The organism is Saccharibacillus sp. JS10 (assembly GCF_024436065.1).
Lineage (GTDB): Bacteria > Bacillota > Bacilli > Paenibacillales > Paenibacillaceae > Saccharibacillus.
Map to the genome: position 1 here is coordinate 1 of NZ_JANFNS010000004.1, position 461,373 is coordinate 461,373.

At 47.6% G+C, this 461,373-nt stretch carries 393 protein-coding genes, 1 tRNA gene and 2 riboswitches (1 of these 396 only partly in view); of the genes, 272 read left to right on the forward strand and 122 right to left on the reverse strand.

Annotated features, from left to right (window positions below; all coding sequences use genetic code 11):
• Positions 1-372 precede the first annotated feature (372 nt).
• From NOM90_RS12875 to dnaA, 8 genes are all read right to left on the reverse strand, one after another.
• Positions 373-1,461 carry an HD-GYP domain-containing protein gene (locus NOM90_RS12875; RefSeq protein ID WP_255942455.1) on the reverse strand — a complete coding sequence of 363 codons (1,089 nt, stop codon included), beginning with the start codon at positions 1,459-1,461 and terminating at the stop codon, positions 373-375.
• 256 nt (positions 1,462-1,717) lie between these two features.
• The gene (gyrA, locus tag NOM90_RS12880; RefSeq protein WP_255942456.1) at positions 1,718-4,264 is read right to left on the reverse strand and encodes a DNA gyrase subunit A; all 2,547 of its coding nucleotides are present in this window, start codon (positions 4,262-4,264) and stop codon (positions 1,718-1,720) included.
• A 225-nt stretch (positions 4,265-4,489) separates the two neighbouring features.
• The gene (gene gyrB, locus NOM90_RS12885; protein ID WP_255942458.1) at positions 4,490-6,406 is read right to left on the reverse strand and encodes a DNA topoisomerase (ATP-hydrolyzing) subunit B; all 1,917 of its coding nucleotides are present in this window, start codon (positions 6,404-6,406) and stop codon (positions 4,490-4,492) included.
• 115 nt (positions 6,407-6,521) lie between these two features.
• Positions 6,522-6,773 (reverse strand): extracellular matrix regulator RemB, encoded by a 252-nt coding sequence (gene remB / locus NOM90_RS12890; RefSeq protein ID WP_255942460.1) that lies wholly within the window; start codon positions 6,771-6,773, stop codon positions 6,522-6,524.
• Positions 6,774-6,802: 29 nt separating this feature from the next.
• Entirely contained in the window at positions 6,803-7,912 is a 1,110-nt protein-coding gene (gene recF / locus NOM90_RS12895; protein ID WP_255942462.1) for a DNA replication/repair protein RecF, read from the reverse strand.
• A gap of 157 nt (positions 7,913-8,069) precedes the next feature.
• A complete protein-coding gene (gene yaaA, locus NOM90_RS12900; RefSeq protein WP_255942464.1) occupies positions 8,070-8,288 on the reverse strand; it encodes a S4 domain-containing protein YaaA in 219 nt (72 codons plus the stop codon).
• Positions 8,289-8,311: 23 nt separating this feature from the next.
• Positions 8,312-9,454, reverse strand: coding sequence for a DNA polymerase III subunit beta (gene dnaN / locus NOM90_RS12905; protein WP_255942466.1), 1,143 nt, complete (start codon positions 9,452-9,454; stop codon positions 8,312-8,314).
• 157 nt (positions 9,455-9,611) lie between these two features.
• Positions 9,612-10,967: a chromosomal replication initiator protein DnaA gene (dnaA, locus tag NOM90_RS12910; RefSeq protein ID WP_255942468.1), complete on the reverse strand. Its 1,356-nt coding sequence runs from the start codon at positions 10,965-10,967 to the stop codon at positions 9,612-9,614.
• 995 nt (positions 10,968-11,962) lie between these two features.
• Between dnaA and rpmH the strand changes: the two genes are divergently transcribed.
• From rpmH to dnaB, 30 genes are all read left to right on the forward strand, one after another.
• Complete coding sequence (rpmH, locus tag NOM90_RS12915) at positions 11,963-12,097, forward strand: 50S ribosomal protein L34 (protein WP_018976936.1); 135 nt, start codon at positions 11,963-11,965, stop codon at positions 12,095-12,097.
• Positions 12,098-12,166: 69 nt separating this feature from the next.
• Positions 12,167-12,517, forward strand: coding sequence for a ribonuclease P protein component (gene rnpA, locus NOM90_RS12920; RefSeq protein WP_255942474.1), 351 nt, complete (start codon positions 12,167-12,169; stop codon positions 12,515-12,517).
• A gap of 154 nt (positions 12,518-12,671) precedes the next feature.
• The gene (locus NOM90_RS12925; protein WP_255942475.1) at positions 12,672-13,547 is read left to right on the forward strand and encodes a YidC/Oxa1 family membrane protein insertase; all 876 of its coding nucleotides are present in this window, start codon (positions 12,672-12,674) and stop codon (positions 13,545-13,547) included.
• Between the two features lie 83 nt (positions 13,548-13,630).
• Complete coding sequence (gene jag / locus NOM90_RS12930) at positions 13,631-14,470, forward strand: RNA-binding cell elongation regulator Jag/EloR (RefSeq protein ID WP_255942476.1); 840 nt, start codon at positions 13,631-13,633, stop codon at positions 14,468-14,470.
• A 214-nt stretch (positions 14,471-14,684) separates the two neighbouring features.
• Positions 14,685-16,061: a tRNA uridine-5-carboxymethylaminomethyl(34) synthesis GTPase MnmE gene (mnmE, locus tag NOM90_RS12935; protein WP_255942477.1), complete on the forward strand. Its 1,377-nt coding sequence runs from the start codon at positions 14,685-14,687 to the stop codon at positions 16,059-16,061.
• Between the two features lie 44 nt (positions 16,062-16,105).
• A complete protein-coding gene (gene mnmG, locus NOM90_RS12940) occupies positions 16,106-17,992 on the forward strand; it encodes a tRNA uridine-5-carboxymethylaminomethyl(34) synthesis enzyme MnmG (RefSeq protein ID WP_255942478.1) in 1,887 nt (628 codons plus the stop codon).
• 2 nt (positions 17,993-17,994) lie between these two features.
• Positions 17,995-18,717: a 16S rRNA (guanine(527)-N(7))-methyltransferase RsmG gene (rsmG, locus tag NOM90_RS12945; protein WP_255942479.1), complete on the forward strand. Its 723-nt coding sequence runs from the start codon at positions 17,995-17,997 to the stop codon at positions 18,715-18,717.
• Between the two features lie 354 nt (positions 18,718-19,071).
• The gene (noc, locus tag NOM90_RS12950) at positions 19,072-19,890 is read left to right on the forward strand and encodes a nucleoid occlusion protein (RefSeq protein WP_255942480.1); all 819 of its coding nucleotides are present in this window, start codon (positions 19,072-19,074) and stop codon (positions 19,888-19,890) included.
• 34 nt (positions 19,891-19,924) lie between these two features.
• Positions 19,925-20,686: a ParA family protein gene (locus tag NOM90_RS12955; RefSeq protein WP_255942482.1), complete on the forward strand. Its 762-nt coding sequence runs from the start codon at positions 19,925-19,927 to the stop codon at positions 20,684-20,686.
• Entirely contained in the window at positions 20,679-21,533 is an 855-nt protein-coding gene (locus NOM90_RS12960) for a ParB/RepB/Spo0J family partition protein (RefSeq protein ID WP_255942483.1), read from the forward strand. The genes NOM90_RS12955 and NOM90_RS12960 overlap by 8 nt, the downstream gene beginning before the upstream one ends.
• Before the next feature lie 23 nt (positions 21,534-21,556).
• Positions 21,557-22,726: an aminotransferase class V-fold PLP-dependent enzyme gene (locus tag NOM90_RS12965; protein ID WP_255942484.1), complete on the forward strand. Its 1,170-nt coding sequence runs from the start codon at positions 21,557-21,559 to the stop codon at positions 22,724-22,726.
• 74 nt (positions 22,727-22,800) lie between these two features.
• Entirely contained in the window at positions 22,801-23,307 is a 507-nt protein-coding gene (locus NOM90_RS12970; RefSeq protein WP_255942485.1) for a DUF4446 family protein, read from the forward strand.
• Positions 23,304-23,567 (forward strand): putative Se/S carrier protein, encoded by a 264-nt coding sequence (locus NOM90_RS12975; RefSeq protein WP_255942486.1) that lies wholly within the window; start codon positions 23,304-23,306, stop codon positions 23,565-23,567. The genes NOM90_RS12970 and NOM90_RS12975 overlap by 4 nt, the downstream gene beginning before the upstream one ends.
• 104 nt (positions 23,568-23,671) lie before the next feature.
• On the forward strand, positions 23,672-24,757 hold the full coding sequence (locus NOM90_RS12980; RefSeq protein ID WP_370866608.1) for a mechanosensitive ion channel family protein: 1,086 nt from the start codon (positions 23,672-23,674) through the stop codon (positions 24,755-24,757).
• An 18-nt stretch (positions 24,758-24,775) separates the two neighbouring features.
• Positions 24,776-24,982, forward strand: a complete 207-nt coding sequence (locus NOM90_RS12985; protein ID WP_255942488.1) for a DUF951 domain-containing protein — start codon at positions 24,776-24,778, stop codon at positions 24,980-24,982.
• 175 nt (positions 24,983-25,157) lie between these two features.
• A tRNA-Ser gene (locus NOM90_RS12990) sits at positions 25,158-25,248 on the forward strand.
• A 167-nt stretch (positions 25,249-25,415) separates the two neighbouring features.
• Positions 25,416-25,706 (forward strand): 30S ribosomal protein S6, encoded by a 291-nt coding sequence (rpsF, locus tag NOM90_RS12995; protein WP_255942489.1) that lies wholly within the window; start codon positions 25,416-25,418, stop codon positions 25,704-25,706.
• 33 nt (positions 25,707-25,739) lie between these two features.
• Positions 25,740-26,288, forward strand: coding sequence for a single-stranded DNA-binding protein (gene ssb / locus NOM90_RS13000; protein ID WP_255942490.1), 549 nt, complete (start codon positions 25,740-25,742; stop codon positions 26,286-26,288).
• A 21-nt stretch (positions 26,289-26,309) separates the two neighbouring features.
• On the forward strand, positions 26,310-26,585 hold the full coding sequence (gene rpsR, locus NOM90_RS13005; protein ID WP_255942491.1) for a 30S ribosomal protein S18: 276 nt from the start codon (positions 26,310-26,312) through the stop codon (positions 26,583-26,585).
• Between the two features lie 725 nt (positions 26,586-27,310).
• On the forward strand, positions 27,311-29,077 hold the full coding sequence (locus NOM90_RS13010; protein WP_255942493.1) for an ABC transporter substrate-binding protein: 1,767 nt from the start codon (positions 27,311-27,313) through the stop codon (positions 29,075-29,077).
• Between the two features lie 91 nt (positions 29,078-29,168).
• Complete coding sequence (locus NOM90_RS13015; RefSeq protein ID WP_255942495.1) at positions 29,169-30,131, forward strand: ABC transporter permease; 963 nt, start codon at positions 29,169-29,171, stop codon at positions 30,129-30,131.
• A 47-nt stretch (positions 30,132-30,178) separates the two neighbouring features.
• On the forward strand, positions 30,179-31,078 hold the full coding sequence (gene opp4C / locus NOM90_RS13020) for an oligopeptide ABC transporter permease (RefSeq protein WP_255943019.1): 900 nt from the start codon (positions 30,179-30,181) through the stop codon (positions 31,076-31,078).
• Positions 31,079-31,106: 28 nt separating this feature from the next.
• On the forward strand, positions 31,107-32,093 hold the full coding sequence (locus NOM90_RS13025; protein WP_255942497.1) for an ABC transporter ATP-binding protein: 987 nt from the start codon (positions 31,107-31,109) through the stop codon (positions 32,091-32,093).
• The gene (locus tag NOM90_RS13030; protein ID WP_255942498.1) at positions 32,090-33,100 is read left to right on the forward strand and encodes an ABC transporter ATP-binding protein; all 1,011 of its coding nucleotides are present in this window, start codon (positions 32,090-32,092) and stop codon (positions 33,098-33,100) included. Before NOM90_RS13025 ends, NOM90_RS13030 begins: the two co-directional genes overlap by 4 nt.
• A gap of 194 nt (positions 33,101-33,294) precedes the next feature.
• On the forward strand, positions 33,295-34,254 hold the full coding sequence (locus NOM90_RS13035) for a D-alanyl-D-alanine carboxypeptidase family protein (protein ID WP_255942499.1): 960 nt from the start codon (positions 33,295-33,297) through the stop codon (positions 34,252-34,254).
• A gap of 175 nt (positions 34,255-34,429) precedes the next feature.
• Positions 34,430-34,861, forward strand: a complete 432-nt coding sequence (locus NOM90_RS13040; protein ID WP_255942500.1) for a CBS domain-containing protein — start codon at positions 34,430-34,432, stop codon at positions 34,859-34,861.
• Positions 34,862-34,947: 86 nt separating this feature from the next.
• The gene (locus tag NOM90_RS13045; RefSeq protein ID WP_255942501.1) at positions 34,948-35,874 is read left to right on the forward strand and encodes a DUF2232 domain-containing protein; all 927 of its coding nucleotides are present in this window, start codon (positions 34,948-34,950) and stop codon (positions 35,872-35,874) included.
• A 12-nt stretch (positions 35,875-35,886) separates the two neighbouring features.
• A complete protein-coding gene (locus NOM90_RS13050; protein ID WP_255942503.1) occupies positions 35,887-37,878 on the forward strand; it encodes a DHH family phosphoesterase in 1,992 nt (663 codons plus the stop codon).
• Positions 37,875-38,318 (forward strand): 50S ribosomal protein L9, encoded by a 444-nt coding sequence (gene rplI, locus NOM90_RS13055; RefSeq protein ID WP_255942504.1) that lies wholly within the window; start codon positions 37,875-37,877, stop codon positions 38,316-38,318. The genes NOM90_RS13050 and rplI overlap by 4 nt, the downstream gene beginning before the upstream one ends.
• A gap of 1 nt (position 38,319) precedes the next feature.
• Positions 38,320-39,684 (forward strand): replicative DNA helicase, encoded by a 1,365-nt coding sequence (gene dnaB, locus NOM90_RS13060; RefSeq protein ID WP_255942505.1) that lies wholly within the window; start codon positions 38,320-38,322, stop codon positions 39,682-39,684.
• A 72-nt stretch (positions 39,685-39,756) separates the two neighbouring features.
• On the opposite strand, the gene NOM90_RS13065 is transcribed toward dnaB, so the two are convergent.
• On the reverse strand, positions 39,757-40,134 hold the full coding sequence (locus NOM90_RS13065) for a DUF2512 family protein (protein WP_255942506.1): 378 nt from the start codon (positions 40,132-40,134) through the stop codon (positions 39,757-39,759).
• 238 nt (positions 40,135-40,372) lie between these two features.
• Here NOM90_RS13065 and NOM90_RS13070 point away from each other — a divergent pair, with 238 nt between their 5' ends.
• From NOM90_RS13070 to NOM90_RS13150, 17 genes are all read left to right on the forward strand, one after another.
• Positions 40,373-41,155 (forward strand): SDR family oxidoreductase, encoded by a 783-nt coding sequence (locus NOM90_RS13070; RefSeq protein WP_255942508.1) that lies wholly within the window; start codon positions 40,373-40,375, stop codon positions 41,153-41,155.
• Positions 41,156-41,947: 792 nt separating this feature from the next.
• Positions 41,948-43,234 (forward strand): adenylosuccinate synthase, encoded by a 1,287-nt coding sequence (locus NOM90_RS13075; RefSeq protein WP_255942510.1) that lies wholly within the window; start codon positions 41,948-41,950, stop codon positions 43,232-43,234.
• Between the two features lie 206 nt (positions 43,235-43,440).
• Complete coding sequence (locus NOM90_RS13080) at positions 43,441-45,111, forward strand: M23 family metallopeptidase (RefSeq protein ID WP_255942512.1); 1,671 nt, start codon at positions 43,441-43,443, stop codon at positions 45,109-45,111.
• A gap of 106 nt (positions 45,112-45,217) precedes the next feature.
• Positions 45,218-45,958: a response regulator YycF gene (yycF, locus tag NOM90_RS13085; protein ID WP_255942513.1), complete on the forward strand. Its 741-nt coding sequence runs from the start codon at positions 45,218-45,220 to the stop codon at positions 45,956-45,958.
• A gap of 3 nt (positions 45,959-45,961) precedes the next feature.
• Entirely contained in the window at positions 45,962-47,821 is a 1,860-nt protein-coding gene (gene walK, locus NOM90_RS13090) for a cell wall metabolism sensor histidine kinase WalK (RefSeq protein WP_370866609.1), read from the forward strand.
• Positions 47,822-47,824: 3 nt separating this feature from the next.
• Positions 47,825-49,123 carry a YycH family regulatory protein gene (locus tag NOM90_RS13095; RefSeq protein WP_255942514.1) on the forward strand — a complete coding sequence of 433 codons (1,299 nt, stop codon included), beginning with the start codon at positions 47,825-47,827 and terminating at the stop codon, positions 49,121-49,123.
• A 36-nt stretch (positions 49,124-49,159) separates the two neighbouring features.
• Positions 49,160-49,924: a two-component system regulatory protein YycI gene (gene yycI / locus NOM90_RS13100; protein WP_255942515.1), complete on the forward strand. Its 765-nt coding sequence runs from the start codon at positions 49,160-49,162 to the stop codon at positions 49,922-49,924.
• A gap of 5 nt (positions 49,925-49,929) precedes the next feature.
• A complete protein-coding gene (locus NOM90_RS13105; RefSeq protein ID WP_255943023.1) occupies positions 49,930-50,745 on the forward strand; it encodes an MBL fold metallo-hydrolase in 816 nt (271 codons plus the stop codon).
• Between the two features lie 184 nt (positions 50,746-50,929).
• Positions 50,930-52,129: a S1C family serine protease gene (locus NOM90_RS13110; protein WP_255942516.1), complete on the forward strand. Its 1,200-nt coding sequence runs from the start codon at positions 50,930-50,932 to the stop codon at positions 52,127-52,129.
• A 44-nt stretch (positions 52,130-52,173) separates the two neighbouring features.
• Positions 52,174-52,341: a CxxH/CxxC protein gene (locus NOM90_RS13115; protein ID WP_255942517.1), complete on the forward strand. Its 168-nt coding sequence runs from the start codon at positions 52,174-52,176 to the stop codon at positions 52,339-52,341.
• A 141-nt stretch (positions 52,342-52,482) separates the two neighbouring features.
• A complete protein-coding gene (locus NOM90_RS13120) occupies positions 52,483-53,550 on the forward strand; it encodes a YdcF family protein (RefSeq protein ID WP_255942518.1) in 1,068 nt (355 codons plus the stop codon).
• Positions 53,551-53,630: 80 nt separating this feature from the next.
• On the forward strand, positions 53,631-54,110 hold the full coding sequence (gene greA / locus NOM90_RS13125; protein WP_255942519.1) for a transcription elongation factor GreA: 480 nt from the start codon (positions 53,631-53,633) through the stop codon (positions 54,108-54,110).
• Between the two features lie 152 nt (positions 54,111-54,262).
• A complete protein-coding gene (gene rlmH, locus NOM90_RS13130; RefSeq protein ID WP_255942520.1) occupies positions 54,263-54,742 on the forward strand; it encodes a 23S rRNA (pseudouridine(1915)-N(3))-methyltransferase RlmH in 480 nt (159 codons plus the stop codon).
• A 122-nt stretch (positions 54,743-54,864) separates the two neighbouring features.
• Positions 54,865-59,217, forward strand: a complete 4,353-nt coding sequence (locus tag NOM90_RS13135; RefSeq protein ID WP_255942521.1) for a BREX system ATP-binding domain-containing protein — start codon at positions 54,865-54,867, stop codon at positions 59,215-59,217.
• A gap of 109 nt (positions 59,218-59,326) precedes the next feature.
• Positions 59,327-63,802 carry an S-layer homology domain-containing protein gene (locus NOM90_RS13140; protein WP_255942522.1) on the forward strand — a complete coding sequence of 1,492 codons (4,476 nt, stop codon included), beginning with the start codon at positions 59,327-59,329 and terminating at the stop codon, positions 63,800-63,802.
• Positions 63,803-64,016: 214 nt separating this feature from the next.
• Positions 64,017-64,370: a DUF3291 domain-containing protein gene (locus NOM90_RS13145; RefSeq protein WP_255942523.1), complete on the forward strand. Its 354-nt coding sequence runs from the start codon at positions 64,017-64,019 to the stop codon at positions 64,368-64,370.
• Positions 64,371-64,406: 36 nt separating this feature from the next.
• Positions 64,407-65,033, forward strand: a complete 627-nt coding sequence (locus NOM90_RS13150) for a DUF2306 domain-containing protein (RefSeq protein ID WP_255942524.1) — start codon at positions 64,407-64,409, stop codon at positions 65,031-65,033.
• Between the two features lie 81 nt (positions 65,034-65,114).
• Here the strand turns inward: NOM90_RS13150 and NOM90_RS13155 are convergent, their stop codons facing one another.
• Positions 65,115-65,483: a VOC family protein gene (locus tag NOM90_RS13155; protein WP_255942525.1), complete on the reverse strand. Its 369-nt coding sequence runs from the start codon at positions 65,481-65,483 to the stop codon at positions 65,115-65,117.
• A gap of 131 nt (positions 65,484-65,614) precedes the next feature.
• Here NOM90_RS13155 and NOM90_RS13160 point away from each other — a divergent pair, with 131 nt between their 5' ends.
• The 8 genes from NOM90_RS13160 (at position 65,615) to NOM90_RS13195 (ending at position 73,193) form a co-directional block, all read left to right on the forward strand.
• Positions 65,615-66,550, forward strand: coding sequence for a helix-turn-helix transcriptional regulator (locus NOM90_RS13160; RefSeq protein ID WP_255942526.1), 936 nt, complete (start codon positions 65,615-65,617; stop codon positions 66,548-66,550).
• Between the two features lie 66 nt (positions 66,551-66,616).
• On the forward strand, positions 66,617-67,057 hold the full coding sequence (locus NOM90_RS13165) for an EVE domain-containing protein (protein ID WP_255942527.1): 441 nt from the start codon (positions 66,617-66,619) through the stop codon (positions 67,055-67,057).
• A 162-nt stretch (positions 67,058-67,219) separates the two neighbouring features.
• Positions 67,220-68,620, forward strand: coding sequence for a deoxyguanosinetriphosphate triphosphohydrolase (locus tag NOM90_RS13170; RefSeq protein ID WP_255942529.1), 1,401 nt, complete (start codon positions 67,220-67,222; stop codon positions 68,618-68,620).
• A gap of 24 nt (positions 68,621-68,644) precedes the next feature.
• Positions 68,645-69,334: a hypothetical protein gene (locus NOM90_RS13175; RefSeq protein WP_255942530.1), complete on the forward strand. Its 690-nt coding sequence runs from the start codon at positions 68,645-68,647 to the stop codon at positions 69,332-69,334.
• A 188-nt stretch (positions 69,335-69,522) separates the two neighbouring features.
• Complete coding sequence (locus tag NOM90_RS13180) at positions 69,523-69,999, forward strand: GNAT family N-acetyltransferase (RefSeq protein ID WP_255942531.1); 477 nt, start codon at positions 69,523-69,525, stop codon at positions 69,997-69,999.
• Positions 69,968-70,432: a hypothetical protein gene (locus tag NOM90_RS13185; RefSeq protein WP_255942532.1), complete on the forward strand. Its 465-nt coding sequence runs from the start codon at positions 69,968-69,970 to the stop codon at positions 70,430-70,432. The genes NOM90_RS13180 and NOM90_RS13185 overlap by 32 nt, the downstream gene beginning before the upstream one ends.
• A 136-nt stretch (positions 70,433-70,568) precedes the next feature.
• The gene (locus NOM90_RS13190; RefSeq protein WP_255942533.1) at positions 70,569-71,654 is read left to right on the forward strand and encodes a 5-methyltetrahydropteroyltriglutamate--homocysteine S-methyltransferase; all 1,086 of its coding nucleotides are present in this window, start codon (positions 70,569-70,571) and stop codon (positions 71,652-71,654) included.
• Positions 71,655-71,696: 42 nt separating this feature from the next.
• On the forward strand, positions 71,697-73,193 hold the full coding sequence (locus NOM90_RS13195; RefSeq protein ID WP_255942534.1) for an aldehyde dehydrogenase family protein: 1,497 nt from the start codon (positions 71,697-71,699) through the stop codon (positions 73,191-73,193).
• 92 nt (positions 73,194-73,285) lie between these two features.
• Here NOM90_RS13195 and NOM90_RS13200 read toward each other — a convergent pair whose 3' ends face one another.
• Positions 73,286-73,591, reverse strand: coding sequence for a Dabb family protein (locus NOM90_RS13200; RefSeq protein WP_255942535.1), 306 nt, complete (start codon positions 73,589-73,591; stop codon positions 73,286-73,288).
• Positions 73,592-73,735: 144 nt separating this feature from the next.
• Between NOM90_RS13200 and NOM90_RS13205 the strand changes: the two genes are divergently transcribed.
• The 4 genes from NOM90_RS13205 (at position 73,736) to NOM90_RS13220 (ending at position 78,761) form a co-directional block, all read left to right on the forward strand.
• Positions 73,736-74,605, forward strand: a complete 870-nt coding sequence (locus NOM90_RS13205; RefSeq protein WP_255942536.1) for a helix-turn-helix transcriptional regulator — start codon at positions 73,736-73,738, stop codon at positions 74,603-74,605.
• Between the two features lie 150 nt (positions 74,606-74,755).
• On the forward strand, positions 74,756-75,724 hold the full coding sequence (locus NOM90_RS13210) for a VanZ family protein (protein WP_255942537.1): 969 nt from the start codon (positions 74,756-74,758) through the stop codon (positions 75,722-75,724).
• Between the two features lie 159 nt (positions 75,725-75,883).
• Positions 75,884-77,623, forward strand: coding sequence for an ABC-F family ATP-binding cassette domain-containing protein (locus NOM90_RS13215; RefSeq protein WP_255942538.1), 1,740 nt, complete (start codon positions 75,884-75,886; stop codon positions 77,621-77,623).
• 235 nt (positions 77,624-77,858) lie between these two features.
• Complete coding sequence (locus NOM90_RS13220) at positions 77,859-78,761, forward strand: NAD-dependent epimerase/dehydratase family protein (protein WP_255942540.1); 903 nt, start codon at positions 77,859-77,861, stop codon at positions 78,759-78,761.
• Positions 78,762-78,863: 102 nt separating this feature from the next.
• On the opposite strand, the gene NOM90_RS13225 is transcribed toward NOM90_RS13220, so the two are convergent.
• Positions 78,864-79,412, reverse strand: a complete 549-nt coding sequence (locus tag NOM90_RS13225; protein ID WP_255942542.1) for a GNAT family N-acetyltransferase — start codon at positions 79,410-79,412, stop codon at positions 78,864-78,866.
• A gap of 26 nt (positions 79,413-79,438) precedes the next feature.
• Complete coding sequence (locus tag NOM90_RS13230) at positions 79,439-80,656, reverse strand: DUF418 domain-containing protein (protein WP_255942543.1); 1,218 nt, start codon at positions 80,654-80,656, stop codon at positions 79,439-79,441.
• A 236-nt stretch (positions 80,657-80,892) separates the two neighbouring features.
• Here NOM90_RS13230 and NOM90_RS13235 point away from each other — a divergent pair, with 236 nt between their 5' ends.
• The gene (locus NOM90_RS13235; protein ID WP_255942544.1) at positions 80,893-82,209 is read left to right on the forward strand and encodes a sensor histidine kinase; all 1,317 of its coding nucleotides are present in this window, start codon (positions 80,893-80,895) and stop codon (positions 82,207-82,209) included.
• A gap of 39 nt (positions 82,210-82,248) precedes the next feature.
• Positions 82,249-82,941, forward strand: a complete 693-nt coding sequence (locus NOM90_RS13240; RefSeq protein ID WP_255942545.1) for a response regulator transcription factor — start codon at positions 82,249-82,251, stop codon at positions 82,939-82,941.
• An 85-nt stretch (positions 82,942-83,026) separates the two neighbouring features.
• Here the strand turns inward: NOM90_RS13240 and NOM90_RS13245 are convergent, their stop codons facing one another.
• From NOM90_RS13245 to NOM90_RS13255, 3 genes are all read right to left on the reverse strand, one after another.
• On the reverse strand, positions 83,027-83,356 hold the full coding sequence (locus NOM90_RS13245) for a putative quinol monooxygenase (RefSeq protein ID WP_255942546.1): 330 nt from the start codon (positions 83,354-83,356) through the stop codon (positions 83,027-83,029).
• 88 nt (positions 83,357-83,444) lie between these two features.
• A complete protein-coding gene (locus NOM90_RS13250; protein WP_255942548.1) occupies positions 83,445-84,152 on the reverse strand; it encodes a Crp/Fnr family transcriptional regulator in 708 nt (235 codons plus the stop codon).
• Positions 84,153-84,170: 18 nt separating this feature from the next.
• Positions 84,171-85,256, reverse strand: a complete 1,086-nt coding sequence (locus NOM90_RS13255; protein ID WP_255942549.1) for a GntR family transcriptional regulator — start codon at positions 85,254-85,256, stop codon at positions 84,171-84,173.
• A 553-nt stretch (positions 85,257-85,809) separates the two neighbouring features.
• On the opposite strand from NOM90_RS13255, the gene NOM90_RS13260 reads away from it, so the two are divergent.
• The 5 genes from NOM90_RS13260 (at position 85,810) to NOM90_RS13280 (ending at position 91,895) form a co-directional block, all read left to right on the forward strand.
• On the forward strand, positions 85,810-87,420 hold the full coding sequence (locus NOM90_RS13260; RefSeq protein WP_255942550.1) for a xylulokinase: 1,611 nt from the start codon (positions 85,810-85,812) through the stop codon (positions 87,418-87,420).
• A 6-nt stretch (positions 87,421-87,426) separates the two neighbouring features.
• The gene (locus NOM90_RS13265; protein ID WP_255943025.1) at positions 87,427-88,137 is read left to right on the forward strand and encodes an L-ribulose-5-phosphate 4-epimerase; all 711 of its coding nucleotides are present in this window, start codon (positions 87,427-87,429) and stop codon (positions 88,135-88,137) included.
• Between the two features lie 5 nt (positions 88,138-88,142).
• Positions 88,143-89,567 (forward strand): L-arabinose isomerase, encoded by a 1,425-nt coding sequence (araA, locus tag NOM90_RS13270; RefSeq protein WP_255942551.1) that lies wholly within the window; start codon positions 88,143-88,145, stop codon positions 89,565-89,567.
• A 198-nt stretch (positions 89,568-89,765) separates the two neighbouring features.
• On the forward strand, positions 89,766-90,362 hold the full coding sequence (locus NOM90_RS13275; RefSeq protein WP_255942552.1) for a TetR/AcrR family transcriptional regulator: 597 nt from the start codon (positions 89,766-89,768) through the stop codon (positions 90,360-90,362).
• 51 nt (positions 90,363-90,413) lie between these two features.
• Entirely contained in the window at positions 90,414-91,895 is a 1,482-nt protein-coding gene (locus NOM90_RS13280; RefSeq protein WP_255943027.1) for a DHA2 family efflux MFS transporter permease subunit, read from the forward strand.
• Positions 91,896-91,920: 25 nt separating this feature from the next.
• Here NOM90_RS13280 and NOM90_RS13285 read toward each other — a convergent pair whose 3' ends face one another.
• Positions 91,921-92,853, reverse strand: coding sequence for a helix-turn-helix transcriptional regulator (locus NOM90_RS13285; protein ID WP_255942553.1), 933 nt, complete (start codon positions 92,851-92,853; stop codon positions 91,921-91,923).
• Positions 92,854-92,957: 104 nt separating this feature from the next.
• Here NOM90_RS13285 and NOM90_RS13290 point away from each other — a divergent pair, with 104 nt between their 5' ends.
• The 3 genes from NOM90_RS13290 to NOM90_RS13300 all read left to right on the forward strand — a co-directional run bounded on the left by NOM90_RS13290 (position 92,958) and on the right by NOM90_RS13300 (position 94,825).
• Entirely contained in the window at positions 92,958-93,425 is a 468-nt protein-coding gene (locus NOM90_RS13290; protein WP_255942554.1) for a VOC family protein, read from the forward strand.
• Positions 93,426-93,556: 131 nt separating this feature from the next.
• On the forward strand, positions 93,557-93,922 hold the full coding sequence (locus NOM90_RS13295) for a VOC family protein (RefSeq protein ID WP_255942556.1): 366 nt from the start codon (positions 93,557-93,559) through the stop codon (positions 93,920-93,922).
• 66 nt (positions 93,923-93,988) lie between these two features.
• Positions 93,989-94,825, forward strand: coding sequence for a nitroreductase family protein (locus NOM90_RS13300; protein WP_255942557.1), 837 nt, complete (start codon positions 93,989-93,991; stop codon positions 94,823-94,825).
• A gap of 476 nt (positions 94,826-95,301) precedes the next feature.
• Here NOM90_RS13300 and NOM90_RS13305 read toward each other — a convergent pair whose 3' ends face one another.
• The 6 genes from NOM90_RS13305 to NOM90_RS13330 all read right to left on the reverse strand — a co-directional run bounded on the left by NOM90_RS13305 (position 95,302) and on the right by NOM90_RS13330 (position 104,233).
• On the reverse strand, positions 95,302-98,121 hold the full coding sequence (locus tag NOM90_RS13305) for an alpha-mannosidase (protein WP_255942558.1): 2,820 nt from the start codon (positions 98,119-98,121) through the stop codon (positions 95,302-95,304).
• Between the two features lie 41 nt (positions 98,122-98,162).
• Entirely contained in the window at positions 98,163-98,987 is an 825-nt protein-coding gene (locus tag NOM90_RS13310) for a carbohydrate ABC transporter permease (RefSeq protein ID WP_255942559.1), read from the reverse strand.
• Between the two features lie 21 nt (positions 98,988-99,008).
• Positions 99,009-99,875, reverse strand: coding sequence for a carbohydrate ABC transporter permease (locus NOM90_RS13315; RefSeq protein ID WP_255942560.1), 867 nt, complete (start codon positions 99,873-99,875; stop codon positions 99,009-99,011).
• 83 nt (positions 99,876-99,958) lie between these two features.
• On the reverse strand, positions 99,959-101,329 hold the full coding sequence (locus NOM90_RS13320; RefSeq protein WP_255942561.1) for an extracellular solute-binding protein: 1,371 nt from the start codon (positions 101,327-101,329) through the stop codon (positions 99,959-99,961).
• Positions 101,330-101,363: 34 nt separating this feature from the next.
• Positions 101,364-102,617 carry a glycoside hydrolase family 125 protein gene (locus NOM90_RS13325; RefSeq protein ID WP_255943028.1) on the reverse strand — a complete coding sequence of 418 codons (1,254 nt, stop codon included), beginning with the start codon at positions 102,615-102,617 and terminating at the stop codon, positions 101,364-101,366.
• A gap of 401 nt (positions 102,618-103,018) precedes the next feature.
• On the reverse strand, positions 103,019-104,233 hold the full coding sequence (locus NOM90_RS13330) for a GntR family transcriptional regulator (RefSeq protein ID WP_255942562.1): 1,215 nt from the start codon (positions 104,231-104,233) through the stop codon (positions 103,019-103,021).
• Positions 104,234-104,501: 268 nt separating this feature from the next.
• Between NOM90_RS13330 and NOM90_RS13335 the strand changes: the two genes are divergently transcribed.
• From NOM90_RS13335 to NOM90_RS13355, 5 genes are all read left to right on the forward strand, one after another.
• On the forward strand, positions 104,502-105,443 hold the full coding sequence (locus NOM90_RS13335) for a DNA-3-methyladenine glycosylase family protein (RefSeq protein WP_255942563.1): 942 nt from the start codon (positions 104,502-104,504) through the stop codon (positions 105,441-105,443).
• Between the two features lie 46 nt (positions 105,444-105,489).
• The gene (locus NOM90_RS13340) at positions 105,490-106,422 is read left to right on the forward strand and encodes an alpha/beta hydrolase (protein WP_255942565.1); all 933 of its coding nucleotides are present in this window, start codon (positions 105,490-105,492) and stop codon (positions 106,420-106,422) included.
• A gap of 3 nt (positions 106,423-106,425) precedes the next feature.
• On the forward strand, positions 106,426-106,854 hold the full coding sequence (locus NOM90_RS13345) for a DUF3237 family protein (protein ID WP_255942567.1): 429 nt from the start codon (positions 106,426-106,428) through the stop codon (positions 106,852-106,854).
• A 186-nt stretch (positions 106,855-107,040) separates the two neighbouring features.
• On the forward strand, positions 107,041-107,664 hold the full coding sequence (locus NOM90_RS13350) for a TetR/AcrR family transcriptional regulator (protein ID WP_255942569.1): 624 nt from the start codon (positions 107,041-107,043) through the stop codon (positions 107,662-107,664).
• A 2-nt stretch (positions 107,665-107,666) separates the two neighbouring features.
• Entirely contained in the window at positions 107,667-108,014 is a 348-nt protein-coding gene (locus NOM90_RS13355) for a DUF4260 domain-containing protein (RefSeq protein WP_255942571.1), read from the forward strand.
• On the opposite strand, the gene NOM90_RS13360 is transcribed toward NOM90_RS13355, so the two are convergent.
• Positions 108,002-109,609, reverse strand: coding sequence for an extracellular solute-binding protein (locus tag NOM90_RS13360; RefSeq protein ID WP_255942573.1), 1,608 nt, complete (start codon positions 109,607-109,609; stop codon positions 108,002-108,004). The genes NOM90_RS13355 and NOM90_RS13360 overlap by 13 nt on opposite strands.
• Positions 109,606-111,966 carry a helix-turn-helix transcriptional regulator gene (locus NOM90_RS13365; protein WP_255942574.1) on the reverse strand — a complete coding sequence of 787 codons (2,361 nt, stop codon included), beginning with the start codon at positions 111,964-111,966 and terminating at the stop codon, positions 109,606-109,608. Before NOM90_RS13365 ends, NOM90_RS13360 begins: the two co-directional genes overlap by 4 nt.
• Positions 111,967-112,195: 229 nt before the next feature.
• Here NOM90_RS13365 and NOM90_RS13370 point away from each other — a divergent pair, with 229 nt between their 5' ends.
• From NOM90_RS13370 to NOM90_RS13390, 5 genes are all read left to right on the forward strand, one after another.
• Entirely contained in the window at positions 112,196-114,859 is a 2,664-nt protein-coding gene (locus tag NOM90_RS13370) for an S-layer homology domain-containing protein (protein WP_370866611.1), read from the forward strand.
• 161 nt (positions 114,860-115,020) lie between these two features.
• Entirely contained in the window at positions 115,021-115,698 is a 678-nt protein-coding gene (locus tag NOM90_RS13375) for a response regulator transcription factor (protein ID WP_255942576.1), read from the forward strand.
• Positions 115,695-117,074, forward strand: coding sequence for a sensor histidine kinase (locus NOM90_RS13380; RefSeq protein ID WP_255942577.1), 1,380 nt, complete (start codon positions 115,695-115,697; stop codon positions 117,072-117,074). The genes NOM90_RS13375 and NOM90_RS13380 overlap by 4 nt, the downstream gene beginning before the upstream one ends.
• A gap of 127 nt (positions 117,075-117,201) precedes the next feature.
• Positions 117,202-118,197, forward strand: a complete 996-nt coding sequence (locus NOM90_RS13385; protein ID WP_255942578.1) for an alpha/beta fold hydrolase — start codon at positions 117,202-117,204, stop codon at positions 118,195-118,197.
• 184 nt (positions 118,198-118,381) lie between these two features.
• Positions 118,382-118,858 carry an SRPBCC family protein gene (locus tag NOM90_RS13390; protein ID WP_255942580.1) on the forward strand — a complete coding sequence of 159 codons (477 nt, stop codon included), beginning with the start codon at positions 118,382-118,384 and terminating at the stop codon, positions 118,856-118,858.
• Between the two features lie 225 nt (positions 118,859-119,083).
• Here the strand turns inward: NOM90_RS13390 and NOM90_RS13395 are convergent, their stop codons facing one another.
• The 6 genes from NOM90_RS13395 to NOM90_RS13420 form a co-directional block, all read right to left on the reverse strand.
• Entirely contained in the window at positions 119,084-119,935 is an 852-nt protein-coding gene (locus NOM90_RS13395) for an ABC transporter ATP-binding protein (RefSeq protein ID WP_255942581.1), read from the reverse strand.
• Positions 119,935-120,990, reverse strand: a complete 1,056-nt coding sequence (locus NOM90_RS13400; RefSeq protein WP_255942582.1) for a FecCD family ABC transporter permease — start codon at positions 120,988-120,990, stop codon at positions 119,935-119,937. The genes NOM90_RS13395 and NOM90_RS13400 overlap by 1 nt, the downstream gene beginning before the upstream one ends.
• Positions 120,987-122,027: a FecCD family ABC transporter permease gene (locus NOM90_RS13405; protein ID WP_255942583.1), complete on the reverse strand. Its 1,041-nt coding sequence runs from the start codon at positions 122,025-122,027 to the stop codon at positions 120,987-120,989. The genes NOM90_RS13400 and NOM90_RS13405 overlap by 4 nt, the downstream gene beginning before the upstream one ends.
• 5 nt (positions 122,028-122,032) lie before the next feature.
• Positions 122,033-123,148, reverse strand: coding sequence for an iron-siderophore ABC transporter substrate-binding protein (locus tag NOM90_RS13410; protein ID WP_255942584.1), 1,116 nt, complete (start codon positions 123,146-123,148; stop codon positions 122,033-122,035).
• Positions 123,149-123,351: 203 nt separating this feature from the next.
• Entirely contained in the window at positions 123,352-125,055 is a 1,704-nt protein-coding gene (locus NOM90_RS13415) for a methyl-accepting chemotaxis protein (protein ID WP_255942585.1), read from the reverse strand.
• A 154-nt stretch (positions 125,056-125,209) separates the two neighbouring features.
• On the reverse strand, positions 125,210-126,484 hold the full coding sequence (locus NOM90_RS13420; RefSeq protein WP_255942586.1) for an ATP-binding protein: 1,275 nt from the start codon (positions 126,482-126,484) through the stop codon (positions 125,210-125,212).
• A gap of 260 nt (positions 126,485-126,744) precedes the next feature.
• A riboswitch (TPP riboswitch) is annotated at positions 126,745-126,855 on the forward strand.
• A gap of 78 nt (positions 126,856-126,933) precedes the next feature.
• Between NOM90_RS13420 and NOM90_RS13425 the strand changes: the two genes are divergently transcribed.
• The 10 genes from NOM90_RS13425 to NOM90_RS13470 all read left to right on the forward strand — a co-directional run bounded on the left by NOM90_RS13425 (position 126,934) and on the right by NOM90_RS13470 (position 135,915).
• The gene (locus NOM90_RS13425) at positions 126,934-127,971 is read left to right on the forward strand and encodes a ThiF family adenylyltransferase (RefSeq protein WP_255942587.1); all 1,038 of its coding nucleotides are present in this window, start codon (positions 126,934-126,936) and stop codon (positions 127,969-127,971) included.
• Between the two features lie 38 nt (positions 127,972-128,009).
• A complete protein-coding gene (gene thiE, locus NOM90_RS13430; RefSeq protein WP_255942588.1) occupies positions 128,010-128,642 on the forward strand; it encodes a thiamine phosphate synthase in 633 nt (210 codons plus the stop codon).
• Complete coding sequence (gene thiS, locus NOM90_RS13435) at positions 128,643-128,843, forward strand: sulfur carrier protein ThiS (RefSeq protein ID WP_255942589.1); 201 nt, start codon at positions 128,643-128,645, stop codon at positions 128,841-128,843.
• Positions 128,844-128,848: 5 nt separating this feature from the next.
• Positions 128,849-129,631 (forward strand): thiazole synthase, encoded by a 783-nt coding sequence (locus NOM90_RS13440; protein ID WP_255942590.1) that lies wholly within the window; start codon positions 128,849-128,851, stop codon positions 129,629-129,631.
• 19 nt (positions 129,632-129,650) lie between these two features.
• Positions 129,651-130,805 carry a glycine oxidase ThiO gene (gene thiO, locus NOM90_RS13445; RefSeq protein WP_255942591.1) on the forward strand — a complete coding sequence of 385 codons (1,155 nt, stop codon included), beginning with the start codon at positions 129,651-129,653 and terminating at the stop codon, positions 130,803-130,805.
• 210 nt (positions 130,806-131,015) lie between these two features.
• On the forward strand, positions 131,016-131,708 hold the full coding sequence (locus NOM90_RS13450) for a response regulator transcription factor (RefSeq protein WP_255942592.1): 693 nt from the start codon (positions 131,016-131,018) through the stop codon (positions 131,706-131,708).
• Positions 131,701-132,807 (forward strand): HAMP domain-containing sensor histidine kinase, encoded by a 1,107-nt coding sequence (locus NOM90_RS13455; RefSeq protein ID WP_255943031.1) that lies wholly within the window; start codon positions 131,701-131,703, stop codon positions 132,805-132,807. The genes NOM90_RS13450 and NOM90_RS13455 overlap by 8 nt, the downstream gene beginning before the upstream one ends.
• Positions 132,808-132,891: 84 nt before the next feature.
• Complete coding sequence (locus tag NOM90_RS13460; protein ID WP_255942593.1) at positions 132,892-133,770, forward strand: M15 family metallopeptidase; 879 nt, start codon at positions 132,892-132,894, stop codon at positions 133,768-133,770.
• 34 nt (positions 133,771-133,804) lie between these two features.
• A complete protein-coding gene (locus NOM90_RS13465) occupies positions 133,805-134,824 on the forward strand; it encodes a Gfo/Idh/MocA family protein (protein ID WP_255942594.1) in 1,020 nt (339 codons plus the stop codon).
• Between the two features lie 128 nt (positions 134,825-134,952).
• Entirely contained in the window at positions 134,953-135,915 is a 963-nt protein-coding gene (locus NOM90_RS13470; RefSeq protein ID WP_255942595.1) for a glycoside hydrolase family 43 protein, read from the forward strand.
• A gap of 69 nt (positions 135,916-135,984) precedes the next feature.
• Here the strand turns inward: NOM90_RS13470 and NOM90_RS13475 are convergent, their stop codons facing one another.
• Complete coding sequence (locus NOM90_RS13475) at positions 135,985-136,185, reverse strand: hypothetical protein (RefSeq protein WP_255942596.1); 201 nt, start codon at positions 136,183-136,185, stop codon at positions 135,985-135,987.
• A gap of 240 nt (positions 136,186-136,425) precedes the next feature.
• On the opposite strand from NOM90_RS13475, the gene NOM90_RS13480 reads away from it, so the two are divergent.
• Positions 136,426-137,925, forward strand: a complete 1,500-nt coding sequence (locus tag NOM90_RS13480; RefSeq protein ID WP_255942597.1) for a malate:quinone oxidoreductase — start codon at positions 136,426-136,428, stop codon at positions 137,923-137,925.
• Positions 137,926-138,035: 110 nt separating this feature from the next.
• Here the strand turns inward: NOM90_RS13480 and NOM90_RS13485 are convergent, their stop codons facing one another.
• From NOM90_RS13485 to NOM90_RS13495, 3 genes are all read right to left on the reverse strand, one after another.
• Entirely contained in the window at positions 138,036-138,752 is a 717-nt protein-coding gene (locus NOM90_RS13485) for an S-layer homology domain-containing protein (protein WP_255942598.1), read from the reverse strand.
• Positions 138,753-138,934: 182 nt separating this feature from the next.
• On the reverse strand, positions 138,935-140,128 hold the full coding sequence (locus NOM90_RS13490; RefSeq protein WP_255942599.1) for a spr1629 family repressor/antitoxin: 1,194 nt from the start codon (positions 140,126-140,128) through the stop codon (positions 138,935-138,937).
• Positions 140,129-140,168: 40 nt separating this feature from the next.
• Complete coding sequence (locus NOM90_RS13495) at positions 140,169-140,915, reverse strand: spr1630 family ClpXP-sensitive toxin (protein WP_255942600.1); 747 nt, start codon at positions 140,913-140,915, stop codon at positions 140,169-140,171.
• A 204-nt stretch (positions 140,916-141,119) separates the two neighbouring features.
• Here NOM90_RS13495 and NOM90_RS13500 point away from each other — a divergent pair, with 204 nt between their 5' ends.
• Positions 141,120-142,205, forward strand: coding sequence for a hypothetical protein (locus tag NOM90_RS13500; RefSeq protein WP_255942601.1), 1,086 nt, complete (start codon positions 141,120-141,122; stop codon positions 142,203-142,205).
• 91 nt (positions 142,206-142,296) lie between these two features.
• Complete coding sequence (locus NOM90_RS13505) at positions 142,297-143,367, forward strand: threonine aldolase family protein (RefSeq protein WP_255942602.1); 1,071 nt, start codon at positions 142,297-142,299, stop codon at positions 143,365-143,367.
• Between the two features lie 105 nt (positions 143,368-143,472).
• Here NOM90_RS13505 and bglA read toward each other — a convergent pair whose 3' ends face one another.
• Together bglA and NOM90_RS13515 are read right to left on the reverse strand one after the other, a co-directional pair.
• Positions 143,473-144,903 carry a 6-phospho-beta-glucosidase BglA gene (gene bglA / locus NOM90_RS13510; RefSeq protein ID WP_255943032.1) on the reverse strand — a complete coding sequence of 477 codons (1,431 nt, stop codon included), beginning with the start codon at positions 144,901-144,903 and terminating at the stop codon, positions 143,473-143,475.
• Positions 144,904-144,988: 85 nt separating this feature from the next.
• Complete coding sequence (locus tag NOM90_RS13515) at positions 144,989-146,974, reverse strand: beta-glucoside-specific PTS transporter subunit IIABC (RefSeq protein WP_255942603.1); 1,986 nt, start codon at positions 146,972-146,974, stop codon at positions 144,989-144,991.
• 204 nt (positions 146,975-147,178) lie between these two features.
• Here NOM90_RS13515 and NOM90_RS13520 point away from each other — a divergent pair, with 204 nt between their 5' ends.
• The 4 genes from NOM90_RS13520 (at position 147,179) to NOM90_RS13535 (ending at position 153,963) form a co-directional block, all read left to right on the forward strand.
• Entirely contained in the window at positions 147,179-147,880 is a 702-nt protein-coding gene (locus tag NOM90_RS13520) for a GntR family transcriptional regulator (RefSeq protein ID WP_255942604.1), read from the forward strand.
• Positions 147,881-148,026: 146 nt separating this feature from the next.
• A complete protein-coding gene (locus NOM90_RS13525) occupies positions 148,027-150,420 on the forward strand; it encodes a phosphoketolase family protein (protein ID WP_255942605.1) in 2,394 nt (797 codons plus the stop codon).
• Positions 150,421-150,551: 131 nt separating this feature from the next.
• The gene (locus NOM90_RS13530; protein ID WP_255942606.1) at positions 150,552-150,842 is read left to right on the forward strand and encodes a hypothetical protein; all 291 of its coding nucleotides are present in this window, start codon (positions 150,552-150,554) and stop codon (positions 150,840-150,842) included.
• Between the two features lie 199 nt (positions 150,843-151,041).
• Positions 151,042-153,963, forward strand: a complete 2,922-nt coding sequence (locus NOM90_RS13535; RefSeq protein WP_255942607.1) for a glycoside hydrolase family 3 C-terminal domain-containing protein — start codon at positions 151,042-151,044, stop codon at positions 153,961-153,963.
• Between the two features lie 104 nt (positions 153,964-154,067).
• Here NOM90_RS13535 and NOM90_RS13540 read toward each other — a convergent pair whose 3' ends face one another.
• On the reverse strand, positions 154,068-154,502 hold the full coding sequence (locus tag NOM90_RS13540) for a hypothetical protein (protein WP_255942608.1): 435 nt from the start codon (positions 154,500-154,502) through the stop codon (positions 154,068-154,070).
• Between the two features lie 209 nt (positions 154,503-154,711).
• Here NOM90_RS13540 and NOM90_RS13545 point away from each other — a divergent pair, with 209 nt between their 5' ends.
• The 3 genes from NOM90_RS13545 (at position 154,712) to NOM90_RS13555 (ending at position 157,627) form a co-directional block, all read left to right on the forward strand.
• Positions 154,712-155,266 (forward strand): GNAT family N-acetyltransferase, encoded by a 555-nt coding sequence (locus NOM90_RS13545; protein WP_255942609.1) that lies wholly within the window; start codon positions 154,712-154,714, stop codon positions 155,264-155,266.
• Between the two features lie 15 nt (positions 155,267-155,281).
• The gene (locus tag NOM90_RS13550; RefSeq protein WP_255942610.1) at positions 155,282-156,697 is read left to right on the forward strand and encodes a M24 family metallopeptidase; all 1,416 of its coding nucleotides are present in this window, start codon (positions 155,282-155,284) and stop codon (positions 156,695-156,697) included.
• 111 nt (positions 156,698-156,808) lie between these two features.
• Positions 156,809-157,627: an alpha/beta hydrolase gene (locus tag NOM90_RS13555; protein WP_370866612.1), complete on the forward strand. Its 819-nt coding sequence runs from the start codon at positions 156,809-156,811 to the stop codon at positions 157,625-157,627.
• 516 nt (positions 157,628-158,143) lie between these two features.
• On the opposite strand, the gene NOM90_RS13560 is transcribed toward NOM90_RS13555, so the two are convergent.
• Entirely contained in the window at positions 158,144-159,550 is a 1,407-nt protein-coding gene (locus tag NOM90_RS13560) for a prolyl oligopeptidase family serine peptidase (RefSeq protein WP_255942612.1), read from the reverse strand.
• 153 nt (positions 159,551-159,703) lie between these two features.
• Between NOM90_RS13560 and NOM90_RS13565 the strand changes: the two genes are divergently transcribed.
• The 4 genes from NOM90_RS13565 to NOM90_RS13580 all read left to right on the forward strand — a co-directional run bounded on the left by NOM90_RS13565 (position 159,704) and on the right by NOM90_RS13580 (position 165,391).
• Entirely contained in the window at positions 159,704-161,266 is a 1,563-nt protein-coding gene (locus NOM90_RS13565; protein WP_255942613.1) for a protein adenylyltransferase SelO, read from the forward strand.
• A 275-nt stretch (positions 161,267-161,541) separates the two neighbouring features.
• Positions 161,542-163,890 carry a GH36-type glycosyl hydrolase domain-containing protein gene (locus NOM90_RS13570; protein WP_255942614.1) on the forward strand — a complete coding sequence of 783 codons (2,349 nt, stop codon included), beginning with the start codon at positions 161,542-161,544 and terminating at the stop codon, positions 163,888-163,890.
• A gap of 185 nt (positions 163,891-164,075) precedes the next feature.
• Positions 164,076-164,840 (forward strand): class I SAM-dependent methyltransferase, encoded by a 765-nt coding sequence (locus NOM90_RS13575; protein WP_255942615.1) that lies wholly within the window; start codon positions 164,076-164,078, stop codon positions 164,838-164,840.
• Positions 164,841-165,166: 326 nt separating this feature from the next.
• Complete coding sequence (locus NOM90_RS13580; protein ID WP_255942616.1) at positions 165,167-165,391, forward strand: hypothetical protein; 225 nt, start codon at positions 165,167-165,169, stop codon at positions 165,389-165,391.
• A 74-nt stretch (positions 165,392-165,465) separates the two neighbouring features.
• Here the strand turns inward: NOM90_RS13580 and NOM90_RS13585 are convergent, their stop codons facing one another.
• Positions 165,466-166,263, reverse strand: a complete 798-nt coding sequence (locus tag NOM90_RS13585) for a phosphatidate cytidylyltransferase (protein WP_370866620.1) — start codon at positions 166,261-166,263, stop codon at positions 165,466-165,468.
• 275 nt (positions 166,264-166,538) lie between these two features.
• On the opposite strand from NOM90_RS13585, the gene NOM90_RS13590 reads away from it, so the two are divergent.
• Together NOM90_RS13590 and NOM90_RS13595 are read left to right on the forward strand one after the other, a co-directional pair.
• Entirely contained in the window at positions 166,539-167,105 is a 567-nt protein-coding gene (locus NOM90_RS13590) for a hypothetical protein (protein WP_255942618.1), read from the forward strand.
• Position 167,106: 1 nt separating this feature from the next.
• Positions 167,107-167,310, forward strand: a complete 204-nt coding sequence (locus tag NOM90_RS13595) for a hypothetical protein (protein ID WP_255942620.1) — start codon at positions 167,107-167,109, stop codon at positions 167,308-167,310.
• 52 nt (positions 167,311-167,362) lie between these two features.
• Here the strand turns inward: NOM90_RS13595 and NOM90_RS13600 are convergent, their stop codons facing one another.
• The 3 genes from NOM90_RS13600 to NOM90_RS13610 form a co-directional block, all read right to left on the reverse strand.
• Positions 167,363-168,655 (reverse strand): sensor histidine kinase, encoded by a 1,293-nt coding sequence (locus NOM90_RS13600; RefSeq protein WP_255942622.1) that lies wholly within the window; start codon positions 168,653-168,655, stop codon positions 167,363-167,365.
• Positions 168,652-169,335 carry a response regulator transcription factor gene (locus NOM90_RS13605; RefSeq protein ID WP_255942624.1) on the reverse strand — a complete coding sequence of 228 codons (684 nt, stop codon included), beginning with the start codon at positions 169,333-169,335 and terminating at the stop codon, positions 168,652-168,654. The genes NOM90_RS13600 and NOM90_RS13605 overlap by 4 nt, the downstream gene beginning before the upstream one ends.
• 208 nt (positions 169,336-169,543) lie before the next feature.
• Positions 169,544-169,933: a toxin-antitoxin system HicB family antitoxin gene (locus NOM90_RS13610; RefSeq protein ID WP_255942626.1), complete on the reverse strand. Its 390-nt coding sequence runs from the start codon at positions 169,931-169,933 to the stop codon at positions 169,544-169,546.
• A 564-nt stretch (positions 169,934-170,497) separates the two neighbouring features.
• Between NOM90_RS13610 and NOM90_RS13615 the strand changes: the two genes are divergently transcribed.
• The 5 genes from NOM90_RS13615 (at position 170,498) to NOM90_RS13635 (ending at position 174,712) form a co-directional block, all read left to right on the forward strand.
• Positions 170,498-171,265 (forward strand): polyphosphate polymerase domain-containing protein, encoded by a 768-nt coding sequence (locus NOM90_RS13615; protein ID WP_255942628.1) that lies wholly within the window; start codon positions 170,498-170,500, stop codon positions 171,263-171,265.
• Complete coding sequence (locus NOM90_RS13620) at positions 171,258-171,947, forward strand: DUF4956 domain-containing protein (RefSeq protein WP_255942629.1); 690 nt, start codon at positions 171,258-171,260, stop codon at positions 171,945-171,947. The genes NOM90_RS13615 and NOM90_RS13620 overlap by 8 nt, the downstream gene beginning before the upstream one ends.
• Before the next feature lie 56 nt (positions 171,948-172,003).
• The gene (locus NOM90_RS13625; protein WP_255942631.1) at positions 172,004-173,251 is read left to right on the forward strand and encodes a sensor histidine kinase; all 1,248 of its coding nucleotides are present in this window, start codon (positions 172,004-172,006) and stop codon (positions 173,249-173,251) included.
• A complete protein-coding gene (locus tag NOM90_RS13630) occupies positions 173,229-173,972 on the forward strand; it encodes a response regulator (protein ID WP_255942633.1) in 744 nt (247 codons plus the stop codon). The genes NOM90_RS13625 and NOM90_RS13630 overlap by 23 nt, the downstream gene beginning before the upstream one ends.
• Positions 173,973-174,196: 224 nt before the next feature.
• The gene (locus NOM90_RS13635) at positions 174,197-174,712 is read left to right on the forward strand and encodes a hypothetical protein (protein ID WP_255942635.1); all 516 of its coding nucleotides are present in this window, start codon (positions 174,197-174,199) and stop codon (positions 174,710-174,712) included.
• Here NOM90_RS13635 and NOM90_RS13640 read toward each other — a convergent pair.
• A complete protein-coding gene (locus NOM90_RS13640; RefSeq protein ID WP_255942637.1) occupies positions 174,660-174,986 on the reverse strand; it encodes an ArsR/SmtB family transcription factor in 327 nt (108 codons plus the stop codon). The genes NOM90_RS13635 and NOM90_RS13640 overlap by 53 nt on opposite strands.
• A 116-nt stretch (positions 174,987-175,102) precedes the next feature.
• Between NOM90_RS13640 and NOM90_RS13645 the strand changes: the two genes are divergently transcribed.
• Positions 175,103-175,483, forward strand: coding sequence for a nuclear transport factor 2 family protein (locus NOM90_RS13645; RefSeq protein WP_255942638.1), 381 nt, complete (start codon positions 175,103-175,105; stop codon positions 175,481-175,483).
• A 130-nt stretch (positions 175,484-175,613) separates the two neighbouring features.
• The gene (locus NOM90_RS13650; protein WP_255942639.1) at positions 175,614-177,641 is read left to right on the forward strand and encodes a carbohydrate-binding domain-containing protein; all 2,028 of its coding nucleotides are present in this window, start codon (positions 175,614-175,616) and stop codon (positions 177,639-177,641) included.
• A 106-nt stretch (positions 177,642-177,747) separates the two neighbouring features.
• Here NOM90_RS13650 and NOM90_RS13655 read toward each other — a convergent pair whose 3' ends face one another.
• The 4 genes from NOM90_RS13655 to NOM90_RS13670 form a co-directional block, all read right to left on the reverse strand.
• A complete protein-coding gene (locus NOM90_RS13655; RefSeq protein ID WP_255942640.1) occupies positions 177,748-178,413 on the reverse strand; it encodes an ABC transporter ATP-binding protein in 666 nt (221 codons plus the stop codon).
• A 12-nt stretch (positions 178,414-178,425) separates the two neighbouring features.
• The gene (locus tag NOM90_RS13660; protein ID WP_255942642.1) at positions 178,426-179,934 is read right to left on the reverse strand and encodes a hypothetical protein; all 1,509 of its coding nucleotides are present in this window, start codon (positions 179,932-179,934) and stop codon (positions 178,426-178,428) included.
• On the reverse strand, positions 179,931-180,743 hold the full coding sequence (locus NOM90_RS13665; protein ID WP_255942644.1) for a hypothetical protein: 813 nt from the start codon (positions 180,741-180,743) through the stop codon (positions 179,931-179,933). Before NOM90_RS13665 ends, NOM90_RS13660 begins: the two co-directional genes overlap by 4 nt.
• 98 nt (positions 180,744-180,841) lie before the next feature.
• A complete protein-coding gene (locus NOM90_RS13670; protein ID WP_255942646.1) occupies positions 180,842-181,225 on the reverse strand; it encodes a hypothetical protein in 384 nt (127 codons plus the stop codon).
• Positions 181,226-181,400: 175 nt separating this feature from the next.
• On the opposite strand from NOM90_RS13670, the gene NOM90_RS13675 reads away from it, so the two are divergent.
• Genes NOM90_RS13675 through NOM90_RS13695 form a run of 5 tightly spaced genes read left to right on the forward strand, consistent with a single transcriptional unit; the run spans position 181,401 to position 189,431 of the window.
• Positions 181,401-182,840 (forward strand): SWIM zinc finger family protein, encoded by a 1,440-nt coding sequence (locus NOM90_RS13675; RefSeq protein WP_255942647.1) that lies wholly within the window; start codon positions 181,401-181,403, stop codon positions 182,838-182,840.
• A 36-nt stretch (positions 182,841-182,876) separates the two neighbouring features.
• Positions 182,877-184,739, forward strand: a complete 1,863-nt coding sequence (locus NOM90_RS13680) for a HEAT repeat domain-containing protein (RefSeq protein ID WP_255942648.1) — start codon at positions 182,877-182,879, stop codon at positions 184,737-184,739.
• A 3-nt stretch (positions 184,740-184,742) separates the two neighbouring features.
• Positions 184,743-185,852: an AAA family ATPase gene (locus tag NOM90_RS13685; protein ID WP_255942650.1), complete on the forward strand. Its 1,110-nt coding sequence runs from the start codon at positions 184,743-184,745 to the stop codon at positions 185,850-185,852.
• On the forward strand, positions 185,849-188,167 hold the full coding sequence (locus tag NOM90_RS13690) for a DUF5682 family protein (RefSeq protein ID WP_255942652.1): 2,319 nt from the start codon (positions 185,849-185,851) through the stop codon (positions 188,165-188,167). The genes NOM90_RS13685 and NOM90_RS13690 overlap by 4 nt, the downstream gene beginning before the upstream one ends.
• A 1-nt stretch (position 188,168) precedes the next feature.
• Positions 188,169-189,431, forward strand: a complete 1,263-nt coding sequence (locus tag NOM90_RS13695; protein WP_255942654.1) for a VWA domain-containing protein — start codon at positions 188,169-188,171, stop codon at positions 189,429-189,431.
• Between the two features lie 639 nt (positions 189,432-190,070).
• Here NOM90_RS13695 and NOM90_RS13700 read toward each other — a convergent pair.
• Positions 190,071-190,964 (reverse strand): diacylglycerol/lipid kinase family protein, encoded by an 894-nt coding sequence (locus NOM90_RS13700; protein WP_255942656.1) that lies wholly within the window; start codon positions 190,962-190,964, stop codon positions 190,071-190,073.
• A 169-nt stretch (positions 190,965-191,133) separates the two neighbouring features.
• Here NOM90_RS13700 and NOM90_RS13705 point away from each other — a divergent pair, with 169 nt between their 5' ends.
• The 7 genes from NOM90_RS13705 to NOM90_RS13735 all read left to right on the forward strand — a co-directional run bounded on the left by NOM90_RS13705 (position 191,134) and on the right by NOM90_RS13735 (position 197,419).
• Entirely contained in the window at positions 191,134-192,384 is a 1,251-nt protein-coding gene (locus NOM90_RS13705; RefSeq protein WP_255942658.1) for a Zn-dependent hydrolase, read from the forward strand.
• 34 nt (positions 192,385-192,418) lie between these two features.
• On the forward strand, positions 192,419-192,763 hold the full coding sequence (locus tag NOM90_RS13710) for a zinc ribbon domain-containing protein YjdM (RefSeq protein WP_255942659.1): 345 nt from the start codon (positions 192,419-192,421) through the stop codon (positions 192,761-192,763).
• A 65-nt stretch (positions 192,764-192,828) separates the two neighbouring features.
• On the forward strand, positions 192,829-193,761 hold the full coding sequence (locus NOM90_RS13715) for a pentapeptide repeat-containing protein (RefSeq protein ID WP_255942660.1): 933 nt from the start codon (positions 192,829-192,831) through the stop codon (positions 193,759-193,761).
• A 24-nt stretch (positions 193,762-193,785) separates the two neighbouring features.
• Entirely contained in the window at positions 193,786-194,244 is a 459-nt protein-coding gene (locus tag NOM90_RS13720) for a GNAT family N-acetyltransferase (RefSeq protein WP_255942662.1), read from the forward strand.
• Between the two features lie 273 nt (positions 194,245-194,517).
• Positions 194,518-195,717: a glycosyltransferase family 4 protein gene (locus NOM90_RS13725; RefSeq protein WP_255942663.1), complete on the forward strand. Its 1,200-nt coding sequence runs from the start codon at positions 194,518-194,520 to the stop codon at positions 195,715-195,717.
• A gap of 25 nt (positions 195,718-195,742) precedes the next feature.
• Entirely contained in the window at positions 195,743-196,345 is a 603-nt protein-coding gene (locus NOM90_RS13730) for a TVP38/TMEM64 family protein (RefSeq protein ID WP_255942664.1), read from the forward strand.
• Positions 196,346-196,375: 30 nt separating this feature from the next.
• Positions 196,376-197,419, forward strand: a complete 1,044-nt coding sequence (locus NOM90_RS13735) for an LTA glycolipid anchor biosynthesis glycosyltransferase, IagA/BgsA family (RefSeq protein WP_255942666.1) — start codon at positions 196,376-196,378, stop codon at positions 197,417-197,419.
• 82 nt (positions 197,420-197,501) lie between these two features.
• On the opposite strand, the gene NOM90_RS13740 is transcribed toward NOM90_RS13735, so the two are convergent.
• From NOM90_RS13740 to NOM90_RS13755, 4 genes are all read right to left on the reverse strand, one after another.
• A complete protein-coding gene (locus tag NOM90_RS13740) occupies positions 197,502-198,419 on the reverse strand; it encodes an aldo/keto reductase (protein WP_255942667.1) in 918 nt (305 codons plus the stop codon).
• A 107-nt stretch (positions 198,420-198,526) separates the two neighbouring features.
• Positions 198,527-199,456: a prenyltransferase gene (locus tag NOM90_RS13745; RefSeq protein ID WP_255942668.1), complete on the reverse strand. Its 930-nt coding sequence runs from the start codon at positions 199,454-199,456 to the stop codon at positions 198,527-198,529.
• Between the two features lie 143 nt (positions 199,457-199,599).
• A complete protein-coding gene (locus NOM90_RS13750; RefSeq protein WP_255942670.1) occupies positions 199,600-199,944 on the reverse strand; it encodes a type II toxin-antitoxin system PemK/MazF family toxin in 345 nt (114 codons plus the stop codon).
• Complete coding sequence (locus NOM90_RS13755; RefSeq protein WP_255942671.1) at positions 199,941-200,207, reverse strand: AbrB/MazE/SpoVT family DNA-binding domain-containing protein; 267 nt, start codon at positions 200,205-200,207, stop codon at positions 199,941-199,943. Before NOM90_RS13755 ends, NOM90_RS13750 begins: the two co-directional genes overlap by 4 nt.
• Positions 200,208-200,445: 238 nt before the next feature.
• Between NOM90_RS13755 and NOM90_RS13760 the strand changes: the two genes are divergently transcribed.
• The gene (locus NOM90_RS13760) at positions 200,446-201,510 is read left to right on the forward strand and encodes an LLM class flavin-dependent oxidoreductase (RefSeq protein ID WP_255942674.1); all 1,065 of its coding nucleotides are present in this window, start codon (positions 200,446-200,448) and stop codon (positions 201,508-201,510) included.
• Positions 201,511-202,386: 876 nt separating this feature from the next.
• A complete protein-coding gene (locus NOM90_RS13765; RefSeq protein ID WP_255942675.1) occupies positions 202,387-202,887 on the forward strand; it encodes an SRPBCC domain-containing protein in 501 nt (166 codons plus the stop codon).
• Positions 202,888-202,944: 57 nt separating this feature from the next.
• On the opposite strand, the gene NOM90_RS13770 is transcribed toward NOM90_RS13765, so the two are convergent.
• Complete coding sequence (locus NOM90_RS13770; protein ID WP_255942677.1) at positions 202,945-203,382, reverse strand: MarR family winged helix-turn-helix transcriptional regulator; 438 nt, start codon at positions 203,380-203,382, stop codon at positions 202,945-202,947.
• Positions 203,383-203,503: 121 nt separating this feature from the next.
• Between NOM90_RS13770 and NOM90_RS13775 the strand changes: the two genes are divergently transcribed.
• From NOM90_RS13775 to NOM90_RS13790, 4 genes are all read left to right on the forward strand, one after another.
• A complete protein-coding gene (locus NOM90_RS13775) occupies positions 203,504-204,091 on the forward strand; it encodes an NAD(P)H-dependent oxidoreductase (RefSeq protein WP_255942678.1) in 588 nt (195 codons plus the stop codon).
• 110 nt (positions 204,092-204,201) lie between these two features.
• A complete protein-coding gene (locus tag NOM90_RS13780) occupies positions 204,202-205,221 on the forward strand; it encodes an SDR family oxidoreductase (protein ID WP_255942679.1) in 1,020 nt (339 codons plus the stop codon).
• A gap of 162 nt (positions 205,222-205,383) precedes the next feature.
• Positions 205,384-206,967 (forward strand): histidine kinase N-terminal 7TM domain-containing diguanylate cyclase, encoded by a 1,584-nt coding sequence (locus tag NOM90_RS13785; RefSeq protein ID WP_255942680.1) that lies wholly within the window; start codon positions 205,384-205,386, stop codon positions 206,965-206,967.
• A gap of 139 nt (positions 206,968-207,106) precedes the next feature.
• Complete coding sequence (locus tag NOM90_RS13790) at positions 207,107-207,274, forward strand: DUF3934 family protein (RefSeq protein ID WP_255942682.1); 168 nt, start codon at positions 207,107-207,109, stop codon at positions 207,272-207,274.
• Positions 207,275-207,373: 99 nt separating this feature from the next.
• Here the strand turns inward: NOM90_RS13790 and NOM90_RS13795 are convergent, their stop codons facing one another.
• On the reverse strand, positions 207,374-208,210 hold the full coding sequence (locus NOM90_RS13795) for a YkgJ family cysteine cluster protein (protein WP_255942683.1): 837 nt from the start codon (positions 208,208-208,210) through the stop codon (positions 207,374-207,376).
• 160 nt (positions 208,211-208,370) lie between these two features.
• On the opposite strand from NOM90_RS13795, the gene NOM90_RS13800 reads away from it, so the two are divergent.
• A complete protein-coding gene (locus NOM90_RS13800) occupies positions 208,371-209,321 on the forward strand; it encodes an NUDIX hydrolase (protein ID WP_255942684.1) in 951 nt (316 codons plus the stop codon).
• Positions 209,318-209,740 carry a macro domain-containing protein gene (locus tag NOM90_RS13805; protein ID WP_255942686.1) on the forward strand — a complete coding sequence of 141 codons (423 nt, stop codon included), beginning with the start codon at positions 209,318-209,320 and terminating at the stop codon, positions 209,738-209,740. Before NOM90_RS13800 ends, NOM90_RS13805 begins: the two co-directional genes overlap by 4 nt.
• Positions 209,741-209,810: 70 nt before the next feature.
• On the opposite strand, the gene NOM90_RS13810 is transcribed toward NOM90_RS13805, so the two are convergent.
• From NOM90_RS13810 to NOM90_RS13820, 3 genes are all read right to left on the reverse strand, one after another.
• The gene (locus NOM90_RS13810; RefSeq protein WP_255942688.1) at positions 209,811-210,794 is read right to left on the reverse strand and encodes a catalase; all 984 of its coding nucleotides are present in this window, start codon (positions 210,792-210,794) and stop codon (positions 209,811-209,813) included.
• A gap of 42 nt (positions 210,795-210,836) precedes the next feature.
• Complete coding sequence (locus tag NOM90_RS13815; protein WP_255942689.1) at positions 210,837-211,130, reverse strand: putative quinol monooxygenase; 294 nt, start codon at positions 211,128-211,130, stop codon at positions 210,837-210,839.
• 77 nt (positions 211,131-211,207) lie between these two features.
• On the reverse strand, positions 211,208-211,831 hold the full coding sequence (locus tag NOM90_RS13820; protein ID WP_255942690.1) for a DedA family protein: 624 nt from the start codon (positions 211,829-211,831) through the stop codon (positions 211,208-211,210).
• A 389-nt stretch (positions 211,832-212,220) separates the two neighbouring features.
• Between NOM90_RS13820 and NOM90_RS13825 the strand changes: the two genes are divergently transcribed.
• A complete protein-coding gene (locus tag NOM90_RS13825; protein WP_255942691.1) occupies positions 212,221-213,183 on the forward strand; it encodes a helix-turn-helix transcriptional regulator in 963 nt (320 codons plus the stop codon).
• 42 nt (positions 213,184-213,225) lie between these two features.
• Entirely contained in the window at positions 213,226-213,762 is a 537-nt protein-coding gene (locus NOM90_RS13830) for a GyrI-like domain-containing protein (RefSeq protein WP_255942692.1), read from the forward strand.
• Between the two features lie 15 nt (positions 213,763-213,777).
• Here NOM90_RS13830 and NOM90_RS13835 read toward each other — a convergent pair whose 3' ends face one another.
• Positions 213,778-216,099, reverse strand: a complete 2,322-nt coding sequence (locus tag NOM90_RS13835; RefSeq protein WP_255942693.1) for a putative bifunctional diguanylate cyclase/phosphodiesterase — start codon at positions 216,097-216,099, stop codon at positions 213,778-213,780.
• A 167-nt stretch (positions 216,100-216,266) separates the two neighbouring features.
• Between NOM90_RS13835 and NOM90_RS13840 the strand changes: the two genes are divergently transcribed.
• The 4 genes from NOM90_RS13840 (at position 216,267) to NOM90_RS13855 (ending at position 220,235) form a co-directional block, all read left to right on the forward strand.
• Positions 216,267-217,781 carry a sigma-70 family RNA polymerase sigma factor gene (locus NOM90_RS13840; protein ID WP_255942694.1) on the forward strand — a complete coding sequence of 505 codons (1,515 nt, stop codon included), beginning with the start codon at positions 216,267-216,269 and terminating at the stop codon, positions 217,779-217,781.
• A 174-nt stretch (positions 217,782-217,955) separates the two neighbouring features.
• Complete coding sequence (locus NOM90_RS13845) at positions 217,956-218,768, forward strand: EcsC family protein (protein ID WP_255943034.1); 813 nt, start codon at positions 217,956-217,958, stop codon at positions 218,766-218,768.
• A gap of 106 nt (positions 218,769-218,874) precedes the next feature.
• Positions 218,875-219,735, forward strand: coding sequence for a KPN_02809 family neutral zinc metallopeptidase (gene ypfJ / locus NOM90_RS13850; protein WP_255942695.1), 861 nt, complete (start codon positions 218,875-218,877; stop codon positions 219,733-219,735).
• Positions 219,736-219,878: 143 nt separating this feature from the next.
• Positions 219,879-220,235, forward strand: a complete 357-nt coding sequence (locus NOM90_RS13855; RefSeq protein WP_255942697.1) for a nucleotide excision repair endonuclease — start codon at positions 219,879-219,881, stop codon at positions 220,233-220,235.
• A gap of 117 nt (positions 220,236-220,352) precedes the next feature.
• Here the strand turns inward: NOM90_RS13855 and udk are convergent, their stop codons facing one another.
• Positions 220,353-220,991, reverse strand: a complete 639-nt coding sequence (gene udk / locus NOM90_RS13860; protein ID WP_255942698.1) for a uridine kinase — start codon at positions 220,989-220,991, stop codon at positions 220,353-220,355.
• A gap of 306 nt (positions 220,992-221,297) precedes the next feature.
• On the opposite strand from udk, the gene NOM90_RS13865 reads away from it, so the two are divergent.
• The 4 genes from NOM90_RS13865 (at position 221,298) to NOM90_RS13890 (ending at position 226,086) form a co-directional block, all read left to right on the forward strand.
• Positions 221,298-222,704 carry a GGDEF domain-containing protein gene (locus NOM90_RS13865; RefSeq protein WP_255942699.1) on the forward strand — a complete coding sequence of 469 codons (1,407 nt, stop codon included), beginning with the start codon at positions 221,298-221,300 and terminating at the stop codon, positions 222,702-222,704.
• A gap of 123 nt (positions 222,705-222,827) precedes the next feature.
• On the forward strand, positions 222,828-223,742 hold the full coding sequence (locus NOM90_RS19255) for a methyl-accepting chemotaxis protein (protein ID WP_370866613.1): 915 nt from the start codon (positions 222,828-222,830) through the stop codon (positions 223,740-223,742).
• A gap of 319 nt (positions 223,743-224,061) precedes the next feature.
• The gene (locus NOM90_RS19260; RefSeq protein WP_305121028.1) at positions 224,062-224,973 is read left to right on the forward strand and encodes a methyl-accepting chemotaxis protein; all 912 of its coding nucleotides are present in this window, start codon (positions 224,062-224,064) and stop codon (positions 224,971-224,973) included.
• Positions 224,974-225,099: 126 nt separating this feature from the next.
• Positions 225,100-226,086: an LLM class flavin-dependent oxidoreductase gene (locus NOM90_RS13890; protein ID WP_255942701.1), complete on the forward strand. Its 987-nt coding sequence runs from the start codon at positions 225,100-225,102 to the stop codon at positions 226,084-226,086.
• 58 nt (positions 226,087-226,144) lie between these two features.
• Here the strand turns inward: NOM90_RS13890 and NOM90_RS13895 are convergent, their stop codons facing one another.
• On the reverse strand, positions 226,145-227,494 hold the full coding sequence (locus tag NOM90_RS13895; protein WP_255942702.1) for a hydroxysqualene dehydroxylase: 1,350 nt from the start codon (positions 227,492-227,494) through the stop codon (positions 226,145-226,147).
• Between the two features lie 254 nt (positions 227,495-227,748).
• Here NOM90_RS13895 and NOM90_RS13900 point away from each other — a divergent pair, with 254 nt between their 5' ends.
• The gene (locus NOM90_RS13900; RefSeq protein WP_255942703.1) at positions 227,749-229,257 is read left to right on the forward strand and encodes an HD domain-containing phosphohydrolase; all 1,509 of its coding nucleotides are present in this window, start codon (positions 227,749-227,751) and stop codon (positions 229,255-229,257) included.
• 112 nt (positions 229,258-229,369) lie between these two features.
• A complete protein-coding gene (rlmN, locus tag NOM90_RS13905) occupies positions 229,370-230,443 on the forward strand; it encodes a dual-specificity RNA methyltransferase RlmN (protein ID WP_255942704.1) in 1,074 nt (357 codons plus the stop codon).
• A gap of 95 nt (positions 230,444-230,538) precedes the next feature.
• Here rlmN and NOM90_RS13910 read toward each other — a convergent pair whose 3' ends face one another.
• The gene (locus tag NOM90_RS13910) at positions 230,539-232,050 is read right to left on the reverse strand and encodes a peptide MFS transporter (RefSeq protein ID WP_255942705.1); all 1,512 of its coding nucleotides are present in this window, start codon (positions 232,048-232,050) and stop codon (positions 230,539-230,541) included.
• Between the two features lie 274 nt (positions 232,051-232,324).
• Here NOM90_RS13910 and NOM90_RS13915 point away from each other — a divergent pair, with 274 nt between their 5' ends.
• Genes NOM90_RS13915 through NOM90_RS13935 form a run of 5 tightly spaced genes read left to right on the forward strand, consistent with a single transcriptional unit; the run spans position 232,325 to position 235,576 of the window.
• A complete protein-coding gene (locus NOM90_RS13915) occupies positions 232,325-232,537 on the forward strand; it encodes a hypothetical protein (protein ID WP_037286645.1) in 213 nt (70 codons plus the stop codon).
• A gap of 35 nt (positions 232,538-232,572) precedes the next feature.
• The gene (locus NOM90_RS13920) at positions 232,573-233,307 is read left to right on the forward strand and encodes a hypothetical protein (RefSeq protein WP_370866614.1); all 735 of its coding nucleotides are present in this window, start codon (positions 232,573-232,575) and stop codon (positions 233,305-233,307) included.
• Positions 233,304-234,515, forward strand: a complete 1,212-nt coding sequence (locus tag NOM90_RS13925; protein WP_255942706.1) for a glutathionylspermidine synthase family protein — start codon at positions 233,304-233,306, stop codon at positions 234,513-234,515. Before NOM90_RS13920 ends, NOM90_RS13925 begins: the two co-directional genes overlap by 4 nt.
• A gap of 3 nt (positions 234,516-234,518) precedes the next feature.
• Positions 234,519-235,163: a hypothetical protein gene (locus NOM90_RS13930; RefSeq protein ID WP_255942707.1), complete on the forward strand. Its 645-nt coding sequence runs from the start codon at positions 234,519-234,521 to the stop codon at positions 235,161-235,163.
• Positions 235,163-235,576: a DUF350 domain-containing protein gene (locus NOM90_RS13935; protein WP_255942708.1), complete on the forward strand. Its 414-nt coding sequence runs from the start codon at positions 235,163-235,165 to the stop codon at positions 235,574-235,576. Before NOM90_RS13930 ends, NOM90_RS13935 begins: the two co-directional genes overlap by 1 nt.
• 263 nt (positions 235,577-235,839) lie before the next feature.
• Here the strand turns inward: NOM90_RS13935 and NOM90_RS13940 are convergent, their stop codons facing one another.
• Positions 235,840-236,352 (reverse strand): DUF4178 domain-containing protein, encoded by a 513-nt coding sequence (locus NOM90_RS13940; RefSeq protein WP_255942709.1) that lies wholly within the window; start codon positions 236,350-236,352, stop codon positions 235,840-235,842.
• A gap of 155 nt (positions 236,353-236,507) precedes the next feature.
• Here NOM90_RS13940 and NOM90_RS13945 point away from each other — a divergent pair, with 155 nt between their 5' ends.
• On the forward strand, positions 236,508-237,527 hold the full coding sequence (locus NOM90_RS13945) for a potassium channel family protein (protein ID WP_255942710.1): 1,020 nt from the start codon (positions 236,508-236,510) through the stop codon (positions 237,525-237,527).
• A 100-nt stretch (positions 237,528-237,627) separates the two neighbouring features.
• Here the strand turns inward: NOM90_RS13945 and NOM90_RS13950 are convergent, their stop codons facing one another.
• Complete coding sequence (locus NOM90_RS13950) at positions 237,628-239,493, reverse strand: ABC transporter substrate-binding protein (protein ID WP_255942711.1); 1,866 nt, start codon at positions 239,491-239,493, stop codon at positions 237,628-237,630.
• Between the two features lie 113 nt (positions 239,494-239,606).
• On the opposite strand from NOM90_RS13950, the gene NOM90_RS13955 reads away from it, so the two are divergent.
• Entirely contained in the window at positions 239,607-241,115 is a 1,509-nt protein-coding gene (locus NOM90_RS13955; RefSeq protein ID WP_255942712.1) for a DUF4153 domain-containing protein, read from the forward strand.
• Positions 241,116-241,148: 33 nt separating this feature from the next.
• Here NOM90_RS13955 and NOM90_RS13960 read toward each other — a convergent pair whose 3' ends face one another.
• Positions 241,149-241,574: an RrF2 family transcriptional regulator gene (locus tag NOM90_RS13960; protein WP_255942713.1), complete on the reverse strand. Its 426-nt coding sequence runs from the start codon at positions 241,572-241,574 to the stop codon at positions 241,149-241,151.
• Positions 241,575-241,760: 186 nt separating this feature from the next.
• On the opposite strand from NOM90_RS13960, the gene NOM90_RS13965 reads away from it, so the two are divergent.
• The 3 genes from NOM90_RS13965 to NOM90_RS13975 all read left to right on the forward strand — a co-directional run bounded on the left by NOM90_RS13965 (position 241,761) and on the right by NOM90_RS13975 (position 243,913).
• A complete protein-coding gene (locus NOM90_RS13965; RefSeq protein WP_255942714.1) occupies positions 241,761-242,132 on the forward strand; it encodes an IDEAL domain-containing protein in 372 nt (123 codons plus the stop codon).
• Positions 242,133-242,265: 133 nt separating this feature from the next.
• The gene (locus NOM90_RS13970) at positions 242,266-243,312 is read left to right on the forward strand and encodes a glycosyl hydrolase family 18 protein (protein WP_255942715.1); all 1,047 of its coding nucleotides are present in this window, start codon (positions 242,266-242,268) and stop codon (positions 243,310-243,312) included.
• A 103-nt stretch (positions 243,313-243,415) separates the two neighbouring features.
• Complete coding sequence (locus NOM90_RS13975) at positions 243,416-243,913, forward strand: hypothetical protein (RefSeq protein WP_255942716.1); 498 nt, start codon at positions 243,416-243,418, stop codon at positions 243,911-243,913.
• 64 nt (positions 243,914-243,977) lie between these two features.
• On the opposite strand, the gene NOM90_RS13980 is transcribed toward NOM90_RS13975, so the two are convergent.
• The 3 genes from NOM90_RS13980 to NOM90_RS13990 all read right to left on the reverse strand — a co-directional run bounded on the left by NOM90_RS13980 (position 243,978) and on the right by NOM90_RS13990 (position 246,770).
• Positions 243,978-244,517 (reverse strand): DoxX family protein, encoded by a 540-nt coding sequence (locus tag NOM90_RS13980; protein ID WP_255942717.1) that lies wholly within the window; start codon positions 244,515-244,517, stop codon positions 243,978-243,980.
• A 413-nt stretch (positions 244,518-244,930) separates the two neighbouring features.
• Positions 244,931-245,557 carry a TetR/AcrR family transcriptional regulator gene (locus NOM90_RS13985; RefSeq protein WP_255942718.1) on the reverse strand — a complete coding sequence of 209 codons (627 nt, stop codon included), beginning with the start codon at positions 245,555-245,557 and terminating at the stop codon, positions 244,931-244,933.
• Entirely contained in the window at positions 245,550-246,770 is a 1,221-nt protein-coding gene (locus NOM90_RS13990; protein ID WP_255942719.1) for an MFS transporter, read from the reverse strand. Before NOM90_RS13990 ends, NOM90_RS13985 begins: the two co-directional genes overlap by 8 nt.
• A 218-nt stretch (positions 246,771-246,988) precedes the next feature.
• On the opposite strand from NOM90_RS13990, the gene NOM90_RS13995 reads away from it, so the two are divergent.
• The 3 genes from NOM90_RS13995 to NOM90_RS14005 are packed head-to-tail and all read left to right on the forward strand — an operon-like array spanning position 246,989 to position 251,744.
• Positions 246,989-249,604: a DUF2339 domain-containing protein gene (locus NOM90_RS13995; RefSeq protein WP_255942720.1), complete on the forward strand. Its 2,616-nt coding sequence runs from the start codon at positions 246,989-246,991 to the stop codon at positions 249,602-249,604.
• Entirely contained in the window at positions 249,585-251,015 is a 1,431-nt protein-coding gene (locus NOM90_RS14000) for a DUF3999 family protein (protein ID WP_255942721.1), read from the forward strand. The genes NOM90_RS13995 and NOM90_RS14000 overlap by 20 nt, the downstream gene beginning before the upstream one ends.
• A 24-nt stretch (positions 251,016-251,039) precedes the next feature.
• Positions 251,040-251,744 carry an NAD(P)H-dependent oxidoreductase gene (locus NOM90_RS14005; protein ID WP_255942722.1) on the forward strand — a complete coding sequence of 235 codons (705 nt, stop codon included), beginning with the start codon at positions 251,040-251,042 and terminating at the stop codon, positions 251,742-251,744.
• Between the two features lie 124 nt (positions 251,745-251,868).
• Here the strand turns inward: NOM90_RS14005 and NOM90_RS14010 are convergent, their stop codons facing one another.
• Positions 251,869-253,281 carry a family 43 glycosylhydrolase gene (locus NOM90_RS14010; protein ID WP_255942723.1) on the reverse strand — a complete coding sequence of 471 codons (1,413 nt, stop codon included), beginning with the start codon at positions 253,279-253,281 and terminating at the stop codon, positions 251,869-251,871.
• A 122-nt stretch (positions 253,282-253,403) separates the two neighbouring features.
• Between NOM90_RS14010 and NOM90_RS14015 the strand changes: the two genes are divergently transcribed.
• The 8 genes from NOM90_RS14015 (at position 253,404) to NOM90_RS14050 (ending at position 263,559) form a co-directional block, all read left to right on the forward strand.
• Positions 253,404-253,622, forward strand: a complete 219-nt coding sequence (locus NOM90_RS14015) for a hypothetical protein (RefSeq protein ID WP_255942724.1) — start codon at positions 253,404-253,406, stop codon at positions 253,620-253,622.
• On the forward strand, positions 253,574-254,896 hold the full coding sequence (locus NOM90_RS14020; protein ID WP_255942726.1) for an extracellular solute-binding protein: 1,323 nt from the start codon (positions 253,574-253,576) through the stop codon (positions 254,894-254,896). The genes NOM90_RS14015 and NOM90_RS14020 overlap by 49 nt, the downstream gene beginning before the upstream one ends.
• 3 nt (positions 254,897-254,899) lie before the next feature.
• Positions 254,900-256,714 carry a cache domain-containing sensor histidine kinase gene (locus tag NOM90_RS14025; RefSeq protein ID WP_255942727.1) on the forward strand — a complete coding sequence of 605 codons (1,815 nt, stop codon included), beginning with the start codon at positions 254,900-254,902 and terminating at the stop codon, positions 256,712-256,714.
• Positions 256,707-258,317, forward strand: a complete 1,611-nt coding sequence (locus NOM90_RS14030; RefSeq protein WP_255942728.1) for a response regulator transcription factor — start codon at positions 256,707-256,709, stop codon at positions 258,315-258,317. The genes NOM90_RS14025 and NOM90_RS14030 overlap by 8 nt, the downstream gene beginning before the upstream one ends.
• A 161-nt stretch (positions 258,318-258,478) precedes the next feature.
• Positions 258,479-259,804 carry an ABC transporter substrate-binding protein gene (locus NOM90_RS14035; RefSeq protein ID WP_255942729.1) on the forward strand — a complete coding sequence of 442 codons (1,326 nt, stop codon included), beginning with the start codon at positions 258,479-258,481 and terminating at the stop codon, positions 259,802-259,804.
• A gap of 119 nt (positions 259,805-259,923) precedes the next feature.
• Entirely contained in the window at positions 259,924-260,859 is a 936-nt protein-coding gene (locus NOM90_RS14040) for a carbohydrate ABC transporter permease (RefSeq protein WP_255942730.1), read from the forward strand.
• Between the two features lie 43 nt (positions 260,860-260,902).
• On the forward strand, positions 260,903-261,715 hold the full coding sequence (locus NOM90_RS14045) for a carbohydrate ABC transporter permease (RefSeq protein ID WP_255942731.1): 813 nt from the start codon (positions 260,903-260,905) through the stop codon (positions 261,713-261,715).
• Positions 261,716-261,762: 47 nt separating this feature from the next.
• Complete coding sequence (locus NOM90_RS14050) at positions 261,763-263,559, forward strand: glycoside hydrolase family 2 protein (RefSeq protein ID WP_255942732.1); 1,797 nt, start codon at positions 261,763-261,765, stop codon at positions 263,557-263,559.
• 91 nt (positions 263,560-263,650) lie between these two features.
• On the opposite strand, the gene NOM90_RS14055 is transcribed toward NOM90_RS14050, so the two are convergent.
• On the reverse strand, positions 263,651-264,556 hold the full coding sequence (locus NOM90_RS14055; RefSeq protein ID WP_255942733.1) for an Abi family protein: 906 nt from the start codon (positions 264,554-264,556) through the stop codon (positions 263,651-263,653).
• A gap of 206 nt (positions 264,557-264,762) precedes the next feature.
• Between NOM90_RS14055 and NOM90_RS14060 the strand changes: the two genes are divergently transcribed.
• The 3 genes from NOM90_RS14060 to NOM90_RS14070 all read left to right on the forward strand — a co-directional run bounded on the left by NOM90_RS14060 (position 264,763) and on the right by NOM90_RS14070 (position 267,282).
• Positions 264,763-265,044, forward strand: coding sequence for a hypothetical protein (locus tag NOM90_RS14060; RefSeq protein WP_255942734.1), 282 nt, complete (start codon positions 264,763-264,765; stop codon positions 265,042-265,044).
• A gap of 122 nt (positions 265,045-265,166) precedes the next feature.
• Positions 265,167-266,312, forward strand: coding sequence for an alpha/beta hydrolase (locus tag NOM90_RS14065; protein ID WP_255942735.1), 1,146 nt, complete (start codon positions 265,167-265,169; stop codon positions 266,310-266,312).
• A 94-nt stretch (positions 266,313-266,406) separates the two neighbouring features.
• Positions 266,407-267,282: an SDR family oxidoreductase gene (locus NOM90_RS14070; RefSeq protein ID WP_255942736.1), complete on the forward strand. Its 876-nt coding sequence runs from the start codon at positions 266,407-266,409 to the stop codon at positions 267,280-267,282.
• Positions 267,283-267,395: 113 nt separating this feature from the next.
• On the opposite strand, the gene NOM90_RS14075 is transcribed toward NOM90_RS14070, so the two are convergent.
• The 12 genes from NOM90_RS14075 to NOM90_RS14130 all read right to left on the reverse strand — a co-directional run bounded on the left by NOM90_RS14075 (position 267,396) and on the right by NOM90_RS14130 (position 281,047).
• Positions 267,396-268,214 carry an ABC transporter ATP-binding protein gene (locus tag NOM90_RS14075; RefSeq protein WP_255942738.1) on the reverse strand — a complete coding sequence of 273 codons (819 nt, stop codon included), beginning with the start codon at positions 268,212-268,214 and terminating at the stop codon, positions 267,396-267,398.
• Positions 268,214-269,008 carry an ABC transporter ATP-binding protein gene (locus tag NOM90_RS14080; protein ID WP_255942740.1) on the reverse strand — a complete coding sequence of 265 codons (795 nt, stop codon included), beginning with the start codon at positions 269,006-269,008 and terminating at the stop codon, positions 268,214-268,216. Before NOM90_RS14080 ends, NOM90_RS14075 begins: the two co-directional genes overlap by 1 nt.
• Positions 269,005-269,871, reverse strand: a complete 867-nt coding sequence (gene nikC / locus NOM90_RS14085; protein ID WP_255942742.1) for a nickel transporter permease — start codon at positions 269,869-269,871, stop codon at positions 269,005-269,007. The genes NOM90_RS14080 and nikC overlap by 4 nt, the downstream gene beginning before the upstream one ends.
• Positions 269,868-270,815 (reverse strand): nickel ABC transporter permease, encoded by a 948-nt coding sequence (gene nikB, locus NOM90_RS14090; protein ID WP_255942744.1) that lies wholly within the window; start codon positions 270,813-270,815, stop codon positions 269,868-269,870. Before nikB ends, nikC begins: the two co-directional genes overlap by 4 nt.
• Positions 270,815-272,377 carry a nickel ABC transporter substrate-binding protein gene (gene nikA, locus NOM90_RS14095; RefSeq protein WP_255942746.1) on the reverse strand — a complete coding sequence of 521 codons (1,563 nt, stop codon included), beginning with the start codon at positions 272,375-272,377 and terminating at the stop codon, positions 270,815-270,817. The genes nikB and nikA overlap by 1 nt, the downstream gene beginning before the upstream one ends.
• Positions 272,378-272,604: 227 nt before the next feature.
• On the reverse strand, positions 272,605-273,318 hold the full coding sequence (rluF, locus tag NOM90_RS14100) for a 23S rRNA pseudouridine(2604) synthase RluF (protein WP_255942748.1): 714 nt from the start codon (positions 273,316-273,318) through the stop codon (positions 272,605-272,607).
• 96 nt (positions 273,319-273,414) lie between these two features.
• The gene (locus NOM90_RS14105; RefSeq protein WP_255942751.1) at positions 273,415-274,017 is read right to left on the reverse strand and encodes a response regulator transcription factor; all 603 of its coding nucleotides are present in this window, start codon (positions 274,015-274,017) and stop codon (positions 273,415-273,417) included.
• 3 nt (positions 274,018-274,020) lie between these two features.
• Positions 274,021-275,202: a sensor histidine kinase gene (locus tag NOM90_RS14110; RefSeq protein WP_255943042.1), complete on the reverse strand. Its 1,182-nt coding sequence runs from the start codon at positions 275,200-275,202 to the stop codon at positions 274,021-274,023.
• Positions 275,203-275,414: 212 nt separating this feature from the next.
• The gene (gene desA, locus NOM90_RS14115; RefSeq protein ID WP_255942753.1) at positions 275,415-276,506 is read right to left on the reverse strand and encodes a Delta(5) desaturase DesA; all 1,092 of its coding nucleotides are present in this window, start codon (positions 276,504-276,506) and stop codon (positions 275,415-275,417) included.
• Between the two features lie 214 nt (positions 276,507-276,720).
• On the reverse strand, positions 276,721-278,271 hold the full coding sequence (locus NOM90_RS14120) for an S-layer homology domain-containing protein (protein WP_255942755.1): 1,551 nt from the start codon (positions 278,269-278,271) through the stop codon (positions 276,721-276,723).
• Entirely contained in the window at positions 278,268-280,349 is a 2,082-nt protein-coding gene (locus tag NOM90_RS14125) for a YheC/YheD family protein (RefSeq protein WP_255942757.1), read from the reverse strand. The genes NOM90_RS14120 and NOM90_RS14125 overlap by 4 nt, the downstream gene beginning before the upstream one ends.
• Positions 280,350-280,471: 122 nt before the next feature.
• Positions 280,472-281,047 (reverse strand): TetR/AcrR family transcriptional regulator, encoded by a 576-nt coding sequence (locus NOM90_RS14130; protein WP_255942759.1) that lies wholly within the window; start codon positions 281,045-281,047, stop codon positions 280,472-280,474.
• A gap of 177 nt (positions 281,048-281,224) precedes the next feature.
• Between NOM90_RS14130 and NOM90_RS14135 the strand changes: the two genes are divergently transcribed.
• The 3 genes from NOM90_RS14135 (at position 281,225) to NOM90_RS14145 (ending at position 285,925) form a co-directional block, all read left to right on the forward strand.
• Positions 281,225-284,269, forward strand: a complete 3,045-nt coding sequence (locus NOM90_RS14135; protein WP_255942761.1) for an ATP-binding protein — start codon at positions 281,225-281,227, stop codon at positions 284,267-284,269.
• A 102-nt stretch (positions 284,270-284,371) separates the two neighbouring features.
• On the forward strand, positions 284,372-284,773 hold the full coding sequence (locus NOM90_RS14140) for a LytR/AlgR family response regulator transcription factor (protein WP_255942763.1): 402 nt from the start codon (positions 284,372-284,374) through the stop codon (positions 284,771-284,773).
• Positions 284,774-284,779: 6 nt separating this feature from the next.
• The gene (locus NOM90_RS14145; RefSeq protein WP_255942764.1) at positions 284,780-285,925 is read left to right on the forward strand and encodes a response regulator; all 1,146 of its coding nucleotides are present in this window, start codon (positions 284,780-284,782) and stop codon (positions 285,923-285,925) included.
• Positions 285,926-286,030: 105 nt separating this feature from the next.
• On the opposite strand, the gene NOM90_RS14150 is transcribed toward NOM90_RS14145, so the two are convergent.
• The 5 genes from NOM90_RS14150 to pepT all read right to left on the reverse strand — a co-directional run bounded on the left by NOM90_RS14150 (position 286,031) and on the right by pepT (position 290,921).
• Entirely contained in the window at positions 286,031-286,753 is a 723-nt protein-coding gene (locus NOM90_RS14150) for a DsbA family oxidoreductase (protein WP_255942766.1), read from the reverse strand.
• Positions 286,754-286,962: 209 nt separating this feature from the next.
• Complete coding sequence (locus tag NOM90_RS14155) at positions 286,963-287,583, reverse strand: acetate uptake transporter (RefSeq protein WP_255942768.1); 621 nt, start codon at positions 287,581-287,583, stop codon at positions 286,963-286,965.
• 379 nt (positions 287,584-287,962) lie between these two features.
• Positions 287,963-288,898: an aldo/keto reductase gene (locus NOM90_RS14160; protein WP_255943044.1), complete on the reverse strand. Its 936-nt coding sequence runs from the start codon at positions 288,896-288,898 to the stop codon at positions 287,963-287,965.
• Between the two features lie 134 nt (positions 288,899-289,032).
• Positions 289,033-289,638: a pentapeptide repeat-containing protein gene (locus tag NOM90_RS14165; protein WP_255942770.1), complete on the reverse strand. Its 606-nt coding sequence runs from the start codon at positions 289,636-289,638 to the stop codon at positions 289,033-289,035.
• 47 nt (positions 289,639-289,685) lie between these two features.
• The gene (gene pepT / locus NOM90_RS14170; protein WP_255942772.1) at positions 289,686-290,921 is read right to left on the reverse strand and encodes a peptidase T; all 1,236 of its coding nucleotides are present in this window, start codon (positions 290,919-290,921) and stop codon (positions 289,686-289,688) included.
• Between the two features lie 202 nt (positions 290,922-291,123).
• Between pepT and NOM90_RS14175 the strand changes: the two genes are divergently transcribed.
• The 8 genes from NOM90_RS14175 to NOM90_RS14210 all read left to right on the forward strand — a co-directional run bounded on the left by NOM90_RS14175 (position 291,124) and on the right by NOM90_RS14210 (position 298,944).
• Positions 291,124-291,663 carry a guanylate kinase gene (locus tag NOM90_RS14175; protein WP_255942774.1) on the forward strand — a complete coding sequence of 180 codons (540 nt, stop codon included), beginning with the start codon at positions 291,124-291,126 and terminating at the stop codon, positions 291,661-291,663.
• A gap of 339 nt (positions 291,664-292,002) precedes the next feature.
• Positions 292,003-292,203: a cold-shock protein gene (locus NOM90_RS14180; protein ID WP_018976919.1), complete on the forward strand. Its 201-nt coding sequence runs from the start codon at positions 292,003-292,005 to the stop codon at positions 292,201-292,203.
• Between the two features lie 122 nt (positions 292,204-292,325).
• Entirely contained in the window at positions 292,326-292,541 is a 216-nt protein-coding gene (locus NOM90_RS14185; protein ID WP_255942780.1) for a cold-shock protein, read from the forward strand.
• 474 nt (positions 292,542-293,015) lie between these two features.
• Complete coding sequence (locus NOM90_RS14190; protein ID WP_255943046.1) at positions 293,016-294,140, forward strand: ABC transporter ATP-binding protein; 1,125 nt, start codon at positions 293,016-293,018, stop codon at positions 294,138-294,140.
• Positions 294,130-294,948 (forward strand): ABC transporter permease, encoded by an 819-nt coding sequence (locus NOM90_RS14195; RefSeq protein ID WP_255942781.1) that lies wholly within the window; start codon positions 294,130-294,132, stop codon positions 294,946-294,948. The genes NOM90_RS14190 and NOM90_RS14195 overlap by 11 nt, the downstream gene beginning before the upstream one ends.
• On the forward strand, positions 294,945-295,766 hold the full coding sequence (locus NOM90_RS14200) for an ABC transporter permease (protein ID WP_255942783.1): 822 nt from the start codon (positions 294,945-294,947) through the stop codon (positions 295,764-295,766). The genes NOM90_RS14195 and NOM90_RS14200 overlap by 4 nt, the downstream gene beginning before the upstream one ends.
• The gene (locus NOM90_RS14205) at positions 295,763-296,833 is read left to right on the forward strand and encodes an ABC transporter substrate-binding protein (protein WP_255942785.1); all 1,071 of its coding nucleotides are present in this window, start codon (positions 295,763-295,765) and stop codon (positions 296,831-296,833) included. Before NOM90_RS14200 ends, NOM90_RS14205 begins: the two co-directional genes overlap by 4 nt.
• 206 nt (positions 296,834-297,039) lie before the next feature.
• Complete coding sequence (locus tag NOM90_RS14210; protein WP_255942787.1) at positions 297,040-298,944, forward strand: acyltransferase family protein; 1,905 nt, start codon at positions 297,040-297,042, stop codon at positions 298,942-298,944.
• Positions 298,945-299,075: 131 nt separating this feature from the next.
• On the opposite strand, the gene NOM90_RS14215 is transcribed toward NOM90_RS14210, so the two are convergent.
• The gene (locus NOM90_RS14215; protein ID WP_255942789.1) at positions 299,076-299,591 is read right to left on the reverse strand and encodes a hypothetical protein; all 516 of its coding nucleotides are present in this window, start codon (positions 299,589-299,591) and stop codon (positions 299,076-299,078) included.
• Positions 299,592-299,778: 187 nt separating this feature from the next.
• Between NOM90_RS14215 and NOM90_RS14220 the strand changes: the two genes are divergently transcribed.
• From NOM90_RS14220 to NOM90_RS14230, 3 genes are all read left to right on the forward strand, one after another.
• Entirely contained in the window at positions 299,779-300,396 is a 618-nt protein-coding gene (locus NOM90_RS14220; RefSeq protein ID WP_370866621.1) for a pyroglutamyl-peptidase I, read from the forward strand.
• A 338-nt stretch (positions 300,397-300,734) separates the two neighbouring features.
• The gene (locus tag NOM90_RS14225) at positions 300,735-301,292 is read left to right on the forward strand and encodes a hypothetical protein (RefSeq protein WP_255942791.1); all 558 of its coding nucleotides are present in this window, start codon (positions 300,735-300,737) and stop codon (positions 301,290-301,292) included.
• A 210-nt stretch (positions 301,293-301,502) separates the two neighbouring features.
• Positions 301,503-302,168, forward strand: a complete 666-nt coding sequence (locus tag NOM90_RS14230; RefSeq protein WP_255942793.1) for an NAD(P)H-dependent oxidoreductase — start codon at positions 301,503-301,505, stop codon at positions 302,166-302,168.
• 265 nt (positions 302,169-302,433) lie between these two features.
• Here NOM90_RS14230 and NOM90_RS14235 read toward each other — a convergent pair whose 3' ends face one another.
• Positions 302,434-303,879 (reverse strand): aminotransferase-like domain-containing protein, encoded by a 1,446-nt coding sequence (locus NOM90_RS14235; RefSeq protein ID WP_255942795.1) that lies wholly within the window; start codon positions 303,877-303,879, stop codon positions 302,434-302,436.
• A 110-nt stretch (positions 303,880-303,989) separates the two neighbouring features.
• Here NOM90_RS14235 and NOM90_RS14240 point away from each other — a divergent pair, with 110 nt between their 5' ends.
• On the forward strand, positions 303,990-304,622 hold the full coding sequence (locus NOM90_RS14240) for a LysE/ArgO family amino acid transporter (protein ID WP_255942796.1): 633 nt from the start codon (positions 303,990-303,992) through the stop codon (positions 304,620-304,622).
• A 15-nt stretch (positions 304,623-304,637) separates the two neighbouring features.
• Here NOM90_RS14240 and NOM90_RS14245 read toward each other — a convergent pair whose 3' ends face one another.
• Positions 304,638-306,137 (reverse strand): alpha-amylase, encoded by a 1,500-nt coding sequence (locus NOM90_RS14245; RefSeq protein WP_255942797.1) that lies wholly within the window; start codon positions 306,135-306,137, stop codon positions 304,638-304,640.
• Between the two features lie 336 nt (positions 306,138-306,473).
• On the opposite strand from NOM90_RS14245, the gene NOM90_RS14250 reads away from it, so the two are divergent.
• The gene (locus NOM90_RS14250) at positions 306,474-307,061 is read left to right on the forward strand and encodes a nitroreductase family protein (protein ID WP_255943049.1); all 588 of its coding nucleotides are present in this window, start codon (positions 306,474-306,476) and stop codon (positions 307,059-307,061) included.
• A 56-nt stretch (positions 307,062-307,117) separates the two neighbouring features.
• Here NOM90_RS14250 and NOM90_RS14255 read toward each other — a convergent pair whose 3' ends face one another.
• The 4 genes from NOM90_RS14255 to NOM90_RS14270 all read right to left on the reverse strand — a co-directional run bounded on the left by NOM90_RS14255 (position 307,118) and on the right by NOM90_RS14270 (position 312,501).
• A complete protein-coding gene (locus tag NOM90_RS14255; RefSeq protein ID WP_255943050.1) occupies positions 307,118-308,020 on the reverse strand; it encodes a DUF72 domain-containing protein in 903 nt (300 codons plus the stop codon).
• Between the two features lie 700 nt (positions 308,021-308,720).
• Positions 308,721-310,220, reverse strand: coding sequence for an amidase (locus tag NOM90_RS14260; protein WP_255942798.1), 1,500 nt, complete (start codon positions 310,218-310,220; stop codon positions 308,721-308,723).
• Positions 310,221-310,259: 39 nt separating this feature from the next.
• Positions 310,260-311,840: a histidine kinase N-terminal 7TM domain-containing diguanylate cyclase gene (locus NOM90_RS14265; protein WP_255942799.1), complete on the reverse strand. Its 1,581-nt coding sequence runs from the start codon at positions 311,838-311,840 to the stop codon at positions 310,260-310,262.
• Between the two features lie 151 nt (positions 311,841-311,991).
• The gene (locus NOM90_RS14270; RefSeq protein WP_255942800.1) at positions 311,992-312,501 is read right to left on the reverse strand and encodes a cupin domain-containing protein; all 510 of its coding nucleotides are present in this window, start codon (positions 312,499-312,501) and stop codon (positions 311,992-311,994) included.
• Positions 312,502-312,678: 177 nt separating this feature from the next.
• On the opposite strand from NOM90_RS14270, the gene NOM90_RS14275 reads away from it, so the two are divergent.
• On the forward strand, positions 312,679-313,254 hold the full coding sequence (locus NOM90_RS14275; protein WP_370866622.1) for a TVP38/TMEM64 family protein: 576 nt from the start codon (positions 312,679-312,681) through the stop codon (positions 313,252-313,254).
• A 121-nt stretch (positions 313,255-313,375) separates the two neighbouring features.
• Here the strand turns inward: NOM90_RS14275 and NOM90_RS14280 are convergent, their stop codons facing one another.
• From NOM90_RS14280 to NOM90_RS14295, 4 genes are all read right to left on the reverse strand, one after another.
• Positions 313,376-313,552 carry a CsbD family protein gene (locus NOM90_RS14280; RefSeq protein WP_255942801.1) on the reverse strand — a complete coding sequence of 59 codons (177 nt, stop codon included), beginning with the start codon at positions 313,550-313,552 and terminating at the stop codon, positions 313,376-313,378.
• A 55-nt stretch (positions 313,553-313,607) separates the two neighbouring features.
• The gene (locus NOM90_RS14285) at positions 313,608-314,414 is read right to left on the reverse strand and encodes an HNH endonuclease (RefSeq protein ID WP_255942803.1); all 807 of its coding nucleotides are present in this window, start codon (positions 314,412-314,414) and stop codon (positions 313,608-313,610) included.
• Positions 314,415-314,450: 36 nt separating this feature from the next.
• Positions 314,451-315,815: a TrkH family potassium uptake protein gene (locus tag NOM90_RS14290; protein WP_255942805.1), complete on the reverse strand. Its 1,365-nt coding sequence runs from the start codon at positions 315,813-315,815 to the stop codon at positions 314,451-314,453.
• Positions 315,816-316,247: 432 nt separating this feature from the next.
• The gene (locus NOM90_RS14295) at positions 316,248-317,054 is read right to left on the reverse strand and encodes an alpha/beta fold hydrolase (RefSeq protein WP_255942807.1); all 807 of its coding nucleotides are present in this window, start codon (positions 317,052-317,054) and stop codon (positions 316,248-316,250) included.
• A gap of 215 nt (positions 317,055-317,269) precedes the next feature.
• Here NOM90_RS14295 and NOM90_RS14300 point away from each other — a divergent pair, with 215 nt between their 5' ends.
• The 10 genes from NOM90_RS14300 to NOM90_RS14345 all read left to right on the forward strand — a co-directional run bounded on the left by NOM90_RS14300 (position 317,270) and on the right by NOM90_RS14345 (position 339,885).
• A complete protein-coding gene (locus tag NOM90_RS14300) occupies positions 317,270-318,508 on the forward strand; it encodes an ABC transporter substrate-binding protein (RefSeq protein WP_255942809.1) in 1,239 nt (412 codons plus the stop codon).
• Between the two features lie 230 nt (positions 318,509-318,738).
• Complete coding sequence (locus tag NOM90_RS14305) at positions 318,739-319,605, forward strand: carbohydrate ABC transporter permease (RefSeq protein WP_255942810.1); 867 nt, start codon at positions 318,739-318,741, stop codon at positions 319,603-319,605.
• On the forward strand, positions 319,605-320,432 hold the full coding sequence (locus NOM90_RS14310) for a carbohydrate ABC transporter permease (protein WP_255942811.1): 828 nt from the start codon (positions 319,605-319,607) through the stop codon (positions 320,430-320,432). Before NOM90_RS14305 ends, NOM90_RS14310 begins: the two co-directional genes overlap by 1 nt.
• Before the next feature lie 143 nt (positions 320,433-320,575).
• A complete protein-coding gene (locus NOM90_RS14315) occupies positions 320,576-321,730 on the forward strand; it encodes a winged helix-turn-helix domain-containing protein (RefSeq protein WP_255942813.1) in 1,155 nt (384 codons plus the stop codon).
• A gap of 120 nt (positions 321,731-321,850) precedes the next feature.
• Positions 321,851-323,137 carry an MFS transporter gene (locus NOM90_RS14320; RefSeq protein WP_255942814.1) on the forward strand — a complete coding sequence of 429 codons (1,287 nt, stop codon included), beginning with the start codon at positions 321,851-321,853 and terminating at the stop codon, positions 323,135-323,137.
• A 245-nt stretch (positions 323,138-323,382) separates the two neighbouring features.
• Positions 323,383-324,225, forward strand: coding sequence for a hypothetical protein (locus NOM90_RS14325; RefSeq protein WP_255942816.1), 843 nt, complete (start codon positions 323,383-323,385; stop codon positions 324,223-324,225).
• 332 nt (positions 324,226-324,557) lie between these two features.
• Positions 324,558-326,003, forward strand: a complete 1,446-nt coding sequence (locus NOM90_RS14330; RefSeq protein ID WP_255942817.1) for an ATPase domain-containing protein — start codon at positions 324,558-324,560, stop codon at positions 326,001-326,003.
• A gap of 16 nt (positions 326,004-326,019) precedes the next feature.
• A complete protein-coding gene (locus NOM90_RS14335; RefSeq protein ID WP_255942818.1) occupies positions 326,020-326,265 on the forward strand; it encodes a hypothetical protein in 246 nt (81 codons plus the stop codon).
• A 1-nt stretch (position 326,266) separates the two neighbouring features.
• Positions 326,267-328,456 carry a LuxR C-terminal-related transcriptional regulator gene (locus NOM90_RS19265; RefSeq protein WP_305121031.1) on the forward strand — a complete coding sequence of 730 codons (2,190 nt, stop codon included), beginning with the start codon at positions 326,267-326,269 and terminating at the stop codon, positions 328,454-328,456.
• A 266-nt stretch (positions 328,457-328,722) separates the two neighbouring features.
• Positions 328,723-339,885 (forward strand): S-layer homology domain-containing protein, encoded by an 11,163-nt coding sequence (locus NOM90_RS14345; RefSeq protein WP_255942819.1) that lies wholly within the window; start codon positions 328,723-328,725, stop codon positions 339,883-339,885.
• Positions 339,886-339,946: 61 nt separating this feature from the next.
• Here NOM90_RS14345 and NOM90_RS14350 read toward each other — a convergent pair whose 3' ends face one another.
• Positions 339,947-340,630 (reverse strand): CidB/LrgB family autolysis modulator, encoded by a 684-nt coding sequence (locus tag NOM90_RS14350; protein ID WP_255942820.1) that lies wholly within the window; start codon positions 340,628-340,630, stop codon positions 339,947-339,949.
• Positions 340,627-340,998, reverse strand: a complete 372-nt coding sequence (locus NOM90_RS14355; protein ID WP_255942822.1) for a CidA/LrgA family holin-like protein — start codon at positions 340,996-340,998, stop codon at positions 340,627-340,629. The genes NOM90_RS14350 and NOM90_RS14355 overlap by 4 nt, the downstream gene beginning before the upstream one ends.
• A gap of 149 nt (positions 340,999-341,147) precedes the next feature.
• Between NOM90_RS14355 and cidR the strand changes: the two genes are divergently transcribed.
• The 6 genes from cidR (at position 341,148) to NOM90_RS19340 (ending at position 346,850) form a co-directional block, all read left to right on the forward strand.
• Positions 341,148-342,062, forward strand: coding sequence for a cidABC operon transcriptional activator CidR (gene cidR, locus NOM90_RS14360; protein WP_255942824.1), 915 nt, complete (start codon positions 341,148-341,150; stop codon positions 342,060-342,062).
• Between the two features lie 130 nt (positions 342,063-342,192).
• Positions 342,193-342,966: an ABC transporter ATP-binding protein gene (locus NOM90_RS14365; protein WP_255942825.1), complete on the forward strand. Its 774-nt coding sequence runs from the start codon at positions 342,193-342,195 to the stop codon at positions 342,964-342,966.
• Positions 342,963-343,829, forward strand: a complete 867-nt coding sequence (locus tag NOM90_RS14370; RefSeq protein ID WP_255942827.1) for a hypothetical protein — start codon at positions 342,963-342,965, stop codon at positions 343,827-343,829. The genes NOM90_RS14365 and NOM90_RS14370 overlap by 4 nt, the downstream gene beginning before the upstream one ends.
• A complete protein-coding gene (locus tag NOM90_RS14375) occupies positions 343,822-344,619 on the forward strand; it encodes an ABC transporter permease (protein WP_255942829.1) in 798 nt (265 codons plus the stop codon). The genes NOM90_RS14370 and NOM90_RS14375 overlap by 8 nt, the downstream gene beginning before the upstream one ends.
• Positions 344,620-344,646: 27 nt before the next feature.
• Positions 344,647-345,327 (forward strand): response regulator transcription factor, encoded by a 681-nt coding sequence (locus tag NOM90_RS14380; protein WP_255942831.1) that lies wholly within the window; start codon positions 344,647-344,649, stop codon positions 345,325-345,327.
• Complete coding sequence (locus tag NOM90_RS19340) at positions 345,315-346,850, forward strand: sensor histidine kinase (protein ID WP_255942834.1); 1,536 nt, start codon at positions 345,315-345,317, stop codon at positions 346,848-346,850. Before NOM90_RS14380 ends, NOM90_RS19340 begins: the two co-directional genes overlap by 13 nt.
• Before the next feature lie 109 nt (positions 346,851-346,959).
• On the opposite strand, the gene NOM90_RS14390 is transcribed toward NOM90_RS19340, so the two are convergent.
• Positions 346,960-348,837, reverse strand: a complete 1,878-nt coding sequence (locus NOM90_RS14390) for an LTA synthase family protein (protein ID WP_255942836.1) — start codon at positions 348,835-348,837, stop codon at positions 346,960-346,962.
• Positions 348,838-349,131: 294 nt separating this feature from the next.
• On the opposite strand from NOM90_RS14390, the gene NOM90_RS14395 reads away from it, so the two are divergent.
• The 11 genes from NOM90_RS14395 to NOM90_RS14445 all read left to right on the forward strand — a co-directional run bounded on the left by NOM90_RS14395 (position 349,132) and on the right by NOM90_RS14445 (position 366,090).
• On the forward strand, positions 349,132-350,244 hold the full coding sequence (locus NOM90_RS14395) for a C40 family peptidase (RefSeq protein ID WP_255942839.1): 1,113 nt from the start codon (positions 349,132-349,134) through the stop codon (positions 350,242-350,244).
• Positions 350,245-350,406: 162 nt separating this feature from the next.
• A complete protein-coding gene (locus NOM90_RS14400; protein WP_255942841.1) occupies positions 350,407-352,698 on the forward strand; it encodes an ATP-dependent DNA helicase in 2,292 nt (763 codons plus the stop codon).
• Positions 352,699-353,081: 383 nt separating this feature from the next.
• Positions 353,082-353,627, forward strand: a complete 546-nt coding sequence (locus NOM90_RS14405; RefSeq protein ID WP_255942844.1) for a MarR family winged helix-turn-helix transcriptional regulator — start codon at positions 353,082-353,084, stop codon at positions 353,625-353,627.
• Positions 353,624-355,375: an ABC transporter ATP-binding protein gene (locus NOM90_RS14410; protein ID WP_255942845.1), complete on the forward strand. Its 1,752-nt coding sequence runs from the start codon at positions 353,624-353,626 to the stop codon at positions 355,373-355,375. Before NOM90_RS14405 ends, NOM90_RS14410 begins: the two co-directional genes overlap by 4 nt.
• Complete coding sequence (locus NOM90_RS14415) at positions 355,368-357,239, forward strand: ABC transporter ATP-binding protein (RefSeq protein ID WP_255942846.1); 1,872 nt, start codon at positions 355,368-355,370, stop codon at positions 357,237-357,239. The genes NOM90_RS14410 and NOM90_RS14415 overlap by 8 nt, the downstream gene beginning before the upstream one ends.
• A gap of 176 nt (positions 357,240-357,415) precedes the next feature.
• Positions 357,416-359,470 (forward strand): putative bifunctional diguanylate cyclase/phosphodiesterase, encoded by a 2,055-nt coding sequence (locus NOM90_RS14420; protein ID WP_255942847.1) that lies wholly within the window; start codon positions 357,416-357,418, stop codon positions 359,468-359,470.
• A 108-nt stretch (positions 359,471-359,578) separates the two neighbouring features.
• The gene (locus tag NOM90_RS14425) at positions 359,579-360,490 is read left to right on the forward strand and encodes a diacylglycerol/lipid kinase family protein (protein ID WP_255942849.1); all 912 of its coding nucleotides are present in this window, start codon (positions 359,579-359,581) and stop codon (positions 360,488-360,490) included.
• Between the two features lie 199 nt (positions 360,491-360,689).
• On the forward strand, positions 360,690-362,933 hold the full coding sequence (locus NOM90_RS14430; RefSeq protein ID WP_255942850.1) for an MMPL family transporter: 2,244 nt from the start codon (positions 360,690-360,692) through the stop codon (positions 362,931-362,933).
• A 114-nt stretch (positions 362,934-363,047) separates the two neighbouring features.
• On the forward strand, positions 363,048-363,998 hold the full coding sequence (locus NOM90_RS14435; RefSeq protein WP_255942853.1) for a nucleoside hydrolase: 951 nt from the start codon (positions 363,048-363,050) through the stop codon (positions 363,996-363,998).
• 212 nt (positions 363,999-364,210) lie between these two features.
• The gene (locus tag NOM90_RS14440; RefSeq protein ID WP_255942855.1) at positions 364,211-364,696 is read left to right on the forward strand and encodes a Dps family protein; all 486 of its coding nucleotides are present in this window, start codon (positions 364,211-364,213) and stop codon (positions 364,694-364,696) included.
• Between the two features lie 191 nt (positions 364,697-364,887).
• Complete coding sequence (locus tag NOM90_RS14445; RefSeq protein WP_255942856.1) at positions 364,888-366,090, forward strand: nitric oxide synthase oxygenase; 1,203 nt, start codon at positions 364,888-364,890, stop codon at positions 366,088-366,090.
• Between the two features lie 80 nt (positions 366,091-366,170).
• Here NOM90_RS14445 and NOM90_RS14450 read toward each other — a convergent pair whose 3' ends face one another.
• Positions 366,171-366,893 (reverse strand): 3-ketoacyl-ACP reductase, encoded by a 723-nt coding sequence (locus NOM90_RS14450; RefSeq protein WP_255943053.1) that lies wholly within the window; start codon positions 366,891-366,893, stop codon positions 366,171-366,173.
• 272 nt (positions 366,894-367,165) lie between these two features.
• Here NOM90_RS14450 and NOM90_RS14455 point away from each other — a divergent pair, with 272 nt between their 5' ends.
• Positions 367,166-367,651, forward strand: coding sequence for a hypothetical protein (locus NOM90_RS14455; RefSeq protein WP_255942858.1), 486 nt, complete (start codon positions 367,166-367,168; stop codon positions 367,649-367,651).
• 82 nt (positions 367,652-367,733) lie between these two features.
• Here NOM90_RS14455 and NOM90_RS14460 read toward each other — a convergent pair whose 3' ends face one another.
• The 4 genes from NOM90_RS14460 to uxuA are packed head-to-tail and all read right to left on the reverse strand — an operon-like array spanning position 367,734 to position 373,312.
• Complete coding sequence (locus tag NOM90_RS14460; RefSeq protein WP_255942859.1) at positions 367,734-368,543, reverse strand: Nif3-like dinuclear metal center hexameric protein; 810 nt, start codon at positions 368,541-368,543, stop codon at positions 367,734-367,736.
• Positions 368,536-370,605: an alpha-glucuronidase gene (locus tag NOM90_RS14465; protein ID WP_255942861.1), complete on the reverse strand. Its 2,070-nt coding sequence runs from the start codon at positions 370,603-370,605 to the stop codon at positions 368,536-368,538. The genes NOM90_RS14460 and NOM90_RS14465 overlap by 8 nt, the downstream gene beginning before the upstream one ends.
• A 2-nt stretch (positions 370,606-370,607) precedes the next feature.
• Positions 370,608-372,212: a mannitol dehydrogenase family protein gene (locus tag NOM90_RS14470; RefSeq protein ID WP_255942863.1), complete on the reverse strand. Its 1,605-nt coding sequence runs from the start codon at positions 372,210-372,212 to the stop codon at positions 370,608-370,610.
• A 14-nt stretch (positions 372,213-372,226) separates the two neighbouring features.
• The gene (uxuA, locus tag NOM90_RS14475) at positions 372,227-373,312 is read right to left on the reverse strand and encodes a mannonate dehydratase (protein ID WP_255942865.1); all 1,086 of its coding nucleotides are present in this window, start codon (positions 373,310-373,312) and stop codon (positions 372,227-372,229) included.
• A 169-nt stretch (positions 373,313-373,481) separates the two neighbouring features.
• On the opposite strand from uxuA, the gene NOM90_RS14480 reads away from it, so the two are divergent.
• The gene (locus NOM90_RS14480; protein ID WP_255942866.1) at positions 373,482-374,144 is read left to right on the forward strand and encodes a GntR family transcriptional regulator; all 663 of its coding nucleotides are present in this window, start codon (positions 373,482-373,484) and stop codon (positions 374,142-374,144) included.
• A 60-nt stretch (positions 374,145-374,204) separates the two neighbouring features.
• Here the strand turns inward: NOM90_RS14480 and NOM90_RS14485 are convergent, their stop codons facing one another.
• Together NOM90_RS14485 and NOM90_RS14490 are read right to left on the reverse strand one after the other, a co-directional pair.
• Positions 374,205-376,505, reverse strand: coding sequence for a hypothetical protein (locus NOM90_RS14485; protein WP_255942867.1), 2,301 nt, complete (start codon positions 376,503-376,505; stop codon positions 374,205-374,207).
• A gap of 154 nt (positions 376,506-376,659) precedes the next feature.
• Positions 376,660-378,198, reverse strand: coding sequence for an FAD-dependent oxidoreductase (locus tag NOM90_RS14490; protein ID WP_255942869.1), 1,539 nt, complete (start codon positions 378,196-378,198; stop codon positions 376,660-376,662).
• A gap of 215 nt (positions 378,199-378,413) precedes the next feature.
• Between NOM90_RS14490 and NOM90_RS14495 the strand changes: the two genes are divergently transcribed.
• Positions 378,414-378,668, forward strand: a complete 255-nt coding sequence (locus NOM90_RS14495) for a hypothetical protein (RefSeq protein ID WP_255942871.1) — start codon at positions 378,414-378,416, stop codon at positions 378,666-378,668.
• Between the two features lie 217 nt (positions 378,669-378,885).
• On the forward strand, positions 378,886-380,787 hold the full coding sequence (abc-f, locus tag NOM90_RS14500) for a ribosomal protection-like ABC-F family protein (RefSeq protein ID WP_255942873.1): 1,902 nt from the start codon (positions 378,886-378,888) through the stop codon (positions 380,785-380,787).
• Positions 380,788-381,372: 585 nt separating this feature from the next.
• On the opposite strand, the gene NOM90_RS14505 is transcribed toward abc-f, so the two are convergent.
• Complete coding sequence (locus tag NOM90_RS14505) at positions 381,373-382,239, reverse strand: manganese catalase (protein WP_255942874.1); 867 nt, start codon at positions 382,237-382,239, stop codon at positions 381,373-381,375.
• 318 nt (positions 382,240-382,557) lie between these two features.
• Here NOM90_RS14505 and NOM90_RS14510 point away from each other — a divergent pair, with 318 nt between their 5' ends.
• The 4 genes from NOM90_RS14510 to NOM90_RS14525 all read left to right on the forward strand — a co-directional run bounded on the left by NOM90_RS14510 (position 382,558) and on the right by NOM90_RS14525 (position 387,481).
• Positions 382,558-383,622 (forward strand): phosphotransferase family protein, encoded by a 1,065-nt coding sequence (locus NOM90_RS14510; protein WP_255942875.1) that lies wholly within the window; start codon positions 382,558-382,560, stop codon positions 383,620-383,622.
• Between the two features lie 122 nt (positions 383,623-383,744).
• The gene (locus NOM90_RS14515; RefSeq protein ID WP_255942876.1) at positions 383,745-384,407 is read left to right on the forward strand and encodes a hypothetical protein; all 663 of its coding nucleotides are present in this window, start codon (positions 383,745-383,747) and stop codon (positions 384,405-384,407) included.
• A 195-nt stretch (positions 384,408-384,602) separates the two neighbouring features.
• Positions 384,603-385,997: an MBOAT family O-acyltransferase gene (locus NOM90_RS14520; RefSeq protein ID WP_255942877.1), complete on the forward strand. Its 1,395-nt coding sequence runs from the start codon at positions 384,603-384,605 to the stop codon at positions 385,995-385,997.
• Positions 385,998-386,029: 32 nt separating this feature from the next.
• Complete coding sequence (locus tag NOM90_RS14525) at positions 386,030-387,481, forward strand: stalk domain-containing protein (RefSeq protein WP_255942880.1); 1,452 nt, start codon at positions 386,030-386,032, stop codon at positions 387,479-387,481.
• Between the two features lie 61 nt (positions 387,482-387,542).
• Here NOM90_RS14525 and NOM90_RS14530 read toward each other — a convergent pair whose 3' ends face one another.
• The 3 genes from NOM90_RS14530 to NOM90_RS14540 form a co-directional block, all read right to left on the reverse strand.
• A complete protein-coding gene (locus NOM90_RS14530; RefSeq protein ID WP_255942882.1) occupies positions 387,543-388,895 on the reverse strand; it encodes a helix-turn-helix domain-containing protein in 1,353 nt (450 codons plus the stop codon).
• Positions 388,896-388,905: 10 nt separating this feature from the next.
• Positions 388,906-390,240: a helix-turn-helix domain-containing protein gene (locus tag NOM90_RS14535; protein WP_255942884.1), complete on the reverse strand. Its 1,335-nt coding sequence runs from the start codon at positions 390,238-390,240 to the stop codon at positions 388,906-388,908.
• Positions 390,241-390,788: 548 nt separating this feature from the next.
• Positions 390,789-392,153: a DNA-binding protein gene (locus NOM90_RS14540; RefSeq protein WP_255942886.1), complete on the reverse strand. Its 1,365-nt coding sequence runs from the start codon at positions 392,151-392,153 to the stop codon at positions 390,789-390,791.
• Positions 392,154-392,549: 396 nt separating this feature from the next.
• On the opposite strand from NOM90_RS14540, the gene NOM90_RS14545 reads away from it, so the two are divergent.
• The 10 genes from NOM90_RS14545 (at position 392,550) to NOM90_RS14590 (ending at position 404,441) form a co-directional block, all read left to right on the forward strand.
• Positions 392,550-393,365, forward strand: coding sequence for a uroporphyrinogen-III synthase (locus NOM90_RS14545; protein ID WP_255942889.1), 816 nt, complete (start codon positions 392,550-392,552; stop codon positions 393,363-393,365).
• Between the two features lie 33 nt (positions 393,366-393,398).
• Entirely contained in the window at positions 393,399-393,785 is a 387-nt protein-coding gene (locus tag NOM90_RS14550) for a phasin family protein (protein ID WP_255942891.1), read from the forward strand.
• 1 nt (position 393,786) lies between these two features.
• Positions 393,787-395,460, forward strand: a complete 1,674-nt coding sequence (locus NOM90_RS14555) for an ABC1 kinase family protein (RefSeq protein WP_255942892.1) — start codon at positions 393,787-393,789, stop codon at positions 395,458-395,460.
• A 289-nt stretch (positions 395,461-395,749) separates the two neighbouring features.
• On the forward strand, positions 395,750-397,192 hold the full coding sequence (locus NOM90_RS14560; protein ID WP_255942895.1) for a SulP family inorganic anion transporter: 1,443 nt from the start codon (positions 395,750-395,752) through the stop codon (positions 397,190-397,192).
• 113 nt (positions 397,193-397,305) lie between these two features.
• Positions 397,306-398,964, forward strand: a complete 1,659-nt coding sequence (locus NOM90_RS14565; protein ID WP_255942896.1) for a DEAD/DEAH box helicase — start codon at positions 397,306-397,308, stop codon at positions 398,962-398,964.
• Positions 398,965-399,267: 303 nt separating this feature from the next.
• The gene (locus tag NOM90_RS14570; RefSeq protein WP_255942899.1) at positions 399,268-399,462 is read left to right on the forward strand and encodes an aspartyl-phosphate phosphatase Spo0E family protein; all 195 of its coding nucleotides are present in this window, start codon (positions 399,268-399,270) and stop codon (positions 399,460-399,462) included.
• Positions 399,463-399,857: 395 nt separating this feature from the next.
• Complete coding sequence (locus NOM90_RS14575; RefSeq protein WP_255942901.1) at positions 399,858-400,304, forward strand: AbrB/MazE/SpoVT family DNA-binding domain-containing protein; 447 nt, start codon at positions 399,858-399,860, stop codon at positions 400,302-400,304.
• A 231-nt stretch (positions 400,305-400,535) separates the two neighbouring features.
• Positions 400,536-401,399: an ABC transporter ATP-binding protein gene (locus tag NOM90_RS14580; RefSeq protein ID WP_255942903.1), complete on the forward strand. Its 864-nt coding sequence runs from the start codon at positions 400,536-400,538 to the stop codon at positions 401,397-401,399.
• Positions 401,400-401,749: 350 nt separating this feature from the next.
• A complete protein-coding gene (locus NOM90_RS14585; RefSeq protein ID WP_255942905.1) occupies positions 401,750-403,144 on the forward strand; it encodes an FAD-dependent oxidoreductase in 1,395 nt (464 codons plus the stop codon).
• A 469-nt stretch (positions 403,145-403,613) separates the two neighbouring features.
• Positions 403,614-404,441 carry a formate/nitrite transporter family protein gene (locus tag NOM90_RS14590; protein WP_255942907.1) on the forward strand — a complete coding sequence of 276 codons (828 nt, stop codon included), beginning with the start codon at positions 403,614-403,616 and terminating at the stop codon, positions 404,439-404,441.
• Between the two features lie 86 nt (positions 404,442-404,527).
• On the opposite strand, the gene NOM90_RS14595 is transcribed toward NOM90_RS14590, so the two are convergent.
• Entirely contained in the window at positions 404,528-405,115 is a 588-nt protein-coding gene (locus NOM90_RS14595; protein ID WP_255942908.1) for an LOG family protein, read from the reverse strand.
• A gap of 404 nt (positions 405,116-405,519) precedes the next feature.
• On the opposite strand from NOM90_RS14595, the gene NOM90_RS14600 reads away from it, so the two are divergent.
• Genes NOM90_RS14600 through NOM90_RS14610 form a run of 3 tightly spaced genes read left to right on the forward strand, consistent with a single transcriptional unit; the run spans position 405,520 to position 409,418 of the window.
• Positions 405,520-407,613, forward strand: a complete 2,094-nt coding sequence (locus NOM90_RS14600) for a molybdopterin-containing oxidoreductase family protein (protein WP_370866615.1) — start codon at positions 405,520-405,522, stop codon at positions 407,611-407,613.
• A 43-nt stretch (positions 407,614-407,656) separates the two neighbouring features.
• Positions 407,657-408,889: an MFS transporter gene (locus NOM90_RS14605; protein ID WP_255942909.1), complete on the forward strand. Its 1,233-nt coding sequence runs from the start codon at positions 407,657-407,659 to the stop codon at positions 408,887-408,889.
• 28 nt (positions 408,890-408,917) lie between these two features.
• Entirely contained in the window at positions 408,918-409,418 is a 501-nt protein-coding gene (locus tag NOM90_RS14610) for a GNAT family N-acetyltransferase (RefSeq protein WP_370866616.1), read from the forward strand.
• Between the two features lies 1 nt (position 409,419).
• On the opposite strand, the gene NOM90_RS14615 is transcribed toward NOM90_RS14610, so the two are convergent.
• A complete protein-coding gene (locus NOM90_RS14615) occupies positions 409,420-409,971 on the reverse strand; it encodes a GNAT family N-acetyltransferase (protein WP_255942910.1) in 552 nt (183 codons plus the stop codon).
• Between the two features lie 177 nt (positions 409,972-410,148).
• Between NOM90_RS14615 and NOM90_RS14620 the strand changes: the two genes are divergently transcribed.
• On the forward strand, positions 410,149-411,867 hold the full coding sequence (locus NOM90_RS14620) for a glutamine--tRNA ligase/YqeY domain fusion protein (protein ID WP_255942911.1): 1,719 nt from the start codon (positions 410,149-410,151) through the stop codon (positions 411,865-411,867).
• A 53-nt stretch (positions 411,868-411,920) separates the two neighbouring features.
• Here NOM90_RS14620 and NOM90_RS14625 read toward each other — a convergent pair whose 3' ends face one another.
• Positions 411,921-413,156 (reverse strand): MFS transporter, encoded by a 1,236-nt coding sequence (locus tag NOM90_RS14625; RefSeq protein WP_255942912.1) that lies wholly within the window; start codon positions 413,154-413,156, stop codon positions 411,921-411,923.
• A 225-nt stretch (positions 413,157-413,381) separates the two neighbouring features.
• On the opposite strand from NOM90_RS14625, the gene NOM90_RS14630 reads away from it, so the two are divergent.
• Together NOM90_RS14630 and NOM90_RS14635 are read left to right on the forward strand one after the other, a co-directional pair.
• Positions 413,382-414,038, forward strand: a complete 657-nt coding sequence (locus NOM90_RS14630; RefSeq protein WP_255942914.1) for a TorD/DmsD family molecular chaperone — start codon at positions 413,382-413,384, stop codon at positions 414,036-414,038.
• Positions 414,039-414,234: 196 nt separating this feature from the next.
• Positions 414,235-415,836, forward strand: coding sequence for a gluconokinase (locus tag NOM90_RS14635; RefSeq protein ID WP_255942916.1), 1,602 nt, complete (start codon positions 414,235-414,237; stop codon positions 415,834-415,836).
• Positions 415,837-416,411: 575 nt separating this feature from the next.
• On the opposite strand, the gene NOM90_RS14640 is transcribed toward NOM90_RS14635, so the two are convergent.
• From NOM90_RS14640 to NOM90_RS14660, 5 genes are all read right to left on the reverse strand, one after another.
• Positions 416,412-419,768, reverse strand: coding sequence for an efflux RND transporter permease subunit (locus tag NOM90_RS14640; protein ID WP_255942917.1), 3,357 nt, complete (start codon positions 419,766-419,768; stop codon positions 416,412-416,414).
• Between the two features lie 76 nt (positions 419,769-419,844).
• Entirely contained in the window at positions 419,845-420,786 is a 942-nt protein-coding gene (locus tag NOM90_RS14645; RefSeq protein WP_255942920.1) for a TetR/AcrR family transcriptional regulator, read from the reverse strand.
• Positions 420,787-420,925: 139 nt separating this feature from the next.
• On the reverse strand, positions 420,926-421,240 hold the full coding sequence (locus NOM90_RS14650; RefSeq protein WP_255942922.1) for a DMT family transporter: 315 nt from the start codon (positions 421,238-421,240) through the stop codon (positions 420,926-420,928).
• Positions 421,241-421,615, reverse strand: coding sequence for a DMT family transporter (locus tag NOM90_RS14655; protein WP_255942924.1), 375 nt, complete (start codon positions 421,613-421,615; stop codon positions 421,241-421,243).
• 27 nt (positions 421,616-421,642) lie between these two features.
• Positions 421,643-422,227: a TetR/AcrR family transcriptional regulator gene (locus tag NOM90_RS14660; RefSeq protein WP_255942927.1), complete on the reverse strand. Its 585-nt coding sequence runs from the start codon at positions 422,225-422,227 to the stop codon at positions 421,643-421,645.
• A 230-nt stretch (positions 422,228-422,457) separates the two neighbouring features.
• On the opposite strand from NOM90_RS14660, the gene cls reads away from it, so the two are divergent.
• The 7 genes from cls to ychF all read left to right on the forward strand — a co-directional run bounded on the left by cls (position 422,458) and on the right by ychF (position 431,936).
• Positions 422,458-423,969: a cardiolipin synthase gene (gene cls, locus NOM90_RS14665; protein WP_255942928.1), complete on the forward strand. Its 1,512-nt coding sequence runs from the start codon at positions 422,458-422,460 to the stop codon at positions 423,967-423,969.
• Positions 423,970-424,413: 444 nt separating this feature from the next.
• Positions 424,414-425,967: a phytoene desaturase family protein gene (locus tag NOM90_RS14670; RefSeq protein ID WP_255942929.1), complete on the forward strand. Its 1,554-nt coding sequence runs from the start codon at positions 424,414-424,416 to the stop codon at positions 425,965-425,967.
• The gene (locus NOM90_RS14675; protein WP_255942931.1) at positions 425,964-427,439 is read left to right on the forward strand and encodes a phytoene desaturase family protein; all 1,476 of its coding nucleotides are present in this window, start codon (positions 425,964-425,966) and stop codon (positions 427,437-427,439) included. Before NOM90_RS14670 ends, NOM90_RS14675 begins: the two co-directional genes overlap by 4 nt.
• The gene (locus NOM90_RS14680; RefSeq protein ID WP_255942933.1) at positions 427,436-428,308 is read left to right on the forward strand and encodes a phytoene/squalene synthase family protein; all 873 of its coding nucleotides are present in this window, start codon (positions 427,436-427,438) and stop codon (positions 428,306-428,308) included. Before NOM90_RS14675 ends, NOM90_RS14680 begins: the two co-directional genes overlap by 4 nt.
• Positions 428,309-428,439: 131 nt before the next feature.
• A complete protein-coding gene (locus NOM90_RS14685) occupies positions 428,440-429,579 on the forward strand; it encodes a glycosyltransferase family 2 protein (RefSeq protein WP_255942935.1) in 1,140 nt (379 codons plus the stop codon).
• A complete protein-coding gene (gene fni, locus NOM90_RS14690) occupies positions 429,576-430,625 on the forward strand; it encodes a type 2 isopentenyl-diphosphate Delta-isomerase (protein ID WP_255942937.1) in 1,050 nt (349 codons plus the stop codon). The genes NOM90_RS14685 and fni overlap by 4 nt, the downstream gene beginning before the upstream one ends.
• A 210-nt stretch (positions 430,626-430,835) precedes the next feature.
• Positions 430,836-431,936, forward strand: coding sequence for a redox-regulated ATPase YchF (gene ychF, locus NOM90_RS14695; protein ID WP_255942938.1), 1,101 nt, complete (start codon positions 430,836-430,838; stop codon positions 431,934-431,936).
• Between the two features lie 84 nt (positions 431,937-432,020).
• On the opposite strand, the gene NOM90_RS14700 is transcribed toward ychF, so the two are convergent.
• Complete coding sequence (locus NOM90_RS14700) at positions 432,021-432,482, reverse strand: chemotaxis protein CheX (protein WP_255942939.1); 462 nt, start codon at positions 432,480-432,482, stop codon at positions 432,021-432,023.
• Complete coding sequence (locus NOM90_RS14705) at positions 432,473-433,336, reverse strand: response regulator (protein ID WP_255942940.1); 864 nt, start codon at positions 433,334-433,336, stop codon at positions 432,473-432,475. The genes NOM90_RS14700 and NOM90_RS14705 overlap by 10 nt, the downstream gene beginning before the upstream one ends.
• A 389-nt stretch (positions 433,337-433,725) precedes the next feature.
• Between NOM90_RS14705 and prfA the strand changes: the two genes are divergently transcribed.
• The 29 genes from prfA to csaB form a co-directional block, all read left to right on the forward strand.
• On the forward strand, positions 433,726-434,796 hold the full coding sequence (prfA, locus tag NOM90_RS14710) for a peptide chain release factor 1 (RefSeq protein WP_255942941.1): 1,071 nt from the start codon (positions 433,726-433,728) through the stop codon (positions 434,794-434,796).
• Positions 434,797-434,814: 18 nt separating this feature from the next.
• Positions 434,815-435,720, forward strand: a complete 906-nt coding sequence (gene prmC, locus NOM90_RS14715) for a peptide chain release factor N(5)-glutamine methyltransferase (RefSeq protein ID WP_370866623.1) — start codon at positions 434,815-434,817, stop codon at positions 435,718-435,720.
• Between the two features lie 195 nt (positions 435,721-435,915).
• Positions 435,916-437,139 (forward strand): FtsW/RodA/SpoVE family cell cycle protein, encoded by a 1,224-nt coding sequence (locus tag NOM90_RS14720; RefSeq protein WP_255942942.1) that lies wholly within the window; start codon positions 435,916-435,918, stop codon positions 437,137-437,139.
• Between the two features lie 47 nt (positions 437,140-437,186).
• Positions 437,187-438,413: an L-threonylcarbamoyladenylate synthase gene (locus NOM90_RS14725; RefSeq protein ID WP_255942944.1), complete on the forward strand. Its 1,227-nt coding sequence runs from the start codon at positions 437,187-437,189 to the stop codon at positions 438,411-438,413.
• Between the two features lie 34 nt (positions 438,414-438,447).
• Entirely contained in the window at positions 438,448-439,029 is a 582-nt protein-coding gene (locus tag NOM90_RS14730; RefSeq protein WP_255942946.1) for a low molecular weight protein arginine phosphatase, read from the forward strand.
• Positions 439,030-439,077: 48 nt separating this feature from the next.
• Positions 439,078-439,159, forward strand: a riboswitch (ZMP/ZTP riboswitch).
• Positions 439,160-439,310: 151 nt separating this feature from the next.
• The gene (locus NOM90_RS14735) at positions 439,311-439,895 is read left to right on the forward strand and encodes a TIGR01440 family protein (protein WP_255942947.1); all 585 of its coding nucleotides are present in this window, start codon (positions 439,311-439,313) and stop codon (positions 439,893-439,895) included.
• Between the two features lie 42 nt (positions 439,896-439,937).
• A complete protein-coding gene (locus NOM90_RS14740) occupies positions 439,938-441,185 on the forward strand; it encodes a serine hydroxymethyltransferase (RefSeq protein WP_255942949.1) in 1,248 nt (415 codons plus the stop codon).
• Between the two features lie 293 nt (positions 441,186-441,478).
• Positions 441,479-442,108, forward strand: a complete 630-nt coding sequence (upp, locus tag NOM90_RS14745) for a uracil phosphoribosyltransferase (RefSeq protein WP_255942951.1) — start codon at positions 441,479-441,481, stop codon at positions 442,106-442,108.
• A 97-nt stretch (positions 442,109-442,205) separates the two neighbouring features.
• Complete coding sequence (gene wecB, locus NOM90_RS14750) at positions 442,206-443,360, forward strand: non-hydrolyzing UDP-N-acetylglucosamine 2-epimerase (protein WP_255942953.1); 1,155 nt, start codon at positions 442,206-442,208, stop codon at positions 443,358-443,360.
• Positions 443,361-443,633: 273 nt separating this feature from the next.
• Positions 443,634-443,876, forward strand: coding sequence for an AtpZ/AtpI family protein (locus NOM90_RS14755; protein ID WP_255942955.1), 243 nt, complete (start codon positions 443,634-443,636; stop codon positions 443,874-443,876).
• Positions 443,869-444,324 carry an ATP synthase subunit I gene (locus tag NOM90_RS14760; RefSeq protein ID WP_255942957.1) on the forward strand — a complete coding sequence of 152 codons (456 nt, stop codon included), beginning with the start codon at positions 443,869-443,871 and terminating at the stop codon, positions 444,322-444,324. Before NOM90_RS14755 ends, NOM90_RS14760 begins: the two co-directional genes overlap by 8 nt.
• Complete coding sequence (gene atpB, locus NOM90_RS14765; RefSeq protein WP_255942959.1) at positions 444,317-445,132, forward strand: F0F1 ATP synthase subunit A; 816 nt, start codon at positions 444,317-444,319, stop codon at positions 445,130-445,132. The genes NOM90_RS14760 and atpB overlap by 8 nt, the downstream gene beginning before the upstream one ends.
• A 111-nt stretch (positions 445,133-445,243) precedes the next feature.
• The gene (atpE, locus tag NOM90_RS14770; RefSeq protein ID WP_088491116.1) at positions 445,244-445,468 is read left to right on the forward strand and encodes a F0F1 ATP synthase subunit C; all 225 of its coding nucleotides are present in this window, start codon (positions 445,244-445,246) and stop codon (positions 445,466-445,468) included.
• Between the two features lie 158 nt (positions 445,469-445,626).
• Entirely contained in the window at positions 445,627-446,112 is a 486-nt protein-coding gene (atpF, locus tag NOM90_RS14775; RefSeq protein WP_255942965.1) for a F0F1 ATP synthase subunit B, read from the forward strand.
• Complete coding sequence (locus tag NOM90_RS14780) at positions 446,109-446,654, forward strand: F0F1 ATP synthase subunit delta (RefSeq protein WP_255942967.1); 546 nt, start codon at positions 446,109-446,111, stop codon at positions 446,652-446,654. Before atpF ends, NOM90_RS14780 begins: the two co-directional genes overlap by 4 nt.
• Positions 446,655-446,673: 19 nt before the next feature.
• On the forward strand, positions 446,674-448,188 hold the full coding sequence (atpA, locus tag NOM90_RS14785; RefSeq protein ID WP_255942969.1) for a F0F1 ATP synthase subunit alpha: 1,515 nt from the start codon (positions 446,674-446,676) through the stop codon (positions 448,186-448,188).
• Between the two features lie 171 nt (positions 448,189-448,359).
• On the forward strand, positions 448,360-449,223 hold the full coding sequence (gene atpG, locus NOM90_RS14790; protein WP_255942970.1) for an ATP synthase F1 subunit gamma: 864 nt from the start codon (positions 448,360-448,362) through the stop codon (positions 449,221-449,223).
• 24 nt (positions 449,224-449,247) lie between these two features.
• Positions 449,248-450,648: a F0F1 ATP synthase subunit beta gene (atpD, locus tag NOM90_RS14795; RefSeq protein ID WP_255942971.1), complete on the forward strand. Its 1,401-nt coding sequence runs from the start codon at positions 449,248-449,250 to the stop codon at positions 450,646-450,648.
• A gap of 25 nt (positions 450,649-450,673) precedes the next feature.
• Positions 450,674-451,096 (forward strand): F0F1 ATP synthase subunit epsilon, encoded by a 423-nt coding sequence (locus tag NOM90_RS14800; RefSeq protein ID WP_255942972.1) that lies wholly within the window; start codon positions 450,674-450,676, stop codon positions 451,094-451,096.
• Positions 451,097-451,430: 334 nt separating this feature from the next.
• Positions 451,431-451,685, forward strand: coding sequence for a DUF1146 family protein (locus NOM90_RS14805; protein WP_255942973.1), 255 nt, complete (start codon positions 451,431-451,433; stop codon positions 451,683-451,685).
• A 173-nt stretch (positions 451,686-451,858) separates the two neighbouring features.
• The gene (murA, locus tag NOM90_RS14810) at positions 451,859-453,205 is read left to right on the forward strand and encodes a UDP-N-acetylglucosamine 1-carboxyvinyltransferase (RefSeq protein ID WP_255942974.1); all 1,347 of its coding nucleotides are present in this window, start codon (positions 451,859-451,861) and stop codon (positions 453,203-453,205) included.
• 195 nt (positions 453,206-453,400) lie between these two features.
• Positions 453,401-454,399, forward strand: a complete 999-nt coding sequence (mreB, locus tag NOM90_RS14815; RefSeq protein WP_255942976.1) for a rod shape-determining protein — start codon at positions 453,401-453,403, stop codon at positions 454,397-454,399.
• A 161-nt stretch (positions 454,400-454,560) separates the two neighbouring features.
• Complete coding sequence (locus NOM90_RS14820) at positions 454,561-455,439, forward strand: flagellar hook-basal body protein (protein WP_255942978.1); 879 nt, start codon at positions 454,561-454,563, stop codon at positions 455,437-455,439.
• Positions 455,440-455,455: 16 nt separating this feature from the next.
• Positions 455,456-456,262, forward strand: coding sequence for a flagellar hook-basal body protein (locus NOM90_RS14825; protein ID WP_255942980.1), 807 nt, complete (start codon positions 455,456-455,458; stop codon positions 456,260-456,262).
• A gap of 93 nt (positions 456,263-456,355) precedes the next feature.
• The gene (locus NOM90_RS14830) at positions 456,356-456,574 is read left to right on the forward strand and encodes a DNA-directed RNA polymerase subunit beta (RefSeq protein WP_255942982.1); all 219 of its coding nucleotides are present in this window, start codon (positions 456,356-456,358) and stop codon (positions 456,572-456,574) included.
• Positions 456,575-456,726: 152 nt separating this feature from the next.
• On the forward strand, positions 456,727-457,158 hold the full coding sequence (gene fabZ, locus NOM90_RS14835) for a 3-hydroxyacyl-ACP dehydratase FabZ (RefSeq protein WP_255942984.1): 432 nt from the start codon (positions 456,727-456,729) through the stop codon (positions 457,156-457,158).
• A 57-nt stretch (positions 457,159-457,215) separates the two neighbouring features.
• Positions 457,216-458,928 (forward strand): phospho-sugar mutase, encoded by a 1,713-nt coding sequence (locus NOM90_RS14840; protein WP_255942986.1) that lies wholly within the window; start codon positions 457,216-457,218, stop codon positions 458,926-458,928.
• A gap of 173 nt (positions 458,929-459,101) precedes the next feature.
• Positions 459,102-461,159 carry a DUF5693 family protein gene (locus NOM90_RS14845; protein ID WP_483314047.1) on the forward strand — a complete coding sequence of 686 codons (2,058 nt, stop codon included), beginning with the start codon at positions 459,102-459,104 and terminating at the stop codon, positions 461,157-461,159.
• On the forward strand, positions 461,132-461,373 hold the beginning of the coding sequence (gene csaB / locus NOM90_RS14850; RefSeq protein WP_255942988.1) for a polysaccharide pyruvyl transferase CsaB. 886 nt of this gene lie beyond the right edge of the window; 242 of the gene's 1,128 nt are visible here — the first part of the coding sequence; its start codon is at positions 461,132-461,134; the stop codon falls past the right edge of the window. Before NOM90_RS14845 ends, csaB begins: the two co-directional genes overlap by 28 nt.

Genomic DNA, 461,373 nt, shown 5'->3' on the forward strand with positions numbered 1-461,373 from the left:
CTCACGATCATCTGCATGATCGCGACTCACTTACTGTTCAGTTTTCAAGGAACAAACACTTGATTTTCGTTTCTGCCGCTCAGTGTTTCGCTCGCAGCAGCAACTCTTATATATTAGCACGTTCGTTTTCGTTTTGCAAGTCTTTTTTTTAAAATCTTTTATTTCGCTTTTTCAAAGCGTAATATCGATCTCAATTGGACTGGCTCGAAAGTTCGAACGCCACGGTTGCTCTCGCAAAGCCGTTCTTAGAATATATCACGCTGATATCAAGAAAGCAAGCATTTTTTTCAAAGAAACGATATATTCGTATAAAAAAGGCTTCTGATTGCTCAGAAGCCTTTTCCACACACGCTTTAGATACCACTTATCTTTTTATAACACTTCTAAAATATATAACTGACGATCTTGAATTAAGTTGATAATCTCGCCATTACTCGAAACGATAGGTCTGGTCGGTTGATGGGCATCGGCATAAACGATCTCCCCCATCTTACGATTGCTAAGTTTAACCCGCGTGCCTAACGATAACTGAGTCGTATGCTTAATGAGTGTACGTACAATAGTAGGATCAAGTTTGCCGAACGAATCTTTCTCCAGTTGTTCTAGCACGAGATAAGGCGAAGTCGAACCTTGGTAACGTCGATCAAGCGTCATTGCATGGAAGATATCGGCTACAGCGACGATCTTCGAATAGATATGCAGCTTTTCTCCGGTAGATCCGAACGGATAGCCACTGCCGTCTACACGCTCATGATGTTGAAGAGTTGCTAAAAGTACGCCTTCTTGCAAAGCTGTCGCGTTTTTAAGGATGTGATAGCCGTAAGTCGTATGATTTTTCATCTCTAATTTTTCTTCGGCAGCTAGCTGATCCGGCTTGTGCAAAATATTCGGTTCAATCTTCACTTTACCGATGTCGTGCAGCAGTCCGGCTAAAGCGACTTGAATCCAGTTTTTTTGCGGAACATTCATCCAGCGCGCTAGCATATATGAAGTTAAAGCGCATAATACGGCGTGATGATACATATAATCGTGCTTATCCGGCATCCGCGGCGTAAATCCTAAAATACGATACCCTTGAATTTGGTCGATCAGTTTTTCGAGCTGCGCGCGCCACTGGAAAATCGGCATCTCCATCGCTAACACGGACGGAAATCCGTTTTTGATCAGCGTAACCATTTGTTCGTATTCTTCGATAAAACGTCGTTCTCTACGATCTGGCGTATTGTGCAGCGTTTCAGCATTTTGCGAAGACGAATCTCCGGATTGCTCTGAAGCTGTTTTGTCGTTAGTGGTTGCTGCTTCTTGAAGTTCAACATAATCAATCATAAAAGCATGTAGGATTTCTAAATCTTTAGGAAGAATGACTCTACCTTTTTGAAAAAGTAAATTGCCTTTTTCCGTATAGACATCCGCTACGATCTTTTTGCCTGCTTTGAGTTCTTTTACAGCGATACTTACCACGGTCGTCCACCTCCTTTATTGCGGTCTTTCGTTTTAATCGTCAATCTACCTGTTATCTATGAAAGAGCGATCATTTGATTGAGTATAAAAGGTTCAGCTTGCTTACTCTTTCGATTATATGCCGTGATACCAAGCTCAACAATACCAAAAATATCCGAAAACGTTCTAAATTTATTCTTTTATATAAAAAGCATAACCTATAGCAAAAAGGAGGTTCCGAAGAACCTCCTTTTCATTCTTTATATAGATGTTGAAGTTATTCTGCCGACTCTTCTTCAGTGTTTGGCGCTTCTTCAACAGCAGTTTCCGCGCTCGCTATCTCTGATTGACCTTCGCCTTCTGCCAAATCGCCTTCAAGCAATTCGTCTTCGTCGACTTCTTCGCTTTTATCGATCCGACAAACGGTAGCAACTGCTTCATCTTCACGCATATTGATCAGCTTCACACCTTGCGCATAACGTCCCATCGAAGAGATGCCGTCCATACTGGTGCGAATCAATGTTCCGTTATTCGTGATAATCATCAAGTCTTCTTCGGATTTTACGACTTTCAGACTTGCGACTTCGCCATTTTTGTCCGTAACATTGATGGTCTTGATCCCTTTACCGCCACGGGTCTGAACACGGTACTCGCCAATTGGTGTCCGCTTGCCGTAACCTTTGCTGGTTACGATCAATACTTCGCGATCCAATTTCACAACATCCATGCCAATTACGGTATCTTCGCCTTCAAGCGAAATCCCTTTGACGCCTGTAGCGCTACGTCCCATGGAACGGACATTGCTTTCTTTGAAACGAATCGAAAGACCCGACGCTGTACCCATGATGATTTCTTGCTCTCCGTCAGTCAGTCTAGCTCCGATCAATTCATCGTCTTCGCGAAGATTGATTGCAATAAGTCCACCTTTACGGATATTTCCGTAATCGGTCAGCGGCGTCTTTTTCACAATGCCTCGGCGCGTCGAGAAGAATAAGAACCGATCTTCTTTGAACTCATGCACCGGGATTACCGCATTGATCGATTCGCCTTGCTCGATCTGGATCAAGTTAATTACCGGTGTTCCCCGAGCCGTGCGGCTAAGTTCCGGAATCTCATAAGCTTTGATCCGGTAGACTTTGCCTCGATCCGTGAAGAACAGCAGATGGTTATGCGAGTTGGTCGCAAACAGATGCTCGACAAAGTCTTCATCTTTCGTTCCCATCCCCATAACGCCGCGACCGCCGCGCTTTTGGCTCCGGTACGTACTTGCAGGAAGACGCTTGATATACCCGGTATGCGAAATCGTAATGACGACTTCTTCTTGCGGGATCAAGTCTTCATCCAAGATGCTGTCTTCTCCGATTGTGATTTCCGAACGACGCTCATCAGCGAAACGTTCTTTGATCTCAGTCAGCTCACTGCTAATGATTTCAAGCAGAAGCGTCTCGTCAGCAAGAATCGCTTTGTATTCGTTGATTCTGCTCAGCAGCTCATTGTATTCGCCTTCGATCTTTTCACGTTCCAGACCTGTCAGACGTTGCAAACGCATATCGAGAATCGCTTGCGTCTGTTCTTGGCTCAGCGAGAATCGCTCGGTCAATTGTTCGCGAGCGGCATCCGCCGTTTGTGAACCGCGAATAATCGAAATGACTTCGTCCAGGTGATCCAGCGCAATACGCAAACCATCCAAAATATGTGCGCGAGCTTCGGCTTTTTTCAGATCGAATTCGGTGCGGCGACGTACCACTTCTTTTTGGTGCTCCAGATAGTGATACAACACGTCGCGCAGATTCAAAATTTTAGGCTGACCGTTAACGATCGCAAGCATGTTCACGCCAAAAGTCGATTGCATTGCCGTATGGCGATACAAATTGTTCAACACGACACTTGGGTTCACGTCGCGGCGAAGTTCGATCACGATCCGCATACCGGTACGGTCAGATTCATCGCGCAAGTCGGTAATCCCGTCCAGACGCTTTTCGCGTACCAGTTCAGCAATTTTTTCGACCAAACGCGCTTTATTGACTTGGTATGGAATCTCGGTCACGACAATACGTGCTTTGTTGCTGAATTCTTCAATCTCAGCTTTGGCACGCATCGTAATCGAACCTCGACCGGTCTGATACGCTTGGCGAATGCCTGAACGTCCCAAAATATAACCAGCGGTCGGGAAGTCAGGGCCTTGAATATATTCCATCAGATCGAGCGGTTCCAGATCCGGATTTTCGATTAAAGCAAGTACACCGTCGATAACTTCACCCAAATTGTGCGGCGGAATATTGGTCGCCATACCTACTGCGATCCCGGATACGCCGTTTACGAGCAAGTTCGGATAACGTGCAGGCAGAACAACCGGCTCGTGTTCTTCACCGTCGTAGTTATCTTGAAAATCAATTGTTTCTTTGTTAATATCGCGCAGCATTTCCATCGCGAGCTTCGACAAACGAGCTTCGGTATACCGCATCGCTGCCGCTCCGTCACCGTCGATCGAACCAAAGTTACCGTGTCCATTGACGAGCATATAACGCATCGAGAAGTCTTGCGCCATACGTACCATCGTTTCATAAACGGCAGAGTCACCGTGTGGGTGATATTTACCGATAACTTCACCGACGATTCTCGCTGATTTTTTGTGCGGCTTGTCCGGGGACATGCCGAGTTCCGACATCGCGTATAATACGCGGCGGTGAACGGGTTTCAACCCGTCTCTTACATCGGGCAGCGCGCGGCTGACGATAATACTCATTGCATAGTCCATAAAGGATTCTTGCATTTCCGTACTAATATCCCGGTCTACGACTTGTGATCTTTGTTCTTCCGCCATGACGGCCTCCTTCTATCTTGGATACATTACGTTATAGGTATCTGTATAAGCATAAGGTTTAGTTTTAAAATTCGAGCTTTCTACATCCTTATTATTATACCATCAATCCAAACAAATGTCCGTATTTTGTACTAGAAAGACGCTTGAAACGAAAAAGAAAAGGCGAACCCGAAACGGGTCGCCTCTTCTGAAAAACGCAGCTGCTTCAGCCGAAACGTACTTTCGTTAAATATCCAAATTTTTCACGTACTGTGCGTGCTCATTAATAAAGTCGCGACGAGGTTCGACGTTGTCACCCATAAGGGTATCGAACATCGTATCTGCGATCATCGCATCGCCGATGCTCACTTGCATCATCGTACGAGCGTCCGGATCCATCGTCGTTTCCCACAATTGCGTAGGATTCATCTCTCCCAGACCTTTGTAACGTTGCACATTGACTTTCACGCCTTCACCGAAACCGGCAATGATTTCATCGCGCTCTTTTTCCGAACCCGCATACAACACCGTTTTGTTACGCTCGATTTTGAATAAAGGCGGCTGTGCGATATAGACATAACCGGCTTCGATAATCTGACGCATGTAGCGGTAGAAGAACGTAAGCAGCAGTGTACGAATATGCGCACCGTCCACGTCCGCATCTGTCATGATGACGACTTTATGATAACGGGCTTTGGCAATATCGAAGTCTTCTCCGATACCTGTACCGATCGCTGTAATAATCGCGCGAATTTCCGTGCTCGATAAAATACGATCCAAACGTGCTTTTTCGACGTTTAAGATTTTACCGCGAATCGGAAGAATCGCTTGGAAATGACGGTCGCGACCTTGTTTTGCCGAACCGCCGGCGGAGTCACCTTCAACGATATACACTTCGGAGATCGAAGCGTCTTTCGACGAACAATCGGCAAGTTTACCTGGCAAGGCGCTAACTTCAAGCACATTTTTGCGGCGCGTCAATTCGCGTGCGCGTTTTGCCGCTTCGCGTGCTCTCGCCGCTTGCAGGCCTTTATCGAGAATTCGCTTCGCTGCCGAAGGATTTTCGTTTAAGAAATCGGTCAACTTTTCAGAGAACAAGGATTCTACGATCCCGCGTACTTCGCTGTTGCCGAGTTTTGTTTTCGTTTGACCTTCGAATTGCGGCTCAGGAATTTTAACCGAGATAATCGCGGTCAGACCTTCGCGAACGTCGTCACCGGTCAAGTTATTACCTGCGTCTTTCACAACGCCAGCGCGGCGCGCATAATCGTTGATAATCCGCGTCAAGGCACTTTTGAAGCCGGATTCGTGCGTGCCGCCTTCATGCGTGTGGATATTGTTCGCAAACGAATAAATATTTTCGGTATAGCTATCGTTGTATTGAATCGCGATCTCGACGGCGATCATATCGCGTTGTCCTTCAACGTAGATCGGTTGCTCTTGAATCACTTCTTTGTTTTGGTTCAAGAACGCTACATACTCGCTGATCCCGCCTTCGTAGTGGAACGAAGCATTTTCGCCGGTACGCTCGTCAAGAAGCGAGATTTTGATGCCTTTATTTAAAAATGCCAATTCGCGAATCCGCGTTAGCAGCGTCGTGTAATTAAAAACAGTCGTTTCCGTGAAAATCTGTGGATCCGGGTGGAACGTTGTTGTGGTTCCTGTATCTTCTTCGCTGGTTTCTCCGATTACACGCAAATCGTATTGCGGAGCGCCGTAACGATATTCTTGTTCGTGAATTTTGCCATCGCGTCTTACTTTTACAATGACTTTCTCGGACAATGCGTTCACAACGGATACGCCAACGCCGTGCAGACCGCCAGATACTTTGTATCCGCCGCCGCCGAATTTACCACCTGCGTGCAAGACCGTCATAACGACTTCAAGTGCAGGACGTTTCAGCTTCGGATGTTCGCCGACTGGAATGCCGCGTCCATTGTCGATTACGGTTACGCTGTTGTCTTCATGTACGATGACTTCGATATGATCGCAGTACCCGGCGAGTGCTTCGTCGATACTGTTGTCCACGACTTCCCATACTAGATGGTGAAGACCTCTTTCACTCGTGGAACCGATATACATCCCCGGTCGTTTACGTACGGCTTCAAGCCCTTCAAGAACCTGTATCTGACTGGCATCATACGATTGTTGATCCATTGACATGCTTCGTTCACCTACTCCTGTATGTTGTGAAATTGTGAGAAAAGAATACGAAACGCCCGCTCTCGAAGCTCAGGTAGCGGCAACGAGAAGGGCGGCGTATATAAAAAAGGAATCGCTATAGACCCGATACGAATGACTTCGAACGCTTTTTGAGCGTTGCCGAAGAGATCGGTGAATAATAGACGACGGACTTGGTAACTACGATCGATTTGGCTTCTTCTTCGCCAATCGTTTCGACCACTTTGTTTTCTTTAGCGGCGTTCACGAACTGCTTGGAAATGCGTGAAGACTTTTCAATCGACACGTCGAAAATCGCAATCAGTTCCGAAGAACGGATAATTTTTTCGCCGCCGAGATGAATATACATAAGAACTCGAAGCCTCCCTCAAACAAGCTTTAGGATTCGACCTGCCCTTCGCTGACCTGATAAATATGGGCGCCTTGCAACTTATCCGCATGAATCGTTTCGATTCCGGTCGCGGTAATAAAAGTCTGCACCCGACTTTGAAACGTCTCGATCAGTTGGGTCTGACGGTACGGATCGAGTTCGGACAAGACATCGTCCAACAGAAGAATCGGATATTCGCCGATCTCTTCATGGATCAATTCGATCTCCGCTAATTTAAGCGAAAGTGCGGTTGTCCGCTGCTGACCTTGAGAACCGAAATTATGCACTTCTTTTTCGTTGATGAAAAAGCTAAGGTCGTCTCGATGAGGACCTGCAAGCGTCGTTCCTCGACGAATTTCTTGTTCGCGCACTTGTGATAATTTTATCATAAATTGCTCCAATAAGACAGCTTCATCTTCCTCTTCGGCTTCGCCAAAGGAAGGGACGTATCGAAGAAGCAATTGTTCGCTGCCACCAGTTATCCCCTTGTGGATAGTTTCTGCCCAGACCTGTAGCTTGCGGATAAATCGCTTGCGGCGACGAACAATACTGATTCCGTGCTCGGCAAGCTGTTCGTTCCAAATCTCCATCATGACCGGATCTGGGGTTTTGCCGTAAGACTGCTTGAGCATATTGTTTCGCTGCATCAAAACTTTTTGATACTGCTGCAAATGAAATAGATAGCTCGGTTGTACTTGCCCAATTTCCATATCAAGAAAGCGGCGGCGTATACCGGGTGTACCTTTGACAATCTCCAAATCTTCAGGCGCAAACATCACCACATTCAACGTTCCGATAAAATCACTGAGCTTCCGCTGCTCCAGCCCGTTGATTTTCGCTTTTTTTCCTTTGGGCGATAACGATAATTCTAAATGCACATTCCCGTACTTTTTTTCGACATGACAGCTTGCATATGCCGAGTCTTCTCCGAACGAAATTAACTCTCGATCTTTAGAAGTACGATGCGATTTGGTCAAAGCCAAAACGAACAAAGACTCTAACATATTTGTTTTGCCTTGCGCGTTTCTGCCGATCATCAAGTTCACGCTGCCGAAGTTTTCCAGTTTCAATTCGTCATAGTTGCGGTAATTTCTGAGTGCGATGTCTCTAACTTGCACGTGATTTCGATGCCTCCTGTACGTCTGCCGCAAAATGAAGACGGAGCCGCTTTTGCATCTTGCAAAGCCGCCCCGTCCGCTAAGGATTGTAGCTCGTTCGCGATAAGCGAATCGGTTACCACGCTATATTTTGCCGCCGATTGAAGATCGGAACAATTTATTTTTCTTGAATGACTTGATACGTACCTTCTCCGTCGACTTCAACCGTGTCTCCCGGATATAACTTACGTCCTCGGCGTTCTTCGCTTTCTCCGTTTACTTTGATCAGCCCTTCAGCGATCAACATTTTGGCGCTTCCGCCTGTCGAAATGCAGTCGGCGAGTTTCAAAAAGGTGTCTAGCTTGATGTATTCCGTGCGAATCGAAACTTCATTCATGATTAGGTCTTCCTTTCCAAAAATCAATTCGTTGTGCGGTACGGCAAGATGATGTACAAGCTGTTGCTGTCATCGGTCGGTTCGATAATGATCGGGCTCATTACGCCAGTGAAACGGATCGTCAGCTGCTCGCTTTCGATTACTTTCAGTACGTCGAGCATATATTTAGAGTTAAACGACAAACGAAGTTGTTCGCCTTCGAACTCAGCAAGTTCAATTTCTTCTTTCACTCGACCGAGTTCCGTAGAGCTGGACGATATTTCGACTCCGCCTTCTTCGAGCGTCTGCATCCGGACAATATTTGTTTTTTCTTCGCGCGACAGCAAATAAGCACGGTCGATCGAGTCGCTCAAGTTTTTCGTATCGAGCAGAAGTCTTGTTTTGTGACTGGACGGAATAATTTTCGAAGTGTCTGGGTACAAACCGTCCAAAATTCGCGAATAGAACAGAACACGATCGACTTTGAACAACACTTGGTTGTCCGCAACGACAATTTCGACCAGTGTATTTTGATCCGGAATGATTTTGCTTAATTCGTTTAACGTTTTGCCGGAAATGACGATGTTATTAAACTCCAAATCTTCTGATCCTTCAAGTCTAACCGTACGCGTCGCAAGGCGATGGCGGTCGGTTGCCACGAATTTGAGTTGCCCTTCTTTCAAACTCCACATTACGCCGGTCAAGATCGGTGTTGTTTCTTGCGTCGAAATGGAGAAGACCGTCTGACGAATCATATGGCGGAGCAAATCTCCAGGTACGGATAGTATGCGGTTTTCTTCGATGCTCGGCAATACCGGAAATTCTTCGGGATCTAATCCGACTAACTGAATATCGGTTGCGCCGGCACGGATAAAGGTTTGGAAACCACTACCGACTTCCATTTCGATTTCTTGAGTCGGCAATTTTTTGATAATCTCAACGAAAAATTTAGCAGGAAGCACAACGCTGCCCACTTTTTCGACGGTTACAACGGTTTTGTTGCCTTCTTCGGCTGGAATAAACGATTGGATCGAAATATCGGTATCGCTTGCGGTCAAAGTCACACCGTGATAAGCCACATCGAATTTGATACCGCCAAGAATCGGAATTGTGGTTCGGCTGGAAATGGCTTTGGATACATGTTGAATCGCTTCGCTGAGGTGGGTTTTGGAAATGCTGATTTTCATCTCGTCACTCCTGTAATAGAGAATATATTATTTAAGATCTTTATAGTAAAAGTAGTAGGGGCACTGGATATGTGGATAAAGGTTCAAAATGCCCGACAAACATAACAAACTAAGCCTATCCACATGTGTATAAGTTGTGCATAGGCTTTTCGTTTATTCAGGAAGGGTTTTTGATTTTTTCTGTCAGACTGTGGACAACTTTTGAAAGTTCTTGATCCACTTTCAACGAATGAGTGATCTTTTCATGCGCATGGATGACTGTCGTATGGTCACGCCCGCCAAACGCTTCGCCGATCTTCGGCAGCGAGTAGTCGGTCAATTCCCGAGACAAATACATCGCAACTTGACGCGGAAAAGCAATCGCTTTGGTCCGTTTTCTCGCTTTGAAGTCTTCCATTTTTAAATTATAGTATTCGCCGACTCGCTGCTGGATATCTTGAATCGTAATGATCCGCGGACGGCTGGACGGGATAATATCTTTTAACGCTTCGGCGGCCAAATGCGCGGTTACATCTTGATTCGTCAGCGACGAATACGCTACAACACGAATCAACGCCCCTTCAAGCTCACGAATATTCGTATCGATCTGATTCGCAATATACATCATCGCTTCGTTCGGAACATCGAGCTTCTCCGCACGTGCTTTTTTCCGCAAAATCGCAATTCGCGTCTCTAAATCCGGTGGCTGAATATCGGTAATCAATCCCCATTCAAACCGTGAACGCAAACGTTCTTCCAATGTCGGGATCTCTTTGGGAGGTCGGTCACTGGAAATAATGATTTGTTTACTTTCTTCATGCAGAGCATTAAACGTATGGAAAAATTCTTCTTGCGTCGATTCTTTTCCGGCGATGAACTGAATATCATCAATCAGCAGAATATCGATATTGCGATACTTATTCCGGAAACTTTCACCGCGGTTGTCACGGATCGAGTTAATAAACTCATTCGTAAATTTCTCGGAAGAGATATAAACGACGCGGCTGCTCGGATTATGTTGCAAAATATAATGCCCGATCGCGTGCATCAAATGGGTTTTGCCAAGCCCTACTCCTCCGTACAAAAACAAAGGGTTGTAAGCTTTTGCCGGCGCTTCAGCGACGGCGAGCGATGCCGCATGGGCAAAACGATTGCCTGAACCGATAACGAAGGTATCGAATGTGTATTTGGGATTCAACATATTCGTATTCGCTTCAACATTGACCTGCACCGGAGCCGGTGGCGGGGTCATTTGCTTTTGCAATGATTCTTCTTCGTGCCCAGGTTCTTCGATCACGAATTTAACGGTCACGCTGCGACCCAGAACATCAAAAGCAACTTGCGCAACAAGCTTGGTGTATCGGCTTTCGAGCCATTCGACTGCAAAAGTCGTAGGTGCCGATACCGTTAATGCGCCTTGCGTGAGTTGAGTGACTTGAGTGGCTTTGAACCAGGTATCGAAGCTGGGTTTGCTTAACTTCGTTTGGATAATCGATAAAATTTGTTGCCACAATTGAGCGGTATGGCTGTCCACAAACTGTCACTCCTTTACAATCATACGATGTGGCTTGAGCCTTCGCTTCCGCCAATAGTTTTCGGAATTACAGGTTATCTTCGGACTACTTCTTCGATGGCACTTCTCGCTTCCGCCGCCGCGCCCACTCAGGCCGGAAGCCGATGAAGAAGCGGAATATGCGAAAAAGGAGCAAGAAAGAAGATAAACCGAGAAAAGTCGGGAGGGTTTATCCCCACCGTCCATAGAGATGGGAACAAAAAAAGATGGATAAATTGTACTTGTTCACAACGTTATCCACAGACTGTTGATAATATAGAAGCTAAAACCGAATATTCACATCGAAAAGTAATCTAATCATAGCAAAAGAAGCCGTTCATTTCAACGGTTGTCGCTATTTTATCCACAAAACCAAGACCTTGTGTATAAAAACTATCCACACCACTAGATATTGTTCATAACGTGTTTAAAATCGACCTGTGAATAAAAGTGACTTTTAAAATTATGCACAGTCCAAAAGGCAATACGGTGGAAAAGTAGGTTACGTAAAAACGTGCTTTCCAAGTGGGTTGTAAAAAGAGGTTTGTGGATAACTTTTTCATAATGAAAGCGAACCTCTTTTTGAAAAAGGAAAAGAAGATGAAATTTGATGGTCGTAAATAGGGTGGGGGAGCGAACTTGAAAAATCCAAAAAGTTGAATCCAAAATAAAGAGGAACAAGATACAAGGAAGATCGAGGAGCCGCAGCAATATAAGGTTTCCAGCATGCAAAAAGAGGGAGAAGAAGAAGTGAAGAGCGTTCGTGAAATTTCCCTTTCCTTATATATAGGCATTTATCGCCCCTTTTTTTCTTGAAAAAAGAGGAAGGATGACGAAGAAGTTTGCTTGACTTTGCTGGAAACGCGTGATTAAATGATAAAAGGCATGTTCTGCGAGAAGAAGAACGAATGTGTGTAATTATATTGGTTTCGCATTTTGCAAAACCTGTACTACCCGTATAAGGAGGTGCTATAGTAATGGGTCCTACTTTCAAACCAAACACCAGAAAGCGTAAAAAGGTGCACGGATTCCGTAAAAGAATGAGCACGAAAAACGGCCGCAAGGTGCTGGCTGCTCGTCGTCTCAAAGGCAGAAAAGTGCTGAGCGCGTAAGCTTGAGCACATGAGCGAAGACCACCTACAGGTGGTCTTTTTTTCTTAATAAAGGGGACGCGAGCAAAGGTGCAAAAAAAGTTACGATTACGGAACCGTGCCGAGTTTACTCGCGTATATCGTCACGGCAAATCGTTCGCCAATCGGCAGCTGGTCTTGTATTGGTTTCACAAACGAGACGTTGAACAGTTTCGAATGGGCGTATCGGTCAGCAAAAAGGTAGGCAATGCCGTCGTTCGGAACCGGATTCGCCGTTTAATGAAAGAAATCGTTCGGCATCATGCCGGCGAGATTGTCGATCATATCGATCTGGTCTTCATTATTCGAAAAGGCGCGGTCGATATGGATTATAAGGAATTGGAGAAGAGCGTGCTGCACGTCCTTCGAAAGTCTTCGTTACTCAAAAAGAAAGGGCGTTGAGCAAGATCGACGCCGTTTTGTAAGTAAGCGTTCTTTTACGTTTCAAAAGAAAGGCTAATTATGGTATGATTTTCACAACTGCAAGCGGTTTGCCGATGCGGGAGAAGATCCTGCGGGAGTGCAGGAACATGAAGGTTAAGAGAGGGGTTATCTAGTGTCTCATTTGTTCAAACGCAGAGGCAAGTGGGTGATGGTTATCGCCGCTGTTCTGCTGATTGCCGTCCTTGCAGGTTGCGCGCCAGCTACGACACTGCATACAACGGAAGACTTGAAAAACAGCGGCAGCTTCTGGCAAAGCAATGTCGTGTACTGGTTCGCACTAGCACTTGATAGCTTTGCAGAATGGTTCGGGGGAGAATATGGTCTTGCCGTTCTATTGCTGGTATTGATCGTACGTACGCTGATCTTGCCACTGACAATCAAATCGGTGAAAAGTTCCAAAGCGATGCAAGCGATCCAACCGGAAATGCAAAAGCTGAGAGAACAATTCAAAGACGATCCACAACGCATGCAGCAAGAACAAATGCGTTTGTTCCAAGAAAACAAAGTCAATCCTGCCGCAGGCTGTTTGCCTTTGATTATCCAAATGCCGATTTTTATCGCGCTGTATAACGCGATTATTTATAACAGCGATTTGGCTCAGCACTCTTTCTTATGGATGGAACTGGGTAAACCGGATATTCCATTGACGTTGTTCGCAGCGGCAACGACGTTCTTACAAACGTGGTTGATGATGCGTCAAAACCCAATGCAACAACAAGGACCGATGAAGTTCATGTTGTTCGTATACCCGATTTTGATCTTCTTCATGGGTTATCAATTCCCGTCTGCTCTGCCGCTGTACTGGGCAATGAGTAACGTGTACACCATCGTGCAAAACTTCTTCTTGTATCGCAACAACACACCGAAAGCTGCAGCAGCGGCGATCGCTCAACAAGGCGGAGCACCTACAGGTAAAAATGGCGGTGTAAGTCTTTCTAAAGGCGCAGGTCCGGTCTCGGGTCGCAAAAAGAAAAAGAAAAAACGTTAAGTATTAATGAAACAAAAGAAATGTATTGCTGAAAAACGAGCAGGTGCAAAAGACGAAGCGTAACATGAGGGGGCGCGGATTCGATGACGAGCAAAGTGACGGCTGTAGGCAAAACGGTAGATGAAGCGGTCTCGTTAGGGCTTAATGAGCTTGGCGTAAGCAGAGATCAGGTTGAAGTGAATGTACTGGAGCATCCGTCCAAAAAGTTCCTCGGTCTATTCGGCGGTCGTAAAGCGAAAGTCGAATTGACGCTTATTCGTTCTCATCACGAAGCGTCGCCGAAACTTTTGGCGGAAGAAGTCGCAAGCGATCAATCCACGCGGCTTCAAAGCCCCAATCTTGCTACGCCGAAACCGATGAATGTTTCTTCTTCGGTCGATCCCAAGTCGGCTCCGCGTAGAGAACAAGAAAATTCGGCGATCCGTTCTTTGCAAGAGCATTCGGCGCAGTCTGAAGAGTCGCTGGGCACAAGCCCAATGGAACGTTATCACGAAGCGGCTGACTTTATTCGCGATGTTGCCGAAACGATGGGGCTTCATGTTGAAGTTGATGTTCGTAAAACTCGTGAAGGCGGTCTGCTCGATATCTCCGGGCCTGAACTTGGGATGTTGATCGGACGTCGGGGTCAGACTTTAGACGCTCTTCAATTATTGGCGAGTGTGGTTGCCAATAAAGATTCGGATAAATTTGTCCGTCTGACATTGGATGCCGAGAACTTCCGTCGTCGCCGTGCGAAAACGTTAGAAGATCTCGCAGATCGATTAGCGGAGCGAGTTGTTCGTAGTCGCAAAGAAGTCGTGCTGGAGCCGATGCCGCCGCAAGAACGCAAAGTCATCCATGCTCGATTGCAAAATCATCCCGGGGTAAATACGGGAAGTCGCGGCGAAGAACCGAACCGCCGCGTGGTGATTACGCTCAAATAAGCGCCTACTCCAAAGTAAGCATTCAGGCGAGCGCCCTCTTTGCCCTCAGGCGAAGAGGGCGTCTGCTGTTTGATGAAGAATGAGATCTTCTGTATTTATGACTTTGAAATCGAAAGAAACGGGGAACCGAAGCTTGCGCAGCGAGTGGTGTAGCCTCCCGTTTTTTCTTGCATATAAGACCGAACCATTGTTAACAAGAAAGAGAGGGATACCGATGATTAGCGATACGATTGCAGCCATTTCGACAGCGGTCGGCGAAGGCGGTATAGCAGTGATCCGAGTGAGCGGCCCTGAAGCCGTGAGCGAAGTCAGTTCATTGTTTCGCAGCGCCCAACCGCTAACAGAAGCTGCAACGCATACGGTTCATTATGGGTTTATTATCGATCCAGAAACCAAAGAAAAGATGGAAGAAGTATTGGTGACGCTGATGCGGGCGCCCAAGTCATTTACGACCGAAGACGTGGTTGAGATCAGCGCACACGGCGGCGTGGTATCGGTACGTCGCATTATGGAGCTGCTGCTCAAACAACGTATCCGCTTAGCCGAACCCGGTGAATTCACGAAACGAGCTTTTTTGAACGGACGTATCGATTTGTCGCAAGCCGAAGGCGTTATCGATCTGATTCGTTCGAAGTCGGACAAAGCTTTTTCGGTCGCGTTCAAGCAAGTCGAAGGGGATCTATCGCGCCGTATTCAAGAATTGCGGCAGACTTTGATCGAAACTTTAGCCCATATCGAAGTCAATATCGATTATCCTGAGCATGACGTGGAATCGATGACTTCCCTTTTTATTCAAGAAAAATGCGGCTCTGTGCTAACCGAAATTGACCGACTGCTCAAAACAGCGAGCCAAGGCAAAATTTTGCGTGAAGGTATTACGACCGCGATCGTCGGTCGCCCTAATGTCGGGAAGTCTTCGCTCCTCAATGCATTGTCCAGACAAAACCGGGCGATCGTCACCGATATTCCGGGTACAACGCGCGACGTCATCGAAGAGTTTATTACGATTAATAATATTCCGTTGAAATTACTCGATACCGCAGGGATTCGTGAAACGCTGGACGTCGTTGAAAAAATCGGCGTTGAACGTTCCCGCACTGCTTTGAACGAAGCCGACCTGATCTTGCTTGTGCTCAATAATGGCGACGAGTTAAATGAAGAAGAACAACAATTGATGGAACAAATCAGCGGTCGTCAATCGATCGTCATTTTAAATAAAATGGATCTGCCGCAAAAAGTCGAAACCGAAAAAGTAAAACAGTTCTACAAAGAAGAGCTGATTGTGCCGATGACGGTAAAAGAAGGCGAAGGCGTAGATCGACTGGAAGAAGCGATTTCTTCTTTGTTCTTCGAAGGTAAGCTTGAAAGCGCGGATTTGACTTATGTCTCGAATGTACGTCATATCGCGCTGTTACATCAGACGAAACGTTCGTTGATCGATGCGATCGAAGCTGCCGAAATCTTCGTTCCGATCGATATGATTCAGATTGATGTGCGGATGGCTTGGGAGCAACTGGGCGAAATCATCGGCGATACGGCTCAAGATTCATTGATCGATCAGATCTTTTCTCAATTTTGTCTCGGCAAATAAGCAAATCTATTGGATCTTACGTTATCTAATTAGGAGGATCACTCATGACATATACAGGCGGAGAATTCGACGTTATCGTCGTAGGCGCCGGGCATGCCGGTGTAGAGTCGGCGTTGGCGTCGGCTCGTATGGGCTGCAAAACTTTAATGGTCACTATCAATCTCGATATGGTCGCGTTCATGCCTTGTAATCCGTCGATCGGCGGACCTGCAAAAGGGCATGTGGTACGTGAAATCGATGCGCTCGGCGGCGAAATGGGACGCAATATCGACAGAACTTTTATCCAAATGCGTATGCTGAATACGGGTAAAGGCCCAGCTGTCCATGCACTGCGCGCACAAGCCGATAAATTCTCGTATCAACAAACGATGAAAGAAACGATGGAAAAAGAACCGAATCTTACGATGCGTCAAGGCATGGTCGAAGAACTGATCGTCGAAGACGGTAAATGTGTAGGCGTCTTGACGAAGACCGGTACGCGTTACTTGGCAAAATCGGTTGTCATCACGACCGGTACGTATCTGCGCGGCAAAATCATCATGGGCGAATTGATGTACGAAAGCGGCCCGAACAATCAGCAGCCTTCGGTTCGTTTGTCCGAACATTTGCGCGAACTTGGCTTTAATCTGGTTCGATTCAAAACAGGAACGCCTCCACGCGTACACAAAGATACGATCGACTTTTCCAAAACCGAAATTCAACCGGGCGACGATAAGCCGAAGTTCTTTTCGTACGAAACGAAAGGTTCGACGAATGAGCAGCTTCCTTGCTGGTTGACGTATACGTCGCCAGAAACGCATCAAATCATTAATGATAATCTACACCGTGCGCCGATGTTCTCCGGATTGATCGAAGGAACGGGCCCGCGTTACTGTCCGTCTATCGAGGACAAAGTGGTACGCTTCAGCGACAAATCGAAGCACCAAATCTTTTTGGAGCCGGAAGGTAAAAATACGTCGGAGTATTATGTACAAGGATTATCCACGAGTTTGCCGGAAGACGTGCAATTAAGCATGCTTCGCACGATCGCGGGTATGGAAAAAGTAGAAATCATGCGTAACGGTTATGCGATTGAATACGATGCGATGGTTCCAACGCAACTTTGGCCGACGCTTGAAACGAAGCTGCTTCCAGGCCTATTCACGGCTGGGCAAATCAACGGTACATCGGGCTACGAAGAAGCCGCAGGTCAAGGCATTATGGCAGGCATCAACGCTGCTCGCAAAGCCCAAGGTAAAGAAGGCGTTGTACTGGATCGCTCGCAAGGTTACATCGGCGTGCTGATTGACGATCTCGTAACCAAAGGAACGAACGAACCTTACCGCCTGCTAACTTCGCGCGCCGAGTATCGTCTGCTTCTTCGTCATGATAACGCGGATCTGCGCCTTACGCCGATCGGTCATGAAATCGGCTTGATTCCGGACGAGCGCTATGCCGCTTTTGAAAGTAAAAAAGCGAAAGTCGAAGCCGAAGTAAAACGTCTGGGCAAAGCGAAAGTACACCCGGATCAAGTGAACCCAACATTGGAACGTCTGGATTCAGCTAAGATTCATAACGGTTCCGATCTGCTTACTTTATTGCGTCGCCCAGAAGTATCGTATACCGATATTCAAGATATTATCCCGACCGATATTGAGCTGGATGAAGAAATGAAAGAACAAGTCGAAATCCAAGTGAAATATGCCGGATATATCGAGAAGCAATTGGCGCATGTCGAAAAGTTGAAAAAGATGGAACAGAAAAAAATTCCTGAAGGCCTGATCTATGACGAAGTACGCGGTCTTGCGATGGAAGCCAAACAAAAGCTAGCGGCGATTCGACCGTTGTCGATCGGACAAGCTTCACGTATCTCGGGGGTAACACCTGCCGATATTTCGATTCTGCTCGTTTACCTGGAACAGTACCACCGGGTAGCGGCTGCGCGGGGGTAAGTATGGATTCTATTCAGCAACGATTTGTTCAGCGATTGAAAGAAAAAGGCATCGAAATTAATGACACTCAACTCCAGCAGTTCGAGACGTATTACGAACTGTTGGTTGAGTGGAATGAAAAAATGAATTTGACCGGGATCACAGAGCGCGAGCAAGTGTATGAAAAGCATTTTTACGATTCCGTCACATTGGCTTTTTTCGTCGATATGAAACGGGTCGAAAATCTCGCAGATATCGGTTCGGGCGCTGGGTTCCCCGGTGTTCCGCTCAAAATCGTATTCCCGCATTTGAAGCTTTGCATTATCGATTCCCTGAATAAACGGATCACGTTCCTTAAAGCTGTTTCTGAAGGTCTTGGTTTGAAAAACGCAGAGTTTTTGCATGGTAGAGCCGAAGAATGGGGACATAAGCGCGGATACCGCGATTCTTTCGATCTGGTAACCGCGCGCGCTGTTGCTCGCCTTGCCGTATTGAACGAGTTTTGTCTGCCTTTCGTAAAGCCTGGTGGTGTTTTCGCCGCTATGAAAGGTACCGATCCTACAGAAGAAATCACGGATTCAGCGAAAAGCTTGCGTGAACTTCGCGGAGAGATTACCGATGTAGATGCGTTCCGCTTGCCTTTCGACGATTCGGAGCGCCATATTATTCGTATTCTCAAAACCGCGTTCACGCCTTTCAAGTATCCGCGTACACCGGGATTGCCTTTGAAAAAACCGTTGGTTTAATCATTCTGTTTCACGTGAAACAGCTACAGGTATAACTGAATCTCGAAAAATAAGGTCATCTGAAGCTTCGCTTAACCGCGATTTTTTAGATGATCTTTTTTTCGTTTATCGAATATGTTCGAAGCGATTTCAGGATAGGATTCAGCTACAAAAAGTGATAAACTGAAAGTGTCTGTTCGTAGGTTTTTTTGAATGAAATGGATATCGAAAAGAAGTATTGCCGCATCATGCGGGGGGAACGCAGCGGCTTCGGGATGGTCGTGAACCGATCAATGATGCAAAATCGGGAGTTGAAATTTCTTGAGAAGGACGATGCAAAAGGTCGCCTTCCCGGAATAGGTGGTCATGTTCGGAATGAAAGAACAATTTTCCAAGTTATTCGGGTTGACAGAACGTTCGATCGGAGACGAAATCAAGCAAGTTCCAATCGACGATATTGTGAGTAGCCCTTATCAGCCGCGCACGATCTTTGATGAAGAAAAGATCGAAGAGTTGTGTCAAACGATACGCACGCATGGCATTATTCAACCGATCGTGGTTCGGATGCGAGACGGTAAGCATGAGATTATTGCAGGCGAACGCCGCTGGCGCGCGGTGCGAAAATTAGGGCTGCCTACGATTCCCGCAATTGTGCGTGAATTTAACGATTCGCAGACCGCTTCGATTGCGCTGATCGAAAATTTACAGCGCGAAGGGCTGACGGCGATCGAAGAAGCGGTTGCTTACGAGAAGTTGCTGGAGCTGCATCAGTTGACGCAAGAAAGTCTGGCGCAGCGTTTGGGCAAAAGCCAATCGACGATTGCGAATAAGCTTCGGCTTCTGCAATTGCCGGAAGGCGTCAAAGAAGCGTTGATCCAACGGAAAATCACAGAGCGTCATGCTCGCGCTTTGCTGTCTTTGAGTAATGAAGAGCGACAACTGAAAGTGCTGCAAGAAATCATCGACAAAGAATTGAATGTGAAGCAGACGGAAGCCAGAGTTGCTTTTTACAAACAAGTGAAGTCTACCCCTAAGTCCAAAAAAGTCTCGTATACCAAAGATGTTCGTCTCGCACTCAACACGATTCGTCAGTCGATCGATATGGTATCCGGATCAGGTATGGATATTCAGACGACGGAAGCGGATCAAGGAGACCATTACGAGATCGTGATTCGAATTCCGAAGAAGTCATAGCGGAATCATCAAAAGCCAACCGAGGTGAATCCGATTGTCTAAAATTATAGCGATTGCCAATCAAAAAGGCGGCGTCGGCAAAACCACGACTTCTGTAAATTTAAGCGCCGGTCTAGCCAAGCTAGGCAAGCGTGTGCTCCTGATCGATATTGATCCGCAAGGCAACACGACAAGCGGCGTCGGGATCAACAAAGCGGACGTCGAACATTGTATCTACGATATTTTGATCAATGAAGTTCATCCGAACGAAGTGATTGTCTCAACGCATATTGAAGGGCTAGATGTCATTCCAGCTACGATTCAACTAGCAGGTGCCGAGATCGAACTTGTCCCGGTCGTGACCCGTGAACTTCGATTAAAGAAAAATATTCATTTAGTCAAAAAAGACTACGATTATATTTTGATCGATTGCCCACCTTCTCTCGGCATTCTCACTATCAATTCGTTGACGGCTGCCGATTCGGTGATCATTCCGATCCAGTGCGAATATTACGCGTTAGAAGGTCTGAGCCAATTGCTCAATACCGTGCGTCTTGTGCAAAAGCACCTCAATACCGAACTTCAGATCGAAGGTGTATTGCTGACAATGCTTGATGCACGAACGAACCTCGGGATTCAAGTCATCGAGGAAGTGAAAAAATATTTCCAAGATAAAGTATACGGAACAATCATTCCGCGTAATGTGCGTTTAAGCGAAGCGCCATCACACGGTCAGACGATTATGACCTACGATCCGCGTTCTAAAGGAGCCGAAGTCTATATGGAGCTGGCAAAGGAAGTGGTTATCGGTGAATAAGAAGTTAGGTAAAGGCTTGGGAAAAGGGCTAGATGCTTTGATTCCTTCTTTGTCGGTCAGTGAGAGCGACCAGATCGTCGAGGTTCCGCTGAACCGGCTTCGCGCCAATCCGTATCAACCCAGACATACTTTTGATGAAGAAGCATTGCGAGAACTTGCAGAATCGATTCGGCAGCATGGCGTGATTCAGCCGATCATCGTGCGTAGTGTATTAAAAGGTTATGAAATTATTGCCGGTGAACGGCGGACTAGAGCTTCGGCTTTGGCAGGGCGCACAGAGATTCCCGCTGTTGTCCGTGAATTTACCGATCAGCAAGTGATGGAGATTGCGTTGATCGAAAATGTGCAGCGTGAAAACTTGAATGCGATGGAGATCGCAGTCGCTTATCAATCGCTGATGGACGAGTTCAAAATGACGCAGGAAGACCTTTCGGTCAAAGTCGGAAAATCGCGTTCGCATATCGCTAACTTTTTACGTTTACTTACGCTTCCGGAAGAAGTGAAAGACTGTGTTTCACGTGGAACGCTGTCGATGGGTCATGCCAAAGCTATCGTAGGGCTTAAGCAGCCGGCGCTCCAAATCCAATTAGCCGAACAAGCGATTGCGCAAAAATGGAGTGTTCGCGAGTTGGAAGAAGCGGTGCAAGAAGCCGGAAGCAAGTCGAAAAGCAAAACGAAAAATAAGCTTAAAAGACGTGATCCTTATATCGCAAACGTCGAAGATTCACTTCGTGAACATTTTAAAACGACGGTCAAGATCAAACCCGGCAGTCAAGAAAAAGGCAAAATCGAGCTTAGTTATTACAATCAGCAAGACTTGCAGCGGTTATTGGACTTGCTTCAATAATCGGATCGGAAGGAGCCAAGAAAATGAACGACACTATTCATCAACCGGTCATTTATCTGGATCATGCCGCAACGTCTTTTCCAAAGCCTGAATCGGTTCTTCAAGCGATGCAACATTCAATGCGAGAAGAAGCTGCAAACCCGGGTCGGGGTGGTCACAAAATGGCGATTGCTGCGGGTCGCGTACTGATGCGTACCCGGCTTGAATTGTCTTCGTTATTCGGCGTATCCAACCCAAGCGATATTGCATTCATGCCCAATACGACAGCTGCTTTAAATCAAGGCATACAAGGTTGTCTGCAACCGGGCGACCATGTGGTCACCACGATGATGGAACACAATTCGGTGCGCCGACCGCTGGAATATATGCGTAAAAAGTATCAGGTAGATGTGGATTACGTGACTGTTGATGAAGCTGGGCAGATCGATCTGAGCGAGCTTCGTAAGCTATGCAGCAGAAAGACTCGTTTAATCGTCTGCAATCATAGTTCGAATCTGCTCGGCAGTATTCTTCCGATTCAGGAGATTGCTGAAATTGCTCAAAGCGTCGGAGCTTGGCTACTGGTTGACGCGGCGCAAAGTGCTGGCAGTATTCCGGTAGATGTAAAAGCGCTTGGGATCGATATGCTGGCTTTTCCCGGTCATAAAGGATTGCTGGGTCCGCAAGGAACCGGAGGTCTTTATATCTCGCCGTCGTTGGATTTAGAACCGCTTATCTATGGCGGAACAGGGAGTCAATCCGAAGAAGTGGATCAACCTTCTGTTCGTCCAGATCGTTATGAAGCAGGCACACCGAATACCGTCGGAATTGCGGGACTCGGTGCTGGCGTTCGGTATATAAAAGATATCGGAGTGTCCGTGATTGGACATCATGAATGGCTGCTCACTCAATATGCGATAGAGCAATTGTCCGCTGTACGAGGACTACGTCTGCTTGGACCCCAATTGGGAGAACCGCGCACGGGTATCGTTTCTTTTATCTTGGAAAGTATTGATCCGTCGGCACTCGCTTTTCGTTTGGATCGAGAATATGGGATTGCGGTGCGCGCGGGTTATCATTGTACGCCGCTTGCCCATCAATCCGCGAATACGACTTTAAGCGGAGCCGTGCGTAGCAGCTTCGGTTATGACACAACAAAAAAAGATGTAGAAGCGTTGGTTGACGCAGTACGACATATTGCCAGTTCGGTGTAACTCCGTAACGAATCGGGTAAATATCGAAAATGTACCTGCCGCAGACAAGCGTATAGAAGGGGAAGAGTCAAAGCATGACAGAATTAAATCAATTAGTCTCTGAACAATTATTCGTGATCTTGTCCGTCGTGACCGTACTGGTTCTTTTTCTACTCCTGATCGTATTGATTCAGTCGGTGAAGATCAGCCGAATGCGCAAACGGTATGAGCGGATGATGGCGGGGGCAGGCGTGGAAGATCTGGAATCGTTATTGCTGAATTTGAAAACGCAGACCGACTCTGTAGAAGACGAGCAAGAAAAGCAGCGCCGTTCTTTAATGATGATCGAACAACGTCAGCGGATGTCGAAATCCAAACTTGGGATGAAGCGTTATAATGCGTTTTCCGATCAAGGCAGCGATCTTAGTTTCTCGGTAGCCCTTCTAGACGAATTAGACAACGGAATCGTGATCAGCGGTCTGCATAATCGCGATAGCTCGTATGTCTATGCCAAACCGCTTGAACAAGGCAGCTCCAAATATGCGTTATCTCCGGAAGAAAAAGAAGCGATTGAATTAGCACGACTCGAAGGTCGAACATGAATACTTTTGTGATGGCGTTCGATTCTTCGCAGCAAGCGCTTCGCGCAGAAATGCTGCTGGAACAAAAAGCGATTGTATTCGAAATGATTCCGACACCGAGTGAGATTACAGCCGGATGTGCGCTCAGTCTTTCTTTTTCTGCTCAAGAAGTAGACCGGATTATAGAGATTGTCAAAGCGGAACATATTGAAATCCGAGGTGTTTTTCGATCTAACCCATCTTCAGCTTCTGGAGACTCTTCTTTCGAACAATGGGTCTAATGCACTTCAGCAACGAAAGCCAATCCCGATGACAAAGACTACCCTAAGAGGCTTGCGGCAGTGGCATTCAGGTACAAACTACGAAACCAGGTAGCGAGGAAGGAGTGTTACGATTGTTGAATCCTTTTTGGATGTTAAGTGCAACAACAGGTACAGAAGGAACAGGAAATGAATCGGAACCGGGCGATACGGTCAAAGAAGCTTTATCTTTTACATCGAGTCTATGGGAGAAAGTCACAGATCCTGCGATGTGGTGGGGGCTTGCAGATACGGCGCTTCGAATCGTACTGATTGTTTTGCTTGTGCAGATTGCGATTCGTGTTTTTTACAAAGTGATCGATCGTGCTCTACTCAAGCAAAAACAACATAGTGGAGAAAATAAATTTCGCGTTAAACCGCGCCGCTTCGTCACGATCGGTAAACTGCTAAAAAATATGGTCGTTATCGTACTGAACTTTATGATGCTGATGTTGATTATTTCCGAACTTGGTTATGACCTGGCTCCGCTGATTGCGGGTGCGGGTGTGATCGGGCTTGCGATCGGCTTCGGCGCACAAAGTTTGGTGAAAGACGTCATTACCGGATTTTTTATCGTATTCGAAGATCAGTTCGCAGTCGGTGACGTGGTACAGATTGCGACGTTCAAAGGAACGGTTGAAGTCATCGGGCTACGTACGACTCGGCTGCGCAATTGGAATGGCGAAGTCTACGCGATTCCAAACGGAACGATCACGAATGTGACGAACTTCTCGCTAGCGGATGCTAAAGCTGTCATTGATATTCCGATGAGCGCCGACCGTTCGCTCGACGAAGCTAATCATCTCGTTGCACGGTCGTTGGAAAAAGTACGCAGCGAAAATCAGAAAGTGCTTGCCGATCCGAAAATTCTCGGGATTCAAGCGATGACGACAGGGGAGTATACACTACGAATCGCGGTGAGTTGCTCTCCGAACGCTCAAGCTGAAGTTGAAAGTATGATTCGCGGCGAAGTGAAAAGAGCGATGGAACGCAGCGATGCTTTGAAGCAAGCGTTGGCGGAAGAAGCGGAGCGTAACGCGCAATTGGAAGAAGAATCCAAGCCTTTGGTACTTACGGAGCCTAAATCCGAGGGACCAGGTAAGCCGGAATCGGAAAAAACGGATGCAGAAAAAAAGCCGAACACGGAAGATAAACCACATTCGGCGCAGTAAGTGAAAGGGGTGGCTTCGTTGGAGCGCAAAGTGTTTGGCCTTGGGGACATTGTACAAATGAAAAAGCCGCATCCTTGCGGGAGTAACGAAATGGAAATTATACGTATGGGGATGGATATCCGAATCAAATGTGTCGGATGTCAGCATAGCGTATTGATTCCACGGGTTAAGTTTGAGAAAAGTATGAAAAAAGTATTGAAATCAGCAGAAGCTGATTCGGAGTGATTTGTAGACTCCCACTATGGACTCCAAGGCAGCTCTATCTTTAGCTTATGGCAAGAGATGGATCCGACTTGGAGTCATTTGTTTTTCAAAAAGTTTTTTGTATATCCCGGCATAATAACACTTGATTTTTATATTTGCCTGCTATATAATAAATTCTGTTGTGACACTTATTTTTGGAGAGGTACCCAAGAGGCCCAAGGGGGCTGACTCGAAATCAGTTAGGCGTGTCAAAGCGTGCGTGGGTTCGAATCCCACCCTCTCCGCCATATTGTTACTCAGACTAACGACCGAGGGTCGTTTTTTTGTTTTGTAAAGGTTGAAAATGTAGTTGATGCCTATTACAAAGTCTGATATAATAATACGGTCCGGGCTTACAGCCCGTTCCTTGCTCCTGACTTGATTAGGGGCCTTAGACCAAAAGGAGGTGAAACATATGCGTAACTATGAAGTGATGTACATTATTCGTCCAGACGTTGAACAAGAAACTGTAGACGCTGCAATCAATAGATTCTCTGGCATCATCACTGACGGTAACGGCGAAATTACCAAGCACGATGCTATGGGTAAACGTCGTCTCGCGTATGAGATCAAGAAATTCCGCGACGGATTCTACGTTCTGACTAACTTCACAGCTGAACCAGCTGTTGTTACTGAACTTGAACGTGTCATGAAAATTTCCGATGATGTCATCCGCTACCTGATTACCGCAGTACCAACGAAGTAACAGTCGAGCTAATCGGCAAAGGAGGGGACCGAGATGTTGAACCGAGTCATTTTGATCGGCCGGCTGACACGTGACCCTGAGCTGCGGTACACGCCTGCGGGCGTAGCCGTAACCCAGTTTACGATTGCAGTCGACCGTCCGTTTACGAGCCAGGGTGGAGAACGCGAAGCGGACTTCATTCCGGTAGTTACCTGGCGTCAATTGGCTGAGACTTGTGCAAACTATTTGCGCAAAGGACGCTTGACGGCGGTAGAAGGCCGTATTCAAGTACGGAATTACGAGAATAACGAAGGTAAGCGTGTATACGTGACCGAAGTTATTGCCGATAATGTCCGTTTCCTAGAATCTTCGAATCGCGAAGGCGGATCGGGCCGCGAAGAGTCGTCTTCTTACGGAGGCGGCAATAATGGTGGCAGCGCTGGTGGTGGAAATCGTTCGGAATCGTCGTATGGCGGTAACAATAACGGTGGAAATCGCGGCGGTGGTAGCCAAGCTCCTCGCGGAGGCGGCAGCAACAATCAGGATCCTTTTTCCGATGACGGAAGACCGATCGATATTTCGGATGATGACCTGCCATTCTAATTATAGAAAGGAATGAATCGAATGAGCTTTAGACAACGTGATGCTGGAGACGGCGAAAGACGTCCTAGCGGCGGCCGTCGTGGTCGCAACAAACGCCGTAAAGTGTGTTTCTTCACAGTAAACAAAATCGCTTACATCGACTATAAAGATACGGATCTTCTTCGTAAATTTATCAGCGAGCGCGGTAAAATCTTACCACGTCGTGTAACAGGCACAAGCGCGAAATACCAACGCATGCTGACTGTTGCAATCAAACGTTCGCGTCAGGTAGCTTTGCTTCCTTACACAACGGAATAGTTCGAACTTTTAAGAGACGATTGGCTTTTGCCAATCGTCTCTTTTTGTTGATCAAAAGAAAGGTAATAAAAAACAAAGGCAATAAAAAAAGCTGTACAAATATGAAAACGTTCTTATAATAGAAGAAAATAAAAAAACCCGTGTTAACAAAAAAAGCTATCCTTTTACCATCGGTATGATAAAATGAAAAAAATCCCTGATTTAAAGTCTTATTCCTATAATACTTACTTAAACATGTCTTAATTTTGTTAGATAACCTTACATATTTGATTCTCGGTTTTTTTATTTTATTTAAAAAAGCTTATTTACATTCGTTTATCTGTTTTTTTATGCAGTTCGAAGTGATAAAACGTAGATTTATTTATAGAATGAATTACAAAAAGCTGCTTTTTATCAAAAAAAGGTATTGACGTGAATATAATTTACACGTATTATTGACAATAAATTTACCGCTGGTTCATTACATTGATGCACGATACAAGCGATTGTACGTCTTGAAATCGACCAAAGGTTAAATGTGAAAGAAGAATATGCGTTTATGCATATATTCTTAAGTCGGATACACCCGATGTACTAGCGGCTGATTCAGTTGACATAGTGCACGAGGAATTGTAATCCGAATGTCGATCGCCGTATGGAGGTTGTATGAAATAATCGAATGATTGCTCATTTCCGATTATTTTGATAGCTTTTTCTGTTTTTAAACTTCGATTAGGGGGATCTACATGAAAAAGAGACTATCTTTGATGCTCGTAACACTGTTGGCTTTTGGTTCGATTTTGGCTGCTTGCGGCGGGGAAGAAACGGCTTCGACCGATAACACGCCTTCTACAGAAACAACAACACCAGACACTTCGGGAGAAGCGGCTGAAGAAACCGGAGAAGCAGGCACAGACTCCGAAAGCGCAATTGGACTTACTGAAGCTGAAGATGTAACAACAGGTAACGAAACTGCACTGGCTCGTACGGATTCGGCAATTATCGGTACAGTAGCTCCTCAAGGTATTTTCAATCCGTTGTTCCACCAAACAAGTTACGACTTCTATGTAGACTATCTCATTTTCCCTTCTTTGACGAAAGTCAAAACAGACGGCACTTATGAAAACGATCTTGCCGACGATATTAAAATTTCCGACGATAACAAAACATACACGTTCCATATTCGTGATGACGCGAACTACAGTGATGGCACTCCGGTAAAAGCAAGCGACTACCTGTTCACGATGAAATTGTACATGGACGCAAGCTACGATGGTCAATCCGATCCGCTTAGCTGGAACGTTGTTGGCGCTGACGAATATAACAAAGGCACAGCAACGGACATCTCCGGTGTTAAAGTCATTGACGACAAAACCGTAGAAGTTACTGTAAGCGACTATGATGCTATGACACAAGTGAACTTGGGTGGTATTGCGCCTCTGTCTGAAGCGTACTACGGTGCTAACTACAAACAAGGCGAAATTGCAAGTGTCAAAGAATTCAATACAAAACCTATGGGCGCAGGTCCTTACAAGCTGACGAAATATGCAGCAGGTCAAGAAGTAGACTTCGAAGCCAACGAAAACTACTACGACGGCGCACCAAAAATTCCTAAACTGATCTACAAAGTAACAACAGATACGACAAACCTGGCTATGCTGCAAAACGGCGAAAGCGATTTGGACAATATCACCGTTACAGAAGACAACGTAGAAGAATTGAAAGCTGCGGGCTTCCTGGATGTTAATATCTTGAAAAACAACGGTTACGGCTATGTGGCAATGAACAACAAAAACCCAATGTTCGCAGACGTGAAAGTGCGTCAAGCACTGACTTACGGTCTGAACCGTGCAGAAGTCGTAGAAGCGGCTTACGGTCCTTACGCTGAAGTCATCAATATCCCGCAATCCGACGTATCGTGGGCTTACACAAGCGACAATATCGATCCTTACGATTACGATATTGAAAAAGCAAAATCTTTGCTGGACGAAGCAGGTTGGGTTGAAGGATCCGACGGTATTCGCGAAAAAGACGGCAAAAAGTTCGAAGTTAACTTCTCTGCAACAGCAGATAACCCAGTCGTTGACGCTCTGATTCCAATCATGACGCAAAACTATGAAGAGTTGGGCGTTAAACTGGTCGTAGAAACACTCGACTTCAATGCGATCATGGAGAAAAAAGACCGCGGCGATTACGATATGTTCTTCGCAGCTTGGGGCTTGACACCTGACCCGGATTCCACGGTGTACATCACAGACGGTGCGCAAAACAACTCCGGTTACTCGAACCCTAAAGTCGACGAACTGTACAAAAAAGGTAAAAAAGAATTGGACATCGAAAAACGTAAAGCAATCTACGCTGAAGCTTATCAATTGATCAATGCTGACGCTCCTGAAATTCTGATGTATCAAAGAACGAATATGCTGGGCATCAACGGAAGACTCGATGGATGGGATATTAGCCCGTACAAAGATTTCCCATTGAGCTTGCACCAAGTTGAAATTGCACAGTAATTACGTTTAATAAGATATTCGGTTATCCGATATGCTCAGCTCCTAACCAGAGCTGGGCATATCGATTTATATGCCAGAAGGAGACGTGTCAATGAGTCAGTACATCATCCGGCGTTTACTACAGATGATCCCGACTTTGATCGGTATTTCGATCATTGTTTTTGCCATTTCCCAGTTGGTACCGGGAGACTACATCACAGCAACGCAAAATCCGAATTTGACCGCAGAAAGAATTGCTCAACTGCGTGCGCTTTATGGTCTGGATCTGCCACCTGTTCAGCAGTACTTTGTTTGGGCAAAAAATATGTTAGTCGGGGATTTAGGTCAATCGCTTCAACATCAGATGCCGGTTACCGAAGTCATTAACACTTATGTATGGAACTCATTCATTATTGCCTTTTTCAGTTTTATCTTTAGTTGGATTATTGCTGCTTTTGTCGGGGTGTTTTCCGCACAGTTCCAATATTCCTTTTTCGACAAAGTGGTTACGTTGCTCGTATTCTTATTAATGTCGCTTCCGTCTTTCTTTATCGGTCTGCTTGCGATTAAATATTTCGCATTGGATATGAAATTATTGCCGACCGGAGGGATGACGACAGCTGGACTGAATGCTACCGGCTGGGCGTACATCAAAGACGTCGGCTTGCATATGTTTATGCCTGTCGTAGTCATGACGACTCTTTCTGTAGGCGGATTAACCCGTTATTTCCGTACCGGTATGCTGGAAGTCATCCGTCAAGACTATATTCGTACGGCGCGCGCGAAAGGCTTGAAAGAACGTACCGTTATTTTCAAACACGCTTTCCGTAACGCGTTGCTGCCAGCGATTACGTTGTTGGGTTTCGAACTGCCAGGTCTTTTCGGCGGTGCGATGATCTTGGAGCGGGTATTTAACTGGCCGGGTATCGGTCAGATTTATCTGGCTTCACTAAATTTACGCGATTATCCGTTGATGCTCGGGTTTACGATGTTTTTGGCGGTACTGACGCTTCTCGGAAACCTGATTTCCGATGTTTTGTATGGGGTTGCCGATCCGAGAATTCGTCTTAAGTAGGAGGGAGATTCATAGTGGAACAGCCGTCGCTAAACCGAACTGAGCAGCTGCAAGAGCAGCTCAAAATTGTAAAAGCCGAATCTCCTTGGAGAATCGCCATTCGTCGTTTTGCCAAAAACCGCCTGGCTTTAATCGGGCTTATCATTTTGTTTCTTATGGCAATCATTTGTGCATTTGGACCTTTTTTCTCGCCTTACGAATTGAACCAAACAGACATCAAAAACAAAAATTTGGCGCCGAATGCTCAATATTGGCTCGGTACCGACAAGCTGGGTCGTGACGTATTACTGCGCGTGATGCTGGCAGGACGAATCTCGTTGACTGTAGGGCTTGTCGCTACAGCGATTTCCGTAGTGATTGGGGCAACGCTCGGCGCAGTCGCTGGTTTTTATCGCCGCTTTGCGGATACGATCATCATGCGTATTGCCGATATCTTCCTAGCATTGCCGACTTTGCCAATCTTGATCACACTGGGCGCAATTTTGTCTGACCTTAAGATCGAACCTTCTAAACGAATATACTTCCTGATGTTGATTATCGGGATATTGGGTTGGGTCGGATTGGCACGTCTTGTGCGAAGCCAAATTCTGACGCTTCGTGAACAAGAATTTATGCAAGCTACGGAAGCACTTGGACTGCGCGATTCGCGTAAAATTTTCCGTCACTTGTTACCGAATACGGTTCCGATCATTATCGTATCTGCGACGCTTGGCGTAGCGGGTGCTATCTTGACCGAATCGGCACTGAGCTTCTTAGGTCTAGGTGTCGTACCTCCGACCCCTTCATGGGGAAATATGATTAATGCGGCGAACAATCTGATCGATTTCCGTAAACGTCCGTGGATCTGGATTCCGCCGGGTATGTGTATCCTCGTTACCGTAACAGCAATCAACTTGATTGGTGACGGTCTGCGTGATGCACTCGATCCGAAAATGAAAAGTCGCTAATAAATAATGAAGAAGTAGGAGAGACGAAATGGCAAAAGAATTAGTCGCATTCCGAAACCTAGAGACCCATTTTAAAACGTCTGCAGGTACTGTCAAAGCTGTCAACGACGTCAGCTTCTCGATTCGAGAAGGCGAAACGCTTTGCGTCGTCGGCGAGTCCGGCTGCGGAAAAAGCGTAACCGCGATGTCGCTGATGCAATTAATCGAATCTCCTCCCGGCAAAATCGTTGGCGGAGAAATCTTTTTCGAAGGTAAAGACCTGCTGAAATTAAGCAAAAAAGAGATGAGCCGGCTGCGCGGTAAAGAAATCGCGATGATCTTCCAAGAGCCGATGTCTTCGCTTAACCCGGTATTCACAATCGGGAAACAGATCACCGAGCCGCTGCTCTATCATTTGAATATGACGCAAAAAGAAGCGAAAGCCCGGGCGATCGAATTGATCACGATGGTCGGGATTCCGCGCCCGGATAAGATTTTCCATTCATACCCGCATGAACTAAGCGGCGGGATGCGTCAGCGGATCATGATCGCGATTGCGTTGAGCTGCGATCCGAAGCTGCTGATTGCGGACGAACCTACAACTGCGCTGGACGTTACGATTCAAGCACAAATCCTCGATTTGATGCGTGATATCAAAACAAAACGTAATACAGCTATCATGATGATTACGCATGACCTTGGTGTTGTTGCTGAAATGGCGGACTTTGTTGTCGTGATGTATGCGGGCAAAGTCATTGAAGAAGCTTCGGTACTGGAATTGTTCCGCGAGCCTCGCCACCCGTATACACAAGGCTTGCTCAAAGCAAAACCGGTTATCAATCAGCGTAAAGAACGATTGTATTCGATTCCGGGTCAAGTACCGAATCCGGTAGACTTGGGCGAAAATTGTCATTTCCATGATCGTTGTGAGTTCTGTATGGAAATATGCAAAACAAAAGCTCCGCCTTTGCGTGCGCATATCGATGGGCACAAAACGGCTTGCTGGTTGTATGAAGAGGAGGGGAAAGCACAATGAGCGAATCGACAGTTCCTTTGGAAAAGTCATATGTCGGCGGTAACGGCGAACCCCTCATCCAGGTTGAAAACCTTAAAAAGTACTTTCCGATTACAGGCGGTGTATTCCAACGTCGGGTAGGCGATGTAAAAGCAGTCGACGGCGTATCGTTTACGATCAACAAAGGCGAGTCTTTCGGTCTGGTTGGCGAATCGGGCTGCGGTAAAAGTACGATCGGTCGTACATTACTTCGTCTGAACGATAAAACCGATGGCAAAGTCTATTACGAAGGCAAAGATATGCACGAATTGTCCAAAAACGACCTGCGTAAGATCCGCACTAAAATGCAGATCGTATTCCAAGATCCATTCAGCTCACTTAATCCACGGATTAAAGTTGGCGATGCGATTGGCGAAGCTTTGCTGGATCACGGTCTGGTCAGTCGTAAAGAACTGAAAGAACGCGTCATCGAAACGATGAAAATTTGCGGTCTTGCCGATTATCATTACGATCGGTTCCCGCATGAATTTTCTGGGGGTCAACGTCAACGGATCGGGATTGCCCGGGCATTGATTATGAATCCTGAATTCATCGTTGCCGACGAACCGGTATCTGCACTCGATGTCTCGATCCAAGCGCAAATCATCAACTTGCTGAGCGATCTGCAACAGGAAAAGCAATTGACCTACCTGTTCATTTCCCACGATCTGAGCGTCGTCGAACATTTGTGCAACCGCGTTGGCGTTATGTATTTGGGAACGATGATGGAAATGGCGCCGACTGAAGAGTTGTTCAGCAATCCGCTGCATCCGTATACGAAAGCACTGATGTCTGCGATTCCGGTTCCTGATCCGACGCTCAAACGCGAGCGTATCGTCCTTCAAGGCGATATTCCAAGCCCGGCTAATCCGCCGTCTGGTTGCAAGTTCCATACCCGTTGCCCAATGGCTTCGGATATTTGCAAGCAAGAAGTTCCGGAATACCGGAATGTAGGCAACGAGCATTTTGTAGCGTGCCACTTCGCTTGATTTTTTAATAAAGGTTGTGTAAAGTCGAAATTTGGACATCTTGTTCAGATTTCGGCTTTTTTGCGTGTGATTTTCCGAAATGAATTTGTTAAAATCTAACTTTTTAAAAAAAGTTAAAATTTTTTTACTTTTTTGGAGACCAAACGACGGTTTCGTGCGTCTATAACAGTAACAAGGAAAGGAGCGGATCGATTTTGAAAAACAGGGGCATCTGGAAAAAAGGGATATTGATTGTGCTGGTCGCCTCGCTACTGCTGATTCCCCAGCAGTTGCTAGCCAGCAGACCGAAAGTCGAAGCGGCTGCTGCCGTGTTGATCGATGCGCAGACGGGCAAAGTATTATGGCAAGCTCAAGGAGATCGCGTCGTTCCTGCACCCGGTATTGCTCAGCTGATGAGTGAATGGTTGGTACTGGATGCGGTTCGAGGCGGTCATGTCGCTTGGGAAGATTCGGTACGCGTGGGGAATACCGAGAAGATTCAGCAAGCGTCGATGTCACCTTATCAAACAAGCGAGAGCCTTTCGCTTCGTGCGGACGATCAAATTCCGCTGAATGAGTTATTTATGGGGCTCGCTGTATCGTCGTCCAGTGAAGCCGAGAAAGTGTTGGCACGCTATACAGGCGGTTCGGAAAAGTCGTTCACGTGGATGATGAATGAAAAAGCACGCAGAATCGGGCTGTCCCCTTCGGCAGTATTTAAACCTAGCGAGACCGAAACGAAGCCATCTTCAAATTCTTCGAAGTCTGTACATAAAGGTGTTGCTTCCGGAAGTGCGATGACGGCAAAAGATGCTGCTATTTTATGCCGGTCATTGATCGAGGAACATCCCGAAATTTTACGCATGTCGTCGGTTACGCAGACCGAAATTAGTTCGCGCGGTATTTATATGACGAATACAAATGCGATGTTGCCGGAGTTTGCAGGCCCTCATGCGTATTACGGAATGGACGGACTCAAAGCATATGGTTCGAAGCAGCAAGGGTATTCGTTAGCAGGTACGGTGCAGCGCGACGGTCGCCGGATGATCGTGGTGATTTTAGGAGCCGATAGTCGGGAAAAAAGTTTTCGAGACGCTGGGCGGTTGCTCGATTACGGTTATGCGCAGTCCGGTTCTTTTGTTCAAAAAGCAACGTCTTGGCTAAAATTAGTATAAGAACTCCAATCGGCGACCGATATTCGGTCGTCGATTTTTACTTTGTACGCCTAATAAAGAGCGATATACGTTATAATAGAAAAGAAGCTTTGAGGATTGAGCCTTTTACTTTCAGGGTGATGAACAGAAGAGCCCTTTTTGCCTCAACAAAGTCATGAAGAAGGAGAAATCCGTTATGAATATCGCTTTTTTTCTGCTGCCTAAGCACGAAGTTGCTTTTGTGACCTTGGATGCTACACTTCGTCAGGTCATTGAACGTATGGAACATCATCAGTACACCGCGATTCCGATCATCGATAAAGAAGGTCAATATGCCGGAACCGTGACCGAAGGGGATATCCTTTGGCATATGAAACGTTCGGAAGGTCGGATTACTTTTGAGAACGCTTCACGTTTTTTGCTCAAAGAATTACCGCTTCGAATGAATAACAAACCGGTATCGATCGAGTCGGATATGGTGGATTTAATTAATCTATCGAAAATGCAAAACTTTGTACCTGTCGTAGACGATCGGAATCATTTTATCGGAATTGTACGTCGCAGTCAGATCATCGAATACTGTGCCGGTTTCGTGCCCAGACAAAACGAAGAAGCGCAGAATCGATAATGCGGCGAGTGCTCGGTATCGGGCGTCGCTGCGAATATGCTATAATGAGGGCTAAACTTTCATATCCGCACAAGAGGTGAATTTACTTGAAATTGCGTTTGTCTTCGGCGATGTGGGCGATTATCTACTTATTGATCCTGCTTTCGCTATTAACGCCGCTGTCCGCAATCCTGCTGCTGGTTATGATTGTTCCGGTAGCTGTACTTTATGCCTCACTACGCGTTAACGTATTTTGGCTGCATATCGTGCCTGTACTTGTGATTCTCGGTCTTTTTTCGGGTTCGTTAGCACCGTATACGCTACTTTTAGCCGGTTATTTTTTGGTTACGGGTATCGTTATGGGGCATTTGTACAAAAAAAGAGCGCCTGCGCTGCAAACGATTATGTACGGAATGGGTACGCTGATTGGAACGTTGCTCATTTTACTCGTTGCCGCCAAATGGATGCTCGGCTTCAATCTATCTGATTACGTGAGCCAATTTGTGCATCAGACATTCGATCCGTTATTGGTGGTTGCCGAAATGAATCCGATGTTGAGCAATCAATGGAATCCGGATTTTATTTTCGCTCTAGCTAACCAGACCGTGATGATGATTCCGCTTGGCATTGCGATGAGTTCGTTCGTGCTTGCAGTCGTGACTCATGCGATTGTGCGTCCGATTTTGTCTTCAATGGGCGTTAATGCACCCAAACTTCGCGCTGCGCATGAATGGAAACTTCCTCGCGCATTGATCTTTTACTATTTTGTCGTGGTCATTATTGAATTGGTAACGTTCGATCAAGGCGATGGATTTTGGAAAATGGCTGCGGTCAATGTGCTTCCGCTGCTTCAATTCTGCTTCATTATTCAAGCGATCGGATTCTGGTTCTTTATCGGGCACATCAAAAAGTGGCATCGAGCTCTGTGCATACTGATGGCGGTCGTGACGGTCATATTCCCTCCGATGCGTATCATCGGGATTATCGACCTCGCTTTCCCACTGCGCGAGTTCATTACAAGACCTAAACGATAGGGTGGGGAAACCATGCCGAATTTTTTGTTAAGACGCTGGTACGGTTACCGAACCGTTTGGGCATTTCTGTTGTTACTGTTGTTGACGGCTGTAGTTGGCTACTATAACTGGCAGATCGGTCTGCTTTCGTTATGTGTAGTCTTGGTCGTCGGCTATGTAATGATTCGTTTAGAAATGAAATTCAGAACGGAATTGGCTGAATACACCACGACGCTTTCGTACCGCGTAAATAGTATTGAAGGGGAGATTACGAGCCGTTTGCCGTTTGGTCTGCTTTTATATGACGCTGAACGTACGATTGAATGGCATAATCGGCAAATCTCTCAACTTTTTAAATTGGATAGTGCAGTCGGTCTGCCTTTGGTAGAGATTTTACCGGGCTTGCCTGCGCTGAGTCGAGAAAAAAAAGATGGATCGAAAGAGCCGCTGAGTCTGGTACGGGCAGAGATTGAAGTCGGAGGCGAGACTTACGACGTTCGTGTATATCCGGAAGAACGGCTGATCTATCTGCAAAAAATGACCGAAATGGCAGAGTTGCGCGAACGTTACGAAAAAGAAAGTTTGGCGCTCGGCGTATTGGTTCTCGATAATTTGGATGAAGCTTTTCAAGGGATGGACGATCAGCAGCGGACGCTAACGATTGCTCGCGCGGCGACTCTGATTACCGAATGGGCACGTCAACATGATGTGTATTTGCGGCGTCTTTCCAGCGAACGCTATATGATGCTTCTCAATCAGGCGGCGCTGGAAAAGTTGGAAAACACGCGCTTTGTTATTTTGGATGAAGTTCGCGAAGCGACAAGCGATTTGAAGGTACCGATGACGCTCAGTATCGGGCTAGCTTGCGGCAGCGAAAAGATCAGCGAGTTAGGCGCTTTGGCGCAGTCCAGTCTGGATATGGCACTTGGACGCGGAGGCGATCAAGCGGCGGTCAAAGTCGGACAACGATTATCGTTTTACGGCGGTCGATCGAATGCGGTCGAAAAACGGACTCGCGTACGCGCCCGGGTTATCGCACATGCGCTGCGTGATTTGATGAAGCGTAGCGATCACGTGTTGATCATGGGGCATCAAAATCCGGATATGGACGTGATCGGAGCTGCCATCGGAATGCTCAAAGCAGCAGACCGACTCGATGTAGAAGCGAGTATCGTGCTTAATGGCGACAATCCTTCGATCAGCAAAATCATGGAGCGGATTCGCGCCGACCAGACGTTGGAAGATCGGTTCGTGAATTCGGAAGAAGCGCTATCGATGATGACCGAACGTACATTGCTTGTCGTTGTCGATACGCATAAGCAATCGCTCACGATCGAGCCGAAGCTTGTGCAGCGCGCGAAGCAAGTCGTCGTGATCGACCATCATCGCCGCAGCGAAGAATTCATTAATGAAGCGGTTATCGTTTATTTGGAGCCTTATGCGTCTTCGGCAAGTGAGCTGGTGACGGAATTGCTGCAATATATTCACGACAATATGACGCTTAGCCCGCTCGAAGCGACGACGTTACTTGCGGGAATCACGATGGATACGAAGCATTTTACGCTCCATACCGGTTCTCGTACGTTTGAAGCCGCAGGCTTTTTGCGCCGCAGCGGAGCGGATACGATCTTGGTGCAACGGGTATTGAAAGAGGATTTGAGCGAGTATATCTCGAAAGCAGATATTATCAAAAATGCTCGCGTCGTGATGGGCGGCGTAGCGATTGCGGTGACGGACGAAGACCGTCAATTCCCACAATTGTTGATTGCGCAAGCTGCCGATACGTTATTGAATATGACAGACGTGAACGCATCGTTCGTGATCGGTAGTCGTCCCGACGGGCTCACGGCAATCAGCGCACGCTCATTTGGCAAATTGAATGTACAAGTTGTGATGGAACGTCTAGGCGGTGGTGGGCATTTGACGAACGCGGCTGTCCAATTGGATATTCCTCCGCGCGAAGCCGAAAAGAAACTACTTACCGTACTTGAAGATATTGAAAAGGAAGAGGGGCTATTCGAATGAAAGTTATTTTTCTAAAAGACGTAAAAGGTCAAGGCAAAAAAGGTGACGTTAAAGAAGTATCCGAAGGTTACGCACAAAACTTTTTGTTCAAAAACGGCGTAGCTAAACCAGCAACCGACGGTAACGTGAAAACGCTCGAAAATCAAAACGCGGCCGAAGTAAAGCGTAAAGAGGAAGAAAAGCAAGAAGCGGTCGAACTTGGCAAAAAGCTTGAAGAAGTGATGATCGAGATTAAAGCGAAATCCGGCGAAGGCGGCCGTTTGTTCGGCGCGATCACAAGCAAACAAATCGGCGAAGCGTTGTCCAAAAAAGGCTTCAAAATCGACAAACGCAAAATCGAGCTTGAAGAACCGATCCGTACATTAGGCGTGACGCAAATCCCGGTTAAATTGCACAAAGAAGTTAAAGCGACGCTCAAGGTTCAGGTTTCGGAGGAATAAGATGAGCGAGGATCTCTTTTTCGATCGGATTCCGCCGCAAAATCTGGAAGCAGAGCAAGCTGTACTGGGTGCGGTCTTGCTTCAAGCCGAAGCGCTTATTACCGTCATGGAAAAGATCACCGCTGACGATTTCTACGACAAGTCGCACCAGATGATATTCGAGGCTATGGTCCAGCTCGGAGAAGAGAGTCAGCCGATCGATCTGGTGACGCTGACCTCGTTGCTCAAAGATAAAGGACAGCTAGAAGATCTTGGCGGAGTCAGCTATTTGGCGAAATTGGCACATGGCGTTCCAACTGCCGCTAACGTCGAATATTATGCGCAGATGATCGAAGAAAAAGCGATGCTGCGCAGATTGATTCGTACCGCTACGCAAATTGTAAGCGAAGGATATACGGGCGGCGAAGACGTCGGATTGATGTTAAGCGATGCCGAACGTAAAATTCTTGAAATTTCGAACCGCCGCTCAAGCGGCGGTTTTATCGCGATTCGCGACGTTTTGATGGAAGTCTTCGACCGTGTGGAAATCATGCATCAAAACGCGGGCGGCGGCGGAACAACGGGAATTCCTTCGGGCTTTGTCGACTTGGATGGGATGACGGCAGGATTTCAGCGCAATGACTTGATCATTCTCGCGGCGCGTCCTTCTGTCGGCAAAACGGCGTTTGCTCTAAACGTAGCGCAAAATGTCTCCGTTCGTGCAGGTGAGACGGTCGCGATATTCAGTCTGGAAATGTCAGCCGCACAGCTTGTCCAGCGGATGATCTGCGCCGAAGCGAATCTGGATGCAAGCGTGATGCGGACCGGCGAATTCAAAAACGACGAAGATTGGACGAAACTCACGATGGGAATCGCCTCGCTATCCGAAGCGGAGATTTATATCGATGATACGCCGGGGATCACGGTCGCCGATATTCGATCCAAATGCCGTCGCTTAAAAAAAGAAAAAGGCTTGGGCATGATCGTTATCGATTACTTGCAACTGATTCAAGGTCGCGGTAAATCGGGCGAGAACCGCCAGCAAGAAGTCTCGGATATTTCGCGTACCTTAAAACAAATCGCGCGGGAACTCGAAGTTCCGGTTATTGCTTTGTCCCAGCTGAGCCGCGGCGTTGAGCAACGGCAAGACAAACGCCCGATGATGTCCGACCTTCGGGAATCCGGTTCGATCGAGCAAGATGCGGATATCGTAGCGTTCTTGTACCGGGATGACTATTACAATGCAGATACGGAAAAAAAGAATATTATCGAGATCATTATCGCCAAGCAGCGGAATGGACCTGTCGGAACGGTGGAGTTAGTCTTTTTGAAAAACTTCAATAAGTTCGTTAATTATGAACGTGCCCATGATTCGTTCGCTGGATAAAGATTACCGAGAATGAAATACAAAAAAAGCCGTCGGAAAAGTTCCGGCGGCTTTTTGATCTACAATCTTATTTTATCGCTGAGCAGGGAATCGGGCATGACCGTTGTTGTCTTTGCGTCCCGGGATGCCGTCTTGAAGTAACCAGATGTGGAAAAAGAATTCGAATACGCCAAGTACAAAAGCAATAACGAAGATTTCAAAATACGAAAGATTCCAACCGAGCAACGAAGAAGCACCCCATAGAATGAGATAACTCAAAGCCGCATCGCCGATCGTTGCCGCGATATTGCCAGCTGCCGGAAGTACCATCATATCGCCGAGTACATAAGCGATAGCGCCGAGCAACACCGCGATCAGAAGCGCACTTAGAAAACTTGCGTCGCCAAACCACATCGTTAATCCGACAACGACTGCTGCACTTGCAATCATTTTTACCAAAAGTTTAGTCATGGCTACTCACTCCTCTATGTTGTTAGTTCTAGGTGTAGATCTGATTGGGAAGTTATGTGTAGTTTAACCTTGCAAGGCTAGACGTAAACCCTTTTTATGGAAAAATGCTAAAGAACAGTTTGTACAAAAATGAACTTGTCTAAACAAATTTACAAATTAAAAATATATGATATAATAAAGTAAGTTAATGAAATTAAGTTTATAAACGATTTTAAAATTTGAAAGGACGTGCAAGTTCATGAACAGATTCGAACAAAAAGTAGTCATCATTACCGGTGCAGGATCGGGGCTGGGACAGTCTGCCGCCTTGCAAATCGCAAAAGAAGGAGCCAAGCTGGTCTTGGTCGACTTGAACGAAAAAGGTCTGGAAACCACAAAGCAACAAATCCTCGATGTGATTCCTTCTGCGGAACTGCTGCTCATTACAGCGAATGTAGCCAAAGAAGAAGAGGTTCAAAATTACGTGAATCAAACGGTCGAAAAATTCGGCAAAATCGATGCCTTTTTCAATAATGCCGGAATCGAAGGGAAACAAGACTTGACCGAAGAATTCGGAAGCGACGAGTTCCATAAAGTCGTGAGCATCAACTTGGATGGTGCGTTCTACGGTCTGAAATATGTATTAAAAGTGATGAAAAACCAAGGATACGGTTCAGTCGTCAATACGGCTTCTGTCGGCGGTATTCGCGGGATCGGTAGCCAATCCGGTTATGCGGCAAGTAAACACGGCGTGGTCGGCTTGACGAAAAACTCCGGCATTGAGTACGGACAATACGGCATCAGTGTCAAAGCCATCGCACCGGGAGCGATCATGACGCCAATGGTTGAAGGTTCGCTTCGCCAAATCGGCGGCGATGATTGGGAGAAAGCCGGTGAAGAATTTATTCAACCGAACCCGATGAAACGTTACGGCAAACCGGAAGAAGTCGCTTACCTCGTAGCTTTCTTGCTTTCCAACCAAGCCGATTACATCAACGCCGTAGTCATCCCAATCGACGGCGGCCAATCCAACAAATATTAAGAATGTTAAAAGCGGAAGAGACTTGTTCTCTTTCGCTTTTTTTTATGTGTGGAATTTCTATTCGCTCTCAGAGAGAAGGGACTGGAGAGCGGGCTCAGGGAAAAATTCGTTCAATCCGCTGTTTCACTTGGGTCATGGATGATACATACGGTGTTGTTTTCCAAGTTCAAAGGCGGATTTCACTGAATTTTTCCCTGAGCCCCTCGCTTACGCGAGGAATAGATTTTCCACCAAAAAGCGAAAGAAAAATCTCTTTCGCTTTTTGAGTGCGGGCGGGCGAAAAGATTGCGCTTCGCTTTTCTTTTATTTTTTTGATCTTTATCTTTTCTCTACCCTCTCCTCCAATGTAATGCCGAGGAAAAATCAGCGAAGGGTTAGTTCTGTAAAGGAAGCCTTTGAAACCGGAAAATCCTTTATAAAATCCAATTCAAATTTCCGGTTGAAACAGCGCCCGTACAGAACTCACCCGCAGCGCCTCCAACGCTCCCTGATCCCGTCTCCCGATCAACTCCTTTTTCCGAACATTATATTATCCTCCTCTATATTTTGTTCGTCATTTATTTGACTTTAAAAAATGAGGCTGGTACACTATGAGTGCTGCGTTAAAGCAGCATAAGGAGCGTTTTTCGTCTTTTTACGTCTGAAAGGTCTAGGCAGAAAAGATGTTGAAATCGTCTCCGCTCGTCCGTTAGCACGCTTCTCTGTGGGCACTTTTCACTGACGAAATTCCTGCCGGGATAGAGGACGGACGACCAATACAAAGGTGCAAAGGCACCCACGGAGGAATGAAAAATGTCGACAGTAGTAGTAGTGGGAACGCAGTGGGGAGACGAAGGAAAAGGTAAAATCACAGACTTTTTGGCAGAAGGCGCCGATGTAGTCGCTCGTTATCAAGGTGGTAACAATGCAGGGCACACCATTTTGATCGAAGAAAAAAAGTACAAATTGACGATGATTCCATCGGGTATTTTTTATACAGATAAAGCCTGCGTAATCGGCAACGGGATGGTCATCAACCCAAAAGCGCTGATCGAGGAAATCAACTATATTCACGATAACGACTTCACGACGAAAAACTTGTCGATTAGCGATCGTGCTCATATCATCATGCCGTACCATATGGTACTGGACGCGCTTGAAGAAGAACGCAAAGGTCCGAACAAGATCGGCACAACAGGCAAAGGGATTGGCCCTTGCTACATGGACAAAGCTGCTCGTATCGGGATTCGTATGGCGGATCTGATGGATGCGGAAGAATTCGAATTGAAGCTGCGCCATCTGGTGAAAGAAAAGAACCATATCATCGAGCAAGTCTATGGCGGCGGCAAAGTCGACGTGGAAGAAATTCTTAAAGACTACTTGGGATATGCTGAAATTTTGCGTCCTTACGTACGCGATACTTCGGTCGTGCTGAACGACTATATCGATCAAGACAAAAAAGTACTGTTCGAAGGCGCTCAAGGCGTCATGCTGGATATCGACCAAGGTACGTATCCTTTCGTGACTTCGTCCAACCCTTCGGCGGGCGGCGTATGTATCGGTTCGGGCGTAGGTCCAGCGCGCATCAACCAAGTGATCGGCGTGGCAAAAGCTTATACGACGCGTGTAGGCGACGGTCCTTTCCCTACCGAATTGCATGATTCAATCGGCGATACGATCCGCGAAACGGGTCATGAATACGGCACCGTAACAGGTCGTCCACGCCGCGTAGGTTGGTTTGATACGGTAGTGGTGCGTCACGCAAGACGTGTCAGCGGAATCACAGGTCTGTCTTTGAACTCGCTCGACGTGTTGACCGGTCTGGATACCGTTAAAATCTGCACAGGCTACAAATTCCGCGGCGAGATCATTTCGCATTATCCGGCAAGCCTTAAGCAGTTGGCGGAATGCGAAGCGGTCTACGAAGAAATGCCGGGTTGGAGCGAAGATATTACAGGCGCGAAAACGTTGGAAGATCTTCCGGAAACCACGCGTAACTACGTGAACCGTGTCAGCGAACTGACAGGAATCCCGATTGCGATCTTCTCGGTAGGTCGGAACCGTGAACAAACAAATCCAGTTCTGCCCATTTACGTGTAAGCAAAAAATAAAAGATTGACCCAAAAACCCGCGCTGGACGCGGGTTTTTTGTTGTTTGCAAGTTTGTTTGTAAAGTTGAAAAAGTGAAGCGTGCTATGGTACAGTAGACAAGTGTTTTTAAAAGGTTAAAATTTTGACACTATTTGCGGATCCGTTTCTACATACACAGCGTCTATAGGTAAGTTTGCTAGTCAAAGGAGAAGATCATGAAGAGTTTGAACGATAAAGATCAAGGCGCAAAAGGGATTTCCGAACAATCGGAAATGCAGCAAGCAAATAAGATTGTCGTCGTAGGCAAACATAAAGCGAAGTTTCGCCGTATAACAGCGGGAATCGTCGGTGGAGTCGTCCTTGCAGGCGGGCTGACATTCGGCGGATTTCAATATGTACAAAACCATACGTATACATACTATAACGTGTATTCCGGAGATAAAGTCGTCGGTACAATCGCCGATCCAGCGGAGCTTGATACGTTAATCGCGAACAAGCAAAAGCAGTTTTCCGCTCAGTATCCAGATGCAGACATGAAATTGTACACCGATAATATCCGTACCGAAAAAGCCGAAGGCTACAAAGTTGTACCCAATACGCAAGCGACGTTAGATCAATTGGACACCGCGATTCGAGCTTACGCGACTGGCGTAGAATTGGTCGTCAATGGCGAAGTGATCGGAATCGTCAAAGACCAAGCGACAGCCAAAAAGCTGATTCAGCGTGCCAAAAATTCATATATCGAGACAGGAACGCAGTCGGATAGCCAAGCGACGACGAAGCTAGCTTCTACAAAAAATACGGATGCTTCCGAGAAATCGACATCCAAACTCAACTCGATCAAAGTCACCGACAAGATCGACTATACGCCTACCCAAGTCTCGCCGACCCGGATTTTGAGCGAAAAAGAAGCGTACAAACTTTTAACGATCGGCGAAAAAGATCTTGTTACCTATACCGTAGCCGAAGGCGATAGCGTCAGCTCGATCGCAGAAAAATTTGGGATTACCCAAGATGAACTGTATGCGAATAATACGGATATCAAAGAATTCACTTTGCAAATCGGCGAAGTATTGCGTATTACGCTCCCTGATCCGGCGATCAACGTCACAACGGTACAATCCGTATCCGAATTGATTCCGACCGCACCGGAAATGGTCATTCGTCATAATTCCGAGCTTGCTGCGGGCAAACGAATCGTCGCTTCCCAAGGCAAAAGCGGCGCCAAGCGCGTCGATTACCGGATGACCAAGAAAAACGGCGAAATCGTGCGTGAAGAATGGATCGGGCAAGAAGTCGTCCGACGTTCGGCTCCGATCATTATCGTCAAAGGAACCAAAGTCATCGTTGAAGAAAAACCAGTCGTCGAAGAACCGAAAGAAAAAGTATCGACATCTTCCGAAGAAAGCGAGAAATCGACAGCTTCTAATTCTTCTTCCGAAAAGTCATCGGATTCCTCGTCATCTTCGGAATCTCAATCTTCGTCTAACGACGATAATCAAGAAGCGGTCACTTCCAGCGGTAGCGGATTTAGCTGGCCGGTAAGCGGCGCTTCGATTTCGAGCACATTCGGCACACGTTGGGGCAAACTCCATGCCGGCGTCGATCTGACAGGGTCTTCGACTATTATGGCTTCTGCGCCGGGAACCGTTACGTTCGCTGGACAAATGAACGGGTACGGCAATATCGTCGTGATTAGCCACGGAGACGGATACGAGACGCGGTACGGTCATTTGAGCAGTATCGGCGTAAGTTCCGGTCAGTCGGTATCACGCGGTCAATCGATTGGTGTGATGGGCAATACCGGCCGCTCGACAGGCACGCATCTTCATTTTGAAATTCGGGTTGGCGGTTCTCCGCAAAATCCGTTGTCGTACTTACCTTAATGCAAAAAGTAGAGATTCACGCGTCGTCGGAGCCTTTTCCGTCGGCGCTTTTTCTTGTCGCCTATGGTAAAATAACGAAGAGTGTGAAGCAGGGGGGCTGAGAAAAATGCAGGGTAAAATCCTGGTTGTAGACGATGAACAGCCGATTGCCGATATATTGAAATTCAACCTTGAAAAAGAAGGCTACCAAGTTACTTGCGCGTTTGATGGGATTACGGCGGTGGAACTTGCTTTAAGCGAATCGCCGGATTTGATTTTGCTGGATCTGATGTTGCCGGGCAAAGACGGAATGGACGTCTGCCGCGAAGTGCGCGCCAAACTTCCGGTGCCGATCATTATGCTCACCGCAAAAGACGGCGAGATCGATAAAGTCTTGGGATTAGAGCTTGGCGCAGACGATTACGTCACCAAGCCTTTTAGCACACGCGAATTGCTCGCGCGGGTAAAAGCGCAGATGCGCAGACACCAACCGGGTGCGCCGCTCTATGCGGGCGTAGGAGGTTCGGGCGCGGCAGAAGCACCGCAGCGCCAAGGGCTGACCGTCGATGCGCTGTTTATCGATACGGATATGTATATGGTATACAAAAACGGCGAGCCGCTAGACCTGACCCATCGCGAATACGAGTTGGTTTATTATATGGCGAAAAATTCAGGCAAAGTCATGACGCGCGAGCATTTGCTTCAAGCCGTCTGGGGATTTGAATATTTTGGCGACGTTCGTACGGTGGATGTGACGATTCGAAGACTGCGCGAAAAGATCGAAGACGATCCGAGCAAGCCGGAATATATTTTGACGCGGCGCGGGCTGGGTTATATGATGCGCTCCAACAAACCGGGAGGATTTTGACGAATGCTGCGCAAAGCGTCGTTTTTCCGTTCGGTACAAGCTAAGCTGATTATCGTATATATGCTCATGATTTTAATCGCGATGCAGCTGATCGGCGTCTACTTCGTCAGTGCGATGAAAACGTCGCTCACCAATAATTTTACCAATGATCTCAAAGAACAAGCCGAACTACTCTCGGTACTGGCGGGTCAAAACTGGTCAGGCAGCGGCGAAGCGGCGGAAGATCAAGAAGCCAGTCTGCGCACGTTAGTCGATAATTTTTCCAGTATGAGCAACGGAGAAATCCAAGTGCTTGATGTGAGCGGGCGCGTATTGATTACGTCGCTCTCTACTCATGCCGACCTAGTAAATAGCAAAAACACGCAGACCGTCGTCAGCCGGGCGCTACAAGGTATCGACGACAACGAAGAGTATATTATCGACGAAGACAATGTACGCAAAAAAGTCGTCGCCAAGCCTGTATTTAGCGGAGGCAAGATCGTCGGTGCGATCTATATCGTGGCTTCGATGCAAAATTTGTACGATACGATGCAGCGGATCAACGGGATTTTTATCTCCGGCGTATTGATCGCACTCGGCTTAACCGCGATTCTCGGCGTGATTTTAGCGCATACCGTCACGCAGCCGATCAAAGAAATGACGAAGCGCGCCACTGCCGTCGCCGAAGGGCGGTTTCATGTGCGAATGCCGGTCTTCGGAAGCGACGAGATCGGGCAACTCGGCGAAGCATTCAACCATATGACGAGCCGATTACAAGGCGTATTGTCTTTGAATGAAGAAGAAAAAGAAAAACTCGCTTCGATCTTGACCAATATGAGCGACGGCGTAATTGCCGCGGACGAATCCGGTTCGGTTATCTTGGTTAACCGCGTCGCAAGCGCGATGCTTGGTATGCGAGAAGACGAGATTATCGGATACAGCATTTCGAAGCTGCTCGACTTACCGGAAGAAGATGAAGAATTGCCGTCTGCCGGTCTACGTAGCATCATTCTGGGAGGCAGCGGAGGAACGCCGGATTCGCCGGGCATTTCGGAAGGGCTTGGCGATGTGACGATCCGAGCGACGCTTAGCCCGATCCATCGCCGGGAAGGCGGTACGGAAGTCGGGATTAGCGGTACGATTGCCGTCTTGCAAGATATTACCGAGCAAGAACGTCTTGATACCTTGCGGCGAGAATTCGTCGCGAACGTCTCGCATGAACTGCGTACCCCGCTGACGACGATCAAAAGTTATACCGAAGCGCTGGAAGACGGCGCATTAGACGACCGCGCAGTTGCGGGACGATTCGTCGGCGTGATCCAAAACGAGACGGAGCGTATGATTCGTCTTGTCACCGATCTGTTGCAGCTGTCTCGGATGGATTCCAGAGAAACAGCGATTCGGCGCAAAAAAGCGGATTTATTCGAATTGGTCGAAGAAGTCGCGGAACGCTTCACATTCCGTCTTCGCGATCAAGGAATCGACCTTTCGCTTAAAGCTTCGCCGCATCTAGGCACTGTCCATGTCGACCGCGATCAGATCGATCAGGTCCTCGACAATGTCGTGTCCAATGCGATGAAATATACCAAAGAAGGCGGCGAAGTGACGCTTGACGCGTACCGATTGGAAGACGGGCTTCGATACGCGATCGTCGTCTCGGATACCGGAATCGGGATTCCCAAAGAAGAATTGGGACGGATCTTCGAACGGTTCTACCGCGTCGACAAAGCACGTTCGCGCGGCATGGGCGGCACCGGTCTAGGTCTTGCGATCGCGAAAGAAATCGTAGAAGCGCATGGCGGAGAGATCGCAATCGAATCCGAATTGGGTCAAGGAACGCGGGTTACATTCACGCTTCCGGCTTATATCGAAGGAGGCGGATGACCGATGAAAGAGCAGCTCAAAACGATAGCGCTCACGCTTCTTGTCGTAGTCAGCTTGGTACAAAGTTATGTACTGATCTACCGCCTTCCGGGTACGGGTTCGGTCGTTGTCTCCTCGGCAGGTTATGTTCGAACCGACGAGATGGGCAAGCAGCTTAATATCGAAGATACGCTGTATCCGGATCGGATGATCGTGCATATGGGCGAAGACAAACATACGATTTTTTACCCCGATTCTTCATTCTATAAATTGATTTATGCCCGGATTCAAGCACGGGATTTTGCGGCGTTCCAATTGCAAAGCGTCTCTAATGAAGATTGGGAAAAAATCGCGACGAATAACTCGGGGATCGAGTTGTCTTTTGGCAGCGGGCTTCCGGTCTCGTTGTTACAAAAAACGATGCGGTTGTCCGTCGATCAGACGTTTGAGACGGCGAATGTCGACCGGGTCTGGATTTATACGGCAAAAGGCGAAGAAAAACCGCGCGCGTTCTTTTTTAGCTCCAACAACCAAGATGTGTATGAAGCGAAGCAGCTGGATTTAACCGTACAAGACGTGCTTCAACATGTCGCGTTTGGTGAAAAGTGGACGCCGTACACGCCGTTGAATAACCACACGTTATATGTGCCGTCTAAACCTATTGTATTGGCAGAATCGATGCTTCAGACGAAGGCTTTTACAAGCGATCAAATGCAGCGCAATCTGTTTGCCGATCCAGCGGTCACACGGAATATTCATGAACAAGACGGCTCGGAAATCTATACGGATAGCAAACGAAGTCTTCAGATTCAAGATGAAGGACGCTGGATGACGTATACCGATCCGGCTGCGATTCCTTCGATTCGAGCAGACGCTACCGAAAGCGTATTGTCGGCTGTCGATTTCGTGAATCAGCATGGCGGTTGGAACGGAACGTACCGAGTTGAACTGAATAGCAAACGCGCCGATCATTCCGATACCGATCTGAATGTCCGTTTTCAGCAATATTACGGATCGCTTCCGATCTTCGGCAGCGGCACGGTGCGATATGGCTATATGGATCTGATTTTGCAGCAAGGAACGGTATCGTTCTACGAACGCTCGCTGCTCGAAACGCCTCAAAGCGGTGAAAAAGGGCAACCGTATACGCTATCCGGAGGCGAAGACCTGATCCAGCGGATTGCCAAAGTCGAAGAAGTGCATAACTCGAAAGTGATCGACTTGTATCCGGCTTACACGCCGCGCATGAATGAAGAGCTACTGCGGTTGGTTCCCGGTTGGGTCGTTGTATTGTCCAATGGAACGACCGTGACATTCAACTAAGAAGCGAAGTGGTCGAGGAAAAGGGGGAAGCGGAATTTGGATTGGGGAAGAGCCAAAAACGTGTTGATCTACGCATTTTTACTGCTGAACCTTGTGCTCGGCTACCAGCTTTGGAACGATTATCGGGAGCAGCAAGGCGCGAGTCTGGGAATCGATTCGCTGAGTGAAAGTACGCAGCGGGCGATGGAAGAAAAAAATATCCAAGTGCTCACTTCGGTTCCGGCGGAAACGCCAAGTCTGCCGAAAATCTCGTATCGTTATACCGAAAAAGTACCCAGTAAGCCGATCGAGCTGGAAGTTCCAGCCGATAGCAAACTGATTTTTGCTCCAAGCGATCTTAAGTCAGCGTTGCAAAACGAAATTCCGAATATCGGCGATTACAGCTATGACGCGTTCGCGGGAAGTAACGAAGACGATTTGTTTACGCTGCATCCGCTGTTTGACCAACAATGGCCGTTATTCAACGCGAAGCTGGATCTTTTTTATACCGATCAAAAAATCACGTCTTACCTCGGCGCTCCGGTCGATATTCAAGACGCCGGAGGCGAAACGCAAGTGTTGCCCGCGCAAAAAGCACTGGGAACGCTCGTCGAAAATTATTTGCCCGAAGGATCTGTAGTCAAAGAAATTACGCTCGGCTTTTACGGTCAGACTTTCGATTCGGAGACACAGGTGGCTGCGCCGGTCTGGCGATTTACGGTGGAAAATGACGATCTTTCCGCGTACAGCGTGTATTATGTACAAGGAGGAAACGGAGACGTCATTAGCCCTTCAAGCAGCGAAAGAAAAGGAGATCAATAATGAGTATGGGAATGCGTTTTACCGTATTGTCCAGCGGATCGACAGGCAACGCCACTGTGATCGAACACGGCGATACGTCGCTGCTGGTCGACGCGGGGCTAAGCGCCAAACGATTGGATGAATTGTTTCGCGAACGCGAAGTCTCGCCGGAACAACTCAAAGGGATTTTGATTACGCACGAGCATTCGGATCATATCAAAGGGCTCGGAGCGCTGGCGCGTAAATACAATCTTCCGGTCTATGCGAATGCGAATACATGGGACGCGATGCAAAAGCATGTCGGTAAAATCGATCCCGAGCAGCGCCATATTATCGAGACCGGCGCGCCGATCGATTTCGGTTCATTGCGCGCTCAATCTTTTGGGATCTCGCACGATGCGGCGGAGCCGGTCGGATATACGTTTGACGATGGTATACACAAGCTGAGTTTGGCGACCGACCTCGGTTATATGAGCGACAAAGTCAAAGAAGCGATCTACGATTCGGACGTGCTGGTCTTAGAGTCGAATCACGATATCGAGATGCTGCGTATGGGACGTTACCCGTGGAATATTAAACGGCGCATCTTAAGCGATCTCGGTCACTTATCGAACAATGCGGCAGGCGAAGCGCTGAGCGATCTGCTCAACGGACGACTGAAACGGACGTATCTGGCGCATCTTAGCCGCGATCATAATATGATGGATATTGCAAAAATGACTGTGCGTTGCTCGATGGAAGATTGCGGGATCTTTTTTAAAGACAGTGAGTTCGAATTGCGCGATACCCATTGGAATATGCCCACGCCGTGGGACGAAGTCGGCAGCAAATCTGGAGAATAACGATCTTACCAACGGGTCTAGGTAAGATCGAACGATCTTACCAACGTTTTTGGGGTAAGATCGACCGGTCTTGTTCTGAAGAAAAGGCGTCGGGATCAGAAGAATGCGTTTAATGGATAAAAGATGTAAATTTCAGCAGAATATCGTCAGGTAATCGTCGTTAGATGGGAAAGGATGAGCGCAGATGGGGTTGTTTGACGACGAATATTATAGCGGTAGCGGGAAAAAAAGAGGATTCAGCGAACGCCGAACGTATCGCGGGCGTAAAAGTTCCGGCGGTGCAGGGGTAGCGGCTTTTAGCGCGATTCTCGCTTCGTTACTTACCGCGCTGCTACTTTGCGGCTTATTCGCAGGGTTCGTATTGCCGAGATTGAATACGACTGCGCTGTCCGCAGGAAACAGCCCTTACGACCGGATCGTGCAAGCGGCAGCCGTGGTGCGTCCATCGGTCGTCAGTATTGTCACTCACCGTAAAGCCGGAGATGTTTCTCCTGAAAACGCGGCACTCGGTTCCGGCGTCGTTTTTCAAAAACAAGGCGGCAAAGCGTATATCATTACCAATCATCATGTGATCGCGGACGCCCAAGAGCTGCAAGCGGTACTGATCGACGGAAGCACGCTGACAGCGAAGCTGGTCGGCTCCGATATGATTACCGATATTGCGGTACTTGAAGTCAGCAGTGCGAAGATCGGCGTAGTCGCGAAGATTGGCAATTCAGATCGCTTGGATCTGGGTCAGGGCGTTATTGCGCTCGGCAATCCGCTCGGGCTCGGCGATACGCTGACGTCAGGCATCGTGAGTTATCCGAAGCGCATTATGCCGGTGTCGCTCAACGAAGACGGCGTCTACGATTGGGAGCAGCAAGTGATCCAGACCGATGCGGCGATCAACGAAGGCAACAGCGGGGGAGCGCTGGTCGATCTGAACGGTCAATTGATCGGGATCAATACAATGAAAATCTCCAGCACCGGCGTCGAAGGGATTGGCTTCGCTATTCCGATCAATCAAGTGATGGTTACGGTTAACGAACTGCTGCAAAACGGCAAAATCGCCAGACCTTATCTCGGCGTCTACTCACTCGACCTGGATAATCCGTATGCCCCGATGGAAGAAGACCAACTGAAAGATTTGAAGTTGCCGAGCAGTGTCAAAAAAGGCGTTGTCGTCTTGGAATCGCTCGGTCCCGCCAAAGAAGCCGGCATTAAGCTGAACGACGTCATCGTCGGTTTTGACCGCCAATCGATCCATACGACGCTCGAATTGCGCAAATATTTGTACGGTTACAAAAAGATTGGTGATACGATGAAGATCAGCTACTACCGAGACGGTAAAAAGCAAAGTGCGACGGTCACGCTCGGCGAGCGCCCGGAAGCTCCGCAATAAAGTTCAAAATATGTAAAAGCATAAAAAGTCGGGAGTGTCTGTTCATGTATTGTGTATGTAAGCAACATATCGAAAACGCGTTGGAGCAATTTTTGGAAGAGTATGGGGAAGCACCGGATCTAGTGAATCTGACCGAGACGGAATTTTCGGATTGGGACCCGCCGGTTCAATGCGCGCATTGTGATCAACCCGCTATTGTACTGGTCGTCTAATTAGGCAGATCAGCATAGCTTCATCTTACAACTAATTTTACGACTGACGGAGAAGCCGCCTGTACGATCGATTCGGCATTGCCGGAACGCATACAGGCGGCTTTTTGCCTGACGGCCGCGAAAGGGAGCTTGAACAGACTAATGATCTTCCTTTTTAGTTACGGGCTGACTGCCCTTGTATTGCTTGGCTTCTTGATCGCTTATCGGCGTGACAAACGGCGGATTCGCGTCGGCATGCTGCTGACATTCGGATTGCTGCTGCTCGCTTTTTCGCTGATGATTAGTTTGCTTCGCGTCGCGGACGACAATTCTACCGTTCGTTATGTGACCGCGCTCGGTGCCATTAGCGTTGTTGTGTTGATTCCGCTGCTTGTTATTGGAACAGGCGCAGGGCTGATCTACAACGCGCGTATTTTGCTCAGAAAAGAAGGGTTAAAGCCGAAAAACCTGCTGACGTTAGGGCTTGGGCTGCTGATTTTTGTTTACTTGGGTGTGCTGGTCTTTTCTCCTTTATGGACAGGCTATGAACAACTTGCGTTTCCGATTGCGATTGTCGCGACGATCACGGCTTATTTAGGCTTTGTGTTTTTGTGTTATCTGGTTTCGTCGATTCTGTATAATCTTGTGCGTCCGCGCGTGCCGCGCGATTATATCGTTGTGCTTGGTGCAGGCATTAACGGCACCAAAGTAACGCCGCTGCTTGCTGGACGGCTGAATCGCGGGATTTCTTTTTCCAAAAAACAAGTCGGTCTGGGTCATGCTGCGCCTACGTTCGTCGTGTCGGGAGGCAAAGGGTCGGACGAGCAAATCTCGGAAGCTGCGGCGATGCGGAATTATTTGCTGGAGCAGGGGATTCCGGACGAGCAGATTAAGATGGAAGATAAATCGATCAATACGCTGCAAAATATGCGATTTTCGAAAAAGATCATGGATGAAGCCAGCGGCGAAGGAACGTATACGTGCGTATTCGCGACGAATAATTTTCATTTATTCCGAGCCGGTGTGTATGCGCGCCAAGCGGGGTTGAATGGAGACGGAATCGGTTCGAAAACCGCTTTTTACTATTTGCCGAATGCGTTTATCCGTGAATATATCGCGATTTTGACGTTGTACCGGAAATGGCATCTGTTTTTTATCACGATGATTATCTTGATGTATGCCGCGGCGGCAGGGTTGTTCTGGTGGGTTGAACGTGCTGTCGAAGGCTAAAAAAACCGAATAGGTCGATTGTTGGCGCGAAAAAGAGTACACTAGAGAGATCAAGAATGCGGAGTGGAGTGAAGACAATCATGGCAGAAGAAGAAGTAGTCTTAACACAAGAAGGGTTCGACAAGCTTCAAGCGGAGCTGGACGATCTTAAATATGTAAAACGCAAAGAGCTGGCGGCACGGATCAAGCTTGCGATCAGCTACGGCGATTTGAAAGAAAACAGCGAGTATCATTCGGCGAAAGACGATCAGGCGTTTATGGAAACGCGGATTATCATTTTGGAGAAAATGCTCAATAATGCTCGGATCGCGGACGCTGGAACCAGCGATTCGAGTTCGATCCACGTCGGCGCTAACGTGTTGCTGAAAGATATCGAGTTCGGCGATACGCTGGAGTATCAAGTCGTGGGACCTGCGGAAGCGGATGTAGCCAACGGCAAGATCTCGTACGAAAGCCCGCTTGGCAAAGCACTGATGGGCAAAGAAGTCGGCGACAAGATCAGCGTGGAAGCGCCAATGGGCAAAATCGAATATGAGTTGTTGGAGATTAAAGGGCTGTAAAGGTTGTAGATTAGAATGGAAAAGACGGATTTTCGCGTAGGTTGCGAAGATGCCGTCTTTTTTGTTTGCTTGATTGAGCTGGGCGGTAGAGCGGTGGCTGTCGTATAATGGAGACATCTTAATTACACTTAGAGCGGAATTCAGGAGGAACTATGTTTATTCAAATTATCGGAGTCGGAAAATTGAAAGAAAAGTATCTGGTGCAAGGCATCGCCGAGTACAGCAAGCGGCTCACGCCGTACCTCAAGCTTCAAATCGTCGAAGTCCCCGACGAGAAAGCCCCGGATAGCTTGAGCGATGCGGAAGTGAAGATCGTGAAAGACAAAGAAGGCGAGCGCATTCTATCGCATATTAAGCCGGACGCCCACGTCATCGCGCTCGCGCTAGACGGCAAGATGTGGAGCTCGGAAGATCTGGCTTCCGAGCTGGACAAGCTCGCGACCTACGGGAGCAGCCACGTCGTGTTCGTGATCGGCGGGAGCCACGGGATCGGCGACGATGTGCTGAAGCGTGCGCAGCAGAAGCTGTGCTTCGGGAAGATGACGTTGCCGCATCAGCTAATGCGGCTGGTGTTGGTGGAGCAGGTGTATCGGGCGGTGAAGATTAACAGAAACGAACCGTATCACAAGTAAAAAAGCCTTTCGTCGTATATTTGATTGTATCATACCCATCACCCATACATTTGTGGCTATAACATCCCGAAAACAATGATAAAATAATAAAAAAACTGCGTTCGGATTGGAGAGGGGATGAGATGGTTTTTACAGAAGGGGTTCTTTTAAAAGAGATGATGGACGGCGCCTCCATGGAAGTCGGTACCTTTTTGCATATAGCCATAGGACTGACGGAGTCGGTGCATCATGCTCATAAGCAGAATGAACGATATGGAAATTTGAATCCGGCGAATATTCGAATTCTGTCCAATCGGGAAATCGTGATTCTCACAGATCCGCAACTGAAGGATTACACTTATATGTCTCCCGAACAAACGGGCAGAATAAATGATATCCCAGATGGACGCAGCGATTTATATTCCCTGGGTATGCTCTATTATGAAATGCTGTCAGGTCGTCTGCCGTTTCATGCGCAAAGTGCGGAAGAATGGATACATGCGCACCTTGCTGTTATACCGAAGCCGCTGCGCGAATGGCGTTCAGATCTGAGCGACTCGCTTGAGGCTGTTATTATGAAGCTGTTGTCGAAGGATCCAGAGGCGCGCTATCAGAGTGCTTATGGTTTATTAAGTGATTTGAAGCGGTGCGCTTTATTGCTGGAAGAAAAGGGAGAAGTGACCTCTTTCGAGATTGCCCGTGCAGACGAGGCCAGCCGGTTTCGGCTTCCTCAGATTCTTTTTGGGCGTGAAAGGGAAACAGCAGCTTTAAAAGATGCTTTCGCACAAGCTAAAACGGATGCATCCTCGTTTGTTTTCGTCAGCGGAAGTGCAGGCAGTGGCAAGACGGTACTCGTCCGAGCGCTTCAGATGGAAGTTAGAAGAGATGGAGGTCGGTTCATTAGTGGCAAATGTGACATGATGAATCGCGATATTCCGTTCTCTTCTTTGCTGGAAGCTTTGCGAAGCCTAATTCGACAAATATGGAGCGAATCCCCGGATCAAATAGCGAAATTGAAGAAGGAATTAACAAAAGCTTTAGGCCAGGGAGCAGCCGTTATTGTACAACTTTTACCGGAAGCTGCTGAGCTATTCGATGTCATTCCAGCGATAGAACCGTTGCAGCCTGCAGAGGCTGCGATTCGCTTTAATCGGTTAGTGCCGATATTCATTAAGGTTTTTGTGGATGAGCAGCATCCCTTACTCATATTTCTGGATGATCTGCAATGGGCCGATCCTGCTACAATAGATGTTCTTCGTACCGTCGTACACGATCAGACGCGGCCTGGCTTACTAGTAATCAGCGCGTTTCGGGATGAATTCGCTCAGGGCGGGAACAAAAACGAAGGAAATAAAGCGGATGCGGCAGCATGGATGTCGGAGTCGCTTGCCTTGCACAATGAATCAAAATTATCTGTCCATCATATCCGTCTTGATGCGCTGTCCTATATCGAAGTGAGGCAATTCGTATCCGATGTTCTGGATGAGAACTCAGCCCGTATTCGCGCCCTCGCGGAGGTCTTATACCACCGAACAGGCGGCAACCCCCTCTACTTGAATCGGCTGCTAGATAAGCTATATCGGGAGAATAAGATTTATTATGATGAGGTAGAAGCGTCATGGGCGTGGAATCTATCTGTCATTATGGAAATCCCTGAGGATCCTGACATTGTCCATTTGATTGAGGCTCGTATTCGTATGCTATCTTCTGCCAAAATCGAGCTATTAGCGATCGGTGCGGCTCTCGGACATCGTTTCTGTTCATTAACGATCTCATTAGTAAGCGGATACCCGCTGCTACAAGTACGCGGACTTCTGCATACTATAGAGGAAGAGGGGCTAATCTGTCGAGAAGATGATAGTGATACATCAGACGATGGGGAACGTTATCGATTTTTGCATGACCGGATTCAACAGGCAGCTTACATGACTATGTCTGAGTCAAACAAAACGAGCTTGCATCTGACCATTGGCCGCGTGATACGCGATGATTTATCCAATGAAGGTGGATTTACGATTTTTGATCGGGTACACCACTTGAATTTGGGTAGTGAGAAGATAGAGGATGACGCAGAGAAAAAAGAGCTTGCTGAATTCAATTATGAGGCGGGATTAAAATCTAAGGCATCAACCGCGTTTACGTCTGCCCTGCACTTCTATGAGATTGCTTTACGTCTATCTGATGGCGATTGGAAGAATACAGCTTCCTTTGATTACAGGATCATGCTGGAGATCGCCGAATGTGAATATATGTGTGGTCATACAGATCGTGCAGAGGAACTACTGGCGAACTTGATGTCTTGTACAACGAACATGGTTGAACGTTCTCGTATTTATTTGATCCGTATTGCCATGTATTCGTATTTGAAGAAAGATGAAACAGCTGTCCAGATTGGGCAGCAGGCTTTGGCAGAATTGGGCTGGAAGTTCCCAAGCAAGCCTTCCAAAGCATTAGTGATCAAGGAAATCCTGCTCACCCAGAGCGCATTGTTCAATAAGGCTAACGATATTCCTCATTTGCCGATTAATCATGATTCACACTATAAAGCATTGTCAGATCTGGTCATGGCGATTTCGCTTCCTGCCTATGTACTAAGTATTGAGCAATCCGCTGTGTTATTCTCAAGATTCGTACGATATGGTCTAAAGCATGGAAGCAATGAGGCGTTTTCTTTTATGCTTGCCAGCTACGGGATGGTTATTTATAGAATATCAGGCTTCCGCACGGGGACTCAATATGTAGCTCAGGCATCTCGCCTAGCCTCTTCCTTTGATAGCGCAGACCTGCAAAGCCGATTGTACTATCTGAAAGGTCTTGTCGAAATTATCAACCCGGATGAAGGAATCAAGAAGTTTGAGCAATCGATCCAAGCTGGGATGGAATCGGCTAATCTAACCTATGTCGGAATTGCAATGATGACGACGATCACCAACTTCACCGAGAATTCGTATGCATTAGCTGCACGGATACAAGAATATGAAAAGACTTCACAGCAGCTTGTAGACGGCGTCACAATGAACATTTTCCAAAGAGCAAAATGGTATATCTCACAAATGCAAGATGAGGCTGGACATAACGATGACTGTATTACGCCATTATTGCATGAAACATACAAAGATTTTGTGAATAATGAAGTCTATTATGCATGCACTTGTAACTTGGAAATTGCGTATCTCTTCGGTCGGTACCGTGAAGCTCTTGAATGGGCACATAAAGGGGAAAAGAATACATTCCTCCAGACACGGCCGCATATTCGTAAACAAAAGATGTACCATTCCTTGACGCTTGCTGCTATGTACTCGGAAGTGTCACCCCGTGAGCAGAACAAGATACGGATGAAGCTGCGTAAGCACCTGCGCGCCATGAAGCGATGGTCTGGATATAGCGGCAAAGATTCGTCTACTTATTTACTGTTATCCGCTGAACGTTATCGGATAGAGGGCAACAGAGTCGATGCTGCACGATTATACGAAAGGGCTATACGAGCAGCTCGCCATGCAGGAGAAGGGTTGATGGAGGCGATCTCTTGTGAGCGGGCCGCTGTATTCTATCGGCAGATGGAGAGCGTTAACGGTGCCGAAGCGCTCATCGCGGACGCTTGTGACGCTTATTTAAGATGGGGGGCTACGTTCAAGGTCGCGCAATTGAGAGCAAGCCATCCGGGATTACGTATAGCTGCGAGTGAGGAAGTGGGTGAAGACAAGCCATCCACAGAGCAGTCTGGTGCAATCGACATCCGGTCTGAAGCTGGATCTTGGCGTACTGCGGATAATGGGCAATTTAAGCAGCCAGAATGGATGGATGCACTAGACAATTGTCGTACGATGGATCAATTTCTGATGCTTGCCATCCGCTATTCCGGAGCGGAAAGAGGGTGTATGGTAGGTAGCGGAGGAGAGATTTACGCCATTGAAAAGAAAGGCTCGTTGAACGATCATAGGGGAGCTTCGTACGGCGAGTCGATTGTCAGATATGTACTGAAAACAGGAGAATCGGTCATACTCGCGGATGCGTTGAAAAGCTCTTATTCCGCTGATCCTGCGATTAGCGGCAGCCAGTCCCAATCCATACTGTGTATGCCTGTTCTTTTCTCAAGCAAACGAATGCCGTTCGCGCTCTACTTGGAGAACAGTCTTATAGCTGGAGTGTTCACTTCGCATACGCGAACCATGCTGGAGCAAATGACTGCCCGAATGATGTATGTGACATCGTTGGATGAAGCACGCGTCCAGAGTGATTCACCCATCGTCTCGTCAGCTCTTTTGTCATCCACTTCTGAGGAAGCTTCACGGCTGGTAGTCGAATCACTCACGAATCGTGAAAGAGAGATCTTGTACGCGCTGACAGACGGATTGTCGAACAAGGAGATTGCTTATCGATTCGGATTAACCGAAGGAACTGTCAAAAGTTATATTCATAATGTATACGGCAAGCTGGGAGTGAAACGAAGAAGTCAGGCGATTGCCCGTGCCAAGGAATTGGAACTCATTAATTAGGCTATTTTCTACAATATTTTCGAAACACTAACTTTGGTTAGTGTTTTTTTTATGGCTTGGGTTCTATACTGAGGACCGAATTCAATAGGGGTATGGAGGAGAGAACGACATGAGTACAAGATTTCGAGTAGGTAGGAAGGTAACGGCGCTCTTACTGATCATGATGATGGTAATCGGCAGTATGCCGGGATTGTTTACAACAGGAGGAGGTAAGGTTTTTGCGGCTGATTTTAGCGGCGGTGATGGATCGGTAGAGCATCCTTATCTGATTACTTCACCGGAAGAACTAAACGTTATTCGCGATTATCCGGACAAGCATTATAAACTGGCAAATGATATTGACTTGACAGCGTTTCTTGAAGAGGGCAAAGGTCTTGACGGTGGTACGTCATGGCAGCCGATCGATAATTTCTCAGGGTCATTGGACGGTGCCGGGCATATCATTACAGGATTGAATATAGACCTTCCTTTTAATTCTCTTGTTGGACTTTTTGGTTCCATAACGGCTACTGGTTCTGTTACGGCAATTGGTCTGGAAAATGTCCGTATAAAAGCGTACGAGATGGTTGGCGGTATAGCAGGAAATTTAGAGGGAGAGATCTCTAACAGTTATACAACGGGTACCGTATCAGGATGGAGTCTTGTAGGAGGGTTGGCTGGAGCTGCTCTTCACGATTATTCATCGATTAAAAACAGCTATTCGATGGCTACCACTTCGGGGAATAATATGGTGGGTGGAATAGCCGGATTTAAGCATCCAACAGTTACGATCGAAAATACGTATGCTACAGGAAACGTAGCAGCAACTCGGCAGCAAGGCGCAATAGTAGGTGATGGTGGATCTAACCTCGTTATAAATAGCTACTACGACCAAATCACGACAGGAGTTAGTAGTGGCGCAGGAAACGGAAAAAGTACAGAAGAAATGAAGCTCCAAGCTACATTTGCAGGTTGGGATTTCGATCAGATTTGGTTTGTTCCCCCTCATCAATATCCTCAATTAAGAATATTTGCGAATGCTCAACCTGTGGCTTCCCCAGATCCTGCAGACGGATCTGTCGCGGTAGGTTCAGAAGTGACGCTTACGGGTGAGAGAGCGGATACTGAAATTCATTACACGACAAACGGCGAGACGCCGACGAGAGCTAGTGCATTATACGATTCAGGCACGCCAATCGTAATCAACGACGATGTCACGATCAAAGCGATGGCGGTGTATCCGGGGAAATTAGATAGCCCGATTATGAGCAAGAGCTATAAGATTGTAAGAGCAGCAGCTCCTTCAACCGCAACGTTGGAGAAAGGGTCACAGTATGGAACGAAGCTGAATAATGTGACGAGCCTGATGGAATATAAGGTCAATGATGGAGCGTTTCAACGTATTACAGGTACAAATGCAGATAATATTCCCGTACAACCGGGCGATAAAATCTATGTTAGATTCCTTGCCGACGATGAGCACCCAGCGTCTTATGAGCAAGAGTTACTGGTAGCTGAGGAACATATCGGCTTAAAAACAGAGGCTACGCTGACCTCGGCAATCGGAACCGTAAGTCAACTCGGAACAGCTAATGAATCCATAACCGATGTTCCATACAGTACGAGTTTGGCAGATCTGAGGGGAGCGATCACGCCAGCGGCGAATGCAACGTTTCAGATTTACAAATCGGATGGAACCACGCTAGCCACTGAAGTGGTGACGGGCATAAAAGTCATTGTTACGGCTGAAGATGGAGTGACGCAGACTACGTATACCGTGACGATGAGCGCTGCAACGGCCATTAAGACGGCCGCGATCAGCGGGTTGGCTGTGCCAGTCATGGGCGAAAAGCCAGTCAGACAGATAAATGCAAATGAATATACCGCATCCGTCGTTTGGTCTCCAGAGGTGGCTTCCCGGTATGCTCAGGGAGAGACTTACACGGCTACCCTGACGATTACACCCAAGAGAGGGTATGGGTTAACGGGGGTGCCTGCGAATTTCTTCACGGTAGCAGGTGCGACGGTTGTCACCAATTCAGCCGATTCCGGTGTAGTGACGGTAACATTCCCGGCAACAAAGCTCCTATTTTCCGGCGGCTCGGGAACAGTAGCAGATCCTTATCTGGTTGGAACGGCATCTGAACTGAATAAGATTAGAGATTTCTTGGATTCGAGCTTTAAGTTAACAGCGGATATCGATTTGAGCGGCTATGCAGAAGGAGCAGGCTGGGTGCCAATCGGTTCCGATTGGGACAATGCGTTTGAAGGAAACTTCGATGGCAATGGGTATACGATCAAGAATTTAACGATAAATACAACAAGTTCTGATTTTACAGGGTTATTCGGCTATATGGAGAGCATCGCGACGATTAATAATGTCATTCTGGAAAATATCGATGTAGTCAGCAGTAGAGGCTATGTAGGCGGACTGGTCGGAGCGAGCGATGGAAACATCGCAAACAGCGGGGTCGTTACAGGGCGTGTAAGCGGGGGGGACGGCTCGTATACAGGCGGGTTGGTTGGTGATAACTTCTCTGCAATTAGCGATAGCTTCTATAAGGGAAATGTGAGTGGAACAGCGGACGTTGCAGGCGGGTTGGTCGGCTTTAACGAAGGTGGTACGATTAGAAATAGCTTTGCTATCGGAAGCATTAGCGGTCTGTACACAGGTGGGCTTGTAGGATCGAATAATGGACTACTATCTTATAGCTACTTCCATGGAAGCGTAGATGGGAAAAATGTTGCAGCGGGATTAGTTGGAGCAAACGTTTTTCGTGTCGATAACAGTTATGCAACGAGTACCCTAACAGGAGAAGGAAGTTTAAGCGGCTTAGTTGGGATGTATGGCGGTTCGGTAAAAAATAGCTTTTACGAAAGTGAAACAACCGTACAACCGAGTGTAGGGACGGCACTAACGACAGCGGAGATGAAGACGCAAGCCAGTTATACAGATTGGGATTTCGGTCAGATCTGGACAATAGATTCCGCGGTTAATAATGGATATCCTTACTTGCGGAGTTCGGAGCTTCAAGTTACCTATAACGGAAACGGTAAAACGGGTGGAGAATTGCCGATTGCCCAAACCTCTCATGTTCGAGGAGATACGGTTAGCGTTAGTGGAAACACAGGCAATTTGGTCAGAAAAGGTTACACCTTTGCGGGATGGAATACCTTAGCGGATGGATCCGGCAAAAATTATTCGGAGGCAGATCGTTTTACGATTACGGCGAGTAAGACATTATTTGCGAAATGGGTCAGCGCCAAAGCGACGTTAACCTCTACAATTGGAACCGTAAGCACAGGCGGAACGGCCAATGAAACGCTGACGAACATTCCTTACGGAACAACGTTAGCCGCATTGAAGGCCGCTATCACTCCAGCAGCAGATGCGACATTTGAGGTATATGCGGCGAATGGGACTGATCTTGCGACTGCATTATTGACAGGCAGCAAGGTCGTTGTGACAGCGAAGGATGGAAAAACGAAAACGACCTATACGGTAACCGTACTAGCAGCACCGATCACACCAACACCTACCGTTCCGTCGCCGACACCGTCAACACCAGCTATCGTGCCGATTCCAACACCATCAACGCCAGCTAAAGTATCGTCAACAGACGGCAGCCTAACGCTTCCAGTTGGATCACTTGGCGAGGTTAGTCTGGAAGATCAGTTGAAGATTACTGTTCCTGTAGGCTCGGTCAATCAGGAACTGAAATTAACGATTTCAAAATGGCTGGATACGGAAAAGGTTCTCATTCATAAAGAGGTGCTTGCAAGCCCGGTATATGAGGTGTTGAAAAATATTTCGGGTAATTTCATCAAGCCGGTAACGTTAACCTTTACCTTTAATGCGAGTCAAGTGAAGAGCGGTCAAGGAGTGGCAATCTTCTATTTCGATGAAAAAAACAAAAAATGGGTAGAAGTGAAAGGCAGTCAGACAAGCGGAAATTCAATTAGAGCGGAGGTTGATCACTTTACGAAGTTTGCGGTGCTTGTTGTAGACCAGGCGACAGGGCTTCCTGTGTCGGAGGAAGGGGCGGTAACCCCTGCCGAACCTGAAATTAGCTTTAGCGATATTGCTGGGCATTGGGCTGAAGCAAACATCAAGCAAGCAGTTCAAGATGGAATCGTAAACGGCTATAATGACGGAACGTTTAAACCGGGTAAAACGATAACCCGTGCCGAGTTTGCAGTCATGCTGATGAATGCCTTGCAGGTTCAGGAAGCAGGCGCGGAGCTGACCTTCACAGACCAAGCAGACATTGGGCGTTGGGCACGGTCTGCGGTAGCACAAGCTGTGCAAGAGGGTATTATTAGCGGCTATAACGATGGTACCTTCCGGGCGAATGCAAATATTACGCGCGCAGAGACGGCAAAGATGATTGCTCATGCTTTAGGTTCATCCACCGAAGCGAATACAACAACAGGCTTTGCGGATGATCAAGACATTCCAGCTTGGGCGAAAGCTAGCGTTGCTTACGCGAAGCAAGCAGGGCTTGTGCAAGGAAAAGGAAATAATGAATTCGCCCCTCAAGATCTTACGACAAGAGCAGAGGCTGTAACGCTTCTGTTGAACTTGTTGGCGAATAACATAAAGTAAACATAATCAAACGTAACTGAAAATATAACGACTTATTTACTTTAGTGAAATAGATTTGAAAAACACTATCCTAACCAATTAGGATAGTGTTTTTGGTTTTAAGACAATATAGATATTTCATTTCAGGCAAAAACTCCAATGAAAAAGGCAAAGACTGTCGTACTCAATCCCCTATACTTAGTTTATACACCTCTAAGCCAAAGGAGCAATCCCATTGTTAATTTCAGTAACACGTTTAAAAGTCAAAGGTCTATGGGCGCTCCCTTTTTTCATTTACCATATCATCCGATCAACCAAGCAGATGAATACGACTTCCGGGCTCCTCCATTCCGATCTTACGCGAGACGGTTGGCGAGTAGGCTGGACGATGTCGGTATGGGAGAACAAAGAGCGCATGTTGGAATACCGCAATCATGGCAATCATCTCCAAGCGATGAAGATCGCGCGCCGGATCGGAGATGAATCCGAAGCTGTTCGCTGGGATGCGGATCAGATTCCGACTTGGCAAGAAGCGAAAAGCCGTTTGCATCAAAAGTATGGCAGAAAGCCAGACTACAACAAGTCGTGAATGGTTTCTCTACAGGATCGAAGGAGGGTTATTCCTATGGCAAATAGAAGGGTTCGGACACTCATATTTTTTCTCGCTTTTGCGATTGCCGCATACGCTATTGTTCAGTACGGCTTTCTTAACGCTAGCGATGCCGGGCTTGTTTCTTTCAAGTTGCAAAAGCCGGACTTTGAACTCAAACCTTGGATCTATGTGCTATACGCTCATATTTTTACCGCGATATTTGCGTTGGTGATTGGACCTTTTCAGCTATTTATAAAGCCAACTCTTGCGAGGAAACGTTGGCACCGCCGATTCGGGTATGGATACGTTCTTTCGATCATCGTCAGCGGGATCGTGAGTGTGTATTTATCTCTTTTTGCAACGGGAGGTTGGATTTCCACGCTGGGGTTCATGTCGCTGGGCGTATTGTGGATGGCGACTACGTTTATCGCAACGGGAAAAATCATAGCCAAAAACATCCAAGCTCATCAAGAATGGATGTTTCGTAGTTATGCGTTAACTTTTTCGGCGGTCACGCTTCGAATGTGGTTAGCGCCGCTTGCTTTTCTACTCGGGGATTTCGAGGCGGCATTTCGGGTGGTTGCTTGGATTTGTTGGGTTCCCAATTTGCTTGTTGTAGAAGCTGTCATTTCTAAGAAGAGGTCTAAGCAGCTACAATGATTCACGGCTACCCTGTCAAAAACACAAAAAACTGCGCCTTAATGGCGCAGTTTTTTGGCATACATGCTTCTACTCTGCGTATCAAGCTTGCGTATGAAGCGTGACAAGGTAACCGTCTGGATCGACAAAAGCAAAGCTTCGCCCGAAAGGTCCGTCCGTCGGCGGCGATGTAATCGTTACACCTGCTGCCGAGAGCTTATCATGAATTTCTTGCGTATCCGGTGCATAAAGCCACAGAGCAACGCCAAGCCCGGGCTTATTCCCTGATCCGAGTTCTGTTCCCGGCAAAAGGGTACGAAGCGCAAACGTAATCGGTTTGGTGTCAAAGACCACGGCATGAGGCGGTCCCGACTCTGATCGAACAAGCCCCAAATAGTTTTGATAAAATTGCGCGGAATCTTCAACATTGCTCACCTGAAGTGAAATAAAATCGGGTCCGATAACTGGCATAAGTTCCTCCTTGAATGCGAAATTGTTTTGGTGTTATGTTGAGTATATAAGCCCCTTCCTGCCAACAGTATGTCAGTAGCTTCCGAAGCTATGAATTGAAGATTTTATATCTTAGAACTGAGGAAACGAATATGAACAAAACCGATCGGCAGCTTGCTGTCATGCTGGAATTGCAGCGACATAAGGTGATTCGAGCCGAAGATTTGGCAGCTCAATTCGAGACGAGCGTACGGACGATCTATCGAGATATTCAAGCACTAAGCGAAATGGGCATTCCGATCCTCGCGACGACGGGTCATGGCTATTCACTCATGGAAGGATATTTTCTTCCCCCTGTTACGTTTTCTGCTGAAGAAGCCGTCGCTTTGCTGATGGGGACTGACTTTATCGAGCAGCGTTTAGACGGAGAATACGTAGCCATCGCCAAATCCGCTCAACGTAAAATCGAAGCGGTGCTGGCTCAACCTGTGCAAGATGAGTCGATGCGTATTCGAGAAACGATGAAGCTGCTGCATACTGATCAATCGGTCACAGGTGTAAAAGAAAAAGATGTTCTCGGGCAGATCCGAAAAGCTATTCTGGAGCGGCGAAAGATCAAGATGACGTATCAGAAAAAAGCCGAAGACGCTACAAGCCAGCGCGAGATTGCCCCTTATGGATTGGCTCTTGTGCAAGGGCATTGGACGTTGGTTGCGTATTGCGAATTGAGACAGGATATTCGTCATTTTCGGTTGTCACGGATGATCGAACTATCGGTATTGGATAAGCGTTTTGCAATGCCGCAAGGATTTAACTTGAACGATTATCGTCCCAAAGACGATCGCATCCTGCACGTACTTGTCCAAGCCGATTCAGACCTCTTAAGCACCGTTCTTGATTCGACTAGCTTTTACGTGGAAAAGATCGAGGAGAAGGAAGGATGTCTTTTGATCCATTTCCGCGTTCGATCCATAGAGGAGCTGCTGCATCCGATCCTAAGCTGGGGAGGAAAAGCGGAAGTATTGGAGCCGGAATTGTTACGTGAACGGGTGCGAGGCGAAATCGAAAAAATGATCAAACGCTACTGACAAACTGCTGTCAGTAGCGTTTTTTTATACTGAATTTAGCTTAAGAAAAAGGAGTTGGGTTCAGCAATGAAGGAGAGCGAAAAAGCTTCGTATTGGATCGGCGTCGTATCGGCATTACATGTACAGCAAGGAGTAAGCGGCGGATTCGCGCAAATGTGTCATGGTAAATCCGCACCGTTACGCAAAATGAAACCCGGCGATTGGCTGGTCTACTATTCACCGCGGACGGAGATTAAAGGCGGCGAGCCGCTGCAAGCTTTTACGGCGATTGGAAAAGTGAAAGACGAACACGTCTATGAATACGCGATGTCCGAGACGTTCGTCCCTTACCGCCGAGATATCGAATATATGCCTTGCGAAGAAGCGAGAATCAGAGAGTTGCTAGATCAGCTGTCTTTCACCCGTGGCAAGCCCAATTGGGGTTATGTGTTTCGTACCGGTCATTTTGAGATCAGCCAAGCAGATTTTTGTATCATTGCAGAAGCGATGAACGTAGCCGTCCTGTAGAGGATGGCTTTTTGTTATCTTTGTAAGAGTCATAGAAAAACGTATTATGAATAATTTATTTTAATTTAACATCGAATAATATTAGTGGAAATATAGAATTAAATGTATTATAAATAAGTTAAACTCTATAAACTTACTTTTTAATTTAAAGGAGAATTCAAGATGCTAAATTGGGTAAATTTATTAAATGGAGAAAGAGAAAGAATATCAGAAAGTCAAAGCACTCCTTACAGAAATGAATTTGATAAGGATTATGATAGAATCATATATTCTTCATCTTTTAGAAGATTACAAGATAAAGCTCAAGTTTTTCCACTACAGGATAACGACTTTACTAGAACAAGATTGACACATTCTTTGGAGGTAGCTTCTTTAGGAAGATCGTTAGCTTGGAACATTGGAAATTGGCTTATTGAGACAAAACAATATCACGATTTTTCTGATGCTAAAAAACTCGCTTCGTTAGTAGAAGTGTCATGTTTAGTACATGATTTAGGAAATCCTCCTTTCGGTCACTATGGTGAAGACATTATCAGAAGTTGGTTCGCTGAATGGTTTTCTTCTAAAGCATATGAAGAAGCTTGTAGGAAATATGGCGATCTAAATGAACAACAGAAATACGATTTTCTTTACTTTGAAGGTAATGCACAAGCTATCAGGATTTTAAGTAAATTACAATTTTTAAATGATCAATATGGAGCGAACTTTACATATGGTACATTAGCAACCTTGATGAAATATCCATGGGAATCGAATCATAAAAAAGTAAAAGAAGGTAAGAAAAAGTTTGGATATTTTTATTCAGAGAATGAATTATTTGAAACAATTAAAGAAAAAGTGGGTATTATTGAATGTAGGCATCCTGCAACATATATTCTTGAAGCTGCAGATGATATGGCATATTTAACCGCTGATATTGAAGATGCTGTAAAAAAACATGTAATTACTTGGGATAAAGTGTACGAAGAACTTAGAAAAGAATTTGCAGACTCATATCCTACTGAATTCAATAGACTAGAACAACTACGTGAAAAAGCGCTATCAAACAAAGTTTCCAATAAAGATTTGATAGATGTACAAAATTTCAAAGTAGCTGTGCAAGGAATAATGATAAATGCGGTGGTTGATACGTTTAAATCAAATTATGAGATTATAATGAAAGGCGAATTCCAAGGAGATTTATTGTCTCATTCAACTGCTAGCGCACTTTCAGATAAGTTAGAAAAAGTTGCATCCACACATGTATTTTCAAATAAAGAAGTCTTAACTCTTGAACTAGTAGGTGATAAAGTACTAACAGATCTACTAGATCTCTTTGTTAGCGCTGTAGTAAATGTTGGAGATATAGCGAAAACAAAATCTAAGAATGAAAAATTAGTCCATTTAATTTCTGAGAACTTTAGACATATTCAAAAAATCTCTGAGAGTGGAGAACCAACAGTGGAATTCAAGAGTCTTCCCCTGTATAATAGACTTCTATTAGTTACAGACTTTATTTCAGGTATGACTGATGGATATGCAGTAAATCTTCATCGAGAATTATTAGGGGTAAAACTTCCATAACAAAAAATTATAGGGGTGATAAGAATGAGAAACGTTGAGAAAATTATTAAAAATCAATTGATTAGTTTTCTTGACAAAAACTCTTCTACCCTAGAATTTATTGAAGAACTTTCAAGTGTGGGAGATCTATTGTTTTTTGGAGGATCAATAAGAGATATTTGTTTTTTCCCTGATGAGCCTCCGATGCCTAGAGACTTTGATATTGCAATCAAATTTAATGATAAGAAAAATTTTGATTCAATAATAAGCAAGTATAATCATAAAAGAAATAGATTTGGTGGATATAAGTTACAAATATCAAATTTAGAATTTGATATTTGGGATTTGGAAAACACATGGGCTTTTAAGAATACTAGTTTGTATCCTAGTGAAGAAAATTTAGCTAAGACTGTATATTTAAATATCGATGGTATCGTATACAACTTTAACAAGGAGAAGTTGTACGATGAAGTGTTTAGATCTACAATAGAAAAATCGAAGCTGGATATAAATTTAGAAAGAAACCCTCAAATTGAATTAAATTTATTAAGAGCTCTGGTTTTTAAGGAAAAGTATAATCTGGAGCTTTCAAGCAACTTAAAGAATGTCATAAACGATTATTTAAAAGACGATGCTTATGCATTCGTAGACAATTTATACGATTTACAGACGTCTCATTATAATAATAGTTATTTCTCAAAAGAAAGAATCAAAAGAGAATTGAGTTGTTTTTAAAATTTTCACGAAAAAGTGGTTATGGGGCAAATCCTATACCACTTTTTCTTTTGTAATTAAGTAATTGATTACGTTATATAGTAAAAGTTTTTTAATAGATCTTCTCTTGATCAATTTCAGTAATATTTCTGAGTTTTATTACATAGAATTTATAAGCATTAAAATAAGTGTTACAGGAGGTTATCGATATGATTACACTTCGAACAATTACGTTAGAAAATCGGCGTGCGATGTTTAATTTGGAAGTGTCCGACGATCAGAAGCGTTTTGTCGCGTCTAATCTATCGAGCGTAGCTTCTTGTCATGTGCTGGCGACGAATGGCGGGCATCCTTTTCCTTTTGTCATTTATGAGAATGAGCAGCGGGTCAGTTTTGTCATGTTGGCTTACGGCATTACGGGCTACGACGAGCCTTCTTTGGCAAAAGATAACTACTGTATCATGCTATTGATGATCGACAAGCACCATCAGAACAAAGGCTATGGCAAGGAAGCGATGCACAAGATTATGGAATTTATTCGTACATACCCGGCAGGACTGGCGCAATATTGTTGGATTCCTTATAGCCCGGAGAATACTTCTGCGAAAAAGCTTTATGAAACTTTTGGCTTCCGAGATAACGGAGAAGTGTTCAATGAAGAATCGATTATGGTTGCAGAACTGTGAGGTGATCTTTTTGCATGAAAAAATACCCAACTTCATTTTCAGCTTAATCTTGCTATTATCAGTGACAGCTTGCGTTCCGCCGGGAACCGAAACTTATTATTTTTCTGAATACGAAGCCGATTCGCAAAAGTTCGATATTCAGCTAAACGTTATCCAATCCCATACACCTGCTCCAAAAGACTCGACGCTGCTGATCCAAAGTAAAGACGATAACGAAGCCGAACCATCGGATCAAAAAGCGAAAATCTTTTTCCGCGTCTACGACGGATCGGTCCAAAGTCAGCTTAACCAAACGACCATAATCGACGTCGACAAGATTCCAAGACCTCTTTTGAACGGACTGGATTTCGAAGCCGTACTTGTCTATGGAGATTACAAGGAAGAGATTACTTTTCATCAGGTAGACACGGGGAGGAAGCATTTCAGACCTTGATTTTCACTATTTACGACCAAACTAACTCGCCAGCTATCGCTTAACCATATGACTAGACATGCTTTTTTCCTATGACAAGAAATACGTTTAACCATGGTATACTCATAAGAATAAAAAGATAGAAGGAGCAAGCCATATGATCCCTTTCAGACACGACCATGTAGGTAGTTTTCTACGTCCAGCTAACTTAACTCAGTCACGAGAACAATATAAATCAGGCAATATCACGCATGAACAACTCAGAGCGATCGAAGACCAAGAAATCATTCGAATCGTAGAAAAGCAAAAAGAAAACGGCGTATTCGCCGTAACCGACGGTGAACTCCGCAGAAGCTGGTGGCATTTTGACTTCTTGGGCGGTCTGGACGGCGTTGAGTTGTATGAGCAGATCGACGGTCCGAAATTCCACAATATGCAGACGCGCAAAGGCGGCATCCGTGTGATCGGCAAAGTCGACTTCTCGACGCATCCTTTCGTGGAAGACTTTAAGTTTTTGAAAAAGCACGCAGGAGACACGGTAGCCAAACAAACGATCCCGAGTCCGAATATGCTGCTGTACCGCTTGGAGAACGACGCCAACATCTATACGGATCGCGAGTCTTTCTTGCAAGATACGATTGCCGCGTACCAAAAAGCGATCCAAGCGTTCTATGATGCGGGATGTCGTTATCTGCAATTGGACGATACGGCTTGGGCAGATCTGTTCTCGGAAGCGGGTCATGACAAACTGCGCGCTAAAGGTATGGAGCCAGCCGAAGAATTGAAAACAATGCAGCGCATGATCAACGAATCGCTAGCGAACAAACCCGCTGATTTAGTCGTAACGATGCACATCTGCCGCGGTAACTATAAATCCAATTACTTCTCCACAGGTGGCTACGAGTATGCTTCGGAAGTGATCTTTGGCGGCTTGGACGTCGATGGGCTGTTCTTGGAATTCGACGACGAGCGTTCCGGCGGTTTCGAATCCCTGAGACACGTCAATCGCAAAGACCTCAAAATCGTGCTCGGTCTGATCACATCGAAAACAGGCAAGTTAGAAGACAAAGAGCAGATCAAAGCCCGAATCGCGGAAGCGGCGACTTATGTTCCTTTGGATCAACTGTGCTTGAGCCCGCAATGCGGATTTTCTTCGACTGAAGAAGGCAATATTTTAACCGAAGACGAGCAATGGCGTAAGCTTCGCTACGTAAAAGAAATTGCCGACGAAGTGTGGAATTAAGCCTTAAAAAATAGCGACTAGGATTAATGGAGGGGATGTCTAATGACAGTTCAATCGAATCAAGAGCAAGAGACCATTACCGTTGAGGCATTTATTAAAGGTCAAAATGTAAAATCCCTTTCACAGTCGGCAAAAGAAAACCCGACTAATCCATCTGAAATCGTAGGCTACTTCCCAGTTACGACGAAAGAACAAGCGGTTGAAGCAATCGATGCAGCGGCAGAAGCCTTCAAAACGTGGAAAAAAACGAAGATCGAAGATCGTATCGCAAGTATGCGCAAAGCGATCGAGAAGATCCGAGCTGCCGAGAATGACATCGTGAATCTGCTATCCAGAGAACACGGCAAGCCTGTATACGACGCGCACGGCGAGATTTACGTATCGCTCATGTGGATGGAGTTTGCTTGCAATGAAGCGCAAGCGGCTCTGCAAAACGTAGTCCAAGAGCACGAAGGCGGCAAAACGATCATTTCGTACGATCCGATCGGCGTAGTCACGGCGATTAGCCCGTGGAACTATCCGATTGCGTTGTCGACGATTAAGATCGCGCCGGCTTTGCTTGCAGGAAATACGATCGTATTGAAGCCAAGCCCTTACGCGCCGCTTGCGGCAGCAAAAGTCGCCGAGATTATCGCGAGCGAGTTCCCGGCTGGCGTCATCAACGTGGTACACGGCGATTCGGACGTAGGCGTAGAGCTGACAACGAATCCGAAAGTGACCAAGATCGCGTTCACAGGCGGAACCGAAACGGCGAAGCATATCATTAGAGCGGCATCGGAAACGATCAAAGACATGACGCTTGAACTTGGCGGCAACGACGCGGCGATCTTCTTGGAAAGCTTCGATGTGAACGACGAGCGCGCGATGCGCCGGATCGTAGTCTCCAATTTCTTGACAACGGGTCAGATCTGCATGATCGCCAAGCGCGTCTACGTGCATCGTTCGATCTATGACCAGTTCGTGGAAAAATATATCGAAGCGGCAAACCGCTGGGTTCGGATCGGCGATCCTTTTGATCCGAATACAACGGTCGGTCCCGTGAACAACTTGAAGCAAAAAGAGTTTGTGCAAAGTCTGGTTGAAGATGCAAAGCAGCGCGGAGCCAAAGTGATTCCTTTGGGACAAATTTTGGATCAAAAGCTGTTCGATCAAGGCTATTACCTCCAGCCTACGCTTGTGCTCGGTTGCGATGTGCATGACCGGATCGTGGTCGAAGAACAGTTTGGACCTACCGTTCCGATCTTGCCTTTCGACAATGAAGATCAAGTGATTGAGCTTCACAACGAAAGCATCTACGGGCTAACAAGCTCCGTGTGGGGCAAAGAAGACGAAGCCATCGCGGTTGCGCATCAGCTCGAAGCCGGCACGACGATGATCAATACGGCTGCGGTACAAGGTCTGGACGTTCGCTTCCCATTCGGCGGCTTCAAGCAGTCGGGGATCGGCCGCGAATACGGCACGGAAGGGATTCGCACGTATACGGAGCAGCACGTAATCAACGTTCCGAAGATGCTGGATCTTCCTTATATTCCTGAATAAAAGTCATCAAGAAGATGCGCTTTGTTTACGGATTCCTGAGAATCGGTAAGCAAAGCGCTTTTCTTTTTTCAAACTTGTCTTATGTCCTAGGCTTACGCATTCACCGTATAATCGACAACTACAATCCCGTCTACAAACGTCCCAATTGATTGCAAAAAGCTCTGGTGCAGCGGATGCACCGCATAATCTCGGCAAGTCTGCTGATCTTCGAAAGTCACTCGAATGCCAAGCGAAAATCCTTGTGCGTGTTCGGTTTCTTCCGTCACATTAATTCCAGCGCTAAGATCCACAATGCCCGGAATCTCGCCTTTAAATCCATAGACGCGCTTAACCGCCTCTTCTTGCACCTCTGCCGTAACTTCCGGTTTCAACTTCAACAATACGATATGTTCAAACATGGGTTTTTCCTCCTAATTGTTGCTATTCCTGCTGAGTCAGGCATACACTAATGTACACAGGTCAACGAAGTACAGGAAGAGAACACATTATCCTAGGACTACCTATCCTAGTGTTCCCTATATCGATAGGAGGTAACAAAGACCATGACGAACTCATTGGATCGCTATCAGGAACTGTCTCGTTTTTTGCGTTCATGTCGTGAGCGAATAGCGCCGGAACAAGTTGGTTTGCCGCAAACCGGACGTAGGCGCACACCCGGGCTTCGCCGGGGAGAGGTCGCTTTGCTAGCAGACGTGGGGCTGGATTGGTACACGTATTTGGAGCAAGGGCGCGCTATTCAAGTGTCCGCTGAGGTGCTGGAACGAATCGCTCGGGTGCTGCAAATGGACGAGTCTGAACGCAAGCATTTATACCATCTTGCGCGGATGCAGTATCCGCTCAGTTCCTTACCACATACATCCGAGGTGCCGCCTGAGTTGCAACGTTTTTTGGATAGTCAGCATCGATCCCCGGCAACAGTCATGGATGCACGGATGAATATTATCGCTTGGAACGAATGCTACTCCGCACTGAACGGCGACCTCACTCAGCTATCCGAGATTGAGCGGAATTTCGTCTGGATGACGTTTACTTCGGAGCGGTTTCGTTATCTCAAAGGTGATCAGTGGGAGCCACACGCGCGGCGGATCGTAGCGTCTTTTTATGCCGGGTACGCGCGTCATAGCGAAGATCCATGGTGGTCAAGGCAGTTCGAGGCATTGTCAAAAGTGAGCACCGAGTTTTGCGAGTTCTGGGAATCTCATGAGGTACTGGATGCGATCGATGCACCGAAAACTCTACATTGTCCGAATCTCGGCAAATTGAATTTTGACCTTCTATCTTTCGAATACATGAACGACTCCAATCTCAATATCGCTATCCATGTTCCTCATGCTGACGGTACGGTAGAGAAGATGCAGCAATTGCTGACGGATTACCGAGGTTCCGTTGACCGCGAAATCGTTGTATTTTAACAGCTTCAAGTCTGCAAACCTTCGGCGTCTGTGGATTTTTTATATTTTGAAAGATTCCTTATATTTTCTACCTACTGATACATTTCCCTTACAACCAACGTCTTCTTATCAGCGACCGATCTGACTTCATCGCTAAAAGGAGACTTTTTTATGATTTCAAAAAACTGGCATCGCCTGACTCGTATATTCGCAATTTGTTACTTTGCCTTACTCTTCTTTTTCCTTTTCGTTGGATTTGATCGTTCGAGCGGGGTGTCGCGGGATGGTTACTTTTATAACTTTGCGGTTGAGCCGATTGTGCCTTTTCAATTTTCGGGGCTGTTACACAATCCGTTTATGTTGTTCCAACTCGGAAATTATTTAGCTTTTATTCCTTGTGGACTGCTTCTTCCTTATCTAAGAGGCTGGGGATTTTTGCGTTTGACCGCGACTTTTTTAGTCGGGATGACAATCGTTGAGACGACGCAAATGCTAACGGGACTTGGGCGGTTCGATGTTAACGATATTATTATTAACGCGCTGGGTTATCTGACTGGATATGCGGCTTGGACGATTGGGAAATTGTTCGGGGGCAAAGAATTTAGTCTAAAAAGATGGATCTATACCGCTTCTTCGTGTACTCTGTTGATCGCCTTATTTCTTGCTGCGCCTTCGATCGTTGAGCGTACTATGCAATTGCAAACAGAAGGTACCGAAATTCCTTTGGCGAATCTTTCTTCGCCTACCGGAAATGTTCGGTGGGAACAGACACCGCAAGAACTGTTGAATACGTCAAAAGAAGCAGAATCGTCTGCCGTATCTTATCTTCATGCTTGGTCAGAAGATGGGACTGAGATACTGGAATACCCATTGGACGGTAACTATGTTCGGTTCTATACTTCCGGTACTGTGGAAGGCGGTACAGGCGGATCTGCACGGTTTCTAGTTGACGGCGAAGTCGTATACGAATTTTCGTATCAAGGCGAAGAAGGTCAGACCTTCGATATCGATCAAGTCGAACTGGATGTGCGTCACGCGCAGCGATTGAAGATTGAACTGACTAAGCCTGATGAGAATGTGGACGGAAAAGTGATGTTGTGGGATGCAAGGCTGTTGCAGCGTAAAAATGCAGACGGATAAGGTCAAAGCAGAGCCGAACTTCGTTTCGGTCTCTGCTTTTTCTTCATTAAAGACTCTTTTTTAAAATCATCGTTTGAACTTAAAGGCAAACAGTGTTAATCTAACAAGCGGTAAACGCGATATATAATCGCTATTTTAACTACCCAGAAAGGTAATACCATGATAAAAGTTGAAAACTTATCTTTTGCTTTTCCGAAAAAAGAATTGTATGAAAATATATCGTTTACGCTCGAAGAAGGGCAACATTGCGCTTTTATCGGTACGAGCGGTAGCGGAAAAAGTACGTTAATCGAGATGCTTATGGACCCGGAAAGACATTTGTTCGTAGGCAAACTCGAGATCGATCCAGATTGCCAAATCGGACATGTCAGCCAGTTCCCTCAATTGGATACAACCAAAGAAATTACCGTGTTTGAATATATCGCAGCCGATTGGCTGAAGCTTAAAAATCAACTCAACGAAATCTATGATGAGATGGCAACCACTTCCGATATGGATGCGTTGATGGAAAAATACCAGTGGACTTTGGATGCGCTTGAAGCCCTCGGCGGCGACGACGTCGAAAGCGAGATTTTGAAAAAACTTAATCTTGCCAATCTTATGAAACTCAGAGACCTGCCTGTATCTTCGATCAGCGGCGGGGAGTTCAAATTGATTCAGGTCATGAAAGAAATGTCGAGCCGTCCCGACTTGCTCATCATGGATGAACCGGATGTCTTTTTGGACTTTGAAAATTTGAATTCGCTCAAAAAACTCATCAACTCCCACAAAGGCATGCTGCTGGTTGTCACGCATAATCGATATCTGCTGAACCATTGTTTCAACAAGATCATCCATCTCGAAAATACAGAGCTGCAAGAGTTTGAAGGAAGTTATATCGACTACAACTTCTACTTGCTTCAGACGAAGATTGAGCTACAAGAGATCGCCGTTGCGGAGCAAGAAGAGATCGATCGCTATGACGATATTATCGACAATCTGCGAGAGATTGCGACGATTAACTCGGATGCTTCCCGTGGCCGCGCGCTCAAAGCCCGAGTGAAATTCCAAGAACGATTGGAAGCGCGCCGGATCAAAGCTCCGTTCGTTGCGATCAAGCAGCCGAATATCCGGTTCGATCTGGATCATGACGTCGAAGAAGGCGTAACGGTCAACGTAGAAGACTACAGCGTATCGTTCGATGAGCTGCTGCTGGAAAACGTAAACTTCGAGATCAAGTCTACCGACAAAGTCGCGATTATCGGGCCGAACGGTACAGGCAAAACGACGCTGCTTCGCGATGTTTTCCGTAACCAAAATGAACAGATCCATATCGACCCGTCTAGCAAAGTAAGCTACCTGTCCCAGCTTCAAGGCGAGACATTGAACGACGAGAATACGATCATGACCGAGTTCATCGAAGCCGGATTCCCGACCTATGAAGAAGTGACTGCTTACTTAGCCGAGTATGGTTTCGAAGCGGAAATTCTGAACCAGAAGATTCAATCGTTGTCTGGTGGCGAGAAAAACATGCTTCAATTGGCAAAAGTCGGAGCGAGCAACGCCGATTTCTTGCTGCTCGACGAGCCGACCAGTCATTTGGATCTGTATTCGCAGTTGGCTTTGGAAAAAGCGATTGTCGAGTACAAAGGCGCGATCTTAATGGTGTCTCACGATTTCTACTCCGTCGTAAACGGCATGGATTACGTGCTGATCATCGACAATAAAAGTATCCGTAAAATGACGATGCGTAAATTCAGAAAAATGATCTACACCCGTCATTTCGATAAAGACTATTTGGAACTTGAACAAAAGAAAAAAGCGCTCGAGGTCAAGATCGAACTTGCGTTGAAAGACACGAATTTCGAAAAAGCGAAAGTCATACTCGACGAGTTGGAGCAGTTGATTAAACAGCTTTAACCCTTGGAATACTGAGAAAATGTGCAATATATTTAACGTTCTTCGAGATCAAAGACAGTGGATTTTTCTACTGTCTTTTTTTCTTGAACAGGCATAATCGGCTAGGACGCTAGCAGATCATGAACAACCCTAGCTTTTCAAAACAGCAACAATCGATTAATCTAAAGATCAGACAAATTTGTATACGTTTACATCGAGGATCGTAATTAATCTATATCTTTAAGGAGCTGTTGCTATGAAGTTGAAAAATAAAAATGTATTAGTTACAGGCGTATCGGGAACGCTCGGTGACAAGATTGCCACCAAGTTCTTAGCTGAAGGCGCACAGGTTAAAGGATTAATTCGTAGTGAGCAACAAACTTTTATCTGTGAGAACCTTCACATCGAACCTGTAATCAGCGATCTTAACGATAGTGAGAAGCTTAAGCAAGCGCTGCAAGATGTACAAATCGTAATTCACGCAGCCGCTTATCTAAGCGATGACCCAAAGCTTGCCGAAGAAGCCAATATTCGCGGTATGCAGACGTTAGTCGATGCTGCCATATCGGCTGGCGTAGAACGCTTCGTACATATTTCGACGTTGTCAGCCTATGACCACCTTAAAGGAGGAAGCGAGGTTGACGAATCCCGCGAATTGGCGGTCGGGCATTTCGACGTGTATGTGTCCACCAAAAGCGAGTCCGAGCGGATCTTGCGGCAAGCAGAAGCCCAAGGTTTAGAAATCGTGATCTTGCGTCCCGGCTTGATCTCTTCCGAGCACAATTCGCATTGGGGAGACCGTCTGGTGAAAAAGCTTGCCGATACGGATCATGTGGACTGGATTCATCCCGAAGACATCGCGCCTTGGGTACATGCCGAGAATGTAGCCGAGATGTGCGTGTTGGCGGCGACTCATTCGAAGGCTGCTGGTCAAGCATATAACGCTGTCGACGGTAATTACCCAGAGCAACAGTTCAGCATACGTATTCTTGAAGCTTTGAACAAGTCTTTCACGATTCCAGGCGGTGATCCGATCAAGACCGTATATAGCCATAATAAGATCGTTGAGGAGTTGGGCTATCGTCCTATCCGTACATTCGAAGAAACCGTTGCTTTGCTGGAAGAGCAAGCACGTGTTTTAATTTCTGAATCGTCTTGAGGTGCCTGAAAGTTCGTAATGCAAAAAGACCTCTCGCCATATCGCGAAAGGTCTTTTTGCACATGAAAGCTTGTTATCAAACGGAAACCAACTGTTCTAGCGTTATTTTTTCATGACCTTTTCGAATCGAAAGAAATCATCGTCACCGGGGAAAAGACTTCCTTCTTCGTGATGAGACTCATGGGGATCGGGATTATGTTTATTGTAGAACTCCACGATATGAAACCCACATTTGTTCACATAAAAATGAATATTACGCTTTTCAAAATAAGGCGTTCCCGTCTCCCAGACTACCGTATCTGGATACATCGCTTCTATAGCTTGCCAGCTTGCAAGCCCGATGCCTGAACTATGATGCTCAGGCGATATATAAAATAATTCTAGAGCATTCCGGTGCGTCTCTTCATTGATCCGAACTACAGCGCCGCCTACAGCAACACCGTGATTGGAAATCACATAAGCAGCTGCGCCTGGAGCATTTAACGATTCATCGATATCCCGGTCGGGTGGAATCGGTTCGTTTTCAACTTTGCCGAACGTCTCGACGACAGCAACGGCAAAAGCCTCTTGCAACTTTTTTTTGAATTCCGGAATATCCGATGTTTCTAACGTGGCGAGTGTAAGATTTAGCTCTTTTTTAGTAGTCGACATGAAAAGCATCCTCTTTTCTTGAATGATTATCGAACCGATTCTCCAATAGAAGGCACAGACGTTTTGGCGCGCTCGGTAGATTTGCCGTAAGTCAGTTTACGCCATACAAATTCCATAGGCCCGTATTTGAATTTTTTTAACCAGAATGTACTGAATAGAGTCAGAAACGCATATACGGCAATCGCCATCATCAATGTACCAACCGGTTGGATACGTGTCGCAAGATTCAATCCGTACCCAAGAAGCAGCCATGTTCCGATAATGGAATGTAGCAAATAACAAGTCAGCGACATCCGTCCGACTTTAGTGAATAGCATCAACACTTTTTGCGATCCAGGAATGAAAAGAAGCAGCATCGCCAGCGTACTCATATAGAACATACTGCCAGCCAATCCTCCGCTTTGCATCAGAACGGAAGACAGTTGCATCGCGATCCCCGCTGGTTCACCGGAGTAATTTGTAAATAGCGAAACGCTCTCCGTAACAACAAAAGCGATCGTGCAGACGATCCAAATTCGCATCCAGAGCTGTCTTTTTGCGATCATATCCTTGAAAAATTCCATTTTAACAAAATACACGCCTAACAAATACATCAGAAACATCGAGTATACCGTCGAAAAAGCAGTTGAGAACATCACTTTCATATCGACCCATCTAGCTGTGATTGATTGAAGATACGTGAGATTGCTGTTATGACTGTTCAACACGAAGTCTACAAATCCCGACATGTCCGACGACTGCGGCATAAAGGATTGGTAGATTGCGCTCACAATCGGAATCAATAGTTGCAGCGAAATCAAGGCAATAATCCAGCGCAGGATCGTTTGAGGTTTACATTTGTAAAAACCGAGCAATAAAAATCCGGTTAACGCATAAAAAGCCAAAATGTCGCCGACCCATACTAACGTAATATGCAAAATGCCGAATCCTAATAAAATAGTCAATCTACGCGCGAAAAGAGTATTCGGGTTTTTGACCCGTGTTACCGCACGATTCATAAAAATCATAAATCCGACACCGAATAAGAAAGAAAACAACGTGACAAATTTCCCGTCGACAAATTGAGAAACAAAAGTCTGCACGATATTGCTGGAGCCCATTTCAAATCCTTTAACAGACTCTACGATCAGAAAATAATTGGCAATAATAATGCCCAGCATTGCGAACCCGCGGACAATGTCCAAAAAGTGTATCCGTTCTTGTAAACTCATCGGTTGGGCGAGACTTCCTTTTTGTGTACGCATAACAAAGCTCCTTTTATTCTTAAATATGAACTCACTTCAACATTCAGATGTGCTTGTCGAACACCTTACGTTGAATAATATAAAGAGCAAATCTTAACGGTTTATGAAGGGTACACAAATAATAAAAAATTAATTTAGATCAACTAGACAGTTGCTTTCATAAACGATTAAGATTTGCTTTATATGCTAGTACGGAAGGTATACGAAATTCATTAGGACGAAAAGAGGGAGCGGATTTGACGCATCGCGATTATAAATCCAAGCTAACCGGAAAATTGACTCTATTGATTGCAATTGCTCTGCTCGTAAGCGGTACCGTATTTGCAATTTCGCAAAAAGTGACGGACGACCTGATCAACAATTATCTAAATTCCAACGAATATTACGAAAAAGAATCAGCACGATATATCGAGAGATTTAGCAATTATGTATCAAGTCAGCGCTTATCAACATCAGATCGTCAAGCTTTTGAGGAGTGGGCGAAAAAAGAGAATTACATTTTGCTTTCGATATCCAAAAACGGCATTCTTCAATTCGATTCCACATATTCAAAGTCCGACGAGTCTGCTTACGGCAAAGAAAAAGTATCTCAATACCATCAGAATCACTCGCGTAATGTTGCGTTCAGCGACGGTGAAGCACAAGTCATGATCGACGGATTTTATTCTTCGCGATATTTCGGTCTGGCTTTCGTAATCGAACTTCTCGGCGCGACCTTGATTTTTCTAACGATTATTCTGCTCGGCATTCGCAAAAGCTTGAATTATCTAAAAAAAATCCATCAAGAAATCCATATTCTCGAAGGCGGCGAGCTGGATTATCAGATGACCGTCAAAGGTAACGATGAGTTAGCGAGAATCGCGGAAAGTATCGAAGGGCTAAGAAAAGCTTTTCTCGGCAAACTCAGAGCGATCGAAGATTTGCAAAAAGAAAGTCGCGATCTCGTCACCGAAATCTCGCACGATATGCGCACGCCGCTGACTTCCTTGATGATGTATCTGGAGTTTGCCAAAAAAGAGCGCGGCGAAGCACCGATCGAAGAAAAAGCAGGCTATGTCGACAATGCGTACCAGAAAGCGTTACAGCTCAAAAGTATGTCTGACAATTTATTTGCTTATTTTTTGCTGGATAAAGAAGCGGAAGCGGAGTTAGAAACGGTTGCGGTAAAAGAAGTGATCTACGATCTAATGTCCGATCAGATCGCGATTCTGCATCAGGAGCATTTCGACGTTTCGATTTCAGGTGAATTACCCGACACATATATGGATGTAAGTATGGAAGAGCTTGGACGCGTGTTCGATAACCTGATGTCCAATCTGCTTAAATACGCTGACCCTAAGGAAAAAATTCATATTATATTTACGGGCAATCAAGAAACATTTGAAATCCGTATCCATAATAAGATCAAAAAAACGAATACTTCTATCGAAAGTAACCGACTCGGCGAAAGAAGTATCGGGCGTATGATGAATCGTATGCAAGCACAGTTCAAAAGCACGCAAGAAGATGAAGAATACTTGATCTTGTTAAGATTTTGGAATACGAAAAGATAAGCTTTGATTCAAAAGTATAAATAGACAAGGGTGAATAAGATGAAAAATCGGATTTTGCTTGTTGAAGACGATCGGGAAATCCGAGATTTGCTGAAGCTTTCGCTTTCCGATCAAGGTTATGAAGTGATGACCGCAGAGGACGGAGAGCAGGCGCTAGATCTTGTAGACGCATCGATTGATTTGATTGTACTGGACGTCTCGATGCCCGGAATCTCCGGTATTAAGACGTGTATACAGATTAGAGAACGATTTAATATGCCGATATTATTTTTGACAGCGAAATCCGGTACGTTGGACAAAGCCGAAGGTCTACTCGCGGGCGGCGACGATTATCTCACTAAGCCTTTTGCCCAACATGAGCTGCATGCCCGAATTATTGCTTTGTTGCGAAGATATACCGTTTACCAAGATAAAAAAGAAGATCAGGAAACGTTTCTGATTGCGGGAATATTGAAAGTCAGCGAAGAGTTCAACGAAGTTTGGAAAGGCAGTCAGAAGATCGAGTTGTCCGAACTGGAATACGGTATTTTAAAATTATTGATGGGGAAGCGAAATAAAATTTTTCCGGCACAAAATATTTACGAAAGCGTCTGGAAGCAGCCGTACTTTTACGATTCCAACAACACGGTCATGGTGCATATTCGTAAATTACGCAAAAAAATCGAAGACGATGCCGCAAGCCCAACGTATATTTTGACCGAATGGGGAAGAGGCTATCGGTTCGGGAAATGAGCATAACTATAGATAAGATCGACAGATCAAAAGCCAAAAAGAGCGACGCCATGGCAACTTGCCAAGCTCGCTCTTTTTCATAAGCTTATTTAGAAAGATTCGAAGTGCCCCACTCTGTAATTGGCTCTAACCACGTAATCTTCCGATCCAATACCAGATCATTCAATCGGTCTTCGTAAGCTTGGCGGTAAGGCTTCGGTAATTCTTCAGCCAGCCAGCTTTCTTTGGTTCCTTGCCACACTTCATAAATCACAACGTCGTCCGGCTGATCGAGATCGTCGGAGATGACCGAACTGATAAACGTCTTCTCCGCAGACATGATGTCTACGAGTGAAGATAGTTCCTCGCGGAAAGCTTCTCTTTTACCCGGCTTGGCTTTAAATCGAACGTACAGATGAATTTGCGAATGTGACATGATGAATTCCCCTTTTCAATATTGAGTATAGGGACAGTATAAATTCATCGTGGATCTTGTTCTGCAATCTACATTACATAGCACATCATTAGCTTCGTTCTTGCAAAACTTGCCTCGTATGCACCCGAATATTTCCGCGAGACGTAGTGAGTACGCCTTCTTGCGCCAATTCTTTTAACGTCAATGATACCGCTTCTCTTGTCGCTCCGATCATATCGGCTAATTCTTGATGCGTCAGAGGAATATTCAGCTCATGGTGTTCATTTTCTTGGATATTGAGCTTTTTGGAGACCCGCTGTAGAAAGTACAACACTTTGCCGCGCAAATTTTGAAAAACAAGCTGATCGACCAATTCTTCTTGCTGGCTTAATCTGTGGCTAAGTTCGCTCAATAACCGAATCGCCAGCTCTGGATGTTTGCGGAGCAGCTGTTCAAAAGGCTCCGTAGGAATCGAAAACACGATCGCATCTGCCGTCGCTTCGGTATAAGTGCCGCGCGTTCCGAGCGAAAAAAGCGGAATCTCACCAAACATACCGCCTTCATTGACGATACAGACCGTATGTTGTTTGCCTTCGGCATTGATTTTATAAAAATGAAAACTGCCTTCGATTACGAAAAAGATACCTTCGCGTTGATCGTCCGGCGTCTGAATCATATGATCTTTGGCAAAAAAGTCGATATTTTCAGGCGTGACCCATTTTTCGACCTCGTTCCAGACCGGATCGGCAAGCGATTGAAAGAAAGGCATACTTGGCAAAACGTTTTTGACCTGGTCCACGATTTCTGGCTGGGACATATTGAACTCCTTTTTGCGCTATTTTCGAGAAAAGACCGTTTCCCCTGGAATCAATATCGGTTCATAATACGTTTTCTCCGGCAACTCTTTTTTGCCTTGCAGCTTTTTGATAATCCAATCCGCCGCGTCGCGTCCCATTTGTTCTTGAGGGTGCGTGAGCGTCGTCAGCTGAATATTCGCGTTTTTCGCGATATACGAATTGTCTTGCCCGATAATCGACAATTCGTCTGGAATCGAAATCCCTAGCTTTTTGCAGACATTTACGACTTCTAAGCCCACTTCGTCGTTGTAGCATACCAATGCCGTCAAGGTATCGCGGTTGCTGCTTAAATACTGCTCCAGATTTGTAGGCAATTCATTCTTCGTCTCCGTGTCAAAAGAAAGCACATGCTCTTGTTCGAAGCCCAATTTGTGCTCGCCCAGCGCTTTGATAAAACCTTTCATCCGAAACTTGCCTTGCAAATCGTCCATTTTCGCGATAATCCCGATCTGCGTATGCCCGTTACCGATCAATTCTCGCGTCGCCAAATAACTGGATTCCACATCGTTCAGGCAAAAAAACGGCACATCCAATTCTTCGTAATACGCATTGATCATTGTAAAAGGAACGTCTTGTTCCTTGAACGACAAATAATATGCAATATTCGGATTGTACACATTACTTCGTGTCGGCTCCACGATCAGCCCGTCTATTCCGTAAGCAAGCATCATCTCAAGCGCTTTGCGTTCTTGCGCAATATCGTTATTGGTACTTGCCAGCAGCAGCGAATAATTGTCTTCGTTCAACCGACTTTCAATTCCGCGAATAATCGAAGGGAAGATATAATCGGAAATATACGTCGTAATGACGCCAATCGTTTTGTTCGAAGATTTACCCCCGGATTTCGAACGATATTGCCCGCTGACATACGTCCCCGACCCTCGCTCGCTCCGCAAAAACCCTTCATTCGCCAGCTCCAACAACGCTTTGCGCACCGTTTGCCGACTTACTTCATATTTCTCCTGCAACAGAAGCTCAGACGAAATCTTTTCCCCGACCTGATACGCCCCCGATAAAATCTCGCTTTTCAATTCATCCACAATCACCTGATACTTCGGCTTCATCCCGCTCACTTCTTTCTTTTTCTATACATTCCGCTCAAGTTGTACGTACACATTTTAACATACATCCTTTCTTTCTCAACACCGTCTCTCTATGTTCGCCAAGCTCTCAAGCTAAAAGTTATTTGATTTATCTTTGTATCTATTTTCTTTGTCATCTTTTCTCTCTTCTCTTTTCTTCTTACTACCCCCGCCCCCAAAGTTATAACTACATCCTCCACCCACCCCGCCTTTGGTCTAGAGTTGCCCAATCGCACCAGCGGAGGGAGGCGTGGAGTGAAGGAACGGAGTGTTCGCCTTTGACTTGGGGAAGCGTCCTTACTCCAATTCCAATCCAGCTTCCCCAAGTCAACAAGCGACCGAAACCCACGCCTCCCGCAGCGCCTCCCCATCACAACCCCAACTCCCAACTCCACGCACTCTCCTCTAATGTATGTATAACTACCCAAACTAATTGACAAATGTACGTACAAAAAATATACTGAACTCGTCACTTGTTGAAAACGTATTCTTTTCGAATCTCAGCACCACCAGCAGTAGAAAGGGGACACCGCTAATGACCCAATCGGACGTAGCAAATAGGATCACCCAAGGACAGACCTCACTCGGTATCGAATTCGGCTCTACCCGAATCAAAGCCGTTCTGATCGACTCCCGGTTCGACACGATAGCTTCCGGCAGCTACGAATGGGAAAACCAGTTGAAAGACGGCTATTGGACGTATGACCAGACCGAGATTATCGCCGGGCTTCAAGCCGCTTACCTCGAATTGAAACAAGAAGTCAGCAACAAACACGGCGTTCAGCTTCAGACCATCGGTTCTATTGGCTTCTCCGCGATGATGCACGGATATATGGCGTTCGATAACGATCAGAATCTACTCGTTCCTTTTCGCACATGGCGCAACTCCAACACCGGAGCTTCGGCGAAAGAATTAACGGAACTTTTCCAATTCAATATTCCCGAACGTTGGAGTATCGCGCATCTATATCAAGCCATTTTAAATCAAGAACCACATGTGCCGCAGATTCAGTATGTAACGACCCTTGCCGGCTATATCCATTGGCTGCTTACAGGGGAAAAAGTGCTGGGAATCGGCGACGCTTCCGGCATGTTCCCCATCGAAGAGTCGACGCATACGTATCACGCACAGATGATCCGTCAGTTCGATCAGCATATCGCGTCAAAAGGTTATCCGTGGAATCTTCAATCGATCTTACCTCGCGTAGCGACATCCGGCGAATCCGCAGGGCTGCTGACGGAGCAAGGCGCGAAGTTACTCGATCCAAGCGGCGATCTTGCCGCAGGTATTCCGCTGTGCCCACCGGAAGGTGACGCGGGCACGGGAATGGTCGCGACGAACAGTGTCAAAAAGCGTACCGGCAACGTATCGGTCGGGACGTCCGTTTTTGCCATGATCGTATTGGAACGCGAATTGTCTCGGTTGTACCCGGAGATCGATATCGTCACCACGCCGGACGGAAGCCCGGTAGCGATGGTTCACGCCAACAACTGCTCTAGCGATCTGAACGCTTGGGTCGGGTTGTTCCGCGAATTTGCCCAGCTTTTAGGCGTCGATGCCGACTCCGGCAAGCTTTATAGCTTGCTGCTCAATCAAGCGCTCAAAGCCGATCCCGATGTCGGCGGATTGCTCAGCTATGGCTATCTGTCGGGTGAAAATATCACGGGGCTGGAGCATGGAAGACCTCTATTCGTTCGTTCGCCAGACAGCACCTTTAATTTGGCGAACTTTATGCAAACCCATCTGTATAGCGCGTTCGGCGCACTTCGATTAGGCATGAATATTTTGACGGACAACGAGAATGTTCCGATCGATAGCCTGCTGGCGCATGGCGGTTTGTTCAAAACTCCGGTTGTCGGGCAAAAAGCTCTCGCTGCCGCGCTGAATGTCCCGATTTCCGTCATGTCTACGGCAGGCGAAGGCGGCGCATGGGGAATGGCATTGTTGTCTTCTTATATGCAGACACGTAGCGACAATGAGACGCTGGCGGACTTTTTGGAAAACCAAGTGTTCGGAAACGCCGAAGTTCAGCAATTGTCACCTGAAGCTCAAGACGTCGCAGGATTCGAAGCCTTTATCCAACGTTATGAAGCAGGGCTCGAGATTGAAAAAGCGGCTGTCCAGCATTTACCCGGGAAGGAGTGAGTCATGGTGTTAGAACAATTGAAGCAAGAAGTATACGAAGCGAATCTGGAATTGCCCAAGCATGGTCTGGTCAAATTCACTTGGGGTAACGCGAGTGCAGTAGATCGTGAGAGCGGATTATTCGTGATCAAGCCAAGCGGCGTGAGTTATGAAAAGATGCAGCCGAGCGATATGGTCGTCGTGGATCTGGACGGTCAAGTCGTCGAAGGCGAGATGCGACCGTCTTCGGATACGGCGACGCACGCGGTGCTGTACAAGCATTATCCGCAGATCGGCGGCATTGTACATACCCACTCCACATGGGCGACGATCTGGGCGCAAGCCGGTCTGGATGTTCCGGTGATGGGGACGACGCATGCGGATACTTTTTACGGCGCCGTGCCTTGTGCACGATTTTTAACGCCTGACGAAGTGGATCGCGGGTACGAAACGGAGACAGGGAACGTTATTATCGAAACTTTCGACAAGCTCGGTATCGATATTTTGGAAATTCCGGCGGTGCTGCTGCAAGGTCATGCGCCTTTTACCTGGGGCAAAGACGTCAAATCCGCGGTCGTGAACAGCGTGGTCTTGGAAGAAGTCTGCAAAATGAATTTGTATGCGCGTCAACTGAACCATTTTGCCAAAGAATTACCGCAAAGCATTTTGGACAAACACTATCTGCGTAAACACGGCAAAGATGCCTACTACGGTCAAAAATCGACAGGAAAAGGATGATAACAATGACAACAGCAATCGAAAAGCAGTTCTGGTTCGTGGTCGGTTCGCAACATTTGTACGGAGAAGAAGCGCTCGCCGAAGTCAAAGCCAACGCCCAAAAAATGACGGACGCGCTGAATCAAAGCGGACTGCTGCCTTATCCATTAGTGTTACAAGATTTAGCGGTGAGCGCCGATAAAATCACGAGCATCATGAAAGAAGTCAATTACCGAGACGAAGTCGCCGGAATCATCACATGGATGCACACGTTCTCGCCGGCGAAAATGTGGATTCGCGGTACGAAAATGCTGCAAAAACCGCTGCTCCATCTTGCCACGCAATATAACGAAAGTATCCCGTGGGCAACGATCGATATGGACTTTATGAACTTGAACCAAGCCGCGCACGGCGACCGGGAATACGGATTTATCAATGCGCGCCTGAACAAGCAAAACAAAGTCGTCGTCGGCTATTGGGAACGCCCCGAAGTGCAGCAGCAGATCGCGGATTGGATGGACGTGGCGGTTGCTTACAATGAAAGCTTCGGGATTAAAGTCGCTCGTTTTGGCGACAATATGCGGAACGTCGGCGTAACCGAAGGCGACAAAGTCGAAGCGCAGATTCAATTCGGCTGGACAGTCGATTACTACGGCATCGGTGATCTTGTCGAATACGTAAATGCGGTGACAGAGCCGGAAATCGATCAATTGATGGCGGAATACGCGGAACTTTATGAATTTGATTACGGCAGCAACAGCCAAGAATCTTGGGAAGCTAGCGTTCGCGTACAAGCCGGGTACGAGATCGCAATCAAACGATTTTTGGACGAAAAAGGCTATAGCGCGTTCACATCGAACTTCGAAGATCTGCACGGCATGAAGCAGCTTCCGGGTCTTGCGGTGCAACGCCTGATGGCGCAAGGCTACGGATTTGCCGGTGAAGGGGATTGGAAAACAGCGGCGCTGGATCGTCTGATGAAGATCATGAGCCATAATCAAAATACGGGCTTTATGGAAGATTACACGTACGAGATGGCAGCCGGGCAAGAAGCGATTCTCCAATCGCATATGCTGGAAGTCGATCCGTCTCTTGCGAGCAGCAAACCGAAAGTCGTAGTATCTCCGCTGGGGATCGGCGATCGCGAAGATCCGGCTCGCTTGGTATTCGACGGCAAAGCGGGCGACGGCGTTGTCGTGTCGATGATGGATCACGGCACGCATTACAAATTGCTCATTAACGAAGTCACTGCATTCGAGCCGACAGAGCCGGCGCCGCATCTTCCGGTTGCGCGAGTGCTTTGGACGGTGAAGCCGAATTTCCAAGACGGCATCAAAGCTTGGATCGAAAACGGCGGCGGTCACCATACCGTCGTATCGCTGAATCTGACAACGGATCAGATCGTAAGTTACGCGAAGCTTGTGAACTTGGAGTATGTCGTCATTAAATAGTTTTGTTTGAAAAGCGTATGGAGAAATGCTTCGGCACAAACTCCATACGCTTTTTTGTGTGCTGAAACCTGAAAGTAAATTCTGTGTTAAATTTTATCTCTTTCATGAAAAATGATGAAAAAAGTATTGACAGAATCTTTTTCAACCGGATAATGTATATAGACCGATTGGTATAATTTTTTGAGGGAAGTGTGTAGATTGAGTGAAAAGTCCAACGCCAGAGACAATATTATCAGTACGGCAGCGAGACTGTTTTTTTCACAAGGATACCATGCGACCGGGTTGAGTCAGATTGTCAAAGAAAGTCAGGCACCGAAAGGCTCTTTGTATCATTATTTTCCGAATGGAAAAGAAGAACTCGCGTCAATTTGTATTCAACAAACGAATGAATTGATTTTGCAAAAATTCGAGGATACGTTTGCAGCGCATAAGAGTGCCGCAGACGGCATTCATCAGTTTGTTCAAGATATGGCTCACGAGACCGAAGCCGCAGGGTTCACCGGATTTTTGCCGTTTAGCTTTTGGGCAGCGGTCGAGACGTCTTGTATTAGCCAGAACCTACGCAAAATGTGCCAAGGCGTATTCGCCGATTGGCAACGGGTGATTGCCCGACAATTGATTCATGAAGGAATGGAGACTGCCAAAGCTGAAGATACGGGGCTACTGATCATCTCTTTGCTAGAAGGTGCGCTGATTATCAGCTTGACGAATCAAGATAAACAGCCTCTTTTAACCGCGTCGAATTACATGGCGGCGGTCACCAAGCATGCCAAAGAAATACAGTCTCATCCGTAAGTCACAAGAAAGTTCGAGATGTTCGAGGAGGATGAAAGCGTGGAAGGTACGATGAAAGCGGGTTCGGTTGAGACCCCAAAAGAAACACAGCAATATAAAGTATTCCCGATTTTGTTTGCGATGTTGTTAAGTGGTTTTATCGGTTTGTTTGGCGAAACAGCGTTGAACGTTGCGTTAACTCCTCTAATGTCGCTGCTGGAAGTAGGTCCGACCACGATCCAATGGCTGACGACCGGTTATCTGCTCGTATTGGGCGTATTGGTTCCGGTATCGGGCTTGCTGCTTCAATGGTTCACGACGCGTCAATTGTTCACGACGTCGCTGGTGTTTTCGATCGCGGGAACGTTGGTTGCGGCATTGGCACCGAGTTTTGAAATTTTGCTGCTCGCACGCGTGTTGCAAGCAGTCGGTACAGCATTGCTGTTACCGCTCATGTTCAATACGATCTTGGTTATTTTCCCGATTGAAAAGCGCGGCGCCGCAATGGGCTTGATCGGTCTTGTGATCATGTTTGCACCCGCAAGCGGTCCAAGTATTTCGGGCTTGATCTTGGCGAACTTGAGCTGGCATTGGATCTTCTGGATTTCGCTTCCGTTCTTCGTGATTTCCTTGATCTGCGGATTATTGTTCTTGCCGAATATTTCTAAGCTTACGAAGCCGAAGATTGATATCGTATCGATTGTCTTATCGACACTCGGTTTTGGCGGTATCGTATACGGCTTCAGTAGTGCGGGCGGTCACGGCGAAGGCGGCGGCGGTTGGACAAGCCCAATCGTAATCGGTACGTTATTGATCGGCGTATTGTCGCTCGTATTCTTTAGCTTCCGTCAGTTGAAAATGAAGCAACCGCTGATTGATCTGCGAGCATTCAAATATCCGATGTTCACGATCGGTCTGATCTTGGTCTTCATCTCGATGATGCTGATTTTGTCTTCGATGTTGATCTTGCCGATGTACTTGCAACAAGGCATGGCAGTTACCGCGCTTACAGCGGGTCTGGTCTTGCTTCCGGGCAGCTTGCTCAACGGTTTGTTGTCTCCAATTATGGGTCGTTTATTCGATAAATTCGGACCAAAATGGTTAGTTCGTATCGGTCTTGCAATCGTAGCAATTGTATTGTTCTTGTATACGAGCATCAACCCAGGCACATCACTGGGCTTGATCATCACTTTGCATATCTTTATGATGATCGGGATTTCGATGGTCATGATGCCTGCGCAAACGAACGGTCTGAACCAGTTGCCGCCTGCGTACTATCCGCACGGTACAGCGATCATGAATACGTTGCAGCAAGTATCGGGCGCGATCGGTACAGCTGTAGCCGTAAGTATCTTGAGCGCGGGGCAAATGAACTTCTTAAAAGGAGTTGCAGACCCAGCAGATCCGGCGAACCAATTGGCTGGATTCACATCCGGCGTACAAGGTGCATTCGTGTTCGCGATGGTACTGGCGATTGTCGGTCTGATTGCAGCATTCTTTATCAAACGTGTAAATGTAGGATCGGGAGCAAAATCCGATACGCCTATGCACTAAATTTTGATTAAATAGCGAAGGCTCCCTAATCCAGGGAGCTTTCTTTTTTTGCATACAGATCATTCATTTGCTGCAAATAAGCTCGGAATTCTGCGAGATAATCGCTCGGCTCAATCACTTTCAGACTTGTGCCGAAGCTTGCTAGAAACTGAAAGCCGATCTCGTTTTGAGGAACGAGCAACGTCGCGAGTAACTCTTGATCACTGTAGGGAGCGATACTTGTTCGACCGTAGCGTTCAATCATGCGATCTTGGATTATCGGAGAAATTAGAGCTTGAACCGTCACTAATTCCGGTCTATATTCGCGATCTGGCGGTAGATCAGAGGACGGTTCTCTTGGCAAAAAGGTCTGCGACGTCATCTGCAAATGATCGATCCGCGATAACTTGAACAGCCGCGTATCCATACGCTCCAGGCAAAAGCCTTTGACATACCAACTGCTTTCATTGAAATGAATTTGTATAGGCTCGATGGTACGGCTCGTCGTCTGCCCCGTTCGGTCGATATAACCGAACGTTAATATTTTTCGCTCCGTAATCGCGGTTTGGCAGATTTTTAATACATCCCGCAATTGAGATCGTCCGTCCCAGTCGTAAAAAGAAAGCTCGATCGAATGTGCAGGCATCGACGTACTGATCATCGCTTCGATCTTTCGGATCGTAAGGGCGACTTCTTCGCTCAATAAAATCTTTTCCAATCCGCCAAGCGCACTCAAAATATGCTCTAGATCGGCACTGGTTAATAGACGTTTGTCCATTTTATACGTATCCATAATTCCATAGCCGCCGTTCGTTCCGTTGACCGCATAGATCGGGATATTGGCAAGACTTAGCGTCTCCATATCTCGCAAAATCGTTCGTTTGGTTACGCCGTAAAGCTGCGCAAATTCGTTGCTGGATACGATTTGTTTGCGCAGAAGTACCATAATGATCGAGATCAACCGTTCGACTTTGTCCATAAAAACTCCTTTGAAATATTGATTCTTACATTTGGAACGGTGACAGACAGTTGTCATCGATCCTAGCTTATCATAGGCGTATAACAAAGAGGAGGTTACGAATGATGGCAGCAATCGTATATTTGAATTTTGACGGAAACGCAAAGCAGGCGATCGATTTTTATACACAAGCTTTGACAGCGACAGCGGTGAAATCCGTGACTTTTGGAGACATGCCGCAAAATCCAGAGTATCCATTACCGGAAAATGAACAAAGTATGATCATGGAATCTTCTCTGCAATTTGAAGGCGGAAAGTTGATGATGTCCGACGTATTGCCTTCGATGAAATCGGTGACAGGGGAATGGGTGCAAGGAAATAATATGTTGGTGACGCTGGTACTCGAGGATAAAGCTCAACTTCAACGGTATTTTGATCGGTTGTCAGAAGGCGGAATCGTCACGATGCCATTGTCAGAAGTACCGTGGTCGTCTTGCTTCGGGATGTTGATCGATCGCTTCGGCATCCACTGGAAGTTCAACCGTGACGCAGATACGTTCTTGGATCGGGTCTATGCTCAAAAGCAATCTTAAATAGCGAAAAAAAGTCTTGCCCAGCAAGGCTTTTTTTGTTTGTGTGCGTTACGTTTTTACTTGCTGATCCAGCGTATAATAAACCAAACACCTTTCTACATACCTACTTTACAAAAAAGGAGCATATCTTAATGAATCTTACACTCAACTGGATCACGCTGCGCGTGCGCGATCTGGATAAGTCGATTGCTTTTTACCATGAGATTCTAGGTCTGCCTATACAGCGTCGCTTCGAAAGTCGAGGCAAACAAATCGCGATGCTGGGCGCCGAAAGTCAGCCGAAGATCGAATTGATTCAAGGAAGCGACTTGATCGTGCAACCGGATAATGGCGTATCGGTTGGGTTCGAAGTGAAGTCTTTGGATGCCGCGATGAACGAACTTGAGGAAAAAGGCATAGCGATCTCGCGGGGACCGATTCAACCGAATCCGCATCTGCGTTTCTTTTATATTCTTGACCCGGACGGTTTCGAGGTCCAGTTGGCGCAGCATCGATAAGAGATCATTGACTGAATAGAAACCGTTTTAGTCTCTATACCAAGCGAGCAAACTACGATATGATAAATGCAACATACAACCAATCTGCAAGATGCGCCGGAAGGGGAATTTACGATGGAATTTAACGACGTGATTCACGGACACCGCTCGATTCGCCAATATGAAGATCGGGAAGTCAGTCAAGAAGTGCTGGGACGGATTTTGGAAGCGGGCATTCGCGCCTCGTCCAGCGGTAACATGCAGTCGTATTCGATTATCGTGACGCGCGACAAAGCGCTTCGGGAAAAGTTGTATACGCCGCATATGGATCAGTCGATGGTACTGGACGCGCCTATATTGCTGACATTCTGCGCCGATTTCAACCGGATGCGCAAATGGCTGACGCTTAACGACGCGCCGGTGCATTTTGACAACTATATGAGCTTTATGATCGGTACGATCGACGCAACCTTAGCTTCGCAAAACTGCGCGTTAGCGGCAGAAAACGAAGGCTTGGGCATCTGCTACATGGGCTCGACGCTTGCAAATTGCGATCAGATCGGCGAACTGTTGAATTTGCCGCCGGGCGTCGTGCCGGTAGTCGGCTATTCGCTCGGTTATCCTGCAGAATCGCCGCCTCTACGCGACCGTTTGCCGCAGCAAGGGCTTGTACATTACGAGCAGTATCAAGATTATACGGACGAGCAGATTGAAGACATCTACGAAGACCGCAACGAAAAAGGCTGGCAGCGTTATATGGACGTTCCCAAGCTCAAAGCGATGACCGAAGAACTCGGCTTGAAAAATCTAGCCCAAGTCTATACCATCGCGAAGTACACCAAAGAATCGCATCTGGAGTATTCGCAGACGATTTTGAATTATTTGAAAAAGCAGAATTTTATGAATAACGATGAAGTGAACTGAGTATATCGGATGAGAAGTAAAGCTACCGTCTGCGTTTTGTGGACGGTAGCTTTTTGATGAGGCGCAAGTCACTCGATAATATTCAATGCGTAACTTTATATTCGCTCTCAGTGTCTATATAACTGGGGTGTTGTTATCGGTGACTTGATGGGAATGATATTACTTGCTATACTTTTGCTCGTTTCATTTAGAGCCGTGCGCTATGGAGTCGATCATCGTTCCGAAGAAAACATAGCTTTGCTTCTTTTGGGCGTGCTTGTGTGCATCGGCGATCACGGTTCGGCTTTTTTTGACTGGGCGAGAAGGGTTTATCCTTTGGCTGTATTATTTTATTTTGTGATTTATGCCGCTTTCCGAGGGCGCAAGCGAAGTAAGCAGAACGATCTTTAAGCATACGATCTAAACGAATATTCCTTGAAAAGAAAAACCCCGACCTAATAAAGGTCGGGGTTTTTGGCATACCTATCGTTTATCGCTTAGCGAGCATGGTAAGCTCGCGTCACGATCTTGTAGCCGCCTACCGCGTTATGCGGCGTGCTCAATTCCTCGCCGCGTTGTTCCAACACGTCGCTGGCGTAAGCCGCTTCGACGTCGAAGCCGACTTCGACATTCAGCGAAGCTTCTTCGTCCGCGAGGTTGTACCAGCGGACGATCACGTCTTGAGTCTCCGCATTCAGTTTCAATGCGGAGAACGCCATCGTCGTGTCGGATTCGTTCCAGCCGACGAATTGCGACGATAGCGGCAGCGTGCTTGCCGCATCTGCTGCGGCGCCGGCGTTCGCTGCGCGAACCGGCTTCTGCGCATCGCGCTCCGAAGCGTCCGCAAGCGTTCCGGCTTGCACGACGGTCCACGGCACCGGATAGCTATACGCTTCTCCGATCGCACCCGACTTCGCGGCATCGCCCGCGAAAGGACGGATCGCATACTCGGTCGTCTGCTCTCCCAGACATTGCGCTTCCGGCGTCTCGAACACGCCCCAGTCGCCAAGTTCCGACGACGCGCGAAGCAGCGTCACGGCAATCGTGTTACGCCCGTCGCGCAACACTTCATACTCGTTCAAGCCTTTGTTCGCGATCAATAACCCTTGCTCGCCATCGGTCACATGCACAAATCCTTGTTGATGCTGTGCATTGCTTGGATTGATCCATTCTTTTGCCGGCGCCGTATCCCGCTTCGCGACTTCGAAGATCGAATCCGCGTAATGGTGATCGACTTGGATACCGGTCGGGAATAAGGCACGCAGACGATGGTCTTTCGCCTGGTTGTTGAACGAAGTGCGTACTTTCACCATTTCGCTGCCGGCTTCCAGCGTATACTCCGTCGTCAGCACGAGCGGAACAGTCTGCTTTTTGCGCTGCGCCGTACGTTCCGTGAACGGAACCATCTGACGTTTTTCCATATCGAACGTCTCGTCTGCGCTAACCGGAATCTCCCAGCGCAATACGCTTTGGATGACCGCGCGGTACGGCGAATGTTCCACGACCGTAATCTCGGCTTGCAGATGTTCCGTCGTTAGCGTTTTTTCGCCTTCCGGCTGGCGATATACATATTCATTTCCGATATCGCCCGTATTTTCGAACACGTTCAGCCCGCTATAGATATGACCGCTTGCTTTGAGCTGCACAGTCAAAGACCCGTTGGCTTCTACGGTCGCGCTGAGCTTGTCGTTTTCAATCGTATTTCCGTTGACGACGACCGAAGATACAGCATCCGATTGGATATTCGACTCTTGCACAGGGGCCGATTCGGTAGGCACAAGTGCATACGTCCGGTACGACAAGGAAGGCACGTCGACCGCTTGGAAAATGACTTTTACTTTGCGCGCGATATACGGTTGGCGGAACCGGTCTTTCGGCAATTCATAGCCGAAGTGCGCGCCGAGGTCTTGAATCTCGGCGGTATAGACGCGCCCGGTTTCGTCTTGAACGACGAACGTCGGCAGCGGAGTCGATTCTAGTTCGCGCGCCAGAGCTTGCGGATTAGGGCCTTCCGGGAAATACTTTTTCCCGATCAACAATTCGGTCTCAAGCACGCCGCTGCGTGTCAAGCCCGCTGTATTGAAAGCAACGAAAGGCACAGCGCCTTCGCCCCATTGCGCCAACACTTCCTGATTGATCGCAGCTGCAATCGCTTCTGCGCTTTGCTGCGCGATTTTTTCCGCGACATGGCTGCTTTTCGCAAAACGGGTCAACATCTCGCGGTGCACTTCGTCCACGCTACAGCCGCAAATGCTGTCATGCGGATGATTCTGCATTAACGTTTTCCAAGCATAAGTCAGCAGATGGTGCGGGTAAGCTTTCACCCCGGCAAGATGCGCCATCGTCGCGAGCGGCTCGGTCACTTTTTCAAGCAATGTCTGACCTTGCTGGTTCAATTGCTTGAGATACACGCGCGCAGAAGCGGTGTTTACAAGCGTGCCCCAACCGTCTGTGTGCTGACTGCGCAATTCGCCTTGAATAACTGCCAGATCGTCCGGTACTTCCGCAGCTACAGCTTGGATATAATCGTCGAAATTCGAATGAACGAATTCAATATCCGGGTACAGTTCCGACGAGACTTTGATCGCTTCCGGCAGATCGGTCTGGATCGGTTGATGGTCGCAGCCGTTCATGAACAGCAGATGATTCGTCGAAGCGAATTTCTCGGCGTCCGGTAAGTTTTTGTCCCAATACGCTTTGGCTTTGTCGGCTTCGGCAGGCACTTCCATCCCGTTGCAATACCAGTTGGCAAACAAAATCCCGAGTACTTCCGAACCGTCCGGTGATTTCCAGATCATTTCGGAATACGGCGATTCATAACTATCCGCATCTACGACCGCGTTATTGAAACCTGTCGGTTTGACGCCGCGTCCGAAGATCGCGTTATCGATCCCGGCTTGTTGCAAAATTTGCGGCGCTTGCCCCATATTGCCGAACGAATCCGGGAAATAGCCGGTTTTGGATAACACGCCGAACGGCTTCGCGTCTTGATGCCCGATCAGTAGATTCCGCAAATTCGCTTCGCTGCTTGTCAAAAATTCATCCTGCAAAATATACCACGGCCCGAATTGAATCCGACCTTCGCGGATATATTTGTCCAGACGTTCTTGTTGATCCGGCCGGACTTGCAAATAGTCTTCGCGAATAATCGTTTGCCCATCCAGATGGAAATACCGATATTCCGGGTCTTGATCGAGCGTATCGAGCAATTTGTCCATCAGCTCAATCAGCAATACATGATGGTGTTCGTAAGGCATATACCATTCCCGATCCCAATGCGTGTGCGAGATCAGATGAACCGTTTTTTTGTCAGACATATGAACCTCCTATAAAATCGCGGGTTTCTTTTGCCGGCAGCTTAACCTTTTGTCGCGCCGCCCATACTGAATCCTTTGGACATATAACGTTGCGAGAAGATATACAGAACAACCGAAGGCATCGTGTATAGCAGAGAGAATGCTGCAAGTCTACCATACTCGACCATGCCGTGACTGCCGAAAAATTGATAGATCGTAACGGAAGCCGGCAGTTTGTCCGGAGTTTGGAGCAAAATATACGGAACGAAGAAGTTGCCCCAGCTTCCTGAAAAGGTGAAGATCGCAATCGTCGAAATACCCGGAAGCATGAGCGGAGCGACCACTTTACGCAGCCCGGTCCAGACCGAAGCGCCGTCCATCCAAGCTGCTTCTTCCAGATCGATCGGCACGGAGTCCATAAAGTTTTTCATCATCCAGATGCCGTAAGGCAGGGAAGACGAGGTTAGGAACAACATCGTAGCGAAGATCGAGTTTTGCAGATTCAAGTACAAGAACATTTGGAAGACGGGAACCATAACCGCCGTGATCGGCAGCGCCGTCATGAACAAAATCGAGAGTAAGAAGCTTTTTTTGAATCGCATTTCGTAACGGGATAGCGGATAAGCCGCAAGTACGGATACGACGACGACAAGCAGCGCTTGACCGCCCGATAAGATCAGACCGACGCCGAATGAACGCAGATTGCTGGAATCGCTTAAGACGTCTTTAAAGTTTTGCAATGTCCAGGTGTCCGGTGCTTTGATGCCTTGCTGTGCGTTAGGATCGAATGAAGCAAGAATGATCCAGAGCAGCGGCAGTAAAAAACACAGACCGAGAATCACTAAAATGCCATATTGAATATTACGTTGTAATCGATGTTTGACCATTGCGGTTGCACCTCCTTCAGCTTAGACCTTAACTTTCATCGAACGCATATAGAACAGACTTGCCACAATTCCGATTAGAAGCAGCACGAGCGAGATCGCCGTACCGTAACCGAATTGATAATTGACGAATGCTTGATTGTACATAAAGATCGGGAGCGTTTGCGTCGACGTACCCGGCCCGCCGCCAGTCATCGTATACACCAGTGTGAATACGCCAAGGGTTTGGAGCGTAACGAGCATCATATTGGTAACAATCGAGCCTTTCACCATAGGAATGGTAATATGGCGAATGATTTGGAAGCCGGTTGCACTATCGATAATCGCGGCTTCTTCGACTTCTTTCGGAATATCATCGAGTGCGGACTGATATACCATCATCGAGAATGCCGTACCGTGCCAGATGTTGGCTATAATGACACTGACCATCGGGAACGAGAACAACCACGATATCGGGCTTACGCCGAACCATCCCAAAATCTGATTAAGCGAACCGCTATCACTGAAAAACGCGACCATACAAAAAGCAACAACGATCTCAGGCGTCACCCAACCTGCAATAACGATAATGCCGATGATTCGGCGGAACGTGACATTTTTTTCTTTCATTAGAAGTGCCAAAATAAATCCAAGCAGCACTTGTCCGATTACAGCGGAAAAAATCAGGAAGATCAATGTGCGCCAAACGCTAATCCGAAAATCCGGGTCTTGGAACATATTGACGAAGTTTTGGAAACCGACGAATTCAAGGCTTTTCGCAGCCGCGCCGGTCAATGCCATATTGGTAAAAGCCAGTCCGATCGTCAGAAAGATCGGTACGATGAAAAAGATCAACAGCAGCAAAACGGAGGGCATCAAAAACAGGTACGCTCCGGGCATTTTTCGGGTCATAATTCACACTCCATTCGCGGAAGGGGGCGGAGAAGCCGACGCTCCTCCGCCCCGTAGATGGCAATCAGGTTGATGCTGAATCTTTATTCGATGCTATCTGCACCAAGCGAGCGAGATACGTTTTCTTTCAATTGGGTCACGGCATTTTCCGGTGTCAGATTGCCGGAAGCGATACTTTCGACGATACTTTGCAGTTGCGCCGATACCGTCGCATACTGATCGTTCGCCGGGCGGAAATGAGCGACATTCAATAATTCTTGCGCTTCTTCGACGAATGGACGATCGGTATATCCTTCGACATCGACCGAATCGTTACGTGGGCTAAGGCTACCTTCGGCTACTACGCGTCCGGTTGCATTTTCTTTGTTCATCAAGAACTCCATGAATTTCCAAGCCGCATCTTTTTGCTGCGCTTGAGCCGGAATCGACCATGCCCAGCCGCCCGACATTGTCGTCGAACCCGGTTCTTGACCGTTTTGGGTCGGGAATGGAGCGAAGCCCATTTTGTCTTGAACATTTTCGATCGGCGCTGCGCCGTCAGCCGACCAAGTCGAACCTGCCCAGCTTCCGTCTACTGCCATCGCCAGTTTGTCTTGCGGGAGCAGCTGCTGGAACGCGATACTGCCTGCTTGGCCGTTGAGTGCGACTTGCATCGACGGCCCGACTTTATCTACGTTGAACAGCTGATTGATAAAGTTGAACGAGTCGAGCATCCCTTGGCTGTCCAGATCCCATTTTTTGCTTTCATCGTTGTAAAGTTTATCTTCGGTGCCGTACAGCAGCATTTCCAAAGTCTGCATCGTTACGCCTTCGCCGTTGGATTTGCCGACGATCATGTTCAGCGGCGTTACATCCGGCAATTTCTGCTTGATCGTTTGAGCGGCTTCGAGCACTTCTGCCCAGCTTTTTGGCTCAAAAGGAATCGGAAGACCGGCTTGTTTGAACAAATCTTTGTTATACCAAATGCCGCGCGTATCGGACGTTGCCGGAACGCCGTACACTTTGCCGTCTTCGCCGGTTACGCCGGCTTTAAGATTTTCGATAATATGTTCGTCCCAATCCGACCAACCTTTGACTTGCATATCGAGCGGTTCCAGATAGCCGGCTGCCGCATCGGATTTGATAATCGAAGTGTCTTCCGCAATCAGATCAGGCGCAGTATCCGGAGATTTCATTTGCAAGACCATTTTGGACGTATAGTCGCCTTCGCTGGCAAGAACCGGAGCGATATTGATTTTGATATCCGGGTTTTCTTCTTCGAACTTGGTTACAAGGCCAGATTCGAAAAATTTGGTCAACGTATCTTGCGAACCGGAAGAGCGGAACGACACGGTGACTTCGGTTTTACCGTCAGATGCCGCGTTGCCGCCGCCACCCGAACATGCTGCCGTGAAGATCAAAGCGGAAGCCATAGCGGTTGTTGCGATCGTTTTGAATGGAATCGTCTTTCTCATGAAGATTCTCCTCTATGGGATATGTAGTCCCGGTTTATTTGGTGATACGAATACCGCAATAATCCATAATCAATTCGCTAAACAACATGTTCGACCAAGAGAACCACGGACGAGTAAATTCGCTTGGATCATTGGCAGAAAATCCTTCGTGAGTAAGCCCCGTATCGGCATCCGTGTCGCGGATCAGTTCCAGCAACCGAAGCTTTTCTTCGCGTTCTTGAGACGTTAGCCCTTGCATCGATAACGCGATATGCCAGATATAACCTTCCGGCGTATGCGGGCTTCCGATTCCCGAAGCGGCGGTTCCTTCGTAGAAATAAGGGTTCGACGAGCTAAGAATAAAGCGTCGTGTATTGAGATAAATTTCGTCGTGTTCATCGACGTATCCGAGATAAGGAAGCGAGAGTAGACTTGGGACATTGGCATCGTCCATCAGATGGTGATTTCCGAAGCCGTCCGTCTCGTAAGCGTAAATTTTTCCGAATTCCGGATGTTCGACAATTGCGTGTTGCTCAATGCCGTTTTGAATCTCGGCGGATAGCTTGCGCGCTTCTTCCGCTAAAGCTTTATCGTTGTAAACGGTTTCTGCAATCTCGGTCAAATAGCGTAAAGCGACGACCGCAAACATATTGGATGGAACGAGATATCCGTATTCGCAGCAATCGTCACTCGGACGGAAGCCCGACCAAGTCATACCGGTATAGGTCGTTTCGCTGCCTTTTCCTTCACGGACGAGGGTGTCGGTGAGCGGTGCGTTTAGACGTTGGAACGTATACGGCGACTTGGTTTCGTGATGTTGCTCGGTACGCCATAATTCCAAAATCGTGTTTGCCGCTGCTCGGAACGATTCGTCGAACTGCGAAGTCTTACCGCTATTTTTCCACAATAGATAACTGAGTTGGATCGGATAAGCGAGAGAATCGATCTCGTATTTACGTTCCCAGATCCAATCGTTCATTTGCGTCAAGTCGTCTTGGTGGCCGTTGCCGCTTTCTTGTTCGTTAAAAGCGTTTGCATAAGGATCAAGGCGGATATACTCAATCTGGCGTTTGACCAGCCCTTCGATCATCGAAGCGATTTGCTCGTCTTCGCGTGCCAGCACCAGATAAGGTCGAACTTGAGCCGCAGAGTCGCGTAGCCACATCGCCGGAATATCGCCGGTAATGACAAAAGTCGTACCGTCTTCTTTTTGTTGAATGGTGGTGAGTAGGGTGTTTGTAAAACAATTTTCAAACATCGTAACCAGCTTAGGTTGATCCGGTAGGTTTTCTCGGATGCGCTCGATCATAGTCTGCAAAGATGTCGGGATTGTCGAGTTGTTAGAATCCGTCACTATTCAGCCTCCTTCAAATTCGTTCTTAAATTGAATCGCTTTCACTATCCTAATTGTATTGTAATGTCATGTCAATATGTTTATTTGAGAAAAATCACGCTTTTTTTGAATGTAAACGATATTGATATATCATATTTTAGGGACTGATTTCCTTCTTCCGCCAACAATTTCTAGCCAAAGAGAAAAAAGAAATGAATAAAAAGAGCAATAAAAAAAGCTTTTAACGGATAACTTATCCGTTAAAAGCTTAAAACTCTTGATTTCAACACGCGACCTAAAAGTTTTCGAAGAAAGACACATCGTAAGCATACGCTAACGAATTTCTCTTGTAGCGGTTTTTCTCAGCAAAACAATGCTTAAGACCGCTTAACTCCTTGCTCAACTCCCGCCGCTTCACTTACAGTAACCCCTTCAACGAGTTCGGCCGCAAGCTCCACTCTTTGCACCGTCTGATCGCTGCTTTTCATCAATTCCAGCACCATCTCAAACGCCTGCTTACCCATCTGGAACTGATTTTGCCGCAGATGGGTAATGCGGATGTCGTCTGGATTTTCCGGGCTGTCGAAGCAAATCAGCGATAGATCTTCAGGAATACGAAGTCCAAGTTGAGCCGCGGCTTCTTCCGCTAACAGGGCGATCGGATATTCCGCGGCAAACAAAGCCGTAATCTCGGGATGTTCTTTGAGATGCTGCACAATCGTATTCACATCGTTTACCCGATCTTGCGGATCGAATGAATTCGGCAATGTCGAAACCAGGGAATCCACCCACAAATCGCGATTTACCAAAATACCCCGTTCACTATGCGCTTCGACAATACCTTTGATCCGTTCTTCAATCGCTGTTGTATTGATTGGCGGCTGCGTCAGAAACGCGATATGTTGATGCCCTTGATCGAATAAACGCTGCGTGCCTATTTTGGCGGCGCTTGCATTGTCTGTGCTGACCGAAGAAGCCGGAATTCCTTTGAGGAAGCGGTCGATCATCACAAAAGGAAATTTTCCGATCACAAGCTTCAAAATCTCTTCGCTGAAATATTCGCCCTGCGCCGGGAAAATGATCAGACCGTCTACGCCGAGTTCCAGCAGTTCGACAATATTGCGTTGCTCCTGTTCAGGAATACCGAAAGAGCGGCGTAGCACGAGAAAGCTATCGTGTTCACGCGAAGCTTCTTCCATCCCGTAGACCAGCTCGGTTCCGTACATATCGCTGAAATGCGTAATCACTAGACCGATCAGCGGTTTGCGTTTAGGCGCCGAAGGTCGTTCGCTTTTTTTATCCGAAAGCCCGAGATTTGAAGGCTCATTGCTAGTTTGCAGAGCCGGAGATTCGTCGAATGCGGACAGATCCGCCACAAAAGAACCTCGACCCGGTTGACGGACGACAAGCTGCTGCGCGACCAGCATTTCCAGCGCTTTTTTCGTCGTAATACGGCTAACTCCGAATTCGTCGCATAATTCTTTTTCGGAAGGAACCCGTTCGCCGATTTTGTATTGGTGAAGACGTATGCGTTCACGTAAAGCTTCGAATATTTGCTCGTACATCGGCTTGGAAGCCGAATCGTTTCTCAATACAAGCTCCTCCTCCAGAAACGTTTTTCTACTCTATTTCAATATAATATATCATGTTATATCAAAGAAAGGAAGAATGGAATTTCTGCGCTAGTTAGATCTTAAACAGTATACTCTTTTTCTGTAAAAAGAAAAACATGGAAAAGTCTGTATCTCTCCAATTCCAACTTCTTGCTCGGAATCTAGCGACCATCTCAATAAAACGGTTAATAATAAGGACATCTCAACGTCTTTCTACCTCAGATCGAAAAGGAGAACCTTATAGCACATGCAAAGAACAACTCTCTCTTCGCAGTTTTGGCAAAATGACGGCAACGACTTACTCCTTCAAGTTCCGACCGAATTTAGTTTCACACAAAATTACGACCATCTATCTACCGCTACGAATGAATCTCTATATACGCTCAAAGACGGCGCGATCTACAAAGCTATCGCTGTCGGTAATGTGGATACAGTCGTCGCGATCACTCCGGAAGATGCTGCCCACTTACGTATTCGTTGGATCGACGAGCCACAAGTTCAAAATGAGATGTTGCGTGCTGGCGTCGCTAGGTACGTCTACGATTGGTTTGATCTAGGTACGGATTTGAAGCCTTTTTACAAAATGGCAGAGCAAGACGAGCTGCTTCGGCAAGCCGTGGCTTCGTTCTACGGGCTACGCAATATGGGAATTCCCGATCTATACGAAGCGATTTGTTGGGGGATTCTCGGTCAGCAGATCAACCTGTCTTTTGCGTATACGTTAAAACGAAGATTTGTCGAAAATTTCGGTAGAAGTATTCAGCGCGAAGGCGAAGAATATTGGCTATTTCCGACTGCGGAGACCATTGCGGCTTTGACGCCGGAAGATTTGTCCGCGGTCGGCATGACGACGGTCAAAAAATGCGAATACCTCGTCGATACCGCCAAATTGATTGCAAGCGGGAAGTTAAGCAAAGATCAACTGCTCCAAACGCAAAACGTCAAACAAGCCGAAAAGGAACTCGTTAAAATTCGCGGCATCGGTCCGTGGACGGCTCATTATGTACTGATGCGTTGCTTGCGAATGCCGGATGCTTTTCCGATCGACGACGTGGGTCTGCATCATGCGATTCGCCATGTATTGGGTCTGGACACTAAGCCAAGCAAAGAACGGATTTTGGAGCTTTCCGCCGGATGGACAGCTTGGGAATCGTATGCCACGTTTTATTTATGGCGCTTATTGTATTAAGGTGTTTTTATACATCCAAATTTGAACTCGGAAAGGGGAAAAACAAATGGATCATCAAGCTGCACGCCGAGCTGCCAATGAAATGCCGGAAGGTACACAGGTGTTATACGGAGATTTTGCCGAAGCCGGCAATTTTTATTCATGTAATTATCATCCGAATGTGGTCTATGCCAATCATGAAGGTACGGAGCGAACGCTTCAGATTATTCAGCCGCAACGCGAAGGGTACCTGTTCCCGCTCATTATTTTTATTCAAGGATCAGCTTGGCGTCCTCAGCAGATGTATGGCGCGATTCCGAACTTGTCGCATATTGCGGCTAAAGGTTACGTAATCGCCAGCGTGCAGATTCGCGATACCGATATTGCTCCTTTTCCGGCGGCGCTTGAAGACGTGAAAAGCGCACTGCGATTTATGCGCGCACACGCGTCCGAGTATAGTGTCGATCCAAAGCGTGCTGCGGTATGGGGCGATTCGTCCGGCGGGCATTTGTCCTTGATGACGGGTCTGACGATCGGACAATATAATAACGGATCGCATGCCGATCAGTCGGACGAAGTGCTGGCGGTGATTGATTATTACGGCGTAACCGATCTGCTGACTTTGGGAAAACATAACGATATTCTGGATCATGACGCGGCAGATGCGCCGGAAGGATTATTTGTCGGCGGTAAAGTCCAAGAGCATCAAGAAGTAGCGAAAAAAGCGAGCCCACTGCATCAAGATTTAAGCGGCAAACTTCCGCCTTTTCTGATTATTCACGGAGATTCCGACCGCATCGTGCATATCAATCAGAGTATCGAAATGTACAAAGCGCTGCGAGCGAACGATCAGAACGTTCTGTTTTATAAAGTAGCCGGAGCGGATCATGGTACCGGAATCTGGAGTCCGCAAGTACTGGAGATTACCGCTAAATTTTTATCCACGCATCTGAATCGTCCGTTTACAGATAAGCTGAACTTTCAACAGCGGAGCGATTAAGCCATGACTTATTCAGAGCGCGAAGAAATCATGAATATTCACGTGAAGATCAATGAAGAGATTCGGATGAGTCATCCAGAAGGAGCTTCCGTCGTCATGATTCTTTTTAGCGGTCATGCGACCGGAGCCTTTTTCGAAGGCGATATTCTAAATGGCGGCGTAGATACGCAGATGATCGGAAAAGGTGGCTCAGATCATCATCTATCCGCTCGGTATATGCTGCGTGGAAACGACCATACGGGACAAAGTTGCGAGATTTATATCGAGAACAACGGGAAGTTTGATTCCAGTGTAACGGATGTTCTTTTTCGCACCACGCCGCGGCTATTTACGAATAGCTCTGCGTTGTCTTTTTTAAACGACAGTATATTAATTGGAGAAGGCTTGCCGTCAGAAGATGGCGTGAAGATTGTGATTTATCGGCAAACGTAACAAGGAAGTACGGAGAAAGCCCTGTCCTGCAAAGGAATAGGGCTTTTTTGTATGCAAAAATAAAGGTTAAAAAAGATAAAAATACCTATTGACTGTTCGAACAAACAGTTTTATATTAAAAGCACGAACTGACTGTTCAATCAAACAGTTTTTAAAAATCAAGGTATGAATTAGGAGCGAATAGATATGACAAATGAACAATCTCCGCCTCAGGACGAACGAAAAGCCGCAATCATGCAAGCTGCTTTTACTTTATTCGGTCAAGTCGGATATGCCAAAGCTTCAATGAAAGAGATCGCCGCAAGAGCGGGAGTTGCTCAAGGGTTGATCGGCTATCACTTCGGTACGAAAGAAACATTGCTCGTCGAAGTGGTCAGAGAGTGGATGATCAATCGCGGTATGAAAGCTGCTTTTGCTCAGATCGATCCCACATCTACGCCGCAAGACATGCTGCAACAAGGGTTGCAGCATGTAGCGACGTTCCGCAAAGAAAACCCGGAGTGGTTTACACTCCTCATCAGTTTATGGTCAGAGAGCGTCAATAACGAGAAGCTTGCTGCCGAACTGCTCAGCATCTATACGCAGATGAAAGCCGGCATTATGCACGTGCTTGATCGATTGGAGTTACCTCTACAGCAACAAGAGAAAGAGCTTCTCGCATCGCTGATCCAGGCAGTCTTCGACGGGCTTACGTTGCAATCGCCGTCGCTACTCACCGAAGCCCCGATTTCGTACGAGCAAGTGTCGCAAAGTATCGGCTGGATTCTCGGCGGTATTCAATCTCAAAATCAACCTAAAGGAGATCAATAATCATGAACAAAAAAATTATTCGTTTAGAAGATATCGTTATCGCTGCCGCTGCGATCACATTCTACTTTGTTAGCGGGTATAGCTGGCTGGCTTTCGTACTCCTGCTGCTTGTTCCGGATGTATCGATGGTTGGATACGCAATGGGCAACAAAGTCGGCGCTGCTGTCTACAACGCCGCTCATACGTATTTGATTCCGATGCTGATCTTGTTTGCCGGATTGATCTTCGACGCCCAGTGGCCAACGATGATCGGTCTGATCTGGACGGCACATATCGGCATCGATCGGACAATGGGTTATGGTCTGAAATACGAAACAGGCTTCAAAGACACACACGTTCAGCGCGTATAAGAGGTAAGAGCGTTCGCTTCGCGTAACACTTCGTCGCCTCCTGCTTTTCGGAATTCTTGCACGAAATTATCGAATTCATCGAGTGGACGTTCACCCGTAATAAACGCCAGATAAGCTTGATTTCGCAGCGCGATCAATTGCTCGCTGCTGCGAACGAGCGACGGCGTTGCGATTTCCAGCGCATTATAGATCCCGTCTTGATCCAGATGAAGCGTCGAAGCCCATTGTTCACGGCGTCCGGTCTGAGGAAAAGGAAGGGTCATCCCGATATTTGCACCGATTTTGTTGAGCAAGTTGGTTTCCCGGTCATAAGGCGGCAAGGTCACGATATCTTGATGCGAAGCATCTGCCCAATTCCAATGTTTTCCGATGATGCCGTTTTTCCAAGTGGTGAGTTCGTTATCGTCGGGATTGGCGCTCACGTCATCGAGGATTTGCAAAATCTTCTCCATTTTTCCCGGTTCGTCTACCACATTGGCTCCAATAGCTGTAAAACTCATCAGCATATCGTAAGCTTTCGAACCCCGTTTCCCATGTGGTCCCATGAACGGACGTCCAAACGAGACTTTGGCGTCCGGATTTTTGGCTTTTAATTCTTTGATATTGTAGGTTGCTTGAACAGGCTTTTCGATCACCAGACCTCGTTCGTCCACATTCCATGCGAGATAATCGTTATCGTCGATCCAATGATAGTAGTTTCCCATCGAAGTCATCCCGATTCGCCCATTGATAAAAGCATGGGACAGATGTTTGTAACCGCCTTTATTTTCCCCGGTCAAAAACTGCGGATCAATTACACCGTCTGCATACCATTTTCGCAAATAACGGAGCGCTTCTTTCATTTCGGGTTCTAAGGCGCCGATCACTTTTTTGCCGTTTTTCTCATTAAAATAAAGCTGATCCGCAAATACGATTTGTCCAAAAGCTCCAAACACCACGTTCATGCCTTCCATCGATAATCCATACGTATCATCGATTCCGTTACCGTCAGGATCTTCAAACGTAAACGCATAGATCATCTTTTCGAATTCTGCCAACGTATCCGGTACTTTCAACCCCAGTTTGTCTAACCAATCTTGCCGATATACGACCGGAATCCGATACGCGTTGGTTGGGTTGATGACGGGAATTCCATAAAGTTTGCCCTCGATTTTCCCGTCTTCCAGATAACCTGGCGCATACTTGTTCAGTGCTGCAAAGAGATTAGGCGCAGAATGCTCCAAGGTGTCTAAAGGAATCTCTGTGACCAGCCCTTGTTGCTGGACTTTAAGCAGATCTTGCGGTTGACGCACCCGAAGCAGATCAGGCGCGCCTTGCTGTGCAATTTTCAGTTCAAGCAACGATTCGTATCGATTGTTTTCCAGATTCCAGATGTCCAGATCCACATTGTATTTTTCTTCGAGATAACGAATCATTTCTGCATTTTCGGGAATCGGCGCATTTTGATGAAGCGTCCAAGAGATTGTCGATGTCGCCAAAGAATTGGACTGGACTTGTACCTCATTGTCGTTTTTATTGTTGCCGCAACCGACGGCGCCGAATCCGATTCCTGCTGCTACGAAGCCTGCGAAGATGCGCGTGCCTATTTTGTTCATGAGGCTCCTCCTTGCTGCAAAGACTTCGTTTGCTTACGGCTTTCGCGTAAATATTGACCGGGCGTACAACCATGAGCTTCTTTGAATTTTTTGATAAAATACGCGGTTGTGGTGTATCCGACCGCGGTCGAAATTTGCTCAATCGTCGCTCCGCCTTTTTCGAGCAAGATTTTGGCGGTATGAATCCGTTGTTTGGTCACGTATTCGGTATAGGTGATGCCTAACTCTTCTTTGAACAGCCGGCTTAAATATTTGGCGCTGATAAATACCTGCGAAGATACGGCTTCCAATGACAAATCGTCGGCTAGATGAGTATCGATATACTGTTTTGCCGATTCTAGCGTGTCCGTGGATCGATCGCTGTTCCTTTTTTCCGTTTCCGACAGAAAAATAGTGAGTGTACTCAGCAGCCAGCTTCGAAAAGCATTGATATGAGGCAGCACGATATACTGACGATGCAGATCGGGATGACCGCCGCTCGGTTGCTTGTAACGAATACTTTTCAGATAATCGGAGAACGCGAATACCGTATTCGACAAAATAAAATGACAATAATCCGCTGGATAACGTCCATTTTTGGTTGCTTCAATAATATCGTCGACAGATTCAATAATTTCGTTCAATTGACGTCCCGGCAACTTGTCGCGGAATTTGGATAAGACGGCTTGCGGAATTTCTTCCAAACTATCTTCTCGCTCTGCCCAAGGAAAATCTTGCAGAGCAAATTTCTCCGGCAAAAAGTACGCGTAAGTCAGGCGGCTTTCCGCTTCGCTTCGGCTACGATGCAGAAGCGCAGGCTCCCTAACTTCACATCCCCACGCCATCTGGATCGTCACACCGGGGATATCGCTGCAAGTCTGTTGGAAGCTAGAAGCAAGCTCCGCCATTTCTGCATGATGAACGTCTGTATATCCATCATCAAGATGCTCTGTCGCAGGCGTTGAACCGCTATGGCGAACGATAATCGCGGCGATTGTTCCGTTCGATAATTTTTCGGCAATGACGCGAAGATTTGTTGTAATGACACGCTCTAACCTAGAAAGAAGGCGAGCATGATCGAAGTCTGTATCGACTGGATGTTCATGATTTTTTGAGATATGGCTCACGTGCAGCAGCATGTAACGCAATCCGACTGCTTCATGGAACAATTGCTTGATCCAAATCTGTTCTTTTTCCGAGAGTTCTGCCGAGTACCCTTGTAATAGTTTTAAGATCAGATTGCGCTGCACGAGCGGTTCAGTCGCGCGAAGATGCTCTTCCAACGTATAGATTTTGTTATTCAAATGCTGCAAAGCCGTATCGATGATGCCGTATTCGTTACTGTCGGAAATCGGATGCCCGTTAAGCTTGTTGATTGTGGCAACGACTTTTTTGAGTGGACTATAGATTAATTTGGTCATTACACCGGAAAGCAATAATCCAATGAGCATAGCGACTACCGATACAATCAACACCAACCGTTGAATCACCGAAGATTGTTCTTGGAAAAAGCTATGCGGCGTCGCACTATACAGCGTCCAGCCTGTCGTCGGCAAAGTTTCGTGGAAAAGGGTATAGTCGCCTTTTGAAGTGGGGTGATCTTCATGTGCGCTGCGACTCCATTCAATATACGGCTGCATGGCAGATAAAGCTTGCGGCATCATCGCGAGAGTACCGGAATCTTGCATCATCCACGTTTCCCGATATTGAAAGGGCATCATATTATGTATGATCGCTTCAATCGCGGTTTCTTTGACATCGACGGCAACAATCAATTGACTATCAGCACCCGAAGCTTGAAACGGATAACTATGGGCATACGTCAGCAGTTTTTGCTCGTCGCCGCCCGGTAGTTTGGAAAATAAATCAGTCGGAATTTCTCTGGATTTCGTCCACATACCGCTAGCTTGTAGCGTCGACATCTCCTCAATCCAATCAATCGACTGGTTGCTACTCCGTTCTCGATCTTCGCGGTCAATCAAGCCGTAGGATGAAGACAGCATCATTCCGCTGCGCGGATCGTAAAGATGAATCGCTTCGATCAGATCAGGCTGCGCCGCAACTTTTGATTTCAATAATTGTTGCCATTCCAATATTTGCGTAGGTTCTTCTGTCCATGTGGTCTGTTGAAATAAACTCAGATCGGATGTCCGATCAAGCGTTAAGCCGAGCACGACTTGTTGAACGCGTTGAAAGACTTCGGAATTAATCGTTCTGGCTACGTTCGTCAGTGTCATTTGATTGCGATTTTCAAGTTCCGATAAATGGCGCTGCGACGAATAAATATAGAACACCGAGCATAGTGAAAGCACGATGACGAGTACAATAGATAAATAAGAAACAGCCAGACGCGTCCATACCGAATTTCGTTTTTTCATCGTACACACTCCTCTTCGCGTGCGATTATACCGAAACGACAATTTCTTTATTCTTTATTTATGTAAAGGGAGCGTTAAATCCTTTGAAATCCGCAAAATCAGCAAAAAAACTCTCAAAATGCTATGAAGGCGAAATTGTTCTATTGCTGAAATTCTCGGCTGGATGCTACATTCTTAGCGATTCTAGTCCACCCAAATCAATATCCAAACGAAGAGGAGCCATCTACCCGTGAAAAAAAGACCGATGAAACAAATGTTAGTCGTTGCAATGGGATTTGCTATTTTGTCCAATACAGCTATGATCCATCCAGCAATCGCGGCACCCTACTCTTATAATATTGAAGTTCCATCAGCACCAGCGTGGGGATACTTTGTCGATAACTATAAGACGAACAAAAATGACAATCAAACGGTCGAAAGTAATGCGGCTATCGGAACGTTGTCTGAATTTTTAAAATTGTGGACACCGGGTACTTCTTGGGATAACGGAACGAAGAACCCAGAATTTGAGTACGTTCTGAATCAAAATATCAAGTACGTAGACGATTTATCCAAAACTCGCACAGAAGCCGATGCCGAACTGGCTTTTCTCATTGACCGCCGTGGTCAGACGTATAGCGCAGTCGAAGGTTTGGGATCACTGACTGATGTGTATCGTGACATAAGCGGAACAACAACAACGATTCCCAAAGTTCCATCTGACGCTACGACTGTAAAATATAGCGAAACGGAAGGGACTCCAGGCAGCACCAACTCAGGCGGAGATTCCAACTCTCCTTTAGGCAAAATGGTCGATCTGGTCGGTGCCGTGCGTAACGGCAGCGCTTCGGGCAATCCATCCAAAAACTTCTTCCAATATATGCGTCCTTACCGTTGGGTAAACCAACAGGAAAATACTACAGAGAACCGGCTCGTCCTTCCAACGCTTGTACCTGTAATTAGTGCAACGCCAGCAACCGACGGCGGATTCCCAAGCGGTCACACGAATGCGGCATATCTTGCGTCGTTGTCATTTGCCTACGCAGTACCGGAACGTTTCCAAGAATTGTTGACGCGTGCTTCGGAAATGGGTCAAAGTCGGATCGTAGCAGGTATGCACTCGCCGTTTGACGTGATGGGCGGTCGCGTTCTGGCGACTGCGCTGGCAGCCGCGGCATTGAATGATCCAGCTAACGCTGAGTTGAAGAAACAAGCTTACGATCAAGCGCATGACGTATTGTTGAAGCAAACAGGTACAGCACCGGATCGTTTTGCAGATTACGAGAAAAACAAAGCCGATTACACGAAGCGTCTGACTTACGGATTCCCGCAAATCGGAGATAAAGACAAGCCGATGGTTGTACCGAAAGGCGCGGAAGTACTGATCGAAACACGTTTCCCTTATTTAGAAAAAGAACAACTCCGCGAAGTACTGGCTTCCACAGGTCTGGAATCCGGCTATCCGCTGTTGGATGATCCGGAAGGTTGGGGACGTCTGAATCTGTTCGAAGCCGGTAACGGATACGGCGCATTCAGCGGCGCAGTCAATGTGAATATGGATGCAGCGAAAGGCGGATTCTACGCAGAAGATCTGTGGCGCAACAACATCACCGGTGTAGGCAGCCTGAACAAACAAGGCACGGGCAAGTTGAAACTGTCTGGTGCGAATACGTATAGCGGCGGTACTCAGATCAATGGTGGTACCATCGAAGCGATGTCAACCTCGGCGTTCGGTACAGGCGATGTTGTAAACAACGCGACGGTTACGCAAAACGTATACAACGGCGGTATTTTGACAATCGACGGAGACTTCACGCAAAACACAGACGGCACGTTGCAACTGAATATCGGTTCTTCAAAAGATATGCTCGATGTCAAAGGCGCATTGAAAGCCGATGGTACATTGAAAGTGAACTTCGCAAACAGTTATGTACCCGCGAACGCAAATGTAACCTTGATTGCACATGACGGCGCTGCGACCGGAACATTCAAAAAGGTAGAAGTAACAGGATTACCTTCAAGTTATTCTTCTAAAGTGAATTACGAGAATGGCAAAGTAGTATTGGCTGTGACGAGCACAACGACAAATCCAACTCCAAATCCAGGCACAAGCAACCCGCCTTCGACTGGAGGAGGTACAGTCACACCTGCACCAACACCAGTACCGACGCCAACGCCAGTGCCAACACCGGTGCCGACACCAACGCCTACCCCGACCCCAACTCCGGGTACGCCTTCGGGTTCGACGGATGTGCCAGCGACAGTTAGCCCATTCCGCTCGAACGTGATTGATTCGGCGCAGCTGCTTCAAGCGTTGACTGCCGCAGTAAGCAATGCGTCAACAACAGTGAGCTCATTCTCTGACGTGCCGGCTAATTATTGGGGACGTAGCGTACTCGATAAAGCGGCAAAACTTGGGATCGTCAGTGGCTACAACAACGGAGCGCTTCGTCCAAATGCACCAGTCACTCGCGCCGAGTTTGCAGCGATGATCTCGCGTGCTTTCGGAATTGAGCCATCGGCTACGAATTCTTCATTCGGTGACGTTCGTTCGAACTGGGCTTCCGGTTATATCGATGCCCTGTCCAAACTGGGTGTAGTCGCTGGATACGGCGATGGAAACTTTAAGCCAAACGCATCCGTGAGTCGTGCTGAAATGGCGGTTATGATCTCGCGTCTGATCAGCTTAAATGCACTTCCAACCACGTCAACTTCGACATCGTTCGGCGATGTAAGCAACAATCACTGGGCTTCTAGTGTCATTCAACAAGCTTCCGCAGCAGGTCTGTTAAGCGGAACTTCCGATTCTTCATTCGCTCCAGACAAAAAAGCAAGCCGCGCTGAAGCACTCGCGTTGATCGTACGCACGCTTGAGAGCGACGAGTCTGTAAAAGCGTTGCTGCAAGGGCTGTAAGTACATTGAATTGATCGTAAAATCCAGACGAAAGAAGCCCTTCCAGTTGGAGGGGCTTTTTTTGCTTAGAAAAGCATGTGATTTTTTTGAGAATGAAGCTTGTATAATACAAGCAACGGCTTTTTGCCGATTAGATCGTCACGTAAGGAGAATGAACACCGATGCCGACCATTTTAGTTGCGGACGACGATGCTCATATTCGCGAGCTAGTCTGCCTTTTTTTGCATAACGATGGATTTACAACGATAGAAGCTGTCGATGGAGAAGAAGCGCTTGCGCTGCAAGCTTCGAACTCGGTTGATCTGGTTGTGCTTGATATTATGATGCCGGGAATGGACGGATGGGCATTGTGCCGGGAATTAAGACGCCGCAGCGCTCATCTGCCCTTATTAATGCTGTCGGCAAGAAGTCAGACGTGGGAAAAAGTAAAAGGATTCGAAATTGGAGCGGACGATTATTTGACGAAGCCGTTCGATCCGCTCGAATTGACGGTTCGTGTGCGCGCTTTGCTCAAGCGTTCCCGCAGCGTTGTCGATAAAACGGTCACTGTAGGCAAAAGCCTGAAGCTGGATCGCAATACGTATAAAGTCACCGCTGGAGTCGAGACCTTCACGCTGCCGCTCAAAGAATTCGAGTTGCTCTACACACTGGCTGAGACACCGGGGCAAGTCTATACGCGCGAGCAATTGATCGAACGAATCTGGGGCATCGATTACACCGGAGACAATCGCACCGTAGATGTGCATATCAAGCGTTTGCGAGAACGTTTTGTCCCTTTCGGTGGGCTTCAGATTGAGACTGTGCGGGGACTTGGATATCGCTTGGAGGTTGAAGCATGATCCGTTCGCTATATACGCGGGTCGTCTTGATCTTTCTTGTTTCAGCGATTGGGAGTACTTTATTGGCTTTTTGGTTGGCGACATGGGCTTTTCGAGATCAAATGAACGAAAACCTACAAATTCCGTTATTTCAGTTCGCTGAAGATATCGGAAGATTGTATGAAGTGATGCCATCGGAGCAAGCGGACAAGTTTGTCAGTGAAATGAAGCAATTGGATTCATACTATATTCGGATATACGAGACACCGGAGCAATTCCAACGATATGGCACTCCGGCTTCTCATGAGACGACGATCACACCAGATATGGTACAACGGGTATTTGATGGCGAAAAGATTCGGATCAATACTAATGGCGTGACGATCGAACTGATTGGCATGTCCATTCAGACTAATCAGGGCGTTCGAGCTATGTTTATCGAGCCGGTCGGTTCCGCTACGGTTCCTTTTATCGTGAAATGGTTGTTAAACTTTTCTCTTTACGCGTTGGTTGCGGGAAGTTTGGTCTTTTTGGGAGCAGCGGCATTTATCGTACGTCCGATTCAGCAGCTCACCCGGGCGACGCGGCGAATTGCAGCCGGGAATTTCGACGTCAAACTCGATATTCGGCAAAAAGGAGAGTTGGGCGAGCTTGCACGGAGTTTTGAAGAGATGTCGCAGGATCTTCGGCAATTGGAAGAGATGCGCCGCGACTTTGTCGGCAATGTATCGCACGAAATCCGTTCACCGCTGACGTCGATCTCAGGTTATGCGCAAGCGCTCAAACACTCGTCTTTGTCCGATGAACAGCGAAGTCGCTACTTGGATATTATTGCTTCCGAAGCCAATCGAATTTCTCGAATGAGCGATAACTTGCTGAAGTTAAGTGTATTAGAGTCGAAGCCGCTGCTGCAACGTGCTGAAATTCGGCTAGACGAGCAGATTCGCCGGGTGGTTATTGCATTACAGCCTCAATGGTCGATCCGTCAGATTGAATTTGATTTAGAACTTCCGGTCGTAGAATTTATTGCCGATGCAGATCAATTGGAGCAGGTATGGATCAATATGATTGGGAATGCGATCAAGTTTTCTCCAGATCACGGCACAATTTCGATTACGCTGACGGAACGCAAAGAGCAGATTTACGTGCAGATCGCCGATCAGGGTGTAGGGATCAAGCCGCAGGATCTGGAGCGTGTATTCGAACGTTTTTTCAAAGCAGATCGTTCGCGCAGTCGGCAATATGAAGGCAGCGGAATCGGTCTTGCGATTGTGCGTCAGATTGTACGACTGCATCACGGGAAGGTTGAAGTGGAAAGCGAATACGGGCAAGGAACGGTCTTTACCGTGACTTTGCCTCGCGAAGTACCTCGTTATTCCGACACCTCTATATCTTAACTTTCTGAGTCTGTTCATCTTGCGTTCATATTCAGGTCACGATAGGTCTATAACAGCTTGCTATACTGGCTTGCAAAGGTCGCTAAGCGGCTGAGTAGACTTCACCTCAGAATAGGAGAGACTGAATATGAACGAACTTCAAAATATTAAGCCAGTCAAAAAGAAAAGAAAAGCGCTACGCGTACTGCTGATTACGTTAGGTGTGATCGTGGGACTTATCGCGTTGTTTTTCATTACGGTATTCGCGGTAAATAAAATCGCTTTGCGCTCTGAAGCAAGCAAGATTATTCCTTATGGTCAGACCGTGACTGTAGACGGCGATAAAAAGATGAACGTCTTGATCCGCGGCGCAGGCGAAGAAAATATCGTGTTATTGCCGGGTTACGGAACGGCTGTACCTGCGCGCGATTTTGAGCTGCTGATTCGTGAGCTGGAAAAAGATTATCGGGTGATTGCGATTGAACCGCTTGGTTATGGGCTTAGCGACGAGACGGACAAAGAACGCACGACAGCGAATATAGTCGACGAAACGCATCAAGCGTTGCAGCAACTCGGAGTAGACCGTTATGTGCTAATGGGACACTCCATTGCAGGGTTGTATGCGCTCGATTATACGAAAAAGTACCCGGATGAAGTGATCGCGTATGCCGGCATTGATACCAGTGTGCCGAATCAAGGCGGTATGGATGCAATACCCGCTACGGGGATGTTTACCTTTTTAAAAGAATCGGGGGTGCTCCGTCTGCTGACGAACCTTAACGCAGATCCATACGAAGCTTTGGGCTATGATCCGGAAATGGTCAATCAAATACGGATGATTACAAATCGGGTGAGCAACAATCCGACGATTTTGAACGAAATGAGCCATATTCCGGAAAACTTTAAATCCGCAAAAGAGGCAGAAGCTACATTCCCGGCGTCGTTACCGTTACTTCTATTCGTCAATACAGAAGATGCGGAGGTTCAAGATTGGAATAAGCTGCATGAAGAACAAGTCGCTCACGCGGAGAAGGGCAAAATGATTGAAATGAGTGGTGGGCATTATCTACATCACAAGAATTCGCCGCAGATTGCTTCGGAGCTTCGTAGCTTTTTGAAAGATGTCCAGACTATAAATCGTTAAGTGCAATCTTCATTCAAAAATGGAAAAGGGCAGCCGAAGCCGCAAGGTTCGGTTGCTTTTTTAATGGGCACAAAGACTTGGGCTAATCTAGTAAATCCCTCGCTTGGCGATCGTTAATAGGTGAAGTATAATATAAATGTAATTGTGTTCCATTTTTTTAAAAAGAATACTGAGGAGGTGTGTCATGTTAGCCGTCATTGAATCGAATGGCAAAGGATACAAAGCCCGTTTTGAACGTCGTTTGACGTCTCCGATTGAGCAGGTATGGGCGTACTTAACGGACAATGAGCGTTTGAAGCAATGGTTACCGGAACTGTATATCAAAGAACTCCATCTAGGCGGTGCGATTCAGTTCGATATGCAAGACGGGACGTTCGAAGAACTGCGTATTGTGGGGTTCAAAGAAAGTTCGATGCTGGAGTATACGTGGGGAGAAGACCGGATTCGATTCGAACTACGCGCCAAGCAATATGGCAGCCACCTCGTATTAGTGGAAACAATCCGGCAGATTACTTCATACACACCCAAAGATTTAGCAGGTTGGCATGTGTGTCTGGATACGATTGAAGCGCTGATGGACGGGCGGAAGATTGAATCGCGAAAAGAGAATTGGGAAAAGTGGTTTGGGGAATATCGGACTTTAGTTGAGACGAGAGTGTAACGCGGCTTTTGCGGCAGCTTGTTTGGAGGGAAAAGTTTATGTAGATGATGTGGCGGACGCTGCGAGAGAAATTTGTTTCGGTCGCGTGTTGAAATCAGGAAATATGACTTGAATTTTTATTTGAATTTTCCCGATTTCAAAGGCGAACGCTAAAGCTCCTTCACTAAATTTCTCTCTCCGCTGGGCTATCTCATGTATAAAACTTTTTGATGTATGAAGGCTGCCTTATGGCAGCCTTTTTGAATTGGGCAGGGGAGAGAAAGATAAAGACACTAAAGGTTCGGAGTGGTATCTGCCTTTAGGGACAATCATGGGAGAACCGGATATCGGGTCGGGGATCACGGAAGAATCCAAACCGAAGATCTCGTTTACACGTTCGCTGGTGATGACTTCGGTTGGAGTGCCTTCGGCGATCAGGTGACCGTCTTTAAGAGCGAAAATATGATCGGCGTAGCGTGCGGACAGGTTGATGTCATGAAGAACCATGACGATCGTTGTGCCTTGTTTCCGATTCAGATCGGTGAGCAAATCCAGGATTTCGATCTGATACGTAATATCGAGAAAGGTCGTAGGCTCGTCCAAAAATAAAATATCGGTCTGTTGCGCGATTGCCATCGCGATCCAGACGCGTTGGCGTTGACCGCCGGATAGTTCGTCGATATTGTGGTTGGCGAATTCGGTAATGTCCATCATCTCCATCGCTTCGGCGACGGCGGCGTAATCTTTTTTGGACCAACCGCCCAAAAGGGATTGGTGCGGGAAACGTCCGCGACCGACCAAGTCCGCGACTGAAATCCCTTCCGGCACAATCGGCGATTGCGGCAGCAGTCCGAGAATACGGGCAAGCTGCTTGGACGGATAACGGGCAATCGGCTTGTCGTCGAGCAAAATACTGCCTGATGTCGGCTTAATTAACCGAGCCATCGCTTTGAGTAACGTTGATTTACCGCAACCGTTGGAGCCGACGATTACGCTAATTTTATGGCTCGGAATCGTGAGATCGACGCCGTGGATCACCGTTTTGTTTTCGTATCCGGCGACGATCTGTTTCGTTTCAAAATGATGTTGGGGCTTCATTACAATTCTCCTTTCCGGTTCATACGAATCAAGAGGAAGATCAGATACGGCGCTCCAAGAATTCCGGTAATGACGCCGACAGGGAAGCGGGTGACGAAAGCATACTGACCGATCAGATCGGCAGCGAGCACCAGATTGATTCCAACTAGACCTGAAGGAATCAGATTATAAAAGCCGTTACCGACCAATCGCTTCGCGATAGGCCCAGCTAGAAAGGAGACAAAAGCGATCGGTCCTGTCGTAGCGGTAGCCATGCCTACAACTAAGACCGCCGCGACGATCAGGATCAAACGGCTCCAATGCGTATGAACGCCAAGCGACGAAGCCGATTGCTCGCCAAGTTCCAGAATATGCAGATGTTTGCCGAGTATCATCAAGATTGGCGTCGTAATCAATACGATCCAAATCAGCGGGGGAAGTTCGCTCATTTTAGAACCGTTCAGACTACCGGACAGCCATTGAATGGCTTTAGGCACGTCTTTTTCTGAGCTGATCAGTAGCAGATAAGAAATGACCGAATCGAGCATGGCTTGAATCCCGATTCCGATTAAAATCAATCGACCGATCGAGAAGATTTTGCCGCGAGCCAGCATATAGATGACGAAAGCTGTGAGCAGACCCGCGATCACCGCTACGAAAGAAGTAAAAGCTTGACCTGCGCCAAGTACCGTTAAGCAAAAAACAGCTGCGGCGCTAGAACCGGACGTGATGCCAATCACGTTAGGATTTGCCAGCGGGTTACGCAGTAACGTCTGAAAAACATGACCGGCAATGCCAAAAGCAAATCCGGCAAAAAGCCCGGCTAACATACGCGGCAGACGCAGCGTACTGACAGCGAACGATACACCTTTGATTTTTTCGCCGGACAGTGCAAGTAGCACTTGATCCAGCGGGTAAATCGTATTGCCGAGCATCAGCATAGCGGCGCATAGGCTTAAAGCAATCAACGCTAACATGCCGGTAACAAGTAACCAGCGACGCTGACGATGACGGCGCCCTGCGCGAATCAAAGCGATCGACGTCGAAGCTTGATCCATAGAAGAAAGTAAAGTCATAACGAACGCACCTTTGCTCGCATCGCGAGAAAAATAAGAATCGGAGCGCCGACGAAAGCCGTCACGACGCCAACTTCAAGTTCACCGGGACTGCCGATCAGACGTCCGGCAATATCCGATACCGTTAAGATGACCGCTCCTGCGATTGCCGAGAGCGGAATAACAAAGCGCAGATCCGGTCCGATCAGCAATCGAACCAAATGCGTGGACAACAAGCCGATAAATCCGATCGGCCCTGCGAGCGCGGTCGTTGCTCCGCAAAGAATCACGCCAGCCAACGCGGCGATTAAGCGTAACCAGCCTGTTTTTACGCCTAGACCTTTGGCGGCTTCATCGCCTAGCGCTAGCGCATTCAGCGCCGGAGAAGTTAGGAAACCGATTAACAAACCGATCAGCAAAAAGGGCAAAAAGATCGTAATGCCGCTCCATGTCCCGGCACCTACGCTGCCGACTTGCCAGAAACGAAACTGATCCATCACATGGGAGCGAGGAATCAAAATCGCGGTCACTAAAGATGACAAAGCTGCGCTAGTTGCTGCTCCAGCGAGAACTAACTTAATCGGCGTTGCGCCGCCGCGACCGATCGAACCTATTCCGAAGACGAAAACTGCGGTGATCCCGGCGCCCAACATCGAAAGCCAAATATATTGACTAGCTGTACTGATATTCCAAAAAGCCATGCCGCCTACCACAAACAACGAAGCTCCTGTATTCACGCCAAGAATACTTGGATCAGCCAGCGGATTGCGCGTTACGGCTTGCATCAAGGAACCTGATACGCCAAGTGCTGCCCCGCAAAACAAGCTGAATACCGTACGTGAGATTCGTTTGCGAATGATATTCGCCTCGTAAGTATCGACTTCGGGGCGAAACAAACCGTCGATCAAATCATGAAACGGCACTGCCCGTGAGCCGAATGCCAGAGAAGCGAGTATACTCGCTCCCAGCAATATCAGACTCAAGATCAGTACCGTATAGAAATGCTTCGGAATGTGCGGGCTACGACGTTGTATCGTCGAGACCGTAACATGATTCATTCGTTCTATTTCACTTTGTCGGCAGCAGCGCCGAGCAGCTTCATGTAATCGTCAATCGTATACGCAATCGATAGCGGAGTTGGCGTACCTGCCGCAACGAGTGGAGTATCCGAAGAGATGAATGCAACAGAACCACGTTCAATCGCCGGGATTTTACCAATCAGCGGATCGGCTTTAAGTGCTTCGTATAGCTTATCGTCGCCATAGCCGACAATAATATCGACATCGTTCAGCGCTTGAGCATTTTCGGCACTCAATTCAAGCGAGTAGCTAGTAGGATCGGTAATCAGCGAAGTAATGCTGTCCGGGTAAGTCAGACCCATTTCTTCAAGGAACGATACGCGAGTATCGACCGGCGTGTAGATATGTAATTTCGATAGATCGTCAGCAGAGAAATTCACCCAAGCGATCTTTTTGTCTTTTAATTGTGGATAGGCATTGAATTTGTCTTCGATCAATTTCTCGGTATCGGTAATCAACTGCTCGCCTTGAGCTTTCATGCCTATACCTTCTGCGGTCAAAGTGATTTGTTCACGCCACTTTGTTGTCCAAGGAGACGTTGGATACGCAACGACCGGAGCGATTTCGCTCAATGTATCGAAGTCTTCTTGCGTGATTCCGGAGTACGCCGCCAAGATCACGTCTGGCTTAGCATCGGAGATCGCTTCAAAATCAAGACCGTCTGTATCTTGGAATACATTTGGATTTGTTGCACCAAGTTCATCCAACTTTGCTTTCGTCCATGGCAATAAGCCGTTGTCTTCTTCTTGTACGCCGAAGTTCGCCGCCGAGAATCCGTCGGGTACGACACCAAGTGCCAAAGCGACGTCTTGATTGCCCCATTGAATGGTCACGATACGTTCTGGCTTTTTCTCCAGCACGGCTTCACCTAATGCCGACTTGATGGTGATCGGATATTGCGTGTCATCCGCTTCGGCAGCCGTTGTATTGCTATTCGCAGCTTGCTCCGTGTCCGATGTCGCCGTTGGATCTGTCGCCGCCGCTTCAGTCGAAGCAGGCGTCTCTGTAGTTGCTTTGTTGGCAGCACCACAACCTACCAGTGCCAAAATCAAAATCAATGAAACTAAGCCCAGCAACGAAAACTTTCTCTGTCTATTCATAAGCATCCCCTTTTGATAATGATTATCAACTTCAATTACTATATTCGTTTCCGTTACGACCTGTCAACGAAAACCTTTCATTTTTAAACATAAATTTGAATATAAAAAGAACCCTTTGGATAATCCCAAAGGGTTCAAGCCGTTGGAAAGTAACGTAATTGGAGTCTCTTCGCTTCTACCGCCTAACTACCTTTTTCGACAGCTTAAATCTTAAATTTCCCGATCACTTGATGCAGGTTTTCCGCCAAGTGCGACAATGCCGTCGAAGATGCCGAAATTTCTTGCATTGATGCGAGTTGTTGTTCGGCAGCAGCGGCTACGCCTTGCGAATGGTCGGAAGTTTCGCCAGCGATACTCAAAATACCCGACAAATTCACCGAAGCGTGTTGGACGCGAGAAGATACATCCTGCGTAGACGAAGACATCTGATCGACGCGATCGGTAAGGTTGCTCATCAGCGACAAGATTTCGTTGAAATTGGTCTGCGTGCTTTGTACAACTTCCAATCCAGCTTGAACTTCTAGACTAACTTGTTCAATCGATTGATTGGAGCGTTCCATGTCCTGTTGAATTTCATGAATCAGACCCGAGATTTGCGAAGAAGATTGTTGCGATTGCTCGGCTAGTTTGCGCACTTCATCGGCAACGACAGCGAATCCTCTGCCATGTTCGCCTGCTCGTGCGGCTTCGATTGCCGCGTTCAATGCAAGCAAATTGGTTTGCGCAGCAATCGAAGAAATAAATTGCGAAATCTCTTCGATTTCTTTGGAGCGACCATCCAGCATCTGGATGACTTTGCCGCTTTCTTTTACGGAGCGATCGATTTCTTGAATTTGCACAACGGTTTTTTCAACAAGAAGATCGCCTTCCGAAGCTTTACGAATCGTCTGATCGCTGACTTCAAGTACTGTCGCGGCACTATCCGAGATCGAACGCACGCCGATTACGACTTCATCAAGCGTAGAAGTGCTATCCGTTAAGCGATGAGACGAGTGTTCCGCGCCTTGCGCGACATCTTGAATCGACGTCGAGATCGTTTCGGTTGCAAGACTACTTTGCTCCGCGCTTGCCGAAAGTTCTTCCGAAGAAGCGGCAACTTGCTGCGAAGTATCGATGACTTCGTCGAATAGATTACGTAAATTTTGCGTCATATCGTTGAAACTATTTGCCAAAGTCGTCAATTCATCGCCGGTATGGTCGGTTACGCAACGCGTAAAATCGCCTTCACCTGCAAGTTTCAATGAACCGGCTACAGCGCTTAGACGTTTGCGGATACGACGTGTGAATAACAATACGGCTGCTGTTGAGACGACCAAAATACCCGCTAATACGATAACGAAAAGAGTGAAAAAGTCAGATAAGATTTTTTCGATGATGCTTTGCGGGGCTCCGACATAGAAAATGCCGATAATTTGATCTTGCGCATTCAAGATAGGACGGTAAGCGGCTTGATACGTATTGCCAGCCACATTGGCTTCGCCGACAAACAATTCGCCGCGATCCAGTACCGCTTGTTTGACTTTGTCGGATACTTGAGTGCCTACTGCGCGTTTGCCTTCAACTTGGACATTGGTGGCAACGCGCGTATCGCCTTGGAAGATCGTGACCGTGCCGCCGCTATCGCTACCGATATTGTCGACCAGATCAAAATTATCATTCATCAACGCAGTGCCTTTATATAATTTCCCGTCTGTAATACTCCAGTCTCCGGGGAAAGCACTGTCCATATAACGATAAGCTAATGCCAAATCGCCTTTTGCTTTTTCGGCTGCGAATGACTTGATTCCTTTACTCACTTGCTGGTGAACCAGAATCCCTACAATTCCGGCAAACAAAATCATAGCGGTGAGAAATAACAAGTTAATTTTCGTTCCTAATTTCAAAGATAAATGTAATTTTTTACGCACACTCTAGCGCTCCTTGTCACGTTTAATGCTAGTTATATCGGTAAAATTTAAAGTTTTTAAATACATTTCACCAAAAAAACGACAAAAAACAGGACTTTTAACATAAGTAAAAAGTCCTGCGATGTATTTGATAAAATTGAAACGTTTCGATCTATTAATGCTCTAAAATCCCTTCCGGCAGCGCTACAGGGAGGCAGAAAGCGAAGCATGTTCCGGAAGACGAAGAATGTTCCAAGCGAATATCCCCGTCCATCAATTGGACAAGCTGTTTGCAAATCGATAATCCAAGCCCTGTTCCGCCATAACGGTTCACGTAATTCGCGGTGTGCAGCTGAGTAAAAGCATGGAATAACTGAAGTTGCTTATCCGGTTCGATGCCGCTACCGGTATCGGTCACAGTGAAATGCAGATAGGTCTCGTCCGTGCCTTTTCTAGTCGTCAGCGATTCGCATGAAGCGTGAGGGTCGGAATCTGCATAAGCTTCAATACGAATTTCGCCAGACTCCGTAAATTTCAATGCGTTAGAGATTAAATTCACGAGAATTTGTCGAATTTTATTTTCGTCTCCGATCCATAGATCAGGCACGCTCAGCGGGATAATATCATGAAGCTGAATGTCTTTGCGCTGAGCTTCGGCTCGGAAAAGCTGCAACACGTCAAATAAACACCCACGCAATGAAAACGGCTCGCGAATCACTTCCATTTTGCCTGCATTGAGCTTCGAGTAGTCTAGAATCTGATTAAGAATCGTCATTAGCGAGCTGCCGCTGGTATGAATCAGATCCAAATACTCCGATTGCTTGGCGGTCAGCGGCGTCGATTGCAACATCTCGCCGATATTAAGGATGGCGTTCATCGGAGTGCGGATTTCGTGACTCAAGATCGCAAGCAGATTCGCTTTTTCTTCCATCGTTTTCTGGCGTTCTTCTTCCGCTGCACGCCACAATCGATACGTTTGATCCAGATCCAGCATATTTTCAAAAAAAGTCGCAAGCGATTGAAGCATCTCCACATCGCGAGCTTGGTACGCATAAAATTGATCGTCAAACGCGCAAAGCGAACCGAAAACTTTGCCGTCGCTGGTCTTGATCGTTACCCCCATAAAGGAACAACCGCCGACAAAAGGAGTCACGTCCATATCGCGGGTCAGTGGATGGGTCAAATTATTGTCGATGATCAAAGGCTCGGGTCCATTTTCCGTCACAAGATGACAGTACGAATCGGTATGATCGATAACCAGACCTTCTTCTAAAATAATCGCGCTGCGATTAATCGTATTTAGAACTTTCGTTTCCGCGTCGTCGCTGAGTGCAATACAAAAGGTGTTAGCGGGGATTGACTTGCTCGCGGTATCGACAATCTGCGCCGCAGAAGCATAAAGTTTGTCGGACAATACCTCTACAACGTCGATATAACTGGTTTTAAGCAAGATACTCGCCTCCAAAAAAATGAACGTTTCTTCAAAATCCCGAAGGTAAAAGAAAACGTAAATATATTTATTCATAAGTGTTAAATAATAGAAGTTGTTTATGCAAATTATTGGCTTTCTCTTCTAATAAACCGGGGTACAAGCGATTTAAACAGGCAAAATCATCTGATCTGCTCCTAATCATGTCATAACGTTGAACGGCATATGCAAAAGGGAATCATTGCTATTTTTACGCCGCTTCGCTATGCTAGTCTCAAACCGAACAAGAATGCGGGTGCTGGATGAAGTCCGGCTGAGATGGAAGCCTTATGCTTTCGGACCGTTAATCTGATCCAGATAATGCTGGCGTAGAGAACCTCATTCGAATTGTTGAAGCCATTCGTGTATTCTCGGATGGCTTTTTTGCATATTCGTAACGGCAAGCGGATCTCTGGAATAAGGAGAGGGCCATGACGAACACCTTAACACAAGAAGGACACCGAGAACGGTATTCGAGACAAATTTTGTTTCAGCCGATCGGTACGGAAGGGCAAAAGAAGTTATTGCAAAGCGCAGTCTGCATTGTGGGGATGGGTGCATTAGGCACGGTACTCGCCAGTCACATGGTGCGCGCAGGCGTAGGGCATGTTCGGATCGTTGACCGCGATTACGTGGAAATGAGCAATTTGCAGAGGCAAATGCTGTACGACGAACAAGATGCGGCAGAGTCTTTGCCCAAAGTCATTGCAGCAAAACGTAAATTGCAAAAGATTAATTCAAGCGTCTTCGTCGAAGAACTTTTTGCCGATCTGACTCCAAGCAACATCGATTCTGCCTTAGAAGGAATAGATCTGGTTTTAGACGGAACCGATAATTTTCAAACGCGTTTTCTACTCAACGACGGTTGTTACCGTGCGAATATTCCTTTTGTATACGGCGGAGCGGTGTCTTCGCGTGGGATCAGCGCGATCTTTGTTCCGGGCAAAACGCCTTGTCTGCGCTGCTTGGTTCCGGAAGCAGATTCCGGCGGAGAGACTTGCGATACGGTCGGCGTGATCTCGCCGGTCGTCGATATCGTCGCTTCTTATCAGGCGATTGAAGCGATTAAATGGCTTGTCGGCGATATAGAGGCGCAGCGAACAAGCGTATTGTCTTTTGATCTATGGCATCATCGGATTCACGAATTGAAGCAGACGCCGGCGCGAGTCGATTGTCCGTGCTGCGGCCTCAAGCTTTATCCGGCGCTGCACCAAGACGAGAAGTTAGTGTTGTCGTTATGCGGACGGGAATCGATCCAAATCTCCGGGCATGCCCCGTTCGACTTACAAGAGTGGGCGAATAAGCTTGAAGCCACGGCTAAATCAATCAAAGTCAATCCTTACCTGATCCGAATCGAACTGCTTGAACACGTTCGCCTTGTCCTATTCGAAGACGGACGCGTATTGGTGCAAGGTACAGACGACCCCGCAAGAGCGAGGACTCTGTACGACCGATACATCGGGAGCTGATCTTACCTTTGAGAATGGCTAAACAAGGAGGCGACTATATGAAAGATTTTAGATTATATGCGATTACAGGCGAAAATTTTCATCCAGGGCGAAGTCTGGAAGAAGTCATGGAGCAAGCGATCCTAGGCGGCGCGGACATCGTTCAATTTCGAGACAAATCCAGCGGTAAACATGAACTTTTGCAAAAAGCAAAAAGTCTGCGGCAATTGACTCGTCGGTATGGGGTACCGCTCATTGTCAACGATCATATCGATCTAGCGCTTGAAGTCAATGCGGACGGTGTTCATCTCGGGCAAGGAGATGTATCGCTTACCGAAGCGCGGCATCGACTTGGAAGCAAAATCATCGGAATCTCCACGCATGCTCTGCAAGAAGCAGTCGCTGCGCAGCAAAACGGCGCCGATTACATCGGCGTAGGTCCGATCTATGCGACGCAAACGAAAGCCGATGTCGTTGATCCTGTCGGATTGGACTATATTCGCGAAGTGTCGCCACACGTCTCTATTCCGTATGTGGCGATAGGCGGCATCAAGCTCAGCAATGTCGATGCTGTTATCGAAGCGGGAGCGACTCGAATATGCGCAGTCAGCGAGATTGTCGGAAGCGATGATCCTGCGGCAGTCTGCCGAGCTTTTCTCGAAAAATTGTCACTTAAGGAGCGGAGATCATAGATGGTGGAGCTGATCATTAACGGTACGGTTCGACAATTAGACGCTGCAACGCTGACCGAAGTCGTTGAACAACTTGGTTTGAACAATCGTCCGATTATCGCTGAAATTAACGGAGAAGTTGTGCTGTCGGAGCATTGGCAGCAGACCGAAGTGGCAGATGGAATGAAGATTGAATTCGTGCATTTTGTAGGAGGAGGCTGAGCCGCATGGATATTCAAGATCAATGGAAGATCGGCGATCAATTGTTGACGTCACGCTTTTTCCTCGGAACCGGATTATTCCCGAATCCGTTCGTACAGACGCAAGCGATTCAGGTGTCAGGCGCCGAAGTGCTGACTTTTGCGATTCGCCGAGTGAATCTGGCAAGCAGTGAAGACGATAGCATTTTGCAGCATATCGAACCGGATCGATTTCGTTTTTTGCCGAACACATCCGGTTCGCGCACAGCCGAAGAAGCGGTGCGGATCGCAAGACTAGCTCGCGCTTCGGGACTCAGCGATTGGATCAAAGTCGAGATTGCGGCAGATGAACGAACCTTGTTGCCCGATCCGATCGAGACATTGAAAGCGACAGAGATTTTGGTGAAAGAAGGCTTTACGGTGCTTCCGTATATCTCGGATGACCCGATCATGTGCCGGAAGCTAGAAGAAGCGGGAGCGGCTGCGATCATGCCGGGCGGCGCACCGATCGGAACTGGATTAGGGCTGCTAAATCCGTATCATATCGGGCTGATTATAGAAGAAGCGAAAGTTCCGGTGATCGTCGATGCAGGGCTGGGAACAGCGAGCGACGCGGCGCTTGCGATGGAACTAGGCGCGGCGGCAGTCTTGATGAATACGCCTGTAGCGAAAGCTCAAGATCCGGTGAAGATGGCGCTTGCGATGCGGTTAGCGATCGAAAGCGGACGCCTTGCGTATCTTGCGGGGCGTATGCCGCAAAAAAGATACGCGTCTGCCAGCAGCGAATATCATTCGCTAAAGATCAAGTGAGCGGAAAAGAGGTTGCCGTATGAATACATCGTTTATCGTGCTGGGCGGCGGCATTATCGGGCTTGCTTGTGCGCTGGAGCTGCGGCTGCGCGGCGCCGCAGTGACGGTGCTTGAAGCCGAAACGTGCGGCGGACAAGCTTCGGGCGCGGCGGCGGGAATGCTCGCGCCGTATTCCGAAAATCCGGAATCGCCGGATGAATTTTTCCGGCTCTGCCGGGAAAGCCTGGATCTATACCCGAATTGGCAGCAGCGAATTCGGGAATTATCCGGTATAGACTTCGAATATACCGAGAGCGGAAGCCTGTATGCCGCTTATCACGAAGCGGATCTGCTGGCGCTGGAAAGCCGGCTTCGCTGGCAGCGCCAGCATGGTTCGAGCGGCGAGCTGCTGCGCGGCGCTGCGCTGGTCTCGGCGGAGCCGGGGCTATCGCGGCAAGTGGTGGCGGCGCTTCGCACGCCGGAGGAGCGGCATGTGTATGCGCCGGATTTAGTCGGCGCGTTAATTGCGGCGTGCTTGAACGCCGGGGTGTTGATCCGCGAGCAGCTTGGCAAGCTTGAGCTTGCGGCATGGGAGCGCGGCGTGGAAGTTCGCGCAGCCGGGGATTCCGGCGAAGCGGTCTTTCAAGCAGATCAACTGGTGATCTGCACCGGGGCGTGGGCAGGGCATCTGCCAAGCGAGCTTGGGCTTGAATTGCCCGTGCATCCGATTCGCGGGCAAATCTGTGCGTATCCATGGGATACGCGGCAAGCCGGCACGGAGCCTGTGCGGCATATGATCTTCAGCAGCCAAGGCTACTTGGTGCAAAAAGCAAACGGAACGCTCGTCTGCGGAGCATCCGAAGACGTAGCGGGCTTTGACACAAGCGTGACGGAGCGCGGTATCGCGCGCTTGCTGCGCTGGAACCGCTCGGTGCTGCCTGCGCTGGAAGACAGGCAGCCGATCCACCGCTGGGCGGGGCTTCGCCCAGCGACTTTGGATGGTCGCCCTCTGATTGGGCGACTGTCGCGCGCAGAGCGCGTGATCCTTGCGGCGGGGCATTACCGCAATGGGATTTTGCTCGCTCCGGCGACGGCGAAGCTCGTCGCGGATCTTGCGCAAGGGCGCGAAGCAGAGCCGTGGCAACAGGCTTTTCGTCCAGAGCGTTTTCATCGCCAAACGGTACATCGACCATAAATTTAATCGATCCGTTTCTTCTATTATTGATTTAGAAGAAACGGATTTTTGCGTGGAACAGAATAGGTTGGCGGTAACTCATTTTGTACGTAAACTAAAAAGATCAAATAAAAATAGAACATTTAGGAACAAGATGCCCGAAAGACTCGTCTTTCTTTATGAAGAGTTCGATCTAACGTACAGGTACGTTTTTTAAGGAGTGAATAGAAGATGAAAGACGTTACGATTTTGATCGCGGACGACGAGCAAGAAATTGCCGATCTGGTCGCGTTGCACTTAGAAAAAGAAGGATATCGGACGCTGACCGTACATACCGGGCAAGAAGCGATACAGCGGGTGCAGTCGCAGCCGATCGACCTGATTATTTTAGATATTATGATGCCTGAAATGGACGGTTACGAGGTGACGCGGCAGCTTCGAACGCAGTACCGGATGCCGATTATTTTTCTCAGCGCCAAAACGTCCGATCTGGATAAAATCACAGGGCTTGTGATCGGAGCGGACGATTATATGACGAAGCCTTTCAATCCGATGGAACTGGTCGCTCGCGTCAATGCCCAGATTCGCCGTTCGACCCAGCTCAATACGCCGGAGAAACGCAGTTCCGTTATCGAAATCAACGGACTGACGATCGATTCCGAACAGCGTCAAGTGCAAGTCTATGCGCAAACCGTAGAGCTAACGCCCAAAGAATTCGATATTTTATATTTGCTTGCCAGCCATCCCAAAAAAGTGTTCAGCGCGGAAAATATTTTTCGCCATGTATGGGAAGACGATTATTTCGAGAGCGGCAATACCGTGATGGTGCATATCCGTACCCTGCGCCGAAAATTAGGCGAAGATTTGGAAAAAAACAGATGGATCAAAACGGTGTGGGGGGTCGGCTATGCGTTTAATGGCTAGGCTGACGCGAAGTTTCCGAATGCGAATGATTGTCCTGCTCGGTCTGAGTATGCTGCTTTCCGGTACGGTCACTTACCTGATTTATAAAGGATTGCAAATCTACTACGTGGAAAATGCGAAGTTTGGCGATTCTCTTGCGAATTTCCGTAAATTTATTCGCGATGTCGGCGACTTGAACTTTTTCTTGATCTTTTTTGTGCCGTTTGCGATTTTCTTTTTCTTTTTGCTGACGAAGCCTTATGCGCGTTATTTTCGTGAAATTTCGATCGGGATTCACCGGCTGGCGAACGGAGATTTTGAAAATCGGGTAGAGATTCGTTCCAGCGATGAGTTTGGCAGTATTGCGGCAGATATGAATGAAGCAGGCGAAAAATTGAAAAAAGCCGTAGAGCGCGGTGAATTCGCCGAAAATAGCAAAGACCAGTTGATTTTGAATCTGGCTCATGATCTGCGCACGCCGCTCACTTCGGTTTTGGGCTATTTGGATGTCATTTTACGCAACGAAGAATTGCCGCGAGAGCAGGTGCAGCATTATACGAATATTGCGTTTACGAAGTCCAAGCGGTTGGAACGATTGGTGGATGAATTATTCGAAATTACGCGAATGAACTATGGCATGTTGCCGTTACATACACAGACGCTCGATCTCGGCGAATTATTGATCCAGATGCAAGAAGAACTCTATCCTGTGTTTGAACAAAACGGTCTGACCGCCAAACTCCGGATTCAGCCGGGAATTCAGATTCAAGCCGACGGCGAATTGCTTGCCAGAGTGTTTGAAAATTTACTGATCAACGCGGCTCGCTACGGGCAAGACGGACAGGTGATTGAAATTCAGTGCCAAGCGGAGCCGGATCAAGCGGTCGTCACGATTACGAATTATGGCGATCGTATTCCAGAGCATGAACTTCCGCATGTATTCGAGATGTTCTATACCGGAGATTCGGCGCGGGTATCTCATCATCAAGGCGGGGGTACAGGTCTAGGTCTATTTATCGCCAAAAATATCGTCGAGCGCCATCACGGACAGATTGCGGCAAAAAGCGATTCTATTCGGACTTCGTTTGAAGTCAGCCTACCGATTACTCCTGCTTCTTAAGAAAAACTTTAACTTCGTCCTCGCTTTTTTTTAAACGCTGCCTTCTATGCTGAGATGTATAGAGACATAGGAGGGCTTGGATCAATGAAAAAGTGGATGTTTGCTACGATAGTTATTGCGTTATTGCTTACGATAACGATATTTAAATTAGCCGAACAACGAGGGTGGATCGCTTCGGATTCAGGAATTTCAGCCGCAGACGGAATCATCCAAGAAATTGCTCTTCAAAGCAGCGGTCAATCACTTGAAGTTAGCGACGAAGAGTTATACAGCGGCGATCTGCTGCTTGTGAATAGCGAATATCCGATCCATCCGCCAGGTACACAGCCCGACGTGACGAAGTTATTCGGCAATTCGGAACTGACCGGGCCGGCTGCATTGCTAGATAGCGAGTTACAGTTGTCCAGACGAGTCGCATTGAAATTCGTTGTAATGGTTGACGCGGCTGCGCAAGACGGAGTGAGTCGGTTCCTTATCAGCAGCGGCTATCGGGACGAACGGGAGCAAAGCCGATTGTATAAAGAAAAAGGAGCCGAATACGCGCTTTCTCCCGGTTATAGCGAACATCATCTTGGATTGGCACTGGATATTGGCTCTACGGAAGGTACGATGGCAGAAGCCAAAGAAGGACAATGGCTTGCCAAACATGCCGCTCAATACGGATTCGTTTTGCGTTATCCCGCACATAAAGTAGGGATCACCGGAATCTCGTTTGAACCGTGGCATTTTCGGTATGTCGGATTGCCGCATAGCGTTTTGATGCAAAAAAATGATATGGTACTGGAAGAGTATTTGAATAGACTTCAAGATCAATCTTCGATTTCGACTACGATAGAAGGCAAAAAATACGAAGTCTATTATTATGCACCCGATCAGTTGACGAAGCTGAAAATACCGAATAACCGCGATTATGCGCTATCCGGCGATAACCGAGGCGGATTGATTTTGACGGTATATCCGTGAGTCACGACGTTTAAGTGAAAGATGGAGGAGAAACATGAAACAGATCAAACTGGCTGTAATCGGGCTTGGCAATATGGGACGCAATATGATCCATCGCCTTGTGCCCCGTTATGCCGATCAAGTAGAATTGGTCGCACTGTGCGACAGTAGCGAAGATCAGTTGCAACGCGAGAGCGAAAAGGTCGCCGGTTCTCCGAAGCTTTATACCGATTATCGGGTCTTGCTTGCCGAGACGGATGCAGACATCGTCTATATTGCCGTTCCGCCGTCGATGCACTGCGATGCGTTCAAATTAGCGTCTGAGCGAGGGCTGCATGTATTTTGCGAAAAGCCGCTTGCGAATAGTCTGGAAGAAGCCAAAGAAATGATGGAGTTATCGAAGCAATCCGATCGATTGAACGTGATCCATTTTTCATTCCCGCTGGAGCCGACGGTGCTGAAATTCCGCGAGTTGATTGCTCAAGGTGCCGCAGGGGAGATCGAGCAGGCACATCTTTATTTGGAATTCCCGCGTTGGCCGCGAGATTGGCAACAAAATGATTGGATCGGCACGCGCCGCGAAGGCGGTTATTTGCTCGAAGTCGGGATTCATTGGATCAATCTGATCCAGCAAACTTTCGGAGCGATCGTTGAGGTGCGTAGCGACGTTCAATTCCCTGCCGATAAAAGCTTATGTGAGACCATCACGACGGCTACATTACGTCTGGAAAGTGGCTTGGAGATCCAATTGTCGGGAACGGATCAGCGTGAAGGTGAAGAACGGGTATCGCTTGTGGTACAAGGTTCGGGCGGCACGGTCGCGTTAGAAAATTGGGGCAATCTGTTCGTTGGGGCATGGGGTGAAGCGCCGCAACTTGTCGAGGTTGAATCAGACGATGAAGACGACAAAATTCACTTGCCGATCTTTGGACGGATTTTGCAAATCCTAAACGGAGAACAAGCAACGGTCTACGATTTCAAAGATGGCTACCATGCTCAATTGGTGCTGGAAGCTTTGAGAAACCCGTCTGAAGATGGCGGATTTATCGATCTGAGACCTCAGTTATCTATGTGAATAAAAGTGTGATTGCAGAGCCGACCTTCTGATTATGGGAAGGTCGGCTCTTGCGTCTGTTCAAGACGAAACGGTATAGTTAATCTATTCTGTAAGCGTTAACAAAAATCTGCGAAGGAGCTGATTTTTTGTCTGTTCAGCCTGCTTATAATGCGGCTTCCGATGTGCAAAATCCGAATAAAGGTCATACCCTTGCCGATATGCCGGTACACGACCCGTTCATTTTAGCCGATCCTACTTCCTCCACTTATTATTTGTATAGCGGAGCTTCGCCAAGATTAAATGGAGTTGATCGGTGCGGTGTGCTTTTTTATAAAAGCCAAGATTTGAAAAGTTGGGAAGGGCCTTATCTGGCGTTCACGATTCCCGATGGAATATGGGCAGATCCGCATCACGGCGCTTGGGCGCCGGAAGTGCATGAATACCGGGGAAAGTATGCGCTGTTCGTCACGCTGCACAATGAATATCGACCGCTGCCGGGAGAACCGGTTCAAGGGTATTCGCAGCATCTTCGCGGAACCGCTATCGCGATCAGCGATTCGCCGGAAGGGCCTTTTGAGCTGGTCGATCCAGATCGACCTATCGTTGATTCTTCGCTGATGACGTTAGACGGAACGCTATATATCGACGAGAACAATGACCCGTGGATGGTCTATTGTCATGAGTGGGTGCAGACGCTGGACGGAACGATTGAAGCCGTGAGATTAACGGAAGACTTGTCTGCTGCTGCTTCGGAGCCGATGATCATCATGCGAGGTTCGGAAGCGCCGTGGTTGGATGAAGTTTTGCCTACGTATGTCACGGACGGTTGTCAGCTTTATCGCACGAAGAACGGCAATTTGCATATGCTTTGGAGTAGTTACGAGCATGGCAGCTATGTGCAGACAATCGCGCGTTCCGCGAGCGGGAAGCTTCAAGGACCTTGGGAGCAACTGGCTCCGCTAGTCAAAAACGATAGCGGACACGGAATGTTTTTCCGCACGTGGGACGGAGAATGGATGTTGGTGCTTCACCGTCCTTTTTCGATGCCGGATTCCAGAGCTTACCTATACCGAATTTCCGATAGCGGCGATACCTTCGAACTTGCTTGAATCCAGCAAAAAACCGGCGTTCCTACGGCGTATCTTTTGCCGTTGGAACCCGGTTTTTGTGACGTGTATTTATTTTTTGGACATCGATTTATCTGAGTCTGGACGTCGTTCCACTCTAAGCCACAAAATACCGCTAGTTAGCGCGTAAGCGGCAACAACGAGACTGAAAATACCCGCGACCAGATTATCGAGCATATTGATTCCGACGAGGATCATAATGGCTGCGAGTACGAAGCGAATCAAGGAACGGCTGTGCTTTTTTACATTCATCTAAAAGTCTCCTTCGATAACGATGATGGGTGCTCATACGTAGCGTAGAGGGAATCGGTTTCATTAAAATGAATCCCGATGTCTTTTATCCGGTAAAGCAATAGGATTTAAGGTGGTTTTGGTTTATAGTAAATAGAGACACGACATTGCAGGCAGCTTCTTCGCTTACCGGCAGTAGAACCGGGCGACGGACGCATAGCCTGTTTACTTGGCAAATATACGGATAAGGCAGGTTTTGTTATGAGTAGCGTAGTGAAAAAGACAGACGTGATCTTAATCGGGGCCGGAGTCATGAGTGCGACGCTCGGAACCTTGCTAAAAGAACTAGCACCGGACTGGGAAATCAAAACGTTCGAGAAACTGGCTAGCGCAGGCGAAGAAAGCTCTAATGAATGGAACAATGCCGGTACAGGTCATGCGGCGTTATGCGAATTGAATTACACGACGGAAAAAGCGGACGGTTCAATCGATATTACAAAAGCCGTCAATATTAATGAACAATTTCAGTTGTCTCGGCAATTTTGGGCACACTTGGTCAATCACGGGTTGCTGCAAAATCCAGCCGAGTTTATTCGTCCGATCCCGCATATGAGCTGGGTGAGCGGCGAGAAAGACGTCGATTTTTTAGGCAAGCGATTTAAAGCGCTATCAGGAAATCCGTTATTCCAAGGGATGCACTATTCGGAAGATCACTCCAAGCTTCAAGAATGGATTCCGCTCATGATGAACGGACGCGAACCTTCGGAAAAAGTAGCGGCGACGAAAATCGATTCCGGTACAGATGTGAATTTCGGTGCGTTGACGCGGCTTCTTTTCGATCATTTGAAAAGCAAAGGTTCTGAGGTACATTACCGCCACGCGATTCGCGATATTAAGCGTGCGCCGGGCGGCGGTTGGCGCCTAAAGGTACAAAATTTAGATAATAATCAAGTCGAGCATCATGAAGCGCGCTTCGTCTTTATCGGTGCGGGCGGCGGCAGTCTGCCGCTGCTTCAAAAAACAGGGATTCCTGAATCGAAGCATATCGGCGGATTCCCGGTAAGTGGACTGTTTATGGTCTGCAAAAAGCCGGAAGTCGCAGAAAAACACCATGCCAAAGTATACGGAAAAGCGAAACTCGGCGCGCCGCCGATGTCGGTTCCCCATCTGGATACCCGCTATATCGATGGCAAAAAAGCGTTGTTATTCGGCCCGTTCGCGGGCTTTACGCCGAAGTTCCTCAAAACCGGCTCCAATATGGATTTGATCGGTTCGGTCAAACCAAGCAATCTGTTCACGATGCTTGCCGCCGGAGCCAAAGAAATGGGCTTGACCAAGTATTTGGTGCAGCAATTGATGTTATCGAATGCTCAACGCATCGCGGAACTACGCGAGTTTATTCCGGATGTCAAAGACGAAGATTGGGAAGTCGTGACTGCGGGTCAACGTGTCCAAGTCATCAAAGACACGCCGCAAGGCAAAGGCACCCTTCAATTCGGTACTGAAGTTGTCAGCGCTGCTGACGGTTCGGTCGCGGCATTACTCGGCGCTTCGCCGGGTGCTTCGACAGCGGTACACGTCATGCTCGAAGTGATGCAGCGTTGTTTCCCGGAACAAATGCCGCAGTGGGAAAGCAAAATCAAAGAAATGATTCCGTCTTACGGCGTGAAGCTGTCGGACAATCCAGAGATGTTCAAAGAAATTTTCGATGCGACCGCCGAAGCGCTGAAGCTCGAAAAGATCGCAGCGGTGCAAAGCTAAGCCGGATTGCATCCGAATAGGACTGAAAAATAAAAGACCGAGTCTTTCCGTATATGCGGAAGGACTCGGTCTTTTTGAGCATGAATAGGTGTAGAGTCTTAACTATTCTTCTATTCCTTGATCGGCAAGATGTGCATTTCGCCATCGTCGATCGGTTGGATCGTAATTGGCTGCTTCAATTGATTCATATAATCAATCGCGTTATATAGCATCACTGCGGCTTCGGCGCGCGTAATTTCTTGTTGCGGGTGGAACTTTTTATCGGCATCCAGCTCTACGATTTCGAGAGCAATTGCAAGCTGCGTCGAGCCAAGCGATAGGATATCGAACTGATCTTCGTCTGCGATTTCCGGTACAAGGATATTAATCATCGGCAGATTGCCCGCTGTTTTGAGTGAATCGATCAAGTAATCGACATAAGCTTCGCGCGTGATTTTATCTGTAGGTTTCACGTCGGCTGGGATACTTGCGCCGCTATTGGCTGCATCTAAGAAAGCTGCTGCATACCAAGCATCGTTTTTCACTGCCGGGAATAGATCGTGTGCAGTCTTCGTTAGATCGGTATCCGGCAATTGCAGCTTCGCAAGATTCAGACCGTTCGAGATAAATTGCACGGCTTGAGCTTGCGTCAGTGTAGCGTTCGGTGCGAACGAAGTTGCGCTTACGCCTTTCAAGATGCCTTTTTCTTGCAGAGACTGAATTTTGTTTTGACCCGGCACGTTGTTCAAATCTTTGAACGTCGATGGCGTTGCGGCGAACATCGAACCACTCAGCGAAGCGGTTAAGATCGAAGCGGACATCAGGGAAGCAGCTAGTTTCTTTTTCATTTCAAAAAAACCTCCTAGAAAATTTGTGGATGATTCTCGTTTTCTTCTTCTTGTCTACCCAGACGAAACGTTTTCGGAAAAGGTTGCGTGAAAATGGAAATGAGATCTTGAAATACGCTAGCGCTATAAATAAAAAGATGCCAACAGGTTTAAAAAACCGGTCAGCATCTAATAAATAAAGTCTAAGTTTTTTTTGTGAAATCAGCTACACTGATTAATTCAAAATCATTTTCGTTCACCAGATAGCTATTAAAAAATTTAAATTCAATTCCTGTGAGCTTATGGAAAAATTCGATATTGGCTTTCCAATCGCGATCAAGCATTTTACGCATATCGATGATGTTTTTTCTAACTACCAAATCTATAATACTTTTCATCTTCATTGGTTTTTGCACAGTAATATGTTGGTCTAAAGGTTCAAGCTTTAAATATCCTTTTCGATGTAAAGCTGCATAAAAATTACGATGTTCTTTGGGCGGCATTAATCCTAATTGAGCAGCGCGATAACCAAGTACTTGCAAAGAAGTCTTCCATTTTTTCTTGAGTTCCAAATAACTATCTGGGTTCGTAATTCGAATAATATGCTTCATATCTTTAGAAAACTCTTCTTCAGGGATTAAAAAAGCACAAGCAAATGTGTTAGCTTCATTCTCAATATTTTTATGTTCTTGGCGACTTAAATTGCTAAATTCTAATCGATAATGTAAAAGCAAATGTCCTAATTCGTGTGCAATATCGAAATTTCTACGAGCTGCTGAGTACTTTAAATTGCCTAAAATAATATAAGGACGATCTTCCTGAGTCCAAAGACTGTAGGCATCAATGTCTGGACCTATTGCTTTTTCGAATACAAATATACCACTTTTTTCAATCGCAAATAATAAATTATTATTATGATCGGGCGGAAGGTCGAGAAGTTTGCGCGCTATAGCTGCTGCTTTTTGAATTTGAATCAGACGATCTTCTGTAGATTCGCTCAAATATTCGATAATTTTTTCTCTAAGTTGAATAATCTTGAGCAAAGGCATATTGATTTTGGTTGTAATGTAGTCAATGAAAACGTCTAGGTATTCAATATGTTTAGCTTCGGATTGACTTTTTGAGACAGTGTTTAAAATTTTAGATCGATAAGCTATGTTTGCAACATTTACAGCTGTCGGTCTATTACTTTTCAAGAGCATATCTTTTTCATAAAAGTATTTGCTTTTTACATCGAAAATTCGTTTCAGCTCATTTACAATTTGTATTTTAGGAGATGTATATCCATTCTCATATTGCCAAATCGTTTGCTCAGTAACGCCTAGTTTTTCGGAGAGCTGATTTCTCGAATATCCATGCATGATTCTTAAATTGGTTAAATTTTCACCAATGAACATGCCTGTTCCCTCCTGGTTTTAGGAACTTCCACAGGCTCCTTTATTCTCCTGTTTTTTCGTCTTCTAAGATTCCAATATCGAATGCTGCTGGATCAACAATTTCCTCATCTGAATCTACAGCAAATACTTCAAGATCTTCAGCTGTTAGATCAGCTCCAGAAATCAAATCAGATAAATCTTCTACTAAATAGGCAATATTGTTTTTTGAATTGGGAAGGTAATGAACGATTTCTGCAACTTGATAAGCTTCATCCAGTTTGTAGGTCAAGATGTGGAATTCTTGATAGGAGGACTTGAAGCTTTCCAACTCTTCTTTTACCTTCTCTTCTGCTAAAAACAAAGAAAGTTGTTCAACTCTTTCTTTACCATTTTTTGAAGGAGGTACTACGGGAAACTCTAAAGAATCGTTAATTTTAGAAAGTTCATGCAGATAGGTTCGTTTTTTGCCCGAAGTTTTATGTTCTCCAGGTATCGTAGCCAAAGAAAAAGCATTCTCGTTAAAATAGTTTGCGTTTTTTACAAGAAATAAAATCTTAGACCCTTGATGAACAAATTGCAAGTAGTCCCAAGTCAAACCAGCTTTTGACTTTTTGTAAGTGAACCCGTGATTGGCAGCTTCCTCTGCAATACGGCTTTCTATAAAATTACCCTTTGTCCAAGCAAATGCAGAACTAATTTTCATCACAGCTTTTCGATCTTTTCGATGCTCGATGTACTCACGGTATCCTTCTACAATAGCGTCAACGATCATTTGGCTTTGTTGTGGACTAAAACGGTACTGATCCATACCATCACTCCGATCATAATTAGACTTAAAAGCTAATCATAGTGTAAAGGAAAACTATAATTTTTAAAATGATTTTTTTTGAAATTTTTAAAGTGAGTGCTTAGACTTTTTAGTAATTATGCTTCAATAAAAGGGTATGGGCTTATAAGCAAAGTGAGCAGTAACATATGATTCACAATTGTACGGATGAAGAAAGGAAGTCACATGATGCTCGTTATACTGGCGATTTTACTGCTGCTGATCGCGATCGCCTGCGCGAAATGGGTTCGTCTACCTGCTGTGCCGACAGCAGACGGAGCCGCAGTGATGGCATTCGCGATTTTTACACAAGGCGTTTTTGTTCATTTTGCAGGTAAAGGTTCGGAATGGATCAAGATTTTTACGGTGATCACTCTGTTATTGGGATTGTTTATGCTCAGTGCTTATTTGCGGTCGATCTTTGACGGGAGCTTCAAAAGTCAGCATTGGGACGATCCGATCGGGCGATTTGCGATTGGAACTTGGGTAGCAGGCATAGGGGCGGCTGTGACGACAGCTCATCTTAACTTTCCGGAACTTCATCCTTTTCTAGTCGCGCTCGGAATGTTGAATGTCGGTCTGCTGCTTTTTTATCTGTTCAGCGTATCGCTTGCGGCAGGCGAAATTGCAGGATTAGGACGATTTAAGAAATTGCACGGCATCATTTTGCTGACAACGGTGGCACTGCAATCGGTGTGCTTGATGCTGCACGAGTTGTTCGGAGCGACGGAGTATATGATGTACCGCGTGCTGATTTTGCTCGGTATTTTATTTTATATCGCGGGAACTACTTTACTGATTTTGCGGTATCGCCGTTATGCTTGGGATTTGGCAGACGATTGGCAGGAAAGCAACGGGATCTTGTATGGTGCTGTGGCGATTACCGGAGCGGCTGCGCTTAAATCGTCGGTCTTTCCGAATTTTGTGTTACTGGGGATTTGGACGTTGGCTTTGCTGCTTTTGCTGATTATCGAAGGCATGGAGGTAAAAAGAGCCGTTGTTCGGATTCGCCGTTACGGTTATGCCAAAGGGCTTGGGGTCTATACGCCGTCGCAGTGGTCTAGATTGTTTACGCTAGGAATGTTCTATTTTTTCAGCAGAGAAGCAGGCAAGTTGTTTGGAAAAGATACACCCCGATTTTTTAGTGTCCTTCATGAGTGGATAGTGTTCGGCGGAGCATGGATATTAATTTTTCTTTTTATCGCTCATCTATTGGTATGGGCAGTTCATTTTTTGAGTCATTTGTCCACTGGTAAAAAACATTCTTCTTAAAAATTTTCGTATAAATATACAAAAATCTCTCCAAACGCAGTATGATACAGACAGCAGATGTTGACTTATACAGAAAATGGAGAGATGAACAATGACTCGATTCGAATGTGATTACACCCAAGGCGCTCACCCGCGCATTATGCAAAGACTGTTGGAGACGAATATGGAGCAGACGAGCGGTTACGGTACCGATGAACATTGCGAACGCGCGCGCAACTTGATTCGACACGCTTGCGATCATGATCGTGCTGACGTCCATTTCCTGGTTGGCGGTACGCAGACCAATACGACAGTCATCGCGGCATTGCTACGTCCGCATCAAGGTGTGCTTTCGGCAGATACGGGGCATATCGAGGGGCATGAGACAGGCGCGATCGAGTCGACCGGGCATAAAGTATTAACGCTTCCGCACCAGAATGGCAAAATTACAGCGGAGCAAGTGCGCGAAGCTTACGAAGCGCATCTGAACGATGGAGCGAAAGAACACTGCGTGCAGCCGGGCATGGTCTATATTTCACAGTCAACCGAAAACGGAACGGTCTACAATTTGGCGGAACTTGAAGCATTGAGCGAAGTGTGCCGCGCCTACGGCTTGCCCTTGTTTGTCGATGGGGCAAGACTTGGCTACGCGCTGGCAGCGGAAGGCAGCGACGTAACGCTCGCGGATTTGGCGCGTCTAACCGATGTGTTCTACATTGGCGGTACGAAGCTTGGCGCACTGATGGGCGAAGCAGTCGTGATCATCAACGAAAGCTTAAAACGCGATTTCCGTTATTTGATCAAGCAGCGCGGCGGTTTGTTGGCAAAAGGGCGTCTGCTCGGGATTCAATTCGAAACGCTATTCGAAGACGGGTTGTATTTCGAGATTTCGCGTCATGCCGTCTCGCTAGCGATGAAGCTGCGTAACGGTATCCAAGAGCTTGGTTTCGGATTTTTGCACAACTCGCCAACCAATCAGCAGTTTCCGATTTTGCCGAATGAACTGTTGGAGCCTTTAAAAGCCAAGCATACGTTTACGACTTGGGAAAAAGTGGACCACGATCATACCGCCGTTCGTTTCTGCACAAGTTGGGGAACGACGGAAGAAGAGATTGACGAGCTGATTGGCGATTTGCAGAGTTTGAAAACAGGCGAACGGTTGCCTGCGAATGTTCTTGGCTAGATCGATATTGAACAAGAAAAAGAAGCGGGTTCCAGCGTCTTGATGACGATCGGAACCCGCTTCTTTTTGGTGCTGGATCACGCTTGGAATAAAAATTGGATTGGATTACAACTTCGCGCCGTGCGAAGCGATCACGTTGCGGTACCAGTCGAACGAATCTTTTTTCATCCGCTCCATCGAGCCGTTACCCGCATTGTCGCGATCTACGTAGATCATGCCGTAACGTTTTTTCATTTCGCCAGTCGTGAAGGAGACAATATCGATAATGCCCCACGGCGTGTAACCCATCAGTTCCACGCCGTCGTACAGCACCGCTTGTTTTACCGCTTCGATATGCGAGCGCAAATAGTCGATACGTTGCGGATCATGGATCGAACCGTCTTCTTCTACGGTGTCGACTGCGCCAAATCCGTTTTCTACAATAAACAACGGAATTTGATACCGGTCATAGAAGCGATTCAGCGTATAACGCAGACCGGTCGGATCGATCGCCCAGCCCCAGTCGCTGGATTTGATAAAAGGATTTTCGACGCTTTGCGGCAGCCCGCCGTTGTTGACTTTGCCATCGGTATCAACCGATACTTCGCTGTTGACCGTAGTAGACATATAGTAGCTAAAGCCCAGATAATCGACCGTTCCCCGATTCAAAATATCGGCATCTCCGTCTTCGAACGGAATCGTAATGCCTTCACGCTCAAATTCTTTGAGCGCATAGCTTGGATAGTATCCGCGTACTTGAACATCCGGGAAGAAGTAGCGTTCGCGCATCGATTCTTCGGCAAGCATGACGTCTTCCGGGTTCGACGAATACGGATAGACCGGTACGTGAGACGCCATCGCTCCAATCAAGAAGTCGGGATTGATTTCTTTGCCTTTGATGACAGATAGCGCGCTCGCAAGTAATTCGTGATGTCCCGCTGTATACATGACTTCGCGTGCATTTTCGCCTTCTTCCACGATGACGCCCGAATTCGTCCATAAGAACAGCGGGTTGCGTACATCCATTTTGTTGTTGATTTCGTTGAACGTCATCCAGTATTTCACCTTATGCTGGTAACGCTTGAAGCAAGTCTCGGCAAATTTTACGAAGTAATCGACGACTTTGCGGCTACGGAAACCTCCGTATTGCCGCGCCAAATGCAGCGGCATTTCAAAGTGCGACAATGTGATCACCGGCTCGATCCCGTGCTTGATCAACTCGTCGAACAGATCATCGTAAAATTGCAGCCCGGATTCGTTCGGCTGTTCTTCGTCGCCATTCGGGTAAATACGGCTCCATCCGATCGACGTACGAAGCGCTTTGAGACCCATCTCGGCAAACAGCGCAACGTCTTCTTTGTAACGGTGATAAAAGTCGATCGCTTCATGGTTCGGATAAAATTCGCTTTCTTCCACTTGGTCGGTAATCCGGCGCGGAACGCCGTGTTCGCCAGCTGTCAGGACATCGACGACGCTAGGACCTTTCCCTCCCGCGTTCCAGCCGCCTTCGAATTGGTGAGCGGCAAGTGCGCCGCCCCATAAAAAGCCTTCCGGCATTTGATTTTGAGTTTGTTCGTTAGAGTTGGTCATGACTCAAATTCCTCCTATTAACTCTTGCTGATTGGATTTATATAGATTATGGCTATCTGATCGCTGTCAGAAGTTTCGTACTTAACGTACTCTCGCTAACGGATTCGATCGTCACGTCTTGGTAATCGAAAGCATTCGTAACCAATACAGGAGTGATCGTAGGCATTCCTGCTGCTTGGATCGCGTCTGTATCGAATTCGAGCAATAGATCGCCTTTTCGGAAAGAATCGCCTTCTTGCACATGTAGAGTGAACGGCTCGCCTTTGAGCTTCACCGTATCCATGCCGACATGGACAAAGAGTTCGACGCCTCCGTCCGATTGCAACCCAATAGCGTGCCGGCTTGGCGTCGTGGTCGCGACTACGCCGTCGAACGGTGCATACAACTTGCCTTCTTCGGGTTCAATCGCAACGCCCGGACCCATCGCACCGGTGCTGAACGCTTCATCCGGTACTTCCGACAGCGGCAACACTTTGCCTTTGAGCGGCGACATTACGATCTCGTCTTCAAGCGGAACCGAAGCTTCGGCAATTCCGCTAGCGTCGCTCGAAGAAGTATTGCTGTGCAAGTTTGTTGTTTGCGGAGCAGTCGCTGCTGTGACCCCGCCATTCGCCGCAACGGCACCGCTTTCGGCGTCCCCGCCTGCAAAAGCAGCTGCTTTTTCGGTCGCGTCTTCGCCGTAACCAAAGAACATAACCATCAATACCGGAAGCACGAGCGCAATCGCGCAACCGATCAGAATGCCCCAGACTGACGTTGGATAAGCCTCATTTATCCCGTTCACGATCGTCAGCGGACCCGGGAGCCCGGCATAAGCAAAGTAATACGGGTTGAAAAAGCTTGCGACAATCGCGCCGATTGCACCGGACAGACAGCCGTAAAGCATCGGTTTTTTGAATTTGAGCGTGATGCCGTAGATCGCAGGTTCGGTAATCCCGAACAGACCGGTAATTCCGGCAGACACGCCGACTTTACGCGTTTCTTGCGAACGGGTTTTGATAATAACGCCGAGTACCGCACCGATCTGAGCGATAATCGCAATCGTCTGGTACGCTTGGAACGAATCGCGTCCATATTGTTCGAAGTTGGCGAGTACCATAGGCGTGACGCCCCAGTGTACGCCGAAGATGACGATGACTTGCCAGAATCCGCCGACAATAGCGCCGGCAAGAGCCGGAACGTTTTCAGCCAAGAAGTTGTAGCCGTTGGCGATGCCGTTCGCACCCCATGTCGACAGAGGACCGATTAGTACAATCGTGAGCGGTACCATCAGAACCAGACACAAAAACGGAACGAATAGCGGACGAATCACTTCGTGCATAATCTTGTTCAAGAATTTTTCCAAGTAAGACAAAATCCATACCAAGAACAGCGGAGGCAGTACGGACGACGTATATGTCGTTTCCGTCAACGCAATTCCGATAAAGCGGAAATTTTCTCCGTCCGAGATTCGCGCCGCTATCGCTGCCCAATCCGGCGTTACCAATGCGGCGCAGCTTGCTACAGCGATAAAAGTGTTGGTTTTGAAATGTTTGGATGCCGTAATTGCGATAAAGATCGGCAAGAACGTAAACGGCGCCCAAGAAATAAAGCTGAACACTTCGTATGTGCCGGTTTCGGCAAACGCCGGATAAATCAGATTCGTAACGATCAGCAGACCTTGCAAAATCCCTGCGGCAGCTAATATGTATACAAAAGGAGCAAATACCGCCGACATCGTTGCGATGATTCGGTTCAAAATCGTGCCTTTCGGCGCGTCGTCTCCTGTATTCGCTTCCAGATTGGCAAGCCCGGCAAACGAATCGTACACTTCGCCGACGTGTTGACCGATGACGACTTGGAATTGCCCTCCGTTTTCTACGACCGTGATGACGCCCGGCATAGACGCGACTTGTTCTTTAGCAGCAGGGCTGGTTTCTTTCAATACCAATCGAAGCCGGGTTGCACAACGAGTGGCACTGACGATATTGTCGCTACCGCCGACGGCTTCCAAAATATCTTTTGCCAATTTCGGATAATCTCTTACGCTAGTTGCCAAAATAATCCCTCCTACGATCGCAAACGATCCATCTATAGATTTCAATAATTGTAACGGTATAATTTTATAATAACCAAACAAATATAATTTGAATAGACAATTAAATAAAAAGGTTTAATTTTTTTCGAAAAGCTGTTTTGCTAAAAGACTATGCTATAATTTCGTTAAAATCAGGGGTTTCCCTAGCGAAAAGGAAATGACACCATGCTCAAATACCAGCAAATTGCGGACGAAATCGAACACTATATTGAAGAACGGGAATTGCAGCAAGGGCACAAGCTTCCGGTGCTGGAAGAATGGATCGCGCGTTTTGAAGCCAGCAAAAGTACGCTGACCAAAGCTTTAGAGCTGCTGGAACGCAAAGGCGTGATTTTTCAAGTGCGGGGAAGCGGCATCTTCGTCAGACGACACAAGCGCAAAGGCTATATCAGCTTGACGTCCAATCAAGGCTTCAAAAAAGACTTGGAAGATTTCAAACTCAGCTCGAAAGTATTGGAACTCGATGTTCGCAAACCGACTCGCGAAGCCGCTTCTAATCTGAATGTGAGCGTGGACGACGACGTGTATTACGTAAAGCGGATTCGCTATATTTTCGAGCAGACATTATGTTTGGAAGAATCGTATTTCAATAAATCGATCGTGACGTACCTCAACCGCGAGATTGCCGAAGATTCCGTTTTTCAATATGTAAAAGAAGGTCTGGGTCTGAAAGTCGGATTTTCCGATCAATATATGCACGTCAATAAATTGAACGTAGAAGAAGCGAACTATTTAGGCTTGAAAAAAGACGATCCGAAATTCGTGATGGAAAGTATTTTTTACCTGACGAATGGGCAGCCTTTCGATTTCTCCAGAGTGACGTATAACTATATTCAGTCGCAGTTTTTTATTCAGGCGGGGGAGTAGAAAAAGGAAAAGGCGAAGATGGCTCGGTGAATGGCGCGTAAGATGGGTAAACAAGCTCTGTGGGCTGATTTATAGCCGAAGCGGACAAAACGTAGATACATACAAGTAAAGAGCCGCACTCAATATGCCAAAGGAGTGAGAGCATCATGAAACCCGAAACCAAACGCAAGGTTCATGACCATTCGTCGCCGGAATACCTGAGTAAACTTGACGCTTACTGGCGTGCAGCCAACTATTTATCGGTCGGACAAATTTATTTGAAGCAAAATCCGCTGCTCAGGCGACCGCTTGAAGAATCGGATATCAAAGTGCATCCGATCGGTCACTGGGGCACCGTTCCCGGGCAAAACTTTATTTACGCGCATTTAAACCGTGCTATCGATAAATACGATCTGAATATGTTTTATATCGAAGGCCCCGGGCATGGCGGGCAAGTGATGGTATCGAACGCTTACTTAGACGGCAGTTATACCGAGATCTATCCGCAGATTACGCAAGACGAACAAGGGATGCAGAAGTTGTTCAAACAGTTCTCGTTCCCCGGAGGCGTCGCTTCGCACGCGGCACCGGAAACGCCGGGTTCGATTCATGAAGGCGGGGAACTCGGCTATTCGCTCTCGCACGGCGTCGGAACGATTCTCGATAACCCGGATCTGATCGCGGCAGTCGTGATCGGCGACGGAGAAGCAGAGACGGGTCCGCTTGCGACTTCGTGGTTCTCCAACCGGTTTATCAATCCTATCACGGACGGGGCCGTATTGCCGATTCTGCATCTGAACGGATTCAAGATCAGCAACCCGACGATTATGGGACGGCAAACTGATGAAGAGTTGGAACATTATTTCCGCGGGCTTGGCTGGGAACCGTTATTTATCGAAGGCGACGACCCTACCGTCATGCACCCGAACATGGCAAAAGTCGTGGATACCGCGATCGAAAAAATTGGGCAGATTCAGCGTCATGCCCGCGAACACAACGATCCTTCCCGTCCGACTTGGCCGGTGCTGCTCTTCCGTACGCCAAAAGGATGGACAGGTCCGGAAAAATGGGACGGCAAAACGGTAGAAGGTTCGTTCCGCGCGCACCAAGTGCCGATTCCCGCGGATCGCGAACATATGCAGTACACGCCTGCGCTGACAGAGTGGATGCACAGCTATCGTCCGAATGAACTTTTCGACGAGCAAGGTTCTTTAAATGCGGATATTGCCGAAATTTTACCGCGCCCCGAACGCCGTATGGCAAGCAATCCGGTGACGAACGGCGGCAAACTAATTCAAAACTTGAAGCTACCGAATCTCGCGGATTACACGGTGAAAATCGATAAGCCCGGCGCGCAAGATGCTCAAGATATGGCAGTGCTCGGCGAATATGTCCGCGATGTGATGAAACTGAACGAAGCAGAACGGAATTTCCGTATTTTCGGCCCTGACGAAACGATGTCGAATCGTTTATCCGCCGTCTTCGAAGTCACAAAGCGGCAATGGGTAGCCAGAATCGACGAGGTCAACGACGAAGATATGGCGCACGCAGGACGCGTGATCGATTCGCAATTGTCGGAGCATCAGGCAGAAGGCATGCTGGAAGGGTATGTGCTGAGCGGCAGGCATGGATTTTTCGCCAGTTACGAAGCATTTCTCCGCGTCGTCGATTCGATGATTACCCAGCATTTCAAATGGATGCGTAAAGCGTCCGATCTGCCGTGGCGCGAAGATATTCCGTCACTCAATCTGCTCAGCTCGTCCACCGTATTCCAGCAAGACCATAATGGATATACGCATCAAGACCCTGGCATTTTGACCCATCTCGCCGATAAAAAGCCTGAATTTATTCGGGAGTATCTGCCTGCGGATGCGAATACATTGCTAGCGGTATTTGAAAAAATCGCAAACGACCGTCAACGGATTAATGTCGTCGTCTCGTCCAAACACCCGCGTCCGCAATGGTTTGGAGCCGAAGAAGCGGCAGAGTTGATCGACAAAGGGATGAAGATCGTCGATTGGGCGAGTACGACCAAGCCCGGCGAAGAACCGGATATTGTGATCGCGGCTTCCGGTACCGAACCGACCGTCGAAGCTTTCGCGGCGATTCAGATTTTGCATCAGCAGCTTCCAGAGTTGAAAATTCGTTGCGTGAACGTCGTCGATCTGCTGCGTCTACGTCATCACAAACGTGATCCGCGCGGGCTGACCGACGAGACGTTCGACGCAATGTTCACCGTGGATAAGCCGATCGTATACGCGTTCCACGGGTACGAAGGATTGCTTAAAGATCTATTTTTCGACCGTGCCAATCGTAAACTGTATGCGCATGGTTATCGGGAAAACGGCGATATCACGACTCCGTTCGATATGCGTGTGCTGAATCAAATGGATCGATTTAGTATTGTCAAAACAGCGGTCAGCAGCTTGCCTCATTCCGAACGACACGTCGAAATTTTGCGCGAAATGGATGAAATGCTGGATAAGCATACTCGTTATATTCGCGAAGAAGGTCGCGATTTGCCAGAAGTAACCGAGTGGAAGTGGGAAGGGTTAGAGTAAATGGAGAGAGGTTCTACTTTTAAAAATTTAAAAGTAGAACCTTCTTTTTTATGCTTGTCGTCGTTATAATTTGAAAAATAGAAAATAAAACTAATAAGTGTGTATCAGGCTAAGGAGTGAACATCCATAAAATGAAATCTAAATTCAGATATAACTTGGCGTTAGTGGGGATAATCATGTTAGGCTTGATGATTGCTGGGATTGTACTTTATCAGCATTCCGGGCACGAAACGTATACGCAAGCGACACTCACGTCATTGGAATCCGATTCTTTGACGATTAACAATTATGCACACGATTCGTTAGAGCTGAACATACATAATCAAGTAGATACCGCTGGGCTAGAAGTCGGCGAAAAGTATTTCTTTCTTTACGTGGATCGTATTGGATCGCCGATACAGGTAAAGCGAATAGATCGTTAATGTTCGAACAAAATTAAATTCAAAAAACCGCTATTGCTTTCCAACGATAGGCGGTTTTTTGGTCTTCTATCGCTTACATATGTACATTTGAACAGGATTCCCGAATATTATATGAAAACGCAACCAATTATCCGGGTAGTTTGCTTCTCCACATCTATTTTAAAATAGAAAAAGAAAGCGTATTCGAAGGAGGAACTTCATGTCTACCGAAAATAACTATCCATTTCAACATACATCCCTTCCATTGGAAGAACGCGTAAACGACTTGGTTTCCCGTTTTACCTTGGACGAGAAAGTGGATCTCATGATTCAGTATCAAACGGCGGTCGAGCGTCTTGGCGTCAAGCCGTACAAGCACGGTACAGAAGCGGCTCACGGCATGGCTTGGCTCGGTGAAGCAACGGGTTATCCGCAGCCGATCGGGTTATCGAATATTTGGGACGAAGAACTGTTGGAGCGGATCGGCAGTGCGATTGGCGACGAAGCTCGCGGTTTCTACAAGCGTAATCCTGAGATCAACGGGCTGACACTTTGGGCGCCGACGGTCGATATGGAGCGTGATCCGCGTTGGGGACGTACCGAAGAAGCTTACGGGGAAGATCCGATTTTGGCAGGTAAATTGTCTGCGTCACTCGTGAAAGGGATTCAAGGCGATCACCCGACTTATTTGAAAGCGGTTGCGACGTTGAAGCACTTTATCGCGAACAATAACGAAGTCGGACGCGGCGATGCTTCGGTCAGTATCGATCCGCGCAATATGCGGGAGTATTACCTCAAAGCGTTCGAAATTCCGTTCAAAGAAGGCGGCGCTCAGTCGATGATGACGTCGTATAATGCGGTTAACGGCGTTCCTGCCAACTTGAACCCGGACGTCAATGGTATCGTTAAAGGCGAATGGGGCATGGACGGCTTCGTCGTCAGCGATGCGTTCGACGTATCCGGTACCGTGCGCGATCACGGCTATTTGGAGTCGCATACCGAAGCAGTCGCGCGTTCTGTCAAAGAAGGCGGAATCGATAGCTTGACCGACGACGGCGAGCTGATGAAATCTTCGCTGCGCGAAGCGTTGCAGAACGGGCAAATTACCGAAGACGATCTTGACGTGGCGCTGCGTAATACGTTCCGCGTGCGTTTCCGTCTGGGCGAATTCGATCCCGAAGAAGGCAATCCGTACGCAGCGATCGACGAGTCTGTTATTTTGAAAAAAGAACATGCGGAACTGGCACGCGAAGCCGCGCGCAAAGCGATCGTGCTGCTTAAAAACGATCAAAATCTGCTGCCGCTGCAAGCGGACAAGCTGAATAAAGTCGCAGTGATCGGACCGCTTGGCGATATCGTGTATCGTGACTGGTATAGCGGCGAATTACCGTATGCGATTACGCCGCTTGCCGGGATTCAATCCAAACTGGACTCCGCGGGAAAAGGCGCACAAGCTACTTTTGCGACAGGAACAGATCGAATCAAGCTTAAATCGCAAAAAAACGGCAAATACGTGACGCTTCAGTCGCAAGAAGATTCGCCGCTTGCCGCAAACGCGGAATCGTCTGATCAAGCCGCGATCTTCGACCATACCGATTGGGGCTGGAACAACTCGACGTTGATTGCGGAGAGCAACGGTCGTTATCTGACGACAGACGATCGGATCGTCAAAGCTTCGTCGGACAAGATCTGGGAATGGTTTACGAAAGAAGTCTTTTTGATGCGGGAAGAAGATCGCGAAGTTTCGGGTGCAAAAGGCACCGTAACCTTCTCGACGTGGAAAGATACTCCGGTCACGGTAGGCGCAAACGGCGAGTTACTTGCCGGGGACGGAAGCGCGGAAGAAACATCCAATGAAATCGATGCAGGCGGCACGTCCGCATTGGATCATAGCGCGGCAAAAGTATTGCAAGCCGACGTTTTCGAAGTGGAAAAAGTAACCGATAAATACGAAGCGGCAAAAGAAGCGGCGAAAAACGCCGAAGTTGCGGTCGTATTCGTGGGTAACCATCCGCTTATCAACGGCAAAGAAACTGTCGATCGCCCAGATATCACATTGCCGGAATCGCAAGAACAATTGATCAAAGAAGTGCTGTCCGTCAATCCGAATACGGTCGTTGTCGTGATCGGTAGTTATCCGTATGCGTTGAACTGGGTCGATGAACATGTACCGTCGGTCGTGTATTCGACTCATGCGGGACAAGAAGTGGGTAGAGCGATTGCGGACGTATTGTTCGGAGAAGAAAATCCGGCGGGACGCGTCAGCATGACGTGGTACAAATCGGTCGATCAACTTCCGGAATTTATGGACTACGATATTATCCAAGGCAATCGTACGTATCGGTATTTTGACGGCGAGCCGCTGTATCCATTCGGTTACGGATTATCCTATACGACATTCGATTACCAAGCATTGAAGCTCAATGCGACAAGTATCGAAGGAAGCGAGAATGCGAAGATCAATCTGACGGTGACGGTAAAAAACACAGGCGAAGTGGACGGCGAAGAAGTCGTGCAAGTGTACGGCCGCGTACAGCAATCCCGCGTGAAGCGTCCGCTTAAGCAGCTGCTAGCGTTCCGCCGCGTCAAACTGAGTGCAGGGGAAACGAAAGAAATTCCGTTTAGTATTCCGCTGTCTGAACTTGCGGTCTGGGATGTCACACGCGAACGCTTTGTGATCGAACAAGCTTCGTATACGCTGCTTGCGGGTTCTTCGTCGGCGAATTTGCCACTGGAATCGCCGCTTGACGTATCCGGTGAAAAGATTCCGCCGCGTGACCTGACGCAGTCTACGAAAGCGATCAATTACGATGCTTACGAAGGCGTAATCTTGGACGAATGCGTAGAAGGCGGAAGCGCGATCGAAGTCGTAAACGAATCGGGCTGGATTGCATTCCGCGACGCTGAATTCGGTAGCGGAGTGCAAAATGTTCAAGTTCGCGTCGCGAGCGCTACAGGCGGTTCGATCGAACTTCGTCTCGGGAGTACCGACGGTCAGCTTGTTGGCACGGTTCCCGTGGAAGCTTCCGGGGTGCAACAATGGGCAGATGGATCGGCGTCGCTCAGTGGCGTCGAAGGTCGTCAAGACATCTATATGGTATTGAAAGGTAAAGTTTCTGTGAGCACGTTTGTATTTGGCTAAGTGAAATCAGTCGTGAAAAAAGCTTCTTCCCACCATTTGGCGGGAAGAAGCTTTTTGTCGATCTGACTATATGAATCTAAAATAAAGCCAGACGAAATCTTTGATTATCTCATGTTGCCGATAATCGAAGCTCTCGAATCTTGCATCTTTTTCATGAAGTTTGTCATCACGTCGAAAGCTTCGTTGCGTTTGTTCGACAAAGATTGCAGACGCAGCATATCCATTTGTTGGGTGTTATTCAGTGCGTCGATTTGTTGTTGACGCGCAGCAGCTGTTTCGGTATCGCCGTTAGCTTTAGCCGTTGCCAATTGCGAATTTAAAAGCGCCAATTCAGCGTTTTTGTCTTGAACTTGACTCAGTTGGTTTGCAAGCTGTTGATCCAGTAATTTTGCACGTTCGCTTTGAATCGTCATCAATGCGGTTTCCAGATCCATAGAACGGATGTCAATCGACGAACTTGCCGAAGCCGGAGCAACAACTGCAAATGCAGTCAGAGCCGCGAAAGCCGAAGCAGCGAGCGCTTTTTGGAACTTTTTCATTAAATACCCCTCTTTTCTTGTATCCTGATGTGGGCTTAGCGCCAAAAAGTGCTCGCCAGCTTTCGCCATCTTATATCACGATTCCAAAATAAACAATTTCAAGTTCTGGAATTTAAAATTTATTTTAATACGTACCGTAGCAAGACGGGAGGGGCTTTTTGTTCTATACTGAATCAAGGTTGAAGTAGGGTACAAAAGGAGTCTATATCATGGAAGAAAATCAGCAGATCGATAACATCATTCTTGTGCGTTTTGACGTTGAACATATCCCATATATTAATGATACAAATGAAGCTTTCCCGATCTTTGGACGCTTGATTCCGACTTTTCAGCAAGGTATCTGGACATATACGGAAGAACTTTTTGAAGACACACGTTTTATTTGTTTTCCAGACGATCGGCTAGATTGGGGATCGTATATCAACAACGATCAAAAAGTCATTTTTCTCGCTTTTTACGGGGCTGAATGTATCGGACAAATTCGTCTGGTTCGGGATTGGACGAATTATGCGTATATCGAAAATATCGCTGTACGAGGATCGCACCGTGGACGAGGCGTTAGTGATATGCTGCTAGATCAAGCCGAATCTTGGGCACGCGAGCAAGAATTAATCGGCTTATCGCTAGAAGCACAAGACGATAACCTTGCGGCTTGCCGCTTCTATATCAAGCAAGGCATGAAGCTCGGCGGAGTCGATACCCTGAAGCAAGCTGCGAATGCCGAGATCGACGTTACGCTGTACTTTTATAAAATTTTCGAATAAGAAAAGAGGGCAATCATGGATCGTGAAGCATCGGGCATATCAAAACCAACGGTTTCCTATACGCAAGTGCCTCCTCCAGATTTGAAGCCTGCCACTTCACCTGTCGATCTGACGGATGACACGATGGCGTTACATCTTGAAAAAGTGCTCCAACGTATGCAGACAGCAGGATTGGACGCGCTCGCCATTTATGCGGATCGTGAACACGGAACGAATTTTGGCTATTTGACGGGTTATGAACCGAGATTCGAAGAATCGGTCTTGGTACTCCACACAGATGGAAAAGCGGTATTGACGTTAGGCAATGAATCGCTGCGTATGGCGCAGTATAGCCGCCTTGCGGCAACTACCGTACATACGCCTTATTTTTCTTTGCCTAATCAGCCGATGGAAAACACCCGCACACTTGCCGAATTGATCGGAGATGCAGGGATCGTTCCAGGGTTGAAAGTCGGGCTGGTAGGCTGGAAAATGTTCACAAGTCTACTCGAAGATAATGGTCAGTTATTTGATCTGCCATCTTTTATTGTGGATGCGATAAAGTCAGTGGTCGGAGAAAATGGCGAAGTCGTCAATGCAACGGGGCTATTTATCCATCCCCATTACGGTGCGCGCGTGCAGATGAATGCTAACGAAATCGCCCATTACGAGTTTGGAGCTTCGCAAGCTTCGGATCGAATACGGCGTTTGCTGGAGCAGATCGAGCCGGGCAAGACCGAGATGGAATTGGCGCACGAACTTGCTGTCTATGGGCAACCGAACAATGTGCAGACGATCTGCGCGACAGGCGATCGATTCACCAATGCTGTCGTTGCGCCGCGTAATAAAGAGGTCAAAATCGGCGACAAGTTCTCGGCAACGCTCGGTTATCGAGGCGGGCTGACAAGCCGTTCGGGGTATGTGGTGTCGGATGCGAAGCAGTTACCGAGTGAAGTGCGCGATTATTTGGACGCCGTAGCGATTCCTTATTATGCGGCGGCAGCGACTTGGTACGAGCAACTTGAAATCGGCATGACAGGCGGCGAGATGTATGAGATCATCGATAGCGTTCTGCCGAAGTCGAAATATCATTGGCATCTGAATCCAGGTCATTTGACGGCAGGCGAGGAATGGATGTCTTCGCCGTTTACGCCGGATTCGAATAGTCCTCTGCAAAGCGGGATGCTGCTGCAAATGGATATTATTCCTGCGGTTCCGGGCTACGGCGGAGCAAGTGCGGAAGACGGAGTTGCGATTGCGGACGAAAATTTACGGCTTGAACTTGCGAAAAAATATCCAGAAGTCTGGGCACGGATGGTTGAACGGCGTCTTTATATGGAGCAAACGCTTGGGATTCGGTTAAAACCGGAAGTGTTACCTTTATCGACGATGAATGGTTATTTGCGTCCTTTTTTGCTGAACAAAAAATATGCGCTGAAGATCGAACGTTAAAAGAAACGAATAGATTTTTATGATGTAAGCGCTCTGATTTTGAATAGACAAACGGTACGCAGAGTGATATATTTTCTACGAAAAATCATTCGATTTTGTGGATAAAAAGGAGTGAGTCGCTTGACCTTGATCGAAAGCACTTTGAAATCTTTTGACGGTACGCAGCTCTATTTTAGCCAAAACAAAGTAGAACATCCCAAAGCTTCGGTTGTGATCGTGCATGGATTAGCGGAACATGCTACCCGGTACGATTACGTGACCGAAAAGCTGAATCAACGCGGAATCAGCGTGTATCGCTTCGACCACCGGGGTCATGCGAGATCGGAAGGCAAACGCGTTTTTTACAGTGACTTCAACGAACTGGTCGATGACGTGAACGCGGTCGTAGAAGCGGCGCTTCAAGACAGCGGAGACACTCCGCTATACATCATCGGGCACAGTATGGGCGGATTCGCTTCTTCGGCATTCGGTACCAAATATCCGGGCAAAGTCAAAGGCATCGTGTTGTCGGGAGCATTGACCCGCTATAACACGAAAGTTGCGGGCGAGCTTCCGATGCAGCTTCCGGCTGGAACGTATTTCCCGAATGAACTCGGCTCCGGCGTATGCAGCGACCCGGAAGTGGTAGCCGCCTACAATAGCGACCCCCTAGTCGAAAAAGAAATTTCCGTCGAATTATTCAACAGCTTGGGCAGCGGTATCGAATGGCTCAAAACCCATGCGAAGCAATTCGTCGATCCCGTATTACTCTTGCACGGTGCGAACGACGGATTGGTCAGCGAAAAAGATTCCCGCGATTTCTACGGCGATATCGCTTCGACGGATAAAACGCTCAAAATCTACGCTCATCTGATGCACGAAATCTTTAACGAACCGACACGCGACGAAGTGATCGAAGAAGCGATCGCTTGGATCGAGAAGCGACTATAAAACAATTCTTGCAGATCGGCGAAACCCGATTTTCGTCGATCCCGCTCTACCTCTATGCGATCCTATTTCATGGATCGCAAAAAGAATCTCTTTCCGCCATGATTAGGCGGCAAAGAGATTCTTTTTTTGGCTCTGCCTTTCGCTCCTTTGCCTTTCCGTTAGATTCTAACGGATTCACACGACGCTTAGCGCATTTTCACAAGCGCTTGAGAATTCTAACGGATACAGATGACCCTTAGCGCAAATATAGCCCGTTATTTTGGGGGAAATGCCCCCAAAACGCCTTCTAACGGATATACAATCCGTTAACGATCCGAATTGAGTTTTTTTCGCCTTCTAAGGGACATACAATCCTTTAGGCAAGGCAAGCTCTTAAAAGCAAGCCTTTCAACCAAGACATGGAACAGCTGTTCCCCAACCAGGGAGCGGCTACCCTGTCCATCCCCAGAAGTGTCTGTTCGCGTCGCTAAAAGCGAATTTCTCTCGCAGCGGCTCCACAACCGACACCCAATCCCCTCAACGAACAGACGCCTTCTGCCCCGCCATCCATTCCATCAACGTCACCGCTTTCCCTTTCATTTTAACCGGCTTTCCGTCAAAGTCTTTCGTCAGCTCATTGTTCAACGCATGAACCCACGACCAATGCCCGTTATACTCATACGGCGACTTATCGCCATTCCCTTTCGTATACGTCCCGCTCAAATCTTTCACCTTATCAAAATACGAATAATGTACGTTTTTCGCTCCAGCCGCGATCAGGCGTTTGTAAGTCGGGGTCGACGTTTTCGACGTATCGACCGTTTCGTCCGCACCCGCAGCCGTGAACCAGATCGGAATATTTTTAAGCTTCGCAATATCTTGCTTCGTTAACCAACTGTCGTCATACGCTTCCGCCGAAGGATAAGCCGCCGCAAAATAATTCGGATTCGCAAGCAGCATATTCAGCGTCATAAACCCGCCGTTGGAACCGCCTCCGATGTAGATGCGGGAAGGATCAATATCCGCGGCGTGCTGCTTCACGTATTGCTTGATAAGCGTGGTCAACGCCGATGTGTACATACTTTTGCCAGTTTTCGTGTACTGTCCAGTGCCGTCATTCATCCAAAACGTCGGCGTTTGCGGAACGAGAACAGCGGCGCTGCCGAAATGCTTTTGAATATCCGGACGCACTAACGCGGTCACTTCGTTGCCAAGCAGTGCCACACGCGGATCGGTTCCGCCTTCGCCCGCGCCGTGGAGCCAGATGATTAACGGTTTTTTGTTTTTGCTTTCCGGTATGTAAGACGCGTAAGTCAGATTGATTTTCCCGTATTTTGAATCCGCGTAATTGAATTTGCCTGTCGTATCGAATAGCTCAACATCTTCTTCAATCATTTTGTGCGGCGTCTCCGATCGGGTCGTCAGGTCATCCACCGTATTGCCGGCTTCGTCTTGCAAAGACTTTTGCTGAATAATCGTGTAGTTCAGATCCACATATCGATTCGTAAAGCTTTGTAAGTCAAAAGCAAACGGGCTAGACGTCACCATATCGGGATGAACCCTCATTTCAATCGTAATATAACGCCCGGTCGATTGAGAAACGCGGTTTCCTTGCTCGTCGGACAAATAGATCTTTTGAATCGCGCGGCTACTGCTGTCGGAAGCTTTGTATTTTTGTTGGTTTTGCAAATTGACGGCATCGTAACTCCGTTCGGCAAGAACTTTGAACGTATTGTTGGATAAAGATTGGCTTTGAATGAGAGTTCCCGCGTCCAGTACCACTTTGTAAACGGCTGGACCCCAATCATAGCCTTTGGTAATGAGGGAATACGAGACAGAAGAAGGAAGATCCGAAGATAAATTGTTTGCGCTTACATTTGTTGTGACAAGTAAAGCAGAAGTGAGAGCTAGCGCCATAAATCCTGAGAATACTCTTTTTTTCATTACAAAGAAAGCCTCCCTTATCGAAATGTATGCGTTCTCATAAAGTGTAACACGGTTCTTCGATACGGGTAAATAGAGCTTGCGGACTGGAAAAGAATGACGTTCTGCTCTACTCTTAAAGAGAACAGAATGTTCAACAAGGAGGTAAGGTTCATGACTGACCATTCTACGCCACATTCTTCTGGGTCAAAAGCCGGATGGAATTTCGATCATAGTTACGCCGAATTATCCGAAGTGTTTTATAGTTCGTTGTCGCCGGTTCCTGTGGCGGCGCCTGACGTTGTAATGGTTAACGAAGCGGTAGCCGCTGAATTAGGCTTGGATTTAGAGTGGCTTCATAGCGAAGAAGCCGCAGCCGTATTTGCCGGCAATATTTTGCCGGAAGGATCGAAGCCGCTGGCGCAAGCGTACGCCGGGCATCAGTTCGGGAACTTCGCGCGTCTCGGCGACGGACGCGCGGTACTGCTCGGGGAGCAGCAGACGCCTAGCGGCGAGCGCTTCGATATTCAGCTCAAAGGCTCGGGGCGAACGCCTTTTTCGCGCGGAGGCGATGGGCGCGCAGCGCTAGGTCCAATGCTGCGCGAGTATATCATCAGCGAAGCGATGTATAGCTTTGGGATTCCGACGACGCGCAGCCTTGCGGTCACGGCGACGGGCGAACAGATTCGCCGTGAGACGCCGCTTCCCGGCGCGGTACTCACCCGCGTCGCGGCTAGCCATCTGCGCGTTGGGACGTTCCAATACGCGCTGCAATGGGGCGGCGTCGAAGCGCTGCGCGAACTTGCCGATTATGCGATCAATCGGCATTACCCGGAGCTTAACGAGCCTGGCGCGGCATCTTCCGATTCGCAGCGCTACGAAAAGTTCCTGCGCAGCGTCGTTGAGCGCCAAGCGCAGCTTGTCGCCAACTGGATGTTGGTCGGGTTTATTCATGGCGTCATGAATACCGACAATATGACGATCAGCGGCGAGTCGATCGATTATGGGCCTTGCGCGTTCATGAACGCGTATGATCCTTCAACGGTATTCAGCTCGATCGATACCGGAGGGCGTTATGCTTATGGCAATCAGCCATATATCACGTTATGGAATTTGTCCCGCTTGGCGGAAGTATTGATTCCGCTACTGGACGAAGATGCAGACGTCGGCATGGGGATTGCCGAGCAGACGCTTAGCGGATTCGAACGTTTATACCTGGATATTTGGTTCGACGGAATGCGGGCGAAGCTTGGCTTGTCGAACCGCGAAGAAGAAGACGAGAAGCTGATCGCCGATTTGCTTGATCTCATGAAAGCTTTCCGCGCGGACTATACCAATACGTTCGTCGGCATGACATTCCGTATGCCGCTTGGCGAAGATCAGGCGGCAACTTCCGATGCCGCCGCTTCAAGCCGGACGTTCCCCGGCGCAGACGCGCTGCTCGCAAGCGGCGAATACCGCGCTTGGGAACGTCAGTGGCGAGAGCGACTCACTCGCCAGAACACCACGCCGGAGGCGGTGCGCGAGATGATGCTCGCGCATAACCCGGCAATCATTCCACGCAATCACCGCGTGGAAGAAGCGCTCCAAGCCGCCGTGAATGACGGCGACTACGAGCCGCTGCACCGGTTGCTTGCGGCGCTCAAGCAACCTTACGCCCATACGGCGGAGCAAGCGGAATACGCTCAGCTTCCGCTGGACGAAGACCAAGGCTACCAGACGTTTTGCGGTACCTGAATTCGGTACTCCGATCAAAATCAAGACGCTCGCATTATCCGCGAGCGTCTTATTTTCCGTTGGTCTTTTACGCAGACTGCTCTATAATGGAAGAAATAAATCAGGCGATGTCTACCTTTTACCGAAAACGTTTGCGATCCAAGGTGCCACGCCGTTATTCTTTTTGAAAAGAGGGGATTTCTATCTTAATCAGACCGACTGAAGATGAGCAGTATTATGAACTCACCAGCCCGACCGCTTTGCCGAAAGCTTCCGGTTTTTTGTGGAACAACCAGATGATGATCCATATGAATTGCCGAGGGTACGCGGTCGCGCAGTTTATGCAGCCGGAACCGGCAAAGTATGCGCACGCGCCGAACCTGGAAGCCAAAACCTTTATGCAGCCGGAACAACCGTATTACGCGCATCACCCCGGACGGTTTCTTTTGATTAAAGATGAAGAGAGCGGTTACATATTTTCGGCTCCGTACGAACCGACGCGTGAAGTTCCCGAGAAATTCGTATTCGCTTCAGGCAAGCACGATATGAATTGGACGGTCGAACACCAAGATTTGCGGATCGAAATGACGTTAACTTTGCCGAAAGATCATGCTGCGGAACTATGGAAAATCAAAGTGATCAATACGGGTAACCGCAAGCGCAAAATCAGTCTGTATCCGTATTTTAGCGTCGGCTATATGTCATGGATGAATCAAAGCGGCGAATACGTTGAGAATTTAGGGGCAATTGTCTGTTCATCCGTCACGCCGTATCAGAAAGTGCATGAATATCCTGCGATCAAGCAGCTCAAAGACAAGACCTATCTACTTGCCGAAAAAAGACCGGAAGCTTGGGAAGTGAGCCAAGAAGCATTCGAAGGCGAAGGCGGAATCATGCGTCCGTCGATGTTGGAACTTGAGACGTTGGCTTGCGGAGACGCGCGTTACGAGATGCCGGCGGCAGTGATGCAATATCGGATTCAACCGGAAGCGGGCGAAGAACAAGAGTATCGATTCGTATTCGGCCCGGCAAAAGACGAAGCGGAGATTGCGGATATTCGCGAACGGTATTTTGGATATGACGGCGAAAAAGAAACACCAAGAGCGGCAGACGTTGATCCAGCATCTTATGCGATCTATTCCGAATACGGTTTCGATGCAGCGGCTCGCGATTATGCGGCTTATGTCGCGGAAGGACGAGGCAGTCTTACGATCCAGACACCGGACAAACAACTGGACAACTTCGTCAATCATTGGCTGCCGCGCCAAGTCTATTATCACGGCGTAACCAATCGGTTATCGACCGACCCGCAGACGCGCAACTATTTGCAAGATCATATGGGCATGAGTTATATCGATCCGAGCTATACCCGGCAAGCTTTTCTGACGGCTTTGTCCCAGCAGCGTCCAGACGGTTCGATGCCGGACGGAATCGTACTGTATGAAGGTGCCGAGTTAAAATACATCAATCAAGTGCCGCATACCGATCACTGTGTCTGGCTTCCGGTCTGCCTGATTACGTATCTCGACGAGACGAACGATTATGGCATTTTGGACGAACAAGTGCAGTATGCAGGCGGCGATAAGGTAGGCAGTGTCTTCGAACATATCGATCTGGCGGTAAAATGGTTGATCGGAGATCGTGACGAACGCGGGCTGAATTATATCAATCAAGGCGACTGGTGCGATCCGATGAATATGGTCGGTCACAAAGGACGCGGCGTATCCGGTTGGCTGACGATTGCGACCGCCTATTCGTGCCAAGTATGGGCAGATATTTGCGAGCGTAGCGGACATGCTGCGGAAGCGGCAGGTTACCGTCAACAAGCAGACAATATTAACGAAGCCGTGAATACGCATCTGTGGGACGGCGATTGGTATGCACGCGGCATTACCGACGACGGCGTACCCTTCGGAATCAGCGCGGACGAAGAAGGTCGGATCTTTATCAATCCGCAAGGCTGGTCGCTCCTGAGCGGCGCAGCGAACGATGATCAAAAAGAGCGATTGATCCGTGCCGTAGCCGAGCAGCTCGAAAGCCCTTATGGCGTCGAAAAGTTGGCTCCTTCGTATACCGCGATGCGTGAAGATGTCGGACGCGTAACGCAAAAACATCCGGGTTCCGCGGAAAACGGAGCGGTGTACAATCATGCGGCGGCTTTTTATATTTATGCGCTGTATGCGGTCGGGGAAAAAGAAAACGCGTATCGTCTGCTGCGTAAAATGTTGCCGGGAACCAGCGAAGAAGATATTGTGCAGCGCGGACAACTTCCGGTCTTTATCCCGAACTATTACCGCGGCGCGTATCGCCAAATTCCTCGTACGGCGGGACGTTCTAGCCAGCTGTTCAACACCGGTACGGTGCCGTGGGTATATCGCTGCTTGATCGATGGGTTGTTTGGCGTTCAAGGAACCCCGGACGGTCTGCGCGTAGCGCCTCAGCTTCCGAACGATTGGAACGAAGTGTCGGTAGTGCGTGCTTTCCGAGGTGCGGAGTATCAGATTTCGATTACCAGAGAAGCTGGCGTCAGTGATACAGAAGTGTATGTACAAGGCGAGCGAGTCGCAGACGGCGTGATTCGCGGCGTACAAAATGGCGAGACTTGCATCGTCGAAGTGAAGATTCCTGCAATAACGGCGGTATAAAAATTTTCACGTATCGCTTTATATCTGTAATTAAAAAATGTTGCGAGTTTGAGTCGGTCTAACTACCGATTCAAGCGTCGCAACATTTTTCATTTTCATTCTTTGTATAGTATAATGTAGATAAAATAAAACTTAGTTTCACTAAATGAAACTTAAGTCAAACCATCCAAAGGAGGAAGGTTAAAATGGACAGCAAACAACGTTTTTCCGATCGCGTAGATGCTTATGTGAAATACCGCCCGGACTATACGAAGGCGGCACTGGATTATTTATACACAGAAGTAGGATTGGATTCGGTAGAGAAGATCGCAGACATCGGAGCGGGTACCGGAATTTTTTCGCGACTGCTTTTGGAACGCGAAAGCCAAGTGATTGCCGTCGAGCCGAACGACGAGATGCGGAGCGTCGCGGAAGCGCAATTGAGCCAGTCTCCGGCTTTTCGCGCGGTTGCCGCTCCTGCCGAACAGACGACGTTGCCTGACTCCAGTATTGACGCTATTGTATGCGCGCAGTCGTTTCACTGGTTCGACGCGCAAGCGGCATATACCGAGTTCAAGCGAATTTTGAAGCCGGGCGGCATTGTCATTTTGATCTGGAACAATCGGCTGACGTCGGGAACGCCTTTCCTCGAAGCTTACGAGCAGTTGTTGCTCACTTACGGCACCGACTATAGCCAAGTGAACCACCGCAATACGACGCAGGTGGATTCCAACGCGTTGCAGTCGTTTTTCGGAGAACGGCAGATGACCAAAGCGACCTTCCCGAATCAGCAACTGTTCGATTTTGAAGGGCTGAGCGGTCGATTGAATTCGTCGTCTTACGTGCCTGCACCGGATCATCCGAATTACGCGCCAATGATGGAAGAACTACGCCGAATTTTTGATCGCACCGAGCAAAACGGACAGATTTTATTCGATTACGTAACGGAAGTGTACTTCGGAACGTTATAGAATCGAATAGATTTGTCTATAACCGTTTGTAGCGTGGAGGTCAAAGTGAAAACTCATTATGTTTCAATCATTGCGTTTATTATCGTGTGCGGTTTTTTGTGAGCTTTTACAGTTTTCCTCAAAAAATATCGGAAGTTCAACCGGCTATTATAGTCAAGGAAAACGGGTCAACGGTCGATACCACGATCACGGTCGAAGGAACATTCAGGCGACCTGTTTTTAAGCAGTCGGAATTTTCGGGTCGGGTCACGATTAAAGGGATCGAGATGACGGAGAAAAATCGAACGTTTCCGATTTACGTTATAGAAAGTCATAAAGGCGTTCATATGTCGTATTTATTTTACTTCACACATAAAAACGTAACGGATTTTACGCAGATCGGTACTCTATGGTTTGAAAAAGGTTTTGAGAAAATAAACATCAAATTTACAGACGATTCGCAGCTTGTTTCTCCGGCAACGAATATCGAACAAGCATTAACTATTCAAAATGATCTAGTGAAAAAGTTCGGAGAAGACTGGGGGTTAGAAGCGTTAAGTTTAGCAAAATGAGCACATAATCCAAATAAAAACGCAGATCCTTATTTCCATAGGCTCTGCGTTTTTTGTTTTGCTCTAACTATCCTTCACATAAACTCGAAAAAATAACGAACCGCATGGAAAAAGACAGGTGCGGTATAAGTGAGACTGTCGATTTGGCTGAGGTAGCTTTTTTTGAGCGTTGCCGCTTTGTCTTCGTCGCCTACGAGCAGATCGCGCTTGAGCACGGATACGGTCAAACTTCCGAATAGACCCGCCAAAGCCAATAGCCCACCGAACCAAGCGGCGGCTGTAGGGCTGAACGGAGTGAGATACGGCGCAAGCGCAAGCGAAGCGCCAATCGTAGCAAGAAACGCACAGACAAAACCTTCCCACGTCAATTGAGGATTGGCGGTCGGTACGATTTTCTTTTTCCCGAAATAAAGAGAGACGAGCATATGTATGACATCGTTCACTTGCGTAAGTACGACTAGAAACAGCACCAATCCGCCGCCGTATTCCGGGGTCGCGAACTGGAAATACGCCAAGTGGCTCAGACCGAATACCATGAGCATGATGCCCCATTGGGTCGAACTGACGCTGCGCAAAAAGCCGAAAGTTCCTTTGCCCAGCAGACGCGGAATCGGCAAAACCAGAAACACATACAGCGGAATAAATACGATAAACATGCCGTACCAGCCGATATAAATCCAATAAAATTGAACCGGAATCGCAAGATACGCCCACAAAAAAAGCCGACGGTCGGCTTTGCGCGTACCGCGAATCATCGAGAAATATTCTTGCAACGCAAAAAAAGATAAAATCATCAACGAAATAAGCGAGACGGCAGGCGTGAATAACGTAGCCAAGCAAAAAATAAAGAACATGCCCCACCAGGTTTTCATCCGATTGCCGATCGACGAATAATCTTTGCCCGGCTGACGACGGCTGACGAACCAGAAGACTAGATTTGCGGCAATCAGCACGGCAAGCACGATCAATAACACGACATAAGAGCTGAACATCACGTCACCAACTTTAAGCTAAAATAGCAGTTGTAACTGCTTGATTATGCTATCATAAAGCAATCATGGAAAAAGGCGCAATATGAAACTTGTCTTGGCGTATTTGGTATACATCACGATCCGATCAACCGCCGAAGCGGAAGGAGAATCAGGCGATGACAGAGTCGCGTTCGATCTACATTTTATTGACCAATACCGGTACGCTGTTTACCAAAATGATTCAAGTGTACACGCGTGCGCCTTACAATCATGCTTCGATCTCGTTCGATCGCGAGCTGACGGAACTCTATAGCTTCGGTCGGAAAAATCCGTATAATCCGGTAGACGGCGGCTTTGTACGCGAAGATATCCGCACCGGGACATTTAGCCGTTATCCAAATACGGCGTGCGTGATTTACAAGATCGAAGTCAGTGAGCGGGAAGAAGCCAAAATGCGCCGAGTACTGAATGTCTTTATCCGCAGCCGTGAAAAATATTTGTACAATCTGCTTGGGATCGTCGGGGTTGCGCTCAAAGAACCGGTAGAATTCAGCAACTCGTATTTCTGTTCGCAATTTGTCGCTGAGATTTTGCATCGTTCCGGCATTAAGATCTGGAACAAGTTGCCGGCATTGGTGACACCGGACGATTTTCGTCAAAGTGAGCGGATGGAACTGATCTACGAAGGATTGCTGAAGTCTTATCAAGATTCGTCGATTTTGAAATCAAAGGAGCTGGATTGAAATGATTGCCCCGCTTATTCTGATGGTCATTACGGTGGCTAGTTATTTATTAATGAATTTCTTCGTGAAAGCGATGCGCCCGGATGTGCAAAAAGGTCTGGTTACGGCGATCAGTGTTTGTTTTGCTGTCTTGGTTCTGGCGTTATTCGCTACGTTGTTCTTGCTGATCTACGGCATGGAAGTGCTTGCCGGACGTCTAGCATAAGCAAGTATGAAAAAGAGTGCCTTCCGAATTCGGAAGGCACTCTTTTCTATGTTCAGACCGGAAAGTGCACGGAGAAAGTCGTCTGCTCGCCGACGGTACTTGCGGCAGTAATCTTCCCGTGATGCTGCTCGACGATCGAGCGGGCAATCGCAAGTCCCAGACCGTGACCGCCTTGCGAACGGGCACGGGAAGGGTCGGTTCGATAGAATCGATCGAATACGCGGGGAAGATGTTCGGCGGCGATGCCTTCGCCGCTGTTGGTCACGTCGAGGCGAATCTCGCCGTGATAACGCCCTAGAGACACGTCGATATTGCCGGTATCGGCGTATTTGATCGCGTTGTCGAGCAAGATCATCGTGACCTGTACGATCTGCTCACGACTGCCGACGATCGAGAGGTCAGGCTCGATCGTATATTGTAGCGAAAGCTGCTTTTCGAAGACGACGGCTTCCATGGTCAGCATCACATTCTCGACCGCTTCGCTGAGATCGAAGCGGCTGTGTACCAAAGCCGACCGCGCATCGTCCATCTCGGTCAGATAGAGCAGGTCGCTTGTGAGCTTGCTCATTCGCTCGGTCTCCGACTTGATATAATGGAGCCATTTCTGTTGGCTCCGAATACTTTCCTCGCCGCTTGCCAGCAAGACATCGGCATTGGTGTTGATGACCGCGAGCGGTGTTTTCAGCTCGTGAGAAGCGTCCGCGATAAATTGCTTTTGCTTGTCGAACGCTTCGCGTACCGGCTGAATCGAACGGTTCGCAAAAAATCGGCTGAAAAAGAACAGCACGACCAACATCAAGGCGCCTACCGCGAGAAACGCATAAATCAGCGTCGTCAAAATCTCTTCGCGAGAAGTCGTATCGATAAACACGTACATGATCTGATCATTTAACGGAACGCGGCTGTACGTCCATCGATTATCTTCAAGCGTGAATGATCCGCTAGCGTTACCATTTTTTATCGCTAAGGCTAACGCTTCGGCATAACGTTCTTCCGTCATATCGAAACGCGACTCCGTATCAACCAGCGTACCGGCTGAATCGGTCAACACCATAAAAGAAACCGAACGTTCCGGAGCATCGCTCCCGCCCATATCGTTTCTTGGCGGTTGTCCGTTTCCTTGCGGGTTTCGATTAGGCATCGCATTGCTGCGTTCGCCTTGATACATATTCGTCGTGCGCTCAAGATCCATCTGAATCTCGTCATGCACCTGGCGGTACACGAACGTATAAATCGTCGCGAACGCGACCAACATAATCATCACGATCGTCACCAGATTCACGATCAAAAACCGATTGCGGAGCTTTTGAAAGATCAGCGACGAAGTTTGCGAAAGCTCGCTCATTGCGCTTGACCCTCCTCCAGCACATAGCCGATGCCTCGAATCGTCGTGATCCGCGTCGTTGAGCCGAGAAAGTTCAATTTTTTACGCAAAAAAGAGATATACACTTCGACGTTATTATGTTCCGCTTCCGAATCGAATCCCCATAACTTTTCGATCATTTGTTCTTTGGACGTAACCGCTTGTTTCCGTACAATAAGCAGTTCCAGCAGTTCGCTTTCTTTCGGAATCAACTTAAGCTCTTTACCGCGTACCGTCAGCTTCGGATTAGTCGCATTCAGTTCCAAATCTCCGAATTTCAGCGCATCTTCCGGCATCACTTCGCCTTTTCGCCGCATCGCTGCTCGGATCCTTGCCAGTAGTTCATCGGCTGAAAAAGGTTTCGCGACGTAATCGTCGGCTCCGTGATCCAGCCCTGCGATTTTGTCCGGCGTCTCGCCTTTGGCAGTCAGCAAAATAATCGGCACACCCATGCCTTCGCTTCGCACACTTTTCAAAATCTCAATGCCGTCCATGCCCGGAAGCATAATATCGAGCAGGAGCAGATCGTAAATACCGCTGAGCGCGTAATCCAATCCGGCTTCGCCGTCATGCACCATATCCACGGAATAATGATTCTTTTTCAAAATTTGCGAAAGGGCTTCGGCAAGATGTTGTTCGTCTTCTACGATCAAAATTCGCATAGCGGGATCACCTTCTATTTTCATTTATTTTTCAGTTCATTCATCGATAAGGGTTGTTGGTGTTCATTATATCGGCAAACCCTGTAATCAACCTTAAACGCTTTAGGGATCCAAATTTATGTATTAAAATCATTCTTTATTATGATTACACAATAAAAAGCCAGCTGCATGTAACAGCTGACTTTTTTGCTTGTATAGAAGATAATGATTAATTTGTATGGTGAGAAGCTTCTTCATATCCGGTTTGTCTGGCTAGGCGATAAAGAATTAATTGATTAACTGAGGTTGATTCTTTTTGAGCATCTTTCAAAATTTGTTTGTGTAAAGATTTTGGTAGACGTAGAAGTAATTTCCCCGAAGGTAAGTCGCTTGGCTCTGGAATTTCAGCACCTACCTCAATTTTTATTTCTAAATAATCTTTTTTTACCATCTCAAGTTCTTGCAAGGCTTCGATTTGAGTTTGTGCATCGGTGTGGCATCCAGGCAATTCTTCAATTTTAGCGAAAAAATAAGGCTTTCCTTCATTTTCTACTTTTTGAATTAACACTGTATACGGGAGATTCATATAATAATCAATATTTTTAATATTTTCGATCATATGCGCAACACCTCCTTTAATTATGATGTGTACTTTCTTTAGTGCTTTGAACCAGTTAGAAATGAAAAGCATGGCTTTAACAAGTCTATATGATTCTAAAAACAACTGTAATCAAAGCGCTAAATTATGTATTAGTCTTATAGGCCGTTGCCCTGACTAAAACCGAACTGGCTGATACGACGGGAATTATTCCCCGTCGATCATCGCCAGAATTTCGGTTATGTAAGAGATTTTCATAGGAGAGTCATCTTTTAAAACAAATACATCTCCTCTTGTATTCTTAAATATCCGATGGGATGTACCGCCTTTTCGAATTAGCGTATAGCCGTAATAGTTCAAGACTTTAACTGCTTCTTCGTAACGGATCCCTCGTGGCTGACTTCTCATCTTTTCGATGATTTTGTGTACAGCCGGCACTATGCCACTTCCTTCTTTTGATATTGTATATGATACCACTAAAATATGGGTTTATCAATTTTATAGTTTTCATCCTTTTAAGATTAGCTAAAGGTTCCAGACCTACGATACAGGCATCCCACTTCAACGTGAAAGGAACGAAGGAATATGGCAATCGAGGTCTTCAATCGTTACGAAAGCAAGTATCTGATGGATCATGCGGCATATGAGCGGATCTACGCGGCGCTGCTTCCTTATATGGAAAAAGACGAATATAACGAAAACGAGTTTTACGCAATTAGCAATCTATACTTCGATACGCCGCACGATTCATTGATTCGGCAAAGTTTGTCCAAGCCGGCGTACAAAGAAAAGCTTCGTCTGCGAGCTTACGGAGTTCCGAATAAAGAGACTAGAGTCTTTTTGGAAATCAAAAAGAAAGTGTCGGGGCTTGTGAACAAACGCCGTACCGCGCTCAAACTTCATGAAGCTTACGAGTTTGTACGCACGGGTCAACCGCCGAAGTTAGAGCCTTATATGAACGCGCAAGTGATTGATGAAATCGAATATTTTTTGAGATTGTACGATCTGACGCCGAAAGTGTACCTGTCTTACGACCGCAAAGCGCTGTTCGATAAAAGCAGCCGCGATCTGCGCATTACGTTCGATACGAATATTCGCTGCCGGCGAGAAGACGTGCAATTGGAGTGCGGGGACTACGGCGAAGCGCTCATGCAGCCCGGTCAATGGTTGATGGAAGTGAAAGCGGAGAAGACCGTACCGGCGTGGTTGTCGAGGCTTTTGTCGGAACACGGTCTATACCGGACGAGTTTTTCGAAATACGGCAATGAATACAAAAAGCAGCTCAGAACCCAAGCGCTGCAACCTGCTTTTTATAAGGCAGAAGATATGAAGGAGAGTGTACGTTATGCTTGAGACGATTTTTGGAAGTACGCAGCTGAGCACGACCGATCTGACGGTGACCCATGCTTTAATGACGATTGGTTTGGCTCTATTATTAGGAATCCTGATTAGCCTGACTTATATGAAAACGAATAAGGCGACGTATACGCAAGGCTTTACGTTAACGCTTGTGATCCTCCCGATTGTCGTCGCCGTCATTATTTTGATGATCGGCAGCAATATTGCGCGTGCATTCAGTCTGGCGGGTGCGTTCTCGATTATCCGATTCCGCAGCGCGGCGGGCGATCCGAAAGATATTACGTATGTCCTGTTTACGATGGCATCAGGTCTTGCTTGCGCCGTAGGGGCGTTGGGTTATGCGGTATTGTTTACGATCGTTTTATGCGTGGTCATGTTCAGTCTGCATCTGTTCAAATTCGGTGTCAAACGTTCTCAGCAAAAAACACTCAAAGTCACGATCCCAGAGACGCTAAGTTACGAAGAAGCGTTCGAAGAAGTGTTCGCAAAATTCGGCGTGAAGCATGAGTTGAAAAAGATTCGCACGACCGAACTAGGCAGTCTGTATGAACTGGTTTATTCGGTTACGTTGGATCAGAGTATCAATCAGAAAATGTTTTTGGATGCGATCCGCACCCGTAACGGCAATCTGGATCTATCGCTGACGATGGCACCTCCGGTTACGACCGAATACTGAGGATCTGTGCTAGAATCAAGCTATATAACGCCGGAAGTTCGAAAGGGGTTACCTCAATGACCGCATGGCCACTACGCCGAGGGTGGATGATGACAAGCATCGTCTTGATCTATCTATTTGCACGATTGTTGCCTGATTCTGCCGAGTCGCGTTGGGCTTCAGGAATTTTGTTCGTGCTCTATATCGCTGGGCTAGGGATAGCAAGTTATATCAGCAGCAACAGAACGCGGTTATTGATCCTGATCGGTATTTATATCGCATCTGTCCTGTACTGGTGGGTATTCGGTCAAGATACGGTCGTGCTGATGGTCTTGCTTGGCTTTTTGATCAGTTATACCGCTTTGCTTTTAACCGAATCGGTATCGGCTTGGCTGGCGGGCAGCGTTATCTTTGTGACCTTTTTGCTGCGAGTTGTCTATGGAGGTGCGGACGTCGCCGAACTGCTGCAACAAGAGTTATTCACGTATGTAGGGCTGTATGCGTTACTTCGTATGATTCGCGTCAATCGAATCAAGCGACTGGAGCAACAGCGTCATACCGAAGAACTTGCTGCGATCCATACAGAGCTTGCGGAGACGTACGCACGTCTTCAAGAAGCGCATCGGGAGTTGGAACAAGCGACTGTTCAATCTCTGCGTTATGCGGTGTTGGAAGAACGCGGACGGATTGCTCGGGATCTGCACGATAGCATCGGTCATCGCCTGACCTCCGTTATCGTGCAGCTTCAAGCTCTCCCCTATGTCCTCAAAAACGATTCGGAAGAATCGGAGCGTATCGTGCGGACGGTGCTGGAAGTCGCGCGTTCGTGTATGCAAGAAGTACGCTCGGTTGTTCATGCGATGGGCACCGACGAGAGCGGAGCAGGTCTGATCTCGCTGCGAAGTCTGATTCAGCAGACTGCCAAAATGCCCGGAGCGCCGACGGTTACGCTGAATGTCATCGATGAAGGGTCGTCAACGTCCCCGGAGTGGACGCCGGAGATTGCAGCGACGCTATATCGCTGCGTCCAAGAAGCATTGACGAATACCATTCGTCATGCGGAGGCGGAGTCGGTCGAGATTACGATCGAAAGCCGTCCGTCTGAGGTCAGTCTGCGTTACGCGGATGATGGCAAGTTGCAGCCGGGCGAGCCGCTGCGCGAAGGCTTCGGACTAGGCGGTATTCGCAAACGATGCCGGAATGTTGGCGGGAGTTGCGAGATTTTCGCTCAAGCGCCGCAAGGCATCGTGATCGAGATTGGACTTCCGTTAGAAGCGAAAGGACATGGAGGGGATGGGCGGTATGACGGATACGATGCAACATAGTGAAGCAGGGAGCGGCGAAATCGCCAAGATTTTACTTGTAGACGATCAGCCTTTGGTTCGGCAAGGGATGAAGTATATTATCGGGGCGCAGCCCGATCTACGCGTTGTTGGAGAAGCGGGGAGCGGACCCGATGCCGTCGCAGCTGCGCTGAAGGAGCAACCGCAGCTGATCTTGATGGATGTTCAAATGCCGGAGTTCAACGGCATCGAAGCGACGCGGCGGATTATCGAGCAATTGCCGGACTGCAAGATCGTGATTCTTACGACATTCGATACCGAAGAGTATGTGCTGGAAGGGATTCGCGCAGGGGCGATCGGTTATCTGCTCAAAGATACCGAGCCGGAGGAGTTACTTGCCGCGATTCGCGGAGCGTTGCGCGGCGAAGTGATTTTCCGTACCGCGCTTGCCGCGAAGTTGATCGGGCAAGCGTTGCAGAAGCAAGTCGCAGAAAGCGAAAGTTCGGTGTCGATAGATGAACGGAACGCTTCGCAGCGCTTTGCGGATTCGCGCAGCATAGAATCGGCGCAACTTTTTACCGCTCGCGAGTTGGAAGTTCTTCAGCAGATGGCTTACGGTCTGCGTAACGAAGAAATTGCGGCGAAGTTGTTCGTGGGCGAAAGCACGGTCAAAACGCATGTGCATCGTATTTTGCAGAAGTTCGATGTCCAAGACCGTACCCAAGCGGTCGTGTACGCGATCCGTAACGGAATCGTGGAGTAGAAGAAACCGCTTGGCTGATTTGGAGTTATACACAGAAAAGGCGATTACGCATAAGGCGTAATCGTCTTTTTGGGCTGTGGATAGTCGTTATTTGAACGTAGGCGTATCCATCCACAGGTGGATAACCGCAAAATTAAAGATCGACCTCTCGGTGGACGCGGCAGGTTGGGAATCGGAAGTAAGATAAAGACATCCCAAACAGACGCCATAAGGAGGCACTACTCATGACTTTAACCACTTGGATTTCAACGCTTGCTATGTTCGCTTTTATCGCTTGGAGCACGTTCGGTCGCAAAGTATTCAACCCGATTCGCGTATTGATTCCAATCGGCATTTTGAGTTATTTTGCTACGACTTACCTAAAAGATATTCCGAGCGGAGGCAATAACGGATTGCTGCTGATCGCTTCTGCCGCTTTCGGTGCATGTATCGGAGGAGCATTACTTACCATGTCTCGCATGGAGTACGATCAAACCATCGGCAAAGTATACACAACAAACGGTATGGCTAGCATCGGAGTCCTTTCGATTATGTTCATTCTGCGTTTGGCGCTTGTTCAGTGGGTCACTAGCCATACCGATACTGCTTATCAATTTTCGCAACTGCATCATTTCAGCTTGTATATTATCGGCCCGGCATTTATCTTGATGGCAGCTTCGATGTTGATTGTACGTATCGTCGGACTATTTATTCGGGTAAAACAAACGACTCGGGCTTTTCACGCAGCAGTAAATGGATAAGCCCCGGAAAACGGCTCTCCAAATCTGCGGTTCGAAGCGAGTAAAAATGTTCTTTCCCTTGAAATCTCGGCTGGATCAGACCGGACTCGCGCAAGATTTTAATATGGTGAGACAGCGTGGATTTGGAAATATGTTCGACTTCGAACCCGGAACAATTTTTCTCGCCGGAATCTGCCAAGCATTGTACGATTTTCATACGGATCGGGTCGCCGAGCGCGGCGCAAATAGACGTCAAATTCATTTCTGCAATCGAAGGAAGAATTAAAGTTTTCATGGTTGTAGGGTAGCATAGCTGTTCCAAATGATCAAAAGTATGGTATAGTCCTTGATAGTTCGAAATTTTTCGAATTATAAAATGGTTGGGCGTTTAAGCTCAGGAGGACTACATTGATGGAACATACAACTTTATTAAATACGTATTTTCGCTTATTCGACGCTTCGCGTACAGAAGATACAGCTATGAACGATCTGCTATCGTTATTTACGGAAGATGCGGAGATTGTATTGAATGGGCATTCGCGTATCGGATTCGAAGATTTCGTCAAAGCTTTCCATGCGAATAACCAAGACATCAAGCATATGTGGGACGGCTGGAACCTTCAAGAAGACGGTACTTACCATACGAACTGGGCAGTATGCGGCAAAGCTTCTAACGGAGCGGTCTATGCCCAAACCGGTGTCGATATCGCTCGCTTGAACGCAGACGGCAAAATTATTTATTTAGAAAATAAACCGACGGACAAAAATGCTTTCTCCACCTACACCGCTTAATACTCCGAAACTTTGATCTTTCCTTCGAACTTTAAGATTGGTTAAAGCTTGGCTCGTTAATCTAAGGGCAAGCACACAGAACCTACTGCGGATCACCGCAATCTTATTGTTCAGAAGGGAACGATTATTCATGAAAAAAACAACCTATACCCCCCACAAACGTAGTTTCCAAGCAAAAAAACTTACAGCCTTCGCTTTATTCCTTAGCGCGATGCTCACTTTGTCGGCATGCAGCTCAGCTTCTACTTATGCGACTTCAAGCTCGGCATCTACCTCGACGACTTCTGCTGTCGTTTCAAGCGAACCGATTGAGTTAAGCGGCGTTACGGCTGCAAGTCTCAGCACATTGGACGATGAAGACCGTCTAACCGAAGCCGGAGAAAACGCGACAACGATTACCCTTAACGGTACGACGGCTTCGGTAAAAGGGACAGGTGCCGCAGCTTCGAATGGATCGGTAACGATCTCTGCCGCCGGAACTTATGTAATCAGCGGTACCTTAAGCGACGGACAGATTATCGTGAATACGACCGACGCCGAATCGGTACATCTGATACTGAGCGGCGTGAATCTGACGGATTTAGACAATGCGCCGATCTATATTCAATCTGCGGAAAAAGTGATCTTGACACTCGCAGAAGGTACAGACAATGTGGTGACGGACGGCGATAAATATACGCTGAATACCGACGAAGAACCGAGTGCGGCTATTTTCAGTAAAGCGAATCTGACGATCAACGGAACCGGCAATTTGACGGTCACGGCGAATTACAACGACGGTATTACCAGTAAAGACGATCTGAATATCGTGAGCGGCAATATCAATATTCAAGCCGCAGATGACGGATTGGTCGGCAAAGATCACGTCTATATCGAAAACGGAACTATTCATATTGATGCAGTCGGCGACGGAATCAAATCGACCAACGATGAAGATAGCGAAAAAGGCTGGATCGCGATCCAAAACGGAGTCTTCGATATTACCGCAGGTCGCGACGGGATTCAGAGCGAGACGCAGCTTGTTATTGATGATGGGGATTTCCAGATCGTAACGGGAACCGGGCATGAGAATGGACCTCAGCATACGGAGGAGAACGGCGGAGGGTTCCCGGGCGGAGCGCCGCGTGACAGGAATGAAGGCGGTACTCCTCCAGACATGGACAATCCGGATTTCGAACAAATGGCTCCGCAAGACGGTTCGCAGCCTGCTCCACCAGAGTTCGATGCGGCGATGGACGAAGCAAATGCGTCGGAAACTTCTACAGACACGACCGCTACGGAAACCGAATCCGAAAGTATGAAAGGCATCAAAGCAGGCGTGATGTTATCGATTAACGGCGGCGCTTTCCAGATCGATTCGGCAGACGATGCGCTGCATAGTAACGGAGCAGTGGAAATCACGGGCGGCGATCTACACCTTTCCACCGGAGATGACGCGATCCACGGCGAGACGAATCTTATCATTGCCGACGGAACTATCGATATTCCGGTGAGTTATGAAGGGCTTGAAGCCCAGCAGATTACGATTGACGGCGGCGATGTGCAAGTCGTAGCAAGCGATGACGGGGTGAATGCGTCGGAAGCTTCGAATAGCGATAGCGCTACAACGACGGCTTCGGCTCCGGGAATGAGTGCGGGACAAGCACAGCTGACGATTAACGGCGGTACGCTGACGGTTGATTCGCAAGGCGACGGTCTGGACTCCAACGGTTCGATTGTGATGACAGGCGGTACCGTAACGGTTGCCGGCCCGACCAATGACGGCAACGGAGCGCTGGATTACGACGGTACGTTCGAAATTACGGGCGGCACGCTGATCGCGACAGGCAGCGCAGGCATGGCTCAAGCGCCAAGCGACGATTCCGCCCAGCGTTCGATCGCAATGACGTTCCCAGAAGCGCAAGCAGCAGGTACGGCGGTTGTACTCAAAAACAATGCAGGGCAATCAATCGCAACCGTCACTCCGTCCAAAGAATTCCGCAGCGTGGTGATCAGCTCTGCCGATCTGCAAAGCGGCGGAACGTATGCGTTGTCAGCTAACGAAGCGGATGTTGTGACCTTTACATTGGCAGACGCTCAGACAACTTGGTTGAACGAGTCGGGCATTACGACCGGGAATACGCAAGGCATTATGGGTGGTCGAGGCAGACGCCAATAAAGAAGCATGTACAAGGTTAGAAAAAGCCGGACGAACGCTATGAGAGCGGTTCGTTCGGCTTTTTCAATTAAGGAAGTTTAAAGATCCTAATGAACTTTATTAAATGCTATTTTTCGATGTTACCTTCTAAATGCAAGGGCTTAACTTTTATCAATTTCGATTTTTCGATTTTAAGTACATGATCACATAATAAGTCAATGTCTTCTTGATTATGACTTGTTAAAAAAATCGTTTTTCCTTGTTTCTTGAATTCAAGTAGCAGTGCTCGAATTTGATGAACACTCTCAGAATCGAGTGCATTAAAAGGTTCATCTAAAAGTAACACTTCCTGATCTTCCATAATAGCTTGTGCCAAAGCCAATTTTTGCTTCATACCTAATGAGTATTGGTTTACTTTTTGTTTGAGATTGGGATCTAATCCAGTGAGTTTCATGGCTTCTCTCACTTGGTCTTCTGTTATCTTGCCTCTAATCTCTGCAAGTCTTTTTAAATTTTCTAAACCTGTTTCCCCTCCTAAATATCCTGGACGATCAATGACAATGCCGAAATTTTCAGGAAATTGAGTTCCTTTCTTTTGATACTGCTCGTCAATTTGAACTTCTCCACGGTCCGGGCGTACAAATCCACAGATCATTTTAAATAAGACCGATTTCCCCGAACCGTTGGATCCAGTGATTCCGTGAATTTTTCCTTGATCAAACTCTGCATTGGCTTCATCAAATAGAACTTGCCCTTTAAAAGTTTTACTCACGTCTTTCAAAGCAATAATCATTGGTTGTCTCCTTTAAAATAAAATCTTTTTACGATAACACAAGTTTAATATGACTCCGATCTCAACGATCAAAAAAGCCAATAACACAAAAGTATGCTGCACATTTTCGCTAGCTGACCCCAGTATTCCCATACTATTGAGTGCAAAAGGCAACCATTGCCCAATATTCATCGTTGGCAGACCGCCAATCAAAAAAATACAAAGTACGACAAGTCCAACATAAGCTTCCTTCCAGATCCAGATCGCGATAATAGAAATCAATATGTAATTGAGCAATTGCAAAAATCCATTAACTACAAAATGATATAAAAAATCAAGTATAGTTGAAGGTAAATCTGTTTGTTCGAAATCAAAGCTTTGCCCCATTATAGTACTGATCCCCACACTTAACACAAGAAGCCCGACTATTAATAAAGCCGCATACCCAGCACTTTTTAAAAAAAATCGGGTAAATCCATAGGCTAGCGAACGATAACGAATGAGCAAGTAATAGATTCTTCCATTCATTAATTCGTAAAAACGTAGCTGAACGAAATAAACAAAGCCGAGAAAAACAAAACTGAAAAATAAGTAATTCAATAATCGAAATCCAGATTTAGAAACTCCAAAAAAGGCATTGTACACTGAATTCCATGTGTTTTGCTGAAATATAAAATTGCTATGCCCTATACTTAATATTCCCCAAAATGTTAAGAGTATATACAAGAAAGTAAAGAGATGCATTCGATTAAAAGAAGAAGTGGAAATTTGGAATATTCCTTTTGCGTATACAATGTACCAGCCAAATGCAATCAATAACACCTGTATAACAAATCCGATCCAAAGCGAATGGAAATCATAGTAAGAAAACGAGAGAATCGAGTAACTGCTAGCTTTGAACAATACCCAATCAGAAGGAAATCTTTTAAATGAAATAATAGATCCAAGGTACAGAATAGTTCCAACAATAATGACGATATAACGTTTTTTTGCAATAATATAAAAAGTGCACAACCAAGTAGCTAGTGACAATAAAAATAATGATGAAAGTACAATTTGAAGACCAAATAAAAGAAATGGGTATTGACCAGAATAAGCTAGCAAAGAAACACTAGAATTGAAATAACTTTCGCTTAAGGACCAACTACTCCATATAGATTGATAATCTATATGGATTGTTAAAACAAAACTGATAGTTATAAAAATAGTAATTGTTTTAATCAATAAACGAAAAATTTGTGAAAAAACATAACTCATCCATTTAAATTCTGTTTTTAAACGTATCCTGATAAATTCTCTATGCTCACTAAAGAAAATTTTGATACAACAAAATATCCAATAAGGAACGATTAAATAAAAAATCAAAAAAGGGTCTCCCCAAAAAGATAATAAAATATCCCATTGGTTAATTGACTTATTTTCAGATGTTGAAAACTCAATTATCCTTTCTCTTACAATAAATCCATAAACAGAAAAAATTATCATTAAAAATAATGAGTCTATTTTTGCGTATTGTTTCAAAATTGATCTGATATTATTCATGATTTGTCATCCAAACGTTTTGCTTGAGCCTGAACATAGATATAAAGCACAGAAGAAAGTAAAACTAAAATTACAAAAGGGATAAAAGCTGTCCATATTTCTTGCTGAACATACCCGTAAGGGAATATAGAATTCACGAACCAATATGGAGTCAAAGTAGGATCTATACTTGGAAGTAAGAAAGCTCCAATCATGTAAAATAAAAAAGGTAAAGACAATGCAACGAATGAGTTCGAAATTAACAATAGTAGTAAAAAGCCTAAAGAAGCAAATAAAGCAGCATGAAGTGAAACCCATATAGAGTATGTAAGTCCATAAACTACTGTTCCGTATTGAAACAATTGAGTAAACGTATGTTTAGTATAGACATCTACCGAAAGAAGCGTCCCTGGAATAAGCGACGTGTTAGGTTTGTAATCGATAAGATCAAAAGCAGGAGCGATATAAAAACAAAACATAAAACATATCAGCATGAACATCAAAAACAATAAGAAGGTAGATAAAAACATAGCTGAAAATTTGATTTGAATAAGCTTTTGAACAGGAATTCGAATTTTCTCATAGAAAAAAAAGTTATTTTTTAATTCTTTAGCAAAATGGATCAAATAAACAAAGCTCGCTAACAAAACAAATAGAAGCGGAAAAACACCTTGCAATATAAGAGTGAAAAGATCCAATGGATCTTCTAAAATGTATTCTTGTTGTCGGGCTAAAGTATAGCCTATAGGTAAAATCATAAGCACCAAAATCAGGAACAACTTTTTTATAGGAAAAGCATTTCTAAGTTCTTTGATGAAAAAAGTATACAATTTAAAGCTCCTTTCTAAAACACGGTAGAAAAATTAAGCTAGAGAGCAACAAGCACTCTCTAGCTTATGTTATTTTCTATGTAGAAAATAAAACTAATTTAGTTACTTCTCCAGCGATAATTAATTACTGTGGTAGGCGAAAATAGATCAGCACTGAATTTCAATTGTACTTGACTGCCAACTTGCTGAGAACTAGGAATTGAGCGAGTTGTACCCCCAGTTACATTTCTTGCCCAAGCACTAGCATTTCCCCCTCCAACATTTTCTGTACGAACGTCAATATTATAGCCTTGGGTAGCGTTCATTAAAAGGTCGGCAGAAAGGGTTGAAGCTTTAATTTGAGAAGAAGAGTAAGCGCTACCATTACCTCCAGGTAAAGTTGGAGATTCTGTGCCACTATAGGAAGTTCCTGCATAAGCAGAAGCCCCACCTGCTACCAATAATAGTACACCAGCTAATCCTACTAGTTTCTTTTTAATCATTTTTTCCTCCAATTAACTATTTATTGTTATTTCATATTTATATTCTCATATAAATGATAATTGGTCAACCTACTTTGAGTTGAAATGTGCAATTTGCGTGTAATCAATGGTATACTTAAAAAAACATAAAACAAGAACATAAGTTCTTATCTCTATCAATAAGGAGGCGCATGATTTGTTGCAATTAACTTCATCTCATATTGATTCTCTCGCCCCGAATGCCGCCGCAATCAAAAACGGCCGCGGATTGGTACAGCAAAACAAATTCGTCAAACTTCAGATTTCCGAGCAAGGCGATCTATTGTTCGGCGAATGTGCCGGCAGCGGAAAATCCAACTACATATGCTCCGTCGATTTCGTCAATCCAGAAAACCCAATATCCCGTTGTAACTGCCCGAGCCGTCAATTTCCGTGCAAACACGCACTCGGTCTGATGTACGCGTATGCCGAAGGAAAAAATTTCGAACAGTCCACGGTGCCAGAAGACATTTCTTCGAAGCGTGAAAAAGCAGAAAAACGCGAAGAAAATAAAGCCAAACAAGAAAGCGGCGAACTCCCTCCGGCTAAGCCGAAAAAAGTAAATAAAACCGCGCTGAAAAAGAAAATTGCCCAGCAGATCGAAGCGCTCGAAGATTTAGAAAAACTCGTGTTGTCGATCGTACGCGGAGGGCTAGGGACGACGAATACCCGAACGGTAAAAGAATTAAACGATCACGCGAAGCGTCTGGGAAGCCGTTACTTAACTGGAGCCGAAAACGAACTTCGCCGCTTGGCGCTGCTTTTGGATCAAAAAGATCGGGAAAGCGCTTATACCCATGCCGCCGAGCAGTTGACTTTTCTAAATGCTGTGATCAAAAAAGGCAAAACGTATCTGCAAAACAAACAAGAAGATCCCGAGCTTGCTCCTGATACAGAATCGACCATCGAAGAATGGTTGGGTCATGCGTGGCAATTGGCAGAACTCAAAGACGCAGGGCGCGTCGTAGAACGGACTGAACTGATTCAACTTGCGTTCTACAGCGAAAAAGACGAAGCACGTAAAGAATTTGTCGATACCGGCATTTGGCTACAGCTAGATGAACCTCATATCCATCGCACCATTCAGTATCGTCCGTTCAAAGCGGTGAAATTTATGAAAGAAGACGATAGCTTTTTTAGCGTGGCGCAAATTTCGGAACTGTATCGGTATCCGGGTGGGCTGAATACGCGGGTGCGTTTCGAAGGCATGATTCCTCGGCAAGTGATCTCTAGCGATTATGAAAAAGTTCGTAGCGCAGCGGCTTCTTCGATTACTGACGTTGTAAAAATCGTAAAAAATCAGTTAAAAGACCCGTTAGCGGATCGTGCGCCGATTGCGTTGGTGCAAGCTTCGCAAATCTCGCGTACAGACAGCGGGGCATTTGCTCTAGTCGATCCAGAAGGAAATACGCTGGAACTGCAAGACATCTATCGGCTGCCGCAGGCAACGACTTCGTTACTGACTTTGCTTGATCCGTCTTTGCTATGCGATTGCACCTTGCTATTGATGTTTGAACATCAATTCGATACGGGCAAATTAGTCGCTCAGCCGCTTACGCTGGTTCAAAATAATCGGATCGTCAGATTGTTGTACTGAAAATTTTTGTGAAAAAGCTCGGAAGGAGCCCTGAACATGAGTCTATTACAAGAACTTCAAAGCGAGTTGCGTCGTTTGTATATCGCGGGCAGCGATCTGGCGGCAGATGATTTTCGGCTAGTTCGTATTCAACCTAAGTTGGAACAGTTAGGCGAACGCGCTCCCGTGTTCAAAAAGCTGGCGCAAGATGTGGCGGAATTGACAGGAGCATCCGAATCGGAAGCAAGAGCTACCAAGCTTCAAGATTTGTCGCTGCTGCTCAACTCGGTATTGTCTACGCAAGGCACGACGGAGGTGACAGGAGATTTATCTTCGCTTGAAGAGATTAAGCCGTATTTTTCGGAACTGACTACGCATCATTCGTATCGTCAGTTAGCGGAAGTCCAGACCGCTTTATCGACATCCGGCGGTGGACGTTATGAGATTGTGACCGAAGCGTACAAAAACGGACTGTTCCGCGATTTACGCTTATTGCCTTTTGCTATCCAAGCGTTAAACGATTCGTATTCGGACCTTGCCGATTATGCAACTCTACATATTTTACCGTCTTATGGGGCTCAGATCGTACCGCATCTGCTGACTGGACTCCATTTGCAAGGCGGGCGTGAAGAAGAACGTCGTCTGGAAGTCGTTCGTAAGCTCGGCGTCGATCCAGGCGATCGGGTGTCGCTCAACATTTTGTCAAAAGCGGCTGATGAAGGTTCGGACAAAGTACGTGCTGCGGCAATCGCTTGTCTCGGGCTCCATCCAGACTTTGAAGACAAATTAATCGAATGGTCGATGGATAAAAAGAAACCGGTACGCGAAGGCGCGTTCAAAGCGCTTGCAGTGCGTAACTCCGAGCTTACTCGTCAAAGGTTGTATGAAGCTTTTGTAGGTAAAGACGCGTTGCCTGCGGCGCAAGCTATTGCGGAGTCTCCCACAGAAGAAATGTTGCTGAGACTGATTCCGCTTTACCGAGAACGTCTGAGTCAAAAGAGTGCAGGTGAACCGGATGCAAAAAGCAAAGAAAAGCTTTGGAAAACGTTGGAGCCTTTCCCGATCGCATTCCGAGCCGCTATCCATCCAGAGTTGGAAAAACTGTTTGTAGAGCTGATTCAGCATGAAGATCGTTATCCGGCGCTTACGAATGGGTATCTGGAGTTCTCGGGAAAACTACGTATCATGAGCCAAGCCGCAGGATACTTGCAAGATACAAAGACCGAAGAGGCGCTGCGTACGTTGCAAGACTTGGAAGAACGCGACGTGAATTATCTGCCGTATGCGTTCCATGCGATGAAGCAGATTCGCACACCTGCTGAATTGTATGAGCGGTACGCCGCATCGGGACTTGGACGATTGCGCGAAGCGGTATCGAAAAAAGCCCAAGCTCGGCATAACAAGATTATGGACACGCTACGTGAAGAAGTCTATGTGATCAAAGATTATGTGCGTCATCGCTTACCGGCAAAAGAAGTTCAAGCCATGTGGGACCCTCGCTGGTTGGATTGGTTGATTGATCGGGACGATCTGCAATTGGTCGCGGCGCTTGCGGCTCCGTCGAGTTCAAATAACCGCAAACTGCTGAATTACGTAGAGCGCCAGATTGATCGAAAATCGAATCAGACCTACGGGTATTATATTTTTCAGATTTTGGACGAAGGCGGCTTTGACGAAAAAACGAAATACGAACTATTCATGCGTTGGATGGAAAAAAAGGAATGGAAAAAAATCTATAGCGTGTATCGAGATGAAACGCAGCGTCTTCTACAAATCCCGGATGAGTTTGCCGCAGATGCCGCGAACCGTTTGGAGCCGTTGATTGTGGAAACCCGTTTCGAAAGTGTCAAACAAGAAGTGCAAGACATTATCATCGCTTTGCGTAGAAAAGCGGCTTTGCCAGAATCGAAAGGAGAATGATCTATGGCTAATGAACAAGCAAATATCGAAAATTCAAATGTCATTCGGCTGCCCGCTGAGCTACTGTATCGACAAGAAATCGAAGCGCTGAAAAAAGAAGACAAAGGTGTCGTTCCTCCGGGCTGGCAGATGTCGCCGCGTGCGGTGCTTACTTATATTACAGGCGGCAAAGCCGGGAAGCTGGATATTACGCCGAAGTATATCGGCAATCGGCGGTTAGTCGAAATGGCGATCGCGACGCTTGTGACAGACCGTGCGCTTCTACTAATCGGCGAGCCGGGAACCGCGAAGTCGTGGTTGTCCGAAAACTTGGCGGCGGCAGTCAGCGGGAATTCCGGGCTTGTCGTACAAGGAACAGCAGGAACGAGCGAAGAACAAGTACGTTATTCGTGGAACTATGCGATGTTGCTCGCCAATGGACCGACGCCGGAAGCTTTGGTACGAAGCCCGATCATGCGTGCGATGGAAACGGGGCAGGTCGCAAGGTTCGAAGAAATTTCGCGCTGTGCTTCGGAAGTGCAAGATGCGCTGATCTCGATTTTGTCGGAAAAGACCGTGTCCGTACCGGAGCTTTCTAATGAAACGAGCGCGAACAAAGGCTTCTCGATTATTGCGACAGCGAACACTCGCGACCGCGGCGTGAACGAAATGTCTGCCGCATTGAAGCGTCGTTTCAATATTATCGTGCTTCCGGCGCCGTCTGATCTCGATACCGAGTTGTCGATTGTCAAAAAGCGGGTTAGTGAAATCGCAGCTTCTTATGATCTTCAAGCGTCGCCACCAGCTGATGAAGCATTGCTCAAAGTGGTCACGATCTTCCGCGAGCTTCGCAGCGGCATGACGCTGGATCGGAAAGAAAAACTGAAATCGCCGGGCGGCGTGATTTCGACAGCCGAAGCGATCTCGCTGCTGACCAATAGCATGGCATTGTCCGCAAGCTTCGGTAGCGGAGAGATGACAGACGCCGACTTGGCGGCGGGGCTTCAAGGCGCCATCGTCAAAGACGACGATAAAGACAAGTTGATTTGGAAAGAATATTTGGATAACGTCATGAAGAAACGGGGATCGGAGTGGCGCGGGTTGTATCAAGCGTGCAAGGAGCTAAGCGAGTGAAGACGGCGGAAGACGTCAAAGTCTCCGTATTCGGCGTGCGGCATCTATCCCCTGGCGGCGCACGCCATCTGCTTCAAGAGTTGGATCAGATTCAGCCTACAGCCGTGCTGATCGAAGGCCCTTCGGATGCCACAGATCTGATTGGCGATCTGGTGCATCCGTCTACCGTGCCGCCTGTGGCTTTGCTTGCTTTTACCGATGAAATGCCGGTGAGAACAGCGCTATGGCCTTTCGCGGTCTATTCGCCGGAGCTACAGGCGATGAGATGGGCAGCCAAGCATCAGGTATTATGCAAGCTGATTGATCTGCCGTCTGGCGCGGCGCTGGCGATGCAAGATTTGCGGCGTCAAACGGAAATTGCGCCGAGTATGGAAGAAACCCAAGTGGACGCCGAAAGCTCTTCGATTTACGAGCGTATCGCGGAGCTTGCGGGCGAACACGATTACAATACGTATTGGGAAAGAAATTACGAACATAACCAGAATCCCGGTAGTTATCGAGATTCGATTCTTGCTTTTTCTGCCGAAATGCGAGAGCTTGGCGAAGATCGCGAGCGCACGCAGCAACCTCAAGAGTACGCGTACAACCATGTGCGCGAAGCGTATATGCAGCGTCAGATTGTTCAGACGATTGAAGCGGGGCATGATCCGGCGAAGATCGTAGTGATATGCGGTGCTTACCACGCCGCGGCACTTGAACGTCCAACGCAAGGAGCGATGACGGAAGACGAATACATAGCGATGCCGTCACGTAGTTCTAAGCTAACGTTGATGCCGTATTCGTATTACCGGCTATCTAGCCTGTCGGGTTACGGCGCAGGCAATCATGCGCCGCATTATTTTCAATTGATGTGGGAAAGTATGCACGCAGGCAAACTTGAAGAGTTGCCGCAAGTCTATTTGTCTACGGTAGCGCGGACATTGCGCGAATCGGGTACGTATCGTTCGACCGCCGAAGTCATCGAAGCGGTGCGGCTTGCCGAAGGCTTGGCTTCGCTGCACGGAGGCAGCGCGCCTACCTTGTTGGAACTTCGCGACGCGGCGCAGACTTTGCTGGGTCGCGGCGATTTGTCGGTCGTTGCCGAAGCTTTGGCACGGATCGATATCGGCACGAAGATCGGCAGCCTAGCCGAAGGCGTCAGCCAGACGCCGCTACAAGATGATCTGAATCGCCAGTTGAAGCGACTGAAGCTGACCAAATACAAAACTTCTGTCGCGACAGATTTGTCACTGGATTTACGTGAAAACCGCCGTGTATCGTCACAAGAAGCAGCGGATTTGGATCTGAACCGTTCCTTTTTGCTGCATCGGCTGGAATTATTGAATATTCCGTTTGTCCGTTTTCGGGCAGGTGCCGCCGATCGGGCGGTCTGGGCAGAAGACTGGATCTTGCAATGGACGCCGGAAGCCGAGATCGTGGTCGTTGAATCGACGTTGCTTGGGGAGACGATCGAAGTTGCTTGTGCGTATCGGTTGCGGGAAAAGTTAGATCGTTGCACGTCGATTTCCGAAGCATCGCTGCTGATCGAAATCGCGGTACGTTGCGGAATGACTGCGCAAATGGAAGACGGGCGCCGCGTGCTGCAAAATCTTGCCGCCGATAGCCGCGACGTCGCTCAGATCGCAAGCGCCGCTGCAAAGCTCGCAAATCTGATTCAGTACGGTGATATTCGGCGGATCGATACGAAGCCGCTGATTCCGTTATTGGAGCAACTCTTTTACCGGGCTTGTCTGTATCTGTCCGAAGCTTCCAACTGTAACGACGAAGCGGCTTATGGCATAGTCGCGGCGATGAGCGAATTGAATCAAATCGCCCAAGCTCACGACGATACCGTCGAAGTCTCATTGTGGACGCGGGAACTGAGCGAATTGTCGGAAAAAGATGACCGAAATCCGAAGTTATCCGGCTTTGCTTGCGCGCTGCTGCTTGAGCGCGGCGAGATGGATGCCCAGCAATGTGCCGCCGAAGTCTCAAGACGTCTATCGCCCGGTATTCCCGCCGATCTCGGAGCGGGTTGGTTCGAAGGATTGTCGATGCGTAATCGGTACGCGTTGTTATCGCGAATGAGTCTATGGGTGCAGCTAAGCGAGTATATCGATTCGCTGGACGATGAGCAGTTTAAGCGTGCGCTTGTCTTTTTACGCCGTGCGTTTAGTTCGTTTTCGGCACATGAGAAGACGATGATCGCGGAGACGTTAGGCGAAATCTGGGGCGTGGACACCGAACAAGCGGCTGAAATATTGACCGGGGAACTCAAGGAGGATGAAGACAAGATGCTGGATGAATTGAACGATTTCGACTTTGGGGACTTTTAATATGGGGAATCCTACTGATCGCAATACAGATACATCGCCTGAAGCTTCGGTCTCGCGCTGGCGTCTGATCTTGGGCGAAGCGGCTCAGAATAAATTGGAAGACCTAAGCGGCGCCGGAGGTCTGGAACTAACGGAAGAAGAAAAGATTATGGATGCCGCGCTCGCCGCGATCTATGATGATACGAGTGGAGAAGGGTTGTCGCAGACCGGCGGCGGTGCCGGCTCAGGCTCGGTAGGCAATGGAGGACAAGGTCGCGGAGCGGGTAGCGGCAAAGGCTCGGTTAACTTGTCCCGCTGGCTAGGCGACGTGCGGAACTTGTTCGCAGAAGATGTCGTCTCGATCATTCAGAACGATGCGATCGAGCGGCGCGGCTGGAAACAATTGCTGTTCGAACCGGAATTGCTGGCGTCCGTGAAGCCGGATATTCAAATGGTCGGCACATTGATGTCGCTGCGTGGCAAAATTCCCGAGCACACCAAAGAAACCGCAAGATTGCTCGTCAAAGCAGTCGTAGACGAATTGATGATGCGGATGAAAGAAGATATGCAGCGCGCAGTTACGGGCGCGCTCAATAAGCGCCAACATACGCCGCTTCCTTCGCTGAGCGGTTTGGATTGGAAGCGCACGATTCAGCGTAACCTCAAACATTATGATCCCGAGCGGAAGTTGCTGATTCCTGAGCGATTTTATTACTTCGATCGATCCAGACGCAGCAAAGAATGGAAAGTGATCTTGGATATCGACCAAAGCGGCTCGATGGCAGAATCGGTGATCTGGGCTTCGGTAACGGGCGCGATCTTCGCAAGTATGCCGGCTTTGGATACAAAGGTCGTTGTGTTCGATACCGAAGTCGTCGATCTGAGCGAACAATGCGCCGAAGATCCGGTCGATATGTTATTCGGAATTCAACTAGGCGGCGGCACAGACATCAACAAATCGGTCGCATACTGCGAATCGTATATCGAAGATCCGAAAAAGACTTTGTTTATTATGGTGACGGATTTATACGAAGGCGGCAATCAAGCAGCATTAGTTCGCCGGATGCGCGAAATGCGCGAATCCGGGGTGCGTACGCTTTGTTTGTTGGCTTTGTCGGATAACGGTCGCCCGTTCTACGACGAACGATTGGCGAAGCAGTTATCACGGGACGGAACGCCGTGCTTTTCGTGTACGCCGGCTATGTTACCGGATCTTGTTGCCGGGGCGCTGCAAGGTCAGGATTTGAGCGTGTTGGCGGAGAAAATGACGGTCTCGAAAAAGTGAGATTCACCTCGCTTTGCCCGGAGTTTGGAAAAGTAGAAAAAGACTGCTGAATCAGCAGTCTTTTTTTGTTAAAGGTTATTTCCTCAGACTTTTTTTGCTTTCAAAAACAGACTGACAAAACTTAACGGAACGAGCCGACGCTTAGACGAGAATTTCGAGCTTTTAAGAATTTTAACGGACTCAGACGACACTTAGAGTAAGATTTGCTTGTTTTTTGGCGAGAAAAAGCACAAAAAAGTCCGCTAACGGACATAAGATCCGTTAAAAAATCAAATAAGCTTGATTGATGTCTCTAAGGAACATACAATCCGTTAGCTAAGCCAAGCGTTTTACTTTCAAATGTTTAGATAAGAAGGCAACGATATTAAGTTGGTGAGCTGGATAGTAGATTTGCATCCTGCTAAAACACAGGAAAACCGCTCCCCAACAAGGGAGCGGCTTCTCTACCTGCCTCAACAAAACGCGTTCGCACAAAGCCCAAGTGGAGAGAGAAATTCAGTGAAGGAGCGTTAGCGTTCGCCTTTGAAATCGGGAAAATCCTATCCAAGTTTAATCAACTTTTCCCGATTTCAACACGCGACCGAAACGAATTTCTCTCGAAGCGACTCCCACACGAAAATTCATCTCAGCCAACAACGTTTACTCCTCCTCCGGAACAATAACCTCTACATGCCCCGGCAAAATGTGCATCTCAATCGGAAGCACAGGTCCCGGCTCGCCGTCGACGTTTGTTTTTACAGGTTCGGTCGAAGAGACTTTGATCCGGCGTGAAGTGAAGTACTCCACGTCTTTGTGGTCTTTCAAATTGCCCAGTAACAGCGAAAATCCAGCCGTCAGCGTATTCAGGAACTTCAGATCGTGCACGATAAATCCATGCAGAAGTCCATCGTCGACCGAAGCATCTGGCGCCAAATTTTCGAAACCGCCGACCGAGTTCGTCAAAGCCGCGATAAAGATCGGAGCAGGGCCTTCCCAAGTGCCGCCGTCGTGTTCGATGACCAGATGCGCTGCCGAACCGCCGAGCAGTTCTTTCACGCCTTCTTTGAAATAAGCGAATGCGCCGAATTTCGATTTTTCTTCGGACGTTACCGAAGATAGCGTATCGGCTAAGGAACCCGCAGCAACGACGTTAGCAAACAGCTGATCGTTAATCCGAGCCATATCGACTTTACGCAACTTTGAAGACTTGAGCGTAGTGATCGCTTCATCTGGATTAAGCGGAATATGCAGGGCGCGTGCAAAATCGTTGACCGTTCCAAGCGGAATGACGCCGAGCTTCGGTCTATGCTTTTGATCAAGCAATCCGTTAATCGTTTCGTGCAATGTTCCGTCGCCACCGATCGAAACGACCAAATCGAATTCGTCTTCGCAAGCGGAAATACAAAATTTAGTCGCGTCTAATTCTTGCGTCGTTTCCATGACTACGACGTCGTAGCCGACTTCATTACGTAGAGTATCTTCGACTTTGCGAACATACTCCATCGCTTTTTCTTTACCGGAAGAAGGATTCATAATAATCATCGCCTGTTTCATACCTGTTGCCTCCATTCAATATAGGGGTGAGCCGTGTTTATGTAATCCTATGGATGTGCTACTTCTTTTTACCCATAAAAATCAGATTCGCCGCGAAAGAATTCCAGCGATCAGGTACAATGACAAGTAACGGAATCATTTTGGAGCATAAATAAGGAGGTGCAGCTTTTTGAGCGAATCAACTTTACCGAAAAGCACGTTACAACAACGGATCGAAAACCATATCGAAACGTTAAGTCATTTCACGGCGACACCCGGCAAAGGCACAACAAGATTGACGTACAGCGAGCAAGATCGGCAAGCCCGGGAGTATATCAAGCAAGTGATGCAAGAGTACGGATTACAGGTGCGCGAAGATGGTTTTGGTAATATTTTTGGCAGGCTCGAAGGCAGTATTCCAGATGCGCCGGCGGTGCTGATCGGTTCGCATTTCGATTCGGTTCCCAATGGTGGTTCATACGATGGGCCTGCTGGAGTTGTGGCGGGGCTTGAAGTTGCGAAGTTGTTCCAAGAAAACGGTCTAACGCCGAAGTATCCACTTGAAGCCGTCGCGATGATCGAAGAAGAAGGCGGACGCTTTATCGGCGGATTGCTGGGTTCTCGGAGCATGTTAGGCGTGATCAGCGCGGAAGAGTTCGCAGCGATCACGGACAAAGACGGAGTGACGACGATTGAAGCGATGCAAAAAATCGGATTAGATCCTTCGCTGCCGGGAAAACGCGATGCGTCTTCGATCCGTGCGTTTTTGGAATTACATATTGAGCAAGGGCCGATTTTGGAAGAAGAACAGATTCCGATCGGGATCGTCGAAGGCATTGTCGGGCTGACGCAAGTGCAGATCACGGTAAAAGGCAAAGCCGGGCACGCGGGCACGACGCCAATGGATCGACGTAGCGATGCGCTGGTAGCCGCTTCTAAGATTGTGGCGGGACTACCTGAACTTGCACAAGCGCAAGGCGGCGGCAGCGTCGCTACAGTAGGTCGATTGAATGTATTTCCGAATGGAGCCAATGTCATTCCCGACCAAGTGATCTTTACGGCGGATCTGCGCGCAGAGCATGAAGAAGATGTGCAGGGCATTCTTGAAAAAACAGAGCAGTTCGCTTACTCGTTCGCAACTGACAACATTGACGTCCAGATTGAACGTCAATTGTATATCCGTCCGAAGCAGATGAGCGAACAGGTGAAAAATCTGCTGCGAGGCATTAGCGATCAGTTAGATATTCCGTACCGTTCTCTGCATAGCGGAGCCGGTCACGACGCGATGATCTTTTCCGATTTTACGGATGTAGGAATGCTCTTTATTCCGAGCCGGGCAGGGCTGAGCCATTGTCCGGAAGAATGGTCGGATTCCGCAGATATGGAGCGTGCGGTACGTGTTTTGTATGAAGCGGCAAAACGTTTGACCGAAGTCGAATAGAGCTTAGATAAAAAAGAAACGAGGACTAAATCTAATGAATGAATTACCAAACTGCCCGGTGTGCAACTCGCCTTATACCTACGAAGACGGAAATATGTGGGTCTGCCCGGAGTGTGCACACGAATGGACAGCAAATTCGGAAAATGATAATGAGGCGCAAGACGAAAAAGTCGTACGCGACTCGAACGGGAATGTATTGCAAGACGGCGATTCGGTAACGGTGATCAAAGATTTGAAAGTCAAAGGCAGTTCTTCGGTACTTAAAATCGGAACCAAAGTGAAAAATATCCGCTTGGTTGATGGCGATCATGATATTGATTGCAAAATCGAAGGATTCGGCGCAATGAAGCTGAAATCCGAGTTTGTACGCAAAGCGTAGAGCCGTTCAGACTAAAACTAATATCCGCACAAAAATAGAGTCAAAATCTTGGAGGATTTTATATCATGACAGACGATCAGAACAAGCAGATGCCGAACCTGGATCATTCGTTTCGGCAAAAATATAAAGGCGACTGCGAAAATTGTTTTGGCTTATGCTGCGCGGCTTTGCCTTTTTCGGTCTCGGTCGATTTTGCGATCGACAAAGCCGCCGGAGAACCTTGCCGTAATCTGCGCGAAGATTTTCGCTGCGGGATTCATACCGCTTTGCGCGAAAAAGGATTTCGCGGCTGCACCGTCTACGATTGTTTCGGTGCGGGTCAGAAAGTCTCGCAGCAGACTTTCAAAGGGCTAAGCTGGCGTGAGCGTCCGGAGACCGCGCGCGCCATGTTCGAAGTGCTGCCGATCATGTGGCAGCTCCACGAACTGATGGTGTATCTGGAGGAGCTGCTGAGCCGCCCTGCGGCTTCGTCGCTCCACCGCCCGCTGCGCGAGGAGCTGGAAGAAATCCAGCGCCTCACGGAGCTTGAACCTGGCGCGCTGCGCGAGACAAGCGTCTTCGTGCAGCGCGCCAAAGTAAACGAGCTGCTGCTGCAAGGCAGCGAACTCGTGCGCGCCGAAGCGCAGCGCAGTTACGCAGCGCGCAGCGAAGCCTCTGCGCGCGGTAACTCCAATCCGCGCGGCGGCGGCAAAAGCGGGCGCCGCCGCAAAGCCCAGATCGGGAGAGGCGCCGATCTGGTGGGCGCCGACCTGCGCGGGGAAGACCTTCGCGCCGCGAATCTGCGCGGCGCTTACCTGATCGCCGCGAACCTCAGCGGCGCAGACCTACGCGAAGCGGATCTGATCGGCGCCGATTTCCGCGATACCGATCTATGCGGAGCGAACTTGACCGGTGCGTTATTCCTAACGCAAGTTCAAGTGAACGCAGCCAAAGGCAACGCGGCGACCTTATTGCCGCCTGGGCTAGAACGTCCGCAGCATTGGAATTCGGCAAGCTGACTTTTAGAAGAAAGAAGGATGACCATGGCGGAATCTATAACTGTTGATTTATTGCCGGCTCAATCTTCGGATGCAGAGCGCTTGGCGGAGCTTCGGGCGGAAGCGTTGTTTGATTCGCTCAATCAACTCGGGCGTTATAGCGAACAAGGGGTACGCGAGCGGTTTTACCGTTCTTTCGATCCTCAGTTTACGAAAATCATTGAAGTGAACGGCGAGTTTGCGGGATGCGTGGCTCTCAAGCCTAAAGAAGACGGCTACGTGCTGGAACATTTTTATTTGCAGCAATCCATGCGAGGAAGCGGCGTTGGCGCCGAGGTGTTACAGCGTCTACTTCATGAGCTAACTTCGAAGTCGCCCGGATCGGTCGTTCGATTGAACGTTTTGCAAAAAAGCCCGGCGAAGCGTTTATATGAACGATTCGGATTTGAAGTTGAAAGCGAAGATGAGATCGACGTATTTATGAAATGGCAACATTCAATGTAAAACTTTATTAACACGACGACCGAGAGGCTGCTAAAGGCAGCCTCTTTTTGGAACTTCATCCAACATTACACGTAACATAAACAAATCTTTAGATTCAAAAAAACGCCTAACCGCGCTGAATAGACAAGCTTTTTTGTATGAAAAAGCTATTTTTAAAAATGTTAACAATTGTTTAGGATTGTTTAATCTGCAATTCGAATGTATTTTAAACATAGATGGTAGGATAGATAGCATTCCCAACGGTCAAAATTCTATCGAAATCGAGGGACAAGTATGAAAATCTTGATTACAACCGAATGCTACCGACCCACCATTAATGGCGTCGTCACTTCGGTGGTTAATTTGCAAAATGAATTGGAGAAGCAAGGGCATGACGTACGTATTTTGACGTTATCGCTAGACACAAGTTCATTTGAGCAAAACGGCGTAACTTACATCGGATCTGTAGCGGCTTTGTATCCGGGTGTGCGCACGGCACTTCGCGTCCATCGCAAAGAACTTCGATCACTCCTGCAATGGAAGCCGGATGTGATCCATTCGCAATGCGAATTTAGCACGTTTCGTATGGCACGGTATTTGGCGCAGAAATTGAAAGTCCCGATTGTACATACGTATCACACGGTCTATGAAGATTACACGCACTACTTCTCACCGAGCCGAACTTGGGGCAGAGCCGCAGTCGCTTGGTTTTCCCGTTATATTCTTAATCATGTTCAATGCGTGGTTGCACCGACTGAGAAAGTGCATCATTTGCTAACCAGCTACGGCGTACCGACAGATATTCAGATTGTACCGACGGGCGTAGACCTTATTCAGTTTCAACATAAACGTTCTTTCGAACGTCGCTCTCTTCTAAGAAACCAATTGGGATTGACCGATAACGATCTTGTATTGATTTCAGTCGGACGATTGGCGAAAGAAAAAAACGTCGAAGAAGTTTTACGCTTCACGGCAAGTTATCTGCATCAAGGCGTTAAATTATTGATCGTTGGCGATGGCCCGTACCGCGAAACGCTGGAGCAATATGCAAAGGAATTAAATCTTGGAGATTCGATCGTCTTCGCTGGAATGGTTCAGCCGCACGAAGTCGGGGATTATTATCAGCTGGGCGATGTATTCGTCAGTGCATCCAACAGTGAGACGCAAGGGCTGACGTATATCGAAGCGATGGCTTCCGGCGTTCCCGTATTGTGTCGCCAAGACGATTGTTTAAAAGGCGTCGTCGATACAGGCGTAAACGGCTGGCAGTACGAATCGTTCGAACAATTTCAAGCGGCGATGAACGATATTCTTCAAAATCGTGATAAATTAAGTGAGTTTGGTCGTCAGGCTTCGCTCAAAGCGCTCAGCAAGTATTCGTCATCGGCTTTTGCTGAAAGTATCGAGCAGATTTATATGCGTGCGATTACGAGTTATCAACCGGCTTCCAGCCGACTTTGGTTACCCGCTTCTACAAAAGCCGCAATCAAATAACGTTTTTTACAAATCGGAGGAACCGATGATGAAGCTGTTTTCGCTTCGCAATATGATGAATGCTTCGACTGTTGCCGGGCTTGCCGCTTGCGCGACACTTGCCGTGTACGGTTTTTATACAGGTATTTTCAGTTCAAAAGAAGCGCTGGGAGCTTTTCTTCAAGGCTTCGGGGTCTGGGCACCGCTGATCTTCGTTGTGTTTCAAGCCGTCCAGGTCGTGATTCCGATCCTGCCGGGAGGTATTGCTTGCGTCGTAGGCGTATTGGTTTTCGGTCCGGTCGCTGGATTTTTATATAATTATGTCGGCATTTGTCTGGGTTCTGTCGCAGCATTTCTATTAGCTCGTCGGTACGGACAGCCGATTCTCGAAAGTATGTTCAGTCCAAAGCTGCGTGCTAAATACAATCATTGGACCGAAGGACGGCGTTTTAACAATTTATTTGCGGTTGCGATCTTTATGCCCGTCGCGCCGGATGACTTTTTATGCTATATGGCGGGAACGACCAAAATGACGTTGCGTCGGTTCACGACGATTATTTTACTCGGAAAACCGCTTGCGATCGCGGCATATAGCTTCGGCTTGAGCGCTGCGATTACGTATATTGCCAGATTGTTCGGTCTAGTGTAATTCGCTCGTAATCGGGAAGGAAGATCAAAGATGAAAATATTGCTATACGCCGGCTCTTTGAACACAGTCAGTCGCAGCGGAGTAGGCGAAGCGATTCGCCATCAACGCGAAGCGCTAGAGCGGCTGAACATTCCATATACGATGGACGAAAAAGACGACTATGATCTGGTACATCTGAATACGATTTTCCCGGATTCGCTACGAATGGCGCGCAAAGCCAAACGAAAAGGCAAAAAAGTCGTCTACCATGCCCATTCGACGATGGAGGATTTTCGCAATTCGTTTATCGGTTCGAATCTAGCGGCGCCTCTGTTCAAAAAATGGATTTTGCGTTGTTATCGCACAGCGGATTTGATCATTACGCCTACCGATTATGCCAAAGGGTTGATCGAAGCTTACGGTGCAATTCCTCCGATCGTCAGTTTGTCGAACGGGGTAGACAGCGAATTTTTTGCGCCTGATCCCGAAGCAGGTCAACGTTTTCGGCAAAAGCACGGATTGTCTCGGCAGACCAAAGTCGTGCTGTCCGTCGGTCATTATATCGAACGCAAAGGAATCTTGGATTTCGTCGAACTCGCTCGCCGGATGCCGGATCATGAATTTTATTGGTTTGGATTTACGCCGCTGTATTTGGTTCCGCCCAAAATTCGCGAAGCGGTCGAAACGAAGCTTCCGAATCTGCATTTTCCCGGTTATGTGACGCGAGGCGAGCTACGCGATGCTTATTGCGGGAGTGATTTGTTTTTGTTCGCGACCCATGAGGAAACCGAAGGCATTGTTTTGCTGGAAGCGTTAGCTGCGGAAATTCCGGTGTTGGTGCGCGATTTACCGATTTATGCAGAGTGGCTTGAAGATGGCGGAACGGTACATAAAGCACAAAGTTTAGAGACTTTCGAGCAAAAGATCCGTGGAATTACAGAACGTAGCTTGCCGAACTTGACGGCAAACGGCCGTCAGCTTGCGCTAGGTCTGGATCTAGATGCGATCGGAGAACGGTTGGTGGCGTTTTACGCAGAGACGTTGCAGCAAGAATCGGTACAACAAAGCATACAACTGCCCACGCGCGAAGCTTAATATCGTCATAAAAAAGAACCTTTGTCTGTGCTTAACGGACAAAGGTTCTTTTGGTTTTTGCGCAAACTTTTTAATTCGATCTTTACGGAAGTTTGTTTCCTGCCGCGCGGTAGATGCTGTACCATTCTTCACGGGACAGTTTTACTTCGCTAGCTTTGATGCAGTCTTGAATACGCTGAAGATTCATCGTACCCGTAACCGGCTGCATATTTGCAGGGTGACGCAGGAGCCACGCGATCGCGATCGTCGTGTTGCTTACGCTATGCGCTTCGGCAACTTTGTTGATTTCTGCGTTGAGTTCCGGGAATTTTTCGTTGTCCAAAAATACGCCTTCGAAAAATCCGTATTGGAACGGCGACCAAGGCTGAATCGTGATATCGTTCAGGCGGCAATAATCGAGAATGCTACCGTCGCGATCGACCGATTCGTCGATCAGCATGTTCACGTTTACGCCGTTAGAGATCATGTTGGCATTCGTGATACTCATTTGAAGCTGGTTCGCTACAATCGGTTGCTTTACGTATCTTTTGAGCAGATCGATTTGCATCGGTTTTTGGTTGGATACGCCGAAATGACGCACTTTACCCGAAGCTTCGAGTTGATCGAACGCCGCTGCGACTTCTTCCGGCTCAACGAGAGCGTCTGGACGATGCAGAAGCAAGATATCGAGGTATTCCGTGTTCAAGCGTTGCAAAATGCCGTCAACCGACGACAAGATATGTTCTTTGGAGAAATCGAATTGTCCGTCGCGAATGCCGCATTTGGATTGAAGAATCATCTTTTCGCGTACAGTCGGGCTCATTTGCACCGCTTCGGCAAAAATTTCTTCGCATTTCCCTCCGCCGTAAATATCGGCATGGTCAAAGAAGTTCGCGCCAGCATCCATCGATGTCTGCACGAAAGTCTCGGCTTCTTTTTTATCCAGGGAATTAATCCGCATACAACCGACTGCCACAACAGGCACGTCGAGATTGCTTGTTCCAAGCTTAATCGTTCTCATGATTTCGGTTCCTCCTCAATATGTAGAAACGTTGAAAGTCCATTTGTTGCCGTCACACATACCAATCTTCACACAAAAGTAAAACGGTTTCAAGATAGGGGGAGAAGTCAGTAGAAAATTCCGAGCCAAACCGCTAGAACGATTGCAGTCAGTAGCATCTTTTTTTCACAGGAAGTTACTGCTTCGGCGTCTTTTAAATCCACTTTTGCCAACCAATACATAGATATAGCTGCCGCTACAACGATGCCTGCTGCGCCTAACCATCGATCTGAGGTCGCAAGCCAGATCGCGGATAGCACGATGATCGCGAAATAAACAACCGCAGGCATTCGAGCGTAAGCAAGTCCGAAACGCTCGACCGCCCATACCACGCTTGTCACTTTACGCGGCGAAGCTTGACGATCCGCTTCCAAGTCGGGGATATGATGCACCATTACCCAAGCGATGCAGTACATCGCGTTGATCCAAGCATTTTGCACTGCCCATTCAGGGAACGTACCCAGCATTAGCCATGCCCCGCCTAGCCCTAGAGCAAAAGTCGAAGGAAAGGTACTTAGCCATTCGCCTGCAAAAGGAATATAGGCAAGTCGCAGTGGAGGAACGGAATAGGAAGCAGCACCCCAAATACCGATCAGAAGAATGATCGCGAGCGGAAGTTGCCCCCATATAATTAGAGCGACTGCGCAAATTAGTAATACGATCGCTAAACCTAATCCAAATTTACCGAGCGTTGCTGGCGACATATGCCCATTTTGAATAACGCGGCTTCCCCCTGATAACATTGCCGGGCTATGCTCGTCTGTCCCTGATCGGTAATCCGTATAGTCATTCAGTGCATGAGTCAGTAGCCCATGAATGAGTATGCAGCCGATCAATAGAAGAAGCGCTGTGCCGAAAGCTTTGCCTACTGAGATCGAAGGTTCAAAAAATAACGGATACATGCCCGAAAAAATAATCACGACGCTGGATGCCCCGACCGCAGCAGGTCGCATGAGGGTAAGTAGATTTTTTAACGTAATCGCCGATGCAGCGCTCAAAGCTCCAGCTCCTTTTGCAAAAATTTGGATAGGATCAAGATGTATATAACGCTTAGAAAGGGGAAGGAACCATTTTTTGGAGAAGGTTGGGCAGGATAGTCTCTTGTTCTAAATTCTATTTATAGGCTCCGTGTCTTTTGATTCTAAGCAAGAATCGAACGGACATTCAGTAAAACATTTTTCAAGCAATCAGAATTGCTGGCGATGCGATCTACGATTTTAATTTTTCGTTTTCGGACATCCAGACTTTTGAATTGATCAGTCAATATAACACCTGTGAATGCCGAATCAGAAGGAAGCGCGACTTCAAACGCATAGCCTTTTGATTGATTGGTGATTGGACAAACGACAGCAAAACCGGTCACATGGTTAAAATCGTATTCAGAAATTACGATTGCTGGACGTGTTCCAGCTTGTTCACGTCCAGCTTGTGGATCAAAGTTAAGCCAAATTAAATCTCCGCGCGAGGGAATCAAAGAAGGTGTCAAATCAATTCGTCTCCTTCAATGCCTAAATTCACTTCTCCATGTCTTTGAGCGTTGTTTTTCACTTGCGAAAGTAATGTTTTTAAATGATCTTTTAATTCATCTTCAGTTTTCAGCTGTTCAACAGGACGCAACAAAATATGATTTTCTGGAGTCAAAATAGCTTCCATCTGCGTTCCTTCTGTTAGATTCATTTTTTTTAAAAGCTGGTTAGGAATACGAATCGCGCTGCTATTTCCCCAACGACTCACTTTTACAGTTGTCATTACGCTCACTTCCTTTTGTTCCGATTATAGAGTAATTGTACACTAATGTATATACAAAAGATATACATTAGTGTTTTAATCTCTACCTTTCTACTTTTTGTAGACAATTTCCAAAACAACACTTGAAATTTACAGGCAAAAAGCTGATAATGAGTATATAAAATAATTATAGTTACTTACTTTAATAAATATAACATCCGTTCTGGAACAGTTCGGTTTATAAAAAGGAGATTCAATCATGGAAATCGGAATTAGCACCTTTGTAGAAACTACACCCGCAGACGGGAATGGACCCACAATTAGTCACGCAGAACGTATTCGCGAAGTCGTTGAAGAAATCGTACTCGCGGACAAAGTGGGTCTGGATGTATTCGGCGTAGGCGAACACCACCGCGTTGATTATGCGGCTTCGGCTCCTGCGGTTATTTTGGCGGCAGCGGCTGCACGTACAGAAAAAATTCGTCTGACTAGCGCAGTAACGGTATTGTCTTCGGCAGATCCGGTTCGCGTCTTCCAAGACTTTTCGACTGTAGATGCGATCTCGAATGGGCGCGCGGAAATTATGGCAGGTCGCGGTTCGTTTATCGAATCATTCCCACTGTTCGGCTACGATCTGAATGATTATGACGAATTGTTCGATGAAAAATTGGAGTTGCTGCTTCAAATTCAACAATCCGAGATCGTCAATTGGAAAGGCGGACACCGTCCGGCGATTAAAAATCGCGGCGTTTACCCACGTCCGGTTCAAGAAAAGCTTCCAGTCTGGATCGGTAGCGGCGGCAATCAAGAATCGGTAGTTCGCGCAGGGTTACTGAATCTTCCGCTCGTGTTGGCGATTATCGGTGGACGCCCTGCACAATTCGCGCCACTTGTGGATCTGTACAAAAGAGCGGCTGAACACGGTGGTAACGACGCTTCGCTGCTTCCGGTGGCTTCGCACTCTCACGGTTTTGTCGGTGAAACGGACGACGAAGCCGCAGAAAAATTCTTCCCATCGATGCAGTATGCAATGAACGTGCTCGGCAAAGAACGCGGTTGGGCGCCTTATACACGTCAAGGTTTCGATGCGCTTCGCGCACCGGAAGGCGCTTTGTATGTCGGCAGCCCGGAAACGGTAGCGAAAAAAATTATCGATCTGCGTAAAAAAGTCGGTATTACTCGCTTCATGCTGCACACGCCAGTCGGCACGATGAAAAACCATGATGATGTTCTTCGTTCGGTGGAGTTGCTTGGTACGAAAGTCGCTCCGATCGTGCGTGAGGAAATCGCGGCTTGGGAAGCGGCGGGCAAGCCTGCTGAGTAAAGTCGGATTTGGGCAGGCGCTTCGAGAGAAATTCGTTTCGGTCGCTTGTTGAAATCGAGAAAATTTGATTAAACTTGGATTAGGTTTTTTCTCGATTTCAAAGGCGAACATTCCATTCCTTCACTGAATTTCTCTCTCCGCTTGGCTTCTTCCGTGTGTGGTGGGGGGGAGAATTCCTATTCGCAAAAGAAGCATAGATATGAATCTATATTTAAGATTAAGCTGACTGCATCTAGCAGTTGGCTTTTTTTGCGGCGAAGTCTAGGAGCTTAGATTTTTAACGGATAGAGGGGACACTTAGAGATCGATTTGCTGGATTTTTGGCTAGAAAAGTGGGGAAAAAGAATGCTAACGGATATACAATCCGTTAGCAAAGCCAAGCGCTGAGTCTTTTGTTTAGTACGAATTTAGCCGTGTTCCATTAATATCACTAGTCAAAGGCAAAGTTTCTTGATCCGTAAAATCTATAACCAAACAGCAAAAGCCGCTCCCCAACAAGGGAGCGGCTGCTCTACACACCCAACAAAACGTGTTTGCGTGAAGCCTGAGCGGAGAGAGAAATTCAGTGAAGGTCAAGCATTTCGAAGAAATGCACTTCGGAAGCCTATGCTAGAAGCGTTCGCCTTTGTGATGCAGATTTTCCAGAGAACAACTGTCAAATTTGCATCGCTAATCGGGAAAAACCCACTATAATTCTAATTAAATTTTTCCGATTTCAACACGCGACCTAAAGGCTTTCGAAGAAAGCCACATCGCAAGCATACGCTAACGAATTTCTCTCGCAGCGGCTCCCAGCGCAAATCCCCCTTCCCAACTCCACCCTCATCCAGCTATAGTAAACATAGGTTTGACTACCATTTCGGGAGGTTGGGACACATGGGAGAAACGATCGTGAAAGCCGAAGGCAAAGAGTTTGCAATGGAGCGTCTCTTCGACGCGACGCAAGACCAAGTATTCGCTGCTTTTACCAAATGCGAGCATCTACAGCATTGGTGGGGACCAAGAGGCTGGCAACTCACGACATGTAATCTGGATTTTCGCCCAGAAGGCGCTTGGCATTACTGCATGACTTGTCAGGATGAAGCGCAAGGTGAATTTTTCGGGATGGAATCGTGGGGAAAAGCCGTCTACCAAAGTATTGATGCACCGAACTCTATCGTGTACACCGATTATTTCTCCGATGCCGAAGGCAACCTGAACGAAGAAATGCCACCGTCCGATACCACGCTCATTTTCGAGCCGTTCGAAGGTGGAACCAAAGTCATCTCCCGCACCGTATACGATTCGGAAGCTTCGCTTCAGACCGTGATCGATATGGGCATGGAATATGGAATCCGCGAGACCTGGGATCGACTCGACGACTATTTGCTGAAATAATCGCATAGATAAAAAAAGCCGCATGCCTATGAGCCTGCGGCTTTTTTTCGTAACGACTCAAGCTTTAGGACGCAATACTTTGCGCTGAATTAACGTTAACGCTTGTTCCAACTCTTGCAGTTCGTCCGCAGTCAGATCCGCAATTCGCTGCTGAAATCCTTGCTGAGCTTGACCCATGACGCGGTTCATCAGAGCTTGACCATCCGGGGATAAGCGGAAAAGTTGACGTCGCCGATCTGTATCGTCGGTCGCTTTTTCGCACAGGTTTTTTTCCATAAGCTTACGCAGTTCGCGACTTGTGTTCGGTAGTGAGAGATCGACGCAATCCGCGATTTCGCTTGGAGTCACGGGCTGGCTTACCATCATATACTCCAATATCCGATATTGAATCGGCGTCACATCTTCTTGCTTGACCCCTCGCGTTAATTCATGACTGACTTCATGTAAAGATGCTGTAAAAGCAACAAATTTTTCGAATAACATAGAATGTTCCATTCCGTCACCTCTTTTTTCAACATAGCAAAAAACTTGTCTATATACAATTATCATTTGACAACTAAATTATATTCGTGATATATATTTATTGTCAAATGATAACTAAAAGGAGAATCACATCATGAACTTGTTGCTCATTTACGTTCACCCCAACCACAAAAGTCTCAGCCATTCTTTTATGGAAGAAGTGTTAAAAGGAAGCGAAGGAAATCCGGGCGTTGACGAAGTTCGGGTAGTTGATTTGTACGAAGAGAACTTCAATCCGGTACTGGTCTTCAACGAAGACAAAAAAAGACGCGATATGCACCGTGATCCCGAACTTGCCCGTTACCGCGAGCTGCTGACGTGGGCAAACAAAATTGTTTTCGTGTATCCGATCTGGTGGGGCAGACCGCCTGCGATGTTAATGGGTTTTATCGACCGGATGTTTGCCTCGAATTTCGCTTATCGCGACAAAGGTACTTTGCTGCCGGAAGGTCTGCTCAAAGGCAAATCTGTCGTGTGCATTTCTGTCATGAAAGGCCCGACCGGATATTTACAATGGTGGCTTGGCAACGTTCATCAAATTTTGATGCGCAAAACGTTATTCAATTATGTCGGAATCCGGCATGTGAAATTTTTTGAATTCGGCAATATGGAAAGCTCCAAAGGCAGACATTCACAAAAGCTTAATAAGATTTACCGATATTTCAAAGCCGTCAATGCTTAGTTCCAAGTTTGTATTCGCTTTCTCTGCGTGCTAAGGTCTAAAGTGAACTGAAAATGGAAATGCCAACCAGCCGCAAAATGCAACTCACTTAGACGGAGGCGAACCTATCGATGAAAGCTTTATTTATTGGAGGAACAGGCACAATTAGTACAGACATCACCAAGTTGCTTTTGACGCAAGGGCATGAGCTGTATTTGTTGAATCGAGGCAATCGTAACGAAGGATTACCGGAAGGTGCAAAGCTTCTCAAAGGCGATATCAACGATGAAGCACAGGTACAAGAACTGCTTGGCGAGCATACTTTCGATGTCGTGGTTAACTTTATTGCGTTTACCCCGCAGCATGTCGAGCGCGATTACCGATTATTCCATCATAAAACGAACCAATATATTTTTATCAGTTCGGCTTCCGCTTATCAGTCACCGCCGGCGGATTATCGAATCAGTGAAGCAACGCCGCTTGCGAATCCGTTTTGGGAATATTCCCGTAACAAGATTGCGTGCGAAGACTATCTGATGAAGCAATACCGCGAAGAAGGTTTCCCGGTTACGATCGTTCGTCCAAGCCATACGTATAGCGAACGCTCGGTTCCGATCGGTGTACACGGCGCAAAAGGCCCATGGGCTGTAATCAAACGAATTCAAGAAGGCAAGCCGGTTATTATCCACGGGGACGGCGCTTCGCTCTGGACATTGACGCATAGCCGAGACTTCGCCAAAGGATTTGTCGGGCTGATGAGCAATATTCATGCGATCGGCGAAGCGGTGCAGATTACATCGGACGAGTCGCTGACCTGGAATCAAATCCATGAGATCGTCGCTTTGGCTTTAGGCAAAAAGTTAAATCCGCTTTATGTCCCGTCGACTTTCTTGGATGCGGTGAGCGATGAAGATTACCGGGGAAGTCTATTAGGGGATAAAGCCAATACGGTCGTGTTCGATAATTCGAAGCTGAAGCGTTTGGTTCCCGATTACGTAGCCACGATTCGCGGCGATCAAGGCTTGCGCGAAGCTGTTGAATATATGTTACAAAACCCGGATACTCAACAAGAAGACCCTGAATTTGATGCTTGGTGCGATAAGGTGTCGGCAGCGCTGGATCGGGCAATCTCAGAAATCAAAAACGGATAAAGTCGCTATGCAGAAAAAAGTCGTTTTGCACATTGTGCAAAGCGGCTTTTTTTGGGTAATCTTATGCGACGATAAGTTTGTTATTTAGTAATAGTTATGACAAGCATATTTATCTTATAATTAAGTAAACATAAGAGTATTAGTGAAATGGAGTAGATGAACATGGCTCAGCAATTACTCGGATATGTGACCGTCGTTTTGTTGGGTGGAGCGCTGAGTCTTTTTTTAGTCGGATATGCAATGTTTCGTTTTCGTCAGGCTCCGGGTGGACAATACTACATGCTCGCTGCATTAATGGCGTGTATTTTTTCATTCGGATATGCGTTTGAATTAACGAGTACTACTCTATCTCAGGCTAAATTTTGGATCGGAATTGAATATTTCGCTTTACCTTTTTTGCCGGTTTTTACATTGTTGATGTGTCTGGAATATACGAATATTCAGATTGGACCTTGGAAAAAGCGAGCTTTGTTTTTCATTCCATTGTTGACGTTCATTATTCAGCATACTAATGATCTTCACCATTTATATTATACATCGATGGCTTTTCGTCCTGATATTCCTTTTCTGATTATAGATTTGGGCAAAGGGCCGTGGTATTTCGTGCATACGATTTATTTATACTCGTGCTTGGCGATCGCGATCGTGGCGTTGAGTGTACGCATGTTCAAAATAAAAGGTCAATTTCGATTGCAGATTGCTTTTATGATCGCGGGATTAATATTTCCGATCATCGGCAATCTGTATTATTTGGCAGGCAAAAGCCCGTACGGGATCGATTTGGGTCCTGTATTTATTAGTATTTCGTTTGTCTTCCACAGCATGGCGCTTTTTCGGTTTCGGATGTTCAATGTCGCTCCGATTGCCCGGGAGATTGTATTCGAAAATATGGGTGACGGCGTATTGGTCTTCAATCATCAAGACGTAATCGTTGACTACAATCGGGCGATGTTACGCTTTTTGCCGGAATTGAGTAAACGAAGTATTGGTCAGACTGCGGCACAGGAACTAGTTGCGTACCCGGCGATTGCAAAATGCGTAGAAGTCGGAGGCGCAAGCGATCTGCAATTAGGTACGGAGCAAACGATTTATGTGCATATTCGCTTTTCGCCGATTCAAGGTCGAAATATGAGCCGAGCAGGACGTATTGCGACTTTTGTCGATATTACAGAACGAGTCGTACTGGAACAAAAGTTGAAAAAGCTGGCGAGTACCGACGGATTAACCGGACTGTTTAACAAAAACACGTTGATCCAAAAGTCGGAAGAAATTATACGTGAGTTATTGCCGAAAAGCCCGGGTGTATCGGTCATTATGTTCGATGTCGATTATTTTAAAAAGGTCAACGATACATTCGGGCATGAAGCAGGAGATCGGGTATTGACTGAAGTCGCGAAAGTAATCCAGCATGCCCTAGGGAAAAAAGACATCGCAGGTCGGTACGGCGGAGATGAGTTCGTACTCAGTTTGCCGAATACGACCATCGATCAAGCGGTGCGGGTTGCTGAGCAAATACGGTCTTCGATCGAGCAGTTGAGCATGGTCGTGCAAGATCAAACGATTTGCGTAACATCGAGTTTCGGTGTTTCGCATCTGCCCCCGATCATGCATTATACCTACGGCTCGCAAGAAATGCAGATGTTGATGCGAAATGCGGATCAGGCATTATACATTTCCAAAAAAAGAGGACGCAATTGCGTCAGCGTGTACGAAGAACCAGAAACGCCGACGCTTGAAGCAAATTGACACGCCAACCGCGTGTCTTTTTTTATGACTTGTCACTGACAAGCGTCTCGCGTAGGATAGAACGATAGACGTCCATACTCATCGGCAAACGATCCGCAGCAGCGGGAAGCGAAGGACGCGAAAGCGAGGCGAATCAAGCATGGCAGCAAGCAAAAAAGGCGGCACGGGACGCGGAACAGGCAAAAAAGGCTGGAACCGTTGGCAAAAGGCGGAAAACCGCAAAAAGAACGCACCGAAACCTTACAAAACCAAAGGTAAAGAAACCGAAAGTAAATCCGGCAACGACGGATCAGACGCAGCTCAATAATTTTTTCTGTCCGTTGCCGATCGATATAGTGTCGGCACAGCACCAGAAAAGACCGTATTTTCGTCATCTACGCGATGATAAAAATACGGTCTTTTTGGTTTATGGCGAATTGTGCGCAGCCATTTTGGCATTATGTTCGTCGATCGATAGGTTGAAGTTGTCCAGATTGCCAAGCTCCGTCGTATAGCCGCCGCCATGACGACCGTACAATACCATCCAGTAAAAGATCGGATACTGACGCAGCAGTTGGCGTTTTTCGCCTATTCGCACATCCGCCAATTGTTCGTAAGGGTTCCAATAATCTGCGATATTCGGCGTGATTTTGCGGTGAGTGCGTCCGCCGTCGATATATTCGCATACTTTTTCAGGCTGTAGACGTTCACGCCAACTTCCATAAAAAGTATGGGTGCTGCCATGTGTCCGGCATAAAAAAGGACGAGCAGGGTAAACGCGGCAACGTCCGTTTTCTACATCAAGCAAAGGGCAAGGAAAACTATTGCGACCGGCATGGTGACGAATATCGTGGAGTTCTCCTTCGCGATCGATAGGGTGAACGAGCGAAGCGTACATTTCTTTGTTTTCTTGCTTGAGCCGTTCTAGATTTTTCTCGGATTGCTCGAAAGCTTGAACGATTTCGTCTTTGCTCCAGTGGCGTTCCATATAGACCAGCAGCAGTTCGAATTCGACTTGTGAGACCGGGAAATAATCCGAACAACAAGAGCTGCATCCTTCTCGGCAAGGCGGTTGTTTGGGGCTGTTGGCACGGTAATCGCTAATGGTCTGTTCCACATCGCGATAGAATCGAACCATATGTGCAGCGCGGCTATCGGGCGAAGCATTTTTATGACAAAGCCGCATTTTACGTCCACTTCCGCAAAAGCAAGGCTCATTTCCGTCTGATTGATGAAGCGTATTTACTTCCGGCGTAGTTGGCATATCGCTTCACTTCCTTTTTTGAATTTCAATTTCATTATACACGTTGCATTTCGATCTGGTGAAGGAACGCTTGATTACACGATTTGACAGAGAAACCCCTATCTTTTAAAATTGATAGTAACAAAATGTTCATAACAAAAATTAAGATCGGAGCGTTCTGATGTTAAAAGAAGACGAACCGCAATACTCAGAGCCGATTCGCGACGCCAACGGCTTAACCGAAGAAGAGTTTCTTGCCACTTATAACGTTGGCGATTACGAACGTCCTTCGATTGCTGCAGATATGGTGATTTTTACAGTCGGCGGCGAACAAGAAGATAATTACCGCAAGCTGCCGAAAAAAAAGCTAAGAGTTCTGTTGATCCGGCGCGGCGCACATCCTTTTCTTCGTCATTGGGCGCTTCCGGGCGGATTTGTGCGTCCGAATGAGACGATCGACCAAGCGGCGACGAGAGAGTTGGTTGAAGAAACCGGGGTAGACCGCGTGTATTTGGAGCAGCTTCATACGTTTAGCGAAGTGGGACGTGATCCCCGTGCATGGGTCGTAAGCTGTGCGTATATGGCACTGGTCGATTCGACAGAGCTTCACGTTCAAGCGGGCGACGACGCGGATCAAGCCGCTTGGTTTGATCTGTCTTATCGACTCCATAGCGAAAGCCGAGAACGGGTAGAAGGCGGCGGCATTCGGCATATTCAGCGATATATATTGCAGCTCGAATCAACGGACGAAGAAGTTGGCAAAATAAAATTAACAGCGACCGTAGAGCGTCAGATGACGCGAACGCATAAAGCTTCTTCGGAAACGTATACGGCGGTGGATCGCGGAAATCTTGCTTTCGATCATGCTCAAATGATCGGAATGGCGATAAGTAGGCTGCGAGAGCGAGTCGAAGACTATGACCTAGCGCTACATTTGATGCCGGAATTGTTCACATTGACCGAACTGCAACAAGTATATGAAGCGATCTTGGATCGCGAATTGCTCAAAGCGGCTTTTCGTCGCAAAGCAGAGCCGCTGGTTGAACCAACCGATGGCTATACGGAACATGCCGGGCATCGCCCTTCCAGATTGTACCGAAGAAGTATCAAAGAATGGGGAGATTATTCATGATTTTCAACGAAATCGAAGGCGATTTGTTCGCTTTACCGGATGAGTATGTATTGGCACATTGTATTTCTGCCGATGCCAAGATGGGCAAAGGGATCGCAGCCGAATTCGTACGCAGATTTGATTTGCAAAGTTTGCAGGAGCAAGCGGCGAGCGAACCTTTGATTATCGGGCAATGTTATCGAAAAGATCGTGTGATCAATCTGGTTACCAAAGCCAAATATTTCAATAAGCCGACCTATAAGTCGCTGACTCAAGCTCTTCAATCGCTGCGCGACATATGCGAAGCTGACGGGATTGCGAAGCTTGCGATGCCAAGGATCGGAAGTGGGTTAGATCGATTGAGATGGGAAAAAGTTCGAGAGATTGTCCAACATGAATTTGCTGAGATCGATATTGAAATCACAGTGTGCGTATTATAAAAAAAGTTCGACCCTTTGCTTTCTGTACAAGTGTACAAAACAAAGCAGGGGTCGAACTTTTTTGCTTCTTTTAGTGTTCGCTACTGCGTCTTCGCATCGATTCCGCATACGTATGACGCCGGAAATGCAAAATCGGATCGTCGGATAACGCGATACCGTCTGGAACGACAGTAGGGTCCATTACGAGATGACGCGGTTCTTCAATCGGCTCGAATAAGACCAGACGCCCTGCATTGATTCGCAGACGATCACTCGGCCATCTTTTGGTCGGATCATCTGTCGGGTCGCCTTCTTCGCCAAATATGATGTTCAGCTTGAATGAAGGAGGCTGGGCCAACAAACGAAGTTCCAGTTCTCGCTCCAAATAATCGTCCGGCATGTTCGCTGCGTCGTGTACGGATAAAGTATGTACGCCAAGATCAGGAATCCATTCGAATTTTACCGGACGCCGCCGACCTTCTGCATCGACCAAGATATAAGCATGAACACAATAATATAGATTCGTTGCGTAACTCGCTGGAGGCTTAAGACGCTTCACAGCAAGCAGACTTTGACGGCTTTCACCGAAATGACGAGCGAATCGGCGTATCGCTTCGGATTTTGGCATTTTGCCGGCTTTGGTTCGATTGAGTGTCGTCAACATTTCCATAAACGATTTCGGCGTTCGCGCGAAAAACACGGGAACGGTCACGCCGACCATATTCGTTACTTCGCCTTCCGGCAACATAAACTGTACACCCATCCCTTTAGCCGGCGACAACATATCGGCAAGTATAGGATCAGTCGAGCTTCCAGAGAAGCGCACAATCGCTTGGGTTTCCGTATGTTGAAGATGTGGAGCTATGGTAAATGGAGCGGCTTTTCCACTTGGCAAAAACGATGCCCGGCAGCAAAAACCTCGAGCGTGAGCACGGCGGTAGCCGGGATGAACCCCGGACATTTGCTCCAGTTCGTCTACCGCGTATTTAGCTTCGGTCACAGACAAAGATTCGGAAGAATCGGTTACGCCGCCGGATGAGTGAGGAAGATAAGAATCTCCAGAGTTGCTGAACATAACGGCATTGCTCCTCTCGCTTCCTTTTTATATTTGATTTTGTTAATCGATCACAGGCTGCATCCGGTACACGTCACGGCTTGCAATAAATTTCTCGGTCGCGATTCGATATTCTTTGTAATGTTCACAGTCCAAATGAGCTTGAGCGGCTTCAGCATTTGCCCAGCGTTCGTAGAAAACAAACGTGTTCGGATCTTCCAGCGATTCATTCAATATATATTCCAGGCATCCTGGCTCGTTACGGCTAGGTTCTACGACTTTGATCAATTCTTCTCGCAGATCTTGAGCTTTACCCGGCTTGGCTCTTAGAATCGCAGTCACGGTAATAGCTTCCATCACAATTCCTCCGTTTCGAAAAATAGATAGGCAGACAGCCTTCTTCTAAGCCATTAACTCGATTATGCGGTATTGACTCACGAACCGCTTTTTACGCTTTTGCTTCTTTTCCAGAAAAAGAATCCGATACCGCCAATCGCAAGCGCACCGATGACGATATAGACGATATTTGAGAACACATCCATTTGCCCCACTACATTTTCCCACGATGCGCCTACCGCACTGCCGATATACGTCAAAATCGTATTCCATAGCAGCGAACCGATCGTGGTCAAAAGCAGGAATGAAAACAAATTCATTCGCACGCTACCCGCAGGAATCGAGATCAAACTCCGTACAAGCGGAACCAATCGACATAAAAAGACAGCCCATTTCCCGAAGCGGTCAAACCAACCGTACGCTTTGCCGACATCTTCTTTTTTCAGCCGTAACCATTTACCGTACTTCTCGACGAGAATTTCCATCCGTTCTTGCTTCAACACAGCACCGATCGCATACAGCACGGCAGCTCCGGCGACCGAGCCAAGTGTCGAAGCAATAATCACGCCGAAGACCGTCATATCGGTCTGCGTTGTCATAAAGCCTCCGAACGTCAAGATCACTTCGGACGGAATCGGCGGAAAAATATTTTCCAGAGCAATCAGCAAAAAGATACCGAAATAACCCCACTCGTTCATAAAGCTGGTGATCCAATTTTCCATTACTTTCACCTCGGTTTTCGAATGTAGGCAAGCAGATTTAGACAAGAAGAATAGATATGTAAGTGTTGATATATTTTCAGAAAAAGACTGGCGTTTTCAATTTCATAGAAATAAATAGATCGAAAATAAAGCAATATCGCCGCCAAACCTTTTCTGAACGTAGGGTCTTTTTGATCTTAAAGCAAACAAGAATACGGTTGCAACTTTGACTCGCGAGTCAGCTCGAACATGAGAAATATAAGCTTCTTCATCGTTTTACCCATAAAAGTGAAGACCTACCCGAAAAGCAGCAGCAAACGCTATTTTTCGACTTTTTACGAACGTTTGTTTGTATTATAATAAATGAAGAAGGTTTGAGAAAAAGAAGACGCGAACGAAGGAGAGATTTCATGAAGATTGATCGACTACTGGCAATTACGATCTTGTTGTTGAACCGTCAGCGCGTGAATGCAGCAGAATTGTCGTCGCGATTCGAAGTCTCGACCAAAACGATCTACCGGGATATCGAGACGTTAAGCCGAGCCGGTATTCCGATCGTGTCTTATCCGGGTATAGGCGGCGGATTTGAACTGATGGAACGTTACACGATCGGGCGTCAATTGCTGAGTCCCAGTGAGATTCAAGCTCTCCGAGCAGCGGTTCAAGGCGCGGCAAGTGTCATCGATGATCAGACATTCACAGACCTGACCGACAAAGTCCAAGCGTTACTCGGAGGGGCTTCGGAAACAAGGTTGCCCGGCGTTGTTTTTGATTTGAATACGTGGAGTGGTATTGCTTCGGTACGTGATCGGGTAGAATGTCTACGGCAAGCCGCTCGAAATGCGATCCGCGTCGAAGTTCGGTATTTGAATATGAACGGACAAGAAAGTCGTCGAATCTTGGAGCCTGCGATGCTGCTGATGAAAAGCGGGATTTGGTATTTGCAAGCCTACTGCTTGCTACGCGGGGAATTTCGGATGTTTCGATTATCCAGGATGTTGGAGCTTGCAGAGACAGGTGAACCTTTTGTGCCGAAGATCGCTCCTGCGATTGATACCGAGGAATGGAGCGGAGATTGGAGACGGAATCCACGAAGTGAAGTTACGCTGCATTTCAACAAGAACGTTCGATTGCGGGTAACCGATGAATTTGAGTCGTCGATGATTACTGAGCTGGAAGATCGCAGTGTTCGAGTCCAAGGAGAGTTTGCGCCCGATTCGTGGTTTTACGGCATGTTGCTGAGTTACGGGGATGAAGTGAAAGTCGAATCGCCTAATTTTATCGCTCAAGAATTGATGAATCGGGCAAAAAAAATTGTCGAACGGTATACCGAAAGTTTGCTTAATGTGGACATAGGGGTGTCCGCGTTATAACGATATACTAACGGGAAATCATGAACAGAGAGGAAGATTCGGATGAGTCTCGCTCATTTTTTACCCGACCATGAACAACGGACTTTCGTGCATAAGCCTGGTTTTGCGTTGACCGGTTTTGCGATCCATACCCATCGCGATCCGCAAAACGTGTGCAGCGGCGAAATTTCAGAACTTTGGCGTTCTTATTACCAGAGCGGATTGTCGCTTGATTATTGTATTCGTCGCCCATACCTCATTTATGCGCTGTATACCGATTACGAAGCTTCGGGAGCTTATACGTTTGTGATCGGTCACGAGACGGCAGTCATTGACCGAACGGCTCCGATCCCGCGAAGAAGTTTTAGTACGGAAGAAAGTGAGAGATTTCGAGCTTGGGTACCTAGCAGTAAATATCGAATATTCCGTACGAAAAAAGGAAAAGTATCGGAGGTCGTTGCGCAAACGTGGGACGAGATTCGAAGCTTTTACGAATCTTCGTCCGAACGTCGGGCATATACAGGTGATTTTGAAGTGTATGATACAAGAGATTTTGATCCAGAAGCGGCTGAAGTGTGTATTTACATTGCGATTCGTTGAGCGGAACAGACCATTTTAAGATTGCGACGTAGCTTTCAACAAGTTATTCATTTCGCTAGCTGGAACAGGATGCCCGAACAAAAAGCCTTGCATATCCAAACATTCGATCTTAGACAAAATCGCGGCTTGCTCCGGATATTCCACGCCTTCGGCAACGACAGCGATATTTAGCGTACGGGCAATATCGATGATATGCGAGACCACCTTCTGCTGGATCAAATGATTTTCCAGTTTACTTGTGAACGGTCTGGCTATTTTGACTTTATCAATCGGCAAACGTTCCAAGATCGATACAGCCGAATAGCCGATACCGAAATTATCGATACAGATTGAAATGCCGGATCTTTTCAAAGCATGAAGCTGATCGATACTTTGTTCAGGTAAAGCAACGGCTGCCGATTCGGCGATTTCAAAAATCAGCAAACCCGCAGGCAGACCTGTTTGTTGCAAAATCGATTGGACATTCTGAACAAAATGATCGCGCCGCAATTGAACAGGAGACAAGTTGACGCCGATCTTGATCGGAAAGCCCGCATCAAGCCAAGTCTTTCCTTGCATACACGCTTCATTCAGTACCCACTCGCCGATTGCCGACATTTGACCGCTATCTTCCGCGATCGGAATAAATTCGCTAGGCGGCACAAAGCCGAATACCGGATGATTCCAACGAAGTAAAGCTTCGACTCCGATCCATTCCGACGTTCGGTAGTCAATCTGGGGTTGATAGTGCAGAAGCAATTGTTCGTTTTCGATCGCTTGTTCCAAATCTTTTTCGAGCGTGAATTTACGGGAAAAAGCCATATCCATCTCGCAGTACATCCGATGATGACCTTTACCTCCGTATTTGACTTGATACATCGCAATATCCGCTTTTTTCATCAGACCGCCTGGCGTTTCGTCGTCTATCGGATATAGCGCAAGCCCGATACTTGGCGGCGTAGAGATCATATGCCCTTCAATCAGATAAGTAGGTATAAGAGTCTCCAGAATCCGCTGGGCTGCGATTCGTGCGCCTTCGCGATCGCCGATGTCACGCAAGATCAGTGTGAATTCGTCCCCGCCTTGCCGCGCTACAAAATCGGATTCCCGAATACATTTTTTGAGTCTTTTTGCCACTTGAACCAATAATCGATCTCCAATATGATGACCAAGCGTGTCGTTGACGTTTTTGAATCGATCCAGATCGATAAAAGCAATCGCAAACGTTTCTTCGAACGGCTCCGCTTCTTCGATGGTATGTTTCAACTTTTCCTCGAACGACATCCGATTCGCAAGCCCGGTTAACGTATCGTGATAAGCGAGCGAACGGTAACGACGTTCGCTTTGCTCCAATTCTTCTGTTTTTCGATATAAGTTCACTAATAATCCGTGATTTTCGACCATAATCATAATCTGACGCACGATCACCAACAGAATCGATATTCCGATCCCGACCGTGAATGCGCCTATCGTATCCGAGCCCGCAATCATGAAGAAAAAGAGAGCCACAACATTGATATAAGGCAAAATAACGCGGGGAATATCGATCTTTTCGATATTCTCTTTTTGCGTCCAAGCCGGGTTTCCGAGCGAACCATGAGGGCTTTGTAGAAATCCTGCATACCCTACGAGCAATAAACCAAGCATAAAGAACGGATCGATAAAACCGCCTGACACATAACGGTTATCGAATAATTGCAGCATATAAGCGGTATTGGCAAGCATCTGAATCAGTAAGCCGAGAAACAGAAAAAGAATCGTTTTTCGACCAAAATGGTTACGAGCGCCCAAATACAAACTGACCACGCCGAATAGCAATGCCAGAGGCGTTATCGGATACGATAAATTCAGAATTAATTTCAGCGGAGACGTTGTGCCTTCTTGAAGAATAGGCGCAATCAAATAATGCCAGCTGAACGTCGTCGCTACCGTCATGACGATCAGCACATCCAAAATGACTTTCAGAGCCCCTTCATGCTTTCTCAATTTGAAAAAAGGAACAGCGAACGCAGCAAAGTAGAAGGCGATCTGGATATTATAAAAGAGGTCAGTCCAACCCGGAGAATGAGGCGGAATAAGCAAAATTTTCTCTTCGTACAACCAGATTACCTCAGCGATAAAGTAACTGAATGTGCCAATCGATAATAAAGTCCAAAAGAGGCGGGTTTCGCGGTGGCAACGTCTTGCCGCGCCGATTAGCCAGATGGTCGCGATCAGGCTGCCGGAAGTGGCTAAAATATCTCCGCCCCACGTTGCCATATTGCTATCGTGACTCCAGACCGTGACCCAGACGCTATATAAGATAGTTAAGCAAAGAATCAGTACAAGTGCGGCTATTGTTTTAAAGGAGCTACGCATCGATCAATCCTCTTTTTCTATAGTTCTTTAGTTCTACAGTTATAATAATCGATCTGAACCGTAACGGGTATGAGAAAAATGAAAAACTGTAAAAATTCGTGCGAATGTAACCAATCTCAGAGTGAAGCGCACTATAAGGGAGAAGCAAAGCAAAAGGAGTGAACAGATTGGAGAGCTGGATCGAAAAAGCAAAAAGCGGCGATTCCGAAAGTTGGGCAATTCTTGTCGAGCGTTACAAAGGTATGGTGTTTGCTGTCGCGTATGAACGTTTAGGAGATGTTCATCTAGCCGAAGACGCAATGCAAGAAGCATTCGCGGAAGCTTTTGGCAGTTTGGAGCGCCTAGAGGAAGCTCAAGCTTTTTCGGCATGGTTGCGTACGATTGTGCGACGTAAAGCAAGCAAATTGTCAAAAAGGACAGATCGGCATAAGCCAATTCAAAGCGAGACGGAAAATAAATGGATCGATGCGGAGCCGGATACGGCAATTGTCGCCGAACGTCGGGAACTACGCCGAACACTCTATGCGTCTGTAGATGCTTTGCCGGATAAACTCAGACTTTCTGTGCGCTTATATTATTTGGAAGGTTACGCGGTTCGTGAAATTGCTGACTTTTTGAATATCTCGGAATCGGCGTTGAAAAAAAGATTGTTTGACGCTCGCCTTCGTCTTCGCTCTGCTCTGCATGTGTCTGACTTTTTTGCGGCGTTTCGAGATTTGCACGAAGGAGGAAAACATATGTTGCATATTGTGAATGGGGATCATACAGCCAATCTAATGCGAGAAGCGGGTATTCAAGGGGAAGTGGTGGTCTGGCGGGAACTGTATCCGTTCGGTCCGGTTTTTAGCGATATGGAGGAAGCTTCGGCTATTTTCACCCGTGCGGAAGTATTGGAGCGCGAGTTAGGTATTCCGCGTGCATTGTATCTGGACGGTTGTGCCGAGCAACAGCGTCAGTTGCGTAAAATAGAGGATTTCGAAGAAGTCGTTTTATGGTTCGAACATGACTTGTTCGATCAAACCATGTTGTCGTTGCTGCTGGATCGCATAGGGCGAATGCAGCGAAGGCGTACCCGGGTCAGCTTGCTGAGCATCGGCGAATTTCCCGGAGTTGAAGTGTTCCACGCGTTCGGGCAATTGAAGCCCGAGCAGCTTCAAACGCTTTCCGGCACTTGGCAGCCGGTCGGCGAAGCGCAATACGAGCTTGCTTCGCGCTTTTGGGCGGCGTATAGTTCGCCCGACCCGATGGAGCATGCCCGCTTTCTGGAAGCGGGCACCGAAGCGCTGCCTTTCGCCCGCGCCGCTTTCGAGGCGCATTTGGCGAGGCTGCCGTCCGCTTCGGACGGGCTTGGCAGTATCCAGCGCGCCGCACTGGAAGCTGCCGCTTCCGGGATATCGGCGCCCGGCGAATTATTCCGGCGCGTCGTAGACCGGTTAGTCGCCCTCGGACTGGGCGACTTGGAGTTTTGGCGGTATCTGGAGGATATGACCGCCGGTTCGTCTCCGCTGCTTTGCGTAAGCGGAAGCGGAAAGTTCCCGAAATTCGATAGCCCCGAGCCGAATTTCGAACACCGAAGATTTGAGCCGACCACGCTAGGCAAGCAAATCTTGGCAGGAGAAGCCTTTGCGCCGCCAAGCAGCGGCGCTTATCCAAATTGGGCAGGCGGATTGCGCTTAAAGTAGCAAATCGTAACCTAAATGCAATAGACGCGTATAAAAGGGTACTTTACTTATATAGACACGCCGAAATATCATTTAGCGACGATTGGAGAGATCACGATGGCAGAGGAACATCAGGAAGCCGAACATCAAGACACTCAAAATCAGAACAATGAAAATTCAAAACCCGAGACTTCTATACCGGACGAAAAGCCTGAGCTCCAAGTTGCTCTAAAAGAAGTCGAAAAATGGATGAAAGACCAGCGGAAATTACCGATTTGGGATCGGATCGCCCGAGTTCCGTTCAAATTGCTTGATAAAGTCACACCGAAATTTATCCATGCCAAAATCGGAAGTTTATTGGACGAGCTAGGCAACTATGTGCAAAACGGCGGCAAATATTTGATCGCTCGGCGTCATGTGGTTAGCGTATTGGAAAATATAGCACGCAAGCGTGGAGCGTCTGCGCCTTACCCGCTTGCGGTGATGGATGAAGCGGCAATGCGCATATCCGCGGAAAGTCGCAATATTGCCACCGCTCAAGGCGCAACGACGGGTGTCGGCGGTGTATTCACGCTAGCGGCTGATATTCCGGCTGTACTCGGCTTATCGCTGAAAGTCATTCAAGAAGTCGGCTTGTGTTACGACTACGATGCCAATCACAAAGTCGAGCGTGTATTTGCGGTCAAAGTTCTTCAATTTGCGTCTTCCGATATTGTAGGCAAGCAAGCGATACTCGAAGAACTCAATCTCAAAGCCGGCGAAGACGGCAAGCTTCCTCCTTCGATTACCGCGATGTCCAAAATCCGGGGATGGAGTGAAGTCGTGACGACATACCGAGACAGTTGGGGTTGGAAAAAGTTACTCCAAGCTGTTCCGGTAGCCGGTATCGTATTCGGAGCGTTTGCTAATCGTCAGACGCTGAGTGATGTCGCAGAAGCGGCACATATGCTGTATCGCAAACGGCGGATTTTGGAGCGATTGGAAGCTTTAGAGAAATCGAATTCTTGATTGGATCAAGCGCCTGTAAGCCATCTGCCGACGAACTTTTGGATTGCGCGTTATTTCCTGCTGTGATCGGTTAATTCTGTGTAATAGAACCCGAGGAGGAACAACGATGCAATGGAAAGGCAGAAGAGCGAGCGGGAATGTAGAAGATCGGCGAGGTCGCAGCGGCGGCGGAGGCGGGTTGAAGATCGGAGGCGGTCTTGGCGTTGTCGGAATCGTGATTGCGATTGTTATTATGTTACTTGGAGGCAATCCAAGCAGCATCTTGAATGGCATCACTTCGACCGAGACGCAGACTCAAACTCAAGGTACATACCAAGGAACGGCGCAAGAAGAAGAACTTGCCGACTTTGTCTCCGTGGTTCTCGCCGATACCGAAGATGTATGGGGCAAGATTTTCGCGGAAAACGGTCAAACGTACCGGAATCCAACTTTAGTGTTGTTTAGCGGAAGCGTACAGTCTGCGTGCGGTACGGCAAGCTCCGCTGTTGGACCTTTTTATTGCCCCGGCGATGAAAAGTTATATATTGATCTAAGCTTTTACGATGAGCTGAAGCAGCAGTTTAATGCACCCGGCGACTTTGCGATGGCATACGTGATTGCACACGAAGTCGGTCATCATGTACAGAATTTGCTGGGGACGAGCGGCAAAGTCGATCGGTTACGCCAAACATTGAGCAAAACGGAATATAATAAATATTCGGTTCGATTAGAGCTTCAAGCCGATTATTATGCAGGCGTATGGGCGCATTACGAGCAAGGTCAAAATCTGCTTGATCAAGGCGATCTCGACGAAGCGTTAAGAGCGGCGAGCGCAGTAGGCGACGATAGTATCCAGATGCAGGCTCAAGGTTACGTCGTACCGGATAGCTTCACGCACGGGACATCAGAGCAGCGTAAAAGCTGGTTCTACAAAGGATTCCAAAGCGGTACGATACAAGGCGGGGATACATTCGGCGGAAGCTTGTAATCCATAGTCAAAATAGATCAATAAGATCTACAACCTGATCTTTGATTTTCGTAGCGTGAATTGCGATTCTGTGATAGGATGGGCAACGCTAGTCGCTCTGATTTAACGCGCTAGCTATTGACTATTTAGAGGAAGTGACAATCATGATTTTGATTACAATGCCGAAGCCGGACGTCGTTATCGAAAAACAGACCGATCCGCAGCTCAGCCATATTTACGGATTTACCGATTTTCATCTGATTACCCGTGAAGAAGCCGGAATTTTTATGTTTTACGGCGAGAACGACGAGTTATTGTTTGTCGGTAAAGCACGCAAACTCAGACCCCGTATCAAAAAGCATTTTGAAGACCAAGTATCTCCAATGAAAAATCATCGCGAAGAAGTTCGTCGCATTGAAGTCTGCCTTGTATCCGATCCGACAGATCGCGAGATCTACGAGACATTCATGATTAATAACGGACGTGCCAAATATAACGTTGATAAAGTCTTTTATAAGTAAAAGATCGCTTAACTCCACTGTCCAAAAAAGCCCAAAAAGCTCTCCTTTCATGCACAATGTGTGCTTGAGAGGAGAGCTTTTTGTTGGATAGGATGCCTAGATTAGCATATATCCCGGTTACGATGAATGATTCCATTGATGATCGCCAGACAAATACTTTTCGGTCAGGATCGACAATAGTTGAATACCGACTTCGTTGTGGCCGCCTTCTGGGATGATCAGATCGGCGTATTTTTTCGAAGGTTCGATAAACGCTTCGTGCATCGGCTTAACCGTGCGCAAGTATTGATCGTGAACCGAACGAATGCTGCGCCCGCGTTCTTCAATATCGCGCAGCACGCGGCGCAAAATACGCACGTCTGGATCGGTATCGACGAAAACTTTAATATCAAGCAACTCGCGAAGATGTTCGTCAGACAAGACGTGCAGACCTTCAATAATGACAATGTTGTTCGGTTTGAGTTCAACCGTTTTGTCAGCAGAACGAGCATGTAACGTAAAATCGTACACAGGTGCGTAAGCCGCATTGCCTGCTTTCAGATCGTTCAAGTGCTTGACCATCAGATCGTTATCGAACGCGAAAGGGTGATCGTAATTGATCGCTCCACGCTCTTCGAAGCTTAGCTCCGGATGATCTTTATAATAGTTGTCTTGAGATATGAATGTAACTTTTCCGGCGCCGAGCCGGTCAATAACGGACCTTGCGACCGTTGTTTTGCCGGAACCTGTACCACCGGCGATACCAATTGTAAGCATGGCGATCGATAAACCTCCCTAGGATGATGGCCGATTGCAATTCTTTGCAATTTCAGTATTGTAGCACAGTACGCTCTTTTTTTCACCCGATTTTATAGGTTTCATGCAACAAATCGTGACGTTTTTTCAAAAAAGGCGCATTTCTTTTCTTTCCTCTATGAATAATGGATTGATTACGCTCGAGTGCGCCGCTACAATTGAGACACACGGATACTGCGAATACATGTTTCGATCAGACTATATGGCTGAGTTTCGATCATGTTTTCACGCAACGCGATAAACAGCATAAGAACAGGAGGCAGTCTCTTGAAACATAAAACCGGCAGCCCTAGCTTGAGCCGGCTGATTCGTCGCTCCATGAATTCATCCACGTTGTTTACGATCCTCGTCTTTGCGGTCATTGTCACGATTTTGCTTTCTGTCGTGATTCGTCCGCTTGCTCAGCTTGGGGCGCAATTGGTCGCCCACTCTACCATGCGAGAAATGACCTCCCCGGCTTTTCCTGAAAATCACGGTATAGCACGTCTGGAAGATCTGGCTCCCGATTCTCCGGGTTTTGATCGATGGTGGAAAACCGTCGAGCGGCAAGAAGTCGTAAATTACCGTCTTCCTTTTATCGATGACAATACGCCGCGCGCTTACGACGAAGGTCGAGAAATGCCGCGTGCGCTACACACGGTGGATATGGTTGTCGAATTGGACGGTCGCGAGTTGTATCGAAGTGCTTATCTATCGGCTTCTGGTACAGCGGAAGAAGCGTTGCAAGAACGCAATTGGTTCACCAATTATTTTAATAAACCTTATCTGGCACCGATATTAGATGAGAACGATCAACAAATCGGGCTGATTACGGCACGGATCTATCCGCCTTTATTAGTTGAAATTGTTGGCGTTACCGCGATTTTAATGCTATTGCTCGGATTGCTTTGTTTCTATGTAAACTATCTGCTCGGTAAATGGTTAATCGGACCTTTGCTTCGTTCTTTGGCACAGCTTCGTAATGTTTTCCGGCGTTTGGCAGACGGAGATGTAGATGAGCTGTATGAAAAAGGGATTCAGATGGATCGTTCTTACTCCGAGATCGAAGATATTGCCGTTGAAACGGGTAGAATCATCAATAATACCAAGATGTATATGGAACAATTGAAAGAAAAAAATGAAGAATTAGAAGCGCAGCAACTCATTTTGACTCGGCAAGCGACAATTGATGGTCTGACCGATCTGAACAATCGTCGTCATTTTTTAGAATTGATCAGTAGTCGATTGGACGAGCCTGGGCTTGTTTTTATGCTGCTCGATATTGATGATTTCAAAAAAGTGAACGATACCTATGGTCATTTGGCAGGAGATTTGGTTTTAGAAGGATTTGCGACTGTTTTGCAAGAAAGTTTTGTCGGTCATGCCGTAACCGGGCGTTTTGGCGGGGAAGAGTTTGCGGTATTCGATACAGGGTTATCTCATGAAGAGGTCACGATGATTGCTGAACGCTTACGCGCTGCGATTGAAGATTCCATAGTCGATTTGCCAGGAGGTCGCTCGATTGGAGTCACATCAAGCATCGGAATCGCTTATACAGCGCGCCTTTCATTAACGTTTGAAGAACTGTATCAACAAGCGGATGCTGCACTTTATCATTCCAAACGTAATGGCAAAAATCGATTTACCTTATTGGATGAGAGCGATCCTGTTCATTTTCATAAGCCTTTGAATTAAGCCGAATATTTGTGGATTTTTCTAGCAGGAATTGGATGATTTTCGTTGAATGTTTCAATACTTGGAGAAAAAAGCTTGCGTCTGTGCATCCCAGTATTTTTGGACAGGAGGATCTGTTTATTTATGAACATGGATGAGTTGAATGAACAAAAGGTCAGTGATAGCTTCGTGGTTCGAGCATTAGAAGACAATTTGGCAATCATCCGTTTTGATCTTAACCGTCGAGTCGTCTATGTGAATGATAATTTTGCGGATGTAATGGGATATCCTACAGATCAAATGATCGGCATGGATCATCGACGGTTTTGTTTGCCGGAATTTGCGAATAGCGCAGAGTATGAGCGATTCTGGCAAGGTCTGCTGAGCGGTCGCACCTACGAAGACAAAGTCGAACGATTAGCGTCAAACGGCAAAAGACTTTGGCTGCAAGCGACTTATATGCCGGTATTTGATGCGAAGCGCAAAGTCGTCAGTGTATGCAAAGTCGCTTCCGATATTACAGATCGGATTACGACAATCTCTAATGTGACAGGCGAGCTTCAACAAATGTCAGATGGGCTGAATGTTCGAGCCGAAGCTGGAATTCAGCGAAGCCATGAATTGATGGCAAGTATCGAACATATCGCCGAAGTATCCAGCGAAAATATGTCTACGCTAGAAAGTCTGCAAGAACAAGCCGAGTCGATTCGCGGTATTGTTCAGACCATTCAAGATATCGCTTCGCAGACGGGTCTTCTTGCTCTTAATGCTGCAATTGAAGCCGCACATGCGGGCGAACATGGACGCGGCTTTGATATTGTTGCTAAAGAAGTCCGCAAATTATCGACACGTGTTAGCGAATCGATTATCGAAGTACGTCATAATATCGAAGGCATCACACGCGAAGTCAATAATATCACCGCAGGCACAAGTCGAGCACAGCAGACCGTATCCAAAAGCCAACAAGAAATTAGATTGGCTTTGGATGAATTTGCCGACATCTCTGCGGCTTCTGGCGAGTTAGATGCGCAAGCCAAAGAATTCTCAAGATTGATTTAAATCGTCGATTGTTTTCAAAGACCGGTTATGGTAACCGGTCTTTTTTTGATGATTACTTTATGATTGGAAAGTTTATATATAGTTCAAAAGATTCAGTAGTATATCATGAGTAACCGCTTGATTGCGTCCAAAAGACTACCCTAATGGAATAAATTCCAAAATATTTTCGAAAAATTTGTCGAAAAATATAACAATCTAGTTCAAACCGACGATATATATAGTAAGAGTTCATATTGGGCAAAATTTGATTGTCAGGCTTTTAATTTTGAAGGTTATCAATTTTTTGAAATATATAAAATGAGGAACAGGTGAAACCCTTATGGAACGGACCATAATGACAGAAGCGGTAAGTGATGAATTGGTCGTATCGGCGCTTGAGAAACATTTAGCTCTGATTCGTTTTGACTTGAATCGGCGCGTTGTCTATGTGAATACGAACTTTGCGCAAGCGATGGGCTATACGGAGCAGCAGATGATCGGTATGGATCATCGGCAATTTTGCTTTCCTGGTTTCGCAAATAGTTTAGAATACGATCAGTTTTGGCGTGCCTTATTTTCCGGTCAAAGTATTCAAGACAAAATCGAACGTATGGATGCTCAAGGGGAGCGAATCTGGTTGGAAGCGACTTATATGCCGGTTCTGGGCAGCAACGGTAAAGTGTTAGGCGTGTTCAAAGTCGCAGCCAACATTACGCGTCGGCAAAGAAACATCGAAGAAGTCGTTACGGAATTACAGCAGATGTCGGAAGGGTTGAACGTTCGAGCAGAATCGGGGATTACTCGCAGTACAGAGCTGCTTCAAAGTATCGAAAGTATTTCCGAAGTGTCCGAAAAAAATATCGCTACGCTTGCGAGCTTGCAAAGCCAAGCTGAATCGATCCGAGGAATTGTCCAGACGATTCAAGATATCGCTTCGCAAACGAGTCTGCTTGCACTGAATGCCGCGATTGAAGCGGCACATGCCGGTGAGCATGGCAAAGGCTTCGATATCGTTGCCAAAGAAGTCCGTAAACTTGCCGGTCGCGTCAGCGATTCGATCGTTGAAGTGCGCCGCAATATCGAAGGGATTACGAAAGAAGTCACGAATATTACCGAAGGTACGAATCTTGCCCAAGATAATATCAACCGCAGCCAAGTACAGATTCGTAACGCGATGGATGAATTTGAAGACATTTCTGCGGCTTCCGAGCAGCTTGATTCGCGTGCGCGCGATTTTGATAAAATTATCTAACCGATCGCTAGATCATTAGATACCCGATACGCAGTAGAATTTGTCAAAAGTCGGCGTATCGGGTATTTTTGTGAGTATGGGTACAGATGAAGATTTATACAAAGGATAGGCAAGGAGGGTTATAACATGAGATTATCGATTCTGGATTACTCCGAGATTCGCTCAGGAGCTTCACCGGAGATCGCGTTTCGAGAAACGGTGCAGCTCGCTCAAGCCGCAGAACGGTGGGGCTATACGCGGTATTGGGTATCGGAGCATCACGGTAATGACGTACTTGCCGGTTCAGCGCCGGAAGTGTTGGTGTCTTCGCTTGCGGCTTCCACGCAAGGGCAGATTCGGATCGGTTCGGGCGGCGTGATGTTACCGATGCACAGCCCGTTTAAAGTCGCGGAAAACTTTTCGGTATTATCCGCGTTATACCCGGGCAAGATCGATCTAGGGATCGGGCGGTCTACAGGCGGGAGAGCCGAAGCGTCTACCGCACTATTGGACGGTCGAAGCGGTTCTTTTCGGCATTATCCCGATCAAGTGAACAAGCTTGCGGGCTATATGCGAGGAATCGGTACGGCGGTTACGCCAAAAGCGGCTTCATCGCCGGATCTGTGGCTGCTCAGCGGTAGCGAGAATGGCGCGCAAATCGCAGCGGACAACGGCATGAATCTAGCTGTCGGGCATTTCGTGAGAGGACGCGCCGGGCGTGAGACGGTTCAGCGTTATCGAACTGATTTCAAAGCTTTTCATGCAGGGGATCAGCCGCAAGTGTTAGTGTCGTTATTTGCGGTATGCGGTCGCACGGAAGAAGAAGCGCAGCAACTAGCTTCGGTATTCGACGATTATTTGCTGGATATTGGAGAAGGCGGATCTTTGCAGACGGTACCTTCGATCGCTGAGGTTCAGTCGCGCACTTATACCGAAGATCAGAAGCAAAAAGGGGTTGCGGGAAGAAGCCGAATGGTCGTCGGCGATCCGCAGAGCGTACGCCGGCAGTTGATTACGCTTGCTAACTTCTATGAAGCCGATGAAATGATGCTCGCGACGGTATCTCCTGATTTTGAGATGAAGATGCGGATGTATGAACAGTTAGCCGAAGTTTTTCAGTTGTCTAATCACTAAAAGAAAACGCCGAAAAAGCCCCGACTTTAAATAAGTCGGGGCTTTTTTGGCACACTCGTCAACCGTTCAAAATCCCTCTAGCCGCACGCTGACCGGAAATCACGGCACCTTCCATCGTCGCGAGGAAAGGTTGCTTCGTGTAATCGCCCGCAAGAAACAGACCCGGAATCGGGGTGACTTGTTTCGGACGTTTTTTCTCATTTCCCGGAGACAGACGGTAGAAGTTTTCGTCTCCGCGAATGATTCGATAGTCAGTCGCTTGATCGACTCCGTCAAGCCCGATGTCATGAAGACTATCTACCGTTCGTTTCCATACTTGTTCGTCCGGCAGATCTACCAATTTGTCGGGATCGACGAGAATGATCGAAGTTCGACCGGCATGATCGCGGAAGGTCGTTCGAGATTGTTCGCCAAAAGAACCGAGCTGTGTGCCTGGACCGAATGTTGTACGGTCTTGTGGAAGCAAAGGCTCCGGCAATTGGAATTGCGCGGTCACATGGGGCATAGATTCCAGTTCGAAAAACGGCTTGAACCAAGATACTTCGCTAAAATGTTCGGTCAGCAATTTTTGGGCGCGCCGAATGTTCGTTGCGACGACGACATTTTCCGCGAGTAGACGTTCTCCGTTTTCCAATTCGACGCCGCTGATTCGATTATGTTCTACGATTAAATGACGCACAGGCGTAGACGTTCGCACTTTCCCGCCCAATTGTTCGATACGATCGGCAAGAGGTTGGCACATCACATCCGTCATCCCGCCGCTGAAGGCGCCAATACGCATTTTATGCAATCTTGGAATGCCCGGTGCAAATAACCCGAAAAAGGCATAAGACGAATATTGATCGGGCGGCAAAAAGAAGATCCCCGACGATAGAGGTTCCAAAATACGCTCTAACGCTTGAGGCGTCACATGATGATCTTCGGCATATTGTTGAAGCGGAATCTCGTCCAACTTTTCTGGATTCGCTAAATAGTCCTTGAAGCCCGCTGTGAAAAAAGGAATAAGCGAAGCTTTATCCGCAGGCGTTAAGTAGCTATTATTTCCGAGGGCACCAAGTAACGTTTTGAGCGGAGCCCGAATCACGTCTAGCCCGAACTCACCGGAATCTTCTGCTTCAGGATGCCGAGCTTCCATAGAAGTCTCCCAAAACAGCATTTCATCGAGATCGATACCCGCTCGTTCTAAAAGCTCAGGCAGAAGCGTGTAGTACCCGATAAATTTGTGGAAACCGGATTCGACTTCCATGCCGCGTTCATTCCAGTTCGCTGTGCGACCTCCTACATAGGGTGCAGCTTCCAGCACGATCACGGATTTGCCTTGTTCGGCAAGTTCGAACGCACAACTGAGCCCGGCTAAGCCGCCGCCGATAATAAGTGTCGTTTTTTCAGAAGAAGCAGATTGCGACAAAAGGAATTCCTCGCTTTCGGTATGGGATATTGTGCTGTTCATTACCCTACACAGAACGTTTGTCGTCAGCTGGCTATCCTAATCGCTGCAAAAAATATGAAAATTATAAGGATTTATACCTGTCCCCCTTCAAATCGATTGCTAATTTGACGATAAATCGAAAAGGACGACTATCTGTAATTCGAAAAACTCAATGCTCAATACCTATAGATATCTAATGTGAATGAAAGAAAAAAGGCTGGAGGAGAATCAGAATGGACAGACCCCTCGGGAACGGAGAAAATAACACCAGAGCCGAGAGCAAATGGAATATTCTCCTGATCGGAAGCGGCCATGACGAAGCGGAATTGTTCTCCCGTCTACTGACCGGTTTTTGCTTCGAAAATCGCGTTGTTCGCGTCTTGCATGCGACGACGATCAAGGAAGCACGTCTTTTGTTGGAGGAAGAACAAGATCTTGCTGTGATGCTGGTCGAAATGAAAGAACTGCAAGATTGTGAATCGCTTGAGCTTATCAATTACACCCGTCAAATATTGATAAATGCTGCGGTTCGAATCGTCGTTGTCGCCGAAAAACAATGGGCAGGCATGGAAGAAGAAATGATGATCCGTTATGACATCAATAATTTTCGGGTCAAAGGTGAACTGGATAGTGCGGCAAGATTGAAGTCGGCATTAATCGGTTCACTGCGTGCGTATCGAGATTTCAAAAAAACCGAAGACGAGAAAAAAAGTTTGGAATACGTAGCCTTGTCTTCTTCGCTTGTGCTGAATGCGACATCGCTTGAAGCACTCGCCCAAGATGTGCTGCATCATCTATCGTCGATCCTTAATACACGTAGCGGATATGGCGGGCTGATCTTGCAGCGCAGTCATCGAAGGTGGCGTAAGTTAGCTGCAACCGGCAAATACACGGATATGGAAGTTAGCACTTTGCCACATAACATTGATAACGTATTGATGCTCCTGCGTAGTCTGGGTAACCACTCTTCGAAGCTGCAAGGTTTTGATTTCCATTCGCCTAGTCTATCGGGGACAGAGCGGTTAATCTTTATCGATCCGCAGCGAAACGCGAGTGATTGGGAAATCTATCTTGCCGAATCGTATTGTGTGAATACCGATGCCGTGTTCGAGAATTTAGAATTAAGACACGAAATCGAAAGTACGCAAAAAGAGATCATTTATACATTAGGCGAAATCGCAGAAACGCGTTCACAAGAAACCGGATTCCATGTGAAACGCGTCGCGGAGTATACCAAGCTATTGGCTTTGAAATACGGTCTTCCTGAAGAAGAAGCGAATTTATTGGCATTGGCAAGCCCGATGCACGATATTGGCAAAGTCGGCATTAGCGATTCGATCTTGAACAAGCCCGGCAAGCTGACTGCGGAAGAGTATGAAACGATGAAAAGTCATGCGATGTCCGGCTATGAAATGTTAAAACACTCCACCAGACCGATACTCAAAACGGCGGCAATCATCGCACTGGAACATCATGAAAAGTATGCAGGCGGCGGTTATCCGCAAGGGCTAAGCGGCGAGGAAATCCATCTGTATGGACGGATTACCGCGATCGCAGATGTATTCGATGCGCTGGCAAGCGATCGGGTATATAAGAAAGCCTGGCCTTTGAATGAAATCGTCGAATTGTTCCATCAAGAACGCGGCAAACATTTCGATCCTAAATTAACCGATCTGTTTTTAGCGCATTTGGAAGAGTTTTTGGAGATTCGCGCGCAGTATGCCGACGAAAAAGTATTCTAAATGGTAACTTGTGTTCATGCCTGAAATTTGGGACAATAAAGAACAACGAATCGGCTGTGCGGCTTTTTGCCGTAGAGCCGAATTTTACGTGCTAGAAAAGAGGTTAAGTACCATGAACAATAAACCATCCATTTACGGATTAACTTTGGAAGACATGTCTAGTTGGTTAACGGAAAACGGGGAAAAGAAATCCCGTGCCGCTCATATTTGGAAGGCGCTCTATACCGAGCGTGTGAATGATTTTTCGCAAATGACGGAAGTGAATACCGCTTGTCTGGAATTACTTAAAGAGCGATTTTCACTGAACACCATGACGGAATTCGTCAAGCAAGAAGCATCTGACGGAACCGTGAAGTTTTTGCTGCAACTGCATGACGGAAGTCTGATCGAAACCGTATTGATGCGCAAAAAATACGGATTGTCCGTCTGTGTGACGACGCAAGTCGGTTGCAATATCGGATGCAGCTTCTGCGCAAGTGGGTTGATCAAAAAGAGCCGCGACCTGACAGCAGGCGAGATTGTTGAGCAAATTATGACCGTGCAACATTATTTGGATGCAGCCGGTAAAGGCGAGAAAGTAACGAATATTGTCGTGATGGGTATCGGCGAACCGTTCGACAACTTCGAACATCTGATTAACTTCCTGAATGTCGTTAAAGATCGCAAAGGGCTTGCGATTGCAGCAAAACGGATTACGGTATCGACTAGCGGCATTCCCGCTAAAATCCGCGAATTCGCGGATCTGGGTACCCAAACGCATTTGGCGATTTCGCTGCATGCTCCAAATAACGAACTTCGCACTCAGATCATGATGATCAACCGTGCGTTCCCGCTTGAAAAATTGATGGACGCTGTACGTTATTATTTGGATACGACCGGACGACGCATTATGTTCGAATATATTTTGCTAAGCGAAGTGAATGATGGTCTGGACACGGCTGCTGAACTTGCGGATTTGCTGGACGAATTCAAAGAACTGGCGAGCATCAACTTGATTCCGTACAACCCGGTTGACGAACATAGCCAATATCAACGCAGTACGCCGGAAGCGATCAACGGATTCTACGATATTCTCAAAAAGCGCGGAATCAACGCAACGGTTCGGATGGAACACGGAACCGATATCGATGCCGCTTGCGGGCAATTGAGAAGTAAACAGATGAAAAAAGACAAAACCGCTGTATAAGCGGTTTTGTCTCTCAAACCAAAAGAGCTGTGCCTGACCGCCGATGCGGTTTGGGTACAGCTCTTTTTGGCTATGTGTATAAAGGAGCTTTTAATCTAGTTGATACCTTTCATCGCTTGACGGATTTTTGGAGCAAGAAGGAGTAAAACGATCGCGAGTACGATCGATGCTCCGCCAATGATGCCGAAGTATAACGTCTCGTTTTGCTCCGAATACAATTGCCCGATCAGTGCATTAATCGCTTGAGCCGCCGCAGGGGCAAGGAACCATAAGCTCATCGCTTGTGCAGAGAATGCAGCGGGCGCAAGTTTGGTCGTCGTCGATAATCCGACAGGCGACAAACACAGCTCGCCCATTACCACAATGCAGTAACTTAGTACCAGCCATAGCGGGCTAACCAATCCACCGCCGCCAAACTGCCCAGGGATCAAAATAACGAGGAACGATAACCCGGCAAAGACCAGACCCAGCGAAAATTTAACAGGAACACTAGGCTGTTTGTCGCCAAGCTTCGTCCAGATCCAAGCAAATACCGGAGCCAAAATAATAATGAAAAAAGGATTTGCCGATTGGAACCAAGAAGGCTCGATCGTAATGCCTAGAAAGTCTAACTGTGTACGTTTGTCTGCATAGACGCCTAGAATCGTCGAACCTTGTTCTTGAATCGACCAGAACATGACGGCTGCGATAAACAGCGGAATATAAGCAAGCAATCGAGAACGCTCAATCTCGGTCGTTTTATCGCTCCGGTACATCACCGTAAAGTAGATGATCGGAATCAGAACGCCGAGCACGCCGATTGTAATCGTAAACGAATCAATCGTGAGCCAGCCTTGCCAAGCGGTAAGTGCAATAATCGCTCCAATAACCAGTGCCCCAAGCCCGAAGCGTGTCAGTACTTTTCTACGTTCTTCTTGGGTCAAAGGGTTGGCAACAGAGACTCCGGCTAATCCCAATTGCTTTTTGCGTGTGAACAGATATACGACCAATCCGGCAAGCATCCCGATCGCAGCGAGCGAGAAGCCTAAGTGATAATCGACTTTTTGCCCGACAGTTCCGACAATCAGAGGTGCGATCAACGCGCCGAGGTTAATGCCCATATAATATAGACTGAAACCTGCATCGCGGCGGTTATCGTTGTCTGCATACAATTCGCCGACCATACTGGATACATTCGGTTTAAGTAACCCCGTACCGATAATAATAAGCCCCATCGAAGTGAACAGTGCCGGTGCTCCGTAAGGTAAGGCAAGTACGATATGCCCCAGCATGATGAGCACGCCGCCGCAGAACAATGATTTTGACTTGCCCAATACTCGATCGGCTAACCAACCTCCGATGATCGTGGACATATACACTAGCGAACCGTAGATCGACATGATCGCAATTGCCGTAGACTGCGAGAAGCCTAACCCGCCGTTGACGGTCGTATCGTAGATGTAATACAGCAGAAGCGCGCGCATGCCATAATACGAAAATCGTTCCCAAAACTCGGTGAAAAATAGCGTCGATAATCCTTTGGGATGACCGAAAAATCCGCTTTGCGGAACGCTATCTACAATATTTTGTTTGGTTATATGTGCAGGTTTTTCTGTTTTTTTGTCCATTCGGATTCCTCCATGAGAGTTAACAAGTGGATTACTTGTTGTTGCTTGCTATTCCTTAAATAAACCGTTTACTGAATTCGAATCTTTTCTTAGCTGATCACATTGCCTTGTTTTCAAGAAAATCGTATGCTGGATGGGAATATCGGGAAAAACAAGCGGTTTACAACCTTTCCGCAACGATTTGCTTGGAACTACGTATACAACAACCGTACGCGAATATGATCTGTATAACCTCTCAAGCTCATCAATTTATATAAGAAAGAAGGATAATAATATGGATAAAGATATTGCAGTTGTACTTTTTGAAAAAATGGTAGGCGGAGAGCTTCGCCAGATCGAAGAACGTCCGTGGAGTATGAATATGGTGGCAGCACTGGAACATGCGAATTACCTTGTTGTTCAGGGTAAAGAATACGAGGCGGTAGAAGGCAGATTGAACGTGGATACCGGCAAGCTTGAATTGCTGCTCGTCCCGATGCACGGCTAATAAACCGAAGAAAGGTCTGAAGGAGGGGAAATCTAGTGAGTGATCAAGAAAAAGAACGCTATACGTTAAAGCCTGAATCCGAAGAAGGAAATCAAAGTTCGGCTACGGGATCAGAAAAATCGTCGGCAAAAGAAGAGCAAAGCGAACCGGGATTCAGCCGCCCGATCAAAGTATTATCGACTTCGCTTGGGCTTGCGCTGATCGCGAATACGGCTTTTATCCCGGGCGGAGCATTAGCGTCCAACAACTCATCAAGCAGCTCGTCAGAGCCGACGTTAGTCGAGTTTTCGACCGAAGAAGTGAAGCAATATTATGATCCTAGCGTGGACTGGAGTCTGCCGATCAGCGAAGAAGATCTGCAAGAACAAGAGCAAACAGCGCCGCCGAGCGGGAGTTCGAATGAAGGTACCGTCGTTAACAACTATTACGGCGGTTACGGTTCGGGCTTTGGTTGGAGCGACCTGTTGCTGTATCATTTCTTATTCAATAATGCGGGCGTCTATTCGTCGCGGGGTTGGTACGATAATCGCCGAGGTTACTACGCCGGTTCGACTCGTCCGTATACACCGCGCACGTATAGTACAGGGAGTTTCCAAAACCGTGAAGTTGCAGGCTCGACCGTGCGTCCAAAAACGTCCAATTCGACAGGCAAAATTACACGCCGCTCCACATCGTCCGGTTCCGGCGGCATCGGCGGCAAATCGAGCGGTCTAAGTTCGTCTGGTTCCAAATCTTCCGGTTCCAGATCAGGCGGATTTTTCGGCGGATGAGCGAGATGTTTCGCATCGTGGGTCAACCGTCGGAAAATCGCGCTGCACATGTACGAGAATTGTATGACCTAGGCTTTACATGGGCAGATTACGAAGAAGAACGTTATTGGATCGATCAGGTTGCGGTCATGGAGTCGTCTGTACACGCCGAACTTGAGCAAGCCTCGCAAGCGCTATGGAATGTGTTCGACAAAGCCGTTCGGTACGTGCATCGCCGCCGCGATCTGTACGAATTGATCGGGATTCCTCCGGTGCTGTGGAATATGCTGGATCAAGCTCCGGTTGCGGAAGAAACGAAAATCAGCCGATACGCTCGGTTTGACTTTGCGATCTCTAGTCATCCAGAAGCGCCAAACGGGAATAGTCTGAAATTGCTGGAGTTGAATGCGGATACACCCACCGGTTATGTCGAATCTTCAATCGCAACGCCGTGGCTGTGTGAGCGTGCAGGTGTCGGTCACCGCAATCAACAGATGGCAGAGCAAGTCAGGGCGGCTTGGGATTTTGAGAAGCCGGATACCGCAGCGTGTATCGCTTACGGCGAACATGCCGAAGATTCGGGAACGATCGAAGCGTTGGTGAAACATAGCGGACGACAGATGCGGTTAGTCGATTGTCTGGAACTGACGATTGATGACGGTCTGGTGAAAGACGCAGAAGGGCAAGTGATTGAACGGATGTTTGCTCTGTATCCCAAAGAGTGGATGTCGGTCGACGATGGCGGCGAAGCGTTAGCTTATGCGGTCGAGAGCGGACAATTGAAGTTGTTCAATCATCCTCACGCGATCTTGTTGCAGTCCAAAGGCATGATGGCGGTCGTATGGGGGCTGCATGAGCTTGGAATGTTGTATAGCGACGAAGAGCGAGAAGCGATCTCGCGGTATATGCTGCCTACATATAACAAACCTTTATTTTCCGGCGATTACGTATCGAAGTCGATGTTCGGTCGCGAAGGCGGTTCGGTGCGCATGTACGGGCAAGCGGGCGAATTAGAGCTTCAAGACGAAGAAGGCTATGACACAAGCGGGCTTTTCCCGGTCGTGTATCAAAAAAGAGCGGATTTGCCGCGTGTACATACAGCCGAAGGCGAACTTCATTTGCTGGTCGGGATGTTCGTGATCGACGGAGTGCCATGCGGAATGCTGGGCCGCGCCGGAGGTCTGATCACCGGTAATGCCAGTCATTTTATTGCGTTAGGGGTGGAATAAATCGTGCGAAAAGAAGAAAACGAGCTGGCGCGCCGCTTACGAGTGAAGATTTTTTTGCCGGTCTTACTGATCCTACTGGTCGTGGTGGTACTCGGCGCTTGTTCGAAAAGTTCGGTGCTCAGTACAAACGACGATGGACCGGGTACGAACACCGTACCGTGGGATTACCGGATTCAAGAAGGTTCGGTCGGCGATCTGATCGGTAGCGATATGACGGTGCTGCCTGACAACGAGTTACTGCCGAACGATAACAATTACGCGACCGGTCAAAAAGTATGGACGCTACAATCGATGAGCGCGACACTGACGACCGACGAGCAAGGGCGCAACGATGTGCAGCTTTCCGGTTGGACGACGCTCAAATCGTATGCGGACGAGTCTTCGGCAAAAACGGATCTGGAGAATCTAAAAGTCTCCGTCACGACTGATGTCGATGTGGTCGGCGTATACAAAACAGCTTTGAACGGGGAAACGCGCAATTTTGCGGTGTTGGAACTGCCGTCCGGTAACCGGATGAAGCAGCCTGTAGATGACGAACGTTACGGGAAGTTAAAAGACGTCAAACAAACGGCTGTCGTGTTAGAAGAAGTACATGACTTTGCCGATTATGATCTGGCATATGCAAAATTTCGGGGGTGGGCAAATTGATGGCAGAGTTTGGATTTGATTGGATGGCTTTTTACAATATCGGCATTAGCTTGATCGCGATTATCGTGCTTCAACTTGTAGGCATGTTGATCTTTTTCCTCAAAACGCCGTTCAACGATATGGATGAGTTGAAAAAAGGAAATTTGGCGGTCGGGCTTGCGATGGGCGGGAAATTTATTGCAACCGGCATTTTGCTCGGGATTTCCGCGTATACGAATACGTCGATCTGGTTTATGGCAATCTGGTTCTTGATCGGGCAAGTTTGCCTGATTATCGTGTACTGGGTATTTGAGCTAGTGACGCCAAAATTCAAAGTCACTGAAGAGTTGCAAAAAGGGAATGTCGCGGTGGGGCTGCTTCTGTGTGCGGTGTTTATCGGGACGGCGATATCGATTAGTAGTTTGATTATTTGACGCTTGGCAATAGGTAAAGCTGAGGGAAGCTTAGGTGCTTGGAGGCGCTGCGGGAGAAATTCGTTCAATCCGCTGTTTCACTGAATTTCTCCCTTCGCTATTGCGGCGCCTTCGCATGCGCTGGGCTGGGGTGGGAGAGTTCAAGATTATCGCATGAAGAGATATACGATTTGGGAAAGTAAAGACCGCGCTCACGGAATTTGTGGGCGCGGTCTTGTTAGAACATCGGGATATAGCGTATAGATTGAGCGGTAGCCTATTGATTATGAATTGCCGCCGCGAATCACGCGGACATCGGCGGGCGGGATGTCTTCGCCTTCGTACAGCATAAAGCGTCCGTCCATCCATTCGATACGGAGCAGCTTCATGTTGTCGGACTGGTATTGCCAGACCGATTGGTCGCCGCCTTGCATGAAAGGCGTTTTGCCGACGGTCGAGACGTGACCGTTGTATTGCTCTTCGAGATGGTAGACGGTGCCGTCGAGATCCATCGTGGTCGGCACTTCTTGGATCGAATCGAGGCGACCGTCGATCGGGTGATACAATGCGTATTTGTTCTCTTCTCGTTCTTCGATGACGAGATACGAGATATTGGCGCCGTCGCGGAGCGTCAAGACGACAGCTTTGCGGCGCGTATTTTGCGTGCGCCCTGTGACTTCGTAGGTGACGAGCGAAACTTCGCAGATGTCGCCGGGACCCACTTCGAGAATACCGCGTTCTCGAATCGGTGCCTCGGGTTTGGCGAAGATATTGCGGATACGTTTGAACATCGACATGATATAACCTCCAGCTTCAGTTAAAGCCGGGTTTCCCGGCAGATTTTACATACGTGGTGTTACGTGATAGCCCCTGTCTTCGTTTCAAATCGATCACCTCATATTACATACGGTGCGTTGCTACATCTGAGCAGCGTAGTAGGAGGAAACAAGCCGTGCATTTTTTTATTCGGCTATCGACAAGGTTGATGCATCTGCGCAAAACGACGATTGGCAGTATTATTTTAGTGTTTGTTGTACTCAGTGCGACGATCGCTTATGCGCTGGAACCCGCAACTTTTGAAAATTGGTTTAATGCGTTTTACTGGGTATTAACCACAATGGCGACCGTTGGCTACGGCGATTATTTTGCGACTTCGCCAGCAGGCAAAGGATTCACGATATTTCTGTACATTTTCGGAATCGGCTTACTCAGTCTGGTGATCGGGAAAGTGATTGATTCGATTGCGGAAGTGCAGCGTCAGAGAGGAGCGGGGACATTGACTTTTGAAGGGAAACAGCATGTGATCATTGTGAATTGGGGTAAAAAAGCCCGTTCAGCGATCGAAGAAATTTTGGAAAACGCACCGAAAACGCAGATCGTCCTGATCGATGAATCGAATCGCCATCCGCTCGAAACGTGGGAACAAGTGCATTTCGTGAGCGGCGATCCTTCTTCCGATTCTATTTTGGCAAAAGCGAATATTAAAGATTGCCGCGCGGCAATCATTTTCGCGGATGAACGGATTCAAGAAGCGGCTTTGATCGACGGGAAATCGCTGCTCGTCGTATCGAGTATTGAACGGATCGCGCCGCATGTGCATACGACCGTTGAGATCACGATCGAAAACCACGTGCAAAATTTCCGTCATGCCCAAGTCAACGAGTTTATTTTGTCGCATGACGCGATTTCTCGCCTTGCTGTTCGCGCGGCGCTGCATGAAGGCAGTTCCGACGTCATTACCCAACTGCTCAATCGAACGAACGGCAGCGACGTATATGAAGTGGTGGTTGATCTCTCTTGGAAGACTTACGGCGATGCTTTTCAATCTCTACTTGCTCAAGGCGCGACTTTGATCGCGGATCGGGAAGATTTGGGGATCAATCGCAAATTGGATCAACAGATTCCGCCGAATGCCAAGTTGTATGTGGTTGCGGACGCGGAGACGCACCGAAAGATTTCTAAGCAGCGTTAAAAGCAATAAATAGTGCCCAAAAACGTCTCTACCGTGTTCTGCATAAATCAAAAAAGCCGATTGCACACAGCAATCGGCTTTTTACTATGAGTAGCACCAATCAAGACGTCGGCGGGAACCAAATCGTACGAAGATCGATCCAACCTTGCGAACCGAAGCTTATGCCGCGAATACTTGGCAAGTAAGCAGTTTGCAAAGGAGTCTCGTACAGAACATGCAGTTGATGGCTGGCGATCAGCAATCGTTCGATATCGTCCAGTTCGCGTCCGCGACCACGCGGCGTAGCATCGAACGAAGCTCGGCGCAGTGCATTTCGTACAGACAGACGCGTTTTGGAATCGGTATGTTCCGAGACATTCATGTACAGATCGAATAATCGCAGTTGTTCGTCCCGATCGCGAATTAACGAAAATAAGATTAAGTCTGCGGCAAGCCTAGTGCGACCTTTAAAATCATCAACGGTCACGATAATGATGCGGCACGCATATCCTTTTTTCAATAAACGTTCTCGAATCAGCAACGCATCTTTGCGGTATTGCGGAATCGTCAGTAATCGTAGAGATGTACGGTTCGCGAGATTCAAGTCTTCGGTAGATTCCGCCGGTGAAAGTTCGCCTGGAACCGAGATTTCTGGTAACGCCCCTTCAAGTTCAGGAACGTCAAGATCTGCAATAGCCGCAATGACTGCCGCACGCCGCTGAGGATCGCGAAGAGGTCCGCTTTTGGTATTACAGGTGACGAATTTACGTGAAAACACTTCAGTATGGGTACGCGTCCAGCCAGCCTGTTTGCCAGGTTGCGCAGTTGGCTGATCATTATGCCGAAAATGCGGGCGGTGATGATGATCGAATCTGGGTTGAATCGGCTGCGTGACTTCGCGTATCGATGGCTGAGCCGAGGAAAGGCTAGGCGTTCCGCCCGGAAGCACATGGAAAGGCAGATCGGTTTCTTCTTTTGGATCTTCGCCGCCTTGGATGCGCCACGGAATATTTACGATCTCGACACGGTCAAGATGGGCTCGACCCGCATAATGAGCCGGAAATGCTTCCAAGATGCACAAGTCTCGATCCAGGTCATGCAAACGAAAAGGTCCAGTGCCGATCGGCTGCGCGCTAAACGCTTCTTCTCCGCGCTTTAACGTATCTTTGGGTAGGATCGCGGCTCGGCTGGTACATAAGAAAGGCAAAAATAACGTATGCGCGCGCTTGAGCTTGATTTTCACCGTGAGCGGACCGGTTGCCCATACTTCTTCGATATTGCGGAACATAAACCCGTACAAAACGCGTTCCGGCAACTTCAGCATCCGTTCGAAAGAGTACACGACATCTTCGGCGGTCATGATGCTGCCATCGTGAAACGAGACATCTTTTCGCAAATAAAACGTCCAGCATCTCGAATCTTCCGAAGACTCCCAGTGATGAGCAAGTGCAGGCAAAATCTGATCCGAGCCATTTTCTTTTCGCAGCAGACCATCGAATAGATGGCTGACGACGAAAGATTCGGCGAGCAAGTTGGTTCGTAACGGATCAAGCGCGTGCAATTGCTGACGGATCGGGAGCCGTAGCGTGTCGATCTGGCGATTGGTCAGCAGTTCCGAGTGGTGCCCGAAATAGTTACGTAACGATTCTTGCAGGCGTTTTTGCATAGTGGGGGAAGGTGGATTGTCGCCAAGTTCTCCGGCAATTCCTCTAAAATCGCCACGCCGAATCGCTTCCGCTACCGATTGTGCCGCAATTTCTTCAGGTGTGACATGAAATACTAATTCCGATCGTTTGCCGCGCCCTCGCTGGGACAACCATTGAATCCATCCGGCGTCTCCCATTTTTCCGATTACCGTTAATGCGCTTCGATGTGTACAATCCAACGTCTCGGCAACTTCGGCAAGCGTAAGCTGTACCCCATTCGCTTCGGTGGCCTCTGCTCCGTACCGTTCATGGAGTAGCAAAAATTGCCTGTGCAACTTCATGATGTATCCTCCTCTACAAAATAAGAAAAAACTGCTCCAAAGCTTTCTCTTTATCTTCTTATTTTATCACCTACAATGGAAAAAGAATACAACGCGGATAGGAGATTTCATAAATGAATAAGGGGATCAAAGAAAGCCGTAGAAAGTTAACGTATCCTTTGATTGTGGCAGTAGGGCTTGGAGGGTTACATCAGTATTTATTTTTCGGGCATTTGCCGGGTATATCGGTGCCGTTATTTTGGCTGCTGCTGTACGCCTATGTATGGAAGTTCGGGCGAAAAGTCATGCGTCCACTGGAAGTGCCAGGTATTCTGCTTGCAGGTGCGGGTTTTCTACTGTCTTTTTCGTATGCGCTGTTCGACAACCCGGTCTTTTTTACTTTGAATTTGATTGCCCTTCCCAGTCTTATAGCGTGGCAGTTAACTTATATGCTGAGCGACCGCAAACGGGATTGGTACGATCCGATGTTGATTGTAGATGGAATCGGTTATGTGTTGAAACAAACGATTTTGCATATTCCGGATGTGTTCTTGATTTTTCGTCTTCAAAAAAAGTCGGAACAAACTTCGCAAAATTCGAATAAAAATTCAGCGGGCAAACAAATCTTATCCGGATTATTAATCGCTATTCCGATCCTGACCGTTGTACTGATGTTACTTTTTTCCGCAGACGGGGTGTTACGCAATCTAGCTGGCGAGATTCCACTGCTTTTCACCAATCTGACGCTGGGAACTTTGCCGATTCGTCTAATCTGGGCCGTCATCATCGGGGTCTTCTTGTTTACGTATTTGGCAGGGTTCTTGTCGCCGCGCCGCAAACCGTTGGTGCAAGGGCCTGCAATGCCGAGTATCGAAGAACCTTTCGCTAAATTTCAGCCTTTGGTAACGATTACGCTGATGATTATCATTAATCTCGTTTATCTGTTATTTGTCGCTTTTCAATTTTCGTATTTGTTTGGGGCTTGGCAAGGCGTACTGCCTCAATCCTCGTCATACGCGGAGTATGCTCGAAGCGGTTTCGGTGAGTTGATCGGGGTAACGTTCATAAACTTTGCATTACTGCTATTGGGAATGTATGCGACGAACTCGGGAGAAGGCAAAATGCCAAAAGTATTAAACGGTCTGCTCTATTTTCTCGTTTTTTGTTCGGTCGCGATGTTGGGTTCGGCTTTTGCAAGGCTGCTCTTGTATGAAGAAGCTTATGGATATACGCGTCTGCGATTTTTGGTACATGCGTTTATGATCTTTTTGTTTTTGCTACTGATGCTGTTCGCTTTATGTATCAAATTCCGCAAACTTCCGCTAGGACGCTGGAGTGTCGCGCTTGCGGTATGTGCGTATGTGGCGCTCAATTATTCGTTGATGGATCGAACCATCGCACAGCTCAACTTGCAGCGTGAAGCGGAGTCGGCGGATTGGACTTACCTGATGGGGTTATCTGCCGACGCAACGCCGGTATTAGTAAAGGAAAGCTTATCTGGAAACCAAGAGATCCAACACTGGATCAACAAGCCGACGCTGCAAAGACGAGATGGAGAAGGGGCTTGGCAGTCTTGGAATCTATCTAGAGCTTATGCCGATTATTTGTTGCGAAAAAACGCGGATTCCGCAGATCTTCCTTGATCGATGAAAAGGATAGGTCAAAAATGTTGTGGGTTACGACTTATTTTGATCCAAAATTCGATTTAATACGTTTTGTATAGTAACACCGTCGAAGTAACGCAAATAATGCTGTTCCGCTTCTTCGAAATAATCGTTCATCGCACCTGAAATACCCGAAGAGATTGTACATTCGCTGTCTGCAAGACCTGTACTTTTTTTCGGCTTAAGTGCACCGCAGCAAGCAGCACGGTAGACATCTGCCAATGAAATGTCGGATGGAGGAACAGTCAAAAAGTATCCGCCGCCTACCCCTTCACGCGTTCCGACCCAACCGTTGGTACGCAAACACCCCATCGCTTTGCGAACACGGGCGGCGTTGGTTCCGACATTGGCGGCTAGTTCTTCGCTATTTGCCGGATTGGGAAGATGATACGCAAGATAAACAAGAAGATGTACGGCTGTAGGAAATTCGCTATTCACTGTTTATCCCTCCTCAACTTGACTTAATAATAAAGATAAGTTCTGAAAGGCGGCTAAGACGGTTTCACCTTTGTTGACCTTTTGAACTGTATGATTTATAATTACAGTTATAGCACAAGTATAATTCCTTTTAATCAATCTAGCAAACAACAAACTTTTAAACGGGGAAGAGAGAGGTGTATCAACATGAGTAAATGGACGACGGGAGATTGGGTTCAAGCATATACCGACGACGGAGCTCTGGTACACGGGTATCTGATTGCCGCGAGCGCGCCGATTCAGACGGCTTTGCTACAGGTGACCCATAGTGATAATCGAGAGCTGATGGGCAAAGAAATTGCTGTATCGGATCGCGGAATGAAGAAGCTATCGGATACGCCGCGCAGAAGCGAACAAGAGTTATTGAGCTTGATCGATCTAGCGCTGGAAATGCGTGACGAAGCTTGGTTTACCGAATTGACCAATGAACTGCGTAACGGCTCGAAGCATGCTAGACGCCGTAGCGATGGTCAAACTCCAAGACACGTTAATCGTCTAGGCTCGTCAGACGTTCGTTAATGCAAGCTATAGATATTCGTTGCCAATTCAGCTTCAACCTTATAAATTAAAGTCACACCCATTCAAGCGGAATCGTCTTCGGGCGATGCCGCTTTTTTGTTGAGGTGAACGACTTGAAGCGGAGGCAATCCTCATGATTTATACGAAAATAGTAGCCGCGCTAATTGCGGCTGCATTACTACTGAGTTCAAGCCCAACCCCGGATCTCGGAGCGACGCCGCAAGTTGCGAGTATGCCGATTGTGTTGGGATATTATACGGATCAATCCGACGGATCGCTTAAACAGTATCACAGTCAATTCAATCTGCTTGCGACAGATACACTCAATACGGATGGCAACGGAAATCTAGTAGGATCTACCCCGATGCAAGCTTTGAAAAAAGCCGATCAATATGGCATAAAAGCGTACGCATTAGTCTCGAATTACGGGGAAAAGGGTTGGGACGGACAGATTGCCCATCAGGTTTTAAATAATCCGACAGTCAAAGCCCAACTCATTGCGAATATGATAAAAACTGTGCGAAACCATGATTATATCGGGATCAATATCGATTTTGAAGAAGTGGTTCCCGAAGATCGCCAAGCGCTAAGTTTATTCGTACGCGATACGGCAACAGAAATGCGTAAATACGGCAAAAAAACAATGGTATCCGTGCCGGCAAAGACCGAAGACGATATTCAAAACGGTTGGTCAGGCGCTTTTGATTACAAAAAAATCGGTCGGTATGCGGATCTCGTGCAAGTGATGACTTATGATGAGCATGGCATGTGGAGCGAACCCGGTTCTGCCGCGGGGCTAAGTTGGATCGATGCTTCACTCAAGTTCGCGGTTACGAAAGTGTCGCCGTCCAAGCTGCTCGCCGGAGTTCCGGCTTACGGCAATGATTGGAATCTATCCGATCCAAGCGATGAAAGCGGCGGTATGATGGCTTGGAAAAATATTCGCAAGCTGATACGCGAGCAATCGCTTACGGGTAAGCGCGATCCGCAGTCGAAATCGATGAAGGCTGCTTATCAGGCAGATGACGGAGATCGGCATGTCGTCTGGTATGAAGACGCGTATAGCATCAAGTTGAAAGCACAGTTGGTGAAAAAATACCGTCTAGCCGGTATTTCGGTTTATGCGCTTGGGATGGAAGATGCAGCATTTTGGTCCGCGCTGCAAGCCGGTCTAAAATAAGAAAAAACATTCCTTATATCTTCTCTTTATCTTCTTATTTTATCTTTTACAATAAAAGAAAGAAGAGTGATCGGCTGACGTCGGTCGAAAAGGAGGAGTTACTATGGAAAAAAGAACAGACGAAGATGTGATTCGGATTCGGGTTTTGCCGGAAGAAGTCAACGAAGTCGCGGAATGGGCAGGATTGATGTTGGGCGAGCTGGTCGGGCACGATGATTCTACCAACGGAGAACCGGTTGCTTTTCGCGATCCTGAACGTGCCGCAGAGTTGATGGAATTGCTGATGCTTTGCAGCGAAGAAGGCGCAGATGCTTCAGCGGCGTTAGAGCCGATTGTATCCAAGCTTGAACTTGTGTCCGCAGAACAGGCTCCGGATTCATCTTCTTTTTTATCAGATTTCTCCGCTTTTTCTACCCCGCCGCCTTTTGATTCTGCATACTCGCCGTACGCAAGTGAGGTTGAAGCCTGTTCAGAGAAGATGCCGATATATCGCGACGAGCAAGAGCGAGAAGAGGTACTTATGGCAGTTCGTTACGGAGCATCTGCGTTGCTTGATTTAGCTCGAAGTCATGGAATGAATGTGCCTGACCGTTTACGGTAAAAGAAGCCTTCTACGCATCCGGTTGGAATGTGTAGAAGGCTTCTTTGTTTGGATGGTTAGAAGCTTAAGCAGCTCCGAATTTATTTTGCTGAGGCGTATTTCCGACGACATCTTGATTTTTTTTGTTGCGACCCCAGACATGGGCTCTCAGGTAAGGGATGACCCAACGATCCAGACCGATTTTTCCAGCGTTCAGAGCTGCGACGACGATCAAGATTTCAGCGATGATCAGGTAAGGGTTGGTGCTTACTGTGCCCGAGAACAAGAAGGCGAAGTTCATGACCATGCCCATCAGAGCGGCGAAAGTAGTGAAGGTGCCGAGGATCAGTCCCAGACCGACTGCGAATTCACCGATAGGAACCAAGACGTTGAACAGCCCGACATTCGGAAGGGCAAAGTGTTCGAGGAAGTTCGCCCAAAGCGGTTGCACCGCTGGGTGATCGCCGCCTGCTTGGGCGAGTGCGCCTTGCATAAAGCCCGAAGCGTCGAATCCTCCGCCTGTTAATTTACCCCATCCGCCTTCAATCCATTTGATCCCGATATACACACGCAGTGCTGTCAGTAACCACATTGCGACTTTGTTTGTTCTTAGCCAGTTGTTCATTTTCTCCACTCTCCTATGAGTTGTATTGGGTCGCTTGTTCAGCGGCTCTTTTTGTAGGTGACGTCTTCCATGTCTTTATCATAGAGGAAAGATTAAATTTTAAATGTGACAAAAATCACAAAGTGAAAGATTCTTTTAAAAAAAGTTTTGGTGGAGGGGAAGAGGCGCTGCGAGAGAAATTCGTTTCGGTCGCGTGTTGAAATCGAGAAAATTTGATTAAACTTGGAATGGGTTTTCTCGATTTCAAAGGCGAACGCTAACGCTCCTGCACTGAATTTCTCTCTCCGCTTGGCTTGTAAGGTGCGGACGTACAAAATCTTCTTTTAAATAAAAGACTCTTTTCCTAAGAAAAGAGCCTTTTGAAATAATTCTATACAATTCGAATACAGTAAATCTCAGCTAAATCGCTGGATTTATCGTGGGGATAAGGAACTCAAGATCATATCGATCATACGTTGCGATATGGGGTGAGTTTGAGGTTTGGTGGGATCGCCGAAGCTCAATTTTTGGAGCAAGCCCATCATGGCGGTAAAGATGAATTCGCCGGTTTCCAGAACGTGAAGATCAGGGCGGAGCGAGCCGTCGGAGATTCCGGCTTGGAGTGGAGCGTTTAGGAAATGCGTTTGTTTTTTTAGATCAATAAAAGCTTTGTATTGATTCAGCAGTTTGGCGTCGGGCGGGTAAGCGTCGTAATGCAGATCAAATAACAGAATAAATCGCATATCTGCTTTGTTTTGCAACGTATAGACGCTCCAGGCTTGTAGCATTCGATGAAGACGATCGCGTCCAGATAGCTGAGGATCGTCATTAATTTGGATATTCTCGGACAAATGTTCGAGTGCTTGCATTTGCACAGTGAATACGAGTTCGTCGATAGATTGAAAATGCTTATAATAAGTCACGCGGCTGACGCCGGCTTGTTCGCAGACGTCTTTGACGGATACGCCCGGGAAGCCTTGTGAGAAAAAGAGTTGCCGACCCGCGGCGATAATATCGTCACGGTTTTGTTGTTTGCGGTGTTGATGCCAAGTTTCACTCATGGCTATGCTCCTTGAGAGGCATCTGGCGCATTTTGCGTTCCAGCGTGAATGCTAGCGCGAATATTAATATGACCGCGCCTAATACATAAGGCAGATCGATCTGAACATCGAATAACCAACCCGCGAACAGAGGGCCGATCATACTGCCTATACTGCTGTAGGTAGTGTTAAGCCCAGCCGCATAGCCTTGACGATCTCCCGCCGAGTTGGCGATGAGTGTGCCTGCCGTCGGACGTAAAAAGGCATTAAACGCAAAAAACAAAGCCGAGACTATAAGCAGATAGATCATATTGAATTGGATTAACATGAGTAGCAAAGCGACCGCGCTCATGACGAGCGAGATTCGAATTAGCTTAATTTCGCCAAAGCGACGTACCAGGCGATCGAGCAGCCAAATCTGGCAGATGATCCCGACGATCGCGCCAAGCGTAATAATGATCGAGATGCTTTTTGCATCAAATCCGTATTTTTGCGAAACGAATAAGGAATAGACCGTCTCGTAATTCATCAAGCCGAAGGTCATGACAAGCACAAGCAGCAAATAACGGAAGTAAGGCGTACGGAACGATTCCGCGATTTGCCGAGTGACCGGTTCGCGTTTGCGGATCGTTGCCGCTTGTCGATGCTCCGGTGATAAGGTTTCACGTAGCAGCAAAGTCAGCAGCGTTGCGACTAGGCTCAGCCCAGCCGCCCAATAGTAAGGCATCCGAATGCCGTGCTGGGCAATCAGCCCGCCAAGACCGGGTCCAAGTACCATGCCGAGGTTCATCGCTGCGCCGAGATAACCCATGCCTTTGGCGCGATTATCGGTTGTCGTACTATCCGCGACATAAGCCATAACGGAAGGCACCATCAAGCCAAGCCCCATTCCGCCGATAAAACGAGCGATATACAGCAGAGCTAGCGTATTGCCGATAGCAAACAAATAGTCTGAGATTACGGTTAGAAACAAGCCAGCGATGATTAACTTTTTGCGACCGAAACGGTCAGAGAGCTGACCTCCGATCGGCGAGAATAGAAACTGTGCGGCGCCGAAAGCCGCGACTAAATATCCTGCAGCGGTTCCTGCCGCGCCGAATTGTTTGAGATAATCAGGCAAAATCGGAATAACCATGCCTTGTCCAAGCAGTGCGATAAATAGATTGAACATCAGCAGCAGCATCGGAAGTTGAATTTTGCTGGAAGGGTTAGGCGAGAGGGTAGAAGCAGGCATCAGATAAACTCCTTTTTCAATGGTTTACATAGTGTAACTCTTGGCTTGACTAGCATACTCTTTTTTCCTGGAGAAGTAAATGACATCAATTTTAATATTTTTGGAACCAAATCTAGTAAAAAGGGTAACAGAAAGTATACTTATTCACGTAGCAATCTCTATAAGATAGATCCATCAACCCGCTTTTTTGAAAAAAAGACACCCGGGAGGCTTCGAGGATGAACGAGTTCAAAACACGGCTCCTTACTATGGAACAAAATCAGCGAACGTTATTGCGCGAAACGCAAGAGCTGCTGAAGGAGTATGAGTCTAGCGATTTGATCCATGAGAATGAAAAGCTTCGCCGCGAAACCGAAGAAGACAGGCGAAAGTTAAATGAGCTTCGGATCGAAGCTGCTAAGTTGAAGCAAGAGAATTCAGATTTGCGTCTATCATTGAGCGAGCAGATTTTGGACGAAAAACTGAACATTCTCAGATTGTCGAACCGAAAGCTGGAAACGTATTTTGCCAGCGAAGACGTGATGCGCAAAAACCGGCTGCGACAATTTGAAGAAAAGACGCGCGAGCGTATACATAAAATGATGACTGCTTCGCGCAAGCTGACTGATCAAGAGCAAGCGGAGTTTGCTACACGGCTGGACAACTTATCGCAGCATTTGGAACGTAGTTTAGAATATCAACGCAGTGTGCAAGAACAAGAAAATCGCCGGACATTGGGACCTCTCAACGACGAATATAAAGGGATGACCGAAGAAGGGGTCGACGAAGCGACCATTCAGCGCCGAATTCGGCAAAATCGCTTAGAGATGAAGATCGGTCTGAATTGGATCAATAAGATCGCGATTGTGCTGATCTTGATCGCGGTCGGTCTAGCTTTTGGTTACGGCTATTCCAATTGGTTCAACGATTATACAAAAGGAACCGTGTTCTTCGTTTTCGGTGCTTTGCTACTGGGTGCCGGAGAATTTTCGTATCGCAAAAATCGCCGTACCTTCGCATTGGGGTTACTTGGAGGCGGAACGGCAGTATTATATGGTTCTGTTTTCTACAGTTATTTTTTACTCGGCATTATCGGGATGTTTACCGCGCTCGGACTATCGGTACTCATCACGGTCGTGACCTTGCTGCTGTCGCTGCGTTATGAATCACAAACGATTAGCGCACTTGCGCTGATCGGCGGTTATTTACCGCTGCTGTCGTTCGCGTTGGCATTCGGATTGGAAGGGACATTTTTGTACGCGGCGATGGGCTATCTGTTCTTGCTCAATTTACTCCTGCTCCTCGTCTCGCTTCATAAACGCTGGATTTTTATCGCGTATCTCAGCTTTGTTTTGAATACGCCTTCGATGATCTTGCTGGTATGGCTTGCAGACAGCCGTTGGGTCGGCGCCGCTTATGCGTTCTTGACGTTCCTGATGTACTTGGGTTCAACGCTTGCTTACCCAATGCGCTTCAAGCAAAAGTTGAAAGAATGGGATGTGGTACTGCTCGCGATCAACACGCTGGTTGGATGCGGCGTGATGTACGCGCTGTTAGAATCGGCTGGAGCGATTGAATTCCGAGGATTATTGGCTTTGCTGTTCGGTCTGCTGTATTTCGGGCTTGGACGATTGACAGAAAAGTTCGTGCCGGCAGAAAAAAATACGCGTTTGCTATTCGATCTGACTGCATTGGTCTTTGCGATTCTGATCGTACCGTTCCAACTGGGTTGGGAATGGTCAGCAATGGGCTGGCTTGCCGAAGCGCTCGTGCTTTGCATTTACGGCAGTCGTAGCGGTTCGAAAATGCTCGAACGAGCAGGCTGGGCAGTCTGGGGGCTTTGCGTATTGGCGTTCGTCTTGGTCGATCTGCCGCAGCATAGCCTGAGTCTGCTGGTTATAGATGCGAGCCCGTATACCTTTATGGTCAAGTACACGTTGATTACGATTGGAACCTTAGCGCTTGCCGCTTTTTATATCTGGGAATGGAAAAATTCCGCAAGCCGTACGGATTCAGCCGATTTGGAACAAACTCAAGCTCCGCGTATGCGGTATTCGGCAGAAGAACGAAGTCTGCTGCGCATTATCCGCTATGTCGCGATCGGCAACACATGGATCTATGCGCTATATGAAGCTTTTTATGTGTATGATCTGCTGCGCTTCCCGTCGGATCTTCATTACCTATTCTACAAAATGTTATTGGCGGCAGGGGTGACGGCGTTGCTGTCGTGGGCGGTTACGCGTTTCCCGTCGATTCAAGATCGTGTTATCCGAGTATACGCACAAATCCAATATGCAGTAGGTTGCTTGATCGGGATCGCCCTTATGTTCACTAGCCCGGTGCTTAAATCAGAATGGTCAGAAAATACGCTAGCCGATTATGTAGCTCTCTTTGTCTTGTTAGCCGTTAATATTCTGATTTTCTGGAGCGTTAGCCGCCGAGTGCAAAAAGCGGTACGCCGCTATCCGCAAAACGGAGAATGGTACCCGGTTGGGATCGCGTTATATGGTCTGGTGATGGTGAGCGCCTTACTCGGTGTGCAATTGCATATCCATAATGCGGGAATCACCTACAGCGTTGTGTATCTGCTGGTGGCATTGGCATGTATCGTATACGGATTCCGTCGCCGTTATGTCTATATCCGTCGTATGGGGCTGATCTTGACGCTGCTCTGTACCGCCAAATTGTTAGTGTTCGATCTTGGATTAAGCGGTGCAGGCAGCCGTATTATTGCGTTCTTTGTAGCCGGATTTATTTTGCTCGGCATCTCGTATATGTATCAGCGAGTATCAAACCGTCTAGAAGAAGAGGAGGCGGCAGGGAAGGAGAATTCGAATGCGGACAACCAACAATGATCGCGAGCCTGCGACAAGATTTAATCGGTTTTCGATAAAAAAACGCCGAATTATCTGGAGTCTGCTAGCGTTGTTAACGGTGACGTCCAGTCTTCCTGCTACTTCGACTATCGGCAATCTGCCGAGTTATACTGTGATGAACGCTTTGGCGCGACCTTCTGAAAATGATGACGAGAACTCAGGCGTATGGACATTCGCCAAAGAAATCCAAGTTACGCAATCGTCTCAATACCAATCGCTATTTCTCGATTCGGATATTTACGGACGAGCGCAAAATAACTTGGGCGATATTCGAATCGTCAACGCTTCGGGGAAATTTATGCCGTATTACTTGGATACCGGGGAATATGGCGAACGGGGATTGGACCGAGAATATCGATTGGAAGAGGTACGCCGAGCCGTTGGAGCAAATACCACGAAGTTCGATTTTCGAGTCATTCCAAGTGCACAAAATGAAGATGTACGCGGAAGTCGGTTAACATTCGAATTGCCGAAGACGTCTTTTCTCAAAAACGTTCAGATCGAAGGCAGTTACGATGGCAAGCGTTGGGAAGCTGTGACGCAAAGCGAATTGTATTCGACGAGTGAAGGTGCGTATCGGAATACGATTGAATTAAATAGCCCGGTTACGTACAGTTATTACCGAGTCACAGCTCCTGTTGGCAACGATTCTTTTGATCTTACCGCAGGTAAGCTAATCGATGTGGCAACGGCGGTGAGCGGCGAAGCTTTTCTGCGTACCGAAGAGATTCCTTTTAACGTAGAGTCTGCGGATTCGATGTCTGAGGTTGTTTTGTATAATGCGGATAAGCTCAAAATCGATCGTATTAAGTTGGATGCAACAGCATCGGACGGAGCGAGCGGGTTCAGCCGGATGTTTTACGTCAATCGGGAAAAAGGAATCGGCGCGAATACACGTATCTTGTCGCCGAGTCGTCTAAATCGTCTGCAACTTTCAGGCTCGAAGATTGATGATACCGAGATTAGATTGGCTGAGCCGATTGATAATGAAAAGCCTATTGTCGTGATCGACAACGGAGGCAATTCGCCGCTCAATATTCAGTCGGTCAAAGTCAGCTATCGCGTGGATCGACTTGTGTTCGAAGACACAGGAAGTGGGCCGTACCGCATTGTGTACGGAGCAGAAAACCAGCAGATGCCGGACTACGATATCTACGCTTTTCGTACCGAGATCGAACAGTCGAAGCCAAGCAAAGCGACATTAGGCAAAGAATATGCGATGCAATTCGTTCCGCCTCCACCCGAAGAAGATTCGGATGCAGATGTTTCCGGTCAAGACAAACCGAAAATCGGCGCAAGCGATTCGCTTCAGATCTTGTTTAATATCGTGCTGATCGCCGTCGCGCTGATCTTGATCGTGGTTGTAGGAAGGAAGTTGAGAAAGAAGTGAATGATACCAAGGAGGGGAAACTCAATGTCCCAACATACAAACAACACATCGGAACCATCGATTGAAGACGTCAAAAACCAACTTTTGCACGCATATAAGTTTCGTCATGCGGTCAAAGACTTTGATCCAATTCGTAAAGTAAGCCAAGAAGATTTTGATTTTATTTTGGAAGCAGGTCGAATGTCTCCAAGCTCTTACGGCTTCGAGCCGTGGAAGTTCGTTGTTGTTCAAAATCCAGAATTGCGCGATAAAATCGCGGCATATGCCGGAGGGGCGCGCAGGCAGTTAGCTTCGGCTAGCCATGCGATCTTGGTCTTGGCGCGTTTGCCGCAAGAAATGGTGGCGAACTCCGACTATATCTCGCATATGCTGAACGACGTTCAGCGGTTGCCGGAAGAAATCTCGTCGATGAAACGTAAAACGTACGATACCTTTTTACGTACAGGCTTCGCCCTACAAGACAACGAACGTGCGATGTTCGAGTGGGCTTGCCGCCAAACGTATCTGGCGTTAGGCAACATGATGACCGCCGCTGCGATGATCCATATCGATTCTTGCCCGATGGAAGGCTTCGTGAAGCATGAAGTCGAGCGTGTGCTTGTCGAAGAAGGCATATTGGACAATAGTCGATTCGGTCTGGCTTGTATGGCGGCTTTTGGTTACCGCGCTGCCGATTCGCCAACGCCGAAAACACGTCAGCAATTAAACGAAGTGGTGGAGTGGCGCTAGAGCTGCGCCGAATACTCTAGTGCTAACTAGCGATCCATGAAATAAATAGACGACAACGTCAAAAGCAGGATGCCGGTATCGGCATCCTGCTTTTTTCTAAATTCGATCAATTCTCCTGATCCAATTACTTCCCGACTCGGAACAAATCAAATCCGTCGATCTCCGCGTACCCTTCACCTTTGGCAAAGCGAATCGTATGTTTGCCTTTGGTCAGGCTCATCTTTTGCGTAGACGTGCCCCAATTGTCCCAACCTTGATTGGTCACAAAGAAATCGCTTGGCGCGCCGCCGTCCACCGATAATTTCAACGTCGACCAGCCGCCGCCTGCCGTACCGTTGCCGGTTCGCGCGTACAAGACGTACGTTCCGTTTTTATCGACGTTCACATCGACTTCGACATAACTCTCTGGCGTATCGATATATCCGACTTTGGCACCGCCCGAACTGTCTGGATGCTGCGAGACTTTTGCGGTACCCGCCAGTCTTCCATCTTCCGCTTCGTAGCGATCGCGCTTCGGCTCGCCGCTTGGCAATTCAATCGGGATATTCGGATCGAGCGGCACGCCGAAGTTCGGCGTCTTATCGCTGTTCCACGTGAAGCGCTGCGCTCTGACTTCGCGATCCCAACCGGAACCTTGACGTTTTGCCGTATGGTAGACGATCCAATCTTCGCGACCATCCGGTGACTTCGTGAAGCTGGCGTGACCCGGGCCGTAGACGCCGTTGCCGCTTTTGAAGACTTGATCGGGTTTTTTGCTCCATGAAGACGGATCTAACAAATCGGCGCTTTTTTTGGACGTAAGTAGTCCGAGCGAATAATCGTCTGTCCAACTTCCGCTGGCGGAATAGACGACGCTAATATCATTGCCTTTGGTCAGGATCTGCGGCCCTTCGTTCACGTAAGGCGTATGATTGGTTTCCCACGTATGTTCCGGTCTTGCGATTTCGACTCTAGGCGACTCGATCGTCCACGGATTGCTCATTTTCGCGATATACAAAATTTGCTGGACGTTGTCCGCGCCTTCCCATCCCGACCAAATGAAGTACAATTGTCCGCGGGCTTCGAGCACCGTTCCGTCGATCGCCCAACGGTTCGTCGAGTCGGTAATCATCCCTTTGTCCGTCCATGTGCCTTTGAGCGGATTCAGCGATTTATTTTCCATCACGTACATACGGTGATTCGCATTGTCTCCGTCGTCTTTGGCGTAATAAATATACCAAGCTCCTTTGATATGATGCAGCTCAGGCGCCCATACATTTTGCCCGCCCGTCGGGATTTCAAGCGTCTCGCCCGCATCGATGCCCGTCATCGATTTGGATCGCCACAGCGTGACGTTATTGCCGGTCGTTTTCGTGTAATAGTAATACCCGTCAGCGTGCCGCACCATATAAGGGTCTGCGCCGTCTTGCATGATCACGTTATAAAAATCGTTTTTTTGCGTAGACGCGGCTTGTGCCGTACCCCATCCGCCGCCGCTTACGGTCACGCCCAATAACAGCAGCGCAAGACTGCCTTTCATTCCTGTTTTCCACTTCATTTCTCCGTCTCCTTTCGAATTTTACAGGTTTAGATAACGCTTACAAAATTCTTGTTTGACGTGATACGGAAAAGCACGCTCTCAACGTAACGTAGCGGAAAAGCTTTGAACAGGACGAATCTTTGGAGACAAGTGTCTTATTTTTGGAAAAAGGTTTCTTTCTAGACGCAATGGACATATTTTTAGATATAGACGGTATTTTGGAGAAAAAGCCGAAAAACATCGCGAATGAAGCTTTTGGATTTACAATAAAGAAAAGAATCGCACACCAACAGATGAGAGGGGAAACATCATGCGCCGTGCTGATTTTTGGTATGGGAAAAGAACGCCGCTGTGGTTAGTGCCTGTGCTGATTGTCGGAGTCAGTCTGCTTGGATGGCGTTTAACCGACAATTATGAAAGCGGATACGAAAATGAAGCGGCGGCTCCAAATTCGGTTTTGATTGAGTTTTGGACGCCTTTTAGCGGCGGAGACAGCTCGTTTATGAACGCGCTGGTCGCCAAATATAACGAGGAAAACGAAGACGGCATTACCGTGCGAATGACGAACAACAAATTAGACGATTATTACGCAAAATTATCGACGGCGATCGTCACGGGCGAAGCGCCGGAGCTTGCGATTATGCACGTCTCGAAATACGCCCAATTCGTACCTGCAAAATTCGTTTCCGTCGTCGGCAAAGAAGAATCGGCGCAGGCCGGCATTGACTGGGACGGGTACAACCCGAATATTTTACGCAAAACGATTATAAACGGTACGCATTACGGCGTGCCGCTGGACGCGCACTTCGGCGTGTTGTATTACAACAAAAAGTGGCTCAAGCAAGCCGGTCTATACGCTGATGGACAGGTGCAGATTCAGCCGGGCGAAGAAGGATTCACTGAATTTTTGAGAAAGATTCACGCCCAAGTTCCCGAAGACGTCGCGCCGCTTGCGGTTCCGAGTATTCGAATTGACTCGCTATGGCTATGGTGGTCGCTATACAGCCAAATCGACGGAGGCGGGCAGTTGTACGACGTATCCGGTACCCATGCGCAGCTCAATGAACCCGCAGCGAAGCGCTCGTTAACTTATATCGATTCGTTATATCGGGAAAAGCTGATACCGCCTGATATCAACGACGCAACCAGTCAATTTGCACGCGGACGGGCGGCGACGTTATTTTTGGGGGTGTGGTCGATCGGGTTATTCGAACAAGCGGAAAATCTCGATTTCGGCGTGATGCCGCTGCCGCAAATCTACGATCATCCCGCGTCTTGGGGCGATGCGCATACGCTGGCGCTGCCGACCGGCACAGACGGCGATCCCGCTGAACGCCAAGCTGCGCTGAAATTTGCAGACTGGCTCACGAGACACGGCGATCTATGGGCGCAAGCCGGGCATATTCCTGCTTTTGAAGCGGCGGCGCGTTCACCGGAATTTTTAGCGCTCCCTTACCGCAGCGATTATGTCCAAGCGGCTGACGACGTCGCTTATTTCCCCGATCATCGGAAGCAAGGACGGATCAATGACGAGTTGGTCGCGGAGTTGGAGCGATTATGGTCAGGAAATCTAACCGTCGATCGTTTGCTGCAAAAAATCGGACCGAAAATCGAACAGATTTTGGAGGAATAGCCGATGCGTCAGTTTATCGCAACTTGTCGAGATCGATACTGGAAAGACCGCGGGCTTGCGTTCAAGTTGATCTGGATTAATCTTGTGCTGATCGCTTTGCCGCTTCTATTGTTTTCGATCTTGAGCAGTATCGGCTATTCCAAGTCGATGCAGCGAAATGTCGGGCTGTACCAAGCCGATGCGGTACGCGAGTTCAGCGCAAACCTAGATATTTATATGAATGAACTTGCGCTGCTCACGACCTTGCCGTATCAGACGCCGGATTTGCTGGATTATTTAGAGAACCGAAATACAGGGCAAGCGACCGTATACGAAGAACGAATGTTATTGGAAGATGCGATGCGGCGTATCCGGCTCAATGGACGGGTCGATACAATCGGCATTACGCTGCAAGCGCAAAAAGTCCGTTCGTATGTCGAGCCGCCGGATAGCCCCGGACGCTTCACCGAAAACGACGACCCGGATCTGAGCGCTTTTTTGTCACCTGTCTCTTCCGGGCAAGCGGTATTCGTCAGACCTCATCGCGTATTGTCGGACAACGGCTCGACTTACGATGTGTTTTCGGCGGTGCGCGTGATTCGGAGTCTGGAAAGCGGCGAACCGCTGGCGATTTTGAAAATCGACGTACCGACTCACGATCTGCAAGATCGGATTGCTAATCTGTCTAGCGGAGGGCAGCGTTCGGTCGCCGTGCTCGACAGCCAATCGGTCTCGATCTATACGAGCGGAGCTTTTCCCGATTCGACAGGTAACTTAGGGACATACAGAGGAGAAGGGACGGTCACGCTCGGCAGCGGCAAATCGGCGGTGTTGATGACGTACCGAACATCGCCGATCACAGGTTGGACCGTGCTTCAAGCGGTACCGCTCAGCGTGTTATTGCGCGATGCGTCTACAGTGAATCGCCAAATGTTATGGGTAGGCTTGGTCTGCTTGGTGACATCGGTCTTCGTATCCGTGCTGTACTCGCTGCGAATTACAAGACCGCTTAGCGTGCTGAGACGTTCGATGAAACAAGTCGAAAAAGGAGAATTCGGCGTCTCGATTCCGGTAGCCAGCGAAGACGAGATCGGTCATTTAAGCCGAACTTTCAATCTTATGGTTTCTCGGCTAGGCAGCTTGACCTATCGATTGTATGAGACTGAAATTCGCGAAAAAAATGCCGAGATCGCTTCGCTGCAAAGTCAGATCAACCCGCATTTTCTGTACAATACGCTCGGTTCGATCAGTATGTACGCGGAGCTTGAAGGCAACCATGAAGTGGTCAGCATGACGAATCATCTGAGTGCGCTGCTTCGCTATAGTATGGGCGGCGGACGTTCGGAAGTGACGATTCGCGAAGAAATCGAACATATTCGGGGGTATCTTGCCATTCAAAGTATTCGGTACGAAGAACGTCTGCATTACCGAATCGTGGCAAGACCGGGGCTGTTGGAACAACCGATCATTCGCTTGTCGCTTCAACCGATTGTCGAAAATGCGATTGTACACGGGCTTGAGCGCGGAAGCGGCGAAGTGCAGATTGTACTCACGATTTCCGCAGACGATACGAAGATCCGAATCATTGTCGAAGATAACGGTCCCGGTATGGACGACGATGCGCTGGCGCTCCAAAATGCCAAGATGGAAGAAGGGTTACTGCCGGACGGACCCGGCGGTCATGGGCTGGTGAATGTGCATCGCCGATTGGTGCTGCAATACGGGAGCGGATTTGGCGTAGTGTTGAACCATTCGGCAAACGGAGGGATACAAGCTTGTATGACGTTGCCGCGAGTAAGCGAGGAAGCATCCGAAGAAAGGAGAGATGATCATGAATAAACGTACCGTGCTAGTCGTCGACGACGAAGCGATTTTCCGAAGAGGGCTGCGTCATCTAATCGGAACATCGAATACACCGTGGGAAGTCGTAGGCGAAGCGAAAGACGGTCTGGAAGCGTTAGAAGAGATAGAACGTCTTCAGCCTGAACTCGTTATTACCGATATTCGGATGCCAAAGCTTGACGGGATTGAGTTGCAGCAGCATATTCATGAAAATCACCCGGATATTCGTTGTTTTGTTTTGAGTGGATACAATGATTTTCGGTACGCCCAAAGTTCGCTGCGTTACGGGGCAAAAGATTATTTGCTCAAGCCGATCGTCAAAGAAGAACTGTACCGCGTTTTGAATGTGGTGGATACAGAATTGACAGAAAAAGAACAACAACATCAAAAACTTGTGCCTAACGTACTGTCTACGCAAGAGCGGGAGCGATTGCTGGATGAATTGGTGCGCGGCGAGTTGCCGCATGCCAAATATGGAGAACTACAAAGACTCGGCATCACCTTTGAAAAAGGCATTTACTGCCTGATCGCGGAACTGGATAAAGATTCGGTGGAACGCAATCGTTATGAGCGGCAAGAAGCGGAGTTGTTCTCGCTCTATATGCAGCAGTTTATCGAAGAAGCGTTGAAAGGGCTGCGTTCAGGCTTTGTTTTCCGGCGCGGAACCAGCGTCGTCGCATTGTTGGACGCCGAGTCTTCGGCGGAGTCGCGCCAAGCGTTGGCGCAGCTTGCCGGGCAGATCGCGGCGAAGATTCGAGCCGAAGCTCAGTTGACGATTACGATCGGAATCGGCGGAGGGGTACAAGCTATCGAAGATGTCGCCAAGTCTTACGGCGAAGCGAAGATTGCTTTGCTGTACCGATTGACTTCAGGCGGCAATCGGGTGCTGCTCTACGAAGACCCGCCGATGCAAGAGGCGGCGTCGATCCCTACGCTGCTGACGCGGCGCAGCGACCTGGAACAAGCGCTGCTCGAAGGCGTCGACGACGACCTCGGCGAGCGCGTGCGCGAAGGGATTGAGCAGTTATGCGGCTTAGCCGCAAGCCCTGCCGCAATCCATGAGCAGGTCTGCCGTATGCTGCTCGAAGCCTACGGCTTGGCAGTAGATCGCGGCGTACACAGCCAGTGGCTAAGCGGCGCCGAGATTGGCGGCGTTCTGCAAGGCGCGCTTGCGATCAACGCGCGCACCGAACTTGCCGCGTATTGCGCAAGCTTGCTCCATACGCTGCAAGCGCTTATCCGCCGTAGCGACGACGGCGGGCAAGTCCATGCCGTAGACAAAGTCGTCCGGCATATCGAAGCGCATTATGCCGAGCCGATCACGCTCGGCAGCATGGCAGAGCTTGTCTTTTTGAATGCTTCGTATCTAAGCAGCTTGTTCAAAAGCCGTCTCGGACGTTCTTTTGTCGAGATTTTAACGTCGATACGCGTACGCGAAGCATCCCGGAGATTGCTGCATACCGACGACAAAATTTCTTCGATTGCGTATGAGACAGGCTTTGTGAATATCCGGCATTTCAACCGCGTCTTCAAATCCGAGACCGGACGAACACCGAAAGAATTCCGGGATACACTGCGACCCGATCGGGCGAAAGTCTAAAAACGCCGGAATAAGCAACCCCCAAATATATGTCCATTCTCTCTAAAAAAGCGTCATTCAGTCTTCCTTCATTTCCATCTATGATGTTTTTGTAAGCGTAACCAAAAACGGCTGCGGGGTTGAAGCAAAAGCCATCATTCGAAGATAAGGGAGGCATCACGATGAAAAAAAGACAAAGATTGCAAATGGCAAGTTGGGCAATGGCAGTCATGCTGCTGCTCAGTGCTTGCGCAGGCGGCGGAGCCGGTACAACGAGCAATACGGCGGGAGAAACCGGTAGCGGCGGGGAAAGCGGAGCCGCGCCGGCGGGCAAAACGACGATCTCGTACTGGACGCCTTTTAGCGGTGGCGATGGCGAATTCATGACGCAGATGATCGAGAAGTTCAACGCGGAGAACCAAGAGATTCAAGTCGAGCAGCTCGCAAATCCGGCTGGCGATTACTATACCAAGCTTCAGACCGCAATCGCGTCGGATCAAGCACCCGATCTGATGGTGCTTCACTCTTCGCGGATGCCGCAATTCGTTCCATCCGGCTTCGTGACTCCGCTGGACGATCTGGCGGCAGAAGCCCAGCTCGATTGGGGCGAGTTCAATCCAACCATTCTCGATTCCACGATCTATGACGAGAAACATTATTCGATTCCTTTAGATACCCACGCGATTGTCATGTACTACAACAAAGAACATCTGGAAAAAGCAGGCGTACTCGATGACAAAGGCAACCCGGTCTACGACCAATCGCCGGAAGGATTCACGGAGTTTTTGACTAAAATCAAAAACGCGGTACCTGCCGACGTCGCGCCTCTCGCTCAGCCCGATGTGCGGATCGATTCGTACTGGATGTTCTGGGGCTTCTACAACCAGTTGACCGATGGCGGTCAATTCTACGATGACAACGGCAAAGCCGCGTTGAACAATCCGCAAGCGCTGGAAGCTTTGGAATACGTAGACAGTCTGTACAAATCCGGTCTGATTCCACCCAAAATCAATGATGCCGTGAAGTTGTTCCAAGACAAACGTGCCGCGGTATTGATTACCGGCGTATGGAGCACGGGAGCTTTTGAAAGTGTAGACGGCTTGGACTTCGGCGTTGTGCCGATGCCGCAAATCTATGATCAACCCGCGACTTGGGGCGACTCGCATACGCTGGCATTGCCGAAGCACGGCACAGAAGACCCGGCGAAGCAAAAAGCGGCTTTGATCTTCGCCAAATGGTTAGCGGATAACGGCGAGTTATGGGCGAAAGCCGGCCATATTCCGAGCGTAACGAAAGTACTGGAATCGCAAGCCTTCAAAGATATGCCGTACCGCAGCGACTACGCGGAGTCTGCCGATTTCGTTAAATACTGGCCTCGTAACGAAAAACAAGGTCAAGTGAACGATAACATCGTCAAAGAATTCGAGAAAATGATGGCAAACAAGCAAGATCCACAGACGACTTTGGAGAAAGCGAACGCCGTTATCGATAAAACGACAGGCAAATAATTAACGCAGATCGTTAGCGAAACGAAAAACGGAAGACAATGGAAAGGAAGCGAAATAGCGGCTTTCCGCAGACCGCTTCCTTTTCGATTTGTTAACGAAGTGCAGGAAGGAGCGACAATATGGCTACGCAAACCTCTACAAGCAAGCCCAATACCGGAGTCGATACAAAATCTCCGAGAAGTTCACTGCATCGGCAAGGCTGGGTCACAGGAATTTTAATGGTACTTCCGTACACGGTCTTTTTTATCTTGTTTTCGATGATCCCGATCTTTTACGGCTTCGGCGTGAGCTTCTACGATTGGTCGCTGCTCGGGGACAAGACGTTTATCGGTCTGCAAAATTACATCAATCTGCTCCAAGACGAAGAATTCCATACCAATCTGCTGAATACCGTATTGTTCACGCTCGTTAGCGTGCCGCTGATTACAGTAGTCGGGCTATTGCTCTCGGTGATGGTGAACAGTATTCGTAAAGGTCAAGCTTTTCTGCGAATCGCCTTTTTCATGCCTTACGTGCTCTCCGTATCCGTCATTTCAAGTATCTGGGTCATTTTTCTTCAACCGTATACGGGTCTGCTGAACCGGATTTTACGGGGGGTTGGTCTTATTCAAAACGAAATTTTCTGGCTATCGGATTCTACGCTCGCTTGGGCTTCGATCGTCATGGCGACGTTATGGTGGACGATCGGTTTTGTATTCGTGTTGTTTTTGGCAGGGCTGCAAGATATTCCGGAATCGTATTACGAAGCAGCGGGTCTTGAAGGAGCGAATCGTTGGCAAACGTTCCGTTACATTACTTTCCCGTCGCTTTCGCGGATCACGGTATTGGTTGTCGTGTTGCAGACCATATCTTCGTTCAAAATTTTCGGTCAATCCAAATTGATTACCGGAGGCGGCCCGGCGGGAGCGACCAAGACAGTCGTGTTCTCGATCTACGAAAATGGCTTTCAGACTTTTCAGATGGGATACGCGTCGGCAATCGCTTTTGTACTGATGTTGGTGATTCTCGTGATCTCGTTGCTGCAAACGACGTTACTGAGAAGATTCGGGGAATAACTCATTTCATACCGTCACCATTCTGTGTAAGGAGGGAATTCGTATGTTAGATCGTCTATATCCGTATGTGGTTCGTATTGCGGCGGCATTGTTCGCTCTGATGTTTTTGACTCCGATCTTCTGGATGTTATCGCTCTCGCTCACACCGGAAAGCGGAAGCTTATTCGCCGGAGGATTCAATGTATCGCTTGATAATTACAAGACGGTGCTTAACCGTGCTCCGATTTTTGGTTGGATGGGAAACAGTTTGGTGGTCTCGGTAGCGACGACGGCACTTGTGCTGCTGTTCGCTTCGATGGCGGCATATTCGTTTTCGCGTGTGCGGTTTCCGGGTAGCAAAGTGCTGTTTATTTTGTTTTTGTCCGCGATGATGATTCCGGGCGAAGCGACGTTGATCCCGCTTTATCTATTGATGCGCGACGCCGATCTTTTAGGAACGCGAATTTCGCTGATTTTGCCTGCGCTTGCAGGGCCGATGGGGATTTTTATCCTCAAACAATTTTTCGATGGATTGCCTAAAGACTTGGAAGAAGCGGCGCGGATCGACGGAGCCGGGTTTTTCAAAATCTGGTACCGTATCTTTTTACCGTTATCCCGTCCGGCGCTTGCGGCACTTGGGATTTTCACTTTTATCGGCTCGTGGAACGACTACGTCTGGCCTTTGATTTCGATTTCGGACAAAGCGTATATGACGATTACCCTCGGTCTGCCGATGTTCCAAAGTTCGTATAACCAAGAGTACGCACTGCCGATGACTGCAAATGCGCTTGCCGCAATTCCGGTACTGATCGTCTTTCTTATTTTCCAAAAACAAATTATTAAAGGAATTGCGTTTACCGGTGGCAAAGAAATGTAAGTGTCGCTGTCGTCGCTACCCGATCATCCATATTTCAAGGAGGCATTATGACTATATCTTCTATTGATCCTATCCCGCGCCCTGAATACCCACGTCCGCAATTTGAACGAAAAGACTGGCTGAACTTGAACGGAGAATGGGAATTTGCTTTTGACGATGCCCGTCTGGGAGACCGTCAGCGATGGTTCGAAGGCGAAGGCGGAGATTTTAATCAACGTATCGTCGTGCCTTTCGCTTTTCAAAGTAAACTCAGCGGAATCGGCGATCCGGGTTTTCACGATCTAGTCTGGTACCGGCGCAGCTTCGAGATTCCGGAAAGCTGGGGAGAGCGCCGCGTCGCGCTACATATCGGAGCGTGCGATTACCATTCGACACTGTGGGTAAACGGACGCTGGGCGGCAACGCATGAAGGCGGGCATACGCCGTTCCACGCGGATATTACCGATCTGCTCAACGCCGAAGGCGATAATATCATCGTTATCCGTGCCGAAGATTTTAGCCGCGACGTGACGTTGCCTAGAGGCAAGCAATATTGGAAAGAAGGATCGGAAAGTATCTTCTATACGCGCACGACCGGGATCTGGCAAAGCGTGTGGTTAGAACCGGTGAGCCCTGTTCATATCGAAAAAATAAAGTTCACGCCGGATATTGATCGCGGCGAAGTGCGCACTCGTTTGTTTTTCTCGCGTGAAGCCTATGGACAAGCCGCAAGTGATAATCAGGTTACGGCGGTCTTGCGGATTTCTTTTGACGGGCAAATCATTGCGGAAGAATCGTTCCCGGTGCTACATGCCGAAGAGTCGCGTGCCATCGGGCTGAATGATTTTAACGATCACGGGCTCGGACGCTGGTGGACACCGGAAAAGCCGAATTTGTACGACGTAGAGCTTATTGTCAAACAAAACGATCAAATCTTGGATCATGTCGATAGTTACTTCGGTATGCGTAAAATCTCGATTGAAAACGGTCGATTATGTCTGAACAACCGTCCTTATTTTATGCGGCTCGTACTGGATCAAGGCTATTTCCCGGACGGGATCCTGACGGCTCCGACCGATGAAGATTATGTACGCGATATTCGTTTGACGAAAGAAATGGGCTTTGACGGCGTGCGCAAGCATCAGAAAATGGAAGACCCGAGATTTTTGTACGCGTGTGACAAGATGGGGCTTCTCGTCTGGGGCGAAGCGGCGAATGCGTACAATTATTCCGAAGAATATGTCCGTAAGTTTACGAAAGAATGGCAAGAAGCGATCGAGCGCGATTACAATCATCCGTGTATCGTCGCTTGGGTACCGATGAACGAAAGTTGGGGCATTCCGAACGTGCAGGTCGATACCCGTCAGCAGCAACACGGACTGACATTGTATCATTTGACGCGGTCGCTCGACGAGACTCGTCCGGTCATTTACAACGACGGTTGGGAAATGATGCAGACGGATATTGTGGCGATCCATGACTATGAATGGCGAGAAGAGATTTTGACCGAGCGTTACACGTCTACCGAAACGGCGCTTCAATCGATGCCCGCCAACCGGCGTATTTTTGTAGGCGATAGTCATTACGCCGGGCAACCGATTCTAATTACGGAATTCGGCGGAATCGCTTATCGCAAAAGCGAGCAAGAAGGCTGGGGATACTCCGGCGCAGACAATGACGAAGAATTTTTGCAAAAGTTAAACGCCGTTATTCATCCACTGACCGTATCGGGTATTGTGCAAGGGTTCTGTTATACGCAACTGACCGATGTAGAGCAAGAAATCAACGGCTTAGTGACTTACGACCGTGTACCGAAAGTGCCGCTGGAACAGATTCGGCAAGTGGTACGCGGGGAGAAGAAGTAAAGCTCTACCTTACGAAAATCAAAAAAATCCAGCCTCCCAGAAGATGTATGAATCAACACATCGAACAAGTGGGAAAGGCTGGATTTTTCATTTAATAAGTATCTGTTGGCTTGGATAACAAATGAAGCTTCCAATTTGGTATGAATCCTAAAAATGATAAGTTTAAAGTATGTTGGTGATTGATGACAAGAGATTCTAATTCATTTACCCAATCACTCCAAAACTCACGATCTGTAACAAAATACTTAGCAGAAAAAATCAAAGCATAAAGTTTTTTTCGGTTTAGCTTTAAAGCTACTGCATTTTTGGATAAGAGCACATCTTTGCCCAAAAACGTATAGTAAAGCCGTGAAAAGTGCGCGCATTTATTTCTCAGTACCGAAAAGCCATGAAGCCAATTTTCTAGTAAATTTGGAGTTTTTAAAAGATAGCTTTTGGCAATATCCCGTTTATCACTTGGTTTAAAATTAGAAAAAAAGGTAGAAAGATTGGAGAACGTCAAAACTTCAATCGCTACCCATATAGGAAAACGACCTCCATAATTTGAGCGATGGTGTTTAATAAAAATTTCAGAGCTTCGATCCAAATTTTCATCCCATTTAGTGATGAATTTCGCGAATTGTTCAGAAGACCTGAATTGAAAGCAAGAGGGATTTCGATAACATAAAGGGTCTGACACATGCTGCATCGCAAGAAAATAAGAAAAATGAGCTCTCATCTGAATTTCAATATGCTCACATAAACGTAAAAGATGAAGTCTAAGTTTGGAATCGAATTCGTAAATATTGCTTACGTGTTCAAAAGTTGTTCCATTTCTATAATTGCCTGTTGAGGTTTTAAAAGGAAGGAGATAACCGGTAAAGCGATAATAACTGATTTTTTGTAACGTTTTTTTCGCAAAATCAGGATCTTGAATAATCAAGTTCCGTGAAGTCAAACGTTTAATTTGATCTTCAAGCGATATGGCAGGTTTTAAAGGAGGAATATTAGGATTCATCTACAAAAGCCTCCGTAAAATAAAAATGGCCCGTCCTTTTTTGCATCAAACCATAAAATGGTCTGCTAGGCCGGACGGGAACTGTTAGCTTCATATTATCATACCCTGCAATTGATAACAATGTTCTCTTTGCTATTTCAGCTATGCTACAATAACAACGTCCGGGCGAAAAGAACGGCAATCGAACCGGTGAAAGGATGACGAACATGAGCGAACAAAAAATCAATGAAACCGAAATGATTGCTTATATTGTAGATCAAACAGGGGTCAGTGAAGAAGGCATCAAATTAGTACTCAAACATGAGCAAGCCTTTATTGCAGCCGCAGCGAAAAAGCCGGGCAGCACGATTGAATTAGACGGCGACGAGTTAGTCGATTATGTCGTTGCTCAAAAAGACGTTAAGCTGAACGAACTTGAGATCGAAAATGTACTCGATTCCGAGATGGCGTATCTGATCGACAAAGGATTCGCTGGATACGAAGACTAAAAACAACGAGATTCGAAAACACGCGTTTTCGCGGTAGAATTTGCAGAGGTACGCTAACAGCGGTGTAATCGGCAAAGTCTTACGTAGAAAACGCGTTTTTTTGTAGAGGAGGAAAATCGGTTATGGATCAAGACGAACGGGCGAAACGTAGAGCCGCGATGGAAGAATTGGTTGCTCAAGCGGATGCGGGTCTTCCGGCTCAGCAGCCGCAGACTTCTTCGGAAGGAAGCGGAGGACCAACAGGTCCGGAGAAGACGAAAAAATCAAAAAAGCCGAAAAAGAAAAAAAGTTTTTTTAGACGCCTTTTATCTGTAATCAGTTGGCTGATCATCATTGGGCTCGTCGCGCTTTTGGCCGGATTTGTGTATCAAGCGATGGGTGAACGCGAAGATCGTGCCGCTTATATTGCACCGGGCGAGAAGGTCGAAGTGAACGGGCACCGGATGCACGTCTATAGCGAACAAAAAGCAGGCAAAGCAAGCGATGAACCGACAGTGGTATTGATTGCTGGGTGGGGAACCGTCAATCCATATACGAGCTTTTCCCCGATGTATCCGTTTCTGCGCGATAAGATTTCTTTTGCCGTCGTCGATCGATTTGGATATGGCTACAGTGACTTGACCGACGAGAAACGCAGGGTTGATCGAATTACCGAAGAACTCAGACAAGCGTTAATCGAAGCGAAAGTCGAGCCTCCTTATATTTTGACCGCGCATTCGTTAGGAAGTCTTGAAGCGATTCGTTTTGCTCAAAAGTATCCAGACGAAGTGGCGGGGATCGTCACGATTGATTCAGGCTCACCAGAATTTTATCTGACTTTCCCGGAGCAACCGACGCAGCTAATAAGACTCGCTGTCAAATCCGGCATTGTGCGAGCATTGTATCATGTGAATGGATTTACCGAGTATCTGAATGGGCAGCGTAACGGTCTGCGCCTGCTTTCTCCTACGATGAAAGAACAAGAACGTTTGGCTACGCTGCTTGTCTCCATGAATGATAATGTCATAGACGAAATGCGCAATATGAAAGCCAATGCCCAGCAAGTGATTGATGCGAAAACGCGTCTGAATATTCCGATTGTTCAGCTGGTAGCGGATCGATTTGGCGAGGTGAGCGAAGATTGGTTAGAGATGCAGCGTAATTTCGGAAAGTCTTGGTCGACTCAATCGGAGACCGTCGTGGTGCAAAATTCGGCGCATTCGATTCAGTCGTATGATCCTCAAGCAATTGTGGACGAAGTGCTTGAAATGGCGGCGAAAAGCCGCTAACAAGAGACCGGTTGACAAATGTTCTAACCTGAAACTATAATGGTTACAATTCGAATCGAATACATCCATTTTATATTTTAAGGAGCGGATACACATGGGCAAAATTATCGTAACCGGAGCATCGGGTCATTTAGGAACGGCAGCTATTCATCATCTGATCGATCTTGGCGTGCAAGTAGGAGACATCGTTGGCGTCGTGCGCGACAAAGCAAAAGCTTCGGCACTTGCAGAGCTCGGCGTTGAACTGCGTCTCGGCGATTACGACAATGCCGCTTCATTGCCGGCAGCTTTCGAAGGCGGCGAAAAATTGTTGTTCGTCTCGGCTTCTTCGATGGACAATACGCTCCGCGTTCGCCAACACGCGACTGTTGTTGAAGCGGCGCGCGACGCAGGCATTCAACATATCGCATACACAAGCTTTGCTTTTGCAGAGAAAATGAGTATTGGTCTGGAAAACGTCCATTTAGCGACGGAATACGCGATTCGTACAACAGGGATTGCTTATACGTTCCTGCGTAACGGATTCTATCTCGATCTGCTTGTCAATGAGACCACACCTGGCGTGATTGCGGGCGGTACCGTGGTTACAGCTGCGCCAACAGGCAAGCTGAACTATGTGACCCGCGACAATCTGGCTCGCGCGGCTGCTGTTGTGCTGACACAAGACGGTCATGCGAACCAAACCTACGAACTAACATCGCCGCAGCCGTTCTCGTATGACGAGTACGCGTCTGTGTTAAGCGAAGTATCCGGCAAATCGGTGAGCCACCAAGCCCTTCCGGCTCCGGAAGCGGTGAGCGCATTGGTTTCGGCGGGCGTACCGGAAGGCGGAGCAGGCTTTATGATCCATGTCGTAGATACGGCGATCGAAAGCGGACAGTTCTCTTCTCCTTCAAACGACCTGACTACATTGATCGGTGATGCGTATACGCCGCTGAAAAGCGCAGTCGAAGCTGTTGTAAAAGGTTAATTTAGCAATCAAGCAGTAAACGTTCAATTAACAATCTATCCTATGAAAAAACACCTTCAACGAAAAGTTTTCGCTTTCGAGCGAACTATTCGCGAAGGTGTTTTTTCGTATCATCAAAAAATCGAAATCAATTCTTTTGTATAGGGATGCCGGGTTTCCGACATCAGTGCGCTTGCGGCAAACCGATCTACGATCTTGCCTTCACGCATCACCATCATGTGCTGACTGATCCGGTGTACCGCTGCTAAATCATGCGAAATAAATAAGTAAGACAGTCCAAGCGAAGTGCGTAAGGTAGCGAGCAAGTCCAATACCGCGCCTTGCGAGATCACATCTAGGCTCGCTGTAGGTTCGTCGAATAGGATCACATCCGGCTCGATTCCGATTGCGCGCGCAATCGTGACGCGTTGGCGCTGCCCGCCGCTCAGTTCATGCGGATAACGGTTCATCAATTCAGCAGGCAATTCGACGGCTTCGAGTAATTGCCGGAGATAAGCTTCGCGCGACGTATACGTAAAATGCTGCAACGGAGTACCGTTCACCAGTTGTTCGTACGGATCGATCAATGAATCGGCAATCTTGAGCTTAGGATTTAACGACGCCGAAGGATTTTGGAACACGATCTGAATACGTCTTCGGTACGCCTTAAGCTTACGTGCGTTCAAACGGGCAATATCTTGCCCGTCAAGCCAGATCGAACCGCTGTCTGCATCTTCGATTCGCATTAGACAGCGCGACAATGTGCTTTTGCCGCAGCCGCTCTCGCCGACCAGACCTAGACATTCGCCTCGCTCCAGATCGAAGCTGATATTATCAACAGCCGGACGCTTGGCACCCGTGTACGTTCGACTTAGCTGCTGGACACGGAGTAGGGGCTGCTCTTCGCCTATTGGCGCGCCACCGCTGTGCTTAGCTTGGTAATCATTGTTCATCACGACTCATCCTCCAGTCCCGAGTTCAACGAACGCCCCAATATCGGCGCAGCTTCGATCAATTTCCGCGTATATTCATGTCTGGGATGGTCCAAAATCCGGTGCTTGCCGCCCGATTCGACAATTTTGCCTTCTTGCATGACCGACAACCGGTGGGCATAACGCCGCACATGCCGCCAATCATGCGTAATAAATAAAATCGCACAACCGGTTTCTTTTTGCTTGGCGGCAAGCAGTTCCATGACCCGATGACCCGATACGCTATCGAGCGCGGTCGTTGCTTCGTCAGCAATCAGAAGACGCGGTGACAGCATAAGCGATGTCGCGATAGCCGCGCGTTGCAGCTGCCCGCCGCTTAGTTGGAACGGATACCGGCGTAGGAGCGACGCATCCAGACCGACCGATTCCAATGCTTCTGCGGCTTTAACTTTCCGAACCGTAGATGACTTTTCGCCGTGTACTTTTTGATATTCGTCGAAATGTGCGCCGATACTGCGAAACGGTGTAAATGCTCCTTGGTAATCTTGAAAAATATATGAAATGCCAGTACCTCGAAGTGAGCGCATTTCTTTTGGCGTACGCTCCAATAGATTGCTTTCTTCGAATTGAATTGTGCCTGTTGCTTTCAAGTTTGACGGTAAGAGTTGTCCGATCGCTTGCGAGAGTAAGCTTTTCCCGCTGCCGCTTTGACCGACAAGCGCCATAAATTCGCCAGCCCGAATCGCAAAAGACACATGGTCCACAAGGGTACGGCGGTGAGCGGTAATACTCAATTCTTCGATCGATAAAATCACGGCTGCACCTCCTTTTTCACATCGAAAAGATCTCGCAGGGTATCTCCGAGCATATTGGCGAGCAGCACGACGCAGACGATCGCAAGACCCGGATAGATCATGAGCTCAGGGCGAGATTGGAAATAAGGACGTGAATCGTTGAGCATCGCTCCCCATTCCGGCGTCGGAGGTTGCGCGCCTAAGCCGATATACGACAGCGAAGAAATAAGCAAAATAATTTTGCCCAGATCCAGACTTGCAAGAACGAGCACGTGCCCGGCGATATGCGGCAGCAGATGTTTGCGCATAATCCGTGCATCGGATAAGCCATTCGTTCGAGCGATTAAGATATACTCTTTTTGCGATTCGGACAAGACGATGCTGCGGACAAGCCTGGCGTAACTGACCCATTTGACGATCACGATAGCGAGTACGAGATTGCCGATCCCTGCACCCAATAGACCGCTAAGCACGATCGCGACGATCGTATCGGGGAAAGCGAGAAAGCCATCGGCAACACGTACAAATAACCGATCGACCCAGCCGCGTTTGTATCCTGCGATGATGCCAAGCGGAATCCCGATCAACAGTGCTACGCCTAGCGCGAGCAGACTATACCCAAGCGTTTGTACGCCGCCAAGCAGAAGCCGGGTCAATACGTCGCGTCCTAAATGATCGGTTCCGAAAGGATGCTCTGCACTTGCGCCGAGCAATCGACCACGAAGATCGGTTAACGACGGATCATGTTTTAGAATAACAAAAGCATAAAAGGAGGCAGTAAGTACAAATAGCGCAAAAAGAATAGCGATTATAGCTTGTGCACGGGGTTTATGCCATTTGCGTTTATGCGGATCTGATGTCTCTACCGACACTGTACTTTTCATCGATGTGCCTCCTTTTCTTTCAATTTCATTTCTGGATTTAAAAAGCGATACGACAGATCGACGGCGGTGTTCACGACGAATACGACGATTGCCATGATCAAAATATAGCCTTGAATAAGCGGGTAATCGCGTTGACGTATCGCATCGACGACCAATTTGCCGATGCCCGGATAAGCGAATAACACTTCGATTACGACCACGCCGCCGATTAGACTGCCGAGACTCACTCCGAACACGGTGATAACGGGAGGAAGGCTATGACGAAGCGCGTGGAGCCAAAAGATCCGATTTTCCGATAACCCTCGAGCTTTTGCCGAACGAACGAATTCCTGGCTGAGCGAATCGAGCAGACTAGAGCGGAGCAAGCGTACATAGACGCTGGAAATCGCAAGCCCAAGCGTCAAAGAAGGCAGGATCAATGAAGATAGACCGCTGCGCCCCATCGTCGGCAGGTGTCCAAAACGCACACCGAACAGGTCGATTAAGATCAGCCCCAACCAGAAGCTAGGCACGGCAGCACCGAGAATCGATAACATCCGACTGAGCGTATCGATCCATGTTCCACGGTATACCGCCGATAGCGAACCAAGCGGCACAGCGACCAACAACATGACCAGCAGCGAACCAAGCGTTAACTCTACCGTTGCGGGCAACGATTGAAGAAGCGTCTGCATCACCGGCTGCCCGGTCGAATACGAGTTGCCAAAGTCCAGACGAACAAAGTTAAGCAGCCATTTGCCGAACTGGATCAGCAAAGGATCGTTAAAGCCCATTTCTTCGCGCATGGCTTCAACCTGTTCTTGGCTGACCGAAAGTTCTTCAACGTTCAAAATCGTCAGCACCGGATCACCCGGCGCAAGCCGGATGAACAGGAAACTGACGAACATGATAAACAGTAGGAATAAAAAGACTTCCAAAAACTTACGCAGCAAAATCCGAAGCATTACATCACATCCAGCTTGTTTGTAATCATGTAGTATTCACTACGTGAAGTGACCCAATTCAGGATCTTCTTGCTGTTGTAAGCGACGATGGTAGAAGGATGCAGCACGAATGAATTGAGCACTTGGTCGTGCACATAATTCGCAGCTTGCTCCGCAAGCACGGCACGCTTTTCAGGAGCGACGGTCAGATTCAGCTCGTCGATAATCGCGGTCAATTTCGGATCTTCCGAGCCGCTGAAATTCAGTGCGCCTTTCGGGTGATAGGTCGCGTTCAGGTAGTAGCCTGCGTCGCCGCGCGGAGCGGTCAGATTGCTATAAGTCGCGATATCCCAATCGCGATTGGACGCCATATATTCTTCCGGCGTATCAATCTGGCGAATTTCGACATCGATTCCGATCTGCTTCGCGTCGGATTGGAATACTTGCGCGATCAGCGGCAAATCGGCACGCGACGAGTAGGTCAGCAGCGTAAGCTTGAGCGGCTTGCCGTCTTTGGTCATGACGCCGTTAGTCAACGAATACCCTGCGGCTTGCAAATGTTGGATTGCCGCTTCCGAACCGAATTCCGCCGCTTTGCGATCGTATTTCGGCGCAAAAGGCAGCGAAGGCAGGAATGGTCCGATCGCTGCTTCGCCATAACCGAGCAAGATCGTATCGATAATGCCTTGACGATCAATCAGAGCGTCTAACGCTTTGCGTACGTTCAGATCTTGAATAGCAGGGCGCTGCATATTCATCGTCAATTGATGCACGCGGAACGTCGAAGTCGATTCGACTTTCATCCCGTCTATCGCTTTGAGCGATTCCAGGCTTTCGACTTCGGGGCGGTACACCATATCGACTTGCCCGGATTTGAGTGCCAGCGATCGGGCATTCGCATCTTCGTTGAACGAGAACGTGACATGGTCAAGAGGCGAAGCGCCATCCCAATATTTATCGTAGCGACTGAGTTCTAGCTTGCTCCCCGGCGTGAAAGTATCTAGCGCGAAAGGCCCTGTCCCGATCGGCTTATTGACGATATCCGGCTCACTGACGTCGATAATCGCCGTGTTCGGATTGACTAATTCAGAAGCGAATTCCGGAAAAGGCTGGGTCGTTGTGATGGTAAGCTTGTTTCCGTCTGCTTCAATCGTATCGATCTTGAGCGCATTTTGGATCGCGACGTTTTCTTTCAAAGCACGTTCCAACGAAGCTTTTACTGCATCTGCGTTCATCGGTTTACCATTTTGAAAAGTGACGTCGTCTCGCAATTGAATATTCCAATGTTGACCGTCTTGGCTATCCCAACTTTTTGCAAGCCACGGAGCAACGGTCAGATTTTCTTCGTCGAGACGTACCAGCGTTTCGGTAATTCCAGCGCGAAGCGGCACATAGCTGGAATCGACATGCGGATCAAGCGAGCGAGTCGAGAAGTTATACAGGAAATGAACATCTTTGCTGCCGGAAGCCGCGTTTGCTTTTGCCGGTTGCGCGGCGTTATCCGAAGTCGAAGATCCGCAAGCGCTGAGTAGCGCGGCTCCCAATGCTAGAGAAGCAACTAGCGGAACGATTTTTTTAAACAAAATAAGAACCCCTTCCTAATTCGTAAACATTATGATTAACAGAATGGATTTATATTATCGTAAGGATTACGATTTGGCAATATAGGTCATTTTATTCATATTGGAAAAGGTTTATCCCACACAAAAAAAGCCCTTCCGGTTGGGAAGGGCTTGGGCTGTTAAATACGAACGTAACTGGAGTCGACTCGCTTCGTCGATCCACTGTAGAATTTCAAAAAATCAGCTATTCATTTACCGCGAGGCGTATAATTCAAGTCTTTGAACAATCGATCCAATTCTTTTGCCGTCAGATCGCGCCATTTGCCCACAGGCAGACTGTTCAAGTGAATATTCATGATGCGGATCCGCTTCAGCGCACGCACATTGTAATCCAGCGCTTCGCACATGCGGCGGATTTGGCGGTTCAATCCTTGCGTTAACGTGATCTGGAATATGAACTTGGATAGTTGTTCGACTTCGCAAGGCAAAGTTTTAGTGTCCAAAATCTCGACGCCTGCCGCCATTTTTTTTAAGAATTCGGGCGTGATCGGACGATCTACCGTTACGATATATTCTTTTTCGTGACGGTTTTCGGCGCGCAAAATTTCGTTGACGATATCGCCGTCGTTTGTGAGCAGAATCAGTCCTTCGGAGTCTTTATCCAGTCTGCCGACATGGAAAATCCGCTGACTATGACCGACGAAATCGACGATATTGCCTTTGATATTCCGCTCTGTGGTGCTGGTAATGCCGACTGGTTTATTAAGTGCAATATAGACGTTTTCTTCGACGTCTTTGCCTTTGATCTTTTTGCCGCTGACCCTTACATCATCGCCCGGTTCGACCTGACTACCGAGATCGGCAGGTTCGCCGTTGATCGTCACTTTACCTTCAGCAATAATTTTATCTGCGCCGCGACGCGACGTGAAGCCGGATTCGGCGATATATTTGTTAATTCGCAAAAGTTACGCACACCTTTCTGGTTGAAAAAATACTCTGTTTACCATATCGCAAAACAAGCAGAGTGTATAGGCTGTCTACGCAAAGAAAAAGCCGATTCATTTGAACCAGCCTTTTTCTTTGAAACGGGTGATCGCTTCGATCCGGTTGCCAACGCCCAGCTTATCCAAAATCACAGACACATAGTTGCGAACGGTACCGTTTGTGAGTGACAACTCACTGGCGATTTCTTTGGTGTTTTTGCCTTCGGAAATCAAATGAAGCACTTCTTTTTCGCGATCGGTCAACGGATTCGTTTCGGCATAAGGCGCATCGTCAACAAGCTCTGGTGCATAGATTCGTCTGCCTGACATAACGCTGCGAATCGCTTCCGCCAGTTCTTCGCTTGGGCTGTCTTTGAGCAGATAGCCATGGGCGCCGGCTTTGATCGCACGTTCGAAATAACCGGAGCGAGCGAACGTTGTCAAAATAAGGACGCGGCAACCCGAACCTTTTAACTCTTCGGCGGCTTCGAGCCCTGTTTTTTTAGGCATTTCAATATCCATGACGCATACGTCGGGCTTATGCAGACGAACGAGACGCACCGCTTCTTCGCCATCTCCGGCTTTGCCGACGACTTCCATATCGTCTTCCAAATCCAGCAACGAAGATAATGCGCCAAGTAGCATCCGCTGATCTTCCGCGATGACGATCCTTACCATGTCTTACTCCTCCTTGTTCACTTGCGCTACAGTAGAGTGGATCTGATCGGGCTCGGGTTGCACCAACACATTTGGAATTCGCATGGTCAACGATGTCCCTTTTCCGTCTTGCTCTGGAGTATAGCTGGCAATATCCAAGCTTCCGTTTACAAATTCCAGTCGTTCGCGCATCCCGCGTAGACCGCTTCCTCGCCCTTTTTCACGTTCGCGCAAGCCTTGTCCATTATCGGTAACCCGAACCACCAATTCGCTAGAGCGCGGTTGTATTTCAATCATACAAGAGGTTGCGCCGCTATGTTTGATAATATTCGTAACCGCTTCTTTCAAGCACATGCTTACCACATTCTCATTGAGCAAAGACGTGCGCGTCTCGGCAGGATCACCGATCAGACTAAATTCGATATTCGCCGCTTTGAGAATTTGCCGGAGGCGGTGAATTTCGTCTTCAACATGTGTGCCTCGCATTTGAGTGACCAGTTCGCGTAATTCTTTTAATACAACGCGCGCCGTTTGCTGAACGTCACGAATTTCTTCTTCAGATCTCTGCGGATCTTTGGTCACGAGTTTGGCAGCAAGATCGCTTTTAAGTCCAATGAGCGCGAGTTTTTGGCCCAAAGTATCATGAAGATCCCGCGCGATCCGCTGACGTTCTTCCATGATGACAAGTTCCGAGATCCGTTTGTTCGCGTCTTCCAATTGACCTTCCAAATGTTCGCTTCGATTGCGATTGTAAGTCGTCACCGGAAGCAAGATTACGGCAATGATCGTCAACGCTACGAACGGCCATTGTGTAATCATAAGAGGGTTGAGATGGACATACCCGACGTAAGCGGAAGCAAGCGCTGCGGAAAGCTGAATCGAATACAAAGTGAAAAACGTGCTTTTACTCCGAATATTACCGACGAAATACGCTAGGAATACCGCAAAATACATATAACCGAACATCAAGGTCATCGATACGGAGAATGCAATCTGCATACTTGTCCAAAAGTAAAAAAAACGTCCTTTTGAAGCAAAAGCGAGTAAATAGCAGACGAAAAATCCGATAACCATCGCGATTCCGCTGACGGCATGAAAAGCGGTGGACGAGCGAAAAATAAAGTAAAACGGCAAAATATAAAAGACAACCCAGACATAAGGATTCAGCCCGGTACTTCGTTGAAAAATTTGATACCACTTCTGCATGATGGACAATCCTCCGCGGCTATTCGTTGGAATCGGCAAGGTTCGATTCAACATCTGCACCGTCTGATTTTTTGAGATCATTATAACGCGCGCCCTCCTTTTTCCCAAGTGACAGCCGAAATTTCGATATTTGTTTTCAAAAAAATTGCAGGTATCCATCAGATTGCTTGGATTCTGATGGATACCTGCAACATATTAACGTCCAAATAAGATTAATCTTTCGGCATAGCAGGAGTCTTTGGCTTCAATTCACGTGCAACCGCTTGAACCGCATTTTTTGGCAATCCACTGCGCACTTTGCGGCGTTGACTATATCCCGTGAACGTCTTCGTTTCTTCGTCCCACAGTCTGAACTTGAGCGATTGAAGACTCGTTTTCAACGTGATCGTCGTTGCTTTTTGAAGAGGAGTCGAAGAATCATGTGCTTTTTCCAAGTTATAATTCGGAACTTTCGGGCTTAAGTGATGCACATGGTGGAACCCGATATTGCCGGTCATCCATTGCAAAGGCTTCGGCAGTTTGTAATACGAGCTGCCTTCGACAGCGGCATTCACGTAGCTCCATTCTTCTTCATGCTCAAAGTAAGAATCTTCGAATTGATGCTGCACGTAGAACAACCAGATGCCGAACAGCCCGGAGAAGAAGAAGACCGGAACTTGTACCAGCAGGAACGCTTGCCAGCCGATCGCCCAGATCAGCGCCGCATAGAGCAACGCGATGAATAAGGTGGTCAGGTGGGTGTTGATCCGCTCTTGACGCTTTGCGCCTTTGCGGTTGAAGCGCGATTCGATCAAAAAGACGTAGATCGGTCCCAGACCGAACATGACGATCGGATTGCGGTAACAACGATAAGCCAAGCGTGTCCAAAACGAAGCGCTGTTGTATTCATCGACCGTCATCAACCACATATCGCCTTCACCGCGTTTGTCGAGGTTACTGCTAGTTGCGTGGTGACGCGTATGGCTATATTTCCATTTGCGATACGGCATCATCGTAATAACGCCTGTAATCGTACCGACAATATCATTGGCTTTTTTATTTTTGAAAAACGATCCGTGCGTGCAGTCGTGGAAAATGATGAATGTACGAATCACGAAGCCCGAAGCTACGATCAGTAGCGGCAGTGCGATCCAATACGAAAGTGACAAACTCATATACCCGCCGAACCAGAGCAAAATAAGCGGAATCAACGTGTTGATCATCTGACGGATACTCGCTTTGGAATCTGTTTTCTCGTAAGGTTTCATATGCTTTTTTAATTCCGCAATTGGGTTAGCGGATGCAGGGTTAGTAGACGGATTCATGGATGTAATCCCCTTTCGCGGACACCGAAGCGGCATCTCTATGTACGTAGTATAAAAAAAAGCGCTTACGCTGCGTAGTCATAGATGTCAGTGACTTTGGGTGACAAATGTCATGTAAGCTTCGAAGAAGGCGGAAAAGGAAATAAAAAAACAGCGAAGGCATCATGCCTTCGCTGCTTTTGGGATGAACATTCATCCAAAATCATACCGAAATTTATTTATCGCCCAGCCCTGTGCTATGCAGCAGGTTGATCAATAAAGCTGCCGCTTCGCCAGCTGTACCTTGACGTTTGGCTTCGACTTTTCCGCGATCGCCTTGGAATAGACCTGCGGCATACGCTTCTTCTACATAAGAATCTGCCCAATTCGAGATATTGCTCGAATCGCTGAACGCAGTTTTCGCATCGGTCGAAGTTGGCGTGCTTAATGGATTCAATGCCAGATCGAATTGACGGCTAGCGTTAATCAGAATCGCCATCATCTCTTCACGCGTCACTTCGCCATTTGTTTGCGTGCCTTGCGGGAGCCCGTCCAGAAGCCCTGCGCTGATCAGAGTCGAAAGCGCCGAACGACCAGAGCCGTATGATTCCAGACCCAGTGCGCGCACAGTCATCCGTGCGAAGTCTTCGCGATCCAATCCTGCCGAAGGCGAGCGATCTTCTAAGATCCCTTTTGCAGAAGACTCTCCAAGTGCATTATCGAACCATTTTCCGGTAGCGGTCGGAGCTTCGTAACGAACCAACATAACCGGGTTTCCGCCTGTTGTATGCAGAACGGCTTGACCGTCTTTGAAGGTGACTGGGATCGGTACGTACTTTCCGCCCACCAGCATCACTGCGCCCAATTGACTTGTATCCGAACCTTCAGGTACCGGAATCATTTGCTGGCCGTAACGTTTGTCATAACCGTTGATTTCAGTCGTTTTGGTACCGCTGCTTGCGAGCATACGGAACGTATACGCATCTCCGACTGGAGTCGCTCCTGTGATTTTGCTCCATACATTATTATCTGTCACAGGTGCTGATTTTTGAATTTGGATTCGAATTTGGACTTGGTCGGCAGGTACGCCTAGAATCTCAGCAGCTTGACCTACACGCAGACGATCTACCGGGAATACGATCCCGACGTCGGCAGTGCTAACCGAAAGTTTGTTGGTATTCGTTGCAAGCGGCGCTAACGTAGTGCCGTCCAAAACGATCTGCATATCGGTTCCTTTTAATTGCGGCAGACGATAAGCAAGCGTCTCGCCGCGAGTGGCTTGTTGAGAAGCGAGTGTAAGCCCTTGTGCATTCAGACGAAGTTCTGCGTTTGGTGTTCCATTTTGCCCGGTAGAACGAACCAAACTAGCCGATTGCCCAGTCAGATTGCCTGCCGACACAGCCAAGACTTGAATCGAATCTTCGGGGTTGGCAGGTGGTGCCGGAGTCGAAGGGACGAAAGTGACCGGAGCAGGCGTGTTATTCACAGGAGGCGGAGTTGGCATTTCATGGCCTGGATTCGAACCGCCACCAGGATCAGTTTCTCCTCCGTGGTCTTCCATCTGAACGCTATTTGGATTATCGATCGTTTCCGCATTTGCGGAGTTAATACCGAGGTACTGACTCAAGTAAGCGAACGAATCGCCGTCGTAGGCAGCCGGATCAGCATTAGTGATCGCCGGCGCGCCTGAAAGCAGGTGTGCCGTTAGCCCTGTCGTTAATAACGCGGAACGCAAAACGACTTTCTTTTTATTGTTTTTTTGGGCTGAATTTTTCTTTTTGCTCATAAGGCACGCTCCTGAGATTCGATTTTTGGATGTGAACCGATCAATGAGATACAAGAAGGGACAAGAATAGATGCAGCTTCGAGTTCTCGATTGATCACGCCGACTTTGTTCATGTTCGCTTCGTACAACCAGATTGAGCCATCTTGTTCGATACCCAGATCAAGCCCGATCTCCCATAAGCGATCTTCCAGCCGCTTCTCGATCTGAGCGGCTACCGCATACGCAAAACGATCGATCTTCGTGTTCATCTCTTCTTCGCGACCCGGGAATTGATAAGGTAAAAACCAATGCCACTGGGTGAAAGCACGTAAATTAGAATGATGATTGACGACTTTATGCCGCTGCTGCGTCGAGATATACGGCATATGACCGATAATTCGGAAGACTCCTTCCGCGTCGCGAATCATGTGGACGCGAATATGGAACGGCAAGTCTTCCGAGGTCACGCTATGGATAAATTTTTGTAAGACCATGTCTTTGTTTTCGGCAAGACCTTCAAACAATGCGGATAATTGTTCGGTGGCGAGCAAATGGCTATACATCGGATCATCGACCCGATAATGTTCGCCTTCGCGCTGCACGACGATAATCGCTGAGCCTTTTGTGCCGCCGCTTGGCTTGATGACCGTCTGCCCGTAATCCGAGATAAACTTCAAAGCAACTTCGGCAGAATTTAGCGCAGCGTACGGAATCAGATGCGGCTGGATGCTTGGATCTTCCGAAAGCATTTCGTAAGCTTTGATCTTGTTGAAGCTTCCCGCAGGTCTCGAATGGGTATTCGGAATTCCTTCCAATCTTGCGTACGCTTTTTCGGAACGTCGAAGCCCTCGTTCTTTGAGGCGATCGTAGACCACGTCAGGCAGTCTCCGATATTGCGACTTCCATTGTCCGTATTGGAAAGTTATTGCTTTGAGAAGCGGAGAATCGTAAGCGGCGTCTATAGGGCGGAACCAGATAAAGTCGGTGTCGTAAGCGGCACTCGCGAACGCCAAGGCTTCGCTCAGACGAACTTCTGCATCTTTCTCTGCGACGAGCATTCCGATTGTACGGCGATGTCGAATTTGACCGGTTCCAACTTCGTGCAAATGCCGGCAAAATTGAAGGACTCGAATCGCGCGTAGCGGTTCATGGTCGCGAGTCTCGGGTGAAGCATTAGCTTCCAGAAAATGAATCTTGCCTTCTTGATCCATCAGCAGATCGATCCCTAGCTCGTTGCACAAAAACGGATAAGGACGATTCACGCCTTCTGCAAGCCGCAAAGCCGTTTGTTCCAATTTTGCTTGCATGTCTAAAGCTTGATTGCCATAAAACGACGACAAAACAGAATGAAGGTCTAAGCTTTGTCCACCTGCACTCAGATTGCTGATAAACCCGCCGGGTTTACCGATACGCGGATACGTTCGTGTCACTTGAAATTCGCCATTTTCATCGCGCTGAACATGCACGCGATAATCGAGCGGTTCATTATTGGAAGTTAAGGTTGGGACGTAAGGTTGAATGAGATAAGATTGCCGGGCGATCAGGCGACGCAACGCTTTACGTAATTCGCGCAAATCCAGTAGCCGCGAAGTTCCGCTACTTTCTTCCCAGCGATAGCGTGCATGGTCGATACGGATACGGACAATACCGCCGCCTCGTCGTCCGTCAGAAGGTTTCAAAAGAAGATCGCGATGCAGGTTTAGCATACGTTCAGCATCAGCAGGGGAGGATAAATTTTCTGTAGGTAATAAAAATTCGGCAAAATCGGTTTGAAGAGATCCAGTAACGGCTTCTTTATTGCCAATCAAATGAACAGCAAAAGGAACTTGAGCACGAAGAAGTTTTTCGACTTCAGGACGCTTCGCTGCCACTTCCGGCGACTCATTCAATACGACATCTGGATAAGGGGTTTCCCGTTGATAGAATTGATCGTTATGCGCGTGTAGAGCGGTTATAGTAGAACGTTCGGGATGAATACCGTCTACGTTGAAAAAGCAGAGCGAAATATGTTGGCGCTTCGCTTCTGCAAGAAGTGCATCGATTCGTTCGCGTGAAATATGCTCGAACGGATCACTACGATGGTATACACCAATTAGCATAATGCCGGATATTCCTCCTGTTCAAATAAACCATCAAATTTAATCTATATTTCGGTGAAGAGCGGGCTTTTTTGAATAGGATGTCACATTTAGATGTAAAAAAAATTTAAGGGGGCTTTGTTTTATTTTGAGGGGGAAAAGCGATCTACGATCATCGTTTCCAATAGCGCGTACGTTTTTTCCAAATCAAGTTCAGGACGCAATAATTTCTGCAAAGCCAGACCATCGAAGCAAGCAAGCAAAATAGCAGACAAAGATTCCCGTTCTTCTTCGCTCAAATGGATCAGCGTGGAGTCTAGCACATCGGCAATTCCTTCACGTCCGACTTCAAGAAGTTGATACACGTCGTGAGACAGAGCGGGATCACGTAAGCCTTGTGCGAAAAGTTCATATCGAAGCTTATACCAATCGGGATCACGACGTTCTGTGACATGCGCTTGATATTCTTCCGAGCCAAATAAATCAGAAGAAGGACGCAAGCTTGGATTTTCGAACTCTTCTTCGTACCGTTCACGACTTTCGCGCATGACTTCACGCAAAATTTCTTCTTTGGATTTGAAATAATAATGAATCAGCCCGGGAGCGGTCAGCCCGGCTTCTGTCGCGATTTCTTTGATCGAAGCGCTCTCGTATCCTTTTTCTGCAATAATTCGTGCTGCCGCTTCAACGATTTGCTTTTTTTTCGGATTTTTTTTCATGCGGCATCCTTCTTTCCTGAACATTATTGTGCGTTTAGCGTAGCAGTTCATTAGATCCGTCGCAATCATGTTTCTGCTTATGGGGAGCAAAACCGTGTATAATCTGGATTAACTTGCAATATTCAAGCCTCTACACAAATATGCGCTGTTGATAACGATAGGAATGAGTGAGAAGCCGTGTTCAAAAAATGGATCACGTTAATATTGGCAATCATCTTGATTGTCGGGCTACCTGTGATTGGAATGGTCGATAGTGTGACTTCGCAGCGTGCGCTTCCTCGCGCTGAAGGAGGGAATATCGATTTAAGAGGTTGGGATTATGATCAGCGCGGCGTCGCGAATCTAGATGGAGAATGGACCTTTTATCCGGGCAAGCTGCTAACGCCGGAAACGTTAAATCAGCCTATATCAGATGCTAAAAGTCTTCAGGTGCCGGGTGCTTGGAACAAAGCGATGTCGGGCGGAGGATCGGGATACGGCACCTATCGCCTGAATATCGATCTGGGTCAACGATTCGATCAAGATTTTGGTCTGCGTATTTCAAATATTCGAATGGCAAGCCGGGTGTACGTCAATGGAGAGTTGTTGGGATCAAGCGGTAATCCTTCGGAAAACCGGGATACAGATATTCAAAGAAATATCCCGTATACAGGCGTTTTTAATTTGAATTCAAACAAAGTTGAAGTTCTGATTCAAGCTTCCAACTTTAGTTATGCGACAGGCGGAATCTTTGATTCGATAGGCTTCGGACCGGAATCCGTCATTTTACGAGACCGGCAAGGCGATTCGATTCGCGACTTTTCTTTGATTAGCGGATTTTTGCTTCCAGGTATGTTGTTTTTGTTACTGTATGTCTTGCACAAGCGCGAAAGACCACAGCTTTTTCTCGGTTTATTCTGTCTATTAGGCGTTGTCTACATGTTGACACATGGCGAAAAGTTGATCGATTATTTTTTGCCGTATATGCCTTATGTGATATTGCTCAAGCTTCAAGCGATCTCTGGAAATCTCATTTATCTATGCCTGATTGCGTATATCAATGCGTTGGTGCCGGGAACGATTCACAAAGTCGTAATGCGTATCTATGCCTTTTTGACGATTTTGGGCGCGTTTTTAGCTTTGGTTTTGCCGATGCCGATCTTTTCGTCGCTCGAAAATTTAGTATTGTTTTTCGCCTTTTTGACGATGGGCTATACGATCTGGGTGATGATTCGTTGGGTCAACCGAAGCGCCGAAGACTGGTTTTTGATTACGCTGGGTCTAATGAGTCTCACCATGTTTATGCTGCTCAATATGATCGATCTGATCGCTCAAGTCGATTTGCGCTGGTGGGCGATTTACGAGTTGATATTGTTCGTATTGGCACAGACCGTATTATTGATTCATCGATTTGTACGTGCTTTCGCTGATGTCGAACGATTATCTGCTCGGCTGCTCACTCTCGATGGGCTAAAAGACGAATTTATGGCGAATACGTCGCATGAACTTCGAACGCCGCTGCACGGTATGATCAATATCGCACATTCGATGTTGGAAGGCGCGGCAGGGCCGATCTCCGTCAAGCAGCAAGAAAATTTATCGATGATTATGACAACAGGGCAACGTCTATCGCTTTTGGTTGGGGATATCCTTGATTTTTCGAATTTAAAAGAAGGGCGTATGCGCTTGGAGCTTCGCACCTTGCATCTGCCGTCTATCGTTCATTCAGTCGTGGAAGTTGTCTCGTATACGCTTAGAGATAAGCCGATTTTGATTGTGCAGCAATGCCCGGAAGATTTGCCCGGCGTACAGATGGATGAAGATCGTTTGCGGCAAATTTTGTACAATCTGATTGGCAATGCGGTGAAGTATACCGAACAAGGACAGATCGTCATTACAGCTTCTGTAGAAGGCGATTGGGTCACCGTAGAAGTTGCCGATACCGGAATCGGGATTGATCGGAGTCGCTGGCAAAGTATTTTTCAACGGTTCGAACGTATGGATGAGGCATTGAATAGTGAAGGAAACGGTCTGGGTCTGCATATTACGCGTCAATTGGTTGAACTCGGTGGAGGACGAATCTGGCTGAATTCCACGCCGAACAAAGGAACGAGTTTCTTTTTCACTTTACCGATCTCAAGCTTCGAAGTAGAATCGCCAAATCTGCAACCGACAGATATTATACAGGAAGAAGAAATTGAAGTAAGGGACGCCGATGCTTTTGAACTCGCCATCTTCCATGCGGGAAGTGTGCTCATCGTTGACGATGATCCGGTCAATCGACGGGTGCTACAAAATTTGCTGACTACAGCAGGTTATGAGGTTCATGCGGCGTCTGGCGGCGCTGAAGCGCTTGAGTTTATGGAGAAAAAGTTGGACGTTGAACTTGTGATCACCGATTGGATGATGCCAGGTATGTCGGGATTGGAGCTGTGTCGTCAATTACGTCAACGCTATACGCTCGCTGTATTGCCGATCTTGCTACTCACCGCACGTGGTCTGCCTAAAGATATCGAAGCTGGATTCGAAGCAGGCGCCAGTGATTTTCTGCGTAAACCGGTCGATGCCGGAGAACTTAGGGCAAGAGTCGGTACGTTGATCGGAATGCGCCGCTCTGCGGAAGAAGCGATCCGCACGGAGATGGCATTTTTGCAAGCACAGATCAAGCCGCACTTTTTGTATAATGCGCTTAATGTTATTATTTCGGCGTGTACGACCGATCCTGACAAAGCAATCGATCTATTGATCGAACTGAGTCATTACTTGCGAGGAAGCTTTGATTTCCATAACCGAGATCGCCTTGTACCGCTACAAAAAGAATTGGAACTTGTTCAAGCTTACGTGGCATTAGAGCAGGCAAGGTTCGATGATCGGTTGATTTTTGAATGTGAAACCGACGATCTGATCGGAATCTTGATCCCTCCGCTCAGTATTCAGCCGCTTGTTGAAAATGCAGTTCGTCACGGCGTGATGCAGCGGTCTGCCGGAGGCGTTGTTCGATTGGAGGTTCGAGATACCGGTTCGACCGTCTCGATTCGTGTAAAAGATAATGGAGTAGGGCTAAGTGTATTGGAATTCGAAGAAATTATGGCAGGTCGTATGGGCGGCGTCGGTCTGCGTAATATTGACCGCAGGCTGTCGGCGATGCACGGAGCTTCTCTAAAACTTGAAGCTTCTGCCTCCGATACAAAAGGTTGGACCGAGATTGGATTCGATCTGCCGAAAGATCGGTTGCTGCAATAAAAATCCATCATGAATGTTGTTCAGAAAATGTTCAGCCCTTTCCGGTATGCTGAAGCTATGAGTACGAGTATCTGCTCGTATCCCGGGAAAGGGATGAGAATTATGCGGATTTATCTATTGGATAACGATCAGGCATCGTGGGTACAGACGTCTCAGATGTTAAGCCATTATAGCGATGTCGAATTGGTCGGCAGCTCGTATGAATCGGATTTTGCATTGGATGATGTGTTGGTTTTGAAGCCAGATGCTCTTTTTGTGGAGACACGTCTAGGTAGTTTGTCTGGATTTGCCGCTTCGCAGCGCATTCGGCAATATTTGCCTGATTTGCGTGTGGTCTATGTGACGACCAGCCGAGCTTACGCTCTTCAAGCTTTTGAACAACAAGCATTCGATTATTTGCTAAAACCTCTGACCGGAGAACGACTGGAGCAGACGATTGTTCGTTTGCGGCGTGTTTGCGGTTGTGATATTCATACGAAAGCAACAACGAATAAAATGGAGTGATTACAGATGCGTGCCATGCTTGTCGACGATGAAAAGCCTGCGCTTGTTCATCTTGAACGATTGATTCGCGCTGATGGACGCTTGGAAGTGATATCGCTGTGTACATCGGCGCGTGAAGGAATCGAACTTCTTCAAAAAGAGCCAATCGACGTTGTCTTTTTGGATATCGGAATGCCAGAGATGAATGGGCTGGAAGCAGCCGAGTATATTCAGCAGCATTATCCGGGGATCGCGATTATTTTTGTTACCGCTTATTCGGAATATGCGGTGGAAGCTTTCGATCTTCAAGCGATCGATTATTTGCTCAAGCCAATTGGATCGACGCGGCTACAAAAAGCGATAGCACGAATATCTGTGAATCTCAGAGCCGAGATCGAGGAACTTCCAGCTGCAAGCCCTGCGGCAAAAACTTTTCAAGCTGAAACGCCGGGCATTCTGATGTTCCGTCGATTAGAGCTGTACGATCTTCAAGCCAAGCAAGTCTTTCCGGTCAAATGGAGAACGACCAAATCGCAAGAATTGTTTGCGTATTTACTGCATCAAAAAGAACAATGGATTCCGCGAGACGAACTGATTGAGTTGCTGTGGACCGATATGCCGAATGACAAAGCAGCGACCCATCTACACACTTCCGTCTATCAAATTCGCAAATTATTGAAGACGGGTAAGCCAGAGATGACGCTTGAGTATCGGCAAGAAAGTTATCGGTTATTACGCGGTAACGTTGTGACGGATGCCGAATATGTAGAGCAACAATTCGAGCAGTTAATCGGCTGTGCGCACGAAGAAACTGAAGCCGTAAATTGGATATTATCGTTATGGCGAGGCGGTTATTTGGCACATCATGATTATACGTGGGCGGAATCGCGAGCTGAAAAGTTGGAGCGCCAGCGGTTTCGGTTGACACTTGAATTTGCGCAGGTGCAAAAAAATAAAGGCAGCGTCGACGAAGCGATTCGTTTATTAATTGCGCTTCAAGAAGATGAGCCTTATGCGGAAGAAGTCTGCCGCGAACTTATGACGACATACGAAGCAGCAGGGAACAAGCGGCTGGCGCGTGAATGTTACCAAGCTTTTGAGCAACGCTTGGACGAGGAACTGGGGACAACGCCTGAGATCAAGACGGTTCAAATTTATGAGCGATTGTCATGAAAGTTCCTTCATATTGAGTCGAAAAGGCAGTCATCAGCAATCGAATACATCAAAAAAAGCGTTCCGGCAATCTGCCGGAACGCTTTCTTTGAACTTGATTATGAGTTATTCCGGTTTCGTTTGCGGAACTGCGCAAGCTCCGTCTGCACATCCGTCCAGATCGTCTACATCGTTGCCAAGCACCGTCAGTGCTGGGCGTTCGCCCCAAGCTTTTTCCAAAGCTTGATCGAATACGCTATCCGGCTGCGCGCCGGATACCGCGAATTTGCCGTCCAATACGAAGAACGGAACGCCGCGTACGCCAAGCTGCATCGCTTCGTTCTCGTCATCGCGAACTTGCTGGCTATACGCATCGGATTTCAGCACCTCAAGCACTTCTTCACGATTCAAGCCGACTTCTTCCGCGATTTTTGCCAACTCTTCATGGTCGCCCAAAAAAGCACCTTCAGTAAAGTAAGCTTCCATCAGACGTTCGGTCAACGGAGCAGGCAAGCCTTTTTCGGAAGCAAAATGAGCCAAACGATGGGCATCGAATGTATTCGTATATTTCATCCGATCAAAGTCGTAATTCAGTCCAACGCTACGTGCGGCTTGGATGACATTGTTGTTCGCAGCGACGGCTTCTTCACGGCTCATGCCGTATTTTTTAGCAAGCATATCGTTAATGTCGCCTTCATGGTGTACAGCCGAGTTTGGATCAAGTTCAAAGCTTTTGTAGACAACTTCTACTTGATCTTTGTTCGGGAAACGTTCTAAAGCATGTTCAAGGCGGCGTTTACCGATATAACAAAACGGGCAGACATAATCTGACCAAACTTCGATTTTCATAACAAATAGACTCCTTTTGCCGAACGATCTTTGAGGTCTCTACAGTGCTATTTCATTCGTGGGATACCTCAAACCCGGCTTTGAATTTACTTACTTAAACTTATTATAGTTACATTTAGTAAGTAAATCAAGAGGCAATATAAAAGAAAGAAAGTGAAATAAAAAAATCCACGTTATGCTTAAGCACAACGTGGATTTTCTACGTTTATTTATACGCGAGCTTTGAAGATACCGAAAGCTTTGCCGATCGGCAAAAATTCGCGACCGAAGTGAGTATTGAGTACGTTCGCTCCGCAACCGTATAGCGATACGATACCAATTGCCAGTTCCGCATAAGCCGCCATCGAATGGAAAAATTCAGGTGCTCCGAAAGCATCAAAAGTCAGACCCAAGAACAGTACATCGATCAGGCAGAAGATAATAAAGAGGACTTTATTCGTCTCCATCGCTCCGATGGTCATAAACAAGGTAAAGACGAGGTAACCGGCAAAAGCAAAACCAAGCTGCTTCCCGTCGACAGCGCCTGCAAGTTCAGGTCCAAAGGTGCCCATTTTCATCAACCAGTTGGTCGCCATCGCGAACCAGAAAAAAGCGTAAGCCGCAAACGCCGTCATACCGAACGTGTTATTGTGCTTGGCATCTTGAATACTGGCAAAAAGCTGAGCGAAAGCGCCTAAAAAAACAGCCCAAGAAGCGGCATAACTTAGGCCCTCTGTGAATCCGAGCTTCTGCGAAGAAGCAACGAGTGTAACGATAGCAAGACCGAATAAGCCGATAGCGCCGGGATCAGCGGTAACCACTTTTACGGTAGAAGGGGATGGGTGATTCATGACTGTAATAATTCCTCCACAATATAAAATAAAAAGCTCAAAATTTCGATTCGTTCCGTTCCGTAACGAACTCAACTGACCCATTGTACTCGAAAAAAAGTACAAAATGAATACTAAAAAGTGTGTTTTCATAAAAAAATCTGAAAACATCATGATTTGCATAGAAAAGACCGCCGAAAAACCGGCGGTCATAGGATTTTTAACACTCTAAAGTAACTAGAAGCAAGCCGACGTAGAGAGGATTCAGTGGAGGAGCGTTAGCGTTCGCCTTTGAAATTGAGAAAACTCCTACAATAAGAGTCCAATCCTTTTTCTCAATTTCAACACGCGACCGAAACGAATCTTCTTGTAGTCGGCTCGCTCCCTCCATCGTAAAAGATTAGTCTCTGAACAAGAAATCGATTTGCTGGATTTGTTCAGGTGTGAGTTTCACGTCAAGCGTTTTGAGATTGGCTGCAACTTGACGGTCGTTTTTAGCACCTGGAATGACAGCATCGATTGTATCTTGAGTCAAATACCATGCGAGTACGATATTCGAAATATCGACGCCATGAGCGTTGGCGATCTCGCGCAGAGCATTGACTTTCTCGACGTTGCGTTTGAACGTATCGCCTTGGAACATCGGATTTTTCAGCTTGCTTTCGTCCAGCTGGTCGTCCACATGATATTTGCCTGTGAGCAGACCCGAAGCGAGCGGGAAGTAAGGCACGAACGAAATCCCGTTTTCTTTTGCGTACGGAAGAAATTCGGATTCGGCGCCGCGTTTGAATAAGTTGTATTCGCCTTGGACTACGTCAACGTGCCCGTCTTTGTTCGCTTCCCGCAATTGATCCATCGAGAAGTTGGATACGCCGATCGAACGGATCTTGCCTTCTTGCTTCAGCTTCGCAAGCTCGCCGACCGCTTCGTCTTTTGGCGTATGCTCGTCTGGGAAGTGGATGTAATACAGATCGATATAATCGGTACCGAGACGCTTCAAGCTATTTTCAACGGATTCTCGCAAAAAAGCCGGAGAATTATCGAACACCGTTTTTCCATCGGTAATTTTATGAGCGCCTTTAGTCGCAATTACGATCTCGTCGCGGTGACCAAACTTTTTGACGACTTCGCCGACCAGTTCTTCCGAACGTCCGGGTCCGTAGATAAATGCCGTATCCAAAAAGTTAATGCCGCTCTCCAAAGCCGATTTGACCGAAGCTTTACCCGCTTCTTCATCCAAGTTAGGGAAAAGGTTATGTCCGCCGACAGCATTGGTTCCGAGTCCGACAGGTACGATCTTCAGACCGCTTTTTCCCAACGTTACTTTCTCGTTCACGATTTTCGTCATTACAAAAACCTCACTTTCCACAAATAAAAATCAAATTCCGTTTTAATTGTGTACCCTAAAATTTAGGAAACGTAACTTTCTAATCTTAAAATCCGATTAAAAATGTCGGAAAAGCGTTTTCTTTAATCCACTTTCGCTCCATAAGAACGCATAAACAACACCGCTTGCTCGCGATCCATCCGAACTTGCTGCACATCCAGTGCTTTGAAATTCACGCCGTCGAGCACCGCATCTCGTAAATCTGCGCCTTTCAGCTTCGCTTTATCGAGGATACAGCGTGTTAGATCAGCTCCGCGTAAATCGGCTTTTTGCAGACTGCTTTCGGATAAGTCCGCTTCGAAAAAGCGCGCTCCGCGCAAATCTTGTCGATCCAGCCGAGCAAGGCGAAGGTTGGTATACGACCAGTCGCCTTGCACAATCGTAAATCCGTCAAGCTTCGCTCCCGCAAAATCAGAACCCGTCATTTTACAACGATCGAACTTTGCCGCAAATAGATTGGCTTCGGTAAATGTGCAATTCTCGAACGCCGATTCGATATGAATCGAGCCGTTCAAAGCAGCGCCGTGAAAATTACAATCGGTAAACCGGCATCCACGCGTCAAAATTTCTTCAAGCGAACCATAAACAAAACGGCACCGTACAAACGTACAGTTCGTCAGCTCGCCGTCTCGAAGTTGCTGCGAGCCAAAATCAACATCTTCATACTCGCGGTTTTCGTAATCGAACAAAGTGATGCTCCTTTCGCGCTTTCTTTGACGCCCTAATCCTCTTATGCTTACGCTTGACGTTCGAAAGCTTGAACCACTTCCAAAATCACTTGTGTGGCCTTCACCATATTGTCCGCAGACACATATTCATAACGACCGTGATAGTTTTCGCCGCCAGTAAAAATATTCGGCGTAGGCAAGCCCATATAAGAAAGCTGCGAACCGTCTGTACCTCCGCGAATCGGACGAATATCCGGCGTAATATCAAGTGTTTTCATCGCGTCGCTTACCACATCGAAAATTTGTATCACAGGTTCGATTTTTTCGCGCATATTGTAGTATTGATCGCGTAGTTCAAGGATTACATTTTCGTCGCCATAAGTTTGACGGAATTCGCTTGCGATGTTTTCCATCAACTTTTTGCGGTTTTCGAAGCTGGTACGGTCAAAATCCCGGATAATGTACGACAATGTCGTTTGATCCGTACCGCCGTTGATATCGAGCAGATGGAAAAAGCCTTCGTAACCTTCTGTGAATTCCGGCGATTCTTGCTCTGGCAGACGACGATGGAATTCCATCGCGATTTTCGCGGCATTGATCATTTTGCCTTTTGCCGTACCCGGGTGAACGCTTACGCCTTTAATGGTCACTTTTGCCCCTGCCGCATTGAAGCTTTCGTATTGCAATTCGCCAAGAGGGCCACCGTCCATCGTGTACGCGTATTTCGCGCCAAATGCTTCGACGTCAAAACGTTGAGGGCCGCGTCCGATTTCTTCATCCGGTGTAAAAGCAACGCGGATTTTGCCATGTTTGAGCTCTGGATGGGCAATTAGGTAATTTAACGCGGTCATGATCTCTGCCATACCGGCTTTATCATCAGCCCCAAGCAGCGTCGTACCGTCTGTGGTCATCAGCGTGTGACCGATATAATGCGATAATTCCGGGAATTCGCGCGGCGACAACACGATCCCAAGTTTTTTGTTTAGCATGATATCCCCGCCGTCATAACTTTCGACGATCTGCGGGTTCACGTTGGCGCCGCTAAGTTCGGTTGCGGTATCCAAGTGGGCGAGGAATCCGATCACCGGTACATTATTTTTATCGGTATTGCTCTCCAGCGAAGCCATCACATAACCATTTTCATCCAGTGTAATTTCGGTCAGACCCATTTCCGTCAATTCGCGTACCAGTTGCTCGGCAAGCTTCATCTGTCCGGGTGTAGATGGGCAAGTATCGCTTTCTTCATTAGACTGGGTATCAAAACGGGCATAACGGTCGAGGCGTTCGATCAGTTCTTGTTTCATAGGTAAGTTCCTTCTTTCCGTCAATTTGGTGGCTGCAAAAGCCATACACACATACCGTTAGTTTAGCATGAAAAAGGGTTTCGTAAAAAGTTGGAGAACAAGATCCAAACGTGCGAGAATATATCGTATGTCTGGATCAAAAAATGATGAGAATCATTTAATCTGCCTCAGATTTAATACTTAATATTCGGAGGTTCAACAAATGAATATCGCACTTATTGTGTTTCAAGGGCCGAGTGCTTCAGGCAAAACGACACTTCAAGCGGCTCTCGAGTTACCGCGCATCGTCACATGGACATCGCGAGCACCGCGAAGCGGCGAAGTAGATGGCGTCGATTATCATTTCACATCTCGCAGTACACTTGAGACCATGATGCAAGAAGGCAAAATGTTAGAGACTAGCGAGTATCGCGGTCATTTATATGGAACGTCGCGATCTTCTATTGAAGAAACGGCGAGCGGAAACGAAGTCCGTTCAATCGTGCTTGACGCAAACGGTGCACAAGTGGCTCGTAATCTGCTCGGTAATCGTGCACTGACAGTAGGCGTATCGGCTTCGCGCGCTGAATGTGAGCAGCGGTTACGGGATCGCGGTTCCGATGAACAACAGATCAGAACTCGCTTAGCAGGCTACGATGAAGAGATTGCGGCTTTGGCTGAGTGTGATCTAATCATTCGCAGCGGCGAAGGGGCTTTGGAGCGTGCAAGCGAAATTGTTCGAGCGCTCCATTCGATGGTATAGAAAATGAGGCAGACAGGCTCAAGACAATTTCGGGAAAAAGGTAAACCTTCAGAAACATAGATTGGGCCTGAACATATGATCTAATTAACTTGCTTAATTAGAAAAGAAAGGTTTTTTAATGAAGGAAACGTTTGCTTTTGATTAGCTGTTGTGTTAAGCTATTAATCAATAGCGACTGGGCAATTTAGATTTACTTATTGGAAAGGGTTGTCATCTATGGGTTATGGAGCCTTTTCCAATGTGTGATTTTTTTATATCCCCACGGAGCATAAAAAATGCATGTTGCCGGAACTTGGATATACCAAAGTTTCGGAAATAAATTTTTGGAGGTTTTCTTTCATGGAAACAGGAACAGTAAAATGGTTTAACGCAGAAAAAGGTTACGGCTTTATCGAAGTTGAAGGCGGCAGCGACGTATTCGTTCACTTCTCCGCTATTCAAGGCGACGGTTTCAAAACCCTCGACGAAGGCCAACGCGTAGAATTCAACATCGTTGAAGGCAACCGTGGACCACAAGCAGAAAACGTAACTAAACTGTAAGAACACACGAAACGGACTGCTCTTAACCCTGTGTTGAGAGTAGTCCTTTTTTTAGATTCATCAGCTACATCAATATAATCGGGACCGGTTCCGGCCCTATCGAAGACGGGGAGGCATCGAACATGTATTTTCGTAAAAAGCAAGACGAAGAACTTGTGAAAGAAAGTACCGCGGTATGGACTTGCGAGAAGGAAGACTGTAAAGGTTGGATGAGAGATAACTTTTCGTTCGAAGATGAACCGACTTGTCCGATTTGCTCATCCCGGATGAAAAGAGATACTAAAATGCTGCCAGTCTTGGCGAACCCAACAGGTGACCCTAAACCGGAAAGTAAATAGGATCGAAAGCTCGCCTTCAGGTGAAGGCGGGGTCCTTTAAATTGTGATACATGATAGGATTCATCAATAGAAACGAAAAATAGAGACGAAAAATCGTCTTCGGTACGTATCGCTCGGTAACGGGCGACGAACCGAAGACGATTTTTTATGTTGTAACCTAAACCAAAAGGCAATTTTCATTTAAAATGTGGATAAACGTGTAGAGCTTATATGTTGTCCACATGTGGAAAACTGATTTTTATAAATAAAAAAGCACTTTTTATACGATTTTATATAAAAATCGTGGATAGATCGGGGATAATGGGGATAAGCTTGCTTGGTTCTTATACATACTTAGGTAGCGTTACCTTGTTTTTTTCTATAAAATAACGGTTAGAAATAGGTTAACGATCTAGTTTTCGAAAATCATGAACAAGAAATATACCGGAGCCGATCGGGGTCCGGTTCTCTTGTTGTCAGAGGAGGAGTTTCATCATCGCAGAGTCAACGATTATTCGTTTCGAATCCGTAACGAAGACATATGACGACGGATTAACTGTACTTAAACATATCGACTTCGAAATTGAACGGGGTAAATTTTATACGCTGCTAGGCCCTTCCGGATGTGGAAAAACGACGATTTTGCGTATGATCGCAGGATTTATGGAACCGACAGGCGGTTCGATCTTTTTGGACGGTCGCGTGATTAACAAAGTTCCTCCAGAAAAAAGACAGGTGAACACCGTTTTTCAAGATTACGCACTGTTCCCTCATTTAAACGTATTTGAGAATGTCGCATTTGGACTGCGGATCAAAAAGCTTAAAGCCGATGTCATTGCTACGAAAGTCAAAGAAGCGCTCAAAATGGTGAATTTGGATGGATACGAAAATCGCGGAATCACGGAAATGTCGGGCGGTCAGCGTCAACGCGTCGCAATTGCGCGCGCGATTGTGAATGAGCCCGAAGTATTGTTGCTAGACGAACCGTTATCTGCGCTCGACCTGAAGCTGCGTACCGAGATGCAATACGTCTTGCGCGAACTTCAACAACGTCTCGGCATCACTTTTATTTTCGTGACGCACGATCAGGAAGAAGCTTTGGCGATGTCGGATTATATCTTCGTCATGAATGAAGGCAGAATCGAGCAAAGCGGTACGCCGAACGATATCTACGATGAACCGATTAACCGCTTCGTCGCTGACTTTATCGGCGAATCGAATATGGTTCCCGGCGTCATGTTGGATGACTATTTGGTGGAGTTTAACGGTAAACGATTTGAATGTGTCGATGCCGGATTGCGTCCGAATGAGCCGATCGAGATCGTGATCCGTCCGGAAGATTTGGAGATCACGACGCAAGAAATCGGCAAACTCAAAGTACGCGTAGATTCGCAGTTGTTCCGAGGCGTGCACTACGAGATCAGCTGCTACGATGAATCCGGTCAAGAATGGCTGGTACATTCGACGAAACGCGCTGAGGTCGGCGCGCAAATCGGCTTAACCTTCGATCCGGAAGCGATCCACGTTATGCGTTTTGGCGAAACGGAAGAAGAATTCGACCGCAGACTGGAAGCGTACGAGGAGGACGAAGAAACCGAGGTTGGCACGCATGAACGGTAAAAGCAGCTTGAACACACGGACACTCGCGTATATCCCGTATTATTTATGGGTTGTGTTGTTCGTTATTGCGCCTGTCGTGCTGGTCGTCTATTATTCGCTGTTCGATATCGAAGGGAATTTCACCTTTTCGAATTACGCAGAATTTTTCACGCCGGTTTATTTGAAAATGACGTTGAGTTCGTTTTGGTATGCTTTTTTAATTACGTTATTCTCGCTTTTGATCGCCTACCCGGCAGCTTTTTTGCTCACGCGAACGAAGCATAAACAACTGTGGTTGTTACTGATCATTTTGCCGACTTGGATGAACTTGCTGCTCAAAACGTATGCGTTTATCGGGATTTTAGGTGCGGAAGGTCCGATCAATACGTTGTTTAGCGCAATCGGGATCGGCGAGCAGCAATTGTTGTTCACGAGCGGAAGTTTTGTTTTTGTATCGATTTATATCTTCGTGCCGTTTATGATTATGCCGATTTATAATGCGATCGAAGAATTGAATGTTTCGCTGACGGATGCGGCTCGCGATCTGGGTGCATCCAGTTGGACCACGTTCCGCCGAGTGATTTTTCCGCTAACGCTCTCGGGCGTCAAAGCCGGCTGTATCTCGGTATTTATTCCGGCATTGTCGTTGTTTATGATTACGCGCCTGATCGCGGGCAACAAAGTCATTACGCTCGGAACCGCGATCGAACAGCATTTTCTGGTCACGCAAGACTGGGGTATGGGCTCAACAGTCGCTGTATTTCTGATTATCGCGATGGCTGTCATTATGTTCGTGACCGGCGGCAGTAAGAAAGGGGTGCGGAGATGAGGAAAAAGAACGGGATCTCCAATCTGTACCTGGTTTTGGTGTTTGTCGTGTTGTATGCGCCGATTTTTTATCTGATGTACTATTCGTTCAACAGCGGCGGTACGATGCACGGTTTTGAAAACTTTACGTGGGATTGGTACAAAGAAGTATTTGCGGATACCCGCCTGATTATTATCGTAATCAATACGCTGATTATTGCGCTGCTGTCTTCGACGATTGCGACGATTATTGCGATTTTCGGTTCGCTTGCGATCGAAAATATACGGCGTGCACGGTTCAAAAATACGCTGCTTTCGCTCAATAATGTACTGATTGTAAGCCCTGACGTCATTATTGGCGCTTCGTTTTTGATTTTATTTACGATGGTTGGGATCAAGCTGGGTTTTGCTTCGGTATTGATCTCGCACGTGGCGTTCAGTATTCCGATTGCGGTGCTGATGATCTTGCCAAGACTCCAAGAAATGAGCCCGACGTTGATCGATGCGGCAAGAGATCTTGGGGCGAGCAAACGAGATGTGCTGACGAAAGTCATTTTGCCTTTTATTCGACCGGGCATCTTTAGCGGATTCTTTATGGCACTCACGTATTCGCTGGATGATTTTGCGGTAACGTTCTTCGTGACGGGTAGTGGTTATTCCACGCTTGCGGTGGAAATCTATTCACGGGCGCGTCAAGGCGTATCGCTGTCCATCAATGCGCTCTCGACTCTCATCTTCTTGTTCACGTTGTTCCTCGTCGTAGGGTACTATATTTCGACGCGGCGTAGCGAAAAACGCAAAGTTGCGGAAGCGGCTTCCAGAGTGGGGGTGCCGGAATGAAATCGATGACACGCACGCTGATTTTGATCTTGGCGGTGGCTTTTGCTTTGATCCTAACAGCGAATCGGCTGAATTCAAGCCAAGGGTATAGCAGTGGCAACACACTGACGATCTACAACTGGGGCGATTATATCGATCCCGAATTGCTGACCCGTTTCCAAGAAGAAACCGGAATTACGGTCATTTATCAGACGTTCGATTCAAACGAGGCGATGTTAACGAAGATCGAACAAGGCGGTACGACTTTCGATATCGCGGTTCCTTCCGATTATGCGATCGAGAAGATGCGAGAAGAAAAGTTGCTGATTCCGCTGGATCACGACAAAATCCCGAATATGAAATATATCGATCCGAAGTTTTTGGATTTGTCTTTTGATCCGGATAATCAATATTCGATGCCGTACTTCTGGGGCACGCTCGGCGTTGTGTACAATCCGAATCTGACCGATTTGAAGTTCGAGAGTTGGGAAGATCTATGGGACCCGTCGCTTGCCAACAACGTTCTGCTGACGGACGGAGCGCGCGAAGTGATCGGAACCGGGCTTGTGAGTCAAGGTTATTCGCTCAACGATATTAACGAACAACATTTACAGCAAGCGCTGGATCATCTGATGCAGTTGTCGCCGAATGTCAAAGCGATCGTAGGCGACGAAATCAAGCTGCTGCTCGCGAACGGCGAAGCGGCGGCAGGCTTAGTCTTCTCTGGGGATGCGTCGGAAATCATGAGCGAAAACGAAGAATTGGATTATGTCGTACCCGAAGAAGGTTCCAACTTGTACTTCGATAATATGGTCATTCCCAAAACTGCGCAAAACGTAGACGGAGCGATGAAGTTTATCAACTTTATGCTGGACCCAGAAGTGAACGCGCAAAATACAGAATATGTCGGGTATTCGACGCCAAACGATGCCGCGCTGGCACTGTTGCCGGAAGACATTTCAAGCGATGAACGTTTTTATCCGCCGGATGAATTGACCGAGCGACTTGAAGTGTACGAGAACTTGGGCAAGAAGATGCTGGTTCGTTATAACGAATTGTTTTTACAATTCAAAATGAATGGATCTTAACTTTCTCAACAAGATAAAGACGGAAGACCGTTTCCTGCAAAGGAACGGTCTTTTTTGTGACTTTGAATCTACGTGGATATTTTAAAATAGGATCATTCTGGATATAAACGCGCGACCTGCTTATAATAAGGTTAGGTTTGATCCAGTCGGAAGTTTAGAACAGAAGCAATTTTACATAAATTTGTAGGATCGAAAGGGCAGAAGCCATGATAAATGGACCACATGCACGAAATGAAGCGAAAAATCAACAAGAGCGATATAGCGATCGTTCAGTACCAAGAAAAAGCCATTCTACAGAGCAGCCGAAAACGCACGCCAGTCGGTATATGCCAGGTCTGGATGGATTACGTGCGCTCGCGGTACTTGCGGTTATCGTTTATCATTTGCATACGGAATGGGCGCCGGGCGGATTGCTTGGCGTCACGATGTTTTTTGTGTTGTCGGGGTATTTGATTACCGATATTTTATTGTCTCAATGGGATCGAAACGGCAAGTTCGACATGAAAGATTTTTGGATTCGCCGCGCAAAACGATTATTGCCGGCAATGCTAGTCGTTGTATTCGCGACCATTCTATGGTCGCTGATTGTCGATCGGACAAGGCTGCCTGCAATGATCGGCGACGTTCCGGCGGCGCTGCTGTATTACAGCAACTGGTGGTCAATCTTCCACGAAGTGTCGTATTTCCAAAGCTTCGGCCCTTTGTCGCCGCTTGGACATTTGTGGTCGCTTGCGGTGGAAGAACAATTTTATATTTTCTGGCCGATTTTGCTCGGAATCGGATTGATCTTGGCGCAAAAAAAGCGTGCCAAACTTGCGCTTGTTTTGGCAGGATTGGCATTCGCTTCGGCATTGGCGATGGCGATTATGTATCGTCCCGGCGAAGATCCGAGCCGGGTTTATTACGGAACAGACACGCGGTTGTTTTCGCTGCTGATCGGCGCGGCTTTGGCTGTCGTCTGGCCGAGCCGTAAGCTCAAAACAAACATTTCAAAATCCGCAACGAAAACGCTCGATATCACAGCTACGGTCTGCTTGATCGTAATCGCGATATTGATCTTTACATCGAACGACTACGGCACATTTTTGTATCGCGGCGGCATGGTCTTGCTCTCGCTTGCGACGACAATACTGGTCGCCGCGCTGGCGCATCCCGCTTGCCGATTAGGGCGAGTACTCGGAACGAAGCCGCTGCGCTGGATCGGCGCCCGTTCGTACGGATTGTATCTCTGGCATTATCCCGTCATCGTATTGACGACGCCGCTTGTGAACACAGGCGGTCCGAATATGCTTCGGATCATCTTGCAATTGATCGTAAGCTTCGCGTTGGCGGCATTGTCGTACCGCTATATCGAGCAGCCGGTTCGAACCGGCGCATTCGGTAGGTGGTGGCGCCGCGTGATGCGTGAACCGGGTGTAGGTCGCAAACGTCTTGCCAGCACATTGGGCGGATCGGTTGCGCTGGTACTGATTCTCGGATTTGCGATGACACGCCTTGCTCCGCCGGCGGAAGCGCAGACGCCTTACGCGGGGACGGACACTCCAGCGCCGACGGAGACGACAGCTTCCGTAGCGCCGGGAACGGCTCCGGTGGTCGATCCCGCAGCGGGCGAAGAATCGGAGACCGTGTTGCCTGCGGGAACAGGTGTCGGAATGACGGCAATCGGCGATTCCGTTATGCTGGATATTCAGCCTTATTTGGAAGAAGCTTTGCCGGGGATTACCGTGGATGGCTTAGTTGGACGGCAAATGTCGCAAGCTCCGGCGCTAGTCGACCAGTTGGAGGGTAGCGGCAAAATGGGCAGTACCGTTTTGATCCAGCTTGGAACAAACGGTTCGTTTACCGATGAACAGATGAATGAACTATTGGCTAAATTACCGGAAGCGCGCAAAATTATTCTGGTGAATACCAGAGTTCCGCGTCCGTGGGAAAGTGTCGTGAACAAGACACTTCAAAGTGCGGCTGCGCGAGATGATCGTATCTTGTTAGTCGATTGGTATTCGGCAAGTGCCGGACGCGACGATTACTTTGCCAGAGACGGCGTGCATCTGATGCCAGCTGGAGCTAGAGCGTATACGCAATTGCTGGTTGAAGCCTTAAAAGGCGATTGAGCACAGCGGTAAAAGCCGGATATAAAACGACAAAAAACCCCTGATTCGCAAAATGCGGACAGGGGCTTTTTTGTCGAAAGAGTGTGCAAAAGAACAACTTTTCGATCTGGACGGCGTATAATCCTAAAAGTCTATACGTTGATTTTCGCTTTTTTACGTCGTGGGAGTAAAAGTAAAGTGCCTAAGCCGATAAGCACAAAGACCAACAGCGGTTGATCTAAAAATGTATGGGTGAACAGCGCTTCAAGCGAAAATACGGCGAAAAACAAGAAAGACAACACAGTCAAAATCGTGATCGGAATCAGCAGCCAACGATTACGTCCACTGAAGCAATAGAATTCAAATAACCCGATCGCGGGAGCTAAAATAAAGCCCGGCCACATCACATCCCAACTATTGAATAACATCGAGACTTGGCAGACGATCGCGACGGTAACCAGGACTCCTCCGGGAATCAACAGACCGGGCGCTCTGCCGTTTGTCATTGAAAAATACATCCAGTGGAAAAAGAAGCCGAGCGGCAAAATAAAAATCGTTGCCCAAAAGTAAGCAAAGATCGCACCTGCGTGTAGTCCGGTTCCTTGCGCAAATAATAAGTAGACGCCTAGCAGAATAAGTAGTGGGCCCAGTATCGCTTTTTTTGACATCATCATCTCTCCTTTTTTGTAAGATCGTGCAGAGCTGCACGTCGAAGTCTATCTTCACTATACAGGTTTACTTGGCTCGATCCCTCGTTCAGCAGGTTGAAACGTTCTCGGTCTCCAGACCGATTTACAGTTCGAATAGCGGCAAAAAGCCGTACATTGATTAGGAGGAGATCTTATCAAACTATTAATTTCGGGCTTTGAGCCTTTCGGAGATTCTTCCGTTAATCCGACGCAAGAGTTGTTGGAGCAGATTGTAAAAGAGCAGATGCCCAAAAATATCGAAATTCATACGTTGTTATTACCGGTTTGCTACGACGATTGTGCGATCCAGCTTCTACAAGAAGTAGATCGTCTAAAGCCCGACGCCGTTATTGCTTGCGGGTTGGCAGCAGGGCGTACTGCGATTACGCCAGAGCGCATCGCAATCAATATCAAAGATACCGAAAGTTACGCGGATAACAGCGGCAAAAGCCCACAAGACGAAAAAATCCGCGCAGACGGACCAGACGGTCTTTTTGCAACGTTACCGATTCGAACGATTGTCGAGCGTCTACGTGCCGCCGATCTTCCGGCTACAATCTCAAATACAGCAGGAACTTATATCTGCAACAATACGATGTACGCGTTACTAGATACACTCAGTGGGACTCATCCGCAGACGCTTGCAGGGTTTGTCCATTTTCCAGCATCCACGCGGTTGTCTGCGAGTAAGCCTTCACTGCCTTCTTTACCTCAAGAGGCGTTACTAGAAGGGCTGAAAATCATTATCGAAGTGACTATCGAAGAACTGGAAGCACGAAAATAAACGCAATCGACAATCTCAGACTTTTATCTTTGCTCGCTAAATGGCTGGAAATATCCGTTTTTGTCGGAATTTACAATTTATTTGATTTTTCGCGTTACAAGACAACCAAAGAGGGTAATAAGTGAGAACATCTATGCAATTTTGCAACATTGACTGCACTCTTTTAATCCCCTCTAATCAGCAATTGCAGGAAGATCGCCGATTGTGCGAATAGCCTTCACCCCATAAATAGGTGACTACGATGTTAAGAAATGAATACACCGTTTTACGCGTTATGCGCGTGCATCAGACATTCGACGTTTTTCATTCTTGCATCATAAGAAAGGCGGATGGCTTTAATGAGCAGTATACAAGGAAGAATGGGTTCAATCTCTGCAATCGGAGGAATCAATGCTTTAAATACGTCGTATACGCCCAGTCGACATGGCAAAGCTCCGCTTGAAAGTCGCAAAGTGAGTCTGGAAGCGGAATTGTCGCGCGTTCTTCAATTGCCGGCATCGGTAGCGGATCGGGATCAGCGCGCCATGCGCATTCGCAGACATATCGCGTTACTTGAACGACATATTGCACTGCTGGACACCGCCAATGGTGAGCGTGCAGAATTTACCGTTCAAGGACGTCCAGAACGCGATCCATCGGAGCAAGAGCGACGCGAGCAGCCGGAATTCGTGTTGCCTGAGCAAGAAGAGGAAGAGGTTGCGCCTGCTGCACCTCGAAGCCGACCTGCTGCTCCTAAAGGCGGAGACGATTACGCGCGTGCGATGCTGGGTTCGATCGAGTCGGCTGGAGCTTTATATTCTGCGCCGTCTGCTCCGGGTACGGTTCAGCCGTGGGAAAATCGTGCAGAGACGACGCGTGCAGCTAAGCTAGGTCGAAATTTTGATATTTCCGTGTAATCTTCGAATATTTTTGAAAACAATATAGGCATACTTTTTAAGCTTCTGTTTTGGGCATTCGCCTGAAATAGAAGCTTTTTAGTTTGCGATATTTTTGGCGTAGACTATAAAAGAAACGGAGCTTGACCTGATATAACAAAGCGCGTAGAATAACTTTGGTAATTAAAAGTAACATACTGTTACTTAGTGGATCTATAGGAGGGCTTTTAAATGAGCAGCGAAGTTAAACGAAATGAGATATTAGAAGCTTACCGATTCAGACATGCAACCAAAACTTTCGATTCGACCCGGAAAATTCCGCAGGACGAATTTGAATTTATTTTAGAAACGGGACGATTGTCTCCAAGCTCAATTGGTCTTGAACCTTGGAAATTCGTTGTCGTACAAAATCCAGAATTGCGTGAGCAAATCCGCGAAGTTTCGTGGGGTGCGCAAGGGCATATGCCAACAGCAAGCCATATCGTTGTGATCTTGGCGCGCCGCGACGTGAAGTATGATTCGCCGCATCTGTCTCGGCATATGCGCGAAGTCAAAGGTATGCCGGCAGAGCTGGTTGAGAAATTGACAAGTGAAATGTACAAAACGTTCCAAGTCGAAGATTTCGATTTGAACGACGAGCGCAGCTTGTTCGACTGGGCATCCAAACAGACGTATATTGCACTCGGCAATATGATGACAGCGGCAGCTCAGATCGGCATTGATTCTTGCCCAATCGAAGGGTTCCACCGCGCTAAATTGGATGAAGTATTGGATAATGCCGGATTGCTGGAAGACGGCGCTTATGGAGTAAGTGTTATGGCGGCTTTCGGTTATCGGGTAAATGAACCGCGTCCGCAGACTCGCCGTGCAGTTGAAGACGTCATTCGCTGGGTGTAAGCGGGGAAGCGAGCCGACTCCGAGAGGAATTTGTTAGCGTATGCTTACGATGTGTCTTTCTTCGAAAGCCTTTAGGTCGCGTGTTGAAATTGAGAAAATGGATTGAATTTTGAATAGGAATTTTCTCAATTTCAAAGGCGAACGCTAACAGCATAGGCTTCCGAAGTGCATTTCTTCGAAATGCTTTAGCTCCTGCACTAAATTCCTCTCTACGTCGCCTCGCTTCAAGCTGCTTTAAAATTTCTTGGCAAGCCTAAGCCGCTCCTTAATCGGAGCGGCTTTTTTCAATCGCCAGTTTGGCTTCTTCGAGGAGTATCTCAAGACCCGTTAGCAATTGCTCGTGTGAAGCATACGCATAGGACAAACGAATATGATTTTGATCGCTAGGGTCGTAAATATACCCGGGATTGATCAATATGCTGCGTTCCAGCAGACATCGGAACCAATGTTTGTTGACGATAGGTTTACGAAATCTTAACCAGATATAAAAGCCGCCGTGTGGCGACTGCCATTCTGCGATGTCGTGAAAAGATAGGCGAAGAACTTGTTCAACAAGGTCGGCACGTAATCGGAGTTTACTGCGCAAGTACTCAGTATGGCGAGCATATAGCCCAGATTCCAGCCAATGCGCCGCAATCTCTTGCGAAATAGCACTTGAGCCGTAGTCCGTTTGCATTTTGATATCGGCTAACCGAGAAATGACCGGCGAAGGCGCGATAATCCAGCCGATTCGCAGCCCGGGGCTAAGCGATTTGGACAGGCTGCCCAAGTACAAGACTTGTCCTGAAGAATCATCGGCTTTGATGGGTGGCAAGCCGGGTTCAAATAATAGATCGCGATACACGTCGTCTTCGACAATCGGAATCCGAAGTTCCGAGCAGATTTCATAGACCTTTTCGCGCTCTGCTTGGTTCCAGCTAGCTCCGGTCGGATTATTGAGCGTAGGTACCGCATAAAGCAAAGATTGCCGACCTCGGCTAGCACGCTTTAAATGTTCTTTCGTGTCTGAACGAAGCGGGAACGATGACATTTTCATCCCGGCAGATTGAAAAGGATGCACCGAATTCAGGTAAGAAGCTTTTTCATGAAATACGGTCGATCCTTCTTCCAATAGACCTACTGAAATCAGTTGCAAGGCTTGGATTGCACCGGAAACGATACAGATATTATCCGGTTGTGTATGTATCCCTAGCGTCTGCATATGATGACAGATCGCTTGGCGCAATCGCAGGCTCCCTAAAGGCTCCGAATAGCCAAGCGTACGCGGATCAAGCTTAAGCTGACGTAGCGAGTCTTCTAATTGCCGAGCCGGCAATAAATCTGGCGACAGTTCGCCGGTGCCGAGGCGAATCAATTTCGGATTCGGTTCGCTTTCATTAATAAGCCGAATCGTATGTCGGTTCGGCTTATGGACACTTGCGCGAATATGCCGATGCCAATTCGGCTGCGAACGGGTGAGCAGCGTATTCCAAGCGCTGCCCGATACATAGACTCCCGCGCCGCGCCGTGTCTCAAGCAGCCCGTCGGCTTTTAATTCGTCAAGCGCCGCTTGCACCGTGCTGCGATTGACCCCAAAGCGCAGTGCAAGTTCTCTCTGCGGCGGCAGAGAAGTTCCGGCGACCCAATCGCCGTGCTCGATTCGCTCCGCGATCCAAGTGACAATCTGAGCTTGCAGCGTCTGATGCGCTTGCTTGGATGGCTTCCAATCCATATGCCACCTCCTTGACTATTAAAATTGGGTGGTTCAATATCCAACCAATTGGCGGTTTTTCTTTGGCTTCGTGCATCGTAACATAGAACGAGAAAAGGAGTCGATATGTAATGGAAGCCATCTTGCATGGAATATTGTTAGCTTTTGGATTGATTTTGCCGCTTGGCGTGCAAAATGTATTTGTATTCTCGCAAGGAGCCTCGCAGCCGCGCTTAATTCGAGCTTTTCCAGCTGTGATCGCCGCTGCGTTTTGCGATACGGTATTGATTGGGCTTGCCGTATTCGGCGTCTCCGCGATTGTGCTCCAAATCGAAATGCTGCGTCATTTACTGATGGGAGCCGGAGCGATTTTTCTTGTCTATATGGGATTCGTATTATGGCGCGCCTCATCCAAAGCTTCGGATTTGTTGCAGCCCCAAAAAAAAGAAAGCGCACAGGCGCTTCCTTTTTCCAAACAAATCATATTTGCTGTCTCGGTCTCGCTACTGAATCCGCATGCTTTGCTGGACACGATCGGCGTGATCGGAACGAGCGGGCTTGCCTACAGCGGCGCGGACAAAATCAACTTTGCCGCGGCATGTATCGCTGTATCTTGGATCTGGTTTATCGGTCTTGCGTGCGCCGGAGCTACATTGCGTCGATTCGATACGCATGGTCGAGCGTTGAACGTATTCAATCGAATCTCGGCACTATTTATCTGGGGCATGGCATTGTTCTTATTATGGAGATTGTTTGTAGGCTGAGCATGCAATGTGACCTTATTTCGTTTGATCGTCTGCTGCGCAATCTACGTCTTCTTCTGCATCCGGACGTGCCCAGACCGATACGCTGCCACCGTTAACCGGGAAAGTCGCAAAGCCGTCTTCTTCGATCACGATCTTGTCTTCGCGCGTATTCGTCAGGTCGATCCATTCTTCGCCTGCACGCTCTACGCCAACATTCATACGTTTGCTGCCTTCGTCGCCATTGGAGATGACCACGGCGCAGCCGGAACCTTCGATTTCTTCGATCCCGAAACGAACCCACCCAATTGTATTTGGATGATCGAAGTAATCTTCTTGATCGCCGTAAGCTTTTTGGCAACGAGCGTACAGAAGCGGATCGATCGCCATCTTTTTGCCATCGATCGGATTTTCGCCGCCGATACCGAAGTAGTCGCCGTAGAATACGCAAGGATAGCCGTCGCGTCGGAGCAAGATGAGCGCATACGCGCTTTGTTTGAACCAATCGTCGATCCAAGATTCCAGCGATTCTCCCGGCTGGGAGTCGTGGTTATCTACGAAAGTAACGGCATTGGTCGGGTGAGTCTGAACAAGCGTATCGTCGAAGATTTTCGTCAGATCGAATGCGCTGCCGGACTGTGATGCTTCGTGCAATTTGTAATGCAGCGAGACGTCGAACAGATCGATCCGATAATCGACGTTATCCAGGAATTCTCGGCAAGCGTTCAGATCGTTATTCCAAAATTCGCCGACAATATAGAAATCTTCGCCGCGTTTGCGGATCATTTCACCGGCAAATTCGCGGATAAAGTCATGGTTGATATGTTTGATCGCATCGAGGCGGTATCCGCTACATTGAAGGGTATCGACTAACCAGCGGCCCCACTCCATCATTTCTTCGCGAACTTCCGGTCTACGATAATCGATATTGGCAAACATCAGATAATCGTAGTTGCCAAACTCGTTATCGACTTTATCGTCCCACCCACGGTTTTCGCCACCGATGCGGTAGATGCCGTTGTTGCCTGTCGCGTTGTCGAAGTCTGTACCGTTGAAATGCGTGTAGTCCCATTTGAAATCGGAATACTGATCGCCGCGTCCCGGGAACGTGAATTTCGTCCAACCTTCGATTTCGAACGGTTCTTCGGAAATGACTTCGTTACGGTTGTTTGGATCAACTTCGACGACTTTGAAACGTTCTGTTTCGTCAGCGCCGGCTTTGTGGTTCATCACCAGGTCGACATACACTGCAATGCCGAATTCGTGACAAGCCGCAATTGCGCTTTTCAATTCTTCTTTCGTGCCGTATTTCGTACGAACGGTTCCTTTTTGATCAAATTCGCCCAGATCGTACAGATCGTAAATGCCGTACCCTGTATCATCGACCGATTGACCTTTGGTAACTGGAGGAATCCATACCGAATCGATACCCCATTTCTTAAGTTCAGGAGCCATTTCTTTCAGTCGGTTCCAGTGTTCGCCATCGGCATCTACATGCCATTCAAAAAATTGCATCATGGTGTGATTTTTAGGCATATCAAAAAAAACCTCCTCGAATTGTTTGGGGTTCGGCTGCGTATTCGGATATCCCTCACATGCAGAACGTTTCGTCACTTGCTTCCAAATGATTAATACAAGTTACCCAAAAGCAAGGGGGCTTCAAACGAGCTTTGATTTTTTTACAAAAACCTGCACTGCAATCGCGATTCTGATCACATTTTTGGCAAATTATGATGGATATAGTCGTATGAAAAATCGCCTATGATGAGTGAATGTACACAAAGTGTGGGTAATGAAAAAGGTAACTGACGCATCGATTGTTTGACCTATATTGCAAACTTTTAGGAGGCGTTTCATTTGACTAGCGAAAACATGTTGGAACTGATGCAAAACAGACGCAGTATTTACGGAATCAGCAAGGAACAGACGGCATCCGACGAAAAAATCCGCGAACTGATCGAACAGACATTGCTTCATGTACCATCCGCGTTCAATTCTCAAAGCGCACGCGTTGTCGTGCTGCTGGGTGAACATCACGACAAATTATGGGATTTCACAACGAACATTTTAAAAGAAATCGTGCCGGAGGATAGCTTCGGACCTACGAAAGAAAAAATGGACAGCTTCAAAGCAGGCTACGGCACGATTCTCTTTTTCGAAGACGAGTCCGTGATTCGCGGAATGCAAGAGCAGTTCCAAGCGTATCAAGACAACTTCCCGGTCTGGTCGCAACAATCTTCGGGTATGCACCAATATGCGATCTGGACGTTGCTTGAAGCCGAAGGCTACGGCGCTTCGCTGCAACACTACAACCCGCTGATCGACGAGAAAGTAAAACCGGAGTGGGATATTCCGGAAAGCTGGAAACTGATCGCGCAAATGCCATTCGGCAAAATCACGGCTCCAGCCGGGGAAAAACAATTTAAGCCGCTGGAAGATCGCTTGAAGTGGTTTAAGTAATCCGAAAACGCTCCGAACCTATGATTGAGAGAGGTTCGGAGCGTTTTTTTTGAGTATCAGAAAAGTTTTTCTTGCTGAACTTCTTCTGTCGGTTGATCGGAGTCTTGCTGCTGAACTTCAGCTTGCGGAGGCCACGGCGCGCCTGCGGGAATCGGCTGACCGAGCAGTTCCATTAACTCTAAAGCGTTAGGCGTAGCGTCTTTGTCCGAGTTGTTATTGAACGCGACATAGACGTGTTTGCTTTGCTTCTCCAGTTCCAGCAAAATATCGCGCCACTCCTGCAATTCTTCGGTGCTATAGCGATACAAGTAACGTAGTTTGCGCCAGTTCGGATCGCTGCTTTTGTGCCAGCCGCCTACGTTGCGTCCGTGCATTCGGACATACGTCGCTTCGTCGCTGGTTGCGCGAGCGATAATCGGAATCGATCCGCTACCGGCTTGCGGTTCATCGACGACAGTCTGAATCCAGCCTTCTTTGCGCATAAAATCCAGAGTCTTGTCTTGGAACTTCGGCGAGTACCAAGACTGATGCCGAAATTCGAGCGCGCACGGAACGTCTTTCATAAATTCTCGCGTAACGCGAAGTTTCTCGACATTTTCACGGGTACAGTCAAACCACGGCGGATATTGGAACAGTGTCATCGTTAATTTTTTGGCATCGATCACCGGTTCAAGGCTGGTATGGAAAGCCGCGAACATTTCTTCGGCGGTATCAAAGTAGTTCTTTTTGCCGCGAAGATGATCGGTCATGCCTTGGTACGCTTTGATGACGAATCCAAAATCCTCCGGCGTCTGCGAAACCCACTTTTCGTAGTTTTTCACCGGCTGGATCGCGTAGAAGGAACTATCCAGTTCGACGACTTTGAACGTCTCGCTATACGCAGCCAGCCGCTCGGCAGGTTTCTTTTTGCCATATAATTCATCGTGATCGCTGAAATTCGTAAGCCCGACGGTTATAATCGAAATCTCCTCCTTGTGTGCATTCAATACCTTTTGTATTCGTTATTACACACAAAGCTGGAAACACAATCCTTTTTTATTAAAATTGATTGGAAAAGATTCTTTTAAGGCTACGAGCGGGAAGAGAGAAGGCTCCGGGAGGAATTCGTTTCGATCGCGTGTTGAAATCGAGAAAATTGGATTGAAATTTAACAGGGTTTTTCTCGATTTCAAAGGCGAACACTCCGTTTCTTAACTGAATTCCTCCCTACGCCTTCTCTCTTCCAGTTACGTTGTGCATTGCAAAAATCTTTTTTAGGCTGGGCTGAGCGATTTGAAAGATAGTTCGCTTTTAATAAGCGAACCAGTAAGCCAATAAGAAGAGGGCGCTCCCCAATAAGGGAGCGCCCTCTTCTTCTAAAACTATCCCACCCTAGAATCCAAGCTGGAGCGGAGACAGAAATTCAGTGCAGGTCAAGCATTTCGAAGAAATGCACTTTGGAAGCCTATGCTAGAAGCGTTCGCCTTTGTGATGCAGATTCTCCAGATAACAACTGTCGAATTTGCATCGCTAATCGGGAAAAATCAAATTAAAATTCCAATCAAATTTTCCCGATTTCAACACGCGACCTAAAGACTTTCGAAGAAAGACACATCGTAAGCATACGCTAACGAATTTCTCTCGCAGCGGAGCGGTCTCACTATCCTCGATGTGTACCGCCTACCCCAGCATTGGATTCCCCTTCATCCCCACCCACAACTCAGATTCTTCAAGCTGAGCCGCGACTTGAAGGAGCAAGTCTTCGCGACCTTTGGCGGCGATCATCTGGACGCCGAGGGGAAGACCGTCTTCGGTCAGATGAAGCGGCAAGCTGGTTGCCGGTTGACCGGTGAGATTCGCAAGCTGCGTGAACGGAGTGAACGTCAAACTGCGTTCGAAAATATCGTATAACATCCGACGTTGCTCGTTTGCCGATAGTTCGCTGACTTTCATCCACGGAGCGGCCGCTTCCGGGGTATGCGTCAGTTCGCCGACCTGTGGCGCCGGAAAAGCTGTCGCCGGCGTGATGTAGAGATCGTAGCGCAACGATAGTTCCGCCATCTGAGCGGCGGCAACGTCCCATTCGTTCAGGCTATGAACGAACTCGGCAGCCGATACCTGTTTGCCCGCTTCGGCAAACACCCAAGTGATGATGTCGACTTCGTCTGGGCGAATGCTGCGTCCAAGCATCTGTTCTAGACTGATGAACATTGCGGAGACTTCGCCCGCGTTCATCGTATAGTAATTTTCCATCAAGCGCACGCCGTTGACCGGGCTAAGCTTTTCTTCAACGTGGTGGCCTTGAGCTTCAAGCCACTTGACCGTTTTTTGGACGGCTTGCACCGCGTCGTCGCCTACTTGCGATCCGACCGGCGAAGCGGTCGTGAACGCGATTCGCAGCGGGCGCGTATGGGGCGCCCGCATGTCTTGGGCATAGACGCCGGGATATAGCGGCGTCTGGAACGCGGCTTCCGGCTGCAAGATTTGCAGCAGGTCCAGAAGCGCGGCGCTGTCGCGCACCGTGCGCGACAAAGCGAAATCGATCGAGGCGCCTTGCCATTGGCGCCCGACGCCCGGGCCGACCGGCGTTCTGCCGCGCGTCGGCTTCAGCCCGAACAAGCCGGTGAACGACGCCGGAATACGGATCGATCCGCCGCCGTCACTGGCGCCTGCGGCGGGAACGATCCCCGCCGCGACTGCGGCTGCTGCGCCGCCGCTAGAGCCGCCCGGGGAATACTTGAGATTCCACGGATTATGTGCCGCGCCATGCAAAGCCGGCTCGGTAATGTTTTTTAGCCCGAATTCAGGCGTATTCGTATGCCCAAGCGGAATCATGCCGCCTGCACGGATTTTTGCGACATAGTTCGAGTCACGGCGCGCAATATTGTTTTTGAGCAGCGCAGAACCCGAAGTCAGCGGTTCGCCTGCCAAAGCTTGCGAGATGTCTTTGAGCAAATAAGGCACACCTGCAAAAGGACGTTCTGGATCTGGAAGAGATGTAGCAGCGGCTTCATGGAGTGCCGCTTCGCGGCGTTCGCGTACGATTGCATTCAGAGAAGGATTTACTTCGTCGATTCGTGCAAAAGCCGTTTGTACCAATTCAGTAGCGGATACTTCTTTTTTACGAAGCAATTCCGCTAGCCCGACAGCATCGTATTGCACATACTGTTCGAATTTCATCGGTGTTTTCCTTCTTTCTTGGTGTAAGTATAGATCTGATTATACCGGAGCTTCGAGTTCCGTATCATATGAGATTTGTACATTGTTACGACCGCTTTGTTTGGCAAGATACAAGGCTTCGTCCGCCATTTTCGTCAACGTTTTGAGCGGAAGATTAGAAGTTGCTTCTGTAAGGCCGAAACTTGCCGTAACGCCGATTTCTCCGGCGGGTGTAAGAACAGGAGTGGAATACAGTTCGTGCCGTATAGCTTCAAGCAGTTGGAACGATTCGTCTAACGATCTTCCAGGCATACAAAGCGCGAATTCTTCGCCGCCGTACCGACCGAATACATCGCGATCGCCCAAATGGATTTGGCAGCAATGCACCACATGACGAATCACGATGTCTCCAATATCATGACCGTAGGTATCGTTGATATTTTTGAATCGATCAATGTCGAATAAAGCGATGGTTAAATGTTGCTTAGATTGCGAAGCTTCTTCTAGCAGTATTTCCGAACGCTCGACGAAATGAGTCCGATTGTAAATTTGCGTCATGCCGTCATGCGTTGCCATATGTTCGAGTTTCCGATGCAGCCGTACGTTTTCGGTCATATCCAACACGACGAGTGTTCGACCCGCATAAATCCCGCCACGCCGAAAATAGATCGGAGAAGAACGTGTCCGGTAAAAGCGAGTTTCGTTTTCTTCCAGCCATTCAATCACTCGTTCTTCATCTTGCAAAAATTGCAGATCGTCGTCTTCATCCCGTAGTTGATGCTTTGGAAAGACTTCAGTCGCGAGCGAACCGATCTTTTGTCGAGTCAAAAAAGGAAATAGCAACGAAGCGGCTTTGTTGTAGTCGGCGATCCGTCCTGCGGGGTCCAAGACGATAACGCCGTCGCTCATACTTTCCAAAATATTTTCGCGCACGACAGGTGTGGAGGTCAGCATCCCTGATGAAAGAATCGCCCAGCAATACAGTAGATTCGTCAAGCTCATCGTCGCGGGCACCGGATCAATATGATACGGAGTCAGATTCATAATATAGATCAGCGAAGCTCCAATCGGCAAAAACAGACCCAGAAACATTACAGCGGTCTGTTTGCGATGCACATTGAGCGTTTGGCGCATATGACGAGCGAGTAGCCACATTCCGACCACGCCGCAGGCGAGCGTATAACTGCCATTGACCACATACCAAAAACCCATCGCAAAATCAGCCAAAGGCCACGGAGCGTCCGCGCGAAGGCTCATACTTTGATAGACTAGACCGTGAACATCGTTCGTTAACATTAGCCCGGTCGTGATCGCAGGCAAAATTAGCATCGCCGCTGCTGCTTTAGTGGTCATCATCCGCTCGCGTCCGACATAATGGAACACAACCATCAAGTTAAGCGGCGATATAAAAGGCAATCCTAAATACTCAAAAGAAATCCAAAATTTGATTTCGTCGAGCGTCGAACTCGCAAGTTCCATCGAACTGCCAAACGTATAGATCGCGGTCGCAATCGACATCATAATAAAAAGACGCATACCGGAAAATCTTGTTTTTTGCAAAGAACTGTAAATTGCGAGTAACACACTAAGTACGCCGGATATAGCAAAGATCGCGATAAAAGTGGAAAAGGCGGCATTCATGAGCGGGGGACTCCTATCTGTTAAAGTAATTTCGATGCCTATGTACCTATAAGTCTTTTGAAATCGTAGGTATAAATCGCATCAAAATCATAACACAAAAAAGCGCCATATAGGCGCTTTACTCTTCAACGAAAAAGACGGGATATTGTATTTATCGCTGGCTCCAATAGTGAAGCAGCGGTCCTTCGTTTCCATACACAGGATCGGTCTGCGGGAGAGGGACTTGATCAATTTCTGCGAGCGATGCTTCATATTTTCCGTCGCCGACAACACGCGTATTATAATCGATTCCGTTAGGATAAGCCCCTACGATCCGAAAATCAGGGCTTGCCGTTATTCGCTTATGCCCGGTTCCCGCCGGAAGTACGATCACGTCGCCTGCTTTTAGATCGAATGATTTTCCATGTTCTCCGCCAAGTTGAATCAAGACCGAACCGTGCGTAACGCCAAGCACTTCGTGCGTATTGCTATGATAATGATGGTAATCGAAAACACCGTTTTCCCAACTGTTGCGCCAACCGTTATGATTGAATACGGATTCGCTCCATTCCGCTTTTTCAATCAAAGCTTTCGGATAGAGCAATACCGGCAACTCTGGGTGATTCGGGATCGTTTCGTCGCGTTCAAAATAAAAAGTTTGCGCATTAGGTTTTTTCGTCATGGGTCGCAATCCTCCGCTTTTCGAATTAAGTATCTGTTCGGATTCTATTTCTATAGTATGGATTACCCTGCAATTCGAATTTAACCGCTATAATGACAAATATACCGGTGCGGATCGGCAAGAAGGAAGAATGTGAAAGGGGATTTTAAGTTGCTCAGTTCCAGTCTGTTATCGTATATGACGGAAGAAAACTTACAGCAGTGGATGGAACAATTTCGTGCACTGGGTCCATTGCCGGGAATATTTCTTACCTTTTTAAAATCGTTCGTACCGCCACTCCCAACAGCTGTAATCGTAGGGGTTAACGCAGCGGCTTACGGGCTTTGGCTAGGCTTTTTATATTCATGGATCGGATTGATTACAGGTTGTATGACGACGTTCTTGATTGTAAGAGCTATTGCGAACCATCCTTATTTTGTGAAATGGGCTATGCGTCCAAATGTGCAAAAAAGACTGCTCTGGGCACGTCGTAATGCGTTTAGTTTCGTATTTATTTTGAGTATGATGCCGGTCGGGCCATTTGCTTTGGTAAATACGGCGGCAGCCCTCGTAAAAATGCCCAAATTGGCTTTTTTTCTGGCGATTGCTTGCGGCAAAGCTATTATGGTACTGGCAGTATCGTACGTAGGCTATGATTTAGGGCGTTTTATCGAAAAGCCTTATGAACTGCTGTATGTGGTCGCGTTTTTGATCCTTTCTTTTTGGGTAAGCCGCAAAGCAGAAGCTTATTTCACGCGTACTTCTTCGAAATAATTGAGGATAAAAAGCAAAAAGACCGCAGCCTGCATACGCAGGGGCGGTCTTTTCTGACTTTCGTTAACCGAAACATCGATGCTTCGGCCCGGCGTCGATCGGCTCGACGTCGTATCCTGAATTAGTGTCTATCTTTAATGTCGCCGACTTTGTCTTGCACGTGACCTTTTGCTTTATCCGCTTTGCCTTCAGCTTGAAGACCTGGGTCGTTTTTGGCGTTACCGATTTGATCTTTAATTTCACCTTTGGCTTTGTTCACGCCTGCTTTGATTTTATCGCCCAATCCGTTGTCTGCCATGTTAAACAACTCCTTTTCTTCTGATGGATAATTCACATGCGGTGCTAGTTTTTAATTACCCTTTATCCTGAGTATCTAAACGAATCGGCTCGTAGTTTTCCGCATCTTCCATAAACTCTTCCAGATCACGATCGGCTTTGTTTTGGTTGCATAACATACACGCACATACGCAGTTCAGCGGCGTGGTATGTCCGCCTTTGGCTCTAGGAAGCAAATGGTCGATCGTATCCCCGTATTCTCCGCAAAAATAACACGTATACTGATCTCTCTCTAAAATATAACGGCGGAACGTTCGGTTGGTATACAATCTTCGAATCGTGAATCGATTGACAACGACCGCCGCATGTTCGCGAACTAAACAGCGCGCCATGTCCAAATCCGTTTCCTGTTGCCAGCGGCGCCCTTTGTCGGTACGGCCGCGCATCCGAATCGTTCCTTGCCGATTGGTACGCAGTTCTGCTTCGCGCGTCGGTTCAAGTCTGGCATGTTCGGGAGGTTGCGGTAGCGGGCGACGAAATCTTCGCTTTGGCACAACGGACACGCTTTCTTCAGGCTCAGCAAGATTGAACGAAGTCGCAGGAGCTACCGCGATTTGAGCAGGCAAAGGATCGGCTGGCGAATCGTGATCCAAATGATTCAGTTGTGCGTCTTGTTTTCGTTTGCGACAATCTCGGCAAGCGCCGCGACGAGAATGCGCACCGGATTTTTTGCCCGTTCGACGTAAAAATTCACCAAGCGGCTTACTTTCTCCGCAATATACACAAACTTTGACAAGAAGGGGTTCGTGAACTGCATTTAAATGATCTTCGGTAGGTTCGGAAGCAGGGAGCAGATCTTGTTCAACATGTTGTGTGCGTCTCATTGAGGAAATCCTCCTTCTGGGCGGCGCAGACCTTGTTTAACCAATCGTGACTTTACCTTCTGGATAACGGAACGGTTCATTGTCCATTTTCGGTGTTAACGTAAAGGCCAGCGTAATCGGTCCTAGACGACCGACAAACATCAGCATAATAATCATAAACTGACCGAAAGGCGTTAACTGAGACGTTAATCCCATCGAGATCCCCGCAGTCGCATAAGCGGATGTCGTCTCAAATAAAATTCCCAAAAACGAAAAGTTTTCGGTTGCCGACAAAATCATCGCCGCAACCACAATCAATAAAAACGATAGTAACGAGAACGTGATCGCTTTGTAGACTCGATCCGGTCCAATTCGATAACGGAAAAAGACGATATCCTGCTTACCGCGCATCATCGCGAATACAGCACCGATTAAGATCGCAAATGTTGTCACTTTAATCCCGCCGCCTGCCGATCCCGGAGCTGCCCCGATAAACATCATAATGACCATGAAAAATTGTGTCGCTTGACGCATCCCTGCAACGTCGAGAGTCATCATCCCTGCTGAGCGCGAGGTGATCGATTGGAAAATAGAAGCAAACACTTTGCCGGAAGCATCCAGAGGTTGTAAAGTTGCCGGATTCGTAAATTCAAAAACAAAAATCACGACAGCGCCTACTACGACAAGGGTAGCTGTCATCGACAGCACGACTTTACTGTGCAGCGACAATTTGCGTTTGTAAGGTAGATCGAGCAAGTCGGCAATAACGATAAAGCCGATACCACCCAACAAAATCATCGGCATGGCAATCAGATTGATAAAAGGATCATCTACATAATGAATGAGACTGCTCGCTTGACCTTCAATCGAACCAAACAGGTCGAAGCCGGCATTGTTGAAAATCGACACGCTATGAAAAGCACCAAAATAAGCGGCTTGCCCTAACGGCATTTCGAAAGCAAAACGGATAAATAGAAGTAATGCGCCAACGGTCTCGATCACAAGTGCGTACATGATCACTTTGCGAATCAGACGAATGATGCCTTCTGTCGATTGCTGGCTTAACGTTTCTTGAAGAATCAGACGTTCGCGAAACGAAATCCGCCGACGAAACACAAGCGCGATAAGTGTCGCGACGGTCATAAAGCCCAAGCCGCCGACTTGCACCAATCCAATCAGAACGAGCTGACCGAACGTAGTCAGATCGACACCAGGATTAAGTACAGAAAGCCCTGTTACACAGGTAGCGGAAGCCGCCATAAATAAAGCATCAAGATACGGCATCACTTCACCGGAGCTAGACGCGGCTGGCAAAGAAAGTAAGCCGGAACCGACCAAAATCATAAATAAGAAACCAACAGCTAACACTTGCGGAGGATTGAGTCGAAGCAGTAAATTCCGGTTTTTTATAGGTTTAAACATCGGTAAGTCCTCACGTTATAGAATTGAAATTTTAAATATAAAAAGGTAGCACCAGATCGGATTTTTCGATTCATTGTATTACCGCCGAGAGTCAAAGTAAAGAATGGACTGGTTCACACAATGGATAGGCTCGATCCTCTATCTATTGTAAAGGAAAAAGAGAAGGAAATATGTAGGAGGAAATATCTAGTGGGAATGAAAAAAAGAGTTCGCGATAAGCGAACTCTTAATGTCTGAAGAAAATTTAAAGTAGCTGGAAGCGAGCCGACGGAGAGAGGAATTTGGTGTAGGAGCGTTAGCGTTCGCCTTTGAAATTGGGAAGATCCCTTCAAAATTAAATCAGTCTTCCCAATTTCAACACGCGACCGAAACGAATTTCTCTTGGAGTCGGTGCGCTTCCCCCGCCAACTTTAGATTTGATCAAGATTTAGATCAACGCAAGAAAGCAGCAAGTTCTTCGTTGAACTTCTCCGGCTCGTCCATCATCATCGCATGACCGCTTTTTTCAAAGGTTACGATATGAGAAGACGCGATCCCTGCGTTCATTGTCTGAGCTAGACCATAAGGGCAAATCTTATCTTTTTCACCGTGGAAGATCGCTGTAGGTACCGTGATTTTTGCAAGGTCGTCACGCAGGTCTTCATCGCGCAACATTTCGGCAGCGCGCAGTGTGCCGACAGCGGAAGCTTGGAAAGCGACCATTTCGACCCAGGCGAACGAGGACACGCTTGGCGTTTTATGCGTTAGCATTTTACCGAACGATGTGATCATCTTCGGACGATCTTCAAGGGTTGGTTGAATGATCTGTTCATTCACGTCTTCAACTTTCATCGCATCCGGCACACCGTCGCGAACCGTGAAGCTTGGTGCCGCTGCGCCGAGCAAGACCAGTTTGGAAATGCCGTGCCCTTGATGGCGAGCTGCGTAACGAACCGCTGTTGCACCGCCCATCGAGAAGCCGACCAATACCGCGTCTTCGAGTCCGAGGGCATCGATAACCGCGCGAACGTCGTCCGCTTGGCGGTCATACGTATATCCTTCCCACGGCGCATCGGATTTACCAAATCCGCGTGCATCGATACCGATACAGCGGTATCCTTGCGCAGGCAGACGCATATATTGATATTCGAACATGCGCGAATCAAGCGGCCATCCGTGTAAGAAAATGACCGGACGTCCTTGACCTACATCTTCAACGTAAATATTGACTCCGGATTCTACTTCAACGTATTTTCCCATGTTTAGAAAGCCTCCTCAAAGTTAGGTAATCTCGTGTTTGTTTTTCGTGTTCAGGCTAGCTCTTATTACCCGATTTTTAAATTTTAATCGTCAAAACTTGGAAAAATCTTTTCTTGTTCATATCGAAAACGTTTCAAATTTTCGATTCGCGTCCTGCATTTGGAGGGTATTGGTAAAAGGGATCACAAGCTCAAAACAAGTAAGGAGGCTTATTTATGGCAAAGTGGAGCAGATGGCTAGGCGTCATATGCCTGGTGAGCATACTGCTGACGTTGACCGCTTGCGCAAGTGGCAAGTCGGCAGACGGCAAGGTACATATCGAGTTTTTCCAAAACAAACCGGAAGCAAAAGGTTCTTTTGATGAACTGATTGCTAAATTTAATGCACAGCATCCGGATATTGTGGTGACGCAAACCAATCCACCCGATGCGGAGACGGTTTTGATGACGAGGGTCGTTAAAGAAGACGTGCCTGATGTGATCGGGATGGGGGCAACAGATACTTATTCGGTACTCGGTCAAAGTGGGATTTTTGCGGATTTAACTGGCGAAGCTGTTCTTGAAGGCATCAATCCGCGTTATACGCAAATGTTGACGGATCTGACCGGGGAGCAAGCGATTAACGGAATTCCTTATGCGGCTAACGCGGACGGCATTATGTATAATCGTACGATTTTCAAAGAACAAAATTTGGAGATTCCTAAAACTTGGGACGAACTGATGGATACGGCGCAAAAGCTTCAAGATGCCGGAATTACTCCTTTTTATCTGACTTACAAAGACGATTGGACAACGAATTTGCTGTTCAACGCATTGGCTCCGAATATCGCGGGTATCGACTTTTTCTTGGAGCGTCGCGATAATACGGTCACTTTCGAAGATCCGGTCATGCAAGAAATTGCCGAAAAAGCTCTTGCTGTTTTGCCTTACGGAACGAACGATAACTTCGGGCGAACTTACGCAGACGGCAACCGCGCTTTCGCGAACGGCGAAGCCGCGATGTATATTCAAGGTACATGGGCGATTCCCGAAATTCGCAAAGCCAACGCCGATATTGATCTAGGTTTTTTTGCAACGCCAACAGGCGACGATGCAGCAGCCAATAATCTCGTTTCCGGCGTCGATACGCTACTCGCGGTATCTGAAAGTACGGAGCATCGCGCAGAATCGCTACAATTTATCGATTTTCTGTTAGAAAACGAAAATATATCGCAATATATTGAGCAACAGACTGCGTTCTCCGCAGTCGAAGGAGTCGATCAAGAAGATCCGGCTCTGACCGAATTGCAGCCTTATTTCGAATCGGGACGTCTGGTCGACTTTGCCGACCATTATATTCCTGCCGCTGTACAGCTTAATTCACTCGTCCAAGAATTTCTACAACGCGGAGATGTTGACGCTTTCCTCAAACGCTTAGACAGCGAATGGACCAAAGTCGCCAACCGCCGCTCGTAACGTGCGTAATTTTTCGGCGGCATCCACAACTGCCGCCTGCCTTTAATCACAACCACACAACCCTCTCGTCTTGCGCGTAGTGGTGTTCGTCATGCGCCTAGCCCAGCGAAGGGTGGGAAGCCCCGAAAATCGCCTTTGAGGCTTCAGCCGAAACAGCGATTGCAGGGACTTCCCTCCCGAAGCGCCGCAGCTGCACCACCACCCAGCGACCGAGAAGAAGGAGCACCTTTATGGCAAAAAGAAAAGCCGCTTTTTACTGGATGACCGTACCGGCTTTGCTGTTGTTTTTCGTTTTCCATACGTTTCCCGCTTTGCAAGGCGTATTTTATTCGTTCACCAATTGGAATGGATTCGCGAAAACGTATGACTTTGTAGGCTTCAAAAATTACTACTATCTGTTCCAAGACGACAATGTCGGCAACGCGTATTGGTTTACTTTTAGATTCGCTGTCGTCGTCACTTTGATTATCAACGTCTTGAGTTTGCTGATCGCGATGGGCTTAAACGCCAGTATCAAAGCCCGGAACTTTTTCAGAGGAATCTACTTTTTACCGAACATTCTTAGCGTATTGATCGTCGGCTACATATTTAACTATCTCTTTTCCAACGTATTCACCGTTTGGGGCGAAAATCTCGGTCTAGGCTGGTTGTCCACCAACTTGCTCGGCAGCCAAGCCCTAGCTTGGACAGGTGTGGTTTTCGTTGCAGTCTGGCAAGGGATTGCATTGAATACGATTTTGTACCTTTCCGGTCTGCAAACGATCCCGACGCAACTTTACGAAGCATCCGGGCTTGATGGAGCGAACAAATGGCAAGAGTTTTGGAAAATTACGTTCCCGCTGATCGCACCGTTTTTCACGATCAATATGGTACTTGCGATGAAAAACGCGCTGATGGTCTTTGATCTGATCGTCGCGTTGACGAACGGCGGGCCTGGACGCGCCACGCAATCGATCTCGCACCTGATCTATACCGGCGGATTTGAAGGTGGCGAATTTGCCTATCAATCGGCGAACTCTGTGATTTACTTTATCGTGATCGCTGTGATCTCGATTGTGCAAATCCGATACTTGCAAAGAAGGGAGACGGATATGTAATGAAAAGTCGTACACGCACGAACTGGGTTGCGATGATCTTAATCGCACTCGGTACGATCTTTATTTTGTTCCCTCTTTATATGGCAGTGACGATCTCGCTCAAAAATCAAAACGATATGCTGAATTCGATTTTTGGACTACCTACAAATTTAAGGTTCGAAAACTTTGCCAAAGCCATCGAAATGACGAACTTTTTTCAAGCGCTTGGCAATAGTGCAATCGTAACGTTATCGACAGTGGTACTGACGATTTTGAGTAACTCCCTCGTTGCTTATGCCATCGCTCGCAATATGAATAAAAATAAATTTTTTAAAAGTTTATATTTCTACTTTATTAGCGCGATGTTTATTCCGTTTCCGATTATCATGCTGCCGATCGTCAAGCTGACCGCTTCATTCGGTATGACGAATTTATTCGGGCTGATTATTTTGCATACGGTATATGGGCTTGCTTTCAACGTATTTATCTATGTCGGCTATATTCGTTCGATTCCGATTGATTTGGAAGAAGCGGCTACGGTAGACGGCACCGGTACATTCGGTACATTTACGAGAATCATTTTCCCGCTGATGGCACCGATCAATGCAACGGTAGGGATTCTGATCTGTTTGTCGACGTATAATGATTTCTTGCTCCCGCTCGTCATTATTAGCGATCAAAGCCAGTACACCTTGCCGCTGGTTCAGTATGTGTTCCAGGGACAGTTTAATACCGAATTCAATCTGGCGTTTGCTTCGTATCTACTCGCCATGTTGCCGATGATCGTGATTTATCTGTTTGCGCAAAAATGGATTATCAACGGTGTAACGCAAGGTGCAGTCAAGTAAGTTTCAATAATTCGTTTTTTATAACAAACGCTTCAAGTCCTAGAAATCGGAGCTTGAAGCGTTTGTTTTTGGGGTGCGTTATAATAACGATGAAATCCAAAAAGATCAGGCAGCAGTAAACAAAGCCAAAAAGGAGATCGTCGATGTCCAACCTAACGTTCAACGATGAGCGGCTTTATATCGAATCACACGGTACACATATATCGTTATTATCTAAAGAATATGCGTTATTTCGCTTTTTATATATTCACGTTAATCGTGTGTTTAGCCGGGAACAATTGCTGGATCGCGTATGGGCAGGAGAGTATCCCGTTGATCGTACGGTAGATGATCATGTCTACCGATTGCGTAAAAAATTAAAAGGATTACCTGGTTTGAAAATCGAGACCGTGCGAAATGTAGGGTACTGCTTAACCCAATCCATTTCTCCCGATTTGTCGGCAAACGAATCTTTCAAAGACCCAGCTGTTCAAGAAGCAATGAATGGTGTGTTTGCGCGGTATCACAGGCTTGGAGAGGGACGTGCGATGCTGGCTCTTGCGAACCAGAAGCAAATGCTTGGATTCGAGTTGAACGTTTATTATGAACTTTATATCCATTTTGTAGAAGGGGATTTGCAATGGTTTTTGGAAACGTCGGAACCTCCGATGCGTGAACGGATTTATTGGCTGTTACTTTTCTACATCTTCGTTAATACTTCAGAGCACAAATCCGAGCTTTGCGAACAAGCTCTTGATCTTCGTGCATTACCGGCATACGGGCATGAGGAGATGGAGATCTTGAACATCGCCAATCTGTATGCGTCAGAAGGAAAAATAGAAAAAGCGAAGCATACCCTTTCGCGAGGTCGGGAAAAAGCAATTGCGAATAGGTTAGACGGCTTTCTCATTCCGATCGAAATTTCGGAATTGTATATCCATTTGATCGACGGGCAACTTCAAACCGCTTATCGGCAATCGCTTTATATCTCGGAACTTTTAGAACAAGCTCCTTATTTACGCGAATTAGCGGATTATCAAATGCTTGAAGGGACAAGACTTTGGTTGAGCGGAGAGATCGCGCATGGGCAACAGTTGTTGGGTCAAGGGTTGGAGACGTTCGAGCGTTCCGGCTTCGTTCCGAATCGATTATTAGCGCTGCATCGCGTTCATCATATTTTGCAAAGACAAGTACGGGGTAGCGACATGGAGCGTCTTTATTTTCGTAAAAGAGCCCAAGAAGCAGAACGGCTAGGATGGAGTCATTCTTTACAAGCGCGGCTTTCCGTAGAGATCCATCGTTACTTGGAGGCGTTGTAAACAATGTTTCGTTTTTCCCTCTGATAAACCTCTGACATTTCCCGTTTATGCTGAATCCGTAGAACAAGACGGAAGCTGTTCCATGTAGCGTAGGGCGGCTTGGGAAAAGGGGAAATAGGTATGAAAACAGAGTCAGAAAAAAAGACGGTCAAGCGATCTTCGCTACTCCGAAATCCGGTATTTGGTCGACTGTTCGCGGCTTATGGGACTTCGGTGTTCGGAAATTGGTTCGATGTGATCGCAATCCAAGTGCTGATTGGGTATCGGTGGCAATCTACGCCTTTAGAGATCGCTTTAATTCCAATCGGTATGGCGTTGCCAGGGATTTTGCTTGGATCGCTTGCGGGAGCAGCAGTCGATCGCTTTCACCCGTTGAAGTTGATGAAAATCTCGCATCTGCTCACAGCATGGATTACAATCGTTATTTTATTTGCGCCGAATATTTACGTGCTACTTCCACTCTTGTCGCTGCGTGCTTCATTGGAGTTGTTTATTATTCCGGCGCAACAGACGTTGACCAAAAGCATCGTCGAAGAAAATCGATTGGTCGATGCTTCGTCGCTAAACGGTCTTATCGCGCAGCTGTCGAGAGTAATTGGACCTTTGGCAGGGGCTGGAGTATTGGCATTGGGGTCGCCGCAACTTTGTATTTTGATTAATGCAATTGCAAGGGGCATTGCTTATATGATTTTGAATACAGTTCCGAGACCTTCGCTTCCTACTTTTGTGCAGCAAAGTCCGGCGAGTTCTCCAACCTCTCAAGCAAAAACCAGTTTGCGACAAGAGTTATGGGAAGGATGGAAGTTCGTTATCCGTACTCGGATTGTACTGCATCTATTAATGTTTGCTTTATGCGGGATGCTAATAATCCAGACCATCGATTTTCAATTTGTCAGTTTATTTCGGGATTTAGCACCCCGTAATGAGACCGCAATCGGTTGGTTGCTTGCCGCCTCAGGAATTTCGGCAGGTGTAATTGCAGTAGCAAATATGCGTATTGAAGCTTTACGTCAATGCCGATACGCGTTCAAATTAGGTAGCGGCTATGCACTGATCGGATTATCGATCTGGCTACTCAGTTTATTATCAGCCGACTATTCGATTATTGAGCTAATCGCAATCGGATTGTTATTAGGCGCTGGCAACGGATTGTTTGTCATCACGTTTAGTTATGCCTTACAAAAAGAAACGCCCGCCGAGATGACTGGACGTGTATTCGGTATTCAAAATACGATGTTCAGTATCGTAATGATTGCGGCGCCTCTGCTTGGCGGTCTATTCATTCAAAAGTTTGGCGCTAGTGAAATTTTCAATATTTCTGGACTGCTGATTTTTACGCTCGGTTTAATCGGACTAACTATCGGACCCTATTTATGGAAGTATCAAACGTCAATATCCGAACATTAATTCCCCTCATGCCCCTTTTCGTGAAGAAAAGGGGCATTTGTCATGGAACTGTAACACATAAATCTAATATTTTTTCTGGAAAAATCGAAAAAATGTTTTAAGCTATAGAAAGAGGGTTTTTGTTAAGGTAAGACCCAAATTTAGGAAATCATTTGACAATTATTTGGATGAACTTGGTATCGCGCTTGACGATAAGCGCTTTTGATTTTATATATCCTTCGGGAATGAAAAGAGGACATGTCGATATGAAAAAAACACGCCGCCTCGCCGTCTCTATTTTGATCTGCCTTTCGATTACTGCTGCGGCATTGACAGCTTCGGCTTCGGTTCCAATCAAAGTGTACGAGAATGGAACCGAAGTTTCTACCGAAGCGTCTCCACGATTCGTAGAAGGACAAGTCATGATTCCTTTTCATCTGGCAGAAGAGTTGTTTGAACGTAAATTGAGTTATGATCCTGTCAATCGCGTGATGAATGTAAACGATAACCGGGCACAGATCGCGCAATCGGAAGATGGATTGTTTTCAATTACTGGCACTGAAGAACGTGACGGCATGTGGGATCGACTTCGTTTGACGACAAACGACCGTGAAGTATCTGTGCCTGGCAAAGCTTTAGGTCTAGATAGTTACGCTCCAGAGTTTGTATCCGCTTCGCTGACTGGCGGCGACAAGTCTGATCTAGTGGTGTTACTGACACAAGGATACGGTACTGGCGTGTATATCAATGAAGCGGTGGTGTATACCGAAGACTTGCACCAAGTTCCATTGGAAGACGGAGCTGTGGCTTTGCTCAAGCAATTTAATTCAAAGCAGCAAGCGGATGGATCGATTGAGATTCAAGCTGGAGGAGTTAGCACCGTTGTTTCCGGAGATCGTTTGTTTACAAATGTAGCGGATCGAGGAGATCGTGCAAGTATCGGCAGTGTGCTTCGTTATGAAGTAAACGATAATATACTGAGTATCACAGCGGGCGTACTGGTCGGTACATCCGAGTTTATCGGAGATATGAAGCTCGATTACACGTACCAAAATGGTGTGCTGCAAGCCGGAAAAGCGGTATTTACTCCTTACGAGGAATATCGCTGAATCCAGCGCTATCGATCTGGTTGAAAATCATCGAAATGATTTGGACTCCAAGTGTATAAAGTCCCCTTCTAAATATTGCTTGCCGATTCGCTTAAAAAGCCTTATATTCCTCTTTGGGCATGACCTTTTTCCTATTAAAATCAATAAGTTCGGAGAGTTACCCTCTTTATGAAAAAGTGAAACACCTTTACAGAGCTATGGAAAAAATGGAAAACCTATTTCAAACCACTATAGAATCGGTTAAGATCAAGATAAGAGAATTTTCCTATTTCAAAAAACGGAACGACTAGGTTGCATCTATTACTTCGATTTCAAGGGGGTCGACGGAACTTATGCAAGAGACGGGGTTGCTACACGATATTGTACACACTGGAGTTCCGGGGTTAGATGTGTTGTTAAACGGGGGCGTTCCTCGTGGAACGACGATCATACTCGAAGGGAATCCCGGTACGGGCAAGACGACACTGGGCATTCAATTTTTGCTTGAAGGCGCAAGGCAATATGGCGAATCAGGCATCTATATTACTTTCGAGGAGCTTCCGGAACAGATTTATCGAGACATGTCCGGTTTTGGATGGGATCTAAAAGAACTGGAACGGCAAAACAAATTACGTATCATCTGTTTGGAACCCGATGTGTTGCTCGATCAAATGATGCGAACAGACGGGTTATTTGAGCAGTTAATCCGTGAGATCGATTGCAAGCGTGTCGTAATCGATAGTATTAGTCTGTTTCGTTCATTAGGCGGGCTACAAGGCGATGGTCGTGAACAAATTTATTCGATTCGCAATATCATGCGTAAATTCAATCTGACCGCTTTTTTCCTTCGAGAGTACGGAGAACAAGAAGGAAATTCGACGCCTTTCGAAAACTATGTATGCGACGGAATTATTCGTTTGTCGCTGCGTGAGCACTTAGAGAAATATCGCAAACGCACGATCGAAATTTTGAAAATGCGCGGAACGTGTATTGTCGAAGGCGAACACCATTACCGCTTTTTGAACGATGGGATTTGTATTCTTCCGGCGTTGTCGATGGTGGAAGACAAAATTTTAAGCGATGGCGTTGATCGGTTAAGCACGGGAATCGAATCGCTCGATGAACTGCTGGTAGGCGGATTACCGCAAGGCAGTGCATTTATGCTCGATAGTAACAGTAAAGCCAATTATAAATACTTGATGAATTCGATCTTGGCTGAACGACTAAAGCGCGGAGATTGTGTGCTGTTCATGTTATCGGGATTGAGTTCAGTAGAGACGGTCGATCAGACGTTGAATTTATTCGGAGCTTCGCTCAAACAAGCGGCGCTGGAGGAACGGGTCTTCTTTATTGATCACTATCATCGCCAAGTTGAGCCGGAATACGAAAAGCTGATGATTTACGTCGATCGTTTATCCAACGAGGAATATCAGAAAAAAGTATACGAAGCGATCTACCCGTATTTCCGCGAATCGATGATCGAAGGCAAACGTTGGTTTATCCATTACGATCTGAACACGGTAATTTCCGAGCGAGGACGTGAATTTGTTAAACGCAATTTTGCCGATGAAATGGCGCGTGCGAGAGCCGCTGGCATCACGGTACTTTGCCAAAGCAACTTTACGGAAATCGGACTGGAAACTTCGTCTTTCCTGGAGCGTGCTTCCAATGGCGTCATTCGCACATGGGTAGACGGCAGTTATCAGTATCTTCAGATTACCAAATCTCCGGGTGGCCGCATGTCGGCTCCCCATATCGTCGATAACATCAGAGACAGACCGTTTGTTAGGCTGATATAGGGGGCACACGAGAAAGATGACGATTTCGGATCAGGAGTTGTTAAAGTTGCAGATGGAATGTACCGTATTTTTCGAAAATAACCCTTATGCTTACGAAACGGAAAAAGGGCTGGCGAAAAAGCTGGGGCGTGACATCGAGCCTCTACGTATTGTATTGAATCGTTTAGCCGCAATCTCCATCCTAGAAAAAAGAGGTGAAGGGAACATGGCCATTTATTCGTACAAAACCCCTTATACTCAAAACGAAGTGGAGATCCATTAATATGATTGAAAAAAGTTGGGCAATGGATGTCAAAAAAACCGTCGAAGAAATTCAACATACGTATGCAGAATTTACGAGTCTGTCGATTCTGATCGTAGATAGCGAAGGCCGTCCGCTTGTGAAGCCTTCCGCCTACCATCCTTTTTTCAAAAAGCTGGTAGAACCGAATAGTCAAACGGGCGAACATTTCTGGCAAGAAGTTCGTCACTATGCAGGGCTTACGCGTCCGGCGCTATGCGATCTATGGTTGCCAGGAGTGAAGTTTATTATCGCTCCGTTCAAGTCACCTGCTGAAGATTCGATTTACTATGTAATCGCAGGTGCGCTAATTCAGATGGGTACAAAAGAATTGTTGGAAGAAGAAGCTTCGCGTACCGGCATATACGATGAAGATCGTAAGTTGTTACTTGATCTTGCTCTGGAAGCCGATGAATTATCTTCAGAAGAAGCCGAAGTATGGCGTGAAAAAATCGGCAAACTTGCGGAGACAGCAGAGCGAATTTTACGGTCGGCTTACCGCGAAACGTATGTACGAAGCCGAATCGGCGATCTGCAAGAAATACTGGCGACAGCGCGCAAAGAGCGAGCTTCGGTCAACGATGCGTTCGATCAATTTATGAATCTGAGCAGCAGCGCAGATATGATGGGATATGCCGATAAGATCGGTACAGGTGAATACCGCATTAGTCGAATCTCGGGCGAAGGCGCATTGGGTCTGCAAAATGTAGAATTCCGCGAAGGCGAAGGATTTCTTGGACAAGCTGCACTCAGCGACAAGCCGATGCAGTGGACAGATATTCAACGCGACCCGCGTTCGTTTTTCTTAAAACAACACGGAGTCAGCGAATTTTACGGGATACGTTGCTTCCCGGTTCGAGTTGGCGGCGAGCAACTAGGGATTTTGTTTGTAGTCACTCGTAAAAAAGCACAGACCGATGCGTTGCTGCGTGAATTCGAAGATATGCTTATTGCACTGATTGGAGAGTATATTGCAAGCGGGACTCTTGAAGCGAGAATGGAGCGCCAAATTCAGCGGCTTCGTCCGTTGATGGAAGTCACCCGCTTTATGATCTCGGCTCAAAATACGCAGCGGATTATGTTTATGCTGGTGGATATGAGTCTAAGCTTAGTCTGGAACCCGTCTTCGGCGATTATCGTGCATGAAAGTACGAATGGGCAAAAAGTACAGATCGTATCGCGCGGAATTGCGAATGATTTTGCTGAGCAATACGCTCGCGATGTAGCCAAGCGTGTACTTCGCGAAGGGCAAAGCTCTTATTCGATGGGCTTTGAGCTGTCGCAGACCGAAGAAGGTCAATTGATGATTGAATATCCGATCATCTACGCAGGCAAAACACGCGGCGTTCTGGCGGTATCGCTGAGTAGCGAACAAGAAGCGGAAGAATGTCGGGAAGTATTACTTGCACTTGCAACGATGGGCAGTATCATTTTGCAATCGGTACACGATCAGCAACAACTCGGTTTGCAAAACGAACGCTTTTTGCGCTTAATGTATACGTCTGCAAAAGTCGGACAAGACGATCAAGGCAAAAAGATGGATTTATCGCTGCGTCTCTTGGACGAGTATGCACGCTATTCTGGAATTACGACAGAAGAAGCGGCGCTATTGCAGCGTGCTGCGATGTTATCTGTTCTTGATGAGTCCGCTAAGCGTGAGCTAAACGAAGCTTTTGCAGAAGAAATAACGGTACTTAAAGAACATCGGACGATGGTTGAGAATGAAGGGCAAGCAGGAAGTTTTTCCTATGCACGTCCGGCTCAAATTTTGCGAACTGTACTTTACTTTGCGGAGCTAGACGAAGAAACGGCAAGCCGACTACATCTGACAGGCGTGTCTCCGGAACTGTTTAATCACTTCCGCAAATTTATGGCGGTTCGCCATACGGTGCAAAGTGAAGTCGTCTTATCGGATGGCTCAACAGCTGCATTCAATCCCGCTGAAGCCGAAGAACGCGGAATTGATGCGATTGTCAAAGAATTTGGTTTATCCAAACGTGAAAAAGAAGTCTTGGAATTGGTCGTTCGAGCTTCAAGTAACAAAGACATTGCGGCAAAACTATTTATCAGTGAGCATACGGTCAAAAATCATTTGACGAACATTTTCAACAAAATGAGTGTAAGCGACCGCGCTCAAGCGATTGCCCGGGTCTTTAACCGAGGAATCAGTTAGAGTCTTGAGCAAAACCCAAAATTTCAAAAAATGAAACATCGAAACCTTCCTAAATTTGGAAGGTTTTTTTGTTGTATCTTTGGGTCTGAATAGTAAATTTATCCCTTTTTTCTGTATTCAACTGGAATTTTTCTGTGTAATATTGTATAAAAGTTCCATATATCATCTTTTTTGTTAGAGCTCTCTTTTCGATATGGGGGTGTGGTACCAGAGGTCGTTCTTTAGTCGCAGAAAAATCAGACATACGAAAGGAAGTTGATGTGAAGATGGAGAAAAGGGCTCAACAGAGAACTTGGAAATCTTGGTTTAGCGGATTGATGGCGATTGTGCTATTGGTCGCCATGTTTCCTCTCGCGCCTGATCGTGCTTCTGCAGCAGGCACATTGACGGTTACTTCGTCAAATCCAAATGCAGTAGCAGGAGATACGGTAGACATTAATGTCACCTATACCAATAGTGCCGTATTAACACTGAATCTCGGGGCGCTGGATTACATATTACCAGCCGGAATCAGAGCTACGACTAACGATCAAATCAACGGTGTAAATTTGACTGCTTCTCAGATTCTTGATAATGGTCAACGTGTACGCCTTAGCGGTCTTAGCTTGTCGCTTTTGCAGAGCAATATGGTTCTGTCACTGAGACAAAAAACACTTCCGACTTCGGGAACGTATAATTTCGAATCTCGAATTTACGGGCTTACTCTCGGTGTAATCAATACCACACCAAGCGAGACCACAACGGGTAGCGTATTGGTTTCCGCACTTACTCTTCCTCTCTCTTCAATCACGGCAACCAACAACTCCGGTAATGCTGACGTCATTGCGGTCAGTAATATTAAAGCCAACGATATCGTGAAAATCTATAATACAGATGGTTCATTGCGTACCCAACTCACAGCAAACGCGGACGGAACGCTGAACGTTCCGGTTACGTTGACCCCGACAGGTGGTTCAGTCGGAGTAAGTTTGACGCGCGGTGGCATCGAAAGCGCAAGAGTTCAAGTCTCTTATCTTGCCGAAATCGTACCTCCGATTGCGTTGACTTCGATCTATATATCTAATCAATCCGGGAATGCTGATTCAGTAACCGTAAACAACTTGACGGCAGGCGACCGGGTTCGTTTGTATACAGATGCTATAGGCGGTACAGAATTGGTTACTTCTACAGCTGTGCCAAGCGGACAGACATCGATCGTTATTCCAACGACGCTGACTCCTGCAGGCGGTACTTTATACGTGGCACGTGTACAAAACGGATTAGAGAGCGCACGTACACCTGTCGTGTATTTGCCTGAAGTAGTTGCGGCACTTACATCGAATCTGATAACGATCACGAATGCTTCGGGAGACGCTGATATCGTACGGGTAACTGGATTGACGCCTGGCGATGTGGTGCGTGTCTATGCTTCAACAGACGGCATTACTCCTCTTCAAACTTTACAACCTGCCGGTGCGAACGGTATCGCGCAAGGTACAGTAGCGTTGACGCCAGGCGGCGGCACCGTGTACTTATCGGTATTGCGTAACGGCATCGAAAGCGTAAGACTTCCGGTTGTCTACGTAGCGGAAGTCGTTCGTTCATTGCTGGCAAGCGACGTGACGATTCAAAATAACGGGAATGATACCGATTTTATTTCGGTCAATGGCTTGCGCGAAGGGGATCGGATTATCGTTGATATCGGAACTGGGACACCGATTACTTCCGATCCTGCCGACGGAAGCGGAAGCGTCAATATTCCAGCTACGCTTCTGCCGAGCGGTGGCAGTGTAACGTTGAGTATTTTGCGTAATACGATTGAAGGGCCAAAGCTTACGCTGCTCTATGATCCAGAACGTGTAGACGCTCCTGCTGCTTCAAGTGTGAACGCAGTCAATAATTCTGGGAATTCAGATACAGTGACTGTAAATCCTGTGGTTAGCGGCGATGAAGTAATTGTCTACGACTCACCAACTGGAAGTACGGTGCTCGGTCGTACGACTGCGACTTCTACAACGGCTACAGTGTCTTTGAGGCTAAAGCCTGAAGGCGGAACCGCTTATGTGGCCATCCAAAGACGCGGTAATATCAGCTCGCGTACAGCGGTCACTTACAATGCAGAGACCGTAGCCGCACCTGCATTAGCGGATATCACAGTCGTAAATGGAACACGAAATACCGATTCGGTAACGGTACGTAATTTGCAGGCAAACGACCAGATTAACGTGTATGCGGCAAACGGTACGACCTTACTCGGTACAGCTCCAGCCACGCTTTCCGGAGGTGCTTATTCCGCGACTTTAGCGGGTCAGACATTGACCCCTACAGGCGGAAATGTTCAAGTCAGCATTACTCGCAATACGATTGAAAGTCCAAAAACGCTTGTGTCTTATAACGCGGAAGTTGTAAATCCGCCAGCACTTGCAACGATTACGGTCGTCAATAATGTAAGCCCATTGGCAGATACAATCGCAGTCAATATGTTGCAATCGGGCGACATCATTCGAGTGTATCAAGGGTCTTCGCAGACACCTACTGAATTCACGGTCGGAGCCAATAGCACAACAGTCTCTGGACAGCTAACCCTTGACCCGACAGGGGGCACGCTACGCGTCAGTGTAGTGCGTAATGGCGTAGAAAGTACAACGACGTCAGTCGCTTATGTAGCAGAAAATCCGGACTTTAACGGTTCAGTGTCTGTTATCAATGCAGAAGGAACGACCAATGATTTGGTTAACTTCTCGAACCTTGCATCAGGTACTACCGTTCAGGTGTTTGGTAATGCTACAGGAACAGGGACGCCTGTATCTGGAACCGTAGGAATCAATGGAACGCTGAGCCTTGCAGCAAGCACTTTGACATTGAATCCGGCAGGAGGTCAAATCAGTTTCCGGTTCACGCCTCCAAACTCTGCGATTAGTAATCTAATTGTTGTAGACTACTTGCCAGAACCGGTAAGCCCGCCAAGCATGGATAGCATTGTACCGGTCAACAACACAGGCAACGCAAACGATAGAGTGACTATTTCGCAGTTGCGTGCTGGCGATGTTGTAAATGTGTACGTACTGGATGAGAATGGTACGTCTCCTCAACAACCTGTCACTCAATCGGCCACTACCACCGATGGAAGCAACTACTCGGCTGTCGTGAATACACCGCTGATTCCTGCAGGCGGAGCGGTTGAAGTCAGTATTACTCGCAATACGATCACGAGTGATCGCACGCGAGTAAACTACTCGTCCGAAGTCGTTGATCCTCCAGCGATCGCGGACATCATCGTAACTAATGATCCAGATACCAATGCAGATTCGGTTCAAGTCAACAACTTATTGAACAACGATGAGATTACAGTCATTAGTTATACAGCAAATGGTACTGAAATTGATCGCGGAAACGAAAATTCAGGAACAGGAAATAGCGCTACAGTTAACTTGGACTTGGTTCCAGCAGGCGGTTATGTAACGGTGGCGATTACTCGCAACACCATTACAAGCGCTGCGACGCGTGTGAATCACAACGCGGAAACGGTTCCTCCTCCTGCTCCTACAGACATTACAGTGACCAACGGAGCTGGAACGGCGCAAGACACAGTCGCTGTCTCTGGTCTAAGAACCGGAGATTACGTAGAAATCACGACCTATGATCGTGATAATACTCTGATTAACACGTATCGCGTAGCGGCTCAAGGAACTACGCCGGCTACAGCTACAGCCAATGTAGACTTGGCTCCAGCCGGTGGTTACGTGACTGCGGCAATCGTACGATATAGTAACGCTGGCGCAGGCGGCGTGACTAGCGCCGCAACGAGCGTATCGTACAATGCAGAGGTTATACCCCCACCTGCTGTCGGTACAATTACCGTAACCAACAATACAGGGAATTCCGATACTGTATCGGTAAACGGACTGCAATCGGGTGATGAGATTCGTATCTACAATGCGGACGGTAGTGAGCGTCTGGCTACCGCACCGGCAACTGTAAACGCGGTGAACGGTATCGCAACTGCGACGGTACAGTTGATACCGGGCGGCGGCACTGTGCGTGTCACTATCGTAAGAAATACACTTGAAAGTGCTAGCACGCAAGCGACTTACGGTAGCGAAGTTGTTGCCGCACCTTTGGCATCGAATATCACGGTCGTCAATGGAACGGGTTCAGCGGATAGCGTCACGGTAAGCGGCTTGCAAGTGCAAGATCTCGTAACCGTAACAAATGGAACTGCGACATGGACAGGTACGGTAACCAGTGGGAATTCTGTTCAAATTCCGGTAGAACTGACACCGGAAGGCGGCGTTGTTCAAGTCAAGATTACACGCAATACGATCGATAGCCCTGCAACAGCGGTGCCTTACTCGGCAGAAGTCGTTCCAGCGCCTTCAGCTTCGAATATTACAGTATCCAATGTAGCGAACAATGGAACTCTAGTGGATACGGTAACCGTTGTTGGGGTGACAGCGGGCGATACGGTTCGCGTCTATGATCCGAACTACAATGTGATCGGTACAGCTCAGGCAACAGGTGCTTCTGTTACCATCAATATTCCTGACAATTTGGTTCCGACAGGCGGCAGTCTATATGTTGCCGTGGAGCGCAATGGTATCTTGAGTAGCTATGTACCGGTGACTTATGCAGCGGAAACGGTAGAACCGATTGACATTGCTCAAGTTTCTGCAACAAATGCGATTGGCAACAATGACACACTAACGGTTGGTGGGTTGAATAGCGGTGATACGCTTCGCGTATATCGTGCGAACGGTTCGGTATTGACGTTCACGCCTTCGCAGACGGATCCTTCTGTATTTACAACTACATTCAATCCGAACGGCGAGACGTTAACTTTGGTTCGGGTACGAAATGGGATCGAAAGTACAGGTGTAACCTTCAACGTAGGCGCACAAAATGTACCGACAGTCGACGCGAATTCGGTAACGGTCGTCAATAATACCGGAGCGCAAGATACAGTGACGATTGCGGTAGCGGCAGCCGACTATGAAGCCGGAGATGCTTATATCGTGTATGACGAAGGCTTGAATCAGATCGGGCGTTCCACTACGTATAGTAATGGAAACTTCGTGATTCCCGTTACGCTTGTTCCTGGTGGCGGCACGGTGAGTGTGGCTCTGGAGCGCGGTACGGTAGTTGGACAACCGACACCCGTTCCTTATGCAGCAGAAACGCCTCAGCCGAACACAGGACCTGCTGCATCCGATATTACCGTGACGAACGGAGAAACCGATGAAGATCCGGTCGTTGTCGATAACGTGATTGCAGGCGATGTCGTTATCGTCTATGCGACAGATGGAACCCAACTGGGTACCGCTACCGCTACCGCGGATGGCAGTATTACGGTTTTAGTTAATTTGGATAATGCAACCGGCGGCACGATTGAAGTTGCGATTGTTCGCGACGGTAACGAAAGTACGCGGACACCACAGACTTACGCTGCTTATGATCCGGATCAACCTCCTGTACCGGAAGCGGCGCAAGTAACCGTGGTACGGTCAGCTGACCCGGATGAAGAAGATGTCGTGACCGTCAGCGGTCTGGTCGAAGATGACGAAGTTCAATTCTTCGATGATGAAAATACCAATATCGGGGAAGCGACAGCGAATGATTCAGGCGTAGCTGTTCTGCGGACGCTCAGACTTAAATCTTACGCAAGTACGCTGAAATTGAACGTGACTCGCGCAGGAGTACCGAGTGGCCCGCTTGCGGTTTCTTATGCAGCAGAAACCTCAACGGTTACGGCTCCTACAGCAGCCAACATCACAGTAAACAATGCAGCAGGGACGTCTAATGATACAGTGACTGTAACAGGCGTTACCGTTGGAGACCGAGTACGCGTTTACGCGTCGAACGGAACTACACTGCTTGGCGAGATCAGAGCAACAGGAACGACTGCAATCGTACCGGTTCAACTGGGCGCTCCGGCAGGTAGTGTGCGCGTAAGTATCGTGCGCGGGACTTCCGAGAGTCCGAGTACGCTCAAATCTTATCTTGCCGAACCTGTAGCGACACCAGCTCCGGCGGCAGCAGATATTACGGTCGTCAATGCTCGCGGTACAACGAATGATAGTGTCACCGTAACGGGTGTTACATCCGGTGATATTGTACGCGTGTATGCAGCAGATGGCACAACCGAACTTGGCGAACGTACAGCGACAGGATCAAGTGTTGTCATTCCTGTTGCATTGGGCGCAAGTGCAGGGACAGTTAATGTGAGCGTGGAACGAGGCGGATTCGAAAGTCCGCTTACGCAAGTCTCGTACGGGGCGGAAGTATCGCCTACACCAAATGCTCCGGCAGCATCGAGTATCACGGTAACGAATGATGCAGGCACAGCCAATGATCAGGTAACAGTCGAAAATGTCCAGTCGGGCGACATCGTTCGTATTTACGAAGCTGGTGTTACGAACCCGATTGGTCAAGCGACGGCTACAGCTACAAGTATTACGATTCCGGTTGTTTTGAAATCGGAAGGCGGTAGCGTGACCGTTACTATTGAACGTGCCGGTGCGGTAAGCCCACGTTCGGCTGCGGTTACGTACCCGGGTGATCCGGTTCCACCGGCTCCGGCAGCCAGCAATATTACAGTCACGAACGCGACGGGCAATACAGCGGATCGAGTTGTTATTGTCGAAGATGTACAAGCGGGCGATTTGGTTCGTGTCTACAATGCCAATGGCACAACCGAACTCGGTCAAATGGTATCTTCAGGCACGACCGTAGAAATTCCGGTTGAACTGAATGCTTCGGGAGGTAGTGTTCGCGTCACGATTGAACGCGGCGGCGTACAAAGCGTCCTGTCCGCTCCAGTCTCTTATGGACCTGAACCGGCTCCGGCAGCTCCGGCAACCGATGCGGTTTCGGTCTTCAATCGGACAGGAACAGCTAACGACGAAGTGAGAGTTGCAACAGGAGGTAATGTCCAAGTTGGAGACATTATCCGAGTCTACGCTGCAAATGGCACAACTCTGCTTGGTCAGCGTACTGCAGTTGCGACAAGCACATCTATTCCAGTTGCTTTGAATGCAGCAGGTGGAGCCGTGCAAGTTCGGATTGAACGCAACGATCTTCAAAGCAATCTGACGGGTCCGATTAATTATGGCGCTGAACCGGCTGCACCGAGCGCACCGAGTGCGCCGCTTGCAACAGATATTGCAGTATTCAATCGAACTGGAAATAACAATGACCAAGTTGAAGTGGAAAATGTTGAGGTGGGCGATATTGTTCGCGTCTATGGAGCGGATGGAACAACATTGCTTGGTCAGCATACAGCAACAACGACAACCACTCTAGTCGATGTTATTCTTGATCCGGCAGGAGGATCGGTTCGTGTAAGGATTGAGCGTGGAGGGCTCCAAAGTGCTTTATCAGCGCCTGTCACTTATACGGCGGAGCCAGCGGGAGCAACAGCACCAACGGCTCCGGCAACCGCAGACATTACAGTGAATAATGAAACAGGAACAAATAACGATTCGGTTGTAGTCGATAATGTGGTCGCAGGCGATATTGTCCGCGTCTATGCCGCAGACGGCACGACGCTGCTCGGTCAATATACCGCTACATCGACAACAGCAACAGTTGCGGTGATATTGAACGCAGCAGGTGGAACGCTGCAAGTACGGATTGAAAGAGATGGACTGCAAAGCCCGTTATCGAATCCGGTTACGTATGCAGCGGAACCAGCCGCACCAACCGCTCCTGAAGCACCGGTCACTGGAGAAGTTGATGTAGACAACCAACCGGGAACCGCTAACGATACCGTAACAGTCAGAGACGTCGAGGTAGGCGATCTGGTTCGAGTGTATTCCGCTGACGGTACGAGAGTACTGGGTCAAGGCGTGGTTAGCGCATCGCCGATCGTGATCGCGGTCGAGTTGGAGACTGGAGGCGGAACAGTAGCCGTCTCGATCTCCCGAGGTGAACTTGAAAGCGGGAAGCTGCAAGTTCCGTATAACGCAGAGAGTATCCCAAGTCTTGACGGCGCGGACTTTGCAACGACGGTTTATAGCGATGGAACCGGTACAGTCGTCGTGACCGACGCCAGCATCTTGGCAGGGGACGTAGTCGTGCTAAACATTGGCGGTGTTGAAGCTCGCGGAACGGCTCAATTTGATGGTAGCGTGACGGTCACGGTTGCAAGTGGGCTGGATGCAACAGGCGGATCGTTCACAGCGGTGCGAGAACGTGACGGAATTCCAAGTAATGCGTCATCGCCGATTCCTTATGACGCAGCAGCAACGGGTTCTGCGCCGACGCCAAGCGTCGCCGATATTACCTATGACCGAGTTCAAGGTGAGGTCACTGTCGCAAATCTTCAAGAAGGCGATATTGTCACCGTGACGGTAGGCGGACAGTCTCAAACAGGCACAGTCGGTACAGGAGATACTTCGGTCACCGTAAACGGCTTCAACTTCGCTGATCAAGGCGGAAGAATTGAAGTCAGTGTGCAACGTGACACAGATACAGGTTCTCCTGTGACCGTTCTGTACGATGCGGTTGCACCGCAACAGCCAGCGAATTCGGATATTACGATCAATAACAACGTAGGTTCGGCAGATGCAGTGATCATTATCGATAATGTTCAGCAAGGCGATCACTTTATCGTCTATGCTGCCGATGGCGTGACGATTCTGGGTCAAGCGACCGCAACATCCTCTTCACCGGTGACGATTCCAGTCGCGCTTGATCCGGCTGGAGGAAGCGTACAAGTTTCGGTCACTCGTTATGGGCTAGAAAGCGATAAAGTGTCAAAAAATTATGATGGAGAAACACCGAATGTACCTCAACCTGCTCTTGCTGATATTACAGTAACGAATAATACGGGCAATGCAGATACGGTAGAAGTCGACAATCTCCAAGCCAACGATACCGTCACGGTATACAACGCAGACGGTTCGGCGATTTTAGGTAAAGAAACGGCAACTTCGGCAGGAAGTTTGACGATTCCGGTGACATTGAATAACGGAAGCGGCAACGTTCAAGTCTCGATTACGCGAGGCGGTACTGAAAGTGCGAAGACAACGCAGTCTTACACTGCCGAGCCGGGAGCTGTAGCAGCTCCAGCAGAAAGTGATATTGAGGTTACAAACAACGCAGGCAATAACGATACCGTCCAAGTAGACGGACTGCAACCGGGCGATGTGGTAACCATCTATTCTGCTGACGGACAAGCGATCTTGGGTAAAGAAACAGCTACGGGAAGTAATCTCACGATTAACTTAACGTTGCTTGATGGAGGCGGAGACATCCAAGTCTCGATCACGCGCGGAACTACAGAAAGTGCAAAAACAGAAATTTCGTATGAGTCCGCAACAAGCACTGTAACGGCTCCGGTCGCTGCCGATATTACCGTCAACAACAATACCGGCAACAACGATACGGTAGAAGTTGCCAATGTCCAAAATGGCGATATCGTTACGGTCTACAATGCAGACGGTACAGCGATTCTTGCGAGAGTGACAGCGGCAGAGAATGGAACGCTTGAACTTCCATTGACGCTGAGCAGCGCAGGAGGCAATATCCGGGTTTCGATTAGTCGCGGCAACGTGGAAAGTGCGAAGACTTCGAAGAGTTATGATGCAGAAGTCAGCCAAGTTCCGCAACCGCAAGCAAGCAACATTACAGCGACTAACAACACAGGCAATGGCGATACGGTAAAAGTCGATAATGTCCAAGTCGGCGATGTCATCACGGTATACGCAGCAAACGGAACTACCGTACTGGGCGTTGCGACAGCAACGACAACCTCGGTGACATTGAACGTGGTACTGGATGCGGCAGGAGGTTCTGTACAAGTCGCGATCACTCGCGGCAATGTCCAAAGTGCAAAAACGCCGCAGACGTATCCAGCCGAGTCCAATAATGTACCGGCTCCGTCAGTAGGAAATGTTGTGGTTACAAACAACTTGGGATCGCAAGACAGCGTGAGAATCAGCAACGTTCAAGTCGGCGATACCTATACGATCTACGCACGCAACGGTAGAACAATCTTGGCTAGAGCGACGGCAACAGAAGCTGGAACGCTTACGATTCCGTTGACGTTGCCGGAAGACGGCGGAGAAGTTGAAGTAACGGTGACAAGAGGGAACGTGGAAAGCGCGTCGACGCCAGCGCCTTATCAAGCAGCCCCGACCACAATCAATGCACCGTCTGCTGCCAATATTACAGTCAGCAACAACACAGGTAATGCAGATACGGTAACGTTGAGAGAATTGCAAGCCGGAGACACCATTACGATCTACGCGGCAAACGGAACGACGATTCTGAATCGAGTGACCGTTGGCTCTGATCCGGCGACATGGGTTATTCCGGTTACACTGAATCCAAACGGAGGAAGTGTACAAGTCTCGATCAACCGCGGCGGCGTAGAAAGCGCAACGCCGACGACCGTAACTTACGGTGCTGAACCAACAGCTGTACCTGCGCCAGCACCAACGAATGTCGCGGTGAATAACAACGGAGCAGCAGGTAGTAGCGTAGTGATCTCGAATGTCCAACCGGGCGATATTATTACGATCTATGCAGCGAACGGAACGACAGTGATCGGTCGTGGTCAAGTCGCACCTGGAGCAACCAGCATTACGATTCCGGTATCGCTTAACGAAGCCGGAGGAAATCTCCAAGTGACCTTGACGCGCGGCGCTACGCAAAGTGCGCCAACACCGGTTGTTTATCCGGCACGTATCGAAGGCGAGCAACCAAATCCGGGCACTGGTGGCGGCGGAGGCGGTGGAGATGCCGGAGGCGGTACTCCAGCACCAACACCGACAAATCCAGTAACCCCAGAGACGAACCCAGTCACTCCGGAAAGTGAAGGCGACGGCGAAGATATCGATGTACCGGGACGGATTGTGACATTGACGATGCGCGAACCGCGTACGTTCAGCGATATTTCCGGATACTGGGCGCAAAGTGCGATCGAACGTTTGGCGGCACTTGGCGTAATCGATGGTCATCCGAACGGAACATTCAAACCGCGCGAAACGTTGTCGAGAGCACAATTTACGAAAATGATCGCGACGTTGTTGGATATTCGTTCGCAGAACACCCCAATCTTTACCGATACACCTGTGAATCGTTGGTACACCACTTCGATTCAAGGCGCTTATGAGCAAGGAATCGTCGATGGATATACCGGAGGCAACTTCGATCCAGACGAGCCGATTACACGTGAAGAAATGGCGAAAGTCTTGAATAATGCAATGCTGTGGTTGAACCCTGACGTATTCCCGAATACGCCAAATTACACAGCGGCGCAAAGCTTCCGCGATTACAACCGTGTAGGCAACTGGGCGAAAGAACCGGTCAGCCGGATGCTGGAAGAAGGCATCATGATCGGGAAAACGAACGGTATCCTTGATCCGAAAGGCAATGCAACACGTGCCGAAGCGGCAACCGTATTGGTTCGCCTGCTTGAGCGCATGAGCGATAACTTTACGTCTTAAAAAGTAACCCATAACAAAACCCCCGTTCTCCGTAATCGGAGAGCGGGGGTTTGTTTGGGTATTAACCCAAAAATCCCAGCAGCATAGGTGCGGCTACTAGCGTGAACAACGCAGCCAAAATCATCGAAATGCTAGAGATTGTTCCGGTAAGCGGGTTTAATTCGAAAGCTTTGGATGTGCCGGTTCCGTGCGCACTCGTTCCCAGCAATACACCGCGAGCAATGTCTCCTTCGATTCGAAGCCATTTGAACATCGAAGGTCCGATCATCGCGCCGAGTAATCCGGTCATAATGACGAAGACCGCCGTGATCGTCGGCACTCCGCCAACCATTTGCGATACATTCATCGCGATCGGCGTCGTAACCGAGCGTGGTGCTAGGCTGCTCGCCAATTCAACATTCAAGTGCATGAGACGCGCTAGCAATACCGAAGATAAGATCGCCATCAACGATCCGAACAATACGCTGGTCACGATTTCGCCAACGTGTTTTTTGAGAGTTTGAAGATTTTTATATAACGGAATTGCAAAAGCGACGGTAGCCGGTTGAAGTAACTTGGATAGCCAAGCCCCGCCTGTATTGTAACTATCGTAAGAGGAGTGAGTAACAAGTAGCAGAACGACCAGTATGACCGGCGTGATTAGAAGAGGAGAAAGATACACGTATGGAAAGCGGCGATAGATCCATTTGGCTACATAATAAATGACTAAAGTAGCGGTTAAATACGTGACGATTTCGGAGATCATACGTTAGCACCCTCCTTTCTTTTCGATAATACTCTCGCGAGAAGGCCGGAGCTTGCCATGACAATAAGCGTGCTTGAAATCACGACAGTCAGAATACGAATTCCGTCTTGCTCAAATAAAGGAATGTAATTCATTACGCCAACGGCGGCGGGGATAAAAAATAACAACAATTCGGCAAGCAGCCAATTGGCTCCCAATTCGATCCATTCCAGTTTGACGATGCGAAAATGTAAAAGACCAAATAATATAAAAATCCCAAGAATGCTACCCGGAATCGGAAGATGCATCCAGAGGGCAAGCTTATTCGTAAGCCAAGAAAATCCCATCAATAAAGCAACTTGAGCTACAGTCAGCCATAACTTTTTCATCCGAATAGTCCTTTCTGATATAATTATTGTTTGTATTGAAAATTTTACAGCCTTTTCTTTCATGAGTAAAATGAATATAAACTATACTTATCATTTCTTTTAGTTATGGATAAAAACAAAATTAAAATCCGGAAAGGAATTATGCCCTTATGGATATTCGACATTTGGAGTATTTTCTTCAAACGGCACGTCTTCAAAGTTTTACTCGCGCCGCCGAATCGTTATACCTGAGCCAGCCTGCAATTAGCAAAGCGATTCGGCAATTGGAAGAAGAACTCGGTGCTACTTTATTTGATCGGATTGGCAAAAAAATCGAATTAACAGACGCAGGCAAAGTCGTGATGGAACAAGCACAAGCGATTACTCAATCGTTCTCTAGCCTTTCAGCGAAACTTGGAGACTTGGCAGAACTCAAAAGCGGTCATATCAAAATCGGGCTTCCGCCTATGGTCGGTTCCAGCTTTTTCCCTAAAGTCATCGGAGCTTTTCATGACCGTTACCCGGATGTGACCTTGCAGGTGTTTGAAGACGGAGCGAAAAAAGTAGAATCCGATGTCGCAAGCGGTCTGCTGGATATCGGAGTCGTGGTGTTGCCTTTATCGTTCGATGTATTCGATTCTTTTCAGTTTGCGGAAGAACGTCTGAACTTAATCGTACCTTCGTCACATCCTTTAGCCGGAGCGAAAAGTGAGAAGTTGGAACAATTGGCGCAAGAAAACTTCGTTTTTTTCCGGGAAGACTTCACACTGCACGACCGGATTATCAACGAATGTTTACAGGTCGGATTTCAGCCGAAAATCGTGTACGAAAGCTCGCAATGGGATCTGATCAGCGAGATGGTCGCGGCAGGGCTTGGCGTCGCGTTGTTGCCGGAGACGATCTGCCGTCAGGCATCGGGAAAAGCGGTAAGCGTCGTCCCGTTGGAAGAACCGGCGATCTGGTGGAAACTCGGAGTCATTTGGCATAAAGACCGGTATCAATCTTTTGCGGCGCGCGAATGGATCTCGTTTACGAGGGATTGGTTGGGCGGGACGCCGACAAGAGAAGGAAGCAACAACGAGTAACGATTTTTTGTATCTGCTTGATTTTTCCGATTCTTTATTCTTTCTTTAGATTCGTTTTCTACACTGGGGTTATCGGAAGTTCGACTTCCGGAAAATCGGTCGCAGGAGCGGCGAAGGAGAAGAATCGCATATGGAAAAGATCAAGCAAGAAAGCCGAATCGAGATTCCGCAGGTCACATATCCGCTAGTGGAAATAGGCAATGTTACGAAAAAAGTACGGAAGCGCACCTTGTTAAAAGACGTGTCGTTCACGGTCGAGCGAGGTGAAATCTGCGGGCTACTGGGTCCTAACGGAGCAGGGAAAACCACTTTGATCCGTGCTATGACCGGATTGATTCGTCCCGATTCGGGAGATCTGTTGATTAGCGGAAGAAGTGTAAAGCGTGAGCGCGAGATCGCCGTGATGAATATGGGAGCTATCGTGGAATCGCCGATCTTTTTCCCTTACATGACAGGCCGAGAAAATTTAGATAACCTGGCGCTCCTGCATCCGAATCTGCCAAATCGTCAAGCACGCAAGCGCCGGATCGAAGAAGTGCTGGAAATCGTGCATATGGACAAGCGCGCGGACGAAAAGGTCAAAACGTATTCGCTCGGTATGAAGCAGAGGCTTGGCATCGCGCAGGCGCTGCTTGGCGATCCAGAGCTGCTTATTCTAGACGAACCGGCAAATGGCCTTGATCCGATGGGCATCCGAGAGCTGCGCGAGCTGATTTTGAAGCTTAAGACTAAGTTCGGCAAAACCGTTCTTGTCTCCAGCCACCTGTTGGACGAGCTTCAGAAAATCTGCGACCGCATCGTTGTGATTCGTGAAGGCGAGCTGGTTTTTTCGGGCAGCCAAGAAGAAATGATCGGCACATCGGGCAGTTTGGAAGATGCTTTCGTGGAGATGATGACGCGATGAGCGTACGGCTAACAGAAAAGGCGAAGACCGTCGGTTTTATGAGACTTTTCGAAGCGGAATGGAGACGTTTATGGAAAAGGCGATCCGTTCGTCTGATGGCATTCACTGCGCCGCTCGCGGCAATGTTATCGGCTGTATACTTGTTGTCGAACAATCAGCGGCTTGATCCGGGTTTGCCGGAATATGCGACAGCGGGAAACGTGCCGGTGCTAGCGCTTGCCGAAATGCTGATTACCGTATTCAGCGGAATGATGCTTGTATTGGCTGGCTTGACGGTGACGGAAGAATACCGCGGCGGTCAGCTTCGGATGGTCATGTTACGCGCCGCGTCGCTAACTCGGATCATAGCGGCAAAATGGCTAGCGTGCCTGGCATTCGTTTTTATTCAGTTACTCCTATATTTGGGCTGCTGCGTTGTCATCGGCAAGATGGTATTTCCGAACCCGGACACTTATCCGTTGTTCTACGACGCCGGCATAGTGTCTTACGCGCAAGGGCTACTTTACGATCTGGAATATTATGGATTGGCTACGCTGGCTTTGGCGGTATTGTTGACCGTGTTTTTTGGCATTGCGACTATAGGTCGTTCGTCCACGGCAGCCTTGGGGCTAGGAATCGGATTTTTGCTTCTATCTTACGCGTTTCCTACCATGCTTGCTTATTTTCGTCCGCTGTTGGACACGCAAGTTTATTTTCGGCTGCATTTTTCGTCGTTGCTGATGATCGAATGGGAAGGCTTGGCGGCGATGATCGCGAATCTACACGGGCTTGCGCTTTGGAACATAAGCGTGTTGGCAGGGTATGGCGTAGTGTTCGGCGGTATGACGGCGTTGATATGGAAAAGGAGAGATTCTTTTGAATAAGAAAAAAGAAGTCAGTCTAGGCAAAATGGTACAAAGCGAAGCGCAGCGGATGTTCAAGCGCAAGCGAACCTGGGCCATTCTGATCGCGTATATGATATGTACGCTGCTGGAGTGTATGTTTTTGACAATGACAAATACGAGCTTTTACGATCCACAGCGCAGCGTAGCTTTGAATTCGCTTAATACGTCGCCATTTTTGCTTAGAGAGCTCGCGGTTTTGATAAATTTTATCGTGATTCCAATGCTGGCTGTGGACAGCTTCAACGGAGAAGTTGCTTCGGGAGCGCTGCGCCTGGCTTTGATCCGCCCGGTCTCGCGCGTCAAAATATTCGCGGTCAAGTGGCTAGTGCTCGGCTACATAATAGGAGGGCTGACGCTGTTCACCTGGGCGGCAGGTACGGTATTTGGACGTATCGCGATGCCTTCCGTCGAAGAAACGGCATTTATAGGTACCGGGCAGCTAGATAGCCTGGGCGCGCTTGCTTTTACGTTGGGCTTTTACGCTCTGGCTTTCGGTGTGTTTTTGACGTTGATCGGAATCGGCGGTGCCGTATCGTTGATCGCGCCAAATCCCGTATTGGCATATATCGGTATGTTGGCGGCGATCGTCGGAGGGCTTTACGTGTCAGATCGATTTTCGTTTTTATTGACAGTATCTGATTCGATCTTCCATTTTATCGGCAACATTCCGGGTGGCGACGCTTCGCTAGCTTTGGTGCTATGCCTACTGCTGGCTAGCTGCGCTATACTAGGAACATGGAGTTGGCGGGCAAGGGAGTGGACACAGTAAGCAAGCGGAAAAAAGGGAGGAATACAGATGAGCGAAACGGTGCTGCTGGTCGATGACGAACGCGATATGGTGGCATTTATGCGTGACGCTTTGGAAGACGAAGGCTATAAGGTGCTATGTGCGTACGGCGCAGAGCAAGCGCTTGGACTGCTTGCATACAAGCCGGACGTGATCGTACTGGATGTGATGATGCCTGGAATGGACGGTTACGAGTTATGCGCGGCGATCCGGGAGCAGGCTTCGTGCCCGATCCTGTTCGTCAGCGCCCGGCGTTCGGAAGAAGACCGGGTACTTGGGCTTATGGCGGGCGGCGACGATTATCTGATAAAGCCATTCGGTCTACGCGAATTCAAAACTAGAATTTACGCACATCTTCGCCGGGAAAAAAGAGACCGTGCGACTTCTGACCGCTTTTTGCGTTTTGGCAAGCTTGCGATCGATGGGAAAGGGCGTGAAGTTCGGCTCGGCAAAACCGAAATCGCGTTGACCGCACGCGAATTCGATATTTTGCTGCTACTGGCGCTGCATCCAGCTCAAGCATTCGCACGCGAAGATATTTATGAACGGATTTGGGGGCTGGAAGCAGAAGGAGATTCGGCGACTGTTACCGAGCACGTGAAAAAGATTCGCGCGAAATTGAGCGTCGTAGACGCGGAATCCAATCCGATAAGTACGGTCTGGGGGGTCGGATACAAGTGGCAAGCTTAAGCGGAAGCAGGCGTTCCGAACCCGAACGCAAAGTAAAGTCTTTGAAAGTATGGATCGGACAGGCTTTCCGCCGTACGCTGCTGCTTAGCATACTGGCAACGCTATTGACTTGGGCAGTCGGATTTGTCCTGCTGATTGTGTTCGGAAGCGTACTGCGTCCAGCAAATTATTATGAGAACCAGATTCCGGAAATCGTCTCGCGCCTACAAACGGTAGAAAATGTAGTTGCGCCGACATCGCGTTCGGCAGTGGAAAAGATCGTACCCGGAGAAGGAATCGGTTACGCTGTCTACAATATTTTTGGAGAACAGGTATATGGGTCGTTTGAGCTAAGTGAGCCGATGAGAATCGAAGGTACGGCGGATCTACTTAAGCGACTGAACCGTCAGGTACCTTCGGACGGTTATTATGTGCGTTACGAGCCGCTGACAGAAGCGGATGGTCGATTCGTAGGAGCGATTGCTCTACGCTACAAGCTAACGGTCGCGGCGTCGAATCCGTCTTGGAGTATTCCTGTGCTGTTCGGCGGGCTGCTGATGGCAGCTGCGCCTTTTCTTTATTTATATCGCTTTGCGATGCAGGGCGGTCGAAAGCTAAGTAGGCGGTTGGAGCAACCTTTCGCGCGCTTGATTGAAGGCGCGGAGAAAATCCGCGAACACGATCTGGACTTTTCGCTCGAACGCGGGGGTACCAGAGTTCGCGAGTTGAATCAGCTGCTTGCGGCATTTGAGCAGATGCGTGAAGCTTTGGAAGAAGCGCTGCGCCGCGAATGGGAATCGGAGCGCGAGCGCCGCGATATGATCGCGGCAGTTGCACACGATCTGGGTACGCCGCTTAGCGTTATTCGGGGACATGCCGAATTGCTGATAGAAGTTAACGCTCGTCATCCCGAACGCGCTACGCGTTACGCGCAGACGATCTTGGGCGCAGTAGACCGTTCGATCCGATTGACTGCCGATCTATCGGAAGCGGCGAACGTGGAACGACCGGATTTTATCTTGTATCCGGAATCGGTAGACCTGGAAGCAATCGTTCGCGCGAAAGCACGGGAATATGCTTTTTTGTGCCGCAGAAGCGGCGTTGCATTCGAGGTGAACATCTGTGATCGGAGAGAAGAAGGCAAAAGGTCTTTGCTTTGGCTGGACCAAAATCAGATCAACCGGGTATTGGATAATCTTATTGGTAACGCGCTACGTTATTCGCCGGAAGGTGGTAAGATCCAACTTGTACTTGATATTCATTCCGGCGAAGCCGAATTTGAAGTGCGCGATGAAGGGCAAGGGTTCGCAGAAGCCGAAGCTGGGCGTATTTTCGAAAAGTTTTACCGCGAAGACGCGTCAAGATCTTCCGATGCGCGATTAAACGACGGGGCGCATTCAGGGCTAGGTCTGTTTATCGCACGGACGATCGTACGCAGGCATGGCGGAGAGATCGCTGCGCGCAATCTTCCTAATAGAGGCGCAGCCGTACGTTTTTCCGTCGCAGAGCTGGATGCAGAATCTCATGGAAACAAGCAAGATTAACATGATTCGCGGGTCTTTATTTACTTACACAAAAGGCTGCCCCACAAGCTATTCCGTAGCTTTTTGGGCAGCCTTTTTTTTAATAAAGCTTGCAACGATCGAATTTCGGTTATTCTTCGTTTTCCGCACCCGGGCGATCCGGTTGTTGACGGACATAGCTGCTGGACAGTTCAAACAGTTGCAACATGCGGTTGTACTGATCTTCGGTAACGCCGGAAGACGCCATACCGCCTTTTTTCAGCGGATAATAGGTGCCGTCTTCATAGCTCGTACCGGGGATAAACAGAGTGTCGCCTGCAATCAATGAACCGGAAGGCCAGTAATACCGCTCGGGAATCATATTTTCGCTTTGATTCAGCAAATCTTGCCCGAAGTGGATATGATCGTTTAACGAAATCCCGAGCAGATTCGCGGCGGTTGGCAAAATATCCACTTGGGCGCCGAGCTGCGTCTGGACATTGTCGGCATCAATCCCTGAACCCAGAACCATAAACGGAATATTCGGCATATCGCTATACGTGTAATCATGACCGAAAATTTCTTTGGCAAGCGCCAAATCTTGTTCGTCCATCGAATGGATCGGAAGACCGAGGTGGTCGCCATATAGCATCAATAGACTGTCATCCCATAGCCCTTTGGCTTTGAGTTCATCGATCAACAGACCCAGACTGTAATCGGCATAATTTTGAGCACGGATATAATCGCCAACCAATGTCCCTTCATAACGCTCCGGCAGTTTCATTTTGTACTTTTCTTCCGGAATCGTGAATGGGTGATGGGCGCTCATGGAGATGATTTGAGCATAAAAAGGTTGATCGGATTGATCCATCTTTTGCAATTGATCCGTCGTTTTCGCATACAATACCTCATCGGAAGAACCAAAAAATACGGTATCGTCTGTGCCGAAAAAGCTTTTGTCATAATAGTTGTCGAATCCGAGCGCGGCGTACAATTGATTGCGACTCCAAAAACTCACATCGTTCGTATGGAAAGTCGCGCTCGTATAGCCGTGTTCTTTTAACAGCTTCGGCAAGCTCGGTAGTTCTTTTTCGCCATAAGCAATAACAGAAGCTTTGCGCGGCGGGATATAAAACGATGTATTCACCGTGAACTCCGCATCGGAAGTGTTTCCTTGACCCGCGCTTTGATAAAAGTTCGGGAAATACAGCCCTTCTTTAGAAAGCTTGTTGAGGTTCGGCGTGATTTCTTGCCCGTCAATCTTAAGACCGATCATAAAATTCTGAAGCGACTCCATTTGCAAAATGATTAAGTTTTTGCCCTGGGCGGCTCCGTAATAGTTGGCATGATTTATTTCTTTAATGCCTTTGAGTTCGTCGATCCGGTCTTGAGAAATTTCGTCGAGCGGAATCGGTTCATCTTCGCGATCGGTAAGCAAAGTGAATGCTTCGTAATTTAAAATCCCCATTTTCTCCGCTTGCACCAGTTCATTCATACTCGCGCGGTTCGGCAAAATATTGAGCGCACACAAAATGAGCGACACCATGAGCATACTCCCGAGCGCCCGGCGACTCATCCGGCTTTGAACGATATGTTGGCGCCAATGGCGTGCTTTTTTGCTGGCAAAAAACCAGACGCTCAGCACGATAATATCGGTGAAAATAAGTAAATATTGCGGTGACATTAACGAAAATACGCTATCGCTCACATCAACGGCTTGTTGAGCTTGATCCAGTGCATGGTAGCTGAAGACGACGCCATAATATTTGAAGTAAATGATCGCCGTGAAAAATAGCCCTGTCACGATCAAGTTCGTAATCATGTACCAGAGCAGTTTGCGCTTGGTCGCGAGCCATTCAATCAAGCAAAAAACGATCCATAGAAACGGAATCTCTGTCAAAAGAGGGCCCCAAAGCGGTTTGTCTTCAAAAATAGGCCCCCAGGCAATATACCCTTTAACCAGCAAAATCAGAGTGAAAATCACAAATGGTTGCGTCAGCAAAAAACGCCAATTTAGGTTCGATTTCACGATGCCAAACTCCTTTACGATAAACTTCGACTTGCAAAAAGGCTGGATGCGGCGTGCATGCCAACCGAAAATACCTGTTATATAGGGATAAACCTTTTTAAACAATTTGTCCCAATTTTCAAGCCGATCAGCTTCAAATCTTTAATTATTATGCTCCTTGCTAAATAAAGATGTCAAAAACGTTTCCGAATTTGCTTGAATTTGCTCAAAAAGCTGGCGATTCCGGTCGATAAAAGTTAAAATATCGTTAGATCTTATTATCCGTTTATATCGCCGTATTCGAAGGAGGGAATCATGAAAAGAAAGCTTCTTGGTCTGCTTGCAGTATCGACTCTGGCAATGACCCTACCCGCTATCGCGGAAGCGGCTCCCGGTAAAGTCGATCGTCCCGTGAATCTCAGATCGGCTCCGTCGGCTTCCGAAGGTAGCGTATACCGCACTTTGCAGCCCGGAACCAAGCTCGAAGTGTTGGATGTATCAAACACATACTGGCTGAAAGTGAAAGTGGCAGACAAAACCGGTTACGTTTCTTCTTCTTATGTGACGGTTGCCAAAGAATCCACCTCTTCAGTCGGAAAGAAAGTCGCTTCTTCTTCGACCGTTAAGTCTGGAACTTCTGCGAATGCAAGTTCTTCGTCTTCGGTGAAACCTACAACGCCTCCGGCTATAGCTACGGTGAAGCCGACTCCTGTTGCTTCTACAAGCGCTTTGACCGGAAGCGGAGTCGTGACGAAAAACGTTAATTTCCGCGCGGAACCGATCACGGGCAGCGACGTCTACCGTGTATTGTCAGCAGGCGAAGCTTTTGTCGCTGTAGAATTAACGAATTCGGCTTGGCTCAAAATTACGGATAGCAACGGTGTAAGCGGCTACGTATCGACTGGATTCGTATCGTATACATTGCCGGGCGGATCGTCTTCGACAGATCTCCCTGTTGTAACGCCGCAACCGTCGGCAGTCGCACCTTCTACTCCTTCTCCAGCACCTACAACACAAGCCCCTGCATCTGGTAATCCGATTTCTTCGGCGATCGCAGATCAAGTGATTGAGGACGCATTGGCGCTACAAGGGATTACGCATTACGGTTTTGGCAAAAACGACGCGCCGGTATTGCTGGATTGTTCGTCGTTCACTCGTTACGTATTCGGTCTGCAAGGGATCAGCTTGCCGTTCGGTACCGCCTATCAAAAAGACATCGGAATCGCAGTCGAAAAAGACCAATGGCAAAAAGGCGATCTGCTCTTCTTCTGGGATAGCGTACCGGGTCTGATCGGTCACGTAGGCATCTACGATGGCAAAGGCAATCTGGTTCATAACAGCGCGAGCAAAGACGGCGTTGCGATCTCCCCGCTTAACCTTAAGTATTGGCAAGACCATTACGTATCGGCAAGACGCGTGCTGCAATAGTATTGGCTTCAAGCCGATTCGGCATAGCACAGCAGAACCGATTCAGCGACTTTCGCTTCTATAAGCGAAGGTCGCTTTTTGTTTGATGCGTTTGCAAAGCGGCAAAGCGGATATAATAGAATAGAGAGGTTGATCGGAATTTAGAAAAAGGAGCGTGTCGATATGGGTTATACGGTCAAAACGTCGGTACGTCCGTTGGTCGAGTATGTGTTTCGTAGCGGCAGTCTGGAATCCGGGATGCGCTTCGGCAATGCTTTGCAAGAAGGAACGCGAATCCACCGCGAAGTTCAAGAACTGTACGGCGAAAACGATCGCAAAGAAGTCTTTTTAAAAACCGAGCTGAATTGCGCAGACGGGGAATTAACGATTTTGGTCGAAGGGCGCTCGGACGGGGTGCTGCTTGGCGAAGACGGATTATATACGATTGACGAAATCAAATCGACATCGGAGACTCCCGAGCAGATCGAAGAAGGACGCGATGTCCATTGGGCGCAAGCGAAATTTTATGCGTATATGCTGGCGCTTGAACTTCAATTGACTCAAGTCGGGGTGCGACTGACTTATGTGCATAAGCCCGGCGGAGAACGTAGCATACGCGAAGTCAGTCAAAGTATGGAGCAATTAACACACTTCGTACAAGACGTGGCGGAGCGGTATGCTCCGTTCGCGTTGCTGCTCAAAAAGCGGGAAGAAAAGCGCAATGCCGCCGCTGCGGCGCTATCGTTTCCTTTCGGTCATTACCGCGAAGGGCAGCGGCTATTCGCAGGCGCCGTCTTCAAAACGATGCGCGAAGAAAAAAATCTGCTTGCCCGCGCACCGACCGGAACCGGCAAAACGATCTCGACACTATTCCCTGCGGTCAAAGCGATCGGAGAAGGTCTTGTCGGACGGATCTATTATCTGACAGCTAAAACGACGACGCGCGCAGGTGCGGAAGAAGCACTGAATTTGCTGGAACGAAGCGGTGCGTATTTGAGTTCGGTGACGATCACCGCGAAAGACAAAGTTTGTTTTAAAGAAGAAGAAGATTGCATGGGCGGGCAATGCCGCTTCGCTGTCGGTTATTATGATCGGATCAACGATGCGCTGCATGACCTTTTCGAACATGAGACTCGTATCACCCGCGAAGTGTTGGAGCAATACGCCAGAAAGCATACGGTATGCCCGTTCGAATTTTCACTGGATGCTGCGTATGCCGCTGATGTGGTCGTGTGCGATTACAATTATGTATTTGATCCGCGGATTGCTTTTAAACGATTGTCGGATGAACAGCGGGGCAAGTCGGCGTTATTGGTCGATGAAGCCCACAATTTAGTTGAACGCGGGCGCGAGATGTTTTCGGCAGATTTATTGAAGTCCGCATTTCTGGAGATCAAGCGTGCTTATAAAGGCGTTCACGACGGGGTTCGCGGAGCGGCGGAGCGAGTCAACGCATATCTGATCGTATTGCGTAAGCAAGCGGGCGAAGAAGGAAGATTTGTCGGCAACGAACCGCCCGAAGTGATGTTTAAGTTGCTGGAACCTTTTGTCGAGCAAGCGGAGCATGCACTGGTTACGGTACACGGGAACGAAGCGGAAGAAGCCTTATTGGAAGTCTACTTCGCGGCGCAAACGTTTCTTCGAATCGGGCGGTTATATGGCGACCAATATGTCACGTATGTGGAAACAGACGGTAGCGAAGTGCGGATGAAAATGTTTTGTCTCGATCCGTCGGAGCTGCTGCTGCAAGCTTCGAAAAATTATCGTTCGGCGGTTTACTTTTCGGCTACATTGTCTCCTTTAGGTTTTTACCGTGAAATGCTGGGAGCGTCCGAAGAAGATTATACGTTGTCGATTCCGTCTCCGTTTAGCCCTGAACAATTGGAAGTGACGGTGTTGCCTTATTCGACTCGGTTCCGCGACCGGGAAAAAACGAAAGAAAATCTGGCGGGGGCTTTGGCAGCGACTGTCAATGAACGAGTCGGCAACTATCTGTTCTTTTTCCCGTCGTATGCGTATATGCAGGAGATTCGCCAAGCGTTCGAGACGCATATCGATCGGGAAACAGTAGAAATCATCGGACAAGATTCGGGGATGTCGGAGCAAGAACGCACCGTCTTTTTGGATGCTTTTGCAGCGGGGCGTAGTAAAAGCTTGGTTGGATTTGCGGTCATGGGCGGTGTTTTCTCGGAAGGGATTGACCTAGCGGGCGAACGTTTGACGGGAGTCGCAGTGATCGGGGTTGGCTTGCCGCAGATCGGGTTAGAGCGGGATATTATCAAAGATTATTACAACGAACGCGGGCGCAGCGGATTTAATTACGCGTATGTGTACCCGGGGATGAACAAAGTGCAGCAAGCCGGAGGGCGTCTAATTCGGACAGAAGACGACCGAGGGGTATTGATTTTGGCAGACGACCGGTTTTTGCAGGAGCCGTATCGCTCGCTGCTGCCGGATGAGTGGGGGGTTAGGTGAGAGCGGGTTTCTTGGAAATCGTGACTTGATGCTTAGGAGGCGCTGCGAGAGAAATTCGTTTCGGTCGCTTGTTGAAATTGAGAAAATTTTATTGGAATTTTTATTGGGATTTTCTCAATTTCAAAGGCGAACGCTAACGCTCCTACACTGAATTTCTCTCTCCGCTTCTGCTACGCGTGGATCGATATGTAAAAGCTAAAACCGCTCTCTTCGAGAGTGGTTTTTTGTTATTCAAAAAATAAAATAGAGTTAAAGTTGACAATCTTTTTGAGCAGGAATAAGATAAAGCAGGAAATAGATTGTATACCTAACTATTAGTTAACCTAAACATTAGTATACCTACGTACTTGGACTCGATTTGATAAGGAAAGAAGGGAAGAACGATGGAGCGGGGGATAAGCCCGGATGCGCGGGAGTTGTTGATGGCGCTACGAAGATTGAGGAATGGCAGGAAAAGGAAACATTCAGGACCGATGGCGGGGCGTAAGCAGAGTGAAGGGATGCTGCTGATGGTGCTGCGGGATCACGTGGAAGATGGGAAACCGGGCATCATGGTATCGGAAATTGGGCGGATCTTGGATGTGAAGTCGCCTACCGTCACGCAATTGATCAAGGGATTAGAGTCTGACGGATTGGTTGATCGCAGTATCGATCCAGACGACAGGCGCGCCGTGCGGATTTCGTTGACCGAAGAAGGGATTCGTGTCACGGATTCGTTTATCGAAGAAATGGAATCGATGATCGGCGGGCTTTCGGAGTATTTGGGTGAGTCCGATACGCAAACTTTGATTCATTTGCTGCATCGCATCCATGATTATTTTCAAGCTCGTGAAGCTAGCGAAGATTCAAAAGCAGCCGAAGACCCTGATCCACTATCTGACCCGGTAAGGGATGCACAAGCATCTGATAAAGGAGAGAGACCGTTATGATGAAATTGTTTCGTATGTTGAAGCCTTACTGGATCGGCGTCGTGTTCGTTTTGTTTGCTGTATTCATTCAAGCGTTAACCGAACTGTTTTTGCCGACTTTAATGGCGGACATCGTTGACGAAGGGATTGCGAAAAGCAATATTCCTTATATTTGGCAGACTGGCGGTCTGATGCTCGGCGTAGCGCTGTTCGGTATGGTGTTTTCGATTACCGGCAGTTATTTGTCGGCAAAAGTCTCCATGGGTTTTGGACGCGATCTGCGTAGCCGGGTGTTTTCGCACGCACAACGCTTTACGCTCAAAGAATTCGATAATTTTGGTACAGCTTCGCTGATTACGCGTACCACTAACGATATTACGCAAGTCCAGCAAGTGCTTATGATGATGCTTCGGATGATGGCGATGGCGCCTATGATGATGATCGGCGGGATTATTATGGCAGTCTCCAAAGATGCCAAATTATCGCTTGTTCTCGTTGTGGTCATTCCGGTCTTGGCATTGCTGATCTTGGTACTGGGTCGCAGCGCGTTGCCCCTGTTCAAAGCGATGCAAAAAAAGATCGACAAGCTTAATCTTGTGTTGCGTGAAAATCTGACGGGGATTCGAGTGATTCGAGCTTTCGGACGTGAAAACAGCGAACGTCAGCGGTTCGATCATGCTAGCCGAGATTTGATGGATACCGCAATCAAAGTCAACAAGATTATGGCGGCGATGATGCCGGCGATGATGTTGATTTTGAACTTCTCGACAATCGCGATCATTTGGTACGGCAGTATTCGAATCGATGCGGGTGAAATGCAACTTGGTAATCTGATTGCTTTTATCCAATACGCGATGCAAATTCTGTTCTCGTTAATTATGGTGTCGATCATCTTCGTTATGGTGCCAAGAGCTTCGGTATCGGCAGGACGGATCAATGAAGTATTGGATGCGGTACCGGATATTACAGACTCCGCTTCGCCGACGTCGGTATCTCAGCAAGGGCATCTGGAATTCCGCGATGTCTCCTTCACTTACCAAGGAGCGGAAGCCCCGGCGCTTGAAGAGATTTCTTTCGAAGCCAGACCGGGCGAAGTCACGGCGCTTATTGGAGGCACAGGTTCGGGTAAGTCCACGCTTGTGAATCTGATTCCCCGCTTCTACGATGTTACTTCGGGCAGCATTCTCGTAGACGGCGCCGATATTCGCGATCTTTCGCAAGAAAGCCTGCGGCAAAAGATCGGGTATGTTCCGCAAAAAGCGTTACTTTTCACGGGCAGCGTCGCTGAAAATATTCGGCACGGCAAAGAAGACGCGACAGACGAAGAGATGCAGCAAGCGGCTGAGATCGCGCAAGCAGCAGAGTTTATCAATAGTCTGGAAAAAGGATATGACGCTCCCGTTTCGCAAGGGGGTTCGAACTTATCGGGCGGTCAAAAGCAGCGTTTATCGATCGCGCGTGCTTTGGTTCGTAGACCCGAAATCTATATTTTCGACGATAGCTTCTCGGCATTGGACTTCAAAACGGACGCGAAGTTACGTGCTGCATTGAAGACCGAAATTCAAGACGCGACCATCTTGATGGTGGCGCAGCGGGTCAGCACCGTTATGGATGCCGATCGGATTATCGTACTCGATCAAGGCAAGATTGCAGGAATCGGAACCCATTACGATTTGATGAATTCCAGCGAAGTCTACCGTGAGATCGTGTCGTCGCAGCTTTCTGAAGAAGAGTTGAGCGCGCAGGTAGGGGGAAACCGAAATGAGTGAACAAAAAAATAATGCGGCGCCGCCTCGTAAAGGCCCTGGTCCGGGTATGGGCATGGGACCCGGCGGCATGGGCATGCCGGTAGCAAAGCCCAAAAATTTTAAAGGTACATTCAAGCGGTTGGTCGGGTATCTCGCTCCTTACAAATTCCATCTGCTGATTGTATTGATTACGGCAATCTTAAGTACGCTGTTCAATATTTTGGGTCCAAAAATTATGTCCAAAGCGGTTACTCGATTGACCGAAGGGGTGTTCGCCAAGCTGCAAGGTGTTCCGGGTGCAGCGGTCGATTTCGAATACATTTGGCAAATCATTATGATTTTAGCCGGTCTGTATGTGGCAAGTGCATTATTCGGCTATATTCAGCAATTCGTGATGGCAGGCGTTGCGCAGCGTACTTCGTACGGGCTTCGTAAAGAAGTCAAAGAAAAGCTGGATCGATTGCCGCTGAAATATTACGATAACCACCCCTATGGCGACGTATTGAGCCGGGTGACGAATGATATGGACAATATCAGTAATACGCTGCAACAAAGTTTGACGCAGATCATTACGTCGCTGGTGACGATTATCGGCGTTATTATCATGATGCTGACGATTAGCCCAATCATGACGTTGATCGTTGTCCTGACGATTCCGCTGAGTCTGGTCGTAGTGATCATGATTGCCAAGCGTTCGCAAAAATATTTTGCGGGTCAACAACGCGCATTGGGTGACCTGAACGGTCATGTCGAAGAAATGTACAATGGTCATCGCGTGATCAAAGCTTATGGGCGTGAAGAAAATTCGCAGAAAAAGTTCGAGCAGCACAATAAAGAGCTGTATGAATCGGGATGGAAAGCCCAATATATTTCCGGGCTGATCATGCCATTGATGTCGTTTATCGGGAATATCGGCTATGTATTGATCTGTGTGGTCGGCGGTATTTTTGCAACAAACGGACGAATCAGTATCGGCGATATTTTGGCGTTTATCCAATATTCGCGTCAATTTACCCAACCGATTACGCAGACAGCCAATATCGCTAACGTGATCCAATCCGCGATTGCTTCGGCAGAGCGTGTATTCGAGATCTTGGATGAAGAAGAACAGGTGCCGGATCGCAAGCTTGAACGTCATATGTCCGGTAAAGGCGCCGTTACGTTCAAACAAGTAGACTTTGGCTATTCGCAAGAAAAATTGTTGATCGAAAATATGAATATCGATGTCGCGCCGGGTCAGACGGTTGCGATTGTCGGGCCTACCGGCGCCGGCAAAACGACGCTGATCAATCTATTAATGCGCTTCTATGAAATTAACGGTGGAGCGATTGAAATCGACGGTGTCGACACGCGCGATCTGGATCGCGATCGACTGCGTAGTCTGTTCGGAATGGTATTGCAAGACACCTGGTTATTCGGCGGTACGATTCGCGAAAATATCGCATACGGACGCGAAGGCGCAACCGAAGAAGAAATTGTTCGTGCAGCCGAAGCGGCGCGTGCCGACCACTTTATTCGGACATTGCCTGACGGTTACGATACGGTGCTGAACGAAGATGCGTCGAATATCTCGCAAGGGCAAAAGCAATTGCTGACGATTGCGCGTGCGGTACTTGCCGATCCGCGAATCTTGATTCTCGATGAAGCAACCAGTAGCGTCGATACGCGTACCGAAATCTTTATTCAACAAGCGATGGGCGAGTTGATGCAAAATCGGACGAGCTTCGTGATCGCGCACCGGCTTTCTACAATCAAAGGCGCTGACCTGATTCTTGTTATGAATCAAGGTAAGGTCATTGAACAAGGTACACACGACGAGTTATTGAACGCCAGCGGCTTTTATGCTGATCTGTATAACAGTCAATTTTCCGAAGAGGCTGGCTAAAGAAAAACCCAAAAAAGAACCGACAAAAACACGTCGGTTCTTTTTTTTGATTTGAAATAAACGTTTTTTTATTTTTCCTATCACGAACTAATGGATTTCCTCGATTTGTTCGATATAATTAAAGAAAGATTACTTGCCTTAGGCAAACTACCATAACGTAAAGTAGGTACCGATTTATGATCTCTGTCCTTGTTACAGGTTCAATGGAGAGTTGGAATGGCATGTTTGTCGTTCTGTCCTTGTCGGTTGCTCTGCTCGCCGCTTATTTAAGCTTCGGATTGTCTACGACTTTTGGCAGCCCGGTCAAAAATAGACGGATCAAGCAGTTAACCCCGGCGATAGCTGCTCTAGTTCTCGGAACGGGAACATGGTTGGTTCATGTTATGAGTATGCTTTCTTATCATCGACGTATTCCGCTCGACTATTCGCCATCTTATGTGATCGCAGCAATCGCAGTCGTTAGTTTATCCGCATACATAATGTTCTGGTTATTCACGAAGCAAAAGCCGGTCACGAGTCGAATCGCAGGTGCAGTATTCGGTATAGGCGTTACGCTGATGACGGTGTTTGGGTTACTCGCTCTGCGTCCGCAGCGTATGCTACAGATTGATCCGGTTGTCGGTTTTTTCTCTGTGCTCATTTTGTTTATTGCTTGTTATTTTGCTTTGTACGTCTTCGGGAATTTTTATAGCTTGACCGGATTTGATCTATCTAAGCCAGTCGCTTCTTTGATTTTAGGTGCGGGAGTTTTTGCGATGCAGTATACCGTATTGGGGGCGTTGCATATCGATGGCTTACAATCTGTATCGACGTTGCTTGGATATACCGGGCTGTCTTCGGCTTATTTTATAGCAGGTGCGTCGGCACTCGTCTCGATCATTCTGGCAATTACTTGGATTTTTATGGTCTTTGAGCGTCGGAAATTGAAGCAGATCGCTTTCCGTGACCCATTGACCGGATTGCCCAATCGTCATGCCTTGGTCGAAGAATATGATCGGAGATTGGCGGAGGAACGGATCGGCTCGATGGTTCTCATCAATCTGGATCGTTTTAAAGTCATCAACGATACGTTGGGGCGCGATCTGGGCGATCAGCTGTTGACTCATGCTTCGGAGCGAATTCGCAAAGGCATTCAAGAACGCGAATCGCTATTCCGTATGGATGGGGACGAATTTTTGTGGATCAGTACGGAAAAAGAATCGGAGCTGCTGTTGGAGCGGGTTAACCGAATGTTGGTAGAAATCAGTCGTCCGTATATGATCGAAGGCAATGAACTGTACGTAACCGCAAGTGCAGGAATCAGTCTGTTCCCGGTGCATGGTCGAGATCGTCAGGCGCTACTCAAAGCAGCGGATGCGGCACTGGATCAAGCTAAGACTTCGGGTAAAGACAAAACGTTATTTTTCAATGCGGGAATCGGCGGTCAACTGACTCGGAAAATGGAACTCGAAAAAGACCTTCGGTTAGCGCTGGAGCATGGACAATTTTTTATTGTGTATCAACCGAAATGGGATGCGAATCTTGGCAAAGAAGCCGGATTTGAAGCATTACTGCGATGGCGTCATCCGGAAAAAGGCGTCGTTTCGCCGGGAGAATTTATTCCGATTGCCGAAGAAACGGGTCTTATCGTACCGATGACGCGTTGGATGTTAGGCGAAGTCTGTCGGTTAAACAAGCGTTGGCATGACGAAAATAAATTCCGGGTCTGCATTTCAGTCAATATGTCGTATCGCGTTTTCGAAAGTATGACGCTGTTCGATATGGTAGATGACGCGCTGCGTTCCAGTGGGCTGCCCGGAGAGATGCTTGAACTTGAGATTACGGAATCGATTGCGATGAACAATATGGCGATTACCTTGTCGCAACTTCAGCGCGTACGCGATCTCGGCGTCAAAGTATCGATGGATGATTTCGGAACCGGACATTCTTCACTCGGAAGATTAGATGAAATTCCGGTAGATACGATCAAAATTGACCAATCTTTTGTCAAAAGTAGCAATTTGATTTCCAAACAAGCTTTGATTGTCGGTATTATCGGAATCGCTCGATTACTTGATCTGGAAGTCGTCGCAGAAGGCGTCGAGACCGAAGAACAAGCCGAATTTTTACTGTCGCGCGGCTGTACGTTGATGCAAGGTTATTATTATGGAAGACCTATGCCGCCGGAAGAAGTCGAAGCGTGCGCATGGCGAATGAGTACCCTTTCCAAAGTAGGATTATCGCCAAAATAATTTAGTTCAGGCTTTACCTGCATCCTATCGTTGCTTCTGCTCTTGGGTAATAAGGAGAGTAAGAACCGGCGTGCCGGTTCGTAACGAATCGGACAGGGGATGAGCGGAATGCGTTGGGAAAAAGCCATGTTGATCTATAATCGCAAAGCCGGCAAAGAAAAAGTCGATCAGCTCAGCGATGCGGTCGCGGCGATTGCGAGCGAAGTCGGTGAATTGACATTGGTGCAGACGACCGAACCGGGCGAAGGGGAAAAAATATGCCGAGAGCGAAGTAGCGATTACGATCTGCTGTTGATCCTCGGTGGTGACGGAACGGTGCATGAATGTATCAACGGCGCTGCAAAAAGTTCTTCTCCTCCTGAAATTGCGATACTGCCCGGAGGAACATGCAACGATTTTGCTCGAACGCTTCGATTACCGCTTCAAGTAGGCAAAGCGGCTGAACAAGTTCTTACCGGGCCTGTATACGATACCGATATCGGTGAAGTGAATGGCCGGGTTTTTACAAACTTTATCGGCATCGGTCTTATTACGGATACGTCGGAAAATATCGATTCGGATGAAAAAGAGCGTATGGGCAAATTAAGTTATTTTCTGAGTACGCTGCGAACGTTGCGACAAGCCGAACCTTTCGCTTTTCGTCTAAAGCATGATGAAGGTACTGTAGATAGCGAAGCGGTTATGATTCTGATCGCTAACGGTCGTTCGCTCGGTACGGCTAAGCTTCCTTTTGCAGGTGAAGGAATTCATGACGGGATGCTGGATGTACTGATTGTGAGACAAGCCGGGTTATCGCTCGCTTGGCAAGTGATCAACGGCGGGGATCTGACCGATTACCGCGAAAGCGGCGGCGTGATCGAGTATATTCAAACGACTTCGCTTCGAGTAGAGACCGACGAGCCCAAAGGCATTGATAGCGACGGCGAAATCTATTTACAGACTCCTGCGGATATCTCCGTATTGCCTTCGCATCTGCGATTTTTTTACGGTGATGATGCCCAGTTGGCGGAATCCGAATAGAACAAGTTTTCAAAACCTCAAATATTTTTATTAAAAAGCGGCAGCGAATCTTTTTTGTTTGCTGCTTTTTTATATTGACCAAAAATGACTCATGAGTCATAATACGATTAATGACCAATGAGTCATTTGGAGCGGATCAAGATTTGGGGAATTTTTAACACGGGGAAAATTGGAATGTAGAAAGCGGGGCATATCGAAAATGTCGAAGCAAGATCATAAGCCAGACAAGCGGTCGGGGATTGCCGGTGTATTAGCAGGGCCTGTCGGACGTTGGGTCGTGTTGGGAATCTGGATCGTAGCTGCCATTGTACTGAATCTTATTTTTCCAAGCGTGAATGAAAAAGAAAACAATGCAGCTGCCGATTTGAGCAACGATTATCCTTCTGTCCAAGCCGCAGAAGTCGCCGAACGTGAATTTGCTGGAGATGGTGGGCAAGTCGCTTTAGGCGTATGGAGTCGAAGCGGCGGTTTAAGTGATGCCGATCTGGATCAACTCGCTGCTTTGACGAAATCATTGGAAGAACAACCTGTAGTCAACCAAGCAAGTGTACTTCCTTTTCATCAGCTTCCGGCACCGGTGCGGCAGTCTTTACTATCCGAAGACGGAAGTACGATTACGTTACCGATTACGTTCGAAGAATCTGCGGATACCGAAGGTCTCAAAGAAGGGATTCAAGAGTTAAAAGATCGGGCGATCTCGGTCACAGGTGATGATCCTTTTGAAGCGAAGATCGGGACAAGCGATTTATCTGCACGAATTACAGGTCCGGTAGGGATTGCGATTGACGGCGGCGCATTGTTCCAAAATGCAGACGTATCCTTGCTGATCGCGACGGTACTGTTGGTATTGGTCATCTTGCTGTTGATCTATCGTTCGCCTATTCTGGCGTTGATTCCAATCGTAGCAGTGGGATTCGCGTATCTGGTGATCAGCCCAATCTTAGGCGTGATGGCGGATCAAGGATGGATCGTCGCGGATGCGCAAGGGATTTCGATTATGACGGTTCTGCTATTCGGAGCCGGAACCGATTATTGTCTATTTTTGATTACGCGTTTCCGGCAATGTCTGACCGAGACTTCCAGCAAACGTGAAGCGTTAAAACAAGCGATCTCGGGTTCGTCCGGTGCAATCGCCATGAGTGGCTTGACGGTTGTGTTATCGTTGTTCACGTTGCTACTTGCGCAATACGGCGCTTATCATCGGTTTGCCGTGCCTTTTGGCGTCGCGATTCTAGTCATGGGAATTGCGAGTCTGACGCTTGTACCGGCAATGCTTGCGATTATTGGACGCGCTTCTTTCTTCCCGTTTGTGCCACGCACACCCGAGATGGAGGTACAGCGCGCGAAGCGTCGTGGCAAGCCTGTTAAGCCAGCGAAACCCAAAAAAGAAAGCCGGATCGGCAGAATCGTGACCGAACGCCCATGGAAAGTCGTCATTGCTTCGCTGATCGTGTTGGGAGGTCTGGCAGCAGCGTCATCGCAGATTCGGTTCACCTATGATCTGTTGTCCGCGTTCCCTTCCGATATGCCTTCGGTCGAAGGATTCGATACGATTGCGGAACGATTTTCTCCGGGTGAGCTTGCTCCGGTGCAAGTGATTGTAGACACCGAAGGCAAAAGTAATGATCTGGCTGCGAAATTGTCGGATCTGCCTTTCGTCGATGAAGTTGCTGAACCGGAAAAAGGAGCGCGAAATGCAGACATTCTCCTTTACAGTGTGAAGCTAAATACGAATCCGTATTCCATCGAAGCGATGGACGATATTGCGATTATGCGGGAAACAACGGAGCAGGCGCTCCAACGTGAAGGGATCACTGAACCCGAGCTTAAAGTTTGGATCGGAGGTCAGACAGCGACCCAAGCGGATACGCGAGCCGCAACCGAACACGATACCGATTTGGTTATTCCGGTCGTGATCGGATTGATTTCTCTGTTACTTCTATTGTATCTGCGTTCGATTGTAGCGACGGTCTATCTAATTGCAACGGTCGTCTTATCTTACTTCTCTGCATTGGGATTAGGCTGGCTCATCTTGCACTATGGATTCGGTCAAGATGCGATCCAAGGCGCAATTCCGCTGTACGCGTTCGTATTTTTGGTTGCATTAGGCGAAGACTACAATATCTTTATGGTCTCAAGCATCTGGAAAAAAAGCCGTCATATGCCGCTCAAGCGTGCGATTCGAGAAGGGGTAGGCGAGACGAGTACGGTCATCACTTCGGCAGGCATCATTCTGGCAGGGACTTTTGCGGTACTCGCAACTTTGCCGATTCAAGTATTGGTGCAATTCGGGGTTGTCGCGGCATTGGGCGTGCTGCTGGATACCTTTATCGTACGTCCGTTTTTGGTACCCGCGATCACAATGTTGTTAGGGCGCGCAGCTTTCTGGCCCGGTAAAGCTCCGCAGCGTACGCAAGAAGGTGCGGTTAACGAAAAGGCGTAAGTGTAATGTGCAAAGGATGTATTGAATTTATAGGTTTGCCTTTACGGAGTTCCTTGCAAGCTTCATAATAAATAAAGTATGAAGTGAAAAGACGAACGTTGAGGAGTGGAAGATTTGAAAACACCTGTATATTTCAATCATGATGGCGGCGTAGATGATTTAGTTTCTTTATTTTTGCTTCTGCAAATGGAAGAAGTCGAACTGACTGGCGTATCGGTCATTCCTGCGGACGGATATTTGGAGCCTGCAACCGATGCAAGCCGTAAAATTATCGATCGTTTCGGTCAAGGTCAAGTCGTAGAAGTGGCGAAATCCAACTCACGCGGCAAAAACCCGTTCCCTGCGGAATGGCGGATGCACTCGTTTTTGGTCGATGCAATCCCGATGCTTAACGAGTCTGGCACGATGGAAGCGCCATTGTCGGAATTGCCAGCACACCGTCATCTGATCGAGACGGTGAAACGCACGGAAGGGCAAACGACGCTGTTGTTCACGGGTCCGCTGACCGATCTTGCTCGTGCATTGGACGAAGCGCCAGAGATCGAAGCGAAGATTTCGCGTCTGTTCTGGATGGGCGGTACATTCCAAGCGGGTAACGTGCAGGAGCCGGAGCATGATGGCACAGCGGAATGGAATGTGTTCTGGGACCCAGAAGCCGCAGATCGCGTATTCCGTACCGGTATCGAGATTGATCTGGTCGCTTTGGAAAGTACCAACAAAGTCCCGTTGACGTTGGCTGTTCGTAACCGTTGGGCATCCGAGCGTCGCTTTGAAGGCATCGATTTCTTGGGACAATGCTACGCATTCTGCCCGCCGCTGGTCTATATGGAAACGAACTCGACGTATTACCTGTGGGACGTGCTCACGACAGCTTCGCTGGGCAAACCGGAATTGGTTGAGCGTCGCACCGTAAACGCAATCGTCATTCCTGATGGACCGAGCCAAGGTCGCACCGTCGAGACAGCTGACGGTCGTCCGGTACAACTCGTATACGACGTAAATGCCGAAGGATTTTTCGACTACATTACGGAACTGGCAAGAACATCCGCGCCAAAACGCTACTAGAAGTGATTTTGGCTTACCTCTTGCTGCGCAAGCGGACTAGCCAAAACGCTACTAGAAGTGATTTCATATCATGTTCAAAAATTGCTCGTTTTCTACTTCGGTAGAAAGCGAGCTTTTTTTCTTAAAAGGCTCGCTTTTTTCAATCCACGGTGATATACTTTAAACAGGAATTAGAATAAGTCTAAATTTAAAATAAAAGGAGCTACCCTCATATGAAAACTGTACAAACTAACGTGAATGTAGATTTGAATGTCGACACGGCTGCTGAGTTGTATCAAGCGTTGAATAAACAAGTCGCGAATTTTTCGGTTTTATATACGAAGCTGCATAACTTCCATTGGTATGTGAAAGGCTCGAACTTTTTCACTTTGCATGCTAAATTCGAAGAATTTTACAATGCGGCTACAGAGCGTATGGACGAAGTCGCAGAGCGTCTGCTTGCAATTGGCGGATCGCCAGTCGCGACGATTCGCGAACAGCTGGAGCTGAGCAGTGTGTCCGAAGCGACAGGTACGGAGACCGCTGAAGAAATGGTGGAAGCACTGGTACACGATTTCCGCGCTCAAGCTTCTGAGTTGCAAGAAGTCATTGAACTTGCAGGTTCGCTCGAAGACAAAGCGACAGAAGATATGTTGATCGGCATGCAAGCCGCTATACAAAAAGACGCATGGATGTTGGAAGCATACCTGGGTCGTTAAGATGTACAGACGTTAAATCCGGCGAAGTCAAAGATTCTGCAATCAGGCAGAATCTTTGGCTTCGCCTTTTTGCTGAGCTTCAATAAATTTTGACACCAAATCTTCCTGAAATGTATGCTTGGTTTCTTCAATTCTGCTTTATGATACAAAGAGATGAATTTTCGATTATAGATCAAATGAGGTGTGTAACGATGAGCGCACAAGCGACTTTGTTTGAAGAAGCCCAACTTTTTATCGAGCAATGTTACAACGAGCTTGGATTGAAAGCAGATATAATCCAGCAGCGGATCGAAGAAATTAAGCAAGAAATCGAAGATAGCGGTACGTATCATCACACCTACGAAGAACTTCAGCACGGAGCACGTATGGCTTGGCGCAACAGTAACCGCTGCATTGGACGGTTGCCGTGGGACAGTCTGCATGTGATCGATCGGCGGCAAGCTTCTTCCGAACAAGAAGTAGCCGATGCGCTAATCGAACATATTGAGTATGCAACCAATAAAGGACGTATACGTCCTACGATTACAATCTTTAGACCGCAACACGGAGAATCAAAAGGCGTACAGATCTGGAATGAGCAATTGATTCGATATGCGGGATATATCCAAGAAGACGGCACGACAATAGGTGATCCGGTATCTCAAGAATTCACCATGATTTGCGAAAAATTTGGCTGGAAAGGTGCAAAAACGCCTTTTGACGTATTGCCGTTAGTCATTCAAATCGACAGTAAATCGCCCAAATATTTCGAATTGCCGCAAGAAAAAGTGCTGGAAGTCCATATCGTTCATCCTGATCTGCCGGGATTCGATGAACTCGGGCTTAAATGGTACGCCGTTCCTGCTGTATCGAATATGCGATTGGAGATTGGCGGAATTCAGTATCACGGAGCACCTTTTAACGGGTGGTATATGGGTACGGAGATTGGAGCGCGTAATCTTGCCGATGAAGGACGTTATAATCTGCTGCCGACGATCGCCGATCTGATGGGCATCGATCGAAGCCGCCGCAGTACATTGTGGCAAGATCGAGCCTTAGTCGAATTAAATGTAGCGGTGCTGGAATCGTACCGCGCCGCCGGAGTGAGTATGATCGATCATCATACAGCCGCTTCGCAATTTGAGACTTTTGAAAAAAGAGAGCGCGAAGCAGGACGAGACGTGACCGGGAATTGGGCGTGGTTGATTCCGCCGATGTCGCCTGCGACGACGCATATTTTCCACAAGCGTTACGATAATACAACCGTGAAGCCTAATTTCTTTTATCGAAAAAAACCGTATGGCAATCCGCAAATGGCTGCGACTGAAACGCCGACCGTTCAGCAAGGGTGCCCGATGACGTCATCGGTAGCGCGGTGTCCGATAACCGGGCACGGCGGTGGTGACAATCATTAGAATATGAAATGCAGAAATAAGCAAAAGCCGAGAAACGTCTGGATGTAGACGTCACTCGGCTTTTTTTGAGTAGCTAAAGATTATTGCGGGTTGGTTGTCCAAAGAGCCGCAGTCTTCACGAACATGCGTGCAGGAAGCTTCAATGTCGCGACGGCAAGGTCGGCTACGTCTTCCGGTTGCATCATGCGATCATCGTCGCCGATCGGCAAGTTGTTGGACGTCGCAAGTTCCGTGTTAACGGTACTTGGATTTAAGGTCACTACGCGAATATTCGATTTGCGAACTTCTTGCATGACCGCTTCGCTCATCGCGATCAGACCTGCTTTGGATGCGCAATATGCCGAACCCGTCGCAAAGCCGCGCTCTCCGGCAGTCGAAGCGACATTCAAGATATTCCCGCTGTTTTGCTCAATCATGAATGGCAGAGCCGCGCGCGTCGTATAGTAAGCGCCCATCAGGTTGATGCGAATAATGCGTTCCCACTCTTCCGGGTCCATATCAATCATCTTACCGAACGAGCCGATACCGGCATTGTTGATTAGAATATCGATCGCACCGAGTTGTTCCTGCAAATTTTGAACGGCTGCTTCGATATCTGCGCGAACGGATACGTCTGCCGCATGTACAAACACATTTACTTTATATTTATCGCTTAATTCGCTGCGCAGTGATTCCAGATCGGAAGCAGTACGGGCAATCAGACCGAGATGTACGCCTTCGGCAGCCAAAGCTTCAGCGATCGAACGTCCGATGCCTTTGCCAGCTCCCGTAATAATTGCGGTTTGATTTTTCAAGTCTGTCATAGTCACTATAATTATCCTCCTCGAATTAAAAAAATCCCTCGTTTCAGTGTAACGGACTTGCTCGCATTTTCCAAGTTTGGCGCCGATTCATGCGGAAAAACCTATGTTTTTAGTGATGATCTCGGTAAGTTGTTTCAAAAAGTTAGAAAGCGGGTAAAAACATTATTTGTTTCCATTTTCGTTCGTATCGCGTTATACTATTCTCCGGCTTCCCTTTATAAAAAGCGGCAACAAGCCGATATGAATGGTAAAAAAGGAACGGGAGAACTTGTATGAACAGAACCCTTATCGAAGATACCGTAACCGACGTCCTCGCCCGTTCGAACAGCAAAATCGAAGTGGTATTGGAAAATCTTTTTCCCGGAAAACGATTGATCGGTGGTAAATACAATCTGGACGATAATCGAATCACCTTGTACTTAGGTGTGCTTGAACAACAATGCGAGCTTTTATTCGATTCGCTTGAACCGTTTCAAGAATATGTACGTGTAGTTCTAGCGCATGAGCTAGGGCACGCCCATGACCCGGAACTTGAGTATTTATCGAACCGCCTTTCGAGTATTCGTGGTAAAGTGTCACGTACTCGCATTTCTTTGCGTTTGGAGCAAAACGCTTGGCAGTACGCCGATGACTTGCTACGCGGGGAAAACCCGATTGTATTCGATACGATCCGAGGACAATCGCTTAGCGGCTATTATGAAGTGTTACCTGAATATGCGCGTTATCTGGCAGCCGCTTCTACAGCGACTACGGCTTAGACCGACTGACTTTTTTGTGCATAACCGATAAACGTCCGACGTCTCCTTATAGAAGGAGAAACGCCGGACGTTTTTTTTAATGCTATCTCACTTGGAAGATCGGAGCTTCTTGGATGTGATGGATAGGAAGAGTCGGGAATCGATGTCGCAATTGCGCCGCTAGAAATTCCATTCCCGGTGTTTCGCTTTCGGCATGTCCAAGTACGATCAGCGCACCGTGTTGATGGAGTTGTAGACGTTCTCGTACATACTCCGGCGTTTCCCATTCTGGGCCTTCGCCGCAAATGATGAGCTGAGCTTCGCCGCTTTCCAGAATCGGAATAGAGATAGAGCCACCTCCGCGATACCCGACAGATACGGCAACTTTGGAAAAAGACTTCTCCAGATCGCCCATGACTCGGACATAAGGAATATTCAGCTCTTTTTTAAGTGTCGCAACGATCTGTTCCAGTGTCTGAGTCGGAAGATGAACAATCGCGGTTTCGGGTCGATGTTCGTGTACATACGCATTCCAGTTAAGCTTTTGGATTAATCCTTCGGTGATCGCGTCGGGGCGATAACGATGAATCAGATCATGACAACGAAATACAGCTACATCTAGCGCTTGGATCCGTTGCCTTTTTATCCGTTCAACTGGAAGTTCCGGCGATTCCGGCGAGCGTTCATGATGCGAGAAAAATAATCCTTCGTGACCGATCACCAGATTTGCGCCAATCTGCGCCGCTTGCTCGATGACATGGGTCGTCGGCATAAACGTCGTGACAATTCCGGTGACGACCGAATCCGTATTGCCAATCAGGAGCCGATCGACACTCGGCTCAGGCAATGAAGCTTCTACCTTTTCGTATAGCACATCGATCACGTTCTGAATGGTCAGTTCGAGGTCATCCATAAATCGTTCGCCCATGCTCGTCGGCAATTCCGGATTTCCGGTAAAAGTAAGTACTCACGACATCGCGCCACTGCTTCGCATTGTCCAATTGACCTTCTAACCGCCGCAAAATATGTTCGAATCTACTGGGATCGACTTCGGACGCCAAAGACTTCCACTGTTCAATCCAACGTTCAATGCGAGCGACTCCTTCGAATCGGCTATCGTAAATATGCTGAATTAACGTTTTGCCGGACTTAAGTATATGCGTGTACGGTACATGATGGAAAAAGAGCAATACTTCGTCGGGACAATTTTCTAAAGAGTCGTATACATCGCGATTTTCAGCTGCGTATTGCCCGGTGTAGCCGGTTCCGGTCGCGATCGTTCGGTCAATGCCAACTCCGTCCCGATCCGCGAAATGATACGTGCCCCATTTGGAGTATTCATAGCCGTCTATATCTACCGCGTAGTGGTAATGCGGCTGTACCATCCAGCCGACGCTGAGCGGAGCCGCATAGCTTTCGTAGACCGACCATGATTCCATCAGTAGCTTTTCGACGAACAACGCCGCTGGATTCAACAAGCCGAAGGTGAGGGCGCTCCATTGCGCTGCGATACTTTCGGCTGATAATTCGGGATTCCAAGCTAGCCGTCCGAATCCGTATAGATTGGCTTGCGCCAAATGATGCCCGGTCCAGTTGTCGTCGTCACCGATATTGGAGACAGCGGCAACGCCGCTTTGGGCAAACGGATGAATCTGCCCGGCAGCGATTTTTTTAACGGTTGTCCCTTCGCCTGTAAGATGGGTATCGAAATCCAAATACGTTTTCCACTGCGGAACCAGGAAACAGACATCTCGTTGTTGACCGGTATATTCTTGAGCGATCTGAAACTCCATCACCTGATTGGTAAGGGGCATTGCACCGAATAAAGGCGAGATCGGTTCGCGGACTTGAAAATCCATCGGCCCATTTTTGATTTGCAAAATGACATTGTCGCGGAACTTGCCGTCCAGCGGCTTGAAATGATCGTAAGCGGCGCGCGCCCGATCTGTCGAACGGTCTCGCCAATCTTGATGGCAGTCATAGACGAAGCAGCGCCAAAACACCAGCCCGCCGAACGGAGCCAAAGCATCGGCGAGTAGATTGGCGCCGTCGGCATGGTCGCGTCCGTAAGTGAAAGGACCCGGTCTATTTTCGGAATCGGCTTTGACGACAAAACCGCCGAAATCAGGAATAGCGGCATAAATTTCTTGAGCTTTGTCTCGCCACCATTGCTGTACATCCGCATCTAGCGGATCAGCGGTGTCTAGTTCACGGAGTTCGATCGGAGCCGCGTAATTGATGCTCAGAAATAGTTTGATGCCATAACTTGAAAACAAATCGCTAAGACGCTTGACGTCTGGTAGCAGATCGGCGGTAATCAGCTTGGTTTCAGCAGCGTGCACATTGACGTTATTGATCGAGATCGCATTGATTCCGACCGAAGCAAGTAGACGTGCATAATCGGCAATACGCTGTGACTCCAGCAGAATCCGGTTGTCCCGGTAAAAGATCGAATTGCCGGAATAACCGCGCTCGACACTGCCGTCCATATTGTCCCACTGATCGATCATACGGATCGGATGATGCGGAGCTTCGATCTCATGCAGCTTATCCGGTCGGCTTTGCTGAGTCCCAAGCAGACGCAGGAAAGCAAATACGCCGTGCAATAATCCAACGTCCGATCCGCCGCGGATCAGCGCATAAGGAATCGAATTTTCAAGATCAATCTGTAGCGCATAGGCTTCTTCCGCAAGCTCGATTTCTTGCAAATCCGAGGGAGCTTTTTGAGAGACTTGAGCATCACCGAAGATCAGCAAAGGCGTACCGGATTTTACGGTCAGTCTAGGCGATATTCCGCTCAGCGTCTGAATTCCGCCAATCAGTTCTCGAAGCGCCGAAGCTCCGGCACCTTCATGGCGGAGGATCATATGCGCTTCAATCTGTTCAAATAGCGGACGCCAAGATTCAATTCGAGCTTCGTCGCTCCATCGCTCGGAAGGCAGCCAAGCGGCATAACCTGTAGAAGATTGTGTCATCGTCATACACTCCTTTCGGCGTTCAATTCTCGTTCCAACGTGCGGCGCACGGCTCCGACTCCTTCAGACATCTCTTTATACATGCGCTCAATCTTTTCGATCAGACCGGCTGCTTGCAGATCCACACCGAATAATGAGGTATCGCTCAAAATGCCGCGAATCGCTTCCGGTTGTTCAAGCCGCTGACGCAGTTCATCCAGCCGCGGATCGGGGCTTATTTCAAAAGGTTGCCCGTCGTCGCCAATACCTTGCAGATAACGACACCAAGCGGCAATCACTAGCGGAATTGAGACCAAGTCTGCCGCGTTCAGATTCGGATGCTCCATATAAGCACGTAGAGTATGTCCAAAACGAATTCCGATTTTTTGCGATGTATCGGCGGCGATTCGTTGCGGCGTATCCGGGATATACGGATTTGGAAAACGTTCTTGCAACACTTCGCCCAGAAAAGTTGCGGGAGACAAAATACCCGGATCTACGACAACAGGCAGCCCTTCATGGCGTCCGATATTTTCGGCAAGTTGACGTAGCAGAGGATCCCGCATTTCATCCGAAATTTTCTTGTATCCGAGCAGACAACCCGTAATCGCAAGAGCGGTATGTATCGGATTTAGACAAGTCGTGACTTTCATCGTTTCGGTTCGAATGACCGTCTCCCGATTGCTCATATAGAAGCCTGCCGCTTCGAAATCAGGTCGTCCTGCCGGAAAATGGTCTTCGATCACGACATATTCGACTTGCTCCGCATTTACAAAAGGTGCCGAGTACGTATGGCGAGACGAAGTCGAGGTATTCATCCCTTCAATGCCTAGACGTTCCAATTCGGCTTGAACAATCTCGGAAGGACGCGGCGTAATTTTATCGACCATCGTAAGAGGGAAAGATACCAGATTTGAATCTTCCAAATAATGCAAAAATCCACTTTCGGCATATCCGCGCTCGATCCATTGTTTGGCTACCGTCGTCAGCGATGCACGCAATACGTCTCCGTTGCGCGAGCAATTGTCGAGACTGACGAAAGCAAGCGGAAGGGAGCCTTTACGATAGCGATATAGTGCAAGCGCCGCGACAACCGCGATCACATGCGTAGCTTGAGCAGGATCGGCTTCAAAATCGCGTCGCGCTTGTTCGTTATACTCGCCGTCAGCATTCGTGAGCGAATAGCCTTTTTCCGTAATCGTGAACGAGACCAATTGCAGACTTTCATTTTCAAAAGCGGCGGTAAGCTGGGCATAATCTTCAGGGAGCGTAGGATCGGCATATAGAGCATGAGTTACGCTAGCGAGAAGCTTTTTGTGAAATGTACCGTCTGCACTCATTTCGACAGCTAGCGTTAAAAGGTCGTGAGGACGGTAGATTTGGTTGAGGGTCTCCGAACCTGGCGTTGCGGCAATAATGATTCCGGTGTCGGCTGCGCCTTGATTCAGCAAATTTTGCGCGGCTTTGGCAATCAGGCTACGAAAAATGTTCCCGGCGCCAAAATGAATCCAACGCGGACGATTTCTTGTGTTTTCCGTGATTTGTTTTCGATCATATTGAGGAAGTTCCACGCCTGCGGCTTCCCACGCTCGAACATGTTGTAGACCTCGTTCATTCAGTTCCAACATCAGATAGACCTCCTTCAATTGGATCGAAGACTTTTGCGAGCATTTTCTAATCCGTCCCAGACTCCAAGCAAATACATGACGCCGAAAGCGCGATCGTACAAGCCATATCCGGGGCGACAATGACTTTCTTCTCCCCACAGATGTCGACCGTGATCGGGACGCACATAGCCTTCGTAGCCGTTCTCATGCAATACTTTGACCAACTCCGGCAAGTTCACGTTGCCATCGCCCAGTTTGTGCGACACTTCGACGAAATCTCCGTTATCGAAAATTTTGATATTACGCAGATGGGCAAAATAAATCCGGTCTTTGAATTCGTTCAAAATAGCGGGCAGATCGTTTTCCGGAAGCGTTCCGAGCGAACCTGAGCAAAAGGTCAGTCCGTTATGCGGGTGATTCACTGCATTGAGCAGACGACGAATCGTTTCTTGGCTACGCACAATGCGAGGTAATCCGAAGATCGGCCACGCAGGATCATCAGGATGAATCGCCATTTTGATTCCGCATTCTTCGCATACCGGCATGATTTTTTGAAGAAAATAGACGAGATTATCGAATAGCTTTTCTTCGCCGACATCGGCATAAGCGGCGAACAATTCATCTAACCGAGAGAGTCGCTCGGGTTCCCAGCCCGGAATCGTAAACGATCCACCGCCGTCGATAATCATCTTCGCCATTTGATGCGGGTCTTTACCGATCGAAGCTTTCTCATAAAATAAAGCGTTCGACCCGTCCGGCAGCGGATAAAAAAGATCAGTTCGCGTCCAGTCAAAAATCGGCATAAAGTTATAACAGATGACTTTGACGCCAACAGCGGAAAGTTTGCGGATCGTATCGATATAGATGTCGATATAGCGGTCGCGAGAAGGTAGACCAATCTTAATATCATCGTGTACGTTAACGCTTTCAACAACGTCTACCGAAAAGCCTTTGGATTGAATATGCTGAGCTTCTGCGGCAATTTCGTGTTCTTCCCATACTTCGCCTGCTGTTTTGTGGTGCAACGACCAGACAATCCCGCTAATACCCGGAATTTGCCGAATCTGATCCAGCGTAATTTCGTCGTTGCCTTCTCCGTACCATCGCCAAGTCATTTTCATAAACAGAACCTCCACTATTAAGATTCATTCTGATTTCGAAACTTGTATACAAGATTGGGTTTATCATAGATTTTTTTGAGCTCACTGTCAATTTAAAGTCTTTTAAACCTATTATTTTCCTAAAGTATCGTTGTATACTACAAAGTAGATACGTAGAGAAGGTGAAGAGATGAACGGAAAAGCGGATATTTTGCATCGACTACGAAACGAGATTTTGAATTTGGAATTAAAACCCGGTACGATCTTAAGCGAAACGGTACTATCCGAAAGGTTTCAACTTTCGAGAACGCCGCTGCGAGACATCTTAAAGCAACTGGCTCACGAAGGATATATCCATGTGTATCCGAAGCGAGGGAATGTAGTGTCGTATATCGATCTGGAGTCGGTCGAGCAGATCATCTATTTGCGGAGCACGCTGGAAAAAGAATTGATCAAAAATTTGGCATCGCAACAGTCTCCGTTATCGATTCAAGGCGTGATGAAATTAAACGAAATATTAAGTCGGCAAGAAGCTTGTATTCAACAAGAAGATGCACATGCTGCGTTTTTGCAATTGGATGATCAGTTTCATAAAGGGTTATTTGAATGGGCAGGACGAGGCTTTTTGTGGGAGTTGATTCAGCAGTCTAATGCACATTACGAAAGGTATCGTCGATTGCATATGCTGCAAAAAGAAAAGCTAAAAGTCATTCTTGCCGAGCATCGATCTATTTTGAGTTGTATTACAGAACGCCGGATTGAGCCGATCGACGAATTGGTGATCCATCATCTGCGTGAAGATATCCATACGCCGTATTTGCGGGAAAATTTCGCGGAATATTTAAAAACATAAATCTAAAAAGCCCGACTCGGTAATGACCGAATCGGGCTTTTTTTAATACATTAAAGCGGATTAACGAGAAGAACCTTTGACTTCTTTATCGTATTCAGCGAACGCTTCTTTCAAAATATTAAAGCTTTTTTTCTCGCGTTCATGATAAGGCGGTAAATCCCAAGCATCCCATGTATACGCACGTGAAGAAGGTTTAGCTACTTCTTGCGAAGATACTGCGCTGCCAGCTGGCGACAAGACTGCCGAGACGGATACACCGTCTGTATCGATTGGAGTTACGGCTTCTGTCCCATATGGATATTTCCATACTTGAAGCTTACTTGGATCGGTGAACCCAAGCAGCATCCACGGGATACGCACTTCCAATGTATCGCCTTCTACATACCAATCGGATAGGTTGTTGAACTTGTCGCTATTCGGGTCATTGGTGCCCCAATGCAGCTTGCCTACATCATACGATTCGAAAGGAGCGGTTACTTTGCTTTGCGGCAAGTATAGCGCTCGGTTAAGTGCCAGCTTCCACGGCAAAAAGATTCCGGCTTCATCGTCTGCATACTCCGCTTTGTACGGCACAGATTTGAGTTTGTAGCCGTATAGCCAACTGTATTGATCGTAGCCGCTGTTCACGTACAATCTGCCGCCTTGCCCACCTTCGAAGCGAGCGAGGAATTCTTGTCCGCTATCGAACTCAATACCCGGAGCAATCTTCGCTGTTGAACTGCCACCTGGCGTTGTATCGAACCCAAGTGTCAAAATATCTTCGTCGAAGTTCCAATTGCCGCCGTCTTTTTGAAGCAATACATAAAGATCGGACGAGTCGCTCGTAATCGCCATCTTCACGCCGTTTCCGACGTCTTCTGCGACCAGCCCGCGTTTTTCCCAATCATCGGTTTTGCCGTCGATCGTCATGAGTTTGTCTGGGCTTTCTTCCGGTTCGATGGCTAGAACGCCGAAGTGTTCTTCGTTCGTCAACCGGTTGCGCCACATCGCCCTGCGGTCGCCGGGGACTTCAAGTTCGATGGTGTTCCATGTGAATTTGAACCATTCGTCTTGCCATTCGAACAACATTGCACCGTCGTAATCTTCGTTATAGATTTGGTGCAACATGCCTGCATTGAGTTCGCCTTGTTGCTTTTCGGTGTGCATCCCTTGACTACGGCCCAATAGCCCGTAGTGGGCAATCCCGCGTGAACTTGGCATCCCGAATTCAGCAATAATGAGCGGAATTCCTTTGTGGTGTTCACGTAGTTCATGCAGATAGCCGGCATACGGATCTTTGACGCCTTCGTCGTTCACATAATCCAAATACTTCTGATCCCGGCGGAGCGAGTCTGGATAATACGGATACACGTGGTACGAAGCGAAATATCCGGCCTTCCAAGCTTCAGTAGGTTCCATATGCATCGGATCGACAGGAACCAAATCTTCTTGTTCCAACGGTTCATTTGGGTGATCCAGCGGATCGGTCGTGACCCAGTTGGTAAAGGAAATTGGATGTTGCCATCCATATTTCATTTCTTCGGTAGCGAGTACATCGAGCATTTCCGCCAGCCAACTTTCGAATGGAGAAGCTTCCGCTTTGGCTTGGAAATATTCGCCTTGGTAAGGCTTCAATCCTGGATGCGCTTCGTTAGTCGTCTGTACGGTATAAGGATACCATTCCGTACCGAGTACCCAACCTAGCAGATAGGGAGATACATCGGTTTTGTACTGACCCGCCGCATGACCGGGCGTTGCCGGAATATCGGCTTGTCCGTGTACGACAGCGGCAACATCGCGTATTTCTTGTTCAAAGCCTTTTTTGATCGTGCTGCTAAAGGCATCTCTGCCTTCGCCATCAGCGCCAATCAATTCTTCTTCAGGTGACCAGATCCCTTGAAGCAGCATCAAAGGTTCGTCTTTGCCTGAATTATATTCGGCGAGCGCGTCATAAAAATCAGGCGGCAAAATGGTGTAAATTCGAACAGCTTTAATATTCATATCTTGCATCATCGGGAACCAACGCAAATAATCCGCTTTCGTTGGAGATACTTGTCCCGGATAATGCCCCGGCGTCGTTGCGCCAAAGTTAATGCCCGGCCAGAATGATTTTTTCCACTCTTTGCCGTCGTATACGGCGAGTTGACCATCTACAACAGAAGAAGTCTGTTTGATTCCATTTTGTTCGAGCACCGGAACCGTAACTTTCGGAGCGACATCTCCGGAATTCGTAGGTTCGGTATTCGATGCTGTCGAAGAAGAATCCGGGCTTAACAATCGCCAAGCCAAAGCGCCAACCAGTATCAAAACAATGATACCCAGAAAGCTGAGAAATACGTAGGGAATTTGCCGCGGTCTGCGGAAATTTTTGCGGGAACTCATGCGCCACCTCGGTTTGAGTAATTGTTGGAACGAATTTACTGTTCTTGATTTTACTATTATTCTACATGATCCGTATCTTCAAAAGAACCCCCGTTTCCTCAAAAGGAAGCGGGGGTTGCCGTTGTACATCTTTTCAGTCATATCGGATTCGCACTTATTTTTCGATACGTTCCAGCGGATCGGTAGCTGGGCCTTCTAACACTTCGCCTTTGTAAGAGAAGCGTGAACCGTGACATGGGCAATCCCAAGAGCGTTCAGCTTCGTTCCATGCTGTCTCGCAGCCCATATGTGTGCAAGTCGTATCGACCAAGAATAATTCGCCTTCCGGATCGCGGTACGCACCGACTTTTTTGCCGTTGTGACGAACCAAACCGCCTTCATCCGGCTCCAAATTGTCGATTTTTTCATGTGCGCCTGCAAATTTGCCTGCGATCATTTCTTTTGCCATTTTCAGACCGGTCACGATATTTTGGCTCATACTCTTATCGTTAAAGCGTCCCGGATTGAATGTATTCATATGCGGATTCGAGCGACGGATAATGTTATCGCGCAGCAAGAGCGCCGCAAATGTACCGTTCGTCATACCCCATTTGTTGAAGCCCGTCGCGATGAATGTGAACGGATAATCGGAAGACAAAGGCCCGATATACGGAATTTTGTCCAACGTCGTAATATCCTGCGCCGACCAACGGAACGGAATTTCGCTTGCGCCGAACGTGCTGCCCGCGAATTTTTCCAATTCCAGATAGTGATCGAAGGTGTTATCGCTTTTGCCCGGCACATGATTTTCTCCGCCGACGATCAGTACTTCTTCGCCTTCATAGGTCGCTGAACGTAAAGAACGTTTTTCGTCATCGATATTCAGGTACATCCCGCCGTGGAACGTCGTTTCTGGCTTCACCACAATCGCGTAAGAACGTTCGATATTCAGACGGGAGAAGTAGCCCGCCGGTACATTCCAGAACGGATAATGCGTCGTAACGACCATTTCGTTGCAATAGAAACGGTATTTGCCGTCAATGGTATAAGCTTCGATCGGCTTTCCATAGACTGCGCCTTCGATCGTTGTGTTCTCGTAAATCAAGCCGCCGTTTTCAATGAATTTCTCGACGAAAAATTTCAAATATTTGATCGGATTGAATTGAGCTTGCCCAGGCATCGAGATTGCGCCTTTGGCTTTGACAGGAATCGGAAGCGAATCATGCCACTGCCCCGGAATGCCCAATTCTTGATAAGCATCAAATTCTTTGCGCAGATCATCCAATTTATCTTCTTGATTGGTATACAAATACGAAGTTTCTTCTTTGAAATCGCAGTCGATATTATGCGTTTGCACCATCTCGCGAATAAAGTTCAGCCCTTCGATATTAGCTTCGTAATAAGATCTTGCGATCTCAGGACGGAAATTCTCCAAAAATTCGCTATAGACGAGACCGTGCTGCGCCGAAATTTTTGCCGTCGTAAATCCGGTTGTTCCTTCCAAAATACGTCCGGCATCAACGAGTGCGACTTTGTAGCCTTCAAGCGACAGCAAGTAAGCGGTCGTTACGCCAGCGATGCCGGCACCGATTACCGCTACATCGACTTTAATATCTTCTTTCATCTCAGGGAAAGTAGGCAAAGTCGTACCTGTTCTCCACATAGAACGCGGGTACCTCGGAAGCTCGGTTGGAACGTTGAATTTTTCGCTCATGTTAGGGGTCCTCCTCAGGTTCGTTCGGATAAGTTGAACTCTACCTTTCTTATTTACCACTTCCAGCCATTCAGAAACCAAGAAACGGTGTCGTTTACAAGAACAATCCAAGAAGATTCGAAGAATGGGATCAGACCGACGCTCAAAAAAAGCTTGCTCTCCACCATAAATCGCAGGTAAAATGGATGCATACGATAACAAGGAGGTGAGATAGGATGCAAAAGAAACTTTCGCTTGCAGATTTATTTGTTGTGCTAAATCAGTTGCCGATGGCGCTGGGTGGCATTGTTCATTCCGTAATGCATAACGGGATCAGTCTGTCCAAATTTGAACGTTCAGCGTTTCAATTTGTTCATTACACAACCCGTCTGTCCAAAATTCGGAATCAACAGCGAAATGTTGCTCCTGTCTCGCATCTGCGGATTGGGTCTGCGCTTTTCGCGCGGCCGCTCTATTTTCCGCAGCCTTAACTTTTGGTGAACTGGAAAGTTCAATGAATCCAAAGGTTCGGCATGCCATGCCGCGCGTATAGACGCAACATCCAAATTCGAATTCGATGCCGCAGGGACATTTCCCCTGCGGCTTTTTTGTATGCTTTTTTAGCGGAAACTTGCTGGGCAGCCGCCGGGAAATGTCCCGAAATCAGATCGAATTTGACAAATCAAACACAGAAAAGGATGAATTCATATGTTAATGATTGGCTGCCATCAAGTGAAAAAGTTTTACGGGGCGCAAGAAGTATTAAGCGAAGTATCTTTCGATATTTACGACGGGGAAAAGGTAGGCTTGCTCGGTGGAAACGGCGCCGGGAAATCGACGCTGTTTCGTCTGCTATCGGGAACCGAATCGCCGGACGAAGGTTCGGTATCGCTGCGCCGAGGCGCAAAAGTCGGCGTGCTGGACCAAATTCCGGATTACGGAGACGATACGGTCGAAGAAGTGCTGCAACGCGTATTTGCCGGAACATTTGCTTGGCAAGAGCGTATGCGGGAACTGGAAGTGCAGATGGGCATATCGGAAGGAAATGCTCTGGATCGATTGCTGCGCGAATACGGCGAAGCTCAAGAACGTTTCGAGCATGGCGGAGGATACGAGATCTCGTCGAAAATCGATGGGGTAGCTTCCGGGCTTGGCATTTCGGCAAAGCAACGCGCTAGAGCATTTGCCGGGTTATCCGGCGGGGAAAAAACCAAAGTGTCTTTGGCAGCGCTGTTGCTCAGCGAAGCGGATCTACTGCTGCTTGACGAGCCGACCAACCATTTGGATATGGAAGCGGCGTCTTGGTTAGAAGGATTTATCCGCGACTCGTCGGCGACGATCATCGTGATTTCGCACGACCGGTACTTTTTGACCCAGACGATTGGAAAAGTTGTCGAGCTAGAAGATGGCGAAGCGACCGTATACCCGTGGGGATATACCCAGTATCGGGAAGAAAAAGAAGCTAGGTTGCTACGCCAATTCGAAGATTACAAAGAACAACAAAAAGTGATCAAGCAAATGAAAGAAGCGATTAAACGCTTGATCGAATGGGGCAAGCAAGGCGATAATCCGAAGTTTTTCCGCAAAGCCGCTGCGATGCAAAAGTCGCTGGATCGGATGGAAAAGATCAAACGTCCTGTATTGGAACAAGCTTCGATCGGACTGGAACTTCAAATCGACGGGCGCACCGGAGACGAAGTGCTGGTCCTTGAAGATGTGCAAAAAGCATACGGAGAACGAACGCTGCTGAATGAAGCAAATGCGTTACTGCGTTATGGCGAGCGTGCCGTATTGATTGGCGGCAACGGAGCAGGCAAAACGACCTTGATGCGCATGATCTTGGGTCAAGAGCAGCCGGATGCCGGCGATCTGCGTCTCGGTTCGCGTGTACGTGTCGGCTACTTGGCGCAAGAAGAAGCACCGCCCGCACACAAGATGAGTGTACTGGATTATTACAAAGAACAAGCCGCGATGGAAGAAGGCGAGTCTCGCGGACGGCTGGCGAAGTTTCTGTTCTACGGCAAAGATGTGTTCAAGCCGGTTGCCGGATTGTCCGGCGGCGAATGGAGCCGTCTTCGTCTAGCCGTGTTAATGCGGCAAAAGCCGAATTTGCTCATGCTCGACGAGCCAACCAACCATCTTGATATTGCTTCTCGCGAAGCGCTGGAAGAAGCGCTGGAGGAGTATGACGGCACGATTCTTGCCGTCTCTCACGACCGATTCTTTATTAATCGGATCGCGCAGCGCGTATGGGGCTTGGAGGGCGGCAAGCTGTCCGTCACCCTTGGCGGGTATGACGATTACCGCCAAGAGCGCAGCAAAGCGGAAGCTGCGCTAGAATCTGTAGGCGCGCCTGCGGTGCGCGCCGCTGCTCGGACGGAATCGTCGTCCGAGCGCTCGTCGCGGCAAGCTGCGCCGCGCCTCGATCCAGCGAAGCTGGAGCAAGAGATTGCCGAGCTGGAAGCGCGCTCGGCAGAACTGAATCAAGCGCTGAGCGATCCGGCTCACGCGCTTGATTCCGACCAGCTCAGCCAATGGCTGGCTGAGCAAGAAGAACTGCAAGGTCAGATTGACCATCTGACCGAGAAATGGCTGCAGGCGCAAAGCTAAGCGCAGTAGCCAAATCGAATAAGCGAAAAAAGGACGGCTCCACTGTGAGCAGTCCCTTTTTCGCTTACAACCAAGCGGAGCGTCCGATGAATCTGGGCAACGTCAGATTCTAACGGATTCAGACGACGCTTAGCGAAGATTTCAGCGCTTCTGAGAATCCTAACGGATTCAGCAGACCCTTAAAACTAGATTTGCTTGATTTTCGGTATAAAAAGCCGCAAAGAAGCACGCTAACGGACATACGATCCGTTAAAAATCCAAAATGGGTTGCATATTGCCTTTAAGGGACATACAATCCGTTAGCCTAGCCCATATGGTCTGATTCCGCTTCCTACTCGGAGCGTAGACAACCAAAAACCGCCCCTTTCAAAAAGGAGCGGTTGACTTAATAAGCCTAAACGTGACTGGAAGTGAGGAGACGGAGAGGGGAATTCAGTGCAGGAGCGTTAGCGTTCGCCTTTGAAATTGAGAAACCTCCTATCAAGAGTTCAATCAAAGTTTCCCAATTTCAACAAGCGATCGAAACGAATTTCTCTCGGAGTCTACTCACTTCTAACGCCAAAGCAACTTCATCAACTTAATAATCTACAGCAAACCTTTCCCCGCATGTTGACCTTCATTCGTCAATTTCGGAATCGCGCCTGGACGAGAGAAAGTAAAATCAGGAGCCGGTTTCAGTACAGGTTTTTCGCCCATTGGCTTCGGATTCGCCACGTATTCGAATTTGCCTTGATCGTCCATCGACGGCCCTTTTGCCCAGCGGCCTTCCGCGCTTTCTTCGCCTTGAGAGAAGTTCATGTACTGATGAGCGACTTCTTTCATTTCGAGGTCGCGTGGGAACGAAGCCGGTACGATCGGGCCTTCCATCGCTTCGATCTCGGCAATCGCTGCCATCCATTGATTTTGGTGCATCGTATCTCTGGCAAGCATAAAGCCCAACATTTGACGAATCCCAGGGTCGGTCGTCATTTCGTACAGACGCGCGACTTGAAGACGGCCTTGCGATTCGGCATTTAGATTCGCACGGAAATCCGCTAACAGATTGCCGCTTGCTACAATATATCTGGAATTCCACGGGAAGCCTGCGCTATCGGTAGGCGTTGCGCCCAGACCGGATACGATCAAATGTTGCGGATTCATACCGCCAAGCGTCGCTTCGATTACAGGATCTTTCGCTGCTTCTTCAAGCTGATCCACAGGAGCACCTTCAAGAAGCTGCGCAATCATCGTGGTAAGCATTTCGACGTGACCGATTTCTTCGGTACCAATATCGAGAAGCATATCGCGGTATTTCTGCTCGGCGCGACAGTTCCAACCCTGGAACAAATACTGCATCATGACCGACATTTCTCCGTATTGACCGCCCAATACTTCTTGAAGCTTTTTAGCGAAAATCGGATCGGGCTTCTCCGGCTTAGCGTGATACTGCAATTCTTTCATGTGGATAAACATGGTCATTCCTCCTCGTTGGATAGGTTGCGATTTCTAGGTGCTGACACGTGACGACAATCGAACTTAACAAACGATTCTTACAAAAAGATGTAGAAATAGATGGGAATGGTTCTGAATTCCGTTATTATTTTACCCCGGTTGCCTGAACCGAAACTGAAACTTTTGATTTGAGCAAGGAATGTAGAGGTTGATCGCGAAGTAAGAGAGTAAGATTCGAAAAAAGCCAGCCTGGGCAAGCACTTAATCAATCAAGCATGAATACAAAAATTAAATTTTAAAAAATTGGTATCATACGGCGATGAATAGGGATGACGCGGTATGAGAAAGGAGCAACAGATGGAGAGCGTAACGAAAAGACGTTTCACAACGCAAGAGATTGACCGTATTGTGCGAGCGGCGTTTGGATGCGGGTGTCGATCTGCTGAGGAATTAAGCGAAGGATGGGCGAATTCCGCTTATGTGTTAGAACTGCAAGATGGTCGCTCAGCGGTGCTCAAAGCCGCAGCAGAGTCCGAAGAAGGACGGATGCGCTGCGAACGCGGATTGATGCGAACCGAAGTAGAGGTGATGAAGCGCGTAAAAAGCCTAGGCACGGTTCCGCTTCCTGAGATTTACGTCTATGACGATTCCAAAAGTCTAGTGCCTTGCGAATACTTTTTGATGGAGAAATTAACAGGGAATTCTTACGACAAGATTCGCGAAGAATTGCCGAAAAATGAGCGCGATACCATTGACCGGGAACTAGGTGGCTATTTCCGGCAGATCCATACGCTTACGGGTACACAGTTCGGCTACTACTTGCCCAGCGGAGTTTCTTCTTCTGCATGGGATCAGTCTTTTATTGCTTTGATGCAAGACGTCATGCAAGACGGAAAAGATGCCGGACTACAGCTTCCGATGAGTTATGACGATTTGCAGAAGCAATTGGAGCTTCATCGCGATGCGCTGCTTGAGGTACGCACGCCTAGATTGCTCCACTGGGATTCATGGGCGGGCAACGTATTTGTGAAAAACGGGCATGTCGAAGGTCTGATCGATTTCGAACGCGCATTGTGGGCAGATCCGCTAATGGAATACGGTTTCGGCAAATTCGGATACTCCGAGGCGTTTGAGCAAGGATACAGAGAAGCGGATGCTCGAATCCAGCATGATTTTAATGCCGCGGATCTAGCGAATAGAGGCGAAGCTGAGAGTCTTCCAGAAGGGAGTACTCGTTCGCAAGATATTCGCCGTGCGATCTACCCCCTGTATCTGGATTTAGTCATGCGTGTAGAGTGTTATTATCGAGGCTTTGGCGACGAACATACAGCCTGGGCACAGCAAAATTTGCAAGAAGGTTGGGAGCGGTTTTTGAACCTGACAAAACCTGATTTTTTATCTTGAGATCGCTATCATTTTTCCCCGAAAAATAAACATGAAAAAATTTATTTTCGCTATTATGTTGCGGAGCAAATTTTACGATATACTTCTGTAGTAATTATCATCATGTATTGGGGATACGACAGATGGCGACCGTGCCAAACCACCTACCTACCTTTGCGATGGACAGTACGTTTACGTCCAATTCGCCGTTCTTTTTGCCGCCGGACAACCGGCGCAATCGTCACTCTCGATCCCGCTCAAACAGCGAACGTAACGCCTTATGGCGCGGCGTCGCTGCGAACGCCGTCTATTTGACGGGCAGCCTGCTTTTTCTTGCCGGAAATATGGAATGGGGCAGTATCCTATTCTTGTCGGTGTATGCCGTAACTTTGCTACGCATGTTTTCCGGTTGCACCCGTTCTTTCCGGATCGGAATGCTGCATGAACTTCTGCCTTTGATGCTTTATAGTGCAGGAAGTTGTTTCTTTTATGCACGGGATATTGACCCCGGCACTTTGCTTTTTATTGCAGGTAGCGTACATACGTTGATTGTTCGTGTGATTCCTGCGATTCGCTCGCGAGACGGCGTTGCACTCGGCATGCTCGTTCCGCTGGTGATCTCTTTTGTCGGCTGTTTCTTTTTCTTGACCGATCATATTCGAATTGTAGGCACATTGCTATTTATCGTAAGCAATGCCATGATGCTGCATCGGTCGCTGTTTTTGGTCTTCCAACAGGCTCCAATTGTACAACCGACACAGGAAGTCGCATCGCCGGCGATGCTGACAACTATTGAAAAATCGTAAAAAACTCCAGTCTATCGAATTCTTTTTCGATAGGCTTTTTATATTTCGTTGGATTCCGTTGCCTAGACCTATGCTCAGTAGGTATAATGGTCGGTGTGTCGAAAATACAAGTTTTAGGCAAGTCGGCTTGTTTAAAGTCGGATTAGGTAAATCTCGCAATCATCATACCGTGAGATCAAGAGAGGAAGGGAAGACGTGCTTTTCAATTCGTACGAGTTTATTTTCGCGTATTTGCCGATCGTATTTATCGGATACTTTCTATTGAATCGTTTTAAATTTTATAACAGTGCTAAGATCTGGATGGCTTTGGCTTCATTGTTTTTCTACGCTTACGAAGATACCCGGTATTTGCCGCTGATTTTAGGTTCGATTGCATTTAACTATCTGGTTGGACGCGGACTCAGCCATATCAATTCCGATGGCGTCAATCACAAAGGACGTTGGTTGTTGATTTTAGGCGTAGTCGGTGACGTAGGATTGCTGGCTTATTACAAATACGCCGACTTCTTTATCGAAAACTATAATGGGCTATTGAGCCAAGATGTCTCGCTTTTACATATCGCACTTCCGCTTGGCATCAGCTTCTTTACATTCACGCAGCTGGCTTATCTGGTGGACGCGTATCGAGGCAAAGTCAAAGAGTACAATATCGCAAACTACGTCTTGTTCGTTACGTTTTTCCCGCATCTGATTGCAGGGCCGATTTTGCACCACAAAGAAATGATGCCGCAGTTTGATGATCCAGACGGCAAACGGGTACGTGCCGATAACATTTCGCGCGGTATTTTTATTTTCTGTATCGGATTGTTCAAAAAGGTCGTGATCGCCGATCTGCTTGCGCCTATTGCAACAGCAGGCTTCGATAGCGGGCAATCGCTGCATTTTGTTGAAGCATGGACGACGTCGCTTGCGTACACGGGTCAGTTGTATTTTGACTTCAGTGCGTATTCCGATATGGCGATTGGTCTCGGTCTGATGTTCAATATCAAGTTGCCGATCAACTTTAACTCGCCGTACAAAGGCACGAGTATCAAAGACTTCTGGGCAAGATGGCATATGACGCTCAGCCGTTTTTTGAAAGATTATATTTATATTCCGCTCGGCGGAAACCGCAAAGGAACGACACGCACCTATGTGAACTTGTTCTTAACGTTTTTGATCGGCGGATTTTGGCATGGTGCCGGTTGGACGTTTATCATCTGGGGTGCCATGCACGGAGCCGCACAAGTCGTGCAGCGTCTATGGCAACTCACCGGAATCAAAATGAACAAGTACGTTGGATGGTTTATTACTTTTAACTTCGTCAATATCGCGTGGGTCTTTTTCCGTGCGGAGCATTGGTCGGATGGCGTACGTATTCTTAAAGGCATGTTCGGCATGAGCGGAGTCGTGATTCCACCGGATCTGTTAACAGCGGGTCTTCCGATTGTCGTGGTGTCGCTACTGATCGCATTCTTTGCCAAAAACTCGATTCAATTGACAGAAAATTTCAAGCCGACGTTGGGACGTGCTGTATTTGCAGGTGCGATCTTCGTCATTTCGCTTCTGTATTTCAACCAAATCAGCGAATTCTTGTACTTCAATTTCTAAAATAAGGGTTCGGTTCGTCATGGGGGAAAGTTATGGATAACAAAGGTTATCGCAAGTTTTTAATCAAATTTGTCGCAAGTGCGCTTGTGTTCGCATTACTGGTCGGCACGTTTATGTTTGTCGTCGATCCCTTGCAAATGTACCGAAAATCAACGTTGTATACACCGCTGTATTCCTCGCAAGAACGGTATCAAAATGCCGGTCTTGCGCGCAGTTACGATTACGATACGATCGTTCTCGGCAGCTCGATGACGCAAAACTTTGTACCGTCTTACGTCGAGAGTGTTCTCGGCGGCAAAGTGATGAAGTTGTCGATCGAAGGCTCGACCGCTATGGAGCAACACGCAGTCGGCAACGTTGCGCTAAATACAGGGCAAGTGAAGCAAGTGCTATGGGGTCTGGATTACTTTGCGATGCGTCAAGACGTAGATGCAGAGTCTGAAAATATGCCAATGTACATGTACGACAATAATCCGTTTAACGATTATGAGTACCTGTTCAATATTTCGAACCTCAAGCAAGCGTGGACAGCGCTCACGACGCCGGAGGATCAGTCCAAAGCATTCCGTAATCTGGATACGCTGCGTAACTGGGATAAATCCGCGAAGTATAGCAAAGAAGGCGTCCTTCAGACGTGGGAAAAAGCGAGAACGAAAGAAATCGGCTACGGTAAAAACGAGTTCTCGCTCGACAACGTAAAAGCCGTATTCAACAAATATGTACTGAGTCTGGTGCAAGAACACCCGGATACGGAGTTCACGTTCTATTATCCGCCGTATACGATTTTGCGTCAGCAAGTCTGGGCAGAAACGAATCCGGTACGTGCCGAAAACCAGTATGCGATGAAAAAGTATATGTTTGAGCAATTCAGCAAATATCCGAATGTCAAAGTATACGATTTCCAAGAAGACACTTCGATCACTTACGATCTGAGTCAGTACAAAGATTTGTCGCACCATAGCCAAGCGATTAACGAACGGATTCTTCAAGATATTGTAGACAACAAAAATCGCGTCACGGCAGAAAATGTAGACAAATTCAATGAAGAACTCCAAAGCCAGCTTGATCATTTGGCAGTCGATATGGAGAGCGGAGCTTTCAGCTTGTTCGTCTATGTTGACGGAGAAGAAGCGAAGTTCAGCGTACCGGCTCAGGTTCGAGAAGGCAAAATCTTGGTGCCGATCAAAGAACTTTCGGCTGCACTAGGCATTGAATTTGGATTCGATGGAAGCAGCGTTGTGAAGTTGCGTAAAGGTGACGTTGTCGCAACTTTAACAAAAGGAAGTTCGGAAATGACCATTCAGACTGGCGAAGATACAGCCAATACGAAGACGGTCGATCTCGGTTACGCGATGCAAAATCTAAGCGGTAGCATGATGGTGACGATTGAACCGATTGCAGATCTGTTCGCCAAATCATTCACCATGACTGAGCCGCAAGAATACGTTAAAGAAATTAAGATTGAGACCGGTTCGGCTCAATAAAAATGATCGCAAATTTAGCAAAAAGCCGCTAGACAGAAGGAATTCTGTTTAGCGGCTTTTTTTATTGTAACTTTTCGGCTGGATAAGGCTGAATTACGAACTTTGGCGGTAAAGATAGCAACGAAGCCAATTGACGGAAATGCTGTTGATTATTCATTTCTTGCGATAATTTCCAACATGCGCGTACATGAGCAGAAGATTGCTCTCGGCGACCTTGCCTATGGTAATACACGGCAAGATGATAATGCAGACTTGCGAATGTACTGCGTGTGATTCTTAACGGATAATAACCGTCCGGATGCTCTTCCAAATAAATATCGAGCGGTACATAACGTTCTTCAATCAATGAATCGATATCCACATTATGCCGGTTAGCTGCACGAATCACGTTGACCAGACAGAGTAGAGCTTCGTTCGGGAAATCATCCATATATTTAATATAGCGATCTAGCACATCGAAATTTCCAAGCATCAGTTCGACGTGCAGACTATTGCCTAATGCGAAAATTTTGAGATTTTCGATCTCTTGCTTTGTATCGTCGTCCGTAATCTCGAAATCACTCAGATCCCCATACATCTCGCTATAAGGAAGAGCTTCTTCATAACGTTCTTGCTCAATTAAGGACAACTGCTTAAGCAGCAACGCGCTTCCATAATAAAAAAGTAAAGATTTGTCGGGAATCGTTTTGAAATCCGGCTCTGTATCTTTGAAATCCGGGCTCCGCAACTCGTTGTAACGATTCAAAGCCGTTTCAAAAAATTCATCTGCCATATGTTCCAACTCGGTATATTTGCCAAGTTCATAATAAAGATTACTGATTCGAAGTTGGGCATCAAGCTTGAGTGAGATCGGCAAGAATTCTCGAAAAGGTTCAAATTGAACAGCAAGCTTCAAGTTTTCTTCTCCATCTTCGCCGAGACGGGCGCGGAACAGACGATATCGACTGATACATAGCCGCAAAGAATGCTGATGTTTTTCATGTTCGGCTACGACTTCGTAGAACGAGATAGATTGAAGGATTTTGCCCGACATGAACAAACATTCTGCTGTTTCGAAAACAAAAGGCAGATATTTCAGATCTTCCAACAATCTTTTTAGCACACAATGAATCAAATCTGTTCTTCCTAATTCCGCACAAGCAAGCAAAAAAGGTTCAATTCTTCTTCGATTCGGTTTTTCATCATAAAAGCATTCGCTCATATATTCGTCAAACAACCATCCAGGCGGCATATTCAATGCTTCTGTGATCGTAGCCAATTGGTGAAAAGAGATGGGTTTCGGCGGACTACTATTTAGAATCGCACTGAATACTCCGCGGTTGATACCGGACTTTTCGCTTAACGTTGCAAAATTATGTCCTTGTCTTGCCATTTCTTGTTCAATCGTCGAACGTAGTTTGAATGATTTTTCCATGTTGCACCTCTCAGAGGTCGAATGCGTCAGCGTGCTCACTGTACATCAAAGCGAGTGAAGCGAGCAATCGAAACATCCGTTGATTGTTCAACTGATTCGATAATTCCCAACTTTGAAGTGCCGCTTGTAACGAATCTTCGATTCTACCTTGATTAAAATGATAAATCGATAGCTGATGCAGCATACGAGCACAGCGATTTCGTCCTACTTGTTTGGTATACATTTTTCCTTGCATGTCCAATAGTTGTTGAAGATCCATCAGGAATTTCGGTAAATATTCATCAATCGAAATGCGGTACGTATTCGCTGTTTTGAGCAGAACGATCAGACCCGGTATTCGCTCTTGAGGATACATCTCCAGCAACCTAGCATATTCAGGCAAAAGGTCTAAGTTACCATCCAGCAGTCGACATCCTACGCGGTTCCCATAAGCGAAAAGAGAAAGTTCGGCGATGACCTGTTTCATCTCTGGATCGGAACCGGATAACCAAGAAAGATCTTCATAGAAATCCGAATAAACTTCTGCTTGTTGATATTCGCCAGTTTCGCAAAGAGCAATCTGTTTCATTACATATCCCTGACTGTAGTACACCGCCGCAGGTCGAACAAGAGCATATTCGGAAGACAATGTTCGAGTGGGCGCCTGATCTTTCGATCCAAATAACTCGTGACATAGCGCAATTAACTGATCCGCAATTTTTTGTAATTCGTCAGGCTCAATGCGGTTAAAAGACAACCCGCCCATAATAGTCAACGCTTCCAATTTTAGTCCGTCCGGTAGTTTATCACAGTAAGGCGAGAAAGCATTAAGTACACGAGAGTTATTTTCTTCGTCATCGTTAAGCTGCAGCAAAAACAGACGATATCGACAAATAGCATATTCTACCGAGTAGCGATCGCTATTATGAATCAGTAGATACTCATATAAACGCGCGGTAACCGGATTGGTTTCCTCTTTATTTTGTTCTTCGGCAATTTTAAATAAAATCGGCATATAACGAGCTTCACCATTTAGACGTTGCAGCACCTTTTCAATACAGTCCGCATGACCAAGTTCAATACAACGTTTTAGAAAAGGCTCAATACGACTGCGGTTGGGTCTTCCCCCCAAAAAACATTCCTCAATATACAAATCAAAAAAGGCATCTTCCGGCAATCCGAGCACCTTTGAAATTTTAATTAAATGCTGAAAAGAAACCGGGCTGCGCCTAGATCCTCCGCCTACAAAGATCAGACTAAGCGACCCGCGAGGAATACCGGACTTTTCCGACAACATCGAAAAATTGTATCCTTTTTTACGCATATTTTGTTTGATCGCCGAGCGTAGTGGATTAGAGATCTGCATATGAAGCACCTCGGTCAGTAAAATGAAAAAGCCAACACATTGGATGGCTCGTCGAAATTTGAAAAAAGAGATCACGTATTCGAGATAGCGACATCGTACGACTAACATTGCGACTATCGTAATTGATTAATTATAAGCTTCGATAGTGAAACGCTTATCATCTATCTTTAATAGCTGACCCATACGTAACTTCCTTCGACAAGAACCCTTTATCCGTTTTCTAGCTGAATCATGGTGCTGTTTAAAGTGAATCAAGGGTATTGAGCGATATTAGTATAGCATTTTTGTGGGAAGGGATAAAAATGGTGGATCGTGCGGGGCAGTCAAAAAAGAGAGTTATTTAGCTACTTTAGCTAAATAACTCTCTTTTGCAGTATTATCAATTTTGAAGTTTGAATCAACCGCCAGAACCGTTTGAAAATAATTGTATAGTAGGCGAACCACCTGAACCGTTAGAATTCACATTTGTTGATCCAGAAATAGGAGCAGATGAGGAACCCAGAAGAGTAACAGCTACAATCAACGAAAGAGCCAGTGTGCTGAGATATTTACGCATTTAAATACACCGTCCTAATTAAATTTTCATAACTTTTAATTTGTTCAACTTGAGCTTCGCTTCTCATTTCTTCAAACAATGCAATAGAATTCATTGACACAATTCTATTGTTTAGTTTAATAGATAAATCCAAAGCTTGTAAAGTGAACTCAATTGTGTTTTTTTTCTTTTTATTTCTAAAATTATATAACGCTAACTGATAATAAAGATTTGCTTGTCTGTTTGCAACAAAAGAAGAGCTATAATAATTATCATCGTTGTCTTCTGTAATCATAGGCAAGAATTTTGTTAAAATTTCCTCGATTTTAAAGTTATTTTTATTTGCAGATTCAAGTATAGTCAGAACGCTAGGTAAAAGTTCGTGAGGATGTTTTTCCAAAAAAGAAGAATATTCTTCTAAAACAGAAAAGTCGCCTTTTAGTAGTGCAAGATTTAGACGATTGGCTGTTGCCCAATCTTTAAATTTTTCAACTTCCACTTTTCCAACATCATCTAAGTTTTCAAACCAACTTAAATCAGAGTACCCTTCGATATATTCCATCGCCGCATCGTATTTTCCTTGATGCTCTAATGCATTTCCTTTTTGCAAATATCCTTGTCCATAGTAAACAACTAAGTGACGATCTGTTTGAAGGTAGTCTTTAATTTTCGTTTTTTTGTTTTGAATTTGGTCTTGGTAAATATGGTTTGCAAAGATTCGGAGTTCATCAGCGTAGAATTCAACTTCTTTCCATCTTCCTAAATTAAAGTAAATATTCGTCAACTGAAGCAATCCGTCCAAACGATGGTGGTCCGGTAACTTTCCACAAAAAGGTTCGAACCTTAAAGCAGCACGAAGATTTTGTTCATTATCTTCTCCGATTGAAGCTCGGAACAATCGATAATGACTGATCGCTAACCGTTCAGAATGATGGTACTTCTCGTTCTCCACCACACATTCATAAAACACCAAAGACTCCTGTACGTGACCCGACAAAAATAAAGTCTCTGCAATATCGAAAATCATCGAGACGTGCTTAAGATCTTCGAGTAAGCGAGACAGTACTTCTTGGATACAGTCCATGCGATGCAGTTCAGCGCAACGGATCAGGAAAGGTTCGACGCGTCGGCGGTTTGGCTTGCCGTCGTAGAAACATTCTTCGATATAAAGATCGAACATCCAGCCTTCCGGATAACCGAATGCCCGGGTAATCGCTTCCATTTGATTCAGGGAAATCGGTTTTGGAGGGTTTCCGTTCAAAATGGCGCTAAAGATCCCTCGGTTGATGCCGGATAATTCGCCGAAACTTGAAAAGTTCATTCCAAGATCCGCAATCCCTTTTTCGATTTCCGAACGCAAAGTCATTGTCGTTTGCATATCTGCACCTCGCCCATGTTGCCAGAGTCTATTTAAATGAAAGGGGTATCATATAATTCTTTTACTGCTAGTAATTTACAATATACAGGAGAAAATGAATAAAGGTCAATTGCTTTGAAGTTAACAAAACAGGTAGGAGTAAAAAGAAATCAAACGTTTTGCCGGTAGGTCATGCAAAGTCGATTTCTTTGAAATACGAAGGTTATTGAATCTGTTAATTATATATCGGAAAAGAAACAAAGGATATGATAGTAATTTTTCGAATTCGCAAATATAAGTATAACGATTCAAGCGTCAGTTGCAATTTGAGGTCAGGAAAGCGAAAATAGGTGAAAAGCGGCAAAGCCGCGCTAGAATTGCCTTCTATAACGAAAGAAAGCGGAAGGGGCGAACAGCTTGGCAAAAAGGCTCGAAGGAAAGCGTATCGCGATTACGGGACCACGAAAAGCAGAAGAGTTAAGTACGATTGTGACCAAAATGGGAGGCACGGCGCTGATCCGCCCCGCTCAAGGAACGGTATTTCTGGACGAACCTGAACTGGGTGGCGGCATTTCGGAATGGATTCGCTTAAAGCCGGAATGGTCGATCTTGACCACAGGTATGGGACTGGAAGCTTTGATCAATACAGCCAAAGAAATGGAACTCGAAGAAACCTTTATTCAAGCGATTGCTTATTCGAATGTTGCCGCTCGCGGGTATAAAACGGTTAACGCACTTAAAAAACGCGGATTGTCTCCACTTGTGCGCGACGACGACGGCAGTACGGCAGGATTGCTGCGTGAATTAAGCGATCATGATTTTGCCGGGAAAAATGTAATTGTACAGCTTCATGGCGATCCGGCTCCACGTCTGGTCGCTTGGCTGGAAGAACGCGGCGCAACGGTGCGCACGATTCTTCCTTATCAGCATATCGCACCGCCAACGGAACAATTGCATGAGTTGTTGGACGATATTTTGAACAATCGAGTCGATGCCGTCACATTCACCAGTGCACCGCAAGTCCGATTTTTGATTTCACATGCGGCAGAGCGCGGCTTGGAAGAAGGTTTGCGAGCTTCATTCGAAAATGAAGTGGTCGCCGTAGCCGTGGGCAAAGTTACCGCGCAATCGATTCGTGAAGAAGGAATCGAGCGCGTGATTGCGCCGCAAGAAGAACGTATGGGCAGTATGATGGTCGAGTTGGCAAAGTACTACGCAGCCGAAAGCAAGTAAACCTATTCCCAATAGAAAACGGAGGAATCATTCATGAGTGATTTGTTTAAAAAAGCGATGTCTTTAGGGATTGGTATGACCGTGGCAAGCAAAGAAAGAGTCGAAAAGGTCGTCGAAGACTTGGTGAAAAAAGGCGAGATCGCACCTTCGGAATCGAAAGCTTTCGTGAACAAGTTAGTAGAGCGCGGCGAAGAAGAGCGCAACAATATTAAAGGCATGGTGCAAGAACAAGTTCGCCGTGTGCTTAAAGAATTAGACGTACCTAACGGTAATGAAGTGAAAAGCCTGGAAGAGCGTATCGCCGTATTGGAACAACGCGTAGCTGAACTTGAAGGAAAAAAGCCTACCGCAGTGGCGGACCCGGCCGTCGAAACAACTCCTTACCGTCCGGGTACATCCGGAGAAACGACGGCGGAATAACATGGCTGTCCATATCCGTCATGCCGGCCGCTACCGGGAAATCGCGGTCGCTCTAATCCGGCACGGCTTTGGGTACATGGTCGAAGAAATGGGTTTGACGCGCGTGCTGCGTCTGCCGACCCGTTGGATCCGAAGCGAAGCGCCGGAGACGAAAACATTGGGCGAGCGTATCCGGTTGGTGATGGAGGCGCTTGGTCCAACCTTTATCAAGCTAGGGCAACTCGCCAGCACACGCTCGGATTTGTTGCCGACCGCTGTCATCAAAGAATTATCCAAGCTGCAAGACGATGTGCCGCAATTCGAAGCCGAAGAAGCGCGGCGTATTGTGGAACTGGAACTTGGCGGTTCGATTGAGAGTGTGATGAGCGAGTTTTCCGAAAATCCGATAGCTGCCGCTTCGATCGGACAAGTACATAGTGCGCGTTTGGTCGAAAGCGGGCAGAGAGTTGCCGTGAAAGTCCAGCGCCCGGGCGTCAAAAAACAAGTGATGCGCGATCTGGAGATTTTGCATGATCTTGTAGCAATCGGGGAAAAACGCTGGGAATGGGTAACGCGGTACCAAGTTCCGCAGTTGGTGGATGAATTTGCGCGTTCGATGGAAGCGGAGATGGATTATACTGCCGAAGCTCGCAACATGGAGCGGATTTCGAAGCAATTCGATCAAGATCCGCATATTCATGTGCCGACCGTATTTTGGGATTTGACGTCGGAGCGCGTCCTGACGATGTCTTTTGTCGAAGGGGTAAAGCCGACAGATCGCAATTATTTGGAGCAACGCGGATATGACGTGAAAGAGATCGCTTCGCGTATCGTGAACGCGGTTCTGAATCAGGTCTTTATCGATGGATTTTTCCATGCCGATCCTCATCCGGGCAATGTGCTAATCATGAAAGACGGCTCGATCACTTTTCTGGACTTTGGGATGGTCGGACGCCTTAGCCCGGATATGCGAGAATATTTATCTTCGCTGGTCATTTCGTTGATGCGGCAAGACACTTCGGCGATGGTGCGGGCGATCGAGCGAATGGGAATGATTCCAGAAGAAAGCGATCTGGGCGCACTCAAACGCGATTTGGAACGGCTTCGCGAGCGATATTATAATGTTGCTTTTTCCGATGTCGATCTGGGTCAAGTCATTAATGACTTTTTTGCGACCGCAAGGCAGCACGGAATCGGAATTCCGCCGGATTTACTGCTACTTGGCAAAGCGCTGATTACGACGGAAGGCATGGTTGAACGACTGGATCCGACGCTCAGTATCGTGACGCTTGCCGAACCGTTCGGACGAAAATTGGCAAAAGAAAAATTCGGACCGGATCGGTTGCGCCGCAAAACGGTAAGCGGAGTTCTCGGTCTTGCCGATTCGCTGACGGGTCTGCCGGATCGGTTGCGTCATCTGACTTCTTTTATTAGCGGAGGTCGGGTACGCGTCGAAGTCGATGTGCCGGAGCTGCGCAAAGCATCGCGCGGCGTCGATCGGCTCGTCAACCGGTTAGCTTTTAGTATTGTGCTGTTGGCGTTCAGTATCGTGATGGCGGGATTGGTCGTCGGAGCGTCGTTGGCGCAAAAAGCGACGGTGATTTGGAATTATCCGATTATTGAAACCGGATTGATCGTAGCGGTACTGATGGTCGTTTTGCTGCTATTTTCAATTTTCAGATCGGGAAGATTTTAAGATTGAGCAAGCCGGGGGGCGAAAGACGTTGCAAATCGCCTCCTGGCTTTGTTTTATGCCGTTTTTCTCGACTAGCCATCGCACCTTAAATTCTGTATAATGGGGGTCTTGACTACAACGGACCTGGGTTTTTCTGAAAGGGGAAAACTTCACAACATCATAGGCAGTTGAGGTTACGCGAACCTTAATGAAGCCAGGCGTTTTTCAAAACGTGTCTGCCGGTAAGGTGCGAAGCATCTAAGCCAAGCCTCACGTTTTTTTGAAACGACTTACAGAATCGAGGATGGTTATGGAGTTAAGACAGCAATGGTTCGGGAATGTGCGCGGCGATCTTTTATCGGGGATTACCGTAGCGCTCGCGCTTATTCCGGAAGCGATCGGATTTTCGATCGTAGCAGGTGTTGATCCGATTGTAGGCTTGCATGCCTCAATTGTGATTGCGATTGTGATCGCCTTTGTAGGTGGGCGCGCAGGAATGATCTCTGCGGCTACCGGCGCAATGGCGGTGCTCATGGGTGGTCTGTTTCGCGATCACGGCATGGAGTATTTGCTTGCAGCAGGTGTACTTGCGGGCATTATTCAAGTGTTGCTCGGCGTATTAGGGATTGGGAAGTTTATTACGTTTATACCCAAGCCGGTCATGACTGGGTTTGTAAATGCGTTAGCGATTATTATTTTTATGGCGCAGCTTCCGCAATTTGTTGGAGCAGGGCCCGCGATGTACGCGATTGTAGCGGGGACGTTAGCGATCATTTATATTTTACCGAGGTTTACCAAAGTCGTGCCTGCACCGCTGGTCGCGATTGTCGTCATGTCGTTGATTGCGGTTGGTCTAGGTCTGGATGTCAAAACGGTCGGTCAAATGGGCGAGCTAGGAACGACGCCTCCGTTATTTCATATTCCGCAGATTGATCTGACTTGGAGTATGTTAGGAACGATTTTGCCGGTGTCGATCTCGCTTGCGTTAGTCGGTTTGCTAGAATCGCTGCTGACCGCTACGATTGTAGACGATATGACAGAAAGCAAAAGTAACAAAAACGTCGAAGCGCGCGGGCAAGGGATTGCGAATATCGTGACAGGATTTTTCGGCGGAATGGCAGGTTGCGCGATGATCGGGCAATCGGTGATCAATATAAGGTCGGGCGGACGCGGGCGATTGTCTACGTTTACGGCAGGAGCCTTTTTACTGGTTCTGCTCGTACTGCTCGGCGATATCGTCAGTCAAATTCCGCTTGCGGCATTGGTGGGCGTGATGATTATGGTATCGATCGGTACATTTGAGTGGAGTTCGCTGACTCAGATGAAAAAGATTCCGTTCGTCGATACTTTTGTTATGCTGATTGTCGTCGGGATCGTTGTCGTCACGGATAACTTGTCGATCGGCGTAGGCGTAGGCGTCGTGTTATGCACCCTGCATTTTGGTTGGAAAATCGCGAAGTTGAACGTGAGTTCCGAACTGAAAAACGGGGTCAAACATTACGAAGTACGCGGACAACTCTTTTTCGGTACGGCGTCGAATCTCGTCGACCATTTTACGCCGGCAGAAGATTCAGATACTGTCGTGATCGATTTGTCGCATTCGCATGTATGGGACCATTCCGCTGCGTCTGCATTGGCAAGAGTAAAGTTTGAATATCTAAAGCAAGGCAAGCAAGTAGACATTCGCGGGTTAAATCAAGACAGCCGCGAACTGATCGATAAATCGGGACTTTCCGCGCCTTCGGGCCATTGATTTCGGAAAAAGGATTTCTGCTGGCAGGTACGGCAGCACTCTTTTCTTTTGGAATTCGCGACTAGCGAATGCCAGCATCGCGGAAGAAGTCCCCAAACGGAGGAATAATGAACATGAAAAATTTTAAAGAGTTGGGGATCGCTCCCGTGGTACTGGATCGTTTGCAAGCGCAAGGCATTACGGTACCTACACCTGTGCAAGCTGCTTCGCTGCCGCTCGCTTTTGAAGGACGCGACCTGATGGTGCAAGCACAGACGGGTACAGGCAAGACGTTGGCGTTTATTTTGCCGATCTTGGAAAAAATCGCGGCAGGACGCGAGTGGAATGACGGCGGTCGTTCGGAAGGCTTGGGATTGCCACCGGCACTTGTTATCGCTCCAACGCGTGAGTTGGCGCTGCAAATTACGGTTGAAGCACGCAAGCTTGCGGGACCGGAAATGCGCATTTTGTCTGTATATGGCGGTCAAGACGTAGCGGCTCAACTGCATAAGCTCAAAAGCGGTTGCGATCTGGTCATCGCAACGCCGGGACGTCTGCTCGATCATGTTCGCCGCGAAACTTTGAAGCTGAGCCGCGTGAGAACGCTGGTACTGGACGAAGCCGATCAAATGCTGCAAATGGGTTTCCTCAAAGAAGTTCAAGCGATCATCGAAGCGACGCCGCCTTCTCGTCAAACGATGTTGTTCTCGGCTACTTTGCCGGACAATGTTCGTCAGCTTGCAAGTGCGTATACGAAAAATGCAGAACAGATCAGTGTGACGCCAGCGGAAAAAGTTCCGGCACGGAATATTCGTCAAATTGCGCTGGAGTGTACAGATCGCAACAAATACGATGCGCTTAAATTTTTGATCAATCGCGACAATCCGTATTTGGCTGTCGTGTTCTGCCGCACGAAGCGCCGGGCTTCGAAGCTGAATGAAGATCTTCAATTGGAAGGTTACAATTCGGCAGAGCTTCACGGTGATTTGTCGCAGAACAAACGCGAGCAAGTGATGCGTGCTTTCCGCGAAGCACGTCTGCAAATCTTGATTGCGACCGATGTTGCGGCACGTGGTCTTGACGTGGAAGGCGTCAGCCATGTCTTCAACTTCGATATTCCGCAAGATACGGATAGCTATATTCACCGGATCGGCAGAACGGGCCGTGCAGGCGACAAAGGTCTTGCTTATACGTTCGTGGCGCAGCGCGATCACGATACACTCGATCTGATCGAGCAAGCGACGAAGCAACGTCCCGAACGCGTCGTGTTCCAAAACGGCGGAATCGTACGGGCGACTGATTTCGGTCGCCGCTCCGGTTCGAGTAGCGAGCGTACAGACAGCCGCGAAGGTTCGGTCAAAGGCGGCGCAAGACGCGGCGCCGGCGGAGGCCGTTCGCAACAAGAAGGCGGCAGAGGTCGCCGAGGTGGTGGCGATAGCAGCCGCGATCAAGGTCGCGGCGGAAGTTCGCGCGGTGGATCGCGCCGCGTAGCCGGCGGCGAAGACCGTGCAGGTCGCGACGGCGCGGGCGCTAGCCGCCGCGGGGAAAGCGCAGGTCGCGGCACTCGCAGCGACAACGCGGGAAGCCGCCGCGGCGAAGGCGGCGGTCGCAATACGCGCAGCGAAAGCGCGGGCAGCAGCCGCGGCGGCGGTTATGATCGCGGCGACTCTAGCCGCGGTACGTCATCGCGCGGCAATGATTCGCAGCGCGGCGGCAAAAGCAGCGGCATCGGTTCTGGTCGCCGCAGCGAAAGCGGCAATCGCGGTGGAAGCGACCGCGGACGTCGCCGTTAAGCAAAAAGCCGGAAGCTTGATTTTCCGGCTGTGAGAATATCGTGCGCGGATCTATACGCCGCGTCCTTCTTCTCAAACGAGCCTCGGGAGTATAATCCGAGGCTCGTTTTTTATGAGCAAAATCTTATTCATACCTACCAAACAACCAAATTTCAAAACAACAGATCCAAAATGACAATCGAAACGTATTACCTGTCATGAGTTCCATAAAAAAGTAGACTCTCTTCTGAATTTAGCAAAATTTGTTTTTTACTATCAGCCGCTAAAATGAACAAGTAAGCACTGAGAAGGAAGGTGACCGCTATGGCTTACGATGCTTATCGCAACGAAGAACCGCTGTATAGCATGATCGAACGTTTGCGACAAGAGCTGTTAAAAATCACAGAACATAAAAGTTTTTGTGACCGAGACGTTGTCGAATTAAGTCAGCGGTTAGATACTTATATCGTACTTGCTCAGCGTCAGAAATTAGAACGTTCAGAGATCATGGCGAACTGAAGAAGTTGTGCAGCCTACTACCTCTAAGCGAGTATTCGCTTAACTTACAATAATGATGATGCAAAGCCTGTACAGTGAATCTTGAGAAAAAACCGTTTTGTCAAAATGTATGGATTCCGGCCCCACCGATCCTTCTTTTGCTCAAAGCGGTTTTTTTGTATGCCTAAATCAAATATGTTTACATATTTTTAATTTTTATTTTTTTGTTATCTTGATGTGAATGGGCTTTAACGTTACAATGAATCTAGTGTGGTTTCGCCTCGGAGGGCTATCAATCACGTGTAAATATGGAGTGAAATTTTAAACAAAAAGTAGCAAAAAAGTTTAATTATGCTATAATCTTCACTAAATAAACTTTTTGCTAAACTTTAACTTAACATAGAGGGGAACTCAAAATGAAGGATACTGGTATGATTCGTAGCTTAGACAGTCTCGGACGAATTGTAATCCCTAGTGAAATTCGGGGAACGCGAAATATTGAGATTGGCGACTCGTTGGAATTTTTTGTGACGGATGACGGTATGCTCGTAATGCGCAAGTACAAGTCCACCGAATGTTCATTTTGCCGGACTTTAGATAGCGTTGTGTATTACAAAGATCAATTCGTATGCGCTTCGTGTCTACAAGAACTCAAACATGCACCGGTCGTTCCTGTCACGCATACGCCGACCATTGATGAGTCTGCATCGAAAAAACGGATTCGCGTATCGGACATGCTGCCTCGCCTTGAGCAAGCTTTGCTCGATCACCCAGAAGCGAGCCAAAGCGAAATTGCTCAAATGCTCGGTATTAGCCAAAGCCGTGTGAGTCAGCTCAAAAAACAATTAAAGTACAGATCTTAGTTTCTCTTTTTTAGAGTCGTATTTTCTTCGTTTTTTATTGTATCCTCTTTTTTATGATGTTCTCTTTAATAAAAAGACCCAAAACTCCACTGAGGTTTGGGTCTTTTTTTGTTAACCAGTAAGCAAGCGACCTTAAATTTTAACTTGACATTTGATAATGATTATCAGTATCTTAAACTGTAATGAAGAAAAAATGAAGTTTTCGATTTTACGGAAAGGAATGGTTGCGTAATGTTCCGTCTAAATACAACGAACCTTGATATCGCCTACGAAGATCGGCTGATCGTCAAGGATCTCAATATTGAAATTCCGCAAGGAAAAATCACAGCGTTGGTCGGTGCGAATGGCTCCGGCAAATCAACTATTCTTAAAACGATGGCACGTCTGATGCGTCCGAAAAACGGTAATGTGTTGCTTGACGGTAAATCGATTCATAAACAATCTACGCGCGAAATCGCGAAACAACTGGCAATTTTGCCACAAACGCCTACCGCACCGGAAGGGCTGACGGTAACCGAATTGGTTTCTTACGGACGTTTTCCGCATCAAAAAGGTTTTGGTACATTAAAAGCGGAAGACAAGAAAGTCGTAGAATGGGCACTCGACGTTACGAACATGCGTGAGTTTCATGACCGCCCTATCGATCAACTTTCTGGCGGTCAACGCCAACGTGCATGGATTGCTATGGCTTTGGCGCAAGAAACGGATATTTTGTTTTTGGACGAACCGACCACTTATCTGGATATGGCGCATCAGCTTGAAGTGCTGCAATTATTGTACGAGTTAAACAAAACACAAGGTCGAACGATTGTCATGGTGGTGCACGACTTGAATCACGCATCGCGTTTTGCTCAACATATGATCGCGATCAAGCAAGGCGAAGCTTTGGCATCGGGAACTCCGCTTGAAGTCATGTGCCCGCTTGTGATGCACGAAGTCTTCGGCATTGAAGCGGATATCGTCACAGATCCGCGTACAGGCGTGCCGCTTTGTTTGCCTTATGCGTTATATGCTCTGTCGGAAGAACAACGCAAAGGTCAGATGCAGACGTTCTCGCCAAAAGGCGAAACCAATCTGCGCAGCGCATCTCAATAAAGCCCGTAAAACGATCAATGAACTGTATGCCGGAATCTCCGGTGTGCAGTTTTTTTATGCTTATTTATACGAATGTGACAACAATGTGAAATGTAGCACAATTTAACGTTTACCTCTTGCAATGTGAAATAAGTCACACTATAATATAAGTATCAGGTGAAGGAATTCACAAACAACCTGGATAGCAAGGTGAATATTTTCACAACTGCGAGTCATAGAGTCAAAGGTCGGGTAGTATTTAGAAAATCTTTTTTTTACAGACCTATGTACAAATTTTCACATCCTTTTTTGAATCTTGGATAACCTACTTTTAACGCATATAAAAAATTACTATTTGGAGGAATTCACTCATGAAGATTGCAGTTATCGGTTGTACACACGCAGGAACCGCCGCTATTGTCCGTACCGCTAAGCTTTACCCAGATGCCGAAATTACGGTGTATGAACGCAACGATAATATCTCGTTTCTGTCTTGCGGAATCGCGCTGTATGTCGGAGGTGTAGTGAAAGACCCGAATGGGCTGTTCTATTCTTCGCCTGAACATCTGGCTGCTCTAGGCGTTCAAACGCGTATGCGTCACGAAGTATTGTCGGTCGATGCAGCTGGCAAAAACTTGACGGTACGCAACTTGGAAAGCGGCGAAGAGTTCGCCGATACTTTTGACAAGCTGATTGTGACAACCGGTTCGTGGCCGATCATCCCGCAATTCGAAGGCATCAAGCTGGATAACATCATTTTGTCGAAAAACTTCAACCACTCGAATACCATCATCGAAAAAGCGAAAACAGCGAAAAACGTGGTCGTGATCGGTGCAGGCTATATCGGCGTAGAATTGGTCGAAGCATTCGAAATGAACGGCAAACAAGTGACACTGATCGATGCGGAAAAACGAATTCTGAGCAAATACCTCGACGCTGAATTTACAGATCGTATCGAAGATTCGTTAGTTGAAAAAGGAATTACATTGGCTTTGGATGAAAAAGTAGAGCGTTTTGAAGGCAGCAATGGCAAAGTGCAAAAAGTCGTTACTACAAAAGGCGCGCATGAAGCCGACCTCGTTATCTTATGTATCGGTTTCCGTCCGAATACCGAATTGCTCAAAGACCAAGTCGATATGTTGCCAAACGGCGCGATTTTAGTCGACAACTATATGGAAACTAGCGTCAAAGACGTATACGCCGCTGGCGATAGCTGCGCGATCCGTTACAACCCTACAGGCAAAGCGGCATATATTCCACTTGCGACTAACGCGGTGCGCATGGGTACGCTTGTGGCAATGAACTTGGTCGAAAAGAAAATTGCCTACATGGGTACGCAAGGCACAAGCGGTATCAAAATTTATGAAGACAATATCGCAGCAACGGGCATGACGGAAGCCGCAGCACGCGAAGCGGGTCTGGATGTATCGGTAGCGACTTTCGAAGATAACTACCGTCCGGAATTTATGCCTGAATTCGAAAAAGCGACCTTCAAGATCGTGTTCGAAAAAGACAGCCATCGTATTGTCGGCGCGCAATTGATGTCTAAAGTCGATCTGACGCAGTCAATCAATACTTTGTCGGTCTGCATCCAAAATCAAATGACTGTAGAAGAACTGGCATTCGTCGATTTCTTCTTCCAACCGCACTACAACAAACCATGGAACTACTTGAACTCGCTCGGATTCGCGGCGATGGAAGCAGAACCCGTCGTTCCAGGCGAAGAAAAAGTTGCACGGTCGGTGAAAGAACAAACCAAAGCTTAAAGACTAGGATTAGAACACGTATATTCGATAAAATATCCTAGGCGCTTAAGCTTTTCATATAAAAGGTATGGCGTGAGAAGCCCACGATGTGGGCTTTTTGCGTTGGTGGGGGAAACGAGCCGACTGCGAGAGAAATTTGTTAGCGTATGCTTACGATGTGTCTTTCTTCGAAAGCCTTTGAGTCGCGTGTTGAAATCGAGAAACTTTTATTAAAATTTTAATAGGAGTTTTCTCAATTTCAAAGGCGAACGCTAACGCTCTTACACTAAATTTCTCTCTCCGTCGGCTCGTTTCTAGTTACAGTTGACGTCCTCAATACGCTTCATTTCTTCTCTTTTTATTAAAGTGAAAAAATTCACGTTACAGGCATTAATTATGATCTTTATCACGTTCAGCTGTTTCCTTCTTCGTTACAATAAGGACGGGTACGAAAACGTTCAAATTTTAGCGATCTGAGGAGGCACTTATTATGGCTGCTTATACACCGCTGCAAATCGCAGAAGTCACGGTTCAGAATGGGGTTAAAAAAGCCCATCTACGACTTTCATCCCTTTTGATCCTTGGATTTTTAGCTGGGGCTTTTATTGCGCTGGGATTTCTACTCGATATTCGAGTTATTGCCAATACGCCGGAAGCATGGGGAAGTCTCGCAAATTTCGTCGGAGCGGCGATCTTTCCAGTCGGTCTAGTGTTAGTGCTGTTAGCGGGCGGCGAGCTATTGACCGGGAATATGATGGCGGTGCCGCTTGCGCGCCTGGCACGCCGGATTACGACGACAGAAATGATCAAAAATCTGATCCTCGTGACTTTAGCAAATTTCGCGGGTGCGATCTTCGTCGCTTACTTTTTCGGGCATGTGGTGGGGTTAACGTCTTCGGGACCGTATTTGGATAAGTTGGTTGAAATGGCAGGGCATAAGATCGAGAGTACATTTACACAGTCGTTGATCTCGGGGATCGGTTGCAATTGGTTGGTGGCTTTGGCGGTATGGCTGAGTTATGGAGCCGATAGTATGAGCGGTAAAATACTCGGGATCTGGTTTCCAACGATGGCGTTTGTCGCGATAGGGTTTCAGCACGTTGTAGCCAATATGTTTTTGATTCCGGCGGCAATCTTCGAAGGGCATTTTACATGGGGACAGTATTTGGGGAACTTCGTTCCGGTATGGATCGGTAATCTGATCGGGGGCGCAGTTTTCGTAGGCGTCGCTTATTGGGGAGCTTATTTGCGCACACCTAGCGAAATCCCTACTTCTGTACAGACTTATCCTTCGCAACAAATCAAAAAACATGCGTAATCGAAAAATCAATTTTTGTACGAAAAAAACCTGTACTGGACGCCGCATATCCGGCATTCAGCTACAGGTTTTTTAAATCCTTATGTTTAAGTACGCTTGTCCGTTAAAATCTTTGGCGTAGTTGGAGCATTATACTCATTCATTAGCTTCAGCAGTTCACTCGGCTCTGGCGAAGTCAATAAGATATTCCGATGTTCTGGCGTTACGAATCCTTCGCTGGTCATACGATCGAACAATTGAATAAGCGGGTCGTAATAACCTGTGGCATTCAATACGCCGATCGGCTTCTGATGCAGACCCAGCTGCGCCCAAGTAAATACTTCGAAATATTCTTCCATCGTCCCCGAGCCTCCGGGTAGCGTAATAAATCCTTCGGCAAGTTCCGCCATTTTGGCTTTGCGTTCGTGCATCGATTCCACCATGATCAATTCGGTCAAGCCCAGATGTGCGATTTCCCTTGTCTGCATAAAAGTCGGCAATACGCCAATCGCTTGTCCGCCCTGATCCAATACAGCATCGGCGACAGCGCCCATTAGACCGACACGCGAACCGCCGTAGACGAGCGTGATGTTTTGTTTGGCAAGCTCGATCCCGAGCGTACGTGCGCTATCCATATAAGCGGGCGAAGCGCCTTCTCTTGAGCCGCAAAACACGGCAATATGTGTAGGCGTCATAGACAAAGCTCCTTTTTGAGAAAATAAATAAAAAACGATTTCGACAACCTCAATATAACATACCGCCTGTAGCCCGGACAGATCCGAACATGGCGTAAAAGGAACGTGAACACAACGTTAACTGCATGTTAGAAAAAGAGAACATAAATAAATTCGCCTTCACAAGTCCGGGGGAAGGAGCTTGTGAAGGCGAATTTCGGGAGTGGTCCATGATATGGCAGCAGGTACAGCTCATGAAGGGGACATCATTTACCGCCTATTTGCCAATGTTCTTAAATAACCTCTACGCTATAGGGTTGAAACACTTTGATGACTCGCTTGCCAAAAATATTTTATAAAAGAATTATGCTACAATAAAGCTCTGGAAGAATTTATGATTTTATCCCTGAAAGGAGCCGTCCGTGATGTCAATGCTGGAGCGTTCGAGCGGTGTGTTCCCGGCGGTCTGTCCCTTAGACTGTCCCGACACTTGTGGCTTGTTGTTACACAAAGAAGAAGGCAAAATCGTAAAAGTAACTGGAAATCCGAATCACCCTGCAACCAAAGGGGCGATCTGCAATAAAGTCAGACATATGGCAGATAAAGTGCATCACCCAGAGCGGCTCCTTTATCCGATGAAACGTTCCGGTCCCAAAGGATCGGGAGAATTTGTGCGTATTTCTTGGGATGAAGCGCTAAGCGAAATCGGGACAAAGTTTCGCCGTTTATCCGCGGAGCATGGATCGGAAAGTATATTGCCATACAGCTTCTACGGAAATATGGGCGCGTTGAATGCAGAAGGGATGGATCGGCGCTTTTTTGGCAAATTAGGTGCGTCCAAGCTTGCTTACACGATCTGTAATTCGGCAGGTAATGCGGGATGGAAATATACAATGGGCTTTGGCGGCGGATCGAGCCCGGAAGATACGCGCCAAGCGAAGTTATTTATCGTATGGGGCGGCAATATCGTCAGTACGAGTATGCACCAAGCCGTATTGATGGAGCAGGCTCGCAAAGACGGCGCTACAGTCGTGGTGATCGACGTCCATAAGAATCTTACCGGACGACGTGCCGATTGGTTTATTCCGTTATATCCAGGCACAGACACAGCGCTTGCGCTAGGTCTGATGAACGTTTTATTTGAACGTGGCTTAACCGATGAAGAATTTCTAAAACAGTATACGGTCGGGCACGAGCAGCTGCGTGAGCATGTGAAGACGTACACACCAGAGCGTGTGTCGCGGATTACCGGTGTACCTGCGGAAGACATCGTAAAGCTTGCTCTCATGTACGCAGAGACGTCCCCGAGCCATATTCATATCGGCAACGGGCTTCAGCATCATGACAATGGCGGGATGGCTGTGCGTACCGTATCTTGCTTGCCTGCGTTGACAGGTCAGTGGTCGCGCGGCGGAGGTGCCTTTAAGTCGAATGGCGCGTATGCGTCACTCAATGACGAAGCGCTCCAGCGTCCTGATCTGCGCCCGAATCCGGGCGTGCGTACGCTCAATATGAACAAGCTGGCGGATACGCTGCTGACGCTGGAACCGAAAGTACATGGTCTATTCGTATTCGGTAGCAATCCGGCAGTCGTCGCACCGGAATCGGATCGGGTTCGAGAAGGTCTGGAACGCGAAGATTTGTTTACCGTGGTGCACGAGTTGTTTTTGACAGACACCGCGAAGTATGCGGATATCGTCTTGCCGGCGACATCAAGTTTTGAAAATACAGATTTGTATACGTCGTATTGGCACCATTATGTACAGCTTCAAGAACCTGTGATCGCGCCTGTTGGCGAAAGCAAAAGCAATTTCGAATTGTTTACGTTGCTTGCCCAAGAAATGGGCTTTGACGAAGAAGCGTTCCGCGAAGATCCGAAAACAGTCATCGCGTCAGCGCTGGACAATTCCGATAACCCTTATTTGAACGGAGTCACATTGGAGAGGTTGGAAGCTGAACGTTTTGTGAGCTTGGATTTAGCACCGAAAGCTTCTTATTTAGAGCGTTTGACGACGCCTTCGGGCAAAATCGAATTGTACAGCGAGCAGCTTTCGCGTATGGGTCTTCCGCCGCTACCGACCTATATGCCGCTTGTAGAAGGATTCGACGGCGAAAATAAAGAGCAGCGCAAGTCTGATTATCCGCTGATGTTTATTAGCCCGCCGAACCATAACTTTTTGAATTCGACTTTTGCTAATGTGGAGAAACATCAATCACTGGAAAAAGAACCGTTGCTGCAAATCCATCCGCAAGACGCGGCAGAGCGCCAGATTATCGATGGGCAAATGGTTGAAGTCTACAATGCGCGCGGGATCTACACCTTAAAAGCTTCGGTGACGGATCTTATGTTGCCGGGTACGGTCGTGAGTCAAGGTCTGTGGTGGAAAGGTCATCTTGCGGATTCTAAGGCTGTAAAAGGACGCCGTTTAGCGAATGCGTTGACCTCGTCTCGGATTGCCGATATGGGCGGCGGTGCTACTTTCTTTTCGACCACTGTAGAAATTCGCGTGCTCAACTAAAATTTAAAGATCCGAGGGATAGGAAGAAAGGAACGCAGACACCATGAAGGGGCTTCAACGTTATCCCAAAGAAATTCAAGCGTTACTGCTGGCGAGTTTGATCAATTCGACCGGCAGTGCGCTCATGTGGCCGCTCACGACCATCTATGTGTTCGGGGAGTTAGGACGCAGTATGCAAGATGCGGGATTAGTTATCTTGCTGCAATCGCTTGGCGGCATCGCCGGGCAATTAATGGGCGGAGCGATGTATTACCGAATCGGCGTTAAAAAATTGCTGGTCGGTTCGTTAGCGCTTAACGCTTTATCCTTATTCGCACTTCCGTTCGTCAGCTCGCACTGGCATCTATATATGTTTACGATGTTGATCGTCGGTTTTAGCAACGCGATGACGTTGCCCGCTATTCAAGCGTTTATCGGATTTCGATTTGCGTCCAGGCGCGGCGAAATCTTTAATACGATCTACGTAGGCAACAATATCGGCATTGCACTCGGAACCGCGCTGAGTGGACCTTTGGCACAACTGTCTTTTCCGCTGACTTTTATTTTAAACGGATGTACGTGCGTTTTGTTCGCCGTTTATTTTTTTGTGTACTTAAATCGGGTGCAGCGAGAAGAAACAAGCTCAGACGAAGTTTCGTTAACAGAGTTGACGGAAAAGAAAAAGTCGAAGTCCGAGGGGCAAGCTTGGACGTTATTGATGAATACGAGGGTGTATCTGTATATCGGATTAGGCGCTTTATTTTTATGGCTGGGCAACTGTATTTGGAACGGCGGCATATCGCCTGCAATCTTATCGGAAGGAAAGCCGCCGGCTCAATACAGTCTGCTCTGGACGATGAACGGCATCCTGATTTTTGCGCTGCAACCTCTGATTTCGTGGATCAAAAAGGTTTGTGCGCGTAGACCTGAATCGCAAATGACTGCCGGGAGTTTATTCTATTTAGCCGGATATTTGGTCATTTTGATGTTTCCCCAGTATGGCGCGATGGTGGCAGCGATGTTTTTGGCGACGATTGGCGAAATCTTGTTCCAGCCGGCGATGCCTGCTTTCATATCGGAACGCACACGGATTCACGCACCGTTTTATCTAGGGGTATCAGGAGGGATTGCGCAAGCTGGACGCGTCATTGGACCTTATATCATGGGGATCTTGTATGACCGGGGAGGGCTTGAGCCTGTAGCGATCTGTGCGGTCGTAGCCGCTATCTTATCGTTTTTGTTTTTCGTGTTCAATGACCGCTTTCAGCGTACTGCCACGGTCAAGTTTACCGAGTAATGCGATCCGAGCCTGAGGAGGCAACAAGATGATGCGTACGATTGAAAACGAAGTGACGATTCGTGAATCGCAAGTGAAAGACGCCAAGCCGCTGATGCGGATCGACAAATTGGTCTGGAATTCGCAAAATTCGCCGCAGATTCCGGTCTGGAAATCACGTACGCATTATTTGCGCAATTGCCCGCCCGAAAATCAGTTAGTCGCTGAATGTGACGGGATTATCGTGGGATGCGTGGGATGGCGACCGCCGACTCTAATGTTCAGCAATGCGCATGTCGCAGAGATGTATATCGCCGTGCATCCGGCTTATCAAGGGCTTGGCGTCGGCAAAAAGTTGATGGCGGCTGTCAAGCTCCACACGATGCGCCGCGGAATCAAAAAACTACGTTTACGCGTATTATCCACCAACGAAAATGCGATCCGTTTTTATCTGCGCTGCGGGTTTCAGATTGAAGGGAAATTAGAGCGCGAATATATGATCGAAGATCGGTTCGTTGATGATATCTTGATGAGCTGCTGGGTTCCATAGTTTAATCTCGGCGAAAGTTCCATTCTTGTCGGAGTAGCCCGTATAGAGCATGGTCGATATAACCATCGTCGAGCTTTTCCGCTTGGCGAACGATGCCTTCTAACGTGAAGCCGAGACGTTCAGGAACGCCGCGACTTCGTGTATTGGTGACGGCGCAGCGAATCTCGATCCGGTTCAGCTCCATTTCCATAAACGCATGATCGATCAGAGGGCGCAGCGCCAAAGTCATCAAGCCCCGTCCTTCAAAAGAATGGCCGAGCCAGTATCCGACTTGGGCATGAAAGCTGCGCCAGTTAATTTCGTGAAATCCGATTACACCGGCAAGCCGATGATGTTCCCACAGACCGACGGTGATTGCTCCATTTTCTGCATACAAATGAGTCGCGTTCGCAATAAATTCTTCGGCGTCGATCAGTTCTTGCATTTGGTGAGTCCACGGCATCCACGCTCCTAGCGTAGAACGAGAATCTTCGACCAGTTGAAGTAAATCTTCCGCGTGTTCGGGATGAAGCGGTCTAAGTTGTACAAATTCGGTTAATGACAAACTAAACATAAATGAAACTCCTTTTTTACTGCGCGATCTGTAAGAAAAGAACGGCATTTTATTGAATGGAAAGACGGATATGCGTTATGATGGGCTGTAGAGCAAAAGCAGCGTATAGACCTCTAAGCGGATAGACGGATAAGCTTCGACGGTTAAACAACCGGGTTTCCCGGGCATAATGAAAGGTTGATCGATGTGGAGAACGAGAACACCAAAACCCCACCGAATTTTATTAAAAGTATCATAGCAGAAGATTTGAAAAGTGGAAAAGTGAAAGAAGTCGTCACCCGTTTCCCACCAGAGCCAAACGGCTATATGCACATCGGGCACGTACGGGCGATCTTTATCGATTTCGCTTTGGCTGAAGAGTTCGGCGGACGCACGAATCTGCGTTTTGACGATACGAACCCAGTGAAAGAAGACGTCGAATACGTCAATTCGATCAAAGAAGATATTCAATGGCTCGGCTTCGAATGGAACAACCAATATTACGCGTCGGATTATTTCGACGAAATGTACGAGCGCGCCGTTTTGTTGATTCGCAAAGGGCTGGCATATGTAGACGATCAATCTGCCGACCAAATTCGCGAAAATCGCGGAACGTTGACGGAGCCGGGTAAAAACAGCCCGTATCGCGATCGTTCGGTCGAAGAAAATTTGGAGCTGTTCACACGTATGCGTGATGGCGAGTTCCAAAACGGTGAACGCGTACTGCGCGCGAAGATCGATATGGCATCGCCGAATATCAATCTTCGCGATCCGGTCATTTACCGGATTTCGCATACGACGCATCATAACACAGGCGATAAATGGTGTATCTATCCGATGTATACCTTCGCGCATCCGCTTGAAGATGCAATCGAAGGCGTTACCCACTCTCTGTGCTCGTTAGAGTTTGAAGACCAACGTCCATTCTACGATTGGGTTGTGCGCGAATGTGAGATGGAAGCTCAGCCGCATCAATATGAATTTGGTCGTCTGAACGTCTCTACGATGGTGACAAGCAAACGCAAACTTCGCAAACTGGTCGAAGAAAATCTGGTCGACGGTTGGGATGACCCGCGTATGCCGACCATCTCAGGTCTGCGTCGCCGCGGTTACACGCCGGAAGCGATCAAAGCATTCATCTACGAGACCGGTATTTCGCGCAGTCAAGGTCTGGTCGATATTCAAACGCTGGAACATTTCGTGCGTGAAGATCTCAAGCTCAAAGCACCGCGTACGATGGCGATCTTGCGTCCGCTGAAAGTCGTGATTACGAACTACCCAGAAGGCGAAAGCGAACTGCTGCCTGCTGAAAACAATACGGAGAACGAAGAAATGGGCATTCGCCAAATTCCGTTTTCGCGTGAAATCTATATCGAGCAAGACGACTTTATGGAAGAACCGGTCAGCAAATATTTCCGTTTGTTCCCGGGTAACGAAGTTCGCCTGAAACATGCGTACTTTATCAAATGCCATGATTTCATCAAAAATGAACAAGGCGAAGTGGTCGAAATTCATTGTACGTATGATATCGAAACCAAAAGCGGTAGCGACTTCAATGCCCGTAAAGTCAAAGGCACCATCCATTGGGTCGATGCTTCGGCTGCTGTTCCTGCTGAATTCCGTCTGTATGAGCCACTACTTGGCGAAGACGAAGAATCAGAAGAACTTGCAACCGACGAGACCGAAGACGTATCGGCGAACGAAGTCGATGATTTCCTCAAAAAGGTCAACAAAGACTCGCTGGAAATCGTACACGGTTTTGTCGAGCCGCAATTGCAAGATGCAGAGCCGCAAGACAAGTTCCAATTTTTCCGTCACGGATACTTCAATGTCGATCCGAAATTGTCTACACCAGGCAAGCCAGTATTCGGTCGCATCGTATCGATGAAAAGTTCGTTCAAACTGCCGAAAAAGTAAGTTGAACATAGAAAAAGTCCCGCTCTCCTTCTTCTGGAGAAACGGGACTTTTTTTATTTAGGCAAAGTCGGTTTGAGTTGACCGTTTCGATACAGCGTATAACCCATCGCCGCAAAACCGACCGCGCCGATCACCGACAAGATCGTGCCGCTTTGATACATCATCGACGCTCCGAAGTTATCGAACATCCAGCCGCCGAATACGCCCGCGACAATTCCCGATACGCCGCTCCAAGATAGCGTGAACAAGGCTTGCCCGGTTCCTCGAAAAGCATCCGGTACGAACATGCTGGTCATTAGCGTGCCGACATAGAAATAACCGGCGTAAGTCACGCTATGCAGCATTTGGATATAGACGATCTGCATCGGATCGGTCACGGTAGACATCAGATACCAACGCACGGCGAACAATATACTCACCACGGTTAAGCAGATCATCATAAACCCAAGACGTTTACGGAAAAAGCGGTCAAACAGCAAAAAGAACAACGCTTCAAGTGCCGAAGCGGAGAATACAGCCCAACCGACCATCTGACGAGAGCCGCCCAGATCGGTAATATATAAACTCATAAAGGTACTATTGACCGCATTGGGAATCGATACAAATACACCGAGTAGCAAAAAGATCGTGAATGTAGGATTCGCCAACACTTTGCCAAACCCGCCCGGAGAGACCACATTCGTTGCCGTAGGACGATGCAGCGAAGGCAGGATCACCGCTGTAAGCAGCGTTGCCGCAATCAATCCTGTAAATAACCACGGAACGCCCGGCGATGTCCCGGCGCGGTCAATCACAAATCCAGCGGCTGCTGCGGTAAGTGCCCAACCGATCGAACCCCATAATCGGAACGCCCCGAATTTTCGGTTAGTCCCGTCGATATACCCCAAGATCATCGTGTTGCTTTGCGCAAAAGAAGGGCTTTGGAAAAAGAAGAAAAAGATCATGGTTACGTAAATCATCGCATACGATTCAACATGGAACACGAATTGCGACAAGACCATCGTTCCGGCAAGCATCAAAATCAGCATACGCCTCGTATTTTCCATACGGTCGCCCATATAGCCCCAGAACGGATTGGCAATTAAAGATACAAAAGGCCCGATTGCCATCAGCGTTCCGATCTCAAGCTTGCTCATCCCTTTATCTTGTAAGTAAAGCGGAAAAAAGCTGGCGAATACCGCAATCGCTCCATATAAGAAAAAGTTGAACGCTTTAAGAGGAATAAAAGGCGAAGGTGCAGAAAAAAAGCTTCGATTAGATTGAGATCGTTTCGATACAGATGGCGGCACGTCAGGCACACTCCTTGCAGAAAAATCGTGTTGAACATTCAAAGTAAGGGTTTTCAAAAGAATCTCTAATCGACAATATAGCCCTTCCTCAGACAGATTACAACAAAATGCTGCATGATGTTTCGTTTTTCACTGTGAATCGCTACTGTTTTGTCACATGATCATCCTTAAGCGGTGTGGTCTTCGCGTTATAATAGAAGAGTAAACACGAAGGAGGTCACAGTGATGACAAGTACCGTATTAGAGGCATTTGGGGTGGCTGCCCGAGAAGAAAAGATTTGGACGCATACCCGCTGGACCCTATATCAACTGCTGAGCGACTTTATTATTTATAAACCGAGCGTGCACTTGATTGTAAAATGGCGAAATAAGCTAAACCGAACAGAGTGGGACAATGCAGCTTTTGTTCAATTTCGAACTTTGATTTCTGAACCCGAAGCTTCGTCTTTGGCGCAGTTTTGCAAACTACAGACGCAAGAATACGATCGATTGATCGGACAACATTCACTTCGAGAATCGTTTTACGCTTCTACAGAATCTCAGCATTCGGCAGTATCCGCAAGCGTGGAATACGACCAAGCCGGTGTGATTTTAAATCGTACATCCGATGAAAAAAACGACGAACTCAGTATGGAATTAGAGTTTATGGCGGTATTATCGGAGCGTCTGACCGAGCAAGGCGTGCGTTCGCAGGTCGAATGTGAGCAGCTGGCAATCACGCAGTGGAGATTTTTAAAACAACATCTGTTGATGTGGGTTCCGGCTTTTTGCGAAGAAGTTCGTAATCAGACGGCAAGCCCTTTATATGCAGCTTTAAGCGATTTGATGGATGAACTGCTGACCGCGGATTATCGTTGGTTGGATACGCAAGTCCATTCGTAAAAGAAAATGCTTTATAAAAGATAACGTGCACGTTTTCCTGTTGAATAGGAAAGCGTGCATTTTTATTTCTTTTGGTTTATTAGTTATTTATGATTTATTGTTTCGATTTTGAACGGAGCGTCCAAATGAGGCATAGACCGAGCATTCGAATCGCCTGCGTTGGCATTCGTGCTGGAAAGTGGAGGAGGACGGCAAGATGGGACTGTATATCGGGCTTGATGTAGGGACGACCAGTACGAAAGCTTTTATTTATGATGAAAAAGGAATGATTCGCGGCGGATCGCAATCCGCGTATTCCTTACTTGTTCCCGAAGCGGGCAGAGCGGAGCAACGTCCAGAAGAATTGATGGATGCGGTCGTTGATGCAATCAAAGGCGCGATGAAAGATAGCAAAGCTTCCGCAGATGATATAGCGGCGGTAGGGATCAGTACGGCGATGCACAGCTTAATGGCAGTCGATTCTACTGGCAAGCCGCTAACACCGCTGATGACTTGGGCAGACAACCGCAGTATCGGGCAAACGAATGAACTTCGAAAAGGTCGGGAAGCGACCGAGTTATACCGGGCGACGGGAACGCCGATTCACCCGATGTCTCCTTTGACCAAGTTGCTTTGGCTCGCCGATCGCGAACCGGAACTATTCAAAAAAGCAGCGAAGTTTATTTCGTTCAAAGAACACTTGCTGCATCAATTATTCGGAAAATATGCAGTCGATGTGTCGTTGGCTTCGGCAACCGGGCTGATGGATCTGCATGAATTAAAATGGAACGAATCGGCGCTCAATCTGACCGGCGTATCATCCGATCAGCTTGGAGACATCGTCCCGGTTACCGAGCGTCTGGACGGCATGAACCGTAAATTTGCCGAAAAATTAGGGCTGAAACCCAATACGCCGTGGATTGTCGGCGCAAGCGATGGAGCTTTGGCGAATATCGGCGTAGGCGCACTTGGCGTGGGCGAAACGGCGGTCACGATCGGAACGAGCGGAGCGGTACGTTCTTTTGCGAAGCAACCCGCAACCGACGCTTCGGGGCGGACATTCTGTTACGCATTCGAATCCGATCGTTGGCTGATCGGAGGCCCGACCAATAACGGCGGAATCGCGCTGCGTTGGTATTTGGAAAAATTCGTGATCGACAAAGAAAAAGGCGAAAGCGGAGATCTTAAAGAACAAAAGGCATTAGAGCGGATCGTGAAATTAGCCGATTCCGTGCCACCGGGTTCGGAAGGGCTGCTGTTCTTGCCTTATTTGAGCGGCGAACGCGCGCCGTATTGGAATGCCGACGCCCGCGGCGCTTATTTCGGCGCAACGCTGCATCACGGACAAGAACATTTCGGACGTGCGACGATGGAAGGCGTCTTGTTCGCAGTGCGCACCGTAGCCGATGCTCTGACGGATCTTAGCGGAGCGAACCGCACGCTGCTTGCGTCCGGCGGATTTGCCAAAAGCCCGATCTGGACGCAAATGCTCGCCGATCTGTCCGGCACGCAAGTCGTCGTCCCCGATACGTATGAAGCTTCCGCTTTCGGCGCCGCCGCCGTAGCGATGAAAGCCGAGGGGCTGATCCACGATTACACCGATCTCAAAGACCAAATTAAGATCTCGCGTACGCATGAACCCGATTCCCATAAGTTCAAAACGTACGAACGCTACTATTCGTTGTTTAAACGCGTCTACGAACAACTCGAACCCGTCTTCCCCGAAATCGCAGATCTGCAACGCGGCACAGGCGTGAAACGCGAAGACGAGAGCGAAGCGGAAGGAACTAAAGGTAGCTCGCATCACGATAAAAAGTGATGCGAAGAAGTCGGCTAAGAGCCGGAAGCAAGCTGAATCCGAGGGGAATTCATTCCGGTTGCTTGTTGAAATTTTAACGGATTGAGATGACGCTTAGCATTGTTTTTATAGGTTTTAAGAATCCTAACGGAACCACATGACGCTTAAAATCAAATCCGCTCGATTTTTAGCGCAAAAAGCCGCAAAAAATGATTTTAACGGATATAGAATCCGTTAAAACTCGAATAGGATTGTTTAGTCGCTTCTAAGGGACATACAATCCGTTAAGTAAACAAAATCGAGCTTAGCGAAGCGCCAGCTCTGTCTCTAATCGATTCGCCTATTGAAGGCGAATTATCCCTAAAACAAGACAGAAAACAGCCGCTCCCCAACAAGGGAGCGGCTATTCTGTCTATACCCAAACTCTGCTGACGAAGCTGTAGCGGAGAGAGAAATTCAGTGGAGGAGCGTTAGCGTTCGCCTTTGAACTCGGAAAAATTCAAACAAAAATTTCAATCTCTTTTTCCGAGTTCAACACGCGACCGAAACGAATTTCTCTCGCAGCGGCACCCCACCGCCACCCCCACTTACCTGTCTCAGTCCAGCGGAGTCTCCAACTTCTCAAGCTCAGCCCGTCTAGCCCGAGACTTACTGCTGATCTTCATCAAGAACTCGTACACCACAGGTACGATCACAAGCGTCAGCAGCGTCGAACTAATCAGACCGCCGATAACGGTAATACCCAGCCCTTTAGAGATAATGCCCGCTCCGCCTTCCCATCCGGCAACGAGCGGAACCAGAGCACCGATAGTCGCCAATGCCGTCATCAGAATCGGACGCAGACGCGTCGATCCTGCTTCCAGCAAGGCTTCGCGAGTAGACAGACCTTCGCGTTCTTTGTGAATAACGCGGTCGATCAAGACGATCGCGTTGGTGACGACGATACCGATCAACATCAGCACGCCCATCAGCGCAGATACGCTTAGCGATTCGCCGCCGATCAACAGACCGATCAAGGCGCCGATCACGATAAACGGAAGCGAGAACAAAATCGCGAACGGTGCCAGACCGCCGCCGAATGTTACAACGAGTACGAAGTAGACAATCGCGATGGCAGCGAGCATCGCAAGGCCCAGTTGCGAGAACGTATCGTTGATTTGTTCCGTAACCCCGCCGAATTCCACAGTGATTCCGTCTGGCAAATCCAACTCTTTGATTTTGTTCTCAAGTGTAGTCGAAGCACCGCCTACGTCAGACGATACGATATTTGCCGAAAGTTGCGCGACCGTTTTGCCATCGGAACGGCTGATCGTATCCGGCGCAACGCCTTCTTGGACATCGACCACATCACGAATAGGCACTTGCACGCCTAACGGAGAAGTTAATTCCGTATCTTCGATGTCTTGAAGATCCGAGAACGTTTTGCTTTCGGTCTGGATATAGACGTCATGACTTTGACCATCCAGATCGACTTGCGTCAATACCGGACGCTGCGTAACCGGAGCCAGCGCCATCGCAATCTGTCCAGCAGTCAGCCCGTAGGAGCTGAGTTCGGCTTGGTTAGCGACCAGCGTATATTGGTTGTAGCCTTCTTCCAGATTGCTTTTGGCTTCTTCAAAGTTCGAATCGTCTTGAATCAGCTTCAGAATCTGATCGGAGACCGGCTTCAGATCTTCGGTGCTATCGCCATAGACGCTCACGCTTAATTGACCGCCACCGAGCCCTCCGCCAATATCCATTTGGCTCCATTCGCCATCTGGAATTTTTTCTTGCAATCCAGCGATCAGATCTTCTTTCACTTGATCGAAGTCTGGAGTATCGCTATCGAATTCGGTATAGAACAAAGCCGAATTTGCAGAACCGAATCCAAGTGGACTCGAACCGCCAATCGAATATTGCATCTTCGTCAGATGCGGCTGCTCTTGAACGAATTTCTCGGCTTCAAGCAGACGATCTTGAGCTTGCTCATCGGTTGCACCCGCTTCCGGTGCATACGTGAACGTGAATGTTTTGTCTTCTTGCTCCGGCAAGAAGCTTGTGCCGACATAAGGCAGAGTGAACAAACTTCCGACCAGCAAGACGACCGCGATCAGGAACGTAATCAGCTTATGCGAAAGCGACCAGTTCAATACACGTTTGTATCCTTCGGCAAGGCGACTAGGCTTGTCATGCGAAGCTTTTTTCTTGATGCCGCCGCGGAACAGCGTATGCGCAAGCATCGGAACAAGCGTAATCGCGATTAACAGCGAAGCCAGCAAAGCGAATACCATCGTTAAGGCGAACGGCGTGAACAGTTCGCCGACCATTCCGCTGACAAAAGCAAGCGGAAGGAATACAGCCAATGTCACGATCGTCGAAGACATGATCGGCAAGAACATCTCTCGCGTTGCGGCGCTGATCAGTTGGCGTCCGCGCAGCTTCTCGCCGCTGAGGGTCATGCGGCGATAGATATTCTCGATAACGACAATCGAGTCATCGACAACCCGTCCAATCGCGACCGTCATCGCGCCCAGCGTCATCATATTCAGCGTGACGTCCATTTGCTTAAGCAGCAATACGGCAATCAGCAAAGACAACGGAATCGATAAAATCGAGATGATTGTCGAACGAATATCACGTAAGAACAGCAAGATAATCAATACGGCGAACAAAGCGCCGAAGATCGCTTTTTCAAGCATCGTGCGAACCGAATCTTCGATCGGTTTGCCTTGATCCAGCATCACGGTCAGATTCAGACCGGAATATTGGCTTTCCAGATCCGCGATTTTTTCTTTAACCGCGTTGACAACATCTACCGTATTGGCATCGTTCGTTTTGACGATCTGAATCCCGATCGATTCTTGCCCGTTCGTACGGGACACCGACTCGGAACTGCCAATGACGTCAAACTTCGCAATATCGCTCAGTTTGACCGTAGGCAAGCCGCTTGCCGCTGCTCCAGCGGCAGCTTGACCTTGCTGCGCCGCGTCGGTGCTTGGCGTAGCCGCACCTTCTTGCGCCGCGCTCGCATCAGCGCCAGGCTGCGTCTGACTGCCTTGCGTCACATCGACGCCCGCGCCTTGCTGCGCTTCGCCTTCTTGCGCGGCGCTGGAAGATGTTGCATCGGCCGAGCCGGCTTCGCTCGGCATGCCCGATGCTTGCGGAGTTCCCGCCGCATCCGGCGCTGCGCCGCCGCTTGTTTCTGCACCGCTTTGTGCTTGGGAAGGCACAATCGGAATTTCAAGAGCTTTCAGATTGTTGAGCGTCGTCACATTGCCGTCGACGACCACAGCGGACTGTTTATCGTCCAAGGTGAACAATCCAAGAGGCGCACGAACCGACGAAGCATCCACGATATTTTGCACCGTTTCGCGGGTCAGACCGAGTTCTTCCATTTTGGCATCATCGAATGTGAGTTGAACTTCGCGCATATACTGACCGGAGATCTGAACCGAAGCGATGCCTTCGATTTTTTCAAGTTCCGGAAGCACTTGTTCCTCAGAGATCCGCGATAATTCTTCCAGATCATCTTTGCTGTTTTCTGTCGAAGCACTCAGCGAGATGACGGGGAACGAGTTGAGGCTGAAGCGCGTGATTTGAGGGCGCTCTACGCTTTCGGGCAATGTGACTTGGTTTAACCCTTCGCGAATTTGAGCTGTAGCTTCATCCAAATTGGCTCCATATTTGAATTCAACAGAAAGAGTAGCCACATTTTCCATCGACGAAGACGTAACGTTTTGTACGCCATTCACATTGCGTAACATTTGCTCAAGCGGAATCGTGACTTCGTTCATCACTTTTTCCGGAGCAGCTCCTGGATCGATAGCGGTAATACTTAAGAACGGAACATTAATGTCTGGAATCGTTTCTTGCTTCATCGTAAGCCCGCTGTAAATCCCGGCTGCGGTAATGACAATCGTCAAAAACCAGATGGCAAGCTTATTGCGCAAGGAAAAGCCGATGATACTTTTCATAAAAAGATTCTCCACTCCTCTTAGGTAGACTGCATCCGTTGTCGGATGTCATTTTCAAGCAATTGGCATCAACAGGTCAATGAGCAACTTGTTCATCAAGACGGTAAGAAAGCAGCGGCATCAGTTGTTCAAGCGCACTGCGCAGCACATGGATTTCTTTGAGATTGGCAAGCATCCCTTTGACGACGACGCGTCTTGGCGTATCGCTATTCAATTCGTTTTCGAGAATATCGAGTGTTTCCAGTGCATCGTTAAGTTCGGTACGAAGCAGTGGGCTCCAAGCCAGCGTATCTCGCATTTGCCGAATCAAAATAAACGGGCGTTTTGCCGCAGAAGATTCTTCCGGGGCTTGCTGAATCCATTCTGCCCATAGCGTCGAAGAGATCAGAGGCTCTGGTTGTTGATCAAGCAAACGTTCGGCAGCGGCATCCACCATCACTTCCAAATGACGAAGCGCTTCGGTAATTGGAATTTCAGGCATTCCCCAATCGTCTACGAGTTGAAGATACGAGACCGTGAGCCCGCCAACCACGATAAACAAATCACCGGAGTAGCGATCAATCTCGTTGCCGTAAATCCCAATCAGGCTGCGACGGATCAATACAAAAGCATGAGTGATCAAAGGATGACGCGCCGGTGTACAATCGTCTTCGTTTTCTTGCTTGAGCTTATCGCCGATTCCGGTAAATTCTTTTTCGCGAATTTGCATCAGCATAAACGACTTGAATTCGATTAACGAATGGAGCAGAACTTCGATCTGGGCAAGAAAGATTTCTTTGGCGGATCGATCTTGCATAGCGGCAACTTCTAGCTTTTCTTGCAACGTACTTAGCGCGTATTGGTGGATCGAGCGAATCAGTTCTTCTTTGGAGCGGAAATGTTGGTACAGCGTCCCTTTGGAAAAACCGCAGCGTTCCGCTATATCTTGCATCGATGTCGCTTTGATCCCTCGCTCAGAAAATAAAGCTAGGGACACAGCGAAAATGGTATGTTTACGCTCTGCGGATTTGTCTGCCAAACTTCATGCGCCTCCTTGTTTGACCTGTTGGTTCTGTAAACGACTATGTAGTCAAACTTAGTATAAACGAAAAAAACGACCGGCTCAACTTTAGCTGTAAACTCAGTCGAACCCCGTCGTTTTAGATCGATATGGAGTTTTAAGAAATCAGTTTCAAACCGACTGCTGCCGACAAGATCATCGCGATAAACAATAGTCTTCGCGCTTCTTTTGGTTCTCCGTACATAAACATCCCGACCATAGCACCGCCAACTGTACCGATACCGGTCCAGATCGCGTACGCCGTTCCCATCGGAATATGTTGCATCGCAAACGTAAGCAGCGAGAAACTACTCACAAACGAAGCAAACAAAAGAGCGAAAGAACGCAGAGATTTACGCATCGAGACTTGTTTTAAAGCAATAACCCCAATGACTTCTACACATCCGGCTAACACAAGTGCAATCCATGCCATTTAGATCGCCTCCTTTTTGGGTGCGATAGATGCAGCATGATCGTCATCCGGCGAATCGGTAACCATTTTCAGACCGATCACGCCCGAGAGCAGCAGTAAAATCAGCAACGTCTTCGTTATGCTGAAAGGTTCTCCGAATATGACGGTTTCGGCAACGACCGTTCCGGCTGTACCGAGACCTGTAAATACGGCATACACGCTGCCGATCGGCAGTACTTTGGTAGCATTGATCATCATAAAGAAGCTGATCGCAATCCCCGCTCCGGTAAGCAACCATTCCCAAATATTCGAAGAATGTTTAAGCCCGGATACCCAACCGATTTCTACCAATCCTCCGATCAACACAAATAACCATCCGCGATTTGCACGGCTCATTGTTGTCACTCTCCTTGAACATTGCTTCTATTTATTAATCAATACGCCGCGACAATATATAGGGAAAACAGCTTCTAATCTTCGCGTTGCTTTGTCACGCGTTGTATAGATCGCTTCCGCAAGCACGCCTTCGAGTACCGTAATATAGGCGAGTGCTGCTTCTTGCGCATTGCCCGTTTGCAACCGCGTCTGATGCAGAGGTCTTTCTAGCAGCGAAGTCAAAAGCCGCTCCGCCTGCATGAAAAAAGGATTCATCAGTTCCATCACCTGATCATGCAGCGAACTAGGTGGGAAATAAGACATTCTCAGCAAAAAACGTGTCTGTGCATCCGATTCATTATCGTCCATCAAGCGTTTTGCGAGCGAAAGAAAAGTTTCTTCGAACGGGCGATCCCGATTTTCTAAAAGGTGACGAAGCATCATACGCTTTTTGCTACGAAGCGCTTGTTTGAACACATGTAAAAACAAATCTTCTTTGCTGCGAAAATGCGCATAGATCGAAGGTTTGCGAATCCCCACGGCTTCGGCAATTTTTCCTAAAGAAGCCGCTTCAAATCCTTCACTTGCAAAAAGGTCAAGCGCAACGTCTTCAATCGCAGATTTACGCGTCATTGATCAACACTCCTTTCTTTTTGAGAATCTTTTGAACATAGATCTAGCAAAAACGAACTAACGGTCGTTAGGTATGAATTTATCAACTCTGATTTTGAATGTCAAGTCTGCTGGTCTATTGAATATTTGGGGAAGATGAAACCGAACTTAAAAGCTGACGTATGGAGTCGTATTGAGAATATGGACTGCTACATGAAGATCACGTCATATTGGAGAAAGGAACATGCGAAGTGAGACGCGGACTGATCGTATTTATGATTGCCGTACTATTATTCGTCGTTTATTATTTCGGCGTAGATTTGCTTGGAACAACGGGCGCTGCGGTCATGAGTATTTTTTCGACACTGACAGTCATCTCGATTGCTTTTCTAATTTTTATGGATAACCGTAATCCGTCGAGTACGTTATCTTGGATTTTGGTGCTTGGATTATTGCCGGTCGTCGGCTTGATCTTCTATTTTTTATTCGGGCAAAATTATTTCCGCAGACGCAAGTACGACAAAAAAGCGCAGTGGGATCGCCGAATCTATAAATGGAGCGAAAAAGATGCGTTGGCAGGTGCCGAAAACACAACGCATTTCAGCGACGAGCAACAACGTATTTTGCGATTGTCCCGCCGATTGTCGCTAATGCCGGTATCTTACTCCAGCGAGACTTCTGTCCTGACCAACGGAGGCAGCACGTTCTCCGAATTGCTGGAAGCATTGCGAAACGCCAATCACCATATTCATATGGAATATTATATTTACCGCGCCGACGATATCGGAACGCAAATTCAGCGGCTGTTGATCGAGAAAGCCAAAGCAGGCGTAGAAGTCCGGTTTATGGTCGATGCGGTCGGCAGTATTCAGCTTCCGCGTCGTTTTTTGGATGAGATGCGCGAAGCAGGGGTGAAAGTGGCTGTGTTTGGCGCGACCAAGTTTTTGCTTGCCACAAGCCGTGTCAATTACCGCAACCATCGCAAAATCGTCGTCATCGACAAAAAAATCGGGTTTATCGGCGGGCTTAATGTTGGAGACGAATATTTGAGCCGTAGCAAAACGTATGGATTTTGGCGCGATACCCATATGCGGATTGAAGGCGAAGCGGTGAGTGCGCTGCAACGTATCTTTTTGCGGGATTGGCGGCATATGACGAACGAACAGCCGACAGGGCCTGGATATTTTCAATCGAAAGGCAAGCCGAATCCGGAGCTGGGCGCTGTTCAGATTATCGCAAGCGGCCCCGACAATGATCGAAGGGCGCTCAAACATATCTTTTTTTCCATGATTACGACTGCGAAAAAGTCCGTGTGGATCGCAACGCCTTACTTTATTCCAGACGACGATATTTTGACTGCTCTACGTACCGCTGCTTTATCCGGGCTGGATGTCCGATTGTTGTTCCCGGCAAAACCGGATAAAAAACTTCCGTTCTGGGCGTCTCATTCGTACTTTCCGATCTTGCTGGAAGCCGGCGTGAAAATCTACGAATACGAAAAAGGTTTTTTGCATTCCAAATTACTGATCGTCGACGGCGAGACCGCAAGCATCGGCACCGCCAATATGGATATGCGCAGCTTCCATTTGAATTTCGAAGTCAACGCCCTTCTCATGAATAATGCAAGCGTAACCCGAATCGCCGACGATTTCGAACGCGATTTGCTAAACACCACATTAATCGATCCGGAAAAGTTCCGTAGCAAACGCATTGCGCTTCGATTCATGGAATCCGCCGCACGTTTGCTATCCCCTTTACTTTAATTGAATCTTTAGCTCCGCCTTTCAACCCTCCTGAAAAAGCGAACAAGCTTTTTTAGGAGGGTGTTCGAATTGTCTTGCTTTAAATTTTTTTACTCTAAAACTACGCAGCTGCGGAGAAAGAAGTACAGAGAAAGACGCCTTTGAACGAAGTGAGACAGCGTCGTGATCTGCACTTCTTTCGCAGCCCATCGTCCCCACCAAAAAGACTCCGCCAACATCCAAAAAGGTTTGAAAAGAGAGCGAAAGTCGTTTGTCCGAAAAGGCTTACTGTGGTAGGCTAAAGAAGAATCTTACGTTTCGAAAGTTAAATATTAAAATTTAATGAACATTACGCCAAGTTCAAGCCAATTTCACAATATACATCATGCGTAAAGCGAGCCGTTGGACCGGTAATTGGGTAAATAAACGTTGATGGGGCAAGTCTAACCAAGAAAGGTGAATGGCATGGGGCGAAACGAAACGAACAAAACTGCGGTGATCGTAGGTGCAGGACCCGGAGGCTTGGCGGCGGCAATGCTGCTTGGCGCAAAGGGATACAAGGTCGACGTGTACGAAAAGCAAGAGGTTCCGGGAGGACGGTCGGGTCGTATCCGGCTTGGAGCGTACACCTTCGATCGGGGCGCTACGTTCGTAATGATGCCGCAACTGCTAGAAGAAATATTTGAGCAGTCGGGGCGTTCCGTACATGATTATGTAGAACTTCATAAGCTTGATCCACTGTACGGATTGTATTTTGACCGAGGACAGACCGTATTAATGCCGTCTAGCGATAACGAAGAAACGGCAAAGCGTATCAAAGAGTTGTTCCCTGGAGAAGAAGCAGGATTTTACCGCTTCATGACCGATGAGTCAGTTAAATATCAGCATGTTGAACCCCTACTTCGTAGACCGTTTAACGGGCTTGGCGATTATATGAAAAGCGATGCGATTAAAGCGCTACCGCATTTGAAAGTAACGGATACGGTTTACGGACAGTTATCGCGTTATTTCCAAGATGAACGATTGAAGTACGCTTTTACTTTTCAATCGAAATACTTAGGGATGTCCGCTTGGAACTGCCCAGGGACATTTACCATTTTGTCGTACATGGAACATCGTTACGGTCTGGTGCATCCAAAAGGCGGGGTGGCCGCTTTATGGGACGCAATGAAGAAAGTCGCGGAAGAACACGGCGTTACTTTCCATATGGGAAGCCCGATTCAGAAAATCATGACGCAAGAAGGCGTAGCCACAGGCGTTCAATTGCAAAATGGCGAAGTCCGGCAAGCAGATCATATCGTGATCGGATCGGATTTCTCGATGTCGATGAATCATCTGTTCGAACCGGGCGTTCTCAAAAAGTACACGCCGGAAAAGTTAGAAAAGAAAAAATATTCTTGTTCGACCGCGATGTTGTATTTGGGAATCGACGGCGAAGTTGATTTGCCGCACCATTCGATTCATTTTGCCGACAACTACGAACAAAACGTCAAAGAAATTACGGAAACGTTGGTTTTATCCGAAGATCCTTCCATCTATGTGCATAACCCCTCCAGACTCGACCCGACGCTTGCGCCAGCCGGTAAATCTTCGTTGTATGTTCTCGTACCGATTCCGAATTTGAAAAGCGACACCGATTGGATCGGGCAACGCGAAGAGCTGAAAGAAAAGATGTTGAGTCGTTTGGAACAAATTCCGCAACTGCAAGATATTCGGGGTCGCATCGAAGAAGAAGCCTTTTTCACGCCGCAAGATTGGCAAGACACACTGGATGTCTATCAAGGCGCAACGTTCAACTTGGCGCATAACCTGGGTCAAATGATGGCACTTCGTCCGCATAACCGATTCGAAGAAGTCGAGCGAGTATGGTTGGTGGGCGGCGGAACCCATCCGGGTAGCGGATTACCAACGATTTTCGAATCGGCGCGAATTAGCGTGGATCTGATCGAAAAAGCAGATCGAAAGCATCGGAAAAGCCATGCCGAACCGAATCTTGATCCAGCAGGAGCCACGAAGTGAGCGGCGGGCCGAAAGTTGCAATCGTAGGCGGCGGAATCGGCGGGCTGACCGCAGCACTGCTTCTGAGTCGTCAAGGTGCTGAGGTGACGCTGCTTGAAGGACGTGACCGACTGGGCGGGCGTATCGCATTCGAACGAGACGAAGGCGATGTTCGCCGAATCGATCAAGGGCCGACGATTGTGTTATTGCCTGAGATGTTGCTATCGATTTTGGAAGAAGGCGGCGTGGAGCGAGACCGTATCCGATTGATCGAATCCGATCCGTTGTACCGGATTCATTATTCGGATGGTCGAGTGATGACGAAGCATCGTCGACCGGAGCGTCAAGCTGAAGAGATCGAACGTTTATTTCCCGGCGAATCGAAAAATTATTTGCGATATATGAACCGAATGCGTGAATTGTATCCGGGTGCGCAAAAAGCAGTGCTGGAGCGGACGTTCCCGCGCAAACGCGACTTTTTCACGCCGCGTCAAATTCGGATGTTAGGCAACTTGCAAGCGCATCGTAGTGTTCGCGGAGCGGCAGCGAATTACTTTAAGCCCGATGAATTGATTGATGCGTATTCGCTGCAATCGCTATATATTGGAGGTCAACCGACCGGAACGCCCGGCGTATACTCGATTTTGCCGTATGCGGAGCATGAATTCGGAATTTGGATGATCGAAGGCGGCTATGCGCGTTTGCCGATCATTTTGGAAGAAGAATTGCGTAGTCGCGGCGTTGAAGTTCGTTTGAACACTCCCGTACAAAAGTTGACGGTGGAAGATGGACGCTGCAAAGGTATTGTCGTGGACGGCGTTCGCGAAGAATACGACGCTGTATTGTTTAATGGTGATTTCCCGGGTATTTTACCGCTGCTTGAAGGGCAACCGGAGAGTAAACGAAAAAAACCGTACCGCGCCTCCTCAGGATGCCTATTGCTTTATGTGGGAACGTCAAAAAGATGGGAAGATCCGGCGGCGCATCAATTCTTTTTGCCGGATAGCTTAAGTGATGGTCTGCAAGCCGTGTTCGAACGAGGCATGATTCCAGCGAATCCTTCTTTCTATATATTTAATCCGGTTGTTTTGGATGAACATGCGGCGCCGGAAGGAGAAAGTGTTTTATACTTCTTGATTCCTTCCCCGGATGCTTCCCAAATCACTTGGTCAAAAGAAGGAAAGCGATTAGCGCGTAAAGTGCTGCAAGCTGCCGAAGATCGCGGGTTTTCAGGGCTGCGCGACAGTATCAAATGGATCAAGATGCGTACGCCGGAAGATGCGCAAAAAGACGGCAACTATGTAGGCGGTAGCTTCGGAATCGCGCCAATTCTGGCGCAGTCCGGTCCTTATCGACCGCAGCCGAAGCCTTTTAAAAGTATCGAAGGATTATACGCGGCAGGAGCTTCTGTTCATCCCGGGGGCGGGGTGCCGATAGTGATGCAGGGAGCGAGAATGGCCGTGAATCAGCTTTTGAAGGAGTGGAGTCCATGAATGAACAGATTATGCAGCAATGTGAAGAAGCGATGCGACGGGGATCGTCTTCGTTTTACCATGCGTTTCGAGATTTGCCTGAGCAAAGAAGAAATGCAGTTTATGTCATTTACGCGTTTTGCCGTCTGATCGACGATAGTGTGGACGAACCGGAAACTTCTCCTTTTACCATTCATGAACTTAGAGAACGATTTTTAGATTTGGACAAAGCGGAAGGGCATTTTATTTTTCCGGCGTTACGCTGGTTGTTTGTCCAGTTCCCGAATTTGAATCCTCAACCGTTTTTGAGTCAAATGGACGGTCAGTTGTTGGATTTGACGCTGCATCGTTACGAGACCATGGAGCAGCTTGAACATTACTGTTACCTGGTTGCCGGAACGGTAGGCGAGATGCTGCTGCCTGTACTGCGCGATGATCTGCATATCGAAGCGGCAGAAGCGGGAATCGCGCTTGGAAAAGGCATGCAGATCGTCAATATCATTCGCGATGTGGGCGAAGATTTACGCAGAGGACGTCGGTACATTCCCGCGGAACTACTGCGTCGTCACGGTTATAACGAAGAAGAATTGGAGCGCGGTGTAATCGATGAGCGATTTGTCGCGATGATCAATGAACTCCATGATCGCGCGACCGAGTGGTTCAACAAAGGCGTGTCGAATTTGGATACGTATCCGCGCCGAAGCGGAATAGCCGTTGGTCTGGCGGCAGCTTTTTACGGAGCGATTTTCGATCAAGTACGCCGCAACGGCTACGATGTATTTACACGCCGGGCGATTGTGCCGGACGAAGAAAAAGGCGTGCTGTTACTGAACGTTTTGGCGGCTTTCGGCGCAGTAGATGGTACGGCGGATAGTGCTGCGGTATCGTAATTGAATGAATGGCACAGGGGAAAAGTAAGATCAAGCGCTGCGCGTGATGACGCGCAGCTTTCTTTTCGCAATCTTTCTCACGAAATTAACACCGAATTGAATATCGGTTTCGAAAAAAGGAGGCATGCGCGTTGACTTTCACTTTGATTCTGACCGTCGTTTGCGTACTGCTGATCGCTCAGTTGATTTTTGTGATTCTAAATGCCAGAATATTGCCGGTTCCGGGTCGTCGAACCAAACCGATCGAAGGTAGACCGTTGGTATCGGTATTAATTCCTGCGCGTGACGAAGAACGTAATATTGAAGACTGTGTGCGCCATGTATTGGCATCCGACGATTCGGAGTTTCGCCTTGAAGTCATCGTGTATGACGACGATTCCAGCGACGACACAAGTAGCATTGTCAGAGAAATCGCGATGGAAGATACACGCGTTGGCTTGATGCAAGGTGCAGAATTACCTGAAGGTTGGAAAGGTAAAACTTATGCGTGTCATAGTCTTGCCGAACGTGCGTCAGGAAGTTGGTATTTGATGCTGGATGCCGATGTACGTATAGGTAAGCTTGCGATTCGAGATACCCTTCGTTCGGCGCAAAAGAAAAAAGCAGGTCTTGTGAGCGGCTTCCCGAAGCAAATTACGGTTACACCGATGGAGAAGCTTATTGTGCCGATGATGGAGTTTTTGATTTTGTGTCACCTCCCCATCCCTGCCATATCTCGTTCACGCGGCAAATTGTTTGCGGCTGCGCATGGAGCGTATATGTTGATTAAAAAATCGGCATATGAATCCGCAGGTGGGTACGAAGCGATTAAAGACGAAATGGTCGATGATATGGCAATGGCTCGCGCCGTCAAAAAAGCAGGCTACAAAATGTTATTAGTCGATATGGTTCGTTATGCCGAAATGCGAATGTATCATAGCGGAAAAGAAGTATGGAGCGGATTTAGTAAAAATGTATTCGCGGGGCTTGGCAAAAATTATGTGCTGCTGATTGGTCTACTTATTTGGTACGTTAGTCTATATTTGCTTCCGCCAATCGCCCTCGTGACGGGATTGCTCACCCATAATATTCATCTAACGGCATTTAGCATCGGTGCAATGCTGCTGGGGATGGCAATCAAAGCCGTATGCGATCTGCGAGGCGGATTTCCTTTTTGGCATGGGGTATGGGTTGCGGTGACGATCGCTTGTTCAGTCGCCATCGTGGTTTCTAGTGTGCTAGGTGGCTGGAACAACAAAGGTCATGAATGGAAAGGACGAAATTATCATTGACAAATTCACAACAAGGTTCCGGTATCACAACTGGAGATCGCAAAAGCGAGCATGTGCGCTTATGTCTGGAAGAAGAAGTGTCAGGTGTGGGTGTGACAACAGGATTCGAACATTATCGTTTTCGTCATAATGCGCTGCCGGAGCTGAACTTCGAGGAGGTTGATTTGTCGTCAACCTTTGTTGGACGGTCGTTTAAAGCTCCGCTGCTGATTAGTTCGATGACTGGCGGGAGTGTCGGCACTGGACGCATCAATGAGCGTTTGGCACAAGCCGCGCAATTACGCGGCTGGGCAATCGGTCTCGGGTCAATCCGTGCAGCCGTCGAACGCGAAGAGTTGGCAGCGACATTCAAAGTCCGTCATAAAGCACCGGATATTCCGGTGATTGCGAATTTGGGCGCGGTGCAATTGAATTATGGATTCGGCGCGGACGAATGTCGCCGAGCGGTCGAGATTGCAGAAGCCGATGCGCTCGTGCTTCATCTGAATAGTCTGCAAGAAGTGTTCCAACCGGAAGGGAATACGAACTTTAGCGATCTGTTGCCGAAGATCAAAAAATTATGCCAAGAGTTGGATGTGCCGGTCGGGATCAAAGAAGTCGGCTGGGGGATTGATGGCGATACCGCGTTACGCCTTGCTGACGCCGGTATTCAGTTTATTGATGCAGCCGGAGCAGGCGGGACGTCGTGGAGTCAGGTCGAGAAGTTCCGCAGCTCCGATCCGATGCGCCGAACGGCTGCCGAAGCTTTTGCTAGCTGGGGAAACTCGACAGCGAATTGTATCGCGGAGATTCGCAGCGAATTGCCGGGAATGCTATTGATCGGCAGCGGCGGCTTGAAAAGCGGCGTCGATGCGGCGAAAGCGATCGCGCTTGGCGCAGATCTTGCCGGATTCGGACGGGCGCTGCTTGGCGCCGCTGTCGAGTCGGTAGAGCAAACGGCAGCTGTGATGGAGCAAGCCGAGTTCGAACTTCGCACAGTCATGTTCGGAGTCGGAGCGAGTTCTGTCGAAGAATTGCAACAAACGAAGCGTTTGGTTCGCCAATAAAAAATCGATTTCAGATCATAAATCGTGAAACTTGAGAAGACTTGGACAAATCCGGTCTTCTTTTTCATTAATTCAAACTATGAGAGCGCGGCGAATACTGTTATAATAGAGTTTGTTTTGTTTCACACCATGTGTATGAAGGCATTAGGGTTGGCGCAATTTGGCGTTTGCCGTAACCAGAACATAGATTAAGAGGAGTTGTATATTGTTATGGCATTAAAAGCGGGTATCGTAGGTTTGCCGAACGTCGGTAAGTCCACATTGTTCAACGCAATTACGCAAGCAGGCGCAGAGTCTGCCAACTATCCATTTTGTACGATCGATCCAAACGTGGGTATCGTAGAAGTTCCGGACGAACGTCTCGATAAATTGACCGAGATGGTTACACCGAAAAAAACCGTTCCAACTGCATTTGAATTCGTTGATATCGCAGGTCTGGTACGCGGCGCAAGTAAAGGCGAAGGTCTGGGTAACAAGTTCTTGGCGCATATTCGTGAAGTCGATGCGATCGTTCACGTGGTACGCTGCTTTGTGGATGAGAATATCACGCACGTGGATGGCAAAATCGATCCAGTCAGCGATATTCAGACGATCAACTTGGAGCTGATTCTTGCCGATATCGAAAGCGTCGACAAACGAATCGAACGCTCGAAAAAGAACATGAAAGGCGGCAATAAACAGTACGCTCAGGAAATCGAAGTGCTGGAGAAGGTCAAAGAAGCATTGTATAACGACCAACCGGCTCGTAGTATCGATCTGACTGAAGACGAACAGCAATTGATTCGCGAATTGCATTTGTTGACGCTTAAGCCTGTTCTGTATGCAGCTAACGTCGCAGAAGACGAAATTGCAGACGTGGCTAACAATGCCTATGTGCAAAAAGTACGCGAGTTCGCACTTGCTGAAAATGCTGAAGTTGTGCCAATCAGCGCGAAGATCGAAGAAGATATTTCGGAGCTTGAAGGCGAAGACAAGCAGATGTTCCTCGAAGAACTGGGTATTCAAGAATCCGGTCTGAACCTGCTGATCAAAGCCGCTTACAAACTGCTCGGTCTGTACACGTACTTCACGGCAGGCGTGCAAGAAGTTCGCGCTTGGACGATTCGCCAAGGAACGAAAGCTCCGGGGGCAGCGGGTGTGATTCACTCGGACTTCGAACGTGGATTTATCCGTGCCGAAGTCGTGGGCTACGAAGATCTGGTGAATGCCGGTTCGATGAACGGCGCCAAAGAGCGCGGTCAACTTCGTTTGGAAGGTAAAGAATATATCGTAAAAGACGGCGATGTCATGCACTTCCGTTTCAACGTATAATTGATTTTTTGCAAAAGCGAACCAAAAAGCCGCTGTCTCTCATCTGGAGACAGCGGCTTTTTGACATGAACGAAAAATTTTCACTTAACCTTCGAACGAAATCAGAACTTCGACCGGAACATCATTCGCAAGCAATTCCACGCTCAATACTTGCTTGGAACTCATTTTCACCGAGATATCATCGCCAGAGAGCAGCGTAGGCGTGGAAATATCGATGCTGATTCCGAGACCTGCGAATTCGGTTGCCGCAGTAGCGGTCAACATATTCGACAATTCGGACAACGCACTGCGTGCCATATCGTCTAGTTGTTCGACAGGCATGCCCATCATCATTGTTGATGCAATCGTTTTGGCATGTTCCGTATCGATTCGATACACAACATTCCCTTTCAATGCACCGACGATCCCGACCAAAATAATAACTCCCGAACAAGTTAGGTCTTGTCCTTTTACTCCAAGCCCGCCTTTTCGAGCGTCCGCGAAGCCAAGTTGCGGCATCACTTTCAGGAACGACTCGATAAAGGGGTTAACGTGTGCTACGTCCATTTATCTTCACCTCGTTTAAAGCCGACGTTCAAGAGCACTTCACCGTACTCGGTGTCTCCAACGGCGCTGACTGTTTTGAAAGTTGCTTGCGAAATCAACATTTTTTCTCCGTGCATAATGGAAGGAGGCGCAAGGCGCAGACCGAAAGCTTTGTTTTTCTTATTCAAGATCGAACAAGCATTTCCGGCTACGATATTCGTGTACTCGGCAAGTACGGCTGTGATTTCGTTGGTGCTGGTTGGTTCTTTTTTCATCATAGCCGTAACCAGAGCATGTGCGGTTTCTTTGCTCAGATCGATCATTAACCGACCGGAGAATTTACCGATGATTCCGACGATTACGGCGATGCCGCGCGATTCGAAATCGGATTTGAGTTCATGTTCGCCTTTGTACGTCAGCAATGTTTTGGTCATTCGATTCAGACCGTCTTTCAAGGTTTCTTTGAACACTTCAACGTATTCGTCTTCTAATGATTTGAACATTTCGTCGTAAGCGACAACCCGTTGGATGGTACCCAGCAGATCTTCGGCATCGACAGGCTTTTGAATGTAACCGGAAACATGATTGTCTTTGGCTTCTTGCAAAATTTCGTCATCCATCATCGAGCTGATTACGATCACTTTGATTCCCGGGTTGATCGCATGTACTGCGCGTGTGCATTCCAATCCATCTGTACCCGGCAGCGTCATGTCCATCGTTACGAGATCAGGCTGTGTAGCGGCAATCACTTCTTTGACTTCTTCTAACGTTCCAGCGTCACCTACGACGTCAAATCCGTTTTCTTCAAGAATGTTTCGAATAACCGCTATGGAAAAAGGCGAATCATCCACGATTACAACTCTTACTGCTGACATAAAACCCCGTCCTTTCTAATGCTGCGGATTCCGCGTTAGGATCAATAAGCTTACGCCGTCCCGCAGTCGGAAAACCCGTGCTGCATGATGGTCGGTGTATTGTACCTAATATCGACATAAAGTCGACAAAATTTGAGTGGTAAATATTAGCATCCGTTCGGATTTTTAGATAGTCAATATGAGAAAGTTATGCTATAATTAAGAGTCGTCGTACACGATGCGAACGGCTCTTTTTCTTATCTTTTTAATTGTCCTAAATCATGCAAAGGGAGGATCTATCTCATGTTGATCGGCGTGCATTTATAGCGGGTATCAATCATAATAGACCTACTTTCGGTATGTCCCTATACTCAAACTTTAAACCAATTCCTATAAAGAGGTGATTGACCTTGTTAGATAAATTACAAGCACTGGTTGATCGTTACGACAAATTAAGCGAATTGTTGTGCGATCCTGATGTAGCGAGCGACTCCAAAAAACTGCGCGACTATTCCAAAGAACAGTCCGATCTCCAACCGGCGTACGAAGCGTATACCGAATATAAGCGTGTCGTTGAAGATCTGGATGCAGCCAAAGAAATGCAAGGCGAAAAGCTGGATGACGAAATGCGCGAAATGGTGAAAATGGAAATCGAAGAATTGTCTGCGCGCAAAGCGGACTTGGAAGAAACGATCCGTATCGTTCTCCTGCCAAAAGATCCAAACGACGACAAAAACGTGATTGTCGAAATTCGCGGCGCGGCAGGCGGCGACGAAGCGGCATTGTTCGCAGCGGATCTATACCGGATGTATAGCCGTTATGCGGATACACAAGGTTGGAAAGTCGAGCTGATGGACGTCAACGAAAGCGACCTCGGCGGCTTCAAAGAAGTTATTTTCATGATTAACGGTCGCGGTGCCTACAGCAAAATGAAATACGAAAGCGGCGCACACCGTGTACAACGGATCCCGGCAACCGAATCGGGCGGTCGTATTCATACTTCGACGTCTACCGTGGCGGTACTGCCTGAAGTCGAAGAAGTCGATATCGTCATTAGCGATAAAGATATCCGCGTCGATACGTTCTGCTCTAGTGGAGCGGGCGGTCAGTCCGTTAACACTACGAAATCGGCGGTTCGCGTGACTCACGTTCCAACCGGGATCGTCGCAACTTGCCAAGACGGCAAATCGCAAAACTCGAATAAGGAAAAAGCGCTGCAAGTGCTTCGCTCCCGTATTTTTGATGTGATGCGTCAAGAAGAAGAAGCGAAATACGCTGGCGAACGCAAAAGCAAAGTCGGTACGGGCGACCGCAGCGAACGTATTCGCACGTACAACTTCCCGCAAAGCCGTGTAACGGATCATCGCATTGGTCTGACCATGCACAAGCTTGATCAAATCATGAACGGTGACATTCAAGAGATCGTATCCGCATTGACGATTGCCGAACAAACCGATCTGATCGACGAAAAAGGGCTGTAATTTTTGACTTCAGATCATTTGAATAAAAGCCGAGTCCGTTCAGGTCGAAGCGGCTTTCACTTGCAACGTGGTTTGACGCTTCGGGAAGCCTTTGCGGAGGCTTCCTCTTTTTTGCGGGAACGAGGGGTCGAAGAAGCGGATGAAAATACGCGGCTATTGCTCAAAGAAATTCTGGGAATGTCCGGCGCGCAGTACGTCATGGCGCTGCGTGACCCTTTTCCTTATGAATTCAGCGAGCGTTGGGAAAATGCGATTACGCGTAAAGGCGACGGAGAACCGGCGCAATATATTTTGGGCGATCAGGAGTTTTACGGCTTCAACTTTGAAGTGACGCCGGATGTATTGATTCCGAGACCGGAAACGGAATTGTTGGTCGAAGCGGTTGTTACTCACGCCAAAGGAATCTGGCAAGGGCAAGAAGCTTCGGTGTTGGATGTGGGCACAGGCAGCGGTGCAATCGCGGTCAGCTTGAAATTGCTGATGCCGGAGCTCGTTGTGACGGCAAGCGATATTTCGCCGGGCGCGCTCGGCGTCGCGCAGCGCAACGCGCAGCGGCTTAACGCCGAGATTACATTCGGCGAAGGCAACTTGCTTGAGCCTTTTGCGGGGCAAGGATTCGATATCTTGGTATCGAATCCGCCGTACATTCCGGCAGCGGATATCGAAGAGCTCCAGCCGGAAGTGCGCGACTTCGAGCCGCGCGGTGCACTGGATGGTGGACCGGACGGGCTAGCGCCGTACCGGGAAATCATGCAGCAATTGGATCTGCTCCAGCATGATCCGAAGCTGATTGCTTTTGAACTTGGCATGGGGCAAGCCGATGACGTAGCAGACATGCTACGCAAGCGCGGCAGTTGGAGCCGAGTCGAGACGGTGTTTGATCTGGCGGGGATCGGACGGCATGTGATTGGTATTCATATCTAAATGAATTCGCATAAAAACGACTTCAGTCTCCATTTTTATGTGGATATTGAAGTCGTTTGTTGTTACTGGCGGCTTGCTGCGAAAATAGTATTCATTAATAATAAGTGGTATTCTAAAAATAAAGCGATTCGTTTGAAAACAAGTCGTATCACATATAAAAACGGAAAAATCTTAAGACTTAAAGGAGGTTGAATAGTGTTAAGCAAAATTAAAAATATTGACTGGACGTTAGTCATTATTTTGCTTATTTTTATGGGGATTTGTATTCCTGTTCTGAATAGCGCGATTACCAATAGTACAAATGCGAATATATCGGCTTCCGTAAAAAACATGGTCGTCTATTACATTTTGGGGTTTATTGTGTTTTTCGGGGTAGCTGCCGTGCCTTATCAATTGCTGATTAAGTATTCGATCTATATTTACGTAATTGGAATAGGTGTCTTGTTGCTTGTATGGACACCGCTTCGTATGACACTTAATAACGCTGACGGTTGGGTGAAAATTGCGGGAATTAGTCTTCAGCCAGCAGAAGTTTTTAAACTTGTTTTGATTATAGGAATAGCTGCTTATTTAAATCATAAGCAGAAAGACAAGTTGTTGTTTTGGAAAGATATCGTTCCGACCGGGCTGATTGTATTGGTTCCTTTCGGTTTGGTTATGTTACAAAATGACCTTGGTAATGCGCTTTGTTACTTGGTTATTTTCGCAGGTCTGTTATGGATCGGGAATATGAAGTATACGCATGCTTTGATCTTCTTAGTACTCGCAGTAGGGATGCTGATTGGCGGAATCGAAGGGTACAAAACGTATCGTGAGCCCATCGGAGAATTTGTCGGGCAAGCGCGTGCGCACTGGTTAGAACGTATCGATGCGTGGTTGATTCCTGAACAAGCTACTGAAAAAGCGATGTATCAGATCGAACGTGCTCAGCTTGCGATCGGTAATGGAGGAATGTTAGGAACAGGATATATGCAAGGCGAAAATTCTGCGCGTGTTCCTTATACATACGCCGATTCAGTCATTACAGTTATCGCTGAAGAATACGGATTTGTCGGAATGGCAGCCCTTCTTCTGGTCTACTTTATCCTGATTCACCGTATGATCCTGATCGCCCTTAACTGTAGGGAAAGAGCAGGTCCGTATATTATCGTCGGAATAGTCGCAATGTTGATGTATCAGATTTTTGAAAATATCGGCATGTTCATGGGGCTTATGCCTTTGACGGGTATTACACTTCCATTTATCAGTTACGGTGGTACTTCGTTGTTAATTAATATGGCATGTATCGGTGTAGTCATGAGTATTCATTTCTCGAACAAAAAACATGAGGAAACCGAAAATATTTTGCGGACTGATCATTTGGAAGAAGAAGATAAAAAGAACAAACGGAAATTTAAGCTTCCGTCTTTGAAATTTTAAGTGATGATTATGTACAGATTAAGAATGAAAAAAGAAGGGATTCAAGGATGAAATCTAGCGGAATGAATAACGAACAGACGGTGATATGGAAACTTGGCAAGTTAAGTTCCACGAGGAACAATGATCAGGAACTTACTGAGTCGTTGAGCGAAGCAGCCAATCTGCTCGCTCAAGGCGAACTTGTCGCTTTTCCAACCGAAACGGTGTATGGATTAGGCGCAGATGCGCGTAATACCGAAGCGGTTGCCGGTATTTTTTCCGCGAAAGGACGTCCTTCGGATAACCCGCTGATCGTGCATATTGCCGATCGTGCTGTATTAAGTGAGTTTGTAGCGGAAGTATTGGAAGCTGACGAGAAGTTGATGGATGCTTTTTGGCCCGGGCCGCTGACGCTGGTGTTACCTGTGAAGCCGGGGGTCTTGTCTCCCAAAGTTACAGCGGGGCTGGATACGGTGGCGGTGCGTATGCCGGATCATCCGATTGCGTTAGCTTTGATTGCCGAGTCAGCTTGCCCGCTGGCAGCGCCGAGTGCGAATCGCTCCGGTCGTCCAAGCCCGACCACAGCCGAGCATGTATATGCCGATCTGAACGGACGAATACACGGGATCGTAGACGGCGGCGCGGCGGGAGTAGGCGTGGAATCGACAGTCGTTCGAACGAATGCTTCGGGCGAAGCAACTGTGCTGCGTCCCGGAGGCATTTCGATCGGAGAACTGAGTCAGGTGCTAGGGGCTTCCGTTAGAGAAGTGTCCGCTGATCATGGAAAAGACATAAATCCGGCGCAAGCAGTAAATGTAGAAGACACAGTTGAGACACTATCTGCTACAGATGAACAGCAATTTCTCAAATCGACAGCAGAAGATACTTTGCAGAAAGCTGTTAACTTTGCCGAAGAAGCTCCTCGTTCACCGGGCATGAAATATACCCACTATGCACCAAGCGGAATGCTAGAAGTTTGCGTCGGCGATGAGCAAGAGGTCAAGCCAGAGATACAGAAGCGATTATCTGCGGCACGCGTTCGCGGAGAAAAGACAGGATTGCTTGTTTTCGACGAGCATCTTAAATCTTACGCGACATCAGCCGATGTGATTTTGTCTCTCGGTAGCAAACACGATTTGCGTGAAGCTGCGTCTCGATTGTACGCCGCGCTGCGCCGGTTCGACGATGAACAAACCACGTATATGCTTGCCGAAGGTTGCTCCGAAGACGGAATCGGTGCGGCAATCATGAATCGAATGAGCAAAGCAGCTGGTGGCAAAGTCTATCATGTATGATTGCATTACACTTTAAGCAAAGGAGACGGTTCGCTTGAAACATATTTTATTTGTATGCACGGGTAACACTTGCCGCAGCCCAATGGCAGAAGGCATGTTGCGGCAAATGGCAAAAGATCGGGGTATTCCTCTGGAAGTTCGTTCGGCAGGCGTAGCAGCATCTTGGGGCGTGCCGATCTCCCGTCATGCGGAAAGCGTCTTGCGCGATCATGAGATTCAAGAGCGGTTCACTTCTTCGCCGCTCGATCGAGAAGGTGTGGAGTGGGCAGATCTGATTTTGACCTTAACCACTTCGCATAAAAGCCATGTGCTGCGCCATTTTCCAGAAGCGGTTGAACGTGTCTATACACTCAAAGAATACGCCGAGAACGATCCTGAAATACTGGCAGATTTGCAAGAGCTGGATCAGTTGACGGCTTCTGTCGAATTGGCTTATGCACTTGGAGAACATATGGATGCAAGAGTGCAAGAGCGAATCCATCAGCTACGCGGGCGGATTCCGGTATTTGATATTTCCGATCCGTTTGGCGGATCAAAACAAGATTACGAAGAGACAGCAGAAGAAATTCACACAGCGCTGAAGCGGCTGCTGGATAAGCTTGAAGATGAAGCATAATTGCTGTTGATTTTTGTTCTTTCATGTCTTATGATGGAGTGGAAATTGCAGGTCCGATGTAACTGGCGACGAGTGTGGGTGTAACCACGATGGAGCATCGGATTATCGGCCGGTCGCCTGGGCAAAGAGCAACTTCGCGTTTTTACGCGCGGTCGCTCTTTTTGTTTTTTATGTAGGTAAGATCCCGCCTTCTGTCTTTTCTTTGCGACCGTTCAGCGTTATGATCGTGTTAGAAGAAAGCCGCAGTATTAAGCTTGCGGCATACAGAAGGAGTGGCGCAGATGGAACAGACCCAAGAAGATTCGATTCGCTCACAAGTCACGCTTGCTGTTCGTGAATTGGCAGAGACAGCCGGATTAAAAGCAGGCAAAGTTCTTGTAGTCGGGACAAGTACAAGCGAAGTTGCCGGTCAACGGATCGGCACTTCGGGAGCTCTTGAAGTGGCTCAGTCGCTGCTTGCCGGAATCCGCGAAGTTCAAGCCGATTTTGGTTTCGATGTCGTGTATCAATGCTGCGAGCATTTGAATCGGGCACTTGTGATGGAACGCTCCGTCCTTGAGCGATTAGGGCTGCGCGAAGTCTCCGCAGTTCCGGTTCCAAAAGCAGGCGGCTCGATGGCTTCGGCGGCGTATACGTCGATGGAAGATCCGGCACTGGCTGAAAATATTGAAGCGCATGCCGGGCTAGACATCGGCGAGACGTTAATTGGGATGCACCTTCGCCGAGTAGCGGTTCCGCTAAGGCTTGCGGTACGCCAGATTGGTGCAGCGCGCGTTAATGCGGCATTGACTCGTCCACCGTTAATCGGCGGGGAACGAGCGGTATATCGATTGCCTGAAAAGCAAGATTCGACCTTTTGCGAATAAGGATCGACGACATTTTTTAAACCCAGGGAGGAATACGTTAATATGGAAAACTTGAGAAAAAGTGACCCAGCCGTACTGAAAGCAATGGGATTGGAACTGGATCGTCAAAAAGCGAACATTGAATTGATCGCATCCGAAAATATCGTCAGCGAAGCCGTTATCGAAGCGATGGGCTCGGTGCTGACTAATAAATATGCCGAAGGTTATCCGGGCAAACGTTACTATGGCGGCTGCGAACATGTCGATATCGTCGAAAATTTGGCTCGCGACCGTGCCAAAGAATTGTTCGGCGCCGAACACGTCAACGTACAACCTCACTCCGGCGCTCAAGCGAATATGGGCGTATACCTCGCTTCGCTCAAAGCCGGCGATACCGTTCTTGGTATGAACTTGGCTCATGGCGGTCACTTGACGCATGGTAGCCCGGTTAATGCTTCGGGCATTTTGTATAACTTCGTGGCTTATGGTGTGCGTGAAGATAACTTCCGTATCGATTATGACGAAGTTCGCAAAACAGCGTTCAAACACCGTCCTCGTATGCTCGTTGCGGGTGCAAGTGCGTATCCGCGTACGATCGATTTCGAAGCTTTGGCTTCGATCGCAAATGACGTAGGCGCTTTGTTCATGGTGGATATGGCGCATATCGCAGGTCTGGTTGCTGCGGGTCTGCATCCATCGCCAGTTCCTCACGCACATTTTGTTACAACTACGACGCACAAAACGCTTCGTGGACCACGCGGAGGTATGATCTTATGCAAACAGCCTTGGGCACAAGCGATCGACAAAGCGATGTTCCCAGGTACGCAAGGCGGACCTTTGATGCACGTGATCGCTTCGAAAGCTGTTGCTTTTGGCGAAGCGCTTGATCCGTCGTTCAAAGTGTACGCGCAAAACGTGATTGACAATGCCCGTGTATTGGCAGATACGTTGATCGCGGAAGGCATCGATATCGTATCGGGCGGAACGGACAACCACTTGATGTTGGTTGATACTCGCGGCGTTGGCATTACAGGTAAAGAAGCGGAGCATGTTCTTGACTCTGTAGGCATCACTGTAAATAAAAACGCGATTCCTTTCGATACAACAAGCCCGTTCATCACTAGCGGTATTCGTCTGGGTACACCTGCTGCAACTTCGCGCGGAATGGATCAAGATGCAATGAAGTCGATCGGACAAATTATCGCTTCCGTTTTGAAAGCTCCGAAAGACGAAGCGGTATTGAGCAAAGCACGCGCGAATGTCAAAGAATTGACAGACAACTTCCCGCTTTACCCAACACTGCAATACTAATTTTTAGAAAAAAGTCATTGATTTGTCGAACCCTCCGATTTTTGTGATCGGGGGGTTTTTCTATGCGAAAAAGGGTAGAAAAACAAGCTTAAGTTAAATTTGTGTCGAACGCGATGCAGCGGGTGCAAGAGGGGCTTTGTAATGCTATAATGAACAAGATTTACGGTGAACTGCCGACTGTGGGAGATTAAAATGCCGCATACAGGAAAGCGCCGCATAAGGAATTCGAAAATATACATCAGAATAACGGACTCCGATCAGCGGAGCCGAATTAGGTACGGAGGGAAAAAATTATGAGTAAATTAGTGATTTGCGATCATCCGCTTATCCAACACAAACTGACATTTATCCGCGATGTGAACACGAACACGAAAGATTTTAGAGAATTGGTAGACGAAGTGGCAACCCTAATGGCGTATGAAATTACACGTGAAGTGCCTTTAGAATCGATCCCGGTAGAAACGCCTGTTACCCAAACCGAAGGCAAAGTGATTTCCGGTCGGATGTTGGGTCTGGTTCCGATCTTGCGTGCAGGTCTGGGTATGCTGGACGGCGTCTTGAAGTTGCTTCCGGCAGCAAAAGTCGGACACGTCGGTCTGTTCCGCGATCCGCATACCCTGCAACCGGTGGAATACTACGTGAAGCTTCCAACAGACGTTCAAGAGCGCGAATTGATTGTGATCGATCCGATGCTGGCGACAGGCGGTTCGGCAATTGCAGCGATCGATGTACTGAAAAAACGCGGTTGTACGCAAATTAAAATGATGAACTTGATCGCAGCGCCGGAAGGTGTGAAAGCGGTACAAGACGCTCACCCGGACGTAGATATCTATGTTGCGGCATTGGACGAAAAGTTAGACGAGCACGGTTATATCGTTCCAGGTCTTGGCGATGCAGGCGACCGTCTATACGGCACGAAATAAATAACGATTATATTATAATGAAGGAATTAAATTTTACGGCAGTCGTTTAGGCTTGTAAAAGAACGGATAGCAAGCGGAAAAGTGAGGGAATCTACAAATGAAAAAAATTAAAGTCATGACGATTTTCGGCGTGCGCCCAGAAGCGATCAAAATGGCACCGCTGATTCTCGAATTGGAAAAACATCCCGATCAGATCGAATCGATCGTTTGCGTAACCGCGCAGCATCGTCAGATGTTGGATCAAGTGTTGGAAGTGTTCAAAATCACACCGGATTACGATCTGGACGTGATGAAAGACCGTCAGACCCTGAATGAAATTTCGGTGCGCGTGCTTCAAGGATTAGAGCCTGTGCTTCGCGAAGCACAACCGGATATCGTATTGGTACACGGTGACACGCTGACGACATTCTTGGCGAGCTATTCGGCATTTATGCAACAGATCAAAGTCGGTCACGTTGAAGCAGGGCTTCGGACATGGAACAAGCTTTCTCCGTATCCGGAAGAAATGAACCGTCAACTGACAGGCGTCTTGGCTGATCTACATTTTGCGCCAACGTCTTGGTCTTCAGGCAACCTTGAAAAAGAGAATAAATCGAAATCAACCATCTTTGTCACAGGCAACACCGTTACCGATGTGTTTCAATATACGGTACAGCCGGATTACACGCATCCAGTCTTGGATTGGGCAAAAGGCAAACGCCTAATATTGATGACCGCACATCGCCGCGAGTCGCAAGGCGAACCGCATCGTAACATTTTCCGAGCGGTGAAACGGATTGCCGACGAGTTCGAAGATGTAGCGATTGTGTATCCGGTGCATCCAAGCCCGGCAGTCAAAGAGCCTGCTCACGAAATTTTGGGCAATCACCCACGTATTTCGTTGATTGATCCGCTTGATGTCGTGGATCTGCACAACTTCTATCCGCATACGCATATGATTTTGACCGATTCCGGCGGTATGCAAGAAGAAGCACCTTCGTTCGGTGTTCCGGTACTTGTGCTGCGTGATACGACGGAACGTCCAGAAGGTGTAGAAGCGGGAACGCTTGAACTTGTAGGTACTGAAGAAGAACAGGTGTATACAAGAACCCGGGCATTGCTTAGCGACAGCGTTTTGTATGACTCGATGAGCCGCGCTGCCAATCCTTACGGAGATGGAAAAGCTTCACAGCGTATTGTCAAAGCTATTCTTCACAGTTTTGGATTTGAAGAAAGCCGCCCAGAAGATTTTCACACAATAGACACAAATTAAAGCGAACTTGCATTGTGGTTAACTAGGGAAACAGTATACAGTATAGCTGTACGGTTGATACGCTTTCACAAGTGTGTCTATGTTCACGTCCAACCATCGTCGAGACTTTTCAAAAACTTCGGATTTTGTCCGAGAAGATGAAAAGAAGCAATCATTTTCCATGCAAAAACCATGAAAATTTCAAGAATTTTTCTTTTAAAGAAAAAGTTCTATGAATTGACAATAACTCTTTCTGTTCAGTAAAATGAATGGGGATTATGAGGTTAACAAGCGATGAATAAACAGGAGAAACAAGCTCCTACTTCAAGTGCTTGGAAAGCCGTGGGACTTGTAGGTGCGATTGGGATCGACCTTGCGGTTTTTACGTTAGTCGGATTTCTCTTTGGGCGCTGGATGGACGAAAAGATGGGTGGTTCCGGTTTGTGGGTCGGGCTAGGTGTGTTGATTGGCCTTGTACTCGGAGCAATCGGCATTTACGTCCTCGTTCGTAAAGTCTTGGAGGGAAGCAATGAGTGAATTACCGAAGTACATGCGTTGGCTAACGCGCGTGACATACATAATGCTGGCGATTGGAGCGGTATGGATGCTGATTGCTCCGCACCATCATCCGATATTGCTAGGCATCGTTTTCGGAGTCAGTATTAGTTGTATGAGCGCGTATTATCTAGGATACAGAGTTAGGAAAATCACCGATGCGGCTGCCGAAGGGCGAAAGTTCCGTGGGGGGCTCGGTTTTTCCTGGCGTGCAATTGCGGCGATTGCGGCTGTTGTAGTCGCGATCGAATTTCCGCATGAAGTAAACTTGCAAGCGCTACTCTCGTGTCTCGTGATCGCCCCGTTCATTTTGCTGATCTTTGGGATTGTGTTCAATCTCAAAGAAAGCAAAGCGGAAACGGCTCGTTTCGAACAGAAGCGTCTGGAAAAAGAAAGATTAGCTGCAGAAAGGGGTGAAAAAGATGCATGAAGCTCCCATAATCGAACTTGGAGGAATTCCGTTCGACCTTTCGATCATCACGATGTTGATTGTAAGCTGTCTCGTTGTGTTCCTTCTCGCTAAGTTTGCAACTCGCAATCTGTCGGTTGAAAATCCAGGCAAACTTCAGAACTTTATGGAGTGGGTCATCGAATTCGTTCAGAACCAAATCGCGGGTACGATGGATTTGAAAAAAGGCAAACCATTTATCACTTTAGGCGTGACATTGATTATGTTTATCTTTGTCAGCAACATGCTAGGGCTTCCATTCGGTATTGTATTCGGGTACGAGCATGCTGGAGATGCAACAATCTTCGGTCAACCTATCGTATCAGTTGTGGATGCGTTTAACGCTGCGGCTGCCGCAGGAAATGAAGATCCGCATATCGAAGTTGCGTTCTGGAAATCGCCTACAGCCGATGTCTCTGTCACAATGACGCTTGCCGCAATCGTATTTTTCATGGTTCACTATTTGGGAATCAAGAAAAACACGAAGTCGTACTTCAAGCACTATCTGGAGCCGTATCCGGTATTCCTACCAATCAACTTGATCGAGCAATTCTCTAGCTTGCTGACGCATGGTATGCGTCTCTACGGTAATATCTTTGCCGGCGAGGTATTGATTAGCGTGATCTTGAAATTGGCTGCTGTCAATGTTGTTGGTGCAATCGCTTCGATTCCGCTGATGATGGTATGGCAAGGATTTAGTATTTTCGTCGGTGCCATTCAAGCGTTCGTCTTTATGATTCTGGCTATGGTATACATATCTCAGAAAATCGACACGCACGAAGAACACTAGTCGGGTAATAGGCACGCTGAACATCGAGTCATAGGTTTGGCTACAGGTTACATAGGTGGTCCGAACTGACTATAAATTTTAAGGTACACAAACCAAGGAGGACTACATTCAATGGGAGTTATGGCATTTATCGCCGCTGCGATCGCAGTAGGCTTGGGCGCTCTTGGCGCAGGTATTGGTAACGGTCTGATCATCAGTAAAACAGTTGAAGGTATCGCGCGTCAGCCAGAAGCAAAATCGACGCTTCAAACAACAATGTTCATCGGTGTAGGTCTGGTCGAAGCCCTTCCAATCATCGGTGTCGTTCTTGCCTTCATCTTCTGGGCAGCAGCTTAATTTTTTTCGGAACGTACAATTCGGCGGGGATGGCAGCAGCCTCCACGCCTTCTTTTTGAACTGATTGGACTGTGCTCGTTTTCTCTGCTCACTCGAAGAAAGTAGAGAAACGAATACGATATATGAACGATCAACAAGTCTGGAAAGGAGTGACCTGAGTGCATTTTGTATGGACTTCTACAGTGATCACGCTGATCGCGTTTGTCGTTCTCTACCTGCTGCTCAATCGTTATGCAATTGGACCTTTGATGTCGGTCATGGAGAAACGCCGCGAGATGGTACTTAGTCAATTGAATGAAGCTTCTGCTACACGTGAAGAAGCTGCCGCTTACGTAGAACAACAAAAAGAAGCGCTGCAACAAGCGCGTAAAGATGCTTACGATATTATTGAGCAATCCAGACAGACGAGCAGCAAGCAAGCTGATCAACTGATTGCCCAAGCGAAAGACGAATCGACACGCTTGAAAGATGAAGCACTTCGAGACATCGAAAGTGAAAAGAACAAAGCGATGGCTGCACTTCGCGGCGAAGTTGGACGCGTATCGGTACAAATCGCATCCAAGCTCATCGAAAAAGAGATCGACGAAAAATCAAATGAAGGCCTGGTTGATCAGTACTTGAAAGACGTAGGTACGAAATCATGAGCCGCGACACGCTGGTCGCAAAACGTTATGCGCGCGCGCTATTCGAAGTAACTTTAGCCGAAAGCAAAGTTACCGAGACTCAGGCTGAGCTGCGTGCCATTGCGGAAGCTTTTGCGTCCGATCCGGCTTTACGCAAGTTTTTGGAGTCACCCGGAATTTCGGTAGAAGCTAAAAAGAATGTGCTAAATCGTGCTTTTGAAGGTCGTGTATCGGTTGCGGTCGTTCGTACGCTTGATCTTTTGATCGAGCGGGGACGCACTCAATTGTTCCATGAACTGTGCGAAAGTTACGAGCATATCTCTAATGAAGCTTTAGGTTTGGCAGACGCTACTGTATATAGCGCTTTTCCTTTGACAGAAGAAGAAAAAGCAGCGACAGCAGAACGTTTTGGCTTACTAACCGGGAAAAAGATTACAGTTACGAATATCATCGATAAAAGTGTGCTTGGCGGCGCTAAAGTTATGATCGGCAACACACTTTACGACGGAAGTTTGGCGGGCAAGCTGGCTCGTCTCGAAAAGTCTTTTGAAAGACAAGCATAAGTGACGGGAGGGGAACCACTTGAGTATCAGACCTGATGAAATCAGCACACTGATTAAAAATCAGATTCAACAGTATCAAAATGAAATTGAGGTCGCAGAAGTGGGAACCGTTATCCAAATCGGTGACGGTATTGCTCGCGCGCACGGTCTTGATAACGTATTGGCTGGCGAACTTCTTGAGTTCTCGAACGGCGTCATGGGTATGGCGCTTAACTTGGAAGAAGACAATGTCGGTATCGTTATTCTCGGTCCTTACACGGATATTCGTGAAGGTGACCAAGTTAAACGTACAGGCCGCATCATGGAAGTGCCGGTAGGCGAAGCAATGCTCGGTCGTGTTGTAAACCCTCTGGGACAACCGGTTGACGGCAAAGGCCCAATCGATACACCGTATTCCCGCCCTGTAGAAGGCGCGGCTCCAGGCGTTATCGATCGTAAATCGGTACACGAACCGATGCAAACGGGTATTAAAGCGATTGACTCGATGGTACCAATCGGTCGCGGTCAGCGCGAATTGATCATCGGTGACCGTCAAACAGGTAAAACGACGATCGCAATCGATACCATTTTGAACCAAAAAGGCAATAACGTAAAATGCGTTTATGTCGCGATTGGACAAAAACAATCGACGGTTGCACAAGTTGTAGAAACATTGCGTCGTAACGGTGCATTGGAATACACCGTTGTCGTAACCGCTTCTGCATCTGACCCGGCTCCTTTGCAATACATCTCTGCTTATGCAGGTTGTGCAATGGGCGAGTACTTCATGTACAAAGGCGAACATGCACTGGTTATCTATGATGACTTGTCCAAACAAGCTGCCGCTTACCGCGAACTTTCCTTGTTGCTTCGTCGTCCTCCGGGTCGGGAAGCTTATCCAGGTGACGTCTTCTACTTGCACTCCCGTTTGCTGGAACGCGCAGCGAAACTGAGTGATGCACGTGGCGGCGGTTCGTTGACGGCTCTGCCATTCATCGAAACTCAAGCATCTGACGTATCGGCATACATTCCAACCAACGTAATTTCGATTACGGACGGTCAGATCTTCCTGGAATCGGATCTGTTCTACTCCGGTCAACGTCCGGCGATCAACGTCGGTATCTCGGTATCCCGTGTCGGCGGTTCGGCGCAGATCAAAGCGATGAAAAAAGTCGCAGGTACGCTGCGTCTGGATCTGGCACAATACCGCGAGCTGCAAGCTTTCGCACAGTTTGGTTCCGATCTCGATAAATCGACGCAGTCCCGTCTTAACCGCGGTGCGCGTATGATGGAGATCCTCAAACAAGGCGTTAACCAACCTTTGTCTGTTGAACAGCAGGTTGTAAGTTTGTATACCGCTGTAAAAGGCATGCTCGACGATATTCCGGTTGCAGATGTTCGCCGTTTTGAACGCGAGTTCCTCGCTTTCATGACGACTGAGCACACAGCTATTTTGGATTCGATCGTTCAAACGAAAGATTTGACATCGGATAACGAGAAAGCTTTGGTTGCTGCGATCGAACAATTCAAAAAAGGATTTGCAACGACAGCCTAATCGGCTCGGCGCACGTCTTCGTTAGAAGCTTTCCAAGCTTCGAATAGGTGAAGCCGCATTCTTTCTGATGAGGAAAGAGCGGCTTTGCTCTTACGCATCCTCGAACATTTTCTTACGAGCGGATTAACGCTTACGAAGTGACTTTGCTTCGCAAAGTCTGGAGGTGAATATATGGCTAAAGGTATACGCGAGATTAAACGGCAAATTAAAAGTACACAAAACACTCGTCAAATCACGAGAGCGATGGAGATGGTAGCCGCTGCTAAACTGCGACGTGCGCAAGAGAAGACCGAAGCGGCTCGTCCGTACTCGGAAAAATTGCGTGAAGTCGTAGCAAGTATCGCGTCTGCTAGCGCTGGAATCAGTCACCCGATGCTCGAAAAGCGGACGGCTAAAAAAACCGCATATCTCGTGATCACATCCGACCGTGGTCTTGCTGGGGGATACAATGCGAATATTCTTCGCCGCGTATCCAACGAATTGCGCGATCGCCATTCGTCACCCGATGAGTATGTGCTTTACGTGATTGGACGCAAAGGTCGCGATTACTTCCGTAGACGCGGAATCGAAATGGCAGAGGTTGTTACCGAGCTTTCCGATTCGCCTTCTTTTGCGGATATCAAAACCATCGCAACTCGCGCGGTTCAAGATTACGAATTAGGCAAAACCGATGCACTATACTTATGTTATAACCAATTCGTTAATGCACTTACACAAATTCCTCAGGTTGAAGGTCTGCTACCAATGGAGCCGGTTTCGTTCGAAGGAACGCTACAATCTTACGAATTCGAACCTTCCGCGGAAGCCGTACTGAGCGAGTTGTTACCGCGTTATGCAGAAACACTGATCTACAAAGCTGTATTAGAAGGCAAAGCGAGTGAGCTTGGCGCTAAAATGACGGCAATGGGTTCTGCAACCAAAAACGCATCTAAGCTGATTAACGAATATACGTTGACGTATAACCGGGCGCGTCAAGCGGCCATTACACAGGAAATTACCGAAATCGTCGCCGGCGCGAGTGCGGCACAAAGCTGAAGCTTGTAGGAGGGAAAACCAAGCATGAATACAGGACGTATCATCAGCATCATGGGTCCGGTCGTTGACGTAGAATTCGAACGTGGTCAGCTTCCAGAAATCCTGAATGCACTCAAAGTTACAAAAGCGATGGAAAACGGTCAAACGTTCCAATTGACTCTTGAAGTGTCGACTCACTTGGGCGACAACACGGTGCGTTGCATCGCGATGTCTTCTACAGACGGATTGACGCGCGGCAGCGCAGCTGTCGATACAGGAGCTCCAATCGCTGTTCCCGTTGGTGAAATTACGCTTGGACGCGTATTTAACGTATTGGGCGAGCCGATCGACGAAGCTGGCGATGTGGTTTCTCCAGTTAACAACCCGATTCACCGTCAGCCTCCAACCTTTGATGAATTGTCGACACAAGCTGAAATGCTTGAAACCGGCATTAAAGTTATCGACTTGTTGGCTCCTTACGCAAAAGGCGGTAAAATCGGTCTGTTCGGCGGCGCGGGTGTAGGTAAAACCGTTACGATCCAAGAACTGATCAACAACATCGCGCAAGAACACGGCGGTATCTCCGTATTTGCGGGCGTTGGTGAACGTACGCGCGAAGGTAACGACTTGTATCACGAGATGAGAGAATCCGGCGTTATCAGCAAAACAGCGATGGTATTCGGTCAGATGAACGAGCCTCCGGGCGCACGTCTGCGCGTTGCTTTGACTGGTTTGACGATGGCGGAATATTTCCGTGATGAAGAAGGACGCGACGTACTGCTGTTTGTCGATAACATCTTCCGCTTTACTCAAGCGGGTTCGGAAGTATCGGCACTTCTCGGTCGTATGCCTTCGGCAGTAGGTTACCAGCCAACCCTTGCGACTGAAATGGGTCAATTGCAAGAACGTATCACATCGACGAAAAAAGGTTCCGTAACTTCGATTCAAGCGATTTACGTACCAGCCGATGACTATACGGACCCTGCACCAGCAACAACGTTCGCTCACTTGGATGCGACAACGAACTTGGAACGTAAAATCTCCGAAATGGGTATCTTCCCTGCGGTAGATCCACTGGCTTCCAGTTCCCGTATCTTGGCTCCTGACGTAGTTGGCGAAGAACACTACGATGTAGCTCAAGGCGTTAAGCAAATCCTTGCTCGTTACCGCGAGCTTCAAGATATCATCGCAATCTTGGGTATGGACGAGCTGAGTGAAGATGACAAACTCATCGTAACTCGCGCACGTAAAATCCAACGCTTCTTGTCACAGCCGTTCCACGTAGCCGAAGCTTTCACAGGTTTGAAAGGTCGCTACGTACCGGTTAAAGAAACGATCCGAAGCTTCCGCGAAATCCTCGACGGTAAGCACGACGATCTGCCGGAAGCGGCATTCCTCTTCGTCGGCACGATCGAAGAAGCCGTCGAGAAAGCGAAAACCCTATAAGCTATTTGGGTGAGGAGGGATACAAGTGAGCACCTTTTTACTGGAAATCGTCACGCCGGAGCGTCTCGTCTACTCCGGTGAGGTCACCGGTATCATCGCGAAAAGCGTAGAAGGCGACTTGGGTGTTTTACCCGGGCACATTTCGATGGTCGCTCCGCTTCAGATCGGCCCGCTTACAGTGAAACATGATGGCAAACGTTCGCATATCGCGGTTCACGGCGGCTTCCTTGAAGTCCGCCGCGAAAAAGTAGTCGTCTTGGCTGAAAGTGCCGAACTGCCGGAAAGCATCGATGTCGATCGCGCTCGTGCGGCAAAAGAAAGAGCCGAAATGCGAATCGAAAGCAGCAAAACACACCAAGATGAAGTGGACTTCCGCCGCGCAGAACTTGCACTGAAACGTGCAATGACTCGGATCGACGTAACCACGACAGATTTGGGTAGTAGATAAATAAGAAAACCGATCCTTTCGAGGATCGGTTTTTTGTTTGACCAAAATATTTCCGAGGAAATAAGGGAGAAGCAATTCATTTTCAAAAGACGTTTGACGATAACAAAAGAGGGCTAAGCGAAAGGCGTTGTTACGTATAGCGCTTACATTTTTTTAAGCAACCAAGCAAAAGGCAATTCATAGGCTTTGCAGGAAACTTATAGGCGCTTTTTTGTAAAAATTGTGTGAAATGTGCTGGATTCTTCGCTCGCTTCCCAGTATTATAGAGAAGTCCGCAAAAATACTTCATAAGCGGACCGAAGGTCTGACCGGATGAACGAAAGGGGCTTGAAGAATGGCTGAGAACGCCATAACGGCTTTTTCGCAAACCGGAGTTTCCGGCATTTTGTCGATGGTGTTATCGCTTGGATGTATCTTTTTGTCGTGGTGGGCGTTGCAGAATTTAAAGCTGGATGTGATTATCCGTCATCCCCAAAGCCCGCAAGGTAAAATGCTGCATGTATTACTTGCGATCGTACTCGGACACTTTGTTGCAAGCTTCATGTTGGATTACATCGGATGGTCGCAGTTGCTTAGAAACGGATTATGAGATTAAAATTGTTTGAAGTCGGAACGCTTGGGTTAATCAGTGATTAGGCTTGTTAGCTCCATTTCTTTTTCAAAAGACGAACCGGCTTTCCAGTCGGAATGTGCACAATACCAAAAACACAAATGAATGACCAAAAATTAAACGCAAATTAAACGCGCGGAGGGAATACAAAGATGAGCAAATTTATCGTCCGCGGCGGCAAACGATTGACCGGAACCGTAAAAGTTAGCGGTGCCAAGAATTCGGTGCTTCCTATCATCGCTGCCAGTCTGTTAGGACAAGAAGGAGAAAGTATCATTTCTGATGCACCTCCTCTTGACGACGTTATGACCATCAACAAAGTTTTGGAATCGTTAGGAGCAGGCATTACATACCGTGATGAAGTCATCCGTGTAAATGCGCAAAACCTGACTTCATCTGAAGCGCCATACGAGTGGGTAACCAAAATGCGTGCCTCCTTCCTCGTTATGGGGCCTTTACTCGCGCGCTTAGGCTCGACTCGCATTTCGATGCCGGGTGGCTGCGCGATCGGAACACGTCCAATCGACCAACACCTTAAAGGGTTCGAAGCAATGGGCGCAACCGTGACGCTTGGCGAAGGTTATGTCGAAGCGAAAAGTGAAGGTAGACTTCGCGGAGCGAAAATTTATCTGGACGTAGCTAGCGTAGGTGCGACAGAAAATATTATGATGGCGGCAACGATGGCAGTCGGTACAACGACGATCGAAAATGCGGCTAAAGAACCGGAAATCGTAGACTTGGCAAATTACCTGAACGCAATGGGCGGAATCGTTCGCGGCGCAGGTACAGGCACGATCCGTATCGAAGGCGTAGAAAAACTCGTAGGTGCTCCTCATACGGTCATCCCTGACCGTATCGAAGCAGGTACGTATATGGTTGCTGCGGCGATCACAGGCGGAGACGTCTATGTGGAAGGCGCGATTGCTGACCATCTCGGTCCGGTCGTAGCGAAAATGGAAGAAATGGGCGTAACCGTCTTGCCTGACGAAAACGGAATTCGCGTTATCGCGGATAAGCCGCTTCGTGCAGTAGACATCAAAACGCTGCCTTACCCAGGCTTCCCTACAGACATGCAATCTCAAATGATGGCATTGCTGCTTAGCGCAACAGGAACAAGCGTCGTAACGGAGACGGTATTCGAAAACCGCTTCATGCACGTCGATCAATTCCGTCTGATGAATGCTGAGATCAAAGTTGAAGGACGTTCTTCGTTCGTTAGCGGCGAGACCAAATTCGTTGGCGCGAAAGTCGTAGCAACTGATCTTCGCGCAGGCGCGGCTTTGATTTGTGCCGGTCTGGTTGCGGAAGGTACGACAGAAGTCGGAGCCACGCATCATATCGATCGTGGTTACGTGAATTTGACAGAAAAACTCGTTGGATTGGGTGCGGATATTTGGCGCATTTCGATGCCGGAAGCTGCTGAAGAAGCAGCGCCGACAACTGAAACTTCAGTTCGTGCGGAAGCTGCAACATTCAGCGTGCAACCAACGTTGGCGTAATTGCAATAAGGTTCAAAAAACCAAGTTCTTCGGAACTTGGTTTTTTTGCGTTTTTAGCCTGATTTTCCGCGGATTTTCCGTTGATGTATACCCTATAAATATGTTATGTTAAAAGCTGGTAGTTAATCGGATGACAAGCGGAAATGCGCAAGGGAAAAGCCGAATAAACAAGGATGCTGGAGGCCGCGAAAAGACATGTTGAGCAAGGATATTGGGATCGATCTGGGCACGGCGAACGTGCTGATTTATGTAAAAGGTAAAGGCGTCGTTATCGATGAGCCGTCAGTTGTAGCAGTGGAGAAAGAATCGAAGCGTGTGCTGGCTGTCGGTGAAGAAGCTCGTCGTATGGTAGGGCGTACTCCTGGCAATATCGAAGTCATTCGTCCGTTACGCGACGGCGTGATTGCAGACTTTGATATCACAGAAGCGATGCTGCGTTACTTTATCAATAAAGTTGGCGGAAAAAGCTGGTATGGAAGCCCGCGAATTTTGATTTGTGCACCAACCAATATTACTTCCGTGGAGCAAAAAGCAATCCGCGAAGCGGCCCAGCGTACCGGAGCAAAAGATGTATATCTGGAAGAAGAACCAAAAGCGGCAGCAATCGGCGCAGGCATGGATATTTATCAACCAAGCGGAAATATGGTTGTCGATATCGGTGGCGGCACGACGGATGTAGCGGTATTATCGATGGGCGATATTGTCACTTCGTCTTCGATCAAAGTTGCAGGCGATACTTTTGACGAATCGATCATTCGATATATCAAAAACAAATATAAATTGCTGATCGGTGAGCGTACAGCGGAAGATCTGAAGATCAATATCGCTTCGGTACATCCAGATGGCCGCACAGCAGAAGTCGATATTCGTGGACGCGATATGGTAACAGGTCTGCCACGCACGGTTTCTGTGACATCCGCGGAAGTGAAAGAAGCGTTGGACGAATCGGTTGCTTTGATCGTGAGTGCAGCGAAGACTGTATTGGAACGTACACCTCCTGAATTGTCTGCGGACATTATTGATCGCGGCGTCGTATTGACGGGCGGTGGCGCTCTGCTTCATGGTCTGGACGATCTGCTGGCTCACGAACTCAAAGTTCCGGTATGGACAGCGGAAGACCCCATGCACTGCGTAGTAAAAGGCACACAAAAGATGCTGGATCATCTCGACAAAACAGCAAAGAAAAAATTCTAAAATTCCCTTCAAAAAAACGCAAATCTGCCGATATATATAAAACAAGGCCGGAGGGGCTTTTTTTAGAGCGCCGGTCATCAGGACACGGACCTAGACATCTTGAGAACTATTCGACATATTAAGCACCGCATCCACGAGAATCGGAAAGGGGAAACATCGAAATGCTAAGAGGATTATATACGGCAACCGCAGGGATGATGACGCAGCAACACAGACACGATACGGTTACGCAGAATATTGCCAACTTGAATACGACAGGATACAAGCAAGTGGAGAGTGTGGCACGTTCTTTTCCGGAAGTGATGGTGGCGTTACAAGGTGGGGATCAAGGTCGCGATAATCGTCAATTAGGCAAGCTGAACACGGGCGTTTTTGCCGAAGAGAGCATTTCGATGATGGTACAAGGCGATGTGACAGAGTCCAACTCGTCCGACGATCTTGCTCTGGTTTCCGATATTCAAGTGAGAAATGCACAAGGTGCACCCGTCATTTTCGATGCTTCCGGCAAATCGGTTCAAGCTAACGGACAGACTTTGTATAAGCCGCAAGCCTTTTTCAATGTTGAAAATCCAGCTGGAGGCGTAGGCTATACACGTGATGGCGATATGCATTTAAGCCCGGATGGACGATTGCTTACTTCGATGAACCAGAACGTACTTGGACAAGATGGCAGACCGATCGTACTTGCGGGTTCAATGGATGATTATTGGGTGCGTGAGAACGGGACTATTTTTAACAAACAAACGGGTGCAGCTTCGGGACGAATCGGAATTACTGTTGCAGAACGCCCGAATGAATTGACTCGCGATGGCGAAGGGCTGTTTGCCGAAAAAACACAAGGTGCAGCTTCGCTTCGCGCCGCAACCAACAATGACCAGATCGAAGTGAAGCAAGGTTTCTTGGAACGTTCGACGGTAGACGCTGCGCAATCGATGGTCGATATGACAGCAGCACTTCGCGCTTACGAAGCGAACCAGAAGATCGTACAGTTTTATGATAAAAGCTTGGAAAAAGCCGTGAACGAAGTCGGACGAGTTTAACTAAGGAGGCATATTCATGAATAATTCAATGATTAGCGCTGCGGTCACAATGAATGGTCTCCAGCGTAAGCTTGATCTGATTGCGGACAATATGGCGAACCTCGATACCGTAGGTTATAAAGCCAAGCAAAGTAGTTTTCAAGATGTACTCACCCGAGTGCAAAAGCAAAGCGATACGTTCATTTTGGACGGACGTCGTACAGATGCCGGATATAACTTGGGCTTTGGCGCTCGCATGAGCGAAGTCACGGTCGATCTGACGCAAGGACCGCTGAAAGAAACCGGAAGTTTGTCGGATATCGCGATTGAAGGTAATGCGTTGTTCGAGATCCAAGTAAACGGTCAAAAAGCATGGACACGCGAAGGTGCTTTTCAATTGTCTTCGCTTGGAGCCGATACGCAGAATGTTTACTTGATGACGAATCAAGGGCATCCGGTGATGGGCACGAACGGACAGCCGATTCGAATTCCTGCGAACTCCAAACTTCAAGTCGATAGCGACGGTGCGGTACGTGCATTGAATCCTAACGGAACAAGCACAGCAGCGGGTCAACTTTCGCTCGCACGCGTAGATCGTCCTGAAGGTCTGGAGCAGATCGAAGGCAATGTATTCACTTTAGCGGCAGACGCGAATGAAGGCGACGTACTGACGAACAACGGAGTGACTGCACAAGTCAGACAGCAATATTTGGAACAATCCAATGTCGATATGACTTCGCAAATGACGGAGTTGCTGCAAGCTCAGCGCGCGTATCAATTGGCAGCCAAAGCGTTGACATCAAGTGATACAATGGCTACACTTGCAAATGGTATTCGTCAATAATCGTCAAATGAATAGATTATACAATCAAGTGGTCCGAAGCTCCGGTAGAATATATTTCCGGGGCTTCGGACTTTGCGGCAAGGAGGCTTAGATGTGGAAAAGGTCATGGATGAGCAAAACGAAGCACCCGTACGCCGTAAACGATCATTCGGCAAAAGAGTTCTTCGTTTGATTCTTTTTCTACTTTTTTTCGTGCTTTGTCTAGCTGGAGGTCTGGTCTTTGGCTATGTCTATATGGGGAAGCAAGGGATCGAAGAAGCGTTCAAACCAGAGACGTGGATGCATGTGTTTGATCTGGTGTTCGCTCCGTAAAGAGTAGAAATCTCGACTTATAAGGAAGAGCTGTTCGGAGATCGTAGAGGTCCACGAGCGGCTCTTTTGCCGTGAGCGGTTTCTGCGATTTCTTTTTGCTGCGGGAAACTGTATAATGATGGGGGAAATTGCCGAAGGGAGTTTTGCGCGTAATGTTGGATTCACAGCAGATTCAAGAAATCATACCGCACCGCCCGCCGTTTTTGTTGGTGGATCGGATTTTGGAGGTCGAACCGGGCAAGCGCGCGGTCGGCATTAAAAACGTAACTGTAAACGAACCTTTCTTTGTCGGACATTTTCCGGGTTATCCGGTCATGCCGGGGGTATTAATAGTTGAGGCACTTGCTCAAGTCGGAAGCGTAGCGATGATGATCGTCGAAGAAAACCGTGGGAAACTCGGATTTTTCGCAGGCATCGATAACTTCCGTTTTAGAGGTCAAGTTACGCCGGGCGATACGCTACGGTTAGAAGTCGAAATGACTCGCTTCAAAGGGAAGATCGGAAAAGGACATGCCGTAGCTACAGTAGACGGAAACGTCGTTGCCGAAGGCGATATGATGTTTGCGCTCGCTGATCGCGAATAAGCACCTGACCGTACAATCTTCGTTACCCCATAATCCGGACAGGGAGGCAGATCATTTATGTTGAACGAAAAAACGGCAGCAGCCGTCCAGCAATGGCTGGAAGATCCAAGTATCGATGAGGCTACCAAAGAAGAACTTCGAGGGCTTCAAGAACAACCGGACGAATTGGAAGATCGTTTTTACCGGGAGCTTGAATTTGGTACAGGCGGATTGCGCGGAGTCATTGGCGCAGGTAGCAATCGCATGAACCGTTACACCGTCGGGAAAGCGACGCAAGGGCTTGCGGAGTACATACTGGAAACCGCAAAAGGCAAAGAAGGCAAACCTTCGGTTGTGATTGCGCATGATTCGCGTCATTTCTCGCCGGAGTTTTCATTGGAAGCTGCGTTGGTACTTGCTGCAAACGGTATTGTAGCGAAGTTGTACCCATCGCTGCGTACGACGCCGCAATTGTCGTTCTCGGTTCGTCATTTGCAAGCAGATGGCGGCATCATGGTAACGGCAAGTCACAACCCGCCTGAATACAATGGATACAAAGTATACAATCATGAAGGCGGGCAGCTTGTTCCTCATGAAGCAGAGCGCGTCATCGATCTGGTACAAGGCGTAGCTTCGTTCTCGGCGATCAAGCGTATCTCGCGCGAAGAAGCCGAAGCGCAAGGATTGCTCGTATGGCTCGGCGATGCAGAAGATGAAGCTTTTATCGACACCGTTGCAAGCCTGTCGCTTAGCCGCGAACAGTTAGCAGCAGGTAAAGGCGATGATTTGCAAATCGTCTTCACTCCACTGCACGGTACAGGCAATCTGCCGGTTCGCCGCGTGCTAGAGAAAATCGGTTTTAAAAATGTAAATGTCGTACCGGAGCAAGAACAACCGGACGGCAACTTCTCGACGGTGAAATCACCGAACCCGGAAGAGCGCGAAGCGTTCACGTTAGCGATGAAGCTGGGCGAAGAGTTGAATGCGGACATTTTGATCGGAACGGACCCTGACTGTGACCGTATGGGCGCTGTCGTACGCAACCAAGAAGGCAAATATGTCGTCTTGAGCGGTAACCAATCCGGTGCGATCATGGTGAACTATGTACTGAGCCGTATGAAAGAAAACGGAACGCTTCCTTCTAATGGAGCCGTGATCAAAACGATCGTAACCAGTGAACTGGGTGCGGTAATCGCGCAACATTATGGAGCGACGGTCTTCAATACGTTGACTGGATTCAAGTACATTGGTGAAAAAATGACGCAATTCGAAGAATCCGGCGACCATACTTTCTTGTTCGGATACGAAGAAAGTTACGGGTACCTTGCCGGTAGCTATGCTCGCGACAAAGACGCCGTGTTGGCTTCGATGTTGATTGCGGAAGCTGCTGCGTATTACAAAACGCAAGGCAAAACGTTGTACGATGTGCTGGAAGAAATTTATGCGCAGTTCGGTACGTTTATCGAACGTCTGGAATCGCGTACGATGAAAGGCAAAGACGGTCTGGCAAAAATCCAGTCGATTATGGCAGAATGGCGTGAAAATCCGCCAACCGAAGTTGCTGGAATCAAAGTCGTGCAAACGCTGGATTACGCGACAGGTATTGACGGGCTTCCTTCTGAAAATGTGCTGAAGTATATGTTGGAAGACGATTCTTGGTTCGTTCTTCGTCCATCGGGCACAGAGCCGAAGATCAAAGTCTACTTCGCGGTTCGCGGCGATTCACTGCCAGAAGCGGAGCAAGCGGTTGAACGCTTGGTACAAGCTGTTACTGCAAAAGTCGACGCTTAATCGAATTTTTCGTGTAAATGGTTGTGATTGAATTGCATATTTCTTTCTGACTTGCGGTGAAGTCTGTAGACAATCATCGCAAGTCGGGAAGACATCCCTACGATGCCTCTTGCCAAAGCGCGCCGAAGCGGCGCGTTTCGGCAGGAGGCGTCTCATTATTATCAACTTGAACAATGCTTAAGCAGACGCTTGAGCAAGGAGGTATACCGAACTTGAGTCAGAAATGGCGGCAGTGGAACAAAGCTGCGACAAAATTATTATGGATTCTGGTGATTTTAGGGATCGTAGCTGCGCTTCCAGTAGCTTACGATCGGATTCGGACAGAAGGAACGTCCAAAAACGTAGAAATGATTTTCGATTATCGAGACTTGGTGCAAGTGTCTGCTTATCAAGGTAATCCGCAAGCTTGGATCAACGAGCAGCTGGACGTTTTGCAAGAAGCCGGTATTCATACCATGGCAGTCTATCAAACGACGTTAACTGAACTTGCTAATGCACGCCGCATTACCGTTTACAGCGAACAAGATTCAGCACGTCTGACAGGTAAAATTTTGACGGAAAACGAGAACGCTACATATCTGCTATTTACAGACGCTGATAACCAAGCGCAGATCGAGCCAATCATTCGCAAAGCTTTTGCAAGTCAAGATATTGCAGTCGAAGATTGGTCTTTGAATGGTCGAAGCGGTCTGAAAATTGCAACACCGGTACAAAATGCAGTATTGAAAACAATGGACCCCGATCCAGTAGCAATGAAGATGTTGGAGCAAAAAGGATTCCACTTGCTGCCTCGTCTGAGTAACAGTGCGGTATACGATCAAGAGGCTTTGGCTTCTTTGTTGGATCGTTTCAAATCGATGGGTGTGGATCGAATCTTATTCGATGGCGAAGAAGTGCCGGGTTACGCGGAAGAAGTAGACGATCGGCATTTGGAAGATTTCGCTCAGTTACTGAACGAACGCGGAATCGGAATCGCGGCGATCGAAAATTTGCGCGGACCTCAGCGAGGTTTTGATACACTGGCGAAAGATACGAACTTCAATGTGGCTCGTCTTTATTCGTTAAGTGGGCGGGATTCTTCGCTTGATCCTGACGTGATTGCGGATCGTTTTGCACTGGCGGCAAAAGACCGTAATATTCGTATGATGTTTATTCATACCGCTGTACAGACGAATACCGTCGAAGGGCGTATTACAGATACGATTGAAAACTTGGTCGAAAGCTTAGAAGGACCAAAAGGCGCGATTCAGCGTATCGAGAATTACGGTTTTGAGATGGGCCCGGCATCTTCTTTTGACGTTGCGGAGATGGCAGGACAAAATTACTTCCGTTGGGTAGCGATTCTGGGCGCTGTAGCCTTGATTGCTTTGTTGGTATCGGTATTTATTCCGCCGCTGACGCTGATTGCTTTTGTGTTAGGCGTGATTGGCACAGCTGGCTTGTATGTGCTGCGTCCGCATCTAATGGAACAAGCACTGGCGCTACTTGCAGGCATTAGTGCGCCGACTATAGCGATGGTCTTTGCGATTCGCAAAGTGGATCGTCTATACGAAACAGGGCAGTCGATGAAAGTCGGACGCCGCTTGACTCACGGTATTTTGTTGTTCTTGCGAACAAGCGCGATGTCGCTGATGGCAGTACCGTTTATCGTGGCGTTGCTCAATCATGTGACGTATCAATTGGTATTGGATCAGTTCCGCGGCGTCAGTCTGCTGCATCTGGCTCCGATTGCGCTGACGGCATTTTATGTACTGTTTTACCGGAAAAATTCGGCGTTCGGTAGCGTGGGCAAAATTTTGCGTATGCCGGTTACGATTGCGATGGTCTTGATCGTGGCTGTAGCAGGCGTAGCTGGATTGTATTATCTGTCTCGCACCGGCAATAGCGGAAGTGTAAGCTCGCTGGAAATGACGTTCCGTAACTTGCTCGAAACGACAGTTGGCGTACGTCCAAGAACGAAAGAATTTTTGATGGGGCATCCTTTGTTTATTGTTGGCGTCTTTGTCGCTTTGAAATATCGTCATGCGATTTATGTGTTGATTATCGCGTCGATCGGGCAATTGTCGATGGTTGATACATTCGCCCATATTCATACGCCGATCTGGATTTCATTGCTTCGTGATCTGATCGGTATTGGCTTCGGCATTATCGTAGGGCTTGTGTTTGTATTGATATGGCAAATCATCGAAAGGTGTTGGAAGAAATGGTCGCCTCTGCTCGCAAGATTGTAATCTCAGGCTACTACGGATTCCGCAACAGCGGAGATGAAGCGGTACTCAAGTCGATTTTGACGGCGCTTGAAGTCGAAGGCAAACGCAGCGGGATTCAGTTTGAACCGATTGTGTTGTCGGGTGATCCGTCTTGGACAGCCGGCGTCTATGGAGTCAAAGCCGTACATCGCATGAAAATGAGCGAAGTGCGTCAAGCGCTCAAAGAAAGCGATGG

What these genes read in the sequence shown, in the direction of transcription:
- NOM90_RS14060 (WP_255942734.1), top strand. Translation starts at nt 264,763, where the DNA reads ATGAGCGAACAAAAAATCAATGAAACCGAAATGATTGCTTATATTGTA.
- NOM90_RS13280 (WP_255943027.1), top strand. Translation starts at nt 90,414, where the DNA reads ATGAAAGCGGGTTCGGTTGAGACCCCAAAAGAAACACAGCAATATAAA.
- ssb (WP_255942490.1), top strand. Translation starts at nt 25,740, where the DNA reads ATGTTGAACCGAGTCATTTTGATCGGCCGGCTGACACGTGACCCTGAG.
- NOM90_RS14335 (WP_255942818.1), top strand. Translation starts at nt 326,020, where the DNA reads ATGACGATTTCGGATCAGGAGTTGTTAAAGTTGCAGATGGAATGTACC.
- NOM90_RS13710 (WP_255942659.1), top strand. Translation starts at nt 192,419, where the DNA reads ATGAATGAATTACCAAACTGCCCGGTGTGCAACTCGCCTTATACCTAC.
- NOM90_RS14215 (WP_255942789.1), bottom strand. Translation starts at nt 299,591, where the DNA reads ATGTCAAAAAAAGCGATACTGGGCCCACTACTTATTCTGCTAGGCGTC.
- NOM90_RS14210 (WP_255942787.1), top strand. Translation starts at nt 297,040, where the DNA reads ATGATAAATGGACCACATGCACGAAATGAAGCGAAAAATCAACAAGAG.
- araA (WP_255942551.1), top strand. Translation starts at nt 88,143, where the DNA reads ATGACAACAGCAATCGAAAAGCAGTTCTGGTTCGTGGTCGGTTCGCAA.
- NOM90_RS14640 (WP_255942917.1), bottom strand. Translation starts at nt 419,768, where the DNA reads ATGAAAAGTATCATCGGCTTTTCCTTGCGCAATAAGCTTGCCATCTGG.
- NOM90_RS14580 (WP_255942903.1), top strand. Translation starts at nt 400,536, where the DNA reads ATGTTCCGTCTAAATACAACGAACCTTGATATCGCCTACGAAGATCGG.
- NOM90_RS13040 (WP_255942500.1), top strand. Translation starts at nt 34,430, where the DNA reads ATGAATATCGCTTTTTTTCTGCTGCCTAAGCACGAAGTTGCTTTTGTG.
- NOM90_RS13485 (WP_255942598.1), bottom strand. Translation starts at nt 138,752, where the DNA reads ATGAAAAAGAAACTAGCTGCTTCCCTGATGTCCGCTTCGATCTTAACC.
- NOM90_RS13660 (WP_255942642.1), bottom strand. Translation starts at nt 179,934, where the DNA reads ATGAATAATATCAGATCAATTTTGAAACAATACGCAAAAATAGACTCA.
- NOM90_RS14805 (WP_255942973.1), top strand. Translation starts at nt 451,431, where the DNA reads ATGGCTGAGAACGCCATAACGGCTTTTTCGCAAACCGGAGTTTCCGGC.
- NOM90_RS14680 (WP_255942933.1), top strand. Translation starts at nt 427,436, where the DNA reads ATGAATGAACAGATTATGCAGCAATGTGAAGAAGCGATGCGACGGGGA.
- NOM90_RS14300 (WP_255942809.1), top strand. Translation starts at nt 317,270, where the DNA reads ATGGCAAAGTGGAGCAGATGGCTAGGCGTCATATGCCTGGTGAGCATA.
- NOM90_RS13080 (WP_255942512.1), top strand. Translation starts at nt 43,441, where the DNA reads ATGAAGAGTTTGAACGATAAAGATCAAGGCGCAAAAGGGATTTCCGAA.
- upp (WP_255942951.1), top strand. Translation starts at nt 441,479, where the DNA reads ATGAGTAAATTAGTGATTTGCGATCATCCGCTTATCCAACACAAACTG.
- NOM90_RS14610 (WP_370866616.1), top strand. Translation starts at nt 408,918, where the DNA reads ATGATGCGTACGATTGAAAACGAAGTGACGATTCGTGAATCGCAAGTG.
- NOM90_RS13310 (WP_255942559.1), bottom strand. Translation starts at nt 98,987, where the DNA reads ATGGTCAAACATCGATTACAACGTAATATTCAATATGGCATTTTAGTG.
- NOM90_RS14105 (WP_255942751.1), bottom strand. Translation starts at nt 274,017, where the DNA reads ATGGTAAGGATCGTCATCGCGGAAGATCAGCGGATGCTACTTGGCGCA.
- atpD (WP_255942971.1), top strand. Translation starts at nt 449,248, where the DNA reads ATGAATACAGGACGTATCATCAGCATCATGGGTCCGGTCGTTGACGTA.
- NOM90_RS13155 (WP_255942525.1), bottom strand. Translation starts at nt 65,483, where the DNA reads ATGCCAGTTATCGGACCCGATTTTATTTCACTTCAGGTGAGCAATGTT.
- NOM90_RS13165 (WP_255942527.1), top strand. Translation starts at nt 66,617, where the DNA reads ATGAAGGAGAGCGAAAAAGCTTCGTATTGGATCGGCGTCGTATCGGCA.
- NOM90_RS13940 (WP_255942709.1), bottom strand. Translation starts at nt 236,352, where the DNA reads ATGTCGATGTTCAAACGTATCCGCAATATCTTCGCCAAACCCGAGGCA.
- NOM90_RS13350 (WP_255942569.1), top strand. Translation starts at nt 107,041, where the DNA reads ATGACAAATGAACAATCTCCGCCTCAGGACGAACGAAAAGCCGCAATC.
- NOM90_RS13950 (WP_255942711.1), bottom strand. Translation starts at nt 239,493, where the DNA reads ATGAAGTTGCACAGGCAATTTTTGCTACTCCATGAACGGTACGGAGCA.
- NOM90_RS13030 (WP_255942498.1), top strand. Translation starts at nt 32,090, where the DNA reads ATGAGCGAATCGACAGTTCCTTTGGAAAAGTCATATGTCGGCGGTAAC.
- NOM90_RS13450 (WP_255942592.1), top strand. Translation starts at nt 131,016, where the DNA reads ATGAAAGACGTTACGATTTTGATCGCGGACGACGAGCAAGAAATTGCC.
- NOM90_RS14235 (WP_255942795.1), bottom strand. Translation starts at nt 303,879, where the DNA reads ATGGATTGGAAGCCATCCAAGCAAGCGCATCAGACGCTGCAAGCTCAG.
- NOM90_RS14540 (WP_255942886.1), bottom strand. Translation starts at nt 392,153, where the DNA reads ATGCAAACGACAATGACTTTGCGTTCGGAAATCGAAAAAGGGATTGCG.
- NOM90_RS14670 (WP_255942929.1), top strand. Translation starts at nt 424,414, where the DNA reads ATGGGGCGAAACGAAACGAACAAAACTGCGGTGATCGTAGGTGCAGGA.
- mreB (WP_255942976.1), top strand. Translation starts at nt 453,401, where the DNA reads ATGTTGAGCAAGGATATTGGGATCGATCTGGGCACGGCGAACGTGCTG.
- NOM90_RS13760 (WP_255942674.1), top strand. Translation starts at nt 200,446, where the DNA reads ATGGAAATCGGAATTAGCACCTTTGTAGAAACTACACCCGCAGACGGG.
- NOM90_RS13975 (WP_255942716.1), top strand. Translation starts at nt 243,416, where the DNA reads ATGGAAAAAAGAACAGACGAAGATGTGATTCGGATTCGGGTTTTGCCG.
- fabZ (WP_255942984.1), top strand. Translation starts at nt 456,727, where the DNA reads ATGTTGGATTCACAGCAGATTCAAGAAATCATACCGCACCGCCCGCCG.
- NOM90_RS13385 (WP_255942578.1), top strand. Translation starts at nt 117,202, where the DNA reads ATGAACGAACTTCAAAATATTAAGCCAGTCAAAAAGAAAAGAAAAGCG.
- NOM90_RS14265 (WP_255942799.1), bottom strand. Translation starts at nt 311,840, where the DNA reads ATGAATGCCGCCTTTTCCACTTTTATCGCGATCTTTGCTATATCCGGC.
- NOM90_RS14650 (WP_255942922.1), bottom strand. Translation starts at nt 421,240, where the DNA reads ATGGCATGGATTGCACTTGTGTTAGCCGGATGTGTAGAAGTCATTGGG.
- remB (WP_255942460.1), bottom strand. Translation starts at nt 6,773, where the DNA reads ATGTATATTCATCTCGGCGGCGAAAAAATTATCCGTTCTTCGGAACTG.
- NOM90_RS14485 (WP_255942867.1), bottom strand. Translation starts at nt 376,505, where the DNA reads ATGAGTTCCCGCAAAAATTTCCGCAGACCGCGGCAAATTCCCTACGTA.
- NOM90_RS14825 (WP_255942980.1), top strand. Translation starts at nt 455,456, where the DNA reads ATGAATAATTCAATGATTAGCGCTGCGGTCACAATGAATGGTCTCCAG.
- NOM90_RS14150 (WP_255942766.1), bottom strand. Translation starts at nt 286,753, where the DNA reads ATGAAAATCGAAGTTTGGTCAGATTATGTCTGCCCGTTTTGTTATATC.
- NOM90_RS14660 (WP_255942927.1), bottom strand. Translation starts at nt 422,227, where the DNA reads ATGACGCGTAAATCTGCGATTGAAGACGTTGCGCTTGACCTTTTTGCA.
- NOM90_RS13770 (WP_255942677.1), bottom strand. Translation starts at nt 203,382, where the DNA reads ATGGAACATTCTATGTTATTCGAAAAATTTGTTGCTTTTACAGCATCT.
- NOM90_RS13545 (WP_255942609.1), top strand. Translation starts at nt 154,712, where the DNA reads ATGGAAGAAAATCAGCAGATCGATAACATCATTCTTGTGCGTTTTGAC.
- NOM90_RS14615 (WP_255942910.1), bottom strand. Translation starts at nt 409,971, where the DNA reads ATGTTTAGTTTGTCATTAACCGAATTTGTACAACTTAGACCGCTTCAT.
- NOM90_RS13700 (WP_255942656.1), bottom strand. Translation starts at nt 190,964, where the DNA reads ATGAAACAGGCGATGATTATTATGAATCCTTCTTCCGGTAAAGAAAAA.
- NOM90_RS14655 (WP_255942924.1), bottom strand. Translation starts at nt 421,615, where the DNA reads ATGAGCCGTGCAAATCGCGGATGGTTATTTGTGTTGATCGGAGGATTG.
- NOM90_RS13995 (WP_255942720.1), top strand. Translation starts at nt 246,989, where the DNA reads ATGAACGAGTTCAAAACACGGCTCCTTACTATGGAACAAAATCAGCGA.
- NOM90_RS13780 (WP_255942679.1), top strand. Translation starts at nt 204,202, where the DNA reads ATGAAAGCTTTATTTATTGGAGGAACAGGCACAATTAGTACAGACATC.
- NOM90_RS13120 (WP_255942518.1), top strand. Translation starts at nt 52,483, where the DNA reads ATGATCTTCCTTTTTAGTTACGGGCTGACTGCCCTTGTATTGCTTGGC.
- NOM90_RS13070 (WP_255942508.1), top strand. Translation starts at nt 40,373, where the DNA reads ATGAACAGATTCGAACAAAAAGTAGTCATCATTACCGGTGCAGGATCG.
- NOM90_RS14240 (WP_255942796.1), top strand. Translation starts at nt 303,990, where the DNA reads ATGGAAGCCATCTTGCATGGAATATTGTTAGCTTTTGGATTGATTTTG.
- NOM90_RS14205 (WP_255942785.1), top strand. Translation starts at nt 295,763, where the DNA reads ATGAAATCGATGACACGCACGCTGATTTTGATCTTGGCGGTGGCTTTT.
- NOM90_RS13855 (WP_255942697.1), top strand. Translation starts at nt 219,879, where the DNA reads ATGATTTTGATTACAATGCCGAAGCCGGACGTCGTTATCGAAAAACAG.
- NOM90_RS14270 (WP_255942800.1), bottom strand. Translation starts at nt 312,501, where the DNA reads ATGACGAAAAAACCTAATGCGCAAACTTTTTATTTTGAACGCGACGAA.
- NOM90_RS13010 (WP_255942493.1), top strand. Translation starts at nt 27,311, where the DNA reads ATGAAAAAGAGACTATCTTTGATGCTCGTAACACTGTTGGCTTTTGGT.
- mnmE (WP_255942477.1), top strand. Translation starts at nt 14,685, where the DNA reads ATGATTAGCGATACGATTGCAGCCATTTCGACAGCGGTCGGCGAAGGC.
- yycF (WP_255942513.1), top strand. Translation starts at nt 45,218, where the DNA reads ATGCAGGGTAAAATCCTGGTTGTAGACGATGAACAGCCGATTGCCGAT.
- NOM90_RS13815 (WP_255942689.1), bottom strand. Translation starts at nt 211,130, where the DNA reads ATGGAAGCTATTACCGTGACTGCGATTCTAAGAGCCAAGCCGGGTAAA.
- NOM90_RS13015 (WP_255942495.1), top strand. Translation starts at nt 29,169, where the DNA reads ATGAGTCAGTACATCATCCGGCGTTTACTACAGATGATCCCGACTTTG.
- NOM90_RS13980 (WP_255942717.1), bottom strand. Translation starts at nt 244,517, where the DNA reads ATGAACAACTGGCTAAGAACAAACAAAGTCGCAATGTGGTTACTGACA.
- NOM90_RS13295 (WP_255942556.1), top strand. Translation starts at nt 93,557, where the DNA reads ATGAATCTTACACTCAACTGGATCACGCTGCGCGTGCGCGATCTGGAT.
- NOM90_RS14590 (WP_255942907.1), top strand. Translation starts at nt 403,614, where the DNA reads ATGGCTGCTTATACACCGCTGCAAATCGCAGAAGTCACGGTTCAGAAT.
- NOM90_RS13830 (WP_255942692.1), top strand. Translation starts at nt 213,226, where the DNA reads ATGAGTCTCGCTCATTTTTTACCCGACCATGAACAACGGACTTTCGTG.
- NOM90_RS14295 (WP_255942807.1), bottom strand. Translation starts at nt 317,054, where the DNA reads ATGGGAAAATACGTTGAAGTAGAATCCGGAGTCAATATTTACGTTGAA.
- NOM90_RS14030 (WP_255942728.1), top strand. Translation starts at nt 256,707, where the DNA reads ATGAATAAACGTACCGTGCTAGTCGTCGACGACGAAGCGATTTTCCGA.
- NOM90_RS14145 (WP_255942764.1), top strand. Translation starts at nt 284,780, where the DNA reads ATGCGTGCCATGCTTGTCGACGATGAAAAGCCTGCGCTTGTTCATCTT.
- NOM90_RS14355 (WP_255942822.1), bottom strand. Translation starts at nt 340,998, where the DNA reads ATGAAAAAGTTATGGCTGACTGTAGCTCAAGTTGCTTTATTGATGGGA.
- NOM90_RS14025 (WP_255942727.1), top strand. Translation starts at nt 254,900, where the DNA reads ATGCGTCAGTTTATCGCAACTTGTCGAGATCGATACTGGAAAGACCGC.
- NOM90_RS13820 (WP_255942690.1), bottom strand. Translation starts at nt 211,831, where the DNA reads ATGGAAAATTGGATCACCAGCTTTATGAACGAGTGGGGTTATTTCGGT.
- NOM90_RS14585 (WP_255942905.1), top strand. Translation starts at nt 401,750, where the DNA reads ATGAAGATTGCAGTTATCGGTTGTACACACGCAGGAACCGCCGCTATT.
- NOM90_RS14010 (WP_255942723.1), bottom strand. Translation starts at nt 253,281, where the DNA reads ATGAAGTGGAAAACAGGAATGAAAGGCAGTCTTGCGCTGCTGTTATTG.
- NOM90_RS13650 (WP_255942639.1), top strand. Translation starts at nt 175,614, where the DNA reads ATGAAAAAAACAACCTATACCCCCCACAAACGTAGTTTCCAAGCAAAA.
- NOM90_RS14445 (WP_255942856.1), top strand. Translation starts at nt 364,888, where the DNA reads ATGAGCGCACAAGCGACTTTGTTTGAAGAAGCCCAACTTTTTATCGAG.
- NOM90_RS13525 (WP_255942605.1), top strand. Translation starts at nt 148,027, where the DNA reads ATGAAACCCGAAACCAAACGCAAGGTTCATGACCATTCGTCGCCGGAA.
- NOM90_RS14110 (WP_255943042.1), bottom strand. Translation starts at nt 275,202, where the DNA reads ATGCAGAAGTGGTATCAAATTTTTCAACGAAGTACCGGGCTGAATCCT.
- NOM90_RS13185 (WP_255942532.1), top strand. Translation starts at nt 69,968, where the DNA reads ATGAAGAATCGATTATGGTTGCAGAACTGTGAGGTGATCTTTTTGCAT.
- NOM90_RS13400 (WP_255942582.1), bottom strand. Translation starts at nt 120,990, where the DNA reads ATGACTTTACTTTCTTCTATGGATCAAGCTTCGACGTCGATCGCTTTG.
- NOM90_RS13320 (WP_255942561.1), bottom strand. Translation starts at nt 101,329, where the DNA reads ATGAGAAAGACGATTCCATTCAAAACGATCGCAACAACCGCTATGGCT.
- rsmG (WP_255942479.1), top strand. Translation starts at nt 17,995, where the DNA reads ATGGATTCTATTCAGCAACGATTTGTTCAGCGATTGAAAGAAAAAGGC.
- NOM90_RS14495 (WP_255942871.1), top strand. Translation starts at nt 378,414, where the DNA reads ATGCAAAAGAAACTTTCGCTTGCAGATTTATTTGTTGTGCTAAATCAG.
- NOM90_RS13890 (WP_255942701.1), top strand. Translation starts at nt 225,100, where the DNA reads ATGAGATTATCGATTCTGGATTACTCCGAGATTCGCTCAGGAGCTTCA.
- NOM90_RS14565 (WP_255942896.1), top strand. Translation starts at nt 397,306, where the DNA reads ATGAAAAATTTTAAAGAGTTGGGGATCGCTCCCGTGGTACTGGATCGT.
- NOM90_RS14370 (WP_255942827.1), top strand. Translation starts at nt 342,963, where the DNA reads ATGAGCGTACGGCTAACAGAAAAGGCGAAGACCGTCGGTTTTATGAGA.
- NOM90_RS13500 (WP_255942601.1), top strand. Translation starts at nt 141,120, where the DNA reads ATGATGCTCGTTATACTGGCGATTTTACTGCTGCTGATCGCGATCGCC.
- uxuA (WP_255942865.1), bottom strand. Translation starts at nt 373,312, where the DNA reads ATGAAAATGACTTGGCGATGGTACGGAGAAGGCAACGACGAAATTACG.
- NOM90_RS13610 (WP_255942626.1), bottom strand. Translation starts at nt 169,933, where the DNA reads ATGATCGAAAATATTAAAAATATTGATTATTATATGAATCTCCCGTAT.
- NOM90_RS14070 (WP_255942736.1), top strand. Translation starts at nt 266,407, where the DNA reads ATGGGCAAAATTATCGTAACCGGAGCATCGGGTCATTTAGGAACGGCA.
- NOM90_RS14440 (WP_255942855.1), top strand. Translation starts at nt 364,211, where the DNA reads ATGAAAACTGTACAAACTAACGTGAATGTAGATTTGAATGTCGACACG.
- thiO (WP_255942591.1), top strand. Translation starts at nt 129,651, where the DNA reads ATGAATACATCGTTTATCGTGCTGGGCGGCGGCATTATCGGGCTTGCT.
- NOM90_RS14455 (WP_255942858.1), top strand. Translation starts at nt 367,166, where the DNA reads ATGAACAGAACCCTTATCGAAGATACCGTAACCGACGTCCTCGCCCGT.
- NOM90_RS14515 (WP_255942876.1), top strand. Translation starts at nt 383,745, where the DNA reads ATGGCGACCGTGCCAAACCACCTACCTACCTTTGCGATGGACAGTACG.
- NOM90_RS14405 (WP_255942844.1), top strand. Translation starts at nt 353,082, where the DNA reads ATGGAGCGGGGGATAAGCCCGGATGCGCGGGAGTTGTTGATGGCGCTA.
- NOM90_RS14000 (WP_255942721.1), top strand. Translation starts at nt 249,585, where the DNA reads ATGCGGACAACCAACAATGATCGCGAGCCTGCGACAAGATTTAATCGG.
- NOM90_RS14450 (WP_255943053.1), bottom strand. Translation starts at nt 366,893, where the DNA reads ATGACAGACTTGAAAAATCAAACCGCAATTATTACGGGAGCTGGCAAA.
- NOM90_RS14310 (WP_255942811.1), top strand. Translation starts at nt 319,605, where the DNA reads ATGAAAAGTCGTACACGCACGAACTGGGTTGCGATGATCTTAATCGCA.
- NOM90_RS13585 (WP_370866620.1), bottom strand. Translation starts at nt 166,263, where the DNA reads ATGAAAACCTGGTGGGGCATGTTCTTTATTTTTTGCTTGGCTACGTTA.
- NOM90_RS14510 (WP_255942875.1), top strand. Translation starts at nt 382,558, where the DNA reads ATGAGAAAGGAGCAACAGATGGAGAGCGTAACGAAAAGACGTTTCACA.
- NOM90_RS14380 (WP_255942831.1), top strand. Translation starts at nt 344,647, where the DNA reads ATGAGCGAAACGGTGCTGCTGGTCGATGACGAACGCGATATGGTGGCA.
- NOM90_RS13345 (WP_255942567.1), top strand. Translation starts at nt 106,426, where the DNA reads ATGACTTATTCAGAGCGCGAAGAAATCATGAATATTCACGTGAAGATC.
- NOM90_RS14555 (WP_255942892.1), top strand. Translation starts at nt 393,787, where the DNA reads ATGGCTGTCCATATCCGTCATGCCGGCCGCTACCGGGAAATCGCGGTC.
- NOM90_RS14570 (WP_255942899.1), top strand. Translation starts at nt 399,268, where the DNA reads ATGGCTTACGATGCTTATCGCAACGAAGAACCGCTGTATAGCATGATC.
- NOM90_RS13720 (WP_255942662.1), top strand. Translation starts at nt 193,786, where the DNA reads ATGGCGGAATCTATAACTGTTGATTTATTGCCGGCTCAATCTTCGGAT.
- NOM90_RS14505 (WP_255942874.1), bottom strand. Translation starts at nt 382,239, where the DNA reads ATGTTTATCCACATGAAAGAATTGCAGTATCACGCTAAGCCGGAGAAG.
- jag (WP_255942476.1), top strand. Translation starts at nt 13,631, where the DNA reads ATGACGAGCAAAGTGACGGCTGTAGGCAAAACGGTAGATGAAGCGGTC.
- NOM90_RS13685 (WP_255942650.1), top strand. Translation starts at nt 184,743, where the DNA reads ATGGCTAATGAACAAGCAAATATCGAAAATTCAAATGTCATTCGGCTG.
- pepT (WP_255942772.1), bottom strand. Translation starts at nt 290,921, where the DNA reads ATGAAACAAGAACTGATCGAACGCCTCGACCGTTATGCCCGTTTTGAT.
- NOM90_RS14195 (WP_255942781.1), top strand. Translation starts at nt 294,130, where the DNA reads ATGAACGGTAAAAGCAGCTTGAACACACGGACACTCGCGTATATCCCG.
- NOM90_RS13900 (WP_255942703.1), top strand. Translation starts at nt 227,749, where the DNA reads ATGGACAGACCCCTCGGGAACGGAGAAAATAACACCAGAGCCGAGAGC.
- NOM90_RS13615 (WP_255942628.1), top strand. Translation starts at nt 170,498, where the DNA reads ATGGCAATCGAGGTCTTCAATCGTTACGAAAGCAAGTATCTGATGGAT.
- NOM90_RS14535 (WP_255942884.1), bottom strand. Translation starts at nt 390,240, where the DNA reads ATGCAGATCTCTAATCCACTACGCTCGGCGATCAAACAAAATATGCGT.
- NOM90_RS13630 (WP_255942633.1), top strand. Translation starts at nt 173,229, where the DNA reads ATGACGGATACGATGCAACATAGTGAAGCAGGGAGCGGCGAAATCGCC.
- rpsF (WP_255942489.1), top strand. Translation starts at nt 25,416, where the DNA reads ATGCGTAACTATGAAGTGATGTACATTATTCGTCCAGACGTTGAACAA.
- NOM90_RS13810 (WP_255942688.1), bottom strand. Translation starts at nt 210,794, where the DNA reads ATGTTCAGCAACTCTGGAGATTCTTATCTTCCTCACTCATCCGGCGGC.
- NOM90_RS14330 (WP_255942817.1), top strand. Translation starts at nt 324,558, where the DNA reads ATGCAAGAGACGGGGTTGCTACACGATATTGTACACACTGGAGTTCCG.
- mnmG (WP_255942478.1), top strand. Translation starts at nt 16,106, where the DNA reads ATGACATATACAGGCGGAGAATTCGACGTTATCGTCGTAGGCGCCGGG.
- NOM90_RS13670 (WP_255942646.1), bottom strand. Translation starts at nt 181,225, where the DNA reads ATGATTAAAAAGAAACTAGTAGGATTAGCTGGTGTACTATTATTGGTA.
- NOM90_RS14155 (WP_255942768.1), bottom strand. Translation starts at nt 287,583, where the DNA reads ATGAATCACCCATCCCCTTCTACCGTAAAAGTGGTTACCGCTGATCCC.
- NOM90_RS13095 (WP_255942514.1), top strand. Translation starts at nt 47,825, where the DNA reads ATGAAAGAGCAGCTCAAAACGATAGCGCTCACGCTTCTTGTCGTAGTC.
- NOM90_RS13740 (WP_255942667.1), bottom strand. Translation starts at nt 198,419, where the DNA reads ATGAGAACGATTAAGCTTGGAACAAGCAATCTCGACGTGCCTGTTGTG.
- NOM90_RS13075 (WP_255942510.1), top strand. Translation starts at nt 41,948, where the DNA reads ATGTCGACAGTAGTAGTAGTGGGAACGCAGTGGGGAGACGAAGGAAAA.
- NOM90_RS13935 (WP_255942708.1), top strand. Translation starts at nt 235,163, where the DNA reads ATGGCAGAGTTTGGATTTGATTGGATGGCTTTTTACAATATCGGCATT.
- NOM90_RS13190 (WP_255942533.1), top strand. Translation starts at nt 70,569, where the DNA reads ATGATCCCTTTCAGACACGACCATGTAGGTAGTTTTCTACGTCCAGCT.
- NOM90_RS13635 (WP_255942635.1), top strand. Translation starts at nt 174,197, where the DNA reads ATGACTTTAACCACTTGGATTTCAACGCTTGCTATGTTCGCTTTTATC.
- NOM90_RS14315 (WP_255942813.1), top strand. Translation starts at nt 320,576, where the DNA reads ATGTCCAACCTAACGTTCAACGATGAGCGGCTTTATATCGAATCACAC.
- thiE (WP_255942588.1), top strand. Translation starts at nt 128,010, where the DNA reads ATGAAAGATTTTAGATTATATGCGATTACAGGCGAAAATTTTCATCCA.
- NOM90_RS13160 (WP_255942526.1), top strand. Translation starts at nt 65,615, where the DNA reads ATGAACAAAACCGATCGGCAGCTTGCTGTCATGCTGGAATTGCAGCGA.
- NOM90_RS13600 (WP_255942622.1), bottom strand. Translation starts at nt 168,655, where the DNA reads ATGAGCGAGCTTTCGCAAACTTCGTCGCTGATCTTTCAAAAGCTCCGC.
- NOM90_RS13195 (WP_255942534.1), top strand. Translation starts at nt 71,697, where the DNA reads ATGACAGTTCAATCGAATCAAGAGCAAGAGACCATTACCGTTGAGGCA.
- NOM90_RS14185 (WP_255942780.1), top strand. Translation starts at nt 292,326, where the DNA reads ATGTATTTTCGTAAAAAGCAAGACGAAGAACTTGTGAAAGAAAGTACC.
- NOM90_RS14120 (WP_255942755.1), bottom strand. Translation starts at nt 278,271, where the DNA reads ATGAGCAAAAAGAAAAATTCAGCCCAAAAAAACAATAAAAAGAAAGTC.
- NOM90_RS13050 (WP_255942503.1), top strand. Translation starts at nt 35,887, where the DNA reads ATGCCGAATTTTTTGTTAAGACGCTGGTACGGTTACCGAACCGTTTGG.
- NOM90_RS13240 (WP_255942545.1), top strand. Translation starts at nt 82,249, where the DNA reads ATGAAAAATCGGATTTTGCTTGTTGAAGACGATCGGGAAATCCGAGAT.
- NOM90_RS13105 (WP_255943023.1), top strand. Translation starts at nt 49,930, where the DNA reads ATGGGAATGCGTTTTACCGTATTGTCCAGCGGATCGACAGGCAACGCC.
- NOM90_RS14365 (WP_255942825.1), top strand. Translation starts at nt 342,193, where the DNA reads ATGGAAAAGATCAAGCAAGAAAGCCGAATCGAGATTCCGCAGGTCACA.
- NOM90_RS14065 (WP_255942735.1), top strand. Translation starts at nt 265,167, where the DNA reads ATGGATCAAGACGAACGGGCGAAACGTAGAGCCGCGATGGAAGAATTG.
- NOM90_RS13970 (WP_255942715.1), top strand. Translation starts at nt 242,266, where the DNA reads ATGATTTATACGAAAATAGTAGCCGCGCTAATTGCGGCTGCATTACTA.
- NOM90_RS13965 (WP_255942714.1), top strand. Translation starts at nt 241,761, where the DNA reads ATGAGTAAATGGACGACGGGAGATTGGGTTCAAGCATATACCGACGAC.
- NOM90_RS12975 (WP_255942486.1), top strand. Translation starts at nt 23,304, where the DNA reads ATGAATACTTTTGTGATGGCGTTCGATTCTTCGCAGCAAGCGCTTCGC.
- NOM90_RS13285 (WP_255942553.1), bottom strand. Translation starts at nt 92,853, where the DNA reads ATGGACAAAGTCGAACGGTTGATCTCGATCATTATGGTACTTCTGCGC.
- NOM90_RS13250 (WP_255942548.1), bottom strand. Translation starts at nt 84,152, where the DNA reads ATGTCCCAGCCAGAAATCGTGGACCAGGTCAAAAACGTTTTGCCAAGT.
- cidR (WP_255942824.1), top strand. Translation starts at nt 341,148, where the DNA reads ATGGATATTCGACATTTGGAGTATTTTCTTCAAACGGCACGTCTTCAA.
- NOM90_RS13340 (WP_255942565.1), top strand. Translation starts at nt 105,490, where the DNA reads ATGGATCATCAAGCTGCACGCCGAGCTGCCAATGAAATGCCGGAAGGT.
- NOM90_RS19265 (WP_305121031.1), top strand. Translation starts at nt 326,267, where the DNA reads ATGATTGAAAAAAGTTGGGCAATGGATGTCAAAAAAACCGTCGAAGAA.
- NOM90_RS13395 (WP_255942581.1), bottom strand. Translation starts at nt 119,935, where the DNA reads ATGAAGCCCCAACATCATTTTGAAACGAAACAGATCGTCGCCGGATAC.
- NOM90_RS13570 (WP_255942614.1), top strand. Translation starts at nt 161,542, where the DNA reads ATGATGATCCATATGAATTGCCGAGGGTACGCGGTCGCGCAGTTTATG.
- NOM90_RS14600 (WP_370866615.1), top strand. Translation starts at nt 405,520, where the DNA reads ATGTCAATGCTGGAGCGTTCGAGCGGTGTGTTCCCGGCGGTCTGTCCC.
- NOM90_RS13715 (WP_255942660.1), top strand. Translation starts at nt 192,829, where the DNA reads ATGACAGACGATCAGAACAAGCAGATGCCGAACCTGGATCATTCGTTT.
- NOM90_RS13210 (WP_255942537.1), top strand. Translation starts at nt 74,756, where the DNA reads ATGATTTCAAAAAACTGGCATCGCCTGACTCGTATATTCGCAATTTGT.
- walK (WP_370866609.1), top strand. Translation starts at nt 45,962, where the DNA reads ATGCTGCGCAAAGCGTCGTTTTTCCGTTCGGTACAAGCTAAGCTGATT.
- NOM90_RS12970 (WP_255942485.1), top strand. Translation starts at nt 22,801, where the DNA reads ATGACAGAATTAAATCAATTAGTCTCTGAACAATTATTCGTGATCTTG.
- NOM90_RS13325 (WP_255943028.1), bottom strand. Translation starts at nt 102,617, where the DNA reads ATGATCGAGCGCATCCGAGAAAACCTACCGGATCAACCTAAGCTGGTT.
- NOM90_RS14410 (WP_255942845.1), top strand. Translation starts at nt 353,624, where the DNA reads ATGATGAAATTGTTTCGTATGTTGAAGCCTTACTGGATCGGCGTCGTG.
- NOM90_RS14635 (WP_255942916.1), top strand. Translation starts at nt 414,235, where the DNA reads ATGGGACTGTATATCGGGCTTGATGTAGGGACGACCAGTACGAAAGCT.
- NOM90_RS14460 (WP_255942859.1), bottom strand. Translation starts at nt 368,543, where the DNA reads ATGGATGACCTCGAACTGACCATTCAGAACGTGATCGATGTGCTATAC.
- NOM90_RS13655 (WP_255942640.1), bottom strand. Translation starts at nt 178,413, where the DNA reads ATGATTATTGCTTTGAAAGACGTGAGTAAAACTTTTAAAGGGCAAGTT.
- NOM90_RS14725 (WP_255942944.1), top strand. Translation starts at nt 437,187, where the DNA reads ATGAAATCTAGCGGAATGAATAACGAACAGACGGTGATATGGAAACTT.
- NOM90_RS13910 (WP_255942705.1), bottom strand. Translation starts at nt 232,050, where the DNA reads ATGGACAAAAAAACAGAAAAACCTGCACATATAACCAAACAAAATATT.
- NOM90_RS14280 (WP_255942801.1), bottom strand. Translation starts at nt 313,552, where the DNA reads ATGGCAGACAACGGATTGGGCGATAAAATCAAAGCAGGCGTGAACAAA.
- NOM90_RS13335 (WP_255942563.1), top strand. Translation starts at nt 104,502, where the DNA reads ATGCAAAGAACAACTCTCTCTTCGCAGTTTTGGCAAAATGACGGCAAC.
- NOM90_RS14245 (WP_255942797.1), bottom strand. Translation starts at nt 306,137, where the DNA reads ATGCCTAAAAATCACACCATGATGCAATTTTTTGAATGGCATGTAGAT.
- NOM90_RS13465 (WP_255942594.1), top strand. Translation starts at nt 133,805, where the DNA reads ATGAAACAGATCAAACTGGCTGTAATCGGGCTTGGCAATATGGGACGC.
- rpmH (WP_018976936.1), top strand. Translation starts at nt 11,963, where the DNA reads ATGGGTCCTACTTTCAAACCAAACACCAGAAAGCGTAAAAAGGTGCAC.
- abc-f (WP_255942873.1), top strand. Translation starts at nt 378,886, where the DNA reads ATGTTAATGATTGGCTGCCATCAAGTGAAAAAGTTTTACGGGGCGCAA.
- NOM90_RS14040 (WP_255942730.1), top strand. Translation starts at nt 259,924, where the DNA reads ATGGCTACGCAAACCTCTACAAGCAAGCCCAATACCGGAGTCGATACA.
- NOM90_RS14480 (WP_255942866.1), top strand. Translation starts at nt 373,482, where the DNA reads ATGAACGGAAAAGCGGATATTTTGCATCGACTACGAAACGAGATTTTG.
- NOM90_RS14035 (WP_255942729.1), top strand. Translation starts at nt 258,479, where the DNA reads ATGAAAAAAAGACAAAGATTGCAAATGGCAAGTTGGGCAATGGCAGTC.
- NOM90_RS13985 (WP_255942718.1), bottom strand. Translation starts at nt 245,557, where the DNA reads ATGAGTGAAACTTGGCATCAACACCGCAAACAACAAAACCGTGACGAT.
- NOM90_RS13375 (WP_255942576.1), top strand. Translation starts at nt 115,021, where the DNA reads ATGCCGACCATTTTAGTTGCGGACGACGATGCTCATATTCGCGAGCTA.
- NOM90_RS13735 (WP_255942666.1), top strand. Translation starts at nt 196,376, where the DNA reads ATGAAAATATTGCTATACGCCGGCTCTTTGAACACAGTCAGTCGCAGC.
- NOM90_RS13520 (WP_255942604.1), top strand. Translation starts at nt 147,179, where the DNA reads ATGCTCAAATACCAGCAAATTGCGGACGAAATCGAACACTATATTGAA.
- NOM90_RS13730 (WP_255942664.1), top strand. Translation starts at nt 195,743, where the DNA reads ATGATGAAGCTGTTTTCGCTTCGCAATATGATGAATGCTTCGACTGTT.
- murA (WP_255942974.1), top strand. Translation starts at nt 451,859, where the DNA reads ATGAGCAAATTTATCGTCCGCGGCGGCAAACGATTGACCGGAACCGTA.
- NOM90_RS13590 (WP_255942618.1), top strand. Translation starts at nt 166,539, where the DNA reads ATGACAGAGTCGCGTTCGATCTACATTTTATTGACCAATACCGGTACG.
- NOM90_RS13245 (WP_255942546.1), bottom strand. Translation starts at nt 83,356, where the DNA reads ATGTCACATTCGCAAATTCATCTGTACGTTCGATTTAAAGCCAAGCCG.
- rlmH (WP_255942520.1), top strand. Translation starts at nt 54,263, where the DNA reads ATGTTTATTCAAATTATCGGAGTCGGAAAATTGAAAGAAAAGTATCTG.
- noc (WP_255942480.1), top strand. Translation starts at nt 19,072, where the DNA reads ATGAAAGAACAATTTTCCAAGTTATTCGGGTTGACAGAACGTTCGATC.
- NOM90_RS13150 (WP_255942524.1), top strand. Translation starts at nt 64,407, where the DNA reads ATGGCAAATAGAAGGGTTCGGACACTCATATTTTTTCTCGCTTTTGCG.
- NOM90_RS13560 (WP_255942612.1), bottom strand. Translation starts at nt 159,550, where the DNA reads ATGAAAAAAAGAGTATTCTCAGGATTTATGGCGCTAGCTCTCACTTCT.
- NOM90_RS13215 (WP_255942538.1), top strand. Translation starts at nt 75,884, where the DNA reads ATGATAAAAGTTGAAAACTTATCTTTTGCTTTTCCGAAAAAAGAATTG.
- NOM90_RS13455 (WP_255943031.1), top strand. Translation starts at nt 131,701, where the DNA reads ATGGCTAGGCTGACGCGAAGTTTCCGAATGCGAATGATTGTCCTGCTC.
- NOM90_RS19255 (WP_370866613.1), top strand. Translation starts at nt 222,828, where the DNA reads ATGAACATGGATGAGTTGAATGAACAAAAGGTCAGTGATAGCTTCGTG.
- NOM90_RS14465 (WP_255942861.1), bottom strand. Translation starts at nt 370,605, where the DNA reads ATGACACAATCTTCTACAGGTTATGCCGCTTGGCTGCCTTCCGAGCGA.
- NOM90_RS14325 (WP_255942816.1), top strand. Translation starts at nt 323,383, where the DNA reads ATGAAAAAAACACGCCGCCTCGCCGTCTCTATTTTGATCTGCCTTTCG.
- yaaA (WP_255942464.1), bottom strand. Translation starts at nt 8,288, where the DNA reads ATGAATGAAGTTTCGATTCGCACGGAATACATCAAGCTAGACACCTTT.
- NOM90_RS13495 (WP_255942600.1), bottom strand. Translation starts at nt 140,915, where the DNA reads ATGGATCAGTACCGTTTTAGTCCACAACAAAGCCAAATGATCGTTGAC.
- NOM90_RS14290 (WP_255942805.1), bottom strand. Translation starts at nt 315,815, where the DNA reads ATGTTTAAACCTATAAAAAACCGGAATTTACTGCTTCGACTCAATCCT.
- NOM90_RS14820 (WP_255942978.1), top strand. Translation starts at nt 454,561, where the DNA reads ATGCTAAGAGGATTATATACGGCAACCGCAGGGATGATGACGCAGCAA.
- NOM90_RS14490 (WP_255942869.1), bottom strand. Translation starts at nt 378,198, where the DNA reads ATGAGCGAAAAATTCAACGTTCCAACCGAGCTTCCGAGGTACCCGCGT.
- NOM90_RS14400 (WP_255942841.1), top strand. Translation starts at nt 350,407, where the DNA reads ATGGGTTATACGGTCAAAACGTCGGTACGTCCGTTGGTCGAGTATGTG.
- NOM90_RS14285 (WP_255942803.1), bottom strand. Translation starts at nt 314,414, where the DNA reads ATGAGACGCACACAACATGTTGAACAAGATCTGCTCCCTGCTTCCGAA.
- NOM90_RS13380 (WP_255942577.1), top strand. Translation starts at nt 115,695, where the DNA reads ATGATCCGTTCGCTATATACGCGGGTCGTCTTGATCTTTCTTGTTTCA.
- NOM90_RS14740 (WP_255942949.1), top strand. Translation starts at nt 439,938, where the DNA reads ATGGAAAACTTGAGAAAAAGTGACCCAGCCGTACTGAAAGCAATGGGA.
- ychF (WP_255942938.1), top strand. Translation starts at nt 430,836, where the DNA reads ATGGCATTAAAAGCGGGTATCGTAGGTTTGCCGAACGTCGGTAAGTCC.
- NOM90_RS14840 (WP_255942986.1), top strand. Translation starts at nt 457,216, where the DNA reads ATGTTGAACGAAAAAACGGCAGCAGCCGTCCAGCAATGGCTGGAAGAT.
- NOM90_RS13365 (WP_255942574.1), bottom strand. Translation starts at nt 111,966, where the DNA reads ATGAAAAAACGAAATTCGGTATGGACGCGTCTGGCTGTTTCTTATTTA.
- NOM90_RS13540 (WP_255942608.1), bottom strand. Translation starts at nt 154,502, where the DNA reads ATGAAAAAGTTCCAAAAAGCGCTCGCTGCTTCGGCTTTCGCGGCTCTG.
- NOM90_RS13800 (WP_255942684.1), top strand. Translation starts at nt 208,371, where the DNA reads ATGTTAAAAGAAGACGAACCGCAATACTCAGAGCCGATTCGCGACGCC.
- NOM90_RS14305 (WP_255942810.1), top strand. Translation starts at nt 318,739, where the DNA reads ATGGCAAAAAGAAAAGCCGCTTTTTACTGGATGACCGTACCGGCTTTG.
- NOM90_RS14005 (WP_255942722.1), top strand. Translation starts at nt 251,040, where the DNA reads ATGTCCCAACATACAAACAACACATCGGAACCATCGATTGAAGACGTC.
- NOM90_RS13460 (WP_255942593.1), top strand. Translation starts at nt 132,892, where the DNA reads ATGAAAAAGTGGATGTTTGCTACGATAGTTATTGCGTTATTGCTTACG.
- NOM90_RS13315 (WP_255942560.1), bottom strand. Translation starts at nt 99,875, where the DNA reads ATGACCCGAAAAATGCCCGGAGCGTACCTGTTTTTGATGCCCTCCGTT.
- NOM90_RS13795 (WP_255942683.1), bottom strand. Translation starts at nt 208,210, where the DNA reads ATGCCAACTACGCCGGAAGTAAATACGCTTCATCAATCAGACGGAAAT.
- NOM90_RS14225 (WP_255942791.1), top strand. Translation starts at nt 300,735, where the DNA reads ATGAGCAGTATACAAGGAAGAATGGGTTCAATCTCTGCAATCGGAGGA.
- NOM90_RS14550 (WP_255942891.1), top strand. Translation starts at nt 393,399, where the DNA reads ATGAGTGATTTGTTTAAAAAAGCGATGTCTTTAGGGATTGGTATGACC.
- NOM90_RS14430 (WP_255942850.1), top strand. Translation starts at nt 360,690, where the DNA reads ATGTCGAAGCAAGATCATAAGCCAGACAAGCGGTCGGGGATTGCCGGT.
- NOM90_RS13925 (WP_255942706.1), top strand. Translation starts at nt 233,304, where the DNA reads ATGAGCGAGATGTTTCGCATCGTGGGTCAACCGTCGGAAAATCGCGCT.
- atpG (WP_255942970.1), top strand. Translation starts at nt 448,360, where the DNA reads ATGGCTAAAGGTATACGCGAGATTAAACGGCAAATTAAAAGTACACAA.
- NOM90_RS14275 (WP_370866622.1), top strand. Translation starts at nt 312,679, where the DNA reads ATGACGGAAGAAAACTTACAGCAGTGGATGGAACAATTTCGTGCACTG.
- NOM90_RS14345 (WP_255942819.1), top strand. Translation starts at nt 328,723, where the DNA reads ATGGAGAAAAGGGCTCAACAGAGAACTTGGAAATCTTGGTTTAGCGGA.
- desA (WP_255942753.1), bottom strand. Translation starts at nt 276,506, where the DNA reads ATGAATCCGTCTACTAACCCTGCATCCGCTAACCCAATTGCGGAATTA.
- NOM90_RS13680 (WP_255942648.1), top strand. Translation starts at nt 182,877, where the DNA reads ATGAGTCTATTACAAGAACTTCAAAGCGAGTTGCGTCGTTTGTATATC.
- NOM90_RS13785 (WP_255942680.1), top strand. Translation starts at nt 205,384, where the DNA reads ATGGCTCAGCAATTACTCGGATATGTGACCGTCGTTTTGTTGGGTGGA.
- NOM90_RS14395 (WP_255942839.1), top strand. Translation starts at nt 349,132, where the DNA reads ATGAAAAGAAAGCTTCTTGGTCTGCTTGCAGTATCGACTCTGGCAATG.
- NOM90_RS14575 (WP_255942901.1), top strand. Translation starts at nt 399,858, where the DNA reads ATGAAGGATACTGGTATGATTCGTAGCTTAGACAGTCTCGGACGAATT.
- NOM90_RS13475 (WP_255942596.1), bottom strand. Translation starts at nt 136,185, where the DNA reads ATGAATGTAAAAAAGCACAGCCGTTCCTTGATTCGCTTCGTACTCGCA.
- dnaB (WP_255942505.1), top strand. Translation starts at nt 38,320, where the DNA reads ATGAGCGAGGATCTCTTTTTCGATCGGATTCCGCCGCAAAATCTGGAA.
- NOM90_RS14845 (WP_483314047.1), top strand. Translation starts at nt 459,102, where the DNA reads ATGCTTAAGCAGACGCTTGAGCAAGGAGGTATACCGAACTTGAGTCAG.
- NOM90_RS13390 (WP_255942580.1), top strand. Translation starts at nt 118,382, where the DNA reads ATGTTAGCCGTCATTGAATCGAATGGCAAAGGATACAAAGCCCGTTTT.
- NOM90_RS13725 (WP_255942663.1), top strand. Translation starts at nt 194,518, where the DNA reads ATGAAAATCTTGATTACAACCGAATGCTACCGACCCACCATTAATGGC.
- NOM90_RS13225 (WP_255942542.1), bottom strand. Translation starts at nt 79,412, where the DNA reads ATGTCGACTACTAAAAAAGAGCTAAATCTTACACTCGCCACGTTAGAA.
- NOM90_RS13025 (WP_255942497.1), top strand. Translation starts at nt 31,107, where the DNA reads ATGGCAAAAGAATTAGTCGCATTCCGAAACCTAGAGACCCATTTTAAA.
- NOM90_RS13220 (WP_255942540.1), top strand. Translation starts at nt 77,859, where the DNA reads ATGAAGTTGAAAAATAAAAATGTATTAGTTACAGGCGTATCGGGAACG.
- NOM90_RS13990 (WP_255942719.1), bottom strand. Translation starts at nt 246,770, where the DNA reads ATGCCTGCTTCTACCCTCTCGCCTAACCCTTCCAGCAAAATTCAACTT.
- NOM90_RS13595 (WP_255942620.1), top strand. Translation starts at nt 167,107, where the DNA reads ATGATTGCCCCGCTTATTCTGATGGTCATTACGGTGGCTAGTTATTTA.
- NOM90_RS13550 (WP_255942610.1), top strand. Translation starts at nt 155,282, where the DNA reads ATGGATCGTGAAGCATCGGGCATATCAAAACCAACGGTTTCCTATACG.
- NOM90_RS13115 (WP_255942517.1), top strand. Translation starts at nt 52,174, where the DNA reads ATGTATTGTGTATGTAAGCAACATATCGAAAACGCGTTGGAGCAATTT.
- NOM90_RS13480 (WP_255942597.1), top strand. Translation starts at nt 136,426, where the DNA reads ATGAGTAGCGTAGTGAAAAAGACAGACGTGATCTTAATCGGGGCCGGA.
- NOM90_RS13180 (WP_255942531.1), top strand. Translation starts at nt 69,523, where the DNA reads ATGATTACACTTCGAACAATTACGTTAGAAAATCGGCGTGCGATGTTT.
- NOM90_RS13535 (WP_255942607.1), top strand. Translation starts at nt 151,042, where the DNA reads ATGTCTACCGAAAATAACTATCCATTTCAACATACATCCCTTCCATTG.
- rpsR (WP_255942491.1), top strand. Translation starts at nt 26,310, where the DNA reads ATGAGCTTTAGACAACGTGATGCTGGAGACGGCGAAAGACGTCCTAGC.
- NOM90_RS14050 (WP_255942732.1), top strand. Translation starts at nt 261,763, where the DNA reads ATGACTATATCTTCTATTGATCCTATCCCGCGCCCTGAATACCCACGT.
- NOM90_RS14140 (WP_255942763.1), top strand. Translation starts at nt 284,372, where the DNA reads ATGCGGATTTATCTATTGGATAACGATCAGGCATCGTGGGTACAGACG.
- NOM90_RS13230 (WP_255942543.1), bottom strand. Translation starts at nt 80,656, where the DNA reads ATGCGTACACAAAAAGGAAGTCTCGCCCAACCGATGAGTTTACAAGAA.
- NOM90_RS13440 (WP_255942590.1), top strand. Translation starts at nt 128,849, where the DNA reads ATGGATATTCAAGATCAATGGAAGATCGGCGATCAATTGTTGACGTCA.
- NOM90_RS14630 (WP_255942914.1), top strand. Translation starts at nt 413,382, where the DNA reads ATGACAAGTACCGTATTAGAGGCATTTGGGGTGGCTGCCCGAGAAGAA.
- NOM90_RS14525 (WP_255942880.1), top strand. Translation starts at nt 386,030, where the DNA reads ATGGATAACAAAGGTTATCGCAAGTTTTTAATCAAATTTGTCGCAAGT.
- NOM90_RS13205 (WP_255942536.1), top strand. Translation starts at nt 73,736, where the DNA reads ATGACGAACTCATTGGATCGCTATCAGGAACTGTCTCGTTTTTTGCGT.
- NOM90_RS13360 (WP_255942573.1), bottom strand. Translation starts at nt 109,609, where the DNA reads ATGAACAAAATAGGCACGCGCATCTTCGCAGGCTTCGTAGCAGCAGGA.
- dnaN (WP_255942466.1), bottom strand. Translation starts at nt 9,454, where the DNA reads ATGAAAATCAGCATTTCCAAAACCCACCTCAGCGAAGCGATTCAACAT.
- NOM90_RS13620 (WP_255942629.1), top strand. Translation starts at nt 171,258, where the DNA reads ATGCTTGAGACGATTTTTGGAAGTACGCAGCTGAGCACGACCGATCTG.
- NOM90_RS14605 (WP_255942909.1), top strand. Translation starts at nt 407,657, where the DNA reads ATGAAGGGGCTTCAACGTTATCCCAAAGAAATTCAAGCGTTACTGCTG.
- NOM90_RS13765 (WP_255942675.1), top strand. Translation starts at nt 202,387, where the DNA reads ATGGGAGAAACGATCGTGAAAGCCGAAGGCAAAGAGTTTGCAATGGAG.
- atpB (WP_255942959.1), top strand. Translation starts at nt 444,317, where the DNA reads ATGCATGAAGCTCCCATAATCGAACTTGGAGGAATTCCGTTCGACCTT.
- ypfJ (WP_255942695.1), top strand. Translation starts at nt 218,875, where the DNA reads ATGCAATGGAAAGGCAGAAGAGCGAGCGGGAATGTAGAAGATCGGCGA.
- NOM90_RS13915 (WP_037286645.1), top strand. Translation starts at nt 232,325, where the DNA reads ATGGATAAAGATATTGCAGTTGTACTTTTTGAAAAAATGGTAGGCGGA.
- NOM90_RS13605 (WP_255942624.1), bottom strand. Translation starts at nt 169,335, where the DNA reads ATGCGAATTTTGATCGTAGAAGACGAACAACATCTTGCCGAAGCCCTT.
- NOM90_RS13775 (WP_255942678.1), top strand. Translation starts at nt 203,504, where the DNA reads ATGAACTTGTTGCTCATTTACGTTCACCCCAACCACAAAAGTCTCAGC.
- rlmN (WP_255942704.1), top strand. Translation starts at nt 229,370, where the DNA reads ATGAACAATAAACCATCCATTTACGGATTAACTTTGGAAGACATGTCT.
- NOM90_RS14320 (WP_255942814.1), top strand. Translation starts at nt 321,851, where the DNA reads ATGAAAACAGAGTCAGAAAAAAAGACGGTCAAGCGATCTTCGCTACTC.
- NOM90_RS14125 (WP_255942757.1), bottom strand. Translation starts at nt 280,349, where the DNA reads ATGCTAATTGGTGTATACCATCGTAGTGATCCGTTCGAGCATATTTCA.
- NOM90_RS13790 (WP_255942682.1), top strand. Translation starts at nt 207,107, where the DNA reads ATGGCAGCAAGCAAAAAAGGCGGCACGGGACGCGGAACAGGCAAAAAA.
- NOM90_RS13565 (WP_255942613.1), top strand. Translation starts at nt 159,704, where the DNA reads ATGACTGACCATTCTACGCCACATTCTTCTGGGTCAAAAGCCGGATGG.
- NOM90_RS13825 (WP_255942691.1), top strand. Translation starts at nt 212,221, where the DNA reads ATGAAGATTGATCGACTACTGGCAATTACGATCTTGTTGTTGAACCGT.
- thiS (WP_255942589.1), top strand. Translation starts at nt 128,643, where the DNA reads ATGGTGGAGCTGATCATTAACGGTACGGTTCGACAATTAGACGCTGCA.
- NOM90_RS13135 (WP_255942521.1), top strand. Translation starts at nt 54,865, where the DNA reads ATGGTTTTTACAGAAGGGGTTCTTTTAAAAGAGATGATGGACGGCGCC.
- NOM90_RS14560 (WP_255942895.1), top strand. Translation starts at nt 395,750, where the DNA reads ATGGAGTTAAGACAGCAATGGTTCGGGAATGTGCGCGGCGATCTTTTA.
- gyrB (WP_255942458.1), bottom strand. Translation starts at nt 6,406, where the DNA reads ATGTCAATGGATCAACAATCGTATGATGCCAGTCAGATACAGGTTCTT.
- NOM90_RS14705 (WP_255942940.1), bottom strand. Translation starts at nt 433,336, where the DNA reads ATGTCAGCAGTAAGAGTTGTAATCGTGGATGATTCGCCTTTTTCCATA.
- NOM90_RS14075 (WP_255942738.1), bottom strand. Translation starts at nt 268,214, where the DNA reads ATGAACAATGATTACCAAGCTAAGCACAGCGGTGGCGCGCCAATAGGC.
- NOM90_RS14175 (WP_255942774.1), top strand. Translation starts at nt 291,124, where the DNA reads ATGAATATCGCACTTATTGTGTTTCAAGGGCCGAGTGCTTCAGGCAAA.
- wecB (WP_255942953.1), top strand. Translation starts at nt 442,206, where the DNA reads ATGAAAAAAATTAAAGTCATGACGATTTTCGGCGTGCGCCCAGAAGCG.
- NOM90_RS14045 (WP_255942731.1), top strand. Translation starts at nt 260,903, where the DNA reads ATGTTAGATCGTCTATATCCGTATGTGGTTCGTATTGCGGCGGCATTG.
- NOM90_RS14470 (WP_255942863.1), bottom strand. Translation starts at nt 372,212, where the DNA reads ATGTTGGAACTGAATGAACGAGGTCTACAACATGTTCGAGCGTGGGAA.
- NOM90_RS13505 (WP_255942602.1), top strand. Translation starts at nt 142,297, where the DNA reads ATGACTCGATTCGAATGTGATTACACCCAAGGCGCTCACCCGCGCATT.
- NOM90_RS13580 (WP_255942616.1), top strand. Translation starts at nt 165,167, where the DNA reads ATGTCGTATTTATTTTACTTCACACATAAAAACGTAACGGATTTTACG.
- NOM90_RS13065 (WP_255942506.1), bottom strand. Translation starts at nt 40,134, where the DNA reads ATGACTAAACTTTTGGTAAAAATGATTGCAAGTGCAGCAGTCGTTGTC.
- NOM90_RS14425 (WP_255942849.1), top strand. Translation starts at nt 359,579, where the DNA reads ATGCGTTGGGAAAAAGCCATGTTGATCTATAATCGCAAAGCCGGCAAA.
- NOM90_RS14735 (WP_255942947.1), top strand. Translation starts at nt 439,311, where the DNA reads ATGGAACAGACCCAAGAAGATTCGATTCGCTCACAAGTCACGCTTGCT.
- greA (WP_255942519.1), top strand. Translation starts at nt 53,631, where the DNA reads ATGGCAGAAGAAGAAGTAGTCTTAACACAAGAAGGGTTCGACAAGCTT.
- NOM90_RS13805 (WP_255942686.1), top strand. Translation starts at nt 209,318, where the DNA reads ATGATTTTCAACGAAATCGAAGGCGATTTGTTCGCTTTACCGGATGAG.
- NOM90_RS13625 (WP_255942631.1), top strand. Translation starts at nt 172,004, where the DNA reads ATGACCGCATGGCCACTACGCCGAGGGTGGATGATGACAAGCATCGTC.
- NOM90_RS14055 (WP_255942733.1), bottom strand. Translation starts at nt 264,556, where the DNA reads ATGAATCCTAATATTCCTCCTTTAAAACCTGCCATATCGCTTGAAGAT.
- NOM90_RS13955 (WP_255942712.1), top strand. Translation starts at nt 239,607, where the DNA reads ATGAATAAGGGGATCAAAGAAAGCCGTAGAAAGTTAACGTATCCTTTG.
- NOM90_RS14020 (WP_255942726.1), top strand. Translation starts at nt 253,574, where the DNA reads ATGCGCCGTGCTGATTTTTGGTATGGGAAAAGAACGCCGCTGTGGTTA.
- NOM90_RS13695 (WP_255942654.1), top strand. Translation starts at nt 188,169, where the DNA reads ATGGGGAATCCTACTGATCGCAATACAGATACATCGCCTGAAGCTTCG.
- NOM90_RS13575 (WP_255942615.1), top strand. Translation starts at nt 164,076, where the DNA reads ATGGACAGCAAACAACGTTTTTCCGATCGCGTAGATGCTTATGTGAAA.
- rplI (WP_255942504.1), top strand. Translation starts at nt 37,875, where the DNA reads ATGAAAGTTATTTTTCTAAAAGACGTAAAAGGTCAAGGCAAAAAAGGT.
- NOM90_RS14530 (WP_255942882.1), bottom strand. Translation starts at nt 388,895, where the DNA reads ATGGAAAAATCATTCAAACTACGTTCGACGATTGAACAAGAAATGGCA.
- NOM90_RS13530 (WP_255942606.1), top strand. Translation starts at nt 150,552, where the DNA reads ATGAAATCTAAATTCAGATATAACTTGGCGTTAGTGGGGATAATCATG.
- NOM90_RS13260 (WP_255942550.1), top strand. Translation starts at nt 85,810, where the DNA reads ATGACCCAATCGGACGTAGCAAATAGGATCACCCAAGGACAGACCTCA.
- NOM90_RS13405 (WP_255942583.1), bottom strand. Translation starts at nt 122,027, where the DNA reads ATGAATCATGTTACGGTCTCGACGATACAACGTCGTAGCCCGCACATT.
- NOM90_RS19260 (WP_305121028.1), top strand. Translation starts at nt 224,062, where the DNA reads ATGGAACGGACCATAATGACAGAAGCGGTAAGTGATGAATTGGTCGTA.
- NOM90_RS14755 (WP_255942955.1), top strand. Translation starts at nt 443,634, where the DNA reads ATGAATAAACAGGAGAAACAAGCTCCTACTTCAAGTGCTTGGAAAGCC.
- atpE (WP_088491116.1), top strand. Translation starts at nt 445,244, where the DNA reads ATGGGAGTTATGGCATTTATCGCCGCTGCGATCGCAGTAGGCTTGGGC.
- NOM90_RS13175 (WP_255942530.1), top strand. Translation starts at nt 68,645, where the DNA reads ATGAGAAACGTTGAGAAAATTATTAAAAATCAATTGATTAGTTTTCTT.
- NOM90_RS13110 (WP_255942516.1), top strand. Translation starts at nt 50,930, where the DNA reads ATGGGGTTGTTTGACGACGAATATTATAGCGGTAGCGGGAAAAAAAGA.
- NOM90_RS14180 (WP_018976919.1), top strand. Translation starts at nt 292,003, where the DNA reads ATGGAAACAGGAACAGTAAAATGGTTTAACGCAGAAAAAGGTTACGGC.
- NOM90_RS14595 (WP_255942908.1), bottom strand. Translation starts at nt 405,115, where the DNA reads ATGACGCCTACACATATTGCCGTGTTTTGCGGCTCAAGAGAAGGCGCT.
- udk (WP_255942698.1), bottom strand. Translation starts at nt 220,991, where the DNA reads ATGCTTACAATTGGTATCGCCGGTGGTACAGGTTCCGGCAAAACAACG.
- NOM90_RS14350 (WP_255942820.1), bottom strand. Translation starts at nt 340,630, where the DNA reads ATGATCTCCGAAATCGTCACGTATTTAACCGCTACTTTAGTCATTTAT.
- NOM90_RS14780 (WP_255942967.1), top strand. Translation starts at nt 446,109, where the DNA reads ATGAGCCGCGACACGCTGGTCGCAAAACGTTATGCGCGCGCGCTATTC.
- NOM90_RS13305 (WP_255942558.1), bottom strand. Translation starts at nt 98,121, where the DNA reads ATGTCTGACAAAAAAACGGTTCATCTGATCTCGCACACGCATTGGGAT.
- NOM90_RS13425 (WP_255942587.1), top strand. Translation starts at nt 126,934, where the DNA reads ATGACGAACACCTTAACACAAGAAGGACACCGAGAACGGTATTCGAGA.
- NOM90_RS14130 (WP_255942759.1), bottom strand. Translation starts at nt 281,047, where the DNA reads ATGAAAAAAAATCCGAAAAAAAAGCAAATCGTTGAAGCGGCAGCACGA.
- NOM90_RS13200 (WP_255942535.1), bottom strand. Translation starts at nt 73,591, where the DNA reads ATGTTTGAACATATCGTATTGTTGAAGTTGAAACCGGAAGTTACGGCA.
- NOM90_RS13640 (WP_255942637.1), bottom strand. Translation starts at nt 174,986, where the DNA reads ATGAAAACTTTAATTCTTCCTTCGATTGCAGAAATGAATTTGACGTCT.
- NOM90_RS14760 (WP_255942957.1), top strand. Translation starts at nt 443,869, where the DNA reads ATGAGTGAATTACCGAAGTACATGCGTTGGCTAACGCGCGTGACATAC.
- NOM90_RS13835 (WP_255942693.1), bottom strand. Translation starts at nt 216,099, where the DNA reads ATGCGTAGCTCCTTTAAAACAATAGCCGCACTTGTACTGATTCTTTGC.
- nikC (WP_255942742.1), bottom strand. Translation starts at nt 269,871, where the DNA reads ATGAAAAGTACAGTGTCGGTAGAGACATCAGATCCGCATAAACGCAAA.
- NOM90_RS13300 (WP_255942557.1), top strand. Translation starts at nt 93,989, where the DNA reads ATGCAACATACAACCAATCTGCAAGATGCGCCGGAAGGGGAATTTACG.
- gyrA (WP_255942456.1), bottom strand. Translation starts at nt 4,264, where the DNA reads ATGGCGGAAGAACAAAGATCACAAGTCGTAGACCGGGATATTAGTACG.
- NOM90_RS13755 (WP_255942671.1), bottom strand. Translation starts at nt 200,207, where the DNA reads ATGACAACTGTAAAAGTGAGTCGTTGGGGAAATAGCAGCGCGATTCGT.
- NOM90_RS13290 (WP_255942554.1), top strand. Translation starts at nt 92,958, where the DNA reads ATGGCAGCAATCGTATATTTGAATTTTGACGGAAACGCAAAGCAGGCG.
- NOM90_RS13140 (WP_255942522.1), top strand. Translation starts at nt 59,327, where the DNA reads ATGAGTACAAGATTTCGAGTAGGTAGGAAGGTAACGGCGCTCTTACTG.
- NOM90_RS14415 (WP_255942846.1), top strand. Translation starts at nt 355,368, where the DNA reads ATGAGTGAACAAAAAAATAATGCGGCGCCGCCTCGTAAAGGCCCTGGT.
- NOM90_RS14700 (WP_255942939.1), bottom strand. Translation starts at nt 432,482, where the DNA reads ATGGACGTAGCACACGTTAACCCCTTTATCGAGTCGTTCCTGAAAGTG.
- NOM90_RS14420 (WP_255942847.1), top strand. Translation starts at nt 357,416, where the DNA reads ATGATCTCTGTCCTTGTTACAGGTTCAATGGAGAGTTGGAATGGCATG.
- NOM90_RS13490 (WP_255942599.1), bottom strand. Translation starts at nt 140,128, where the DNA reads ATGTTCATTGGTGAAAATTTAACCAATTTAAGAATCATGCATGGATAT.
- NOM90_RS13355 (WP_255942571.1), top strand. Translation starts at nt 107,667, where the DNA reads ATGAACAAAAAAATTATTCGTTTAGAAGATATCGTTATCGCTGCCGCT.
- NOM90_RS13645 (WP_255942638.1), top strand. Translation starts at nt 175,103, where the DNA reads ATGGAACATACAACTTTATTAAATACGTATTTTCGCTTATTCGACGCT.
- NOM90_RS14250 (WP_255943049.1), top strand. Translation starts at nt 306,474, where the DNA reads ATGTTGGAACTGATGCAAAACAGACGCAGTATTTACGGAATCAGCAAG.
- NOM90_RS14200 (WP_255942783.1), top strand. Translation starts at nt 294,945, where the DNA reads ATGAGGAAAAAGAACGGGATCTCCAATCTGTACCTGGTTTTGGTGTTT.
- NOM90_RS14260 (WP_255942798.1), bottom strand. Translation starts at nt 310,220, where the DNA reads ATGAAATTCGAACAGTATGTGCAATACGATGCTGTCGGGCTAGCGGAA.
- NOM90_RS13255 (WP_255942549.1), bottom strand. Translation starts at nt 85,256, where the DNA reads ATGAAGCCGAAGTATCAGGTGATTGTGGATGAATTGAAAAGCGAGATT.
- nikB (WP_255942744.1), bottom strand. Translation starts at nt 270,815, where the DNA reads ATGCTTCGGATTTTGCTGCGTAAGTTTTTGGAAGTCTTTTTATTCCTA.
- NOM90_RS13410 (WP_255942584.1), bottom strand. Translation starts at nt 123,148, where the DNA reads ATGAATAGACAGAGAAAGTTTTCGTTGCTGGGCTTAGTTTCATTGATT.
- NOM90_RS14230 (WP_255942793.1), top strand. Translation starts at nt 301,503, where the DNA reads ATGAGCAGCGAAGTTAAACGAAATGAGATATTAGAAGCTTACCGATTC.
- NOM90_RS13170 (WP_255942529.1), top strand. Translation starts at nt 67,220, where the DNA reads ATGCTAAATTGGGTAAATTTATTAAATGGAGAAAGAGAAAGAATATCA.
- bglA (WP_255943032.1), bottom strand. Translation starts at nt 144,903, where the DNA reads ATGCCGGAAGGCTTTTTATGGGGCGGCGCACTTGCCGCTCACCAATTC.
- NOM90_RS12965 (WP_255942484.1), top strand. Translation starts at nt 21,557, where the DNA reads ATGAACGACACTATTCATCAACCGGTCATTTATCTGGATCATGCCGCA.